The organism is Streptomyces sp. NC-S4 (assembly GCF_054353315.1).
Window position 1 is genome coordinate 4,514,282 of sequence record NZ_CM135937.1, and the last position, 408,219, is coordinate 4,922,500.

The window sequence follows — 408,219 nt, forward strand, 5'->3', positions numbered from 1 at the left end:
GGCACCTTCACCCTGAACAACTACGGGGTGTTCGGGGTCGACGGCTCCACGCCGATCATCAACCACCCCGAGGCGGCGATGCTGGGCGTGGGCCGGATCATCGACAAGCCGTGGGTCCACGAGGGACAGCTGGCGGTCCGCAAGGTCGTCCAGCTGTCGCTGACCTTCGACCACCGGGTGTGCGACGGGGGCACGGCGGGCGGCTTCCTGCGCTACGTCGCCGACTGCGTGGAATCCCCGGCGGTCCTGCTGCGCAGCCTGTAGCGGCGCGGGGCGGGTGCGGCGCCGTTGCCGGGGCTCCGCCCCGGACCCCGCGCCTCAAACGCCGGCGGGGCTGGATTTTCCAGCCCGTCCAGGGGCACCTCCCAGCGGTAGCCGGGGGAGTCTGAGGACCGGGTCCGGGCAGAGCCCGGGAAACGGTGAAAGGGCGGGGCGCGGGGGTGCGGGGGCGGAGCCCCCGCAGTGGCGCCGCGCCCGGCCTCACACCGTGAGCAGCAGCTTGCCCACGTGGCTGCTCGACTCCAGCACGCGGTGGGCCTCGGCCGCATCCCGCATGGGGAACGCCGCGTGGACCACCGGGCGGACCCGCCCCGCGGCCACCAGCGGCCACACGTGCTCGCGCACGGCGGCGACGATGGCCGCCTTCTCCTCCAGCGGGCGGGCGCGCAGCGAGGTGGCGGTGATCGCCGCCCGCTTGGCCAGCAGCGCGCCGAGGTTCAGCTCGCCCTTCACCCCGCCCTGCAGACCGATCACCGCGAGCCGCCCGTTCACGGCCAGGGCGTCCACGTTCCGGGCGAGGTACTTCGCGCCCATGATGTCCAGGATCACGTCCGCGCCGGCCCCGCCCGTCGCCTCGCGCAGCTCGGCGACGAAGTCCTGCTCGCGGTAGTCGATCAGGATGTCCGCGCCCAGCTCCTTGCAGCGCGCCAGCTTCTCGGGGCCGCCCGCCGTCACGGCGACCGTCGCGCCCACCGCCTTCGCCAGCTGGATCGCCATGGTCCCGATCCCGCTGGACCCGCCGTGCACCAGCAGGGTCTCGCCGGGGCGCAGTCCGGCCACCATGAAGACGTTCGACCACACCGTCGTGACGACCTCGGGCAGCGCGGCCGCCGTCACCAGGTCCACGCCCGCCGGGACCGGCAGCAGCTGCCCCGCCGGCACCGCCACCCGCTCGGCGTACCCGCCGCCCGCCAGCAGGGCGCACACCTCGTCGCCCACCGACCAGCCGGACACCCCCGGCCCCATGGCGGCGATCCGCCCGGAGCACTCCAGCCCCGGATGGCGCGAGGCGCCGGGCGGGGGATCGTAGAACCCCTGTCGCTGGAGTACGTCGGCGCGGTTCACGGCGCTCGCCGCGACCTCGACGAGGACTTCGCCCTCGCCCGGCACCGGATCGGGTACGTCGGCCCAGACCAGGGCCTCGGGGCCGCCGGGCTGCTCGATGGTGATCGCATGCATGGCCCGGAGGCTACGCCACGGCGGGCCGGTCGCCTCTAGTCGGCAGGTCCGAACTTCACCTGGGGCGAGGTCGGCGGAGTCGCCCGCACGATGGTGATGAGACGGTCCGTCAGCTGGATGGGGCTCGCGTGCGGGTCGTCGTACGGGAGCAGCCGGTGCCCGCGCAGCACGCTCACCACCAGGTCCTCGCTGTCCCGTACCGACTTGCCGACCTCGGCCTTGCGGGCGGGGCGTTCGATGAGGTCGAGGCCGCTGCCCTGCTGGATCAGGTCCTCCATGACGGTGCCCGCGCTCGGGCTGAGCACCGAGAGGCCCAGCAGCCGGCCGGCCGCGCTCGCACTGGTGATGACCGCGTCCGCGCCGGACTGGCGCAGCAGCGGGGCGTTCTCCTCCTCGCGCACCGCCGCGACGATCTTCGCCCCGCGGTTGAGCTGCCGGGCGGTCAGGGTGACCAGGACCGCCGTGTCGTCCCGCTGGGTGGCGATGATGATCTGACGGGCCTTCTGCAGTTCGGCCCGGAGCAGGACGTCCGAGCGGGTGGCGTCGCCGACCACGCCCGTGAAGCCCTCCGCGTTGGCCGTGTCGATCACCTTGGCGCTGGGATCGACGATGACGACCTGCTCCTTGGAGAGGCCGGTGGCCAGCAGCGTCTGCAGGGCCGAGCGGCCCTTCGTGCCGAAGCCGATGACGACCGTGTGCTCACGCAAGTTCTTCCTCCAGCTCTTCAGCCGCCACTCTTCCCGTGTCCGTTCCGTCAGGACTTCCAGGGTGGTACCGACCAGGATGATCAGGAACAGCACGCGCAGCGGTGTGATCAGCAGGATGTTGATCAGCCGTGCGCTGTCGCTGTACGGCACGATGTCGCCGTAGCCGGTCGTGGACAGCGTCACCGTGGCGTAGTAGAAGCAGTCCAGGAGATCGACCTGCTCATTGGCGTTGTCGTGGTAGCCGTCGCGGTCCAGCCACACGATGAAGACCGTCAGGAAGAGCACGAACATCGCCATCAGCAGGCGCTTGGTGACCTGCCTGAGCGGCGCCTCGACGACGCGTTTGGGCAGCTTGATGCGCCGGGAGACGAGTTTCTCGTCGGCGCCGCGGGCCATGGAGTCCTGGCCGTGCAGTTTCACGTGAAACATCCTCCGGAAGCCCAGGGCAGATCGAGAATCTCCAGTTCCTGCCCGGACCGCGCGCCCTTCGGCGGTACGACGGCCAGCGCGTCGGCGGCGGCCACACCCCGCAGCATCGCAGGCCCGTGGTAGCGCAGCGGCACCGCGTGCTCCTCGCTCAGCACGACCGGGACCAGCCGGGTGTCGTACGGGTGGCCCGGTACGTCGCCCTGTACCGGCGCCGTGTAGCGGGGGCGCCTGCGGCGTCCGGCGAGGGCGCGCAGCAGGGGTTCGGCGAGGGTCAGCAGTCCGGAGACGGCGGCGAGCGGGTTGCCGGGCAGCCCGACGACATGCCGCACCGTGCTCCCGTCCTGCTCGTCGGCGGCTCCGGACCCGGTGCGGGCCAGCAGCATGGGGTGCCCGGGGCGCACCGCCACCCCGTCGACCAGCAGTTCGGCGCCGGCCTTGCGCAGTACGGGGTGGACGTGGTCGACGGGTCCGGAGGCGGTGCCGCCCGTGGTGACGAGGACATCGGCGGTGCTCGTGGTGACGGCCTCCAGCAGGGCCTCGGCCCCCGCCGGGTCGTCGCCGAGCCGCCGCGTGCCGATGACCTCGGCGCCGAGTCGGTCGATCCAGGGCCCGAGCATGGGGCTGAGGGCGTCGCGGACCAGCCCCTCGTGCGGACGGCCCGCGGTCAGGAGCTCGTCACCGAGCACCAGGATCTCCACACGGGGGCGGGGCCGGGTGGTCAGCTCGTCGTACCCGGCGGCCGCGGCGAGCCCCAGCACGGCCGGGGTGACCAGCGAGCCGGCGGGCAGCAGCAGGTCGCCGGAGCGGCATTCCTGGCCCCGCGGGCGGATGTCCTGGCCCGTGAGGACGGGCCGGTCGGCGAAGAGCTGGCTGCCGGCCTCGCGGCAGTGCTCGCTGCGGATGACGGCGGTGGCGTCGGCGGGGATCCGGGCGCCGGTGGCGATCCGGACGGCCTCGCCGTCGGCGAGGGGTTCCGGCCGCTCGGAGCCGGCCAGGACGCCACCGCCCGCGCGCACGCTCCAGGGGCCGGGGCCCGCGACGGCCCAGCCGTCCATGGCGGAGGTGTCGAAGGACGGCAGGTCGGTCAGCGCGTCCAGGGGGGCGGCCAGGACCTCGCCCAGGGCGTCCGGGAGAGGCACGCGGTGGGTACGGGGCCGCACGCTGCTCCCGGCGTGCGCGGCGGTGTCCCGGGCACGCTGCCAGCCGGACGCGCGGTGGCCGCCGGCGCCGCCGCCCGCGCTGCCCGTGCCGCCGCCCTCGGGGGTGCGGCTGACCAGCGCCAGGGCCTCGTCGAGGGCCTGCTCCGCGGAGTTCGTGGGGGTCATCCGGAGCCGTTCCGTTCGGTGGTGTCGGCCGGGGCCTCGTCGGCCCACCGCAGCGCCAGGTCGGCCGCCCTGCGGGAGGCCTCGGCGACGGCCCGGGCGGGGTCGGCGCCGGTTGCGGCGGCCTGCGCGGCCGCGTAGCCGACCAGGAAGGTGGTCAGCGGGGCGGCGGGCCGGGCGACGCCGTGGGCGGCGTCCCGGGCGAGGTCGAGCAGGGTCTTGGTGTCGACGGGGAGGTCGATGCCCAGCTCACTCTTGACGGCGGTGATCCATTGCTCCAGCACGCTTCCATGCTCCCTGATCCGGGCGCGGGCGGCGGCGAGATCGTCCCAGGTGTCGCAGTCGAAGGAGGCGAGTGGCCGGGACGTGACGCGGGCGAGGTCCAGTTCGGCGGTGAGCGCACGGAGCGGGAGCCCGGTGAGCGTGCCGTGCTCGGCGGCGAGCAGGGCGATCTCGCGGCGCAGGGGCTCGGCCCGGTAGGCGGCGACCAGCGGCTGGTCCCGGCCGTCGGGGTCCCGCAGCATCGCCCCGTCCGCGCCGGGGGCGTCCAGCAGGGCCCGTACGGTCTCCCGGTCGAGGAACGGCAGGTCGGCGGAGAGCACGAGGACCAGCTCGGCGCGGGTCCGGCGCAACCCGGCGTCCAGCGCGGCCACGGGGCCGCCGCCGGGCGGGTCCTCACGGGTCCAGCGGACCGGGCGCGCGGTGGCGCGGCGGGCGCCGACCACGACGGTGGTCCGGGCATCCGGGCAGGCGTCCAGGACACGGTCGAGGAGTGTGCGGCCGCCGACGCTCAGCGCGGGCTTGTCGGCCCCGCCGAGTCGCCGCGCGGCGCCGCCGGCCAGCACGATCGCGTCGTAGCTCATGTCCTCGAGTATGTGGCGGGTCGGGCGGGTCCGGCGCCGTGGCCGGGGGCGCTGCCCCCGGCCCCCCGCGCCTCGATCACCGGCGGGGCCGGAACGGCCTAGAGGTAGGGGCCGGAGCGGATCGCGCCGTGGCCGCCGTCCTCGTCGTCGTCGTGCGGCCCGCCCGGCGGGAGAGCACGGCGCATCTGTTCCAACTGGGCCCGCGCCGCCATCTGCTGCGCGAACAGGGCCGTCTGGATGCCGTGGAAGAGGCCCTCCAGCCAGCCCACCAACTGGGCCTGGGCGATCCGCAGTTCCGCCTCGGAGGGAATGGCCTCCTCGGTGAACGGGAGCGACAGGCGCTCCAGTTCCTCCACGAGCTCCGGGGCCAGGCCGTCCTCCAGCTCCTTGACCGAGGCGGCATGGATGTCCTTGAGCCGGACCCGGCTCGCCTCGTCGAGAGGAGCGGCGCGTACCTCTTCCAGGAGTTGCTTGATCATGCTGCCGATCCGCATGACCTTGGCGGGCTGTTCGACCATTTCCGTCACCGGGACCTCGCGGGACTCGTCATCGGCGTCGCCGACGGCCGTCCCGTCCTGTCCCACGATCAGAACGTGCGGGGGGCTGTCCTGCGACCGTTCACTCCTCGGCATCTCCATGCCGTCATTCTCTCGCACGCCTCCGTCCTCACACGGTGTGCCCCCGTACAGTCGTGATCCACCCTGTACGGGGGCACCAAGCCCGGGATGGGCCTAACCCGCGGCCCGGCGGGCCAGCGCGCCGCTGGAGCGGGTGACCAGGGCGGCCAGCAGGGCCGCGCCCAGCGGAACCACGACGACCAGCCCGCCGAGGGTCTCCCACGGCACGGAGATCGGCACGAACGGCACCGCTTCCGTCATCGCGGAGAAGCCCTGCTCGATCGACTCCCGGTAGAGCGCGTCCGCTTCCCGCTGCTCCGTCAGGCGCAGGCCGACGGCGGGCAGGATCCCGGCCGCCGAGCCCAGGACGACGCCCATCAGGGCGACCACCCCGCACTGGAAGCCGCTCAGCGTCCGCCGCACCCGCGGTGCGGCGCCCACCGCGGCCAGCGTCTTCAGGTCGGCCTCGGCGTCGGCCTGGGCCAGCCCGGTGGCGATGCCGGCCGCGCCGATGGTGACGAGTCCCGCGAAGACGGCGAGGGCGAGCATGGCCAGGCTGTCGTCGCCCTGGTAGCCCGCTTCGATGCGCAGGCGGGCCTCGACGCCCATCCGGTCGATCTCCCCGTCCATGCGCTGGCGCTGCTCGCTGGTCGCCGTCCCGTCGAGGCCGAAGTACGAGCCCAGGGGCGCGGTGGCCAGCCCGGCGGCCTTGGCCGCCGCGGGCGGCAGGATCAGCTCGACGCCCCAGCTCCGGGCCGTGTCGGGCGCCAGGTGGACGGGCAGGACCTTGTCCTCGCCGGGCGTCTCGTCGTAGCGCCCGCGCATGACGTCGTCCTCGCCCTGCTGGGTGATGATCCGCAGGGTGAGCTTGCCGTCCTTGACCTGGCGCTTGTCGAAGGAGACGGCCCGGCCGGCCTTGAGGGCGGCCACGGAGCCCGGGTCGGTGACGGCGAGCACGCCCAGCACCTTCTCGTCGCCGACGAGGACGGAATGCTGCGTGCCGTACGGGGACTCCTGGCAGCGCCAGTCCTGGCGCAGTTCCTTGCGCTTCGCCTCGGAGAAGGCCTCGCTGCCCTTGACGTCCTCGTAGAGCGGGCAGCGCTGGTCCTTGGGCGTGATGACCTCGGCGCGGCCGCAGCCGGGGTCCGGGGAGAACGACTCGCAGCCCGGCTTGCCGACGACCAGCCGGTCGACGTCCGCCCGCTGGGCCAGCGGCAGTTCCCGCGCGAGGGCCTCGCGCAGCGCGGGCACCTCCTTGTACGCGCTGTTCTCGGTGGACTCCAGCAGCCCCGTTCCGTGCGGCAGCTCGGCCCGGTACTCGTGGCGCATCTGGGTGTCGTAGCTCTGCTGGTACGTCGCCACGGCGACGGTTCCGGCGACGGCGGCCAGCACGGCGGCCACGGCCGGGGCCGTACGCCCGCGGTTGCGCACGGCGTCGCGCAGCGCGAGCCGCGGCGACAGCGGCAGCCACCGCCCGAGCCGGCCGAACAGGCCGACCAGGACCGGGGTGAGGGCGACGATGCCGAGTTCGGCGAGGGCGCTGCCGCCCGCCACGACGGTGCTGCCCAGGTCCGAGGTGGTGCCGTAGAGGGCGATCGCGACACCCGCGGCGACGGCGATCAGGCCGATGACGGGCAGCACCCGGTTGGCGCGGCGGACGCCGCGGCGGCCGGTGAGCGAGGCCAGCACGGTCTGCCGGGAGGCGGTGACGGCCGGGACGATCGCGGCCAGCAGGCCGGTGACCACGGCGAGCAGGGCGATGCCGGCCAGCTCCAGCGGGCGGAAGTCGAAGCCGCCGAAGCGGTTGCCGAGCGCCTCCTCCAGCACCGGCCGCAGCACGACGGTGAGCAGGACGCCGACGACCGTACCGATGACGGCGGCGACGGCACCGAGGACCAGGCCGCCGGAGAGCACGATGGAGCGGATGTGGCGCCGGTCGCCGCCGTTGGCGCCGACCAGGCCCAGCTGGCGGCGCGAGCGGCGGGCGCCGACCGCGAAGGCCGGTCCGGCGAGCAGGCAGATCTCCAGCATGGCCAGGCCCACGACGGTGGCCACGATGGCCGTCCGGACCGTGTTGCTGCCGTCCCGCTCGGACTTCGCCTTCGGCTCGTCCTTGTAGAGCTGGATCTCGGAGTCGGCGGGCGGGTCGAGGACGACGGCACGGGAGACGACGATCAGGCCCTTGGTGTTGGCCGCCTTGACCGCGTCCCAGGTGACACCCGCGCCGCCGACCTTGACCAGGTAGTGGTCGTCGGCGTTCACCGTGCGCCCGCCGGACGCCGTCAGCGCCTTGTTCAGCGGGGCGATCAGCGTCCCGGGCGGGGCGATGATCTCGGGGCGTCCGAGTTCGTCCGGCAGCTCGTAGGCGCCGACGATCTTGTACGGGGAGGTCGCGCCGCGCGGGGTGACCGAGGAGCCGACGAAGAGGCCGGACTCCTTCAGGAAGGCCCGGGTGGCGATGACGTCGCCCGGACCCTCGGGCAGCCGGCCGCGGTCGAGCGTGATCATGCCCTTCATCAGCGGGCTGCGCGTGTCGAGTTCGCGCAGCTGGGTGTCGAGCAGCCCGTGCGTGGTGCGGACCTTCGCGTAGCCGCTGCTGTCCTTGAGGACCTGGGTCCCGGGCGGGAGCAGGGTCTCCACCGCCTCCGGCTTCTCCCGCGGGTACTTGGTGGGGTCGTAGTCGTTGTAGCCGCCGACGGGCGCGGACCTCGTGCCGTCGGGGCTCTGGTGGATGGGCCCGGACAGGTGCGAGTGGCTCACACGGGCGTCGGCGGTGCCGATCAGCCGGGTGAGGGTCTGCTCGGGGGAGAGCTCGGCGCTGCGCAGCGTGAGGTCGGCGGCGCTCACTCCGACGATCGGCAGGGCGAGCATCGCGAGGACGAGGGAGCTGCGGCCCTTGGCGCGCCAGGCGTCGCGGCGGGCTATGCGCAGGGCCGCGATCCAGGAGTGGTACCAGCCTCGGAGAGGAGCGGTCACTGGCCGGCCGCCTGCCCGGAGAGGAGGGAGTCGGCGTGGCTGCGCAGGGTCTCGTCGACCACGGTTCCGTCGCGCAGGAAGACCACGCGGTCGGCCCAGGCGGCGAACCGCGGCTCGTGCGTGACGAGGATCCCGGCGGCGCCCGCGTCGCAGCGGGCGCGCAGCAGGGCCAGGACGGACTCCCCGGTCTCCGAGTCCAGGGCCCCGGTCGGCTCGTCGGCGAGGACCAGCCGGCGGTCGCCCACGAGGGCGCGGGCGATGGCCACGCGCTGCTGCTGGCCGCCGGACATCTCGTCGGGGAAGCGGTTGGCGAGCTGGCCCAGGCCCATCTCCTCCAGCGCGGTGAGCGCGGAGGCGCGGGCCTTGCGGGCGGACGTCCCGTCGAGTTCCAGGGGCAGTGCCACGTTCTCGGCGGCGGTGAGGGCCGGTATCAGGTTGTAGTCCTGGAAGACGTAGCCGATGCTGCGGCGGCGCAGGGCGGCCAGCTGCTTGCGGCTCGCCGTGGTGATGTCGGTGCCCTCGACGATCACCCGCCCGCTGCTCGGGGTGTCGAGGCCGCCCGCGAGGGTGAGCAGCGTGGACTTGCCGGAGCCGGAGGGGCCCATCACGGCGACGAGTTCGCCGGGGAAGACGGAGAGGTCGATCCCGCGCAGCGCGTGCACCTCGGTGGCGCCGCTGCCGTGCGTGCGGACGAGCCGGTCCAACTGCAGTACGGGTTTCTGGGGCTGGGGCTGGTCAGGCATGGAGTGTCCCCCCTGGAACGGTGGTTCAGCCACGGCGGGTACGAGAGGTACGGGGCGGGGTGGCGGTGGTCGGTGCCGGGGTCTCGGCTGCGGCGGCCTGGGGCGGTTCGGGTTCCGCGGCTCTCCGGTCGGCCGGCAGGGAGAGCCGGACGAGCCGGGCTTCGCAGTGGTCGAGCCAGCGGGCCTCGGCCTCGGTCTGGAAGATCAGCTGGTCCAGGACGAGCAGCCAGGCCACGTCGTCCCGTTCGCGGGACCGGCCGCCCTCGACCGCGGCGAGCGCCGTGGCCTTGAGCCGGGTGTAGTCCTGCATCGCCTTGATCGTGGCGTGCCGCTGGGACTGGATGACGGCTCGGATGTCCACGCCGGGGGCGCCCACGGCCATGGCGAGCTTGATGGACAGCTCGTCGCGGGGCGGGTTGGCCCGGTCGACGGGGCGCCCGTACCACTGGAGCAGCTCGGTGCGTCCGGCGTCGGTGATGGCGTAGAGGGTGTGGCCGGCGGCGTCCTCGCCGTCGGGGACGACGAGGCCGTCCCGTTCGAGGCGGGCCAGGGTCGTGTACACCTGCCCGACGTTGAGCGGCCAGGTGGAGCCGGTGCGGGATTCGAACTCGGTGCGCAGCTGGGAGCCGTACCGAGGACCCCGTTCCAGCAGGGCGAGTAGCCCGTGACGGATCGACATACTCGGTATGTATACCGAGTATGTTCACGCTCGGCAACCATCCTGAGATGTACGTCGTACGGGGGACATCCGCCCGGAGGGGGTGGTCGAGGTCGCTCAGATCCCCCGGCGCAGGCGCACCCCGAGGTAGCCGAGACCGAGGCCCATCAGGGCGAATCCGGTACCGAGCGGCAGTATGTGCGCGGCCAGGTCCGCGGCCCGGTCGTTGGGCGCGGTGCCGAGGGTGGTGACCACCGACGACGGCGGGCTCGGGGCGGCGACGGCCGAGGTCGGCCGGGGCGCCCACGGCGCCCGCGGGGTCTGGGGCGCCCGCGGCGACGGCGCTGGTGGCGGGGTGGGCTCGGCGCGCGGGGGGCGCACCGGCAGCGGCCGGGAGGCCACCGTCAGCTCCGGGTCGGCGGGCTCGCCGGCCGGCCGTCCGGGGTGTTCGCGCCCGACTCCGGCGGCGCTGCCGGCCAGTTCCCGGTACGGGTCGTCGGGCGAGGCGGGAGCGGCGAACTGCGGGGCGGGGGCGAGGAAGGGGCCGGCGTACGCGGAAGCGGTGGGCGCGAGCGCGGCGGCGGCGAGGGCCGCGCAGGCCAGCCAGTGCGGCGGGCGGAAGCTTTGGATCACGGGGAGCCCCTCCCGTCCCGAGCCACGAGCTGCTCGCTGCGCGTCAGAGATATGCGCCCAGATTTACATAATGGGGCAAAACCGGCATCCCGGACGCCCCATGGGGGTGCCCGGGATGCCGGTGTGTCGGATTGCGAGGCCCGCCCCGCCGCCCGGCGCGCTATTCGGGGTTGCCGGTCGACACGGTCAGCGTGTACTCCGTGCCTTCCTTGTCGATCTTCTCGCCGGCGGCCGGGGTCTGGAACAGCACCGTGTCCTTGCCGTACACGGCCTCGTCCTTGTAATCGATCTTGTACTTGCCGCCCGAGGCCTGGATGCACTCCTTCACGGAGAGCAGGTTCTTGTACTTGAGGTCCGGCGCCGAGTACTTGCCGGCCTCGCTGTAGTGCTTCACCGGCTCCGTGCACTTCTTCTTGTCGATCGTGCGCGTCAGGTCGGGCCCCTTATACCCGGCCTTCGCGGAGGCCGGCGCGGACGCGGAGCTCCCCGGGTCCGCCGTGGTGCCCCCCTTGTCCTTGTCGTCCCCGTCCATCGAGATCGCCGCGATCAGACCGCCCACCGCCAGCAGGGCCACCGCGATCGCCCCGATGACCACCGGCCTGTTCCGCTTGCCGTCACCGGACGCCGCGGGCGGCGCCGACGCCGGGGAGATCGTGTACGGCGGCGGGGTCTGCGGCGCGTACTGCTGCTGCGGCGGGGGCGTGTGCGGGTACGCGTAGCCGCCCTGCGCGTGCTGCTGCGGGGCGGGCGTCGGCGCGTACGGGGCCGGCGTCGGGGTGTGCGGTGCCTGGTACGGCTGCTGCACCGACTGCGGGGGCGCCTGGTACCCGGACTCCACCGGCGGGAACACGGCCGAGGCCACGCCCGCGCCGCTGCTCAGGGGCCCGTGGCCCTGGACGATGACCGGTGCCCCGGTCTGCCCGGAGCCCAGCACCCGCGCGACCTCGTCGCCCATGGCCGCGGCCGTGGGGAAACGCTCGTTCGGGTTCTTCTTCAGGGCCCGTGCCACCAGCGCGTCCATCGCCGGGGTCAGCGACCGGTTGACGGAGGACGGGGCGACCGGCTCCTCCTGCACGTGGGCGTAGGCGATGGCCAGCGGCGAGTCCGCGTCGAACGGGATCCGCCCGGTCAGCAGCTGGAACAGCATGATGCCGACCGAGTAGAGGTCGGAACGGGCGTCGACCCCGCGCCCCAGCGCCTGTTCGGGCGAGAGGTACTGGGGGGTGCCGACGACCATGCCGGTCTGCGTCATCGAGGTGACCCCCGACTGCATGGCGCGGGCGATGCCGAAGTCCATCACCTTGACCACGCCGCGCTTGTTCACCATGACGTTGCCGGGCTTGATGTCGCGGTGGACGAGCCCCATCTCGTGGCTGGTCTCCAGGGCGGCCAGCACGTCGGCCGTCACCTTCAGCGCCTTGTCCGCGGGCATGGCCCCGTACTGCCGGATGTCCTCCTCCAGCACCGAGCCGAGCGGCTTGCCCTCCACGTACTCCATGACGATGTACGGCATCACCGCGCCGTCGCCCGCGGCGGAGCCGGCGAACGTCACTTCGCCTTCGCCGGTGTCGAACACCGAGACGATGTTCGTGTGCGACAGTTTCGCTACAGCCTGGGCCTCGCGGCGGAACCGTTCGCGGAAGGACTGCTCGCGGCCGAGGTCGCTGTGCAGCGTCTTGATGGCGACCTGCCGGTCGAGGGCAGAGTCGTACGCCAGGTACACGGAGGCCATGCCGCCCGCACCCAGCAAGTCCCTTAGCTGGTAACGGCCACCGGCCAGAGAGCCGCCCGCGTACTGGCCCTGAGTGCCGTCCTGGCTCATGACTGTTGCTTCCCCTCGGGATGTGTCCCCACGCCGCTGGCCGGGCGCATCTGGCGCCCAGTCTGCCCGAGGGCAAGCACACGTCAAGCCGGGTACCCGTTCCGTGACCACATGGGCACAGGCGGCTTTGTCCGAACGGTGACCGGTGCGGAGGCTGTAGCGTTCACCGGAGCACCGACGAAGAGGACGACCGCTGAGCGGCGGCCGAGAGATACGACGGCGAGGACTGATGGCACCCGAACCCGATGGAAACGGCGCCGGGATGACCGATGGTCCTGAGCACTGGGGCGCCGGCGGCCTGGTGGGCGACGGCCGTTACCGGATGACGCACCGGCTGGGCCGCGGCGGCATGGCCGAGGTGTTCGCGGCCGAGGACGTCCGGCTGGGCCGGACCGTCGCCGTGAAGCTGCTGCGCGCCGACCTCGCCGAGGACCCGGTGTCCAAGGCCCGCTTCACGCGCGAGGCGCAGTCCGTCGCCGGACTCAACCACCACGCCGTCGTCGCCGTGTACGACTCGGGCGAGGACAAGGTCGGCCCGAACACCGTCCCGTACATCGTCATGGAGCTCGTCGAGGGCCGCACCATCCGCGACCTCCTGCTCAGCGCCGAGGCCCCGGGCCCCGAGCAGGCGCTCATCATCACCTCGGGCGTGCTCGAAGCCCTCGCGTACTCGCACCAGCACGGCATCGTGCACCGCGACATCAAGCCCGCGAACGTCATCATCACCGAGACCGGCGCGGTCAAGGTGATGGACTTCGGCATCGCCCGCGCCCTGCACGGCGCCCAGTCGACGATGACCCAGACCGGCATGGTCATGGGCACCCCGCAGTACCTGTCGCCCGAGCAGGCGCTCGGCAAGGCCGTCGACCACCGCTCCGACCTGTACGCGACCGGCTGCCTGCTCTACGAACTGCTCGCGCTGCGTCCCCCGTTCACCGGCGAGACCCCGCTGTCGGTGGTCTACCAGCACGTCCAGGACGCGCCGGTGCCGCCTTCGCAGCTGCCGGAGGGGCGTCATCTCCCGCAGGAGCTCGACGGTCTGGTCATGCGCTCCCTCGCCAAGGACCCGGACGACCGGTTCCAGAGCGCCGAGGAGATGCGCGGGCTGGTCCAGTACGCGCTCCAGATGCTGCACGACCAGGGGCCGAACACCGGCACCTGGAGCACCGGCCCGGTCACCATGGCCCTGCCGCACGGCCGGGGCGGCGCCTCCGCCACCACGGCCATGCCCCTGCCCGGGAACGGCGGCCAGCCGCAGTACGGGGCGCACGCCTCGACCTCGCAGTTCCAGCAGCCGATGGTGCCCTCGCTGAACCCGGACGACGGCTCGGCCTTCCCCGGGGTCCACGGCCCGGCCGGCAACGGCGGATACGACGGGTACGACGGCTACGACGACCGCGGTGGCGGCGGCAGCCGCTGGAAGGGGTGGCTGTTCGCGGTCCTCGCGATCGTCGCGGTCATGGGCGGTGTGGCCTACGCCGTCAACAGCGTGGGCAAGACCGACAACAAGAAGCCGGAGACGACCCAGAGCACCCCGGGCGACCAGCCGAGCAAGTCCCCTTCCCCGAACCTCACCCAGGCGCCGCAGACCCAGGACAACACCCCGTCCAACAACGACAATTCGCCCCTGCCGACCCGCACCCGGTCGCAGACCTTCAGCCCGACGCCGACGGCCACCGCGACGCACTCGCCGACGGGTACGGCCTCGCCGACCGCCTCCTCGACGGCGAAGCCCTCGTCGACGCCGTCGACGAAGCCCTCGACGACGCCGTCGACGAAGCCCACGGAGACGAGCGGCGGTGGCGCCGGCGGTCCCGCCGGAGGCGGTGGCGGCACCAGCCCGGAGGAGTAGGACCGCATACGCGGACGGGCCCGGCGAATTGATTCCGCCGGGCCCGTTCCCGTATCCGCGTGAGCGCGGGTCAGAGAGCGTGCTGGTACTGCCGGTCCGGATTCCGGGCGAGTGAGTGCACGGTGACGAACTGGGGTTCGATCCGCATGTAGACGGGGTCGAACGCCTGGCCGTCGATGAAATGCGGAACCGGACCAAAGAGCTCCAGCTCGGCGTTGGTGGGTTCGACGGCCTGCGCCGTTCCGGTGAACTGCACCGACCAGAGCTCGGGGTCGGGCGAATTGGAATTATCGGCCCCGTAGGCCACCACACTGCCGTTGCAGGCCTGGTGGTAGGCGAAACCGGAATGCATTCTCAGGAGCACCCCGCCGTCCACCACGATGTGCCGGGCGACCGCGAGGAAGGGCAGCGCGCGCATGCTGGTGGCCACGCGGCCGTACGGCACCCGGCGCAGCAGTTCGACGGCGTGGAGCTCCTCGGGGGACATGACGTCCACTCTCGGCCACCGGCACCCGGCGGGGGAAGAGCAGCCCGCCCCGGGGACCGGGGACGTTGGTCCCGAATGGCACACCGGGTCCCGGGGAAACCCGTACCGTCACGGGGCGCCACCGTACGGCGGGCCGGGGTCAGCGCCGTTCGGCCTGCAGGCGGGCCACGTAGGCCGCGGCCTGGGAGCGGCGCTCCATGCCCAGCTTGGAGAGCAGGCTGGAGACGTAGTTCTTGATGGTCTTCTCGGCCAGGTGCAGCCGCTCGCCGATGGCGCGGTTGGTCAGCCCCTCGCCGATCAGGTCGAGGATCTTCCGCTCCTGCTCGGTGAGGTGGGCGAGGCGGTCGTCGCCCCGGCCGTTCCTGCCGCCGTCCCGCAGCCGCTCCAGCACGCGGGCGGTGGCGACCGGATCCAGCAGCGACCTGCCGGCGGCGACGTCGCGCACGGCGCTCAGCAGCTCATTGCCGCGGATCGCCTTGAGCACGTAACCGGAGGCGCCGGCCATGATCGCGTCGAACAGCGCCTCGTCGTCCGCGAAGGAGGTCAGCATCAGGCATTTGACGTCCTCGTCCTGGGAGCGCACCTCGCGGCAGACCTCCACACCGCTGCCGTCCGGGAGCCGGACGTCGAGGACGGCCACGTCGGGACGGGTGGCGGGAATGCGGACCAGTGCGTCGGAGGCCGTGCCCGCCTCGCCGACGATCTCGATGTCCTCTTCGACCGACAAGAGCTCGTGGACGCCCCGACGCACCACTTCGTGGTCGTCCAGGAGGAATACCTTGATTTTTCCGTCTTCGCGCACGAAGTCAGTTTCACACACTCACCCCTTCCCTGCCGGAGTTACCCGGGATAACGTGCCGTTGTTCCCGGCCCCTGCAAGGCTGTGACCAGTGGTTGTTCCCGTTGCTACGTTTTTACTAGGAAATCCAAGCAAAAACGCAGGTCAAACGGGGTTTCGCAGTTATGCGGCGCACTGGGTAACGTGCATTGCGCAGGGCACTCGCCGGGACACCTGTCACGCCTGAATCCCCGTACGCGAGGCGCACCCACCCCGTGCGCTCGTTACGGATACAGGTGAGCCGCACTGGACCCCGGAGAACCCGGGTGCCGGACCGACGGAGGAGCACACGTGACCGTGGAGAGCACTGCCGCGCGCAAGCCGCGACGCAGCAGCGGCACCAAGCGGGCGGCAGGCGCGGCGAACGCCGCCGCCAAGCCCGCCGCTGCCACCGCGCAGACGCAGGACGCCGTACCTCAGCTCGTACAGCTGCTGACGCCCGAAGGGGACCGCGTCGACAACGCGGAGAACGCCGAGTTCGCCCCCTTCGTCGCCGACATCACCACCGAGGACCTGCGCGGGCTGTACCGCGACATGGTCATGACCCGTCGGTTCGACGGTGAGGCGACCGCCCTGCAGCGTCAGGGCGAGCTGGGCCTGTGGGCCTCGCTGCTGGGCCAGGAGGCCGCGCAGATCGGCTCCGGCCGGGCGCTGAACGACGAGGACTACGTCTTCCCGACGTACCGCGAGCACGGCGTGGCCTGGTGCCGCGGGGTCGACCCGACCAACCTGCTCGGCATGTTCCGCGGCGTGAACCACGGCGGCTGGGACCCGAACACCAACAACTTCCACCTCTACACGATCGTCATCGGCTCGCAGACGCTGCACGCGACCGGTTACGCGATGGGTGTGGCCAAGGACGGCGCGGACTCCGCGGTCATCGCCTACTTCGGTGACGGTGCGTCCAGCCAGGGTGACGTCGCGGAGGCGTTCACCTTCTCCGCCGTCTACAACTCCCCCGTGGTGTTCTTCTGCCAGAACAACCAGTGGGCGATCTCCGAGCCCACCGAGCGCCAGATGCGCGTGCCGCTCTACCAGCGCGCGCAGGGCTTCGGCTTCCCGGGCGTGCGCGTCGACGGCAACGACGTGCTGGCCTGTCTGGCCGTGACCCGCTGGGCCCTGGACCGGGCCCGCCGGGGCGAGGGCCCGACCCTGGTCGAGGCGTTCACCTACCGCATGGGCGCGCACACCACCTCCGACGACCCGACGAAGTACCGTCGGGACGAGGAGACGGCGGCCTGGGAGGCCAAGGACCCGATCCTGCGCCTGAAGGCCCACCTGCTGGCCACCGGGGGCGCCGACGAGGCGTTCTTCACGGAGCTGGAGGCGGAGAGCGAGGCCATGGGCAAGCGCGTGCGCGAGGCCGTGCGCGCCATGCCCGACCCGGACACCATGGCGATCTTCGAGAACGTCTACGCGGACGGGCACGCGCTCGTCGACGAGGAGCGCGCCCAGTTCGCCGCCTACCTCGCGTCCTTCGAGGAGGGTCACTGATGGCTGTCGAGAAGATGTCGATCGCTAAGGCGCTCAACGAGTCGCTGCGCAAGGCCCTGGAGCAGGACCCCAAGGTCCTGATCATGGGTGAGGACGTCGGCAAGCTGGGCGGTGTCTTCCGGATCACCGACGGCCTGCAGAAGGACTTCGGCGAGGAGCGGGTCATCGACACCCCGCTCGCCGAGTCGGGCATCGTCGGCACCGCCATCGGCCTGGCCCTGCGCGGGTACCGGCCGGTCGTCGAGATCCAGTTCGACGGTTTCGTCTTCCCCGCGTACGACCAGATCGTCACGCAGCTCGCGAAGATGCACGCGCGCGCCCTGGGCAAGGTCAAGATGCCCGTCGTCGTGCGCATCCCGTACGGCGGCGCCATCGGCGCGGTCGAGCACCACTCGGAGTCCCCGGAGACGCTGTTCGCGCACGTCCCGGGCCTGAAGGTGGTCTCCCCGTCGAACGCCACCGACGCCTACTGGATGCTCCAGCAGGCGATCCTCAGCGACGACCCGGTGATCTTCTTCGAGCCGAAGCGCCGCTACTGGGACAAGGGCGAGGTCGACACCGAGGCCATCCCCGGCGAGCTGCACAAGTCGCGCGTGGTGCGCGAGGGCGCCGACCTCACCCTGGCCGCCTACGGCCCGATGGTGAAGGTCTGCCTGGAGGCCGCGGCCGCGGCCGCCGAGGAGGGCAAGTCGGTGGAGGTCCTCGACCTGCGCTCGATGTCCCCGGTCGACTTCGACGGGATCCAGGCCTCGGTCGAGAAGACCCGCCGGCTCGTGATCGTCCACGAGGCGCCGGTGTTCCTCGGCGTGGGCTCCGAGATCGCCGCCCGCATCACGGAGCGGTGCTTCTACCACCTGGAGGCGCCGGTCCTGCGCGTGGGCGGTTTCCACGCCCCGTACCCGCCGGCCCGCCTGGAGGACGAGTACCTGCCCGGCCTGGACCGGGTGCTCGACGCCGTCGACCGCTCGCTGGCGTACTAGGAGACCCGCGTCATGACCATCCGCGAATTCAAGATGCCCGACGTGGGCGAGGGCCTCACCGAGGCCGAGATCCTCAAGTGGTACGTCCAGCCCGGCGACACGGTCACCGACGGCCAGGTCGTCTGCGAGGTCGAGACGGCCAAGGCCGCCGTGGAGCTGCCGATCCCGTTCGACGGTGTCGTGCACGCGCTCCTCTTCGAGGAGGGCACCACGGTCGACGTCGGCCAGGTGATCATCTCGGTGCAGACGGGCGAGGCGGAGGCCCCCGCCCCTGCCGCCGCCGCGGTGGAAGCGGCCCCGGCCGCCGCCGAGGAGGCCGCCCCGGCCGCCCGCCAGCCCGTCCTGGTCGGCTACGGAGTCTCCGAGTCCTCCACCAAGCGCCGTCCGCGCAAGACCGCCCCGGCGCCCGCCGTGGCCGCGCAGAACGGCACGGCGGCCCCGGCGGCCGCCCCCGCGGCGCCGGCCGCCCCGGCACCGCTGCCCGCGGTCCCGGCGCAGCCGGGCGGCGAGCGGCCGCTGGCCAAGCCGCCGGTGCGCAAGCTCGCCAAGGACCTCGGCATCGACCTGGCCTCGGTGGTCCCCACCGGTGACGGCGGGGTCGTGACCCGGGAGGACGTGCACGCTGCGGCCGCCGCGGCGATCACCCCGCAGGCCGCCGTGCCCGCGGCTGCTCCGGCCGCAGCTCCGGCTCCCGTGGCCGCGCCCGTCGCGGTGGCCGCGGCCCCCGTGGCCGACGCCTCGGCGCGGGAGACCCGTATCCCGGTCAAGGGCGTCCGCAAGGTCACCGCGCAGGCCATGGTCGGCTCGGCCTTCACCGCGCCGCACGTCACCGAGTTCATCACCTTCGACGTGACGCGCACGATGAAGCTGGTGCAGGAGCTCAAGGCCGACCCGGACCTCGCGGGGCTGCGGATCAACCCGCTGCTGCTCATCGCCAAGGCCGTGCTGGTGGCCATCCGCCGCAACCCGGACGTCAACGCGTCCTGGGACGAGGCGGCCCAGGAGATCGTGCTCAAGCACTACGTCAACCTGGGCATCGCGGCGGCCACCCCGCGCGGGCTGATCGTCCCGAACATCAAGGACGCGCACGCCAAGACCCTCGGCGAGCTGTCGGAGTCGCTGTCCTCGCTGGTCGCCACGGCCCGCGACGGCAAGACCTCCCCGGCGGACATGCAGAACGGCACCATCACCATCACCAACGTCGGCGTCTTCGGCGTCGACACCGGTACGCCGATCCTGAACCCGGGCGAGTCCGCGATCCTCGCGGTCGGCGCGATCAAGCTCCAGCCGTGGGTCCACAAGGGCAAGGTGAAGCCCCGCCACGTCACCACCCTGGCGCTGTCGTTCGACCACCGTCTCATCGACGGCGAGCTCGGCTCCCGCTTCCTGGCCGACATCGCGGCGGTCCTGGAACACCCCCGCCGCCTGATCACCTGGTCGTAGCGGCACGCACGACGCCCCACCCGATGGCCGGTCTCCCCCGCGGAGACCGGCCATCGGCCGTGGCGGGCCCGGCGGGCCCCGGCCGCGGGGGAAACCCCCTGGCCGGGTGGCGGACCCCGTGTGATCATCACCGGATGATCTTCCGTGCCGCCACCGCGGCTCCCGCAGACCTCGACCGCGCCGTGGCCCACCCGGCCGACGGCCCGGTCGCCGCCCTGACCGCCGAGCGGATCCGTGAGGAGCTCGCGGAGAACCGGATCCGGCCCGAGTGGATCTGGTTCGCCGAGGACGAGGACGGCGAGATCCTGGCCCGCGCGCTGTGGTGGGGGCGCGCCGACAGCGAGCGGCCCGTCGCGCTCGACTGCCTCCAGGTCCGGGCCTGCGCGGCCGACCCGGCCGGGGTCGCCGCCGGGCTGCTGGAGGCCGGGCACGCCGCCTTCGGCAAGCGGCCGGGCTACAACCTGTCGCTGCCCCGCGACTGGCGGGCGCGGCCGGAGCTGGCCGCGGCCGTCGCCTGGCGCCAGGAGGCCGCGGCCAGGGCCGGGCTGACGCGTGAGATCGAGCGCCTGCGCTACGAGTGGACCCCGGACGCGGGGACGGCCGAGCCCACCGGCCGGCTCGTCTTCCGCGAGGGCACCGACGAGGAGATGCTGGACACGTTCGTCCGGCTCTCCCGCGGCAGCCTCGACCTGGCCACCCTGCACGAACTGGAGCTGATGGACGCCGAGCAGCTGGCCCGCGAGGACTTCGACTTCTACCTCGACTGCCCCGGCGAGCGCTCCTGGTGGCGCCTGGCCCACCTCCCGGACGGCCGCCTCGCGGGCCTGGCCGTCCCGTCGGCGACCCCGTACCACCGCAACGTCGGCTACCTGGGCGTCGTACCGGAGCAGCGCGGCCAGGGCCTGATCGACGAGATCCTGGGCGAGATCACCCGCTTCCACGCGGCCGAGGGCGCCCAGCGCATCACCGCGACCACGGACACCGTCAACACCCCGATGGCCGCCGCCTTCGACCGGGCCGGCTACGAGGTCACCGAGATCCGGCTGGTACTGGAGGAACCGTCCGGGGCCTGAAGGGCGTCGCCATCCCCCGCGAGCCCGGCCCCGACCGGCCGGGCTACACCTCCGAGCAGTCCTACGACCCCGGCCGGAGGCGGGTCTTCGCGGCCCCGGTGCCCGCGGAGCCGCGGGCGCTCGGCGACGACGTCCGGGTGGCCGACCGGCCGGTGCGGCTCGCGCTGCGCAGCTCCCGGACCTCGTTGCTCGACACGCTCTGCCGCCGGCAGACCCTGCGCGCGCTGGCGTACGTGCACCTGCTGGCCGCCCGCAGGGGTGACGAGCAGACGGCGGCCGACCCAAGGGCCGTTCCCGGCCCGGAGGCGGTCGGCGATCCGGGCCTGCCCGAGCTGCCGGCGAGGCTGGAGAAGGCTGCCGCCGGCCTCCCGCCGGACCTCCCCGTGAACGTGTCCGGCCGACCCGGGAGGTAACCTCCGCCCGGGGAAGGGGGCGCGGGTGTCCATCGCCGAATTGCAGGTGTACTCCGTCGAGGAGGCCGACGTCACGGGCGGCGTGTGCGTGGTCCGCTGCGTCGGCGGGGTGGCGCGGGCCGGGCAGGTCTACGCCGTCGGGGAGTCCAGGATCGGCCTGCGCCGCATCGAGCGCCACGGGCGGGCCGTCGCCTCCTTCGACGCCGGGCACATCGCGAAGGTCCACCTGGCCGGCGCCATGGTCGCGCTGCTCACCCGGGGGCAGGTGCTGACCTCGGTGCCGCCCGACGGGCACTCGCTGGAGGAGCTGGAGGCCTGGCTGGCCACCGAGCCGCCGCTGGGGGACGAACCGCACCCGCGGACCCTGCGCGTCCTGGCCGGGGTGCGGATGCGGGACGAGCGGCTCCCGGACGGGATCCGGCTGCGCTGGGGCCGGGTCGCGCTGGCCGCCGCCCACCGCTGCGCGCGGGCCGAGGGCGGGCCCGGTCTGCTCCGGGCGCCCGAACTGGCCTCCGTACAGGTCTACCTGATCCAGCAGTTCGGCCCGGACGAGGGCGGTGACCCGGCCGTCCTGTGCCGGGAGCTGCTGGCGCTGATGGACCTGACCCCGGAGCAGGCCGCGGCCCAGGGCCGGGTCTGGCGGGACCTCCCGTACCACCGGATCCGGCACCTGCGCCGGATCAAGAGCCTGATCCCGTGGCTGGTGCTCGTACGCCCCCACCTCGCGGACGCCGACCCCTCGGCGCGGGCGGTCGACGCCTGGGCCGCGGTCCGGCCCGGCCTTCCCTAGGCCGGACCGCACACCGTCGGTGCTACCGGGCCGCGTTGCCGAGGACCTTGGTCGGGGTGATGCGGACGACCACCCGGACGTCCTCGGCCGGGGCCTCGGCGTACTCCTTGCCGGCGCCCGGGCCCATGTACTCCTCGGCGATCCGGACGGCCACCGCCCGGCCGATGTCCTCGGTGACGGTGGCCGTGCCCCGGATCTCGGCGTAGAGGAAGGGATTGGCCAGGTCGAAGACGGTGATGCCGACCCGCCCGTCCCGGACGATGTTGCGTTCCTTGCGGCGGCCCTGCTCGGTGGAGACCAGCAGGTCGCCGCCGTCGCGGGTCACCCAGATCACCGAACTCTGCGGACTTCCGTCGGGGTTGATGGTCGACAGGACGGCGGGGTGCGGTGCGTCGAGCAGCCCTCGCACGGTCTCGTTCAGCTCAACAGTCATGGCGGCGAGGCTAGTCGGGGAGCCGGTGGCCCGCCGCCGGATTCCGGCCGCGGCCGCCGACTACCCGAGGTCGGGACACCGTGAAGACGCCACGGCCGAGACTCCCCCTAGTTCCAGGGGATGTTGAGCCAGGGACTGGCCGGGTCGGTCGTCAGCGCGAGGTGGGCGGCGAGGGCGGTCGTGTACCAGGTGCCGAATTCCTCCTCGTCGAAGTGCAGGCACCGGCCCAGGACGTACCCGGCGGAGAACTCCGCCCACGAGCGGTACGTGTCGCGCGCCGCCTCCCCGGCACGCAGGACGGCCTTCTCGGCCTCGGCGACGGTCCCGTAGCGGCAGCCGACGCCCCAGCGGGCCATCTGCGAGGCCCGGCCGATGTCCCAGCCCTCCACGGAGCGGACCCAGCCGTCCTCGGGGAGCAGTCCGTCGGCCCGGAAGCGCTGCTCGTAGCGGGTGATGCGGCCGATGAGGCGTTTGACCCCGGCTATCTCCCCCTCGACCTCGGCGGCCGGCCGCGGCCGGGCGACGGTGACCCCGTCGGGGGTGAGCTGCGGCTCGGCGGCGCGTTCGGCGCTGCGGCGCAGGTTCGCCTCGGCGGCGTGCCGCCAGTGCTCGATGTCCACCGGTCCGGCGAAGTCGGAGGCGAGGGCGCGGCGGACGCGGAGCGCGTACTCCCAGACGGGGCTGACCATCCCGCGGTCCAGCAGCGTCTCCAGGGTGGAGAGCCAGTCGGGCCGGTCGGTGATGCTCCAGCTCTTCGCGACGCGGCGGCGCTCGTACTGGTAGCCGCTGCCGTGGTAGGCGAGGGAGTTCCAGAACTCGCCGTTCGTCACGGCGAGATGGCCGCCGACGGCGAGGCCGTGGGCGACGGGCCCGTGCAGCGGGCCGCCGGTGAACAGGGCGTGGACCCTGCCCTCGGGCAGGCCGTAGTGCGGGGCGGCCTCCGCGTGGGCGCGCCAGCGGGCCAGGTCGGCGGGGGTGGTGGTGAGGTAGGCCTCGGAGGGGGAGCCCGGGTTGACGGCGAGGAAGGCGGGGTCGTCGGCGGCCCAGACCTTGGCGAACCAGCGCAGGCTGCGCGACTCGTAGACCGTCTCGGGGGTGGGGGCGGGCAGCATGCCGGCGGTGTGGACGACGAGCATCCGGTCGGGGGTGGCGTGGAAGAACACCGAGTCGGGGTGCTCGTCGGACCGCGCGCGGGACTGCGCCACGTACAGCGGCGTACGGGCCAGTACGTCGAAGTACGCGGCCCAGTCGCCGGCGGTCTTGGCCTCGTACAGCTCTCTCTCGATGGCGCTCGGCGCGATCCAGGTCCCCATACGGCCCGAGCCTATACGGGCCCCGGCCGGGGCCCGAGGCAGCGGCCTCGGCCTTCGACGAGGGGGGTCAGACCGTCCAGGAGGGCTCCCAGGCCGAGGTCGAACAGCGCGTCGAGCCGCAGGTCGTAGCCGTCCTCGAAGGATCCGACCACCTTGGTGAAGGTGGGGAAGCGGCCGGAGTCCATCAGCTCCTGGAGGACGGGGGCGCGGCTGTCCATCCACTGGTCCTCCGACTGGCCCGTTGCCGCCTCGGCGTCGGCCTCCAGCTCCAGGTGGACCGCCAGCCCGTGCACGTGGCTGTAGAGCAGGAGGTGGACGTCGAAGAGGGTGGTCGGGTCGAGCCCGTGGCCGTCCAGGGCGCTCAGCATCCACTCGCCGTGGACCAGCAGGTTGGGCAGCAGCAACGGGCGGGTGAGCGAGCCGACCCGGGCCAGCCACGGGTGCTTGCGGTACAGCCGCCACAGGGTCCGGCCGCCCACTTCGAGGCGAGCCCGCCAGTCCTCGGGGGCGCCGGCACCGGCATCGGCGGGGTGGGCCTCGCCGAACGCGGCGTCGGCCATGAGCAGGACCAGGTCCTCCTTGCTCGGCACGTACCGGTAGGTGGACATCGCCGCGACGCCGAGCCGGGCCGCGACACCGCGCATGGAGAGCGCGGCGAGCCCTTCGGCGTCGGCGATCTCGATGGCGGCGCGGACGATCCGGTCGAGGGTCAGCTCCGGTTCGGCGTCCGGGGCGGGCGAGGGGCGCCTGCGGGCCGGGGCGGCGGCGGGGGCCGGGGTGTTCCCGGCGACGACCGTGCCGATCCGGGGGCGGGCCTCGACCAGGCCCTCCAGGCGCAGGGTGGTCAGCGCCTTGGTGGCGGTGGCGAGCGCGACGCCCCAGTGCGCGGCGATCTGCCGGGTGGAGGGGACCCGGTCCCCGGGGGCCAGCTCCCCGTCCGCGATGCGCCGCCGGATCGCGGCGACGATGCGCAGGTAGGGCGGATCGCCCGCTGTGCCTGTGGTCTGCGTCACGTTCTGCCGCCTTCCTGTCCTGTACTAGTGCAGAGGGTAGCAGCGACGACGTGCTCCTGAGCCGATCTGAGCTAGTGCAGATGCATTGTTTTGCCTGTTGAGAGGCCTGTGTGTACGTCGTACATTCAGTGTGCGTACAGCGTACAAACCACTGAAGGAGCTTCTCATGCGGACCGTACTCATCTCCGGCGGCGGCATCGCGGGTCCCGTCCTCGCCCACCTCCTGCACCGCCACGGCTTCGCGCCCACCGTCGTCGAACGCGCCCCGGGCGTGCGCGGCGGCGGGCAGGCCGTGGACATCCGCGGCGCCGCGCTCGACGTCGTGGAGCGGGTGGGGCTGCTGGAGCGGGCGCGCCGCGCGCGCACCCGGATGCGCGGCATGTCGATCCTCGGCCCCGACGGCAGCGAGGTCGGCCGCTCCACCGAGGCGACCTTGAGCAGCGGCCGGCTCGACGGCGAGGACATCGAGGTGCTGCGCGAGGACCTGGTGCGGATGGTCCACGAGCACACCCGCGCGGACGTCGAGTACCTCTTCGGCGACACCGTCACCGCTCTGCAGGAGGACGAGCGCGGAGTGCGGGTGGAGTTCGCGCACGAGGCGCCGCGCACCTTCGACCTCGTCGTCGGGGCGGACGGCCTGCACTCCACCGTACGGCGCCTGGCCTTCGGCCCCGAAGAGGACTACGCCCACCACCTGGGCAGCTACCTCTCGGTGTTCGGCGCGGACAACTTCCTCGGCCTGGAGGACTGGCAGATGTGGCTGCGGGACGGGGACATGGGCTTCGGCATCATGCCCGTGCGCGACAACACCGAACTGCGCATCGCCTTCGGCTTCGAGTCCGCCCCCCTCGCCCCGGAACTGCGCACCGGCGAAGCCCTGCGGCGCACCGTCGCCGACCGGCTGGAGACCGTCCGGTGGGAAGGCGCCCGCCTGGCCGGGGCGGCCCGCAAGGCGCCCGACTTCTACTGCGACGCCATGGCCCAGATCCGCATGGACCAGTGGTCGCGGGGCCGGGTCGCCCTGCTCGGGGACGCCGGCTACTGCCCCTCCCCCCTCTCGGGACAGGGCACCAGCCTGGCCCTGGTCGGCGCCCACGTGCTGGCCGACTCCCTGGCCCAGGCACCCGGCGACCACCTCGCCGCGTACGCCCGCTACGAGGAGCGGATGCGGCCCTTCGTCGACCTCAACCAGGCGCTGGCGACCGAGAACCCGGGCGGCCCCGCGTCCGAGGAATCGATGGAGCGCGCCAAGAACGCCATCTCCCTGGACGGCTGACGCGGCCGCAGCTCGGCTTCACTCCGGCCGGACCGTGAACGGCTCCACGGGCCCCTGCCGTGTGCCGCCGCCGCTGTTGTCCGTGTCGTCGGCTTCCCGGCCGAACCGGCCCGCTAGCTGCATCGCCGCGAAGACGGTGATCACGACCGTGACCAGGACGACGACTTGGTTGCGCCGGCCCTGCAGGCGCTTGCGTTCGGCGGGCGCGATGCCGCTCTTGTCCAGCACGTTGCGCCAGGGCTTGGTGAGGCGCCAGAGGAACGTGAGGGCGATTGCGGCGACGAGGATGGTTCCGGTGGCCTGCCCTGCGGCGAAGCTCTGGGAGGTGGCGTCAACGGATAAGTCGATCATGAACCGTATCGTATGGATGATCGACTCGTCTGCTGGTCGCGATCGGGCATCCTCCCGTCGGCCGGCGAGCCCGGCGAGCCCGGCGAGGGCGCGGATCCGGCCCCGTCCGCCGGACGGTGTGGGACGGCACGCCCCCTTGTGCCACCGCGCGACCGTGCGGACCCCCTTGACGCCCCCGGGCGCCGGGGAGACGCTCCCGGGTCTTGGATCCGAACGGTTGCAGCTGGGGGGCCGCTATGCCGGAGGAGTCTGTCCAGACGGCGGGGGAGCTGCGTGCGCAGCTCGTCGCGCAGGGGGCGCGCTGGTCGGTGCTGGAGCACCTCGCCGACGAGGAGCCCGTGCCGCGGCCTTCGCTCGGCCTTGAGCCCGGGGCGAATCTGACCACCGCCGAGGAAGCGGGGGTGATCGACCTGCCGGGAATCATCGGGCACGCGAGCGGCAATCCGCATCTGACCCGGCGCCGTGCCGCCCACGGGCTGCTGCCCGGGGTCCGGGGGCCGGCCGCCCCGGCCCGGCCCGCCGCCGTGGACTGGCGCAGCCGCTGGGGCTGGCCGTGGATCACCAAGGTGAAGGACCAGAACCCGTGCGGTTCCTGCTGGGCCTTCGGCGCCGCCGGCCTGGTGGAGTCCATGGCCCGCATCGAGCACGACGTATGGGCGGAGCGTTCCGAGGGGGACGTCCACGACGGCCTGCGCTTCACCTGCGGCCAGGGCAGCAATCCGGAGACCGCCCTCGACTGGATCAAGGCGAACGGCGGGCTCGCCGACCCGGACTGCTGGCCGTACAGCACCCCGCCCGCGGGACTGCCGGCCGCCCGCCGCGACGCCTGGCGCGCCGAGTACACGCCCAGCTGGGACCGGTCCGGCCGGACCGTCCGGATCACCGACTACGTCCGGCTCGGCGACGTGGAGCAGCAGAAGGTCTGGCTGGACACGGTCGGCCCACTGACCGCCTGCTTCGACGTCTACGACGACTTCTTCGGCCTCGGCTCCGGCGTGTACCACCGTACGAGCGACCATCTCGCGGGCGGCCACTGCGTGTTGGTCGTCGGCTACGACGACGCGGCCGGCTGCTGGCTGTTCAAGAACTCCTGGGGGACGGGCTACCACGTCGGCGGCTACGGCCGGATCGCCTACGGCGAGGTCAGCATCGACCACTGGGCCAAGTGCGGCCTGCGCGGCACCAACCCCGACCCGTGGACCAAGCGCCGCCTGCACACCGGCAACGTCTACGAGAGCGGCAACGGCCGCGCCCACCGCAACTTCGAGCTGCTCGCCACCGCCCCCGGCGACCGCCTCCAGCACTGGTGGCGCGAGGGCGACTCCCCGTTCGCCTGGGCCCGCGCGGGCACCTTCGCCACCGACGCCTCCGGTCAGCCCGCCTTCACCGGCACCACCTACAACCGCAACATGGAGTCCCTGCACGTGACCACCGGCGGCCGGCTGCGCCACTGGTACTACGAGCAGTCCGTCGGGGCCTGGCGCGACGGCGGGGTCTTCGGGCCGGGCGACGCGGCCGTCGGTTCGACCCCGGCCTTCATCCAGAGCGACTACGGCAAGCCGGGCAACTTCGAGGCGGTCGTCCGGACCGCCGACGGCCGCCTCAACCACTGGTGGCGGATCAACGGCGCCCCCTGGACCTGGAACGACGGGGGCCGCTTCGCCTCCGGCATCGCCCACTACGGGCCCGCCCTCGTCCAGACCCGCGGCCGCCACCTCGACCTCGTCGCCGCCCTCACCGACGGCCGCATGCAGCTGTGGTGGCGCGACGATCCGAACGGCTTCGCCTGGCGGGCCGGGGAGATCTTCGGCAGCGGTACGGCGGCCGTCTCCGCGCCCTGCCTGATCGAGGGGCAGTTCGGGGCCGCCGACGAGGACACCGCCGGGAACTACGAGCTGTGCGTGGCCGTCGCCGGCGGCCGCGTGGAGCACTGGTGGCGCGGCAACGCGGGCGGCTCGGCCTGGCGGCGCAGCGCGGTCTTCGGGCACGACGTCGCCGCCGTCACCGGGATGCTCCAGGGCAGTTTCGGGTTCAACCTGGAAGTCGTCGTCCTGCGCACCGACCGCCGCCTCCAGCACTACTGGCGCGACGGCGCGGGCTGGCACGAGGGGTCGCTGATCGGCCCCGTCTGAGAGGACCGGACGGGCGTGGAGGTACGGAGCGTCGTGCTGGGCCCGGAGGAGTCGTACGAGCTGCGGCTCACCGGGCGGGGCGCGCGCGGGTACGTGTGGACCTGGCAGGTCACCGGGGACGCGGACGCGGTGACGGTGGCGGAGGCCCCAGGGGCCCCGGCCGCCGCCGGGGCGGCCCCGACGCCCGGGGTCCCGGTGGAGCGGACCTACGTGGTCCGGGCCCGCCCCCCGGGCGGGGGCCGGGCCCGGATCCGCTTCGCGCAGGTCCGGCCGCCCTACCCGGACGAGGCGCCCTACGAGGAGTTCGTCCTGGACGTGGAGGTGGCGGCGGTCACCGGCGGGACCTGAGGACCGTGCGCTGCACGGCCTCCAGGGGACCGTGGTCGAAGCGGCGAAGCCACAGCCACGATCCGGCGGCCAGGACCAGGCTCACGCCGGCCCACAGGCCCATCACCCACCAGGGGCCGCTGCCGCCGAACCGTTCGGCGAGGCCCAGCCCGATGCCGTAGCAGAGCAGCATGCACAGCAGGTTCTGGGCGACGTAGCAGGACAGGGCCGTGCGGCCGACGGAGCCGAGCGCGCGGGTCACCGGGGCCGGGACCCACCGCCGGTCGAGGGCGATGCCGATCAGGCCGATGTAGCCGAGGGCGAGCAGCGGCGCGGCGCCGTAGCGGCCCAGGAGGTAGAAGTCGGAGCCGCCGAGGGCGGTCGCGGCGTTCAGCGGCAGCCCGAGGCCCAGGCCCCAGGCGGCCAGCCGGCCGCGGATGCGGCGGCCTCCGTCGGTGGCGGTGAAGGCGCCCGCGCGGTGCAGCCGCACACCGAGCAGGAAGAGGAACACGAGCAGCCCGAAGGAGAAGACCGGCTCGATGCGCAGTGCGAGGAAGTGTTCCAGGCGGAAGACGACCTGGGCCGGATAGCCGCCGTCGGCGTACAGCTCGACGGTGGCCGGGTCCGGGCTCTTCGGGGCGCCGGCGGGCCGGCTCAGCGCGTCGAGGGTCGCCAGCGAGATCAGCGCCAGGTGCAGCGCCCCGGCCGTCCACATCGCCGCCTTGCGCACCCGTTCGGAGCGGGCCAGCAGCCAGGCGACGAGGAGGGCGGTGACGGCGTACCCCATGAGCACGTCCCAGGCGAAGACGAGCACGAAGTGGACGGTGCCCTCGACGAAGAGGAAGGCGGCGCGGCGCGGGTAGCGGCCGGGCCAGGGGTCGCCGCGACGGGCGGCGGAGTCGAACTGGATGGCCAGGCCCACCCCGAACAGGACCGTCAGCAGGGCCAGGAACTTGCCGTCGGCGAGGAAGCGGAAGACGCTCTCGGCGAGGTGGGCGGCGGAGGGGTCCGCGAGCGGGTCCGGCACCTTCATCGAGCCCTGGAACACCCCCCACTCCGAGCCGGGCGAGGTGAAGATCCAGACATTGGTCATGAGGGTGCCGAGGATCGCGGCGCCGCGCAGGACGTCGAGGAGCGGGAGCCGGGCGGTCTTGGGTGCCGCCGGGGCGAGCAGGGTGTCGGCCATGACTTCAGCGTCCCGGCGCGCGGGGCCCCGTACGTCCTGCGGGCGGACGAAGGCGCGGTACATCCTTCGATGCAGCGGGCGGCGAACGAGGTCGGAGAGGACCGGGGGCCGCCTCCTCCCACAGGCCGAGATCCTGCCGGGGTCCACATTCCGGACCGGGCCACGACGTGCACCCCTGTTGTATCTATCCTGTGCGCATGCCCGCCCCCACCGCTGCCGTGACCGCCGCCGACCGCGTCTACCGGCACGTCAAGCACGGGGTGCTCGACCGCCGCTACGAAGGCGGCACCCTGCTGACCGAGGGCGAACTGGCCGCCGCCGTCGGGGTGTCCCGTACGCCCGTCCGCGAGGCGCTGCTGCGGCTGGAGACCGAGGGGCTGCTGAAGCTGTACCCGAAGAAGGGCGCCCTGGTCCTCCAGGTCTCCGCGCAGGAGATCACCGATGTCCTCGAAACCCGGCTGCTGGTCGAGGAGTTCACCGTACGCAGGGCGGTACCGGCCCCACCGGGCCTGCTGGACCGGCTCGCCGCCCTGCTCGACGAACAGCGCCGGCACGCCGGTACCGGCGACCTCGCCGCGATGATGGCCGCCGACCGCGGCTTCCACGCCGAGATCGTGCGCAGCGCCGGGAACCAGATCCTGTGCCGGCTCTACGACCAACTCCGCGACCGGCAGCTGCGGATGGGCGTGGCCCTGCTGCACGCCCACCCCGAACGGCTGGACCGCACCCTCGCCGAGCACGCGGAGATCCTGGACGCGCTGCGCGCCGGGGACGCGGACACGGCGGCCGCGGCGGTCCGCGGACACATCGGCCGGGTCGAGGCCCTGGTCCGGGGACCGGGCCGGTGAGCGGACCGGCGAACTCCCCGGTGAACGGCGCGGTGAGCGGACCGGCGAACGCCCGCCCCGCCGGCGGCGGCCTGCCCGCCGACCCGCCGGGCGGCCGCAGGGCCGTCGCCGTGTGGGGCATCGGCGTCGCCGTCTACTTCGTGGCGGTGATCTTCCGTACCAGCCTGGGCGTGGCCGGCCTGGACGCCGCCGACCGCTTCCACGTGAACGCCTCGGCGCTGGCCACCTTCTCCCTCCTCCAGCTGCTGGTCTACGCGGGCATGCAGATACCGGTGGGCCTGATGGTCGACCGGCTCGGCACCAAGAAGGTGCTGACCCTGGGCGCGGTGCTGTTCACCGCCGGCCAGCTCGGCTTCGCGCTGTCGCCCTCGTACGAAATGGCGCTCGCCGCGCGGGCGCTGCTGGGCTGCGGCGACGCGATGACCTTCATCTCGGTACTGCGGCTCGGCACCCGCTGGTTCCCGGCCCGGCGCGGGCCGCTGATGGCCCAGCTGGCCGGGCTGGTCGGCATGGCGGGCAACCTCGTCTCCACCCTCGTCCTCGCCCCGGTCCTGCACGGGGTCGGCTGGACCGCCGCCTTCGCGGGCAGCGCGGTGGCGGGGCTGGTGGTCCTGGTGCCGCTGACGCTGTTCCTGCGGGACCACCCGGAGGGGTACGGACCCGCGCCGCGCGCCGCCGGGGCTCCGGGAGCTCCGGCGGCGCGCGGGGGCTTCGTACGCCGCCAGATCCGCGAGTCCTGGGCCGAACCGGGCACCCGGCTCGGCCTGTGGGTGCACTTCACCACGCAGTTCCCCGCGATGGTCTTCCTGCTGCTGTGGGGCATGCCCTTCCTGGTCGAGGCGCAGGGGCTCTCGCGGACCACCGCGGGCGGGCTGCTGACGCTGGTCGTCGCCTCGAACATGGTGCTCGGCCTCGTCTACGGCCAGATCGTCGGCCGCCGCCAGTCCGCGCGGATCCCGCTCGCCCTGGGCACGGTCGGCCTCACCGCCCTGCTGTGGGCCTCGGTCCTCGTGTACCCGGGCGACCGGGCGCCGATGTGGCTGCTGGTCGCCCTGTGCCTGGTGCTCGGCAGCTGCGGACCGGCGTCGATGATCGGCTTCGACTTCGCCCGCCCGGCCAACCCGGCGGAGCGCCAGGGCACCGCCTCCGGCATCACCAACATGGGCGGCTTCATCGCGTCCATGACCACCCTGCTGGCGGTCGGCATCCTGCTGGACGCCACCGGCGACAACTATCGCGTCGCCTTCTCGACGGTCTTCGTCCTCGAAGCGCTGGGCGTGACCAGCATCCTGCGCCTGCGCCCCCGCGCCCTGGCCCGTGAGGCCGCCCGGGGCCGCGTCACCGTCCCCGCGCAGCCACCGGGCCAGGCACCGGGCCAGGCACCGGGCCAGGCACCGGGCCAGGCACCGGGCCAGGCACCGGGCCAGGCTTCGGACCAGGAACAGCAGCAGGAACCGGAGCCGGTGTCCCGTGCGTGTCCCCTCCCGGAAACAGCGGGGCGCGAGGCGCCGTAGGTCCGCCGCCCCTCCGGGAGAGCGGTGCCGGGAGGGGGGATCCGCCCAGGATGTGGACGAAACTGTCCGCACGCGCCGTGCCGACCGTGGAGCGGTTCGACTGGTTCACGGACGTCATCTCCAGCTCTCTGATGCCCACCGCGCTCAGGAGCGAACGCTCCGCCGACTTCCAGGCGGAGGCGGCGGTCCTGGACCTGGGCGCCCTGCAGGTCTCGTCCTTCGAGTACTCCCACGTGCGCTCGCGGCGCACCCCCGCGCTGATCCGCCGCGCCGACCCGGAGCAGTACCAGCTGGCCCTGCTGACCCGCGGCCGGATGTGGATGTCCCAGCGCGGCAGCGACGCGGAGATCGCCCCCGGGGACATGATCCTCTGGGACACCTCGCACCCCTTCGAGGCCGACTGCCGACCGGGCAACGGCACCCTGCGGGCGCTGGTCGTCCAGCTGCCGAGGACCGTGCTGCCGCTGCGCGCCGGCCGGATCGATCCGCTGCTCGGCCGCCGCGTCGGCGCGGAGAGCGGTCTGGGGGCCGTCCTGGCGGGGTTCATCGCCTCGCTCGGACGGCACGGCTCCGACTGCGGGCCGCAAGAGCTGCGCCGCCTCGGCACGGCCGTGATCGAGCTGGCCGCCGCCTGCCTCGCCGAACGCCTAGACGCCTACGGGGAACTGCCCGCCGAGGTCCGCGCCCGCGTGCTGCGCGAGCGGATCGACACCTTCATCGAGGACGGCCTCGGGGACCCGGCACTCACCCCGGGCCTGATCGCCGCCGCCCACGGCATCTCCGTACGCGCCCTGCACCTGCTCTTCCGCGAGGGCCCGGAGAGCGTCGCGGCCGTCGTCCGGCGCCGCCGCCTGGAGCGCTGCCGTACCGACCTGGCCCGTCCCGAGCTGGCCGGACGGCCCGTCCACGAGATCGGCGCCCGCTGGTGCTTCACCAATGCCGCGGCCTTCAGCCGTGCCTTCCGGGACGCGTACGCGATCAGCCCCACCGAATTCCGCCGCACGGCAGCCCGGGCCGCACGACCGGGCCGCGCGGCCCCGTAGGTCCTGCGACCCCGTAGGTCCTGCGGCCCCGCAGGTCCTACGGGGTCACGGAGAACTGCGTGAGGATGGCGTCCGCCAGGTCCAGGTCGCCCTCCACCTTCACCCGGTCCGCGACGGCGTGCGCCCGTACCCGGCCCGCCGCCAGGCGGACGTAGGTCTCCCAGTCCAGCGTCAGCGTCACCGCCGGGCCCAGCGACGGCGACTTGTCCACCGTGCCGCGGCCGTCCGCGTCCACCCGTACCGTCCGCATGAACTCCAGCTGCCCGTGCACGTCGATGACCACCGCCGAGTTCGCCGGCGCGCCCGCCTTCTTGGCCACCACCTTCGGCAGGCCGGCCAGCATGAGGTCCCGCGCCACGTACGCACCCGGCGAGTCCCAGTTCCCCGGTACCCCCAGTGCCGCCCGCAGGTCCTGCTCGTGGATCCACACGTCGAACGCCCGCAGCCGCAGCGCCTGCTCCAGCGTCACCTGGTCACCGAGCGGCCCGCGGACCATCGTGGCCGGATCCCGCTTCTCGTTCCGCAGCTGCCGGGCACGCCGGATCACCGTGTACTCCAGCTCCGAGGTCATCTCCGGCGCGGTGTGGTGACGCCGCACGTCGACCTGCACCTCCATGTACCGGCTGAACTCGTCCACCACGTGCCGCAGGTCCCGCGCCACGGTGTGGATCGGCCGCGGGTCCCCGAGCTGCTCGGTCTCGATCCCGATGATGTGGGAGACCACATCGCGGACCGACCAGCCGGGACACGGAGTCGCCCGGTTCCACTCGCCCTCCGTCAGCGGGAGGACCAACTCGGATATCGCCTCGATGGAGTGTGTCCAGGCGTCGGCATAGGGCTGGAGGGCGGGATGCGGCTGGACGGTCAACGGGACCCCTCGCGGTGCTGTTCAATGGCGCGTTTCGGAAGCGGTGGACTCAGTTTCCAAAACTACGCTGCCGGTGAGCACCCCGGCAGTGCTTTCGTGTGACGATCGTAGGCCCGAGTTGACGGCTTGAACGCCAGGACGGTGGTAGTGTGCGCGCCTCGCTGATCCAAATCGCAGTGAACGAGGGCGAGTCGGTGTCTTCCCGACGTGTCCGCGTGGCCGAACTCGTACGGGAGCAGGCGGGCTCCGATCTCGTCGTCCTGCCGGAGCTGTGGCCGGTCGGCGCGTTCGCCTACGAGCAGTTCGAGACCGAGGCCGAACCGCTGGACGGCCCGACCTACGAGGCCATGGCCGAGGCGGCACGCGACGCCGGCGTCTGGCTGCACGCGGGTTCGGTCGTGGAGCGCGCCGGCGACGGCTCCCTCTACAACACCGCCCTCGTCCTCTCCCCGTCGGGCGAGCTAGCCGCCACCTACCGCAAGATCCACCGCTTCGGCTTCGACCAGGGCGAGGCGGTGCTGATGTCGGCCGGGGACTCCCTGACCACGGTGACCCTGCCCGAGCAGACCCTCGGCATCGCCACCTGCTACGACCTGCGCTTCCCCGAGCTGTTCCGCGGACTGGTCGACGCCGGGGCCACCACGATGGTCGTCTCGGCGGGCTGGCCCGCCCGCCGCCGCGCGCACTGGACCCTGCTCAGCCGGGCGCGCGCCGTGGAGGACCAGTCCTACGTCCTTGCGTGCGGGACCGCCGGCACCCACGCGGGCGTGGAGCAGGCCGGGCACAGCCTGGTGGTGGACCCGTGGGGCGAGGTCCTGGCGGAGGCGGGCCCCGGCGAGGAGGTCCTCACCGTCGACCTGGACCCGGCCAGGGTCCCCGACACCCGCTCCCAGTTCCCGGCCCTGAAGGACCGCCGCCTGGGCCGCTGACGGGACCCCGGCGTCCGCGGCGGCCCCGGAAGCCCGCGAACCCCGGCGCCCCCGATTGGCGCCGGGGTTCGCGGGCAGACGAAGGGGACGGGCGGCGCCGGCCGCCGGGTCCACGACGAGGAGGCGGGTGCACCGTGACGGAAGACGCAGAGGCCGTGCTGGAGGCCGCGCTGGACCCGCACGAGCCCTCCGCCGCGGAGGTCGAGGTCCGCCGACGGGTCCGGGAGCGGGCCACCGGGATGACCCACCACACGGCGCAGGCCGCCCTGGAGGCCGTGCTGGCGCACGCGGGCGACGACCTGGAGTCCGCCGACGCCGCCACCCGCGCCGAGGCCGCCGAGTGGCAGCGCATCACCGACCTCCTGTTCGACCACGGAGGCCCGTACGCACCGGACACCGACGCCTACGTCCAGGGCCAGCTCACGGCCCGGGAACACCATCGGGACTGACCCCGGCCTCCCGCTCCTTCTCCGCCATCCGGATCACGCACACCGCGACCGCGATCAGCAGCGCCGCGTCCGCGTCCTCCCGGACCACGTCCACCGCGTACGTCTCGCGCAGCCGGTACCACTGCCGCGAGACCAGCGCGAGCAGCTCCCCGTCGTACTCGACCTTGAACTCGCGCTCCAGGATCCGCCCGCTGACATCGAGCTCCGTGCCCTCGGCCAGCGTCACGCGGAAGTGCCCCCGCACCAGCGAGAGCCGCTTCCTGCGGATCACCGCCAGCCGCCGCTCGTCGCGCTCCAGGGTCATCGCGTCCCGCAGCGCGAACAGCTTCTCCCGCAGGGTGATCAGGATCAGCCCGTCCGGATCCTTCAGCTCCAGCGTGTCCCGGAAGCGCAGCGCCTTCCCGTCGACGAGGAAGGCGTGCCGGCCGTCCTCGTCCTCGATCCAGTAGTCGTCCCCGATGGCCAGCATTTTGTCCCGTACGAGGTATTTCATGCGCTGATCAGTGCCCGCGATAGGTTGCCCCCATGCCCCTGCTCTACGTGACCGACCTGGCGTACCCCGCACGCGGCCGCCGCTACTGCGACGAGGACATATTCCTCACGTCCCGGCTGCGCGCCGCATTCGACCTGGCCCTGTGCCATCCCGCGGACGCCGAAGCGATGCTGCCGCTCGGCTTCGACGCGGTGATCGTCCGCAACAGCGGCCCGGTCCTGCACTACCAGGAGGCCTACGACTCCTTCCGCGCGGCCGCCCTCGCCGCCGGCGCCCGCGTCTACAACCCGCTCACCGGCCGCGCCGACATGGCGGGCAAGCAGTACCTCCTCGACCTGACGGCCGCCGGCTACCCGGTCATCCCGACGGTGGACGACCCGGCGAGGCTCTCCGAGCTGCCGCAGGTCCCCACCTACGCGGTCAAACCGAAGCAGGGCGCCGACTCCATCGGCCTCACCTTCACCGCGACACCGGACGGGCCGGCCGGGGCCGTGCTCATCCAGCCGCGCATCGACTTCACGTACGAGGTGTCCTTCTACTTCGTCGACGACGCCTTCCAGTACGCGCTGTACGCCCCCGATCCGGCCCGCCGCTGGGAGCTCGCGCCCTACACCCCGACCGCGGCCGACCTGGCCTTCGCCCGGTCCTTCGTCGACTGGAACACCCTCGACCACGGCATCCAGCGCGTGGACGCCTGCCGGGCGCCGTCCGGCGAGCTGCTCCTCGTCGAACTGGAGGACCTGAACCCGTACTTGTCCCTGGACCTCGTCCCGGCACCGGTACAGGACGCCTTCGTCGGCGCGCTCACAAGATCCCTCCACACCTTCCTCGGCACCACCGCCTGATGTCAGACCCGGCTGCCAGGCTTTCCCCATGGACAAGCAGACGTTCTGGAAGCTGATCGAGACGGCCCGCGCCGACGCGGAACCCGAGGAGGTGGCCTCGCGCGCGGCACAGCTCCTCGCGGACCGGGCAGCGCCGGAGATAGCCGCGTCCCAGCAGGTGCTGTGGGACCTGCTGGCGGAGTCCTACCGGGCGCCGCTCTGGGCCGCGGCCTACGTGATCAACGGAGGCTGCTCGGACGACGGCTTCGACTACTTCCGCGGCTGGCTCCTCACCCAGGGCCGGGAGGTCTTCGAGGCGGCCCTGGCCGACCCCGACTCCCTGGCCGCGCACCCCGCGGTCCGCGAGGCCGCACAGCAGGGCCTGGAACTGTGGGACGAGTCCGCCCTCTCGATCGCCTGGACCGCCTACGAGGCCGGCACCGGCAAGGAACTCCCCGCGGACTCCTTCACCATCAGCTACCCGGCCCTGGACCCGTCCTGGGACTTCGACTTCGACGACACGGACGAGATAGCGGCCCGACTGCCCCGGCTGAGCGCCCTCTTCGACTACTCGTAGCGGTGGAGCAGGGACTCGCGTTCCTGCCGCCGGATCTCCTCGATCGTCAGACCGGGGAGATCCAGGTGGGAGAGGGTGATCTCGGCGGAGCTCGGAACGGCGTCCTCGGCGGGCCACTGCTCCGGCTGCCACGCGTTGCTGCGCAGGAACGCCTTCGGGCAGTGCTGGTAGGCCTCCTCGACCTCCACCACGATGGCGCTGCGCGGCGGCTTGCCGACGGGGGTCAGCTGCTCCAGCAACCGCGGATCGGCGGACACACAGGCCCGCCCGTTCACCCGCAGGGTGGTGTTCCGCCCGGGGATGACGAAGATCAGCCCGGCCCGGCCCGTCTCCACGATGTTGTGCGCGGTGTCGAGCCGCTTGTTGCCGGTGGCGTCGGGCAGCGCGAGCGTGAACTCGTCCAGCACGGACACGAATCCGGGCGGCCCGCCCCGCGGCGTCACATCACAGGTCCCGTCGGCCCCGGCACTGGCGACGAACACCAGCGACGACCGCCCGATGACCGCCCGCGCGGCCTCGTGGATCCGGTCCACGGCCTTGCGACGGGCCATCTCGCCGGGCTGCTCGTAGAGCTCTCGCAACCCCTCGGTGCTCCGCACCGCAGTGGCACTCACGGCATCGAATATCCGCCCGCTCGGCGGCGTGCTGACAGTCACGTCCCGCACGCTACCGGGCGGGGCTACAGCCCGCTGGTGTCCAGCTCGATCCCGAACGGCTCGGGCAGCCGCACCGGCGTCCCGAACGGGTGCGGCCCGTCCACCTTGGCGTACCCGAGCCGCCCGGGCAGCGCGAACAGCGCAACGGTCCCCTCCACCCGGTCGACCAGCAGGTACAGCGGCGCCCCGTACCGGGTGTTCCACGCGGTGGCGGCCGTACGCGTCCGGACGGCCCGTCGCAGGCCGTGCCCCGCCGTATGCGCGTGATCCGATGTTCATACCCGGATGGCAAGCTTGAAGGATGAACGATGCTGCCCCGGAGCCCACCCCCGCTCCCGCGCCCGCGCCCCGCCGTGCCCGTGTCCGTGCCCCCGAGCTGATCGGCAAGGGCGGCTGGCTGAACACCGGCGGCAAGGATCTGACCCTCGCCGACCTGCGAGGACGCATCACGATCCTCGACTTCTGGACCTTCTGCTGCATCAACTGCCTGCACGTCCTCGACGAGCTGCGCGAGCTGGAGGAGAAGCACCGCGACACCGTCGTGATCATCGGCGTGCACTCCCCGAAGTTCGTGCACGAGGCCGAGCACGCCGCCGTCGTCGATGCCGTCGAGCGCTACCAGGTGCACCACCCCGTGCTGGACGATCCCGAGCTGGCGACCTGGAAGCAGTACGCCGTACGCGCCTGGCCCACGCTCGTCGTGATCGACCCCGAGGGGTACATCGTCGCCCAGCACGCCGGCGAGGGTCACGCGCACGCCATCGCCCGCCTGGTCGAGGAGCTGGAGGCCGAGCACGAGGCCAAGGGCACGCTGCGGCGCGGCGACGGGCCGTACGTGGCCCCCGAGCCGGTGGCCGGCGCCCTGCGGTTCCCCGGGAAGGCGCTGCTGCTGCCGTCCGGGAACCTGCTGGTCTCCGACTCCACCCGGCACCAGCTCGTGGAGCTGGCCCCCGACGGCGAGAGCGTGGTGCGCCGTGTCGGCAGCGGCGAGCGCGGCTTCGCCGGGGACAGCTTCAGCGAGCCCCAGGGCCTCGCCCTGCTGCCCGACGGCAAGGTCGTCGTCGCCGACACCGTCAACCACGCGCTGCGCACCTACGACCCGGCCACCGGGCACGTGGAGACCGTCGCCGGGACCGGCCGGCAGTGGTGGCAGGGCTCGCCGACCTCCGGGCCGGCGCTGGAGGTGGACCTGTCCTCGCCGTGGGACGTGGCCTGGTGGCAGGGCCGGGTCTGGATCGCCATGGCCGGTGTGCACCAGCTGTGGACCTGGGACCCGGCGGCCGGGACGGTCGGGGTCGCGGCCGGTACGACCAACGAGGGGCTGCTCGACGGACCCGCCGCCGAGGCCTGGTTCGCCCAGCCCTCGGGGCTCGCGGCCGCCGGGGACCGGCTGTGGATCGCCGACTCCGAGACCAGCGCCCTGCGGTACGTGGAAGCCGGTGACGAGGGTTACGTGATCAAGTCGGCCGTGGGCACCGGCCTGTTCGACTTCGGCCACCGGGACGGCGACGCCGCCCAGGCCCTGCTCCAGCACCCGCTCGGCGTGACCGCCCTGCCCGACGGCTCGGTCGCCGTGTGCGACACGTACAACCACGCGCTGCGCCGCTACGACCCGGCCACCGGCCAGGTGTCGACCCTCGCGACCGACCTGCGCGAGCCCAGCGACGCCGTGCTGGTGGGCGAGGACATCGTGGTCGTCGAGTCGGCCCGGCACCGGCTGACCCGGCTGCGCCTCCCGGAGGAGGCGGTCCGGGTGGACGCGGTCGCCCACCGTACGCAGCGGGCCGCCACCGAGGTGGCGCCCGGCACGCTCCGCCTCGACGTGGTCTTCCAGGCGCCGGCCGGGCAGAAGCTCGACACCCGCTACGGGCCCTCGACCCGGCTGCTCGTGTCCGCCACCCCGCCCGAGCTGCTGGCGGACGGCGAGGGCGCCGGGACCGACCTGTTCCGGGAGCTCGCGCTGAACCCGGAGGTCACCGAGGGAGTCCTGCACGTCTCGGCGATGGCGGCGTCCTGCGACGACGACCCCGCCAACGAGTACCCGGCCTGCCACGTCCACCAGCAGGACTGGGGCGTCCCGGTCCGCGTCACCACGGACGGCGCCGCCCGCCTCCCCCTCGTCCTCGCGGGAATGGACGACGAGTAGCGGCACTCGGCAGCGGGGCCCGACCGGTGGCCGTATGCCGGTCCGGGCCCTTGCCGGTCACCCGAGCTCGTCCTCTAGGTCGGCCTCGTCGTCCGGTGCGATCCTCCGGCGAAGGTTCTCGATGTCCGTCTGCAGACCGATCAGCGAGGTCAGCAGTTCGTCGAGGACCATCTGCGGGATGACGGGCGTGTGCGACCCGACTTCGCGTTCGAGCAGGTGGAGCCGGTCGAGCGCGTCGCGGGCCGTGGCGACGCCCTGACGGAGCACATGCCGCTGGTCGGCGGCCTTCTGGCTCGGGGGACGGGAGTCCGCCGACTCGTCGGCGCCGGTGTCCGTATCCGTGCCGATACCGGCTTCGGTGTGCGGCGCCTCGGCTCCCGTCACGTCCGCGGTCGCTTCGGTCGTCACGGGCGGCAGGTCCGGGTGAAGCTTGCGGGCCCGCTCCGGATTGGACGCCCAGACCACGTCCCACTGGAGCAGGGGCTGTGGGACGCCGTCCGCGTCTCGGGCGATCCTGTCCTCCTCTCCGAGGTCGGTCTTGAAGTACACGTAGGCGTCGTCGGTGTCGTCGGACGTCTGCTTGAGGGTGAGCTGGCGCATGGTCACCGCGTTGGTGGGCAGGGCGTCGCTGCGGAACCGGTTCGCGACCAGCGCAAGGGTCCACAGGCCCAGCTCGTTGTCCTGCCGCGACAGGTCCTCGATGACCTGGTTCACATCGGCGCGGAAGGGGACGCCGCCATTCGTCTTGGTGGCCGTCAGCCCCGAACCTACGTTGCGCGTCAGCAGTTTGTCGGCGATGAGCGCCACCCCGCCGGCCACGGCGAGTGTGCAGCGGGCGTCCCTGTCACCGGCGAGGGCGGGTGCGACGAGCTCGGTGAAGTCGTCGGTCGGGACCGGGTCCCAGTCCTTCGTGACGTCGGAGGTGAGGACGCCGCCGTTGTTCCAGGCGTTGCGTGCCTGTGTCGTGACCAGCTTCTTGTGGCTGCGCCACGGTACGTCGATGAGCGGGCCCAGGAGTTCGGCGAACCCCTTCAGCCCCATCCGCTTGCCGCCCTTGATCGCTTTGGCCTGGTCCTTCAGCCGTTCCAGCAGTTCCGGGCGGGTCAGGGCGTGTACGAGGTAGACGCTCCGCCACAGCGCGGTGCCGGGGGGCGTGCCGTCGAAGAGTCCGGGAATGTCCTCCACCGGTATCCGGCCGACGGCCAGGCCGTAGACGGCTTGGAGATCGTTCTGCGGGACCAGGGAGTCTCCTTGCTGGATGACCCGCTTGAGCGCCCGTGTGGCGACTTCCGTGTTCTGGGCGGCGTTGTCCCACTGCTTGAACTCGACATGGACGCTGGCCAGCACCGACCTGATCGCGTCGTCGAAGATGTCCTCCGCCGCGAGCAGCCGTCCGGGGTGCTCTTCCACTCCGACGGCGATCTGCGCGGGCAGCACGTACGTCTGGGCGATCTGGACCGCGCGGGGTCCCGGCTCCGCCGCAGCCATCTCCCGGGCGAACTCATCCCGGAGAGAGTGGCGCCACCGCTCCCGGGCTCCCGCCAGCCGCTCTCCCAGGGAACCACCGGTTCCGCCGGGAGCCTTGGCGGGCACCTTCGCGAACAGCGCGTCCACCGCTATCGTGGCCGCCTGGGCCGCATCGGCGTCGGGACCGGCCTGCACGGCCCAGGCGCTGGCCAGCCGGGTGATTCCGTCACGTGTGACCACGGTGTGGAAGGACTCGGTGCCGTCCTCGAAGGCGATCTCGACGGGGTGTGTGATGAGGTTGCGGGTGACCTTGCGGGCGAGGATGGACGGCGCATAGCTGTTGAGCGACAGCGTGTCGTGGATGGTCTGCCACACGTGTTCGCGCAGGTGGTCGAGGTCCCGGTACTGGTAGCGCACCATCGAGCAGGGCCGGTCCCCCTCCGTGATGCCCTGCACCAGGGGATCGGGGACTTCCATGGCCGCCATGCCCGTACGGGGCTGGATGCCGGGCAGTAGTTCGTTCAGCTGGACCCGGGTGACGACCGACCGCAAGGTCGCGCCTTCGACGTTCTCCTCCATCAGGAGCCCGGAGGGCGCCTGAGCGGTCGGCTGGAGCTGAACGGCGAGGTTGTCGGGTCCGATGGTCGTCCGGGCCACCGCTTCCCATGCCGCTTCGGGCAGCCGGGTCGCCGGGTTGGCGGTTCCGGCAGCGACGGCCTTCCGGTGGGCGGCCTTCTCGGCCTGTCCCGGAAGGTCGGGCTCGATGTTGGTGACCAGGACGGTGTCCGACCCCCAGCGGATCGTGGCGGACCGGGGTGGGTTCAGCGGCATCGTGGAAGGCCTCCGTGGTGAGGGCGGGTGGGAGATGCGGCCGGGCCGGGCCCGGAGGCCCGGCCCCGCCGGTGTGGGTCAGGGGAGCGGCACAGGGGGCGCGGCCTGCGGCAGATGGGTCGGGAGCAGTTCCGACGCGGGCCCTCGGTCGGGGTTCGGCTTCATGTGCAGGAATGCGCCGACCCCGGGGAACTGCGCCGCCTCCAGGAGGAGTCCGACGAGGGAAGGGTTCGAGAGGAGGCTCTTCGCGAGAGCGGAACCCTCCTCCACGCGAGAGGAGTTGGCCGCCACCCACGAGGGCCTGACGACTCCCGCGGACACGACCGCGACGGCGGGAGTGCCGGTCCGGCTGTGCCGTTCCAGGAGCCGGTTGAGGCACAGCTCGGCCATCTCCGCGGAGGAGGTGTCGCGGCGGAACGCGGTGCGCGGGGTGGTGCTGGGCATCGTGGCCACAGCCTGCAGCCCTCGGATGAAAACGGCCCGGTACGCCCGCTTTTCGGACCGGTTGAGGGGGCGCGAGGTGCGGCGCGGCCGACCGCTCCCCGCTGCCAGCTTGCTGGCGTCGAGCCGGTCGCTGCACAGGACGCACACCGACCGGTCCTTGTGCAGGTTGTGCCGGAAGCTCATCCACCTGTTGGCTGCCGCGGGTACGTCGTCGTAGTTCACCGCAAGGCACCCGGCGGTTCCGACGGTCCTGTCTCCCGACGGGACCACGACGTGGACCGCCTCGGGCAGGAGGCCGAGAGGGCCGAGAGAGACAAGAGTGAATCGGGTGGCGCTGAACGTGCTCTCGCCGCCGGCGGCGAGAGCAAGAGATGTCGGAGAAGTGGACATTTCAACTCCAGTTAGCAAATTGCGAACACACTGGAGCCTCGCCTGTGAAAGCTCGGGCCGCGGGTCACGGCTGCGAGCCCTTCCCTGCCCAATCAACGCTAAACCCAACTCGGCCGTACTACAAGCTGATTGAGAATCTATGCTGACAGTCCGTCGGTTTATGCAGGTCAGGGGAGGTAGTCCGGCAGGGCGGGGTAATTGCGGGAGTTCAGAACCGGAAAAGGGTTCGAATCCATTCTTTCCAGCTGTGCGATGGATGAGGCCATTCGCACGGCTTGTCCGATGGAGCTGTCCTTCTCGATGACGAAGACGAACTCGTTTTCGGAGGTCGGCAGGCGTACGGGCAGCGTGATGAGCCCCAATTCATCCAGAGCCGCCGTGATCTGGTCGCAGAATTCCCGGCTCAGACGATCGCGGCCGGGGTCTGCGTACTTCTTGATGAAGCGCATCGACAGCCGCTTTATCCCGTGGTCCACCTCGACAGCGTGCGCAATAACGGTGAAGTCCATAACTAAGTAGGCTACTCAGTTAATTAGCGAGCTATCAAGGGCTGTTGTCATCCAGGCCGCTGATCTGCGCAGACATGCGCGAACCCCGCTTCGGACACGGGTCCGAAGCGGGGTTCTGGGGTGGGGCGAGCGGCGTCAGCCCTCCAGGAAGGCCACCAGGGCGTTCGCCAGGAGGTACGGGTCGTCCGCGCCGCACAGTTCGCGGGCGCTGTGCATCGAGAGGATCGCGACGCCGATGTCCACGGTCTGGATTCCGTGGCGGGCGGCGGTGATCGGGCCGATCGTCGTGCCGCACGGCATCGCGTTGTTGGAGACGAAGGTCTGCCACGGGATGCCGGCCCGCTCGCACGCGGCGGCGAACACCGCGCGGCCGCTGCCGTCGGTGGCGTACCGCTGGTTGACGTTGACCTTCAGGATCGGTCCGCCGTTGGCGCGCGGGTGGTGCGTCGGGTCGTGCCGCTCGCCGTAGTTGGGGTGCACGGCGTGTCCGGTGTCCGAGGACAGGCAGATGGTGCCCGCGAAGGCCCGCGCGCGGTCCTCGTACGAGCCCCCGCGGGCGAAGACTGAACGTTCCAGCACGTTGCCCAGCAGGGGGCCGTCCGCGCCCGTGTCGGACTGCGAGCCGTTCTCCTCGTGGTCGAAGGCCGCCAGCACCGGGATGTGGTCCAGCTTGCCGGCGGCGGAGACCGCGGCCAGGGCAGCGACGCCCGCGTGCACGGACAGCAGGTTGTCCATGCGCGGACCGGCCACCAGCTCGCGGTCACGGCCCAGGTACGACGGCGGCTCGATGGAGTGGACCATCAGGTCCCAGCCGGCCACCGACCCCTGGTCCAGGCCCTCTTCCTCCTCCAGGAAGGCGATCAGGTCGCCCTCCTGGACGTCGCCCAGCCCCCAGATCGGCTGCATGTGCCGCTGCTTGTCGAGCTTGAGGCCGTCGCTGTTGACCGACCGGTCCAGATGCACGGCGAGTTGGGGTACGCGCAGCAGTGCGCGGTCCACGTTCACCAGGCGCTCGGTGCCGTCGCGCAGGGTCAGCCGGCCGGCCAGTCCCAGGTCGCGGTCCAGCCAGGTGTTGAGCAGGGTGCCGCCGTAGATCTCGACGGCGATCTGCCGCCAGCCCTGCGAGCCGGTGTCCGGCAGCGGCTTGACCCGCAGGTTCGGGGAGTCGGTGTGCGCGCCGATGATCCTGAACGGGGTGTGCGCGGAGGCGCCTTCGGGAACGAACCAGGCGATGAGCGCACCGCCGCGGAGCACGAACTTGCCTCCGGTGCCCGCATCCCAGGCGTCCGTTTCCGACAACTGCCTGAAGCCCGCCTTCTCCAGCCGCTCCGCCGCGTTGGCCACGGCGTGGTACGGCGACGGACTGGCCGTCAGGAAGGTCATCAGATCGTCGGTGTGGCCGCGGTCGAAGCGGGCGGGAGAGCTCATCGTATTTCCCTTGTGTGGAAGCCCCCGGCTTCAGCCGGGTGAGGAAACGCAGTTCCGGCTCGGAACCTGGCTGCGGCGGAGTGCCGCAGCGTGAGGCTGTGACCTGTGCTTGTGTTCGGATCGTGACCGACCGTAGTCTCCGCGGTGTGGGGTTTCCTTCCGTGAAGCGGTCGTTCAAGTACCGTTTCTATCCGACGGACGCGCAGGCCGTGGAACTGTCGCGGACGTTCGGGTGTGTGCGGAAGGTCTACAACCTGGCTCTCGCCGCCCGTGCCGAGGCCTGGAGGGCGAGCGGCGAGCGGATGGGCTACGGGCAGACATCGGCCATGCTCACCGCGTGGAAGAAGACCGAGGAACTGGCCTTTCTGGCGGCGGTGTCCTCGGTACCGCTGCAGCAGGCGTTGCGCCACCTGCAGTCGGCGTTCGTGGGGTTCTGGGGGAAGCGGGCCGAGCACCCGCGATTCAAGTCGAAGCGGAAGTCGCGGGCCTCCGCCGAGTACACCCGCAGTGGGTTCCGCTACGCGGAGGGCCGGGTGCGGCTGGCGAAGATGGACGAGCCCTTGGACATCGTGTGGTCCCGCCCATTGCCGGAAGGGGCGGCGCCGTCCACGATCACGGTCTCGTGCGACAGAGCCGGCCGCTGGTATGTCTCGCTGCTGTGCGAGGACACCCCGGCTCCGTTGCCGCCCACCACGAGCGCGGTCGGCATCGACGCGGGACTGACGGCCCTGCTCACCCTGTCCACCGGCGAGAAGATCCCCAATCCCCGTCATGAGAGGAAGGACCGTGAGCGTCTGGCCCGCGCGCAGCGCGCGCTGTCGCGGAAGGAGCAGGGCAGCAAGAACCGGGTCAAGGCCCGCACCCGTGTGGCGCGGATCCATGCCCGGATCGCCGACCGGCGCAGGGACTTCCTGCACCGGCTGACGACCCGTCTCGTGCGTGAAAACCAAACGCTCGTGATCGAGGATCTGACGATCGCCAACATGATGCGCAACCGCCGACTGGCACGTTCGATCAGCGACGCCGCCTGGCGTGAGCTGCGGTCGATGCTGGAGTACAAGACGGCCTGGTACGGCCGCGAGCTGATCGCTGTCGACCGGTGGTTCCCCAGTTCCAAGCTGTGCTCGGCTTGCGGGGTGATCGCCGACGCGTTGCCCCTGAGCGTCCGGGAGTGGACCTGTGAGAGCTGCGGGACCGCTCACGACCGGGACGGGAACGCCGCGGTCAATCTTCTGGCCGCCGGGCTGGCGGCCGCTGCCTGTGGAGCGGATGTGAGACCTCATCGGGAGTCCTCCTCTCGGTCGGGGCGGTCCGTGGCGAATCAGGAATCCCCACTCGGGAGTGTGGGAATCCCCTCCGGCTAGGGAGGGGAGGAAGCCAAGTGGTTCACCTTAACGAGGGTCGGGTCCGTGTCCGTCATGGCCGGATCGTGCGTCGGCCGGGAGATCCGGCTCCGAGCCCGTTGCCTCCGCGGTCCCGTCGGTTTCAGCCCGGCGGACGCTCGAATCGGCGTTGCAGCTGCCTGCGCTCGCCCCGGCGGATGCGCGGGAGCATCTCCGGGGTCTGCGGGGAGCGCTGCGCGCGTCTCTTGCGTCCGGCGCAGAAGATACAGGCCTCGCCGGGCGGAGCGTCGGGGTCGATCGGCGCGCCGGGATGTTCGGCGCATCCCGAGGCGTTGCGCGGCCGGGAGAGTTCGCGGGCGACGATGAAGGCGCGGTGGAGGTCGTCGGCGATGCGGACGAAGTCGTCCGCGGGCGAGGACAGGCCCAGGTGGAACCGCTGGTCCTCGACGGTGCGCACGTAGGTGCGCAGCCGCTGGAGCGTGTACGGGGGGTCGGGCACCGGGTAGCCGAGGCGCCGCTGTTCTCCGGCGGGGGCGGCGGGCGGGCCGCCGCGGTGGCGCCGGCCGAGGCGGCGGCGGTCGTTGCAGATGAGGCAGCGGCCCCAGCCTTCGGGTGCTTCGGGGTCCAGGGCGCCGTTGGGGTGCTCGGGGCAGCCGGTGTAGCTCTTGGCGGGGGCCAGTCCGGTGGCCGTCTGGAAGGCGACGTACAGCGCGTCGGCGATGGTGTCGTACTCGGCGGGGTGGGCGCCGTCGTACAGCTCGCGCAGGTGGTCGCCGAGGCTGCCCAGGCTCGCCTGCAGCTCCTTGAGGGCGTACGGACGCCCGGTGGGGACGGAGTACCCCCTGCTGCCGTGCTGATCCTGTGGACTCATGTGTACGAGCGTCCCATGAACGACTGACATCGGGGGAAAGCCGCAGGACAGGGGCCTGGGGCCGGGTACGCGCCAGCGGCCGGGCCCCTGTGCGGGGGGCCCGGCCGCTGGCGTGAGTGCGACGGTGGTGCGACCGGCCTAGAAGGCGGCCTCGTCGAGCTCCATGAGGGAGTTGTCGACGGCCTCGGCCAGCGCGCGGGCGACCGAGACGTTCGGCAGGACCTGGGACGCGAAGAACTTCGCGGCGGCGATCTTGCCGGTGTAGAAGGGGACGTCCTTCGGGGCGGCGGTCGCCAGCTTCTCGGCGGCCACGGCGGCGCCCTTGAGCAGCAGGTAACCGACGACCACGTCACCCGAGGCCATCAGCAGGCGGGTGGTGTTCTGGCCGACCTTGTAGATGTTCTTGACGTCCTCGCCGGTGGCGGTGAGGTCGACGATCATCTGGCCGACGATGGCCTCCAGGTCGACGGCGGCCTTGGCGAGCGCGTCGCGGGCGCCGGCCAGCTCCTCGCCGCCCTCGGCCCCGGCCAGGAACTTCTTGATCGTCTCGGAGAGGACGTTCAGGGAGGCGCCCTGGTCGCGGACGATCTTCCGGAAGAAGAAATCCTGGCCCTGGATGGCCGTGGTGCCCTCGTAGAGGGTGTCGATCTTGGCGTCGCGGATGTACTGCTCGATCGGGTACTCCTGCAGGTACCCGGAGCCGCCGAAGGTCTGCAGGGACTGCGCGAGCTGCTCGTAGGACCGCTCGGAGCCGTAGCCCTTGACGATCGGCAGGAGCAGGTCGTTCAGGCCGATCTCGGCGGAGGCGTCCTCGCCCGCGGCCTGCTTCATCTGGATCTCGTCCTGCACGGAGGCCGTGTAGAGGACGAGGGCGCGCATGCCCTCGGCGTAGGCCTTCTGCGTCATGAGCGAGCGGCGCACGTCGGGGTGGTGCGTGATGGTGACCTTGGGCGCGGTCTTGTCCATGAAGTTCGCCAGGTCCGGGCCCTGCACGCGCTCCTTGGCGTACTCCAGCGCGTTCAGGTAGCCGGTGGAGAGGGTGGCGATGGCCTTCGTGCCGACCATCATGCGGGCGAACTCGATGATCATGAACATCTGGCGGATGCCGTCGTGCTTGTCGCCGATCAGCCAGCCCTTGGCGGGGTGCTGGTCGCCGAAGGTCATCTCGCACGTGTTGGAGGCCTTGAGGCCCATCTTGTGCTCGACGTTGGTGGCGTAGACGCCGTTGCGCTCGCCCAGCTCGCCGGTCTCCCAGTCGAAGTGGAACTTCGGGACGAGGAAGAGGGACAGGCCCTTGGTGCCCGGGCCGTGGCCCTCGGGGCGCGCGAGGACGTAGTGGAGGATGTTCTCCTCCATGTCGTGCTCACCGGAGGTGATGAAGCGCTTCACGCCCTCGATGTGCCAGGAGCCGTCCTCCTGCTGGATGGCCTTGGTGCGGCCGGCGCCCACGTCCGAGCCGGCGTCCGGCTCGGTGAGGACCATGGTGGAGCCCCAGCGCTTCTCGACGGCTATCTGCGCGACCTTCTTCTGCGCCTCGTTGCCCTCTTCGAAGAGGATGCCGGCGAACGCCGGGCCGGAGGAGTACATCCAGATGGCCGGGTTCGAGCCGAGCAGCAGCTCCGCGTAGGCCCAGATGAGGGAGCGGGGCGAGGTGGTGCCGCCGATCTCCTCGGGCAGGCCCAGGCGCCAGTACTCCGACTCCATGAAGGCTTCGTAGCTCTTCTTGAAGGAGGCCGGGACGGGCGCGGTGTTGGTGGCCGGGTCGAAGACCGGCGGGTTGCGGTCGGCGTCCTCGAAGGAGGCGGCCAGCTCGTTCTCGGCGAGGCGGGCGATCTCGGACAGGACGCTCTTGGCGGTCTCGGTGTCCATCTCCTCGAACGGACCGGTGCCGTACTGCTGGTCGCGGCCGAGCACCTCGAAGAGGTTGAACTCGATGTCGCGGAGATTCGACTTGTAGTGCCCCATGGCGACGGCTCCGTTAAGGCTCGGGGAGACAGGGTTCCTCGTACATACCAATCGGTAACAACATGATGCTACCCACCGGTAATAACGGCAACCCTTCCGCGCCGACTGTGACCAGGGTCAAAGCTCGCACCAGACCGTCTTGGTCCGGGTCCCCTGGGTGACTCCCCAGCGCAGCGCCAGGGCGTCGAGCAGGGCGAGCCCGCGCCCCGACTCGTCGGAGTCGGTCGCCTGCCGGGGTACGGGCCGGGCCCCCGGCGCTGGATCGGTGAGCTCGACCCGCGTACGGGTTGCCCTTCCGCTGATCCGCAGGGTGACTGGGGTGCCCTCGCCGACGTGGCGGACGACGTTGGCCAGCAGCTCGGTGACGCAGAGTTCCGCGTCGGGGTGACCCTCCGGCCCGAGGTGCTCGCGCACGGCGTGCCGCAGCAGCCGGGCCGCCTGTGGGGTGGCGCGCAGCCGGACGGTGAGGTCGTTCACGGCTTCGCCGGCGCGGTGGCGATCCGCTGAGCGGTGGCGGCGTCGCAGTTGCCGAGGCTGATGAGGGGTGGGGTGTCGGACCGCCCGGCGTAGGAGGGCAGGTGCAGGTCCAGCGAGGGCAGGGTGATCCCGTGCGCGGTGAGCGCGGCGCGCAGCGCGGTGAGGGCCGCGATTGCCTCGCGATCGGGGGCGTGGTCGCTCATGGCGAACCCTTCCGTGGCGGAGTGTGACGAAGCCCTCACAGGCTGGCGCCCGGTTGCCTACCGTGGGAAGGGTTTCCGGTCCACAGCACGGAGTGTGGAAGGCAGGCCCTGTGATGGCCCCACGCAAGGAGATCGACGGCTCGGCGAGCGTGCCGGCGTTTTACGGCAAGGAGCTGCGCTGGCGGCGGGAGGCGGCAGGCCTCACGCTTCAGCAGGCCGTGGAAGGCAGCTTCTACGGGGCCAGCTACTTGAGCGAGATCGAACGGGCACAGCGGCGGATGCCGGGGGATCTCGCGCGCCATGTCGATCAGGTGCTGAAGACTGACGGGTTCTTCTGGCGGCGCTGTGACGACGTACGGAAGGCCAGGCGGGGCGCGCACGCCGAGTACTTCGCCCCGGTCGTAGAGGCGGAGCGGCGGGCGCGGACCATCGAGGAGTGGAGCAACGCGCTCATCCCCGGGCTGCTGCAGACGGAGGCGTACGCGCGGGCGGTCATTCACTCCACCCATCCGATGGACCTGCCGGAGGAGGTGGACGCGAAGATCCGCGCCCGCATGCAGAGGGCCTCACTGTTCGAGGATCCGAAGAGCCCCGAGTACTGGACGATTCTGCATGAATGTCTTGTGACGCAGCCCCTGTTGCCGCCTGTCGAGATGGCCGAACAACTTGAGCGCATCGCCGCTCTGGCCAGGCGCCGCCGCATCGTTCCACAGGTCTTGCTGTGGAGTTCTGCGATGCAGCCCTTTCTGGGGCTGCCGCTCATGTTCATGGAGTTCGACGACGAGCCGCCGCTCGCGTACACAGAGGGTCCGTATCACGGACAGGTCGTGGACGATCCGGCACTCGTGAAGAGGTATCGAGCGTCATACCATCTGCTCAGGGCTGCCGCACTGCCGCCTGAGGCCTCTCTCGCCATGATCGAGCAAGCTGCTGAGGAGTACCGGAATGGCAAGCAACGGGAGTGAGTTCGGTGCCGTGATCTGGCGCAAGAGCAGCTACAGCAGCGGCGACGGTGGCAACTGCGTCGAGGTGGCCGACGGCCTCGCCGGGGTCGTTCCCGTGCGGGATTCCAAGCGGCCCGACGGTGGGGTGGTCGTGGTCAGTGCCGCCGCCTGGGGTCCCTTCGTGGCTTCGCTCAGGGCCTGCTGACCGCACCCCGCAGGGGAGCGGTCAGGGGATCGGTGGCCGGTACCGGCCGGTACTGCCGCAGCCGCTCGGTAGGCTTCGGCCCATGTACGGCTACGACCAGAACCCGGGTGCCCAGCAGCAGTATGCGCAGCAGCCCCCGCAGGGCTACGCGCAACAGGCGCCGCCGCTGTACCCGGAGCCGTCCCCGCCGTCACTCGCGGACGCCGTGCGGGCCTTCACCACGGGGTCCCTGTCCGCCGAGGACTTCCAGCAGATCTTCGCCACCTCGAAGGTCTACTGCCCGCGCGGCGACACCCCCGGGTTCCTGGCGCTGCACAACACGCAGCACCCGGTCATCCCCATGTTCACCACGCTCAAGGAACTGCGCCGGTACGCCGGCAAGGAGTCCAAGTACTTCGTGATCACCGGCGCGGAGGTGATCGACCTGCTGCCCACCGGCTACGGCTTCGTCCTCGACATGGAGGGCGACCACCGGATGGTCTTCGACGCCAAGGCGGTCGAGCAGATGGTCGACTTCGCGATGCGCCGGATGTACGGCTAGCCGGAGGCGTCAAGGCCGGCGCCTGACGGGGGGCGGAGCGTGCTGCGGGTGCATTTCACGGCGGAGGACCTGCTCAACGTCTCCTTCGCGAGCGAGCCGCTGCCGCTGGTGGAGCTGGGCATGGCGATCGTCGCCTGGCAGCGCACCGACGAGCAGGCGGTCTTCGGCCGCTGGCGCAGCCGCGTCGGCCGGGAGTTACCGGGCCGTGCCCGCCCGCTGCTCGACCTCCTGCGTCCCGACGGCGACAACCCTCAGTTCGTCGAGCCGTACGCGCGCACGCTGGAGGAGGGGCTGGCCGTCGTACGGGACGCCGGCCCGCTCCTGACCCCCGGCGAGCTGCACCGCGTCGCCGCCCGGGCCCCCGGCTCGGCGTCCTGGCTGCGTGCCCTGTGGGCCCAGGACCGCGAGGCGTGGGACCGGCTCGGCGGTGCGCTCCGGTCCGCCCACGAGGTGGTCGTCGCCCCGCACTGGCCGCGGATCCGGGAGTCCTTCCGGGCGGACGTGGCCTGGCGCAGCCGGCTGCTGGCCGCCCACGGCATCAAGGCGTGCCTGGCGAGCACGCATCCGCTGGCCGCCTGGTCGGGCACGGTCCTGGAGGTGGACGCGCCGCCGCACTACGAGGTCCGGCTCGGCGGGCGCGGCCTGCTGCTGATGCCGTCGCCGTTCTGGACGGGGCGGCCGCTGCTCGCGGAGGGTCCGGACGGCCCGGAGGGCAGGTGCGTGCTGCTCTATCCGGCGCTGACGCCCCTGCCACTGGTCGACGCCGCCCCCGCGCAAGGGGCGCTGGACGCCCTTCTGGGCCGGACCCGGGCGGCCGTGCTGCAGTCGCTGGTCGAGCGGCGCACGACCAGCGAGCTGGCCCGGGACCTCGACATCAGCCTTCCCTCGGCCTCCGAGCACGCCCGTACCCTGCGCGCGGCCGGGCTGATCACGACGGAGCGCGACGGCAAGGCGGTCCTGCACTCGGTGACGGGCCTGGGCGTGGACCTGCTCCGCAGCGGCGGCTGACCCACGCTTCGGCCCTGCCCGAAAGGATCGCGGCCCGGCCCGGTCCGCCCGGAGTATCGGTGCAGCGGGGGGACACCCGCTCCTAGGGACAGGGAGACTGCGATGTCACGTATGTCGTTGCGCGTGAAGTTCGGGGCCGTGGCGGCCGCGGGGGTGATGGCGTTGGGTACGGGGGTCCTGGCGGCGGGATCCGCGCAGGCGTCCGACCACACGGTGGCCGGGTGCCCGTCCGGTTTCGCGTGCATCTACCCGCAGGACGCGGTGCCGGTCACCCCGTCGCTGAAGTGGTCGCGGGCGGGCACCTACAACCTGAGCAACCAGTTCGGATGGCACTGGGTCCTGAACAACCAGACCGCCAACTGGAAGTTCAAGCTGTGCACGGGCTGGAACGGCGGTGGGACCTGCACCAACATGCCCGTCGACCAGTGGGTGCCGGTTGACCTCACGCCGATCAACTCGGTGGTCGTCTCGCCGTAACCGCAGGTCAGGACCGGAGGGGCCCCGGAGGAAATATCCTCCGGGGCCCCTCTGTTCTGTGGGTGTGGCAGAAAGTTCGAGTTTCAACTAAACTCGACGCAGAAGGAGGTCCTGACCATGCCCGCAGTGACTGTTGAGAACCCGTTGACCCTTCCGCGCGTGGCCCAGCCGCAGGCCGCCGTTCCGCGCAAGGTGCTGGCCGTCGTCTCCGCTCCCGGTGGGTTCGAGGGCGAGGGATTCCCGGTGCGCCGCGCGTTCGCCGGGATCAACTACCAGTACCTCGACCCGTTCATCATGATGGACCAGATGGGTGAGGTGGAGTACGCGCCCGGAGAGCCCAAGGGCACGCCCTGGCACCCGCACCGCGGCTTCGAGACCGTCACGTACCTGATCGACGGGACCTTCGTCCACCAGGACAGCAACGGCGGCGGCGGAGTCATCAACGGCGGCGACACCCAGTGGATGACCGCCGGTTCGGGCCTCCTGCACATCGAGGCCCCGCCGGAGTCGCTCGTCGTGTCCGGCGGGCTGTTCCACGGCCTCCAGCTGTGGGTGAACCTCCCGGCCTCCGACAAGATGATGCCCCCGCGCTACCAGGACATCGGTGGCGGCAAGGTCCAGCTGCTGACCACCCCGGACGGCGGCTCCCTGCTCCGCGTCATCGCCGGTGAGCTGGACGGTCACCAGGGCCCGGGCATCACGCACACCCCGATCACGATGATCCACGCGACCGTGTCGCCGGGCGCGCAGATCACCCTGCCGTGGCGCGAGGACTTCAACGCGCTCGCGTACGTCATGGCCGGGCGCGGGTCCGTCGGCGAGGACCGCCGGCCCGTGCAGACCGGGCAGACGGCCGTCTTCGGCGAGGGCGGCTCGCTCACGGTGCGGGCGGACGCCTCCCAGGACTCCAACGCCCCGGACCTGGAGGTCGTGCTCCTCGGCGGACGTCCGATCCGCGAGCCGATGGCGCACTACGGGCCGTTCGTGATGAACAGCAAGCACGAGCTGCAGCAGGCCTTCGACGACTTCCAGGCGGGCCGGCTGGGCCGCATCCCCACCACCGCGCGCACCGGCCTCGGCCACCGCGGCACGGGCGAGGCCGAGCAGGACTGACCGCGCGGCCCGACGGGACCGCTCCGGCACGGAGCGGTCCCGGTCCCGAACCGAGGGTCTGAGTACCCGCGCACGCGCAGATGAGTAGCCGGACGCCTGTGCCGGATCCGGGAACCGCGTTGGATCGGAGCATGGACACCGCCTCTTCCTCTGCGATCCCGACGCCTGCGGCTCCCGCTGCTGCGGGCACCGGGGACCACACCCGCTTCTGGGCCGGGCTGTCCGCGGGGCTCTTCCCCGCGGTCTTCGTGGGCGCGATCGTGCTGCTGCTGTCGTCCGTGCGGGTGTCGGGCTGCGTGACCTACGGGGTGGAGTGCACCCGGGGGCTGCCCGGGTGGCTGTTCCTGTGGAGCGCCGGCGCCGCGGCCGTGGCGTTCGTCGTCGCGCTGGCCGCGCCCCGACTGCGGGTCCGCCAGTGGGCGCTCGCCGTCCAGCTCCTTGCGGAGTGCACGGCGATCCTGGTGATCCTCAGCTACTACCCGGACCCGGCTTAGGGGCGTTCACCGGCCCGGACACCGGGTCCTCGCCGTACCGGGCCCGCAGTTCCGAGATCACCCCGAAGACGGCGGCGGTCATCGGCACCGCCAGCAGCATGCCGAGGATCCCGGCGACGCTCGCGCCCGCGGTGATGGCCAGCATCACCACGGCCGGGTGCATCTGCACGGTGCGGCTCTGCACCACGGGCTGCAGCACGTAGCCCTCGATCATCTGGACCAGCAGCACCAGGCCCAGCGCCCACAGGCCGATGATCCAGCCCCGGTCGGCGAAGGCCACGAGCACGGCCACGGCGCCCGACAGGATGGCCCCGAGGTAGGGGATGTAGGCCGTCACGAAGACCAGGGCGGCCAGCCCCAGCGCACCCGGCACGTCGAGGACCAGCAGACCCGCGCCGATCAGCACGGCGTCCACCAGGGCCACGAAGGTGGTCCCGCGCATGAACCCCTCGACGGCCTCGAAGGCGCGCCGCCCCATGGCCTCCATCAGGTCGCCCGAGCGGCTGGGGACGACGGAGCGCAGCGTTCCCACGGCCCGGTCGGAGTCGCGCAGGAAGAAGAAGATCAGCACCAGCGCCAGCAGCACCATCGCGATCATCGAGCCCACCACGCTGAGCCCGGCGACCACGCCCGAGGCGGCCGTGCCGCCGAACTTCGCGAGCAGGTCCTTGGAGTTCGCGGCGATGTCCTGCAGCGAGGTGCCCACCGCCCCGAAGTGCTCGGCGACGCTCTCGCCGGCCCGGCGCAGCGCGTCGACGATCTCGCCGCCGGTCTCGATCAGCGCGAGGACGACGATGTACGTGGCCCCGCCGACGACGGCGACCACGGCGAGGCAGGTCAGGGCCGCGGCCAGCGAGCGGTTCATCCCCATGCGGACCAGGCGCCGGTGCATCGGCCCGAGCAGGGCCGTACCGAGCACGGCCAGCAGCACGGGCGTCACGACGTCGTCGAAGACGGTGCACAGCCATACGCCGACGGCGAGGACGGCGGTGACGAGCAGGACGACGCCGCACCAGGCGGCGAGTCGTCGTACGGGTGCGGGCAGGAGGGGATCGGACACCGCTGCATCCCATCACACACCGCCGCGCCCTGCCGCCCGCCGGGTCAGAACACGGGGTCGGCGTCCGTCTTCGACTGCTCGTGCAGTTCGAACCAGATCGACTTGCCCTCGCCCCGCGGGTCCACGCCCCACGCGTCGGCCAGCATCTCCATCAGCAGCACCCCGCGGCCGCTGGAGGACAGCTCCCCCGGCTGCCGCTTGTGCGGGAGCTCGTCGCTGCCGTCGGCGACCTCGACGCGCAGCCGGCGCGCGCCCAGCTCGCCGGCCGCCTCCGCGACCAGCAGGGCGTCGCCGTCGGTGTGCGTCAGTACGTTCGTCACCATCTCGGAGACCATCAGCACCGCCGAGTCGACCTGGTCGGGGTCGGCCCAGTCGTGCAGCAGCTCGCGGATCTGCTGGCGCACGCCCGCGATCCGTTCGGGCTCCACCTGGGCCACGGTCAGGACGGTGCGGCGTACGGGCCGGGCCGGGTGCGCCGGCCCGGTGCCGGGGCCCCGGTCCGCGCTCTCGCGGCACAGCAGCACCACGGCTATGTCGTCCTCGCGGCGGTCGGCGAGCGGGCCGGTGGTGTGGTGCGAGGACGGCCCGTGTACGGCCTGGACCAGCAGGTCGGCCAGTCTTTCGAGGTGCGGGGGCGCGACGGGGACGGCCGCGCCGGTGCCCGCTCCCGCTGCCGCGACCGGTGACTCGTGCGCGCTCTCGTGCGCGTCCGACTCCAGGACCGCCCGCAGCCGCGCCCAGCCGGTGTCGAGGTCGTGTCCGCCGGTCTCGATGAGTCCGTCGGTGCAGAGCATCATCGTCTCGCCGGGCTCCAGGGTGAACCGGGTGGTGGGGTAGTCGGTGTCGGGGACGATCCCGAGGGGCAGCCCGCCCGCGGTGGGGCGCATCAGGACCGTGCCGTCGGCCATCCGGATCGCCGGATCGGGGTGGCCGGCACGGGCCACCTCCAGCAGGCCGGTCCGCGGATCGCACTCCACGTACAGGCAGGTCGCGAAGCGCGGGCTCAGGAAGTCGGAGTCCCGGCCGTCGTCGTCCGCGTACGGGTCGGACTCCGGCGAGGAGCACAGCCCGGCCAGGAAGCGGGAGGCGCGCGAGAGCACCGCGTCCGGCCGGTGGCCCTCGGACGCGTACGCCCGTACGGCGATCCGCAGCTGGCCCATCAGCCCGGCCGCCCGCACGTCGTGGCCCTGCACATCGCCGATGACCAGCGCGAACCTGCCCGACGGCAGCGGGATCATGTCGTACCAGTCGCCGCCGACCTGGAGCCCGCCGCCCGTCGGGACGTAGCGGGCCGCGATCCGCATGCCGGGGATCTCCGGGCCGAGCTGCGGCATCATCGAGCGCTGCAGGCCGGTGGTGAGCTCCCGCTCGGACTCCGCCACCACGGCGCGCTGGAGCGCCTGGGCCAGCATCCGGGCCACGGTGGTCAGGACGGACCGCTCGTCGGGGGAGAAGGACGCCGGGTGCTTGAAGGCGGCCATCCAGGCGCCCATGGTCCGCCCGGCCACGATCAGCGGCAGGAAGGCCCAGGAGACCCGGTCGAAGCGCTGGGCGAGCGGCCAGGCGGCCGGGAAGCGCCGCTTGTAGTCCTCGGGGGTGGGCAGGTAGATCGCCCGGCCGGTACGGACGACCTCGGCGGCCGGATAGTTCGTCTCCAGCGGCATGTCGGAGAACGGGCCCTCGTCCCCCGGATCGTGCCCGTGGTGCCCGATGATCGACAGCCGGTCCCCGGCCACGCCGAAGACGGCCAGCCCGTCCGGGCTGAAACCGGGCATGGACAGCGAGGCGGCGACCCGCAGCACCTCGGCCGTGGACCGCGCCTCCGCCAGCGCGCGCCCCGCGTCCAGCAGGAAGGCCTCGCGGGAGCGCCGCCAGTCACCCGTGATCGGGGTGTGGGCGGCCGTGGTGCCGGGCTGCGGCTCGGCGATCTCCTGGATGGTGCCGATCAGCTCGTAGTCCGCGCCTCCGTCGGGCGCCCGGTTCGCCACCGGTTTGGAGCGGCTGCGCACGGTCCGCAGCACCCGGCCGTCGACGTCCATGATCCGCAGACGGGCCTCGGCGAGGGTGCCCTCGGCGACGGCCAGGTTCACGATCCCGTTGATCTCGTTCCAGTCCACGGGGTGGAAGCGGGAGCGTACGGCGACCTCCGGCAGCACCACCGGTTCGGCGGGCAGCCCGAGGAGCCGGGCGGCCTCGCCGTCGAGGGTGACCGTCCCGGAGGCGTTGTCCCATCGCCACAGGCCGGTCGCGATGGCGGCCAGAACGTCCTCGGTGCGCACCCGGCCATCTTTACAGGTCATATCCGTTACGTGCCTGTTCGCCCGGACCGGCGGACGCATTTGCGCAGGCTGGAGGGAGTGCCCGACCCGTCACCTTCCCGGACGGTAACCTTGGGACGGTTGAATCCACCCTGGTATCGCGTAGAACTGGATGACTGATGCATCGGTACAGGTCCCACACCTGCGGCGAGCTCCGCGCTTCTGACGTCGCCGCCGACGTCCGGCTGAGCGGCTGGCTGCACAACCGTCGAGACCTGGGCGGCATCCTCTTCATCGATCTGCGCGACCACTACGGCATCACCCAGCTGGTCGCCCGGCCCGGCACCGCGGCGAACGAGGCGCTGAGCAGCGTCACCAAGGAGACCGTCGTCCGCATCGACGGCAAGGTCGTCTCCCGTGGCGCCGACAACGTCAACCCGGAGCTGCCCACCGGCGAGATCGAGATCGAGGTCTCCGCGGTCGAGGTGCTCGGCGCGGCCGCCCCGCTGCCGTTCACGATCAACACCGACGACGGGGTGAACGAGGAGCGGCGCCTGGAGTACCGCTTCCTCGACCTGCGCCGCGAGCGCATGCACCGCAACATCATGCTGCGCTCGGCCGTCATCGCGTCGATCCGCTCGAAGATGGTGGCCCTCGGCTTCAACGAGATGGCGACGCCGATCCTCACCGCGACCTCCCCCGAGGGCGCCCGTGACTTCGTCGTGCCGTCCCGCCTGAACCCGGGCAAGTTCTACGCCCTGCCGCAGGCGCCGCAGCAGTTCAAGCAGCTGCTGATGATCTCCGGCTTCGACCGCTACTTCCAGATCGCGCCGTGCTTCCGCGATGAGGACGCCCGCGCCGACCGCTCGCCGGGCGAGTTCTACCAGCTCGACGTGGAGATGTCCTTCGTCGAGCAGGAGGACGTCTTCCAGCCGATCGAGCGCCTGATGACCGAGCTCTTCACCGAGTTCGGCGGCGGCCGCGAGGTCACCTCGCCGTTCCCGCGGATCCCGTTCCGCGAGTCGATGCTCAAGTACGGCAACGACAAGCCCGACCTGCGCGCCAAGCTGGAGCTCGTCGACATCACCGACGTGTTCGAGGGCTCGGAGTTCAAGGCGTTCGCCGGCAAGCACGTGCGTGCCCTGGCCGTCCCGGACACCGCCGCGCAGCCGCGCAAGTTCTTCGACGGCCTCGGCGAGTACGCGATCTCGCTGGGCGCCAAGGGCCTGGCCTGGGTCCGCGTCGGCGAGGACGGTGCCCTGACCGGCCCGATCGCCAAGTTCCTCACCGAGGAGAACGTCAAGGTCCTCACCGAGCGCCTGGGCCTGGCCCCCGGCCACGCCGTGTTCTTCGGCGCGGGTGGGTTCGACGAGGTCTCCAAGATCATGTCCGGCGTTCGTGTCGAGGCGGCCAAGCGTGCGGGCCACTTCGAGGAGAACGTCTTCCGCTTCTGCTGGATCGTCGACTTCCCGATGTACGAGAAGGACGAGGAGACCGGCAAGATCGACTTCTCCCACAACCCCTTCTCCATGCCGCAGGGCGGGATGAAGGACCTGGAGGAGAAGGACCCGCTGGACATCCTGGCCTGGCAGTACGACATCGTCTGCAACGGCATCGAGCTGTCCTCCGGCGCCATCCGCAACCACGAGCCCGAGGTCATGCTGAAGGCCTTCGAGATCGCCGGTTACGAGGCCGAGACGGTCGAGCGCGAGTTCGCGGGCATGCTGCGCGCGTTCCGCCTGGGCGCCCCGCCGCACGGTGGCATCGCCCCGGGCGTGGACCGCATCGTGATGCTGCTGGCCGACGAGCCGAACATCCGCGAGACCATCGCCTTCCCGCTGAACGGCAACGCGCAGGACCTGATGATGGGCGCGCCGACGGTGCTGGAGGAGGCCCGTCTGCGCGAGCTGAACATCGCGCTGCGCAAGCCGGTCGAGACGAAGGCGGCGCAGCGGCCGGTCTCCGACGCGGTCGCCCCGGACGCCGGTTCCCCGCGGGGCTGACTCCCGGCCCGCTGATACGCCGAAGGCGGCGCCCCCCTCCTTGCCGGAGGGGGGCGCCGCCTTCGTGTTCCGCCCGTCGTACTAGAACCGCTCCAGGATGCCCTTGACCAGGGCGGCGGAGGTCAGCTCGGCGGGAGCGGGCCCGGCGTGGAAGAAGCCCGCGTTCTCGGCGTCCAGCTTGCGCAGGAAGTCGAAGGCCTTGGCGTCGTGGTCGCCGAAGGCGACGAACTGCCAGTGGACGCCCGGAGCCGTGGTGGCGGCGTCGGCCAGTGCCTGGCGGGCGGGCTGGCGGTTGTCGGGGGCGCCGTCGGTCTGGAAGACGACCAGGGCCGGGCCCTCGCCGCCGTCCTTGCGGTAGCGCTCCAGGACGGCCTCGACGGCCACGTGGTAGCTGGTGCGGCCCATCCGGCCGAGCTCGGCGTGGCGGGTCTCGACCCAGGTGGCGTCGTAGCCGTCGAGGGTCAGGTCGGCGCTGCCGTCCACGTCCGTGGAGAAGAACACGGTGTGCACGGTCGCCGCGTCGTCGAGGTGCGCGGCGAGGGCGAGGGCGTGGTCGGCGAGGTGCTGGGCGCTGCCGTCCTTGTAGAACCCGCGCATCGAACCGGACCGGTCCAGCACGAGGTACACCTTGGCCCGCGCCCCGGCCTTCCCCTTGCCCCGCAGCACCTGCCCGGCGGCCTTGTACGCCCCGGCGACCTCAGGAGCCCGCCGCCGCACGGCGGCGGCCCCGTGCGCGGCCCCGGCCGGCGTCTCCGCCTCCGGCGCGGTGGCCTCGGCGGCCGGCTCGGCCTCGGGCTCGTCCTGCGCCTCGGGCGCGGTCTCGGACTCCGCCTCGGTGGCGGCCTCGGCCTGGGGCTGCTCCGCAGGAGCGTCCTGTGCCTCCGGCACGGCGGTTTCGGCGGCGGCGGCAGGCTCGGCTTCGGGCTGCTCCGCAGCCGCGGTGTCCGCCTCCGGCGTGGTGGCTTCGGCGGCGACCGGCTCTTCCGCGGGAGCGTCCTGCGCCTGCGGCGCTTCGGCCTCGGCCTGCTCTGCGGCGGCGGTGTCCGCCTCCGGCGCGGGGGTCTCGGCGGCGGTCGGCTCGGCTTCGGGCTCCGCCTCGGCGGTGACCTCGGGCTGCTCCGCAGCGGCGGCGGCCGGCTCCTCCGCGGGAGCGTCCTGCGCCTGCGGCGCTTCGGCCTCGGCCTGCTCCGCGGCGGCGGTGTCCGCCTCCGGGGCGGGGGTCTCTGCGGCAGGCGCGGTCTCGGGGTCCGCCTCCGCGGCGGTGGTGTCCGCCTCCGGCGTGGTGGCCGGGGCCTCGGGCTCGCCCTGCGCCTGCGGCGCTTCGGCCTCGGGCTGCTCCGCAGCGGCGGGGGCCGCCTCGGTGGCGACCGGCTCCTCCGCGGGAGCGTCCTGCGCCTCGGCCTGTTCCGCGGCGGCGGTCTCTGCGGCAGGCGCGGCCTCGGGGTCCGGCTCGACGGCGGCGGTGGTGTCCGCCTCCGGCGCGGGGGTCTCGGCGGCGGGTGCGGCCTCCGCCTCGGCGGTAGCCGGCTCGGCTTCGGGCTGCTCCGTGGCAACAGCGGCCGGCTGGGACGCCGGGGGCGAGGGGCGGCGGGCTTCGGGGACCGTGGGGTCCGCCGTTTGGGCGGGGGCCGTCAGGACCGTGCCCGGTTCACGGTCGCGCGGAGCGGACTGCGGCGGAACCGTGGGGTTGTCGAAGGACGCCGCCACCAGATCGGCGGCGACGTCCAAGGGGGTCCGTTCCGCCTGGTTCGGGACAGCGGCCGAAGGGGTGTCCGTAGTCTCCGGAACGGATTCCGCGGACCGTCCGAATACCTTGCGCAACAAGCTCCGAATACCCATGGGCCAGGCCTTTCGCATGTGTGCGTGCGTCATTTGTCCGTGCTGCGCGGATGATCCCTGCCCAGAGTGGACACGTAAGGTTATCGGCCGCTGGGGTGGATCTTCGGCAGGGGCGCCCTTCGTGGCGCCCGGCCCCCACCCACCCGCACACGCTCCGTGAACTGCCGCTCCGACGTGCCGGGTTCACCGACCGTTCATCCCCGCGCCGCCGCTTCGGCGCAACCCGGCCCTACCGTCGCGGCTGGATCGTACCGACGCGTTGTCGGCGCCCACGCAGCTACTCGGAGGACACTCGTGCGCAAGCTTCTGCCGTTCATCGGCAACCCGCATGGGAGCGGCCGGTCCGCTCTCACCTGTCGTTACCGCTGTGGCGACGCCTGCTTCCACGAGGTGCCGAACACCAGCGACAACGAGTACGTCGGCGATGTCATAGCCCGCGCCTACTCCCGCCGCGCGATGCTGCGCTCCGCCGCCGTCGTGACGGTCGCCACCGCGGCCGGTTCCGCCGTGGCGTTCGGCGGCCCGGGGCAGACCGCCAACGCCGTCCCCTCCGCCGATGCAGCCGCGGCCGGTGCGGGCAAGAGCGGCGAGGCCGCCCGCGGCCTGCGCTTCAAGGCTGTCGCGCCGAACACCGACGACAAGGTCACCGTCCCCGAGGGCCACGAGCAGAACGTGGTCATCCGCTGGGGCGACCCGATCATCAAGGGCGCCCCCGGCTTCAACGCCGACAAGCAGACCGCCACCGCGCAGGCCGGTCAGTTCGGCTACAACAACGACTTCCTGAGCCTCCTCCCGCTCGGCGGCGACTACGAGCGCCAGCAGCTGCTCGTGGCCAACCACGAGTACACGGACGAGAACCTCATGTTCAAGGCGTACGACCCGGCCAACCCGACCCGCGAGCAGGTCGAGATCGCCTGGGCCGCGCACGGCCTGTCCGTGGTCGCGGTCCAGGAGGACCACCGCAGCGGCAAGCTGACCGCGATCAGCCGCCACCAGCTCAACCGCCGGCTGACCGCCACCAGTGAGTTCCGGCTGACGGGCCCGGCCGCGGGCAGCGCCCTGCTGAAGACCTCCGTCGACGCCACCGGCACCAAGGTGCTCGGCACGCTCAACAACTGCGCGGGCGGCACCACCCCGTGGGGCACCACCCTCCACGGCGAGGAGAACTTCAACCAGTACTTCGGCAACGCCGGCCAGGTCACCGACCCCACCCAGGCCGCCCGCCTGAAGCGCTACGGCGTGACCGCCGGTGCCACCGAGCGCAAGTGGGAGCGGTTCGACAAGCGCTTCGACGTCGCGCAGGAGCCCAACGAGTCGCACCGCTTCGGCTGGGTCGTCGAGCTGGACCCGTACGACCCGAACTCGGTCCCGCGCAAGCGCACCGCGCTCGGCCGCTTCAAGCACGAGGCCGCGCAGCCCCGCCTGACCGAGGACGGCCGTCCGGTCGTCTACATGGGCGACGACGAGCGCTTCGACTACTTCTACAAGTTCGTCTCGTCGAAGCAGATGAAGAAGGGCAACTCGCGCGCCGCGAAGGAACACAACCTCACGCTGCTCGACGAGGGCACCCTCTACGTCGCCAAGCTCACCGGTGACTCCCCGGCCGCCGAGTTCGACGGCACCGGCAAGCTCCCCTCCGACGGCGAGTTCGACGGCTCCGGCGTGTGGATCAAGCTGGCCACCGGCAATGTCTCGCACGTCGAGGGCATGACCGCCGAGGAGGTGTACGTCTTCACGCGCCAGGCCGCCGACAAGGTGGGCGCCACGAAGATGGACCGCCCCGAGGACGTCGAGCCCTCCCCGCGCACCGGTCGCGTCTACATCGCGCTGACCAACAACACCGACCGCGGCAAGCCGGGCAAGGAAGGCGCCACCGAGGCCAACCCGCGCAACCTGAACAAGCACGGCCAGATCCTGGAGCTCGCCGAGAACTTCGACGACCCGGCGGGCGACGGTTTCGCCTGGCGGCTCTTCCTGGTCGCCGGTGACCCGAACGACCCGGCGACCTACTTCGCGGGCTTCCCCAAGGACAAGGTCAGCCCGATCTCCTGCCCGGACAACGTGGCCTTCGACCCGCACGGCAACCTGTGGATCTCCACGGACGGCAACCAGCTCGGCTCCCACGACGGCCTGTTCGGCGTCGCGACGGCCGGTGAGCGCCGCGGTGAGCTCAAGCAGTTCCTGACCGTTCCGCGCGGCGCCGAGACCTGTGGCCCGCTCATCCAGGACAAGCGCGTCCTGGTCTCCGTCCAGCACCCGGGCGAGATCGACGGCGCGTCCGTCGAGAAGCCGCAGTCGGTGTGGCCCGACGGCCCCGGCAAGATCGTCCGCCCGGCGGTCGTGTCCGTCTGGCGCAAGGACGGCCGCAACATCGGCGTCTGACCGGACCAGTTGACCCGAGGGGCATGTTTCACGTGAAACATGCCCCTCGGGCGTCCAAGCGGCTCAAGTCGGTCAATTCCCCTACGGCACCCTGCCGACGGGGAGCCGGAGCGTCGTCACCGCGCCCCCGTCGGGCGCGTTGGCGAAGCCCACCGAGATCTCCAGCACGGCCGCCTGCCCCATCACGATGGTGAGGCCCAGGCCGTGGCCGCGCCCGCGGCCCGGATCCCCGGTACGGAACCGCTGCGGGCCCTGCTCGATCAGTTCGGGCGGGTAGCCCGGACCGTGGTCGCGGACCACCACCACCGGCCCGTCCACGGTCACCTCGACCGGTGGCCTGCCGTGCTTGCCCGCGTTGGCCAGCAGGTTGGCCAGGATCCGGTCGAGGCGCCGCCGGTCGGTGACCACCACCGTGTCCTGGAGCACCCGTACCGAAGCGGCCGGCACGGCCTCCGGCACGGCCGGGCCCCCGGCGGCGGCCGCCGTGGCCGCCGCGACCGCCCGCTGCACCGCCCGGCCGAGCTCCACCCGGGCGAGGTCGGCCCGTTCGACGCCCGAGTCCAGCCGGGAGATCTCCAGCAGGTCCTCGGTCAGCAGGTGCAGGGCCTTCAGCCGGTTGTTGATCATCTCCTTGGGGCGGCCCTCGGGCAGCAGGGCCGCCGCGGCCAGCGAACCGGTGAGCGGGGTGCGCAGCTCGTGCGCGACATCCGCCGTGAAGCGCTTCTCGGCCTCCAGCCGGCCCTGGAGCGAGCTCGCCATCGAGTCCAGCGCGTGCGCCACGTCCCGGACCTCGTCGCGGGAGCGGCCCGGCCCCGGATCGTCCCCCTCGGCCGGGAAGTTCACCCGGGCGTCCAGGTCCCCGGCGCTGATCCGGCGGGCCACGGCGGCCGTGGTCGCGAGCCGCCGGCTGATCCGGTCGGCGAGGAACAGGCCGGCCAGTGCCACCAGACCGGCTGCGAGGATCGCGGAGGCGAGGATCGCGGTGTCGATGTCCCTCAGCCGTGCGCGGGTGCTCCCGAAGGGCAGCCAGACCGCGAGTGCCTTGTCGTCGGCGGGTCCGGCCGCCCACATGACGGGCTTGCCCGCCTGCACGCCGACGATGCTGCCGGTCTGCCCGCTCGCGACGAGCTCGCGCAGGCGCCGGGGAAGGTCGGGCGGGTCGAACACGGCGTTCACGTCGCCGTGCGCGGTGCCGTACTCGTAGTGGCCCAGGGCGTGGTCCAGCTCGGTGACGGCGGCCTTGCGGACCTCCCCGACCATCTGCCGGGCGACCACGTTGTGCACCAGGATGCCCAGCGCGGCGGCGACCATGCAGCACACCATGGTCGTGGTCAGCGCGATCTTCCAGCGCAGGCTGCTCAGCGCGCGCATCGCGCCCCGTCCCCGCTCGCCGGACTCTGCACGCCGCCCGGGCAGTCGTCGAGGGTGAGCTGGGAGAGGTTCATGATCCCGGCTTTGGGGTCCCACACGTAGTCGGAGACGGCGACGTGGTCGGGGTTGGTCGTCGGCTCGCGGACCGCCAGGTGTTCGGCGGCCACCTCCACGCCCTCCAGCACCGCGCGCAGGGACAGGATCCGGGCGATGCTCCCGTCGTCCTGGACGGTGTAGACGCGCAGCTCGCTGAGCCGGCCGTCGACGTCCAGGGCGGTGATGAGCTCTTCCCGGCCGTTGCCCGTCAGGTCGTGCAGGACCGCGGGGCGCACCGGGCAGTCGGGGCCGCCGTCCACAGCCTGTGTGCAGAGGCCGAGCCGCTGGACGGCGCGCGGGTCGACGAGCCGGCCGGTCCCGCCGTCCTGCTCGGCGGCGGAGGTGATGTCGGCGCGTACGACGGACAGCGCATCCACTCCGCGCATGCTCAGGTCCGTCACCTTGGGGAGCCCGGGGACCACGGCGGCCGTGCCCGGCTTCTGGTCCGGGGCGGGCGGGGCGGGGCGGATGTCCTTCCACAGGCTCTTCGGGGCGTGCACCGTGCCGAGGTCGCCCTCGCTCTGCAGTCCCTCGACATCGGCGCACCCCGCCAGGAGTACGGCGAGGACCATCACGGCAGGGACGCGGCGCATGCTCCGATGCTGCCCCGTCCGGCCCCGCCCGGCCCGGGAGGCGACCCATTCGGGGGACACCGGCCCGGGGCGGGGCGGGCGGGGGTCAGGACTCCGGCCGGGCGATGGCCAGGGCCGCCGCGATCTCCTGGTGGACCGGGGCCAGCACGCTCGTCGCCTCGCCCTCCGGTTCCGCTTCGACCCGCACGGGGACGGTGCTGCTGCGCACCCGCACGGCCAGCTCGCGCAGCTGCCGCGCGATCGACTCCACCTCCTCGGCGGGTGGCGGGGCCGCGCCGTGGTTGACCCGGACCCGCGCGGCGGTGGTCGCGTCCACGATCCGTTCGACGGCGACCACCAGCGGCCACCAGGCGGCGGCCCGCGCCCCGGTCGGCGGCGGCTCGGTCAGCGCCCGCTGGAACTCGCTGCGTACGCCCGACAGGTCCCGGTAGATGCGCCGCCGGGCCTGGAGGCGGGTGGTCCGCGCCACGGCGAACGCGGCCTCGTCGGCGACCGGTGCGAAGGCCCGTTCCGCGTAGCGGGCGGCGTCGTCCACGGTGTCGGCGAGCCGGTCCCCGATCCGGGTGTGCCAGCTCTCGGGCCACAGCAGGTACCCGAAGACGAGGGTGATGGCGCAGCCGATCAGGCTGTCCACCAGCCGGGGCCGGATCAGGTCGAAGCCCTGGTGGTTGAGCAGGTCCGAGAGGAGCAGGATCACCGGGGTGATCGCGGCGGTCTGGAAGGCGTACCCCTTGACGGAGAAGGCGGGGATCAGCCCGGCCAGCACCACCATCACCGGGACGTCCCACCAGCCGCGCGGCACCTCGGCGAGCACGGCGGCCGCGATGACCAGCCCGCCCGCGGTGCCGAGCGCGCGCAGGACGGCCCGGGAGAACACCGAGCCGAAGTCGGGCTTGAGGACGAAGGTGACGGTCAGCGCGATCCAGTAGGACCGCTCGACCTCGATCACCGATACGAGGGACTGCGCGATCCCGATGCACAGCGCGAGCCGCAGCCCGTACCGCCAGGAGGCGCGCGACAGCACCATGTCGCGTACCGCCCGCCGGGCCCGTACCCGCAGTGCGGCGGGCCGGCCGAGGCGGTCGTCCACGTTGTGCAGGTCCGGTTCGGCGACGTGCACGATCTTCGCGGCGTGTCGCAGGGCCGCGTCGACGGCCCGTTCGGCCGGGGTGTGCGCGGCGGGCAGGTCCAGTACGGGGGTTCCGGTGCGGCCCTCCTCGACGGCGTCGGCCAGGTCCCGTACGGCCGCCGGGATCTCGGGGGGCAGCGGCCGGCCGCGCAGGTGCGCGGCCGGCGCGGCCTCGACCAGCGGGATCAGCACGTTGAGCTGGGCCAGCAGCCGCACCAGCGAGGGGCTGCGCCCGTGCACCCGGGCCCGGCGGCCGAGCACGAGGTCGTAGGCGTGGTTGATGGCCTGGGTGACCTGCTGACGGCACTCCTCGTAGCGGGCGCCGGGTCCGCCGGCGGCCTCCAGGGCGTCGGCCAGGGCCCGGTAGGTGTCGGCCACGGCGGTGCGTTCCGGCTGCCGGCGGCGCAGCGGCCAGCCCAGCAGGCTCAGCGCGAGGACGAACAGCCCGCCTGCGCTCAGCAGCAGCGGGGCCGTCCACCAGGGCTCGGGCAGCGGCAGTCCGGCGCCGATCACGGCGTTGAGCAGGAGGAGCAGTCCGGACACGGAGGCCACCGTGCCGATGGAGGAGATCATCCCGGAGACGAGGGCGATGAGGGTGAGTGCTCCGACGGCCAGCCAGCCGTGTCCGTAGACCAGGGTGCCCAGTGCCACGCCGACGGCGCCGAAGAGCTGGGGGACGGCGATGTTCAGGACACGCATCCGGTAGGCGTCGGCGGTGTCGCCGATGACTCCGGCGAGGGCGCCCATGGAGGCGAGTGCGCCGTATTCGGGCTCGTCGAGGGCGAAGCCGACGGCGAGCGGGACGGACATCGCGACCGAGGCCCGGGCCACGGCGGCCCACGGGATCGGTGCGGCACTGGGCTTCAGCCCGTTGAGCAGCCAGGAGGGCGGAGCCAGCGGATGGTGCCGGGCTCGCCGCGACGATATGTGTTCGGTGCGTTCGGTGCTCATTCCCGCTTCCGTGCCCGCCGCTCGCGAATCGGTTCTTCTGTGATCTTCTACGTGGTTCTGTGCGTGTTGGTACCTTCCGAGCTTATGGGGTGCGGCGTAGTCGGCCCATCACCCATGCGGCAAGTGCGGCGGCGAGCCCGATCGCCAGCACCACCCAGGCGGTGGTGCGCAGGTACGCGGTGAGGGCGTCGTACACCGCTCCGGCGGCGGGCCGGTCGATGTCGGCGGGCAGATCGTCCAGGGTGAGCCGGCGGCACACGTCCACCGCGAGCCACAGCAGTCCGGCCCCGACCGCCAGCCCCACTCCGGTGGCCATGACGGCGCGCCGCCGGTGGACGGCGACGGCGATGGCCGTCGCGGCCAGGACCAGGGTCAGTACGGGGAGCCAGACGCCGGCGGCCTGGAGCATGTGGAAGCCCTTCCGGAGAGCGGCGAGGTTGTCGTACTCCATGACCTTCACGGTCAGGTGGGACACCGGGATGCGGTCGGCGAAGGGCACGTCGTCGGCGACGAGGTCGCCCCTGACCTGGGCGATGACGGGCGCGAGGTCGATGGTGAGGGCGTCGCCGTGGCCGGTGGTGAGCGCCTCGAGGAACGCGGCGTGGGCGGCGCGGTTGGCCGCGTCCCAGGCGGTCCGGTAGGCGGCGGTGCCGGCGAAGGAGTGCAGGGCCTCGCCGAGCAGGGTGTCCAAGCCGATCTGGAAGGGGCCCGCGTCGATCTGGCCGGCGAGGGCCCGGGTGACCTGGGTGACGACGACCTCCTGCACTTTGGGGTTCTCGGCGAGGGGGGACATGGCGGCGGTGTACCGGTCGGCGTTGCCCAGCTCGCGGTCGGCCCAGTACGCGACGGCGCTCGCGGGCACCAGGAGGGCCACGAGCACGATGAGTACCGTCGACAGGATGGTGCGCACGTCACCAGGGAAAGCGGACGCGGGGCCGGGCGCGAGCGGTGTTGCTGCGGGCGGGTGGCGGGCCCCCGGGCGGCGGGGCACCCTTGCGCCGCTAATCCTGGACATCTAATATCCAGAATATGAAGATGAGCGAGGGCGTCGAGTGGGCGCTGCACAGCTGCGTCAACCTGGCCTGGAGCGGGCCGGACCGCGCCGTGTCGGCGGCGCGTCTCGCCGCGTGGCACGACCTGCCCGCGGCCTACCTCAACAAGCAGCTCCAGGCACTGGCCCGGGCGGGCATCGTCACCTCGACCCCCGGTCCCCGGGGAGGCTTCCGGCTGGCCCGCCCGCTCGACGCCATCTCGCTCATGGACGTGGTCGCCGCCGTCGAGGGGCCCGAGGAGGCCTTCCGGTGCGCGGAGATCCGGCAGCAGGGGCCCGGCGCCGGCGAAGGGGCGGACACCGCCCCCGAGAAGGACGCCGCCGACTGCGCCATCGCGCACGCCATGACCCGGGCCGAACTGGTGTGGCGCCGGGCGCTGGCGGCCCAGAACCTCGACGAGATCCGGCAGCAGGCCGAACGGCAGGCCCCCGAGGCCCCCGAGCGGCTCCGCGCCTGGCTCGCCACGCGGTAGCCGCGCCACGGAGCACACGGAGCACCACGGAGCACACGGAGCACACCGCACCACACGTACGGAAACGGAAAAGGGAGCTCGGCATGACGCGCAGCATCATCAACCCGGCAGGACTCCACACCCCGACCGGTTACGGCTACAGCCACATCGTCTCCGCACCCGGGGAGCAGGTGTTCATAGCCGGCCAGTACGGCTCCGACGAGGACGGCCACGTCGTCTCCGAGGACTTCGCCGACCAGGTCGAGCGGGCCTTCGCCAACCTCCGTACCGCCCTCGCGGCCGTCGGCCTCGGCCCCTCTGACGTGGTCCGCATCGGCACCTGCATCGTCGGCCACGACCAGCGGAAGCTGGAGATCCTGCTGAAGCAGCTGCACGCCACCTGGGGGACCGAGCTGCCCGCCCAGACCCTGATCGGCGTCGCCGCACTCGCCCTGCCCGACATGCTCTTCGAGATCGACGCCGTGGCCGTGCGCACGCCCTGAGCGCTGATCCACTTGCCCGCCGGGGGCGGCGGGTGTGCCCTGGATGATGGGAGAGAGGAGCCCGTCATGGCACATGCGGCACCCAGCGCCCTCGGGCGGCGCCGGCAGACGGCGAGCAAGACCCACCTGCACAAGAGCGCGTTCGTGGGGCCCGTGCTCCTCGGACTCGTCTACGGCTTCTGGGCCGCTTTCATCGAGCGCCAGGCGGGTCCGGTGACCACGGCCAACGTCTTCTACGGGATCCTGTGCGGCTTGATCTTCGCGGCGGTCATGTTCGGCCTGGGCAGGGTCGGCCCCCGGATGATGCGCGAGGTCCACGCCGCCGCCTACGGAGCCTTCGGCGGCATCGCGGTGGGCTATCTGCACAGCCTGACCGACCAGTCGATCCTCAAGGCCGTGGTGGTGGGCCTCGCCGTGGCCGCGGGCGTCGGTCTGGCGGCGTTCTACCGCTACTACACGCACGAGGACTGAAGCGGCCGCCCGGCCGGGACGCGCCGGGAGCGCCGGGAACCCCGGCGCTCCCGGCGCGTCCGCGCGGTCCTAGGCGGCCGAATCGGCGGGGGCGGGCCGCTGCGGTTCGCTCTCGGCCGCGGCGACCGTGGCGGTGGCTGGGGCGGCTGCCGCGGCCGTGGCCTTCGGGGCGGCGGCCGGCTCGGTCCGGCGGACCGGCGGGGAGATCCGGCTGACCTCGGCGCGGAGCATGGCGTTCAGTGCGGCGTACGGGTCGATGGGCATGGCGGAACCTCACGGTGCTCAGGGGGGGGGTGGGGGGCTGCGTCCGGACCTCGGTCCGCTCAGCAGCGCAGCACCACACTCCGCACCGCCCGCCGGGACAGGGCCGGTTCGGCCGCCTCCGCGGCGGGCCCGCGCACCGGGGCGGCCGCGTGTTCCACGTGAAACACCGCGAGCGGTGCCCGCCGCACGCCGGACAGCCCGCGCGTGACCGTCCGTACGGCCGCCCGCGCCTCGGGATCGGGGGCCGGAGCCGGATCGGACTGGCCCTCGCCGGGCTCGGGGGACTCGGCGGGGGCGCCCGGCGCGGCGGGCACGGCGGGCGCGGTGGAGGCGGGGCGGAACTCGGCGGCCTCGGCTCCGGCCGGACCGGCGCCGAAGACGCACAGCAGCACGACACAGGCCACGGTCAGGGCCCTGGCCAGTGCCGAACGCGCGTGGTGCCTCCCGCTCATGCGAGGGGTCTGCCCCGCCACGCCGGACGACTCCCGGTCGGACCCCGAGAAGCCCCCGACCGGGGGACGAAGACACCCCCCTCGGCTGACGGACCGCCACCCGATCCGGTGGTCTCAGTGGGCGCGGCGCTGCCCGGTCAGCCGGGCCAGCACGGCGGTCTCGCCACCGACCAGCCGCAGTTGGGCCCGGCCCGACGCGCCCTCGTGGCCGGAGGCCCGGCCGGGTGAGATCCGTACGACGGTGAACACGGCCGTACGGCTGTCCGCACGGGGGATCTCGATGGTCCGGCCCCGCCGCAACCCGTCGAGGCGAACCCCCTCCACCGTGACCACCGCGGTCCCGGCCGCACCCGGCGCCGGACTCCCGGTGTCCCAGACGACCTCCGCGCGGCCGCCGGTCAGCGGCAGGTCCACGTCCAGGCTCGGAATGAGCAACCGCACGGGGCGCGCGGCCCGCAGGGGTCCGGTGACCGTCCGCAGCGGCCCGGGGGCGGTCCCCGGCGACCGGGCCCCCGTACCGGGGGTGTGCTCGCCGGACTGCTCCAGTTCCCGCACCAGACGGCGGTGGCCCGACAGCCCCAACGCCCGGGAGGGCAGCGCGTCGTCGGTGGTCACGGCCGCGGGCCGGGCACCCTCGGTCCGTTGCAGCACCACGATGCCGGTGGACAGCAGAACCACCGTCAGCGAAGCGACGGCCCACTTGGCGCGGGGCATGGGAATCCCTCCTGTCCGGCCCTGGCGGCCGGGTCATGTGAGCAGTGGACACCTCCTCTGCCCGTCGGTACCCCGTGCAACACGGTGGACTGACATGGCGTCACGGGCGTGTCGTCGCCCGATCGGGGAGTCTTCGCAGTTCGCGAAGGGTCCGCCCACCGGATGCCCACGGTGGTACCCGTGCGCCCGAACGGGTGAGAGACGCCGACTGGCTCCGGAAGGGAGGCCTAGCCCCACATGACCAGGGCGGCCGCGCCCGCACCCATCAGCGCCCCGGCCAGGTGCATGGCCGGGTGGCCGTAGTCGCCGTACCAGAGGTGGCGGGCCAGGCCGCCCAGTGCGGCCAGTGCGGCGATGATCCCGATCTGGCCGAAGAGCGTGACCGCGCAGCAGGGGGCCAGGAGCAGCAGGAGCGAGTTCAGCCAGAACGGGGCCGCGCCCGTCCAGCCCCGCCACTGCCTGATCGCCGTCGCCATGTACTACCGGCCCCCTCGTGCTCAACTCATCGGCTGCACAGCCTCCTTGGGTGCGGAGGCGGACACAAGGGCTCGTTCGGCTAGAAAACCGAAAGCCAGGCCGAAAGTCGTCCACAGGGCCGTCTGGATGGCCAGGGACGCGATCCGGAACTCCCAGATCAGCGCGGCGGGGAAGCCCGGTGGGACCTCGTCGACACCGGGCAGCAGGGCGAACGAGAGGCCGATGGCCAGGACGAAGGCCGCGCCGGCGACCACCGACGCGTTCCAGTTGCCGAGCCTCGGCGCGAGCCGTCGCCCGAGGATCAGTGCGCCGGCCGACAGCAGCACGCTCAGGGCGATCATCAGGAGGTAGAGGGCGGTCCGGCGAGCGGCGGTCCCGGGGTCGCCCACGGCGGGGGGATTCGCGGGGTACTTGAAGAACGGCACCAGGGTCACGGTGACGTAGAGGCCCCCGGTGACCAGTGCGGCCGTGGCCCGCGGGCCGAAGCGGCCGATGCGGCCCAGGGCGAAGCAGAAGACGAGCGCGGCGATGCCGCCGAGTGCCACCGCGTAGAGCAGGACGCCGGTGCCGAGCCCGGCCGTGGCCTGGAGGGCCCGGCCGACCGGGGCGTCCTCGCCGTGGTCGTGACCGGCCGCGGCGGCCTCCTCGATGGCGATCGCCGCGTCCACCTTGGACTCGCCGAGGAGGTAGGCGACGAGGAAGGCGGCCACGCCGGCCAGCAGGCCGGCGAGCATGCCGCGGACGAGCAGGGTGCGGGGGGAGACCCCACCCGGAGAAGTGGAAGTCATCGGTCTGTTCCCTTGCTTTCCCTTGCTGGGACGTCGGTCGGTGGCAGGGGAATCAGTGGCAGGGGAACCCGAGCAGGTGGCGGCCGTCGTGCAGCCACTCGTGGATGGTCTCCCCTTCGAAGACCGAGGTGGCGCCCTGCTCGGCGCCGACGAAGTACAGCAGGACGAGCATGAGGATGCCGACGAACACGGCCCAGGGGGCCAGCGCGGAGAGCGAGATGGGGGCGACGGCGGGTGAGTTCGTCGTGGGCACGGCGGAGTGGGCCATGGCAGAACCTCCAGAGGGAACACGCGTCCCGGTCAGTGGTGCTCGCTGCGACGGTGGCGGGTCTGACTTTCCTCCCCTCCGGGAGGTTTCACAGTGGCGCGACCGTGCCGGATTCTCACCGTGCTTCCGTCGTTCCGTCGTAAGTCAATTGAACCATTTGTGACCGTACCGCGCTTACGCTCCCCTTATGAAGACCCCGTTGGTACGAGTTCGGCTCATCACCTTTCCCCTGGACGCGGCCGCCCGCCAGGGCCGCTTCGGGCACGCCCGGCCGTGCCCGGGCCACGAGGGGCTGCGCGGTCTGTCCACGGGTGAATGGGCCGGGCGCACCCTGGACGAGGTGGCGGGCCGGGACCCGGCGGCCGTGCACGCCTGGATGTCGGATCCCGCGTACGCGCCACCGGGCGGTGAGTCCGTGGACGCGCTGATCGCGCGCGTCGGGGCGGTGCTGGCGGGCCTGGCGCAGGGCACGCACCGGATGGCGGTCGAGCAGGCCGTCGTCCGGGCGGCCGTGGTGCACGCCCTGGAACTGCCCGCGGCGGCCTTCTGGCGGCTCGACGTACGGCCGGAGACGGTGACCACCCTCACCGGGCGGGCGGGGCGCTGGAACCTCCTGGTCGGACAGGAGCAGGACGAGCACCAGCCGCAGGGGTGAAACGGTTCGGCCCGGACCCCGCGACGCGGTCCGGGCCGACGGGCGTTCACCCGTGCGTCACGCGACGATCCAGTCGGACGTGGCGATCACCGGCTGCACGCCGTCGCGGTGGATGGTGCCCTCGATCAGGCCGTACATCCGGTCCGCCGCGAAGTAGACCTCGTTGTCGTTCTTGAGGCCGAAGGGCTCCAGGTCGACGAGGAAGTGGTGCTTGTTGGGGAGGTTCAGACGCACCTCGTTGACCTTGGCGCAGTTGTCGAGCACCCGCTCGGCCATCTGGTTCAGGGTCTGCTGCAGCGAGTACGAGTACGTCTCCGCGAAGGCTTCCAGCAGGTTCTTGCGGACCTTCTTGTACGCCTGGTCCCAGTCGTACCCGGCGTCGTCGGCGGCCAGCGCCGAGTGCGCCCAGCGCGCGGTGACCTTGGTCGCCAGGATCCGGTCGTACGCCTCCTTGAGGGTCGTGTACTTGTCCTTGATGTAGCCGTGGAACTCCGAGTTGGTCGAGTTCATCACCGTCAGGTCCTTCAGACCCGAGATGACCTGCAGGCCGGTCGTCTCGCTGTAGGTGATCTGCGCGGTGCGCACCTCCTGGCCCTTGCGGACGAAGGAGTGCTGCTCCTTGCGCGTGGGGACCGGGATGCGGTCCCACACGTACTCCTCGATGCGGATCTGGGCCTCGCGGATCGGCTCCTGGGAGGAGACGAAGTGCTTGGCGAGCAGGATGCCGAAGGCCTCGGGGGAGTCGATGCCGTGCTCCTTGCCGAAGGCGTACACGGTGTTCTTGGTGGTGTCGGTCGGCAGGCAGTTGGCGTTGTCGCCGGTGAGGTGGACATCGCGGAATTCACCGCGGAGCGCGACCGAGACGTTGAGGTCGCGGATCTCGTGCCAGGAACCGTCGCCGCCCTTGCGGGTGACCTTCACGATGCGGTTCTCGGCCTTGCCGTACTGGTTCTGGGCCAGGACGTGCTTGCTCATGCTGTCTTCCTTCGGGTACTCGGGAACACGGAGTCCGGTCGTCTGGATCCCGTACGCCCGGCGTCCAGCGCCCGCCCGGATCAAGGACGTCCCGCTCCCCGCCGTTCGGCCCCTCGCCGAGGGACCGCCCCGGGCCTGACGTGCATCCCGGTTCGTAGGTGCTTGGCCTGTTGTGCGTATTGCGGCCTGCACGGATTGCAGCACGCGCACGGGGGGTTGATCCCCGTACGAATCATCCGAACACCAGCACCCACGCCTTGGGCGACCCCACAGAAGCCCAGGTCAGGCAGTGTGCGCATCCGCCACCGTGAGGGCCTCGTCGAGGATCTCCAGCCCCTTGGCCACGTCCTGCGGCGAGATGTTGCACGGCGGCGCGATGTGGATGCGGTTCCCGGCGATCAGCGGCCAGAGCCCGCCCTTCTTGCACGCCGCCCCGAACTCGGCCATCGGGGCGTTCTGCGCCCCGGAGGCGTTGTACGGCACCAGCGGCTCGCGGGTCTCCTTGCTGCGCACCAGTTCCAGGGCCCAGAAGGTGCCGAGCCCGCGGACCTCCCCGACCGAGGGGTGCCGCTCGGCGAGCGCGCGCAGGCCGGGGCCGAGCAGCTCCGCGCCCGTGCGGGCGGACTGCTCGACGATGCCCTCCTCCTCCATCACGCCGATCGTCGCGACGGCGGCCGCGCAGGCCAGCACGTGCCCGGAGTACGTCAGCCCGCCCGGGTAGGGCCGGCGGGCGAAGGTCTCGGCAATGGCGGCCGAGATGGCGACCCCGCCGAGCGGGAGGTATCCGCTGGTCACGCCCTTGGCGAAGCAGATCAGGTCGGGGGTCACGTCCCAGTGCTCGGAGGCGAACCACTTACCGGTGCGCCCGAAGCCGACCATGATCTCGTCCAGGACGAAGACGATGCCGAAGCGGTCGCACAGCGCGCGTACGCCGGCCAGGTAGCCGTCCGGGTGCACGAGCACGCCCGGGGCGCCGCCGACGGTCTCCAGGATGATCGCGGCGATGGACTGCGGCCCCTCGAAGACGATGGTGTCCTCCAGGTGGCGCAGGGCCCGCTCGCACTCCTCGGCGGGGGTGGCCGCGTAGAAGGGCGAGCGGTAGGCGAACGGCCCCCAGAAGTGCACGACACCGGCGGTCGCGGAGTCGTTGCCGAAGCGGCGGGCGTCGCCCGTGAGGTTGATCGCGGTGGAGGTGGCGCCGTGGTACGAGCGGTACGCGGACAGCACCTTGGGCCGGCCGGTGTGCAGCCGGGCCATGCGGACGGCGTTCTCCACGGCCTCGGCACCGGCATTGGTGAAGAAGATCTTGTCGAGGTCGCCGGGGGTGCGCTCGGCGATCAGCCGGGCGGCCTCGGAGCGCACGTCGACGGCGAAGCCGGGCGCGACCGTGCACAGCTTGGCGGCCTGCTCCTGGATGGCCGCGGTGACCTTCGGGTGCTGGTAGCCGATGTTGGTGTAGACGAGGGCGCTGGAGAAGTCGAGGAAGCGGTTGCCCTGGTAGTCCCAGAAGTACGAACCCTCGGCGCCGGCCACGGCGAGCGGGTCGATGAGGTCCTGCGCCGACCAGGAGTGGAAGACGTGCTTCCGGTCGGCGTCTTTCACGGCGGCGAGGGCATCGGCTTCTGTGTTCATGAAACGAGCGTAGTTGTCCAGGATGTGGACGGGCCGGGGATCGGCCCGGGGTGCTGGGGGGCCGGGTCAGGCCAGAGCCTCGCCGTACAGGCGGAACAGCCGGGGCCCGGCGGCCGGGGCGGTGGCCCCCAGCGCGGCCCAGGCGTCGGACGCCGCCGCCCGGGCCGTCGTGCCCGGCCACGGCTGCGGCAGCAGCTCGGGCGGGAGCAGCGGATCGGGGAGCATCGCCGCGGAGAAGGCGGCGGCCAGCGTCACCGCGTGCGCCAGCCCGGCGACCCGGTCGGCTCCGGCCGGCTGCTCGGCGAGCGCGCGCAGCTCCCCGTACCGTGCCGCGATCTCCGGCAGCGGCCACAGCCGCTCCGCCAGGGCGCGGGGGTCCGAGGTGCCGCCCACTGTCAGGTCCCGGGTGCTCAGGCAGGTCAGCGCCTCCGACAGGCCCAGCTCCGCCGCGTGCGCCCGCACGTACGGGCCGATCGCGTTCGGCGTGACGTACAGACCGCCCTGGACCGGGGCGGCCCCGAGCCCGGTCAGCGCGTCTCGCAGGGAGTCCCGCGCGGCCCGCGCGGATTCCGGTACGGCGAAGGCGAAGGCGTGCCAGAGCCCGTCCCACGGCTCCAGTCCCCGGTCCTGGCGGTAGGCGTGCCGGACGAACTCCACCTCCGGTACGAGCGCCGGCCCGGCCCCTGGCTGCGTCCCCGCCAGGCGCAGCACGGCCCGCCGGCCCCGCCCCTCCACCGTGAACCGGCCCTCGGTCTCCAGCCGCTTCACGCACAGCCGCACCTGCTGGTCGGTCATCCCGAGCAGGGCTGCGACCTCGTACAGCTCCTCGCCCGCGACCGTCCCGTCCTCCCGGACCAGCGCGTGCACCACCATCCGCGTGGGGATCCCGCTCATCGCGCCGCCACCTCCTTGTGCATCGTCGTCACGCCCCCGAATCCCCGCACGTCCCGCAGCCAGGGCGTGCGCCGCACCCGTACCGCCCGGCCGACTGGTGGCCCGTCACGCCGGCCACCCGGCCGGCCCCTTCGGGCAGCCCGCGCCGTACCTTCATGCTCTCCGTCGTCATGCGCGCAAGCGTAATGCGCTCATTGTCGTTACGATCGTTTTTGATACGAGCGAATATATGTGTGAATCCACGCCGCGGAATCCGGACCGAGCGAACCCGGCACCCTCACGGTCCGCCGCCGTCCGGGGCGCTTCCCGGGGAGTTCAACCACTCAGCGTGACCCGCACGAGGTCCCGTACGGCCGCCGTCCCCGGGGCTCCGCCGGCGTCCTCGTACCGCGCGTACTCCTCGTACCGCGCGTACTCCTCGTACGCATCGCCGAGCGCGGCGCGCGCCGCGCCCTCCACCCGGGCCGCGTCGGGGCGCGAGTGGTCCGGCCCGCCGCGCACCGCGAGGGCCGCGGCAAGCAGCCGGGCCGCCTCCCGCGGCCGGTCCAGCCGGACCGCGTGGTCCGCGACGCCCACCAGCACCTGGGCGAGCGTCGGGGCGTGCCCGCAGGCCAGGGCCAGCTCCAGCGCCTCGGAGCGGTGGGCGCGGGCGGCGGCCAACGCGCCGTCCGCCGCGTCCAGGTACCCGAGGGAGTCGAGCACCACGGCCTCGAACACCGGGTGCACGGCGACCTCGCGGACCGCCTCCCCGGCCCGCGCCAGTTCGGCCCGTGCCGACACCGGCTCGCCGTTCCAGCGCGCCAGGTCCGCCTTGCCGTGCGCCATCATGGCCAGCGCCTCGGGCCAGCCGGCCGCCACCGCGTCCCGCTCCGCCCGGGCCATCACCGCCGCGCTGCCCGCCGGGTCCCCGGCGAGCAGGCACAGCTGTGCCTGCCTGACCCAGGCGTACAGCCGGTCCTCGACGACACCCAGCTCGCCGATCACCGCCACGGCCTCCTCGTAGTGGCCGATCGCCGCGCGGTGGTCGCCGCCCCGGGCCACCAGATCGGCCAGCAGCGTCAGCGCGAAGGAGATCCCCCAGCGTTCCCCGAGCCCACGGAACCCGGCCAGGGCCGCCTCGATCGCGGCCTGCGCCCGCGCGGGCGGGCCGCCCGCCCCGAGCAGGGTCTTGGCGCCCTCCAGCCCGGCCTGCGCCCGCACCCAGGGGTCCTCGTCGGCCAGCAGCCCCGCCCACGCGTCCGGCGGGGCCGCCCTCTCCCCGTCCGCACCGGGCAGCAGCCGCTCCAGCGGCTCCAGAAAGCGGACCACCGGATGCCGGCTCCCGCTGCGTCCGGCGAGCAGCATCCCCTCGCGGAGCAGTTCACCGGTCCGCCGGTCGTCCCCGAGTCCGGCCGTCGCGAAGAGCACCGCCAGTGCGCAGGCCACGGCACGGGCCGCGTCGTCCCCGTTCGCCCCGTCGTCACCCTTCTCGTCCGCAACGGGCAACGCGAGGGCCCGCGCCGCCAGTTCGGCGCCTTCCGCCTTGTGTCCGCCGAGCCACCAGTACCACCCGGCCGCCGCCACCAGCCGTACGGCCGACCGCGCGTCGCCCGCCGCGATCGCGCCGCGCAGCGCCGCGGCCAGGTTGTCGTGCTCCTCGGCGAGCCGCCCGAGCCACTCCAGCTGCTCCGCCCGCCGCAGGTACGGGTCCGCGGCCCGGGCCAGAGCGGTGAAGCAGGCGGCGTGCGCGCGGCGGACCGCCTCCCGCTCACCGGCCTCCTCCAGCCGTTCCAGCCCGTACGCGCGGATCGTCTCCAGCATCCGGTAGCGCCCGTCGCCCGCCGTCACCAGCAGGGACTTGTCGGTCAGCGAGGTGATCAGGTCGAGCACGTCGTACGCCTCGACCGGCCCGCCCGCACAGACCGCCTCGGCCGTCTCCACCGTGGCGCCGCCGGGGAAGGCGGCGAGCCTGCGCAGCAGGACCCGCTCGGCCTCCGTCAGCAGCTCCCAGCTCCAGTCGACCACCGCGCGCAGGGTCCGGTGCTGGCGCGGAGCCGTCCGCGCGCCGCCCGTCAGCAGCCGGAAGCGGTCGTCGAGCCGGGCCGCGAGCTGCTCGGCGCTCATCGCGCGCAGCCGGGCCGCCGCCAGTTCGACGGCCAGCGGCATTCCGTCCAGGGCCCGGCAGATCCGGGTCACGGCGGCGGCGTTCTCGTCGGTGACGGCGAAGCCGGAACGGGCCGCCGCCGCCCGGTCGTTCAGCAGCCGTACCGCCGCGTACGACATGGCCCGCGCCGCGTCGGCGCCCTCGGGCGGGAGGTCCAGCGGCCCCACCGGCCACAGTGCCTCGCCGGTGAGGCCGAGCGGCTCCCGGCCGGTCGCCAGGATGCGCAGCCCCGGGCAGGCGCCGAGCAGCCGGTCGGCCACCCGGGCGGCGGCTTCGACCAGGTGCTCGCAGTTGTCGAGGACCAGCAGTGCGGTGCGGGTGCGCAGGGCCGCGGTGAGCCGGTCCAGCGGGTCACCCGTGGCGGGTGCCTGGTCCCGCGGGGCCAGCGCGTTCAGGACGGCGGGCGCCACGTCGGCCGCCGCGCCCAGCGGTCCGAGTTCCACCAGCCAGACGCCGTCGGGGAACCGGGCGAGCAGGGGGCGGGCGCTCTGCAGGGCCAGCCGGGTCTTTCCGGCGCCGCCGGGTCCGATGAGCGTTATGAGCCGGAACCGGCCCATGAGGGACTCGATCCGGCCGAGATCCTCGTCCCGGCCCACGAAACTGGCCAGTGGGTCCCGGAGGTTGGTCGGCGGTGACGGCGGTGACGGCGGTGACGGTGCGTCGGGGCCCGGCGGCCGACCGCCGGCCGCGGGCGGCGGCCCCGCGGGGACCTCGACCTGTCCGCGCAGTACGGCGGTGTGCAGGGCGGACAGCTCCGGTGAGGGGTCCGTCCCGAGCTCCTCGGCGAGGGCCTCGCGCGCGTTCCCGTAGACGGTGAGCGCTTCGGCGGGCCGTCCGGCCGCGACGAGGGCCCGCATCAGCGCCCCGACGAGCCGCTCCCGCAAGGGGTGTTCGGCGACGAGGGAGGTGAGCTCGCCGGTCAGCTCCCGGCCGCGTCCCACTCGTATGTCCGCCTCGATCCGGTCCTCCAGGACCGCCGTCCGCAGCTCCGAGAGCCGGGTCACCGGGGCCCGGAAGGAAGCGGAGGCCGCGACGTCCAGCAGGGCCGGGCCGCGCCAGAGTTCCAGGGCCTCGCGGAGCAGCCACGCCGCGGCGGCGGGGTCCCGGGCCAGTACCCCGCGGCCCGCCGAGGCCAGCCGTTCGAAGCGGACCACGTCCACCGCGTCGGGCTCGACGACCAGGCGGTATCCGGCCGGGTGGGCCGCCACCTCCACGCCGGGCAGGGCCCGGCGCAGCCGCGACACCAGTGCCTGAAGGGCGTTGGCGGCGCCGACCGGTGGAGCGTCCTGCCAGATCCGGTCGACCAGCAGCTCGGAGGCGACCACCCGCCCCGGTTCGAGTGCCAGCAGGATCAGCAGGGCCCGCAGGCGCGTCCCCCCGACCGCGACGCCGCTTCCGTCCTCGCCCCGTACGTCCAGGGCCCCCAGCATCGAGATCCGCATGGCGACATTGTGCGGCCCCGGTCGGCGGTATTGCCATTCCATTGTGTCCGGCACGGGTCGTCGGGGACGGCCCCCGCAGTCGAATTGCGGCGGCCGTCCTCCGTGCTGCAGGGACGGGTGATGGGTTATTTGTCGGAGTAGCTGAAGTCCCCGACGGTCCAGGCGCTGACGTCCTTGACCGCGATCCGGTACATTCCGCCGGTTTCGGGGATGCCCAGGGTGCCTTGGAGGATGCGTGCCACGTGGAAATGAAGGTGCGCGGGTGCCCCGGCCTGCTGTCTGTCGCCGTGTCCGGGAGAGCTGAAGATCTCGGCGAACGGGCCCAGCTGGTCGGAGTCCCGCAGGACCTCGGCCACCCGCTGGCGCCAGACGCTCTCGGGGGCGAGGCGGCCTGTGATGACGGCGCCGTGGACCACGACGGTCAGGGACATCTGATTGGTCTGCTCCGACTCGACCATGGCGGCGAGGGCGAGGAGCAGGTCGTCAGGGATCGACATGGGCACGGACTCTAGCAAGCGTGCTCGCCCACCGGCCGGGCTTCCGGGGAGTGGCCTGTTCGGCGCGCTCGGGGAGAAACGGACGGCCGGGGCCCGCACCCCAGGGTGCGGGCCCCGGCCGCGTCTGCGCGCCGACGCGGGGGTCGGGCGTCAGGCGTCAGGCGGGAACGATGTTCTCGGCCTGCGGGCCCTTCTGGCCCTGGGTGACGTCGAAGGTGACCTTCTGGCCTTCCTGAAGCTCACGGAAGCCGGAAGAGGCGATGTTCGAGTAGTGGGCGAAGACGTCGGCGCCGCCGCCCTCCTGCTCGATGAAGCCGAAGCCCTTTTCCGCGTTGAACCACTTCACGGTGCCAGATGCCATATTGATTCTCCTTTGGGGCAGTGCCCGGATCCGCACTGTGTGCGGAAATAAAAAGTGCGCCCACCGGAAATCCGGTGGGAGCACTCGCAAGTTTTTGGGAACCACTGCTGCAGCGAACGTCACGGTAGCACAGCGGATGTCGGCGGCCGGGGAAATTCCGGCGTGCCCCGCTCTCGATTCCGCGCCCGCCGGGCATGAATTCGAAACGGAAAATCATATGAGCGCCGGAATGTTTTTCATGGAAGTGTTCCCGCCCGGCTCCGCGACGCCGCCCGCAGGGCGATGGCCGGTACACCGCCCCCGGCGGGGCGCGCTCGGTTACCGTCGCTCGGGTACCCGCCGACCGGCGCGGTACCGGGGCCCGCCGCCCCGCATCCGCAGAGCAGGGAGTGCCCCGTGCCCCACGCAGTCGTCGACTACTCGGACTCGCTGACCGGTGCCTTCGACCGCCGGGCGTTCGCGCTCGAACTGCACGCGCTGGTGGTCGAGATCCTCGACACCGCGATCGGCAACTGCAAGACGCGCTTTCACCGCCTGGAGGAGTCCGTCGTCGGCGAAGGCACCGATGCCCGGGCGGTGGTCGTTCACGTCGAGATGGCCATCGCCCGGGGCCGCACGCCGCAGACCAAGTCCCGACTGACCCGTGCGGTGCTGGAGCTGGTGGAGCGTCACACGGCGAAGGCAGCAGGCCTGGAGGTCCACGCCTCCGTGGACGTACGGGACCTGGGCGAGGCCTACACCAAGAGCGTCGCGACCCCTTGAACCGCCCGGGGGCCGCGGACGTTCCGGTGCCGGTTACGCGCCGATGCGCAGCAGCGCGAGCGTGATGTTGTCGGGGCCGCCGGCGTCGATGGCGGCCCGCCACAGCTCGAACGCGGCCCGGCCGTCGTCGTGCACCCGCAGCAGCCCCTCGATCTCCTCGGTCGGCACCGGGTCGGTCAGCCCGTCGCTGCACACCAGGTAGCGATCGCCCTCGGCCACCGGGAAGGCCTCGATGTGGGGGGTGATCTCGTTGTACCCGCGGGCGCCGCCGAGGACCTGGGTGACCGCCGAGGTGGTGCGGTGCCCGGGGGCCGGCGGCGGGCTGTCGTCCACGCTGACCTGGCGCAGCCCGTCCTGCGCCGCGTGGAACACCTTGCTGTCGCCGACGTTGAACATCAGCAGCGAGTCCGCCAGAACGAGGGCGCCCGCGACCGTGGTCCCCATGGTGGCCAGTTCCGGGCGCCCCTCGGTCGCCGAGTACACGGCGCGATTGCAGATGCCCAGCGCGTCACCGACGGCTTCCGGGCCGTCCAGCGTGGGCCCGAGCGAGGAGAGCTGGCGCACCACCAGCTCGCTGGCGATCTCGCCGGCGGGCTGGCCGCCGAGGCCGTCGGCGACGGCGACGACGAGCGGCCTGCCGAAGGGGAAGACCAGCGTCTGCGGATTCTGGGTCACGGTCCCGCACAGGGTCCACGGGCCGATGACGAGGCTGTCCTCGTTGTGCTCGCGCACCAGCCCGACATGACTCAGGGCGGTCACAGCTATGTACGGCACCTCGGCGTCCCGCCTCTCGGCCGTCGCGCCGGCTGCGGCGACGGCAACGGATACGGCGACGGGCGCGCGACGGCGCACGCGTCCGTCCCCACCATTGTCGCGCCGCTCCGGCATGCGGGCTCCGGCGCGCCGGAGCACCCTGGTCGTGGAGCCGCCTGTTCCCCGACCGGCGGCCCTGCGAGGAAGGACTGCCGCAGATGTTCGCGAGGCTGAGCACCTACCAGGGATCACCGGTCCCCGCGGAGGGAGACGTGGCTGCGAATTCGGAGGCGATTGTCAGGCAGGTCCAGGACGTTCCCGGATTCCGGGGTGTCTACTACCTCGTCGACCGGGCCACGGGCACGGCCAAGACGCTGACCTTGTGGGACGACGAACGGACCATGATGGACAGCGAGGAACAGGCCGCCCGGATCCGTGAGCAGACCGCGCAGCGCGAGGGCCAGCGGATCGTCTCGGTCGAACGCTTCGAGGTGGGCTTCAGCCACCTGCAGCCGTAGTACGACGCAGCGTGGAACGACGCGATGCACGAGGAGCGATGGCCATGGGCAAGCTCTCGACCGACCAGTTGCGAGAACGGGTACGCGGGGCGGTGGTCACCCCGGACGACGAGTCCTACGACGAGGCGCGCAAGGTCCACAACGCCATGATCGACCGGAGGCCGGCGGTCGTCGTGCACTGCGCCAACGCGGGGGACGTCATGGCCGCGGTCGACTTCGCCCGCGAGAACGGGCTCGACCTCGCCGTGCGCGGCGGCGGGCACAGCGTGCCCGGATTCGGCACCTGCGACGACGGCGTGGTGGCCGACCTGTCCGGGATGCGGGGCGTCCGCGTCGACGCCGCGGGGCGCACGGCCCGCGCGGAGGGCGGGGCCACCTGGGGCGACTTCAACGCGGCCACGTACGCCTTCGGACTGGCCGCGACCGGCGGGATCATCTCCACCACCGGCATCGGCGGCCTCACCCTCGGCGGCGGCATCGGCTACCTGGCCCGCGGACTGGGCCTCAGCTGCGACAACCTGGTCTCGGCGGATGTGGTGACCGCGGACGGCCGGCTGGTGGTGGCGAGCGAGGAGGAGAACGCCGACCTCTTCTGGGCGCTGCGCGGCGGTGGCGGCAACTTCGGCGCGGTCACCTCGTTCGAGTTCAGGCTGAGCCCGGTCAAGGACGTCTACGGCGGACCGATGCTCTTCGAACTGGAGGACGCCCCCACCGTGCTGCGCTCCTTCGCCGACCACATCGCCGACGCGCCGGAGGAACTCGGCGGCTTCCCGGCCTTCCAGATAGCCCCGCCGCTCCCGTTCATCCCGGAGGACCGGCACGGTGACACCTTCGCGCTGATCGTGGCGTGCTGGTCCGGGCCGCTCGACGAGGGGGAGCGTGCCGTCGGGGCCTTCCGGGACTTCGCGCCGGTGGTCGCCGAGCACGTGGGCCCGATGCCCTACCCGGCGCTCAACAGCGCCTTCGACGCGCTCGTGCCGCCCGGCCTCCAGCACTACTGGAAGGCCAACTTCGTCACCGAGCTCAGCGACTCCGCCATCGAAGCGCACCTGCGGCACGCACCGGGGCTGCCGGCCGTGAACTCGACGGTCCACATCTACCCGATCAACGGCGCCTGCCACCGGGTCGCGCCGGACGCGACGGCCTTCGCCTACCGGGACGCCTCGTTCGCCACGGTGATCGCCGGCATGTGGCCCGACCCCGCCATCAACGAGTCCGCGACCGCCTGGGTGCGCGACTACTACGAGGCGACCGCCCCGCACTCGGAGGAGGGCGGCTACATCAACTTCATGGCCGACGACGACCAGGACCGGATCCGCGCCAACTACAAGGGGAACTACGACCGTCTGGTCGCGGTCAAGCGCGCCTACGACCCGGGGAACCTGTTCCACCTGAACCAGAACATCACCCCCTGAGCCGGTTCGGCGCGCGGGAGCGCGGGGCGGTGCGGATGCGGAGTCATCCCTCATCTGCATATTTTTGCCGGGTGTACCGGAAAGTCCGGTACACCCGGTTCGTCAGATTGAGGAAGGCCCCCATGAAGCGTTTCCCGGTGATCGGTGTGCTCTGCGTCGGCGCGATTCTCGGTCTCTCCGCGTGCTCCGACGACAGCAGCTCGCCCGCGGAGGAGGCCACCAAGGCCGCGGCGGACCTCTGCACCGACCTGAATGCCCTCAAGGCCGACAACGCCAAGCTGAAGGCCCTGGACCCCGCCAACGCGACCAAGGACCAGGTCAAGGACGCCTACGAGGCCGTCCAGAAGGACTGGGCGAACGTCAAGGAGAACGCGTCCCAGCTGAAGGACGCGGAGCGCGCCGCGGTCCAGTCGGCTGCCGAGAACCTCAAGAAGAGCTACCAGGACCTGCCCGGCGACACGACCGGCAAGGACGCGCGCACCCAGTTGCAGCCGCAGATCGAGAGCCTGGACCAGGCGGCCGCGGCCGCCACCACCGGCCTGCGCTGCTGACAGGCAGACCGGCCGCCCGTACGGGGAGGACCCCGCCCGGCTGCCGGGCGGGGTCCTCCCCGGTCTGCGCCCGGACTACTTCGCCGCGGGCGCCGGGGGTGCCGCGGGCGCGGCGGGCTTCGCGGGTACGGGGGGCAGGTCGGGGATCGGGGGCCCCACGGGCAGCAGTTCGGTGACCACGAAGGCGACCACGGCCGAGATGATCACGACCGGGATCATCGCGGTGCCGCCGAGCATCAGGACCACCATCACCACGCTGCTCACGGGCAGCCGCAGGGCGCTCGCGGCGGTCGCCGCCATGCCCGCGCCCATCGCGGGCACGATCCCGAGACCGGGCAGCGGGCCGAGCAGGACGCCCGCCACGGCGCCGAGGCACAGTGCCGGGAAGACCGGGCCGCCGCGCAGGCTGCCCAGGCAGATGGCGTAGCCGACGCCCTTGAAGAGGAGGATCCCGATCAGGGCGCCCACGCCCCAGGCGTGCGGGTCGGCGGCCAGCCGGCCGATCAGCGCCTGGCCGGACCCGGTGACGTCGGCGGGCGTGAGGCCGGTGATGAGCGCGTAGAGGCTGGCGCAGGCCGCGGCGGCCAGCGCGCACTGGACGGTCCGCAGGAAGGGCCGTTCGAGGACGTACGCGGCGATCACCCGGGCGCCGTTCAGCACCGGGTGCAGGGCGAGGGCCAGGGCCGCCGCGATGAGCACCGCCCACAGCACGTCCGGCACGTCCAGGTGGGGCACGGGTACGCCCAGTTCGAGCTTCAGGCTGCCGATCGGCAGTCCGGTCCAGCGTCCGAGGCCCGTGAAGACCAGGTCGCCGACCCCGGCGGACAGCAGGGACGGCAGCATCACCGTGAACAGCTGCGGCCCGCCCACGCCCGCCACCTCGATCAGCAGCACCGCGGCGATCAGCGGATTCCCGAAGATGGTGGCGATGGCCGCCGCGGCTCCCGCCGCGCCCACGAGCGCGGTGCCCTGCGGCGTCGACGGCGCCTGCGCGAGGTTGCGGAAGAGCAGGGCCAGCCCGCCGCCGAGGGCGATCAGCGGGGCCTCCGGGCCCAGTACCGCGCCGAGCGGCAGACTCGCGACCGCCGCGATGATGACGCCGGGCAGGGCGCCGGCCGAGGCCCCGCCGGTGTGCAGGCCGCCCGCGGGGAGGTGACCGCCGTTGCCGCGCATGTGCGGGACGACCAGGCCGACCACGACACCGGCGACGAGCAGCAGGGGCAGCGGCCACCACCAGGGCGGGGCGTCCCAGCCCAGGGCCTCGGGGAGGTCCGTCCACATCGCGTGTTCCATCTTGTGCAGCGCGGCGAGGAACCAGAACGACGCGAGGGACACGGGGATGCTGATGAGGGCGCAGAAGATCAGCAGCTTGAGGTATCCGGGGCTGCGGAGGGTCTGCCTCAGGACGTCGGCCTCCTGCGGCTGCGTGCCGCCGGGGGGCGGCTGCGATCGAGGGCGCGACTGCGGCATGGCTCACTTCCTTTCCGCTTCCTCGATGGTCCACCTCGGGGGCGCACTTCGCCGCTCAGGGCTCGTCGTCCTCCTCGGCGGTCTGCGAACTGCGCCTGTGCATGCCGATCTTGACCGCGCCGACGAGTGCTTTGGCGATCACGCCGATGAGGATGAGGTCGGCGACCATCTGGGCGGTGACCAGCACCCGGCTGCCCTGTTCGGTCGCGACGATGTCCCCGAATCCCACGGTGGCGAACGTGGTGATCGTGAAGTAGAGGGCGTCGGTGCGCGACAGCGGCTCCGAGAACGACGCGGGGTCCTGCGCGCCGAGCAGGTAGTAGGTCGCGGAGAACAGCAGCAGGAACAGCGGTACGCCGGTGGCCATCGCCTCCAGGGCGCGCATTCGCGGGTACTGCGCGCGGGAGACGGCGGCGATCTGCCAGGCCGTCAGCAGCCCGAAGACCACCAGGCCGAGGGCGAGCGTCAGGACGGTGGTGATCCCGAACCCGCCCTCCAGGGGGGCCACGTAGTAGAGCCCCGTGAGCAGGGCGATCGAGAGCACCGAGCGCAGGAGGTGGCCCAGCAGGACGCGTCGGCGCCGGCCGGCTGCGTTGCGTTCCATGCCTTCAGGAGAACGGCCCGGAGCCCGGCGCGCTACCGGACCGGCCTCCGCATGCGGACCGCCGGGGTCGCCTGTATGAATGAAGGACCACGTGCATGATCGGAGTCGAGTATGGACGACTACCCGCTTCTCAACTTCTTCTGGACGATGCTGTGGTTCTTCGTGTGGGTCATGTGGTTCTTCCTCCTCTTCAAGGTCATCACGGACATCTTCCGTGACCACACCCTGGGTGGCTGGGGGAAGGCGGGCTGGCTCATCCTCGTGCTGGTGCTGCCGTTCATCGGCATCTTCGTGTACCTGATCGCCCGCGGGCGCAGCATGCACGAACGGGACCGCAAGCAGGCCGAGGAGCAGCAGGCGGCCTTCCGCGCGTACGTGCAGCAGACGGCCGGGACGGGCTCGGGCTCGGCGGACGAGCTGCACAAACTCTCCGCCCTCAAGGACAAGGGCGACATCACCCAGGAGGAGTTCGACCGGGCCAAGGCGAAGATCCTGGCCTGAGCGGTGGCCCGGGCGGCAGTGGTGGTCCGGTTGCCGATAATCCGCGACGGATCGATTCTCGTTACGCTGGCGGACATGACAGCCATGGCACCCGCGCGCACCGAACCGGACCTGTCCTTCCTCCTGGACCACACCAGTCACGTGCTGCGCACGCAGATGAGCGCGCGGCTCGGCGAGATCGGACTCACCCCGCGGATGCACTGCGTGCTCGTCCACGCCCTGGAGGAGGAACGCACCCAGGCGCAGCTCGCCGAGATCGGCGACATGGACAAGACCACGATGGTGGTGACCGTCGACGCGCTGGAGAAGGCCGGTCTCGCCGAGCGCAGGCCCTCCGGCACCGACCGGCGGGCCCGGGTCATCGCGGTGACCGAGGAAGGGGCGAAGGTCGCGAAGGAGAGCCAGAAGATCGTCGACCAGGTCCACGGGGGTGCGCTCGGCGCCCTGCCCGAAGACGAGCGCGAGGTGCTGCTCCGGGCGCTGAACCGGCTGGTCACGGGGCATCTGGAGACCCCCGTCGAGGGCCCGCGGCCGGCCCGGCGGGCACGGCAGAAGGGGTAGCCGGCGCAGGTGCCCACGCAGGTGCCCACTCAGTAGATCCGTAAAAGATAGTCTGCAACAAAACTATCTGTTACGGTCCTTCCTGTTGCCTCCAACGAACAGGAGAGACCGCCGTGCCCGCCACCGCTGCCGCCCCCTCCCCTTCCGCCTCCCCCGTGCGTTCCCGACGGCTCGCCCTGGGTGTCCTGGCCACCGGAATGCTGATGACCGTCCTCGACGGAAGCATCGTCACGGTCGCGATGCCGGCCATCCAGGACGGTCTCGGCTTCACCCCGGTCGGGCTGAGCTGGGTCGTCAACTCCTATCTCATCGCCTTCGGTTCGCTGCTCCTGCTCGCCGGCCGCCTCGGCGACCTGATCGGCCGCAAGCGGATGTTCCTGGCGGGCACCGCGGTGTTCACCGCGGCCTCGCTGCCGGCCGGGCTCGCCACCTCGCCCGAGGTCCTGATCGCCGCCCGGTTCCTCCAGGGCGCCGGCAGCGCGATGGCCTCCGCCGTCAGCCTCGGCATCCTCGTCACCCTCTTCACGGAGCCGCGCGAACGGGCCGGTGCCATCGGGGTGTTCAGCTTCACCGGCGCGGCCGGCGCCTCGATCGGCCAGGTCCTCGGCGGTGTCCTCACCGACGCGCTGACCTGGAACTGGATCTTCTTCATCAACCTGCCCATCGGCATCGCCGTGCTCCTCGTCGCCCGCCGGGGCCTGCCCGGCGACCGCGGCCCGGGTCTGCGGGCGGGCGCGGACGTCCTCGGTGCGCTGCTCGTCACCGCCGGACTGATGCTCGGGATCCACACGGTCGTCGAGATCGAGACGTACGGGGCGACTTCGGCCCGCACCATCGGGTCCGGGGTCCTCGCGCTCGCCCTGCTCGCCGGCTTCCTCGTCCGCCAGGCCACGGCGCGCAACCCGCTCATGCCGCTGCGCGTCCTGCGCCCGCGCAGCGTCCTCGGCGCCAACCTGGTCCAGATGCTGATGGTCGCCGCGCTGTTCTCCTTCCAGATCCTCGTCGCGCTCTACATGCAGAACGTGCTCGGATACTCGGCGTCCGGGACCGGTCTCGCGATGCTGCCGGCCGCCGCCGTGATCGGGCTGGTCTCGCTCACCGTCTCGGCCCGGCTGAACTCCCGCTTCGGCGAGCGCAGGGTGCTGGTGGCCGGTCTGGTCCTGCTGGTCGGCGTACTCGGTCTGCTGACGCGCGTACCCGGTCGGGCCGAGCAGGCGGACTACCTCACCGACCTGCTCCCCGTGATGCTCCTGGCGGCCGGCTTCGGCCTCGCCCTCCCCGCGCTCACCTCACTGGCCATGTCCGGCGCGAAGGAGGCCGACGCGGGCCTGGCCTCCGGGCTCTTCAACACCACCCAGCAGATCGGCATGGCGCTGGGCGTCGCGGTCCTCTCGACCCTGGCCGCCTCCCGCACCGAGTCCCTCACCGCGGCGGGTGCGCCCCTCCCCGAGGCGCTGACCGGCGGCTACCACCTGGCCTTCGCGGTGGGCGCCGTGCTGGTCCTGGCCGCCCTTGCCGTCGCGGCCACCGTCCTGCGCGGCCCGAAGGGCTCCCCGCTGCCGGTCACGGCCGAGCCGCGGACCCCTCTCGCGGCCCGGTGAGGTTGCGGGTCATGCGCTCCAGGACGCTGACGGCGGTGACGTACTCCTCGCGGGTGATCCCCTGCGCCGACAGCTCGCGGAAGTCGGCCACGCGGCGGGCGACCTCGGTGAGGCGGGCGCGACCGCCGTCGGTCAGGGCGAGGCGGTCCGGCTGCGGGCGGGTCACCCAGCCCCCGGTGAGCAGCGATGCGACGGTCGACGTCAGCACCGCGGGGTCGTCTCCCGCGGCCAGGTCGGTCAGGACGGTGGTGTCGGTGGCCCGTGGGTCGTCCTTGACGGCGTTGACGACCTGCCAGCCGAGCCGGGTGAGGCCGAACTCGGCCAGCGCCGCGTCCATGGAGGCAGTGAGGGCCTGGTCCGTGCGGTTGAGCCAGTAGCCGATGGGCTTCATGTCCTGCTCCTTCGGAGGGTCGGTGGGCGAGCGGGCCGGCGGGTCAGCGGCCGGTGAAGGCGTCGGCGTTCTCGCGGGCCCACTGCCGGTAGGTACGGGCGGGTACGCCGAGCAGGGTCCGGGTGGTCTCGCCGAGGGCGGCGGGGCCGTGCTCGGCGGCCTCCCACAGGTCGAGCAGCGAGGACACCATCGGGGCGGGCATGTACCGGCCCATCTGCTCCTCCGCCTCGGCGCGGGTGATGTGCTCGACCGGGACGGCGCGGCCGAGGACCTCCGAGAGAACGGCGAGCTGCTCGCGGAAGGAGAGCGACTCGGGGCCGGTCAGGGTGGGCGCGCGGCCGGTGAGGGAGTCCCCGGTCAGGGCCAGGGCGGCGATGTCCGCGATGTCCTCGGGGTGGATGGGCGCGATCTGCGCGTCCGGGTGGGCGAGCTGGACCGGCATCGACAGGCCGATGGGCCGGGCCCAGCCCAGCGAGTTGCTGGCGAAGGCGTCGGGGCGCAGGAACGTGCAGGTCAGGCCGGAGTCGGCGAGGGCGCGCTCGACCTTCAGGCTGTGGCTCGCGAGCGGGTCGGTATCGGCGTCGGGGGCGAGCACCGAGGACGAGGACAGCAGGACGACGTGCTCGACCCCGGCGTCCTCGGCGGCCTTGATCAGGTCGTGGATGCCGGCGGGCTGCGGGTACAGGAAGACCTGGCGGACGCCGCGGAGCGCGGCGGCGAAGGTCTCCGGCCGGTCCAGGACGAGCTCGGCCGTCTCCACGCCGGCCGGGACGGTCAGTTCGGCGGGGCGGGCGCTGGCGGCCCGGACGGTGTGGCCGGCGGAGTGCAGGCGGTCGACGACGGCCCGGCCGACCTTGCCGCGCGCGCCGGTGATGAGGATGGTCACGAGAGCTCCATTCGTTCGAGGATGCATATGCATGCTTGCATGCACACGTTTTCACGTCAACACATGCCTGCATGAGTTCACATATGTACGATGAGGGGCATGACGAAGCACGAGCCGGCGACCGACGAGGAAGTGCTGGACGCCGTGGGCCCGGCGTTCGGGAAGCTGCGGCGCTCCTCGCTCCTGGAGGTCGAGAACCCGATCTCGCAGAAGGACCTCAGCCGTACCCTGGTCCTCAACATCGTCCTGGAGGCCGAACAGGGCGACGGCCGCGAGATCACCGTCGGCGCCGTGGCCGAGTACCTGGCCGTCGACCCCTCGGTGGCCAGCCGCATGGTGTCCGACAGCATCTCGGCCGGCTACCTCGTCCGCGCGGCCTCCCAGCAGGACGGCCGCCGCACGATCCTGCACCTCAGCCCCGAGGGCCGGGACATGATGGCCCGCTTCCGGCGGCACCAGCGCGCTGCCTTCGAGTACGTGACGGCCGACTGGAGCGAGCGCGACCGCCTCGACTTCGCCCGCCTCATGCTGAGGTACGTCGACGCCCAGAACGCGCTGCGCCACCGCTGACGGCCGCCGGCCGCCCGCGGGCGGGCGCACCGCAGCCCCGGGCGGACGGCGCCCGGGGCTGCGGTGTGGGGCGTGAGGCCCGGTGGGTCAGCGGAAGGAGACCCACTTGGCCGCGCTCGGCACCCCGTTCTCGTCCAGCAGGAAGAGCATGTAGTAGCCGGGCGGGACGTCGTTGGCCGAGGGCGGTGCCTGCAGGCGCAGGGTGTTCCCCTGGCGCTTCACGATGCCCAGTTCCAGGTGGCGCTGGCTGGTGTTGAGCGAGTGCGTCGCCGTGGTCGGGGCCAGCAGGACGGCCTTCTTGACCTGGTCGGGCGTGGAGGTCCCCACGTTGAATGCGCTGTTGTACCGCAGCGGTCCGTCGGGGGCGCGGTCGAGGGCCGGGCGGCTGCCCTGGTGGAGGTAGGCCGGCTCGAAGATCTCGATGCTGCCGTTCATGTCGTCGTCGATCTTCGGGTCGTTGGCGAGCTGCTGCAGCTCGTCACCGGTGACCATGACCCGGCCGTCCGGGAGGACGACGGCGTTGGAGTGGTAGCCGCGCGGCAGCCGCTGCGCCGGTCCCAGCTTCCACTCGCCCAGCGCGTTGCGGGTCTCGATCTGCCGGTACTTCAGATCGGACTTGGGGTTGTAGTCGCCGTTGCCGTAGTCCCGGATGCCGTAGGCGCCGTTGACGGTCAGCAGGCTCGCGTCCGGGAGCAGCAGCGTGTCGTCCTGGGTCCGGCCGAAGGCGCGGGGCTGCTGCTTCTCCCAGTCGCCGCCGCTCGTGAGCCGGTAGGTGTTGGGGTCGTCCCGGTCGCCGCCGAGGACCAGTACGGAGTCCGGGCCGCGCAGACCGGCGGGCAGCGGCACGGCGGATCCGTAGCCGCGGTGGACGCCGTCGGGGCGGGCGGGCAGGTCCGTACGGGTCTCCGCGACCGGGTCGAAGGCCCACTGCTTGGTGGCGTGCCGGCCCAGGCCGTACACCTTGCCGTCGCGCAGGGTGAACAGGTGTGGGTAGTCGCTGTCGGCACCGAAGGGCGCGTCCACGGCCAGGGTGTCCGTCGGGACGTCCTTCGGGATCAGGGTCTTCTCGAAGGGGACGGGGTGGCTCTTGGCGGGGAAGCGCTCGATGACGGAGGTGGAGGTGCCCCAGCCCTGGTCGGTGTGGCCGGACATGATCAGCAGGCGGCCGTCGGGGGCGGCGGCCACCGACGGGTACCAGCGGCCGACCTCCATGTCCTTGTTCACGGACCAGCTCTCGGTCCACGGGTCGAAGACCAGCGACAGCTTGGCGCCGGCGCCGCCGCCGTAACCGAGGTTGCCGCCGAAGACGCCGACCATGCCGTTGGGCAGGAAGGCGTGTCCGGCGCAGAAGAAGGGCGCCGGGCGCTTCTCGCCCGTGCCGTCCGGCACGACCAGCTCGGGCGGGGTGACCTTCGTGAAGGCGGCCGCCCCGGTGCCGCGGCGCGGGTCCCACAGGAAGGCGCGTCCGGCGTTGGCCTTGCCCAGGGTGTTGGTCGGCGCGGGTTCCTCGGTCGGGTCGGTCTCCATGCGCTCGAAGGAGAAGAGCAGCACCTTGCCGGTCGGGAGCATCGCGATGTGGGCGGCGAAGTCCGGGGACTGGAAGTACTCGGCGAACTGCCCGAACGCCTTGGGGTGGAAGCGGGCGTTCACGTCCGCCTGGGACCGGGTCAGTGAGTTCAGGCTGTCGATGCGGGCGAGCTGCGAGTACCCGCCCAGCTTGAGGAGCTGCTCGCGGACCTTCGTATGCTCCTGGGCGTGTTCGGCGCCGAGGGCCGCTTTCTCCTCGGGGCGGGCCGATCCGTCGTGCGCGGCCGCCGGGACGGCGGTGACCAGGGCGGCGGTGGCCGCGAGCACGGAGATCGCGGCCCGGCGGGCAGCTCGGCGGGCGGATCGGCGCTTGATACGTGACATGTGACTCCTCACCAGGGGTGCTGGAGCGACGAGTGCCCGTGTGGGGCACGGGGCGTCCACGACGCCCGTGCACACAGACCTATGCCGACGGGTCTGCCGCCGCACACCGGGAAGATCGTCCGAGCTTCGGGCCGCCCGGGTGACGGCACCGCCCTGAGCTGCGCCGACGGCGGCCCCGGGCCCGCCCGCCGGTCCCCCGCCCGGCCGCAGCCCGTGGTGATCACGGACCCCGGGTCGGCCCACCCCGGCGGCGGCCGGGACGGCCGACCGCGGGAGGCCGGGGCGGGCCCGGTGCGGGCCCGGTGCGGGGCCGAAGGAGGGGCCGAAGGAGGGGCCGAGGGAGGGGGGGCCGAATCGGTCAGGATTCGAGAAGCACCCCTGCTCCAGGCGCAGTTACGGTGACGGACATGGACATCAGCATTCACATGAGCACCCTCCCGCAGGACGACCCCGACGCCGCCGTGGCCTTCTACCGCGACATCCTCGGCTTCGAGGTCCGCAGCGACGTCGGCCAGGGCAAGATGCGCTGGATCACGGTCGGCCCCGCCGGCCAGCCCGGCACCTCCATCCTCCTCGCCCCGCCGGCCGTGGACCCCGGTGTCACCGAGGCCGAGCGCCGCACCATCGCCGAGATGATGGCGAAGGGCACCTACGGCTGGATCCTCCTCGCCACCAAGAACCTCGACAGCACCTTCGAGAAGATCCAGGCCGGCGACGCCGAGGTCGTCCAGGAGCCGACCGAGCAGCCGTACGGCGTGCGCGACTGCGCCTTCCGCGACCCCGCGGGCAACCTGATCCGCATCCAAGAGCTCCGCTAGGACCGGCACCCACACCGACGAAGGGGGTCCACCATGTGCCGTCCCGCGTGGAGACGGGCACTGATCGAGGCATCGCACCTGAAGGAGCTGGCACGGCTGCGCCGCGTGCGGGACCGGATCGACCGGGAGTACGCGCGTCCGCTGGACGTCGAGGAGCTCGCCCGCGCCGCGGACATGGCGGCCGGGCACCTCGGCCGCCGGTTCCGGCTCGCCTACGGCGCGTCCCCGTACGCCTACCTGACGGCGCGCCGCATCGAGCGTGCGACGGCCCTGCTGCGCCGTGGCGACCTCGGCGTCGGCGAGGTCCGCCGCGCCGTCGGCTGCCCGACGCCGGGCATCTTCGACGCCCGCTTCACCGAGCTGGTCGGCGTGGCGCCCGACGCGTATGCACGCACCGCCCGACCGCCGGCCGAACCGGCCGAACCGGTCAGGACCCGAGAAGCATCGGCCCCGGCCCCACACCTGGCGTGATGTTCATGCCGCCTTTGCTCCGGGCGGGCAGGTCCGCCTGCGGGCCTCGGAAGCACCGACGTCCGGCTTCCGCGGGTTCGCGCTCTCGCTCACCGTCCCCCGGCCGGCGGACGTGGACGCCCTCCCACGCTCGGTTCCAGCGATCCGGCCCGTCTGGACGAGGGCACGATGTGGCCGGCCTCGTACGCCCTGACGACGCCGACCCCGGCCGACGAGACGCTGATCGCCGAGCTCAAGGCCGCCGGCTGAGCCCTCCGTCGGACGGCGGCCGCGGAACGGGCTTCAGGCGGTTTCCCGGATGAAGCGGCGCAACTCCGCGCAGAGGTCGCCCGGATTGTCCAGCTGGACGAGGGTGGCCGCCCCGGGGATCTCCACGTACCGTCCCTGCGGCAGCAGTTCGGCCAGTCGGCGGCCCGTGGCGGGTGGCATCATGCGGTCCTCGGCCCCCCAGGCGACCAGCGCGGGCCGGTCGAATTCCGCGAGCCTCTCCGCTGCCTCGAGGTAGGTGTCCTTCCGGGTGCTGCGGCAGAACTTGGCGAGATCCCGACGGATCGCGCGCCGGCCGAGCAGGGGCTGGTACCAGCGCCGGACCAGCGCGTACGGGATCGGCCGGTGCGCCATCCCGCCCAACGAGCTCCTCATCCGTACGAGGAAGGGGACGCGGAAGGACTGCAGCAGCAGGAACAGGCCGCCCGGGATGCGGGCGGCCGCGTGCAGGGTCCTGCCCTGGATGCCCGGCGGGTAGTTCTCCAGCGCCTCGCACGAGGTGAGCACCAGGCGGCCGACTCGTTCGTCGCGCACGCCCACCAGGAGCTGGGCCGTGCCCGCGTCGTTCTGGACCAGGGTGACGTCGCGCAGGCCGAGGCGCTCCAGGAACTCGGCCAGGAGGGCGGCGATCCCGTGCGCCGAGAGGTCCGCGTCCGGCCGCATCGGCCTGCGGTGGCTGCCGATCGGCAGCACGGGCACCACCACCCGGAAATCGGGACGCAGTTCGCTCACCACCCGGTCCCAGACCGACTCGTCGAACCCGAGCCCGTGGACGAGCACCACGACCTCGCCGTCGCCGCCCGTGTCCGTGAAGTCGATGACGCCTGCGCTCAGTTCGATCTCGGGCAAGGGACTACCTCCGACTAGATAGACCGATCTAGTGAGAGACTAGCGAGCGTGAGAACCACGGGCGACACCAGAGCGCGCATCGTCACCGCCGCGACCGAGCTGTTCCGGCGCCAGGGCTACGCCGCCAGCGGCATGAAGCAGATCGTCGCGGCGGCCGACGCGCCGTACGGTTCCGCCTACCACTTCTTCCCCGGCGGCAAGTCGCAGCTCGGCGAGGAGGTGATCCGTACGTCGGGCGCGGCCTACCTGGCCCTGATCGCCGAGCTCTTCCCCCCGGCGGAGGCCGCGGACATGGCCGCCGTCACCCGCGACGCGTTCACGGCCGCGGCGCGGACCCTGCGTGAACTCGACTTCACCGATCCCTGCCCGCTCGCCACCGTCGCGCTGGAGGTGGCCGGCACCCATGAACCGCTGCGCCTGGCCACCGCCGAGGTCTTCGCGAGCTGGACGGAGGGCCTCGCCGCCTTCTACCGCGCCGGCGGTATCGCCGGGCCCGCCGCGCACGAAACCGCGACCTCGGTGATCGCCCTGCTGGAGGGCGCGTTCATGCTCGGCCGTGCCGCGCGGAGCACCGACCCGGTACTGGCCGCCGCCAAGGCCGCGGCGGCCATCGTCCGCGCGGCGCGGTCCGACGCGTAGGCGGCGGCGGCCCGGGCGCCCGGCCGGGTACGGGGTCAGTCGCGGACCGGCGTTCTCAGGGCGGTGAAGACCAGGAGCGCGAACGCGACGACCGCGGCGGCGGTGCGGATGTCGTTGAAGACCTCCCAGTGCCGCAGGACCTCCGTGTGATCGGCCGGGGCCGAGCCGTGCGCCCACTCCTTGATCCGGCTGTTGATCGGGACGTTGCCGAACCGGGTGACCAGGAGGGCCGTGAGGGCCAGCAGGCCGGCCCCGCCCGCGAGCAGCCGCGTACCGCCGCGGCTCACGGCGGTGAGGGCCAGCGAGCTGACGATCGACACGCCCATCGCCGCCTGCATGGTGATGCCGTTCATCTTCATCAGTTCGGTGTGGAACGACAGCCGTATGTCGAGCGGTACCGCGTTGAAGGTGGGTACGAGGTTGGCCGCCCCGTAGCCGAACGCGCCGGCGAGGAGTCCGGTGGAGAGGAGGGCCAGGCCCAGCAGAAGGCGTGTGCGCATGTTCGTCGGCTCCTGTGCGTCGGTGCTCACGGCGGGCGGGTGCGGGCGGTGCATGCCCGTGCACCAGGGTCCGCGCTGCCGCGCACCAAGTCCAAGAGGAAGTCCTTCTGACGGGCAGAAGGACCGGCTGTCGGCGTCCCGGCCCTGGCCCGTCCCCTGCTCCCGGAGCCGTGCGCGGGGACCGCGTCACTTGCCGTCGGAGAAGTTGTGCACGCCCCACCAGCCCGAGGAGTCGCGGTAGAGGCCCACGCCGACCTCGGTGAAGTCCGGGTTGACCTGCGCCTTGTAGTGCCCGGAGCTGTGGCGCCACATCGACTGGAACTTCTCGGCGGCCTCCTGGGCGGTCATCGAGGCATCGCTGAACCAGACGATGTTCTCGCCGGTCCAGGTGCGCGAGCCCGTCTTCAGGTAGGCGCGGTCCGCCGACGAGGAATGGGCGAATCCGCTCTTGCTCATGTGCTCGGCCCACTTGCGGGCGAAGTCGCTGAGGTCCTGCTTGAGCGCGAGCGGAGGCCGGCCGACGGCGGCCCGCTCGTTGTTGAGCAGCTGCAGGGACAGCGACTGGGCCGTCGCGACGTCCTGCGTCGAGGTGCGGGGGCCGGGCACCTTGGGGTCCGGCCCCGTCGGCCCGCTCCCCGAAGTACCGCGGGTCGGCGGTGCGGTGGGCTTGGCGGCGCGTTCCGCGGCGTCCGTGGCCGGCGCTCCGGAGCGCTGCTGCGCGTCCTTCGCCTGCGCGGCGGGCGCGGACGCTGAGGCCGACGCGGGTGCGGACGCGGCGGCGCTCGGGCCCGCCGTCCCGTCGGCCGCCGCCGAGGGGTCGGCGGCGGCCGCAGAGGCCGGGGCGGTCGGCGGGCCGTCCACCGCGTCCGGCCGGCCGGCGAGCGCGGAGGGGGAGCCCGCCGCCGCGGTGCGCTGCGGGGCCTCGCCGGATATGAGGGCGTAGCCGCTCCCGACCCCGGCCAGCAGGACCACGGCGGCCGCCGCCATCAAGGGGGTCCGGCGACGGCTCTTGCGGTGGCCGCCGGCCGCCCGGCCCGCGGCGCGCGCCCGCCCGCGCCGGTCCGACCGGGAACCGGCACCGGCACCGGGCGTGTCGGCGTGCGCGTCCGCGTCCGCGTCCGCCTGCGCGCCGTACGTGAACTCATCGTCGTGATACCGCATCGCATCTCCTCGAAGGTGACGGCCCACCTGGCCTGACACTGAAGGAGACCCGTGGGGCGCGCGGGGATAACACCTTTCTCACAGGAATCCGCGGCCGGGGCCGCGCCGGGTTCTCATCCGTGGCCCCGGTCCCGGCCGTCGCCCCGGCCGAACCACTGCGCCAGTGCGTCGGCGAGCTCGTCCCCGGTACCCGCCGCCCAGGCGACGACCCCGTCGGGGCGTACGAGCAGCCCGGCCGGCTGAGGTCCGTCCGGGCAGGCGGCGGTGACGACCCGCACGCGCTCGCCGTACCCCTGTGCGCGCGCCCTGAGCCCCGCGTCGTCGGCGAGGTCGAGCAGGAGGGCCCGCCCGTCGTGCAGCAGGTCCGCGAGGCGCGTCCCGTCGGCGAGCGCGAGGTCCGGGGCACTGCGGCCGACCAGCGGATGGCTGCCGGGAAGGTCGTACCGGTGCGAGACTCCGGCGAGCCCCTTGGCGAAGTACGTGGTGCCGGCGACGGACCCGGTCAGCTCGCCGACGACCCGGCGCAGGGCCCGGGCCTGTGGTTCCGGCCGCATCAACGCGATCTGGGCCCTGGTCCACTCGAGCACCCATGCCCCGATCGGGTGCCGTTCGGCCGTGTACGAGTCCAGCAGCCCTTCCGGTGCCCGGCCGCGTACGACCGCGGCGAGTTTCCAGCCGAGGTTCATCGCGTCCCCGATCCCGAGGTTCAGCCCCTGGCCGCCGAACGGTGAGTGGACGTGCGCGGCGTCGCCCGCCAGGAGGACCCGGCCCGCCCGGTAGCCGGCCGCCTGGCGCGCGTTGTCGGTGAAGCGGGTGGCCGTGCGTACCGCGGTGATCGTTACCTCGGCCCCGGAGACACGGCGCAGGCTCGCCTGCAACTGCTCCGCGGTGACCGGCGCTTCCCGGTCGGCGGGCGGCCCGTCGAACTCGACGGTGAGGATGCGGCCGGGCATCGGACCGTGCACGTACATCCCGGTGTCCGTGTGGTTCCAGCCGGGCCGGAGGGCTTCGGACCCGGTCATCTCGACGAGCGCCTGGTGTCCGGTGATCTGCGGATCCGTACCGGGGAAGGCGAACCCGGCGAGTTTGCGGACCGTGCTGCGGCCGCCGTCGCAGCCCACGAGCCAGCGCGCCCGTATCACCTCGCCCGTCCCGTCGCCGGACCTGTCGCCGGACCCGTCACCGGACCCGTCGGCCACCCGGGCCGCGCGCACCTCGACCCCGCCGTCGACCTCGTGAAACCCCGTCAACTCGGTCCCGCCGCGCACCGGGACGCCGAGCTCACGGGCGCGGTCGGCGAGCAGGCGCTCGATCTCCTGCTGCGGCACGAGGTTGATGCCCTGAGCGGGACCGGCGTTCACGAAATCCGGGTCGGTCGTGTCCAGCAGCTCCCCGCTCAGCATGATCCCGGCGAAGTGCCCGGCGAAAGCGGCCGGTTTGCGGGGAGGCCGTCCGTTCCCCGGGGTCTCCCGCTGTTCGCGCAAGAACGCCTGGAACCGCTCGACGGAGCGCTGCTGGACCTCGGCCAGCGCCGGCAGCATGCCGCGCCGGTAGAAGGCTTCGGCGGTCGAGGTGTTGATCGACCCCGCCTTGACGGTGCCGTCCACTTCGGTGCGCCGCTCGACCACCACCACGCTCGCGCCACCGAGCCGGAGCTCGCAGGCGAGCATCAGTCCGACCGGGCCGCCCCCGGCCACCACCACGTCAAAGTCCGTGCTCATGGAGTTCATGGATTTCACTTTAGTCACTAAAACTTTTGAGTGGCTATAGTGTTCTCCGTGACCGAGGGAACTGAGAGACGTGGCTCCGTGGAGCGCGCGGCCGACCGGGCGTTGAGCTTGCGGGAGCGCAAGAAGCGCGAGACCCGGCAGCGGATCTCCGACGAGGCGACGATGCTGTTCGCGGCGCGCGGCTTCGACCAGGTGACCGTGGCGGAGGTCGCCAAGGCGGCCCATGTCTCCACGATGACGGTCTTCAACCACTTCCCCCGCAAGGAAGACCTCTTCCTGGACCGGATCCCCGAGGCGGTCGAGCTCTTCACGGGTGCGGTACGCAACCGGCCGGCGGGCGAGCCCCCGTCTGCGGCTCTGCGCGCTCTGCTGCTCCGACTCCTGGACCAGCGCCATCCGCTGGCGGCCGTGAGCGACGACTTCCCGTACTTCTGGCGCATCGTGCTGGACTCGCCCGCCCTGCGGGCGCGGGCGCGCGAGGGTGTCGAGGAGGTGGAGCGGGCGCTGGGGGACGCGATGGCCGAGACCGCCCCCGGGGGCGACGACCCCGGCCTCCGCCTCGCGGCAGCGCTGACCGTCGCCGCGTACCGGGCCGTCTACGTCGCCACGGCCCGGCGCCTGCTGGCGGGCGAGCGTGCCGCCGATGTGGCCGAGGACCACCGGGCGCGCGTGAACGGTGCGTTCGACGCCCTGGAACGCGCGCTTCCCGGCGTCTGCTGACGGCGGATCGCGGATCGCGGATCGCGGATCGCCCCGGGTGCGGCGTCCGGGGTGCGGCGGCCGGGGGACGACTTCGGCCCGGCCCCGGGGAGGGGCCGGGCCGTTTCGGTGTGCCGGTCAGGCGAGGGCGAGGAAGAGCTTCTCGAGTTCTTCCTCGGTCATGGGGGCCTGGTTCTCGTCGGCGTTGGTCATGCACTGGCGCATGCCGCTGGCCACGATCTTGAAGCCCGCGCGGTCCAGGGCCTTGGAGACGGCGGCGAGCTGCGTGACGACGTCCTTGCAGTCGCGGCCGGCTTCGATCATGGCGATGACGCCCGCGAGCTGCCCCTGGGCGCGGCGCAGGCGGTTGAGGACTGCGTTGACTGCGTCGTCGTCGACTTTCACCGGGTGCCTCCTGGCCTTGTGTACTCTCCCTCGATGGTACCCCAGGGGGTATCTGGTCAGTGGGCGCGGAGCGCGGCGAGGGCGGCTTCGAGGTCACCCCGGCCGGGGCGGTTGTGGGGGAGCTTGGCGAGGAGGGCCGCCATGCCGCAGGTGTTGGTGAGGGCCGAGTAGACCAGGCCGCCGGCGATGCCCGCGGAGGCGAGGCGGAAGGCCGGGCGCAGGCGGCCGAGGGTGAGGCCGGTCAGGACGACGGCGCCGGCGGTGAAGCGGACCTGGCGTTCCATGCCCCAGGTGGTGCGCCGGTCGCTGTCGGGGCGGTGGAGGGCGTGGCCGCCGTCCGTCCAGGCTCCGGTGCCGCCGGTGAGCGTGGTGGCGGTGATGCCGTGGCCGGCAAGGGTGGTGCAGGCGTCCTCGGCGCGCTTGCCGGAGGCGCAGACGACGAGGATGTCGCGGCGGGCGGCGGCCTCGCGAAGGTCGGGCAGGGCGCGGGCGAGGTGGTCGAGGGGGATGTTGAGGGCGCCGGGGAGGTGACCGGTGGCGTACTCGCCCGGAGTGCGGACGTCCAGCACGATCAGGTCGGGCAGGCGGCTGTGGGCCTGGTCGGCGTCGAGGGCGCGGGGGTGGGGGTGGGGGTGGGTCATGGTCCTGTGTTCCGTCCTTGTCGGAAGGGGCGGCGGGGGGCGGGGGCGGGCTGCGGGGTCAGTGGAGGGCGTCGGTGAGCATGAGGGCGGCGACGGCCAGCAGGACGGTCGCGAAGGCCCGCTGGAGGGCGGGGCCGGAGACCTTGGCGGCCAGGCGCTTGCCGTCCCAGGCTCCGAGGACGGCCGCTGCGGTGAAGGGGGCGATGACCGCCCAGCGCAGCGGGGTGTGGGTACCGGTGCGGGCGGCCAGCGCGGCCAGGGAGTTGACGGTGATGACCAGGAGGCTGGTGCCGACGGCGGCGCGCATGCGCAGGCCCAGTACGGAGACCAGGGCGGGGACGGCGAGGAAGCCGCCGCCGACCCCGAGGAAACCGGTGACCGAACCGAGTCCGGCGCCCGCCCCGGCGGCCCGTACGGCCCGGACGGGCCGGGGTCGGCGCCCGGGGGCGGGGGCGGTGAACATGCGCCGGGCGGCGAGGCCGGCCACGGCGGCGAACGCCGCGGTCAGCACCGGTTCGGGGACGCGGGTGGCCAGGGTGGCGGCGGCGAGGGCGGGCGGGATGCCGGCCGCCGCGAACAGGGCGCCGGTCCGCCAGCGGACGTTGCCGGACGTGGCGTGGGTGTAGAGGGCGGTGGCGGACGTGGCGGTGACGATGATCAGGGACGCGGTGGTGGCGGCGGCCGGGGTGAAGCCCAGGAGGTAGATCAGCGCGGGCACGGCCAGGACACTGCCGCCGCCGCCCAGTGCCCCGAGGGCGAGTCCGACGACGGCTCCGGCGGCGAGGGCGAGGACGAGCGTGCTCACGCCGGTCGGCCGCGGCTTCCGGGCTCGCCGGTGACCGGCAGTCCGGCGCAGGCCCAGGCGTTCATGCCGCCCTCGACGTCGACGGCATCTCCTCCGCGGCCGGTCAGCAGCTCGGCGGCCTGCCGGGAGCGCTTTCCGGAACGGCAGATCACCACCAGCGGGCGGTTGTGGGCGGTCGCGGGCAGGGCGGCGCCGGCGAGGAGGCGGGAGAGCGGTGCGTGGACGGCGCCGGGGACGTGTCCGGCGTTCCACTCGGCCCGCTCGCGCACGTCGAGCAGTACGGCGGTGCCGTCGGTGATGCGCCGGTGGGCCTGGGCGGGGGTGACGCGGGCGGGGGTGACGCGGGCGGTGCCGCGGCGGAAGAGGAACATCCGTCTTCCTTCCGGGTCGGTGGGGCGGGAGGAGGGCGGGCTCAGCGGTCCCGGACGCGGTCTCGGCCGCCGTCGGTGAGGGGCAGGCCGGCCTCGGAGGCGGCGTCGAAGGAGTCGTCGACGGCGACGACGTCACGTCCGGCGGCGTCCAGCAGGGAGGCGGCGATCGCCGCGCGCATCCCGCCGGCGCAGTGCACCCACACGGTGCCGGGCGGGACCTCGGTCAGGCGCCGGTGCAGGTCGTGGACGGGTATGTGGACGGACCCGGCGATCCACCCCTCGGCGCGCTCGGAGTCGCGGCGCACGTCCAGGACGACCGTCGGCGATCCGGTGTCGCCGGTGTCGCCGGTGTCGCCGGTGTCGCGGATGCCCCCGGCGCTGTGGGTGGCGAGGTCGGCGAAGGTGGCGCGGGGGAAGGAGCGCGGTCCGTGGCCTTCCGGTATCCAGTCGCGGGGCGTGCCGGTGGCCGCCGCCGCGGGCCGGTCGAGGCCGACGCGGACCAGTTCGCGCTGGGCGGCGGCGAGCTGGGCGGGCGATTCCGCGAGCAGGGTGACGGGCTTTCCCCAGGGGATCATCCAGGCGAGGTAGGTGGCGATCTTCCCCTCGGCCTCGAAGTTGAACGAGCCCGCGACGTGTCCTTCGGCGAACGCGATCCGGTTGCGCAGGTCGACCACCCATTCCCCGGCGGCCAGCCGCTCGGCGATGTCGGCGGCATCGGTCAGGGGCGGGGTGCTCAGGTCCACCGGATCCGGACCCGCGGCGTTGGCCGGGCCCATGTGGGCGTAGTAGGCGGGGACGTCTTCCAGGCCGGCCAGCAGGTCGGAGACGAAGCGGTCGACGTCCTTGACCAGGGCGTCGTTGACGATCTTCTCCTTGCCGATGGTGGTGGCGTCACCGCCCCCGGACGGGGAGGCGGAACAGAAGCTGCCGAAGCCGTGGGTGGGCAGCACGGCCGTCTCGTCGGGGAGCTCGGCGGCCAGGCGATGGGCGGAGGCGTGCTGGGCGCGGGCCAGCTCCTCGGTCAGGCGTGGTTCGACGAGGTCGGGGCGGCCCACCGAGCCGATCAGCAGCGAACCGCCGGTGAAGACCGCCGCCACCCGGCCCTGCTCCTCCAGCACGTAGGAGGTGTGGTGGGGGGTGTGGCCGGGGGTGGCCAGCGCCCGCAGCGCGATGCCGTCGTCGACGCCCACCGTGTCGCCGTCCGCCACCGGTGTCCGGGCGAAGGAGACGCGGGCACCGGCCGGTACCAGGTACGCGGCGCCGGTCAGGCGAGCCAGGTCCAGGCCGCCGGTGACGTAGTCGTTGTGCAGGTGGGTCTCGACGACGTGGGAGATCCGCACCCCGCGGGCGGCGGCCGCCGCGATGACCCGGTCGATGTCGCGGGGAGGGTCGACGACGGCCGCGGTGGCGGCGCCGCCCGCCAGGTAGCTGCGGTTTCCGAGGCCCTCGGTCTCGATGGTGTCGATGAAGAACACGCGGTTGCTCCTTTCGGCCGGGCAATTACCCCCGGGGGTATATTTCGAGCGTAGCACGGGTACCCCCGGGGGTATTTTTGCGGCGATGGGAACCCACCCTCACCCGGCGGCTACCCGGCCGCCCGCCCGCCCACCCGGCGCCAGGCCGTCTCTTCCGGATCTTGCCGAGCCCGCGACGGCCCGCCGCCGTCGGAGGCCGGTACGACTCCAACTCCGGACTCGTACGCCGCGATCACCGGCCGGGTGCGGTCGCGGGCGGCCGGTTCGGACAGCAGGCGGCCGGTGTGGGCCGCGAGCGGGGCGAGCTGCCCGGGGAAGGAGAACGGGAAGGCCGCGGTGTCAGTCGACGGGCCGCAGCGCGCGCTCGGAACGCAGTGCCGCCCAGGCGGCCACGGCGGCCAGGGCCGCGGCCCCGGCGAGGGCGAGGCCGCCGGTCAGGGGTGCGGGATCGGACGGGGCCTGGTTCCAGAGGTAGAGCTGGTACTGGGCCTCGGCGGGCAGGTCCAGCAGATCGGAGATCCAGCGGTGCGGCAGGAACGGCGCCGCCGGAAGCAGCACGAGCGGCGCGGTCACCAGCAGGGGACCGATGCCGAGCGCGAGGGTCCCGATGACGCTGCGCAGCAGGGCCGCCGCGAGGGCGGCCAGGGAGACGAAGAGGAGTTGGACGAGGAGGGCCGCGGCGATCGCGCCCGCGGCCTGGCCCCAGGTCGCGGACTCGACGGGCAGGGGAGGCGACGGATGGACGGCGGCCCCGTCGGCGAATCCGGGCGGCACTGCGCGGGGCACCGCGCGGGGCCGCACCGGCCACAGCCGGGCGTATGCCGAGGTGCTCAGCCACAGCAGCACGCCGGTGACGATCTGGCCGGCGAGCGAGAGGGCGAGTGCGGCGCCGGCCTTGCGCGCCCACAGCACTCCGACCCGGTTCTCGAACAGGCGCAGGGCGCTCCAGGTGCCGCCTTCCAGGGTCTGGCCGAGCCCCGTGGCGACGACCACTCCCGTGAGGACGAGGCCCAGCAGGGTCGCGAACTGCCATGCAGCCGCTCGCAGCGCGGACGGGAGCGAGGTGAGCGCCGACACCGAGGGGTCGAGCGCCCCGTACGGGGCTCCCGCCATCCAGAGCCGGCCGACGAGCGCCAGGGCCAGCACCATCACCGCCGCGGTCGCTCCCCAGACGGGAGCGGTCCACAGGGCCCGCAGCTCGCCGAGCCAGGCGGCGCCCTCCCCGCGCGCCGGCCGCCGCCGGGTACCGGCCATCAGGCGCGGTCCCGGGTCCGGTCGAGGCGGTCCAGCCCGAGCCAGAGCAGGCCGATGAGGGCCAGGGTCGGCAGGACGCGCAGCAGGACGGGGGCCGTGGAAGGGTCGGTGGAGATCCAGAAGTGGTCCCAGACTCCGTCCACCGCACCGAAGCCGACCAGGTCGGCCAGCACACCGCCGGGGAGCCAGGCGCCCAGCCCCGGGGCGGCGGAGGTGCGGACCACCAGGACGAGCAGCAGCATCCCGGCGAGGAAGGTGCGCATCGGCCGGCGCAGCAGTGCGCCGAGGGCGACCGCGACGGCCGCGGCCCCGGCCAGCACGGCCGCCCCGGTCAGTACGCCGATTGCGGTGTCGGCGAGGACGGTGCCGAGGGGGCCGGGCGAAGGCAGCGCGTAGGCGTTGCGGCCGTGGAGAAGGCCGAACGCGGCTGTGACGGCCGCCGACACGCACAGCAGCACCACGCTCCACACCCAGATGGCCAGGGCCTTGGCGGCGAGCAGCCTGCTGAGGCGGGACTCGTGGAGGAGGAGCGGCACGATGCTGCCCCGGCTCCACTCGCCGGCGACGGAGGAGGCGGCCACCATGACGAGGAGCGCGAGCCCGGGAACGGACGTCAGCAGCCGTACGGTCCACAGCAGCGAGCCCACCGGGTGCTGGGCGTGCGCGGCACGGACTCCTTCAGCGGTGAACCTGTCCTGGATCCGCTCCAGCCCGACGGCCTCCAGGGGCACGTCGGCGAGGCACTTGGCCTTCTGCTCCGGGGTGTTCTGCGCGGAATCGCACGACCGGGGGAGGTCGTCGAGGTTGGCCCGTACCTGCGTGATGTTGTAGGAGGCCATGCTCTGGCTCACCCAGGCGCAGTAGAGGGAGCCGAAGACGAACAGCGTGGCGAGGGTGAGGGCGAGCGGATGCCGCAGCAGCCGCCGGGTCTCCGCCCGGACGAGACGGTTCACCGGTGGCCGCCGTTCCCGACGAGCCCGAAGAACCAGTCCTCGAAGGCGTCCGGTCCGCTTTCCGGGTCGTAGCCGAGCGCGTCGAGAGTGCCGGCCGCGGCGACCCGGCCCCGGGCGAGCATGATCACGCGGTGGCAGATCCGCTGGATCTCGTCGAGCTGGTGGCTGGAGACGAGGACGGCGGCCCCGCGCGCGGCCTCCTCGGCCACGATCCGCCGCACCATGCGCAGTCCCTCGGGGTCGAGCCCGTTGGTGGGCTCGTCGAGGATCAGCAGATCGGGCTCCTTGAGCAGCGCCGCGGCGATGGCCAGCCGCTGCCGCATGCCCTGCGAGTACGTTCCGAGGCGGCGGTCGGCGGCGCCGGTCAGCCCGACGCGGTCGAGCGCACGGGCGATCCGTCCGCCGTCGGGAAGCCCGGCGGTGTCGAGCAGGGTGCGCAGCATGGCGCGTCCGGTGGACCACCGGTGGAAGGCGGGCGCGTCGAGCGCGGCCCCGAGCCGGTCGAGCTGCCGCGGCCGCATGGGCAGCGGCTCCCCGAACAGCCGCACCTCACCGGAATCGGGGGTGGCCAGCCCGGTGATCACCCGCATCAGGGTGGTCTTGCCGGCACCGTTGAGCCCGAGCAGGCCGACGATCTCGCCGGCTTCCAGGCTGAGATGAACCCCTTCCAGCACGGAGTGCTTCCGGAAGCTCTTGGTCACTCCGTGACAAGAAAGGATGATCATCGTCCGAGACTACTTCCCGTGGCAGACGGCACGCCCGAACGCGCGGATGACGTACGGGACGCCGGCCATCGCAAGACCAAGGGCGGCGCCGCAAGCGGGCCAGTCCTCCGCGGTGATCCACCAACACCCTGATCACGAGCGGCCGGTCAGGACAACGACGAAGCCCCAGGCCGCCGACCTGGGCCTTCGTTCAAGGGCGGATGACGGGAATCGAACTCGCCCTACAGGCTCGGGAACCTCTCGGCGCTTGGGCGTGCGAACGGCGCCTGACCTGCGAATATCCCCCTCTGGGAGCTACTCGCGGGGGCCTCGGAAATCGCCCCCGTTCATGGTCGTGATCACGAGGGGCCGGCCGTCCGACGGGAAGGCGGAGCAGCAGCCCTCGATCCTCAGAGGGTCAGGCTCACGATCCAGTAGTCGTACGCCTCCGCGGTGATGCCGCAGATGTGGTCGCTGGAGGAGGATCGGGCGATGAATTCGATGACCCGGGAATCCGCGCGGACGGACGGCGCGAGCGGGGTGCCTTCACAGCGGATGCAGAGCTTCTGCAAACGTGATTCCCATACCGGGTTCGTAGCTTCGCCCCATGGCACGCCACAGGCACCGCTCCCCGTACCGGATACGCCGCTACCTCGTGATCGGCACGGTGGCCGCGCTCACCGGTGCGATCGGCTTCACCCACGCGAAGTCGCAGCCGTCGACGGGCGCGAGATCCGAACGGACCGTCGCGGCGGTGACCGCGCTGCCGAGCCCGCAGACGACGGCTCCCGCACCGGACGACACTTTCACAGAGGCCGGGGCCGACCTCGCGGCAGAGGTGGACAAGGTCGTACGGGAAGCCGTGGCGGGAGCGGAGGGGAACGCGGCGGTGGCGGTGCTGGACCTGACGACCGGCGCGAGTACGTCCGCCGGCACCACCGGCGCCGAGGACCACACGTTCGACACGGCCAGCATCGTCAAGGTCGACATCCTCGCCGCCCTGCTGCTCAGGGCCGACGACGCCGAGCGCTCCTTGACCGGCCAGGAGCGCCAGTGGGCGAAGGCCATGATCGAGAACAGCGACAACGAGGCGGCGAACGCCCTGTGGGACGCCATCGGCGGCGCGAAAGGCCTGGCGAAGGCCAACACCCGGCTGGGTCTCGTCGAGACGGTCCCCGGTGAAGGGGCCTACTGGGGCCTCACCCGGACCACTCCGGACGATCAGCTGCGGCTGCTCCGGGCGGTGTTCGGCGAGGAATCGCCCCTGTCCGCGGACGCCCGGACCTACCTCGGCGGCCTCATGGGCTCCATCGCGGCCGACCAGGACTGGGGCGTGTCGGCGGCCGCGGACGACCCGGGAGCCGCGCAACTGAAGAACGGCTGGCTCGCGCGCAGCGGGACGGGGCTGTGGGTGACCAACAGCATCGGCCGGGTGGAGGTGGCCGGACACACCCTGCTGCTGGCGGTGCTGTGCGACGGGCAGAGCTCGCAGGAAGCCGGCATGGCTTTGGTCGAGGACCTCGCCGTGGCGGTGAGCGGTCCGTTCACCGCCGAGTGACCGGAACAGCCGCACTAGGCCTATCGGGCGAAGGACGGGGCCGTACGGAGCTGGTCTCCGAGCTTCAAGGTGACGGTGCTGCCGTCGGACGTCTTCACGGTGACGGAATCGCCGGTGACCGCGGTGATCGTGCCCTGGACGAGTGCGCTGTTCGGCCGGGCCCCGCCCGGTACCTGCTGCCCTGGGGGCTGGGCCTGGCCTTGACCCGGGCCCTGGCCGCCGCCCCGCCCCGGGAACCGCCCCTGTCCCCCTCCGGCGGGGAACCCCTGCCCGGAGCGTCCGGTGGACGCTCCGGGACCGGCTTCGGTGCTCTCCCGCCCCCAGGTGCGGTCGGCGTGGATGCCTGCGACGAGGCCGCCGACGGCCAGGACGCCGACGGCCAGGAACGCCGTGAGCACGGGCACCTTGGCGCGCGGGGGATGGGCGGCCAGTGCCTCTTCGAGGCTGCCCGTGAACGGCGAGGTCCTGAGGATCTCGTGGGGGTCGGTCTGATCCGGCATGGGCGCGAGCATCGCCGGACTCCCTGTGGCTCACGTGGCCGGGAGCTGTGAATTCGCTGAGAGATTCAGACCTGCACCTCGACGGTCACCGCCTGGCCCGCTCGGAGCGTCTCCGGAAGGCTGTCCAGCGAGATCAGCACGGTGTACCGGACGACCTGCGTCGAGGACTGCATCCCGCCCCCGCCCCCGCCGCCTCCCCCGCCGCCGCTGGTCGAACTCGTCGACGTGACGGGGACGGGGGATACGGAGGTGACGCTCCCCTTGATGCTCGTGTTCAGGGAGTCGAGCGTGACCGTGGCCTTCTGACCGTTGTTCAGCCTGACGACGTCGGCCTCGGTGAAGTCGGCGCTGACCTGGAGCGCCGACAGGTCGGTGAGGGTGAGCACGGACGCGCCCCGGGACACCGACTGGCCTGCCTCGGCGTCGAGTGCGGTGACCGTCCCGGCGAACGGGGCGGTGATCTTCGTCCCTTCCACCGCGCGCTGGGCCTTGCGGTAGGTGTTGCGGGCCTTCACGTAGCTCGCGTACGCCTTCCGGTAGCCCTCGGTGCCGCTTTCGAGCTCGGCCAGGGCGTCGGAGGCGGCGAGGTAGGACGCGTAGGCCGCCGAGCGGCTCTCGACGGCCTCGGTCGAGTCGAGCTCGGCCAGTACGTCGCCCTTGGAGACCTTCTGGCCCGCCTTCACCTTGAGCGTCTTGATCGTGCCCTCGGTGGTGAACGACAGCGACCGGGAGTCGAGGCTCTCGATCGTTCCCGACGCGGAAGGGTCCGTGCTGACCTGCACGTCCGGCACGCTGGAGGAGGGCTCCCTGGACGTCGGGGAGGGGGTGGTGCCATCGGCGTGTGCGGGTATCGCCCCGCTGCCCATCAGGACGGCCCCGAGCACCCCGTACATGGCGGCCATGCGGCGGCCGCCGCCGGGCGCCGGCGTGCGGCGCCTCTTGCCTGTGGCCATGGATCAGCCTCCGTTCTGCGGGGCGTTGCCGCCATCGCCGCCGTTGCCCCGATTTCCGCCACCCTGCTGGGGACGGAGGGAGGCACAGGCCTGCGTGGCCTCCTGCTGCTCCGCCGACATGCTCGGCATGCCCGAGGGCCGTCCGGACGGCGCGCCTTCGGGGCGTCCGCTCGGCATATCGGACGGCATGCCGGACGGTCGGCCGCTCGGGGCTCCCTCCGGCCGTCCGCTGGGGGCGCCCTCGGGGCGCTGGCCGCCGCCGCGGCCGGGCATGGTCACGCCGTGCTGCTGGAGGCATTCCTGGAACGCCTGCATGGGGTTGTCGGAGGAGGGCTGTTGCTGCTGCCCGGACTTGTCGCTGCCGCAGGCCACCGTGGCCAGCAGCATCGCCGCCACCGCCGCCCCGCCCAGCATCCGCTTCACCACGGTCACTTCGGCGTTCCTTCCGTCGGAGCAGGGGACTGTGTCTGGGTCTGGGATCGGAGCAGGACCGTGTCGCCCGTCTTGATCTCGACGGTCTTGCCGTCCTGGGTCGTGAGCTCCACCACCCCGTCCGTGATCTTGCTGATGGTTCCGGAGGACATCCCCTGACGTCCCTGGCCTCCGGCCCCGCCGCCCGGCATTTGGCCGCCGCCCGGCATCTGTCCCCCGCCGGGCATCTGTCCTCCGCCGGGCATCTGTCCTCCGGAGGGGCGGGCTCCGGAGGTGTCGTTTCCGCCGGTGCCCTTCTCCACGTACACGCCGCCGATGAAGCCGCCCACGGCCACGATGGCCGCGGTCAGGAAGAGCGCCACGCCCGGCAGGCGCCGGCGGGCCGGTGCGGTCTTGAGCTCGGCGTCGAGGTTCCCGGCGAACGGGGAGTCGGCCAGCAGGTCGGTGCCGTCGCTGCCGTTGGGGTCTTGGTTCACTGCTCTGTCCTCACTCATGGCGCAGCGCCTCGATGGGTCGCAGGCCGGCGGCGCGGTTGGCCGGGTAGCTGCCGAAGAAGAGGCCGATGGCGACCGAGACGCCGAGGGCGAGGCCGATCGACCAGGGGGCGATCACCGGCTGCACGCCGACGATCTTGAACTGGCCGCCGACGACTCCCGCGACGACCCCGAGCACCCCGCCGATCAGAGAAAGGATCGTGGCCTCGGTGATGAACTGGCCGAGGATCGCCCCGCGCGGGGCGCCGATGGCCTTGCGGATGCCGATCTCGCGGGTTCGTTCGGTGACGGTGACCAGCATGATGTTGGTGACGCCGATCCCGCCGACCAGGAGGCTGATCGCCGCGACCGCGCCGAGCAGCACCGTGAAGGTCTCGCTCGACTCGGCGACCGCCGACTGGAGGCTGGCCTGGTTGAAGACCTGGAAGTCGGTGCTGCCGTGCCGCTGGTTCAGCAACGCGGTGACCTCGGCCTGCGCCGCGTCGACCGCACCCGCCTTCTTGGCCTGGACGACGATCTGACTGAGCGCGCCGTAGCTCGTGAGCGTCCCTTGGACCGCGGTGTAGGGAGCGACGGCGATGTCGTCGGCGTCCTGGAAACCGCTGGAGGACGAACCGGACTTGGCCAGCACCCCGGTCACCGTGAAGAAGGCGCCGTTGACGTTCATCTTCTTGCCGATCGGGTCGACGCGGCCGAAGAGCTGCTCGGCGACGGTCTGTCCGATGACCGCGACCTTGGAGCCCGTCTCGACCTGCTCGGCGGTGAAGAGCGAACCGCGCGCGATCGTCTTGTTGCTCGCCTTGAAGTAGGCCGGGTCGCTGCCGACGAACTGGGCGATGCTGTGGCTGGTCGTCAGGTACGTGGTGGTCTGGGAACTGGCGTTGACCACCGGTGAGGCACTCTCGACAGACGGCGTGTTCACCGGGTCGACCAGCGCCTTGGCGTCCTCCACGGTGAGCTTCTTGGCCTGTGTACGAGGTCCCGTACTGCCGGACTGCTGCTGCGCGCCCGGACCAGCCTGACGTGATCCGCCGCCCTGCCCGGTCGTCGACGTCGAAACGGTCAGTGCGCCCGCGCCGAGCCGGCTGATGCTGTCCTGGATCTGCTGGGAGGACCCGTTGCCGACCGCCACGAGAAGGATGACCGCGCCGACACCGATGAGGATGCCCAGGGTGGTCAGGCCGCTGCGGAGCTTGTTCGCGCCCAGGCCGCGCAAGGCGAACCTGAGGATCTCGAAGGGGTTCACTGTCTGCGGTCCTCCACGATGTCGCCGTCGACCAGGCGAATGACCCGCTTGGTCCGCTTGGCGACCTCGTCCTCGTGGGTGATCAGGACGATCGTCCGGCCGGACGCCGAGAGCTGGTCCAGGATGTCCAGGACGTCGAGCGTCGACTTGCTGTCGAGGTTGCCGGTCGGCTCGTCGGCCAGCAGCAGGGCCGGAGCGGTGGCCAGGGCCCTCGCGACGGCCACGCGCTGCTGCTGTCCGCCGGACAGCTCGTTCGGTTCGTGCCCGGTCCGGTCGGCGAGCCCGACCATCTCCAGGGCGGCGAGCGCCCGCCTGCGCCGCTCGGCCGGCTTCACACCGCCGTAGGCGAGGGGGAGTTCGACGTTGGCCAGGGCCGTCATCCGCGGGATGAGGTTGAAACTCTGGAAGATGAAGCCGATCTTCCTGTTCCGCAGGATCGACAACTGCTGCTCGCTGAGCCCGCTGACGTCCGTACCGTCCAGGAAGTAGTCACCGTCCGTGGGCACGTCGAGGCAGCCCAGGATGTTCATCAGCGTGGACTTGCCCGAGCCGGACTGGCCCATGATGGCCACGTAGTCGCCCTGCTGCACGGTCAGGCTGGTGCCGCGCAGCGCGTGGACGGTGGTCTCGCCCTGCCCGTAGACCTTGGTGAGGCCGCGGACCTCGATGACGGGGGCGCTCATCGACCGCCACCGCCGCCCGGTGCGCGACCGCCGCCGCCCATGCCACCGCCGCCCATGCCGCCGAAACCGCCGCCGGGCATCTGCGCACCGCCGCCGGTCGTGCCCGTGGCGACCGTGAGCTGGACCTGCTCGCCCTCCGTCAGACCGGACTTGATCTCGGTTCCCGTATTGCCGGCGATCCCCACGGTCACCGTCTTCACCACCGGCTGGCCGGCCTCCAGCACCGTCACCGTGCTCTGACCACCTGCGCTCTTGACCGCCGCGGTCGGCACGTACAGCGCGTCCTTGACCTCGGATACGGTCACGGTCTCGCTGGCCGTCTGCCCGATCCGCACCTGCTCGGGCTTCTCCTTCAAGGTGATCGTCACCGCGAAGGTCACCACGTTGTTCTCGGTGGTGGGCGCACTGTCGATCGCGGCCACCTCACCCTGCGCCGTGACACCCGACAGGGCGGCGAAGGTGACCGTCGACGTCTGTCCGACCTTGAGCTTCGCGGCGTCGGCCTCGGTGAACTTGCCCGTGACCTGGACCGCGTCCGGGTTGGCGAGCTCGATGAAGCCGCTCGACGCGGAAGCCGACGAGCTGGAGGAAGAGGAAGCCGACGACCCGGAGGCCGATTCCCCGACGCTGCCGTTGACGGCGGTGACCGTCCCGTCGATCGGCGCGTACAGGATGGTCCTGTCGAGGGCGCGCTGCGCCGCGCTCACCGCGTTCTTCGCCTGTACGTAGCTCGCGTTGCCCTGCGCGGTACTGGTGTCGCCGTCGGCCGCCACGGCCAGCTGCGCCTTGGCCGCGTCGAGTTCCTCCTGCGCCTCGGTCCGGTCCAGCTCGGCCAGCTTCTGGCCCTTCTTCACCGCGGAACCGACCTTGACGTCGATCTTCGTCACGGTCCCCGAGCCGTTGAAGGACAACGCCCGTTTCGTCGCGCTCTCCACCGAGCCGGACGCAGATACCGAGGCGGTGAGGTCACCGCGCATCACGGACGTGGTCCTGGTGGTGGCGGAGGCGGTGGCCCCGTCGTCGCTGAGCGACACGTACGCGAAGCCGATACCCCCGGCCAGCAGCACGGCCAGCGTGCCGTTGACCAGGAGGGCCCGGCCTCTCATCACAGATCCCATGGGCGCCAAGACTGGTCCGCACACCTGTGGCGTCCGTAGCGGGTACATGTGAATCAGCTGTGAGATATCTGCTGCGCATCCCCGGCCTGATCCTCGCCGGGCAACTTCCGCTTCGGGGATGCGAATTCGCACCCATGGCGGGGATTCAGAGGTCTAGACAACAAACAAGCCCCAGGTCGTTGACCTGGGGCTTTGTCGTGGAGCGGATGACGGGAATCGAACCCGCGCTATAAGCTTGGGAATCTACTGCGCGGAACGTACTCGCGGGGTACCTGACCTGCGGAAACAGGCCCTGGCGAGCCTCTCTCGGAGGCTCGCCGGGAACCGGTTCTGACCGCTGTTGACCGTCCTCAAGGGCACGGTTGGGGCACGCGCGTCGCGGTGGAGCCCTGCAGGGGGCGTGAGCCGCCTGAATCGCCCGCGACCAGCTCTCGCCGGTAGATCGCCGACGCCCGGGATTGCTCCCGCAAGTAGTCGGCTGGAGGGGCGGGGAGCTACGTCCGTACGTCGAGGGGCCGCGACCGGATCGGAAGATCGGTCGCGGCCCCTCGGTGCACTGCGGGTGGGCGCATCAGACGGCGTGAAGACTGAGCGTGCCGCCGTACTCGGACCGGAACTCACGGAGCTGGAGTCCGACCACGGTGGCCAGCTCCTTGTCCGAGTACCCATGATCCGACCGATGTGTTTCCAGGATGCTGGTCAGGATGCTCGGTTCCTCGCGGTCGGGCTCTGCGGGCTCGTTCCTGCGGTAGCCGTGCTGTGACAGCTGGACCTGCAGACTCTTGTACCGGCTCTCGTCGATGCGATCCAGGCGCTTCGCGGCCTGGATCACTGCGGCCATGGATGCCTTCCAGTGCTGCTTCAGCTGGATTGCCCGCTGGAGCGTTAGGCCGGAAAGGTGGGGGCCGATGAGGGGGCCTGGCATCAGCAGCTCGGAGGCGAATACGTCCGCTTCCCGCTCGCCGTTGTCGCTCGGCAGTTGGTGCATCACAAGGTGCCCCAGCTCGTGGAAGACGGTGAACCGCTCCCGCGCCGGCGGCATGCCTTCGTTCAGGATGATCAAGGGCAGGCTGTTGGGCGGCCGGACGCTGAGACCGGAGATCTTGGGGGACTCCAGGTTGCGTCGGACCACGACGATGCCAGCCCTCTCGACTGTTCGGATCACGTCGTGCACGGGGCCGTCGGGCAGGTGCCAGCTCGCTCGGATCTTCGCTGCGGCCCGTTCCGGGGTGTGCTCGTCGGCGTCGAGGACAGGGAGCCGGTAGATCGGCTCGATGTCCACGCTCGCCTCGAGTCGGCGGAGCTGCATGAGGAGCAGGTTGACCTCGGCTTCGATGCGCTGGAGCGCGGTCTTGCCGAGGCCGGACTGCTTGCGGTGGTAGAAGCCAGACGGACCAAGCCCGACCGGCTCATCCGGCCAGTCGAGCAGTTCTCTGGGATAGCCGAGGGCGTCCGCCACCGCTTGCACACGTTCGGGAGTCAGCGTTCCGACGCCGTTCTCCGCCTTGGACAGGGCTGCCTGCGAGATGCCTGCGAGTCCAGCCAGCTTGGACTGGGACAAGCCACGAGACTCCCGCGCGAGTTGCAGTAGGCGCGGGTTCATGGGGTGGCTACCTCTCTTCTGTACCGGTCTGATCTGCGATTTCGCGCCGCTTGGGCCGCACGATCGTATCCCGCGTGGGGACCACCGGCATCGGGGCGACAGGTGCCGGACTACCAGTCTCGCCGAGGCCGAGATCCAACTCCAGCACCCAGAGCCGATCATCGTCCAGACTGCACGCGATGGCTATCCGTTCCAGGCCGAGCCCCTCCTTGTCGGGGAGGTAGCCGGCGACCAGGTGGGTAAGGGCTTCCATGCCGGGCAGCACCTGGTTGGCGTACTCGCGCCGCTGCTGCGTGGGTATGCCGCTGGTCCGGTACTTGCGGTCCCTGAACTTCTTGAACCGCAGGACGATCTTCTCTTCGAACGTCAGGAGGAGGAAGCCGCGGCTGTCCCCGACCTTGACGCCCTCGCAGCCGTCGAATGCGTTGACGGCTTCGTAGCGGATGAAGTCATACACGAGATTGGCTCGTGAACGAGTGCTGATGATGATGCCGAGTTCGCTGTCCTGCTTCAGCAGTCCGAGCCAACGCCGCCATCCGAGTTCGATGCAGCCGCCGATCTTCTGGAGATGCGGCGACAGGACCAACTCGGCCTCTACTGCACTGAGAGGTTCGGTCACAGGGAGATCCTGACGGACTTAACTATCTGCTGTCAATTATTCCGCGAACTATTCACCGAAGGGGTCTGTCTGCTCGTAGAGGTAGGTGAGGCGAGGGACAGGCGGCCAGGCAGGACCAGGGCATGCAGGGCGGAGCCAGGCGGCGAGGCGAGCTGCCCGCTCGCGAAGCTTTTGGGGCCGGCAAGGGCGGTCATGGCCGGCTGGTGATGCTGTCCCTATAGGGCGGGCCGAGAGCGGATGGCGCGTTTCCGCCGGACGCGACGATGAAGTTCCGGCGGACCACATCGTTCCCTCCCAGGTGCATGGTGGTGGCAGGTACGTTGCCCACATGGCTGACTTCTTGATCGTGATCACGACCGTGGACAATCAGGACACCGCGCGGAAGTTGTCGCGCTCTGCGGTGGAGGCGGGTCTGGCTGCTTCGGGGCAGGTGACCGGGCCCATCGAGACGACGTACCGGCACCTCGGAGAGGTCTCCGAGGGGACCGAGTTCCAGGTGACCTTCCGTACGGCCGGTGATCGGCGTGAAGCGCTGGAGAAGCACCTGGTGGACAACCATCCCTACGACTCGCCCGAGGTCATCGCCTTCACCATCGACGCCGTCCGTGCCGAGTACCTGGACTGGATCACGCGGGCCACCCGCTAACCCCTGGCGCGTTCCAGCAGCGCACCGACCGGGGCGAGGGACCGGTGGGGCTCCAGTCGCTTGACCATCAGGCGGGCCCGCAGCATCGGCCGGACCGACGCGAGGCCCTCGGAGAGGTCGAATACCCGGGTCGTGATCGCGGTCGCGTGCTCGATCTCGCCGGCGTCCAGGTAGGCCGCTGCCAGCCACGACAGGTAGAGCGCCTTGTCGCGGGACCTGGAGTCGTCGTACCGGCCCAGGGCGTCCTCCAGAGCCGGGATCGCCCGCAGGGGCCGGTGCAGCTCCGACCAGCACCTGCCCGTCATGATCGCGATCTCGTCGCGGTCCACCCAGTACGCCCAGTCGGGGCCCGGCTCGTCGCCGGGCTCGTGGATCGCCTCCTCGGCGAGGCCCAGCGCGTAGTCCGCTTCCCGGGCGTTCCCCGAGGTCGCGTGCTGCCAGGCCAGTCGGTCGGCCAGCAGCGCACGCACGACGGGCGCCGTCCCCGAGCCCAGTGCCTCGTACGCGGCCGTGGCGAACCGGATCCCGGAGTCACCGCCCACGGTCCATTCCAGGTACGCGAGGAAGGCCAGCGAGTTGCCTTCGAGGGAGCTGTCCTCGGCCATGCGCGATGCGGCCAAGGCGGTCATGTAGTGCCCGCGGGCCTCCTCGTACTGGCCCGCGTCGTACGCCGCCCAGCCCGCGAGTTGGGCCTGTTCGGCGATGATTCCCCGCAGCCCCCTGCCGGTCGTCTCGCTGTAGACCCCCTCGTCGGCCAGTCGGGTCGTGGTCGCCAGCTCGCGGACGTACATCTGGTAGGTGTCGCCACCGCCCACGAAGTCGTCCAGGCGCCGGAGCCGGGCGGTGCGCTGGCTCAGCTGCCTTGGAACGTCAGCTCCGAGCCTCCGTCCTGACGAGAGCAGGGAAGAGGGCTGTATGACGGCGATCCCGGCACCGGCCGAAGCCGTCATGAATCCGCGGCGGTCGAACACTTCGTTCTCCTGGTCGGTCGGGTCCTTCTGCTCCTGTCGGCGAAGGCGCCGGGCGAGAGCGACGGCCCGTCGGAGCTCCTCCTCCGGTACGCCGAACTCCGCGGCCAGTAGCGCCCGTGAAGCCGGGTCCGGCAGCCGCTCGTGGGTCTCCCACCTGGAGACCGCGCCCTGCTCCAGCGGGTACCCCCGCCGGGCGGAGAGATCGGCCGCCAGACCCTCCTGTGTGCGTCCGCCGGCCATGCGGAGGCGCCGCAGCAGCGGCCCGATCGGCTCCACGCCGTCGCCCTCGTTCGTGGTCATCATTGCCATCCCCCGACCGTCGGCAGAGCCCTGATCCCAGCCTGGCCATAAAACCTGGCCATGTCCCCGGAATGGCCATGCCTTCTGGCCCATCCATCCAAACGCGTACGGCAGTTGACTGGTCACATCCGCCCGGGAAGGGCGGCCTCCCCCTCGCAGCGGGCCGCAAGGCCGTACCCCATGTCGCACCTGCGGCCCGCTGCGTCCCCCGGAGCGAAGAGCCAGCCCGAGCCCAAGGAGAGAGCCGTGGCCCCTCAGATCCGTCCGCGCCAGCGTCAGACCGTGCCCGGCTGGGTCAGCGAAGGTACGCCGGTCTTCGACCCGCTGGAAAACAGGCGGGGCATCGTCCAGTTCATCGGCGAGTACGAAGACCCGGCCACCCGTGTCTCGTACGCGAACGCGGTCTTCGCCCGGCCCGAGGGCGGCGGCTCGGAGTGGATCGTCAAGGACCCCTCCAGCCTGGAGCGGGGCTGAACCGCAGGGCCCTGCGGGGATGGCGCCAGCAGCTCGCAGTCCTGGTCTACATCGCGGTCACCTGCGTCCTGGTGGTCGTTCTCGCCCTCGCCGGCGATACCGGGCGCTGACCCCGCAGCACCATTCCCACCCCCAGATTCCCGCAGGAACCCCTGCGGGCTACATCAAGGATCAGGAAGGAGTACGGGATGAACGAGAACGCTCCCACCGAGCAGGCCAGCGGTCTGCTGATCGGTGTCCGCCGGATCAACGCGGCGCGGTCGCGCGCCGAAGAGGCTTCGGACAACACCGGTGGCAAGTCGGACATGAACGACACCTGATCGACCGAGGAGACCCACGGTGATTGATTCCGCATCGTGGGCGCAGCGTCTGGGCGGGGACACGTTCCTCGCCCAGACGTGTTTCCGCGCCCACGCACTGATCCGTTCAGCCGGCACCGCCGTTCCCGCTCTGCTGACCTGGGACGACATCAACGAGATCGTCGCCGCGCACCGGCTGGAGCCGCCCCGGATGCGACTCTCCCGCGCGGGGGAGGCCGTCCCCGCGACGGCGTACTCCGTCCTGCGCACGAACCGGCGCGGGGTGTCCTGGCACCAGCCGCAGCCGACGGAGTTCCACGCGCGCCTCGCCGAGGGCGCGTCCCTCGTCATCGACGCGATCGACCAGATCCACCCGCCCGTCCGGGCAGCCGCCGCCGGCCTCGAACGGTTCCTCCGGACCCCCGTCCAGGCCAACGCGTACGCCTCCTGGACGTCCGAAGAGGGCTTCGGCACCCACTGGGACGACCACGACGTCGTGGTCCTCCAACTCGAAGGCTCCAAGCGGTGGAAGATCTATGGACCCACCCGGCAGGCCCCCGCCTGGCGCGACTTCGAAGCCCCCGAGGCCCCGACGGGCGAGCCGATCGCGGACATCGTCCTGACGCCCGGTGACCTGCTCTATCTGCCGCGCGGTTGGTGGCACGCGGTGAGCGCCGACCAGGGCACCGCATCGCTCCACCTCACCTTCGGGCTGGCCACGCAGACCGGTGCCGAGTTCCTCGGATGGCTGTGCGACGACCTCCGGACCAGCGCAACCGTCCGCTCGGACGTCCCTCGCTTCAGCACCCCCGAAGAGCGGGCCGACTACCTGGGTGCCGTACGCAAGGAGGTGCTGGCCGCTCTGGAGGACACGGCGGTTCTGGACCGGTGGGAGAGGTCGCTGGACACCACGCACCCGGGGCACCCGCGTCTTTCCCTGCCGCACCTGGCGACCGTTCCGCCCGAGCCCGGGATCACCGTCCATGTCACCGTGCCCCGCGCCCGGGTGGACCAGGACGCCGAGGCGGTGACCTTCTCCGGCGCCGGGCGCGAGTGGACCTTCGCACTGCCCGCCGCACCGCTGCTGCACCGCCTGGCCGGCGGGCCGCCGGTCACGCTCGGGGACCTCGCCGCCGCGTCCGGCCTCACCGTCGCCCAGAGCGCCGAGATCGTCTCGGCCCTGGTCGGCGGACAGGCCGCCGCAGTGATCGGGGCAGCCAGGTGACCGCTGCCCTCGGCCTCGGGACGTACCGGGTGCGCGCTGTCGAGGAGCCGGCGCGCGCCGCGTGTTCCGACGGGCTGGTGTGGCTGGACACCGCACCCAACTACGCCACGGCCCATCAGGCACTCGGCCCGGTCATCGCCGACCACCCCCGCGCCATGGTCGCGACGAAGACCGGCTTCTTCACCCGGCGGGAAGGCGAGGCCGCAGTGGCGGCCGGAGTCCTCCCACCCGAGGAAGCAGCCGTCGGCCACAGCCTCCACCCCGGCTTCGCCCGCTGGCAGACCGATCGCTCCCTGGCGACCCTGGGCCGCGCCGACATCGTGTTCGTCCACAACCCCGAGCACGCCCACATGGACCGTGGGGTGCTGCACGCGCGGCTGCGCGACGTGTTCTGCGAGCTGGAGGAGTACGCCGCCGAAGGCCGCATCGCCGGGTACGGAGTGGCCACCTGGTCCGGCTTCCAGCACGAGGCATTCACCGTCCCCGAACTCCTCGGCCTGGCCAAAGAGGCCGCCGGATCGGGTGAACACCACCTCGGCGCGATCCAGCAGCCGGTCAGCCTCGTCATGGTCCGCCCGATCGCGCTCGCTCTAGGCGGGCGGGGTCCGCTCGTCCAGGCTCTCGCCGGCGGCCTGCTCACCTTCGGCTCCTCACCCCTGCACGGCGGCGAACTCCTCGACCTGGCCACACCCGAACTCGCCGAGTTCATCCGACCCGGCACCAGCACGGCCGCCGCCTGCCTCCTGGCTGCGGCGTCCTGCCCGAGCCTGGACGTGGTACTGCTGTCCGCCAGTACGCCGCAGCACTGGAAGGCCGCCAAGGAGGCCATTGCCTCGCCGCTCGAACCGGACCAGCTCAGGAGGGTCACCGATGTACTCGCCCAAGGATGAGACCACCAGGGCCCGCATGGAGGACGCCCTCGCCACCGCATCCTCACATCTGGCCACCGCTCCGACGGGCCCGCTGTCCTGGGGATGGCTCGGCCGGACCGTCGGCTCCCGCACAGAGAACGGCCACTGGCTCCGCGTCCACTGCGGTGAAGCTGCCAAGACCCCCACCACCCGGAACGAGGGCATCGCGCTCGCCGAGGAACGGGTCTCGGACAAGGTGTCCCGCCCCCACCTCCACGACCTGTACCGATGGGAGGGTGGGGAGTACGTCTTCGAGGCTGAGCTGATCGACTATGTCGCCCAGCCCGTCATCTCCCCGGAAACCCCCGACCTCACGGAGGACCCAGGTCTCCCGGACTCATGGTGGGCGACGCTGCGGGAGAGCCTGGGCGCCCTCAGCACTGCTGAGCCGCCCCGCGAGACCATCCGCCAGTCCTGGGCGGACCGCGTGTTCCCCGAGTTCCTCGGCATCCCCGCGCCAGCCATCACCGAACGCGTCACCGGCCACGCCGACCTCCAGTGGGCCAACCTCACCCACTACCCCCTCGTCATCCTCGACTGGGAACGCTGGGGCGCCGTCCCCATCGGCTACGACCCGGCCATGCTCTACGTCAACAGCCTCCGCGTCCCCGCCGTCGCCGCGCGCATCCGCACCGAGTTCGCCGACGTCCTGGACACACCCGCCGGCCGGATCGGCGAACAGGTCGCTCTCGCCGAAATGCTCCAAGCCGTCGGCCGTGGTTGGTACGTGGAACTGGCTCCACTGCTGCGCCAGCGCGCGGAGGAAGTGACGGGCGTCCGTCCTCGCTGAGAGTCAACAACCAAATCGGCGCCGGCATGCTTGCGGCCGGGGTCGTGGCGTAGCCGAGGACATGCGAACAGGCCACCGGGGCCAACGCTGAGTCGCGTTGGCCCCGGTGGCCTTGCTCAGAAGGTGTATGCGGTGAAGGGCCGAGGGGCCTCGGTCATGAGGCCAAGCAGCCGTTCGAGCTCGGCCCTCTCGTCTTCGCTCATGAGCTCGACGGCATCGCCGAGGGTCTTACTCGTCAGCTGCTCCATGAACGGAGCGAGGAACCGCTGGAGTGCGTCCGGGGCTTCCTCCAGGGTCCGCAGGTACTCCATGTACCGAGTGTGCTGGCCGGCGAACTCCTCGAACTCGTAGCGGGTGGCGCTCCAGACGGCGGCCTGCTCCTCCTTGGTGAAGGGGCGGCCGTCTATGTGGGACCAGGTCTTGGTGTCGCGCCGGTATTTGAAGTTCGAGTCGCAGAGGAGGGCGACGATGGTGGGTCGGATTTCGGTTTCAGGCATGCGAGTGCTCCTCGAAAGTGTGCGGAAGGGGGTGCTGTTTCAAGTGTCTGGAGATTCCCCGGTTTGGCTGACCGGGGATCGTCGGCTATATTCCGCCGCTCGCTCCGACCGCTGGGGGCGGGCAAGGTGCAGGCGGCCGGTCGGGCGCCCTGGGCCGAGGGGCCAGTCGGATGCGGCGGGTCAGGCCTGGAGGCTCGTGCCGCCCATGGGGCGCGATGACTCCGGTGCGGAATTCGGTCTGGGCATGGGGGATTTTTTGCCGGCTGATTGCTGGTCGTGCCTTCAACGCTCTGCAGGATCCGGGAATTCGATAATCCCGGATCGTCGGATATAAGAGGTGCTGCTGTAGTCCGGCTCAGCGGCGGCGGGCGTTGTCACTGGCGGACTTGACGGTCGTCTGCACGGTGGACGCCGGGGCCTGGATGCTGCCGGTGCGCACCGTGCCGACAGGCGTGCTGCTGGGGTCGGCGGGTATCTGCGCAAGGTGCCGGAGCCGCCAGACGAGGACGTCGCTGATGGAGGTGGCGCTGCCCAACTCCCGCCGCTGGGTAGCTTCGGCGAGCAGGTCGGCGGGGCTGTGGCCTGCGGCCTGGGCATCGGCGAGGGTGGCTGCCAGGGCGGGCCAGCCGGGTTCTGCCAGGATCTGTTCCGCCAGGTCGGGGACGGCGTGGCGCAGGGCCGTCGCTTGCTGGTGCTGCAGGGGTCGGGGCATGTGCCGGCCTCGCTGCTGGAGGAGGGCCATGGGCTGGGCCGCGGCGGCCTCGTAGGCGGCCCGAAGATGGTCGGCCGCCTGGAGGGCGGCGACGGCCTGCTGGGCGTGGTTCTTCTTGGCGTGCCAGGCGGATGCCGCTACGGCGAGGAAGAACGCCATGTCGATCAGCATCGCGCCCGTGGCACCGTCTTCACCCCGCCCCAGGGCCGGACCACTGTGTACGAGATTGCGGGCGGCCTGGCGCAGGGCCTGGTCCTGGCCGCGTTCGGCGCGCACGTGGGAGCGGGCCGCCCGTTCGAAGGCCGTGGCCGCTTGCCGCAGCTGGGTGCGGGTGTGGGCGGCGGAGGTCTTGGCGAGGGCGTCGAGCACTTCGCCGGCGGCGGCGAGCTGGGCGGCCACGGTCCCGTCGTCACCGTGATCGATGAGGAGCACGGCCTGCCAGACGGCTCCCGTGGCGCGGCGACGAGCGGATGCGGGACGGCTTGCCTGGGCGGGCGTAGGCCGGGTCGGTGCGCCGGACCAGCGTTCGCGGAGGCGGGGCAGGGAGAGGTCGGGCGCGAGCTTGGACCCCGAGTAGTTGACGGGCGCCCCGTCCTTGTTGCGGTCCTCGGGCAGGGCGACGGTGTAGCCGAGGGTGTCACCGGAGGGGGCGATCCGGCGCTTGACGAGGAGGCCGGCGGAGGCGAGGCGGTCGAAGAACTCCGTCTCCGAGCCGGTACCCGCGGCGGCGCGGCGGACGGTCTCGCGCAGCTCCTCGCGGGCGGTACGGCCCCGGCCCTGTCGTTGGGCTTTGTGGCGTTCGGCGCTGGTGGGGCGCTTGGCCGCGGTCCCGTCTCCGGGCGCCACGCGGTGCAGGCCGTAGGCGGCCTCGATGCGACGGCATTCCGCCTGGGCGCGCTTGCCGGAGCGGTGGTGGTCGGGCTTGCGGCCGTCTTCGCGTGCGAGGGTGGCGATGAGGTGGATGTGGTCGTCGGCGTGGCGGACGGCCGCCCAGCGGCAGCCCGCACCGTCGCCGGGGTCGATGCCGGTGGCGGTGATGACGCGGCGGGCGATGTCCGCCCACTCGGCGTCGGTGAGCGTGCGGTCGCCGGGGGCGGCACGGACCGAGGCGTGCCAGACGTGCTTGTCCGGTCGTGTGTCCTCGGGGAGGAGGTGGAGGGGTTCGTCGAGGAGCTGCTGGAGGTCCTGCTCGGTGGCACCGGGGTCGCGGCCGGGGTCGGGGGCGAGGCCGTCGAAGGAGGCGACCAGGTGGGGGTCGACGTGTTCTTCGCTCCGGCCGACGCCGAAGAGGTAGGCGATCAGACCGGCGGTGCTGGCGCCCTGTTTGTGGATGGAGGGGATCAAGCGGTCTGGGTTCCTTCGGGGTCGATCATGCGGGTGGTGATGTGGCGGATGTCCTCGACGGCGCGGCGGACGGCGGCGATGGTGTCGTCGAGTCCTTCGGGGGCGATGCCCAGGTGCAGGGCTTTGGCCGTCTGGTTGAGGTTGTTGTTCGCGATGCCGAGCTGGCGGCGCAGTGCGAACAGGGTGGTGAGGACGTCCTGCTCGGTGGCGATGACGGCAGCGGTGCGGTTCAGGTCGCGGGCAGCGGCGAGTGTGCTGTGCGCGAGGAAGCCGGCCAGGGTCATGCCGACGGCCGCTGCGCCGGCGGAGGCGAGCGCGAGTTCTGGCTCGCTGAGGCGGACGCTTTTTGCGATGCGCTGCTCGCTGGCTCGGAGCCGGGGCTTGCCCCGGCGCTTGGCAGGCCGCGGTCCGCCCTCGGTCGCAGCCTCCCCGTCCCGTGCCCCCTGGCGCGGGACGGAGTCCGCCACCCCCGGGGCGGGCTTCGGTTCGGACGCACCCCCGGCGGGGGAGTGTCCGAACCTCCAACTTGCTGCGCCTGAAGCTGGGGTGGTGGCCTCGGGCTGGACGGGCGACGGGCTCTGCTGGTCGTGCACGTGGTGCTCCTGCGTGGGGCTGAGCGTGGGCGGGAGGTATGAGGCGGCCGGTCAGGAGGCGCTGCGGGTTTCGTCGAGTTCGGCCTGCAGACGTCTCTGGCCTTCCTCCGCCCGGTCCTTGCTGATGGAGAGGCCCTTGGCGCGGACGGCTGCCTCGATGTTGCGGCGGGAGTAGCGGCCCTTGACGCCGAGCGTGGTGGTGCGGCCAATCTCCACGATTTGGTCCATGGAGGCGCGGGGGAGTCGCGGCTTGGCGGTCTTGGCCGGCGTTGCGGGGGAGGTTCGCTGCTTCGAGACGTCGGTGTCTTGCCCGGTGGGCGGTGTGTTGACAAGGTGGCGGTCTACAGGGTGGGCGGTGGGCGCCACCGGTGTGGGTGAGGCGGTTCCGTCCGCGTGGCGGTCCGCGGCTTCGGGGCGGGCGGGTCGGTGTCGCTCCGCCACAGGGGAGGGCGTCGCCTCGGCATCCGCCAACGCGGCGGGCACTGCGACGAGGGCGTGGATGCGGCGCATCAGAACGCCGAAGGCGAGCAGGGCCGCTGTCGGCGGGACTGCGGCGACGACGTAGTTGAGGACGGGGACGGGGGCGCCTCCGGTGCCGCTGACGCCCGCCACGTTCAGGGCGATGGAGCCGACCGATCCGATGGCGGTCAGTGCCACGGCCCACCCGTCCCGCTCCCGGCGGAGCGCGGCGTGCAGCATCAGCAGTTCGCCGATGACGACGAAGGCGTCCAGGGTGGCTGGCCACGCCCACTGTCGGATGGGGAAGGCGGCCAGGCCGTGGGCGCCGGCGACCTCGGCCAGATGCGCGTACGAGAGCCAGAACCCGGCGGCGGTCAGCAGGATGATCACTGCTCCGGCTGCGGCGAGTACGTACCGTCCGGCCGCCACTGCGGCAGTGGTGGGACGGTGGCGATGGAGGATCGGGTTGGTGCGCAGAGGGTTCTCTCCTGGGGATGGTTCTGAGGGCGATCACGGCGTTCACGGAAGGGGCGTACACGCGAGCCCCCTTCTAAAGGGGGGCTCGCGCGTGAACGCTCTGGCACGTGTACGGCGTGTACGGGTGCGTGAACGTCTGACCTGCGGGTTTGCGAGCTGCGTGTACGCCGGCGAGGCGGTGTGGGCGGGCTGTGCCCCAAGGGCGCGTGTACGCCTCCGTGTACGGTCCCCCAGCCCTGTACCGGGTTTAGGAGACGGCGCCGATGTGCCGGACGGAGGCGCGGTAGCGGGCCTGCTGGCCGCCTCCGGTGCCGCCTGCCGTGCCTTCGGCCTTGACCGCGAGCCCGGTCTTCACAAGGCGGTCCAGGGTGCGGCGGGCCTTCTCGGTGGCCGCGCGGTCGGGGTGGTTCTCGCCGCTCTGGACGATGGCGAGTTCACGGACGGTCAGTCCGTCGGGGCGCCTGCGGAGGATCTCGACGGGGTCCAAGGCGGGGTCGACCGTGGTGGTGCCGCGCTCGTGGTCGTGGATGACCTGGAGCGGGCCGATCTCGCCGGTCGGGGTCTTGAGGTGGTGGAGCGTGACGGCGAGGTCGCCGGCTTCTCCGCCCACGTACAGGACGCTGCCCGCGCCGGAGACGATGTGGGTGGAGCCGTAGACCCGGTCCAGGGTGGGCTTCTGGGCGCGTGGGGTGCCCTCGCCGGCCTTGCGCTGGTGGTGCAGTTCGAGGACCTCGACCCCGGCGCGCATGGCCCGCTGGCGGGCGTTGTTGTAAGCGACGCCGAGGGCGTCGTCGACCATGGTGCTCACGGCGTCCTTCAGGCTGTCGATCACGATGGTGTCGGCCTGGTGGGCGGCGGCGAGGTCGGCCAGGAGGTCGGGCTCCTTGTCGAGCGTCGCGGGCAGCGGGCCCTGCCAGACGGCGAGCCCGTCGCGTATGCGTGCCTCGTGCTCGGGCCGGATACGGCGGGCCAGGGCGCGGGCGATCTGCTTGTACCGGTCCAGCGCCAGGTACAGCACCCGCTTGCCCGGCGCGACCGGCATTCCCAGGACGCTGTCGGCCAGGCCCAGGCGGGCGAGGACCACCTGGTGCGCAAGGGTCGTCTTGCCGACGCCCGGTGCGCCGACGAGCATCAGGCTCTCCCCCGAAGACCAGGCCGTCTGCTCACGCGTGCCCCACAGGGGCTCGGTGTCGGCGCCGGATTCGGTGACGAAGCTCCATCCGTCGGTGATGAACCGGGACAGCCGTCCCTGCCCGGAGGCCAGAGCCCGCTCACGCTCGGCACGGACCTCCGACTCGATCTCGCCACGGATGACATCGGGGTCGGCGCCCGGCTCCATCGTCCGCTGCATCGTGCGGATGCTGGAGGCGCGCAGGCGGCGCAGCTTGGCCTTCTCGCGGATGATGCCCGCGTAGTGGATCGCGTTGTCGGCCGACGGTGTCGCGCCGTACAGCTGGTGCGCGTACACCCTGCCGCCGATCCGGTCCAGGTCGCCCTGTTCCTCCAGGCGGTTGCTGAGGACGATGGGGTCCGTGGGCAGGTCTTCGCTGCGCAGAGCGAGGATCGTGCGCCAGACCGTCTCGTGGGCGGGCCGGTAGAAGTCTGGCCCGTCGAGCAGGTTGCGGACGGCGTCGATGACGTCGGCGCCGTGCATGCAGGCGCCCAGGACGGCGGCCTCCGCCTCCACGTCGTGGGGCGGCACGGCGGTCATGTCCATTGGTGCGGGGTGTGGCAGGTGCGGCAGGGGGTCGTCCATACTGGACAAGGAGCTCCTCTACTTGCTTGGCCACATGGGACGGCAATCCCGGCTTCGCAGGTCAGTCGTTCAGGGATGGGCGGCGTGAGGTTTGTGCTTCGAGCCCCTCGGTGTTGGACCACCGGGGGGCTTTTTGCATGTCCGTCTATGGGATGGCGGGCTCCAGCGGATAGGTGCGGTCTTCTGGGGATGTTCCGACAGTACCACAGATTATGCGATTGGCAGAGAGCTATGCAGATCGCAGAGGGTGATGTACTGTTGTTTCATGCCGCAGAACCGTGGCTGTCGCAGCGAAAGGAGGGTTGATGCCGGACGACGAGAGCGACGCCCCCGAGGGGGTGCTGCTCAGCGGCGAGGGCAATGTCGCCGTACGGATCAAACTGGAACGGGAGAAGCGCGGTTGGAGCACCACCGCGCTGTCGGACCTGCTCAACGAAGCGGGCTTCGACATGAACCCGTCCGCGGTCTGGCGCATCGAGAACCGCAAGCGCAGGATCAACCTCGACGAGGCCATCGGCTTCGCCGAGATCTTCGGCGTCCCGCTCAGCAACTTCGTCGGGCCGCCCAGCCTGGCGGCCATGGACCGCGCCATGGAGCTCATCGACAACGTGGTGGCCACCTACCGGGCCTCCGCGCGCGCTGGCTTCGAAGCCAGCAAGGCGCGGGACGAACTCGCGATCTACCTGGATGACCATCCGGAGATCCGCGAAGAGGCCGACGTGATGGTCTCCAACGCCATCGCCGCCGAGATCCAGAAGATCAACACCGAGCGGTACGGGCCGCCTCCGGCCGAGTAGCCGCCCTCCCCGTCACGCTGTCCTGGGCCCGCAAACCCCCAGTGCGCAGCCGCATCGCCCATCCCATCCCTGAACGACACACGGCCCGGCTCTGGGGGTTGCCGCCCCCGCCCATGCCTGCGGCCAGAATCCGGAGCACTGCTTGCGCCACACGGCGATACCCCACGCCTCCGTCCAGCGTCCCCGCGCCGCGAAGGAGGTGACCACCCCCGACACCCTCCTTACCGTGGAGCAGGCCGCCGAACGCCTGGGCACCGGCGTTCGTTTCATCCGGCGCCTGATCCAGGAACGCCGGATCCGCTACGTCAAGCTGGGCAAGCACGTGCGTATCGCCGAGAGCGTGCTGGCCGCGTACATCGAGGCGGGCACCGTCCCGACCCTCCGCGAAGCGCGTTCCCGCTTCGGGAAGGCGGCCTGATGGCGGCCCGCAAGCCGCAGCGGCGGCGCCAATTCGGTACCACCCGCCAGCTTCCGTCCGGTCGTTGGCAGGCGCGCTACTGGGCTCCCGACGGCAGTCGGCGCACGGCCCCGGAGACCTTCGCCACGAAGACCGACGCGCAGGACTGGCTCACCCTCGCCAAGGCCGACATCCAGCGCAACCTCTGGACCGACCCGGACGTGGGCAAGGTCAACTTCGAGGAGTACGCCCTCCGGTGGGTCGACGAGCGGGGCCTCGCCGCGACGACGGACGAGCTGTACCGCCGCCTCCTGAGGATCCACGTCCTGCCCGGCTTCGGCGACCGGGACCTCGACGAGATCACCCCGCAGGCCGTGCGCACCTGGCGGGCCGAGCGCCTGGCCGCCACCGGCGCCACGACCGTCGCCAAGTCCTACCGGCTGCTGAAGGCCATCATGGAGACGGCGACCGACGACGAGCTGATCCGCCGCAACCCGTGCCGCATCAGGGGCGCGGGCAGCGAGCAGGCCAAGGAACGCTCGACCGCGACCGTCGCCCAGGTCGACGCCCTCGCCGAAGCCATGGGCCCGCGCTGGCGGCTGATGGTCTACTTCTGCGCCTACGGCCCGATGCGCCCGGAGGAGCAGGCGGCCCTGCGCCGGACCTCGGTCACCCTCGCCCCCCTCGCCGTGCGGATCACCGAGGCGGCCCCGGAACTGAACACCGGCCGCCGCGTCGAGGGCGACACCAAGTCGGCGGCGGGCGTCCGCACCATCCACCTGCCGGCCTTCCTCTCCATGGAGGTCAAGCGGCACCTGGACTGGTTCGCCGAGAAGCAGCCTGACGGGCTGCTGTTCGTGGGGGAGAAGGGGGCGCCGTTCCGGCGCACGACCTTCGGCCGGAAATGGGCCAAGGCACGCGCGAAGGTGGGGCTGCCGAAGGACTTCCGCTTCTACGACCTGCGCCACACGGGCCACACCCTGTCGACGCAGTCCGGCGCGACGCTGAAGGACACGATGGTTCGCGCTGGCCAGTCCTCGGAGAAGGCCGCGATGATCTACCAGCATTCCGACGACGAACGTCAGCAGGAGGTCGCCGACGGCATCGACTCAAGGGTCCGCGCGGCCCGCGAGAAGGCTGCTTCGAAGATGAAGCCGAGGCCGTGGCTGGCGAGGGAATCCTGACGCAGGTGTGGACGGCCGCTCCTTCTCTCGGCCGTCAACGTCGCCCGCCACAACTGACCGCAGCCCTGGCGGCACAGAGGAGTCCCGCAGCCCGCGGAGGACGGCGAAAGGTATCCGCATGTGCAGCAGTACACCTGAGCGAGGCCGCCCGCCTGCTGGGCGTCTGCCCAGCACCACCCAGAGCAGCCAGTAGCGCGAAGCAACTGATCTTGGTCGTCCAGTGCAGGCGGTCGGTCGGGTGAGCAGATCGTCGTCCCTTCACCCTGGGCACCTGGGCCTGGGGCTGGCCAGTCGTCGGCTCGCCGTGCTGACGGTGTCGGCGCGCGGATCTTCGGCCTGCCCGGGTTCCGCTCCAGGGCGGTGTGCCGAGATTCATCAGGTAACGGTTCTGCAACGGCACAGGAGGGGGGAGGGCAGGGCGCGTCGGCCCTGGTGAAGGCCGTGCGAGAAGAGGGATGAGGAAGCCCATGAACGACGTCGGACGCTGCCTGCCCCCGCGCCTGCCTGCCAGTGGGGCCGCCACGTTCGCTCTGGACGCCAGCCTGTCCGGAGCGGGCGAGGCCGGCGAAATCCCGCCGGGCTGGGTAGGTCGTCCCGCGTGTGGCGGGGCCGATGGCGTCCGGCTGAACAGCGGCGGTGGAATCGGAGCGCACCCGCCGTTACGCGCCACTGGCGTACTCGGAACACCGCGGACGCCCCACCCATGGAACGTACATCTATTCTCGTCGGACGACGCCTACCGGATCCCTGGATTCCGCTAGGGCGCAAGGGAATCGAGCTGCCACCGAGCCTTCTGCACGGGGCTGTTGCCCGATCCTCCCGGAGCACACCAACTGCGCCGTCCGGCCGGACTTCAGGAGCACCTATGACTGAGTATGCGGGGCAGTCCGTCGCCGAGACCGAGCAGTCGGACGAGGACCTGGCGGAGTCGATACGCAGCGGCGCCGAGCAGGGGGCGATGGCGGAGCTGTACGCCCGTCACCGGTCCGCCGTGCTGGCGTACGCGCGTACGTGCTGCCGCGACTCGCACACCGCCGAGGACCTTGCGGCCGAGGCGTTCGCAAAGACGTTTGAGGCGGCGCGGTCGGGTGGAGGGCCAACAGGGCCGTGGCGGCCGTATCTGCTGACCGTGGTACGGCGCACGGCCATGGCCTGGGCCGATACGGCCCGCCGGGCCGAGCTGACCGAGGACGTCGAACGCTGGGAACAGGCCGTCCCGCATGCCAGGGGCGGTGAGGAGTTCGCGTTGCGCGGCGAGGAGGACGACCTGGTCCTGCGGGGCTTCCGCACGCTGCCCGAGCGCTGGCAGGCCGTGCTGTGGCACACGCTGGTGGAGGAGGAGAACGCCCAACGGGTCGGCGCCATGATGGGCCTGAGTGCCAGTGGGGTGTGGTCACTGTCGGAGCGGGCCCGGGAGGGGTTGCGCGAGGCGTACCTGTCGGAGCACGCCCATGGCCCTCAGGCATCACACGAATGCCGCCGTCACAGCCCCTTGATTGCCGCCGCGGTGCGCCGGGGCCGTCGTACGGTCGGGCGCCGCCTGGATCGCCACCTGGGCGACTGCGGCTCCTGTCGCAAGGCGTTCCGCGACCTGACGGAGATCAACTCCCGGCTGCGCGTGGTGCTGCCCGGCGCCGTGCTGCTGTGGGGTGCCGAGAAGTACCTCTCCTCGTACGCCGTCACGGCCGCTGCCGCTGCCGCGGGGAGCGGAGGCGCGGCGGTCGCCGGCGGTTCGGGGGCGGTCACCGGGCTCCCGGCCGCGAAGCTCGTCGGGTTTTCGCTGGCGGTCGCGACGGCGATCGGTGCTCTGGTCTACGTCGTCGTCCCGGACGGGACCGATGCCCGGCGGGCCGCTCCGCCCGTCGTCCGCGACACTTCCGCGCCGCCACCGACGGCACTCGAGGCGGCGGGACCCTCGCCCACCGCCACGGCTGATGCGACCCGCAGCCCCTCTCCCGGCTCCTCCCCCTCATCCGTGCCGAGCGTCCCCGTCACCCAGGTCGCGCCGACCCCCGCCGTCGCTCCCGCGGGCCCCAGTGAACGGACTCGGCTGCGGATCGACGCGACGGGGATGTGCATGGAGATCCCGGGAGGAACCAGGGACGCGGGGGCGCAGCCGCGAGAGGCGGCGTGCACGGGTGCCGCCTACCAGGGATGGGACGTGATCGCACAGGAGAAGCGCCGTCGGGTGATGCTGCGCAACGAGGGCACCGGCATGTGCCTGGCCCACACAGGCAGCACCGCAGCCGGCGCGCCGGTGCGGCAGGCCGTCTGCGACGCTGCGAACCCCCTGCAGGTATGGAGCATCAACCGGCACGACGACAAGGGCACCGCGGGCATCTTCACCAGCGACAACATGTACCTCGGCCTCAAGCAGTGGGCTCCCGCCGCCCGTGGGGAGGCGCATGACTCCCTGATCGCGACGAGCCCCCACTTCTACCTCTCGCCGTCCCTGCACTTCCGCACCGACTGGTGACCCCGCCGGGCATCCCCGCCGGCTGATCCCTGTATTGGGAGTCCCCTCTGGGACTTCGGCCTCTCCATCCGGCGGGGCGTGAACGGTGGTACGTGCAGGGGGTGCTCATGGGTGGGTTCCTCCAGTCATCGAGCCGCTCGGATGGAAGGCATACCGCGTGGCCGGGTGGGGGCAGCCGGACAGTTGGGGCTCCGACCTGCCCCGACCATCGGCTGTCCCCCGAGTGACCCGGTTCTGATCTCCGGACCCGGTGGGCACATGAGTTGAGACGTGTCAGCCAGCCGACGCTCCTGGTGTTTTACCCACCCTTTGCGCGAGGGCGCGCCATGGGTGACAGGCTCTGCGCGGCCCCTCGCCTCCGACCGAAGATAACGAACCGGTAAAACGGCGAGAGGGTTGATCGCACGCGCCGCTCTCTGCTCGTGAAGAGCAACGGACCAAGGGAGTGCGGAGCATCATGGGACTCAGCCTGAATCGGGTTGCCGGAGTGGTGGCTGCGTCGGCGACGCTGTTCGCGGGCGCGAGCGTGGTGGCTTTGCCGATCCCTGCGGACGGTGCGCGAGAGAACGGCGCTCTACCAGGGCGGGTCGGTCCCGCGCCTGCTGCCACCGGAGCCATCACTCGGGTCGGCGCAGAGCACGGCAGTCCCGGCTCTCCTCGGGATGCGGAATCGCACACCGCGGACGCCGGGGTCACGGACACCACACGCCCCGCCTCCGGCGATGCCGGCGCCACCGCCACGGTGCTGAGTACGGCAGCCGTCGCTTCCCTGCTCCTTCTCGGCTTGTTCCTGCTACGGGCCGACCGCCACCGGCGCACAGGCTGCTGACACCGAGAGTCGGCCGTGTCGGGCCTCCCTGCGCGGGGCCGGGCACGGACCTGCGCCGGCTTCCAGGCCGGCGGCATGCAGTGCGGCCCGCCCGGAGCGACGGCCGCACACCGGCAAGGCCCATCCGAAGGGTCTCCGAGAAAAGGATGTGCGCACGTGTCCCCGTCGACCTGCCCACGATGCGGCACCACCCGACCGGCCCGGGGTACGGACTGCCCCTGCGCCGCGAGCGGGGTGAACGCGCATGGCGACAGCGAGCCGTTCGCACGGACCTGGGTGCGCCCGTACTTCGGCGCAACACCGTACGGGTCCCCGGCCGTTGCCGAGGACCCCTACGCGAATGCCCCGGATCCTCGTGAGCACCCCGACGTCCCCGGACGCGTGCTGGGCATCATGCAGCCGGCGTCATCGCGGCCGGAACCCGGTCCGGCACGGGAGCACCGTGCGGCCGACACATCCATGCCGCACCCCGGCGCACGGGCGTCCGTGCCCCACCCGGACGCAGGGCCATGGGGTTCCCCCGTTCCCGGTGGCCCGTATCCGCTCGCGGACGACACCGCCGCCCTGTCCCCGATCGGCCTGCGCCATCTGGCCGACAAGGCCGACGCACCCGGGAACATGTCCGAGCCGCGCCGGGCCCGCGGCAAGGGGGCGGCGTCGCACCGACGCGCCGGTAAGACCCGGTCGGCCAGGGCGGCGGGTCTGGTGGCCGTGATGGCGGCCGTGGTCGGCGCGGCCGTGCTCACCGGCACACAGCAGGAGACGCGCGCCACCGCGCAACGGGTGGAACCGGAGCCGACGTCCGTCCCGGTTCCCGCCACCGATCCCACGACCGCACCGACCTCCGGAGGTCCACCCACCCCGGACGCCGAACGCACCGAGACCGCTGCCGCCGACCCCCGCGCGGGGGCGAAGCCGCCCTCCGCGCGCCCCGGCACCACCGCGCCCAGCCCCGTGGCGACCCCGGAGCAGGGATCAGGCACCCGGTGCGTTACACCGCACCTCCCCGGGGCGACCTGTCCCCCCACCAGCCGGCCGGAGACCCCGCCACCCACACGGCGGCCCATCAGCCTGTGCTGCGACGCCAGCGGTCCCGAGGTCGCCGAGCTGCAGTACCGACTCCGGGAGCTCGGCCTGTACGAAGGCCGTGTGAACGGCGCCTACAACCAGCGGGTGACCGACGCGGTCGCTTCCTACCAGAGGAGCCGCCGCATCAACGGCGATCCGCGCGGTTCGTACGGGCCGGCAACCCGAGCCGCGCTCCAGCGGGAGGTACCTGACGTCGGCGTCCGGTGATCCCCTGTGGCAGTGCAGCGGAGCGAGGCCCAGTGCCCCATAGAGAGCCAGGAGCAGAGCGCCATCGTCGCAGCCACCAGCCGGTCTGCGACCTGGGGCACCATGCTGGCGCCAGTCATCCGTGGGTGTCTGTTTGAGGCCTTTTGCTGTACCCAGGAGGCCGTAGTGCTGGGACACAAGGGCTCGGGTGGAACGGCGGCGCTTTCGGCGGCAGCGATCTTCGGGCAGGTGCAGGCCGATGCGGCGCCAGTACTTGCGACACGCTCGACTGGCGAACTCCGCTCCCTCTGGGTGCTGACGCCGACGATCACATCGACTGCTTCCTGCCCAAAAAGCGCGCCAAACAGTCATTCGCCTGTTGTCCGCTCACGCCTCATGCACCTGTTTCGCAAGACCTCGGCCATCGTCGGTATCCGGTGCGGCAGCTTGCGCCGCCGTACTGGCCTTCTCCACGGCCGGTACGGCCCCGGCCGCCCACGCAGTTGAGGATGACTTCGTCGTTGTGACGAAGCAGCTCACGACGAACTCGGCAACCATGGGCACGACCGTTGTCTGCCCTGACGGCACGCGGGCGATCAACGGCTTCAACGGCGTCCTTCTGAGCACCTTCAACAGCAACAGGGGCGTGCTCAACGAGTACGGCAGCTACGCCAGCACCGACTCGAAGACTTGGCGCTTCGTCTTCGAGATGGAGAACAGCACGGACAAGTACACCGGCACGCTCGGCGTCATCTGCGCAAAGGTCTGAGTGTCCGACCGACATCCCGGCGAGGCCGATGGGCAGGCCCTGTGGGCACGGAGTCCGATGGTCTTGTCGGTGCTTCGGAATCCGGTCACTCCCTCGACCCGGGTGGGGTGGCGCGACGAACAGAACGCAGCAGCTCGACCCCGACCGTCCACCCCCGCCTACGCGACGCATCTCCCCGTAGGGACGCAGACCGGTCGCGTCTCCATAGCCGGAACCACCACGCGAGCCCGGCCGGCCGAGGCGGTCAGGCTTGGCCTCGCAGCCGCTCCTCGACAAGCCGGCCGAAGACGATCAGACGCCCCCGGGTACTGAACTCGGGAGTGCAGGTCGTGAGGGTGATGTACCGGCCGGGCTCTGTGAAAGGCGATCCGCCGGGGATCGCCCGGACCACGCTCACGTCGGCCGGTGACGTTTCCGGAATGCGGCCGGCGACCTCGTAGGTGTAGGAGCCGGTCGCTGTTTCGACGGTTATCCGGTCTCCGGGCACCAGTCTGTCGATCTCCCGGAACGGCTCGCCGTGAGTGTTCCGGTGTGCTGCCAGCACCACGTTCCCGGTGGGGTCGGCAGGCAGCCCCGTACCCGTGTAGTGCCCGACCAGTCCCTTGTCGAGTACCCGCTCCGTGCTGGTTCCCTCCGCGATCGGGGAGGTCAGTCCCAGCTTGGGGATGCGGATGATCGCGAAGCCCTCGCCCGCCCCTGCCGCGTCCTGGGCCGCGGATTCCGGGGTGCCGCCGCTCCACGCTTGTTCCAGCTGCGAGCGCGCGGCATCGGCCTCCGCGCGAGCCTCCACATTGGTCCACCACGTCTGGTGGACGACGAAGAGGACCATGGCCAGCCCGGACGTGGCCAGCAGAGCGCCTGCGCCCCAGGCCGCGACCGCTGAAGGGGCTTCCTTGCGGCGCCGGCGCGCGCCCGTCGGGCGGCGGGGTGCCCGACGCCGCCCGGAACCGGCTCCGCGGCCCGCTGCCCGCCGGGCCCCGGCCGCCCGCGCGATGGGTGCCTCCGGGACCGGTCCCGCGGACCGCGGTACCGCTGTCGACTCGAAAACCGGCTTCAGCTCGGGGAATTGGCCGGTGAAAGCCTCCTGCGGTGGCGAGGGCCAGTCGTGGGATGGGGGAGGCATCGGGGTCTGTGCCTGGGATGCCCGGGTGTACCACGCTTCCGGCTGGTCGGACGGTGCGCATGCCTGGGGTGCCTGGGTGTACCACCCTTGCGACCAGCCGGACGGATCGTGCTCCGGCCAGTCGTACGGATGAGGGTGGGCGGTCCATGGGTCGGGTGAGGGGATCGGGGGGTGTGTCTGAGGTGCGTACGTGTACCAGGCTCCCGGCCACTCGGCCGGCTCGTAGTGTTGTCGGCCTGAGGGGGCATCCGCCCCGTGAGCCGCTTCCTCCGGACGCATCGTGATCATGAGGAGCCTTCCTCCGGACGTTCGGCCGGGCCTGCTGAGGACACGGGCTGCCACGAAATGGAATGGCCCGAGGCCAGCGGTCCGGAGCTCGTCGCTCCGGTCGGATCGCCGGCCCGGCCCCCGCATCACCAGAAGAGGAAGTGCGGGAGCCGGGCCGAACGGGGTGGTTACCGGCATGGGCCGGACGAGGCGTGCGGTCGGTCAGCGCCCCTGGGAAGTCCCGCGGCGAGAGCGTGCGTAGCGGGTCGCCACGAACGCGCCGCCGAGGAGGAGCCCCGTGCCGCCGACGGCGGTCAGGGTGAGCGTCGTGCCGTCACTGCCCGTCGAGGCGAGGCCCTTGATAGCGTCGGCCTGCCCGGCCTTCGGGGCTTGCGATGCGCCGCCGTCCTGCGCGCCTTCGGTGTTCGTCTCGTCCACCTCGGTGGGACCGTCGGGGACGGAGGGGTCGGCCACATCCTGGGGGGAGGCGGCAAAGGCCGCGATCTCCGGCGCCACGGCAGCACTCGGAGCAGCGCCCTGCGCGGGCGCCTTTCCGTCGAGGCTGACGGTGACGGTCGCGGCGTCGGCCGTCCGGCCGGTCACCTTCACGGTGACCTTGGAGGCCTTGTCGTGCAGTTCAGTGGCCGCGCCGCTGCCGTCGGTGGTGGACAGGGTGATCGGGACCGCGGCCTGGTAGGCGCCGTCGGTCACCCGGTAGGCGTAGACGCCCTCCAGGTTCTTGTCCAGCGAGCCGGACGGACGGCGGTACTCCAGGAGGAGGCTCGTCTGCTTGCCCATCGGGATCTCCAGCGCCCGGATGCCCTGCTGCGTGCCGTACAGGGGCCGGAGCTTGAAGGTGCCGGAACCGGTGGCCCGCTGGTGTTCGGCAGTCTCCATCCAGCCCGTGCGGATCAGCTGGTTTGAGGACAGTCCGGCCTCGCCGTTGCCTCCCATAGGGGACCTGCCCGCGACGGCGGCGCGCTCGCCACAGCTGACGAGGTTGCCGTCCTTGCACTGGTAGCGGGGCTGGTGAGGGAAGCCGAGGTTGTGGCCGAACTCGTGGCGGATCGTCGTCCCGGGGACGGTGTTGTTGCCGGTGTTCAGCCAGGTGTAGCGGCCGCCGATGGAGCCCATGCCGGACCAGGAGCAGGTGATATGGGGGAGCACGATGGACAGGTTGTCCCAGTCCTTGTTACGCACCAGACCCTTGGCCGTCACCTGCGCCTCGATGTCCTCCCGGATCTTCGAGAGCTCATCGCAGCCGGCCTTCTGGCGGAGTGTCAGGGGGCCGATGACCTTTTCCTTGACGGCAGGCCCGAAAGTGAAGCGACCACGCGAGACCTGCCGGTAGTACGTGGTCAGCGACTCGCCCGCACCGAAGTACTTGTTGATGGCGTCCGCCCGCATCGCGGCCGGGTCCGGGTGCGTACGGTCGGAGAAGTTGGCCATGACGACGAGGACGCGTCCGGTCTTGGCGTCGTCCGCCGCGGCCGGAGCAGCTGAAGTGCCGACTGCCAGCGTGGCGAGGGATGCCGCAGCGGCCAGGAACCTGCCCGTGTTGGTGTTCATGCGCTCTGTGCTCCCGTTGCTCGAATCGAAGGCGATGTACTCGGTAGGAGCGAAAACCAGCCACACCCTCGCGCGGCGTTACCTTCTCGTTATTTCCGGGCAGAGGGATCGCCGCCCGGCACCTCCCACGGAGCAGCTCGGAAGCGGCACGATTCAAGGGCCTTGGGGCTGGTCGACTCGCATGTTGATGTGTCGCGCACCGTCCGGCGGTCTCCGGCTTGGTCACCGTGAGCTGTCGGTGGTGCCTGCTGATCACTCTGCGCCCGTCGCGGCAGGGCGCACAGGGGTGCCACAATCCAGCGCATCCTTGTATGGCTTGTGAAGCCAGGCTGAAGAGCCACGGGATGGGCCTGTTGGAAGCGGCGCTCGCCGCGATGTCTCATCGAGTGGTCGCCACTGTCCCAGTTGATCACCAAGACTGGGCGGCCACCGACGTCAATGGCGTCGATCTGAAGCGGGCGGGGTTAGCTCGCGCGGTTGAACGACCCCGGGACACATCGCTTGGCGCCAAGTCGTGATCATGGTCGTGTATTCGGGAACATCCTTGTCGGATCGTGCGCCAGTCCGCGGCCGGCCGCAACGTGCAGCTCCTCCTCGGCGCCGGTCTGCGCGGGGCCCTGACCACTTACGCCGTTTTCATGCGAGACGCTGCACCAGGTTCTACGCCGCCGCCAGCGTCACCACCTCCGTCGGCGCCGGTCTCGACGCGGTCGTCCTCACTCCCGCCCGCGGACTCTTCCCGCGACATTCGTGCCCAACGGCCCTGATGACGTGCTGATGTACGCAGCCGACCCTGCTCGAAGGGTGGCTGCTGTGCGGGCTTTCAGAAGGCGAACGTCCGCAACAGGGCTTCCAGTATGTCGCAGGTCACATCAAAGTCGTCTCGGGATTCGAGACGCCCCGCTGCGCGAAGGGCGAAGTGGGGCGCGGCGTGCCCTCCAGCCAGGCTATTCGCGCGAGTTGGGGCACGTGGAGGGCACGGAAGGGCCGGAGAGGTCTAGACAACGAAGAAGGCCCAGGTCGCTGACCTGGGCCTTCTTGCGAGAGCGGATGACGGGAATCGAACCCGCGCTATAAGCTTGGGAAGCTCATGTTCTACCATTAAACTACATCCGCATTGTGAGCCAGTTGCCTGGATCCCTAGCGTTGCTCACTCTACCTCATGATCGACCCCCGGTGAATTTGCCGCGGGGTCGTTGTCGTGTGTGGGGTACACCGGGGCGTGTGCGGGCGGGAGTTGGGGCGTACCGTGTGGGTGCGGAGCGGCGGCTGGAGTGGGTGCCGATCATCCCCTAATGTGGCGATTCGTCGCAGTACGGCTCGTTGGGGAAAGGGACTCGATGGAGCACACCGTCGTCCGTTGTGCCGAAGGGCACGTTTTCAGTACCGCCTCCTTCCCGCTGCAGCACCTCGGTGCCGGCCGGATCGGCCCCGGGCGGTTGCTGCGGTGTCCGCGGTGCGCGCGGTTGCGGCATGCCGTGCCCGTGGGCGGCGCGAAGCGGTAGTCGCCGGGCGGGCGCGCGGGTGTCGCTCTCGATTGGGGGTGGCCCGCGCGCTCTGCGTATCCTCGGGACGTGCTTCTCTCTGACAAAGACATCCGGGCCGAGATCGACAGCGGACGGGTTCGCATCGACCCGTTCGAGGAATCGATGGTGCAGCCCTCCAGCATCGATGTACGTCTCGACCGGTTCTTCCGGGTGTTCGAGAACCACCGCTACGCCCACATCGATCCGGCGATCGAGCAGCCGGACCTGACCCGGATGGTCGAGCCGGAGGGTGACGAGGCGTTCATCCTCCACCCCGGTGAGTTCGTCCTCGCCTCGACGTACGAGGTCATCTCGCTGCCCGACGACATCGCCTCCAGACTGGAGGGGAAGTCCAGCCTGGGCCGCCTCGGCCTGGTGACGCATTCGACCGCCGGGTTCATCGACCCCGGGTTCTCGGGTCACGTGACCCTGGAGCTGTCGAACCTCGCCACCCTGCCGATCAAGCTCTGGCCGGGCATGAAGATCGGGCAGCTGTGCATGTTCCGGCTCAGCTCGCCCGCCGAGTACCCGTACGGCAGCGAGCGCTACGGATCCAGGTACCAGGGGCAGCGCGGGCCGACCGCCTCGCGCTCCTTCCAGAACTTCCACCGCACCCAGGTGAGGCACGAGGCATGAGCGACGTACGCGAGAACCTGACCTACGACGGTTTCGGGCGGGCCGTGCGCGAGCTGGCGCAGACGATCGCCGACGACGGCTACGAGCCCGACATCATCCTGAGCATCGCCCGCGGCGGCGTGTTCGTCGCCGGCGGCCTGGCGTACGCGCTCGACTGCAAGAACATCCACCTCGTGAACGTGGAGTTCTACACCGGCGTCGGCACCACGCTGGAGATGCCGGTCATGCTGGCGCCCGTGCCCGAGGCGATCGACTTCACCGACAAGAAGGTCCTCATCGCCGATGACGTGGCCGACACCGGCAAGACGCTGAAGCTCGTCCACGACTTCTGCCTGGGCCACGTCGCCGAGGTGCGCTCCGCCGTCGTCTACGAGAAGTCCCACTCCCTCGTGAAGTGCGAGTACGTGTGGAAGAAGACCGACGAGTGGATCAACTTCCCCTGGTCGGTCGAGCCGCCCGTCGTCAAGCGTGAGGGCCAGGTCCTCGACGCCTAGCCGTCGGCCGCCGGACATCACGCAGAGGGCCCGCCGCGCGAACAGTGCGCGGCGGGCCCTCTCGTGTGCGGGGTCGAGCTAGATCGTGCCCAGCTTGATGATCGACAGCAGGGCGACCAGCTGGATCGCGGACGCGCCCAGGGCCTTCGGCCACGGCAGGTCGTGCGACTTGCTGATCAGTGACGTGAACAGCGCTCCGGCCGCCACCCACGTCGCCCAGCCCAGCACCTGTACGACCATGTTGTCGCCGCCGAGGAACACGGCGAACAGCAGGCGCGGCGCGTCCGTGATGGACATGACCAGCATCGACAGGCCCACCGTCGGCTGCCACGCGCCGTCGCCGCCCAGCTGGCGGGCCAGGGTGTGCGTGACCGCGCCCAGGATCAGGCCGCAGATGACGAAGGCCACGCCGGCGGACAGGACGATCGGGATGGCCTTCGGCACGGTCGCCTTGATGACGTCCTCGCGGGCGTCGTCGAGGCCGAAGACCGCGAGCAGCCCGTAGAGGAAGGTCACGATCAGCGCGGGGCCCCAGACCGCGTAGTCGCGCATCTGCAGGAAGGTCTGCCCCGGTCGCGTCACGATGCCGCGGAGCAGTTCCTTCCACGGCAGCCGCGGCCCGGACGGCACCGCCGAGGCCGCGCCCGCCTGGTAGGTCGCGCCCTGGCCGTACGGGTCCTCGCCGACGGCGAAGACCTGGGTGTGCCCCGGGTTGTCGTTGTAGCCCCCGCCCCCGCCGCCGTGGCCCCCGCCGCCGTGGCCGTACGGGGGCTGCTGCGCGTGCGGCTGCTGCTGCCCGTACGGGTCGAAGTACTCCGGCTCGCCGTGACCTCCCGCGCCCGGCTGCGGCCACTGCTGCTGCGGTGGCGGGCCGCCGACGGGAGGGTAGGGCGGCCGGCCGTACGGCGGCGGTTGCTGCTGACCGTACGACTGCTGCTGCTGCGGGGGTTGTTGCGGAGAGCGGTCGTTGTCCCTGCCGCGTCCGATCCTGAATCCAGCCACGTGATCGAACGTACCTGGTCCGGCGGGCACGCGTGGACGGGCAGCCGGAACAGCCACCCTTTGCGGCTGACCTGTGACATCCCTTAGGGGATCCCGGAGGAGCTGTCCCCACCCCGTGCCCGATCTTGCGGCATACCCGATTTACGGGTCTGTGTTGTGTTCTGGGGCTCTTTGTTACGTTCCCGATGGGATACGCACATATCGGGTCCGTAGCTTCGTACTCGTCGTCGCCACGCAGGGCGAACGACCACGAACGACCACGAAGAGCACGAGCACGAACGAGCACGAACGAGCACGAGTACACGAGACACGGAAGAGCCCCACATGCGCATCACTCGCCGAACCAGCCTCCGCAGCGCCGCCGTCGTCGTCGGCGCGGCCACCGTCCTGGCCCTCCCGGTCGGGTCCGCCTTCGCGGACTCTCCGGCCGTACCGGGGCCGGAGGTGTTGCCGGCCGTCCAACCGGCCGCGAGCGTCCGTGCGTACGTCACCACCGTGAAGCTGGCGGACGGGTCCGTCGCCAAGGTCTACAAGGTGGGCAAGAGCCACTTCGAGGCGGACGTCCTCGCCGGTTCCACGAAGCTGGACACGCTGGTCGGCAAGGACGGGGCGGCGTCGTACGGGCAGAGCAACGGCCTGCGCGTCGTGCTCCGGCCGAACGGCACCGTCACCTCCTGGATGGTCGGCGCGCCGAAGCCGCAGACCGGGAAGGAGAGCTCCGTGCGGATCGCCATGCCCGACGGGCGGACCGCCAGGCTCGTGGACGGCCCCTACGGCAAGCGCGTCGAGATCTCCACGCCGAAGGGCCGCGCCGCGCTCGCCACGATCGACCTGCGACGTCCGAGCGTCCACCACGACGGCTGGACGTACGGGCTCGTCCGGGACGGCCAGCGCGAGAAGTTCGTCGTCGACGGCAGGGGCGGCGGGAAGAGCTGGGTGTACGACTTCAGCGGCAGGCTGATCGAGAAGCACACGGCCGGCCTGGTCGGGCAGGGGCAGGGCACCGGGAAGGGCGCGAAGACGGTCGCCTCGGGCGGCGGCACGGCCGCGGCGGACGCGGCCGGGCTGGGCTTCGCCGTGCTGCGGGGTCAGGGCTGAGCCCTTCCCGCCCCCCCCTCCGCACGACGGAACGGCCGGTCCCCCGGGGTGGGGGACCGGCCGTTCCGGTTCGTGCGTGCCCAGCCGTGCCCGGCTGGCTGGGTCGGCCCTTGCGGGTGCCCTGCGCGGGGCCCGCCGGGCCCTGCTGGGGCCCTGCCGGGGTCCTACTTGGCCTCGGCCTCGGGCTTGGCCTTCTTCTCGGCCTCCGCCTTCGGCTCGGCGTCAGCGTCAGCCTTCGCCTCGGCCACCGGCTCGGCGTCGGCCTCGGGCTTTGCCTCTGCCTCGGGCTTCGGCTCTGCCTCGGCGTCGGCCTTCGGCTCGGTGTCGGCCTCGGGCTTCGCGTCGGCCGCCGACTCGGCGTCGGCTTCCGGCTTTGCCTCTGCCGCGGGCTTCGCCTCAGCCTCGGCGCCCGCCTCCGGTTCGGCAGGAGCCGCAGCCGCAGCCGCAGCCGCAGCCTCCGCTTCGGCGTCGGCCTTCGCCTTCGCCTCGGCTTCCGCCTCCGCCTTCGCCTTCGCTTCGGCTTCCGCCTTGGCCTTCGCTTCGGCCTCCGCCTTCGCCTTGGCTTCCGCCTCCGCCGCGGCCTTCGCGGCAGCGGCCTCCGCGGCCTCCGCCTCGGCCTGCGCCGCGAGCTCGGCCAGTTCGGCCTCCGTCGGGCCCGGGGCCTTCACCGAGTCGAGCAGCAGCTGCGCCACGTCGACCACCTGGACGTGTTCCTTCGCCTGGCCGTCGTTCTTCTTGCCGTTCACCGAGTCGGTGAGCATCACGAGGCAGAAGGGGCAGGCGGTGGAGACGATGTCCGGGTTCAGGGACAGGGCCTCGTCGACGCGCTCGTTGTTGATGCGCTTGCCGATCCGCTCCTCCATCCACATCCGCGCGCCACCGGCGCCACAGCAGAAGCCCCGCTCCTTGTGGCGGTGCATCTCCTGCTGACGCAGACCCGGCACGGCCGACATGATCTCGCGCGGCGGCGTGTAGACCTTGTTGTGCCGGCCCAGGTAGCACGGGTCGTGGTACGTGATCAGACCGTCGACCGGCGTGACCGGCGTGAGGCGGCCCTCGTCGATCAGGTGCTGCAGCAGCTGCGTGTGGTGGATGACCTCGTACTCGCCGCCCAGCTGCGGGTACTCGTTCGCGATGGTGTTGAAGCAGTGCGGGCAGGTCGAGACGATCCGCTTCGCCGACTTCGGCTTCTTCGTCGAGGGGTCCTCGTCGTCCTCGCCGAACGCCATGTTCAGCATGGCCACGTTCTCCTGGCCCAGCTGCTGGAACAGCGGCTCGTTGCCCAGGCGGCGCGGCGAGTCACCGGTGCACTTCTCGTCGCCGCCCATGATCGCGAACTTGACGCCCGCGATGTTCAGCAGCTCCGCGAAGGCCTTCGTGGTCTTCTTGGCCCGGTCCTCCAGGGCGCCGGCGCAGCCGACCCAGTAGAGGTAGTCGAACTCGGAGAGGTCCTCCGCGTCCTTCCCGATGATCGGGACCTCGAAGTCCACCTCCTTGGTCCACTCGACGCGCTGCTTCTTCGCCAGGCCCCAGGGGTTGCCCTTCTTCTCCAGGTTCTTGAGCATCGTGCCCGCCTCCGACGGGAACGCGCTCTCGATCATCACCTGGTAGCGGCGCATGTCGACGATGTGGTCGATGTGCTCGATGTCGACCGGGCACTGCTCCACGCACGCACCGCAGGTGGTGCAGGACCACAGCACGTCCGGGTCGATGACGCCGTTCTCCTCGGCGGTGCCGATCAGCGGGCGCTCGGCCTCCGCGAGAGCGGCGGCCGGGACACCGGCGAGCTGCTCCGCCGTGGCCTTCTCGTTGCCCTCCATGTCCTTGCCGCCGCCGGCCAGCAGGTACGGGGCCTTGGCGTGCGCGTGGTCGCGCAGCGACATGATGAGCAGCTTGGGGGACAGCGGCTTGCCCGTGTTCCATGCCGGGCACTGCGACTGGCAGCGACCGCACTCCGTACACGTGGAGAAGTCGAGGATGCCCTTCCAGGAGAACTGCTCGACCTGGGAGACACCGAAGGAGTCGTCCTCGCCCGGGTCCTCGAAGTCGATCTCCTTGCCGCCCGAGGTCATCGGCTGCAGGGCGCCGAGGGCCGTGGAGCCGTCCGCGTTCCGCTTGAACCAGATGTTCGGGAAGCCGAGGAAGCGGTGCCAGGCGACACCCATGTTGGTGTTGAGCGAGACCGTGATCATCCAGGTGAAGGACGTGACGATCTTGAGCGCGGCGAAGAAGTACGTCAGGTACTGGAGCGTGCTCAGGCTCAGCCCGTCGAAGGCGGCGATCAGCGGGTACGAGGCGAAGAAGCCCGGCTCCCAGCCGTCGACGCCGTGCTGGGCGCCCTCCAGCGCGCGCAGCGTCATGATGCAGACGCCGACGATCAGGATGACGGCCTCGACGAAGTACGCCTGGCCCGTCTTGGAGCCCGCGAAGCGGGACTTGCGGCCCGCCGCGCTCGGCCGGCTCAGCTGCCGGATCACGATGAGGGTGACGATGCCGAGCACGGTCATCAGGCCGAGGAACTCGGTGAAGATCTCGTACGGCAGCCAGTCACCGATGATCGGGATCAGCCAGTCGGCCTGGAAGAGCTGGCCGAAGGCGTTGACGATCGTCAGCAGCAGCGAGAAGAAGCCCACCGCCACGAACCAGTGCGCGAAGCCGACGATTCCCCAGCGGTTCATACGGGTGTGGCCGAGGAACTCCTTGACCAGGGTGATGGTGCGCTGCGTGGGATCGCCGGTGCGCGTGCCCGCGGGCACAGGCTGGCCGAGTCGCACGAAGCGGTAGATCTGCACGATGGCACGGCCGAACAGTGCGACGGCCACCACCGTGATGACCAGCGACACGATGATCGCGGCGAGTTGCATGGAAGGGCTCCTCGGGCGGCACTTACTAAGCGGTAACTTATGAAGTCAAGGCTTGAGGTTACCCATTCCCGACGCCGCAATGTAGCCGAGCGTGCGGTGATCTGTGTCGCTCAGGCGACCCTTTGCCGGTACGCCGCACGCGGGGTCTGCGCCAGGATCGCGAGGTCCATCCCGAGCCAGTGGTTCTCCACATAATGCCGGTCGAGCAGGGCCATCTCCTCCCAGGGGAGGTCCGAACGCGCGCTGACCTGCCACAATCCGGTCATTCCGGGGCGTACGAGGAGCCGCTCGGGGTGGTCGGTGCGGGCCTGCGGGCGCGGCCCGACGAGCGACATCTCGCCGCGGATCACGTTCAGCAGCTGCGGGAGGCCGTCGAGGGCGCACCGGTCCAGGGCCGCACCGATCAGGCCGCCGCCGGTGCCGCCGCCGGTGCCGCCGCCGGTGTCAGTGCTGTCGCCGTCGCCGTCGCCGTCGCCGTCGCCGACTCCGGTGCGCAGGCGCCACGTGCGGAACGGCCTGCCGCCCAGCCCCACCGCGGCTTCCCGTACGAAGGGGCGGCCGCCCCGGGTCACGTACAGCAGGGCGGTGACGGCCGCGAGCGGCAGGCCGAGCACCGTGAGCAGTGCCACTGCCCCGACGAGGTCGAGCACCCGCTTCGCCGGCGGGGCGGTGGGGACCCGTACGCGCGGAGCGGTGAGTGTGAGGGGCATGCCAGCACGCTGCCGCATGCCCGTGGCGGTCTTGTGGTGGCGCGCGGCCGCGGTGACCCGTTCGGCCGCAGTGCCGCGGGAGGCCGGGCCGGGCCCGAGCCCCCAGGGTTGCGCGTAAGCAGCGGCTAAAGGTTGAGTCGACCCGACTCAGTTCTGTTGACGCGAGCGCGGCGATGCGGCATGGTTGAGTCTGTTCCACTCAAGTCAGCTGGAGGAATCGAAATGGCACGTGCGGTCGGCATCGACCTGGGCACCACTAACTCCGTCGTCAGCGTTCTGGAAGGCGGCGAGCCCACCGTCATCACCAACGCCGAGGGCGCCAGGACCACGCCGTCCGTCGTCGCCTTCGCCAAGAACGGCGAGGTCCTCGTCGGCGAGGTGGCCAAGCGCCAGGCGGTCACGAACGTGGACCGGACCATCCGCTCCGTCAAGCGCCACATGGGCACTGACTGGAAGATCAACCTGGATGGCAAGGACTTCAACCCGCAGCAGATGAGCGCCTTCATCCTGCAGAAGCTGAAGCGCGACGCCGAGGCCTACCTGGGTGAGAAGGTCACGGACGCGGTCATCACCGTCCCGGCCTACTTCAACGACTCCGAGCGTCAGGCGACGAAGGAGGCCGGCGAGATCGCGGGCCTGAACGTCCTGCGCATTGTCAACGAGCCGACGGCCGCCGCCCTGGCCTACGGCCTGGACAAGGACGACCAGACCATTCTCGTCTTCGACCTCGGTGGCGGCACCTTCGACGTGTCGCTCCTGGAGATCGGCGACGGCGTCGTCGAGGTGAAGGCCACCAACGGTGACAACCACCTCGGTGGTGACGACTGGGACCAGCGCGTCGTCGACTACCTGGTGAAGCAGTTCGCCAACGGCCACGGCGTGGACCTCTCCAAGGACAAGATGGCGCTCCAGCGCCTGCGCGAGGCCGCCGAGAAGGCGAAGATCGAGCTGTCCTCCTCCACGGAGACCACGATCAACCTGCCCTACATCACGGCTTCCGCCGAGGGCCCGCTGCACCTGGACGAGAAGCTCACGCGCGCCCAGTTCCAGCAGCTGACCGCGGACCTGCTCGACCGCTGCAAGACCCCGTTCCACAACGTCATCAAGGACGCCGGCATCCAGCTGTCCGAGATCGACCACGTGGTCCTGGTCGGCGGCTCCACCCGTATGCCGGCCGTCGCCGAGCTCGTCAAGGAGCTCACCGGCGGTCAGGACGCCAACAAGGGCGTCAACCCGGACGAGGTCGTCGCCATCGGCGCCACCCTCCAGGCCGGTGTGCTCAAGGGTGAGGTCAAGGACGTCCTGCTCCTCGACGTGACCCCGCTGTCCCTCGGTATCGAGACCAAGGGCGGCATCATGACCAAGCTGATCGAGCGCAACACCACGATCCCGACGAAGCGCTCCGAGATCTTCACGACGGCCGAGGACAACCAGCCGTCCGTCCAGATCCAGGTCTACCAGGGCGAGCGCGAGATCGCGGCGTACAACAAGAAGCTCGGCATGTTCGAGCTGACCGGCCTGCCGCCGGCCCCGCGTGGCGTCCCGCAGATCGAGGTCTCCTTCGACATCGACGCGAACGGCATCATGCACGTGACCGCGAAGGACCTCGGCACGGGCAAGGAGCAGAAGATGACCGTCACCGGCGGCTCTTCGCTCGGCAAGGACGAGGTCGACCGCATGCGCCAGGAGGCGGAGCAGTACGCGGACGAGGACCTGCGCCGCAAGGAGGCGGCCGAGTCCCGCAACCAGGGCGAGCAGCTCGTCTACCAGACGGAGAAGTTCGTCAAGGACAACGAGGACAAGGTCCCGGCCGACGTCAAGACCGAGGTCGAGTCCGCCGTCGCCGAGCTGAAGGAATCGCTCAAGGGCGAGGACACGGCCGAGATCCGCACCGCGACGGAGAAGCTCGCCGCGGTCAGCCAGAAGCTCGGCCAGGCCATCTACGCCGACGCCCAGGCCGCCCAGGCCGCCGGCGGCGCGGGTGACGCGGGCCAGGCCAAGGCCGACGACGACGTCGTCGACGCCGAGATCGTCGACGACGAGAAGCCGAAGGGCGGCGCTGCCTGATGTCGGAGGAGACCCCGGGCTTCGACGAGAAGCCCGAAGTCCCCGACGCCGGTCAGAACGACGCTGAGCCGAAGGCCGCCGACTCCGCCAAGGACGAGGCGGCCCCGGCCGGGGACTCAAGCCAGGACGTGGCGCTGCTGGCGCAGCTGGACCAGGCCCGTACCGCGCTCTCCGAGCGCACCGCGGACCTCCAGCGGCTCCAGGCCGAGTACCAGAACTACCGCCGCCGGGTGGAGCGGGACCGGATCACCGTCAAGGAGATCGCGGTCGCGTCCCTCCTGACGGAGCTGCTCCCGACCCTGGACGACATCGGCCGGGCGCGGGAGCATGGCGAGCTGGTCGGCGGCTTCAAGTCGGTGGCCGAATCGCTGGAGACCGTCGCCGCCAAGATGGGCCTGCAGCAGTTCGGCAAGGAGGGCGAGCCCTTCGACCCGACGATTCACGAGGCCCTGATGCACTCGTACGCGCCGGACATCACCGAGGACACCTGCGTGGCGATCCTGCAGCCGGGGTACCGGATCGGCGAGCGTACGATCCGTCCCGCACGGGTCGCGGTGGCCGAGCCCCAGCCGGGCGCGGCCCCCAAGTCCGAGTCCGCGGAGGGCGACAAGCCGTCCGGCGAGGACACGGATGCAGCCGACAAGGGCTGACGCAGTACACGTAGAAGCACGGGAGGAGGGACACCGGGGATGAGCACGAAGGACTTCGTCGAGAAGGACTACTACAAGGTCCTCGGTGTCCCGAAGGACGCCACCGAGGCCGAGATCAAGAAGGCGTACCGGAAGCTCGCACGCGAGTTCCACCCGGACGCCAACAAGGGCGACGCCTCCGCCGAGGAGCGCTTCAAGGAGATCTCCGAGGCGAACGACATCCTCGGCGACGCCAAGAAGCGCAAGGAGTACGACGAGGCGCGCGCCCTGTTCGGCAACGGTGGCTTCCGCCCCGGGCCGGGCGGTGGCGGCTCGTTCAACTTCGACCTGGGCGACCTCTTCGGGGGCCAGCAGCAGGGCGCCGGCCAGGCCGGCGGCTTCGGCGGCGGGCTGGGTGACGTCTTCGGCGGCCTCTTCAACCGGGGCCCCGGCCCCGGCGCGGGCACCCGTACCCAGCCGCGCCGCGGCCAGGACATCGAGTCGGAGGTCACCCTCTCCTTCACGGAGGCGGTGGACGGGGCCACGGTCCCGCTCCGGATGTCCTCCCAGGCCCCCTGCAGGGCCTGCTCGGGCACCGGCGACAAGAACGGCACCCCCAGGGTGTGCCCGACCTGTGTCGGCACCGGCCAGGTCTCGCGGGGCAGCGGCGGCGGCTTCTCGCTGACCGACCCCTGCGCGGACTGCAAGGGCCGCGGCCTGATCGCGGAGACCCCCTGCGACGTCTGCAAGGGCAGCGGGCGCGCCCGCAGCTCCCGCACCATGCAGGTCCGGATCCCGGCGGGCGTCTCCGACGGCCAGCGGATCCGGCTGCGCGGCAAGGGTGCGCCGGGCGAGCGCGGTGGTCCCGGCGGTGACCTCTACGTGGTCGTGCACGTCGGTTCCCATCCGGTGTTCGGCCGCAAGGACGACAACCTGACGGTGACCGTGCCCGTGACGTTCGCGGAGGCGGCGCTGGGGGCCGAGATCAAGGTCCCGACCCTGAACGGCCCCTCGGTGACGCTGAAGCTGCCCCCGGGCACCCCGGGCGGACGCACCATGCGGGCCCGCGGCAAGGGCGCGGTCCGCAAGGACGGCACCCGCGGCGACCTGCTGGTCACGGTGGAGGTCGCGGTCCCGACCGAACTGTCCGACAAGGCCCGCGAGGCCCTGGAGATGTACCGCGAGGCGACCGGGTCCGAGGACCCGCGCTCCGCGCTGTTCGAGTCCGCGAAGGGAGCATGACATGGACGGCCGCCGACGACAGTCTTCCCGTCTGGGAAGCGGTTACCAACTCACCGACGAGACCCCGGTCTACGTGATCTCGGTGGCCGCCCAGCTCTCCGGTCTGCATCCACAGACCCTCCGCCAGTACGACCGCCTCGGCCTGGTCTCCCCGGACCGTACGGCCGGCCGCGGCCGGCGCTACTCGGCCCGTGACATCGAACTGCTCCGTACGGTGCAGGCGCTGTCGCAGGACGAGGGCATCAACCTGGCGGGCATCAAGCGCATCATCGAACTGGAGAACCAGGTCGCCGCGCTCCAGCAGCGCGTGGCCGAGCTCTCGGCCGCTGTGGACGGCGCCGCGGCGGTCCTCCAGCAGCGCGAGGCCCAGGTCCACGCCTCGTACCGCCGCGACCTGGTCCCGTACAGCCCCCCGCAGCCGGGCAGCGCCCTGGTGGTCTGGCGCCCGACCCCGAAGCGCCCGCTGGACTGACCGGCGGGAACAGCAGACACGGGGAAGGCCCCGCCCGGAGTGATCCGGGCGGGGCCTTCCCGTGCCCGCGACCGCTCTTTCGAATCGGGGCCCGCGCAGGGCCGCCGACGGGGTTTCAGAGCCCTTCCCGGTCCGGGTCGTGGTCCTCGTGGTCCGGGTGGCCCTCGCAGTCCTGTTCGGGGTCCGAGGGGCGGCCCAGGATGCCCGACCGGGCGATGAGGTAGCCGAGCTGGGCGCGGCTGCCGCTGCCGAGGGTGGTGGCGAGCTTGGCGATGTGCGCCCGGCAGGTGCGCACGTTCATGCCGAGGCGGCGCGCGATGGCCTCGTCGACGTGGCCCTCGATCAGGAGCTGGGCGATGGTCCGCTGCACGCCCGATATGCCGCCGGGGGTGCTGCGGTACGTCACCTCCTCCTGGAGGGGCACGGCGCGGTGCCACAGCTGCTCGAACACCTTGATGAGGTAGTCGACCAGGCCCGGGTGGCGCAGCTCCAGGGCGACCCGGCGGTCGTCGCTCACCGGGATGAAGGCCACGGTACGGTCGAAGATGATCAGGCGCTCGATCAGCTCCTCCAGGGTGCGGATCTCCACCTTGCCCGTCGAGATCCGCTCCACGTAGGCGAGCGTGCCCTGGCTGTGCCGTGCGGTGTGCTGGTACAGGGTCCGTATGCTGACACCGCGGTCGATCAGCGGCTGGTCGCGTTCCAGGGCCTGGGTGAGGGCCAGGGAGGGCCGGGCGCCGCCCGGCTGGACCGTCAGCACCTCGGTATGGCATTCGGCCGTCGCGAGGTTCAGGGCGGCGTTGATCTGTTCGAAGCCCTCCAGCACCGTGATGGCGTGGGTGTTGGCCGGGCTCTGTGCGCTGATGGCCAGGAAAGGCTCGAAAGTGTCGGTGAGATCTACAGCGCTGCGCCGGCGGTCCTGGATCTCGCGTTCAATCGGATGGAGCCGTTGAGCCAAAGCTACGGACGGGGGAACCGGGCGGAGCTGGTTCGCGTCATCCGGGTCGGGCTGCAGAAGAGCGAATTCAAGCAGGCAGGGGGCGTTCTGGATCTCGCCCCGGGCTATCCGGCCGGTGCTCAGCGCGGTCGCGTAGAGCCGCGTCCCCTCGGCGCACATGGACGTCACAGGGTGGGGATGTGTCGCTTTTGTCTCGATCCGCGTCAAATCTCCACCCCCCAGGGTCCTGAACATGCAAGAACATGATGCATCGTCCCTGTGGCATTGACGTGCCTGAATGAGCCATCGTCTGTCACGCGGGGGAGAGGATTCCATCAAGTGAGGACGAAGCCGACCATGTACAAGAGAATGCTTCGCTCGGTGCTTGCCATAGTTTTCTCCGCCGTTGCGGTTTTTGGGGCAGTCAGCGCCGTCGAAAGTGACGCGGGGAGCGCTAGGGACGGTCAGGGCACGAGCCTGACGAGCACGGACGACACCGGCTGGACCACCGCGCCCGCGGGTAAGTACGCGGACACCGGCTGGACCAGTGCCCAGCTGGGCGGCAGCGGCGATACGGGTTGGACCGAGGCGCCTGTGGCGGTGTCCGCGTGACCCCCGACGACCGCGGCTTCCGCCGCGAGATGGCCTCCGCCTACCGTTCGGGCTGGCAGTTCATCGACCTCGCCACGGCCATCCCCCACCCTGGCGATTCGGTGATGGTCACCCTGTTCGGTCAACCGATCGTCGTCGTGCGCGAGGAGGACGAGGACGTACGTGCCTACCGGTGCCTGCGCCGCCCGCGGGGCGCGCCGCAGCCCGTCCGCTGCGAGGTGCGCTACGGAATGGTCTTCGTCAATCTCGATCAGCGCGACCACCAGCTCTTCGAACCCGATATCACCACCGCCACCCCCCGCAGTGCCTGAAGCGATTCCCCCGTCGTTCCAGATCGCTCAGGCGCTACCCCCACACAACGGCGCCATCGTGGACCTGACCACGATGGCGCCGTTGTGATGTCCGCGTCCAGTGCCTGAACCGGACAAGATGAAGAATCAACGGCTTACGCGCGCCCCATGGCCCGGTCCAGGGTGATCTCCATGACGACCCGGTCGGGATTGGGCGACGGCGTGCGCCCGTAGCGCTCCGCGTAGCGCGCCACCGCGTCGGCGACCGACGCCTCGTCCGTGCGGATCACCGCACGGCCCTCCAGCGTGGCCCAGCGGCGCCCCGCCGTCTGGCAGACCGCCACCCGCGCGCCCTCCGGCTGCGCCTCCTGCGCCGCCAGGACGTTGCGCACCTTCTTGCTGTGCCGGTTGCTGATCACCCGCGCCAGGCCGGCCTCCGGGTCGTACGTCACCCCCACCGGCACCACGTGGGGCGTGCCGTCGGGGCGCGGGGTGGTCAGGGTGCAGACGTGCCGCTCCTGCCAGAAGGCGAGGTACTCGGGCGTCGGGTTGAGTACGTCATGGGACATGGCCCGAAGGGTACGGGGCAACGGTGTCCCCACTTGCCTTGAGTGGAATAGACTCAACTTTGCATACGCTGACTCTGTCAGTGTTGTTGTGGGACTACCCCTCGGGGAGAGGAGAAGACGCAGTGGACGCCGAACTGACCAACAAGAGCCGGGACGCGCTGAACGCGGCCACCAGCAGGGCCGTCAAGGACGGTCATGCGGATCTGACCCCCGCGCACCTGCTGCTGGCCCTGCTCGCCGGCGAGGACAACGAGAACGTCATCGACCTGCTGGTCGCCACCGACGCCGACCAGGCCGCCGTCCGGGCCGGAGCCGAGCGGCTGCTCGCCGCCCTGCCCAGCGTCACCGGTTCCACCGTCGCGCCGCCGCAGCCCACCCGCGACCTGCTCGCCGTACTCGCCGAGGCGGACGCGGAGGCCGGCAAGCTCGGCGACGACTACCTCTCCACCGAACACCTCCTCATCGCCGTCGCCGCCAAGGGCGGCGCGGCCGGCGAGGTCCTTTCCAACCAGGGCGCGACGGCGAAGAAGCTGCTGGACGCCTTCCAGAACGCACGAGGAGGACGGCGGGTGACCACCCCCGATCCCGAGGGCCAGTACAAGGCCCTGGAGAAGTTCGGCACCGACTTCACGGCGGCCGCGCGTGAGGGCAAGCTCGACCCGGTCATCGGCCGCGACCACGAGATCCGCCGCGTCGTACAGGTGCTCTCGCGCCGCACGAAGAACAACCCCGTGCTCATCGGTGAGCCCGGCGTCGGCAAGACCGCCGTCGTCGAGGGCCTGGCCCAGCGCATCGTCAAGGGCGACGTCCCCGAGTCCCTGAAGAACAAGCGCCTCGTCTCCCTGGACCTCGGCGCGATGGTCGCCGGCGCCAAGTACCGCGGCGAGTTCGAGGAGCGGCTGAAGACCGTCCTGGCCGAGATCAAGTCGAGCGAAGGCCAGATCATCACCTTCATCGACGAGCTGCACACGGTCGTCGGCGCGGGCGCCGGCGGCGACTCGGCCATGGACGCGGGCAACATGCTCAAGCCCATGCTGGCCCGCGGCGAGCTGCGGATGGTCGGTGCGACCACCCTCGACGAGTACCGCGAGCGGATCGAGAAGGACCCGGCGCTGGAGCGGCGCTTCCAGCAGGTGCTGGTCGCCGAACCGTCCGTCGAGGACACGATCGCGATCCTGCGCGGGCTCAAGGGCCGCTACGAGGCCCACCACAAGGTCGTCATCAACGACAGCGCGCTGGTGGCCGCCGCGACCCTCTCCGACCGGTACATCACCTCCCGCTTCCTCCCCGACAAGGCCATCGACCTCGTCGACGAGGCCGCGTCCCGGCTGCGCATGGAGATCGACTCCTCCCCGCTGGAGATCGACGAGCTCCAGCGCTCCGTGGACCGGCTGCGGATGGAGGAGCTGGCCCTGAAGAACGAGTCCGACCCGGCCTCGATCGAGCGCCTGGAGAAGATCCGCAAGGACCTCGCGGACCGGGAGGAGGAGCTGCGCGGGCTGACCGCCCGCTGGGAGAAGGAGAAGCAGTCCCTCAACCGGGTCGGTGAGCTCAAGGAGCGCCTCGACGACCTGCGCGGCCAGGCCGAGCGCGCCCAGCGCGACGGCGACTTCGACACCGCGTCCAAGCTGCTCTACGGGGAGATCCCGACCCTGGAGCGCGAGCTGGCGGAGGCCACCGAGGAGGAGGCGGAGGCCTCCAAGACCGGCCACTCCAAGGACTCGATGGTCAAGGACGAGGTCGGCCCCGACGACATCGCCGACGTGGTGGGCGCCTGGACCGGCATCCCGGCCGGCCGCCTGCTGGAGGGCGAGACCCAGAAGCTGCTGCGCATGGAGGACGAGCTGGGCCGCCGTCTGATCGGCCAGGGCGAGGCCGTCCGGGCCGTCTCCGACGCCGTGCGCCGCACCCGGGCCGGCATCGCCGACCCGGACCGCCCGACCGGCTCGTTCCTCTTCCTCGGCCCGACGGGCGTGGGCAAGACGGAGCTGGCCAAGGCGCTCGCGGACTTCCTCTTCGACGACGAGCGGGCCATGGTCCGCATCGACATGTCGGAGTACGGCGAGAAGCACAGCGTGGCCCGTCTCGTCGGCGCCCCGCCCGGCTACGTCGGCTACGAGGAGGGCGGCCAGCTCACCGAGGCGGTGCGCCGCCGCCCGTACAGCGTGGTGCTCCTGGACGAGGTGGAGAAGGCCCACCCCGAGGTCTTCGACGTCCTGCTGCAGGTCCTGGACGACGGCCGGCTCACGGACGGCCAGGGCCGGACCGTGGACTTCCGCAACACCATCCTGATCCTCACCTCGAACCTGGGCAGCCAGTTCCTGATGGACCCGGCCGTCCCGGCCGACCAGAAGAAGCAGCAGGTACTGGACGTGGTGCGGGCCTCCTTCAAGCCGGAGTTCCTCAACCGGCTGGACGACCTGGTGGTCTTCTCCGCGCTGAGCGGGGAGGAGCTGGCGCACATCGCCGAGCTGCAGATCGGCCGGCTCGCGAAGCGCCTGGCCGACCGCAGGCTGACCCTGGACGTCACGCCCGAGGCCCTGGCCTGGCTGGCCGAGAAGGGCAACGACCCGGCGTACGGCGCCCGGCCGCTGCGCCGCCTGATCCAGACGGCGATCGGCGACCGCCTGGCGAAGGAGATCCTCTCCGGCGAGGTCCGGGACGGCGACACCGTACGGGTCGACGTGGCGGGCGAGGACCTGCTGGTCGGCAAGGCCCTCTGAGCCGGGGCGGCCGCTCCGGGACGCCGCCGGTCCGGGGCGCCGGCACCGGCAGCGCTGCCGGCACCGGAACCGCCGGCCGCCTCAGGACGCGTCGAAGCGGACCTTCGCGGTCGTGCCCACCTCCGGGGTGATCCGCATGCGCAGCCCGGCCGCCCGGCCGGGCTGCGGCGCGTCGTGGGCGAGGGCGAAGCACCCCTCGCTCTCCGGGTCGTAGTTCTCCGGATGGGGTCCGGGGCAGCCGACCTGCTCCGGTGCCTTCGGGAAGGACGCGACCCACGCCTCGACATCGGCGTGCTCCATGCGGAACGTGCCCAGGACCGTCGTGCGGCCGTCGGCCGCCCCGGTCCGGTCGCACTTCGCGTCCCGCATGCCCGCCGGCGGGGCCATCCGGGCGAACTCCATGACCCGCGCGCAGTCGGCCGTCCCTCGGGGACCGCCCTCCTCGCCCGGATCCTCCGCAGCCTGCCACAGCACGGCGGCGCACACGGCTGCGCCCACGGCGAGGCCGACGGCCAGCGGCAGCCCGAGGGCCGACCCGAACGCACCGCGCAGGGCCATGCGCCCCCCTTACCTGGTTCTTACTCGGTTCTTACTCGTTCTGCCCGGAGCGGATCGTAGCCGCCGGGGCTGGACATGAGGTGGGCGCGATGGGGGAGGATGCAGGTATCCGCACGAAGGGAAAACACGGTGAGCATCGACCCGGCCTCGATTCCGAACTTCGGAGGGCAGCAGCCCGATCCGCAGGCCACAGGACCGGCGGGCCCCGTCGTCCCCGACCAGGATCTGGTCAAGCAGCTGCTGGAGCAGATGGAGCTCAAGTACGTCGTCGACGACGAGGGTGACCTCGCGGCGCCGTGGGAGGAGTTCCGCACGTACTTCATGTTCCGCGGCGAGGACGAGCAGCAGGTCTTCTCGGTGCGGACCTTCTACGACCGTCCGCACAAGATCGACGAGAAGCCGCAGCTTCTCGAGTCGATCGACGACTGGAACCGCCGCACCCTGTGGCCGAAGGTCTACAGCCACACCCACGACGACGGCTCGGTCCGCCTGATCGGTGAGGCGCAGATGCTGATCGGCACCGGCGTCAACCTGGAGCACTTCGTGTCCTCCACGGTCAGCTGGGTCCGCGCGTCCATCGAGTTCGACAAGTGGCTCGTCGAGCAGCTCGGCCTGGAGCAGGACATCGACTCCACCGACGGCGACGACGACAGCAACGGCGACACCGACAGCTAGCCGTTACAGCGGCACGCGGGCGATCAGCAGCAGGTACAGCCCGTAGCCGTATCCGAGCCCGGCCACCACCGCGGTCACCACGACCGCGGTGCGCGGCCGGGCTTTCGCCATGACGGCGGCCAGCGGCAGGAGCAGCGGGAAGGCCGGCAGCAGGAAGCGCGGCTTGGACTCGAAGAAGCCGGCCCCGCCGAAGCCGATGACCAGCAGGACCGCGGTGTACGCGAGCAGCGGCAGCGGGGTGCGGTCCAGTACCAGCAGCACCGCCAGCAGCCCGGCCGCGGCCAGCAGGACCACCGTCACGGTGGTGGCGAGCGGCACGTTCCCGCCGGTCAGCACCCGCTCGGCGGAGCGCAGCGCCCCGACGCCGAAATCGAAGCGGGAGCCCCAGCCGCGCTGCACGGCGAAGTAGCCGCCGAAGGGGTCGCTCACCTTCGCCCCGACGGCCAGGACGTACGCCGTCCAGCCCGCCGGGGCCACCAGCCCGGCCAGCCACACCTCGGGTGCCCGGGATCTCCGTACGACGATCGCGTACAGGGCCATGGCCGAGACGGCGGCCGCGACGGCCAGCCCGGTGGGCCGGGTCAGCCCGGCCAGTACGGCGAGGCCGGCGGCCCACAGCCAGCGGCCGCGCAGCAGGGCGTACAGCGCCCAGGCGGCGAAGGCGGCCAGCAGGGCCTCGGTGTAGGCGAGGGTGAGCACCACGGCGTGCGGCAGCGCCGCCCACAGCCCCACGAGCAGCAGCCCGGCACGCGGGCCGGCCACCCGTTCTCCGACCCGGTAGATCCCGAGGGCGGCCACGGCGGCGGAGACCCACGCGACGAGGAGCGCGGCGGGGACCATCCCGCCGGGCACTATCCCGGAGACGACCCGTATCAGGGTGGGGTAGAGCGGGAAGAAGGCGTAGTCGCTCTGGACGGGCCCGGTCCCGGTGGTGGCCTCGGGCCACATCAGGGTCCGCCCGTAGCCGTGGGCGGCGATCCGCAGGTACCAGTCCGAGTCCCATGACCTGCCGAGCACCTTCAGCGGATCCCGTCCGGCCCACCAGGCCCCGAGGCCGAGCACCAGCACCCCGGCCCCGCGCACGGCGGCGAACACCCCGAGCGCGATCACGGTGGTCGGCGCGGCCGACCGCACGGCCCGGACCGCGCGCATCTCCAGCGGCGACGCGGACACGGCCGCTCTGCCCGTTGCCATGGGTCCCGACTTTCCAGCTCGCGGTGGTTCCGCTCACCGGGCGGTGAGGGCTTCGGGCACGTGCACGACGCACAGCTTCACACCGCCCCCACAACCCCGCAAGGACGCGTGGTGACCGCTGTCGGAACGGCCGGTCCGAAAGGGAGCCCTAGAGCCGCCGCAGCCGCTCGGCGGCCTCGCGCAGAACGTCCTCGCGTTTGCAGAAGGCCCAGCGGACCTGGGTGCGGCCCGCGGCCTTGTCGTCGTAGAAGACCTGGTTGGGGATGGCGACCACGCCGCAGCGCTCCGGGAGGGCGCGGCAGAAGGCGAGGCCGTCCTTCTCGCCGAGCGGGGTGATGTCGGTGGTGATGAAGTACGTGCCCTGCGGGCGGAAGACCTCGAAGCCGGCCGCCGTGAGGCCGTCGGCGAGGATGTCGCGCTTGGCGGCCAGGTCGGCGCGGAAGGCGTCGTAGTAGCTGTCGGGCAGGGCGAGGGCCTCGGCGATCGCGTACTGGAAGGGCCCCGAGGAGACATAGGTGAGGAACTGCTTCGCCGAGCGGACCGCCGTGATCAGCTCCGGGGGCGCGGTGACCCAGCCGACCTTCCATCCCGTGAACGAGAAGGTCTTGCCGGCCGACGAAATGGTGACCGTGCGCTCGCGCATGCCCGGGAGGCCCGCCAGCGGGGTGTGGGCGCCCTCGAAGACCAGGTGTTCGTACACCTCGTCCGTGACGACCAGCAGGTCGCGTTCGACCGCCAGCTCGGCGATCGCCGTGAGTTCGGCCGGGGTCAGGACGGTGCCCGTCGGGTTGTGCGGGGTGTTCAGGAGCAGCAGGCGGGTGCGCGGGGTGACGGCGGCGCGCAGTTCGTCCAGGTCGAGGGCGAAGGCCCCGGCGTGCGGGCGCAGGGTGACGGGGACGCGCACCGCGCCGGCCATGGCGATGCAGGCCGCGTACGAGTCGTAGTACGGCTCCAGGGCGATGACCTCGTCGCCCGGCTCCAGGAGGGCGAGGAGGGCGGCGGCGATGGCCTCCGTGGCGCCCGCGGTGACGAGGACCTCGGTGTCGGGGTCGTGGTCGAGCCCGTAGAAGCGCTTCTGGTGCGCGGCGATCGCGGTGCGCAGCTCCGGGACGCCCGGGCCCGGCGGGTACTGGTTGCCGAGTCCCGTGAGGACCGCGCGGGAGGCCGCCTCGGCGATCTGCGCCGGGCCGTCGGTGTCGGGGAAACCCTGGCCGAGGTTGATCGAACCGGTGCGCGTGGCCAGCGCCGACATCTCCGCGAAGATCGTCGTGCCGAAGGCCGCCAGGCGGCGGTTCAGGAAGGGGCGGTCGCTGCTCACGGGTGTGCTCATGGTCGTCATCCTGGGGGCAACCTCTGGACTTCCTCAAGTGTGCTTTGGGCCGCGCGGCCCGGGGGCATTTCCCCTTCACGCGGGACGCGGGGATCCCGCTCCCCCGGGAAGACCGGGGTGTGAGAGAGGTGGCGGACATGGGGTTCGTCTTCGTTGTGATCCTGCTCTTCGTCGCGGCGTACTTCCTTGCCAAGCTGGTCCGGTCGTCCGCGGGCGGGGGCCCGTCCCGACGCCGGGGCGGGCGCAGCCACAGCAGCTGGTGGAGCGGTGACGGTGGTTCCTCGGGCGGCGGCTGCGGATCGTCCTCCTCGTGCGGGGGGTCGTCCTCCTCGTGCGGCGGTGGCGGCGGCTGCGGCGGCGGTTCCAGCTGACGCGGGGGCGGTGCGAGGGCCTCGGCCCGGCATGCGCGAAACACCCGCGAAACACCCGCGCGGCGCCGCGCGGACGAGGGCGTCCGACGGCCCGACTGCCGTTCGGCGCCCTCCTGTTCGCCGATGCATGGCGACGCGCGGGACGCAACTTCTTGAACACGTGAACTGCGAAGCCCCCGGGGGGATGTAAACCCCGTCAAGTTGGGTAAAAACGCTGTGAGTGCCGTGCCTTTCATGATTCCCTCGGTTGAGTAGACCAGTCCTCGGACTTCCCGGGACTTCCTGTGGACCCGTGCCGGTGTTCCCCCCACCCGTGCTTGCTACCGCTGGCGGGCCCCGGCCCATCTCCCTCGCGCGTTTGCGGAGCCGACTCATGCTCACGACCCTCCAGACCTCATACACCGACACGCGTGCCGCCGATCTCGCCTGGGCCCTGGGTCGGGACCGGTTGCCCGCCCTGGCCGTACTGAACCTCGAACTTTCGGGTGCGAAGGTGGAGTTGCGCCTGCTCGGGGCGTCCCACCAGGTGCTCCTGGAGGAGGGGGAGGTGCTCTGCTCGGAGACCGTCGCCTGTATGCCCGGCAGCAGTACGCCGCTGCCGCTCGGCGTGGCGAAGCGGGTGGGCGACTGGGAGTACGAGTTCGCCGCGCGCGTCGAAACCCTCTCCCGCGGCTCCTTCGCCGGGCGGGCCCAGGAGTTGCTCGCCCTGGTGGCGGACCACCCGAACGGACTAGCGGGGACCTTTCCCGGAAGCCCGCACGCCTTCACCGCCATGCTCGCGCAGCGCTACGAGGGCCAGGTGCGCTGGCGGACCTGGCACGCGTACCCGCAGGAGGGCCAGCTGGTGGCCACCCGGACGCGGGTGGGCGTGCGGATCGGGGCGCCCGCGACGGCGGCCCTGGAATCGCCCGCGCTCACGTAGCGGGCGCGGGGGGCGCGATTATCCCGCCATGGTTACGCCAACTGGCCGGATCGGTACGCCAGTTACACCCATGTGGGTGACCGGATGCGGGTGGGCGGTGACGTACGGTTCGCTGCATGATCGACCGTTCCGTCCCGCGCCGGGTACTCCCGGCTCCGGATCCCCGGGGCGCCGCGACCGCCCCGGCGGCCCTGCCCGTACGGCCCCGGACCGGCCGACTCCTCGTCCTGGCCACCGTGTTCGTCTGCGCCGCCTGCGGGCTCGTGTACGAGCTGGAGCTGCTCGCCCTCGGTACCTACCTCATCGGCGACTCCGTCACCCAGGCGTCGGTCGTGCTGTCCGTCATGGTCTTCGCCATGGGCGTCGGCTCCCTGCTCGCCAAGCGCTTCCGCCACCGGCCGGCCTTCGGTTTCGGCGCCATCGAGGCCGGGCTGGCCCTCCTCGGCGGGCTGTCGGCCATAGCGCTGTACGCGAGCTTCGCCTGGCTGGGGGAGTCCCGCCCCGCGCTCGTCGCCTTCTCCTTCGCCATCGGGGTGCTCATCGGCGCGGAGATCCCACTGCTGATGGTCCTCATCCAGCGCATCCGCAGGCAGGACGCGGGCGGGGCCGTCGCCGACCTGTTCGCCGCCGACTACGTGGGCGCCCTCGTCGGCGGCCTCGCCTTCCCCTTCCTGCTGCTCCCGGTGCTCGGCCAGCTCACCGGTGCCATGGTCACCGGCACCGTCAACGTGATCGTCGGCGGCGGGCTGGTCCTGTGGCTGTTCCGCCGGGACCTGAGCCGGCGCTGCCGCTGGCTGCTGATCGGCGCGAACGTGACCGTACTGGTCGTGCTCGCCTCCGCGACCGTCCTCGCCGACGACTTCGAGCGGACCGCCCGGCGCGCCGTCTACGGCGGGGAGGTGCGGGTCGCCGTCCAGACCGAGGTGCAGGAGCTGGTGCTCACCGGGCCGCGGACCGGCTCGCCGCGCTCCCTCGACCTCTACCTGGACGGGCGGCTGCGGGTCAGCGGCTACGACGAGTACCGCTACCACGAGGCGCTGGTCCACCCCGCGATGACCGGCCCGCACACCCGCGTCCTGGTCCTCGGCGGCGGCGACGGACTGGCCGCGCGCGAGGTGCTCCGCTACCGCGACGTCTCCTCCGTCACCGTCGTCGAGATCGACCCCGGCGTGGTCCGCCTCGCCCGCACCGATCCGATGCTCTCCGCGCTCAACGCCCGGGTGTACGAGGACCCGCGGCTCGCCGTCGTCACACAGGACGCCTTCCGCTGGCTGCGGGGGCCCGCCGCCGACGACCGCTTCGACGTCATCCTCTCCGACCTCCCCGACCCGGGCATCACCCCCAGCACGAAGCTGTACTCGCAGGAGTTCTACGGGCTGGCCGCGCGGGCCCTGCGCCCCGGGGGCCGCATCGCCGTGCACGCCGGACCGCTGGCCACGCGCCCGCGTGCGTACTGGACCGTCGACTCCACCCTCCGCGCGGCCGGCCTGCGCACCGCCCCCTACAGCGCCGGCGGCCGCCTCACGGGCTTCGCCGCCGGACCCGACCGCACCCCCCACGGCGCGACCGACGCGCCGCCGCAGGACTGGGGCTTCGTCCTGGCCGCCAGGGACCAGGACCCGCCCCTGCGGGTGGACCGCGACACGCCCGCGCTGCGCTCGCTGTCGACCGGCTCGCTGCAGGACGCCGCACGGGACGCGGAACGCACCCGGGTACCCGGACTGCCGCCGTCGACGCTGCCGCACCCGCGGTATTCGTGACCCGGTGCGCTCCCGTCGGTAGGCTCGACCACATGGAGCATCAGGTGTTCGTCCCGGTACCGGCAGACGATCTCCGCGCCGTGCTGCGCGACCCCGCCCGGGTGGCCCGGTGCGTGCCCGGACTCCAGCGGGATGCCGGCACCGCCGCCGGGCCGGTCTCGGGCCGGCTGAAGGTACGGGTCGGCGGGAGCACCGTGACCTACCGGGGCGCCCTGGCCGTCACCGAGCGCGACCCCGGGCACTTCGCCTTCGAGGGCGAGGGCACGGAGGCCCGGGGCAGCGGGAGCGTGAAATTCGCCCTGGACCTGCGGCTGACCCCGTTCCCGGACGGGACCCGGCTGGACTTCACCGCCGAGGTCACCGCCGACGGGCGCGCAGCCGCCTTCCCGCCGGAGGCCGCGGCCACCGCCGTGCGCCGGCTGCTGGACCGGGCCGCCGGACAGCTGGTCCTCGGCTCCGCGCCCGACGCGGCGGGCGACCCGGTGGCCGAGGCCGAGGAAGCGGAGGGCGGAGCGGGTCCCGGGTTCGCCGAGGACGACAGCAGCGAGGTCACCGCCCCCCTCTTCGAGACCGACGTACCGCCCTCGTCCCTGGACCCCTTCCTCGCCGGCCGGTTCGAGGGCTCCGACGGGGCCCCGCGGCCCCCGGCCGAGGCCGCCCACGCCCGCCGCACCATGATCGGCCGCAGTGCGGAGGAGGTGGACCACGCGCCGCCGCGCGGCCGGTACGCCCCCGTCCCCGCGCCCGCCTCCGCGGGCGCCGGCGACAGCCTGCGCTGGATCGCACCGGCCGCCGCCTTCGCGCTCGCCTCGGCGGTCGTCATCGGCCGGGTACTGCGGCGCCGTCGCTGATCAGCGGGCCCGGACCGCATTAGGGTCGACCGCATGAGTACGCAACTGAGCGCCGGCGGCGCCGAGGTGACGGTCGACCAGCAGAACGGCTGCCGGATCAGCAGCCTGCGCATCGACGGAACGGAACTGCTGCGCCAGGGGCCGAGGTTCGGGGCCTTCCCGATGGTCCCCTGGTGCGGCCGGACGGCGAACGGGCAGTTCCGCGACGGCGCGACCGTCCATCAGATGCCGCTCAACCACCCGCCGCACGCTCTCCACGGCTTCGGTCGCGACGCGCCCTGGCGTCCGGCCGGGGCCACCGCCACCGAGGCCGCCTTCGCCTACGACCTCACCGACCCGTGGCCGTACCCCGGCCGGGTGACCCAGGTCGTCACGCTCGCCGAGGACTCGCTCACCCTCACCATGGGCGTCGAGACGTACGGGGACTCCTTCCCGGCCCAGGTCGGCTGGCACCCCTGGTTCCTGCGCAACCTGGAGGCCGGTGGCCCGGACGCGGAGGTCTCCTTCGAGCCCGCCTGGCAGGAGGAGCGCGGCGCGGACCACATCCCGACCGGCAACCGGATCGACCCGAAGCCCCGCCCCTGGGACGACTGCTTCGGCATGCCGCACGGGGTCGACGTCACCCTCACCTGGCCCGGCGCCCTCGAACTGAGGGTCACCAGCCGGGCCGAATGGGTGGTCATCTACGACGAGGAGCCCGAGGCCGTCTGCGTGGAGCCGCAGTCGGGTCCGCCGAACGGGCTGAACACCCTCCCGCGCCTGGTCACCCCGGTGGATCCGCTGGAGGTCTCCACCACCTGGACGTGGCGCCGCCTCGGCTAGGCCGTCTAGGCCCGCCACCCGGCCCCCTCTAAGCTCAGAGGCATGAGTGACGTACGCGATGCGCTTCTGCAGCAGATCAAGGACAAGGCCGTCGTGCACGGCAAGGTGACCCTCTCCTCCGGTCTCGAGGCCGACTACTACATCGACCTCCGCCGGATCACCCTCGACGGCGAGGCGGCTCCGCTGGTCGGCCAGGTCATGCTCGACCTCACGGCCGATCTCGACTTCGACTGCGTCGGCGGTCTGACCCTGGGCGCCGACCCGGTCGCGACCTCGATGCTGCACGCCTCCGCGGCGCGCGGTGAGCGCCTGGACGCCTTCGTCGTCCGCAAGGCGCAGAAGGCCCACGGCATGCAGCGCCGTATCGAGGGCACCGACGTGAAGGGCAAGCGCTGCCTGGTGGTCGAGGACACCTCGACCACCGGCGGGTCCCCGCTGACCGCCGTCGAGGCGGTCCGCGAGGCCGGCGGCGAGGTCGTCGCCGTCGCCACGATCGTCGACCGCGGTGCGGCCGACGCGATCGCCGCGGCCGGTCTGCCCTACCTCACCGGCTACCTCCTCGGGGACCTCGGCCTCTCGTAGGCCCGGCCCCGGCCCCGGAGCCGGCCCCGGCCCCGGAGCCGGATCGGCGAAGGCTCCGACCCGGCTCCGGATCCGGTCCCCGGCCGCCACTCCGGCCCCGGCCCGGTTCCGTTTTGCTCCCGGTCCGGCCCGGGGACCGCTCCGAGACGGCCCCCGGTCAGCTCCGGTCCGGCCTCCGTCCGGTTCCGTCCGGCCACTGCGAGAACTGGTGGCGATGGTCCTCGGCCGCGCCTCGGACCGGCCTGACCTGCCCTTTCCCGGGCGCCCGGGATGTTTCACGTGAAACATCCCGGGCCGTTCGCCCACCACGTGAGACCGGCAGTCTGGACCCCTGCGCTGAGTCTGGAAAGATAGGCGCGACGATGACGTCGCCCCCAGGTCAGGGCCCGCAAGAAGCACACTCCCCGCACAACCAAGGAGCCGGCAGATGCCCATCGCAACCCCCGAGGTCTACAACGAGATGCTCGACCGGGCGAAGGCAGGCAAGTTCGCCTACCCGGCCATCAACGTGACCTCCTCCCAGACCCTGCACGCTGCCCTGCGCGGCTTCGCGGAGGCCGAGAGCGACGGCATCATCCAGATCTCCACCGGTGGTGCGGAGTTCCTGGGTGGCCAGCACAACAAGGACATGGTCACCGGCGCCGTCGCCCTGGCCGAGTTCGCGCACATCGTGGCCGCCAAGTACGACATCACGGTCGCCCTGCACACGGACCACTGCCCGAAGGACAAGCTGGACGGCTACGTACGTCCGCTGCTCGACATCTCCGCGGAGCGCGTGGCCCGCGGTCTGAACCCGCTCTTCCAGTCGCACATGTGGGACGGCTCCGCCGAGACCCTGGCCGACAACCTGGCCATCGGCCAGGAGCTGCTCGCCAAGGCCGTCGCCGCCAAGATCATCCTTGAGGTCGAGATCACCCCGACCGGCGGCGAGGAGGACGGCGTCAGCCACGAGATCAACGACGAGCTGTACACCACCGTCGACGACGCGATCCGCACCGCCGAGGCCCTCGGCCTGGGCGAGAAGGGCCGCTACCTGCTGGCCGCCTCCTTCGGCAACGTGCACGGCGTCTACAAGCCGGGCAACGTGGTCCTGCGCCCCGAGCTCCTCAAGGACCTCCAGGCCGGTGTCGCGGAGAAGTACGGCAAGGCCTCTCCGTTCGACTTCGTCTTCCACGGCGGCTCGGGCTCCACGGCCGAGGAGATCGCCACCGCGCTGGAGAACGGCGTCGTGAAGATGAACCTCGACACCGACACCCAGTACGCCTTCACCCGCCCGGTCGTGGACCACATGTTCAGCAACTACGCCGGTGTGCTGAAGGTCGACGGCGAGGTCGGCACGAAGTCGAAGTACGACCCCCGCACCTGGGGCAAGGCTGCCGAGGCGGGCATGGCCGCGCGCGTCGCCGAGGCGTGCGCGAACCTGCGCTCCACCGGTACCAAGCTGAAGTAGCCGACCCCGGCGAGCCACTCCGCAGGGCCCGGCCCCCGTCCCACGACGGAGGCCGGGCCCTGCGGCGTTCCCCGGTCCCGGCGGGGGTGCCGGAGTCGGTGGACGGTGACCGCACGATGGTGTGAACTGCCCACGGCGGTACGTGTCGGGGGCACGTACGGACGATCGGTCGGGGGCGGGAGAGGGACAGGTGCAGATGAGGGCCGAACGCACGCAGACGAAGCAGGACCGCGCCGTGCGAACCCGCCGGGCGATCCTGGAAGCCGCGGCCGTCGTGTTCGAGGACCGGGGTTACGGCGCGGCCAAACTGACCGACATCGTCAGGCTCGCCAACGTCACCAAGGGTGCGCTCTACTTCCACTTCGAATCGAAGGAAGACCTGGCGCAGGCCGTGATCGAGGCCCAGTTCAGCATGCGCGCGCCGGTCGTCCCGCAGGAGTTCAGGGCGCAGGAGTTCATCGACGTCGGCATGGTCCTGTCGCACCGCCTCCGTCACGACGTGCTGATGCGCGGCTGCGCCCGGCTCGCCCTGGAACAGCAGGGCCGGGAACCGGACCGGACGGCGCCGTACCAGGGGTGGATCGACCTGCACACCGAGCTGATGGTGCAGGCGAAGGAAGACGGCGAACTGCTCCCGCACGTGGACCCGTCGGGGCTCTCGCGGCTGGTTGTCGGGGCCTTCGCCGGGCTCAACGTGATGGCGCAGACCATGGGGCTCGACCTGGACCGGGAGATCTCGGCGCTCTACACGAGCGTGCTGCCGAGCGTGGTGGTCCCGGCCGTGGCGGGCCGGCTCGACACCGCGCCGGGCCGCGGCGCGAGGGTGCTGCACGGCCCGAACGAGGCCTTCCGGTGCGACTGCTCCGCAACGCAGCCGGCCCTGACGTCGTGTCCGCCCGCGCCCCGCGAGCCGGTCGGGGCGACCGCCCCCGCGAACTGACCCGGGCCCTCCCCGAATGCGCCCGACGCGGCGGGGGTGTGGGGCCGCGGACCCGTGTGTGCGGCGCGGCGGCGACAGCAGGGGGACAGCGGGTTCTGCGGACCACCGCACCCGGCAGACTGGGGGCATGTCCATTCACCAGAACCTGCTCGGGGGCCCCGCCCCCACCCACCTGCCCGACGAGCCGGGCCGCGAGGCCATCGCCGCCGGCACCCCGGCCGTCGAGGTGGCGGCCGCGCACCCCACGTCGTCCCTCGCCTGGGCGATCCTCGCCGACGAGGCCTTCGCCGCCGGCAGCACGGTCGAGTCGTACGCCTACGCCCGGACGGGCTACCACCGGGGCCTCGACGCGCTGCGCCGCGCCGGTTGGAAGGGCCACGGTCCGGTGCCGTGGGAGCACGAGCCGAACCGCGGCTTCCTGCGCGCGCTGTACGCCCTGGCCCGCGCGGCCGAGGCGATCGGCGAGAAGGAGGAGTACGAGCGCTGCTCGACCTTCCTGCGCGATTCGTCCCCGACGGCCGCGGACACGCTGAGCGCCTGAGCCCGTACGGCGGGGAGTGACACGCGCCGAAATTGTGTGGTCTGTGTCACTCTCCGCTGGAGCGCGGGCGCGACGGGGTCCTATGATGCGGGCAGGGGACCGGGGCTCCACTCACCTCACGGAAGGGGCGGACCGCTACCCGGAAGCACGTGTCGAGGAGACAGCGATGTCGAAAACCCTTGATGCCTCCGGAGTCGGCGGGTCGGAAACCCCGAACCTCGACTTCGACGGCACGACCCCGTACGAGGACTACGTCCAGGCGGACGTCCTCACCCACCTCCAGCACCTCCGCTCGGACGACCCGGGCGAGATGGTCTTCCTGGTCACGACCCAGGTCATGGAGCTGTGGTTCACGGTCATCGTCCACGAGTGGGAAACCGCCGCGAAGGCCCTGCGCGAGGACCGCATCCCGGTCGCGATGGATGCGCTGAAACGTTCCCTCCGCGAACTGGAGGCCCTCAACGCCTCCTGGCGCCCGCTGGCCCAGCTCACCCCCGGACAGTTCAACGCCTACCGCGCCGCCCTCGGCGAAGGCTCCGGCTTCCAGTCGGCGATGTACCGCCGGATGGAGTTCCTGCTCGGCGAGAAGTCCGCCTCCATGCTGGTCCCGCACCGGGGCGCCCCGCGCGTCCACGCGGAGCTTGAGAAGGCCCTGCACGAGCCCAGCCTCTACGACGAGGTGCTGCGCCTGCTCGCCCGCCGCGGCCTGCCGGTCCCGGACGCCGTCCTGAACCGCGACCTGTCGCTGCGCTACGAGCCCTCGGCCGAGGTCGAGGCCGTCTGGACGGGCCTGTACGCCGCCCCGGACGAGACCGAGACCCGGGACCTGCACCGCCTCGGGGAGGTCCTCACGGACGTCGCCGAGCTCGTCTGGCGCTGGCGCAACGACCACCTGGTGGCCACCCGCCGCGCGATGGGCGCGAAGACGGGCACGGGCGGCTCGGCCGGCGTGACCTGGCTGGAGAAGCGCGCGACGAAGAACGTCTTCCCGGAGCTCTGGACGGCCCGCAGCTATGTCTGACAACTCCACGGACATGGCCGCGGACCTGCGCGGCCGCGCGGCCGAGCTGGACGCCGCCGACGGGCTCGCGAAGCTCCGCGAGCGCTTCACCCTCCCCGACGGGGTCGTCTACCTGGACGGCAACTCCCTGGGCGCCCTCCCGGCCGGTGTCGCGGACACCACCGCCGACGTCGTCGCCAGGCAGTGGGGCGAGCTCCTCATCCGGTCCTGGGACGAGAGCGGCTGGTGGACCGCGCCCGAGCGGATCGGCGACAAGCTCGCCCCGCTCGTCGGCGCGGCCCCCGGCCAGGTGGTCGTCGGCGACTCCACCAGCGTCAACCTCTTCAAGGCCCTGGTCGGCGCCGCCCGTCTCGCGGCCCCCGGCCGGACGAAGCTGCTGGTCGACGCCGCCACCTTCCCCACCGACGGCTACATCGCGCAGTCGGCGGCCCGGATGACGGGCCTGACCGTCGTCCCGGTGGACCCCTCGGACGCGGCGGAGGCCATGGACGAGGACACCGCCGTGGTCCTCCTCAACCACGTCGACTACCGCAGCGGACGGCTCCACGACCTGCCCGCCCTCACCACGGCGGCCCGCGCCGCCGGGGCCATCACGGTCTGGGACCTGTGCCACTCCGCGGGGGCGCTCCCCGTCGGCCTCGACGAGCACGGCGTCGACCTCGCGGTGGGCTGCACGTACAAGTACCTCAACGGCGGCCCCGGCGCGCCCGCGTACCTGTACATCGCCGCCCGCCACCAGGCCGGCTTCGACTCCCCGCTCCCGGGCTGGAACGGCCACGCGGATCCGTTCGCGATGACCCCGGCCTTCGAGGCGGCCCGGGGCGCGACCCGTGGCCGCGTCGGTACGCCGGACATCCTGTCCATGCTGGCCCTGGAGTCGGCGCTCGACGCCTGGGACGGTGTGTCCGTCGAAGACGTACGGGCCAAGTCCCTCGCGCTGACCGACTTCTTCCTCGAATGCGTGGCGGCGTACGTCCCGCAGGGCCGGGTCGAGTCGGTCACCCCGGCCGAGCACGGCCGTCGCGGGAGCCAGGTCTCGCTGCGGACCGAGAACGCCCGTGCGGTCATGGGGGAGCTCATCTCCCGCGGCGTCATCGGTGACTTCCGGGCACCCGACGTCCTGCGCTTCGGCTTCACCCCGCTCTACGTCGGTTTCGCCGACGCCGAGCGCGCCGCGCGGACACTGGGTCACATTTTCGGGTGACTCGGTAGCGAAACGTCACATCACCGGGCGGGCGGGGCTACGGCCCCGTCCGCCCGGTCATATTCCGGTCCCCGCACCGAAGTCCGTGTTCCAGACTGATACGGTCCCGCTCTGCCGGGACACCGGAACATCTGTCCCCGCTGTCCCACGCGTTTACCGAGAGGTTGAGCCGATGACGGACCCCGCCGCAGTGGAACGGGATGCCGCGGAGGCCGCCTCGGCCTTCGCCCACCCGGCCGTGGCGCCGGACGCGACCGCCGCGTACGGGGAACACCCCGACCACGTCGTCGACTTCTACGCCCCGCGCGGCGACGCCCAGGAGCCGGCCCCGCTCGTGGTGCTGCTGCACGGGGGCGCGTGGCGGGCCCCGTACGACCGGCAACACGTCACACCGTTCGCCGACTTCCTGGCCCGCCGGGGTTTCGCCGTGGCCAACGTCGAGTACCGGCGCGGCAGTTCGCTCCCGCACCAGGGTGCCGGGGGGCCGGTCGCCGGGCGCTGGCCGGAGACCTTCGACGACGTCGCGGCCGCGCTGGACGCCCTGCCGGAGCTGGTGGCCGACGCGCTCCCGCAGGCCGACGTCCGCCGCACGGTCGTGACCGGCCACTCGGCCGGCGGCCACCTCGCGCTGTGGGCCGCGGCCCGGCACGTGCTCCCGGCCGGCTCCCCGTGGCGGCTGTCCGCCCCGCCGATGCTGCGGGGCGTGGTGGCGCTGGCCCCGATCGCCGACTTCGCCGTGGCGGAGGAACTGGGCGTGTGCGGTGGCGCGAGCGCGCAGCTGCTGGGCGGGGCCGGCCACTGGGACGAGCGGCTGCCGTACGCCGATCCGGCCGCGCTGCTGCCGACGGGGATCGCCACGGCGGTGGTCCAGGGCCGGGACGACATCGTGGTCCCGCAGCAGGTGGCCGAGGCGTATGTGGCGGCGGCCGCGAAGGCGGGCGAAATGGTCGGGCTGACCCTGCTGGACGCGGTCGGGCACTTCCCGCTGATCGACCCGGCGGCGGACGCGTGCGCGGTGGTCGCCGAGGAGATCTCGCAGCTGGCCTGGTAGGCGGCAGCCGGCCGGCCCAGGTCGTCTCTTTCGGATCTTGCCGGGCCCGCGACGGGCTCGGCCGGCAAGATCCGAAAGAGACGACCTAGCGGTCCGGTTTGCCCGGGGCCAGTTGTTCCACCAGTTCGGCCAGGTCCTCGCAGACCTGCTCGATCTTCAGGCGGACATTGTTCTGCTCGGTGACCAGGGCCGACAGCAGCAGTCCGGTCAGGGCCGCCGCGCCGTTGAGGCCCTGGAGGTTGATCATGATCTCGAGAAGGGTGTGGTGGGCGAACGGCCCGGCGTGGGCGGTGGCCGCGGCGATCGTCAGGACCGACACCAGCAGGGTGACCGGAGCGCTCCCGGCGAGCTGGAAGCGCACGGCCGCCCAGATGATCAGCGGGAAGACGAGGAAGAGCAGGGAGAGGGGGCTCCGGGTGGCCACGAGCGTGACGGCGACCGAGGCGACGACCAGGGCCGCCGCCTCGACCGCACGGTAGCCCTCCCGGGGCCGCCGGACCGTCACCAGCCTGCGCAGGACCAGCAGCAGCGGGGTCACCACGAGCACGCCCATCGCGTCCCCGGCCCACCAGGCCGACCAGACCGCCCAGAACTGCGACTTCGGCAGGTCCCCGGTGAGCACCAGCGTGCAGGTCCCGATCGTCGCGCTGATCAGCATGGGCAGCAGGCCGCCCAGGAAGACCAGGGCCAGGGCGTCCCGCAGCCGGTCCATCTCGGTACGGAAACCGACCCGGCGGAGCATCAGGTACGCGCATACGGGGGCGAGGACGTTGCCCGCGACGATGATCAGGCCGGGCGGGTCGAAATCGGTGATCTGCTCGATGGTGAGGTACGTACCGAGCGCGATCCCCGGCCACGCCCGCAGGCCCAGCCAGAGCAGGGAGTTCACCGCGATGCCCGTCGGCAGCCACAGCGGCGTGACCTCGGCGCCGTTGACGACCACACGCTGGTGCAGGCCGATCAGTCCGCCCAGGTAGTAGGCGACGGCGACGGCGAGGATCGGCAGCAGAGCTGCGGGCAGACGTCGCCATCCCTCGGTACGCACCACAACAGCATCAGACAACAGCCCGGCGCCCCCACGGGCCGTGACACGCCCCCTAGGAGGCGTCTTGCCGGTCGGGCCGGGCGTCGTGGGTGAGCACGAGCACGGCCGCGTCGTCGGCGTGGCCGGTGGAGTCGGCCACCTTCATCACCTCGGCGGCCAGCTCGCCCGGATCGGTGCCCGCGGCCTCCCGCACCACCCTGGCCACCCGCTCCAGTCCGACCTCGATCGGGAACTTCGGACCCTCGACCACGCCGTCGGTGAGCAGCACGATCGACCCCGCCTGCGTCAGCCGGCGCCGGGTCACCGCGTACCCCGTCCCGGGCACCAGGTTCAGCGGCGGGCCGCCGTCGTCCTCGGCTATGCCGTACGCGCCGTCGACGGTGGCCCAGACCGCCGGGACGTGGCCGGCCCGGGCGGTCTCCAGTTCCTGCGTCTCCGGATCGAAGCGGAGCAGGCTGCAGGTCGCGAAGAGGTCGCGGTCCATGGAGAGCAGTACTTCGTTGGCCCGGCTCAGCACCTCGCCGGGGTCGACGACGACGGCGGCCACGGCGCGCAGGCAGATCCGTACCTGCCCCATGAAGGCGGCCGCCTCCACGTCGTGGCCCTGGACGTCACCGATGCAGAAGGCGAGCGCGCCCTCGGGCAGCCGGAAGCCGTCGTACCAGTCGCCTCCGATGTCCAGGCCGTGCCGGGCGGGCGCGTACCGGGCCGCGGTCCGCAGGCCCGGCAGGGCGGGCAGCGAGGCGGGCAGCATCTCGCTCTGCAGCGCCTCGGCCAGGTCCACCCGGGCCTGCTGCAGCTCCACCCCGCGGCGGGCCTGGTCGGCGAGCCGCCCGAGCGTGCTGAGCAGGTCGGCGCTGGCCGCCCGCGGGGCACGGCGAGGAGTCACGGAACGCTCCGAGGTGCATCCATCCGTCCCTGCTTCCGCCGCGCGAAAAGCTCGTGCACATCATATTTCCGCCCACCCGGAACCCGCCCCCCGAGACCGGGCCCGCCCCGCAGGGGCCCGTGACGGCCCCTGCGGGGGCCCTGCGGGGGCCTTGCGGGGGCCTGCTGGGACGCCTCAGCCCCACTGCTCGTCGGCCAGCGAGCCGACCGGCTGCGGCTTGCCGATGACGGCCAGGGCGATGAAGAAGCCGATCTGCCCGATCGCGATGGTGAGGGTGGCGAGGGCCTTCTCGTCGTAGTGCGCGGCGACCTCCGCGTAGAGCTCGTCGGTGACCCGCTCCCGGCCGTGCGGGGCGGGCCGGAGGGTGGCCTCCACCAGGGCGAGGGCGGCGCGCTCGGCGGGCGTGAAGCAGGGGGCGTCCGGCCAGGAGGAGACGGCCGTGATGCGCTCCTCGGACTCCCCGGCCTTGCGGAGGAAGCCGGTGTTCAGGACGGTCAGGTAGGTGTTGCCGACGATCTGCCCGGCGCGCAGGTGGACCAGGCTCATCGTGGTCCGCGGCACCGAGCGGTTGCCCGTGGCCCGGAAGAGGGCGGCGCTGACGTCGTTCAGCTCGGGGACGAGGTCGGCCGGGTTCGGCATCCGCGAGAGGGAGGTGTTCGTGTGCGTCATGGCTGCTGCTCTCCTTCGGTCGGTGTCTGCACAGCACTGACGGAGGGGAGCGCGCGGATGTGACCGGGGGCGGGACATTTCTTTCCGGATTCCCGGCTCACCGGGTTTCCGGCCTTCCGCACCGCCCCGGAAACGCCGGAGGGGCGGCGGGCGCGGGATGCGCCTGCCGCCCCTCCGCGGGACCGGGTTGCCTAGAGGAACGAGTTGATCTCGATCGTCTCGGTACGGCCGGGGCCGACGCCGATCGCGGAGATCGGGGCGCCCGACATCTCCTCCAGGGCCTTGACGTACGCCTGGGCGTTCGCCGGGAGGTCCTCGAAGGTCTTGGCCTTGGTGATGTCCTCGGACCAGCCGGGGAGGTATTCGTAGATCGGCTTCGCGTGGTGGAAGTCCGTCTGCGAGTACGGCAGCTCCTCGACGCGCTTGCCGTCGATCTCGTACGCGACGCAGACCGGGATCTGCTCCCAGCCGGTCAGTACGTCCAGCTTGGTGAGGAAGAAGTCGGTGAGGCCGTTCACGCGGGTGGCGTAACGTGCGATCGGCGCGTCGAACCAACCGCAGCGGCGGTCACGTCCGGTGGTCACGCCGCGCTCGCCGCCGATGCGGCGCAGGTCCTCGCCGTCCTGGTCGAACAGCTCGGTCGGGAACGGGCCCGCGCCGACTCGGGTCGTGTAGGCCTTGAGGATGCCGATGACGCGGCTGATCTTCGTCGGGCCCACGCCGGTGCCGGTGCAGGCGCCGCCGGCGGTCGGGTTGGACGAGGTGACGAAGGGATAGGTGCCGTGGTCGACGTCGAGCAGGGTGCCCTGGCCGCCCTCGAACAGCACGACCTTGTCCTCGTCCAGCGCGTTGTTGAGGATCAGGGTGGTGTCGGCGACGTACGGCTTGATCTGCTCCGCGTACTGGAGCATCTCCTCGACGATCTGGGCGGCGTCGATCGCGCGGCGGTTGTACAGCTTCGCGAGGAGCTGGTTCTTGCCCTCCAGCGCCGCTTCGACCTTCTGGGCCAGGATCGACTCGTCGTAGAGGTCCTGGACGCGGATGCCGACTCGGTTGATCTTGTCCGCGTACGTCGGGCCGATGCCGCGGCCGGTGGTACCGATCTTGCGCTTGCCCAGGAAGCGCTCGCCGACCTTGTCGAGGGTGACGTTGTACGGCGTGATCAGGTGCGCGTTGCCGCTGATGAGCAGCTTGGAGGTGTCGATGCCGCGCTCGTTCAGGCCGCGCAGCTCGGAGAGCAGGACGGCCGGGTCGACGACGACACCGTTACCGATGACCGGGGTGCATCCGGGGGAGAGGATGCCGGAAGGGAGAAGGTGCAGCGCGTACTTCTGGTCGCCCACGACGACCGTGTGGCCGGCATTGTTACCGCCCTGGTAGCGCACTACATAGTCAACGGATCCACCGAGCAGGTCGGTGGCCTTTCCCTTGCCCTCGTCACCCCACTGAGCTCCGAGCAGCACAAGAGCGGGCACAGGCGTACACCTCTTCCGGATGGGGCATGTCCAAGGTCAGGGGGCGTACGACGATGTACACCGCAGGCTGAGCCGTCGGACCGGTACCCCGGAATAGACGAAGGCCCTGGCGCAATAGCGCAAGGGCCTCTTGCACAAAGATGCTACCCGAGGAAGGACCGAGGTGTCGGCTCCAGAGCCCACCATGAGCCAAGCGGGCGCGCCGGTAGGCGGCCTGCTCGTGCTCGTCGACCCGGTCGCCCGCCGTCTTGACGGCGAGTCCGTGCGGATCGCGAAGGATGTGTTGTCAGCGGGCGCGGCAGCGAAAATCTGCCTGCCGGATTCGCAGGAGGAATTTGCGCGGGCGCTTGCCCGTCGGGGTCATCGGCGGCTGGTGATCGTCGGTGACGACCGGGCCCTGGTGCGCGCCGTGGGGCTGCTGCACCGGGAGCGCGGGCTGGGGGAGGGGCCCCTGGCGCTGGTTCCGGTGGGCCCGGTGGGGTCGCTGGGGCTGGCGCGGTCCCTCGGTGTTCCACTGTCGGCCGTCGCCGCGGCCCGGGCGGTCCTCGACGGGTCCGTGCGGGCCTGTGACCTGCTGGTCGACGACAGCGACGGAGTGGTGCTCGGCGCGCTGCGGATCCCGCCGGTGCACGGGCTCCCGCGGCCAGCCGGGCCGTCGGTGTGGAGCGCGTACCGCTCGCTGGTGCGAACGCTGGTCCGTCCGGTGGCGGCGGCCGGCGGGGTGGCCACGGGCCGGCACCGGTTGCGGGTCGAGGCCGACGGGGTGCTGCTGGCGGACGTGGACCGGCCCGTGGAGGACGTATCGGTTCGCACCCGTGACGACGGCGGTGCGGCGGAGGTCGTGGTCCGGACGGGCGGCGGCGGCTCCGCCGAATCGACGGTCACGGCCCGGGCGGAGACGGTCACGGTCTCGGGCGCGGATTTCCGCTACCGCGCCGACGCGGCGCTGACCGGCCCGGTCCGCCGCCGTACGTGGACCCTGCGTCCCGGCGCGTGGACGCTCACCGTGCCCCGGTGACCACGCCGGGTGCACATGGCGCGCAGGGTGCACCGGGCGAACCGGACGCGAGCGACGCGCTGGACGACTGGCGGCGCGACGCGCTGCTGCTGTGCCTGCTGCCGGTGTTCTGCTGGCCGGTGGTGGTCGGGGCCGTGATCGGCCGGTCGCCGGCGTCGGCCTCGGCGGCCGCGCTGGGCCTGGTGCTGGGCCCGGTGCTGCTCGGGTCCCGGGAGCTGCGCTCCGTCCGGCGGGTCCGGCGCCTGGTGCGGGACCCCGCGGTGCGCTGGACCGCGTACGAGGCCGTGGTCGTCCGGGCGCGGTGGCGGCCTCCGCTGCTGGCGCTCGCCGGCGGGCGGCAGTTGCTGACCCTGGGCCTGCTGGGCCGGCGGGTGCTGCCGCCGCGCCCGTGGCCCCGTACGGCCGCCGCCCCGGCCACGGTGGTGGTGCGGCTCGCGGGCGACCCGGCCGCGGGCGGGGCCGCCCTGTGGGCCCCGTACTCCGGCGCGCTGGGCCACGCCCGGCCCGCGCGTCGCGGGCGCACGGGCCGGGCGCTCGCGGGCCGGGTGGTCGCGGTCAGGGCGAGGACACGGCGAGCGCGGCCTCTTCGATCAGATCGGTGACCGGCACGGGCTGCGAGGCGAGCGAGGCGTGGCCCGCGTCGAGCTCGATCACCTTGCGCGGCTTCATCCGCTCGGCCATCCGCCGCTCGTTGTCGGGGTGGATCATGCGGTCCGCCGTGGACACCTGGTACCAGGTGGGCTTCGCCCTCCAGGCCGGTGCGGTGACGTTGTCACCGAAGGTCGAACCGAGCGGAGCCTTCTGGGTCACGGCCATGACCAGCGCTTCCTGTGCCGAGAGGTCCTGCGCGAAGCTCTCGTGGAACTTGTCCTGCTTGATCCACAGGTAGCCGTCCGAGTCGGGCGCGATGTTCTCGAAGGCGGCGGGCGGCAGCTCCTGGCTGATCTGCCCGGGGCTCTCCCCGGCGTCCGGGGCGAACGCCGCCACGTAGACCAGCCCGGCCACGTTCGGCAGGTCCCCGGCCTCGGTGATGACCGCGCCGCCGTACGAGTGCCCCACGAGCAGCACCGGACCGTCGATCTGGCGGACCATCTTGCGGGTCCGCTCGGCGTCGTCGGCCAGCGACGTCAGCGGGTTCTCCACCGCGTGCAGGGAGGTGAACCCGCGCCGGTGGAGCTCGGGGATGACCTTGGACCAGTGGGCGGCGCCGCCCCAGAATCCGTGGACCAGGACGATGGCGGGCTTGTCTGTCATGGAGCTGCACCTTCGGTCGTGGGGGCGGTACCGATACGTCCGCCGACCACGCTAGGCAGCTCCCCGGACCGCTGCCACCGCGGCGGCCGCAGGTCCGGGGAGGTCCAGGGAGGGGTGGATCAGGCGCCGACGTACGCCGCGAGGTGCTCACCGGTGAGGGTGGAGCGGTCTTCCACGAGATCGGCGGGGGTGCCCTCGAAGACGATCCGGCCGCCGTCGTGACCGGCGCCGGGACCGAGGTCGATGATCCAGTCGGCGTGTGCCATGACCGCCTGGTGGTGCTCGATGACGATGACCGACTTCCCGGAGTCGACCAGCCGGTCGAGCAGGCCGAGCAGCTGCTCCACGTCGGCGAGGTGCAGGCCGGTGGTCGGTTCGTCGAGCACGTAGACGCCGCCCTTCTCCGCCATGTGGGTGGCCAGCTTGAGCCGCTGCCGCTCGCCGCCGGACAGCGTGGTGAGCGGCTGGCCGAGGCTGAGGTAGCCGAGACCGACGTCGGCGAGCCGGGTGAGGATGCGGTGCGCGGCGGGCGTGTGTGCCTCGCCCGCGCCGAAGAACTCCTCGGCCTCGGTCACCGACATCGCGAGCACCTCGCTGATGTCGCGGCCGCCGAGGTGGTACTCCAGCACCGACGCCTCGAACCGCTTGCCCTCGCAGTCCTCGCAGGTGGTCGAGACGCCCGCCATCATCGCCAGGTCCGTGTAGATGACGCCGGCGCCGTTGCACGTGGGGCAGGCCCCCTCGGAGTTGGCGCTGAACAGGGCCGGCTTCACCCCGTTGACCTTGGCGAACGCCTTGCGGATCGGGTCGAGGAGCCCGGTGTAGGTCGCCGGGTTGCTGCGGCGCGAGCCGCGGATCGCGCCCTGGTCGATGGAGACCACGTCCGCGTCGGGGGAGAGCGACTTGTGCAGCAGCGAGCTCTTGCCGGAACCGGCGACGCCGGTGACGACCGTGAGCACCCCGAGCGGGATGTCGACGTCGACGTCGCGCAGGTTGTTCGCCGTGGCCCCGCGGATCTCCAGCGCGCCGGTGGGCTTGCGCACCGACGGCTTGAGCACGGCCCGGTCGTCGAGGTGGCGGCCGGTGATGGTGCCGCCGGAGCGCAGGCCCTCGACGGTGCCCTCGTAGCAGACGGTGCCGCCCGCGGTGCCCGCGCCGGGGCCGATGTCGACGATGTGGTCGGCGATCGCGATGGTCTCCGGCTTGTGCTCGACGACGAGCACCGTGTTGCCCTTGTCGCGCAGCCGCAGGAGCAGGTCGTTCATGCGCTGGATGTCGTGCGGGTGCAGGCCGATCGTGGGCTCGTCGAAGACGTAGGTGACGTCGGTGAGCGAGGAGCCGAGGTGGCGGATCATCTTGACGCGCTGCGCCTCGCCGCCGGACAGGGTGCCGGAGGCCCGGTCGAGGGAGAGGTAGCCGAGGCCGATCTCCACGAACGAGTCGAGGGTGAGCTGCAGTGCGGTGAGCAGCGGGGCCACCGAGGGCTCGGCGAGGCCGCGCACCCACTCGGCCAGGTCGCTGATCTGCATGGTGCAGGCGTCGGCGATGCTGACCTTCTTGATCTTCGAGGACCGGGCGCCCTCGCTGAGCCGGGTTCCCTCGCACTCGGGGCAGACGGTGAAGGTGACCGCCCGCTCCACGAAGGCCCGGATGTGCGGCTGCATCGCTTCCTTGTCCTTGGACAGGAAGGACTTCTGGATCTTGGGGATGAGGCCCTCGTAGGTGAGGTTGACGCCCTCGACCTTGACCTTGGTGGGCTCCCGGTAGAGGAAGTCCTGCATCTCCTTCTTGGTGTATTTGCGGATCGGCTTGTCCGGGTCGAGGAAGCCCGACTCGGCGTACACGCGTACCGTCCAGAAGCTGTCGGACTTCCAGCCGGGGATGGTGAAGGCGCCCTCGGAGAGCGACTTGGAGTCGTCGTAGAGCTGGGTGAGGTCGATGTCGGAGACCGAGCCGCGGCCCTCGCAGCGCACGCACATGCCGCCGGTGCGGGAGAAGGTCGCCTTCACGGTCCGGGTCTTGGCCTCGCCGCGCTCGACCGTGATGCCGCCGCTCGCCCGGACGGAGGCGACGTTGAAGGAGTAGGCGCTGGGCGGGCCGATGTGCGGCTTGCCGAGGCGGCTGAAGAGGATGCGCAGCATCGCGTTGGCGTCGGTGGCGGTGCCGACCGTGGAGCGGGGGTCGCCGCCCATGCGCTGCTGGTCGACGGTGATCGCCGTGGTGAGTCCGTCGAGTACGTCGACCTCGGGGCGGGCCAGGGTGGGCATGAAGCCCTGGACGAAGGTGCTGTAGGTCTCGTTGATCATCCGCTGGGACTCGGCGGCGATCGTGTCGAACACCAGGGAGCTCTTGCCCGACCCGGAGACCCCGGTGAACACCGTCAGCCGGCGTTTGGGGATCTCGATGCTGACGTCCTTGAGGTTGTTCACGCGGGCGCCGTGCACGCGGATCAGACCGTGGCTGTCGGCGGCGTGCGGCGTCTGCGGTGCGGCGGATCCGGGGTCCGGCGCGGTGGCCCTGCTCATCGTGTCTCCATCTCTCGGGCGGGCCGCCTGCGCGGACTCCTGCGGCGGTCGGCGGTCAGGGCTTACGGGGCTGGTTGAAGCGGAGCATGTTGCCGGCCGGGTCCCGGAAGGCGCAGTCGCGGACGCCGTACGGCTGGTCGACGGGCTCCTGCAGCACCTCCCCGCCGGCGGCCCGGATGTGTTCGAAGGTCGCGTCGACGTCGTCGGTGGAGAAGATCACGCCGCGCAGCAGGCCCTTGGCCAGCAGCTCCGCCATGGCCTGCCGGTCGGCCGCCGAGGCGCCCGGGTCGGCGAGCGGCGGTTCGAGGACGATCTCCACGTCCGGCTGGGTGGGGGAGGCGACGGTCACCCAGCGCATCCCTTCGAACCCGACGTCGTTGCGGACTTCCAGGCCGAGGATGTCGCGGTAGAAGGCGAGCGCCTTGTCGTGGTCGTCGACTGCGATGAAGCACTGCGAGAGCTTGATGTCCATGCCGTCGACGCTACGAGGAGGGTGCGGATTTCGCTTCTCCGATCCTGACCGGTCGCGTGAGGATCTTGGCGACGCAGGCCGGGATCGCCGCGCCGTCGTCGTGGTTGCGGGCCCGGTAGGCGCTGGGGGTCTCGCCGACGAGTTCGGTGAAGCGCGAGCTGAAGGACCCCAGCGAGGTGCATCCGACGGCGAAGCAGACCTCCGTCACGCTCATGTCCCCGCGGCGCAGCAGCGCCTTCGCGCGTTCGACGCGGCGGGTCATGAGGTAGCTGTACGGGGTTTCCCCGAAGGCGGTGCGGAAGCTGCGGGAGAAGTGTCCCGACGACATGAGGGCGGCGTTCGCGAGTGCCTGGACGTCGAGCGGCTGGGCGTACTCGCGGTCCATCATGTCCCGGGCGCGGCGCAGCCGTACCAGGTCCTCCAGGTTCATGCGTTCCAGCATGGCACGCAGGAGGTGTCCCGTCTGCGGGTACCGGTGCTTCCGGATCCGATCATCGGGTGATCGGCCGCACCGGCCAGCCCGGGCCGGTCCGGGCCGGTCCAAGCCGGTCCAAGCCGGTCCGGGTCGGCCCGGGCCGGTTCAGGCGAGGCCGATCGTCGCCTTGTGGGCCCGCCAGCGGTCCATCAGGCCCAGCATCTCGCCCTGCATGAACTCGAAGAAGGCCGCCGTCTCCGCGATGCGCGCCCCGGCGGGAGAGTCCGTGCCGAGGGTGGCCGCGCCCTCGCGCAGGGTCTTCTCCCACAGGGTCAGGACCTGGTCGCGGCGTGTGAAGGTCTCGTACCAGAGCTCGTTGTGCAGGACGTACCGGTCGCGGCGCGAGCCCGGCTCGCGTTCGCGGCTGACCATGTTGACCTGCGTCAGGTAGGACACGGCGCCCGACACCGCGGCCGGGCTGATCCGCAGGGCCTCGCCCAGCTCCGCCGAGGTCATCGCGCCGCCGTCGCTGGCCAGCAGCTGGGCGAAGACGCGCGCGGCCATCCGCTGCATCCCGGCCTCGGTCAGCTGCGCGGCGAACCGCTCGACGAAGCGGGAGACGGCGTCGCCGTCCCGGGCGCCGTCGTCGGTGTCGGTGCCGGTCCCCGCGCCGGTCCCCGCGTCCGCATTCACCATGTCCGCCATGTCATCTGCCACCTTCCCGACTTTACGCGATTCCTGAGATTCTCAAGCTTCACAAATTTGTGAAAGTAGCGTACGTTCGGAAGCATGACGAAGGCAATCAGCGTTGCCGGCCTCCACAAGGCATTCGGCCGCACCCGCGCACTGGACGGACTCGACCTCTCGGTCACCACCGGCGAGGTCCACGGCTTCCTCGGCCCCAACGGCGCCGGCAAGTCCACCACCATCCGGGTCCTGCTGGGCCTGCTGCGCGCCGACTCCGGCACCGCCGAGCTCCTCGGCGGCGACCCCTGGGCCGACGCGGTCGCCCTCCACCGCCGCGTCGCCTACGTCCCCGGAGACGTCACCCTGTGGCGCAACCTCTCCGGCGGCGAGGTCATAGACCTCTACGGACGACTCCGCGGCGGTCTCGACCGGACCCGGCGCGCCGAGCTCGTCGAGCGGTTCGAGCTGGACCCCACCAAGAAGGGGCGCACGTACTCCAAGGGCAACCGGCAGAAGGTCGCCCTCGTCGCCGCCTTCGCCTCCGACGTCGAACTGCTCGTCCTCGACGAACCCACCTCCGGCCTCGACCCGCTGATGGAGGAGGTCTTCCAGGACTGCGTCGCCGAGGCGCGTGCCGCCGGGCGCACCATCCTGCTCAGCTCGCACATCCTCAGCGAGGTCGAGGCCCTCTGCGACCGGGTCAGCATCATCCGCAAGGGCCGCACCGTGGAGACCGGCACCCTCGCCGAACTCCGCCACCTCACCCGGACGTCGATCAGCGCCGAGCTGGCCGCCCCGCCGAACGGCCTCGCACACCTGCCGGGCGTGTACGACGTCCAGGTGCAGGGGCTGAAGGTCCGCCTCCAGGCCGACACCGACAAGCTGGACGCGGTGCTCCGCTCCCTCAGTGCGTCGGGGGTGCGGTCGCTGACCTCGACCCCGCCCACCCTCGAGGAGCTCTTCCTGCGCCACTACACCGAAGAGGCGTCCCGATGAAGATCCAACTGGCCGGTACCGGGGCGCTGCTGCGGCTCGCCCTGCGCCGCGACCGCGTGATGATGCCGGTGTGGACCCTGGTCGCCACGCTCATGGTGGTGAGCATGCCCGGCTCGCTGGGCAGCGTGTACGCCACCGCCGCCGAACGCGCCCGGGCCGCCGCCTCGATGGACGCCAACAGCTCGATGCGCGCCCTGTACGGACCGGTCTTCGGCGAATCGCTCGGCGCCCTGACCGCCTGGCGGGCCGGCGTCTACGCCGCCGTCCTCGCGGCGGCCATGAGCCTGGTCATCGTCGTCCGGCACACCCGCGAGGAGGAGGAGACGGGCCGTCAGGAACTGCTCTCCGCCGCGATGGTGGGGCGGCGGGCCCCGCTGACCGCCGCCCTGCTCGCCGCCCTCGTGGCCAACGCCTGTGTCGCCCTGCTCGTGACGGGCGGTCTCGCCGGGCAGGGCGCGCCCGGAGCGGTCGCCCTCGGCCTGGCCGTCGCGGCCACCGGGATGTTCTTCGCCTGCACGGCCGCCATCGCCGCCCAACTGACCGAGAGCGCCCGGGCCGCCAAGGGGATCACGGCCGCCGTGCTCGGCGCCGCCTTCGTCCTGAAGGCCGCGGGCGACGCCGGTACGGGGGGCGGGCGGTCGGTCCTGACCTGGGCCTCGCCGCTCGGCTGGGTGGAGAACGTCCGGGCCTTCGCCGCCGAACGCTGGTGGGTGCTCCTCCTGTTCGCCGCCGCCACCGCGGTGCAGGCCGCCGCCGCGTACGCCCTGGCCGGGCGCCGCGACCTGGGCATGAGCTTCCTGCCGTCGCGGCCCGGGCCGGCCGAGGGACGCCTGGGCACGGCGGGTGCGCTGGCCTGGCGGCTGCAGCGCGGCAGCGTACTGGGCTGGAGCGCGGGCTTCCTGATCGCCGGTGTCGTCTTCGGCGGGATGGCGGACGGCGCCGCGGACCTGGTCGGCGACAACGACCGGACCCGCGAGATCATCGAGCGGATGGGCGGCCAGGCCGGCCAGGCAGGGCAGGCCGGGGCGGGGGCGCAGGGTGCGCTCACCGACGCCTTCCTCGCCACGATGGCCGGCATGTTCGGCATGGTCGCCGCCCTGTACGCGGTCTCCTCCGTGCTCCGCCTGAACGGTGAGGAGTCGGGCGGGCGAGCGGAGCCGCTGCTCACGAACGCGGTCGGCCGGCTGCGCTGGGCCGGCGGCCACCTGGCCGTGGCCTTCGGCGGCTCGGCGCTGATCCTGCTGCTGGCGGGGCTCGGCCTCGGTCTCGGGCACGGCCGGGAGCCGGGTGCGGCGATCGGCGCCACGCTCGCCCAGCTCCCGGCGGTGTGGCTGATCGGGGCGCTGGCGGCGCTGCTGTACGGCGCGGTCCCGCAGTACGCGGCGGCCGCCTGGGCGGTGGCCGGGGGCGTGCTGGCCCTGGGGTGGGTCGGCCCGGCGCTGAACCTCCCGCAGGCCGTCCTGAACCTCTCGCCCTTCGCCCACCTGCCCCGGCTCCCGGGCGCGCAGGCCCTGGACCCGGCGCCGCTGCTGGTCCTGACCGCGCTGGCGGTGGCCCTGACGGCGGCGGGCCTCGGCACCCTGCGCCGCCGCGACATGATCGCCTAGGCGGTTGCCCCTGCCTAGAACTCCACCAGCAGTTCTTCCAGCCCCCGGATGACGTACCCGTCCCGCCACCGCGGCTCCTCGACGAGCCGCAGTGGCGGGACTCCGTCCGCCAGCAGCGCCCCGAACGAGGCCTCCAGCTCCCGGCGCGCCAGCGGCGCCCCGAGGCAGTAGTGGATCCCGGCCCCGAAGGTCAGGTGCGGGTTGTCGGCCCGTACGAGGTCCAGCGCGTCGGGATCGTCGAAGCGCGCGGGATCCCGGTTCGCGGACCCGAAGAGCAGCGCGACCTCGGCCCCGCGGGGGATGACCGTGTCACCGATCCGGATGTCGTCGAGCACCCAGCGCTCGAACATCTGGAGAGGGGTGTCGTACCGCATGAGTTCATCCACAGCTGTGGACAACTTTTCCGGATCGCGACTCCCGCGGAGCGCGGCGAGCTGCGCGGGATTGCGGAACAGCGCCCACCACCCGTTGACCGTCGTGTTGACGGTGGCCTCGTGCCCGGCGTTCAGCAGCAGCACACAGGTCGAGATCATCTCCTGCTCGCTGAGCCGCCCCTCCTCATCGTGGGCGGCGATCAGGCCGGAGATCAAATCCTCCCCGGGGCGGCTGCGCCGCTCGGCGATCAGCCCCCGGAGGTAGGCGCTGAACTCGACGCTCGCCCGCACCGCGCGCCGCGCCGTCTCCTCGTCCGGCCGGAGCTCGAACATCCCGCAGATGTCCGCCGACCAGGGCCGCAGCAACCCCCGGTCCGCCTCGGGCACGCCCAGCAGCTCCGCGATCACCGCGACCGGCAGCGGCTCGGCGACGACGGTGAGCAGATCCCCGCCCCCGTCCGCACGCAGCCGCCCCACCAGCTCCCCGGCCAGCCGCCGTACGGCGGGCACGAGCCGTTCCACCGTCCGCGGGGTGAAGGCCTTCGCCACCAGCCTGCGCACCCGCGCGTGCGCGGGATCCTCCAGGTCCAGCAGGCCGTTGCCGTTGAGCACGTGGAAGGGCTCGTGCTCCGGCGGCGGCGCCTCGCGGCCGAACTCCTCGTGCGAGAACCGGTGGAGGTAGGTCCGCCCCAGCCGCCGGTCCCGCAGCAGCGCGCTCACATCGGCGTAATGCGGCACCAGCCACTGCCCGGTGGCCTCGCACCACACGGCCCGCCCCTGCTCCCGCAACTCCCGGTACGCCGGATACGGATCGGCGACGAACGCGGCATCCCACGGATCAAAGCCCATCCCCGCACCCTAAGGCCGGCGGAGTCCGATCAGGCGGGTGTCACCAAACGGGTCTCGTACGCGTAGACGGCCGCCTGTGTCCGGTCCCGCAGGCCCAGCTTCACCAGGATCCGGCTCACATGGGTCTTGATGGTCGACTCGGCGACGACCAGCCGGTCGGCTATCTCCGCATTGGACAGCCCCTGCGCGATCAGCACCAGCACCTCCGTCTCCCGCTCCGTCAGCTCGCCCGCGCCCGCCGGGTCCGCCAGCTTGCGGGCCTCGGAGATCTTCGAGAACTCCACGATCAGCCGCTTGGTCACCGAGGGCGCCAGCAGGGCCTCCCCGGCCGCCACCACCCGGACCCCGTCGGCCAGCTGACGGGCCGACGCGTCCTTGAGCAGGAAGCCGGAGGCGCCGGCCCGCAGCGCCTGGTACACGTACTCGTCGAGGTCGAAGGTCGTCAGGACCAGCACCTTCGCGTCCGTGTCGGCGGCCACGATCTCCCGCGTGGCCTCCAGTCCGTTCATCCGCGGCATCCGGATGTCCATCAGCACCACGTCCGGCCGCAGCGCCGCCACCTGCTCGACGGCCTCCCGGCCGTCCACCGCCTCGCCGACCACCTCGATGCCGTCCATCGCGTTCAGCAGAACGGAGAACCCCTCGCGCACCATCGCCTGGTCGTCGACGATCAGGACCCTGATCGTCATGCCTTCCCCTCCCGCGGATCCGGCGCCGGCTCCGCACGGTGGGGCACCGGTATGAACACCGCCACCTCATATCCGCCCGCCGGTGTCCGGCCGGCCGTCATCTCGCCCTCCAGCATGGCGACCCGCTCCCGCATACCCGTGATCCCGTGCCCGGCTCCCGGTGAGGGCCGCGCGTCCCCGGTCGCCCGGTCGTTGACGATCCGTACGCCCAGGCCGCCCAGCACGTACGAGACCTCCACCTCGGCCGCGGCTCCCGGAGCGTGCCGCAGCGTGTTGCTGAGGGCCTCCTGAATGATGCGGTACGCCGACAGCTCCACGCCCTGCGGCAGCTCCCGCACCGAGCCCGTGATCGTCTTCTCCACGCTCAGCCCGGCATCCCGAACATTGGCCAGCAACCCCTCCAGCGAGGCGAGCGTCGGCTGCGGGGCGTCCGGGGCCTCGTAGTCCGCGGAGCGCACCACGCCCAGCACCCGACGCAGCTCCGTCAGGGCCGCCACCGCGTTCTCCCGGATGGTGACGAACGCCGCCTCCAGCTCCGGCGGCGGGTTCTTCACCCGGTACGGCGCGGCCTCCGCCTGGATCGCCACCACCGACATGTGGTGGGCCACCACATCGTGCAGCTCCCGCGCGATCGTGGTCCGCTCCTCCAGCAGTGTCCGCTTGTCCCGCTCGACGGCCGTGACCTCCTGCTGCGCGCTCACCTCGGCCCGGGCGTCACGGCGTATCCGGATACTGCCGGCGATCACCAGGGCGAAGGCCGAAGCCACTGCCATCTCGGGCAGGTTCGACCCCCAGCGGCCGTTGAACAGTACGGAGATCGCGGTTCCCAGTACGAGGGTGAGCGCCCACATCCAGGCCGCCACGCGGGGTCCGGTCCGCAGCGTGACCAGGAACATCACCAGGATGTACGCGAGGAAACTGCCGCCGGTCCACGGCCAGTCGTAACCCCCGCCGATGCCGGCCGTCACCACCGTCATCGCGATGGCAGCCCACCACGCGCCGACCGGCCGCACCAGTGTCATCAGGACCGGGGTCGCGGTCAGCACCGCCATGGCGATCGGCCCCAGGTCGCCCCAGGCCTCCGACTGCGTATTCAGCGCGACCATCCCGACGAAGAAGGCCAGGACCCCCACCGCCGTATGGCGCCGCCACGGCGCGTACCGGCGCAGCACCCCGGGAAGCCGGCGCACGAAGCGCCCGGAGGTGCCCGCCAGCGGCAGCGGCCGGTAGGCGAAGGCATCGGTGACGAGGTCCCGGCGAAGGGTCGCTATCACCTCGGACGCCAGTCGGAACTCGGGTGCCCGGGATGTCCCCCCGGTGGTCGTCTCGGTCATACACCCCACGGTAGGTCTGTACCGGCCTCGTCCGCGTCGCCGCTGATGGGGATTTCCCGGGGTCCCTCTCAAGTACTACCCGGGTCCGGTCAGTAGCCCGTCGGGCGGATCAGACCCGTCTCGTACGCGAACACCGCGGCCTGCGTGCGGTCCCGCAGGCCCAGCTTCACCAGGATCCGGCTCACGTGCGTCTTCACCGTCTGCTCGGCCAGCACGAGGTGCTCCGAGATCTCGGCGTTCGACAGGCCCTGGGCGATCAGCGACAGCACCTCCGTCTCCCGCTCGGTCAGTGCCTCGATCCGGGTCCGCGACGGCGCGCGCGGCGCTCCAAGCCGGGAGAACTCCGTGATCAGCCGCTTCGTGATGTTCGGCGAGAGGAGCGCCTCGCCGGCCGCCACCACCCGCACCGCCTCGGCGAGCTGGTCGGCGGACGCGTCCTTGAGCAGGAACCCCGAGGCTCCGGCGCGCAGCGCCTCGTACACGTACTCGTCGAGATCGAAGGTGGTCAGCACCAGCACCTTCACCGCGGCGTCCGGTACCGCGGTGATGACGGACGTGGCCTCGATCCCGCCCATCCCGGGCATCCGGATGTCCATCAGCACCACGTCCGGGGCCAGCTCGGCCACCTTCGCGACCGCGTCCGCCCCGTCCACCGCCTGCCCGACGACCTCTATGTCGGGCTGCGCGTTGAGAAGCACGGTGAAGCCCTGCCGGACCATCATCTGGTCGTCGGCGATCATCACCTTGATCGGGGTGCTCATGAAGCCCTCTTCGTCTCGGAGTCGGGGACCGCGGGCAGATCCTGCGGGTCCATCGGGAGTACGGCGCTCACCTCGTACCCCCCGTCGGGGCGCGGGCCGGCGGCCAGTTCGCCCCCCAGCATGCCTGCCCGCTCCCGCATCCCCAGCAGCCCGTGCCCCGCGCCGGGCGAGGGCGGGGCCGGCCGGGTCGGGGCGCTGTTCGCGACGCACAGGTGCAGATCACGCGGCCCGTACGCGATGCCCACCTCCACCCGCGAACCGGGCGCATGGCGCAGAGCGTTGCTCAGCGCCTCCTGCACGATCCGGTACGCGGTGAGTTCCACGCCCGGGGTCAGCGGCCTCCGTATCCCCGCGATCTCGGTGGTGACGACGAGCCCGGCCCCCCGCACGTTGTCCACGAGGCCGTCCAGCTCGGCGAGGGTGGGCTGCGGATGGTGGGGGTTCGCGGGATCGTCGGGCCGCTCGGACCGCAGCACGCCCAGCACCCGCCGCAGCTCCGTCAGCGCCTCCAGCGCGTTCTCCCGGATGCCGGCCAGGTTCTCCTTGAGTTCCTCGGACGGGTTCTCCACCAGGTGCGGGGCGACCTGCGCCTGGATGGAGATCACCGACATGTGGTGGGCGACGACGTCGTGCAGTTCCCGGGCGATCCGGCTGCGCTCTTCCAGCAGGGTGCGCCGGGCCCGCTCCTCCTCGGTGAGGGTCTCCTGTTCGACGAGTTTGCCGCGGGCGAGGCGGGTGGCCCGCAGGGCGTAGCCGAGGATCCCCACGAACCCGAAGAGGAGGGCCACGCCGCCGATGATCGTCTGGCTCTGCGGCGGCCTGAGGACGACGTCGGCCAGTCCGTTGAGGGTGAGGGTGATGCCGATGACCGAGGCGGTCACGCGGGGCGGCACCCGCAGGGCCACCATCAGCAGCACGGGCGCGAGCGTGAACGGCCCGGCCGGTGTCCAGGGCCAGGACTGCCCATGGCCCACGTGGTCGTGGATGGCCCAGGCGACCAGGCCGGCGGTGACGAGCCCGAGCCACCAGGCGGCGACCGGCCGGAACATGCTGAGCACGACGGACGCGGAGGTCAGCAGTGACAGCACCACCACGGCCGAACCGAACACCTTGTAGTGGTCGTTCAGCTGCATCCCCGTCAGGACACCGCAGGGAATGGCGACGTAGCAGAGGACCACATGCGGCAGCCAGGCCAGCCAGCGCGGCCGCGACAGCTTCGGCAGCGGGTCCCGCCGCAGGGTGAACAACTCCCGGGCCAGGCCCCGCGGCAGGCGTGTGCGGACTTCGGCGGCGGGCGGCTCGGTCTGCTGTTTCACGCCGTCCAGGCTAAGGCGGGCCCTAGACATGGATGATCTCCTTGGCGGGGTCGGTCCCGGGGCGGGGGACAGCGGCGGTACGGGCGACGGCGGTGCGCGACGGCTCCGGACGGCGGGAGGCCTGCTCGTGGACACGGAACGCGGCCCAGCAGAGCGACAGCGCGGCGGCGAACACGGGCAGCCACAGCAGCCGGGCCGCCATCCAGCCCGCCGAGTCGGGCACCGTGTGCAGCCCGGGCAGGTCGGCCGAGACCAGCAGCCCGAGGGCGGTGACGGCCATCATGGCGGTCTGGTGCCACAGGAAGACGGTCATGGCGGAGAGGTTCACCAGGGCCACCTTCGCCCAGGCCGTCGGCCGCCGCATCGCCCGGGCCAGCGGCTCGCGGACCAGGAGGGCCAGCCCGCACTGGGCCAGCCCGAAGGCGGCCGCGGCCAGCGTCGGCGGGTTCAGGTTCGACACGGCGGCCCCGGGGACACCCACCATCGACGCCGGGTACCCGCCCCAGAGGATCAGCGCTGCCGTGGCCGAGGCGCCCGCGCCGAGCAGGATCAGCGCCCGGTCGCGCCGGGCGAACGCCCCGCGTGACCAGGCGGCGCCCAGGGCGAAGGGGACGAGCCAGCCGGCGGCCACATTGACCCAGCCGATCCACTGGGGGCCGTCCAGCCCGAAGCGCCACACGTCGACGGCAGCCACCACGGCCAGCGGCCACAGCGGGCTGAGCCGGGCCACCAGCGGGGTCGCGGCGGTGAGCGCGGCGAACACCAGCAGGAACCACAGCGGCGACAGCACCAGCTTGACCAGCGACCGGACAGTGGCGAACTCCGCCCCGCCGAGCAGCATTCCGGCCGTGACGACCGTCCAGAGCACCAGCACGGCGGCGACCGGACGAAACAGCCGCCCGAGCCGCTGACCGGCCCACGCGCCGTACGAGAGCCCGCGCTCGCGCGCCGACGCGTAGCCGCGGGCGGCGACATGGCCGCCGACCAGGAAGAAGACGGACAGGGTCTGGAACACCCAGGACACCGGCGCCAGCCACGGCAGGTGTACCAGCGGGCTGGTGGTGCTCAGAGCGCCGTCGCGTGCGGTCAGCGCGGTGACCAGCCAGTGGCCGAGGACGACGCCGAGGATCGCGAAGGCCCGCAGCGCGTCCACGGCCCGGTCACGCTCGGCCGGGGTGGCGGCCTCCATGCCCGCGGCCAGGGTGGACCAGCGGGTGCGCAACTCAACCACGGTCGGCCTCCGATACGGGGGTGGTGCCGAGGACGATGCGGGCCAGGCTGTCGAGGGACTCGGTGCCCGGCCCCAGGTAGTCGCTGTGCCCGACGGCACCGGCGGCGAAGATCCGGGCCCCGAAGGCCGGGTCGACCGGGTCGGTGCCGAAACCGATCCCGCCGAACCGCACATGCGGGACGTGGCCTATCCAGTCGTTGCTGCCCCGGCCGGCCCAGACCCGGGCCCCGGTCGGCAGCTCACGGGCGGACCCGGCCCCGGTGCCCGGGCTGCCGAACAGCGCCATGTCGCCGACCGCGGATCCGGTGGCGGTCCGGGCGCAGACCACGGAGCCGTAGGAGTGGCACAGGAGGGAGATCCGGGCACCGGGACCCGATATGCCGCTCAACCGGTCCAGGAAGGGAGCCAGTTCGCCGGCGGCCGCGTCGGCCCGGTCGGCGCTCAGGACGGTGGTGCTCACCGTGCCGGGCGTGTCGTACCCGAGCCAGGCGACCACGGCGGAGCGCGGATGCTCGGCCTGCAGGCGCTGCTGGAGGGAGAGGGCCCCGGCACGGAACCGCTCGTAGGTGTCCAGCGTGGTGTCGGACCCGGGCACCAGGACGGCGACCCGGTCGGCGCTCTCCAGCTCGCCGAACACCTCGACGGCGCGGCCCCTTCCGCGCCCGTCGAAGGTGAGGAACCGGGCAGCTCCGGCCGATCCCATGAGGCGCAGCCTGGCCGCCCGGCCGGGGCGGTCGGCGTCCTCGGCGGTACGGACCGCCTCGGCGAGGTTGGCGCTGTTGGCGGCGTACCGGCTGCGGGGCGTGTCGCTCTCGGAGAACGTGGCGGGCGCGGGGGCCGGGACGTTCGGGGAGGCCGCGGCGGACACGGGGACCACCACGGCCGCGGCGACCAGGGCGGCCAGCAGGCCGCGGCGCAGCCGGCCACCGCCGGAGCCCGCCCTCCCCGTGGCGAGCGCCGTGCCGGACCCACAGGTCCCTCCCGCGGTCCCGGTCCGCGTCCCCGTCGCCGTCCCCGGTACCGCTCCTGTCCCCGTCCCCGTCCCCGTTGCCGTTGCCATGGTCCTCTTCCCTCGGTCGCCGGAAGAGCCGTGAACGCTCTTCTCTGCTACCGAAGTTAGAAATCCCGGCCCGTGGTCGGCGTCACGCCATGGAGCCGTGTTCGCGCGTAGCTCTCAGGTATGACGGGGGAAACCTGCGAGCCATATGTCCGGGCCGGGGGCGAGGGCGAGGGGCGCCAGGACCCCGGTCGCGCTGAGAAGAGCGGTGAACACGCGGCTCAGTCCGCCACCAGGGGTTCGACGTAGCCCGCCCGCCAGCACGGTGCCGGGTCCTGGCCGGGGCTGGTCCAGTACTCCCTCGCCCCCACGATCTCCCCGTCCCGCACGGTCCAGAGGGAGACGGCCCGGTAGACGACGTGGTCCTGAGGTATCTCCACTTCGGTGACCACGAGGTTCCCGTCGGCCAGGATCCGCAGGAGTTCCACGGATCGCACGGACCGCTCGTCCGGGTAGCCGTCGTCGCTGTTCACGGCGATGAAGTTGGCGCGCCCCACGATGCGTTCACCGCTCACGGGCCATTCGATGACAGCGTCCTCGGCGATGAGCCCGGCCACACCGTCCCAGTCGCGTGCCCCGATCCGCTCCCACAGTTGTGCCACTACCCTCAACGGCTCCATGTGCCGCAGTGTCCGGCAGCCCCGTTATACGTAACAAGCTTTGCGTGCAGGCTTATTGACTTCGACACAATCGCCTGCCGCGGGCCTTCGCGGCACCTACTCCGGCGCGGGTGCGGGGACGCCGGCCGACGGCGCGGCGGACTCCAGCGCGTCCAGTGCCGTGGCCAGCCGCTCCAGGGCGCGGACCGTCTCCGCGAAGGCCGCATCGCCCAGCTCCGCGGTGAGGCGGGCCGCCAGGGCCGCGTGGCCCGGGCCGATCCGGTCCACCGCGCTGCGCCCCTCCTCCGTGGGCCGCAGCAGCTTCGCCCGCCGGTGTGCGGGGTTCGGGGCGTATTCCGCAAGGCCCTTGGCGACCAGCAGGTCCGCGATGCGCTGGACGCTCTGCCGGGTGATGCCCATGTTCCGGGCGATGCCCGCGACGGGCAGCGGCTCCCGCAGTACCGCGCCCAGGACCTGCCACCAGGCGGCCGTCAGCCCGGCCGGTTTGGCCAGCTCTTCCGAGATGGCGAGGAACTGGCCGTTCAGCCGGAACACCCCGAGCGCGGTGCGGCTCAGCAGGTCCTGCTGGGTACGGGCGTCGGTGCGGACATCGGTGGGGACATCGGTGGGGACATCGGTACGGACATCGGTACGGGCGTCCGCGAGGCCCCCGGCGGGCAGCGGCTCGTGCGTCGCCTCACGCATCGCCGGCCGCCGACGCCGCCATCAGGACCGGGTACGCGCTGACGTCCGAGTCGTGGAAGAGCCCGTACCAGGCGTCCAGCACGTCCGGCTTGTAGACGTCCAGGCGGGCGAAGACCTCGCGGGCGAAGGCCACCGGCTCCGTCGGCCCCGCCGTGATCAGGTCGCCGTCGGTCACCGCATCGGCCTCGACGTAGCGTTCGGCGCCCCCGTAGCCGGGCTGCTCGGCCAGGTAGAAGGAGGCGGCGCTGGTGTGCGTCCGGCCGTCCAGCAGGCCCTCGCGCGCGAGGCCGGCGGTGGCTCCGCAGATCGCCGCGACCGGCACCCCGGCGGCCAGGAACTCCCGCGCCTTGGCTGCGAACGGCGTCAGGTCGTCACTCGTGTCCCACAGGGACGCGCCCGTGAGGATCAGCAGCGAGGAGTCCTCCGGTCGCAGGCCGGCCAGGGCCAGGTCAGGCTGGATGCGGACGCCGCCCATGGTGGTGACCGGCTCCGCGGCGCTCAGGCCGACCGTGCGCACGGTGTGGCCGCGCTGGGTGAGGTGCGCGGTGGTGTGGCCGGTCTCCCAGTCCGCGTAGGTGTCGTAGACCGCGAGGTGGACGGGCTTGCGCGGGGTCTCGCTCATGGTGCTTTCGCCTCCAGCGTGGTTCCTGCTCTATGACAATAGACTGTCATAACGACAGGATGCTGTCAATCTGATGGAGGGGTTCGAGCCCCCTCGCAGACAGACTGCCGAGAGCGGCCCCCCACCCCCATACAGTCCGCCGATATCCCGCCCCACCTGCGCACTTCTAGCGTGACGGCATGACCCCTCATGTCACCTCGCACACCCTTGCCGCCGTGAAGGACGCAGATCGGAAGCACGTCTTCCACTCCTGGTCCGCCCAGGCCCTGATCGACCCCCTCGCCGTCGCCGGGGCCGAGGGGTCGTACTTCTGGGACTACGAGGGCAAGCGGTTCCTCGATTTCTCCTCCCAGCTGGTGAACACCAACATCGGGCACCAGCACCCCAAGGTCGTCGCCGCGATCCAGGAGCAGGCCGCCCGGCTCTGCACCCTCGCGCCCGGCTTCGCCGTCGACGTCCGCTCCGAGGCCGCACGCCTCATCGCCGAGCGGACCCCGGGCGACCTGGACAAGATCTTCTTCACCAACGGCGGCGCCGAGGCCGTCGAGAACGCCGTGCGCATGGCCCGTCTGCACACGGGCCGCGCCAAGGTGCTCTCCACCTACCGCTCCTACCACGGGGCCACCGCCGCCGCGATCAACCTGACCGGCGACCCGCGCCGCTGGCCCTCCGACACGGCCGCCGCCGGCGTCGTGCACTTCTGGGGCCCGTACCTCTACCGCTCCGCCTTCCACGCCACCACCGAGGCCGAGGAGTGCGCCCGCGCCCTCGCCCACCTCGCCGACACCATCGCCTTCGAGGGGCCGCAGACCATCGCGGCGATCATCCTGGAGAGCGTGCCCGGCACCGCCGGCATCATGACCCCGCCCGCCGGCTACCTCGCGGGCGTGCGCGAGCTCTGCGACCGCCACGGCATCGTCTTCATCCTGGACGAGGTCATGTCGGGCTTCGGCCGCACCGGCAGGTGGTTCGCCGCCGAGCACTGGGGCGTCACCCCCGACCTGATCACCTTCGCCAAGGGTGTGAACAGCGGCTACGTCCCGCTCGGCGGCGTGGCCATCTCGGCCGCCATCGCCGAGACCTTCGCCACCCGCCCCTACCCGGGCGGACTGACGTACTCCGGCCACCCGCTGGCCTGCGCCGCCGCCGTCGCGACGATCAACACCATGGCGGAGGAGGGCATCGTCGAGCACGCCGCCCACCTCGGTGAGAACGTGATCGGCCCGGCGCTCGCCGAGATCGCCGAGCGGCACCCGTCGGTCGGCGAGGTCCGCGGGCTGGGCGCCTTCTGGGCCCTGGAACTCGTACGGGACAAGGAGACGCGCGAGCCGCTCGTGCCGTACAACGCGGCCGGTGCGGACAACGCGCCGATGGCCGAGTTCGCGGCGGCCTGCAAGGCGTCGGGCCTGTGGCCGTTCGTGAACATGAACCGCACCCACGTGGTCCCGCCCTGCAACGTCACGGAGGCGGAGGCCAAGGAGGGCCTGGCCCTGCTGGACGAGGCGCTGACGGTCGCCGACCGCCACACCACGGCCGGCCAGGCCTAGACCCGCCCGCACCCGGGATCCGCCCCGCACCGACATCCGCGCCCGCACACCGGGTGCGGATGTCGGATATCGGTTGGCTACCGATCGGTTTTCGGCCGCCTTGTCTGGCCTATGGTGTCCCAAGCTCTACGACAGGAGACGGACCCCTATGCCAGGCAGCGGAGCTGTCACCCGCAACACACTTCGCCAGCAGATCGCGGACGCGCTGCGTGACGAGGTGCTCGCGGGACGCCTGCCGCCGGGGACCGAGTTCACCGTCAAGCAGATCGCCGAGCAGTACGAGGTCTCCGCGACCCCGGTGCGCGAGGCGCTCGTGGACCTCTCGGCCCAGGGGCTGCTCGAACTGGTCCAGCACCGCGGCTTCCGCGTGCGGATCTTCTCCGTGGACGACTTCCGGGGCATGGTCGAGGCCCGCTCGCTCGTCGTGGACGGGATCTTCCGGCGCCTCGCCGAGCGCGGCACCGCCCCCGGCGCCGGCGAGCTGCTGGTCTCGGTGCGCCGCCGGGGCGAGGAGGCCCGGCGGGCCGCGCAGAGCGGTTCGCTCGAAGTTCTGATCGGCTACGACCTGCGCTTCTGGCGGGAGCTGAGCGGGCTGGTCGCCAACACCTACATCTCCGAGTTCCTGCACCGCATCCGCGTGCAGTGCTGGGTCTTCGCCGTCCCCCACCTCCAGCGCGAGCCGCAGCTGAGGGCGGCGCTGTGGGACGGCCACAGCGAGCTCGTGGACGCGGTGACGCTGGCCGACGCCGACGCGGTGCGAGGCATCGTCCGCGGCTACAACGAGCACGCCCTGGCCTGGGCCGCCCGCCTCTGAGGTCCCAGGTTCTGCGCAGCCCTTCGCGGAGGGTGTCCGGCCCACTACGCTGGCCTGATCGGCGACAACGACTGATCGGAGGCCGAGTGGCCTGTGACCTGTGGCTCGTCCCCCTTGTCGACGTGCTGTGCCACAGCCCCGACAACCCCTTCGCGGAAGAGATCGCCTCGTACGACAGGGCACTGGGCGCCGCCGGGCTGCCGTCCGTGCCCGTTTTCGCCTACATGCCGGGCCTGAGCGGGGACGTCGCCCCGGTCGCCGGCTTCGACTACGACGCCCTGCATTTCCTGAGACGGGCGTACATGCTGCAGCTCTGCGGGCTGCCCGTGACCCCGGTGGACGAGCTCGGCGGGGACTACGAGCAGCTGCTGGAGATGTTCGAGCCCACGGCCCAGCAGTCGCACCTGGTGTGGCACTACGACCACGCCGGGGCCTATGTCCCGGTGGACTTCGCGGCTCCGCTGGCGAACGAGGAACTGCTGGCCGGGGGCGGGCCGCTGGGGTCCGGACAGGGGCTGCTGCGGGAGCTGCTGTTCGTGGCCCCCGCCATCGGGATAGACCCGGGGAACCCGCCCGCGGCACCGGCGCCGCCGGGGCGGCCGACGCTGCTGGAGGAGCCGGCGGGGCCGATCCCGTACGACGACAGCCCGTTCGCCCGTGAACGGCACGTGTGGCTGGGACTCCACGCGGCCGCGACGCGGAGCCTCGGCCAGGGGTCGATGATCATCTTCAGCTGAGCGGTGCTGCCGGTGGGCGGGGCACCCCGCCCGCCCCTCAGCGCGGCTGCTCCGGCGGCCGCTGCCGGGGCATGTTGGGTCTGGTGCCCGGCGGCAGGGGGAAGCGCGCGGGCGGGATGTTCGGGTCCGGGCGCCCCCCGGAGGCCCCCAGCGACTGCATCACCAGCGGCGCGGGCCCGGCCCGGAACTCCACCATCCAGTCCGCCGTCTCCGATCGCACCAGCTCGGTGATGTCCTCCGAGAACCGGCGCAGCACGGTCAGGCACCGCTCCGCGGCCTCGCTGGCCGTGCCCTCGGTGGGGCCGAGCACCTCGCGCACGTTCTCCGAGGCCCAGTCGAACTGCAGGGTCTGGAGCCGGCGCTGCACGGCCTGGGCGGTGGCCACGTCCCGCATCCACCCGGACGTCAGCCCGAAGAACCGGTCGCAGGCCAGCGCGGCCGCGCCCAGCAGCAGTGCGAGGTAGCCGTAGGTGGAGGCGCCCGGGATCGAGCCCGTCAGTTCCAGCAGCGGCATGGAGGCGCCCGTAACGGCACCCACGGCCGCCCCGGCGCGCAGCACGCGCGCACCGCGCCGCTTCCAGGCCCGGTCGGACAGGTACCACTCGGCGGTGCGCAGCGCGTCGGCCTCGACCCGCCGGTAGAGCTCGTCGAGCCGCTCGGCGGGCTCGCCCCAGTCCCCGAGGGGGAACGGCCGGCCGGTCAGATCGCCCGCCGCCATCGGTCCGCCGCCTTCCTCCCGGGGATCCCGGGGTGGCCCCTCGGGCTGCATCTCCGGCTGGCTCACCCGGCACTCCCTCTGCCTGCGCTGACGTGTGGTGGTGCGCGTGTGCGCAATGATGCGCATGCTCTTCCTACCTTCGAATGACGGGCGATGGGCGACGATTCCCGGGATTTCCGCCCGCAAGGAGGTCTCCATCAGGTACGCGCACGCCTCGTCTCTCACTCGAAAGAGTTGGTCCTCACGGCGTAGGGCGCGGGGCCCGGGGAGCACGTAGGCTCGGATTGACCAGCGTTCCGAAGGTCTCGACGTACGACGTATGGAGTGAGTGCCCTGTGATTCCCGGTGGTGGCCAGCCCAACATGCAGCAGCTGCTCCAGCAGGCTCAGAAGATGCAGCAGGATCTCGCGGCCGCGCAGGAGGAGCTCGCACGGACCGAGGTCGAGGGCCAGGCCGGCGGCGGCCTGGTGCGGGCGACCGTCACCGGGTCCGGTGAGCTGCGCGCGCTGGTGATCGACCCGAAGGCCGTGGACCCCGAGGACACGGAGACGCTCGCCGACCTGGTGGTCGCCGCGGTGCAGGCGGCCAACGAGAATGCGCAGGCGCTCCAGCAGCAGAAGCTGGGCCCCCTGGCCCAGGGCCTGGGCGGCGGCAGCGGTATCCCCGGCCTCCCGTTCTAGCCCGGCCCACCCCCCTACCCGACGAAAGAAGGCAGTCCGTTGTACGAAGGCGTGGTTCAGGACCTGATCGACGAACTGGGCAGGCTGCCCGGCGTCGGGCCCAAGAGCGCGCAGCGGATCGCCTTCCACATCCTGCAGGCCGAGCCCACCGACGTACGCCGCCTCGCGCACGCGCTGCTCGAGGTCAAGGACAAGGTCCGGTTCTGCGCCGTGTGCGGGAACGTGGCGCAGGAGGAGCGGTGCGGCATCTGCCGTGACCCGCGCCGCGACACCACGGTCATCTGCGTCGTGGAGGAGCCGAAGGACGTCGTCGCGATCGAGCGGACGCGCGAGTTCCGCGGGAAGTACCACGTCCTCGGCGGCGCGATCAGCCCGATCGAGGGCGTCGGCCCGGACGACCTGCGCATCCGCGAGCTGCTGGCGCGCCTGGCGGACGGCGAGGTGACCGAGCTGATCCTGGCCACCGACCCGAACCTGGAGGGCGAGGCGACCGCCACCTACCTCGCCCGCATGATCAAGCCCATGGGCCTGAAGGTCACCCGCCTGGCCAGCGGGCTCCCCGTCGGGGGAGATCTGGAGTACGCGGACGAGGTCACGCTCGGGCGGGCCTTTGAAGGAAGGCGACTTCTCGATGTCTGACGCAACGCTGCACGCCCTCGGCCAGGATCCGGACGACTTCGCCGCCTCGATCGCGGACCAGATCGAGTCGTTCATCGTCGCGGTCACCGAGGTCGCCAAGGGCGAGGACCCGGACAGCGCGGTGCCCTTCCTCCTCCTGGAGGTGTCCCAGCTGCTGCTGGCGGGCGGCCGGCTGGGCGCGTACCAGGACGTGCTGCCGGACGAGCGCTACGAGCCCGACCTCGGCCCGGAACCGGATGTGGACGACCTGCGCGAGCGGTTCGCGATCATGCTGGAGCCGGTCGACGTCTACTCCGAGGTCTTCGACCCCTACGAGCCCCGCAAGGCCCCGGTGGCCCACCGGATCTCCGACGACCTGGCGGACGTGGTCGCCGACCTGAGGCACGGGCTCATCCACCACCAGTCGGGCCGCACCACGGAGGCGCTGTGGTGGTGGCAGTTCTCGTACTTCACCAACTGGGGTCCGACGGCCTCGGCCACCCTGCGCGCCCTCCAGTCGCTGATCGCCCACGTACGCCTGGACCAGCCGCTGGCGGCGCTGGACGGCCTGGACACGGACGAGGACCTGGCCGAGGACGACCTGGCGGAGCAGGCCGGACAGGTGATGGCCGAGGAGCTCGGCGGCCTCGGCCGCACGTGACGCGGGCGGACGCGGCGGCGCCCGGGAACTCATTCTCCGATCTTCTCGTCTCATGATGCGGTACGAGGCGGTCGGATCCCGGTCCCTCGTTAGACTGCACCAGCAATGAGACGGACTGAGCGAGGAGCGCACGTGGGCCTTGTCGTGCAGAAGTACGGAGGCTCCTCCGTAGCCGATGCCGAAGGCATCAAGCGCGTCGCCAAGCGGATCGTGGACGCCAAGAAGAACGGCCACCAGGTGGTCGTCGTGGTTTCCGCGATGGGCGACACGACGGACGAGCTGATCGATCTCGCCGAGCAGGTATCGCCGATGCCTGCCGGGCGCGAATTCGACATGCTGCTGACCGCCGGGGAGCGGATCTCCATGGCCCTGCTGGCCATGGCGATCAAAAACCTGGGCCACGAGGCCCAGTCGTTCACCGGTAGCCAGGCAGGCGTGATCACCGACTCGGTCCACAACAAAGCGCGCATCATCGATGTCACGCCGGGCCGGATCCGCACCGCGCTGGACGAGGGCAACATCGCCATCGTCGCGGGCTTCCAGGGGGTGTCCGCGGACTCCAAGGACATCACCACCCTCGGCCGGGGCGGCTCGGACACCACCGCCGTCGCGCTCGCCGCGGCGCTGGACGCCGAGGTGTGCGAGATCTACACCGACGTCGACGGCGTCTTCACCGCGGACCCCCGCGTCGTGAAGAAGGCCAAGAAGATCGACTGGATCTCCTCCGAGGACATGCTGGAGCTCGCGGCCTCCGGTTCCAAGGTGCTGCTGCACCGCTGCGTCGAGTACGCGCGCCGCTACAACATCCCGATCCACGTCCGCTCGTCCTTCTCCGGACTGCCGGGCACCTGGGTCAGCAACGAGAATCCGCAAGGGGACGCGCAGGTGGAGCACGCCATCATCTCCGGAGTCGCGCACGACGTCTCCGAAGCCAAGATCACGGTCGTCGGTGTCCCGGACAAGCCGGGCGAGGCCGCGGCGATCTTCCGCGCCATCGCGGACGCCGAGATCAACATCGACATGATCGTGCAGAACGTCTCCGCGGCCTCCACGGGCCTCACCGACATCTCCTTCACGCTCCCCAAGGCGGAGGGCCACAAGGCCATCGAGGCCCTGGAGAAGGCGAAGGGCGCGATCGGCTTCGACTCCCTGCGCTACGACGACCAGATCGGCAAGATCTCCCTGGTCGGCGCGGGCATGAAGACGAACCCGGGCGTCACCGCCTCCTTCTTCCAGGCGCTGTCCGACGCGGGCGTGAACATCGAGCTGATCTCGACCTCGGAGATCCGCATCTCGGTCGTCACCCGCCAGGACGACGTCAACGAGGCCGTCCGTGCCGTGCACACGGCCTTCGGTCTCGACTCCGACAGTGCCGAGGCCGTCGTCTACGGAGGCACCGGACGATGACCCGCACCCGGTCCTCCGGCCCGGCGCTCGCCGTGGTCGGGGCGACCGGAGCAGTCGGTTCGGTCCTGCTCCAGATGCTGTCCCAGCGGGCGGACGTCTGGGGCGAGATCCGCCTGATCGCCTCCGCGCGCTCGGCCGGCCGCATGCTGGCCGTCCGCGCGGAGGAGACCGAGGTGATCGCCCTCACCGAGGACGCCTTCGACGGCCTCGGACCGGGCGACGTCGCCCTCTTCCTCACCCCGGCCGACGTCTCGGCCCGGTGGGCCCCCGTGGTCACCACGCGCGGCTCGGTCGTCATCGACCTGTCCGCCGCCTTCCGGGAGGACCCCGAGGTCCCGTTGGTGGTGCCCGAGGTCAACGGGCACGCCGTACGGATCCGGCCGCGCGGGATCGTCGCCGGCCCGGACTGCGTGACCGCCACCATGATCGCGGCCCTGGGCGCGCTGCACTCCGAGTACTCCCTGTGCGACCTGGTCGTCTCCTCGTACCAGGCCGCGAGCGCCGCCGGCCGGGCCGGTTCCGAGGCGCTGCGCCGGCAGCAGTCGCTGGTCGCCGGGACCTCCCTGGGCGAGCAGCCCGGGGACGTACGCCGTGCCGTCGGCGAGGACATCGGGCCCTTCGCCGCCCCGCTCGCCCTCAACGTCGTGCCCTGGTCCGGTGAGCTGCGCGCGGACGGCTGGTCCTCGCACGAGCTGGCGGTACGCGGGGAGACGCGCCGGATCCTGGATCTGGAGCAGCTCCCGGTGTCGGTGACCTGCGTCCAGGTGCCGGTGCTGACCGGGCATTCGCTGACCGTGCGGGCCCGCTTCGAGCGCGAGGTGGAGGCCGTGCACGCCCGGGAGATCCTGGAGGCCGCGCCCGGCGTGGTGCTCGTGGACGACCCGGAGGCCGGGGAGTTCCCCACGCCCGTGGACGCCGCCGGGACGGATCCGGCCTGGGTGGGACGGCTGCGGGCCTCGCTCGACGACCGTCACGCCCTGGAGTTCTTCGTGTGCGCCGACAATCTCCGCAAGGGCGCAGCGCTGAATGCCACACAGATCGCGGAACTGATCGCGGGTGAATTTGCGTAATTCGCTTTGTAGGATCGGTGCTGATCCCTTGATCAAGGTGATGGCCCGAATGCCGTCTCGATAAAGACGGGGCAATCGGGAAGAGCGGGTGCGCATGAGGGCAATAGGGATTTTGCTGGTGAGGCTGCCTCGCGCGTACAACCCTGATGGGGGGACGCGTGTCCAACCGGCGTGGCAGACACACTGCTCGAACCGGCCGTCCGGCCGGCGCAGATCGGGATCATCCCGTCGCGCCGGGGTCTCCGCGCACCCGGCGGCGGTTTTCCCGTGATCGTTCCCGTCCCGCCGGCGGGGCCCTCGACGGGATCGTCGACGGCGCCCGTACGGACCGCCGTACCGATCCGGAGCGGTCTCGTGCCCGCGCCGCGCGACAGCGCTGAGACGGACGGGAGCAGCAAGAGCGAGGCGGTCGAGTCGGCCGAGACGGTCGAAGTGCCGGAGTCGGCCGAGACGGTCGAGGCGCCCGAGGTGGTGGCCGGTACCACCGTCGACCACCTCACCGCGACCTACCAGGCGCACTACCGCTCGCTCCTGGGCCTGGCCGCACTGCTCCTCGACGACACCGCCTCCTGCGAGGACGTGGTCCAGGAGGCCTTCATACGGGTGCACTCCGCCCGGAACCGGGTCCGCGACCGGGAGAAGACCCTGGCGTACCTGCGCCAGACCGTCGTGAACCTCTCGCGGTCCGCCCTGCGCCGCCGCATCCTCGGCCTCAAGCTGCTCTCGAAGCCGATGCCGGACATGGCGAGCGCCGAAGAGGGCGCGTACGACCAGCTGGAGCGGGACGATCTGATCAAGGCGATGCGTGGACTGCAGCGTCGCCAGCGCGAGGTGCTGGTGCTGCGCTATTTCGCGGACATGACGGAGGCCCAGGTCGCCGAGACGCTCGGAATATCGCTCGGCTCGGTGAAGGCGTACGGATCGCGGGGCATTGCCGCGCTGCGGGTGGCGATGGAGGCTGCGCAGTCATGATGGACGACCACACATCACCGGACGGTGCGAGCGGGGAAGAAGAGCTGCGCATCCTCCTGCGCGGGGCCGTCGAAGGCCTGCAGCCCTCCGAGGGCGCGCTGGAGCGACTGCGCGACGCGGTCCCCGCGCGCCGGACCCGCAACCGGCGGGCCGCCCTCGTCGGCGCCGCCGCGGCCGTGCTGCTGGCAGGGACGGCGATCCCGGCCGCACTGCACCTGTCCGCGGCCGAGGGTGCGACCGCGGACCACCCTGCGATGGCCGGGCACGGCGAGGCCGCGGGCGACAAGCACGACATGCCGGCTTCCGACCCCCACCAGAACGGCTTCGGTGCCCTGCCGAGGTCGACCCACTCCGGCGGGGTCCCGTCCGTGGGCGGGACGAGCGGGCAGCCGAACGCCACGGCGGTCCCCCCGGTCGGCGGCCTGACGGCAGGCCCGTCGGGCGCCGGGACCTCAGCCGGACCGGCCGGTTCCGGCGGCCCGGCGGCGGGCTCGGGTCCGCTGCCGCCGGTGGCGGCGCCCGGAGTGCCCGGATGCGGCGCGGACCAGCTCGGGGTGGTGGGCTCGGCCCGGGCCCCGGAGACCGACGGCAGGGTGTACGGCAGCTTCCGGGTCACCAACGTCTCTGCGCAGGGCTGCGCCGTCAACGGCCAGGACACCCTGACGGCCGCCCCGGCGCCCGGTACCGGGGCCGGATCGGGCGCCGCGGTCGCCGTGGTCGGCCACACGGCGGGGGACCCGGCGAGCGGGCTGCTGCCCGACCCGGCGGCGGCCGCTCCGGCGCTGGTGCTCCCGCCGAACACGGCGTACGAGGTCCGCTTCGCGTGGGTGCCCTCGGGGCAGAGCTGCGCACCGGCGAACCAGGACGCGGGCGCGAAGGCCCCGCAGACCGACCCCGCGGGCACCACGAGCGGCGCGGGGAGCGGACCGGCCGTCGAACCGCAGGCGGGCACGACCCCGGCCCCGGCCGGCGTGGCCGTCTCGCACACCCCGCAGTCGGGGGCCACGACCACGCGGACGACGATCCCCGAGGCCTGCGGCGGCACGGTCTACCGGACGGGCGCGATCCCGCTGTCCTAGGGGGCGTGCCGAGCGGGTCGGCGGACTACCGCGCGGCGGGCTCCAGCAGGCCCGCCTCGGCGTCGCGGATGGTCTCCACCTCGCGGCGGTAGAGCCGGAACCACATGAAGAGCACGAAGGCGACGAAGACGAACCATTCGCCGGTGTAGCCGAGGTTCTGGAAGGCCTTCAGGTCGAGCCCGGTGTTGTTCGGCGCCTGCGCAGGCACCGGAATCATCCCGTCCGAAGGCGTCTGCACGGTCAGCCAGGCGTCGTACAGGTCGTACGGGACGATGTTGACCAGCGAGGCCGCGCTGATCACCCCGAGCTGCCCGGCCGGCAGCCCGCCCTGGGAGTGGACCCCCTTCGTGCCGGCGTTCTCCGAGGCCTGCAGGGCCCCGCTGACCTCGACCCGCCCGGTCGGCGCGGCCGGTGCCTTCGCGGGGTCCGCCACCCCCGGCAGCCAGCCCCGGACCACCGGGACGGTCTTGCCGGAGTCCGTCTTCAGCAGCGTCAGCACGTAGAACCCGGACCGGCCGTCCAGCCGCCGCTCGGGCACGAGCAGCTGGTCGCCGTACTCCCCGGCCGTGGAGGCCAGCCGTCCGGAGGTCGTCTTGTCGACCGGAAGCAGCGAGTCCAGGGGCGCGGCCACCTGGTCGGCCGGCCGCTCCGTGCTCGCTTCCCGGTGGCTGTCGACGCGGTCCTCGAACCGGCCGAGCTGCCAGGACCCCATGAACAGGCAGAAGGGAACGGCGAGCGCGACGAAGACGTTGATCCCCCACCAGCGCGGGGTCAGGAGAAACCGGTGCACCCCACCACCGTACGGGGGGTGCACCGGTCGCCCTCCCGCAGGGTCAGTGCGGCAGGTGCTTCAGCGCGAACTCCAGCTCCATCCGGACCTGCTTGATCCGCTCCTCCACCACCAGCGAACCGTGCCCGGCGTCGTACCGGTACACCTCGTGCACGGCCCCGCGCGCGGCGAGCCGGTCCACGTAGTTGTCGATCTGGCGGATCGGGCAGCGCGGGTCGTTCACACCGGCCGCGATGTGGACCGGCGCCCGCACCGCGTCCACGTACGTCAGCGGCGAGGACGCCTCGAAGCGGTCCGGGACCTCCTCCGGCGTACCGCCGAAGAGGGTGCGGTCCAGCGCCTTCAGCGCCTCCATCTCGTCGTGGTAGGCCGTCACGTAGTCCGCGACCGGCACGGCGGCCAGGCCCACCGCCCAGGCTTCGGGCTGCGTGCCCAGCCCCAGCAGCGTCAGGTACCCGCCCCAGGAACCGCCCGACAGCACCATGCGGGCCGGGTCCGCGAGGCCCGAGGAGACCGCCCACTCCCGCACCGCCCCGATGTCCTCCAGCTCGATCAGCCCGACCCGGTGCTTGAGGGCGTCGGTCCACTCGCGGCCGTATCCCGTCGAGCCGCGGTAGTTGACCCGCACCACGGCGAAGCCGTGGTCCAGCCAGGCCGCCGGGGCCGACGCGAAGGAGTCGCTGTCGTGCCAGGTGGGCCCGCCGTGGATCTCGAAGACCGTCGGGAAGGGGCCCTCCCCGTGTCCCGCCGGCCGCTGCGCGAGCGCGTGGATCCGTCCGCCGGGACCCTCCACCCACACGTCCTCGACCGGCTCCGAGCCGGGCGCCCGGAAACCGGGCGGGTCCAGTACGACCCCGCCCGCGGTGGACCGTACCGCCGAGGGCTCGGCGGCCGAGGACCACAGGTACTCCACCGTCCCGTCGGGCCGGGCGGTGGCCGCCGACACCGTCCCCGGCGGCGTGTCCACGCGTACGAGCTCCCGTGCGGCCAGGTCGTAGCGCCACAGCTCGCTGCGCGCCTCGAAGCCGTGCTCGACCAGCAGCGCGGAACCGTCCGGGTACCACTCGGCGCTGACGTCGCCCGGCAGGTCGATCGCGAGGTCCTGCTCGGCGCCGGTGGCGACGTCCCACACCATCGGCTCCCAGCGGCCGCGCCGCTGGTGGCCGACGAGCAGCCGGGTGTCGCCCGCGACCGGTGCGAAACCGAGGACCTCCAGACCGAGCTCCTCGGATCCGCCCCGGGAGTCGTCCAGCTCGGCGACGGTGGTCCCGTCCAGGGTCAGGACGCGCAGGGCGGAGTGCATCGCGTCGCCGTGCTCGGTGTGCTCGACGGCCACCAGCGTTCCGTCGCGGGACAGGTCGCCGACGCCGGCCGACTCCCGGTGCCGGTAGATCACGGTCGGCGCGGAGCCGTCCGGCCGGACCACGTGCACGGTCGAGCCGTCCTCGTCGGTGGAGCGCCCCACGACGGCCGTCCCGTCCCGGCCGATGGCCAGCCCGGCGGGGTACGAGGGCTCCAGGCCCGGGGTGGCCGGTTCGTCGGGGCCGCCCGCGAAGGGCTGGCGCACCCAGGTGCCGAACTCGTCGCCGTCGGTGTCGGAGAACCACCAGATCCACTCGCCGTCGGGGGAGAGGGTCCCGTCGGTGGTGCCGTTGGGGCGGTTCGTGGCCTGCCGCTGCTCGCCGGTGGCGCGGTCCCACGCGTAGATCTCGTAGGTTCCGGTCGCGTTGGAGACGAAGAGCGAACGGTCCGGGGCGTCCTCGGCCCAGTCGGGGAGCCCGACGCGCGGTGCCCGGAACCGCTTCTCCCAGTCGGGCATGCCGGGGGTCATCTCACTGTCGCTGGTCATGCGCCCCATTGTGGCCGCAGCGCTCCGGCCGCAGCGCTCCGGGCGCAGCGCTCCCCGGGATGCCGACCGCCGGGAACGGGCGCACAGTGGAACGCGTCGGCCGTTCCGTCCGAGGAGGAACGATCATGGCCAAGAAGGACCACAAGGACCGCACCGGCCACCCCAGCCACCAGGACTCCGAGCGCGCGCAGGCCAAGAACACGGCCGCCGAGGCCCGTGCCAAGGCCGCCGTCCGGGACATCCACAGCACCGCCGCGAAGACGCGCGGAATGCAGCAGAAGGCCCAGGCCAAGCGCGGCTAGGCCCGCTCCGCCGGAGGTCTGTCTAGGCTGGCGCCCATGCGGATGATCGTCCGGGGCGCCCGGCTGCTGCACACCCACGGCCTGTCCGACGTCGAGGTCGCGGAGGACGGCCGCATCGCGCGGGTCGTCCCGTACGACGACCAGAAGGAACCACCGGCCACCGGCATCCTCATCGAGGCCCACGGCGGCCTGCTCACTCCTCCCTTCGTCGAGCCGCACATCCACCTCGACACGGCGCTGACCGTCGGCGAGCCCCGCCCCAACGCCTCCGGCACCCTCTGGGAGGGCATCGCCTGCTGGAGCGAGCGCAAGCGGACCCTGACGCGCGCGGACGTGGTCGAGCGGGCCACCGAGGTGCTGCGCTGGCAGGCCGCCCACGGGGTGCTGCACGTGCGGACCCACTGCGACGTCACCGACCCGGACCTCACCGCGCTCGAAGCGCTGCTGGAGGTGCGCGACCGGGTGCGGGACTTCATGACCCTGCAGATCGTGGCCTTCCCGCAGGAGGGCATCGTCTCCTTCCCGGGCGGCGAGGGACTGATGCGCGAGGCCGTCGCCCGCGGGGCCGACGTCGTCGGCGCGATCCCGCACTTCGAGGACACCCGCGAGGACGGTCTCGCCTCGCTGCACACGGCTTTCGCGCTGGCCGAGGAGCACGGCCTGCGGGTGGACGCGCACTGCGACGAGATCGACGACGAGCAGTCCCGCTTCGTGGAGGTGCTGGCCACCCTCGCCCTGCGCTCGGGGCTGCGCGGGCGCGCCACGGCCTCGCACACGACGGCCATGGGCTCCTACAACGGCGCGTACAGCTTCAAACTCCAGCGCCTGCTCGCCCGCTCCGGCATCAACCTGGTCTCCAACCCCTTCGCCAACCTGGGCCTGCAGGGCCGCTTCGACGCCTATCCCAAGCGGCGCGGCCTCACGCAGGTCAAGGAGATGCTGGCGGCCGGGGTCAACGTCGCCTTCGGCCACGACGACGTGATGGACCCCTGGAACGCGCTGGGCACCGCCAACCCGCTGCAGACCGCCCTCGTCGGGCTGTACGCCGCCCAGCTCACCGGCGCCGACGAGATCCCGCTGGCCTTCTCGATGGTGACGGAGCGCGCGGCGCGGGTGCTCGGCCTCGCGGAGACGGAGTACGGCATCACCGCGGGCGCCCCCGCCTCCTTCGTGGTGCTCCCGGCCCCGTCGCCGGAGGAGGCGATCCGCCGCCAGGTCCGCCCGCGGTACGTCGTCTCGCGCGGGGCCGTCCTCGCCGAGACCCCGCCCGCCCCGACCCGGCTGAACTGGCCGGGAGAGCCCCCGTCCGAGATCGACTTCAGCCGCCGCCTACGCTGACGCCCCATGAAGACGTGGACACTTGACACCGCATCGGCCCTCGCCGCGCACGAGATCGCCGCGGAGTACGCGGACACGACCCTGCTGAACCACTCGGTCCGCTCCTACGCCTTCGGCGCCCGGTACGCGGAGCAGCACGGGCTGGCGTACGACGCGGAACTCCTCTACGTCAGCGCCCTGCTGCACGATCTGGGCCTGACCGCGCCCTTCGACAGCCACACCCTGCCCTTCGAGGAGGCGGGCGGCCATGTCGCGCGCGTCCTGACGGCGGGCCTGGGCTGGCCGGCGGCGCGGCGGGCGCGCGCCGAGGAGGTCATCGTCCTGCACATGCGGGACGACGTGAGCGCGGCCGAGGACGTGGAGAGCCACCTGCTGCAGGTCGGTACGAGCGCGGACGTCTCGGGCCTGCGCGTCGCCGAATTCGATCCCGCCTTCACGGCCGACCTCCTCGCCGCGTATCCGCGGGGCGACTTCGGCGCGGCGTTCCTCGCGCTCGTCCGGGACCAGGCCGTGCGCAAGCCCGACTGCGCGGCGGCCGCTTACGTGGCCGGCGGCGCGGCCGCCCGGATCGCCGCCAACCCGCTGGAGGGGCCGCAGGGGTAGCCCGTACGCGGGGGTCGCACATATCGGTCACCGCGTCGGATAGCGTGCCCGCATGTCGTGGGACGAGGACGGAACACCGCACCCGCTCGCGCTGCGCCGCACCGGACGCAGTGAACTGGAGCCGGACCGGCTGCCCGAGATCCGGGAGCTGGAGGTGCTCGGCTGGGAGCCGGCCCCCGAGGACCTGCGCTGGGTGTTCCTCCCGTACGTCTGGCCCCCGGAGCACCGCACCTGGATCCCCGACCGGTCCACCCACTGGGCGGTGGACACCGCCCTCGACGGCCACGGCCACATCACCGGCGTGGAGTGCGCCCCGCTGCCCGAGCCCGACCTGCGGGACCTCGACCGCGAGGCCGACGAGGCCCTCGCCGGGCTCGGGCTCCCGCCCCGCCCGCGGGGGCGCCTGTGGCTGCTCCGCCCGGTCGGCCCCTTCACCACCCTCGGCGCGCTCCTCGATCACCTCGACGGCCTGGCCGCGGCGCGGGCCGTGGCGGCCGGGCCCTCCCCGGCCTTCCTCGCCCTGGCCCGGACCGAACTCGCCGCACTCGCCGCCCCCGAGGAGCGGTGAGGCGCGGGGGGTGTGGCTACGCTGGTCGTGAGGGGGTAACGCAGGGAGGCGATCTCATGGGTCGGCGCCATCACTTCCACATCGACCACGACGGGCATTCGGTCAGCGCCACGGTCCAGACCGGGCACACCGCCGTCGTGGAGGTACTGGTCGACGGCAAGGAGACCGGACACGCCACGACGCACGACGACCACCCCGTGACCGTGCACGTCGAGCTGCCGACGGATCCACCGACACAGGTCTCCGTCCGCGCGACGCCCGGGCCGGGTGTGCCCCGCTGCATCTTCGAGGCCCCGGCCATCGAGCCGCACATCATGTCCCCCCGCCCCTACTGACGGCGGCGGCCACCGGCCCCCCTTGCGCTCCTGCGTCGCCGACCGGATCTCCTCCGTCGCCTCCCGGAACGCGGGGGCCGCGCGCCTGAAGTAGTCGAAGAGCAATTCCTGCTGCTCCGGTGAGTACCCGGCGATCACCTCGCCGATCCGCTTCCGGGCGGGCCCACGGCGGCCTCGACCTGCGCCAGGGCGCCGGGCACGGCCTCGACCACGACCTTGCGCCGGTCGCCCGGGTCGGCGGTGCGCCGTACGTACCCCGCACGCTGCAGCCGGTCGATCAGCCGGGTCGTCGCCCCCGTGGTGAGACCCGTCCCGGCGGCGAGCTCGCCGGAGGTGAGCCCGCCGGCCAGGGTGATCCGGCTGAGGGCGTACCACTCGGACGCCTGGAGGCCCGCCGCCTCCGCGCCCGCCATGCCGTGCGGCCCCACGGCGTCGACGTAGTCCCGGAAGACCGTCCGCCGGTCGTCCTGCTCCGCCATCGCGACACGCAGCACCGGAACGTGATGGAGCGCTTCTCCTTCCTCTTCTCGCCGGCGACGGCCCCGAAGGCGGAGGGGTGACCCCGCACGCCGCGGGGGAGGAGACCGGTCAGTCGCGGCGACCGACGGCGCCCGGCTGCAGTCTCAGCTCCTGGACCTGGTAGCAGTCCGAGTAGACGGTGGCGATGACCGCCCCGCACGCGCACACCAGATTGGGCCCCCACTCTCCGTCCATCCCGCAGCAGTAGCCGCGGCGCATCGCGACGTCCGGGTGCTGCTCCAGGCCGATGCCGTCGCCGGGGTTGAGCACGACGGTGCCGCTCGGACCGGATTCGACGAGCAGGCCGGACGATTCGTCCAGTACGTACGGTGGGCCGGAGGGATCGGGGTCGACCGCGAACGTCCCCGGGGCCATCCGCACGATCGGCCGGTCGCAATGACCGTTCGCATCGGTGGGCCCGGCCTCCGGCCGGTACCACCCGTCATCGGTACGCGGGTCCGGCAGGGGTCGCTCGGTGACGGCCGGCGTCACCGCACGCCGGCAGCCACGGCACTGGAAGACCGTCATTGGATACCTCGTTCATCAGGAAGGTCGTACAGGTCGGGGCGAGGTCCGCGCGTGAACGGACCCGACCCGTGCGCGGAGCGGGGGCCCGCCGCTCAGGCGATCCAGCCCGCGTTGTGCCGGTGCCGGCCCAGACCCGCCGCCGAGAACTCGTCCTCCGCGCCGGTCGTCAGCACGCCCAGCCTCCGCAGGGCCTGCGAGATCGGGCTTCCGGCAGGCGGTGTCGGCCGGCCCTCCTCCACGTGAAGCGGTCCCAGCACGAGGGCGCCGCCGTCCCAGACCGCGGCGTGCTGCTCGCCCACGCCGCCGAAGTACTCGGCTTCCACGTAGGCCAGCGGCCCGGCGGCCGACCATGCGGCGAGGAGCCGGTCAAAGCCTCCCGGAAGGCGCCAGAACCCCAGATGATCCACGTCGCTTCCGTCCGCGAGCGCGTCGAACAGCGCGCCGGTCATCGGCGCGAGCGACAGCCCCTGGCCGAGGGACGCCAGCCTGGCCGCGGGCAGATCCCGCAAGGCGTCACGGAGCAGCCCGTCCCCGGCGATCACGGCTTGCAGCACGTACGTCATTGCGACACTCCCTCGACCGGTCGCGGGTGCCACGGAAGTGGACGGCAGCAGAAACAGGTCAGGCACCTACAAGAACTTGTAGGTGCCTGACCTGGTCTTACTCTGTCGGGGTGGCGGGATTTGAACCCACGACCTCTTCGTCCCGAACGAAGCGCGCTGCCAAGCTGCGCTACACCCCGATCGCCGCCCCGCAGCGCTTGCTGCCCTGGCGACATCGATTACTTTAGCGGACCTCTCGCCGGAGACGAAATCCGGTTTCGCGGAGCGGTCGCGGGGCCGGGGGAGGCGTCGGGCGGAGGTGGGCCCTACCCCTTCGGGGTCAGCGTCAGGAGCGTCGCCTCCGGCGGGCACGCGAAGCGGACCGGGGTGAACCGGTTGGTGCCGCAGCCGGCCGAGACGTGCAGGTACGCGCGATTGCCCGCCGCCTCGTGCGTGGAGAGCCCCTTCACCCGCTTCGTGTCCAGGTCGCAGTTGGTGACGAGCGCCCCGTAGAAGGGGATGCACAGCTGTCCGCCGTGGGTGTGGCCCGCGAGGATCAGCGGGTACCGGTCGGCCGTGAAGGACTCCAGGACGCGCAGGTACGGGGCGTGCACCACCGCCATCGAGAAGTCCGCGTCCGCCTCCGGGCCGCCGGCGACGCTCGCGTAGCGGTCCCGCTTGATGTGCGGGTCGTCGAGCCCGGTGAAGGCCAGCTCCAGGCCGTCCAGCTTCAGCCGCGCCCGGGTGTTGGTGAGGTTCAGCCAGCCGGCCGCGTCGAAGGCGTCCCGCATGTCCTCCCACGGGTTGTGGACGGCGCCGACGACCGGCTTGTTGCCGTTCAGCCCGTGCCGGCCCTGGGTCCGCTCGATCAAGTAGCGCCCGGGGTTGCGCAGCCGCGGCCCGTAGTAGTCGTTCGACCCGAAGACGTACACGCCCGGGAAGGACATGAGGGGGCCCAGCGCGTCGAGCAGCTCGGGGATGCCCTCGGTGTCGGAGAGGTTGTCGCCGGTGTTCACGACGAAGTCGGGGCGCAGGCCGGCCAGCGACTGCAGCCAGGCGCGTTTCTTGCGCTGTCCGCCGACCATGTGGATGTCGGACACCTGGAGCACGCGCAGCGGGCGCATCCCCTGGGGTAGGACAGGCACCGTGACCCGGCGCAGGCGGAAGGACCTCGCCTCGAAACCGGCGGCATAGGCCACACCCGCGGCCCCCACCGCAGCGATTCCGGCAGCCGCCTTCAGGGGTACTCCGTAACGCGCACGCATGGACCCATCGTCGCAGACCCGGAAAACCGGTGAGCGCCACTGCCCCCGCACCTGGCAGACTCACCTGCATGACCACGCTCAAGGCCAAGCTCCAGGAAGACCTCACGACCGCCATCAGGGCGCGCGACGAGCTGCACTCGTCCACGCTGCGCCTGACCCTCTCCGCCATCACCAAGGAGGAGGTCGCGGGCAAGGAGGCACGTGTGCTCTCCGACGAGGAAGTCCTCAAGGTGATCGCCAAGGAGGCGAAGAAGCGCCGCGAGGCCGCGGAGGCCTTCGCCCAGGGCGGCCGTCCCGAGCAGGCCGCGCGCGAGACCGCGGAGGGCGAGTTCCTCGACACGTACCTGCCCAAGCAGCTCGGCGACGACGAACTCGCCGCGATCGTTGCGGCGGCCGTCGAGGAGGCCAGGGCCGCGGGTGCCGAGGGGCCGCGTGCCATGGGTGCCGTCATGAAGATCGTGAACCCGAAGGTCGCCGGGCTGGCGGAGGGCGGGCGGGTCGCCGCCGTCGTCAAGCAGCAGCTCTCGTAGGACCGCGCAGCACGAAGGGGGAGGGCCCCGGCCGGTGTCGGCCGGGGCCCTCCCCCTTTCTCGTTCGTCGTGCTGCGCGCCGACCGCCGACCGCTACTGGTCGTCGCGGCCGCCGATCACGCCGGCGGTGTTCGGGTCGATCGTGATCCCGGGGAACGGGGGCTGCGGCTGGACGTCGCCGGTCGCGCCCGTGGCTCCACCGCCGTGGTTCCCGCCGGTCTGACCGCCGGGGCGGCCGCCGGGCTTGCCGTCGCCGCCGCCGGGCTTGCCGGGCCGGGTCGGGGGCGTGGACGGCTTGTTGCCGCGCGGGCCGCCGGAGGGGATCGTCGGCTCCGGAATGCCGACCGTGACGAAGTTCCCCGACTCGCGGCCGGAGAGAGCGCCGCTGACCGCGTCCTTCCAGATCGGGCCGGGCAGACCGCCACCGAAGACCTTGTCGAAGGGCCTGCCGCCGATCACGATGTTCTCCATCGTGATCTTCTTCGCGCCGCCCGAGCCGACCCACACCGCGCCGGAGACGTTCGGCGTGTAGCCGACGAACCAGGCGTTGTAGCGGGAGTCCGTCGTACCGGTCTTGCCGGCGCTGTCGCGGTCGCTGAGACCGGCCCGCTCACCGGTACCGGAGTCGACCACCCCGCGCAGCAGGGTGTTGATGGTGTCGGCCGTGTCGGTGGACATCGCCCGGTCGCACTTGGACTTCGGCACCGCGAGCGCCTTGCCGTGCGCGTCGGTGATCGACTCGATGGCGACGGGCGTGCAGTAGACACCGCGGTTGGCGAAGGTCGCGTACGCGTTGGCCATCGTCAGCGGGGACAGTTCGGCGGAGCCGAGCGCGATCGACGGGGCCTCGGGGAGCTTGGAGCCGTCGGCCGGGACCACGCCGAGCTTCTGCGTCATCTCCGTCACCGGGCAGAGGCCGATCTCGCCGATCATCTCGACGAAGTACGTGTTGATGGACTTCTCCATCGCCGTCCGCAGCGCGTACGGACCGATCTCGTCCTCGGTCTCGTTCTTCGCCGTCTGGATCTTGCCGTCGATCGGCAGGTTCAGCCACTGCGTGCCGTCGCACTTGGTGATCGGCGTCGGGTAGTCGATCTTGTTCGGCGCCTGGTACACCTTCGTCGGCGGCATGCCCCGCTCTATGGCGGCCGCGGCGATGAACGGCTTGAAGGTCGAGCCGACCTGGAAGCCGAAGTTCGAGCCGCCCATCCGCTTGTCCACGGAGTAGTTGATCTGCGTCTCGTTCTTCCCGAAGCCGTACGGCTTGGACTGACCCATCGCCAGCACCCGTCCGGTGCCCGGCTGGACCATGGTCACGGCCGTCGCGATCGAGTCCTCCTGGTAGACGTGGTCCTTGATCGACTCGTTGGCCGCGTCCTGCGACTGGGGGTCCAGGGTGGTGCGTACCGTCAGGCCGCCCTGGTTCCAGATCTTCGCCCGCTCCTCTCGCGTCTTGCCGAAGGCCGGGTCGGTCAGGAAGGTGTTGCGCACGTAGTCGCAGAAGAAGCCCGCGCCCTTGAGGGCGGTGATGCAGCCGTTCTTCGGCTTGGTCACCTTGAGGGTGACCGGCTTCGCCTTCGCCGCGTCCGCCTCCGCCTGCGAGACGTCCTTGGTGTCGGCCATGCGCTGCAGGACGATGTTGCGGCGCTTCGTCGCCTCCTGCGCGTCGTTCACGGGGTCGTACCGGCTCGGCGACTGCACGACGCCCGCGAGCAGCGCGGACTCCTCCAGCGTCAGGTCCTTGGCCGGCTTGCTGAAGTAGCGCTGGGCGGCGGATTCGATTCCGTACGCCTGCTGGCCGAAGTAGGTGATGTTGAGGTAGTTCTCGAGGATCTTCTTCTTCCCGAGCTCCTCCTCGACCTGGATCGAGTACTTCAGCTCGCGGATCTTGCGGCCGAGGCTCTTCTCCTGGGCCTCGCGCACCTTGGTCTCGTCGTCGCCGGCCTCTTCGACGAACACGTTCTTCACGTACTGCTGGGTGAGGGTGGAGGCGCCCTGTGCGGCGCCGCCCTCCTGCGCGTTGCGGTTGACCGCACGCAGGATGCCCTTGAGGTCGACCGCGCCGTGCTCGTAGAAACGGGAGTCCTCGATCGCGACGATGGCCTTCTGCATGTACGGGGAGATCGCCGTGAGGGGGACCACTTGCCGGTCGCGCGAATAGATGGTGGCGATCGGGCCGCCCTCGGCGTCCAGGATCGTGGTCCGCTGGCTCAGCGGCGGAGTCTTGAGGTTGGCCGGAATCTCATCGAATCCCTCTACCGTCCCCTTGGCCGCCAGGCCCAGGGCGCCTGTGGCCGGAATCGCCATGCCGGCCAGTACCACCCCGGAGAGGACGGACACTCCGAGGAACTTGGCGGCCTGCTGGCTCCCCGTGAGCCCGCCGCCCGAGCGCTTCTTTCCCATAGGGGGAAGCCTACGTTCTCATTCGCCGGACACACGCGAATGCCTTGGCCTAAGCTGTCCCCAACTGTCACAGCAGTGCGGTGCAACATCAACCCCTCGGCTTGATTTTCACCCTTCCCGAATGGGGTGGACACATGTCCGAAACCTGCCCCTCTGCTGAAGCCGAACCGACGATTACACCCGAATTGCCGCAATGGCCGGGCATGTCGCCGGATCACTCCGTCGGGTGATCTGCCGCTTACCCATAGTCCGTTCGGACCATTCAAGATTGGGCCCGTCGGGGGTGTTGCACTGTCCTCGCCTTCCGTAACGTCCTCAACTGGCAGCGGTGAATATGCCGCTACCGCCGTGGGGGAGCCTCGATTCGGGAGAGGACGGCGCCGGGATGGGCTGGGTTACCGACTGGAGTGCGCAGGCAGCCTGCCGCACTACCGATCCGGATGAACTATTCGTTCAAGGAGCGGCACAGAACAGGGCCAAGGCGGTGTGCACCGGATGTCCGGTGCGGACCGAGTGCCTGGCCGACGCGCTCGACAATCGTGTCGAGTTCGGCGTATGGGGCGGAATGACCGAGCGGGAACGACGTGCGCTGCTGCGCCGGCGTCCCACCGTCACCTCGTGGCGACGGCTGCTCGAAACCGCACGTACGGAGTACGAGCGCAGTACGGGCATCCTCACCATGGATGCAGACGCGGAGATCGACGTGTCGTACGAGACATACGCGGCAGCCGGGTAGACCACACGGCCGCCACGACGTACGAACGCCTACGCTCCGGCCGGAACCCCGGCCGCGAGTCGTTCTCCGATGGCCCGCAGCCCGGCGAGGTCGTGCACATCGCCGGGCAGGGCGGCCACTTCCGCCACCGCCACTTCGGGGTGCAATGAGGTGAAGCGATCGCGTGTGCGTTGCTCACGCGCGATCACCTGCATGCGTTCGGCATGTAGGCGCAGCAGTCCTGCCGTGATCCGGTCGACGACCGCGGTATCGCCTTCGGTGCCGGGGGAGCCTGTCTCGGGAGGGTTCGCGGTCCGGGTGGGCACGGTGGGTTCCGCGTCCGCGTCACGAAGTCCAGCTTTCCCGGACTCCTGATCGACAATGCCGCCTTCTTCAAGATTCTCTGCGGCGGCCAACGCCCGCTCGGCGGACAGCTGGTCGGCGCCACTGCCGTGGACCCGGTTCAATACCAGGCCGGCCAGCGGCATGTTCTCCGCGGCCAGCCGTTCCACGAAGTACGCCGCCTCGCGCAGGGCGTCCGCCTCGGGCGCGGCGACCACCAGGAAGGCCGTGCCGGGAGCCTGGAGCAGTCGGAAGGTCGCGTCCGCGCGCGTGCGGAAACCGCCGAACATCGTGTCCATCGCGGCCACGAAGGTCTGGACGTCCTTCAGCAGGGAGGCCCCCATCAGCTTGCTGAGGGTGCCGGTCATCATCGACATACCGACATTCAGGAACTTCATCCCGGCCCGGCCGCCCACCTTCGCCGGAGCCATCAGCACCCGGATGAACTTCCCGTCCAGGAAGGACCCGAGCCGCTTCGGCGCGTCCAGGAAATCCAGCGCGGACCGGCTCGGCGGAGTGTCGACGATGATCAGGTCCCAGTCGTCCCGGGCCCGCAGCTGCCCCAGCTTCTCCATCGCCATGTACTCCTGCGTGCCCGCGAAGCCGGCCGACAGCGACTGGTAGAAGGGGTTGGCGAGGATGGCCCGGGCCCGCTCGGCGTCCGCGTGCGCCTCGACGATCTCGTCGAAGGTCCGCTTCATGTCCAGCATCATGGCGTGCAGTTCGCCGTCGCCCGCCCCCACGGACTCCACCTTCCGCGGGGTGTTGTCCAGCGAGTCGATCCCCATCGACTGCGCGAGCCGGCGCGCCGGGTCGATGGTGAGCACGACGGCCTTGCGCCCGCGCCCGGCCGCCCGTACGCCGAGTGCCGCGGCCGTGGTGGTCTTGCCGACGCCGCCCGCCCCGCAGCACACGATGATCCGGGTCTCCCGGTCGTCCAACAGCCGGTCGACCGCCAGCCGCGGCGGAGTGTCCATGGTCACGGTGCCCACCCCCTCGCTCATTCGGCCACCGACTGCTTCCGCAGTTCCTTGGCCAGCGCGTACAGCCCGGCCAGATCCATCCCCGCGCCGAGCAGGGGCAGTTCGTACGTCGGCAGGTCCAGGCCCGTCAGCACGGCGCGCTGCGCGCGCTCCAGCTCCACCCGGCTCGCGTGCTCGGCCGCCTGGGTGAGCAGCGGATCCACCAGCCGCTCGGCCAGCCCGCCGCGCCGCGCGCCGCCGAGGCCCGCCCGGGACAGCGACTTCGCCACCTCGGCGCGGTGGTCGTCGGCCGCGGTGCGCAGGGTGTCCTCGTCCAGATGGTGCGGGCGGACCATGTTGACGACGACCCGCCCGACGGGCAGTCCGGCCCGGCGCAGTTCCTCGATGCCGTCCGCGGTCTCCTGGACGGGCATCTCCTCCAGGAGGGTGACCAGGTGCACGGCGGTCTCGGGGGACTTGAGGACCTTCATGACGGCCTGGGCCTGGTTGTGGATCGGCCCGAACCGGGCCAGGCCCGCCACCTCGTCGTTGACGTTCAGGAACCGGGTGATCCGCCCGGTCGGCGGCGCGTCCATGATCACGTGGTCGTAGACGTAGCGGCCCGTCCGGTCCTTGCGCCGCACGGCTTCGCAGGCCTTGCCCGTCAGCAGCACGTCGCGCAGCCCCGGGGCGATGGTCGTCGCGAAGTCGATGGCGCCGAGCTTCTTGAGCGCGCGGCCGGCCGAGCCGAGCTTGTAGAACATCTGGAGGTAGTCCAGCAGCGCCCGTTCGGCGTCGATGGCGAGCGCGTAGACCTCACCGCTCCCGCCGGGCGCCACGGCGATCTTCCGTTCCTCGTAGGGGAGTGCCTCCGCGCCGAAGAGCTGCGCGAGCCCCTGCCTGCCCTCGACCTCCACGAGAAGAGTCCGGCCGCCCTCGCGTGCGAGGGCAAGCGCGAGTGCTGCGGCGACCGTGGTCTTGCCGGTGCCGCCCTTGCCGCTGACCACCTGGAGCCTGCTCACAGCGTCCGAGCCTAATTCCTCGGGTTCGACTCCGGTGGTGCCGGGTGGTTCTGCCGGAGTGTTCGGGGGTGAGCTCCGTTACGTCCGTGCCGGAACAGCCCAGTCCGTTTCCGGTCCGCTTTCGGTCCGTGCCCGGTCCTGGGCCGTGCCGGGGCGGCACGGCGCCTGCCCGGGTGAGGTGTCCGGCCGTCCGTTCCGGGGGCGGCGTGCGCCCCGCACTCCAGGCACTACCCTCGCTCCCATGACCAAGAAGTTCGAATACGCGACGGTCCCGCTGCTGGTTCACGCCACCAAGCAGATCCTGGACACCTGGGGCGAGGACGGCTGGGAGCTCGTCCAGGTCGTGCCCGGCCCGAACAACCCCGAGCAGCTCGTTGCCTACCTCAAGCGGGAGAAGGCATGAGCGCCGTAGAGGCGAAGCTGGCCGAGCTCGGCCTGACGCTCCCGGGCGTCGTCCCGCCGCTGGCCGCGTACCAGCCCGCCGTGCGGTCGGGCTCGTACGTCTTCACCGCGGGCCAGCTCCCGATGGTCAAGGGCAGCATGCCGGTCACCGGCAAGGTCGGCGCCGAGGTGTCGCCGGAGCAGGCCAAGGAGCTCGCGGCGATCTGCGCGCTCAACGCCCTGGCCGCCGTCAAGTCCGTCGTCGGTGACCTCGACAAGATCGCGCGTGTCGTGAAGGTCGTCGGCTTCATCGCCTCCGCCCCCGACTTCACGGCCCAGCCGGGCGTGCTGAACGGTGCGAGCGAGCTGCTCGGCGAGGTCCTCGGCGAGAAGGGCGTCCACGCCCGCAGCGCGGTAGGCGTCGCGGTCCTGCCGCTGGACGCCCCGGTCGAGGTCGAGATCCAGGTGGAACTGGTCGCCGGAGCCTGACCCCTCGGGGTGGGTTCCACCGGGACGGACCGGGTCGCGCACCGCGCGCTTCCCGGCCGTCCCGCGCGCCGTGCCGGCCGACCGGGACGGGAGACCCTCGAACATCGGGCCGGATGGCCGTAGCATCCGGCCATGCCGAATGGTCAGCATGGTCAGCAGCAGCCCCCCGCCGGAGGCCAGTGGTACCCGCCGGAGTGGCCCGACCGCATCCGCGCGCTCGCGGACGGCTCGCTCGTCCCGGTGGAGCCGCGGCGCGCCGCCACCGTGATGCTCCTGCGCGACACCCCCGACGGTCCCGCCGTGCACATGCTGCGCAGGCGGGCCTCCATGGCCTTCGCCGGGGGCGCGTACGCCTATCCGGGCGGCGGGGTCGATCCCCGCGACGAGGAGCACCAGGTCGGCTGGGCGGGCCCCTCCCGGGAGGACTGGGCGGCCCGGCTCGGTACCGACCCCCTGACCGCCCAGGCCATCGTCTGCGGTGCCGTGAGGGAGACCTTCGAGGAGGCGGGCGTCCTGCTCGCCGGACAGACCCCGGACGAGATCGTCGGTGACACCACCGGCGACGACTGGGAGGCCGACCGGCAGGCGCTGGTGGCGCGGGAGCTGTCCTTCGCGGAGTTCCTCGACCGCCGCGGCCTGCGGCTGCGCTCCGACCTGCTCGGGGCCTGGGCGCGCTGGATCACCCCAGAGTTCGAGCCGCGCCGTTACGACACCTGGTTCTTCGTCGCCGCCCTCCCCGAGGGGCAGCGCACCCGCAACGCCTCCACCGAGGCCGACCGGACCGTGTGGATCCGCCCGGCCGACGCGGCCGACGGGTACGACAAGGGCGAGCTGCTGATGATGCCGCCGACCATCTCCACACTGCGTTCGCTGGAGCCGTACGGGAGCGCCGGGGGCGCGCTCGCCGCGGCGGCCGCGCAGGACCTCGCCCCGGTGCTGGCACAAGCCACGCTGGAGGACGGCGAGCTGGTGCTCAGCTGGCCCGGGCACGACGAGTTCACCAAGCGCGTCCGCCCCGCAGCTCCCGCAGCTCCCGCCGACCCCGCCGACCCCTCAGAACCCGCCGACCCCGCAGGTCCCGCAGCTCCCGGAGGTCCCGCATGACCGACGCCGCCGCACTGCCCGGACAGCCCCGCGGAGTCGTGACCTCCGGGCCGGCGACCGCCCGCGCGGTGAACGTCCTGGCCCCCAACCCCTCCGCGATGACCCTCGACGGCACCAACACCTGGCTCGTGTCCGAGCCCGGCTCCGACCTCGCCGTCGTGATCGATCCCGGCCCGCTGGACGACATACACCTGCGGGCGGTCATCGCCACCGCCGAGCGGGCCGGCAAGCGGATCGCCCTCACCCTGCTCACCCACGGCCACCCGGACCACGCCGAGGGCGCGGGCCGCTTCGCCGAGCTCACCGGTACGAAGGTCCGCGCCCTGGACCCGGCGCTGCGCCTCGGCGACGAGGGCCTGGCCGCCGGGGACGTGATCCGGACCGGCGGGCTGGAGCTGCGCGTGGTGCCGACCCCCGGCCACACCAGCGACTCGCTCTGCTTCCACCTGCCCGCCGACCGGGCCGTGCTGACCGGCGACACCATCCTGGGCCGCGGCACCACCGTCGTCGCCCACCCCGACGGCCGCCTCGGCGACTACCTGGACTCCCTGCGCCGTCTGCGCTCGCTCACCGTGGACGACGGGGTGCACACCGTCCTGCCGGGCCACGGGCCGGTCCTGGAGGACGCGCAGGGCGCCGTGGAGTTCTACCTCGCCCACCGCGCGCACCGGCTCGCCCAGGTCGAGACCGCCGTCGAGAACGGCTGCCTGACCCCGGAGGCGGTCGTCGCCCAGGTCTACGCGGACGTGGACCGCTCCCTGTGGCCCGCCGCCCAATGGTCCGTCCGGGCGCAGCTGGAGTACCTTCAAGATCACGGACTGATCCCGGGAGGGCCCGAATGAACACCGTGTTCTTGCTGGTCGCACTGGTCGCGACGGCCGGATGGATCACCTCGACGGTGACGCTCCGAGTGCAGAGCCTCCAGCGCAAGGCGGACCGCACCGAGCGCCGCCTGGCGCTGGTGCTGGACCACTTCGGCATCGAGGAGCCGGAGCCGGCCGGGATGGACGAGGTACGGGCCCACCTGAGGGCCGACCGGCACATCTCGGCGATCAAGGAATACCGCCGGATCACCGGCGCGGGCCTGGCGGAGGCCAAGCTGGCCGTCGACGCCCTCGCGGCGGCCGAGAAGGTCTGAGCCGGCCCGGAGCCGGCGCTCAGTCCCGGCGCGGCGCCTTCGTGCCGTGCCGGGCCGTGTACTCGTCGGCCAGCCACGGCCCGAGGTCCTCGACGTAACCGCGCAGCACCTCCGGGTCCGCGACGGGGTCCAGGGCGACGGCGGCCGCGGCCTCCAGCTGCGCCGCCCGTTCCGGGTAGTACATGCCGAAGATCTCCGCGGACTCGCCGAGGTCGCTGGTCCAGCCGCCCCACCGCGGCATGACCAGCGTGAAGGCGGTGCGCACCAGATGCCGGGAGAAGAGGCGGCTCAGCTTCCGGTACTCCTCCGGGGTCGAGGCCTCCCGCACCCGTGTCCGCCACCCGGGCAGCCGGTCGGCCAGGTCGCCGTTGGTCTCGCGGGCGAGCAGGCTGTCCGGCCGGTAGCGCGGAAGGTGCTCGGCCAGGTCCGCGCCGAGCAGCGGGGTGCACAGGCAGGCGAGGAACCAGCCCAGGTCGAATCGTTCCGCCTCGCTCAGCACCGCGGCCTTGTCCTGGAGCAGGATGCCGACCCCGTCGATCTCCGGGAAGTCCTCGTCGAGCCCGCGGGCGAGCACCTCGGCCGTGTCCCGGTCCTCCTCGGAGGGTTCGTGGTGCAGTACGAGCAGCAGGTCCAGGTCCGAGCGCCCGGGCCGGGCCGTCCCGCGCGGCACGGACCCGTAGAGGTACGCGCTGTGCAGCCGTCGGCCGTACGCCTCGCCGATCCGGGCCCGCGCGGCCGCCACGAGGCCCCTGAACCCGTCCTGCACCCGCCCGAGGGACCCCTCCCGCTCGAAGTACCCGTACGCGTCCAGCCCTCTGTGCTCCATGGGTCCACTGTGCCCGGCCGTCCGCCCGGGGCGGCGGACCGAACGCCGTGCGTCGGCCGGCGGGGCCGTGCGGGCACGGTGACGCGTCTCGGCCGGCTCGGGCCGGCTCGGGCCGGCCGAGGCCGGGAGAACGCGAAGGGGTCCTGCCCGGTCGGGCAGGACCCCTTCGAACGGCTGTGGCCGGCGTCAGCGGGAGCGCTTCGCGAGGCGCTCCACGTCCAGCAGGATGACCGCACGCGCCTCCAGGCGCAGCCAGCCGCGGCCCGCGAAGTCGGCCAGGGCCTTGTTCACGGTCTCGCGCGAGGCGCCGACGAGCTGGGCGAGCTCCTCCTGCGTGAGGTCGTGCACCACGTGGATGCCCTCCTCCGACTGCACGCCGAAGCGGCGCGACAGGTCCAGGAGCGCCCGCGCCACACGGCCGGGAACATCGGAGAAGACCAGGTCGGACATCTGGTCGTTGGTCTTGCGCAGGCGGCGTGCGACGGCGCGCAGCAGCGCGGTCGCGACCTCGGGCCGGGCGTTGAGCCAGGGCTGGAGGTCACCGTGGCCGAGGCCGAGGAGCTTGACCTCGGTCAGGGCGGTCGCGGTGGCGGTGCGCGGGCCCGGGTCGAAGAGCGACAGCTCGCCGATCAGCTCGCCGGGGCCGAGGACGGCCAGCATGTTCTCGCGGCCGTCGGGGGAGGTGCGGTGGAGCTTCACCTTGCCCTCGGTCACGACGTACAGCCGGTCGCCGGGGTCGCCCTCGTGGAACAGGGCGTCGCCGCGTGCGAGGGTCACCTCGGCCATGGAGGCGCGGAGCTCCGCGGCCTGCTCGTCATCGAGCGCCGCGAAGAGCGGGGCGCGCCGCAGAACGTCGTCCACGAGTCTCTCTCCTATGTCGACCGGCTCCAGGGGACCGTGCTCCCCATTTTGCCGGACGGCTCAAACAGTGCGATCAATCACAAGGATGCCGGACGGACGGGCGTGCTGTGCGGCGAGAGGCCAATCGGAGTGGTGTTACCTGAGGTCCGGGCGGGTGTCAGCGGTCGGCCTTAGGCTGGCCGGGTGTCCAATAAGCCGGTGAGAGCACAGGCCAAGGGGTCCGCCGGAGTGACGGAGCCCCAAAATTCTGCTGTGGGCGAACATGACCCAGTGAAGACGCCCGGGAGAGCCGCGGCCACCCCGCAGGGCAAAGTTTCGGCCAAGAAACCGAAGTCGGTCAAGCCGGAGTCGCGCCTGGCCATGGTGCGCAGGGCCCGGCGCATCAACCGCGAGCTGGCCGAGATCTATCCGTACGCCCATCCGGAGCTCGATTTCCGCAACCCCTTCGAGCTGCTGGTCGCGACGGTGCTGTCCGCGCAGACCACCGACCTGCGGGTCAACCAGACGACCCCGGCCCTCTTCGCGGCCTACCCGACCCCCGAGGACATGGCCGCGGCCGCCCCCGAGGATCTGGAGGAGCTGATCCGGCCGACCGGGTTCTTCCGGGCGAAGTCGCGGTCCCTGCTCGGCCTCTCGCAGGCCCTGCGGGACGACTTCGGCGGGGAGGTCCCGGGCCGGATCGAGGACCTGGTGACGCTGCCCGGAGTGGGCCGCAAGACCGCGAACGTGGTCCTCGGCAATGCGTTCGGTGTTCCGGGGATCACGGTGGACACCCATTTCGGCCGGCTGGTGCGCCGCTGGAAGCTGACCGAGCAGGAGGACCCGGAGAAGGTCGAGGCGGAGATCTGCGCGATCTTCCCGAAGAGCGAGTGGACGATGCTCTCGCACCGGGTCGTCTTCCACGGCCGCCGGATCTGCCACGCGCGCAAGCCCGCTTGCGGGGCCTGCCCGATCGCCCCGCTCTGCCCGGCGTACGGGGAGGGCGAGACCGACCCGGAGAAGGCGAAGAAGCTGCTCAAGTACGAGAAGGGCGGCCAGCCGGGCCAGCGGCTGACCCCGCCCCCGGACTACCCGGGCCTCCCGGCCCAGCCGCTGGGCGGGGCCGTGGCGGCGCCGTAGCGGCCGCCCCGAGGGCGGCGGGACAGGGGACGGGGAACGCAGGTCCGCGGGGCGTGAAGACCCGCGGACTTGGGGACTTAGGAACGAATCGGTACCCGGGCCGCGTTGGCGGTGTGGGAGACGTCGCTGGACAGGACAACGCGGACAGGGGTGCCTATGACGCGCGGTACACGGGACGAGACCGGAACCACGGTGGGAGCACGCGAGGGCGGCCCCGCCGTCACCACCGACGGCCTGCCCGGGTGGCTCGACCCCGTCGTCGAGGCGGCCCGGTCCGTCCAGCCGGGGCAGCTGAGCCGCTTCCTGCCGCCCGCGGACGGCCGCGGACGGCAGTCCGCCGTGCTCGTCCTCTTCGGGGAGGGCGCACGGGGCCCCGAACTGCTCCTGATGGAGCGCGCCGGCACCCTGCGCTCGCACGCGGGCCAGCCCTCCTTTCCCGGCGGCGCGCTGGATCCCGAGGACGGCGATCCGCACACCTCCGGCCCGCTGCGCGCCGCACTGCGCGAGGCCGAGGAAGAAACCGGACTGGATCCTTCCGGTGTTCAGCTCTTCGGCGTGCTGCCCCGCCTCTACATCCCGGTCAGTGAGTTCGTCGTGACCCCGGTCCTCGGCTGGTGGCGCGACCCCAGCCCGGTCGGAGCCGTGGACCTCGCCGAGACGGCGCGGGTCTTCACGGTTCCCGTGGCCGATCTCACGAACCCCGAACACCGGGTCACGACCGTTCATCCCAGCGGCCACCTGGGACCGGGATTCACCGTCGAATCGGCTCTGGTCTGGGGTTTCACCGCCGGAGTGATCGACCGGATCCTGCACTTCGCGGGCTGGGAGCGGCCGTGGGACCGCTCACGACAGGTCCCGCTCGACTGGCGCGCATGAGACGGTGGCCCACGTGAACGTGCTGGACATCCTGTTGCTGCTCGCCGCCGTATGGTTCGCGATCGTCGGCTACCGCCAGGGGTTCGTCGTCGGCATCATGTCGGTGATCGGCTTCCTCGGCGGTGGCCTCGTCGCCGTGTCCCTGCTTCCGCTGATCTGGGACCGGGTGACGGACGACGGCACCCAGGTGTCCACCACGGTCGTCGTGATCTCCGTAGTCGTGATCATCATCTGTGCCTCGATCGGCCAGGCCCTGACCACCCATCTCGGGAGCAAACTCCGCCGCCAGATCACCTGGTCGCCGGCGCGCGCGCTCGACGCGACCGGCGGCGCCCTGGTCAACGTGGTCGCGATGCTGCTGGTGGCCTGGCTGATCGGTTCCGCGCTCGCCGGGACCTCACTTCCCACCCTGGGCAAGGAGGTCCGCAACTCCAAGGTCCTCCTCGGCGTGTCGCGGGTGCTGCCCGAGCAGGCGAACACCTGGTTCTCCGACTTCAGCTCCACCCTCGCGCGCAACGGCTTCCCCCAGGTGTTCAGCCCGTTCTCCAACGAGCCCATCACCGAGGTGCAGGCGCCCGACCCGACGCTCGCCAGCAGCCCCGTGGCCGAGGTGGCGAAGCGCTCGATCGTGAAGGTCGTCGGTACCGCGCCCAGCTGCAGCAAGGTGCTGGAGGGCACGGGCTTCGTCTTCGCGCCCGGCAAGGTGATGACCAACGCGCACGTCGTCGGCGGGGTCAGCGAGCCGACCGTCCAGATCGGCGGCGAGGGCAGGCTGTACGACGCCAAGGTCGTGCTCTACGACTGGGCGCGCGACATCGCCGTCCTGGACGTGCCGAAGCTGAAGGCGCCGGTGCTGGAGTTCTCCGAGAAGGACGCGGCGAGCGGGAACGACGCCATCGTCGCGGGCTTCCCCGAGAACGGCGGGTACGACGTCCGCTCGGCCCGCGTCCGCGGGCGGATCAACGCCAACGGCCCGGACATCTACCACCGGGGTACGGTCCGACGGGACGTCTACTCGCTGTTCGCGACGGTCCGCCAGGGCAACTCGGGCGGACCGCTGCTGACGCCCGACGGCAGGGTGTACGGAGTCGTCTTCGCGAAGTCCCTCGACGACCCCAACACCGGTTACGTGCTGACGGCGGACGAGATCCGCGACGACATCCGGGTCGGCAAGGACGCCGTGCGCCGGGTCGACAGCCAGGGCTGCGCGCTCTGAGGCGCCGCTCCCGCCGGGTCCCTACGTCCGTGGATGGCGCAGGCGCGCGGAGACCCAGCGGGCCCGTCGGCGCAGGATGAGCGGAATCCCGAGGCGGGGGTCGTGGCCGTGCCGGCCGGCCCTCTCGTGGGTGCCCGGCGTAGCTGCCGAGCGGCGTTCGTGCGCGGTGTCACCGTAGTCGTGCGTCCAGCTCATACTCCGAGCTCTGCCCGTGGCCCAAGGTCCGTAACCCCGCCGAGGGCGGCCAATTGGCCTATGCGCCAGGCAATTGAATGCTCGTAGGACAAGCGTACGATCCAACTCCCGCTTCCTCAGGGGGCGATAGCCGGGTCAGCGGCCGTCAGCGGCTCGTCAGCGGTCCGGCTCGGGATCCTTGAGCCAGTTCACCAGCTCGGACGAGAAGGCGACCGGGTCCTCCTCGTGCGGGAAGTGCCCGAGCCCGTCGAACAGCCGCCACCGGTAAGGGGCTTCGACGTACTCCCCGGAACCGGCCGCACTGCGCGTACGCATCACCGGGTCGAGCGAACCGTGCAGGTGCAGCGTCGGCACCCGCACCGGACGCTTCATCCGCCGGTTGAACTGGATCCCGTCGGGCCGTGCCATCGACCGCATCATCCAGCGGTACGGCTCGATCGAGCAGTGCGCGGTGGACGGGATGCACATGGCCCGCCGGTACACCGCCAGATCCTCGTCCTCGGGCGGCCGCGGCCCCGACCAGTCCCGGATCAGCTCCCCCACGAGCGCCCCGCCGTCGGCGACGAGCTGCCGCTCGGGGACGAACGGCCGCTGGAAGCCCCAGATGTGTGAACTCGCCCGGGTCTGACCGAAGTCCGACAGCATCGCCGAGCGCCAGCGGCGCGGATGCGGCATGGAGGAGACCACGAGCCGGCGCACCAGCTTGGGCCGCATCACGGCCGCCGTCCAGGCGAGGTAACCGCCCAGGTCGTGCCCGACGAGCGCGGCGTCCGGCTCGCCGAGGGACCGTACGACTCCGGTGATGTCGAGCGCCAGGTTGGCGGGGTCGTAGCCGCGCGGGGTGCGGTCGCTGCCGCCCACCCCGCGCAGGTCCATCGCGACGGCCCGGTACCCGGCGTCGGCGAGGGCGGTCATCTGGTGCCGCCAGGTCCACCAGAACTGCGGGAAGCCGTGGAGCAGCAGCACCAGCGGCCCGTCGCCGAGCTCGGCGACGTGGAAACGGGCGCCGTTCGCGGCCACGTCCCGGTGCGTCACCGCCTGCCCGCCGGGGAGGTCGAGCCGTACCGCCGTGGCAGCTGTGGGAGGAACGCTGGAGTCCGGGGTGGGCGCTGTCATGAGGACGAGCGTGCCACACCCACAGCCTTGTCACTCACCGGCCGCGGGTGCGGCTTGACGGTCCCGACCAGCGCGGCGGTCTGCTTGACGGAGGCGATGGACTTCTCCGGCGGCTTGACCTTCTTGAACTTCCGTACGGCGATCAGCGCGAGCACGCCCGCGATCAGCAGGAACGCGACGCCGACGATGAGGAAGGACCAGGCGAGCCCGAGCCCGAGGTTGTGGATCCCGTACGCCGCGGCGAAGCTCAGCACCGGGAGGGAGAAGAGCGCGAGCACTCCTGCCACGACGATGGCGGCGGATCCGCCGCCCACGCGCTTGGCGTCCTCGCGGATCTCCGCCTTGGCGAGGGCGATCTCGTCGTGCACCAGCGCGGACATCTCGGCGGTGGCCGAGGCGACCAGCTGGCCGAGTGTGAGCTCGGCTCCCCGCGCCTCTTGGTCCACTGCGCTCATCGCTCTCTCCCTCTGTCGTCTGCTGCCGGTCGGCGCGGCTGTCCTGCGTCGTCAGTCAGATCATGCCGGACGGTCGCCGTCGGTGGTGGACCCGGCCGCGGTTTGGAGCTCGGTGGCGGACTCGTCCGCGGCCTTGCGGCGGTGTTCCGCGGCCCGGTCCTCGTAGATCTTGGCCATCCGCAGGTGGTACTCGGGGTTGTGCTCCTCGTAGATGTCCGGGATGCCGTCGTGGTCGTCGTCGCGCTCCTCGGCCTCGGTGAGCGCCCGGTAGGTGCGGTCGCGGAGCTTGAGCATGACGCACGCGATCACGGCGGCGATCAGGGAGCCGATCAGGACGGCCGCTTTGACCTCGTCGGTGAGGACCGCGTCACCGGCGAAGGCGAGTTCGCCGATCAGGAGGGAGACGGTGAAGCCGATGCCGGCGAGCGAGGCCACGGCGAGCACGTCCGGCCAGGCGAGGTCCTCGTTCAGCTCGGCCCTGGTGAAGCGGGCGGCCAGCCAGGTGCCGCCGAAGATCCCCACCGCCTTGCCGATGACCAGTCCGAGCACCACACCGAGGGTCTCGGGCCGGGTGAAGACCTGGGCGATGGCCTCGTCGGAGAGGGAGACACCGGCGGAGAAGAGGGCGAAGAGGGGGACGGCGAGACCGGCCGACACGGGCCGGACCAGGTGCTCGATGTGCTCGCCGGGGGACTGCCGTTCGCCCTCCTGGCGGGTGCAGCGGAGCATCAGGCCCATGGCGACACCGGCGATGGTGGCGTGGACACCGCTGTTGTACATCAGGCCCCAGATGACCAGGGCGAGCGGAACGTAGACGTACCAGCCGTGGACGCCGCGGCGCAGCAGGAACCAGAAGAGGGCGAGGCCCACGAACGCGCCGCCGAGCGCGAGGAAGTCGATCTCGCTGGTGAAGAACACCGCGATGATCAGGATGGCGAAGAGGTCGTCGACGACCGCCAGGGTCAGCAGGAAGGCGCGCAGGGCAGACGGCAGTGAGGTGCCGATGACGGCGAGGACGGCGAGCGCGAAGGCGATGTCGGTGGCGGTCGGAACGGCCCAGCCGTCGGTGGAGCCGCCGCCCAGGACGTTGACGAGTACGTAGACCACGGCGGGTACGGCCATGCCGCACAGGGCGGCGATCACCGGGAGCGCGGCTGCCCTGGCATCGCGCAGATCGCCCGCGACGAGCTCGCGCTTGAGCTCGATGCCGGCGACGAAGAAGAAGATGGCGAGGAGTCCGTCGGCCGCCCAGTGCTGGAGCGAGAGGTCCAGGCCGAGGGCGGCGGGGCCGATGTGGAAGGAACGGACGCTGGCGTAGCTGTCCGAGATGGCGGGGATGTTCGCCCACAGGAGGGCGGCGATCGCGGCCACGAGCAGCAGCACGCCGCCGACGGTCTCGGCGCGCAGGGCGTCGCCGACGAAGCGGAGCTCGGGCAGGGAGAGACGGCCGAGCAGCTTGGGGCTCTTGCGGTCGGTGGGGCTGGGCGCGGCCACGAGGGGACACCTCCGGGGGCGGTTGGACGGCATGGCGGAACTCATTGCCGACCAGACTTCCCGGCGCACCCTGTGGTCTTTCTTTACGCTTTGAATATTTTACAGGTGCACGCGAGGACGTATCCGGTGATCATCACTTTAGGTGCGAAAGGGGCATCCGGCGCGGCGCGCCGGATGCCCCTTTCGGTGTGTCGGTGTGGGTCAGTGCGTCCCGGGCGGTGTGCCTCAGTCCTCGCTGCCGGCGGCCGGGAGCTTGCTCTGGATCAGGTCCATGACCGAGGAGTCGGCGAGCGTGGTGACGTCACCGACCGTGCGGTTCTCCGCCACGTCGCGCAGCAGACGGCGCATGATCTTGCCCGAGCGGGTCTTCGGCAGCTCCTGGACCGGCAGGATGCGCTTCGGCTTGGCGATCGGGCCGAGCGTGCTGCCCACGTGGTTGCGCAGGTCCGCGACCAGGTTCTCGGTCTCGGAGGCGCTGCCGCGCAGGATGACGAAGGCGACGATGGCCTGGCCGGTGGTCTCGTCGTTGGCGCCGACCACGGCGGCCTCGGCGACCGAGGGGTGCGAGACGAGGGCCGACTCGACCTCGGTGGTGGAGATGTTGTGGCCGGAGACGAGCATGACGTCGTCGACCCGGCCGAGCAGCCAGATGTCGCCGTCGTCGTCCTTCTTGGCGCCGTCGCCCGCGAAGTACTTGCCCTCGAAGCGCGACCAGTAGGTGTCGATGAACCGCTGGTCGTCGCCCCAGATGGTGCGCAGCATCGACGGCCACGGCTCGGTGAGGACCAGGTAGCCGCCTCCGCCGTTGGGGACCTCGTGTGCCTCGTCGTCGACGACGGTGGCGGAGATGCCGGGCAGGGCGCGCTGGGCGGAGCCGGGCTTGGTGGCGGTGACGCCCGGCAGGGGGGAGATCATCATCGCGCCGGTCTCGGTCTGCCACCAGGTGTCCACGATCGGGCAGCGGTCGGCGCCGATGTGCTTGCGGTACCAGATCCAGGCCTCGGGGTTGATCGGCTCGCCGACCGAGCCCAGGACGCGCAGGCTCGACAGGTCGAACTTCGCGGGGATGTCGTCGCCCCACTTCATGAACGTGCGGATGGCCGTGGGCGCCGTGTAGAGGATGGTCACCCCGTACTTCTGGACGACCTCCCAGAACCGGCCCTGGTGCGGGGTGTCGGGCGTGCCCTCGTACATGACCTGGGTGGCGCCGTTCGCGAGCGGCCCGTAGACGATGTAGGAGTGCCCGGTCACCCAGCCGATGTCGGCGGTGCACCAGTAGACGTCGGTCTCCGGCTTGAGGTCGAAGACCGCGTGGTGGGTGTACGCGGCCTGCGTGAGGTAGCCGCCGGAGGTGTGCAGGATGCCCTTCGGCTTCCCCGTGGTCCCCGAGGTGTAGAGGATGAACAGCGGGTGCTCGGCGTCGAACGGCTGCGGGGTGTGCTCGGCGGACTGCCGGGCGACCACGTCGTGCCACCAGACGTCGCGGCCCTCGGTGAAGGCGGTGTCCTGGCCGGTGCGGCGCACGACGAGCACGTGCTCGACCTGCGGACACCTGGCGACGGCCTCGTCGATGGCGGGCTTGAGGGCGCTGGGCTTGCCACGGCGGTAGCCGCCGTCGGCGGTGATGACCAGCTTGGCGTCGGCGTCCTGGATGCGGGAGGCGACGGCGTCGGCGGAGAAACCGCCGAAGACCACGGAGTGCGCGGCGCCGACGCGGGCGCACGCGAGCATCGCGACGACCGCCTCGGGGATCATCGGCAGGTAGACGGCGACGCGGTCGCCGGCCCCGACACCCAGCTCGGTCAGGGCGTTGGCGGCCCGGGAGACCTCGTCCTTGAGCTCGGCGTAGGTGATCGAGCGGCTGTCGCCGGGCTCGCCCTCGAAGTGGATGGCGACGCGGTCGCCGTTGCCGGCCTCGACGTGGCGGTCCACGCAGTTGTACGCGACGTTGAGCTTGCCGTCCGCGAACCACTTCGCGAAGGGCGGGTTCGTCCAGTCGAGCGTCTCGGTCGGCTCGGTGGCCCAGGTCAGCCGCCGGGCCTGCTCGGCCCAGAAGCCCAGCCGGTCCGCGTCGGCCTGTGCGTACGCAGCCTCGGTCACATTGGCGGCGGCGGCCAGATCGGCGGGCGGTGCGAACCGCCGCTCCTCCTTGAGCAGATTGGCCAGGCTCTCATTGCTCACGACATCTCCCTTTCCCAGGGTGTCCGTTGTGTCCCCGGGCATAGCTCATCAGTCAGCGGCCCAGGTGACAAGGGGTAGCCGAGAATTGGTTTAGACCTATATCACGACCTGGCCCGCGCGAGAACGGAGTGCGAATGGCCCCTCCCCGCCGCAGGGGGCGGGAAGGGGCCAAACGATTGCACGAATACGGGAGGGTATCGGTTCAGGCGTGCTGGCCCACGCTGTCGAAGACCCGGCAGTCGAAGAAGTCCTCGCCCTCGGACAGCAGATACGCCTGGGCCTCGCCCACGTGGAAGTACATTCCGTGCAGCTCCAGGGTGCCCTCGGCGAGCCGCCTGGCCACCGATTCGTGGGCCCGCAGATGCTCCAGCTGCTGGACCACGTTGGTCAGGCACAGCTGCTCCACCGCGTCCGCCGGGAGCCGGCCCGAGATCCGCGCCCAGGCGTGGTGGCGGCTGGCCATCCGCTCCAGGCTGGGCAGCCCGTGCTTGAGCCAGCGCCGCAGCGGGGTCATCGGGGCGCCGGGCGTGGAGGAGAGCAGGGCCTGCATGGCGCCGCAGCCCGAGTGCCCGCACACCGTGATGCTGTCCACCTGCAGCACGTCCACGGCGTACTCGATGGCCGCGGCGACGGAGTCGTCGGTGGACTCCGCGCCGGGCAGCGGTACCAGATTGCCGACGTTGCGGACCGTGAACAGGTCGCCCGGCCCGCTGGCCGTGATCATGCTGGTCACCAGGCGGGAGTCGGCACAGGTGAGGAAGAGCTGGGAGGGCCGCTGTCCCTCACGGGCCAGCCGGGCCAGCTCGTCCCGTACGTGGGGCGCGGTGTCGCGCTGGAAGGCGCTGATCCCGCTGGCCAGTTGGCCCGCGCCGCGCCGCCGGAGGGCGGGCGAGCCGGCCTGCTCGGCGGCACCCTGCGGCTGCGCCCCCGTGGCTGTCGCGGCTGCCTCGGCCGCCGCGGCGGCAGTGACCGTACGGGTACCCGCGGGGCGGTGGTCGCAGTGGTTCTGCCACGGCGTCCAGGGGCGGCAGCACTGGTGCGCGCCGCGCTGCGGTGCGCGGCGGGACCGGTCCGCGGGGTGGCTCCCGTCGGAGGACTCCCCGGCGGAGGCGGTTGCGGGCACGGACTCGGCCGGCCGCGCCGACGCTCCGGCGCGGCCGGTGACCTCGAGTGAGCCCCCGTGCGCCAGGTGGGAGTCCTGCCAGTCGTGCAGGGTCTCGTAGGCCGCGTGGTCCATGAACGAGCCGTCCAGCTCGATCACCGCGTGCCCGTCGTGCGGAATCTGGTTCAGCACGCGGCTCAGCCGGGGCACCGCGAGGAAGGTCAACTGCCCGCGCGCCCGGACCCGGTGGGCCCCGCTGTCCAGGCGCTCCAGAGTGATCCGGGTCCGTGTGAGCCGGTACAGGGCCAGCGCGACGGCCACCGCGATCCCGATGGCCACGCCCTCCAGGACCCCGCCGAGCACCACGGAGACGATCGTCGTGACGTAGACCAGGATCTCCCGGTGCCGCGTGACATTGCGCAGATGCGTGATGTTGACCATCTGCACGCCGACCGCCATCACGAGGGCGGCCAGCGCGGCGAGCGGGATCAGGTCGAGGACCGGGACGAGCAGGCCGGCCGCCAGTACCACCCAGAGGCCGTGCAGCATGGTCGATTTCCGGCTGACCGCGCCGGACTTGACGTTGGCCACGCTCCGGACGGCCACACCCGAGACGGGCAGTCCGCCGAGTGCGCCGGAGACGATGTTCGCCGCACCCTGCCCCCACAGCTCGCGGTTGAGGTCGGCGCGCGGGGGGCGGTTGTCCGTGCGCCGCTCGGAGGCGATCAGCTTGTCGGTCGCGACCGCTGAGAGCAGGGACTGCACGCTGCCGACCAGGGCGATGGTCAGGACGGCGGCGAGGATGCCGAGGACGGGGCCGTCGGGCAGCTCGGGCAGGGCGTGGCTGCGCCAGGACGGCAGGTCCACCCTGGGCAGGGCGAGCCCGGACAGCGCGGCGGCGGCCGTGGCCGCGGCAACGGCCGCCAGCGCGGCGGGGGCCTTGCGCAGGACCCGGCCGGCCCGTCCGGGCAGCCACGGCCAGGCCAGCAGGACGGCCAGGGTCAGGGCGCTGACGCCGAGTGCCGCGGGATGCAGATCGGCCAACTGGGCGGGCAGTCCGAGGACGTTGGCCACGGCGGAGCTCTGGGGGTTGCCGCCGAGCACGATGTGCAGCTGGGCGAGGGCGATCGTCACACCGATCCCGGCGAGCAGGCCGTGCACGATGGCCGGGCTGACCATGAGCGCCGACCGGGCGGTGCGCAGGGCGGCGAGACCGAGCTGGCAGAGGCCGGCGAGCACGGTGATGGCGCAGGTGGTGCGCCATCCGTAGCGCTGGATCAACTCGGCGGTGACCACGGTCAGTCCGGCGGCGGGCCCGCTCACCTGGAGCGGGGCGCCACCGAGCCACCCGGCGACGATCCCGCCGACCGCCGCGGCGACCAGCCCCGCCTGGAGCGGTGCGCCGGTGGCCAGGGCGATGCCGAGCGAGAGGGGCAGGGCGATCAGGAAGACGGCGATGGAGGCGGAGAGATCCGTGGGAAAGTCCCTGCGGATCTGTCCTGTCGTGGGTGCGGGGGAGGTGGCTGTCATGGGTTCCCGTCTCCTCTGGGGAGGGATGAAGCGGCGGGAGTCTCAACGCTCGGTAAATGAATGGTAATGGAGAGTAAAGGTGAGCGGTGAATAATACGGGCAAATGGCCTATGAATTAGCACTCAAGGGTGATTAAGCATTTTGTCCGGCTTGTCATACCTTCTCTCGACCGGACCGCGTGGGACGTTGCGGCGCGGAAGTCCTGCGATGGAACTGCGAGGGAGAGGTGGGGCGGATGATCGCCGCCACGAAGAAGATCGCCGGAGGTCTGGTCGCCACGGCGCTGGTCCTGGGAGCCGCCGGGTGCAGCACCTCGGAACCCGCCAAGTCGCCGGCCCCCGGGGCCCCGAACGCACTCAAGGGGGCCGCCGCCCCGGAGGCTCCGGGCAGCGTCAACCGGCCCATCGGCGACGGTTCGACCGCGTACACCGGCATGCAGCCGAACGTGCAGAAGCCGAAGAAGCTGGGGCCCGGCGAAAAGCCGCCGCAGTTCGTGGTGTTCTCGTGGGACGGTGCCGGCGAGGACAGCCAGAAGCTCTTCTCGCACTTCCGCGAGGTCGGCAAGAAGTACAACGCCCGCATGACGTACTTCCTCAGCGGCGTCTACATGCTCCCGGAGGAGAAACGTTCCCTCTATACGGCGCCCCAGCACGAGTCCGGCCGCTCCGACATCGGCTTCGGCGACCTCCAGGGCATCAAGGACACCGCCACCCAGGTCCGCGCGGCCTGGCTGGAGGGCAATGAGATCGGCACCCACTTCAACGGGCACTTCTGCGGACCCGACGGCGGCGTCGGCACCTGGTCCGTGGAGGAGTGGAAGAGCGAGATCAACCAGGCCAAGTCCTTCGTCAAGAACTGGAAGACCAACTCCGGCCTGAAGGACCAGGAGGCGCTCCCCTTCAACTACGACAAGGAGCTCATCGGCGCCCGCACCCCGTGCCTCGAAGGCCAGAAGAACTTCATGCTGGCGGCGAAGGACATGGGTTTCCGCTACGACTCCAGCGGCATCAGCAAGCAGATCTGGCCCAAGAAGACGGACGGGCTCTGGGACATCCCGCTCCAGCTGGTGCCCATGCCGGGGCGGGCCTTCGACACCCTGAGCATGGACTACAACTACATGGTCAACCAGTCGGGGACGACCTCACAGGGCGACCCCTCCCAGCACGCGTACTGGGGTGACCAGATGCGCGACGGCCTGCGGGAAGCCTTCGACCGCGTCTACCAGGGCAACCGCGCACCGCTGATCATCGGCAACCACTTCGAGTCCTGGAACGGCGGCACCTACATGCGCGCCGTCGAGGAGTCCATCAAGACCATGTGCACCCAGAAGGAGGTCCGCTGCGTCCCGTTCCGGGAGCTGGCGGACTGGCTGGACGCGCAGGACCCGAAGACCCTGGAGTGGATGCGCACCCTCGACGTCGGCGAGGCGCCGAAGGAGGGCTGGGCGAAGTTCCTGACCGCGGGGCCGCCGGCGGCGCCGGCCGCCCCCGCGGGCGTCAAGCCGGCTGCGGAGCCGGCCGGGGGGAGTGCGGACGAGGGCTGACGAGCGCCTCGGCCCCCTCGCGCAGGACGAAATCGGGGTCGACCTGGTCAGCCAGGTCGACCCCGGTCTTGGCGTTGCCCCAGCTCTCGGCGTTCTTGAGGTGGAAGCTCACCATCTGTTCCGTGTACCGCGCCCAGTCGCGGTGCGCGTACGAGTCGTCGGCGGCGTCCTGGAGCTCCTGGAGGGCGAACCGGTTGGACGCCTCCAGCAGCTCGAAGGGGGCGGGCCGGCCCTTCTCCATCGCCCGCACCCAGTCGGAGTGCCCGATGGTGACCAGCAGGTCCTCGCCCACCTCGTCCTGGAGGAACTCGATGTCCTCGGGGCCCTGCACCTTGTTGCCGATGACCTTGAGCGCGACCCCGAAGTCCCGCGCGTACTCCTTGTACTGGCGGTAGACGGAGACGCCCTTGCGGGTCGGTTCGGCGACCAGGAAGGTCACGTCGAAGCGGGTGAACATGCCCGAGGCGAAGGAGTCCGAGCCGGCCGTCATGTCGACGACCACGTACTCGTCGGGACCGTCGACCAGGTGGTTGAGGCAGAGCTCGACCGCTCCGACCTTGGAGTGGTAGCAGGCCACGCCCAGATCGGCCTCGGTGAACGGCCCGGTGGCCATGAGCCGTACGGGCTCCCCGTCGAGCAGGACCGTGCGCGCGCAGGCCTCGTACACCGGGTTGTCCCCGGTGACGCGCAGCAGGCGCGAGCCGCGGCCGGGCGGGGTGGTCTTGATCATCGAGTCGGCGGACGCGATGCGCGGATTGGAGCCCCGCAGGTACTCCTTGATCAGGGGCAGGTGCGCGCCGAGGGCGGGCAGTTCGGCGGCCTCCTCCTCGGTGAGTCCGAGCGCGGCGCCCAGGTGCTGGTTGATGTCGGCGTCCACCGCGACGACAGGGGCTTCGTTGGCGGCGAGGTGGCGGATGAAGAGGGAGGACAGGGTCGTCTTGCCGCTGCCGCCCTTCCCCACGAAAGCGATCTTCATGTTCACCAAGCGTAGCGGCTCGACAGCATTGCGTGGTCGAGGTGAGTGAAGAAGACCACTCCAAGGAGGGGTCGGTGCTACGGGTGCGCAGTGCGTAGGCTCCCTACTTATGAGTAGCGCTTCTGACCCGCTGGCCCCCCTGGCCGGGCTGCCTGGTGTCGCCGAGTCCGTGGATTCCGTACGCAAGGCCGTGGACCGCGTCTACGGGCACCGGGTGATGCGTCGCCGCAGTGGTGAGATCACCTCGGAGGCCGCCCTGCGCGGCGCCCGCGCGAGCGCGGCGCTGTCCGGTGCGGACTGGGCGCTGGAGGAGGTGCGCCGCCGGACCGACTTCGGGTCGGAGCCGGAGGCACTGACGGTGGGCGCGGCGCTGCGGCTGACGGCGGAGGCCGGCCAGCTGCTGAGCATCTGGCGGCAGTCGCCGCTGCGGGTCCTGGCTCGGCTGCACCTGGTGGCGTGCGGGTCGACGGCGGACGGCGACGTGGTGGGCCGCCCCCGGCTGGCGGGCGAACCGGTGGACGAGCCCCTGGTCGGGCTCCTGCTGCCGAGCGCCGAGGAGGTGGCGGGTCGCCTCGACGGGCTGTCCCGCCTGATCATCGCGGGCGGGTCCGCCCCGGCCCTGGTCACCGCCGCGGTGGTGCACGGCGAACTGCTGGCGCTGCGTCCGTTCGCGTCGTACAACGGGCTGGTCGCGCGGGCGGCCGAGCGGATCGTGCTGATCAACAGCGGTCTGGACCCGAAGGCCATCTGCCCGGCGGAGGTGGGCCACGCGGAGCAGGGGAACGACGCCTACCTGGCTGCTTTCGAGGGCTACGTCTCCGGGACCGCGGAGGGGATGTCCGCCTGGATCGCGCACTGCGGCCGGGCCGTCGAGCTGGGCGTCCGTGAGTCGACGGCGGTCTGCGAAGCCCTGCAGCGCGGCGCGGCCTGAGCTGCCGCCCGTTCCGCCGTTCGGCCCCCGTGTCCGAGGCTTTCGGCCCCGGACACGGGTTGCGGCGACACCGTCTTGCTTTGGTGTCGCCGCTGGCATTTACGCCCAGTTACCAAGCGTCCTCGATAGTTGCCCATCAGGTCGGGGTCTTTGCCCGTTACCTGGTGCGGCTGGCCCGTAATCGACGGGTCGACGTCGCGTGGGTGCTCGGCGCTCATGCTTCGGTCCGTGGGCCTTACTGCGTTTTAAAGATGATCCTCTCGGATGTTCTTTGGTCTCGCGGGCCGTTGCTTTATTTGTACTCCGCTTCGGAGCTATGCGAAACCCCTCGCTCCACTTTTTACTTTCCAGGACGACCGAGGGCGAACCGGACAGTTCTTATCCGTGCAGGTCAGGACATTCAGGCAGAGCCGCCCGCGGCCAGCGCATGGGCGCGGCGCCGGCTCGCGTACCAGACCAGCCCGGCCGTGGCGGCTGCCGCGCCCACGGCCGCCGCGGCGACCAGGGCGGGCCGGGTCGGCATGGACAGCCCGGGGAGGCGCTGCTTCAGCCGCACGGGGCGGTTGAAGACCAGGACCGGCCACTCGCGCGCCACGGCTTCCCGGCGCAGCGCGCGGTCGGGGTTGACGGCGTGCGGGTGCCCGACCGCCTCGAGCATCGGGACGTCGGTGGCCGAGTCGCTGTAGGCGTAGCAGCGGGCGAGGTCGTACCCCTCGGACTCCGCGAGTTCGCGTACTGCCTCCGCCTTGGTGGGCCCGTAGGCGTAGTACTCGATCTCGCCGGTGAAGCAGCCGTCCTCACCCACGACCATGCGGGTGGCGACGACCCGGTCGGCGCCGAGCATCTCCCCGATGGGCTCGACGACTTCCGCGCCGGAGGTGGACACGATCACCACGTCGCGGCCCGCGGTGTGGTGGGCCTCGATCAGGGACGCGGCCTCGTCGTAGATGATCGGGTCGATGAGGTCGTGCAGGGTCTCGGCGACGATCTCCCGCACCTGCTGCACGTTCCACCCCTTGCAGAGGGCGGACAGGTACTCCCGCATCCGTTCCATCTGATCGTGGTCGGCGCCGCCGGCCAGGAAGATGAACTGCGTGTACGCGGTGCGCAACACGGCTCGCCGGTTGATCAGGCCGCCTTGGTAGAAGGACTTGCTGAACGTCAAGGTGCTCGACTTCGCAATGACCGTCTTGTCCAGGTCGAAGAAGGCTGCGGTGCGAGGCGAGGAGTGCGGCAAGGGCTGATTTTCCACGCCCCGAGCATATGCGCCCACCATTCGGCGTAAGGTGTGGCGCGTGGGTTTGCCTGAGAAGGCTCTCGGGTACACCATGGAAGTCACGGATCGTTCGCGACCGTGCTAACCCGGTCTGGCTCCTCCCCCCCCGAGTCGGACCGTGGGGACGACCCCCGCTCTCCCCCCCGGCGGGGGTCGTCGCATGTCCGGACGCGGTTCGCGTCCCTGCCTTCGGCCCCGAGCGACCATCCTCCGGCCTTTCCTCTTGTGCGGGGCCGACGCGGCGAAGGCCCTCACCACATCAGACTCGTGACGGTGCGTAGTGGTTCCGCCGCGCTCCGGAACTCACCTGAGAGGGTGACCGGGTTATTCACAAGCGCCGGGTTGTCCACAGTTATCCAACAAGATCCACTTCTTTTTCCTGATCGCTGCACGGTGATTCCAGCCGCGAAGTCCGTGGCGGAGGCATTTGCAGGGAGAAGGGGGCGGAGATCGTGGCCCGATCGAAGTCGTGTGAAACGCGGGAGTCCGTGGTCGGCGGAAGGGGGACCGCAGTCGGTACGGGTCCCGGACCCGGTTCCGTGGCCGGATCCGTACCCGGGGGCGGGCGGCCGCTGATCATCACCGAGGACCCGCTGCTGCTCGACGATCTGCTCAGGCTGTGTGCCGCGGCGGGTGCCGAGCCGCACGTGCACCACGCGCCCCCGGAGCGGAGCGGGGCCGTCGGGGCGGGTGGTGAGACGGGGAACGCGGGATGGGACTGCGCACCTCTCGTGCTGGTGGGGGACGACGCCGCCCGACGGGTGCGCGGGGCGCCGCGCAGGGCCGGGGTGCTCCTCGTCGGCCGGGACCTGGACGACCCCCATGTGTGGCAACGGGCCGTGGAGATCGGTGCCGAGGAGGTGCTGCGGCTCCCCGACGCCGAGAGCAGGCTCGTCGACCGCATCGCCGATGTCGTGGAGGGGGCCGGGCGGCCCGCGCTCGCCGTGGGGGTGATCGGCGGCAGCGGCGGCGCCGGAGCCTCCACCCTGGCCTGCGCGCTGGCCGTACGGGCAGCCCGCGCCGGGGAGCGGACCATCCTTATCGACGGCGATCCGCTCGGCGGTGGCATGGACGTCCTGCTCGGGGGCGAGAGCGCCGAAGGGCTGCGCTGGCCGGACTTCGCGGCCTCGCGGGGCCGGGTCGGCGCCGGAGCGCTGGAGGAGTCCCTGCCCGAGCTGCACGACCTGCGCGTGCTCAGCTGGGACCGCGGCGACCGGGTGGTGGTGCCGCCCGCCGCGATCCGGTCCGTGGTGGCCGCCGCGCGCCGCCGGGGCGGTGTGGTGGTGGTCGACCTCCCGCGGCGGGTCGACGAACCCGTGGCAGAGGTGCTGGCCCAGCTCGACCTGGTGCTGATGGTGGTGCCGGGCGAGTTGCGGTCGGTGGCCGCCGCGGGCCGGGTGGCGGCCGGGGTGCGTATGGTGGCCCGGGACGTCCGGGTCGTCGTACGGGGAGGCCGCCCGGGCGGCCTCGAACCGGAGTCCGTGGCCGGGCTGTTGGGGGCGCCGCTGGCCGGGGAGGTGCCGGTCGAGCTGGGGCTCCCGGGGCGGGTGGCCGAGGGGGAACCGCCGGGGACGCAGTCGAAGGGCGCGCTGGCCCGCTTCTGCGACGGCTTCTGGCAGCGGGCCCTCGGCTCCGCCCAGGGGGTGCCGGCATGAGCGCGGCGCTCCTGGACGCGGTGCGCCGACGGCTCGCCGAGAGCGGGGCGGAACCGACCCCCGCGCGGGTGGCGGCGGCCCTGCGGGCCCAGGGCAGGCTGCTCGGGGACGCCGAAGTGCTCGGCGTGGCAGCCCAGTTACGGTCCGAGCTGGTCGGCGCGGGCCCGCTGGAGGCACTGCTGGGCGATCCGGAGGTCACCGATGTGCTGGTGGCGGCCCCCGACCGGGTGTGGGTGGACCGCGGCGGCGGACTGGAGCTGACCGCAGTGACCTTCGCCGACGCCGAGGCCGTGCGCAGGCTCGCCCAGCGGCTGGCCGCCGTCGCGGGGCGGCGCCTGGACGATGCCCGGCCCTGGGTGGACGCCCGGATGCCCGACGGTACCCGGCTGCACGCCGTACTGCCCCCGGTCTCGGTCGGCTCGGCCTGCCTCTCGCTGCGGGTGGTGCGGCCGCGGGCGTTCACGCTGGAGGAGCTCGTCACCGCGGGGACACTGCCGCCGGGTGGGCACCGACTGCTCAAGGACATGGTCGATGCCCGGTTGTCGTTCCTCGTCTCCGGAGGCACCGGAACGGGCAAGACCACCCTGCTCAGCGCCCTGTTGGGGCTGGTCGGTCCCGGCGAGCGGATCGTGCTGGCCGAGGATTCGGCCGAGCTGCGCCCCGACCATCCGCACGTGGTCCGGCTGGAGACCCGGCCGGCCAACCAGGAGGGGGCGGGTCTGGTCACGCTGGCGGACCTGGTCCGCCAGGCGCTGCGGATGCGGCCCGACCGGCTGGTGGTGGGCGAGGTGCGGGGCGCTGAAGTGGCGGACCTGCTCGCCGCCCTGAACACCGGGCACGAAGGGGGCTGCGGGACGGTCCACGCCAACGCCGCGGCCCATGTTCCCGCGCGGCTGGAGGCGCTCGGTACGGCCGCCGGGCTCGACCGGGCTTCCCTGCACAGCCAGTTGGCCGCGGCACTGACCCTGGTGCTCCACCTGGTCCGGGACCGGGAGGGACGGCGTCGACTGGCCGAGGTGCACGTGCTGGAGCGGGACGCCGCCGGACTGGTGGTCACCGTACCGGCGCTGCGCTGGGCCGCCCGGGGCTTCGTACGGGAGCGCGGCTGGGAGCGGCTGCGCCCGCTGCTGCGAGGCGTCCGGTGAACGCGGGGGCGGGGCTGCCGGTGCCGCTGTTCGCCGGGGTGCTGTGCGCCGGGGCGGCCGCCTGGGGACTGGCGGGCGGGGACCGGGTGTCCCGGCGGGCCCGGACGGTGCTGGCCGCGGGAGGTCCGGTGGTTCCGGGCGGTCCGCTGCCCTCGGAGCGGCTGCTGATCGCCGTACGGGTTCGGGCGGCGCGGTGGCGGGAGTGGGTCTGCCTCGCGGCGGGGCTGGTGGTCGCGGTACTCGGCGGGTCGGTGATCCCGCTGCTTGCGGGGGCGGCGTCGGTGCCGCTGGTGCGCCGGTGGCTGCGGGTACGGGCGCGGGAGCGGGCCCGGGCGGCGCGGGCCGCCGAGGTGGTGGCCCTGTGCGGGGCCGTGGTCGGTGAGCTGCGGGCGGGAGCCCAGCCCGGGCAGGCGCTGACGGCCGCGATGCGCAGGACGGCCGTCGGCCCCGGCGGGCCGGGTGCGGCGGAAACGGGCGTGCTGGCCGCGGCGGCCTTCGGCGGGGACGTGCCCGGTGCGCTGCGCCAGGTGGCGCGGGAGCCCGGGGCGGAGGGGCTGGCCGGGATGGCGGCCTGCTGGCGGGTGTCCGTGGACGGCGGTGCGGGACTGGCCGCCGGGCTGGAACGGCTGGAGGGGGCCCTGCGGGCCGAGCGGGACCGGCAGGAATCGCTGCGGGCCCAGTTGGCGGGGGCCCGGTCGACGGTGCTGGTGCTCGCCCTGCTGCCGCTGGTGGGTCTGCTGATCGGCACCGGGCTGGGCGCGGATCCACTGCGGGTACTGCTGCACACCCCCATGGGGTGGGGTTGCCTGCTGGCGGGCGGGGTGCTGGAGGCGCTCGGGCTGCTGTGGTGCCGGCGGATCGTCCGGGCGGGGGAGCGGTGATGGGTGACTTCCCCGTCCACAGGCTGGGGATCGCCGTCTGCCTGGCCGTGGTCGCGCTGTGGCTGGTGTCGGAGGTGGCGGCGCGGGTCCGGACGCGGACGGCCGGACGCAGGGCCGCGGCCCTGCTGGGGGCCGGACCGGTGCCCCGCGGGCCTGTGGTCGGCTCCGCGCTGGGGCGTGTGGCGGCCGCGTGGGCCGGTCCGGCCGGGGCGCTGCTGGCGGGCTGGGTGCTCGTGGGCGGGTCGACGGGTGTGGTGGTCGGCTGCCTGGCCGCGTTCGGTGTGCGGCGCCGGTGCACCAGGGCGCGGCCGCCGGCCGGAGTGGACCCACGGGAGGCGGAGCGTCAGCTGCCGTTCGCGGCAGACCTGTTGGCGGCATGCCTGGCGGCCGGTGCGGGCCCGGTGGAGGCGGCCGAAGTGGTGGGGGAGTCGCTGGGCGGCCCGGTGGGCGACCGGCTGGCGAGGGCCGGGGCGGAGCTGCGGCTCGGCGGCGAACCGGGCGCCGGGTGGGGGAGGTTGGCGGAGATACCGGGTGCCCGGGCGCTCGCGGACTGCCTGGAACGGGCCGCGCGGACGGGGGCGCCCGCGGCGGAGCCCGTCTCCCGGCTCGCGTCCGGGCTGCGGGACGACCGGGCCCGCACGGCGGGAGCGCGGGCGCAGCGGGCGGCGGTCCTCGTCACCGCACCGGTGGGGCTGTGTTTTCTCCCCGCGTTTCTCGCGATCGGGGTCGCTCCGGTGGTGATCGGTATGGCCTCGGGGCTTCTCTCGAACAACTGAAGTCGCACGTGCCACAGAAAGCAACAGCGGTAATACAACAGGAGGTTTTCATGAGGATCATCTGGTTTCGTATGCGGACGGCGCTGAGGGTGCGCGGGGGCGACAGGGGGATGTCCACGTCCGAATACGCGATGGGCACGATCGCGGCCTGTGCATTCGCGGCCGTCCTCTACAAGGTGGTGACGAGTGAAGTCGTCGCCACGGCCCTTCAGTCGACCATCGGAAAGGCGCTCGATGTGCCGTTCTGAGGGTGCGTCACCGAGTGCCCGGGGAAAGTCGGACCGGGGATATGTGACGGCGGAGGCCGCCCTGGTGATTCCGGCGCTGGTGCTGTTCGCGGCGCTGCTGGTGTGGGCCCTCATGGCGGCGGCCGCGCAGATCCGGTGTGTGGACGCGGCCCGGGCCGGCGCCCGGGCGGCGGCCAGGTCGGAGCCGTTGGACGTGGCGGAGGCCGCGGCCCGGACGGCCGCGCCACCGGGTGCGCGGGTGGAGCTGGAGCGGACGGGCGACCTCTGGCGGGTCCGGGTGGCGGCGAAGGCGCCCGGGCCGGGCGGGCTGCCGGTACGGCTCGGAGCGCAGGCGGTGGCCCTGGCGGAGGACAGCGTGGGGCCGCCGCCGTGAGCCGGGACCGGGGTTCGGCCACGGTCTGGGCGGCGCTGGTGGCGACGGTTCTGGGTGCGGTGTTCGGCGGGGTGCTGCTGCTCGGCCAGGCCGTCGTGGCCCGCCACCGGGCGGCGGCCGCCGCCGACCTGGCGGCGCTCGCGGCGGCGGCCACCTGGGCCCACGGGCCGGAGACGGCGTGTGCGGCGGCCCTGCGGGTGGCCCGGGCGCAGGGGGCGACGCTCGGCGGGTGCCTGCTCCGGGGCGAGGTCGCCGAGGTCGCCGCCCGGGTCGCGGCGGGCCCCTTCACCGCGGCGATCCGGGCCCGGGCGGGCCCGCCCGGCGCGCCGGGTTGAGGCAGCGCCGGGGGCTGCGTACGGCCGCCGGCCTCCGGTCCGGGCCCGGGACGGGCGCCGGTGGCTCCTCGGGCGCCGCCAGGCCCGGCACGGAGCACCTCAGGCCTCGGGGGCCTCGGTGGCGTCAGGGGCCTCGGTGGGCTCGGTGGGCGGGGATTCGGAGAGGAGGCGGGTGAGGAGGCGGATGGCGCCGCGCTTGTGCAGGGGCTCGTTGCCGTTGCCGCATTTGGGGGACTGGATGCAGGAAGGGCAGCCGGACTCGCACTCGCAGGCCGCGATCGCGTCGCGGGTCGCCGTCAGCCAGGCGCGGGCGGTGCCGAAGGCGCGCTCCGCGAAGCCGGCGCCGCCGGGGTGACCGTCGTAGACGAAGACCGTGGGGAGGAGGGTGTCGGGATGCAGCGGTACGGAGACGCCGCCGATGTCCCAGCGGTCGCAGGTGGCGAACAGCGGGAGCATGCCAATGGAGGCGTGCTCGGCGGCGTGCAGGGTGCCGCCTAGGATCTCCGGGTTGATCCGGGCCTCGTCGAGCTGGTCCTCGGTCACCGTCCACCACACGGCCCGGGTGCGCAGGGTGCGGGGCGGCAGGTCGAGCTTGGCCTCGCCCAGCACCTCGCCGGTGATCAGCTTGCGGCGCAGATAGGAGACGACCTGGTTGGTGACCTCGACGGAGCCGAAGCAGAGCCGGGCCGAGCCCCACGGGATCTCGGTCTCGGTCTCCAGGACGGAGATGGAGGTGGTGTCACGGGCCGTGGTCGAGAAGGGCGGGTCCGCCTGCTCCACGAGGGCCACCGAATCCTCCAGGTCCAGGTGTTTCACGAGATACGTGCGGCCCTGGTGGAGGTGGACGGCCCCCTCGTGGACGGCGGTGTGGGCCGCCGACTCGTCGACCGTGCCCAGCAGCCGGCCGGTCGAGGCCTCGACGATCTGCACCGGGCGGCCGCCGCCTCCCCGGATGTCGGTGAGGTCCGAGGCCCGTTCCCGGCGGGTCCAGTGCCAGGCGGTCGCCCGGCGGCGCAGCAGCTTCGCCGCTTCGAGCTGAGGAAGGAGGTCCTCGGTCGCCGGGCCGAAGAGGTCCAGGTCGGCGTCGGTCAGCGGTAGCTCCGCCGCGGCCGCGCACAGGTGGGGGGCGAGGACGTACGGGTTGTCGGGGTCCAGGACGGTGGCCTCCACCGGCCGCTGGAACAGCGCCTCCGGGTGGTGCACGAGGTAGGTGTCCAGCGGGTCGTCGCGGGCGATCAGCACGGCCAGGGCGCCCTGGCCCGAGCGCCCCGCGCGGCCCGCCTGCTGCCACAGGGAGGCCCTCGTACCCGGGTAGCCGGTGATCAGGACGGCGTCCAGGCCGGAGACGTCCACACCGAGCTCCAGGGCCGTCGTGGCGGCCAGCCCGAGCAGCTCGCCGGAGTGCAGGGCCCGCTCCAGGGCCCGGCGCTCCTCGGGCAGGTAGCCGCCCCGGTAGGCGGCGACCCGGCGGGGCAGGGACCCGTCGACCGAAGCCAGCCGTTCCTGGGTGATCACGGAGATCAGTTCGGCGCCGCGCCGGGAGCGGACGAAGGCGACCGTACGGACCCCCTGGACCACCAGGTCGGTCAGCAGGTCGGCCGTCTCGGCGGTGGCCGTACGGCGTACGGGCGCGCCCTTCTCGCCGCGCAGCTCGGTCAGCAGCGGCGGCTCCCAGAGGGCGAAGACCACCTCGCCCCGCGGGGAGGCGTCGTCGGTGATCTCGATCACCCGTACGCCGGTCAGCCGGGAGGCGGCCGCCGCCGGGTCGCTCGCGGTGGCGGAGGCCAGCAGGAAGACGGGCTGGGCGCCGTAGCGGGCGCACAGCCGCCGCAGCCGGCGCAGTACCTGTGCCACGTGGGAGCCGAAGACCCCGCGGTAGGTGTGGCACTCGTCGATCACGACGTAGCGCAGGGCCCGCAGGAAGGAGGACCAGCGCGGGTGGGCCGGAAGGATCCCGCGGTGCAGCATGTCGGGGTTGGTCAGGACGTAGTTCGCGTACTGGCGCACCCATTCGCGTTCCTCGACGGGCGTGTCGCCGTCGTAGACCGCGGGGCGCACGGCGTTGCCCAGCGGGGCGGCCAGTTCCCGTACGGCACGCCGCTGGTCGGCCGCCAGGGCCTTGGTGGGGGCCAGGTACAGGGCGGTCGCGCCCCTGCCGTTCGGGGCCTCGGCGCCGTCCGCGAGGGCGGAGAGCACGGGCGCGAGGTAGGCGAGGGACTTGCCCGAGGCGGTTCCGGTGGCCACGACCACGGACGTCCCGTCGAGGGCGAGCTCGGCCGCTGCGGCCTGGTGTTCCCACGGATGGTCGATTCCGGCCGATCCGATCGCGGCTACGACGTCTGTTCGGATGCGGTCCGGCCAGACTGCATGACGACCCGCCCGAGGGGGCAAGTGCTCCGTATGAGTGATGCGCGCAGCACGGGAAGGCCCCCGTGACAGGCGGTCCAGGACCGTGTCGGGAGTGGGTCGTGGGTCCGTGTGCGCCGTGGGCCGTCCGGGACCAGATGTGTTGGCCATCGGAACCGAGTGTGTCACCGGCGTGCGGGACAATGGTCCGAAGGCGTCGTGCGCGCCTGCCGGTAAGTGATTGAATGCCATCGCGGCAGCCAATCCCTCGCCTACCTTCGGGTGAGGGGGCGTCGCTCGATAGCAAGGTGCTGGAGGATCCGTGGACCTGTCCCTGTCGACTCGCACTGTCGGCGACCGTACGGTCGTGGAGGTCGGTGGCGAGATTGATGTGTATACCGCGCCCAAGCTGCGCGAGCAGTTGGTCGAGTTGGTGAACGACGGCAGCTACCACCTGGTTGTCGACATGGAGCGGGTGGACTTCCTCGACTCCACCGGCCTCGGTGTGCTGGTGGGAGGCCTCAAGCGCGTCCGTGCGCACGAGGGCTCGCTCCGTCTGGTGTGCAACCAGGAGCGCATCCTGAAGATCTTCCGGATCACCGGTCTGACCAAGGTGTTTCCGATCCACACCACGGTGGAAGACGCCGTCAACGCCACCGACTGACGGCTCCGCGCGGCCCCCTGCAGCCTCCGGGCGGCGGGGAGCCGACAAGGAGAGCGGGGGTACCGGGTCATGGTTGGCCCGGGCCCCTGTCAAGGCACGCCCGTAGTCCGAGGGGGATGCGCATGGCCACCGTTGAACTGCGCTTCAGCGCCCAGCCCGAACACGTCCGGACGGCCCGCCTGGTCGCGGCCGCCGTGGCGCGCCGGGTCGGCGTGGAGGAAGCCGTCCTCGACGAGGTCCGCCTCGCCGTGGGTGAGGCCTGTTCCCGTGCCGTCGGACTCCACCGGAGCAACGGACTGACCGCGCCCGTCCGGGTGGTGCTGACCGAGGAGGACAAGACGTTCTCCATCGAGGTCGGCGACGAGGTCCCCGTGCTTTCCGGCAGCGCGGCCGACGCGGTGTCCGGCATGACCGCCGTCCTGGAGTCCGAGGGCGAGACCGAGGACGAGATGGGTCTCGCGGTGATCAGCGGGCTCGTCGACGACGTCGAGGTGAGCAGCGGGGAATCGGGCGGGACCATCCGGATGAGCTGGCCCGTCTCCGGGGTCTCCGAACTTCCCTGAGATCCACCGCGATCCGCTCCGCCCGCAATCCTTCGTATCTTCGGATCTTTATCAAGGCCCTGCTGAGCAGGGCCTTTTTCATTTCCCTGGATCATTGATGAGGCGTCAATGCCTTTGTCCCATTACCACTTTCGAGGGTAATGGAGTGACGCGATCTATTGCTGAGGAGCGAGAGCACGCCAATTGCGTTTCCGGCGCACTGTTTTGATCGGGGCGCGCTCCCTACAATCCGTCCACATCTTGAGCTCATCACGTCAAGGAGGACGAATGACGGGGCTCTTCACCCCTATCGCGCCGGATCGCACCACAGATCTGGCAGCCGCAGTACTCACCGATGACAATCGGCTCATCGTGATCGTCATTGCGGCCGTGGCCCTCGCCGCACTCGTCGTCGCGCAGATCCTGGTCCGCCAGGTCCTCGCCGCCGACGAGGGAACCGACAGCATGAAGAAGATCGCCGCAGCCGTCCAGGAAGGCGCCAACGCCTATCTCGGCCGGCAGCTGCGCACCCTCGGCATCTTCGCCGTCGTGGTCTTCTTCCTGCTCTTCCTGCTCCCCGCCGACGACTGGACGCAGCGGGGCGGGCGCTCCGCCTTCTTCCTCGTGGGCGCCATCTTCTCGGCCGCCACCGGCTACATCGGCATGCGCCTGGCGGTCCGCGCCAACGTCCGTGTCGCCGCGGCCGCACGCGAGGCCACCCCGGCCGAGGGGGAGCCCGCCAAGGACCTGACCGAGGTCGCCCACAAGGCGATGAAGATCGCCTTCCGGACGGGCGGCGTCGTCGGCATGTTCACCGTCGGCCTCGGCCTCCTCGGCGCCTCCTGCGTCGTCCTGGTCTATGCCGCCGACGCCCCCAAGGTCCTGGAGGGCTTCGGTCTCGGCGCCGCACTGATCGCGATGTTCATGCGCGTGGGCGGCGGAATCTTCACCAAGGCCGCCGACGTCGGCGCCGACCTGGTCGGCAAGGTCGAGCAGGGCATTCCGGAGGACGACCCGCGCAATGCCGCGACCATCGCCGACAACGTGGGCGACAACGTCGGAGACTGCGCCGGAATGGCGGCCGACCTCTTCGAGTCCTACGCCGTCACCCTGGTGGCCGCGCTCATCCTCGGCAAGGCCGCCTTCGGCGACCTGGGCCTCGCCTTCCCGCTGATCGTGCCCGCGATCGGCGTCATCACCGCGATGATCGGCATCTTCGCGGTCTCCCCGCGCCGCAGCGACCGCAGCGGAATGACCGCGATCAACCGCGGGTTCTTCATCTCCGCCGTGATCTCCCTGGCGCTGGTCGCGATCGCCGTCTACGCCTACCTGCCGGCCACCTACAAGGAGCTCGTCGGCGTCGAGAACCCGGCGATCACCAACCACACCGGTGACCCGCGGATCCTGGCCGTCGTCGCCGTCGCCATCGGCATCGTGCTCGCGGCCCTGATCCAGCAGCTGACCGGCTACTTCACCGAGACCAACCGGCGCCCCGTCCGGGACATCGGCAAGTCCTCCCTGACCGGTGCGGCCACCGTCGTCCTCGCCGGCATCTCGGTGGGCCTGGAGTCCGCCGTCTACACGGCCCTGCTCATCGGCCTCGGCGTCTACGGCGCGTTCCTGCTCGGCGGTACGTCGATCCTGCTCGCGCTCTTCGCGGTGGCCCTGGCCGGCACCGGCCTGCTCACCACCGTCGGCGTCATCGTCGCCATGGACACCTTCGGGCCCGTCTCCGACAACGCCCAGGGCATCGCCGAGATGTCCGGCGACGTCGAGGGCGCCGGTGCTCAGGTCCTGACCGACCTGGACGCCGTGGGCAACACCACCAAGGCCATCACCAAGGGCATCGCCATCGCCACCGCGGTGCTCGCTGCCGCGGCCCTGTTCGGCTCGTACAACGACGCGATCGCCGCCGCGGTCAAGGAGGTCGGGGCCAAGGCCGGGGAGCTGAACCTCAGCCTGGACATCGCCCAGCCCAACAACCTCGTCGGGCTGATCCTGGGCGCCGCCGTCGTCTTCCTGTTCTCCGGCCTCGCCATCAACGCCGTCTCCCGCTCCGCGGGCTCGGTGGTCTACGAGGTGCGCCGCCAGTTCCGCGAGCACCCCGGGATCATGGACTACAGCGAGAAGCCCGAGTACGGGCGCGTCGTCGACATCTGCACCAAGGACGCGCTGCGCGAGCTCGCCACGCCCGGCCTGCTCGCCGTGCTCACCCCCATCGCCGTGGGCTTCTCCCTCGGCGTGGGCGCGCTCGGTGCCTTCCTCGCCGGTGCCATCGGCACGGGCACCCTGATGGCGGTCTTCCTCGCCAACTCCGGCGGCGCGTGGGACAACGCGAAGAAGCTGGTCGAGGACGGCCACCACGGCGGCAAGGGCAGCGAGGCCCACGAGGCGGTCGTCATCGGCGACACGGTCGGCGACCCGTTCAAGGACACCGCAGGTCCCGCGATCAACCCGCTGCTCAAGGTCATGAACCTGGTGGCGCTGCTGATCGCCCCCGCGGTCGTGCAGTTCAGCTACGGCGGGGACAGCAGCCCGGTCGTGCGGGCGATCGTCGCGGTCCTCGCGATCGGGGTCATCATCGCCGCGGTGTACATCTCCAAGCGCCGCGGCATCGCGGTCGGCGACGAGGCCGAGGGCGGAGCCGCCGAGCGGGTGGCCCAGTCGGCCGACCCGGCGACGGTCTCCTGACCCGAGGTCCGGCCGGCGGTACGGGCCGGGCCGGGCAGGGCCGGCCGGTACGCCCGAAAGGCGGATGGGCGGCGCGGACTCACGCGCCGTCTGTCCGCCTTTGTGCGTCTGCGCAGGGCGGGCGTGTATCTTCCGGGCCGAGAGCCTTCGAAGGGACCAATCCGGTGAACAAGAAGATCGCGGCCGCGTTGTCGGGCAGTGCGGCACTGATGCTCGTCCTGTCCGGATGCGGCGGGGACGAGACCGACCAGAAGGCCGGCTCCTGGGCCAAGAAGGTCTGTGACCAGTGGCAGCCCCAGATCCAGAAGATCGAAGCCGCCAACCTCGAGATCAAGCGGGTGGCCTCGGAGAGCAGCAAGCCCGACGAGGTCCAGAAGACCGATTCGGCGGCGTTCGCGACGATGACCGAGTCGTACAAGGCCATGGCCGACGCCCTGCGGTCGGCGGGCGTCCCGCCGGTCAAGAACGGTGCCGCGACCCAGGACGCGGCGGCCAAGGGCTTCGAGACGACCTCCACGGGCTATGCCGATCTGAAGACGAAGACGGACGCCCTCGACCCTCAGGACAAGACGAAGTTCGCCGACGGCCTCAAGGAGGTCGCGGGCGGGCTCAAGGACGTGACGAAGGGCGGCCAGGAAGCGCTCGCCCAGCTCAAGGCGGGCGGCCTCGGCCCGGCGATCAACGGCCAGAAGGGCTGCCAGGTGGCCATGGCACCGGCGTCCGGCCAGTAGGACGGCCGGTCCGCGCGGCCGGTCCGCGCGGGCGGTGGCGCGCGCGGTACGCCGCTCGGGGCGGCCGCGGTCCCGGAGGGGACCGCGGCCGCCCTTTCGCGTCCGGGGGCCCGATGTGATCGGCAGGACGGGTCCCAGCGGACACAATGGACGCGTGAGTACCACCAGCCTCCCCAAGCCCGATCGCGCCCCCGAGCTCCGCGCCGCCCTGCTCGCCGCCGGATTCACCGCCGACGGGCTGCTCGACCTGCTCGGCGCCCCCGCCTACGCCGCGCTGGCCCGCAGCGAGACCGTGCCCGCCCTGCGCGCCACCCGAGGACCGGGCGACGGAGCGCTCGCGAGCCTGGTCCGGCTGTTCCTGCTCCAGCAGCCGGAGCCGTACGCGCACGCCGCGGCGGCGCTGCCCCTCGAGGCGGCGCTGGCCGACGGCTGGCTGCGGCTGGAGGAGGTCGCCGACGGCGAGGACACGGTGCACGCCACCGTCGACGTACGCCCGTACGGCGGCCCGGACGGCGAGGACTGGTTCATCGTCTCCGACCTCGGCTGCTCCGTGGGAGGGGCCGGCGGGATCGGCAGCCGGGGGCGTGAGCCGGGCACAGCCGTGGTCCTCGGCGTCGGCGGGGCGTCCACGACCCTGGCCGGGATCACCGTCCGCACCCCGGTCGGCTCCGCCCTCGACGTCGGCACCGGATCCGGAATCCAGGCGCTGCACGCGTCCCGGCACGCCACCCGGGTCACCGCCACCGACGTCAACCCCAGGGCCCTGGAATTCACCCGTCTGACGCTGGCCCTGTCCGGGGCCCCGGAGGCCGAGCTGCTCACCGGGTCGCTGTTCGAGCCGGTCGGCGAGGCCACGTACGACCTCATCGTGTCGAACCCGCCCTTCGTGATCTCCCCCGGCGCCCGGCTGACGTACCGGGACGGCGGTATGGGCGGCGACGACCTGTGCCGGACCCTGGTCCAGGAGGCCGGTGCGCGGCTGAACCCCGGCGGGTACGCGCAGTTCCTCGGCAACTGGCAGCACGTGGAGGGCGAGGACTGGCGCGACCGGCTGCGCTCCTGGGTGCCGCGCGGCTGCGACGCCTGGATCGTGCAGCGTGACGTGCAGGACGTGACGCAGTACGCGGAACTGTGGCTGCGCGACGCGGGCGACCACCGGACCGACCCGGCCGAGTACACGCGGCGGTACGAGGACTGGCTGGACGAGTTCGAGGCCCGCGGGACCAAGTCCGTCGGCTTCGGGTGGATCACCTTGCGCCGGACGGACGCGGCCGAGCCCTCGATCGTGGTCGAGGAGTGGCCCCACACGGTGGAGCAGCCGCTCGGCGAGGCCGTCCTGGCCCACTTCGCGCGCCAGGACTACCTGCGCCAGCACGACGACGCGGCGCTGCTGGAGGCCCATTTCGCGCTGGCCGAGGAAGTGGTCCAGGAGCAGGTCGGCGCGCCCGGCGCGGAGGATCCGGAACACGTCGTGCTCCGGCAGAACCGCGGGATGCGGCGCGCCACCAAGGTCGACACGGTCGGCGCCGGCTTCGCCGGGGTGTGTGACGGCTCACTGAGCGCGGGCCGGATCCTGGACGCGATCGCGCAGCTGGTCCAGGAGGACCCGATCGTGCTGCGGGACCGCACTCCGGAGGCCATCCGGCTGCTGGTCGAGCAGGGCTTCCTGGACCCGGTGGCGGGCCCCGCGCGGTAGTCGGCCCCGGAATGTAACCCGGGGTTCGCCCGCCGTATCCACAGGGCTGCCAGTCTCCTGTGCAGGGGGATCCGGGGGGATCCCGTGAGTGGCCCGGGGGTAAGGGGAAGCGGCGCGGAACACGGTCCGGCGATCTTCGCGGCAGCCGTGTTCCCGCTGTTCGGGGCCGCTCTGCAGGCCTGACGGGGGCGTGTTCTCCGCGACCGTGCGCCGGTGGCGGAGGGCGCGCGCCCCGTCTCGGCCGAACCGCCGCACGGGCTCGCCGGCGGCGCGGCGACGCACTCGGGGGCCGGGCGCCTCGCGCGGCTGCGGCACCGGGATCGAGAGCCCCGGGCGGACCGGGACGCGCCCCGGGAGCCGACCCGGAAAGCCGAGGTCGGAGCAGGCCCGGCAGCCTGCGGGAAGGCGCCGCCAGACGGCCCCCCGGCCACCCTGCCCGGTGATCGGGAACGCCCCGGCGCGGCATCCGGGCGGCAGAAACGGCACTTGTCGGGTTACCGTTCGAGTGGCCGTTGCGGGCTTCTGCCGTTTGACACGGGGGCGGGTTGTACCGTCACACTCCGCAGCGTCGCCGTACTGCGACCGAGTGCCGACCGGAGAGAAGAGCCAAGTTGTCCCCGACTAGCGAGACCGCAAAGGGCGGCCGCCGACTCGTCATCGTCGAGTCCCCTGCCAAGGCGAAGACGATCAAGGGCTACCTCGGCCCCGGATACGTCGTCGAGGCGAGCGTCGGGCACATCCGCGACCTCCCGAACGGCGCGGCCGAGGTTCCCGATAAGTACACCGGTGAGGTCCGCCGCCTCGGCGTGGACGTCGAGCACGACTTCCAGCCGATCTACGTCGTCAACGCCGACAAGAAGGCCCAGGTCAGGAAGCTCAAGGAGCTGCTGGCCGAGTCCGACGAACTCTTCCTCGCCACCGATGAGGACCGCGAGGGCGAAGCCATCGCGTGGCACCTGCAGGAAGTCCTGAAGCCCAAGGTCCCCGTCCACCGGATGGTCTTCCACGAGATCACCAAGGACGCGATCCGCGACGCCGTCGCGAACCCGCGCGAGCTGAACCAGCGCATGGTCGACGCCCAGGAGACCCGCCGCATCCTCGACCGCCTCTACGGCTACGAGGTCTCGCCGGTCCTGTGGAAGAAGGTCATGCCGCGGCTGTCGGCCGGGCGCGTCCAGTCGGTGGCCACCCGCCTCGTCGTCGAGCGGGAGCGCGAGCGCATCGCCTTCCGCTCCGCCGAGTACTGGGACCTGACCGGCACCTTCGCCACCGGCCGCGCCGGTGACGCCTCCGACCCGTCGACCCTGGTCGCCCGCCTGAACACGGTGGACGGCAAGCGCGTCGCGCAGGGTCGCGACTTCGGCCCGAACGGGCAGCTCAAGAGCGAGGTCCTGCACCTCGACGAGGCGAACGCGCGGGCCCTGGCCGCCGCGCTGGCGGACACCTCGTTCGCCGTGCGCTCGGTCGAGTCCAAGCCGTACCGCCGCTCCCCGTACGCCCCGTTCCGTACGACGACGCTGCAGCAGGAGGCCTCGCGCAAGCTGGGCTTCGGCGCGAAGGCGACGATGCAGGTGGCGCAGAAGCTGTACGAGAACGGCTTCATCACCTACATGCGTACGGACTCCACCACGCTGTCCGACACCGCGGTGTCGGCGGCGCGGGCGCAGGTCACGCAGCTCTACGGGGCCGACTACCTGCCGGAGAAGCCGCGCGTCTACGCCGGGAAGGTCAAGAACGCCCAGGAGGCGCACGAGGCGATCCGTCCCTCGGGTGATCGTTTCCGCACCCCGGCCGAGACGGGTCTGACCGGCGACCAGTTCCGCCTGTACGAGCTGATCTGGAAGCGGACCGTTGCCTCCCAGATGAAGGACGCGACCGGCAACAGCGTCACCGTGAAGATCGGCGGCCGCGCCTCGGACGGACGCGACGCCGAGTTCACCGCCTCCGGCAAGACGATCACCTTCCACGGCTTCATGAAGGCCTACGTCGAGGGTGCGGACGACCCGAACGCCGAGCTCGACGACCGCGAGCGGCGCCTGCCGCAGGTCGCGGAGGGCGACGCGCTGGCCGCCGAGGAGATCACGGCGGACGGCCACTCGACCAAGCCGCCGGCCCGCTACACCGAGGCCTCGCTGGTCAAGGAGCTCGAAGAGCGCGAGATCGGCCGCCCGTCGACGTACGCGTCGATCATCGGCACGATCCTCGACCGCGGCTACGTCTTCAAGAAGGGCACGGCGCTCGTGCCGTCCTTCCTGTCGTTCGCCGTGGTGAACCTGCTGGAGACGCACTTCGGCCGGCTCGTCGACTACGACTTCACCGCGAAGATGGAGGACGACCTCGACCGCATCGCGCGGGGCGAGGCCCAGTCCGTGCCGTGGCTGAAGCGGTTCTACTTCGGATCGGAGGACGCGACCGAGGTCGTGCCGGCCGACGGGGACCACCTCGGCGGTCTGAAGGAGCTGGTCACGGACCTGGGTGCGATCGACGCCCGCGAGATCTCCTCCTTCCCGGTCGGCGAGGGCATCGTGCTGCGCGTCGGCCGCTACGGGCCGTACGTGGAGCGGGGCGAGAAGGACGCCGAGGGCCACCAGCGGGCCGACGTGCCCGACGACATGGCTCCGGACGAGCTGACGATCGCCTACGCGGAGGAGCTGTTCGCGAAGCCGAGCGGCGAGTTCCAGCTCGGCAAGGACCCGGTCAGCGGCAACGAGATCGTCGCGAAGGACGGCCGCTACGGGCCCTACGTGACGGAGATCCTGCCCGAGGGCACGCCCAAGACCGGCAAGAACGCGGTCAAGGCGCGCACCGCCTCGCTCTTCAAGACGATGAGCCTGGACACGGTCACGCTCGACGACGCCCTGAAGCTGATGTCGCTGCCGCGCGTGGTCGGCGCCGACGCGGAGGGCGTGGAGATCACGGCCCAGAACGGCCGCTACGGCCCGTACCTGAAGAAGGGCACGGACTCGCGGTCCCTGGAGACCGAGGACCAGCTCTTCTCGATCACGCTGGACGAGGCGCTCGCGATCTACGCGCAGCCGAAGCAGCGGGGCCGGGCCGCGGCCAAGCCGCCGCTGAAGGAGCTGGGCACCGACCCGGTCAGCGAGAAGCCCGTCGTGGTCAAGGACGGCCGTTTCGGCCCGTACGTGACCGACGGCGAGACGAACGCGACGCTGCGGCGGGACGACGACGTCGAGACGATCACGCCGGAGCGGGGCTACGAGCTGCTCGCGGAGAAGCGGGCGAAGGGCCCGGCCAAGAAGGCGGCGAAGAAGGCCCCCGCCAAGAAGGCCCCGGCGAAGAAGGCGACGGCGACGAAGGCCGCCGCAGCGAAGAAGACGACGGCGGCCAAGAAGACGACCGCCAAGAAGACCGTGGCGAAGAAGACGGTGGCCAAGAAGGCCGCCGCGGCCCCGGCGGCCCCCGCGGACGAGTAGTCGCCCGCTCCGGCAGCCCCGCCGGCGCTCGAGGCGCGGGGGCTCGGGGGCAGCGCCCCCGCTGCGGCGCCGCACCCGCCGTACCCGGACCCCGGGCGTTCCCCGGGGTCCGGGTGCGGGGCGGAGCCCCGGAAGGTGGGTCCCGGGTCACACCCGGGCTCGTCCACAGGCTTCCGCACCCGCATAGTGCAGCGGATAGGCTGGGCGGATGACGCGAGCCGAGCAGCCGGCGGTCGTGACCGCCCCGGCGAACCCCACCTACGACGAAGCCCTAGCCGCGGATTCCCGCGAGCGTGCGGTGCGCGCTCTGCTGCGCACTCCCAGGCTGCGCCGGCTGTGGAGCGCCCAGCTGGTGAGCGGCATCGGCGATGCCCTGGCCCTGCTGGTGCTGGTGCTGCTGGCCCTCCAGGCAGCGGCCTCGGAAGGGGGCTTCGGCGGCGGGTACCGCGGCGCGGCCCTCGCCGTCGCCGCCGTCTTCGGGGTCCGGATCCTCGCCACCCTGCTCTTCGGCGCCGTCCTCCTCGGCCCGCTGGCCGGGCTGCTGGGCGCCGGCGGCAAGCTGGACCGCCGCTGGACCATGATCGGGGCCGACGGGATCCGCCTCGCGCTCTTCGTCGTCGCCCCGCTCTGGCTCGACTGGATCCCGGCCCACGCGCTGACCGCGCTGCTGGCCACCGTCTTCGTCTCCGGCGCCGCCGAGCGGCTGTGGACCCTGGCCAAGGAGAGCGCGGCGCCCGCCCTGCTGCCCGCGCCGCCGCCGGAGGGGGCGACCGTACGGCCGCTCCCGGACCACCTGGACGCGCTGCGCCGGCTGACCCTGCGCACGTCCTTCGCCGCGCTCCCGATCGCCGCGGCCGCGCTGCTCGCCGCGACCCTGGTCGGCAAGGCGCTCGGCCTCGGCATCGACTGGTTCGCCGCGAACCAGGCCGCCCTCGGCTCGTACGTGGCCTCCGGGCTCTTCGCCGCCTCGGTCTCGCTGCTGCTGCCGCTGGTGCTGCCCGGCGGGGCGACCCCGCGGCCGCGTTCGCCGCTGGAGGGCCTGCGCACCCCCAAGGCGGGCGACCGGCCCGACAAGGGCCGTACGGGCGCCATCCCCCTTCTCGTCCTGAGCTGCGCCGCGATCGCCGGAGCGGTGTCCAGCGCCGTGTCCGTGTCCGTACTGCACGCCTTCGACCTGGGCGGCGGGCCGGCCGCCTTCGCGCTGTTCGTCCTCGCCCTGGTGGGCGGTACCGCGGCGGGCATCCGCGCCACCCAGGCCGGCAAGGTGCTGCCCGCGCTGTCCCGCCGCCGGCTGATGGCCCTCGCCATAGCGGTCACCGGGCTCGCGCTGCTGCTGACCGGGCTCGTCCCGGACATGGCCACCGTGCTGTTCCTCTCGCTGCTCGCCGGCGTCGCCGCGGGCGTCGCGGCCAACACCGGCCACACCCTGCTGGACCAGGAGACCGAGGAGTTCCGGCGGGCCCGGATCACCGAGCACCTCCAGGCCTCCGTACGGGTGGCCCTGGCGCTCGGCGCCGTTGCCGCGCCCGTCCTGGCCGCGGCGATCGGCCCGCACCGGCTGACCGGCGCCGAGATCGTCTTCGCGCACGGCGGAGCCGCCTTCACCCTGATGCTGGTGGGCGCCCTGCTGCTGCCGGTCGCCGTGGTGGTGCTCACGAAGGCCGACGACCGCCGGGGCGTACCCCTGCGGCGCGACCTGCGCGAGGCGCTGCGCGGCGGGGAGCCGGTCCAGGCGGCGTCCGCCACCGGGTTCTTCATCGCCCTGGAGGGCGGCGACGGCGCCGGCAAGTCCACCCAGGTCCAGGCGCTGGCCGACTGGATACGGGGCAAGGGCCACGAAGTCGTGGTGACCCGCGAGCCCGGGGCGACCCCCGTCGGCAAGCGGCTCCGCTCGATCCTGCTCGACATCTCCTCGGCGGGCCTGTCGAACCGCGCCGAGGCACTGCTGTACGCCGCCGACCGGGCGGAGCACGTGGACACCGTGGTGCGGCCGGCCCTGGAGCGCGGCGCGGTCGTCATCTCGGACCGCTACATCGACTCCTCGGTGGCCTACCAGGGCGCCGGCCGTGACCTCTCCCCGACGGAGATCGCGAGGATCTCGCGCTGGGCCACCGACGGGCTCGTCCCGAACCTGACCGTGCTGCTCGACGTATCGCCGGAGGCGGCGCGCGAGCGGTTCACGGAGGCACCGGACCGGCTGGAGTCGGAGCCGACGGAGTTCCACGAGCGGGTGCGGTCCGGGTTCCTGACCCTCGCCGCGGCCGACCCCGGCCGCTACCTCGTGGTCGACGCGGGCCAGGATCCGGGGTCGGTGACCACCGTCGTCCGCCACCGCCTGGACCGGATGCTCCCGCTCTCGGAGGCCGAGGTGGCCGCCCAGGCGGAGGCCCGGCGCCTCGCCGAGGAGGAGGCCCGGCGCAAGGCCGAGGAAGAGGCCGCCCGCAAGGCGGAGGAAGCGCGCCTGCGGGCCGAGGAGGAGGCCCGGCTGGCCCGCGAGGCCGAGGAAGCGCGGATCAAGGCCGAGGCGGAGGCCGCCCGCAGGGCGGAGGAGGAGCGGCTGCGCGCCGAGGAGGAGGCCCGGGCCCGGGCCGAGGCCGAGCGGCTGCGCCTGGAGGCCGAGGAGAAGGCGCGCGCGGCGGAGGCCGAGCGGCTGCGCCGACAGGCCGAGGAGGAGGCCCGGCTGCGGGCCGAGGCCGAGGAGCGGCGGCTGGAGAAGCAGCGGCGGGCCGAGGAGGCCCTGCTGAAGGCCGAGGAGGCGCGCCGGCTGGTGGCGGCCGAGGCGGCGGCGAAGGCGGCTGCTGCCGCTGCCGTGGCGGCCGCGGAGGCTGCTGCGGTCGCGCCGGCGGCTCCTGCGCCCGCCCCTGCGCCTGCGCCCGCGCCCGCCCAGGCCCCTGGGCCGAAGGTCGCCATGACCAAGAGGCCGGAGCCCGAGCCGCACCCGGACGACGCGGTGACCGTGGAGACGCCGGTGGTCCCGGCGACTCCGGTGGCTCCGCAGGCCAGGCCGGTCAAGCGGGTCGTCCAGCCGGACGACGTCACCCAGACGGTCCCGGTGCCGAAGATCGACCCGGCCTCCGCCGCGGAGACCGCGGTGCTGCCGCCCGTCCGTCCGGTCGACGAGACGGCGGTGCTGCCGCCGGTCCGTCCGGTCGACGAGACGGCGGTGCTGCCGCCCGTACGTCCGGACGCGCCGCAGGCGCCGCAGCCCGCGCAGGACGGCGGCGCCGGGCGGGCCCGGTCCGCCACGCGGCCGACGGCCCGGCGCCCCGAGGAGGACCCGGCCGACCGGGTGCCGTCGGGCATCTTCCGGGACTCCGGCAATGACCGGACGCGGGAGCTCCCGGTCGTCGACGACGAGGGCCGGCCGCGTCGGCCGCGTCCGGACTGGGCCGAGGAGACCCCGCTGGACGACCTGCCGACGCTGGCGGACGAGCTGCTGGGCCGCCGCCGGGACGACGAGGACGGCGACGAGGGCGACGGGGGCGGACGGGCACCGCGCCGCCGCCGCTGACCGGGGACGGCCTGGGCCGGGACGGGGTTGTCAGTGGCGCCCGCCACAATGGGTGCACGGAGAGTGAAAGGTGGTGGGCGGGATGCCCGTATGGGACGACCTGGTGGGACAGGAGCGGGTGCGGACGCAGCTGGCCGCCGCCGCCCGTGACGCCGACGCACTGGTCACGGCCATCACGGCCGGGACCGAGCCGCCCGCGGCGTCCAAGATGACCCACGCCTGGCTGTTCACCGGTCCGCCCGGATCCGGGCGGACCGTCGCCGCCCGGGCCTTCGCCGCAGCCCTGCAGTGCACCAGCCCCGACCGCGCCCTCGGCGGTGAGCCCGGCTGCGGGTTCTGCGACGGCTGCCACACCACCATGGTCGGTACGCACGCGGACGTCTCCACCGTCGTCGCGGTCGGCAGCCAGATCCTCGTCGACGACATGCGGGACACCGTCCGCAAGTCCTACACCTCCCCGGCCACCGGCCGCTGGCAGATCATCCTGGTCGAGGACGCCGAGCGCCTGAACGAGAAGTCCGCCAACGCGGTCCTCAAGGCCGTGGAGGAGCCCGCTCCCCGCACGGTCTGGCTGCTGTGCTCGCCCTCCGTGGAGGACGTGCTGCCGACCATCCGCTCGCGCTGCCGCCACCTCAACCTCAGCACCCCCTCGGTCGCGGCCGTCGCCGACATGCTCGTGCGGCGCGACGGCATCGAGCCGGCCGTGGCCCTGGCCGTCGCCCGGGTCACCCAGGGGCACGTCGACCGCGCCCGTCGGCTGGCCACCGACGAGGTGGCCCGGGAGCGCAGGGCGACGGTCCTGAAGCTCCCGCTCCGGGTGGACGACGTCGGCGCCTGCCTCAAGGCCGCCCAGGACCTGGTGGACGCCGCCGCCGAGGACGCCAAGCAGGTCGCGGAGGAGGTCGACACCAAGGAGACCGAGGAGCTGAGGGCCGCGCTCGGCGCCGGAACGGGCGCCGGCAGCCGGATGCCGCGCGGCACGGCCGGCGTGATGAAGGAGCTGGAGGACCGGCAGAAGCGCCGTCGCACCCGCACCCAGCGCGACACCCTCGAACTGGCGCTGACCGACCTCACCAGCTTCTACCGGGACGTCCTGGCCCTGCAGCTCGGCTCGTCCGTGGCCATCGCCAACGAGGAGATACGGCCCGACCTGGACCGCGTCGCCCGCGCCTCGGGCCCCGAGCGGACCCTGCGCCGGATCGAGGCGATCATCGCCTGCCGGGACTCCCTCGACCGCAATGTCGCCCCGCTCCTCGCCGTCGAGGCGATGACGATGGCCCTGCGCGCGGGCTGACCGCGTCCGGGCCGCCGGGCGGAAGTCCATACGCGGTTGACCGTCTCACCCGTACGGGCGAACCGGTCGCCGGGGCCGTGCGGAGGCCGGTCGGTGCCGGGCCGGGCACGGACCGTGGGCAGGCGTGCGGCCGGCCCGGTCCCCGACCACCCGCTCACGTCCTCCGGTACGACGTACGCTCCGGGGATGGACACCAGTCGACTGCTGCGTACCACCGGAACCGTGATCGCAGCTGCCGGGCTGCTGCTCTCCGGGTGCACCCCGGGCGGGCCGGGGGAACCCCTGGCCGCCGCGTCCTCCCCGCCGGAGTCCGCCACAGCCTCGGGGCGGCCGTCCCCCGACGAGGCCGCGCTGCGCCCGTACTACGAGCAGAAGCTGACCTGGCGCGACTGCGGTGTCCCCGGATTCCAGTGCTCCACCATGAAGGCTCCGCTGGACTACGCGAACCCCGGCTCCGGCCAGGACGTCGACATCGCCGTGTCGCGCCGTACGGCCACGGGTCCCGGCAAGCGCCTCGGCTCGCTGGTGGTCAACCCGGGCGGCCCGGGCGGCTCCGGCATCGGCTACCTCCAGGCGTACGCGGGCATCGGCTATCCCGCGGCCGTGCGGGCCCAGTACGACATGGTGTCCTTCGACCCGCGCGGGGTGGAACGCAGCAGCCCCGTCGAGTGCCTGAGCGGCCCGGCCATGGACAAGTACACGCAGGTGGACCAGACACCGGACGACCCGGCCGAGCGGGCGGAGCTGGTGGCGGCCTTCAAGGAGTTCGCGGCCGCCTGCCAGAAGAACTCCGGCCGGGTCCTGCCGCACGTCTCCACCGTCGACGCCGCCCGGGACATGGACCTGCTGCGCGCGCTGCTCGGGGACAAGAAGCTGAACTACGTCGGGGCCTCGTACGGCACCTTCCTGGGCGCCACGTACGCGGACCTCTTCCCGGACCGGGTGGGCCGACTGGTCCTGGACGGGGCGATGGACCCCACCCGGCCCGCGCTCGAACTGAACCGGGACCAGACGGAGGGCTTCAACACGGCCTTCACCGCCTTCGCCAAGGACTGCGCGAAGCAGCCCGACTGCCCGCTCGGCAAGGGCGACCCGGACGCGGTGGAGGCGCGCCTGAAGGAGTTCTTCCGCAAGGTCGACGCCCAGCCGGTGGCGAGCGGCGACCCGGACCGCCCGCTGGGCGAGGCCCTGGCGACGACCGGGGTGATCGCGGCGCTGTACGACGAGAGCGCCTGGCCGCAGCTGCGCGAGGCGCTCACCTCGGCGATGAACGGCGACGGATCGAGCCTGCTGAGCCTGGCCGACAGCTATTACGAGCGCGAGGCGGACGGCAAGTACGCCAACCTGATGTTCGCGAACGCCGCCGTGAACTGCATCGACCAGCCCGCGGCCTTCAGCGGCCCCGAGGCCGTCGACACCGCCCTGCCGTCCTTCGAGAAGGCCTCCCCGGTCTTCGGCGCGGGCCTCGCCTGGGCCGCGCTGAACTGCACGTACTGGCCCGTGAAGGCCACGGGTCAGGCGAGGGCACTGACCGCGAAGGGCGCCGCGCCGATCGTGGTGGTCGGCACCACGCGCGACCCGGCGACCCCGTACAAGTGGGCCAAGGCGCTGGCCGGCCAGCTCGAATCCGGCACGCTCCTCACCTACGACGGTGACGGCCACACGGCGTACGGGCGCGGCAGCGCCTGCATCGACACCGCGATCAACCGCTACCTCCTGGAGGGCAAGGCTCCGCAGGACGGCAAGAAGTGCTGAGGGTACGGGGCGATCGCCCCGATCTGTGACCTGTGCCCCACCGCCGCGAAACCTGGTTCAAGGCACCCGTCCACACCCTGTAGACTTGGCGCCGCTGCTGATGAGCGCCCCTCTCCGAGGGAACACTTGTCTGATCAGCGGTGCCGCCTTAGCTCAGTTGGCCAGAGCAACGCACTCGTAATGCGTAGGTCTCGGGTTCGAATCCCGAAGGCGGCTCCAGCGAAGCCCCGGGAATCACTCGCCGTGACCCGGGGCTTTTGCTATGCCCGGACCGCCCCGGGTCCGTCGGCGAGCAGCCGCGCTCCTCCTCGTGGTCAGTCCGTGAGGTTCAGGATGAGGCGGGCGGTGGAGTCGATGAGGTCCTTGTCGGCCGGTTCGCCGAAGACGAGGACGCGGTAGTAGATCGGGCCCAGCAGGAGATCGGTGAGCCGGGCGAGGTTCTCCTCGTCCGGGGTCTTCCCGGTGTGGCGTTCGATGATCGTGCGCAGGCCGGCCAGGTCGCGTTCGCGCTGCTTGAGCAGGAAGCCCTCGCGCAGGGCGGCGGCTGTGCCCTGGTCCAGTTGGGCGTGGCCGAGGAGCGCCTGGAGCACCTGGCCCGCCGGCTCCTGGAAGAAGCCGGCGACGCGGTGCAGGTGTGCGGTGAGGTCCTCGGCGGCGGTTCCGGACGGCTCGGCCCAGGCGAGGCCTTCGAGGGCGTCGTCCTCCAGGGCGTCGAGCAGGATCTCGACCTTCGACTTCCACCACCGGTAGATCGTCTGCTTGGCGACGCCCGCCCGGGCGGCGATGCCCTCGATCGTGGTCGCGGCGAAGCCCTGTTCCACCAGCAGGTCGTCGGCTGCGTTCAGCACCGCGACGCGGATGCTTTCACTGCGCCGCGGACCCGTGCGGCTCACGACGGGGGAGGGGGCGCTGCGGCCTTCGGTCTTCCGTGCGGCGCTGATGGTGGTTCACCTCTTGTTCCGTGCGAATGGCGCGATTCTGGCACACCGGACCTACGCAGCGACCGGCCCCTTGCGGCTGCGGGCGAGGCTCAGCAGCACGGTGAGGGCGAGCAGGGCGACCAGGGCGCTGAATATCTCCCCGGCCGGCCGCAGGCTCGTGGCGCGGATCAGTACGCCGACGCCGATGGCGGGGACGGCGAGCATGGAGTACAGGATCGCGAAGAACGTCGACACCGAAGCCCCGCGGTGCTGCGGGTCGCTGCGGGTGGTGATGCCGCCGATGCCGTGGCCGAGGGCGATGCCGGTGGCCAGGCCGTTCACCGCGGCGCCGATGAGCAGCGGGACCAGGGACGCGAGCGCCATGGCGAGCGCGATCAGCCCCGCGGCGAGGATCAGCCCCAGGCAGGCCGCGGAGAGCGCGGCGCCCGGCTTGATCCGGCGGACCAGCAGCTGGCCCAGTGCGGTGCAGGCGAAGGCGGTGAAGACGACGAGTCCGGTGAGCGAGTGGCTCCTCTCGTGGAGGACCGTGCCGAGGAACAGGCCGGTGACGGCGGTGAGTACGCCGAGCACGGCGAAGCCCGCCCCGGCGGCCATCGCGGAACGCAGGAAGTCCGGGCGGATCTCCGCCGGGATGTGCAGCGGCTGGAACCGGAAGGTGAATCCGGAGCGGTGTGCGGCCGTCTCCGGGGACGAGGCCACGCCGACGAGCCCGATCGCCGTCAGCGCGAGCATCACGAGCCACGGGGTGCGCAGCGGTGAGGGGGCGGCATCGGCGAGGATCCCGGCGAGCAGGGTGCCGCAGGCGAGGCCGCCCATGTTGGCGAACAGCGCGACCGTCGCGGGCCGGATCCGGCGGTCCGGCGGGATGAGCTCGGTGAGCGAGGCGGTGGCGGCGCCGGTGACGAGCGCGGCGGAGAAGCCGGAGACCACGCGGGCGACGAGCAGGACGGCCACGTCGTCGGCGGCCAGGAACACCAGGGCGGCGCAGACGGAGAGGAGGGTCGCCGCGACCAGTACGGGGCGCCGCCCGATCTGGTCCGACAGGCGCCCGAAGGCGAGGAGTCCGAGGACGACCCCGAGGGCGTAGACGGCGAAGATCACGGTGACGGTGATCGGGGAGAAGCCGAACTCCGCGCCGTACAGCGGGTAGAGCGGGGTGGGTGCCGTGGTCCCCGCCATGGTGATCCAGAAAGCGAAGGCGACGACGGCGGCCGCGAGCCTGCGGCGGGGGGCGGGTGAAGTCGCCGCGTCCGGAGGGGAGTCGGCGTCCGGCGGGGAGTCGGTGCGGTCGGTTCGGTTCGGCACGGGATGACCTCCGGCAAAAGACTGGACGATGCGTTGCGTCTGGCTGTGACATTAGACTAGACGTTGCGTCTATTCAACGGGCCCCGCTCCGCCGCGATCGGCTGGGGCGATTGCGCGGTTCGGGAGCCGGTATGGGGCGGGTGTTGTGGTGGCGGGGTGGGCCGATGAGGCTGGGGCCCGCAGATGAGGTCGCCGGGCTGTCGGGCCGGCGCGTACGTGGAGGTGCGGCGTGGGGCGGTTCACCGTTGTCGTCAACGGCGAGGAGCAGTACTCGATCTGGGCCGAAGGGCGCGAAGTGCCGCTGGGCTGGCGGGACACGGGCGTGACCGGGACCAAGGAGGAGTGCCTCGAGTACATCGACGAGGTGTGGAAGGACCAGCGCCCCCTGAGCGTGCGCTAGGCGGACACGGCCCGGGGGGCGTCATCGGCTCCGGGTCACGCGTCCGGGGGGAGCCAGCCGCGCTGGACCGCTCGGACACCGGCCTCGAAGCGGCTGCGGGCGCCCAGGCGTTCCATCAGGACCGTGGCGATGCGGCGGGCCGTGCGGTGGGAGACACCGAGGCGCTTGGCGATCCCCTCGTCGGTGTGCCCCTCTGCGAGCAGGCGCAGGCTGGCCGCCTCCTGGTGGTCCAGCTCGGACTCGTCGCGGCGCGGAGCCCGGCCCAGTGGCCGGGCGTTCTCCCACACCGTCTCGAAGAGGGTGCACAGGGCGGTGAGCGTGCCCTGGCCGGTGAGGGCGACCGCGCCCTCACCGCTGTCCTCGCTGTTGACGGGCAGTACGGCGGTCGTCCGGTCCACGATGGTCATCCGCAGCGGCAGCACGGCGATCGTGCGGACCTGGCCGCCGAGCTCCGTCAGCCACTTGGCGTGCGCCTCGCTCGCCGGGTTGTTGCGCACGCTGTCGAGGTAGATGGTCCGCATGGTGACGCCCCGGCCGAGCAGCCGCTCGTTGAGCGGGCGGGAGGCCGCCATGTTCGCCTCCGTCTGCGCCCCGCCGGGGGCGAAGACCATCACCTCGGTGCGGACGTTCTCGGTGAGCACCGCGAGGCGGGTCCGGACCTCGTCGACGTCGGCGAGGTGCTCCACGCTGACCGGTGCCCCGACCGGGCGCAGGTCCTCGTACTCGGAGACCAGCTGCTGGGCCACGGCCCGGGCGCCCGCGATGCGCTGGTTCTCCAGGGCCAGCTCGGCCTGGCGCCGGGCGAGCAGGTATTCCAGGCCGACCTCCGGGCTGACCGCGCGGGGCGTCGCCGGCGCACCGGCCGGTCCGCCGGCGGGGTACTGCACGAGGGAGAGGCCGGACAGCCGCTCCCACGCTGCGTGCACGGCCTCTTCGGGGATCCCGAGCAGCCCGGCCAGGGTCTCGGCGCCGTCCCGCGGGTGGCTCAGCATCGCCCGGTAAACGGCTTCGGTCAGTCTGTCCAGTCCCAGTACGTCGAGCATCGGCCCCCCACCCGTCAGCAGAGGACATTATCTCCGGCGGGGCCTGTTCGGCCCGTGCTGGCCAGATTGGGTCAGGGCCCAATCTGGCCACCGAAAACCCCTTTCCCGGGCCTGTGACGCGTGGTGATGCTGGAGCCGCAAGAAACACGCATGTCACAGGGGGATGTTTTTCATGCTGAGCACTCGTATGGGCAAAGCCGTGGCGATCGTCGTCTTCGGCGCCGCCGTTCTGATGGCGCCCGCCACCGCGCAGGCCGCCACCACCGAAGTACCGCAGGGCGCAGCCGTGCCCACCACCCAGGCCGACGGCCAGAAGACCGACATGGGCTGGCAGTGACCGACGCCACCGGCACGGGGACGGCGCGCCGCCGGGACAGCGCATGGACCTGAAGCAGCTCACCACCTTTCACCGGGTCGCGACCCTGCTCAGCTTCACCCGTGCCGCAGCCGACCTGAAGTACGCGCAGTCCAGCGTCACCGCCCAGGTCAAAGGCCTGGAGGCGGCGCTGGGGGTGGAGCTCTTCGAGCGCCTGCGGGGGCGGATCCGGCTGACTCCGGCCGGGGAGAGGCTCGTTCCGTACGCGGAGCGGATCCTGTGCCTGGTCGACGAGGCCCGGGACCGGACCACCGGCCTGGGCGAGCCCTCGGGGGTGCTCACGATCGGCACGATGGAGAGCTTCACCTCCTACCGGATGCCCCCGGTCCTGGAGTACTTCCACCACCGCTACCCGCAGCTCCAGCTGGCGCTGCGGCCGAGCCTGTGCCGGGACACCTGCGAGGCGCTCCGGCAGGGCACCTTCGACCTCGGCTTCCTCATGGAGGCCGAGACCGACCACCCCGGGGTCACGACCGAGATCCTCGGCTCCGAGCCGCTGGTCGCGGTGGCCGCCCCGGACCATGTCCTGGCCGGCGCCCGGAACGTCACCACCAGCGATCTGCGCGCGGTGCCCATCCTGGCGCCGGAGGCGGGCTGCTCGTACGGGGCGATGTTCGAGGCGGAGCTCAACGGCGGCGCCGATCATCCCGTACCGCTGCTGCAGTTCGGCAACATCGAGTCGATCAAGCGCGGGGTCTCGGCCGGTCTCGGCGTCAGTGTGCTGCCCGCGATGGCGGTGGCCGCCGAGATCGAGGCGCGGTCGCTGACCGTGCTGGACTGGAAGGCTCCGTTCGAGGTCTACACCCAGATCGCGTGGCGGTACGGGCGTCACCTCACGCGTGAGATGCGGGTGTTCATCGACTGGATGGTCCGCTTCGCCGAGCAGGACCGGCAGTTGGTCGCCTGCTGAAGGCCGCCCTCATGCGGTTCCGCCGGCACCCGCGGCCCCGCCCGACCCGCCTTCGCGCGGGCGGTCGGGGCCGTGCTCACAGGGCGCCCCGGGCCAGCAGTTCCTCCACTATCCGTACGGCGTCCAGCGCGCCGCCCACCCGGAGGTTGTCGGTGGCCAGCCACAGCCAGAAGTCCTCGGGGGCGGTGGCCGAGACCCGGATGCGCCCCACGTGGAGCCGGTCCGGATCGCCCAGCGCCGCCGGGGCCGGGCCGCCGGGGTCGTGGACCACGACCTCGGGCAGTGCCCGCAGCAGTGCCACCAGTTCGGCACGGTCCACCGCCGAGCGGCACTGCACCCACACCGCCGCGCCGTGCCCGCTGACCATCGGGACCCGGACGCAGGTCGCCGTGACCTCGATACCGGGCAGCCCCAGGACCTTGCGGACCTCGTCGGCCACCTCCCGCTCCTGGAGGGTCGAGCCGTCCTCCAGGACCTCGCCGATGCCGGGCAGCACGTTGAAGGCCAGCGGGGGCGAGAACCGCGCGGAGGGCACCGTGGCCTGCGGGTCCTGCAGGACCGTGCGCGAGCCGTCCTGGAGCTCCTCGATACCGCCGTGCCCGGCGCCCGAGGCGCCCTGGTACGTACTGACGACGATCCGGCGGATCCCCCAGCGGTGCTCCACGTCCCGCAGCACGCGGACCACGGGCACCGCGGCGGCGCCGGGCACCGCGATCACCCCGCCCGCCGGCCGGCGGCCCAGCTCGGCCGCGTTGAGCTGCGGGACGACCAGGGGGGTGCCCGGGGCCATCCGGAAGGCGGAGGTGCTGTCGATGGCCAGGGCGCCCTGGGCCACGGCGACCGGGACCCACTCCCTGCTGACCTGCTCGCCGGCACAGAACAGGGCGGCGTCCACCGTCCCGAACGCGAACCGGGAGAGCTCGGCGACGCGTTGGTCGCGGCCGTCGACGCGGATCGTGCGGCCGGCCGAGCGGGCGGAGGCCACCAGGTGCAGGCGCCGGTACGGCAGGGCGCGGTCCTCGATGAGTTCGAGCAGGGTTCCGCCCACCGCGCCGGTGGCTCCGACGACGGCGAGGCGGGGGGCGGCGGGGTCGTCGACCTGGGGCATGGGCTTCTCGGATCCGCTGTGGGCAGGGAACACCGACGGCCGGTGGCCGTGCGGGCCGTCGGTTCCGGGACATGACCCTGTTCGAGTACGGGCCGGAAGCTCGGCATGGAGTGGTGTGCGCGATCGGCGCCGCTCCCATGGTCCGCGCGTCCGGGGTGCCCGGGAAAGAGCGGGCCGACGGGTATCTCCGATGGCTCCCATCAGCGGGGGCGATCGGCCCGGCGCGGCCCGGGTCCCCGGTGGGAGCGGGGCCGTGACGGCTGACGGCCGCCGGGCCGTCCGGGCATCGGAATGTCCGAACGGGGCCATCGGATCTCCCCGGACAGCGGGCGTTGACCTGCAAGTTGGCTTGCCGAAGGCTGTGGCCGGTCCTGATCGACCGGGGAGATCGACCATCGGGGAACGCGGAGCGCCGGGAGGACGGGCGGCCGGGGTTCCGGACCGGAAACACGCGAAACGGGGAGTTCATGCAGCAGGCCGTGAAGGTCGTCGGAATCGGGGGGTCCTCCCGGCCTGGCTCCACCGCGGAGCTCGGGCTGCGGGTGGTGCTCGCGGAGGCCGCCCGGCTGGGCGCGCAGGTCAGTCTCGTCAGCGGCGCCGACCTCGTCATGCCGCTCTACGACCCGCGCGTGGCGGCCTGCCCGCCCCGGGCGCGCCGGCTCCTCGACGAGGTGGCCTCGGCGGACGGCGTGGTGCTGGCGAGCCCCGCCTACCACGGCACGGTGTCCGGGCTCCTGAAGAACGCCCTGGACTACACCGAGGAGCTGCGCGGCGACTCCCGGCCCTACTTCTCGGAGCGGGCCGTCGGCTGCCTGTCCGTCGGGATGGGCTGGCAGGGTGCGGTGACCACGCTCGCCGCGCTCCGGGACATCGTGCACGCCCTGCGCGGCTGGACCACCCCGCTCGGCGTGGCGATCAACAGCGCGGCGGCCGGGTTCGGCGCGGACGGCGCGTGCTCCGATCCGCACATCCAGCAGCAGCTGACCGCGATGGCCGGCCAGGTCGTCGAGTTCGCGCAGGCGCGCCGGGCCCACCGGGCGCCGCGTGCGGACGAGGTGCACGCCTGATGGGCACCACCGGCGAGGGCCACTGTCCCGGCGAAGGCCACTGTCCCTGCGAAAGCCACTGTCCCGACGGCGGCACGGCCACGACGGCACCGGCGCGTGCCCTCGGCACTGCCGCCGCCGCCCCCACCACCTGGATCCGCTGCTTCCACCCCAAGCCGGCGGCCCGGTACACCCTGGTCTGCTTCCCGCACGCGGGCGGGTCGGCCAGCTACTACTTCGACCTGTCGGCGGCGCTCGACCCGGACATCGAGATGCTGGTCGTCCAGTACCCGGGGCGCGAGAACCGGCTCTTCGAGGAGCCGGCGGGATCGGTGGCGGCGCTGGCGGACGGCATCCACGAGGCGCTGCGCACCCGGCTGCCCAGGCGCCCGGCCTTCTTCGGGCACAGCATGGGCGGGCTCATCGGCTTCGAGGTCGCCCGGCGGCTGGAGTCGGCCGGGGGCACCGCTCCCCACCTCCTCGTCGCCTCGGCCAGTTCGGCACCCTCGGTGCGTACGGACCGGCTGACCTCGGGCGGGTCCGCGTCCGGCGCCGGCTCCGGGGCCGAGCCCGAGCCCGACGACGCCGTGCTGGCCCGGATCATGGGCCTCGGCGGCACGAGCGACGGAGTGCGCCAGGACCCGGAGCTGCTGCAGCTCGTACTTCCCGCCATCCGCGGTGACCTGCGCGCCCTGGCGGAGTACCGGGTCGACGCGGGCGCCGTGGTCGGCTGCCCGGTCACCGTGTTCGTCGCCGACGGCGACCCCGACGTGCCGCTCGCCGAGGCCGGCGCCTGGGGCGCCCACACGACGGCCGACGCCGACGTGCACGTCTTCGAGGGCGACCACTTCTACTTCAGCGGCAATCCGCCGAAATTCCTCGAACTGCTCCAGGACGCCGTGCGTCACTCTCACTCCGGGACACAACTCATATGACGGTCATGGGATTCGTGGAGGAGGAGCTCGCCCAGATGTGGGCGGAGCTCCTCGGGGCCACCGACGTGACGCTCGGCTCGCACTGGCGGGCACTCGGCGGGCGGCCGGAGACGGCGGGCACCCTCGCCGACCGGATCGACGAGGAGCTCGGCGCCCGCGTCGAGCCGGCGGGACTGCTCGACGCGGACACCCTGGAGGGCATGGCCCGCCTGGTGCGCGCCGCCATGGCGGCCGGCAGGGCGGGGGCGGCGCCCTCGGCACCCTCGGCGGCCGGAACGGCGGACCCGCCGGCCGGGACGCGGCCGGAGCGGCCCGCACTGTCCTTCGCCCAGCAGCGGCTCTGGTTCATGCAGCAGATCGACCCCGACACCACGCTCTACAACGTGCCGACGGTGCTGCGGCTGCGCGGCGCCCTGGACCACGGCCGGCTCGGCCGGGCGCTGACCGCGCTCGTGGCCCGGCACGAGGTGCTGCGCACCACCTACCAGGAGTCGTCCGGGGTCCCCCACCAGGCCGTCGCCGTCGCCCCCGGGGAGTTCCCGCTCCCCACCACCGACCTGTCCGCCGCGGCGGAACCCGCGGCCGAGGCGGCGCGCATCGCCGCCGAGGCCGGCGCGTACGTCTTCGACCTCGCCGCCGACCTGCCGCTGCGGGCCCATCTGCTGCGACTCGGCGCCGAGGACCACCACCTGGTGGTGACGTTCCACCACATCGCCATCGACGGCTGGTCCGTCGAGATCTTCTTCCGCGAACTGGGCGAGCTGTACGGCGACCCGGTCGCGGGCGCCGGCGACACGCCCGCGCTGCAGTACGCCGACTACGCCGTCCGGCAGCGCGAGCGGCTCCGGGGCGACACCCTGGACGCCCTGACCGCCCACTGGCGGGCGGTGCTCGGCGACGACCCGCAGGCCCTCGCCGTGCCCACCGACCACCCCCGGCCCCGTCACCGGTCCTTCCGCGGCGCGGTCGTCACCCGCGAACTCGGGCCGGAACTGACTTCCCGTCTGCGGGAGTTCGGCCGGGCGGAGCGCGGAACGCTCAACATGACGCTGCTCGCCGCCTTCCAGGCGCTGCTCGCGGGCTGGTCCGGGACCGAGGACGTCACCGTGGGCATCCCGGTCGCCGGCCGCACCCGGCCCGAGCTCCAGGAGCTCCTCGGCTGCCTCATCAACATGGTTCCGGTCCGTGTCGGCCTCGGCGGGGACCCGGCCTTCCGGGGGCTGCTCGCCCGGACCCGCACCGCGCTGCTCGACGCGTCCGCGCAGCAGGAACTGCCCTTCGACAAGCTGGTCGAGGCCCTGGTGTCGCGGCGCAGCAGGGACTTCCTGCCGGTGTTCCGGGTGATGTTCAGCTTCCTCAAGGAGCAGTCGGACCCGGTCTTCGCCGGGCTGGAGCACTGTTCCCTCGACCTCACGGGCCCGCAGGACACCGCGAAGTACGACCTCAGCCTGTACGCGCAGGAGAGCGGTGCCGGGGTCGCGCTGACCCTCGAATACGACACCGACCTGTTCGGGCCCGAGACCCCGGCCGCGCTGCTGGCCGCCTACGAGCAGACGCTCCACGACGCAATCACCTTCCCGGACGGGCCCGTGCTGGATCTCCCAGCGGTCCGCTTCCGGGTGTCCGCCGCCGAGAGGAACACGCACCGTGACCGCTGACCCACTGGCCGCCCCGGCAACGGGCACCATCGACGCCCGGTTCGCCCGGCAGGCGTCGGTCCTGGGCGACGCGATCGCCGTGACCGGCACCGACGGCCGGCTGACCTACCGCGAGCTCGACCGGTCCGCCAACCGCCTCGCCCACCACCTGCGCTCGCTCGGCGTCGGCCCCGAATTGCCCGTCGCCGTCTGCATGGAGCGCACCACCGCCCTGGTGACGGCGCTGCTCGCGGTGCTCAAGGCGGGCGGCGCGTACGTGCCGCTCGACCCGGCGAGCCCCGACGAGCGGATCGCCTTCACCCTCGCCGACGCCGGAGCCGCCGTCCTGGTCACCGACCGGGACGGGCGGGGCCTGCCCGCCGCGCACACCGTCGTGACCGGCCCCGGCGGCACCGACCTGAGCGGGCACCCGGACACCGCGCCCGAGGACGCGGGCACCGGCCCGGCGAGCCTCGCGTACGTCATCTACACCAGCGGCTCGACCGGCACCCCCAAGGGCGTCATGATCGAGCACCGCAACGTGACGGGCCTGCTCGACGGCACGCAGGGCCACTTCGGCTTCGGCCCCGACGACGTCTGGTCGATGTTCGCCTCCGCCGCCTTCGACGTGTCGGTGTGGGAGATGTGGGGCGCGCTGCTGCACGGCGGCCGGCTCGTCGTCGTACCGGAGGAGACCCGGCGCTCGCCGGAGGAGTTCCACGCGCTGCTGCACCGCGAGCGGGTGACCGTCCTCAACCAGACCCCGGCCGCGTTCCGGCAGCTGGTGCGGTACGAGGAGGAGCAGCCGCCCGGCACCGGACCGGCCGCCCTGGACGCGCTGCGCCTGGTGGTCTTCGCGGGCGAGGCGCTGCCGCCCGAGATGCTGCGGCCGTGGATCGCCCGGCACGGCGACGCGCGGCCCGAGCTCGTCAACATGTACGGGATCACCGAGACCACCGTGCACTCCACCTACCGCCGGATGACCTCGGCCGACCTCGACGCCGGGGCCGGCTCCATGATCGGCGGCGCCTTCGAGGGCTGGACGATGCGGGTCGCCGGCGCGGACGGCGCCCCGGCGGCCGACGGCGAGGCAGGCGAGCTGTTCGTCGGCGGCGCCGGAGTGGCCCGGGGCTACCTGGGCCGGCCCTCCCTGACCGCCGAGCGCTTCCTGCCCGACCCGGACGCGGCCGAGCCCGGCGCCCGGCGCTACCGCTCGGGCGACAGCGCCCGGCGCGGCTCGGACGGCGACCACGAGTACCTCGGCCGGCTCGACCACCAGGTCAAGGTGCGCGGTTACCGCATCGAGCTCGGCGAGATCGAGAACGCCCTGACCCGCCACCCCGACGTCCGGGACTGCGTGGTGACCGTCGACGAGGACTCGGTGGGCGAGCCGCGCCTGGTCGCGTACTGGGTGTCCGCGGGCGCGGAACTCAGCGACAGCACCAGCGAGTTGCGCGAGCACCTGGGGCGCACCCTGCCCGCGTACATGCTGCCGAACGTCTTCGTGCCGCTGGAGCGGCTGCCGCTGACCCTCAACGGCAAGGTCGACCGGCGGGCCCTGCCCGCGCCCGAGGCCGTACGCCCCGACCTGGGCGCCGGCTTCGAGGCCGCCGGCACCCCGGTGGAGAAGGCCCTCGCGGAGATCTGGGCCGACGTGCTCTCGGTCGACCGCGTCGGCCTCGACGACGACTTCTTCGACCTCGGCGGGCACTCGATGCTCGCGACCCAGGCCGTGGCCCGTGCGAAGGAGCAGTTCGGCGTCGCCGTGACGCTGCGGATCTTCTTCGACCTGCCCACGGTCCGGGAACTCGCGGCGGCCCTGGAAGAGCTGCTCGCCGCACAGTCCACAACCAACCCGCACGGGGAGAACGCATGACGTACGAAGCGGATCTGCCGCTGCCCGAGCAGTCCGTGGCCATCATCGGGATGAGCGGCCGCTTCCCCGGTGCCGGCGATGTCGACGCCCTGTGGCGCATGGTGGCGGCGGGCGAGGAGGGACGCACCGACTACTCCGACGAGCAGCTCGCCGAGGCGGGCGTGTCCGAGCGGCTGCTCGCCGACCCTGCCTACGTGAAGTCGGGCTTCCCCGTCGAGGGGTTCGACCGGTTCGACGCCGAGTTCTTCGGCGTGACCCGCTCCGAGGCCGAACTGATGGACCCGCAGCACCGGTTGCTGCTGGAGACCGCCTGGCAGGCCCTGGAGCGGGCCGGCTACCCGGCGGGCTCCTTCGACGGCCGCACCGGCGTCTTCGCCGGCACCTCGGGCAGCGGCTACCTGCGCGAGCGGATCGCCGACGCCGGCACCGACGGCCGGATCTCCGACGAGATCCAGGTCGCGATCGGCAACGACCCCGGCATGCTGGCGCTGCGCGTCTCCTACAAGCTCGGCCTGACCGGCCCCAGCTTCACCGTGCAGAGCGCCTGCTCCTCCTCGCTGGTCGGCGTGCACCTCGCCGTGCAGTCGCTGCTCGCCCGCGAATCCGACATGGCCCTCGCGGGCGGCGTCGCGGTGCGCGAGTTCGAGCCGCGCGGCTACCGCTACGAGGAGGGCGCGATCCTCTCGACCGACGGCCACTGCCGCCCGTTCGACGCGGACGCCTCCGGCACGGTCTCCGGCGACGGCGTCGCCCTCGTCGTCCTCAAGCGCCTGGAGGACGCCGTCGCCGACGGCGACCACATCCACGCGGTGATCCGCGGCTCGGCCGTCAACAACGACGGCGCCGCGAAGATCGGCTTCACCGCGCCGTCCCCGCACGGCCAGGCCGAGGTCATCGCCGAGGCGCTGGCCGTCGCGGGAGTCGAGCCCGGCACCGTCCAGTACGTCGAGGCGCACGGCACCGCCACCCCGCTCGGCGACCCCATCGAGGTGCAGGCGCTCACCGAGGCGTTCGGTCCCGACGCGGCCGCCGGCTCCGTCCACCTCGGCTCGGTGAAGTCCAACATCGGCCACCTCGACGCGGCCGCCGGCGTGGCCGGCCTGATCAAGGCCGCGCTCGCCCTGGAGCACCGTTTCATCCCGCCGACCGCGCACTTCCGCGCCCCCAACCCGCGGCTCGCCCTCGACAAGGGCCCCTTCGTGGTCTCCGGCGAGGGCACCCCCTGGCCGCGGACGGCGACCCCGCCGCGCGCCGGGGTGAGCGCCTTCGGCATCGGCGGCACCAACGCGCACGTCGTGCTGGAGGCGGCCCCCGCCGTCGCCGCGCAGCCCGCCGCGGACGGCGACTGGCAGGTCCTGCCCCTGTCGGCCCGTACCCCCGAGGCCCTCGACGCCGCCGCGGAGCGCCTCGCGGACGCGCTCACCGGCAGCGGTGCGGCCCTCGCCGACGCCGCCCACACCCTCCAGTCGGGCCGCGCCGAACTCCCCTACCGCCGCGCCGTGGTGGCCGACAGCCCGGAGGGCGCCGCCGCCGCGCTGCGCCAGGACCGTCCCGCCGTGGCCGCCGGGCAGGGCGACGGGTCGCCCGAGGTCGTGTTCCTCTTCCCCGGCCAGGGCGCCCAGTACCCGGGCATGGGCGCGGACCTCTACCGCACCGAGCCCGTCTTCCGCGCGGCCCTCGACCGGTGCGCCGAGCTCCTGCTGCCCCAACTCGGCTGGGACGTAAGGGACGTGGCCTTCGCCGCCGACGGCGAGGAGACCCGCGAGCGGCTGCGGCAGACCCTCTACACCCAGCCCACCGTCTTCTCCGTCGACTACGCCACCGCGCAGCTCCTGCTCTCCTGGGGCGTCCAGCCGTCCGCCATGACCGGCCACAGCCTGGGCGAGTACGTATCGGCCTGCCTGGCCGGGGTGTTCGGCCTGGAGGACATCCTGCGCGTGGTCGCCCGCCGCGCCCAGCTGATGCAGGACCTCGCGCCCGGCCGGATGTTGTCGGTGCTCCTCGACGAGGAGGCGCTCACCCGGGCCCTCGACGGCGCGTCCACCGCGACGATCGCCGCGGTCAACGCGCCCGGCTCCTGCGTGGTCGCCGGCACGCCCGAGGAGGTCGACGGGGCCCGCCGGATCCTGGAGGCCCGGGGCGTCTCCGTCCGCGAGCTGGAGACCTCGCACGCCTTCCACACCGCGCTGGTCGAATCGGCCCTGCCCGCCCTGGAGGAGGTGCTGCGCTCGGTCACGCTCCACGCGCCGAAGATCCCCTTCCTGTCCAACGTCACCGGCACCTGGATCACCGACGAGCAGGCCACCGACCCGGCGTACTGGGTCGCGCACACCCGCCGGCCCGTCCGGTTCTCCGACGGCGTCGCCGCCCTCGCCCAGCGCGGCCCCGTCGTGTTCGTCGAGGCCGGTCCCGGCAGCCAGCTCGGCGGGCTCGTCAAGGCCCACCCGGAGCCGGGCCCCGTCGTCACCCTGCTGCGCAAGCCGCGGGCCGGTGCCGGGGCGCCCGCCGAGAACCGCGCGGTCCGCGAGGGCCTGGCCGAGCTGTGGCGCCACGGCGTCGGCGTCGACTGGAGCGCCCTGCACGAGGGCGGCGGGCGCCGCCGCGTGCCGCTGCCCGCCTACCCGTTCCGGGGCCGCAGCTTCCTGCTGCCCAAGGCGGCCGGGGCCACGAGCGTGCGCACCGACAGCTCGCGCTGGACGTACGCGCCGGTCTGGCACCGCACGCCGCCGGCCGCCGCCCCGGAGCCGGCCGGACCGGACGGACCGGCCACCTGGCTGGTGCTGGCCGACGACCGCGGACTGACCGACGAACTGGCCGCCGGCCTGCGCGGGCGCGGCGAGCGCGTCACCACCGTGCGCAGGGCGACGGCGTACGCCCGCACCTCCGAGCACGGCTTCGACGCCGACCCGGCGGACGCCGGACACCTGGCCCGCGTCCTGGCGGAGCTGCGCCAGGACGGGTCGGTCCCGGACCGGATCGTGCACGCCTGGGCCGTCACCGGGCAGGACGGCCCGGCTCCGGCCACGGCCGCCGACCGCTACGCCGACGGCGTGGCCACGGGCTTCCACAGCCTGGTCGCGCTGGCCCAGGCCCTCGGCGAGAGCGGCACCGACACCCCGGTGCGCGTCGACGTCCTCACCGACCGGCTGCAGGACGCGCACGGCTCGGACGTGACCCGCCCCGAGCGGGCCGCCCTGTACGGGGCGGTCACCGTCCTGCCTCAGGAGTACACCTGGCTGACGTGCCGGAGCATCGACGTGCTGCCCCCGGCGGACGACGCCGCGCGGACGCGCCTCATCCGGCAGCTGACCGCCGAACTGGCCGGTCCCGGCACCGAGACCCTCGTCGCCTACCGGGGCGCCCAGCGGCTGTGCCGGGCCTTCGCACCGGTCGAGCCGGCGGCCGTCCCCGTCGAGCGGGCCTGGCGGGCCGACGCCGGCTACCTGGTCACCGGCGTCTCCGGCGAGGCAGGGCTGAGCTTCGCCGAGCAGCTCGCCGGGGCGGGCGCCCGCCTGGTGCTCGTCGGGGACCCGCGGTTCCCGGCCGAGAGCGAGTGGGCCGCGCTGCCCGCGGGGGCCGAACGGGACCGCGCCGAGCGGATCGCCGCGCTGCGCGCCGCCCGTCCGGGCGCCGTCACCTACCGGGCGGCCGACCTGGCCGACCCGGAGCAGGCCCGGGCGCTCGTCGAGGAGGCCCGCTCCGTACTGGGCGCCGTCGACGGCGTACTGCACTGCGCGGACGCCCGCGGCACCGGACTCGTCGCGCTCAAGTCGCGGGACGACTTCGAGGCCGTACTGGGGGCGCGGGTGCGCTCCACGCTGCTCCTCGAAGAGCTGCTCGCCGACGACGACCTGGACTTCTTCCTGTCGGGTTCGGCCACCACCGGCATCGTCGGCGGCTTCGGCCAGGCCGACAACTGCGCGGCCGCCGCCTTCCTGGACGCCTTCGCCGCCGCGGGCTCCGCCCGGGGCCGCAACACCGTCACCCTCGACTGGTCGCAGTGGGAGTGGGACGACTGGTTCGAGCTGCAGATGGCCGGACTGCCCGAGGTGCGCGAACTGTACGAGCGGCTGCGCCTGAGCCAGGGCATCCCCGTCGCCGACGGCCTCGCGCTGGCCCGTGCCGCGCTCTTCGCCGGCCTGCCCCAGCTGGTCGTGTCCCGGGCCGACTTCCAGGACGTCCTGGCCGACCAGCAGGGCATGACCGCGGCCTCCTTCACCAGTGCGCTCGGCAGCGGCCGGGGCGAGGCCGGCGACTGGGACCCCGCCACGGTGTGGCCGGACGACGAGCTGGCCCAGTCGGTGGCCCGGGTGTGGCAGGAGATGCTCGGCGCCTCCCCGATCGGCCCCGACGACGACTTCTACGACCTGGGCGGGAATTCGCTGTTCGCCATCCAGATCGTGGGCCGGCTGCGCCAGGCGCACGGTGACTTCCCGATGAGCGCCGTCTTCGAGGCGCCGACCGTACCGGGGCTCGCGGCGGCGATCCGCGCCCACCAGGCCGAGTCCATCGGTCTGGACGAGTTCGAGGCGATGCTGCGCGAGGTCGAAGCCCTCTCCGCCGCCGAGGCCGAGCAGAAGCTGAAGGGTGAGCGCTGACCATGGCTGACGAGAAGACGACCACCGACGCCGAGGCGGCGCAGGCCCGCATGCTCCAGGAGCGGCTCGCCTCGCTCAGCCCGGACCAGCGCGAGGTCCTGCTGCGCGCGATGCGCGAGCGCGGCCTGAAGGCGCCCGCCACCGTGGACGCGGGGGAGAAGGCCGGCGGCCGGCAGGCCGCCGCGCCGCGCCGCACCCGGCGCCCGGGCAGCACCATGGAGTTCAGCCTGTTCTTCTTCTCCGGCGACGGCACCGCCGCCGGCCCGGGGAAGTACGACCTCCTCATGGAGAGCGCCCGCATCGCCGACGCCAACGGCTTCGCCGGGATCTGGGTGCCCGAGCGGCACTTCGTGGACTTCGGCGGGCTCTACCCCAACCCGTCGGTCCTGGCCGCGGCCATCGCCGTGCAGACGCAGTCGATCCAGATCCGGGCGGGCAGCTGCGTCCTGCCGCTGCACCACCCGGTGCGGGTGGCCGAGGAATGGGCGGTCGTCGACAACCTGTCCGGCGGGCGGGCGGCGATCTCCGCGGCCTCCGGCTGGCACCCCGACGACTTCCTCCTGGCCCCCGGCGACGGGCAGCAGCGCTACCCGCGCCGCAAGGAGGAGATGTTCGAGGCGATCGGGACGATCCAGCGGCTGTGGGCCGGGGAGAGCGTCGAACTGCCGCGCGCCGACGGCTCGCTCCAGTCGGTGCGCACCCTGCCGCGCCCCATCCAGCCCGAGCTCCCGGTGTGGGTGTCGGCGCAGGGCAGCCCCGAGACGTTCGTCAAGGCCGGTGAGGCCGGCGCGTACCTGCTGACCGGTCTCGTCGCCCAGCGGCCCGCCGACCTCAAGGACAAGATCGCCGCCTACCGCGAGGCGCTCGTCGGGGCCGGGCACGACCCGTCCCGCGCCAAGGTCACCGCGATGGTCCACACGTACCTGGACTCCGACGACGAGAGCGCCCGGGAGACCGTGCGCGAGCCGCTGACCGGCTACCTCAAGACCTTCCTCGCGCAGCAGGACAGCTTCGGCAGCGAGTACTCCAAGCTCTCCGAGGCCGAGCGCGACGTGATGCTGAACGCCACCTTCGAGCGGTACTTCGACACGCTCGCGCTGCTCGGCACGCCCGACAAGTGCGAGTCCCTCATCGAGGACCTGGTCGACATCGGCGTGGACGAGGTGGCCTGCCTGGTCGACTTCGGCCTCGCGCCGGGCCGGGTCGTGAAGGGCCTGGAACACCTCACCGAACTCAAGAACCGGTACCGGGCCGCCGAGGCCGCCGCCGAAGGAGAGCAGTCGTGACCGAACTCGCCAGCCGGCTGGCCGGGCTCACCCCGGCCCAGCGGGCCCTCCTGGACCAGAAGATGCGCGAGCGCGCGCAGACGCCCGCGACGGCCGGCCCCATCCCCCGGCGCACGGGCGGTGACCGGGTGCCGCTCACGGTGGACCAGGAGCGCATCTGGCTCATCCACCAGTTCGACGCCGAAGACCCCCTCTACAACGTGTACTTCGCCTCGAAGCTGCACGGCGAGCTGGACCGGGACGCCCTCCAGCGCGCCACCGACGCCTTCGTGGACCGCCACGAGGCGATGCGCACCACCTTCGAGCAGGACGGCCACACCCCCGTCCAGGTCGTCCACCCGGCCATGGAGGTGCCGGTCCGCCACGTCGACCTGCGCTCCGTACCCGAGGAGCGGCGCGATGCGGAGCTGACGCGCCTGGCCACCGAGGAGATGCGCGCCCCCTTCGACCTGGTCGAGGGGCCGCTGCTGCGCATCGCGGTGCTGCGGGTCGCCGACGACCAGCACGTGCTCGTCGGCACCGTCGACCACCTGGTCTGGGACCGCGGCTCGATGGGCATCTTCAACGCCGAGTTCGCCGAGTTCTACACGGCGTTCGCGACGGGCCGGGAGCCCGAGCTGCCGCCCGTCGAGGTGCACTACGCGGACTACTCCGAGTGGCAGCCGCAGTGGCTGCGCGAGGAGGTCCGGCACAAGCACCTGCCGTACTGGAAGAAGCAGCTCGAAGGCGCCGAACTGGTTCTGGAGCTGCCCACCGACCGGCCGCGCCCGCCGGTCATGACCTCCAACGGCGCCCGCTACCAGTTCCCGCTCACCCCGGAGCTGACCCGGGCGATCCGCGACCTCGCCAAGCGCGAGGACGTCACGATCAACATCGTGCTGCTGGCCGCGTGGAAGACGCTGCTGCACCGGCTCACCGGCCAGCAGGACGTCGTCGTCGGCACCACCTCGTCGACCCGCGGCAGGCCCGAGACCGAGCCGATGATCGGCTACTTCCTCACGATGCTGCCGCTGCGCACCACGGTCTCGCCCGCGATGACGGTGCGCGAGCTGCTCCGGGCGACCCGCTCCACCATGCTGGGCGCCTTCGACCACTTCGACATCCCGTTCGGCACCCTGCTGGACGAGCTAGACATCCCCCGCGACCCCAGCCGCACCCCGATCTACCAGGCCTCCTTCATCCTGGTCGACTTCGTCCACGAGGACCCGCCGCCGATGGCCGGGCTGCGCGTCGAGGAGCTGATGCTCGACAACGCCACCGCCAAGGACGACGTGTTCCTCGGGTTCCTCGACGACCCGCAGCTCGCCGCCGACCACCTGCACGGCCTGTTCGAGTACAACACCGACCTGTTCGACGAGAGCACGATGGCGCGGATGGCCCGCCAGGTCGTGCGCCTCCTGGAGCAGATGACCGAGGACGCGGGACGCACCGTCGAGGACCTGTCCCTGGTCGACGCCGCCGAGGCGCACACCCTGCTCGTCGAGTGGAACAGCACCGAGGCCGAGCGCGAGCCGGGCCTCGGCCTGGACGACCTGGTGCGCCGCCGGGCCGCCGCCACCCCCGACGCGGTCGCCGTCTCCTGCGGCGACGAGCGGCTGACGTACGGCGAACTCCTGGAGCGCTCCGGCCGGCTGGCGTCCCACCTCCAGGCGCGGGGCGTCGTCCCCGAGACCGTCGTCGGCGTCTGCCTGGACCGCTCGGTGGACCTCGTCGTCGCCCTGCTCGGCGTGCTCATGTCGGGCGGCGCCTACCTCCCGCTCGACGCCGCCTACCCGGCGCAGCGCCTCGCCGACATGACCGGCGACGCCGGCACCGGCTTCCTGCTCACCCGGGACGGGCTGCTCGGCGCGCTCGCCGACTGCCCCGGCGAGCGCGTCCTCCTGGACGGCGACGCCGAGGCGATCGCCGCCGCGCCCGCGGTCCCGGCGAAGCCAGCCGCCGGCGAGGACCGGCTCGCGTACGTCATCTTCACCTCCGGCTCCACCGGCCGTCCCAAGGGCGTCGAGGTGACCCACCGCAACCTGGTCAACCTGCTCCTCGCGATGGCCCGCGAGACCGGGCTCGCCCCCGGCGACACGCTCGCCGCCGTCACCCCCGTCACCTTCGACATCGCGGGCCTGGAGCTGTACGCCCCGCTGATCAGCGGGGCCCGGGTGCACGTCGTCACCAAGGAGCAGGCCGTCGACGGACGGCGGCTCGCCGAGCTGCTCGCCGAGACCGGCGCGACCGTCATGCAGGCCACCCCCGCCACCTGGCACCTGCTGGTGGAAGCGGGCTGGCACAACGACGGCTCGCTGCGCGTCCTGGTCGGCGGCGAGGCCCTGCCGCCCGCCCTGGCCGAGCAGCTGGTCCGCGGGCCCGGCCGCACCTGGAACGTGTACGGCCCCACCGAGACCACCATCTGGTCCACCTTCCAGCGCCTGGACAGCGGCACCGAGCAGATCTCCATCGGCCGGCCGCTCGACAACACCCAGGTGTACGTCCTGGACGAGCGGTTCGCCCCGGTCCCCGTCGGCATGCCCGGTGACCTGTACCTGGGCGGCACCGGCGTCGCCCGCGGCTACCGCGGCCGGCCCGGCCTGACCGCCGAGCGGTTCGTGCCCGACCCGTTCAGCGGCCGCCCCGGCGCCCGCCTCTACTTCACCGGCGACAAGGCGCGGCTGCGCGAGGACGGCACGCTCGTCTTCCTCGGCCGCGACGACGGCCAGGTCAAGCTGCGCGGCTTCCGCATCGAGCTGGGCGAGATCGAGGCCCGGCTGGAGGAGCACCCGGCGGTGCGCCGCGCGGTCGCCCTGGTCCGCGAGGACCGCCCCGGCGACAAGCGGCTCACCGGGTACGTGGAGTCCGCCGACGAGGCGCTGACCGCCGAGGAGCTGCGCGAGCACCTGCGCGGCTTCCTGCCCGACTACATGGTCCCCGCGGCGATCGTCCGCCTGGAGACCTTCCCGCTGAACACCAGTGGCAAGATCGACCGCCGGGCGCTGCCCGCCCCCGCCGCCGAGCGGGACGCGGCGAGCTACGTGCCGCCGCGCGACGCCGTCGAGCTGGAGGTCGCGCACATCTGGGAGGAGGTCCTCGGGGTCTCCCCGATCGGCCTGCACGACCGGTTCTTCGACCTGGGCGGCCACTCGCTGCTCGTGCTGCGCCTGATGGCGGAGATCGAGAAGCGGTTCGGGCAGCAGCTCCCGATGGCGGCGATCTTCCGGGGCGCCACCGTCGAGCGGTTCGCCCGGATGCTGCGCGAGGGCTACCAGGACGAGACCGGGGTGCACCTGGTCGAGCTCGGCTCCGGAGACGGCACCGGCTCCCCGGTGTTCTTCGCCCACCCGGCCGGCAGCGAGGTCGTCTGCTACATGCCGTTCGCCGCGCTCGTCGAGCCCGCCGGGCGCCCGCTGTACGCGCTGGCCTCGCCGCCGCCGGTCGACGGCGAGCTGCCGTTCACCGGCTTCGGCGACCGCGCCGCCCAGTACGCCGCGCTGATCCGCGAGACCCAGCCCGAGGGTCCCTACACGGTGGCCGGCTGGTGCTACGGCGGTGCCAACGCCTTCGCCGTCGCGGGGGAGCTGGAGAAGAGCGGCGCCGAGGTGTCGGTGGTCATGATGGACGCGCACGCGCCCGCCGTGGTGCCGGCCGGCTCCGAGCCGGACCCGGCCGAGATCGTCGAGGCCATCGCCGCCAACCTGCAGTGGGACTACGGACGGCGCCTGAGGCCGCTCGCCGAACTGCAGACCATGGACGAGGACGAGCACCTCGACTACCTGCTCGGCATCGCCCGCGAGTGCGACTACCTGCCGCCGGACGCCGGCCGCGAGCAGATCCGCGACATCTACGAGCTGTGGGTCGCCAACCTGCGCCTCGTGTGGAACTTCCGGCCCGCCCCCGTCAAGGGCAAGGTCACGCTGATCCGCGCCGACGAGGAGGAGTGGGACCTCGCGACCTCCTGGAACGAGCTGACCGGGCAGCACTTCGACGTCCGCACGGTCGGCGGCAACCACTACACGATGATGCGCCACCCCCACATCGAGGGCGTCGCCGAAGTCCTCAACGAGGTACTGAACGGCGCTGCCGGGAACGGCGGGGGAGACCATGCTTGAGCTGCTGAAGGACCGGACCTACATCCGGTACTGGCTGGCCGTCGTCGCCTCCTTCCTCGGTGACGCCATCACGAAGATCACCCTGATCTACGTGGTGGCCACCGAGACCGACGACCCGGTCCTGTACGTGTCCCTGGTCGTCATCGCGCAGCTGCTGCCCTTCGGCGTGCTCGGCGCGTTCGTGGGACCGCTGGCCGACCGGCTGCCGGCCCGGCTGCTCATGGTCGGCTCGGACCTGGTCCGCGTCGTCCTGGTGCTCGCGATGATCGTCGTACGCGACTCGCCGCTGCTGCTGCTCGTGCTCATCCTGCTCAGCGGCATCGCCAAGGCCTTCTTCGAGACGGCCCGCATCACCGCGATCCCGCTGATCGTGCGCGGGCACAGCATCCCCACGGCCGTCGCCCTCTTCCAGTCCACCAACCACACCCTCAACCTGGTGGGCCCGGCGCTCGGCGGGCTGCTCATCGCCTTCGGCAGCGTGACCGCGGTCTTCGTGCTCGACGCCGCGACGTTCGTGTTCTCGGCGGTGCTGCTCGCCAGCATGGCGGTGCTGCGGGAGGTGCCCGTGCGGGGCGCCGACAGCGGCCGCGAGGGGTACTGGCAGTCGCTGCGCACCGGCATCTCCGGTGTGCTCGCCGTGCCCTCGCTGCGCTTCCTGGCGATCGTCATGGTCCCGGTGATGCTGGTCCTCGGCCTGTTCACCACCAACCTCAACTCCCAGCTCCTGAGCGTCTTCGAGCTGCCCGCCTTCGAGTACGGACTGGCCCAGGCCGCCTTCGGCGCGGGCTGCGTGATCGGCGCGCTCACCGGACCGCCGCTGGTGCGCCGGTTCTCCGACCGGGGGCTGCTCATCGGATCGATCGTGCTCTTCGGCGCCTCCCTGCTGCTGCTCGCCCCCACGGGCACCGCATGGGAGGCCACCGACCAGGGCGCACTCGGTCTGACGGTCGTCCTGCTCTGGTGCGTCCTGGCCGGCCTCGGCTCGGGGCTCTTCCAGGTGCCGGTCGCCAACACGCTGCTGAGCGACCTGCCCGAGGAGCTGCGCGGCCGCGGTGTCGGCCTGCTCAACGCCCTGATGGTCAACTTCACCGTCCTCGGCGTGGTCGTCGGCGGCCTGCTCGCCGGGCTCGTCGGCATCGCCGAGTCCATCGTGGTGGCCGGTGCCGTCCTGGTCGTCGCCGCCCTCGTCCTGCTCGTCCCCCGGCCGCGCGGCGGCCGCGGCGACGAGGCGGGCACCCCGGAACCGGAGGCCGTCGCATGAGCACGCTTCCCCTGCCCGTCCTTCCCCTGACCCCCGCCCAGCGCAGGCTGTGGGCCCTCGGCCAGCTCCGGCCCGGCGACCCGTTCTTCAGCATTCCCTTCGCCGTCACCATCGAGGGCCCGCTCGACGCCGACGCCCTGCGGCACGCCCTGGACACCCTCGTCCGGCGGCACGACGCGCTGCGCGTGCGCATCGTGCGGGACGCCGGCGGCGAGCCCGTACAGGAGATCGGCGCGCCCGGCCCGTTCGCCCTCGACCGGGTCGAGGTGACGCGCGAGGAGGCCGCCGCCCGCGCGGACGCCTTCGCCCGCACCCCCTTCGACCTCGACGGCGGGCCGCTGCTGCGGACCGAGCTGCTGCGGCTGTCCGAGGCGCACCACCAGCTCCTCGTCGGCGTCCACCACATCGTGTTCGACGGGGCCTCGCTGGAGCTGTTCACCGCCGAACTCGTCACCCTGTACGGGGCGTTCGCGGACGGCCTCGCCGACCCGCTGCCCCGTCCCGCCGTCGGGTACGGGCAGTTCCTCGCCACGCGCACCACGCTGGACGAGGAGGCCGCGCCCGAACGGCTCGCCTACTGGACGCAGCGCCTGGCCGGCGCCCCCGCACTCCTCGAACTGCCGCTCTCCGGGCCCCGCCGGGCGCGTGCCGGGCACACCGGGGCCCGGGTCACCACCGTCGTTCCCGAGCCGGTCGTGGAGCCGCTGCGGCGCCTGGCCCGCAGCAGGCGCGCCAGCCTGTTCATGGTCCTCAAGGCCGCCGTGGACGTGGTGCTCAGCCAGTACGGCGGGACCGACGTGCTGACCGGCATGGCCGTTTCCGGCCGCGACACCACCGAGAGCGCCGGCGTCATCGGCTACCTCACCCGGCCCGTCGTCCTGCGCGGCGAGCTCGCCGACGACCCGGAGTTCACCGACCTGATCGGCCGGGTGCGCGGGGACCTCCTCGACGCCCTCGACCACCCCGACCTGCTCGTCGACGAGGTCATGGACCGGCTCGGACTCGCCCGCGACCCGAGCTACCACCCGCTCTACCAGGTCATGTACACGCACGCCCCGGCCGCGCCCGTCCACGAGGCGGCCGGCGCCCGGTTCGGCGCGGCCGAGCTGCGCCTGCCCACCATGAAGACCGATCTGGCGATCGACACCGTGGAGACCGAGGACGGCCTGCTGGCCCTCGCGGACTACCGCGCCGACCTCTTCGACGAGGCCACCGCCCGGCTGCTGCTCGACCGGCTGGTCACCGTCCTGGAGCGGATCGGCGCGGACCCGGAGTCCCGGGTCTCGGCGCTGCTGCACACCGGGGCCCCGGCTCCGGTGGCGGCGCACGAGGGCGAGGACGAGAGCACCCTGCACGGGCTGGTCGCCGAGCAGATCGCCCGCACCCCCGACGCGGTCGCCGTGGCCGCTGGGGCGCGCACCTGGACGTACCGCGAACTCGACCGCGCGGCGGACCGGGTGGCGGCGCGCCTGCGGGCGCTCGGGGCCGGCCCCGAGACCCCCGTCGGGGTGTGCGTCCCGAAGTCCTTCGCGCTGGCCGCGGCCCAGCTCGGCGTGGTCCGGGCGGGCGCCACGTGCGTACCGCTCGACCCGGAACTGCCCGCCTTCCTGCTGCGGCTCGCCGTGGACGACGCGGGGCTGCGGACGGTCCTCGCCGACACCTACTCCGGTGCGCTGTTCGACCACACCCAGGTCACCGTGCTCGACCCGGAGGACGCCGCCGACGAGGACGCGACCGACGAGGACGCGGCGGCGCCCGCGGCCGCGGAGATCACCGCGCGCGGCGCCGCCTGGGTGCTGCGCACGGCCGGTGTCACCGGCGAGCCGCGCGCGGTCGTCGCCGAGCACCGCAACCTGGTGTCCCGGCTGCGCTGGGCCCACCGCGAGCTGCCCGGGGCCGCCTTCGACGCGGTCGCCCTGCTCGCGGCCCCGGACTCGCCGGCCGCGTTCCTGGAGCTGTTCGGACCGCTGACCCGGGGCGGCCGCGCGGTCGTCCCCGCCGGCGGCGACGCGGCCACCGTGCTCGCGGCCCCGGCCGAGCTCGCGGGGCTGCTCACGAGCGGCGCGCGGATCCCCGTACTCACCACGGGCGAGCCGCTGTTCCCCGCCGTCCTCGCGGCCGCGGTGGCCGCCGGCGCCGCCGACGTGCACCAGCTGTACACGTGCGCCGAGACGGCCGGTCCCGCGCTCGGGGGCCCGGCGCGGTCCCCGGAGGGAGAGGACCACGGCCCCCTGCCGCTGGGGCCGGCGGCCGGCGCGGCGGCGTACGTCCTGGACGCGCGCGGCGCGATCGCGGCCACCGGCGCGATCGGCGAGCTGCACATCGGCGGCCCTGCCGTCACCCGCGGCTACCTGGACCGGGCGCGCGCCACCGCCGAGCGCTTCGTGCCCGACCCGTACGGCGGGGAGCCCGGCGCCCGCCTGTTCGCCACCGGCGACCTGGCCCGGCTGCTCCCCGACGGGCGGATCGTCCTCGCCGGCCGGGCCGCCGACCACACCCTGGTGCGGGGCGTCCGCGTGGCCGCCCTCGACGTCGAGGCCGCGCTGCTCGCGCACCCCGATGTCCTGCGGGCGCAGGTCCTGACCGACCCGGCGGACGGCTCCCTCGCGGCGGCCGTGGCGGCCCGGCCGGGCACGGCCCCGACCGCCGAAGCCCTCCGTACCCACCTGCGGGACCTGCTGCCCGGCCACCTGCTGCCCGCCCAGCTGCACCTGACCGCCCGGCTTCCGCTGCTGCCGGGCGGCCGCCCCGACCGGGAGGCCGTCGCCAAGCTCCTCGCCGAGGCGGCCGCCGCCGAGGCCGCGCAGCCGGCCGACGGGGACGGCGCGCAGCCGGCGAGCGACACCGAACGGACCGTCGCCGCGGCCTGGGAGCAGGTGCTGGGCCGCACCGTCGCGGCGTCGGAGAACTTCTTCGACGCCGGAGGCAACTCGCTGCTCCTGATCCGGCTGCGCGACCGGCTGCGTACCGCACTGGACCGCGAGGTCGACGTGGTGGACCTGTTCCGGCACTCCACCGTCCGGGCCATGGCCGCGTTCCTGGGCGGCGCCCCCGCCACGGACGCCCCGTCGGCCGCCGGGGGGCGCGGAGCGAGCCGGGCCCAGGCCCGCGCCGAGGCCATGCGCGCCCGCGGCCGCACCCGCCAGACCAGCACACCGATACCGAGGAAGCGATGAACGACCGGCAACAGCGCACGCTCTACCAGTGGTTCGAGGAATCGGCCCTGCGTCACCCCGGCCTGCCCGCCCTGGAGATCGGCGACGAGGTACTGACCTACGGCGAGGTGCGCGCGCTCGCGCTCACCCTCGCCGACCGCATCGCCGCCAAGCACGGCTCGCTGCCCGCCCGGGTGGCGCTCGCCGCGACCCGCTCGGTCGCCGCGTACGCCGGCTACCTGGCGATCCAGCGGCTCGGCGCGGCCGTCGTCCCGCTCAACCCCGACTACCCCGCACAGCGCAACCTCGACATCGCCCAGCGGGCCGGCGTCGAGGTGGCCCTGGTGGACACCCGGTCCGCCGGCCTGTTCACCCGGCTGCCCGAGCGCCACCGGCCCACCGTCCTCGGCCTCGACGAGGACGAGCGGGTGTCCCCGGCCGCGGCCGGCGTGCTGGAGCAGTCGCTGCCGCCGGTCCCGGACGACCCGGACCGCGAGGCGTACCTGATGTTCACGTCCGGTTCCACCGGCCAGCCCAAGGGCGTGCCGATCCGGCACCGGAACACCTCGCTGTTCATCGAGCACAACATCGGGCGCTACGAGATGGCGCCGGGCGCCCGGCTCACGCAGACCTTCGGCCTGACCTTCGACGCGAGCGTCATCGACCTGTTCGCCACCTGGGGCGGCGGGGCCACGCTGGTGGTGCCGCTCGTCGCCGACCTCTACCGGCCGGTCGACTTCATCGTCGAGCGCGAGCTCACCCACTGGTTCTCGGTGCCCTCGGTGATCCGGGAGGCCCAGCGGCTCGGGAACCTGCCGCTGGGCCGTGCCGTGAACCTGCGGCACAGCATGTTCGGCGCCGAGCCGGTCACCGCGCAGCACGCCGAACTCTGGCGCGCGGTCGCCCCGAACGCCGTGATCCACAACGTGTACGGGCCGACCGAGCTGACCGTGTGCTGCACCAACCACGCGCTGTACGGACCGGCCGAGGACTGGCCGGAGTTCTCCAACGGCACCGTGCCGATCGGCGTCCCGTTCCCCGGCAACGAGATGGTGCTGCTGGACGGGGACGGCCTGGCGGCCGACGAGGGCGAGCTGTGCGTGCGCGGCGCGCAGCGCTTCGGCGGCTACCTCGACCCGCGCGAGAACGCCGGACGGTTCGTGTCCTACGAGCCCGGCGCCGGCCCCGCCGAGGGCTACGACGGCAGCACCGCGCTGACCGACCGCCACTGGTACCGCACCGGCGACCGGGTCCGGCGCGAGAACGGGCTCTACGTGCACTGGGGCCGCCTCGACCAGCAGGTCAAGGTACGCGGCTTCCGCATCGAGCTCGGCGAGGTGGAGGCGGCCGTGCACCGCCACCCGCACGTCATCGACGCCGCGGTGCTCGCCCTGCCCGGCCCGGACGGCGAGACCGAGCTGGTCGGCGCCTACGCGGGCCGCGAGGTGGACCCCGAGCGCTTCGACGCCTGGCTGCGCGAGCTGCTGCCGCTGCACATGGTGCCCGCCTCGCTCATCCACCTGCCGGGCGGGCTGCCGCTCAACGACAACGGAAAGACGGACCGCAAGGCACTGGCGCGGATCCTCGACACGACGGAGGGGTCATGACCGACGCGCTGGAGTACTGGCGAACCGAACTGGCGGACCTGGAACCGCTGGAGCCGGCCACCGACCGGCCGCGCCCCTCGGCGCGCACCGGCGCCCTGGGCCACCTCACCCGCACCGTCCCGGCGGGCACCGCGCAGGCACTGGACAAGGCGGCCGCCGAGTACGGCGCCCCGCTGTCCGCCCTGCTGCTCGCCGCCTACCAGGTGCTGCTCGGCCGGTGGACCCGCCGGCGCGACCTCGCGGTGGGCGTCGCGGGCCCCGACGGCGCCCTGGCCGTCGTCCGCGCCGACCTGGCCGCGGGCCCGGCCTTCGCCGAGTTCGTGGCGCGGACCGATGCCGCGCTGACCCGCGGCCGGGCCGCCGCGCTGCCCCCGGCCCGCCTCGCCGCCGCGTCCGGACCCGGCGCCGACGGCCACCACCCGGTGTTCCAGGCCCTGTTCACGGACGGGCCGGCCTACCGGGCCGAGGGCGTCTGCCCGCCCGACCTCACCCTGGCGCTCGACCCCGCCCCCGGCCGGGACGGCCTCGGCCTGCGCGTCGAATTCGCCGCCGAGCTGTTCGACGCGGCGAGCGCGGAGCGGCTCACCGACGGCTACCTCACCCTGCTCACCGCGATCGCCGAGACCCCCGGCATCGCACTGGACGAGCTCGACCCGCTCGGCGCCGCCGAGCGCGAGCTGCTGCTCACCGGCCGGGGCCGCGGCCGCGCCGCGTTCCCAGGGGCGGACGCCGACGTGGCCGCTCTGGTCGCCGAGCAGGCCCGGCGCGTCCCCGACGCCGTCGCGGTCGTCTTCGGCGCCGAGGAGGTCGGCTACCGGGAGCTCGACGCCCGCGCCGACCGCCTCGCCCACCACCTGCGCGGCCTCGGCGCGGGCCCCGACGTGCCCGTCGCCGTCTGTCTGGAGCGCGGCCCCGAACTGATCGTGGCGCTGCTCGCGGTGCTCCGGTCGGGCGCGGCCTACGTGCCGCTCGACCCCCAGCACCCGGTCGACCGCCTGGAGTTCGTCCTGCGGGACACGGCCGCACCGGTGGTCGTCACCCAGGAGTCGCTGCGCGGCCGGCTGTCCGGCGACGGCGCGGCGCCGCGCACCCTCGTCGCGGTCGACACCGACGCCGCGGCGATCGCCGCCGCCCCCGTCGTGGAGGCGGCGGCCGCCGCCGGGCCCGGGCACCTCGCCTACGTCCTCTACACCTCCGGCTCCACGGGCACCCCCAAGGGCGTCGCCGTCACCCGGGGCGGCTTCCACAACCTGCTGTGCGGCATGCGGGAGACCTTCCCGGCGCCGGCGAACGAGCGGGTCCTGTTCACCACCTCGGCCACCTTCGACATCGCGGGCGTCGAGGTGTTCCTGCCACTGATCACCGGCGGCCGGATCATCGGCGCGTACCAGGACCAGATCCACAACCCGCCCGCCCTCGTCGGGCTGATCGACCGGCACGCCGTCACCCTCGTACAGGCCACGCCGTCCGCGCTGCGCCCGCTCCTGGACGCCCTCGGCGACCGGCCGCGCGCCCTGGAGATCTTCGCCGCCGGGGAGGCCCTGCCCGCCGGACTGGCCGCGCGGATGCTGCGCGCCGGCACCAGGGTCCTCAACGGCTACGGCCCGACGGAGACCACCGTCTACGCCTCCGTCGCCGAGCTCACCGGCGCCGCCGGCGCCGTCCCCATCGGCCGCCCCACCGCCGGCACCGAGCTGTACGTCGTCGACGACGCGGACCGTCCGGTCCCCGTCGGCGTACCCGGCGAACTGCTCATCGGCGGGGCCGGCGTGGCCCGCGGCTACCTCGGCCGCGAGGACCTGACCGCCGAGCGCTTCACCCGCAACCCGTTCGCCGCGGGCCGGGTCTACCGCACCGGCGACCTGGTGCGCTGGCTGCCGGGCGGCGACCTGGAGTTCCTCGGCCGCCTCGACCACCAGGTCAAGGTCCGCGGGTTCCGCATCGAACTCGGCGAGATCGAGGCCGCGCTGCTGGCCCACGAGGACGTCGGCGCCTGCGTCGTCACGGTCCGCGAGGACGTGCCCGGTGAGAAGACGCTCGTCGCGTACGTCGTCCCGCCGTCCGGCCGCCCGGCGCCCGGCATCGGCGCGCTGCGCGACTGGTGCGGCCGCACCCTGCCCGGCTACATGGTGCCCGGTACGTACGTCTTCCTGGACCGGATGCCGCTGACCACCAGCGGCAAGACCGACCGCAGGGCGCTGCCCGCGCCGGACGGCGAACGCACCGGCCTGGAGGCCGAGTTCATCGCTCCCCGCACCCCGGCCGAGCGGGCCGTGGCCCGGGCGTGGGCCGAGACCCTGTACGCCGACGAGGTCGGCGCCGAGGACGACTTCTTCGACCTGGGCGGCGACTCGCTGACCGCGACCCGGGTGGCGCTGCGGCTCCAGGAGGAATTCGGCCTGGACATCCCCGTGCGCACCCTGTTCACCCACTCGACCGTCGAGTCGCTCGCGGGGGCCCTGACCGTCGCCCGCCGCACCGGCGCGTTCCCGGCCGGAGGCTGACCCATGACCGCGACCCCCGCCCGCCCCGTACTGCTCGTCGTCTACGACGCAGGCAGCCTCGCCCCCACCCGGCTCGCCGAGGCGGCCCGGCAGGCCGGCTGCGACCTGGTGTTCGTGACCGCGGACACCGCGCACGCCCAGGAGATGGTCCCCACCCTGGAGATGGTCGGCACCGTGGTGAACACCGCGGGCCGCACCGGGGCCGAGACCGAGGCGGCGCTGCGCGCGCTCGCCCCGGCGGGCATCATCACCTTCAGCGAGTTCCAGATCGCCCCCACCGTGGCGCTCGCCGAGGCGCTCGGCCTGCGCTACCACCGGCCGGCCGACGTCGATGCCATCACCCACAAGGACCTGCAGCGACTGCGGTTCGCCGAGGCGGGCGTCGACAGCGTGCGCTTCCGCACCCTGACCGGTCCCGCCCAGGCCGACGAGGCGATCGCCCACGTCGGACTGCCGGCCATCATCAAGCCGGTGATCGGCGCGTCCAGCCGCAACACGCAGGCCGTCGCCACCCCCGAGGAGTGCCGGGCCGCCCTCGCGGAGATCTTCACCGGTTCCGACGGCGGGCCCGCCGAGACGGCCGTGATGCTGGAGGAGCTCCTCGTCGGGCGGCCCACCCCGGCGCCCTGGGGCGACTACATCGCGGTCGACTGCGTCGCCGACGGCGACGACGTCCGGCCCGTCTTCGTCACCAGCAAGTTCGCCCTGGCCGAACCGTTCCGCGAGCGCGGCGGCTACGGCGGTTTCTCCGTCGTACCGGAGGCCGAGGAACGCGAGGTCCGCGACCTCGCCTGCCGCGCGGTGCGCGCCCTGAACATCCACGGCGTCGCCGACGTCGAGATCAAGCTGACCGCCGACGGCCCCCGGGTCATCGAGGTCAACGGCAGGCTCGGCGCCTGGGTCGACGACCTCGCGGTCCGCTCCGGCACCTCCGACCCGGCGTACGTCGCGGTCGCCGCCGCGCTCGGCCTCCCGTACGAGACCCCCGAGGTCAAGCGGGGCGGGCCGATCGCCTTCCACTACCTGACCGTGCCGCCCCTCGGCGCCCGCCGGGTGCGCGCCATCCGGGGCGTCTCGGCACTGCGCCGCCTCGACCGCGTCGACCGGGTCGTCGTCCTCGCCGAGCCGGGCGCCGACGTGGACTGGCGGATCGGTGCGCGCGGCAACACGGCGGCCGTCATCGGCTCCGCCGCCACCCATGAGGAACTGGCCGCGACCGTCGCCGCCATCGAGAGCGTGGACTGGATCGACTATGAGTGAGTTCCCCGCAGGAGCCGGTGAGTTCGTCGTCTTCGACCTGGACGGCGTCCTGGTCGACACGCAGGACGCCGAGAACGGCGGGATCGCCCACGTCGGCGAGATGATGGGCCTGCGGCTGGACAAGGACCAGCGGGACGAGCTGTTCTCCGGCAAGAAGATGCAGGAGTGCTTCGACCTGATGGCCGACCTGTCGGGCAACGCCCCGCCGCAGGACGCCATGGCGATCGCCCGCGCCCGGTGCGAGGAGCTGATCGGCGACCGCATCGAGCCCATCGACGGCGTCGCGTACGCCCTGGAACAGCTCTCCGCCGCCGTCGGCGACCGCATGTGCGTGGCCTCCAACAGCCCGCTCGCCATCATGCGCAGCCGGCTGGAGAAGGCCGGGATCCTGCACCACTTCGGCGGCCGGCTCTTCTCGGCGTACGACGCCGACGCCTGGAAGCCCGACCCGAAGCTGTTCCTCTGGGCCGCCGAGAGCTGCGGTGTCACGCCCGGCGAGTGCGTCGTGGTCGAGGACAGCCCGGTCGGCGTGGACGCAGCCGTGGCCGCCGGGATGCGGGTCCTGCAGTACACCGCCGACCCGGCCACCCCGCCGCACCGGGAGGGCGCGCTCACCTTCCCGTCCATGCGCGCACTGCCCCGGCTCGTCCGCGACGCCCATCTGATGGCGCCCGCCGCCGCCCCCTTCGCCGCTGCCGCCCCCTTCGGAGGTACCTCATGAACAACGCCCGCAAGATCATGGTCCTGGGTGCCGGCGACATCGGCCGCCGGGTCTTCCACGAGCTGGCGCACAGCCCGAACCCCCGCCACGTCCAGCTCGTCGGCCGCGACGAGGAGACCGTCCTGAAGGCCGCCAACCTGACGCGCTTCTGCAGCGTCCAGCGCGGCTACACCAACGAGGTCAGCCACGCGCGGACCGACGTCACGGACGTGGCGCAGACCGCCGAGCGGATATCCGCCTTCGACCCCGACATCATCTTCCTGGCCGTCAGCTACCAGTCCTGGTGGGTCATCTCCACCCTCCAGCAGGACGCCTTCCAGCGGGTCTACGCAGCCAACTACGGCCCGTGGCTGCCCATGCACCTGGTCCCGGTGATGAAGGCCATGGAGGCCGTGCGCCTGTCCGGCACCCAGGCCCTGGTCGTCAACGCCGCCTACCCCGACGCCGTGCACCCCGCGCTCACCGCGATCGGCCTCTCCCCGCACATCGGCATCGGCAACGTCGCCAACAACGTCCCCGGCATCACCGCCGTGGCCGCCGACGAGCTCGGCCGCAGCGCCGCCGACGTGGAGGTGCGCCTGGTGGCCCACCACTACGTCTCGCACCGCCTGTCCCGCACCGGCAACAGCGGCCCGGCCGGCATGGGCCTCGGCATCCGCCTCGACGGGCGCGACGTCACCGGCGAGCTGGACGTCGCGGAGCTGCTGAACCGCCTGCCCGGCGCGTACCGCCGCACCGGCGGCCTGCCCGGCCAGACGATGACCGCGTCCTCCGCGCTCAGCGTGCTGGAGCCGCTCGCCGACGGGCGCGACGCGGTGGTCCACGCGCCCGGCGCGGACGGGGCGCTCGGCGGCTACCCGGTGGCGATCGAGAACGGCAAGTTCCGTGCGCTGCTCCCCGACGGGATGACGGCGGACGAGGCGCACGCCATCAACGTCTCCGGGCAGCTGCACGACGGCATCAGCGAGATCCGCGCGGACGGCACCGTCGTCTTCGAGCCCTCCGCCATGGCGATCATGAAGGAGGAACTCGGCTACGACTGCGCCGAGATGAAGCTCTCGGAGGCCGAGGGCCGGGCCCGGGAGATCGCCGAGCGCTTCGCGGCGTACCGGGACCGCACCGCCCGCTGACCCGGCTTTCCCGACGGACGCCGCCGCCGGCCCCACCCACGGGCCCGTGGCGGCGTCCGCGCGCCGCACGACACGACGGACGAGCTCCACGGAGAGGGACCAGGATGAGACTGCTGCTGCTGGGCGGAACGGACTTCGCGGGGCGCGCCGTCGCCGAGGGCGCGGTCGCCCGCGGCTGGGAGGTGACCGTCTTCCACCGGGGCGAGCACCCGGCCCCGCCCGGCGTGCGGGTCCGCCACGGCGACCGCACGCACCCCGACGGTCTGGCCGCCCTCGCGACGGGGGAGTGGGACGCGGTCGTCGACACCTGGTCGGGCGCCCCGACCGTGGTGCGCGACGCGGCCGACCTGCTGGCCGGGCGCGCCGGACGCCACGCCTTCGTCTCCAGCCGGTCGGTGTACGCGTGGCCGGCGCCGGCGGGGCTGGACGAGTCCGGACCGCTGGCCGGGGGCGACCCGGACGCGGAGGCGACCGACTTCGCGGCCGACAAGCGGGGGTCGGAACTGGCCGTGCTGCGCGCGTTCGGCGAGGACCGCACCCTCCTGGTCCGGCCGGGCCTGATCCTGGGCCCGCGCGAGAACGCGGGCCGTCTGCCGTGGTGGCTGTCCCGCATCGCCAGGGGCGGCGAGGTCCCGGCCCCCGGCCCCCGGGACACCCCGCTCCAGTACATCGACGTACGCGACCTGGCGACCTGGCTCCTGGACGCGCTGGAGTCGTCCCTGCACGGGCCCTGCAACCTCGTCTCGCAGCCGGGCCACACCACCATCGGTGAACTCCTGGACCTCTGCGTGCGCGTCACGGGCGCGGCCGCGGAGCTGCGCTGGACCTCCCCCGAGGCGATCGCCGCCGCGGGCCTCTCCCCGTGGACCGACCTGCCCGTCTGGGCCCCGCCCGGTACGGACTTCCACGCCGCGGTCCACGCGGGGGACGTCTCGCGGGCCCATGCCACGGGCCTCGTCTGCCGCCCGGTCTCCGAGACGGTCACCGACACCTGGGCCTGGCAGCGGTCGGTCCCGGGGGCCGGGCCGGCCCTCGCGGACGGCCTCTCCGAGGAGGCGGAGGCCCGGCTGCTGAAGGGCTGACACGACCGCACAGACCGGCGGGCGGGCGAGGGCGATCACGGCCCGGTGCCGGGGTCCTTCGGATCGCCCGCCAGCCGGACCGTGCTCAGGATGCGCATGATCAGGGCGTCGTCGACGGCGCCAGGGACGCCCGTGCGGCCGTAGAAGTTCCAGGAGACGAGGTCGCCCCGGGAGTTCTTGAAGCCGAAGACGACCGCCTGGCCGTCGCCCGCGCAGCGGTCGGTCCGCCGGGCGCCCGAGGAGCGCGCCCTGACGTAACTCCCCCTGAGCCCGGACTTCGTGGTGTATTCCACCGGCTTGTCCGCCGTGACCACGCTCTTGTCGGGCTGGGTGTAGGCGGCGTAGACCCAGGTGGGCGCCTCCTTCACGGCGATGTCGGCGGGGTCCTTGGCGCCGCCGGCGCCCTTGGTGCCGGTGCCGGCGAGCCGGACGTCCGTGACCTGGCCGTCGCCGTTCGCGTCGATGCTGCACCACTGGGACTTGTAGAAGGCCGGGGCCGTGTGCCCGATGAGCAGCTTCTCCGGATCCTTGTCGTCGGCGTACCCGCTGAAGACCTGGGGCTCCAGGACCTCCCACCCCGGCGGCACGTCGAACGCGGTGCCGTGCTTGGGGTTGAGCACGGTCTTCCAGCCCGCGACGAGCGGCCTCGTCGGGTCCGCGGCCGACGCGGCCGCGGCCGCCGACGCGCGCTCGCGGTTCTCGCGGACGCCGAGTGCGACGCCGGTCGCTGCCGCCGCCACCGCCAGGGCGGTCAGGGCGCAGATCGCGGCGGCGAGCCGTCGCCTGCCGGTCCGGCGCCCTGCGCCGGGCTCCTGCGGCTGCGGGAAGGGCGGAGGCGGGTACGGGCCGCCGGGGTGACTCGGCCGGTGGTACGGGTTCTGCACGGTGCCCCTCCTGGTACCTGCCTGCCCTACTTGCCGAAGGACAGGATCGCGTGGCTCGCCTTGCGCGGCTCCGGGCTGTAGACCCGGCCGTTGAGCAGGAACAGCCGTCCGCCCGACCACGCGATACGGACCCCGTGGGGGTAGAAGACGCCCTCGGCGCCACGGGCCGCGGCCGGGCTCTGCAAGGCCGGCCCCGGGGCCCCGTCGGCCGCGGCGAGGGAGACGACCGCCCCCGCCCCGTCGTTGCCGGGGGTGACGTACGCGAGGACCCTGCCGTCCTCGACCGCCAGCGGCCACACGGTGCGCCCCTTGGGCTGCTCGGGGGTGCGCCACCGCTCCTTGCCGGTGTTCAGGTCGACGGCGACGACCTGGTCGGTGGCCTCGGTGTCGAGGGTGGCGCCCGGCTTGCCCGCGCCGATGTAGAGGCTGTCGGCGTCGGCCGCGGCGGCGTAGCACTCCTGGAAGCCGCTCGCGTTGCCGAATCCGTTGCACCGGCCGCTGACCCCGAAGGCCGGGGAGCTCTGCGAGCGGACCGCGCCGTCGGCGGCGAAGGCCGTGAGGTTCCAGGTCTTCTTGTCCTTGTGGTGCGCGGTGACCACCAGCGGGTCGACGGAGAGCACGCGGCCGACCGTCCAGTCCGGGGCGTACTTGTAGCTCCACCGGGCGGCGCCGGTGGCCGGATCCAGCTCCTCGACCATCGCCTGTCCGCGTGCGGCGGCGTCCTTCGGATCGGGGCACTGGCGGATGGCGATCAGCCGCGAGCCCCCGGCGGAGCCGTACGGGTAGCAGCCGTCCGGGCTCGACGTGCCGAAGAGCTTGTGGCCGTCGGTGACCGAGAAGGCGCTCATGACGGCCGACCGGACGACGACCGCGGTGTCGCCGCTGATCGACAGCTCGAACTGCGTCGTGGTGTCGTGGGCGTTCTCCTGCGGCAGCGCGACCTTCCAGCCCGCCCGCCCCGTGGCGAGGTCGATCTGCTGGAGGTGGGTGCAGCGCGAGGTCTCCGAGGTGCTCTCCTTCACCCCCACGACGAGCTTGCCGGTCGCGGACGGGGCCGGTGGGACCCCGCACAGCGGTGTCCGGAGCGGGATTTTCCATTTCTCCTGGCCGTCGGCGACCGCATAGCCGGTCAGACCGCTCTGGATCGCGCCGACCACGGTGTCGCCCACCCGCCAGGGGCCGTACTGCGAGGTGCCCGACCCGGCCACCTCGGCCTGGTTGTCGCGCAGCCAGACCCGGGCCTCGCCCGCCCGGATGCCGGCGTTGTGGTCGTAGGCGTCGGGTCCCCCGCCGGGGCCCCTGCCGTCGCCCCGGTCGACCGGCGGCGTACCCGTGGGCCCGGCCAGGGGCTGCGCGGGCCCGCCGCGGACCGTGAGGCGGTAGGCGCCGCCGCCGATGAGGAGCAGGGCGGCGAGCAGCGCCAGGGCGGCGCCGGCGGCGGCCACGGGCCGGGGCGGCCGGCGGCCGCGGCCGCCGGATCGCGGTGCCGGTGGTGCCGGTGGTGCCGGTGGTGCCGGTGGTGCGAACGGGGCGGGCGGCGGGCCGAAGCCGGCGGGTCGCTGCTCGTCGGGTTCCGGCCAGGGGCCGGAGGTACGACCGGTCATGGGGGAAGTCTGGCCGATCCGGAGATATTTCTAGAATAGATTTTTGGACGAGTTCGGCGTTCACCGCTCCGGTCGCCCGCCCGGGTGCACAGGTCTAGCGTGGAGTGATGGTTCCTTGGCTCACGGGGTGAGGAGGCCGGGCATGACGACACGCCGGCGCAGTGCGGCCGTGACCCTGGCGGCCGTCGCCCTCGTGCTGGGGCCCGTGGGCACGGGGGCGGGCGCGGTGCACGCAGGAGACCCGGCGGCGTCCGCGCCGGCCGCGACGGTCCCGGCACCGACCCCGACACCCGCCCCGGACGGATTCGCTCCGCTCACCCCCGCCGTCACCCGCCAGTTGGACGCCGCGATCGAGAAGGTCCTGGCGGAGGCGAAGATCCCCGGCGTGATCGTGGCCGTGTCGGCCCCGGGCAAGGGCGACTACGTACGGTCCTTCGGCATCGCCGACAAGGCCACGGGCGCGCCGATGACCCCGAACCTGAACATGCGGATCGGCAGCGTGACGAAGACCTTCACCGTGACCGCCCTGCTGGAGCTGGTGGACCGGGGGAAGGTCGGCCTGGACGACCCGATCGGCAAGTACGTCGACGGCGTCCCGAACGGCGACGAGATCACCCTGCGCGAGCTGGCCGGGATGCGGAGCGGTCTGTTCAACTACTCGGCGGACGAGGATTTCTACAAGGCGCTGACCAGCGATCCCGACCGGCGCTTCACCCCGCAGGAGCTGCTCGGCTACTCCTTCAAGCACCCGGTGCTCTTCGAGCCGAACGCCAAGTTCTACTACTGCAACACCAACCTGATCCTGCTCGGACTGGTGGTGGAGAAGGTCAGCGGCGTCCCCCTCGACCGGTTCATCGACCGGGAGGTCGTCGGGCCCGCCGGGCTCAAGCACACCGTGTTCCCCACGGGCCCGGAGTTCCCCAGCCCGCACGCCCAGGGCTACACGGACCAGACGGCCTCCGGCAAGGTCGGGAACTCCACCGACTGGGACCCCTCCTGGGCCTGGGCGGCCGGCGCGATGATCTCCGACCTCCCCGACATGCGCAGCTGGGCCAAGACCCTGGCGACCGGGACCCTGCTGACCCCGGCCGCCCAGGCCCAGCGCCTCGACGTGGTCGACGCGCTCCCGGGTACCGGCTACGGCCTCGGCATCTTCAAGGTCCAGGGCTGGATCGGGCACAACGGCTCACTGCCGGGCTACGGGTCACTGGTCCTCTACCTGCCGCAGGCGAAGGCCACGCTGGTCGTGCTGCTCAACACGGACATCGGGTACCGGGGCCAGGAGCCCAGCACCCTGTTCGGCGAGGCGATCACCAAGATCGTGACCCCCGGCCACGTCTACACGCTTCCCGCCCAGCCGGCGTCCTGAGCGGGCCGCCGCCCGTCACTCCCATGTGCCCCGCGGGCCGCGGGACTTCGGTCCCGGGGCCCGCCGCCGCGTGCGCGCCCCGTCCTTCGCCACCGCCGACTCCCGCCGTAGCGTAGGCAGTCGGGGGCGCCAGTGGTCCGGAGGGACCGGCACCCTCCGTCCACCACGGTCCGCGGAACGCGAAACACCCCTGAGGGAGACGCACATGAACGGTCAGGCAGCAGAGCGGGACGGCCGGCCCCCGGCGGAGGACTCCGCTCCCGCGGTGTCGGTCCGCGCGGCCGGCGAGGCGGACGTCGACGCGGCGGCCGTGCTGTTCCGCGGCTACCTCGACTTCTACGAGGTGGACATCGAGGACCCGGACGCCCCGCGGGCCTTCCTGGCGGAGCGGATCGCCAAGGACGAGTCGCTGGTGCTGCTCGCCGATGTCCCGGGAGCCGGAACGGTCGGTTTCGCGCAGGTCTACCGCGGCTTCTCGTCGCTCTCCCTGCGGACCGCCTGGGTCCTCAACGACCTCTACGTCACCCCGTCCGGCCGCCGCACCGGGGCCGGCCGGGCGCTGCTGCGCGAGGTGCTGCGCCGGGCCCGCGAGGCCGGGGTGTCCGGGGTGCAGCTGGAGACGGCGTACGACAACACCGTCGCGCAGGGGCTGTACGAGGCGGAGGGCTTCGTCCGGGAGGAGTTCCACGTGTACTTCCACGACCTGGGCTGACCGGTCGCGGCGGGAGCGGCGGCGGGAGCAGCGGCGGGAACGGCGGCGGAGGATGAAACATTCTCCGCCGCCGCCGCGTCACAGGGAGGGTAGGGACGCGAGGGGGGAGCACATGCGGCAGCAGCACAGGGACGGGTTCCGCGAGTTCGCGGCGGGCCGCTCGGGCCACCTGTACCGGTCGGCATGCCTGCTCGTGGGCGGGGACACCCACCTCGCGGAGGACCTGGTGCAGGAGACCCTGGGACGGATGTACCAGCGGTGGGGCCGGATCTCCCGCATCGACAATCCGGCGGCGTACGCCCAGACGGTGCTGGTACGGGTCTTCCTCACGCACCGGCGCCGCCGCTCGGCCGGGGAGCGGCCGGTCGGGGAGGTCCCCGACGTGGGCGGGCCCTCGCCGGACGGCGGGGATCCGGCGCTGCGGCTGGCGCTCCTGGAGGCGCTGGGGCGGCTGGCGCCCAAGGACCGGGCGGTGCTGGTGCTGCGCTACTGGGAGGACCGCAGCGTCGAGGAGACCGCCGACGCGATGAACGCCTCCTCGGCGGCGGTCCGTACCCGGACCTCGCGCGCGCTCGCCCGGCTGCGGGAGCAGCTGGGCGGCAGCCTCACCGCCTTCGTGGACCGCTGAACGGAAGGCTTGATTCCCCATGACCTTTGAAGACGAACTCGCCGAAGCCCTCCGGCGCACGGGGGAGGGTTTCACGGCCGACCCCGGAGCCCTCGCGGAAGCGGGCGAGGAGCGCGGGCGCCGCAGGGCGCGCCGCCGGGCCGCCGTGGTCGGCGGATCCGCGCTGGCCCTGGTCCTGACCGCCGGGGCGGGGGCCTGCGCCGGCGGCCTGTTCGGCGGCTCCGGGGCCGGGGGCGCGGTCCATGCCGCGGCGCCGCGGGCGACCCCGCGGGCCGAAGGGCGGCAGACCGGTACCGGCGCGGTCACCGCCGAGCAGATGATCGGCAACCTGAAGTCGCTGCTGCCGGGCGGTCGGCTCACCGAGCCGAAGGCGCGGGGCACGGACGACGAGCTGGGACCCCGGGTCGGGGCCGTGTACGACGACGGGAAGGGCCCGGCGGCCATCTCCCTCGGCCTCCAGCGGGTGGACCCGTTCGGCAGTTCGGCCCGCGCGCAGACCGAGTGCGAGGACGAGAACCTGCAGTCCTACGACGCCTGCCGGACCGAGCAGCTGCCGGACGGCTCCCGGCTGCTCCTCCACCAGGGGTACGAGTACCCGGACCGCCGGACGGACACCAAGGTCTGGCGGGCCGTGCTCGTGACCGTGCGGGGCTTCCTGGTCGACGCCTCCGAGTGGAACGCCGCGGCCGACAAGGACGCCGCCGTCTCCCGGACCGACCCGCCGCTGACCATCGAGCAGTTGAAGACCCTGGTCACCTCGGACACCTGGCACGCGGCCCTGAACGACCTGCCGGCGGCCGACCCCGAGCCGGCGCCCCCGCCGGAGTCGGTCGTCCTGCGGGACCGGAAGGCCGTGGACGCCCTGGAGCAGCTGATGAACCGGTGCGGGATCACCGTCCCGATCGCTTCCAAGGGCGGGCAGGGGACGTACGGCTACGTCGTGCTCGACGACGGCAGGGGCAGGTCCCTGGTCCAGATCAACGTCCAGCCGAACGCGAACCCCTCGGGCTTCACGGGGAACTCCGCCGTCGCCCCGGGGTCCGACGGTACGAAGGTGAAGGTCACGGCGGGGCCCGGCGAGAAGGACCGGAGCGTGACCCAGTGGAAGGTGGACACCCTGCGCAAGGACGGGCTGCGCGTGGTGGTCAGCGCCTTCAACACGGCGGACCAGAACGGCCCGGCCACCCGCCCCTCACCCGCGCTGACGATGGAGCAGCTGCGGCGGATCGCGCTCGCCCCGGAGTGGAACACGGGAACACCCGCCCCCTGACCCCGCCCCGTGACACCGCTCACTTGGCGTCCGCGTAGCACTCCACGACCGCCGTCGTGAACGGGAAGCGGACCGGGGTGTCGCCGAAGGCGATCCGGCCGGCCCGTTCACCGGCGGCCCGGATCGCCTCCACGACGGCCCCGGCCTCCTCGGCCGGGCAGTGCACGATCACCTCGTCGTGCTGGAAGAACACCAGCTCGGCCCGCATCCCGGCGGTCGCCTGCCGCAGGGCCGCGAGCAGCAGGAGGGCCCAGTCGGCCGCGCTGCCCTGCACGACGAAGTTACGGGTGAACCGGCCGCGGGCCCGGGAGTTGGTGGAGGCGTAGCTCGGGGTCCAGCCGTCCTCCCGGTCCTGCGGGGCCCCGGCCCCGCCCTCCCCGTACCCCTCGCCGGGGTCGACGCCGCCGTCACCGGCCTCGTCCCCCTCGCCGGAGCCGGCGGGCGGCGGGCAGGTGCGGCCCAGCCAGGTCCGTACGAGCCGGCCCTCCTCCCCGGCCTTCGCCGCGTCGTCCACGTACGCGACGGCCCGGGGGAAGCGGCGGCGCAGCGCGGCCAGGTTCTTCAGGCCGTCCCCGGAGGTCTGGCCGTAGACGGCGCCGAGCACGGCGAGCTTGGCCTTGTCCCGGTCGCCCGAGAAGCCCTGCCGGGAGACGGCGGTGTACAGGTCCGAGGCATCCCCCGCGACCTCCATGAAGGCGGGGTCGCGGGAGATCGCGGCGAGCACCCGCGGCTCCATCTGGTCGGCGTCGGCGACGACGAGCCGCCAGCCGGGGTCGGCGACCACGGCCCGGCGGATCACCTTGGGGATCTGCAGGGCCCCGCCGCCGTTGGTGACCCAGCGGCCGGTGAGGGTGCCGGCGGGGATGAACTCCGGGCGGAAGCGGCCGTCCCGGACCCAGTCGGCGAGCCAGGTCCAGCCGTGGGCGGTGTAGATCCGGTACAGCTTCTTGTACTCGATCAACGGCTCGACGGCGGGGTGGTCCAGCTCCTGGATCTCCCAGCGGCGGGTGGACCTGAGCTTGATCCCGGCCCCGGCGAAGGCCTTGACGACGTCGGCGGGCAGATCGGGCCGCACGCGCCGGCCGAAGGCCTCCGACACGCGGTCGGCCAGCTCGGCGAGGCGCCGGGGCTCCCCGCCGCCCGCGTACCGCTCGCCGAGCAGCTCGGTCAGCAGGGCGCGGTGCACGTCGGCCCGCCAGGGCAGGCCCGCGCGGTTCATCTCGGCGGCGACGAGGAAGGCCGCCGACTCGGCGGCGGTCAGCAGCCGCATCCGGTCGGGGTGGGCGGTGGCGCCCTGCCGCCTCGCCTGGTCGGCGTGGACGGCGAGCAGGGCGTCCAGGGGGACCGGCGCGGGCTGCGGGTCGAAGAGGGAGTCCTGGGCGCGGGGTCCGGCGGCGCGCGGGCGCGGATCGGGCGGTACGGGGGCGTCGTTGAGCCGGGCCCAGGCGGCGGCCGCCGAGCGGGGCTCGCCGAACCGGCCCTCGTGGCCGAGCAGCAGCAGTTCGGCGTCCTCGATGTCGTGGCACCGTTCGACGCGTACGCCCGCGGCGAGCAGCCGCGGGTAGACGGCCGCGGTGGAACGCCAGACCCAGCGCGTGCCGGGCGGGGCGGCGCGCACCGCGTCGGCCGGGTCGCGCACGCGCATCCGGACTCCGTCGGCGGGGGGCACGGGCGCGGCGTGCCACCACCCGTCGCCGTCCTCGGCGAGGGCCCACCGGGGAGTGCGGTCGCTCATGGGTGCGAGTGTCCCACCGGGGTCTGACAGGGGCGGTGCGGCGGGCCGGGCGGGTGCGGCGCCGTTGCCGGGGCTCCGCCCCGGACCCCGGGCCTCAGACCCCGGCGGGGCCGGGACGGGCGGCCATTGCCGCGTACACCTCCAGGGCCGGGCGCGGGGGACGGCCCAGGAGGCGGGGCAGGGTGCCCCCGTCCGGGGTGTCGAGGAAGCCCGCGGCGATGGCCGAGTACGTGGCCACCAGCATCGGGGGCTGGAAGGGCGCCGCGTCGGGGCCCGAGAGGGCGCTGCGGGCCTGCGCCAGGGAGCCCGGGACGTAGCGCGCGCCCACCGCCGCGGCGAGTTCCGCCCCGCCCAGCGGGCGGTCCCCGACCAGCTCGTGGACCTGCCCGGCATGCGCCCCGGGTGCCAGGGCCACCCGGACCGCCACCTCCGCCAGGTCCTCCCGGGCGACCGCGGCCAGCCGGCCCCCGCCCAGCGGGGCGGTGATCAGCCCGTCGGGGCCCGGCGCGGCGAGTGCGGCCAGCAGCTCGGCGTACAGCCCGTTGCGCAGCACCGTCCAGGCCGCGGTGGAGCCGCGCAGGCGGCGTTCGGTCCAGCGGTGCGCCAGCGCGTACGGCAGGTGGTCGCCCGCCCCGGTGAGGCTGGTGTAGACGATGTGCCGCACCCCGTCCCGCTCGGCGGCCGAGACGGCGGCCCCGTGCCGCGCGATGACCCGGTCGTCCTCGCCGTAGCCGGCCGAGATGAGCAGCAGGGTGTCCACCCCGGTGAAGTCGAGGGAGTCCGGGTCGTCGAAGTCCACCCGGACCTGGCCGGGTCCGTCCGGGGCGCGGGTGCCGAACCGTACGCCGGGCCGGTCCGTCAGCCGACGGGCGATCAGCGAGCCGAGTCCGCCCGAGGCGCCGGTGATCAAGAGCATGGTGGAGTCCTTCGTCGTCGGGCCGGTCGGCCTGATGGGATGGGGGATGGGGACATCGTGCGCGGACGGTCGCACGGCGCGTAAGGAGGCACTTCCATGTCAGTAGGGCACACCGGGATAACCACCCCCGAGCCCCTGCCCGAGCCGATGCTCAGCTGCGACGACGACTGCGGCATCCGCGACGTCCTCGACCGGCTCGGCGACAAGTGGTCCGTCCTCGTCGTGGTGGAGCTCGGCGCCGGCATGCGCCGGTTCAAGGAGCTCCAGCGCGCGGTCGACGGCATCTCGCAGCGGATGCTCACCCTCACCGTCCGCCGTCTGGAGCGCGACGGGCTGGTCACCCGGACCGTGCACGCCACCGTGCCGCCACAGGTCGAGTACGAGCTGACCGACCTCGGCCGCAGCCTGACCCTTCTGGTCAAGGGCCTCGCGGACTGGTCGCTGGCGCACCGTGCACGGATCGAGGCCGCCCGCCGGGAATGGGACGCGAAGGCGGACATGCCAAGCTGAGGGGTGTGAGAGACCTTGCCGGGACCGTCGACCGAGCCTTCGCCGCCGCCCTCTACGCCCAGGACGACGCCGGGCTGGACACCGGCGCCTCGCTGCTCGTCGCCGACCAGGGCGGCTGGCCCGCGGTCGGGCGCGAGCTGCTGGCGCGCGGGGAGGCGTACGTACGCCAGGGCTGGGAGCGGGGCTGGCAGCCGGCCGACGTGCTGCGGCTGGTCCGCCGGGACCTCGACGAGCGGCACCTTCGGATCACCGGGGACCTGATCGCCGCCGAGGCGCGCCGCTACGCCCGGCTCCCGGCGCGCTGGGGCGCCGACGAGGTGTGGTGGACGGGCGACGAGGAGTACGCCGAGCGGCTCGCGCAGCGGGAACGGGCCGACCGGTTCACGCTGGCCACCGCCTTCCTGGAGGTGCTGCGGCTGCTGATCCGGCTGCCCTCGATAGAACCGGTGGGTCCGCTGCCCGGTGACCCGGTCGACGCGCTCGCCGAGCACGCCCACATCGAGCCGCGCATGCTGGGCCGGATCCGGGCCCTGCTCGCCAAGGCGGAGGCGACCACCTTCCCGGACGAGGCGGAGGCGCTCAGCGCCAAGGCCCAGGAGCTGATGGCCCGGCACACCGTGGACGAGGCGCTGCTGGCCGCGAGCGGCAAGGGCCCGGCCCGGGTGCCCGGCGCCTGCCGGATCGGGGTGGAGCCGCCGTACGAGGAGGCGAAGGCGGTACTGCTCGACGCGGTGGCCACCGCCAACCGCTGCCGGGCGGTGTGGAACAGCGGTTTCGAGTTCTCCACGGTGGTCGGCTTCGAGAGCGACCTGGAGGCGGTGGAGCTGCTCTACACCTCGCTGCTCGTGCAGGGCACGGCGGCGATGACCCGCGCGGAGGCCGCGCAGCGCTCCGGCGGGCGCAAGCGGACGAAGACCTTCAGGCAGTCCTTCCTGCTGGCCTACGCCAGCCGGCTCGGCCACCGGCTCGCCGAGACCGCCGAGCACACGGCGACGGAAGCCCCCGACAACCTGCCGGCCCTGGTGGCCCGGGACGTGGCGGTCACCTCGAGGGCGGAGGAGATGTTCCCCCGGACCACCACGACCCGGCTGCGGGGCGCCACCGACCACGCGGGCTGGGAGGACGGTACGGCCGCCGCCGACCGCGCCCACATGGGCGGCCGCCGCAAGCCGCTGCCCGGCTAGGCGGTGTCCGTCCGGGAGTCCGTACGGGAGTCCTCCGAGCGCAGGGCGCGCGCCTCCGACTTCAGGATGCGCATCGACCGGCCCAGCGAGCGGGCCATGTCGGGGAGCCTCTTGGAACCGAACACCAGCAGGCAGACCACCAGGACCAGGACCAGGTGCCAGGGTTCGAGGGCATTGCGGAGCACGGGCGTTCCACCTTTCGGACGGGCCGGCTTCTTTTCGAACGACCGGCTCATGGAACAGCCACGGCCCGGGTCGGGACAAATCTGAAGAAGTCCTGAAAGCCGTCGGACGGGGCCCGCCCTGCGCCGGCGCCCGTTACCCGCGGGTACGAACCTGTCTGTGATCAACGGACCACCCCGCGTGCACGTGCATCTGCCCGTGCAGCAGCTCATGAACACAGCTATGATCCGGAGGAGTTGACATCTGCACTATCGGGGGCTTCCTGTGGACCACGCGTACAACGGGATGGCAGCTGCAGAACTCGCTACCTTGTTTGAGCTGACGTGGCAGAAGAGCAGACACAGCAACTCGCAGGGTTCCTGCGTGGAGTTCGCACGGCTGCCGGGAGGCGATGTCGCCATGCGCAATTCGCGCTTTCCCGACGGACCGGCGCTCGTCTACACACCGGCCGAGATCGAAGCCCTGCTCCTGGGCGTCAAGGACGGCGAGTTCGATCACCTGATCAGCTGAGGGAACGGCGCACCCATCAAGCCATGCACGTGCACTGGCCGGGACCGATCGCACTGATCGGTCCCGGCCAGTTGTCCTGTGTTCGCCCTTGACCGGCGACGGTCGGCCCCTCAGTCCTGGAGCAGGAAGAGCGCCCAGACGACCTTGCCGGTCAGCCGGCCCGCGAGCGGGTGCCAGCCCCAGCTGTCGCTGTACGAGTCCACCAGGAACAGCCCGCGCCCGGACTCCAGGTCGAAGTTCTCCTCGGTCCGCTCCGGCGAGAACGCCCCGCCGGGCCGGTCCTCACTGGGGTCCCGCACCGCGCACACCAGCCGCGTGCTCCACCGCATCAGGTGCAGCCGTACGGGCGGCTCCGGCTCGGCGTCCGCACCCCGCGCGTCCTCGGGAAGGGCATGGCGCAGCGCGTTGGTGACGAGCTCGGAGACGACCAGGGCCACGTCGTCGAAGCGGTCGTCGAGACCCCACTGGGACAGGGTCGAACGACAGAAGGAGCGGGCTCCGCGCACCGCGTCGTAGCGGGCGGGCAGAGCGCAGGAGGCGGACCCGGAGACGGCCGTGGGGTCGACCGGGGGCAGCCCCTGCCGTAACGGCTCGAGCATGGTCGATCCATTCGTCCCCATGCGAGGCACTCCCGGGATTCGCGGGCGGAGCGGTCATCTCCGTCCAGAAAGAACTGCGGGGTGGGTCCGGCGCCGGCGCGAACAGCACGCAGGTGCGCGGGGACCATCGTTCCGAATGCTCGGGCCGGATGCAAGGGCAGATGCACGTGCACGCGCCGGACCTGTCCACTCCCGTGACGGTTCTGACTCATTTCTTCCTACGCATGCTGACGGACTTCTTTTGCCGCAGACGGGATTCCGTTACAGAACGAGTACGAGCCGATGCGTTTTGGTGGCAGACTGCGGCCTCTGGGGTACGGGGGTCCCAAGACGCTCGCGCACACCACGCGCACGCCAATGCGATGGGGAGGGCAGTACTAGTGACCGCAGAGACAAGCGGTTCTGTGGTGCGCCGCATCCTCCTGGGCTCCCAGCTCAGGCGACTCCGAGAATCCCGCGGCATCACCCGTGAGGCGGCCGGCTACTCGATCCGCGCATCCGAATCGAAGATCAGCCGCTTGGAGTTGGGAAGGGTGAGCTTCAAGGCAAGGGACGTCGAGGACCTCCTCACGCTGTACGGAGTCACGGACAGCGCGGAGCGCGAGTCGCTGCTCGGACTGGTCCGGGAGGCGAACGCGACCGGCTGGTGGCACAGTTACGGCGACGTGCTGCCCGGGTGGTTCCAGACGTACATCGGCCTGGAGGGCGCTGCCTCACTCATCCGCATCTACGAAGTCCAGTTCGTCCACGGACTGTTGCAGACCGAGGCCTACGCCCACGCCGTCGTCAGCCGCGGCATGCCCGGCGCCACCGCCGCCGAGATCGACCGCCGCGTCGCCCTGCGCCTGGAGCGCCAGAAGGTCCTCGTCTCCGAGAACGCCCCCGTCTTCCACGCCGTCCTCGACGAGGCCGCGCTGCGCCGCCCGTACGGCGACCGCCAGGTCATGCGCGGTCAGCTGGAGCACCTCATCGAGGTGTCCCAGCGGCCCAACGTGCAGCTCCAGGTGATGCCCTTCTCCTTCGGCGGCCACGCGGGCGAGAGCGGAGCCTTCACCCTGCTGCGCTTCCCCGAGTCCGATCTGCAGGACATCGTCTATCTGGAACAGCTCACCAGCGCCCTCTACCTGGACAAGGGCGAGGAAGTGGGTCAGTACGAGCGGGCCATGGAACGACTCCAGGCGGACTGCCCCGATGCGGAGCGGACCCGGGATCTTCTGCGCGGCCTGCTCCAACTGTCTTGATTCGCACGTAGTATGACGTCTGATCAGTGCATGATGACCGATCGGTCTCCGGTGCAGCGCACGGGTGCGCGCTCGCAGTAAGGGATGGCATGTCCATATTCAGCGACCTGGCTCACCAGTACATCGACGGCGAATGGCTGGCCGGTACCGGTTCGTGGGACATCATCGACGTCAACCCCTTCAACGGTGAGAAGCTCGCGGCCATCACCGTGGCCACCGTCGAGCAGGTGGACCAGGCCTACCGCGGCGCCGAGCGCGCCCAGCGGGAGTGGGCCGCCACCAGCCCCTACATCAGACGTGCCGTCCTGGAGCGCGCCCTGCGGATCACCGAGGAGCGCGAGAAGGAGATCGTCGAGGCGATGATCGACGAGCTCGGCGGGACGCGTCCCAAGGCCGAGTACGAGGTCCACCTCGCGATGGAGTTCATCCGCGAGTCCCTCCAGCTCGCCGTCCGGCCCGAGGGGCGGATCCTGCCCTCGCCGGTCGAGGGCAAGGAGAACCGGGTCCAGCGGCTCCCCGTGGGCGTCGTCACGGTGATCAGCCCCTTCAACTTCCCCTTCCTGGTGACGCTGAAGTCGGTCGCCCCGGCCCTGGCGCTGGGCAACGCGGTCGTCATCAAGCCCAACCAGAACGCCCCGGTCGTGGGCGGCGGTGTGATCGCCAAGATCTTCGAGGACGCCGGGCTGCCGGCCGGCCTGCTGAACGTCCTGGTCACCGACATCGCCGAGATAGGCGACGCGCTCCTGACCCACCCCGTCCCCAAGGTCATCTCGTTCGCGGGATCGGACCGGGTCGGCCGGCACGTCGGGGCGATCGCCGCCCGCCACTTCAAGCGCACGGTCCTGGAGCTCAGCGGCAACAGCGCGCTCGTCGTGCTCGACGACGCCGACCTCGACTACGCGGTGGACGCGGCCGTCTTCAGCCGCTTCGTCTACCAGGGCCAGGTCTGCATGGCCGCGAACCGGATCCTCGTCGACGCCTCCGTCGCGGAGGAGTTCACCGAGAAGTTCACCGCGCGCGTGCGCGCCCTCAGGACGGGCGACCCGCGCGAGGCCGACACCCACATCGGCCCCCTGATCAACTCCTTCCAGGCCGACGCCCTGACCGCGCTCGTGGACCAGGCCGTGGAATCCGGCGCGCAGGCGCTCGTACGCGGGTCTACGCGCGGCAACCTGGTCGAACCCACGGTGCTCGCCGGGATCCCCGAGGACTCCCCGCTGCTGAGCCAGGAGATCTTCGGCCCGGTGGCCCTGCTGGTGGTCTTCGACGGCGAGGACGAGGCCGTACGGCTGACCAACGCGACCCCCTACGGGCTGAGCGGCGCCGTGCACACCCGGGACGTGGAGCGGGGCGTCCGCTTCGCCCAGCGGATCGAGACGGGCATGATCCACGTCAACGACTCCACGATCGGGGACGAGCCGCTGGCCGCCTTCGGCGGCGAGAAGGCCTCGGGTCTGGGCCGGCTGAACGGCGAGGCCACGATCGAGGCCTTCACCACGCAGAAGTGGATCTCCGTCCAGCACGGCCGGACGACCTTCCCGTTCTGAGTCTTCCGGGCCGCCCCCCTAGACTCGGCCGGGCGTAGGAAGCCGCCCGGGGGAGAACGAGTTGAGCAACATACCGGAGACCGGCCGGACCCCTCGGGTCCAGAACCGTCTCGTCGTCATCCAGATCGTGGTCTTCTCACTGTTGCTCACGCTGGGCGGACGCCTGTGGTACCTCCAGATACGCAATGGCTCCGAGTACACGGACGAGGCGAAGAACAACCACGTCCAGCAGGTGGTCCAGCCCGCCGTGCGCGGCTCGATCCTGGACTCGCGCGGGGTTCCGCTCGCCGACAACGCGACCCACCTCGTGGTCTCCGCCAGCCGCACCGAGCTGCTGACCATGAAGGACAAGGGCAAGTCCGTGCTGACCCGGCTCGCCGGGGTGCTCGGCATGGACGCCCAGGAGGTCATCGACAAGGTCCGGCTCTGCGACGCCAAGACCAAGCAGCCCTGCTGGAACGGCTCCCCCTACCAGCCGATCCCGGTCAGTGACGAGGCCACCACCGAGCAGGCCCTGCAGATCCGCGAGCACCCCGAGGACTTCCCGGGCATCACGGCCGAGGCGACCGCCCTGCGCCGCTACGCGGCCCCGGACGCTGCCAACACCTCCCAGGTGCTGGGCTACCTCTCGCCGGTCACCGACGAGGAGATCGCCAAGGCGAAGAAGTCGGACTCGCCGTACCTGCGTTCCGACCAGGTCGGCCGCTCCGGCCTGGAGCGCACGTACGACAAGGAGCTGCGCGGCAAGGCGGGCATCACCCGCTACGAGGTGGACAACCTCGGCCGGGTCATCGGGCAGGGCCAGACCGACCCGGCGCGGCCCGGTTCGAGCATCGTGACCTCGATCGACTCCCGCGTGCAGGCGGTGGCCGAGCGCGAGCTGAACAACGCGATGATCGAGGCCCGCAAGGTCCGGGACAAGAACACCGGCCGCGACTACGAGGCCGACTCGGGCGCCGTCGTGGTGATGGAGACCAAGACCGGCCGGGTCGTGGCGATGGCCTCGAACCCGACGTACGACCCCAACGCCTGGGTGGGCGGCATCTCCGCCAAGGACTACGCCTCCCTCACCGACAAGGAGTCGAACTACCCGCTGCTGAACCGGGCCATCCAGGGACAGGCGGCGCCGGGGTCCATCTTCAAGGTGGTCACCTCGACGGCCGCGGTCAACGCCGGGTACCCGTTCAACAACCGCTACCCCTGCCCCAGCTCGTACTCGGTCGGCAGCCAGACCTTCACGAACTTCGAGTCGCAGGGCCACGGTGACATCACCATCGGCCGGGCGCTGGAGGTCTCCTGCGACACCGTCTACTACGCCATCGCGGACCAGGAGTGGAAGAAGGACGGCGGCATCAAGCCGAAGAAGGACCCGAAGGACTGGTTCCTCAAGACCGCCCACGAGTTCGGGCTGGGCAAGCGCACCGGCATCGACCTGCCGAACGAGGTCCCCGGCCGGGTCCCCGACCGGAAGTGGAAGCAGGACTTCTTCGACGCGAACAAGGACGCCTGGTGCCGCGACGGCAAGAAGAACGGCTCCTTCGCCGAGAAGATCGCCTACGAGAACTGCCGCCAGGGCAACCAGATGCGTGAGGGCGACGCCATCAACTACTCGATCGGGCAGGGCGACACGCTCGTCACCCCGGTCCAGATGGCCTCCGTCTACGCGGCCATCGCCAACGGCGGCACGCTCCACCAGCCCAGCATCGGCAAGGCGATCGTCAGCGCCGACGGCAAGTCGGTCCAGGAGATCGCCCCGAAGGAACAGGGCAGGCTGCCGATGGACGCGAAGACCCGCGACGACATCGACGAGGCCCTCGCCGGTGTGGCCACCAACGGCAGCGCGGCCTGGCGGTTCGGCGGCTGGCCGCAGAAGCAGATCCCGATGCACGCCAAGACGGGTACGGCCGAGGTCCAGGGCAAGCAGACGACCTCGTGGTTCGCCTCGTACACCGAGGACTACGCGATCGTGATGACGATCTCCCAGGGCGGCACCGGCTCGGGCGCCTCGGGACCGGCGGTCCGCAACATCTACGAGGCGATGTACGGCCTCGACCCGACGGGCAAGCAGGACCTCTCCAAGGCCCTGCTGCCGAAGCCCGCCACTGCCCTGCCGGCGATCCGCCCCGACGGGGAGATCGAAGGCAACTGAACGGCCAATGAGGACAGGACCTGACCGCAAGGCTCCGTAGCGTGTGTCGTGTCGGGGGGAGGCCCCCCGGCACGACACCTCAGGACACCTCACGCACAAGGCGGTCTGTCATGGCTCAGATTTCCCCCGAAGTCCTCGGCGACGAGCGCGGCACCCTGCTCGCCTTCGTCGAGGCGCAGCGCGCCGCGATCCGCGAGTCGGTCCTCGGGCTCAGCGAGGAGCAGGCCGCGAGCCGCCCCAGCGCCAGCGAGCTCACCCTGTCCGGTCTGATCAAGCACGTGGCCGAGGTCGAGCTGAACTGGCTGCGCCTCGCCCAGCAGGCGCCGAACGAGAAGGCGCGCACCCAGGAGACCTGGGGCGAGGCCTTCCGCCTGGTCGACGGCGAGTCCATCCCCTCGGTCCTGGCCTTCTGGGACGAGGTCGCGCGGCAGACGGCGGAGTTCGTCGCCGGAGTCCCGAGTCTGGACGAGACCTTCCCCCTGCCCCCGGCGCCCTGGTTCCCCAAGGACGCCAAGGTCTCGATGCGCTGGATGCTCCTGCACCTCGTGGAGGAGTTCGCCCGGCACGCGGGTCACGCGGACATCGTCCGCGAATCCCTCGACGGCACCAAGGCGATGGGCTGACCGGTGGGGGCTTAGCCTGGCCCCATGTCAGCGATCCGGCTTCTTGTCCTCGGCGCGGTCCGCCAGCACGGGCGGGCCCACGGGTACCAGGTGCGCAACGACCTGGAGTACTGGGGCGCCCACGAGTGGTCGAACACCAAGCCCGGATCGATCTACCACGCGCTCAAGCAGATGGCCAAGCAGGGCGTCCTGCACGCCCACGAGGTGGGGCCGAGCGCGGCGGGCGGGCCGCCGCGGACCGAGTACGAGGTGACGGACGCCGGCCGCGAGGAGTACTTCCGGCTGCTGCGCGAGGCCCTCGCGGCGTACGACCAGAAGACGGACGTGCTGTCGGCGGCGATCGGCTTCATGGTCGATCTGCCGCGGGCGGAGGTGCTCGCGCTGCTCCGGGAGCGGCTGGCGAAGCTGGCGCTGTGGCGGTCGTCGGTGACGGACTACTACACGCCGGAGGGCGGCCCGGAGGCGCTGGGCCACATCGGCGAGATCATGCACAGGTGGGTCCACTCCGCGGACGCGGAGGCGGAGTGGACGCGGGGCCTGATCGACCGGATCGAAGCGGGCGCGTACTCCTTCGCGGGCGAGGGCGGCGAGCCGTTCGTGGGGGTCCTCGCGGACGGCCAGGAGAACCCGTACGCCTAATCAAGTTTGACTAGCCCAAGAGCGGGCAGTACCTTTGCGCGTCCTGGTAATCAAATTTGACTAATGAGTGGGTGAGGAGTGGCCTTGGCGATCTCCGTCGAAGGTGTCCACAAGCGCTACGGCGACCAGCAGGCCCTGGCCGGGCTCGACCTCGAGGTCGCGGACGGCACCGTGCACGCGGTGCTCGGCCCCAACGGCGCCGGCAAGACCACGGCCGTTCGGATCATGAGCACCCTGCTCCGCCACGACGCGGGGGTGGTCCGGGTGGCGGGCCACGACGTGCGCACGGACCCGGCGGCCGTCCGCGCCCGGATCGGGCTGCTCGGCCAGCACGCCGCGCTCGACGAGGAACTGAGCGGCCGGCAGAACCTGGAGATGTTCGGCCGCCTGCACCACCTCGGCGCGCGCCGGGCCGGGCGGCGCGCCGACGGACTGCTGGAGCGCTTCGGCCTCGCGGACACCGGCCGCAAGGCGGTCGGGCAGTACAGCGGCGGCATGCGGCGCCGGCTCGACCTCGCCGCCTCCCTGATCACGGACCCCGAGGTGCTGTTCCTGGACGAGCCGACCACCGGCCTCGACCCGCGCGGCCGCGCCGAGGTGTGGGCCGCGGTCCGCTCCCTGGTCGGCGGCGGTACCACCGTCCTGCTCACCACGCAGTACCTGGAGGAGGCCGACCAGCTGGCCGACCGGATCGCCCTCATCGATGGCGGCCGGGTCGCCGCCGAGGGCACGGCCGACGAACTGAAGGCCCTGGTCGGGGCGGACCGGATCGTCGTGGTCCTGCGGGACGCGGCCCGGCTGGCCGAGGCCGCGCGGCTGCTGCCCGACCCCGCCGTCGACCCCGACACCCTGACCCTGAGCTTTCCGGTGGCGGACCGGATGGCGGGCCTGGCCCGGACCCTGCGGACGCTGGAGGGGGCGGGCATCGAGGCGGCCGACCTCGCCGTCCGGCGCCCCACGCTGGACGAGGTCTTCCTGCACCTGACCGACCGCGAGGAGGTGGCCGCATGAGCGCCGCATGGGTGGTCTCGGACTCCTGGACGATGACCCGGCGCGAGCTGGCGCACTGGGCGCGCCAGCCGGTCCGGATGATCGTCGGCCTGGTCTTCCCCGTGATGATGCTGCTGATGTTCGGCTTCCTGGTGGGCGGCGGACGCGGGATCGACGGCGAGTACGTCGAGTTCCTGGTCCCGGGGATGCTCGCCCTCACCATGGCCTTCGGGCTGGAGGCCACCCTGACGGCCGTCACCCAGGACCTGAACAAGGGGGTGATCGACCGCTTCCGCGCCATGCCGATGTCCTCCTCGGCGGTCCTGGTGGGCCGCAGCGCCGCCGACGTGCTCCAGTCGGCCGTGGGGCTGGTGGTCCTCGCCGCGGTCGGGCTGCTGCTCGGCTGGCGCTGGCACGGCGGCGCGGCGGCCGCCCTGCTCGCCTTCGGGCTGCTCCTGCTGCTGCGGTTCGCGATGCTGTGGATCGGGATCTGGCTCGGCATGGTCGCGGGCCGGCCGGAGCTGGTGCAGGCGGTGCAGATCCTGGTGTGGCCGGTGGGCTTCCTGTCCAACGCGTTCGCCACGCCGGAGTCGATGCCCGGCTGGCTGGGAGCGGTGGTGGAATGGAACCCGCTCTCCGCGACGGCCACCGCCGTGCGCGACCTGTTCGGCAACCCGGCCGCGGCGCCGCCGTCGTGGGCCGCCGACCACGCGGCCCTGCTGGCGGTCGTCTGGCCGCTGCTGCTGCTCGCGGTCTTCTTCCCGCTGGCGGTGGGCCGCTACCGGGGCCTGAGCAGGTAGCCGCGGAAGGGACTTGCACCTCACGCGGCGTGAGGAACCACAGTGAGGGGCGTACCCGAGCAGAGGAGGGAAGAAATGGGCTTCTCCGTGGGCCAGGTCGCCGGTTTCGCCGGGGTCACGGTGCGCACCCTGCACCACTACGACGAGATCGGGCTGCTCTCCCCGAGCGGCCGCAGCGGCGCGGGACACCGTCGGTACGACGACGCCGACCTGGACCGGCTGCAGCGGATCCTGTTCTACCGGGAGCTCGGCTTCCCCCTCGACGAGGTCGCGGTCCTGCTGGACGACCCGGATTCGGATCCTCAGGAGCATCTGCGCCGGCAGCATGCCCTGCTGACCGACCGGATCGCCCGGCTCCAGCAGATGGCCAAGGCCGTTGAGCACGCCATGGAGGCGAAGAAGATGGGCATCAATCTCACGCCCGAGGAGAAGTTCGAGGTCTTCGGGGACGAGGACCCGGAGCAGTACGCGCAGGAGGTGGAGGAGCGCTGGGGCGACACCGACGCGTACGCCGAGTCGCAGCGCCGGGCCGCCTCGTACACGAAGGACGACTGGCAGCGGATCCAGGACGAGTCCGCCGAATGGGGCCGCCGGTACGTGGCGGCCATGGAGGCGGGCGAGCCCGCCGACGGCGAGCGCGCGATGGACCTGGCCGAGGAGCACCGCCTGCACATCCACAGGTGGTTCTACGACTGCCCGTACGAGATGCACACGTGCCTCGGCGAGATGTACGTGGCGGACGAGCGGTTCACCGCGTTCTACGACGCGATGAAGCCGGGGTTCGCCGCGCACCTGCGGGACGCGATCCTGGCGAACGGTGTGCGCAACCTGTAAGCGGAATGTCACGCACATGCCCCCCACCCGTACCTGGAACTGGGTGGGGGTCGTGTGCGTTGATAATTGAAAACCGCCCGTCCCGCTGCACGTCCCGATCCAGGAGAGCCCGGAACCCGTGTATACGCTTGCGCTCGGCCCTACGTGGCTGTCCCCGGACTATCTGATCTCGCACTTCGGTCTGATCGGCATCCTGGTCATCGTCTTCGCCGAGTCGGGACTCTTCGCGTTCCTCCCGGGCGACTCCCTGCTGTTCACCGCGGGCCTGCTGGTCGCGGACGGGCAGTACATCAAGCAGCCGCTGTGGCTGGTCTGCACCCTGATCGTGGCCGCCGCGATCATCGGTGACCAGGTCGGCTACATGATCGGCAAGTTCTTCGGGCCGAAGCTCTTCAACCGGCCGAAGTCCAAGCTCTTCAAGCGGGAGAACCTGGACAAGGCGCACGAGTTCATGGACAAGCACGGCCCGAAGGCCATCGTGCTCGCCCGCTTCGTGCCGATCATCCGTACCTTCGCCCCGATGGTCGCGGGCGCCGGCACGATGAAGTACCGCACCTTCCTGACCTACAACATCATCGGCGGCATCGGCTGGGGTGCGGGCGTCACGATCGCCGGCTACTGGCTCGGCCAGATCGAGTTCATCAAGACGAACGTCGAGCCGATCCTGGTCGGCATCGTCCTGATCTCGGTCATCCCGGTGATCTTCGAGGTGCTGAAGGCCCGCAAGGAGGGCAAGGCGAACGCCGGCGCCGAGGCGGTCGAGGCCGTGGCCGACGGCTCCGCCCCGCAGACCCCGGGCACGCGCGGCCGCCACGCCAAGCGCTGAGCGCCCGCCCACGGCGCCCCGCGCGCCCGTAACGCCCCGGAGGCCACCAGAGGGCCCCGGGGCGTACGTGTGCCCGTACAGGGGCCCCCGCGTCCGTCCCGGGACCCCGCCTGCGGCAGGGTGGGCCGCATGACGCGATCTCTTGCCGCAGCGGGTCTGCGGGCCGTGGACGGGTGGGTCGAGCCCGAGGGGCTCATACCGCCGTTCCTCACCGGGCAGGCGCCGAGCTGTCCGCCGCAGGAGGGCCGCGTCGAGGCGGTGCTGGACGTCATGGACCCCCTGCTGCACGAGAGGGCGAACGCCGACTGGTACCGCCTGGCGGTCGAAGGGGGCCTCTTCGCCGAGGCCGACCGCAGGTTCCTGCTCGCCCGCAGTCCCGTGGAGGGCGGCCACAGCCGGTGGCAGTGCGTCGAGTTGCAGGACGGCTGGGACATCATGGGCAGGGGCGCGGCCGGGCCGCTCGGCAGCGCGCCGCTGCGCCCCGAGTTCCGCATGCTCTCGCTCGACGGGAACGTGCTGTGCTTCGCCACGACGTGGGAACACGCGATCAGCACCTCGGTACTGACGGCGCCGCACCGTTCGCGGGTCCTGCGCCGGTTCGCCGAATGGGTGGCCCAGGGGGCGATGGACGGGGCGGAGGAGCCGCCGCTGAGCACGACGGTGCGCCGGTGGCTCGACGCTTCCGCCGACTGAGGGGCCGGGGGGAGGGGGGCTCAGAAGCCGCGGGTCCGCTTCGCCGCACGGCGCTTGGCGGCGCTCGCCGCCCCCGGGATGCGCATGAACAGCCGCGAGGCCTCCGACCCGAGGTTGACCCCGATCGCGATGGCCAGCGCGATGGCCGCGGCGTTCACCAGCGAGCCCAGGCCCTCGTTCAGCCGGTTCTCGGCGATCAGCAGCAGGCCGTAGTACACCGCCGAGCCGGGCAGCAGCGGGCCGATGGCAGCCGTCACGTACGGCAGGGCGGACGCGAAGCGGTAGCGGGAGAAGAGCTGCCCGAAGAGGCCCACCAGCCCCGCCGCGATGGCCGTGGACGGTACGGGCGGGATGCCGCCCGCATAGTGCAGCGCCCCGAAGGTGACCCAGGCGACCGCGCCGTTCAGCGTCACGATCCACACGGTGGAGCGTTCCTGCTGGAGCAGGATCGCGAAGGTGAACACCAGCACCATCGAGGCGGCGATCTGGATCAGCGGCCGCTGCTGGATCTGGAGGACCTCCTCCGGCCGCGGCGAGGCGTCGAACTGCAGCCCGACGTAGAGCACCACCAGCACGCCCATGATGATGCCGATGAAGAGGTACATGACCTCCAGCAGCCGGGCCGAGGCGGTGATGTAGTAGCCGGTCAGGCCGTCCTGCACGGCCGCGACCACGGCCCGTCCCGGCAGCAGCGCGAACAGCCCACCGGTGATCACGGCGGAGGCCTTGACGTCGATCCCCGTCATGTTGAGCGCGACCCCGATGGCGGCCGGCGGCATCGCGGCGACCACGAACTGGTAGAACTCGGGCAGCCCGCGCCCGGCGCACAGCCAGGCCAGACGGTCACCGAGCATCGCGCCGATCGCGGCGGCGAAGAAGACGAGCACCCCGCCGCCGACGAGGGTGGAGGCCGCCCCGGCGAGCAGTCCGGCGGAGGCCGTGAGCATCCAGCCGGGGTACGGGTGCCGGTTGCGGCGGATCTCGGCGAGGCGCCGGTAGGCCTCCTCCAGCGACACGTCGATCTCGTGCGCGCTGATGTCGTCCACCAGCCGGAACACGGCCGCGAGCCGGTTGTAGTCGGTGCCGCGGCGGCGCACGGTCCGGCTGGCCGAGACCGGGTCGCCCACCAGCGAGGGGTGGTGGCTGATCGACAGCATGGTGAAGGTGACGGTCGGCTCGCAGCGGTCCAGCCCGTACGAGCGGGCCACCGCGAACATCGCGGCCTCCACGTCCTCGGCGCCCTCACCGCCCGCGAGCAGCAGCTCGCCGATGCGCAGCGTCAGGTCGAGCACCCGGCCCACTGCGGGCCCGGTCTCGCTGTGGCGCTGGACGAGCTCCGGTACGGGGCGCACGTCGACCGGCATGCGCAGCATCGTGCGCATGCGGTCCTGCCAGGGCGATTCCTTCATCTGCGCGACGGGGAAGCCCTGGCCGGGGGTGTAGGCGAGCGGGGACTGCGCGGCGCGGTAGGTGGCCGGGGCGGCGAAGGCCGACCCCTCGGGCTCGGGCTCCACCGGATCGGCGCCCGCCGGACGGGCGAATTCCGAGGTGGGCTGGTCCTCCTCCGGAACACCCGGCTCGATTCCGGGCGGCGGTGTGAAGGCGCTGTGCGCCTCGTCGGACTGGGGCTTCCTGTCCTCGGCCCCGTCGGCCTCCGCCACGCGTCCTCCAGTCCGTGATCACCCGGGGTATCAGTATGCGGAACCGTTTCCTCCCGCCGCACACCCAGTGCACGCCCCGCGCCTGCCCGGGGCGCGCCCGGCCACACCCGCCGCACCGGCCCGCGAACGCGACAGCGGGCGGCATCCCAGAGGGATACCGCCCGCCATGTCACCGGGGCGCGGGGCAGTGCCCCGGCCCGTTACCGCCGAGCGCGAGCTCAGTGGTGGCCGCCCTGCGCCTCCAGGCGCTTGAACGAGGCCTCGATCTCGGCCTCGGCCTCGGTGCGGCCGACCCAGTTCGCGCCCTCGACGGACTTGCCGGGCTCCAGGTCCTTGTAGACCTCGAAGAAGTGCTGGATCTCCAGGCGGTCGAACTCGGACACGTGGTGGATGTCGCGCAGGTGCTCGACACGCGGGTCGGAGGCCGGCACGCACAGCAGCTTGGCGTCGCCGCCCGCCTCGTCCGTCATGTTGAACATGCCGATGGCGCGGCACTTGATCAGGCAGCCCGGGAAGGTCGGCTCGTCGAGGATGACCAGCGCGTCCAGCGGGTCGCCGTCCTCGCCGAGGGTGTTCTCGACGAAGCCGTAGTCGGCCGGGTAGCTGGTCGAGGTGAAGAGGCGACGGTCCAGACGGATCCGGCCGGTCTCGTGGTCCACCTCGTACTTGTTCCGCGAACCCTTGGGGATCTCGATGGTGACGTCGAACTCCACGTCCTGCTCCTCCATGATCAGCTGCATTGCTTCGGGACTGCGTCGTTTCACCTGCGTGCGCGTCCGGCCCAGCCCTGCCGGGTGGGGTGCCATGCTCGCGGCAAGACGCAGTGGTTAAGTGTCCCTCACGCATATGTGTGATCGCGAAAGGGGCTGGTCCGAGGTGCCATTGGTCAAGACCTGGCAGCTCATCGCGGGGTCGGCCGTCGCCGGCCTCGCCCTGTCGGTGGCAGCGGTGGCCGCCGCCGGTCCTTGGGACTCCGGCCAGCGTAAGGCCGAGCGGGACAGAGCCGCCTCCTGGGGCCGCACGGGTGGCGCAGATCACGGTGGAGGGCCCGCTTCCGGCGCCGTGCCCCAGGCCGCGCCCAGCGCCCCCGGGGTGCTCGGCGCGATCGGCCCCGGCGCCCCGCGCGGCCAGAGCGCCCCCGCCGCGCCCGCCGCCACCGGCGGCCTGGCCGCAGCGCTCAAGCCGCTGCTCGCCGACCCCGCGCTCGGCACCGTCCGCACCGCGTCCGTCGTCGACACCGCCACCGGGCAGGTCCTCTACGAGTCCGGGGCGCGGGACGCGATGACCCCCGCCTCCACCGTCAAGATCGCCACCGCCGCGGCCGTTCTGGCCGCCCTCGGACCCGAGCACCGGATCCGGACCACCGTCACGCCCGGCACCACCCCCGGACAGATCGTCCTGGTCGGCGGCGGCGACCCCTCGCTCACCGCGAAGAAGAAGAGCCCCGCCGGATCCGGCGGCAGCCTCGTCGCCCTCGCCGCCGACACCGCGCAGGCCCTCAAGGCCGCCGGCACCGAATCCGTGACCCTCGGGTACGACGACAGCCTCTACACCGGCCCCGTCCGCCACCCGATCGGCGCCAACCCCAACATCGCTCCGGTGACCGCCCTGACGGCCGACGAGGGCCGGCCCGACGACTCCGCCTCCGGACCCGTGGACCGCACCGACGACCCCTCCGGGGACGCCGCCCGGGCCTTCCGCACCCTGCTGGCCGATCGCGGCATCAAGGTCACCGGCGAACCGGCCAGAGCCAGACCCGCCGCCGGCGTCCAGCCGCTGGCCGTCACCCTCTCCACCCCGGTCGCCGGGCTCGTCGAGCGCATGCTGACCAGCAGCGACAACGACATCGCCGAGGCCCTCGCCCGCCAGACCGCCCTCGCCTCCGGCCGCCCCGCCGGCTTCGAGGGCGCCGAACAGGCCGTCACCGACCGGCTCACCGCACTCGGCATCGACACCACCGGCTCCCGGTTCGCCGACGGCAGCGGCCTCAACCGCGCCGACAGGATCAGCGCGGGCCTGCTGACCGGGCTCCTCACCAAGGCCGCCGACCCCCAGCACCCCGAGCTGCGGCCGGTCCTGACCGGGCTGCCCGTCGCCGGATTCACCGGCACCCTCAAGGCCCGCAACTCCGGCAGCTCCCCGGCCGCCGGCCTGCTCCGCGCCAAGACCGGCACCCTGTCCGGGGTGAACTCCCTCTCCGGGACGGTCGTCGACCCCTCCGGCCGACTCCTCGCCTTCGCCTTCCTGACGGCGAACACCCCCGGCCCCGAGGGCGCCGAGAAGGCTCTCGACAAGCTGGCCGCGGCCGTCGCGACCGCTTCGTAGGGGGTCCGCCGGAGGCCCGGTCCACGTACGGTTGACGCATGACGAGCATCGGTGGTGCGGAGATGGTCGACTGGAACCTCGCGGTGGCGACCGCGACCCGACTGGTACGACCCGGCCCGGAGGTCACCCGGGACGAGGCGCGGGCCGTCGTGGCGGAGCTGCGGCGGCACGCCAGGACCTCGGAACGGCACGTGCGCGAGTTCACCCGGATGATCCCCGAGGGGGCGGCCGTCCCCGACACCCCCGTCCTGGTCGTCGACCGGGCCGGCTGGGTCAGGGCCAACGTCGCCGGCTTCCGCGAACTGCTCCAGCCGCTCCTCGGCAAGATGCAGGACCGCCGCGCGGGCGCCCCCGGCGGAGCCGTCCTCGGCACCGTCGGCGGCAAGGTCACCGGAGTCGAGCTCGGCATGCTGCTGAGCTTCCTGGCCTCCCGGGTCCTGGGCCAGTACGAGACCTTCGCGCCCGTCTCCCGGGACCTGCCCGCCTCCGCCGCCGGCGGCCGGCTGCTGCTCGTCGCCCCCAACATCGTGCACGTCGAGCGCGAGCTGGAGGTGCACCCGCACGACTTCCGGCTGTGGGTCTGCCTGCACGAGGAGACGCACCGTACGCAGTTCACGGCCGTCCCCTGGCTGCGCGACCACCTCGAAGGCGAAATCCAGACGTTCCTCGGAGCCACCGAGGTGGACCCCTCCACCGTCCTGGAACGCATCCGGGAGGCCGCCCAGTCCTTCGCGGGCGCCCGCCCCGACGCCGAGCACGGCGACGAGGGCCGCTCCCTCGTGGAGCTCGTGCAGACCCCCGAGCAGCGCGAGATCCTGAGCCGGCTCACCGCCGTCATGTCCCTGCTGGAGGGCCACGCCGACTTCGTCATGGACGGGGTCGGTCCCCAGGTGGTGCCCTCGGTCGCCGAGATCCGGGAGAAGTTCCAGCAGCGCAGGGCCAGCGGGGCCGGCCGCCTCGACGCCGCCCTGCGCAAGCTGCTGGGCCTGGACGCCAAGCTGCGCCAGTACCGCGACGGCGAGCGCTTCGTGCGCGCCGTCGTCGGCCAGGTCGGCATGGACGGCTTCAACCGGGTGTGGACCTCCCCGAACACACTGCCGACCAAGGCCGAGATCGCCAGGCCCGCCGACTGGGTCGCCCGGGTGCACAGCAAGGGGAGCGAACAGAGCGAAGCGGAGTGACACAGGGGGCGTAAACATGTCTCACTGGGGGAAGCAGCGTCACCCGTCCGAGGGACCGTGGGCCGTGGAAGGGCGTGCGATGCTCGGGGAACGGCTCGGTTCTGTCACCATCGACGCACTCTGAGTGACATCCTCCCGTTCCGCGGGGGCGGCCGGGCAGCAGCACCCCAGCGCACCACCCCAACGCCTCCGAGGCATCCGAACTCCATCGAAGGGCACCGGACATGGGTCCCCATCCTGCGGTCGCGGCGATACGCCTGGCGGTCCGCCGCGTACTCCACGACGTCCTCACCGACCACACGGGCAGTTCCGCCGGCGGCCCCCGCCGCGCCGGGGGCTCCCTGCCGCTCGTCCTCGTCGCCTGCTCAGGCGGCGCCGACTCCATGGCGCTCGCCTCCGCCCTCGCCTTCGAGGCCCCCAAACTCGGCATCCGGCCCGGCGGCATCACCGTCGACCACGGCCTGCAGCCCGGCTCCGACCTGCGCGCCGCCGAGGTCGTCACCCGCATGACCGCACTCGGCCTCGACCCGGTGGAGTCCGTCGCCGTGCGCGTCGGCCGCGACGGCGGACCCGAGGCCGCCGCCCGCGACGCCCGCTACGGCGCCCTGGACGAAGCCGCCGACCGCCTGGGCGCCGCCGCCGTACTGCTCGGCCACACCCGGGACGATCAAGCCGAAACCGTCCTGCTGGGCCTGGCCCGCGGCTCCGGCATCCGCTCGCTCTCCGGCATGCCGGAGGTCTCCGGAGGCAGCGCGGGACGCACCAACCGCTACCGCCGCCCCTTCCTCCAGGTCGACCGGCAGACCGCCCGCAAGGCCTGCATGGTCCAGTCCCTCCCCGTCTGGGACGACCCGCACAACATCGACCCCGCCTACACCCGCTCCCGGCTGCGCCACGAGGGACTGCCCGCCCTGGAGAAAGCGCTCGGCAAGGGAGTCGTCGAGGCACTCGCCCGCACCGCGCAGCTCTCCCGGGACGACGCCGACGCCCTGGACGCCTGGGCCGCCGAGGCGGAGACCGGCGTACGCGACGCGGACGGCCGCCTGGAGTGCGCCAAGCTCTACGCCCTGCCCCCGGCCGTCCGCCGCCGCGTGCTGCGCAGGGCCGTCGTCGCGGCGGGTTCCCCCGCGGGCTCCCTCTTCGCCCGCCACATCGAAGAAGTCGACCGCCTCATCACCGGATGGCGCGGTCAGGGCGCCATCAACCTGCCCGGCCGGGTCGAGGCCCAGCGGCAGGGTGGCAGACTTGTCATCCGGCAGGGCTGATTGGTGCTGAAACACGGCTGAGTCCTCCGGGGTCGCCCCCGGAGCCCCGGCCGACAACGAAAGTGATGCGGGTGGACGAGAAGGACATGGGCAACGACCTCCAGTCGGTGCTCATCACCAAGGAAGAGATCGACGCGAAGCTGGCCGAGCTGGCCGCGAAGATCGACGCGGAGTACGCGGGCAAGGACCTGCTCATCGTCGGTGTGCTCAAGGGCGCCGTGATGGTGATGGCGGACCTGGCGCGCGCCTTGTCCACCCCGCTCACCATGGACTGGATGGCGGTGTCCTCGTACGGCGCCGGGACCCAGTCCTCCGGCGTGGTGCGGATCCTCAAGGACCTGGACACCGACATCAAGGACAAGCACGTCCTGATCGTCGAGGACATCATCGACTCCGGCCTGACGCTGTCCTGGCTGCTGTCGAACCTGGGCTCCCGCCAGCCGGCCTCCCTCGAGGTCGTCACGCTGCTGCGCAAGCCCGAGGCGGCGAAGGTCGCGATCGACGTGAAGTGGGTCGGCTTCGACATCCCCAACGAGTTCGTCGTGGGCTACGGCCTGGACTACGCGGAGAAGTACCGCAACCTGCCGTTCGTCGGCACGCTCGCCCCGCACGTCTACGGCGGCTGATCCCGCTCCCGCCCCCGGGAACCCCGGCAGTCCGCGGGGAACCTGGGGGCGTTTTTCTCCGTTGAAGCAGGGGAAAGCGGGTCTGTCAGCCGTCCCACAGGGCCGCGGGTGACAATTCAGGGGTACATTCCGAAGAACAGTCTTTACTCACAGCAGCATTTACCTACGGGCAGGAGGGACGGGACGCCCGGCGTCCCGTATGGATGGACGTGAAGCGATACTTCCGTGGGCCGGTCATGTGGATCGTGCTGGCCGTCCTCGCCGTGGTCGTGTTGATGAATGTCGTCGGCTCCGGCGGCGGCTACAAGTCGGTGGACACCAGCGAGGTCATCAAGGCGATCAACACTGGCCAGGTGGAGACAGCCAAGCTGACCACCGGCGACAGCCAGATGATCAAGATCGAGCTCAAGCAAGGCGAGAAGCTCGGCAAGCACGACGGCACCAAGTTCCAGGCCAACTACATCGGGGATCAGGGCGTCCAGCTCGCCCAGAGCCTCCAGACCAAGTACGACGCCGGTCAGATCCCGGACGGGTACTCCGTCACTCCGGACAAGACCAGCCCGTTCCTGAGCGTGCTGCTCTCGCTCCTGCCCTTCGTGCTCATCGTCCTGGTCTTCCTGTTCCTGATGAACCAGATGCAGGGCGGCGGCTCCCGGGTCATGAACTTCGGGAAGTCCAAGGCCAAGCTCATCACCAAGGACACCCCGAAGACCACGTTCGCCGATGTCGCGGGCTCGGACGAGGCCGTCGAGGAACTCCACGAGATCAAGGAGTTCCTGCAGGAGCCGGCGAAGTTCCAGGCCGTCGGCGCCAAGATCCCCAAGGGTGTGCTGCTGTACGGCCCGCCCGGCACCGGAAAGACCCTGCTCGCGCGTGCCGTCGCGGGCGAGGCCGGTGTCCCCTTCTACTCGATCTCCGGATCCGACTTCGTCGAGATGTTCGTCGGTGTCGGTGCCTCGCGTGTCCGCGACCTGTTCGAGCAGGCCAAGGCCAACGCCCCGGCGATCGTCTTCGTCGACGAGATCGACGCCGTCGGCCGGCACCGCGGTGCGGGTCTCGGCGGCGGTCACGACGAGCGCGAGCAGACCCTCAACCAGCTGCTGGTCGAGATGGACGGCTTCGACGTGAAGGGCGGCGTCATCCTGATCGCCGCCACGAACCGCCCGGACATCCTCGACCCGGCGCTGCTGCGCCCGGGCCGCTTCGACCGGCAGATCGCGGTCGACCGTCCGGACATGCAGGGCCGTCTGGAGATCCTCAAGGTCCACCAGAAGGGCAAGCCGGTCGCCCCGGACGTCGACCTGGGCGCCGTCGCCCGCCGCACGCCCGGCTTCACCGGTGCCGATCTCTCCAACGTCCTGAACGAGGCCGCGCTGCTCACGGCCCGCTCGGACAAGAAGCTGATCGACAACCACTCGCTGGACGAGGCGATCGACCGCGTCGTGGCGGGCCCGCAGAAGCGGACCCGGATCATGTCGGACCGGGAGAAGAAGATCACCGCGTACCACGAGGGCGGACACGCCCTGGTCGCGGCGGCCTCCCCGAACTCCGACCCGGTTCACAAGATCACGATCCTGTCCCGCGGCCGGGCCCTGGGCTACACCATGGTCCTGCCCGACGAGGACAAGTACTCGACCACGCGCAACGAGATGCTCGACCAGCTGGCGTACATGCTGGGCGGGCGCGCGGCGGAGGAGCTGGTCTTCCACGACCCGACCACCGGCGCGGCGAACGACATCGAGAAGGCCACCGCCACGGCGCGGGCCATGGTCACGCAGTACGGCATGACCGAGCGTCTCGGCGCGATCAAGTTCGGCGGCGACAACACCGAGCCGTTCCTGGGCCGCGAGATGTCGCACCCGCGGGACTACTCGGAAGAGGTCGCGGCGCTGGTCGACGAAGAGGTCAAGAAGCTCATCGAGACCGCGCACAACGAGGCCTGGGAGATCCTCGTCGAGAACCGTGACGTCCTCGACAACCTGGTCCTCGCGCTCCTCGAGAAGGAGACGCTGGGCAAGGAGGAGATCGCCGAGATCTTCTCGACGATCGTCAAGCGTCCGGCCCGCCCCGCGTGGACCGGCTCCGCCCGCCGCACCCCCTCCACCCGTCCGCCGGTGCTCTCTCCCAAGGAGCTCCAGCTGACGAACTCGGCGAACGGCACGTCGGCCAGTGTCGCGCCGGTCTCCACGGAGAAGGGCATCGAGGTCGCTCCCGAGGACCGCCCCGAGTAACCGGCGCCTCGAACGACCCGGAATGGAAGCCGCGCCCCCCAGGTTCTAGCCTGGGGGGCGCGGCACATTTGTACGACCGCGTGTGCGGACAGGAACGAGGATGAGATGACCGACCCAGTGACCCTGACCGGTGACGAGGGCAGGATCGGCGAGTTCGATGAGAAGCGCGCGGAGGCTGCGATCCGCGAGCTCCTGATCGCGGTCGGCGAGGACCCGGACCGCGAGGGACTGCTGGAGACCCCGGCGCGCGTGGCGCGGTCGTACCGGGAGATATTCGCCGGGCTGTACCAGAAGCCCGAAGAGGTCCTGACGACGACGTTCGACCTGGGCCACGACGAGATGGTCCTCGTGAAGGACATCGAAGTCATGAGTTCATGTGAACATCATCTGGTTCCGTTCCACGGCGTGGCGCACGTCGGCTACATCCCGTCCACCGACGGCAAGATCACCGGCCTGTCGAAGCTGGCCCGCCTCGTGGACGTGTTCGCCCGCCGCCCCCAGGTTCAGGAGCGCCTGACCACGCAGATCGCGGACTCCCTGATGGAGATCCTGGACCCGCGCGGGGTCATCGTGGTCATCGAGTGCGAGCACATGTGCATGACCATGCGCGGGGTCCGCAAGCCCGGCGCGAAGACCATCACCTCGGCCGTCCGCGGCCAGCTCCGCGACCCCGCCACCCGCAACGAGGCCATGTCCCTGATCATGGCCCGCTGAGCCGGACCCGGTCGGCCCCGGCCCGGGGCCGACCGACAGGCCCAGGCCCAGGCCTAAGCCTTGGCCGGGGCCTTGCCCGGGTCCTCGTCCTCCGGGAGTTTCAGGACGTGCTCCAGGAAGAGGGCCGCGGCGATGACCGCCGCGCCCGCCAGGACCGAGAAGCCGGCGTACCAGGCCTGGTCGCGGCGGGCGGGGACTTCCAGGGCGTCGGTCAGCAGGAAGACGCCCACACCGCCGTACATGCCCGCCACCAGCGCCGCCACCAGCGCGCTGGCCTGCCCGAACACCACCGCGCGGGCCGCCATCAGCGGCTCCACGCCCTTGGCGCCCGGGCGGCGCTCGCGCTGGGCCTTGAGGCGGGCGCGCATGGACAGGGCCGTGGCCAGCAGCACCGCCGCGATGATGCCCAGGACGATCGGCGCGGCCAGCGGAACGCCCGGCAGCGTGCCGTACGCGTTCCACAGCCGGGCACCGGCCCAGGACAGGACCCCGGCGACCACGAAGATGCCCGCCAGGACCCCCGGCCTCAGTTGCTTCACTTTGCCCGTTCCCCACTTTCAGCGAGTAGCCGTGAACAGGCTACTAACGACTACTCGGGGAGGTGGAGTTCCAGGTCGGGGCGCGGCTCCACGCCGACCAGGCCGATTTCGGCCAGCAGCGCGGTGACCGGGCCGCGGCCCGGGATCTGGGCCTCCGGGTCGATGTCGTGCCAGGGGGCCAGCACGAAGGCGCGCTGGTGGGCGCGCGGGTGCGGGAGGGTGAGGACCGGGTCGTCGGAGACCCGGTCGGCGTACGCGACGATGTCCACGTCGATCGTGCGCGGGCCCCAGCGCTCCTCGCGGACGCGGTCGAAGGCCTCCTCGACGGCGTGCGCGCGCTCCAGGAGCGAGGACGGCGGCAGGGTGGTCTTCACGGCGACGACCGCGTTGAGGTACGAGGGCTGCGAGCCGGGCTCGACGCCCCACGGCTCGGTCTCGTAGACGGGGGAGACGGCCTTGACCCGCATGCCGGGCGTGTCTCCGAGGGCGTCGATGGCGCCCTGGAGGGTCTCCAGCCGGTTGCCCAGGTTCGCGCCGAGCGCGATGACGGCCCATTTGGGGTTGGACAGGGTGACGTCCGCCGCGTCGACCGTCTCCACGACGGAGGCGGGTACCGGCTGGACGGTGGGGTCGCTCGGGGCGTTCAGTCCGTTGTTCATGCGCGGCTCCGGGTGATCGTGATGGTCACGTCGTCGAAGGGGACGGTGATGGGCGCGTCCGGCTTGTGGACGACGACCTCCACCTGCGCCACCGCTTCGTGCTTGAGGCACTGCTGGGCGATTCGCTCGGCCAGGGTTTCGATCAGGTCGACGGGCTCACCCTGGACGACGTCGACGACCTCTTCGGCTACTACCCCGTAATGCACGGTCTTTGCCAGGTCGTCCCCGGCCGCGGCGGGACGGGTGTCGAGATGCAGCACGAGGTCGACGATGAAGGTCTGGCCCTCCTCGCGTTCCCGGGGGAAGACGCCGTGGTGCCCGCGAGCCTTGAGGCCGCGCAGCGCGACACGATCCACGCGAATCACTCCTGCTTTCGTAGGTGCTTCCGGTCCCGGGGCTCCCCGGGGCCATGGCTGCGCCGAGTGCGGTCGGCGTCGTCCGTCTTCGAATTTACCTGCGAAATAGTCCGGGCCCTGCCGGAGGGGTCAGGAGGCGTCCTCCTCCTCGTCGTCGTCGGACTCCGTGAGCACGGGAGAACCGTGGTGGGACCAGAGTCGCCAGCCCTCGGATGTGCGTCGGAACACATTCGTCGCGACGACCAGCTGACCGACGAGCGGGCCGAGTTCCCCGCCGTCCTCGGCGGGGCCGCCGCTGAGGATGTTCTCCGTACACGTCACCAGGGCGGTATCGCCTATTACGGCCACTTTGGTGTCGGTGAGGAAGAACTGGATGTAGTCGGTGTGCGACATGATCAGCGCGTACGAGCGCAGGACCTCGCCGCGGCCCGAGAGCACCGGCCAGCCGGGGTGGACGCAGGAGATCTCGTCCTCCAGCCAGAGCGCCGACAGTGAGTCGAAGTCCCCCCGCTCCATTGCCTCGTAGAAGGCCGTGTTGACCTCTTCGACCGCCTCGATGTCGGTTCTGCTCACGGTGCTCCTTGTCGGTGGGTACGGATCAGAGTGCGCCTTCCACGGCACGGGCCACCCGAACCGCGTCCGCGGTCGCCCGTACCTCGTGCACCCGTACGGCCCAGGCGCCCTGGTGGGCGGCGATCGCGGAGACGGCCGCCGTGGCGGCGTCCCGTTCGCGGGCGGGGGGCGGGGCGGAGTCGGTCCCGCCGGCCAGGACCCGGCCGAGGAAACGCTTCCTCGACGCGGCGACCAGCAGCGGGAAGCCCAGCGCGCGCAGCTCGGGGAGGTGGGCGACGAGGGCCAGGTCGTGCTCGGCGTTCTTGGCGAAGCCGAGGCCGGGGTCGACGAGGAGCCGCTCGGGGGCGATCCCGCCGGCCACGACCGCGTCGATCCGGGTCCGCAGCTCGGCGGTGACCTCGGCGACCACGTCGTCGTAGACGGCGAGGCTGTTCATGTCGGCGCTGAAGCCGCGCCAGTGCATCACGACGAAGGGCACCTCGGCGGCGGCGACGGCCGGGATCATCCCGGGGTCGGCCAGGCCGCCGCTGACGTCGTTGACCAGGGCCGCGCCGGCCTCGACGGCCCGGGCGGCGACGGCCGCGCGCATGGTGTCGACGGAGACGGGGACACCTTCGGAGGCGAGGCCCCGGACCACGGGGACGACCCGGCGCAGCTCCTCCTCCTCGTCGACGCGGGAGGCGCCGGGGCGGGTGGACTCGCCGCCGACGTCCACGAGGTCGGCGCCGTGTTCGAAGAGGTCGAGGCCGCGCTTGACCGCGGCGGTGGTGTCGAACCAGCGACCGCCGTCGGAGAAGGAGTCGGGGGTGACGTTGACGACGCCCATGACCGCGCAGCGGTCCCAGTCCGGCAGACCTGCGACCCGGCCCCTGCCGGTGGCTCCGCGCTTCGTGTTCATAGGTCCAAGGGTAGGGCTGACCTGGATACGACAGGGCCCCGGCGCCCTTGCCCTGGCCGGGCGGTACGAGGGCGCCGGGGACCGGTCCGGCGTGCGGGGCTGCGGCGGGGCTCCCCGGCTCCTGCCGGGTTCTGCGTCCGTACCGGCCCGCGGCCCGGGGCCGAGCCGGGGCCGCGGGCCGGTACGCGCGTCCGGTACGGGCTACGCGGCCTGGACCTCGCGCTCCGGCTGCTTGGGCACGGTCGTCATGTGGTTGTGCGTGCAGGTGCGCACCGGCTTGGGACGGCGGCGGCTGGCGAAGAGCCGGGGCAGGGCCACGGTGACGAAGCCCTCGGCCTGCATCACGGCGAAGCCGATGCGGGGCAGGTCGCGGCTGTTGCGGTAGACCATGAAGCGCGGCTCCCAGCGGGGGCGGAACTTCTCGTTGAACTTGTAGAGCGACTCGATCTGGAACCAGCGGGAGAGGAAGACCAGCAGGCCGCGCCACATCCGCAGGACCGGGCCGGCGCCGATCTTCTCGCCGCGGGCGAGGGCCGCGCGGAACATCGCGAAGTTCAGCGAGACCTTCTCGATCTTCAGGTCGGGGGCGGCCTGGAGGGAGGCGACGATCAGCAGCTCGTTCATGCCCGGGTCGGCGGCGCGGTCGCGGCGCATCAGCTCCAGCGACATGCCGTCCTTGCCCCACGGGACGAAGTGCAGGACGGCCTTCAGGTCGCCGAACGGGCTGGTGTCGCCCTCCTCCACGCGGTGCGCGGTGGCGATGAAGCAGTCGCCGTCGCCCTCCTCGCCGACCCGGCCCAGGGCCATCGAGAAGCCGCGCTCGGTGTCGGTGCCGCGCCAGGCCTCGGCCGCGCCGCGGACGCGTTCCAGCTCCTCGTCGGTCAGCTCGCTGACCCGGCGGACCTGGGTGGTGTAGCCGTTGCGCTCGATGCGCTTCACCATCTGGCGGACATTGCGCATGGGACGGCCGGCGAGGGAGAAGTCTTTGACATCGACAATCGCCTCGTCACCCAGCTCCAGGGCGTCCAGACCGGTCTCGCGGGTCCAGACCTCGCCGCCGGTCTCGCTGCAGCCCACGACGGCCGGGGTCCAGGAGTGGGCCTTGGCCTCCTCCATGAACCGCTCGATCGCGCCGGGCCAGGCCTCGACGTCGCCGATCGGGTCGCCGGAGGCGAGCATCACGCCGGAGACGACGCGGTAGGTGACGGCGGCCTTGCCGCTGGGGGAGAAGACGACGGCCTTGTCGCGGCGCAGGGCGAAGTGGCCGAGCGAGTCGCGGCCGCCGTGCTTGGCGAGCAGCTCGCGCAGCTTGCCCTCGTCGTCGGCGGTGAGCCGGGCGGCGGGGTGCTCGGGGCGGAAGGCCAGGTAGATGGTGGTGAGGGCGGTCAGCATGCCGAGGGCGCCGAGGGAGTATCCGACGGTCCAGGACACCTGGCCCGCGTAGTCGACGGGGCCCTCGAAGCCGAAGAGGCCGTAGACGACGTGCGTGATCTGCTCGTACAGGCTCGGGTTGCCGACGACCCGGTTCGGGTGGACGTTCACGATGAGCAGGCCGAGCCCGATGGAGCCGGCGCTCATCAGGACGAAGTTGGCGAGGGCCTTCCACCGGCTGCGCGGGTCGGGCAGCGCCTTGAACTCACCCTGGTGGCGCAGCAGCAGCGCGAAGAGCAGCGCCGCGATGATCACGCCCGGGATCGAGTGCCGGTAGAGGAACTGCGCCGCGGCGCCGGCCGGCAGCAGCACGACCGCCGCCCGCCAGGCCCGGCGCTTGCGGCGCTTGAGGCCGTGCGCGAGCAGCAGGAGCAGTACGCCCGCGCTGATGGCGAGGGCGGCTGCGAAGGGGCCGAACACCGGCAGCACCTCGGCGAGCGCGTGGATCCGGCTGTGCCGGAAACGCGGGAACACCCCTGCCGCGATGTCCAGAAGGCCGACGATCATGACGGCCGTACCTACCAGGCCGGGCACCGACTCCGGCTGTGGACCTCGGAGGATTCGGCGGACCCTGCTCGGAACCTGTCCCGACTTATCGCCATCTATCCTGCTAGACATCGCTTCCCGTTGCTCCGCGAGAGATCATGTGGCCGAAGGCCGCGACAGCCTCCGGTGTGTGGTGCGTCCCTTAGGACGACATCGACGAGGAGCGGGTTCACTCTTTCGTCGGAAAAAAACAGTCCTGCCACCAGAAAGTCGACTGACTGCTCATGGGTCTCACCAGTAATACGGTTCTGGCGCTGGCCATCCTCGCCGGTGTGCTGCTCTTCGCGGCCACGGTGTGGTTCTGGCCGAAGCTCTCGGGCCGCACCTGGCGCGCGTTCGCCGGCCGCATCGGGCTGCTGCTGGCGACCCAGCTGGCGCTGTTCTCGGCCGTGGGGCTGGCGGCTAACAAGTCGTTCCTCTTCTACGGTTCCTGGGCCGACCTGTTCGGTCAGGAGACGTCCATGGGCAAGGTCGTCGACCACTCGATGAGCAGCAAGGACATCAAGGTCGTCGACAAGCAGAAGCTGGACGTCCCCGGTGGTGCCAAGCCCCAGGTGGGCGGTCAGATCCTGAAGGTTGCCATATCCGGGCAGAAGTCGAAGATAACGAGCCCCGGCTACGTGTGGCTCCCGCCGGAGTACTTCCAGCCCCAGCACAAGGACGAGAACTTTCCGGCGTCCGTCGTCCTGACGGGCTACCCGGGCACCGCCGAGAACCTGATCAAAGGGCTCGACTACCCGATGAAGGCCTTCAGCCTCTCCAAGTCGGGCAAGATGAAGCCGATGATCCTGGTCATGCTGCGCCCGACGGTGGCGCCGCCGCGGGACACCGAGTGCGTCGACATCCCCGGCGGCCCGCAGACCGAGACCTTCTTCGGGGTGGACCTCCCGCAGGCCATCCAGGACACCTTCCGGGTCGGCAAGAAGCCCGAGAACATGGGCTTCATCGGCAACTCCACGGGCGGCTACTGCGCCCTGAAGATCGCCGCGCACTACCCGCAGACCTTCGGTGCCGCCGCGGGTCTGTCCGCGTACTACGACGCCCCGGACGACCCGACGACCGGTGACCTGTTCCACGGCGACGAGAAGCTGAAGAAGCGTGCGGACATCCTGCACGTGATGGAGAAGAAGAAGCCGGCCGGTACGTCCTTCCTCGTCACCAGCAGCGAGAAGGGCGAGCCGAACCTGGCGGACACCCGGAAGTTCATCAAGAAGGTGCAGGGCCCGGACCGGGTCTCCTCCATCATCCTCGACAGCGGTGGCCACAACTTCAACACCTGGCGACGTGAGATCCCGCCGATGCTGATGTGGATGAGCAACCGCATCCAGGCCTGAACCGCCGCGTGCCGGCCCCCGGCACCCCGACCGCCCGACACCCGTGACCGGCCTGCGCAGGCCGGTCACAGCTGTTTCCGGGGCCGCCCGGCGCCCTTCGGAGTCCTTGCGGAGTCAGGCCTCCTGCAGCTGGGCCCGGCGCAGTGCCCGGTGGACGCCCTCCGGCGTCAGTACGCCGACCAGCGCGCCGGATTCGGGGTCCGTGACCCCGATCCGCCCCGAGTCCTCCTGCAGCAGGGCGGCGAGCGCCTCGCGCAGGGTCGAGCCCAATTCCACCGAGGCCGCCGGGTCCTCCCCCTGCGCCTCGGCCAGGTCGGCCGCCTCGACCGCGGTGACGGCGAGCCGCTTGAGCCCCCGGTCGGCGCCGACGAAGGAGGCCACGTACGCGGTGGCGGGCGCCCCGAGCACGGCCGCCGGGCGGGCGAACTGCTCGATGGTGCCGGTGCCGTAGACCGCGATGCGGTCGCCGAGCCGGATCGCCTCCTCCAGGTCGTGGGTGACCAGCAGGATCGTCTTGCGCACCGTCTTCTGCAGGGTCAGGAACTCGTTCTGCAGCCGCTCGCGCACCACCGGGTCCACCGCGCCGAACGGCTCGTCCATCAGCAGCACCGGCGGATCGGCGGCGAGCGCGCGGGCCACGCCGACGCGCTGGCGCTGCCCGCCGGACAGCTGCTCCGGGTACCGGCCGCCGTACACGGCCGGGTCCAGGCCCACCAGTTCCAGCAGTTCGGCCGCCCGGGCGCGGGCGCGGGCCTTCGGGGTGCCGATCAGCTGCGGCACGGTCGCCGTGTTCTCCAGCACCGTCTTGTGCGGGAAGAGCCCGACCTGCTGGATGACGTACCCGATCCGGCGGCGCAGCTCGACCGGATCGGCGGCCGCGATGTCCTCGCCGTTCAGCAGGATCCGGCCGGAGGTCGGGTCGATCAGCCGGTTGACCATCTTCATCGTGGTCGTCTTGCCGCAGCCGGACGGTCCCACGAGCGTGACCAGCTCACCCTCCGCCACCTCGAAGGACAGGTCCTCGACGGCTGTCGTCCCGTCGGGGTAGCGCTTGGTCACATGCTCGAATCGGATCACCGCCCCATCCTTCCGCACGCCCGCCGCTGATTTGTGAAGGGCGTGTTGCTCCCCTGCGAAGGATTCCGGCCATCGGGGGTGGTGGGGGTTAGGGTCGCTGTGGCGGGTGACCGTGAATACGTACGTTCGAATGACGGGCGGGGGTGAGGGGCATATGGCGGCACAGAACTGCCTGGTGGCGAACGACTGGATCTGCTGGGACTACGTCACCTCCCGCTCCCAGGAACTCACCGACGCCACCCTCGAACACATCTGGATCACGGGCGTGTCGGTCCTGATCGGCATCGCCGTGTCCGTGCCGCTCGCCCTGCTGGCGCGCCGCGGCCGCCACTGGGCGGCGCCGGTCCTGGGCCTGACCACCCTGCTCTACACGATCCCCTCGCTGGCCATGTTCTCCCTGCTGCTCCCGTTCTTCGGGCTCTCGGCGGCCCTGGTGGTGACCGGGCTGGTGCTGTATTCGCTGACGATCCTGGTCCGCAACGTCCTGGCCGGCCTGGAGGCCGTCCCCGGGGACGTACGGGAGGCCGCGCGCGGCATGGGGTACGGCCCGGGGCGTCTGCTGTGGCAGGTCGAACTGCCGCTCGCGCTGCCCGCGCTGCTCGCCGGTGTCCGGATCGCGACCGTCTCGACGGTCGCGCTGACCACGGTCGGCTCCATCGTCGGCAAGGGCGGCCTCGGCAATCTCATCGCCCCGGCCGTCAACAGCTCCTTCAGGGCCCAGGTGCTCACCGCCTCCGTGCTGTGCGTGCTGCTCGCGCTCGTGGCCGACCTGCTGCTGCTCGGCCTGCAGCGGCTGCTCACCCCGTGGACCCGGGCCGGCGCCCGGCCCGCGGCTCCGGCGAAGGGGGCCTGAGGCCGTGGGCGCGCTGACAGGGGCCTGGGACTGGCTGGCGAACGGCGCCAACTGGTCGGGGGGGAGCGGTGTCTGGCACCGGCTCGGCGAGCACGTCTACGTCAGCGCGGTCGCGCTCGCGATCGCCTGCGCGGTGGCACTGCCGATCGGCTTGTACCTGGGCCACCTCGGCAGGGGCGGCACCCTCGCGATCAACATCTCCAACATCGGCCGGGCCGTCCCCGTCTTCGCGGTGCTGGCGCTGTTCATGGTCTCCCCGCTGCGCAACGCCGGCTACCTGCCGACCATCGTCGCGCTCGTGCTCTTCGCCGTCCCGCCGCTGCTGACCAACGCGTACGTCGGCATGCGCGAGGTGGACCGCTCGGTCGTGGAGGCCGCCCGCGGCATGGGCATGTCCGGGACCCAGCTCTTCCTGCGCGTCGAACTGCCGCTCGCCCGCGCCATGGTGATGACCGGGCTGCGCTCGGGCGCCGTACAGGTCGTCGCCACCGCCACGATCGCCGCCATGGTCGGCCAGGGCGGCCTCGGCCGGATCATCACCGCCGGCTTCAACACGTACAACACCCCGCAGGTCGTCGCGGGCGCCCTGCTGGTGGCCGCACTCGCCCTGCTGGTGGAGGGCGCGCTGGTGGCGGCGGACCGGCTGCTGCTGCCGCGGGCCGCGGCGTCCCGCTGATTCCTGTCCATCGCCTCGAACGGAGTACCTCCATGACCAAGACCACGCGCGTCCTCGGCGCGTCCCTGGGCGCCCTGGCCCTGACGGTGTCGCTGGCCGCGTGCGGCGGCGACAGCCTGGAGAAGAGCAAGGACGGCGGGTCGGCCGCCGACTCCTCATCGGGTACGGGCGGCGGCAAGGGCGCCCTGGTGATCGGCGCGGCCGGGTTCACCGAGTCGAACGTGCTGGCCGAGCTGTACGCGCAGGTCCTGCGGGACGCGGGCTACAGCACGTCGGTCAAGACGGTCAACAACCGCGAGCTGTACGAGCCCTCGCTGGAGAAGGGCGAGATCGACGTCGTCCCGGAGTACGCGGCCACGCTCGCGGAGTTCCTCAACGCCAAGGTCAACGGCCCGAAGGCGCCCGAGGAGAAGCCGGTCGCCTCCAGCGACGTCGCGGCGACGGTGGCGGGCCTGGACAAGCTCGCCGCCCCGCTCGGTCTGAAGGCGCTGCCCGCCGGTGCGGCGGTCGACCAGAACGCATTCGCCGTGACCAAGGAATTCGCCGAGAAGAACAACCTGAAGACACTTTCCGATCTCGGCAGGTCCGGACTCAAGGTCAGGATCGCGGCGGGTGACGAATGCAGCGTCCGGCCCTTCTGCGCACCGGGGTTGACCAAGACGTACGGAATTCAAGTTTCCGGTATCGATCCGAAGGGCGTCGGCACTCCGCAGGCCAAGCAGGCGGTCAAGGACGGCGCCGACCAGCTCGTGCTCACCACGACCACCGACGCCACCCTCGACAGCTTCGGCCTGGTCCTGCTGGACGACGACAAGAAGCTCCAGAACGCCGACAACGTCCTGCCGGTGGTCAATGCCAAGGACGCCGGAACCCCGGAGGTCGCCGCCGCGCTCGACAAGCTGACCAAGGCACTCACGACGGCCGATCTGGTCGACCTGAACCGCAAGGTGGACGCCGAGCGCGCCAAGCCGGCCGACGTCGCGAAGGCCTATCTGGAGTCCAAGGGCCTGCTGAAGAAGTAGCGCCCACGGGGTTCATGGAGAAAAGTCGCTTAACTGCCAGGGAAGAGTTTGCCGGGCGGGTATCCCACTGGACCTCCATGCCCTGTAAATTTCGGGCCATGCCCCGTGGACGCCACCGCAATCCCGAACCCCTGCACCGGCTGCTCACGCCGACGACCGTGGCCGGTGTTTCCGTCGTCGGAGCCGGCGCGGCCTGGCTGCTGGCGGAACCGATGGCGCTCCGGCTCCTCGTGGCCGTCACGGCGGCCGCCGGGGTCGCCGGCGCCGTCGTCATGCGTGCCTGGGACCGCTCGGCCGGCCGCCGCGTCGCCGAGCTCGCGCGCGAGCGGGTCAAGGACGAGTGGAAGACCGACGAGCGGATAGCCGAGCTCGAATCCGACCTCGAAGAGGCCCGGATGCTGCGGGCCCGGCTCGACGCCAAGCTGCGCGCCAAGCGGGTCGAACTGGCCGGCCTGCGCGGCGAACACGCGGCGCTGCTGCGGCGGTACGCGACCGCCGAGACCGAGCGCGCCAGCGCCCTGGAGGGCCGCCGGCTGCTGGCCATCGAGGCCGCCGCGGCGCCGGCCGCCGCGCCGAAGGAACTTCCGGCCGTCACCGAGGAGCGCACCTCGGCGGGCGCGCCCACCGCGGTCGGCTACGCCCGGGCCCACTCGGCCCTGGAGGCACTGGCCGCCCGCAGGCGCCAGGCACGGGCGCTGCCCGCGGGGCCCGCGGCCCCGGAGCCCGATCCCGGCCCCGGCCGCGGCGACGTTCCCGCCCCCGCCGCCGCGCCTTCGGTGCCCGCGGTCCGTCCGGCGGCCACGGTGGCCCCGTACGCGGCCCAGCGGCGCACGGCCTCCCGTGTCGAGGGCGGCTTCGACTTCTTCGGGACCAAGAACGCCGCGCAGGCCCGGGCGGCGATCGAGGCGGTCCAGAACGAGGACCTGGCCGACGTGGTCGGCGCGGAGGCCCTCGCGGTGCACAAGGCCGAGTCCGCCGGGGCCGTGTCCGGACCGGAGTTCAAGCCGGCCACCGACGAGACCCGCGCGGTGGGCCAGGTCATCGACCTGACGGCCCACGACGAGACCGAGCCGATCGACGTGGTCCGGCTCCGCACCGCCATCTCCTAGAAGCGGTCAGTCCTGGTACGAGTCCCGGTACGAGGCCACGAGCCGGGCCAGGTGCCGGCCCGCCACCAGGAGCGGGGTACGGCTCATGGTGACCTGTGAGGTCGTCTCGGCGCCCTCGAGCGTGTTGATCACGGTGATCGCCAGATCGCGGGCGTCCGCCTCCGGGTAGCCCGAGGCCAGGAGCTTCGCGGCCACCAGGTGCTGCCAGTCGGCGAAGGCCCGGGCGCAGGCCGCCTGGAGCTCCGGCAGCCGGCCGACCGTCTCCAGGGCCGTGGCCGTCACCGGACAGCCGTCCCGCCAGTCGGAGGCCTCCAGCGCCTCCGCGAGCAGACCGGCCACGCCCTCGACCGCCTCGGCGGGGTCGGTGCGTGCGGCGAGCCCGGCGCGGAGCAGCTCCGCGAACTCCTCGCCGCCGAAGTGGATCGCGGCCACCGCGAGTTCCTGCTTGCCGCCCGGGAAGAAGTGGTACAGCGAGCCGAGGGTGGCCTCGGCCTCGCGGACGAGCTGCTTGACCGGGGTGTTCTCGTATCCGCCGTGCTGCATGAGGCGGGATGCGGTGCGCACCAGCCGGTCGCGCGTTCCGGGTGCTGTGGTCGTCGCCGTTGTTGCCATGGGCGTGATCCTACCGCCGAATCTAGATAGAGCGTTCGTTCTAGTCCCGTGCTACGGTCGCCTCGAGCGCTAGATAGAGCGTTCGTTCTAGACCATCTGCTGGGGGAGAGCTCCGTCATGAACCAGATCCGTACCACCCGGGCCCAGGGCGCCGAGGTCACCGTCGTGGGGCTCGGCCCGATGGGCCGCGCCATGGCCGCCGCCTATCTCGACGCCGGCTACGAGGTCACCGTGTGGAACCGCAGCGCGGGCAAGGACGAAGAGCTCGTCGCCCGCGGGGCCCGCCGCGCCGCCGGCATCGCCGAGGCCGTCGCCGCGAGCCCGCTGACCGTGCTCAGCCTCATCGACGTCGACGCCATGTACGGCACGCTCGGCGACACCGACCTCGGCGGCCGCGTGCTGGTCAACCTGTCCTCCGACGTCCCGGACAAGGCCCGCGCCGCAGCCCGCTGGGCCGAGGCGCGCGGGGCCGCGTACCTCACCGGCGGGGTCAACGTGCCGCCCACCGGCATCGGGCAGGAGGGGTCCTCGGTCTTCATCAGCGGCCCGCCGGAGGTCTACGAGGAGCACCGGGCGGCGCTCGACCTGCTCGCCGCCACCGACTACCGCGGCGCCGACCCCGGCCACGCGCAGCTCTACTACCAGCTCAACATGATCCTTTTCTGGACCGCCTACACCGGCTGGTACCAGGCCGTCGCCGTGGCCCGCGCCAACGGGCTCACGGCGGCCGACATCCTCCCGTACGCCGGCTACACGGCCGACACCATGCGCGGCTTCTACGCCGCGGGCACCCCGCTCGTCGACGCCGACGAGCACGGCGGCGAGCACCAGCGCCTCGCGATGTGCGCCGCGAGCGTCGAGCACATCCTGCACACGGCCGCGGACTCCGGGGTGGACACCGCCATCCTGGCCGCGCACGCCGAGCTCTACCGGCGCGGCGTGGAGGCGGGCTTCGGCGCGGACAGCAGCTCACGCCTGATCGGCCTGCTGGGCGGCAAGGCGTAGGCCGTCTCTTCCGGATCCTCAGAACAGCGGGAGCTGTCCGGGGTGTTCGGACAGTGCGAAGCCGTCCAGGGTCGGCGCGGAGGCGCCGAGCACCACCCGGGCCCGGGATCCGGGGCAGGACACCAGGTCGCCGCGGCCCCGCCCGGAGGGCGGGTCGTGGCGGGCGATCCGTCCGGCGGTGACGGCGCAGTCGCGGCCGCAGGAGGGGCAGGCCCGGCGGGGAGAGTGGGACATGGCGCCCAGTCTGCCCTGCCGCACCGACATCAGTTCTGCTGGGAGGCGAGCCACGCCTCGTGCGCCCGCTCGATCCGGGCCCACAGCGCCGCCCGGTCCGCCGCAGTCAGGTCGTCGAGCTCGCGCCCGAAGACCGTGGACATGGTCTCGAAGAGCTCCTCCGGACCGGCCAGTTCGCGCTTGCCGCGGCCGCCCTGCGGGTCGAGGGTCAGCAGCACCCTGCCGTGGAGCCGGTTCATGACCTCGCCGTTGCGCCGCAGCATGAAGAAGGACCCCAGGAAGGGGGAGTCCTCGGCGGTGGACAGCCGCAGGTGCTCGGCCTCGAAGTCGGCCATGGTCGCCGGGGCCGAGCGGAAGTTCATCGCGGGGAAGGGCGAGCTCTCGTTGAGGAAGGTCCAGCCCGCGTCGGGCCCGTCCGCGCTGCCCAGCGGCCGCAGGCCGTAGCGGAAGCCCAGCTCGTACGAGCCCTCGCGCAGCGGCAGCGGCTCGGGCGGGCCGTCGCCGAGGCCGACGTCCACGAAGTAGGCCTCCCCGTCGATCCGTACGGTCAGGGTGAGGTGGTCCCCGCTCACTTCTCCGGACTCGCGATCGGCCGTCATGCCCCCGACGTGGCGGGTCACGTCGTAGCCGAGGTGCTCCAGCAGCGCCGCGAAGGCGCCGTTGAGGTGGAAGCAGTAGCCACCGCGCCCGGCGGCGACGCGGTTCATGGACAGCTCGGGGTCGATGCCCGGCGGCCGGCCCAGCTGGATCTCGGTGTTCTCGAAGGGGACCCGCTCCAGATGGGCCCGCGTGAGCGCGAACAGCCCGTCGACGGAGGGGGATCCGGGCTCGGTGATGCCGATCCGCTCCAGGTACGCGGCGTATATGCCAGAGATGATCATGGGATCACCCTAGATCGGCCGTCTCCGGCCGACAGGTCATTTGTCGATGTCGCCGACGACGAAGAAGAGCGAGCCCAGGATCGCCACCATGTCGGCGACCAACTGCCCCGGCAGCAGCACGGCCAGCGCCTGGATGTTGTTGTACGAGGCGCTGCGCAGCTTCAGCCGGTACGGGGTCTTCTCCCCCTTGGAGACGAGGTAGTAGCCGTTGATGCCGAGCGGGTTCTCGGTCCAGGCGTACGTGTGCCCCTCGGGCGCCTTCAGGACCTTGGGCAGCCGCTGGTTGATCGGCCCCGGCGGGAGGCCGTCCATCCGGTCCAGGCAGGCCACGGCCAGGTCGAGCGCGTTGTGGGTCTGGTCCAGCAGGCACTCGAAGCGGGCCAGGCAGTCGCCCTCGGTGCGGGTGATCACCTTCAGGACGTCCTGGAGCTCGCCGTACGCCAGGTACGGCTCGTCGCGGCGCAGGTCGAAGTCGACGCCGGAGGCGCGGGCGATCGGGCCGGAGACCCCGTACGCGTGCACCGCCTCGGCGGACAGGACGCCGACCCCGCGGGTGCGGGCGCGGAAGATCTCGTTCCCGTGCACCAGCTTGTCGTAGACGTCCATGCGGGCCCGGACGTCGGCGATCGCGGCGCGGGCCCGGCCGAGCCAGCCGGCCGGGAGGTCCTCCTTGAGCCCGCCCACGCGGTTGAACATGTAGTGCATCCGGCCGCCGGAGATCTCCTCCATGACGGCCTGGAGCTCCTCGCGTTCCCGGAACGCGTGGAAGATCGGGGTGATGCCGCCCAGTTCGAGGGGGTACGAGCCGAGGAACATCAGGTGGTTCAGCACCCGGTTCAGCTCGGCCAGCAGCGTCCGCATCCACACGGCCCGCTCGGGGACCTCCATGCCGAGCATCCGCTCGACGGCCATGACCACGCCCAGCTCGTTCGAGAACGCGGACAGCCAGTCGTGGCGGTTCGCGAGCATCACGATCTGCCGGTAGTCGCGGGCCTCGAAGAGTTTCTCCGCACCGCGGTGCATGTAGCCGACCACCGGTTCGGCACTGACGATCCGCTCGCCGTCCAGGACGAGGCGCAGGCGCAGCACGCCGTGCGTGGAAGGGTGCTGGGGGCCGATGTTGAGCACCATGTCGGTGCTCTCCGCCGCTCCGCCGATACCGACCGTGGTCTCCGTCATGCGGGCATTGTCTCAGCCCTAGGGTGGACGCATGGATACGGGGACGATGGGTGAGACGGACGGACCCGCGTGGGTCGGGCTGCCGGGCGGGCTGCTCACCCTGCGGCGGACGCTGCTGCTGATATGGACGGTGCTGCCGGCCGTCGTGACCGCCGTCGTCCTCGGGCTGACGTTCGGGCCCGCGTGGGCGGCCCTCGGGGCGTGCTGGCTGGTGGTCCTGGCCTGGGGCTGGGTGCTCCTCGGCCGGAACTGGCGGTCCTGGCGCTACGCCGAGCGCGCGGACGACCTGCTGATCAGCCGGGGCGTGCTGTGGCGGGAGGAGACCGTGGTGCCGTACGGGCGGATGCAACTGGTCGAGGTCACCTCCGGCCCGCTGGAGCGCCGCTTCGGCCTGGCCTCCGTACAGCTGCACACGGCCGCGGCCGCCACCGACGCCAAGATCCCCGGGCTGGCGCCGGCCGAGGCGGAGCGGCTGCGCGACCGGCTCACCGCCCTCGGCGAGGCAAGGTCGGCGGGCCTGTGAGCCCCGGTCCGCAGGGCTCGGACCCCTGCCCCGAGGCACGCGACGCACAGACCGCACCCGATCCGTCGGCGGCAGACGGCCCCGTGCGTGCGAAGCCCCTCGCCGGTGAAGCATCCGCCGGTGAGCCGTCCGCCGCGCAACCCGCACGCGCGCCCGGGCCCGTACCCGGGCAACCACCCACCGAGCTCGCCGCAGGCGGCCCGGTGGAACGCCGACTGCACCCCTTCACCCCGCTGCGCCGCGCCTGGGTGCCGATCGCCGCGACCGTCGGCGTGATCGCCCAGCAGGGCGACCAGGCCGGGAGATGGGTGGCCGGCCTGTCCGCCCTCCTGCGGGTGGCGGCGCTGGCGGGCCTGGTCCTGGTCTTCGGCGCCTACGGATTCCTGAGCTGGTGGTTCACCCACTACGCCATCACCGACACCGAACTGCGCATCCGCAGCGGGCTCTTCTTCCGCCGCACCGCGCACATCCGCCTCGACCGGCTCCAGGCCGTGGACGTCACCCGCCCCCTCCTGGCCCGGCTGACCGGCGTCGCCAGCCTGCGGCTCGACGTCATCGGCACCGAGGAGAAGGACCAGCTGGCCTTCCTCGGCGAGAAGGAGGCCGTCGCCCTGCGCGCCGAGCTCCTCGCCCGCGCGGCGGGCTTCGCCCCCGAGGAGGCCGTGAGCCTGGGCGAGGCCCCCGAACACGAACTGCTGCGCGTGACCCCGCGCGAGCTCGTCGTGTCGCTGCTGCTCAACCTGGGCGTCTGGGCCCTGCTGGTCCCCGGGCTGATCGTGCCGCCCCTCGTGTGGTGGCTCAGCTCCAGCCCGTGGGCGGCGCTCGTCGCCGTGCTCCCGATGCTCGGCGCGGTCTGGGCGGGCACCGCGGGCCGCTTCCTCACCGAGTACGACTGGCGGGTCGCCGAGTCGCCGGACGGGCTGCGCCTGGACCACGGACTGCTGGACCGGGCCCATGAGACCGTGCCGCCGGGTCGCGTGCAGAACGTACGGATCGTGGAGCCGCTGCTGTGGCGGCGGCGCGGCCTGGTCCGGGTGGAGCTGAAGGTCGCCGGCTCGAACAACACCGTCCTGGTCCCGGTGGCCTCGCGGGAGGCCGCCACCGCCGTCGTCGCCCGGGTGCTGCCCGGGGTGGACCTGGCGGCCCTGTCCTTCTCCGGCTCCCCGCGGACCGGGTCCCGCTGGGTGGTCCCGGTGTGGTGGAAGGGCTACGCCCTGGCGCTCTCCCCGGAGGTGTTCGCCGCCCGGCACGGCCGCCTGTGCCGGCGTACGGACATCGTCCCGCACGCCAAGGTGCAGAGCGTCCGCTTCACGCAGGGCCCGTGGTCCCGCGCCCGCGGCGTCGCCGACGTCCACGTGGACACCGGGGCGAACTGCACGGTCACTGCCCGGCTCCGCCCGGAGCCGGAGGCCGCGGCCCTGCTGCACGCCCAGGCCGCCCGCTCCCGCACCTCCCGCGCGTCGGCCCGCCCGGACCGCTGGATGACGGGGGCGGGCCCCGACGCCTGAACCGCGGCCCCGCCCCGTTCGGGCGTCAAGGAATTCTTGACAAAGTGATCACGTCAAGGTTTCCTTGACGTATGTTGATCTTGCGATCGAAGACCCCGCGCCGGGATCCCTTCCCCGCCACCGCGTCCATGGCCGCGGCGCTGCCGCTGGGCGTGGCCCTGCCGGCCGTGACCGTGATGTCCGGGGACCGGTTCGGAGCCACCGCCACCCTCCTCCTGGTCGTCATGGGCCTCGCCCTCATCGCCTGCACGGCCGCCCTGGCCGGCCGGTCGGCGGCCCGCGCCGAGCGGGCGCGCCGCGACGAGGCGGTGCTCGACGCCCTCGAACCCCTTGCCGGACTGCGCCGATGAGCGACGGACCGCTGCTCCACCCGGTGGAGATGGACCGGATCCGGGAGGGGATCGCCGCATCGGTCCTCGGCGCCCCCGAGGGGCTTGCGGACTCCCTCGAACACGACCCCGACGGCTACCTGCGCCTGGTGGACGCCTCGCGCGTCGGAGCCGAGGAGGCGAGCCGGCTGCTGCGCGAGGCCGTCCAGGGCGCCAGGGCCGCCGGACACAGCTGGGAAGCGGTCGGCCGCGTCCTGGGGGTGAGCCGCCAGGCCGCCCAGCAGCGCTTCGCGGGCAAGGCCGCGGGCGCGCACTCCTCGTCGCCCGCCGGGAGCCCGGACGGTCCCGAGCGGCGCATTCTCGGCGGACTGTCCGCCTTCAACGAGATGGCCGCCCTGGAGGAGGCCGGCCGCGACGGCTGGCACATGATCGGCTACGGCCCCTTCTTCCACGAGGTGGAGGCCTCCGGCCACCCCTGGGAGCACTGCCGCATCACGCTCCCCTCCGCCGCGCGGCACCGTCGGATGGAGTCCGACGGATGGATTCCGGTCGGTGCGGGGTGGTTCCCGTGGCGCTACTACAAGCGGCCGGTCGGCCCCGGCCGCTGACGGGGCGCCCGAGGCGCGAGGCATGCGCCCGAACACGGCGCCGGTGGCGGCCTCATGGGCCCGGGAGTACGCTTTTCTGGCGAAAGTCGGGGATGAAGAACCGGGCCCGGGCCCCCACCGGGGTGGCACACCTCGGGCCGCCCCTGATCACGATCAGCACGCAGGGTGACGTCGTGAAGGCCGTCGACAAGGCAATCGGAGCAGAAGCCCACTGGCTGATGGGCCGCGTCATGCCCCGCAGGTTCCTGGGCGAAGTCCGCAAGCACCTCCACCACGTGGCGCCCGATCGCGAGGACGATCTGATCGGCGCGATCCGCGCGCGGGCGAAGGAGATCGCCGACGCGGACCAGGACATGGCCACCGACGGACCGTCGGAGGGCGCGCTGCTGATCGGTGCGGTGGTGCTCGCCGCCTTCGAGACGCTGCTCCCCCTGTTCGACGGGGACCGCGGCCGTACGATCCGCTATCTCCAGCACGCGATGAGCCCGGTGCTGAGGCGCCCCTACGACATGACCTTCTCGACCCTCAACAAGAGGGACCACGCGCTCGACAAGATCGAGAAGACGTGCCGCGTGATGGTGAAGCTCTACCCCGCCCACTTCGAGTTCGATTTCCGGCGGCCGGAGCCGGGGCTCTTCGAGATGAACGTCAGACGCTGCTTCTGGCGCGACTTCTTCGCCCGTCACGACGCCACGCCCGTCACGACGGTGATGTGCGCGTTCGACGTGAACTTTATGAAGGCGATCGACCCCGCGGTCAGCGGACTGCGCGCCGAGCGCACCTCCCTGCTGTCGCTCGGTGACAGCAGGTGCCGCTTCGCCGTCCTGGAGACCGACGACCCCCTGGACGGTTACAGCGACGCGCTGGAGACGCGCTTCACCGACGGCGCCGACACCGCCGACGGCGCGGAGCGGGGCGGCTGACAGCCCCGCGCCGCCCGGCACCGCACCCGGCCGCGTTGTCGGGACACCCGAGTACGTCCAGTACACGGGCGCCCCTCCGCCTTGCCATCCACGGCACCGGACGCCGCGGGCTCGGCCGACAAGATCCGAAAGAGACGACCTAGCCGGCCCCGCCGCCGCCCGCGCGGACCAGGCCCGTCTCGTACGCCAGGACCACCACCTGGACGCGGTCGCGCAGCCCCAGCTTGGTCAGGATCCGGCCCACGTGGGTCTTCACCGTGGCCTCCGACAGGACCAGCCGGGCCGCGATCTCGCCGTTCGACAGGCCCTGGGCGACCAGCAGCATGACCTCGCGCTCGCGCTCCGTCAGCCGCTCGATCTCCTTGTTCTGCGGCTCCTGCGTGGTCGTCGGCAGCATCGGAGCGAAGCGGTCCAGCAGGCGCCGCGTCGTGGACGGGGCGACCACCGCGTCGCCGCTGTGCACGGAGCGGATGGCAGCCAGCAGCTCGCCCGGCGGGACGTCCTTCAGCATGAATCCGCTCGCGCCCGCCTTCAGGCCGGAGAAGGCGTACTCGTCCAGGTCGAAGGTGGTCAGGATGATCACCTTCGGGTGCTCCTCCGGCTCGCAGATCCGCCGCGTCGCCTCCACCCCGTCCAGCCGGGGCATGCGGACGTCCATCAGCACCACGTCCACCTTCGTGGCCCGCAGCACCTCCAGAGCCTCCAGGCCGTCGCCCGCCTCGGCGACCACCTCCATGTCCGGCTGGGCGGCGAGCACCATACGGAAACCGGTGCGCAGCAGCACCTGGTCGTCGACCAGCATCACGCGGATGGACATCAGTTACCTCGTCCTCGTCATTTCTTCTTCAGGGGCAGCAGTGCGCTGATCCGGAAGCCGCCACCGGGCCGCGGCCCCGCGTCCAGGGTTCCGCCGACCATACCGATCCGCTCGCGCATGCCGATCAGCCCGTGCCCGGCGCCGTCCGCGCCGCCGTCCTCGTACAACTCGTGGGCCGCGCCCCGGCCGTCGTCCTCGACCAGCAGGCCGAGCCCGTCGTCGAAGTAGACCAGCCGGACGCTGGCCTTCGCGTCGGGGCCGCCGTGCTTGCGGGTGTTGGTCAGCGCCTCCTGCACGATCCGGTACGCCGTCAGCTCGACCCCGCTGGGCAGCCGCCGCGGCGCACCCTCGACCTCGAAGTCCACCGCGAGCCCGGCCGTGCGCACCTGCTCGACCAGGACCTCGATCTGCTCGACGTCCGGCTGGGGCACGTAGTCCTCGGACTCCTGCGGCTCGCCGGTGCGCAGCACGCCCAGCAGCCTGCGCATCTCGGCCAGGGCCTGGCGCCCGGTGCCGGAGATGGTCTGGAGGGCCTCCTTGGCCTGTTCGGGGGCCGCGTCCATGACGTACGCCGCGCCGTCCGCCTGGACCACCATCACCGAGACGTTGTGCGCGACGACGTCGTGCAGCTCGCGGGCGATCCGGGCACGCTCGGCGGCCACGGCCACCTTGGCCTGGGCCTCGCGCTGGTTCTCCAGGCGCTGGTTCCGCTCGACGAGCTGGGCGTAGTAGGCCCGGCGGGTGCGCAGGGAGTCGCCCAGCACCCAGGCGAGGGCGAAGGGGACCATGGCGAACAGCGTGAAGAGGACGTTGTCCCGGAAGTCGCCCTTGTCCACCTGGAAGCGCAGGGCGTACAGCGGGGAGGCGAGGAAGCCGATGGCGAGCGCGGTACGGGACATCCGGCGCGAGACCTCGGCCGAGGCGGCGACCGTGTACAGGATGATCAGCATCGCGAGGTCGGCGTTGTTCACCTCGGCGTGGATGATCAGCTTGTAGACGCCGGTGCCGACGGCCAGCCAGAACATCGCCTGCGTCCACTTGCGGCGCAGGGCCACCACGAGGCTCATCGCGACCACCGCCGGGATGACGAGCAGCCGTGCGGTGGTGCTGCTGAAACTGTCGTCGGCGACCTGCAGCATCCCGATCCCGAAGAGGAAGACAGCCCAGAAGCTGTCGACACCCGTCGGGTGTCTGCGGAGGAAGTCGTAGAGGCGCTGCACGTAACCCAGAGTAGGGAACGCAGATAGGTGCTGGAGTCAACCAGAGGTGCGAACCTGGCACCGGGGGCGTACTCCCCAAGGTGGACGGAAGCTTAGCCTTTGTCCGGTGAGCTCTCAGGGTGAAGGTGTGACTCCGGTCCGGTGGCGCAGTGCGATGGAGGCCGCGCTGTACGGGCCCGGAGGCTTCTACGTGCGGCCGGGCGGGCCCGGACCCGCCGGGCACTTCCGCACCTCCGTGCACGCCTCGCCGCTGTACGCCGCCGCCGTGGCCCGGCTGCTGCGGTGGGTGGACGCCGAGCTCGGGCACCCGGCGGAGCTGGACCTGGTCGACGTCGGGGCCGGGCGGGGGGAGCTGCTGGCCGGGGTGCTCGCCGCGCTGGAGCCGGGGACGGCCGCGCGGGTGCGCCCGTACGCCGTGGAACGGGCGGAGCGGCCCGCCGGGCTCGACCCGCGGATCCGCTGGGTCGCGGCACCGCCCGAAGGGACGAGCGGGCTGCTCTTCGCCAACGAATGGCTGGACAACGTGCCGCTGGAGGTCGCCGAGGACGGGCACTACATGCTGGTCGCCCCGGACGGCACGGAGAGCGCGGGCGGCCCGCTGGACGCCGCGGACCGGGCCTGGCTGGAGCGGTGGTGGCCCGGCGGCGGCCGCGCCGAGATCGGCCGGGCCCGTGACGAGGCCTGGGCGGCCGCCGCCGGGACCCTGGAGCGGGGCCTGGCGGTGGCGGTGGACTACGCGCACACCCGGGGCGCACGGCCCCCGTACGGCACCCTGACGGGCTTTCGCGACGGCCGGGAGGTCCCGCCGGTGCCGGACGGCTCCTGCGACGTCACCGCCCACGTGGCGCTGGACTCCTGCGCGGGGCCGGGGGCGGTCCTGCTGACCCAGCGCGAGGCCCTGGCCGCGCTCGGCGTCTCGGGCGCCCGGCCCCCGCTGGCCCTGGCCTCCACGGACCCCGTCGCCTACGTACGGGCCCTGTCCTCGGCCGGCGAGGCGGCGGAGCTCACGGACCGCGCCGGGCTGGGCGCCTTCGGCTGGCTGGTCCAGCCGGCCGGCCTGCCGGCCCCGGCGTGGCCGGGCGCCGCGGGCCGGGCCTGAAGACCTAGACGAGTAAGTCCGAAGCTCGTCAGTGGTCGTAGGCGATGAGTGACCTGGTCAACGGTGTTCCGTTGGCCCGGTTGTGCCAGATTGCCGCGGTCAGGGCAAGGATCCGTTGCCCGACGCGGGCCAGGACTCCGGCTGGGGTCCTGGCTCCGTGGCGTTCGAGGTCGAGCTGGCCTTTGAGGGTGTCGTTGACCGACTCGATCAGTTGCCGGATCGGCTTGAGCAGGTGCTCGCCCGACCGTGGCCGGCGGTTGCGGTAGCTGGGCCGCAGCAGCGCCAAGCCGTAGCCGGCCATGAAGGTGTCGAGGTGCTTGGAGACGTAGCCCTTGTCGCCGATGACCGTCTGCCCTGGGTGGGCGGGCAGCAGGCCGGGGTCGCCCGTGAGCATGTCGGCCAGCACGTCGCGTTCGTCCACTTTCGGGTTGGCCAGGGCCCAGGCGACCGGCAGCCCGCCCGGTGTGCAGAGCAGGTGCAGACGTAGCCCCCAGAAGAACCGGGAGTGCGAGGGGCAGTAGGAATAGGCGGCCCAGCCGGCCAGGTCTGAGCGTTTGACCGTTGGGCGTGAGCGAGCGCATTCCACGGGGGTGGAGTCCACGATCCACACGTCGTCGTGCCACAGGTCGGTGTCCCGGGCCAGCGTGCGGATGAACCGGCTAATCAGCGTGTTCGCGGCCCGTAGCCGCTTGTTGTAGCCGGACTGCCCGGGCAGGTAGGGGAACTCGGCGGCCAGGTGGCAGCGGGCGAACCGCAGCCAGCGCGCCTCGGAGACGAAACCGAGCACGGCCTGCATCACCGCAAGCGTCAACAGTTCGGCATCCGTCAGCCTCGGTGGACGGCCCGACCGCCGCGTTCCTGCCAGAGAGTCATCGATCCTCACGTACAGTGCTGTCGCGAGGGTCTCCAGGTTTGTCGTCACAAACGAACCAACGAGACCCTCGTTTCATGCACTCGAAGACTTCGGACTTACTCGTCTAGGCCGTCTCTTTCGGATCTTGCCGGGCCCGCGGCGTCCGGCACCGCACCCGGCCGCGTTGTCGGGACACCCGAGTACGTCCAGTACACGGGCGCACCTCCGCCTTGCCGTGCACGGCACCGGACGCCGCGGGCTCGGCCGACAAGATCCGAAAGAGACGGCCTAGTGGGCCGGGTGCGGCCCGAGATGGGTCGTGTCGTCGAGGGCGGTGAGCACCCAGCGCCCGTTGCCGTAGCGGTCGCGGCGGTGCTCGAAGCGGGTGAGGCCGGTGTGGCGCGTGCCGAAGCCGACCTCGCCGCTCGCCCCGAAGGGGATCCGCAGGAGCAGGTGGCAGGCCGCGTGGACGGTCTCGCCGTGCGCGGTGAGCAGGACGTTCTGCCCCGGGTGCTGCCGCAGGAGTCCGGCCAGGTGCGCCGTGGCCCGGTCGAGATACGCGTGCCAGGTCTCCGCACCGGGAGCGTAAGGCCGGTCCGGGTGCGTGTGCGGGGCGCCCCGGAAGGCGTCCTCGACCTCCCGCCACGGCCGCCCGTCCGCCTCCCCGTGCCCGGGGCCTTCGAGGCCTTGATCGACGGTGAGGGGAAGGCCGAGTGCGGGAGCGAGGATGCCGCCCGTCTCCTGGACGCGGCGGCGTGGGCCGGCGTACAGGGCGTGGAAGGCAGGGCCGCCGTCCCGGTGCTCGGCGGTGAGCCGGGCGGCCAGGAGCGCAGCCTGGCCGCGCCCGACGTCGGTGAGACCGGTGCAGGTCCGGGGGCCGCCGACGCGGCCCTCGACGTTGCACCGGGCTTCCGCGTGGCGGGCCACGACCAGTCGTGCGGTCACGGTCATCGTGGTGCGGTCACAGGGCGCGGGCGAGCTTGTCCGCGGTGCGCAGGGTCAGCGCGGCCAAGGTGAGGGCGGGGTTGGCGGTGCTGCCGGTGGGGAAGACGGAGGAGCCGACGACCCACAGGTTGGCGTGCGCGTGGGAGAGGCCGTCGGCGTCGACCACGGAACTCGACCGGTCGGTGCCCATCCGGGTGGTGCCCATGTGGTGGCCCGCGCCGTTGAACTTCAGCGTCGGCTGCAGTGGTTCGACCGCACGGGCGCCCGCCGTGTCCTCCATGTGCTGCCAGATGCGGCGTGCCACCGAATGCCCGTAGGCCAGGGCCCGCTTGGAGTAGTCGTCGACCTTGAACGCGATCTTGGGGCGCGGGACGTCGAGCGCGTCGCGCTGGTCGGAGAGGGTGACCCGGTTGGCGGGGTCGGGGAGCTGTTCGGTGGAGTAGCCGATCCGCATCATGCGGGTGACACGGTCCGCGAGCTTGTCCCGCAGATCCTGGCCGTAGCGCTTGAGGCGCTGCCCGGCGGGGTCCCACATCAGTTTGTCCAGGGCGGCCGAGGGGGATTCGAACCGGCCCCAGCCGTCATTGCCGACCGTCATGCGGAAGGCGCCGGTGGTGCGGCGCCAGTCGCCGTCGCGGAAGGTCTCGATGCTCAGGGTCGACTGCGGTCCGCGGAAGGGGAAGACGGGTTTGCCGAAGAGTCCGACGACCTCTTCGGTGAGGTGGTCCATGAGGTTGCGGCCCACCTGGTCACTGCGGTTGTCGAGGCCGGAGATCAACCACAGCTTCGGGATCTCGATCGCGTTGAGGGCCAGGACGACGTGGTGGCCGTCGACCTGTTCCTCGGCCCGGTCGCTCGTGGTCCAGTCCCGCAGGACGACGGTCGGCGCGGCGTTGCCGGGGCGCGGGACGAGACGGGTCACGGTGCAGCCGGTGCGCACCTCGACGCCGAGGACGTCGCGGGCCCGGCGGACGTGGACGGAGGCGTCGTACTTGGCGCCGGAGGGGCAGACGGGGATGCAGCTGGCATTGCCCAGGCAGGGGCTGCGGCCCTGGTAGGTCCGGGAGTTGCGTGCCTGCGGGGTGGTCACCAGGGTGACGGGGGTGCCGTCGATCGGGTCGATGGTGGCGAGGGCGGCCCGGACGAGTTCGTCACCGTAGCTGGCGACGATGCCGGGCATCGGGAAGTCGGTGCTGCGCGGGGTGAGCGGGTCCCACTCCTCGCGGTTGCCGGAGACGCCCAGCTCGTTCTCCGCCTGTGCGTAGAAGGGCTCCAGGTCGTCGTAGGTGAGCGGCCAGTCGACCGCGATGCCGAAGCGGGTCCTGAGCTCGAAGTCGCTGGGCAGGAAGCGGGGGGTGTTGCCGCGCCAGGCCCAGGTGCTGCCGCCGGTCATGCGCGTGAAGCCGCTCTTGAACAGGTCGGGCCCGGTCTCCACGTAGTAGCGGTTCATCGCGACCGGATCGCCCGTGTTGTCGGAGGACGGCGCCCAGCCCTGTTTGTTGTTGTCCAGGGCCGCGTAGGGGGAGGGGACGTTCTTGGTCTCGGAGACCTGGTAGGAGTCGACGAACGCGGCTCTCTGGTCTTCGGTGAGGCTGTTGTTGCCGGCGTCCAGGAGCAGGACCCGGGCGTGCGGCTTGGTTTCCTTGATCCGGCAGGCGGCCAGGGCGCCGGCCACACCGGCGCCGACGATGACGACGTCGTAGGGGGTGGAGTCCATCCGGCTGTCCTCGTTTCAGGGGTGCTGAGCCCAGTGGCCGTAGGTGCCGGGCGTCGGAGCGGCGGAGATCGGGTACGCCCGGATCGCCCGCCACACCAGCCCCCCTCGGTAGAGGCCGGGCGTGGCGGGCCCGGCCTGGGTGTTGTCGGGCCGGGTGAACTGGGCGGTGTACCAGATCGCGAGGGTCTCCCGGGCGATGCGGGCGAGCTCCGGAGCGGCGTTCACGGCGGCGAACAGCGCGCCGCCGGGGTCGGGTTGCCCCGACGCGGTCCGGTAGGCCTCGATCAGGCGCGGGAGCGCTGCCGGGTAGTGGGCGGCGAGGTGGGTGCGGTGCGCGTCCGCCGTTGCCTGGTCGAGGGACGGTTCACCGGTGAGGAGCTCGGAGAGGGCGCGGAAGTCCGTGGCGTCGGTCATGGCGGTCGTGTTCCGCTCAGTCCTCGTCGAAGACGAGGTCCTCGGGGTTGCGGGTCATCTTCACCGTGGTGCCGGAGACCTGGACCACCTCGTCGAGGCCCGTGGTGAACTGGCCGGTGGGCAGGATGAGGAACTTGTCGGCCTGCTGGTCCAGGTAGGCGGGGAAGCCGGAGAGGTCGTTGTCTCCGAGGTAGAGGTAGTCCACCAGGCGCCGGAAGAGCTTGGGGAGGATCACCTCGTGCTCGGTGATCGAGGACATGCCGGTGACCGTCGCTCCGCTGACGGTCGAGTCCTCGGCCCACACCCCCTTGGGCGGGGTGGCGGTCCGTGCCTTCTGGGTCGCGGTGGTGATCGCGTTGCGCAGGTCGTGGAAGAGCGTGTTGTAGTACATCGGGTACACCAGCCCCTCCTTGATCAGGTGGTGGTTGAGCGTGAGCTCCAGCATGGCCACGTCCACGAGCACCTGGGTCCCGCTGGCGGCCGGCGGCTCGCCCCGCCCCGCGAAGGCGATGCACCGGCGGCTGATGTCGACGCCCCGCGTCAGGACGAAGCCGGGCACGCTCGCCGGGGTCGAGGCGGTCACCAGACCGTCCGACCCCCGGGTGACGCTGGTGAAGCCGACCCACTCCAGTACGGCGTCCCTGGCGGCGTTGGCGAGGGCGAGCGGCTGATGGACCGTGGGACCGGTCCGTGAGTAGTGGGTCTCCAGGGCGTCGATGGCCTCCAGGCGCAGCTTCCCGCGGCCTGCCGCGTTGCGCTTGACCTTCCGCGGGCCGCCGATGAGATCCCATTCGTCGGGGTTGTCGGGCCGGAAGTGGATGGTGTCCCCGTCCGGGTCGGTCCCGAGGATCTCGTACGAACCTTTGATCAGCAGCATGGGCATGACGGTGTGGCTCCTCTCGCCCGAAGGCGCTCTGTCCGGATTTCTCACTCAAAGTAACCGTAATGGATATTTTGGGTGCTCTCCGTGACGAAACGCGTGGCGAACGGTGCACAAGTTCGAACTGTGGATCTTCGTGCGGTGCGGTGCGGTGGGTGAGTGGGAGGGACGGGGGCGGGCGCCGGGCCGACGCGCGGAGGGCCGGGATCCACTGGATCCCGGCCCTCCTGTTCGGCTGCGCGCGTGCCTACTGCGTCAGCTCGTCGTGGCCCTGGTGCAGGCCGCCGCCGCTGCCCGTGCCGCCCGTCGGCTGCGAGACGACCGGCTTCGACAGCGGGGCCAGGTCGAAGGCGTAGTGGCCGACCGCGTCCGCGATGACGTCGACGTTGATGTCGAGCGCCTTCTGGTCGATGTTGGTGATGTCGTCACCCTTGCCGTGGTAGTTCACGTCGTAGGCGACACCCGCCTGGCCGCCGAACTTCGCCGCCTGCTCCGGGGTCTTGATGCCCTCGGCGCCGGTGAAGGTGCCGCCGGACGGGATGCCCACCTCGATGAACGGGCCGTAGTCCGAGCGGCCCGAGAAGTCCGTGCCCTCGTGCGGGATCTTCTTCGAGTCGAGGAAGTCGGTGATGCCCTTCTCCAGCTGGGCGGAGCCCTCCGGGCCGGGGCCCGCGCCGGTCGCGTCCGAGTCGTCGCCGTCGTAGACGAAGTACGCGGCGTTCGGCGAGGCGATCATGTCGAAGTTCAGGTAGAGCTTGATCTGCTTCTTCTGTGCGTCCGTCAGCCCGGCGACGTACGCCTCGGAGCCGAGCAGCCCGAACTCCTCCGCCGACCACCAGGCGAACTTGACCTTGTTCTTGATCTTGGTCTGGCTGCTCGCGAGGCGCTGCGCGACCTGAAGGATGCCGGCCGAGCCGGAACCGTTGTCGTTGATGCCCGGGCCGGCCGCGACCGAGTCGAGGTGCGAGCCGAGGAAGACGGTGTTGTTCTCGTCGCCGCCCTTGGTCTCGGCGATGACGTTGTACGTCTTGCGGTTCTCGCGCAGCTGCCGGATGTCGAGGGTGACCTGGACCGGGCCGGCCGCGGCCTCGGCGGCGAGCTTCTCGCCGTCCTCCTGGGTGATGCCGCCCGTCGGGATCTTGCCGGCGTTCGGGTCGCCGAGGGTTCCGTTGAGGGCGCCCGCGGTGTTGTTGTAGATGACCGCGCCGACCGCGCCGGCCGCCGCCGCGTTGGCCTGCTTCGCCGCGAAGGTGCAGCCGCCGCGCTTGATCAGGGCGATCTTGCCGGTGAAGGTGCCGGAGGCGAAGTCGCCGGGCTCGCAGCCGTTCGTCCCGTCCGCGTCGACCGGGGCGACGGCGACGCCGGCGGTCACACCGCCCTCCGGGCTGTTCGCCGTGTACGACATCAGGTGGATCGGTACGTCGCGCTGGTTCGCGCCGCCCACCGTCAGCTTCTCCTCGATGGTCTCGACGTACACGAAGTCGAACTCGTTCTTGGTGACCTTGTAGCCGGCCGCCTTCATCACGGCCTCGATGTACTTGGCCGACTGCACGTGCCCCTTGGACCCGGCCGCGCGGTTGCCGTTGTTGTAGTCGGCGAGCGACTGCAGGACCTTGAGGTGGTTGTAGGCGCCCTTGCCGGTCGCTTCCTTGACCAGCTTCTTGGCGAGCGCGTCACCCCGGGCGGCGTCGCTCTGCGGGCTTCCGGTGGCTCCGGCCGGTCCGGCCAGCAGCAGTGGTGAGACGAGGGCTGCGGCTGCCAGGGCGGCGGTTGCTGCGGCTATACGGCGTGAGGGCATGAAGGTCCTTCCACGGCAAGGCGAGCAGGGCAGGGCGGAGCAGGGCACAGCGGGGCGGAGCGTGGCGGAGCGCGTGAGCAGAAGTGGTGCGCGTTACGTGGGGGATCGGTGGACGCACGTTAGACAGCAAGTGGCCATCCTGGCCAGAGTTTTCGCCGATTCCGGTTTATGAATTCCGTATATCGGTGACTCTGGGCCGCCCAAATCAAGCCAACCGGACTCCTGTTGGCCCTAGCGGAGGATGCCCTCGATGAAGTCCGATCCGATGCGGGCGACCGCCGGAAGGTCCAACTGGTGCTGGGCGTACCGGCCCTGACGCCGCGTGTGCATCAGGCCGGCCTTCTTCAGGACGGCCAGGTGCCGCGACACCTCCGGCGCGGTGATCCCGTACACGGTCGCCAGCTCGCTCGTCGTGAACGGGGCCCGGGCCAGGCTCCGGCACAGCATCATCCGCATCGGATGCGCCAGCGCCTCCATCCGCCGCTGGAGCAGCTCCACCGAGCCGGGCTCGGAGGCCAGCTCGGGGGAGCCGAGCGGATAGTGGACCACCGGCCGCCAGCCCGGCGCGTGCAGCACCAGCAGATGCGGCCAGCCGAAGTTGGTCGGCACGAAGACCAGACCGGCGCCTATTCGGGGATCGGTCGCGGTCGTCGACCCGTGGACCATCTTGTCCGCGGTGATGGTGGTGCCGCCCGCGTCGACGCTCAGCGCCGCCGAGACCTCCTTCAGCACGGCCGGCAGCCCCTTGCGGCGCAGCACCTCCGTCTTGTGCCGGGCGTCGGCGCTCTGCCCGGGCTCGACCCGCTTCCACGTCTCGGCGAAGAAGGCCTCGTCGCAGTCCTCCAGCAGGCGCCGCACCCACACCCGCACGGCGGCCGTGTCGTCGAGCAGCCGCATCGAGAAGTCCAGCTGGCGCGGGCCGCGGGCGGCGGCCGTCTCCAGCGCCTTGGCCCGCGCGGCCGGGTTCGCCAGCGGCGAGGAGGCCGGGCCGCCCTCGTTGTACAGCGCCAGCCAGCACTGCTCCAGCGCGGCCCGCACGAACCGCTCGTCGTCCAGCCGGTCGAGCACGTCCAGCGCCTCGGCCAGCGTCGCGGCCGGCCGGCCGGTTCCGCCGGGCACCCCGGCGAAGGGCATGAAGATGTCGGAGAACGAGCTCCGCCACATGAAGTCGGCCTCCAGCAGCCGGTCCGCGAGGCACGGATCGAGCGAGGCGGTGGTGGCGGTGGTCCAGGAGGCCAGCCCGGGGTGGTGCGCGGGCTGGGAGAGCGCGTGCAGGGCCATGCAGAGCTCGGCGAGCGGGGACGGCGCGAAAGTGATCCGCTCGGTGGGCAGGCCTGCGATGTCGATCGTGACGCTCATCAGGCCATTCTGTCGTTCCGCGCACTCCGGGCACGCCGGGGCGGGCCTCCCCGGCCCGCCGTACGGGTGGCCGCGGACGGCCCGGCGCGGCCGCCGGACGAGTGATCGTTTATGGCCGCGGGGGCGCTTTCGCGCCGTCGATTGACGGGGAACGTCAACTGTCGTGCGCGATGCCGCCGACGGGGTGAGGCTTGGGTCATGACCGCAATCGAGCAGTACATGATCGACACCTACCGGGCCTCCCAGCAGGGCGCCCCGATGCCCCCGCCGCCCGGGCGCGACGACGTCGCCGTCCTGCGCTCGCTCCGCTCGTACGAACAGGCCCGCGCCGTCCTGGACGGCAGACCGGGCCGCCACCCCTGGCGCGCGGCCCTGCGCCGGATATTCGTCCGCCCGCGCGCGTGCTGATCCGGCGAGGCCCCGAGCCCGGTCCGGCCCGGGACCCCGCCGCCCGTACTACCCGAACTTCGGCGCGTTGCGCTCGTACACCAGTCGCAGCCCGATCAGCGTCAGCCACGGCTCGTGGTCGTCGATCACCGAGGACTCGCCCAGCACCATCGGAGCCAGCCCGCCCGTGGCGATGACCCGCACGTCGTCCGGGTCGCCGTGCGGTCCGGCCAGCTCCTTCGCCATCCGGGTCACCACCCCGTCGACCTGCCCCGCGAAGCCGTAGACCACGCCCGACTGCATCGCCTCGACCGTGGACTTCCCGATCACGTTGCGCGGCCGCGCCAGCTCGATCTTCCGCAGCTGGGCCCCCCGTACGCCGAGGGCGTCCATCGAGATCTCGATGCCCGGGGAGATCACCCCGCCCACGTACTCGCCCTTCGCGGACACCGCGTCGAAGGTGGTCGCCGTACCGAGGTCGACCACGATCGCCGGGCCACCGTAGAGCTCGACCACCGCGACCGCGTTCACGATGCGGTCCGCGCCGACCTCCTTCGGGTTGTCCATGAGGATCGGCACGCCCGTCTTGGTGCCCGGCTCCACGATCACCGCGGGCACGTCGCCGTAGTAGCGGCGGGTCACCTCGCGGAGCTCGTGCAGGACCGACGGCACCGCCGAGCAGATCGCGATGCCGTGGATCCCGTCGCCCAGCTCGCTGCCGAGCATCGGGTGCATGCCCATCAGCCCCTGCATCAGCACGGCCATCTCGTCGGCCGTGCGCTGCGGGTCGGTCGAGATGCGCCAGTGCTCGACGATCTCGTCACCGTCGAACAGGCCCAGGACCGTGTGGGTATTGCCCACGTCGATGGTGAGGAGCACGGGTTACACCGCCTCGCGCAGATCGAGCCCGATGTCCAGGATCGGCGAGGAGTGGGTCAGCGCGCCGACCGCCAGGTAGTCCACGCCCGTCTCCGCGTACGCCCGGGCGGTGTCCAGGGTGAGGCGGCCCGAGGACTCCAGCACCGCGCGGCCGGCCACCAGGGCCACGGCCTCGGCGGTCTGCCCGACCGTGAAGTTGTCCAGCAGGATCAGGTCGGCGCCGGCCTCCAGGACCTCGCCGATCTGCTCCAGCGTGTCGACCTCGACCTCGATCGGGACCTCCGGGAAGGCCTCGCGCACGGCCTTGAAGGCCTGCGCGACCCCGCCCGCCGCCACCACGTGGTTGTCCTTGACCAGCGCCGCGTCCGACAGCGACATCCGGTGGTTGACGCCACCGCCGCAGCGCACCGCGTACTTCTCCAGCGAGCGCAGGCCCGGCGTGGTCTTGCGGGTGTCGCGGACCTTCGCCGAGGTGCCCTCCAGCACGTCGGCCCAGCGGCGGGTGGCCGTCGCGATGCCCGACAGCCGGCACAGGATGTTCAGCGCGCTGCGCTCCGCGGTCAGCAGGTCACGGGTGCGCGAGCGCACCGAAAGCAGCAGCTGCCCGGCCGTGACGGCGTCGCCGTCCTCCGCGTGCCGCTCCACCTCGAAGGCCTCCGTGCAGACCACGGAGAACACGGCCTCGGCGATCCGCAGACCGGCCACGACACCGTCCTCGCGCGCGACGAAGTCGGCGACGGCCTCGGCCTCCTCCGGCACGGTCGCCACCGTCGTCACGTCCACGCCGCCGTCCAGGTCCTCGGACAGCGCCATGTGCGCGATGTCCTCGACCTCGATCGGGTCCAGCCCGGCGTCGGCGAGCAGCTGCGCCAGCGCCGGGTCCAGACCGCTCTCCTCGCCGTCGCCGCAGGCGCAGTCGTCGCCGCAGCCGCCGTCGTTCTGGTCGATCAGGGGAAGTTCGGGGGTGCTCACGGTCACTGCTCCAGGCTCGGGGTGCTCAGGGGGTGCACGGACGGGAAGTCCGCGGAGTCGGTGGGTACGACGACCAGGGCGCGCTTCTCGGTCGCCGAGAGCCGGACGACGAGATGGCGGCGCCAGTGGGCATCGTCCCGCTCGGGGTGGTCCTCGCGCCAGTGGCAGCCGCGGGTCTCCACGCGCTGCTGCGCCGCGGCGACCAGGACCCGCGCCACGCACAGCAGGTTCGTGGCCTCCCAGGTGTCCACGCCCGGCTCGGCGGTCTTGCCGTGCGCTTCGAGGTCGTTCAGGGCGGTTGCGTACAGCGCTTCGAGGGCGTCGGCCGCGGCACTGAGCGAGGCGGCGGAGCGCAGCACGCCCGCGCCCTCGGTCATGATCCGCTGGACCTCGAACCGGGCCGGGCCGGGCTGCAGCGGGCCGGTCGCCGGGACCGGTATGCCCGGGCCGCTGCCGGCGGGCCGCTCGGCGACGATGTCCTCGGCGATCCGCTCGGCGAAGACCAGACCCTCCAGCAGGGAGTTGGAGGCCAGCCGGTTCGCGCCGTGCACACCGGTGCAGGCGACCTCGCCGCAGGCGTACAGGCCGGGCACGGTGGTCCGCCCGTGCAGGTCGGTGCGGACACCGCCGGACGCGTAGTGCGCGGCGGGCGCCACCGGGATCGGCTCGGTCACCGGGTCGATGCCGTGGGAACGGCAGGCGGCCAGGATGGTCGGGAAGCGCTGCTCCCACATCCGCGCGCCGAAGTGCCGGGCGTCGAGGTACATGTGCTGCGCGCCCTGCTCCTGCATGCGGCGCATGATGCCCTTGGCGACGATGTCGCGCGGCGCCAGCTCGGCCAGCTCGTGCTGCCCCTGCATGAAGCGCACGCCGTCCGCGTCGACCAGGTACGCGCCCTCGCCCCGGACCGCCTCCGACACCAGCGGCTGCTGTCCCTCGGCGTCCGGGCCGAGGAACAGCACCGTCGGGTGGAACTGCACGAATTCGAGGTCGGAGACCTCGGCGCCGGCCCGCAGCGCGAGCGCCACGCCGTCACCGGTGGACACCGACGGGTTGGTCGTCGCGGAGAAGACCTGACCCATGCCGCCGGTCGCGAGGATCACGGCGGGCGCGTGCACGGCGCCCACCCCGTCGTGCTGGCCCTCGCCCATGACGTGCAGGGTGACACCGGCCGTACGGCCCTGCGCGTCCTGCAGCAGGTCCAGTACGAGGGCGTTCTCCACGGTCTCGATGCCCGCGGCCTGGACGGCCTCGACGAGCGCCCGCGAGATCTCGGCGCCGGTGGCGTCGCCGCCCGCGTGCGCGATGCGGCGGCGGTGGTGCCCGCCCTCGCGGGTCAGTTCTATCTCCCCGGTCTCCGTGGAGGTGTCGAAGACCGCGCCGGCGGCCATCAGCCGCCGTACCGCGCCGGGGCCCTCCGTGACGAGCAGCCGGACGGCCTCCTCGTCGCACAGGCCCGCACCGGCGACCAGGGTGTCTTCGAGGTGCTGCTCGGGGGTGTCGCCCTCGCCCAGGGCCGCGGCGATACCGCCCTGGGCCCAGCGGGTGGAGCCGTCGTCGAGCCGGGCCTTGGTGACCACGACGGTACGGCGGCCCCCCGCGGCGCAGCGCAGCGCGGCCGTCAGGCCCGCCACGCCGGAGCCGACGACCACGACGTCGGCGTCGAGGGACCAGCCGGGGGCCGGCGCGTGCAGCCGTATGCCGGTGCCTGCGCCTGCCCCGCCCGACGGGATGCCTCTGCCCGGTGTACTCACGAGTGTGCTCCGAATTCCAATGGGATGTTGTCGATCAGCCGGGTCGAGCCCACCTTCGCGGCGACGGCCAGAACGGCCTGCCCGGTGAAGTCCTGACCGGTCTCGGTGAAGTCCAGCGGGTCCACCAGCGCCAGGTAGTCCAGCACGAGCGGCGGCTCGTGGCGGCCCGCCTCGTCCAGGACGTGCAGCGCGGCGGCCCGTACGGCGTCCGGCAGCCCGGCGCCGGCCGCCGAGACGGCGTGCGCGTCCGCGGAGGCGCGGATCTCGCCGAGGCGGGCCAGGGCGGTGGCCCGCTCGTCGCTGGCCGGGGCGGCCTCGGCACGGGCGCGCAGCGCCGCCTGCGCGGCGAGCCGGTCGCGGCCGGCGAACAGGGCGCGCGACAGCGCCAGGGCGGTGTGCCGTTCCGCGGCGGAGAGGTAGCGGTTGCGGGACGACAGCGCGAGCCCGTCCTCCTCGCGGACGGTCGGTACGCCGACCACCTCGACGGGGAAGTTCAGGTCGGTCACCATCCGCCGGATCAGGGCCAGTTGCTGCGCGTCCTTCTGGCCGAAGAGGGCCAGGTCGGGGCGGGTGAGGTGGAGCAGCTTGGCGACGACGGTCAGCATGCCGTCGAAGTGCCCGGGACGGGTGGCCCCTTCGAGGCGCTCGCCCATCGGACCGGCGGTGATCCGTACCTGCGGGTCGCCGCCCGGGTAGACCTCGTCGACCGCCGGCGCGAACACCGCGTCGGCACCCGCCCCTTCGGCGATCGCCAGGTCCGCGTCGAGGGTGCGGGGATAGCGGTCGAGGTCCTCGCCCGCCCCGAACTGCAGGGGGTTGACGAAGACGGTGACCACGACCTGCCCCTCGGGTCCGGCCAGCTCGCGAGCCGTGCGGATCAAGGTGGCGTGGCCCTCGTGCAGGGCGCCCATGGTCATCACCACGGCCCGGCGGCCGGTGCGCGACAGCTTGTGCAGCTCCTCCGCGGTGTGCAGCAGCAGGTCGGTCACCGGTCGCCCCCGTCGGACTCCGTGTCGGCGAGCACACCGAGCAGGTCCTCGGCGAGTTCGGGCTTGAGCAGACCGTGCGCGAGGGCCCGGTCGGCGGTCGTGCGGGCCATCGCCAGGTACCCGGCGACCGCGGCGGGAGCGTGCGTGCGCAGCTCCGACACGTGCGCGGCGACCGTACCGGCGTCCCCGCGGGCCACCGGCCCGGTCAGGGCGGCGTCCCCGGAGCGCAGGGCGTTGTCGAGGGCCGCGCCGAGCAGCGGGCCCAGCATCCGGTCCGGGTGCTCCACCCCGGCCTTCGCCAGCAGCTCCATCGACTGGGCGACCAGCGTGACCAGGTGGTTCGCGCCGAGGGCCAGGGCCGCGTGGTAGAGCGGACGGCTCTCCTCCGCGATCCACTCGGGCTCCCCGCCCATCTCGATGACCAGGGCCTCGGCGGCCAGGCGCAGCTCCTCGGGGGCGGTGACCCCGAAGGAGCAGCCGGCGAGCCGCTGCACGTCGACCTCCGTGCCGGTGAAGGTCATCGCCGGGTGCAGGGCCAGCGGCAGGGCGCCCGCGCGGCGCGCGGGGTCCAGCACGGAGGTCCCGTACCGGCCGGAGGTGTGCACCAGGAGCTGTCCGGGCCGGACCGCGCCGGTCTCGGCGAGGCCCTCCACGAGGGACGGCAGCGCGTCGTCGGGGACGGTCAGGAGCACCAGGTCGGCCAGTTCCAGCACCTGCGCCGGCGGCACGAGCGGCACGTCGGGCAGCATCCGCGCGGCCCGGCGCACGGACGAGTCGGAGACTCCGGAGACGGCGACGGGCCGGTGTCCGGCCTGCTGGAGCGCACACGCCAGCGCGGGACCGACGCGGCCGGCTCCGACGACGCCGACGGCGAGCCGGGCAGGGCGTGGCTGCTGTGATGGATTCACGCGGGGAGGGCCCTTCCGTTCCAGTCCGCGGGGGTACCGGACGATACGCCGCCATGCTAGCTCCTGGGGCAGTTGGCCGGTCGGCGGCGACAGGAGCGAGGATCTTTCCCCATGAGCGATGACAGCGAGGACACCGAACGTACGAAGCGGCTGGTCGCGGCCTGGCGCGGGGCGGAGCGGAGGCTGTCCCGCAGCCTGCTGGAGCCCACCGTGGGGGAGCTGCTCGGCTCCCTCGCCCAAGCCCCCTACGACATGGACGGGCCGGCCGACGTCTACGGCGACGGGGTGGTCACCGCGCTGGAGGGCAAGGTCGCCGAGCTGCTGGGGACCGAGGACGCGGCGTTCTTCCCCACCGGCACGATGGCCCAGCAGATCGCGCTGCGGTGCTGGGCGGGCCGGACCGGGAACCCGGTGGTGGCCCTGCACCCGATGAGCCACCCCGAGCGGTGGGAGGGGGACGCCCTGTCGGCCGTCTCCGGGCTGCGGGTGGCGCACCCGACCACCGAGGCCCGCCCGCCGTCGGCCGCGGACGTGGAGGCGCTCCGGGAGCCCTTCGGCACGCTGATGGTGGAGCTGCCCCTGCGGGAGGCGGGCTTCCTGCTGCCCACCTGGGAGGAGCTGGAGGCGCTCACCGAAGCGGCCCGGGAGCGGGACGCGGTCATCCACTTCGACGGGGCCCGGCTGTGGGAGTCCACCGTCCACTTCGGCCGCACCCTGCCCGAGATCGCGGGCCTCGCGGACTCCGTCTACGTCTCCTTCTACAAATCGCTCGGCGGCCTCAGCGGTGCGGCCCTGGCGGGGCCGCGGGAATTCGTGGAGGAGACCCGGGTCTGGCGGCACCGCTACGGCGGCCAGATCTTCCGGCAGTTCCCGCAGGCCCTCTCGGCGCTGGCCGGACTGGAACGGGAACTGCCCCGGCTGCCGTCGTACGTGGTCCAGGCGCGGATGGTGGCCGCCGCGCTGCGCTCGGCGTTCGCGGACTCGGGGGTCCCGTGGGCCCGGATCAACCCGGAGGAGCCGCACACCCACCAGTTCCAGGTGTGGCTGCCGTACGAGGCGGACCGGCTGACGCAGGCGGGCCTGCGGCAGGCCGAGGAGACGGGCACGGTCCTCTTCCGCCGCTGGTCCGCCGACGGCCCGCCGGGCCTCGCGGTGACGGAACTGGAAATCACGCAGCCGGGCCTGTCCTGGACGGAATCCGACGTCCACGAGGCGGTCTCGGCCTTCGTGGCGCGGATCTAGGCCGTCTCTTTCGGATCTTGCCGGGCCCGCGACGCCCGGCACCGCACCCGGCCGCGTTGTCGGGGCGCCCGAGTACGTCCGGTACACGGTGCGCACCTCCGCCTTGCCGGGTACGGCACCGGACGCCGCGGGCCCGGCCGACAAGATCCGAAAGAGACGGCCTAGGCCCGCCAGGGGGCACCTCCCGGCGGGGGCCGGGGGAGTTCGAGGCGCGGGGTCCGGGGCGGAGCCCCGGGAAACGGCGAAAGGGCGGGCGGGGAGGGGCGCCGCGCAGCGGTACCCCGCCCCCCCGGGAGGGAAGCGGCGAAACACCGAATTCCCGAAAGACAGCGGCGTGGACCGGCCACGGCGTTACCGTCATTGACGGCAATTACCGGCCACCGTGCCCGGAGGAGACACCATGACCACTCAACCCGTGTGGCGGAAGTCCTCGTTCTGCAGCGAGGGCGACGCCTGCGTTTACGTCGCCACCGCCCCCGGAGCCCTCGTCAGGGTCGCCGACCGGGCCGACCCCGCCCACCTCGTGCTCGCCACCACGCAGGCCGCCTGGGCCGACTTCCTGCGGGCGGTCAAAGAGACCGGCTGAGGGACCCGCCGAGCGCGCCGCGCCCGCGATCAGGGGATTTTGTCCGATTAGCGCGTACCTTCGGCCCCATGCCCACGCCCTACGGATCCCGCGGCGGCATGGCGTTCAGCGCCGCTGAGCTGCACCTGCTCAGGCGCCTCCTCGCCCACGCCCTTCAGTCCTCCTCGGCCCCCCTGGCGGCCGAGGAGGTCCAGGACTGCCTGCGCCTCGCGCGGTCGGTGGACGAAGCGGTCCAGGAGGCGGGCCGGCTCAGAGCGTTCCTCCTCGCCGACCTCGCCCGCTACCGCGACGCCCTGCCCGGCAGTCTCTCCGGCTACCTGGAGCTGCTGCAGGACGCCCTGGCCGCCGGGTACGAACCGGAGCCCGACGACCTCGCCGCCCTGCGCGCGCTGCGCGCCAATCCGGTCGCCGCCGCGCTGCTGGAACGGGTCCGGACGGTCTCCGAGCGCTCCGTACGCAGGCGGCTGTCGACCGCCCCCGCGCCCCGGACCCGGCTGCTGGCCCTGGCCGGCGGCAAGGAGAAGGACGAGCCGCCGGCCCGCCCGGCGCCGCACCCCAAGGAGCCGCCGCGCCCGGAGCGGCCGATTCCGACCCCCGGTGAGGTGTTCCCGCCGCGCCGCAAGCCCGGCCCGCCCCCCGCGGCCGGGCTGGCCGCCGGGTAGCTACGCTGTGGGGCATGGACTATGTCTCCGCGCTCGTGCCCCCCTTCGTGATGGCCGTGTTCTTCATCGCTCTCGTCATGACGATCGTGAAGAGCCAGGGCGGTTCCAACAAGGCCAAGGAGGACGCGGCGGTCGACGCCGTGCTCGCCCGGGCCGAGGCCACCCAGCAGCAGCACAAGTAACCTCCAGGGCGCGCGGCCCCACCGGCCGCGCGCCCGATTTTCTTGCGCGTTGCCGAGCGAATAGTCGGGCAATTCAGCACAAGCCGCACTATCGTGCTGGTGTGCCTCGCCCCCTGGGAGAACTCGAAGACGCCGTCATGACACGGGTGTGGCAGTGGAACCGCCCGGTCACCGTGCGCGAAGTACTGGAAGACCTCCAGCAGGAACGGTCCATCGCGTACACCACGGTCATGACCGTTATGGACAATCTCCATCAGAAGGGCTGGGTCCGCCGGGAAGCCGAAGGCCGCGCCTATCGATATACGGCGGTCTCCACCCGCGCCGCCTACTCGGCCGCACTGATGAACGAGGCCTGGTCGACGAGCGACAACCCCGCGGCCGCCCTCGTGGCCTTCTTCGGCATGATGTCCGCGGAACAGCGGGAAGCCCTCCGGGACGCCGTGCGGGTCGTCCAGTACGACGACGAGTCGGGCACCGACGCCGCCCCCGAACCCCCCGCTGCGCCCGTGGCCGAGGGGGAGTCCGCCGAGCGCACGCAGGAGCCGGGGCGATAACGTCCGCAGCCATGGGAGAGTTTTCCACTGCACATGCAGAAACAGTGACGATCCGCCGTGCCCGGACGCGTGATGTTCCCGCGCTCCGCCGCCTCCTCGACCAGTACGTGCAGCAGCGGATCCTGCTCGACAAAGCTCCGGTCGTCCTTTACGAGGACATCCAGGAGTTCTGGGTCGCGGAACGCGAGTCCGACGGCCAGGTCGTCGGCTGCGGCGCTCTCCACGTGATGTGGGAAGACCTTGCCGAAGTTCGCACTCTTGCCGTCGACCGGGGCTTGAAGGGGGCCGGAGTCGGGCATCAGGTGCTGGAGCAGTTGTTGCGTACCGCCCGCACCCTCGGGGTGAGCCGCGTTTTCTGCCTCACCTTCGAAGTCGAGTTCTTCGCGAAGCACGGCTTCGTCGAGATCGGTGAGACCCCCGTCAAGACCGATGTCTACATGGAGCTGCTGCGTTCCTATGACGAGGGTGTCGCCGAGTTCCTCGGTCTCGAACGAGTGAAGCCGAACACCTTGGGCAACAGTCGGATGCTTCTGCACCTCTGATCGATGGCCTCAGCTTTTCCGGCGCTCCGCGCGCCCGTGGCCTATGTCCGAATCGCGTACGTTTCCCGCCCTGTTGCGGTCTCGAACCTCTCACCGGGGGTTTGTGTTTTCCAGGCAAAAGCGGTTTCCTTTCCGCGTACTGCTTTTCGATGAAAGGAAATCCCGGTGGCACAGAAGGTTCAGGTCCTTCTTGTCGACGACCTCGACGGCGGCGAGGCGGACGAGACGGTGACGTTCGCTCTGGATGGCAAGACCTACGAGATCGACCTCACCACCGCCAACGCTGAAAAGCTCCGCGGTCTGCTCGACCCGTACACCAAGGGCGGCCGGCGTACCGGTGGCCGCGCGTCCACCGGCCGCGCCAAGGGCCGTGCGGCCGTGGCGTCCGGCAACCCGGACACCGCGGAGATCCGCGCCTGGGCGAAGTCCCAGGGCCTCAGCGTCAACGACCGCGGTCGCGTACCGCAGGACATCCGCGACGCCTACGAGAACCGGGGCTGACCGTCAGGGACTGACCCGGCCGGCCCGCGAGGGAGGCCCGGCCACGGCGCTCCGCGGGGGCGTACGGCGCCGGAGCCGCGCGCGGTGACATTCCGTCGCCGCCGCGGAGACCAGGCGCACGAGATCGGGCCCGGCGCCCACCCGCCCGGGACCGGCGCCCTGTCCGGGACCGGACAGGGCAGGCAGAAGTGCCTCGCACCCCTGCTCGGGGGGCCGTAGCCACACGGCGGCCCCCCGGGGACTCCCGTCCCGTACGGAATGCCCCGGCGGCACCGGGGCGGTGATCCGGCCACCCGCACCCAGGGCGGCGAGATCGAGGGCGACCCCGCCCCACTCAAGCCAGTCGAGCAGTCCGTCCAGCTCCTCTGCGCTCCCCGCGGCCACCAGGAACCGCATCCGGCGCCCCATCAGGGCCACCGGACCCGTGGCGACCGGCCTGCGCAGCAGCGCGGCCCCGGCGTCGGACGGCAGCTCCAGCACGTCGAACCGGATCCCGGTCGCGAGCTGGGCGGGCGGCCCGCCCAGGACGGTCCAGCCGGGCACTCTCCGGTACCAGGAGGCGTACGCGTCCTCCTCGGGCGCCGGGCGGGGCGGCGGGGCGAGCGGCGGGCGGGTCACGGCCATGTCCGGAGCAACTTCCGAAACGCCCCGGGGTTACGCTCGCCGTGACACACCGCACTCACCACCATGCGGAACGTAAACATCCGTGGAGTGAGGAGCCCGCATTCGAGGCGCAACTGTGTTCGCCCTTAGCGGAGGGAACCGGTGGCACCGGCATGGAGTGTCAGTCCTTACGGGTAAGACATTCCTAGTGGATCGGGGCGACACGCTGATTTGACGGGCATCCGTTCGCCGTCGGCGTACACGCATGACGGGTATCTGCCTGGCCTGCGGGAACATCGTCTCGCACCATCGAGTTGGAGCAGTTGTCGGCTCTTCGGGCCGGTTTTCCCGCTGATGCAGGGGTGAGCCGCGGACGGATGTCGGCAGTTGGAATGAGCTGTCCCGCCCCACGGGACTAGCATGCGGAAGGACAGGGCGGGGACCGACCCCGAACTGCCCGACCGCTCTGAGGAGCGATAAACGATGTTCGAGAGGTTCACCGACCGCGCGCGGCGGGTTGTCGTCCTGGCTCAGGAAGAAGCCCGGATGCTCAACCACAACTACATCGGCACCGAGCACATCCTCCTGGGCTTGATCCACGAGGGTGAGGGTGTCGCCGCTAAGGCCCTGGAGAGCCTCGGGATTTCGCTCGAGGCTGTTCGCCAGCAGGTTGAGGAGATCATCGGTCAGGGGCAGCAGGCCCCGTCCGGCCACATCCCCTTCACCCCGCGGGCGAAGAAGGTCCTGGAGCTTTCGCTCCGAGAGGCCCTCCAGCTCGGCCACAACTACATCGGCACCGAGCACATCCTGCTCGGCCTGATCCGCGAGGGCGAGGGCGTCGCCGCCCAGGTCCTCGTGAAGCTGGGCGCCGATCTCAACCGAGTCCGGCAGCAGGTCATCCAGCTGCTCTCCGGCTACACCGGTGGAGGCAAGGAGTCGGCCACGGCCGGCGGCCCGGCCGAGGGCACGCCCTCGACCTCGCTCGTCCTGGACCAGTTCGGCCGCAACCTCACCCAGGCGGCCCGCGAATCCAAGCTCGACCCGGTCATCGGGCGCGAGAAGGAGATCGAGCGGGTCATGCAGGTGCTGTCCCGCCGTACGAAGAACAACCCGGTCCTCATCGGCGAGCCCGGCGTCGGCAAGACCGCCGTCGTCGAGGGCCTGGCCCAGGCGATCGTCAAGGGCGAGGTTCCCGAGACGCTCAAGGACAAGCACCTCTACACGCTTGACCTCGGCGCCCTGGTCGCGGGTTCCCGCTACCGCGGTGACTTCGAGGAGCGCCTGAAGAAGGTGCTCAAGGAGATCCGCACCCGCGGCGACATCATCCTGTTCATCGACGAGCTCCACACCCTCGTGGGTGCGGGCGCCGCCGAGGGCGCGATCGACGCCGCCAGCATCCTCAAGCCCATGCTGGCCCGTGGTGAGCTCCAGACCATCGGTGCCACGACGCTCGACGAGTACCGCAAGCACCTCGAGAAGGACGCGGCCCTCGAGCGCCGCTTCCAGCCGATCCAGGTGGCGGAGCCTTCCCTCCCCCACACGATCGAGATCCTCAAGGGCCTGCGCGACCGCTACGAGGCCCACCACCGCGTCTCCATCACGGACGAGGCCCTCGTCCAGGCGGCGACGCTGGCGGACCGGTACATCTCGGACCGCTTCCTCCCGGACAAGGCGATCGACCTGATCGACGAGGCCGGCTCCCGGATGCGCATCCGCCGGATGACCGCGCCGCCGGACCTCCGCGAGTTCGACGAGAAGATCGCGGGCGTGCGCCGCGACAAGGAGTCGGCCATCGACTCCCAGGACTTCGAGAAGGCGGCGTCTCTCCGTGACAAGGAGAAGCAGCTGCTGGCGGCGAAGACCAAGCGCGAGAAGGAATGGAAGGCCGGCGACATGGACGTCGTCGCCGAGGTCGACGGCGAGCTGATCGCCGAAGTCCTCGCGACCGCGACCGGCATTCCCGTCTTCAAGCTCACCGAGGAGGAGTCCTCGCGACTGCTCCGCATGGAGGACGAGCTCCACCGACGGGTCATCGGCCAGAAGGACGCCATCAAGGCGCTCTCCCAGGCGATCCGCCGGACCCGTGCGGGTCTGAAGGACCCGAAGCGCCCGGGTGGCTCGTTCATCTTCGCCGGCCCGTCCGGTGTCGGTAAGACCGAGCTCTCCAAGACGCTCGCCGAATTCCTCTTCGGCGACGAGGACGCACTGATCTCCCTCGACATGTCGGAGTTCAGCGAGAAGCACACGGTTTCCCGCCTCTTCGGTTCGCCCCCCGGCTACGTGGGCTACGAAGAGGGCGGCCAGCTCACCGAGAAGGTGCGCCGCAAGCCGTTCTCCGTCGTCCTCTTCGACGAGGTCGAGAAGGCCCACCCGGATATCTTCAATTCCCTTCTCCAGATCCTGGAGGACGGTCGCCTGACCGACTCCCAGGGCCGGGTCGTGGACTTCAAGAACACGGTCATCATCATGACGACCAACCTGGGTACCCGGGACATCTCGAAGGGCTTCAACCTGGGCTTCGCGGCGCAGGGAGACACGAAGACCGGCTACGAGCGGATGAAGGCGAAGGTCAACGAAGAGCTCAAGCAGCACTTCCGGCCCGAGTTCCTCAACCGTGTCGACGACACGGTCGTCTTCCACCAGCTCACCGAGGAAGACATCATCCAGATCGTCGACCTCATGATCGCCAAGGTCGACGAGCGCCTGAAGGACCGCGACATGGGCATCGAGCTGAGCGGCGACGCGAAGCTCCTGCTCGCCAAGCGCGGCTACGACCCGATCCTGGGTGCCCGGCCGCTGCGCCGGACCATCCAGCGCGAGATCGAGGACGTCCTGTCGGAGAAGATCCTCTTCGGCGAGCTGCGTCCCGGTCACATCGTGGTCGTCGGCAAGGAGGGTGAGGGCGAGGACGCCAAGTTCACCTTCCGCGGCGAGGAGAAGTCGGCCCTGCCCGACCTCCCCCCGATCGAGGCCACGGGCTCCGGCCCGGACCTGTCGAAGGGCGCGTAAGCGCGGCTGAGTGCCAAAGGGGCGGCCCCGGGACTGAAAAGTCCCGGGGCCGCCCCTTTTCCCGTCTCCGGGTCACTGCTCGTACACCGTGTAGAAGGACTCGACCTCGGTCTCGGGAAGGCGCCGGGCCAGCCGCTCCGCCAGGCCGGGCGCCATCTGCTCGTCCCCGTACAGCCGCAGGGTCCGCAGCGACGGCAGCCGTAGGTGCTCGACCAGGCTCGGCAGGGCCTCGTCCGGCACGGCCAGCTCCTCCAGCCGGTCCAGCCGGGACAGCTCGGCCCAGTCCGCCGGGCCGGTGGGCCGCCAGTAGTGGCCGAGGTTCAGGATGCGCAGCCCCGTATGCCGGCCCAGGCCCTCCATCCGTACCGAGGCGGTGTTCAGGATCAGGGATTCGAGCTCCGCTCCGGGCGCGAGGTCGCGGGCCGACCAGGGGTACGGCGAGTACAACTCCAGTGACCGCAGACGAGACCAGCTCGCGATGGCCCCGTGCAGTCCCGGCACGGACATGCTCAGGCGGGCGACTCGTATCGGCAGGCCGTGGAGGGCCGTCACGTCGGTGAGCCCGTGGCACCGGTTGACCTCCAGCACTTCGAGCGCCTCCTGCCCCCGCAGGAAGTCCAGGTCGGCGAGATCTTCGAGCTCGAGGAGGCTCAGACTCGCCACCTGTACGCGGGAGCACAGCGCGGACAGGGCGCGGACGGACACCCCACCGCGCACGACGAGCCCCGGCGGCCGCCTGAACGCGTGCAGGGCGTCCGCCTGGCCGTCGCGCAGGATCTGCAGGGCGTGCGGATCGTGGCGGAGGTGTTCGATCACTTCCCGGGCGTACTCCCGGGCGTCGAAGCGGCCCCACAGCGAGACCAAGGCGTGGTGGACCGCGGGCGACCGCGTCTCGCGGAAGCCCGCCAGGTAGGGGACGGCCAAGTCCGAGAGGGTCTCGCCGGCCGCGGCGACGGCCATCAGGGCCTCCTCCTCGCTCGCCTCGGCAGGGTCGGCCAGCAGCTCCAGTACGAGCGGTCCGGTCCGGCCCAGCTCCTGGGCCTGGTCGATGTTCCGGGGCGGCAGCAGGTGCCGTACCGCGGCCTCGGCCTCGGCGCGCAGCGCGGGGGTGAGTTCCGCCGCGTACTGGAGGGAGGCGTAGGCCAGGAGCACGGACCGGTCGGGGCCACGGTCGAGCAGGCCCCGGATGATCTCGGTGCGCTCGCGCGGGCGGCCTTGGGCCACCGCCATGCGGATGACGTCCTCCCACTGGTCGTCCTCCGCATGACCGGTGAGCTCGCCGAGGCCGCCCTCGTCCAGGGCGGCCCGCGCCCCGAGGAAGTCCTGGAAAGTGCGGTGGACGAACTCGACGGTGTCCTCCGTCGGTGCCCGCAGCAGGCCGGTGCGCTCCAGGAAGTGCGCGAACACCTCCGGAGCGTCACCGAGGACCCGGGCGGCCGGCACGGCGGGCAGCGCGTCCGCGATCAGCGCTTCGGCCCGGGAACGGTCCATCTCCGTGCGGCCGTTGCGGATCAGCCAGTACGCGAGCCGCTGGAGCAGCTGGAGCTGGGGTTCCTCGGCCAGGTCCGGTAGCCGCAGGCCCCGCTCGCGGTCGCGGCGGTGCAGCAGCATGGACAGGGCGGCCGCGTACAGCTCCTTGCGGCCCGTGGGGAGGAAGCCGCGACGTTCCCGGTGCAGGGCGCAGATCATCCCGCACAGCAGCGGATTGGTGGCCAGCCTGGCCAGGTCCGGCTTCCTGGCGACGGCGTCCAGCAGCTGTTCCCGGTACTCCGGCGGGGCGTGGTCGGCGGCCGAGTGCCAGCGTTCGACGAAGGCCCGGACGTTCGCGCGGGTCATCGGGGCCAGGGTCACCTCGGTGAAGTCCTCGTCCCGGAGCCAGCCCGGGCGGACCGCCGAGGGCCGGGAGGTGACCAGCCAGCGGTTGTCGGGGTAGGCGGTGATCAGGGCGGTCAGCCAGTCCCGGGCCCGATCGCGTTCGGCGGCCGGGATCTCGTCGATGCCGTCGACCAGCAGCAGGGCGCGGCCGTCGCGCAGGACCCGCCCCTCCCAGCCTTCGGGAGCCTCCCCGGCCAGCGGGGAGCCGGCCAGGAACTCGCGGGGTGCGGGCAGCCGTTCGCCGTGCCGGGTCAGGGTGCGCAGCGGCAGGACGAACGGGACGGTCCCCGCGCCGGGGGCCCGGGCGACGGAGACGGCCAGCCACTGGATGAGGGTGGTCTTGCCGGATCCGGCCTCGCCGCGCAGCAGGACGCGGTGGTGCTCGTCGAGGAGCCGGTCGGTGGGCAGGGAGTAGGGGGCGGGGAGTTCGCCCACCCCGGCCCCGGCCTCGGCTCCGGGGGCGGCGGAGACCTCCAGGCTCACGTACGCCGCGTCCAGCGGCCAGCGCGAGGAGCCCGGGGCCAGGTCCAGGCCGAAGATGGTGAGGGTGCTGTGGCGCCGGGCCAGGTACTCCAGGTAGCGGGCCTCGAAGGCGGTGTCCCGGCCGTCCTGGCGGGGGACGCGGGTCAGCAGCTCGTCCACCTTGGCGATGGTCTCGGCGTGCAGCCGGCTCTGTTCGACCAGGGTCGCCGCCACGAAGGCGGAGCGCTGGGTGAAGAAGTGCAGGATGTGCAGGCAGGCCAGGTCCACCAGGCGGTGGTGGAAGAGTTCGGCGTCCCGGGAGAGACCGGGGTGCGGTGCGGCGGCCCGGAGCCTGCGGGCGAAGGCCTGCGGGCCGAGGCGGACGGCCTCCAGATCGGAGAGGGCGAGGTCGCCCAGCGCGTGCAGGGTGGCGGCGAGGGCGGCGGACACGCCCGCCTCCTCGCCGGGCGGCAGCGGGCGTTCGCCGGGGGCCCCTAATGCCTCCTTCACCAGGCGATCGGCGAGTTTGCGCAGGTCGGCGGCGTCGAGACCGCGTTTCTCGCGCCAGCCCACGTAGGAGGAGATGCGGTGCGGCCGGTCCACCAGCCCCGCGCCCGCCCCCTCCTGCCGGAAGAGCTTCCTGACGAGGGGTGCCACGACCCCCGAGGCCAGCCGGATCCCCACCACCGATGCGTCCACGACGTCGGAGCTTAGTGACCTGGGCCTCAGAGGGGGGTGGGGGCCGGTGACAAGCCGCACAAGACAAAACGGACGTACTAGGTCGTTTCGTAGATCGAAAAGGCCCCGTCACGAGACCTTCGTCCCTGGAAAGGGGCCGTCAACGGGGCGCGTCACACGGGTGCCGCTACGAGTTCCGCTAGTAATCGGGACATTTGGGGAAGTCCCGGGCCGCGGGTTACCAAGGTTGAGCCAGCCCGGCACTCGCTCGATCGTGCCGGGTCACTTCATGCCTCACACAGGTGTGAAACCCCCCTTGTCCCCGGCCCCGGAGGTCTGCACATGTTCGCGAAGCGCGTCTACACCCGTCGTACCCGTATCGCTGTCGGCACCACCGCTCTCGGTGCCGTGCTGGCCCTCGGGGCGGGCACGACCGCCGCGTTCGCAGACGCCCCGCAGACCGCCCCCGCCGCCAAGGCCGCCGGCGCCGCCGGTGCCGCGGGCGCCTCGAAGACCGGTCTCTGGGACAAGCCGCTGGAGAAGTACACGCTGTCCGCGACCTTCGGCAAGGGCGGCAACATGTGGTCCCACAAGCACTCCGGCCAGGACTTCGCCGTCCCGGTCGGCACCCCGGTCAAGGCCGCGGCCGCCGGCGTCGTCGTCAAGGCGGGCCCGAACGGCGGCGGCGACGGCCCCGCGTACGGCAACGCCATCGTGATCAAGCACGCGAACGCCACGTACTCGCAGTACGCGCACCTCTCGAAGATCCAGGTCAAGATCGGCCAGAAGGTCAACGCCTCGCAGCGGATCGCCCTGTCGGGCAACACCGGCAACTCCAGCGGCCCGCACCTGCACTTCGAGATCCGCACCACCCCGAACTACGGCTCGGCCGTCAACCCGGTCGCCTTCCTGCGCACCAACGGCGTCACCGTCTGACCCGTCCCGCCCGCGGCACCCGCCGCACCCGTCGTACCGGCCGACCCGCCCTGCTCACCGATCAGGTGAGCAGCCAGGCATGGGTCGGCTTCGGCGATGGGTCGAGCTTCCCCTCCTTGTAGCGGGCGGCCTGGTCCTCCGTGAAGGCCATGTCGTACGTCTTGATGCTGTGCATGGCGCCCTGCCACGGACCGGTCCAGATGTTGTGGTGCTTGGACCGGCCGAGCTGGAGCGGACCGGGGGCCTGCCAGATCGGCGGCACCGGGGTCTCGCCGGCCTTCTTGCCGTCCACGTAGAGCGCGATGGCCTTCTTCTCGGCGTCGTAGGTGGCCATCAGCAGCGTGGGCGTCTTCACCATGCTGAGCCCCTCCGCGGTGACCGTCCGCGTGGTGGCCGCGGCGCCCTTGTCGCCCGTCTGCACGCGGAAGATCCAGGCCTGCTTGCCGTTCACCTCGTTCACACCCAGCTCGAAGGAGAACGACTCCCCGTCGCCCTGGCTCATGACGATCCGCGAGCCCTTGGTGGCGGAGTTGTAGGCGCGCGCCGTGACGGTGAAGCTCTTGGTCACGTCCACGACCGGCTCGGCGGACTGCCCCCACGAGTTCCCGTTGCCCTTGCCTATGACCTGGAAGCGCTTGCCCAGCGGGCCGACCTTGAGGTCGGGGCCGAGCCGGATGCCCATGCTGCCGTAGCTGTCCCGCAGGAGGGTGTCGTCACCGGCGACGGTCGCGGTGTAGGCGGCGGGCCCCTTCGAGCCCTCCGGCTCGGGCGAGGCGGAGGCCGAGTTCGAGGGCTGGGCGTCCTGTCCGCCCTCGTCGCCGCCCAGCAGGAAGAACGTTCCACCGCCGGCCAGCAGCGCGAGCACGGTCACCCCGCCGCCCAGCATCCACAGCCGCTTCCTGCGCCGCTCGGCCGCGGAGCGGTCGGCCATGGCCTCCCAGTCCGGCTGCTGCGACGACCCGCCGGGCAGGTCCGGACCGGCCAGCTTCGTGAAGCCCGGCTGGGCCGGGGCGGCCGGCGGCCACTGACCGCCCGCCGCGTCCTGCGCGTATCCGCCCGCCGGGTCCTGTGCGTATCCGCCTGCCGCGTCCTGTGCGTAACCACCCGCCGGGTCCTGCGCGTAACCACCCGCCGGGTCCTGCTGGTACGGGTTCGGATGCTGCCCCGGCTGGGGGTAGCCGTAGCCGGCGGACGGGGTCGGGTAGCCGTAGCCGCCCTGCGCGGGCGGTCCCGGCGGGAACCCGTATCCGCCGCTCCCGGGGGCGGGCTCGGGCTGCGGGTGGCTCGGGGGATTCGTACCGTCGGTCATGCCACGGATGCTAAGTCACGGACTCCCGGGCGGATACGGCCCGGTACCCGTCCCGCCCGACCTGCCCGTCCCGCCCCGGTTCAGCCCTGCGGCAGTTCGAGGATCGGGAAGCTGCCCGTCGCCGTCGGTGCGTGCTCGGGCAGCCACAGGACCGCCACCGCACCCGCCGCCGCGCCCTCACGGTCCGAGCCGCCCCGGGCGGCCACGTTACGGAAGGTCAGCCGGGCGCCCAGCACCCGCGCCTGGCCCTCCGCGATGGTCAGCCCCAGCCCGTGCCCCACACCCGCGCGGTCCGAGGACCCGGTCCTGAAGCGGCTCGGCCCCTCGCGCAGCAGCGCCTCGGGGAAGCCCGGCCCGTGGTCCCGGACCCGTACGACCCGGCCCTCGACGTCGACCTGGATCGGCGGCTGCCCGTACCGCGCGGCATTGGCCAGCAGGTTCCCCAGGATCCGCTCCAGGCGGCGCGGGTCGGTGCTGACGATCTCGTCCGCGACGACGCGTACGGTCGCCTCCGGCATCAGCGACGCCACCCGCCGGCTCACGAACTCGCCCAGAGCCACGTCCTGGAGCTCCGCCCGCTCCGAAGCGCTGTCCAGCCGGGCCACCTCCAGTACGTCCTCGACCAGCGCGCGCAGGGCCTGGGCGCGGTCGCGCACCAGCTCCGTCGGCCGCCCCGGAGGCAGCAGTTCCGCTGCCGTGAGCAGGCCCGTCACCGGAGTCCTCAGTTCGTGCGCGATGTCCGCGGTCACCCGCCGTTCGGCCTCCAGCCGCTGCTGGAGCGCGTCGGCCATGGCGTCCACGGCCCGCGCGAGGTCGTCCGTCTCGTCGCGGACGACACCACCGACCGCGTCCCGTACGCGCACGTCGGGGTCGCCGTGCGCCACCCGCTGCGAGGCGGCCGCGGCCTTGCGCAGCCGGCGCGAGATCTGCCCGCCGATGAGCACGCCGAGCGCCGAGCCGCCGATCACGGCGGACAGCCCGCCGATGAACAGGGCCCGGTCCAGGTCGGGGAGCAGATTGGCGCTCTCCCGGAACGGCGTGTGCAGCGACAGCACCATCCCGTTGCCGAGCGGTACGGCGGCCCACACCTCGGGCAGCCCCCCGCCCGGCCGTTCCTGGATGTAGGTACCGCGCCGGCCCGACTGCGCCTTGTGCCGCAGTTCGGCGGGCAGTTCGGGATCGTTGAGCTTGGCCCCCATGGGCGGCTTGCGCCCGGCGTCGGCGTTGCGCGAGATGAACTGCACGCGCTCCAGCTGCACTTCGCGGGCGCTCTCCAGCATCGACACGCGGGCAGCACTGTGCACCACCAGGCTCAGCGCGATCGTGACGAGGACGCCCACGGAGGCGATGGCAACTGTGATCTTCCAGCGGATCCCCGTGCGGAAGGTGAACCGTCTCATGCCTTGAGCTTGTATCCGAAGCCCCGGACCGTCTCGATCCGGTCCTGGCCGATCTTGGTGCGCAGCCGCTGGACGTGCACGTCCACGACGCGGGTGTCGCCGCCCCAGTCGTAGTCCCAGACCCGCTCCAGCAGGCGGTCGCGCGACAGCACGGTGCCGGGTGCGGAGGAGAACTCCAGCAGCAGCCGCATCTCGGTCGGAGTCAGGGCCACGGCGGCACCCGCCCGGCGGACCTCCATGCCCTCGGTGTCCACCTCCAGGTCGCCGAAGGACAGCACCCCGCGCTCGGCGTCCGAGCCGTTGCCGGCCCCGTTCGCCGCCCCGTTCTGCGGGCCGCCGGAGTGGTCGAAGCGGCGCAGCACCGCGCGGATCCGGGCCACGAGCACGGATCCGTCGAAGGGCTTGGTGACGTAGTCGTCGGCACCCGCCTCCAGTCCCAGCACCACGTCGATGGAGTCGGCGCGCGCGGAGAGCATGATCACCGGGACGGTGGACTCGTCGCGGATGCGGCGGCACAGGCTCACGCCGTCCATGCCCGGGACCATCACGTCAAGCAGGGCGATGTCGGGCCGGTTCGCACGGAAGGACTCCAGCCCGGACAGGCCGTCGGGCATGGCCGTGACCACGAACCCGTCGCGCTCCAGCGCCAGGGTCGTGGCCTCACGGATGACGTCGTCGTCCTCCACGAACAGGACATGGGTCTCGGCCATGCGGCAGCCTCGCCTCGGTTCTTCTGTGCTCAGTTCTTCTGACTCGTGACCGGGGCGGGCTGGACACCGCCGTCGACCACGTTGCTGTACTCCGAGTGAACTCGGTCCTGCTCGGTGAACTTCTCCCCGTTCCAGCGGTAGGTGATCACGTCCTCGCCCGACGGATAGGCGAGCGCGTCGCTCTTTCCGTAGACCTGCTTCGTGACCACCAGGTCCCCCCGGTCGATCTCCGAGTAGACGGGTGGCTGTTCGTCCGAGAACACATTCTCGTACGCGGCTCCGTCCGACCGGTACACGTAGGTACCGCGGCCCAGGGCATCGGCGCAGGACAGGACGTTCACCACGATGTCCACGACCGGCCCCCCGGTGATCCTCCCGTAGCTCACGTCCACCGGGTACTCCTTGCCGGAGCAGGGCTTGAGGTCCCGTTTGACCTCGGTGCTGACCTTGGGGTCCTTCATCAGCAGCCCGACGGGATCGACCTTCTTCAGCGGCCGGCCGGACGCGGCCGACGCGGATTCCTCGGGGGTGGGCCCCGAAGGCGTGGCCTTGGCCACGACATCGGTGCGGGCCGGGCCGCCGTCGCGCAGGCCGGTGCCGCCCGTGGCGCACCCGACCGCGAACACGGCTGTGCCGACGAGGACGACCGTCCCCGCCGACATCAGCACCAGAGAACCTCCGGACAAACCTTGGCCGTTCAGGCCGCGCACCGCTCACGCCCCTCGTACCGCATGGTGTGGTCACCGCGCTCCAGCGCGCGCATGTCCAGATCCCGGCTCTCCAGCTCCTGCCGGAGGCGGGCCAGCGCGCGGTGGAGAGTGCTCTTCACGGTTCCCGCCGACATTCCGAGCGCCGCGGCCGTTTCCTCGGTGCTCATCTGCTCCCAGTGTCGCAGCACGACGACGCTGCGCTGCTTGGGCGCAAGAACCTTGAGGATGTCCATGAGGAGGGCACGGTCGGCGCGCTGGTCGGAGCCGTCCTCGACGGAGGCGTCGGGGAGCTGCTCGGTGGGCACCTCTTCGAGCTTGCGGGCCCGCCACCACTCGGTACGGGTGTTGATCATGACCCGGCGCAGGTAGGCGTCGGCCAGTGACTTGTCGGCGATGCCGTCCCAGCGGCCGTAGGTGCGCACCAGCGCGGTCTGCAGGAGGTCCTGCGCGTCCGTGGGGTCCGGGACCAGGCGCCGGGCACTGCGCAGGAGCGCGTCCTGCCGAGTGCGTACGTACTCCTCGAATCCGAGCACCTCGCCGTGCGCCATCTCAGACCGCCTCCACCCGTTCAACCGCTCATCCCCGTTGTCCTACGGATTCGAAGGTACGGAGGGGTTGTCACGGGCCTGTGCGAGCCAGCCTTCGGTGGGCGCACGGACACCCATAGGTTGTGTAACAGCCGCCGTGAGCTGGGGTTTAGCCGGGGATAAGCGGAATCTCGGAGTCAGTTTCGGTCAGGCCTGCGCGGCGGTCTGCGGAAGCCGGTAGAAACCTCCGTCCAGGGGTTCCACCAGCCCGTCGGCCACCAGCCCGTCCAGCGCCCGGGCCCGCTGCACCGGCTCGTCCCAGACCGTGTCGAGCACCGCCTGCGGAACCGCGCCCACCGCGTCCCGGAGCACGGCGAGGAGCTTGCCCCGCACCTGCCGGTCGGTACCGGCGTACGTCTGGCCGCGCCGCGGCGGACCCTCGTGCGCCGGCTTCCCGGCGAGCCGCCACGCGCACAGCCCGGCCACCGGACAGCGAGCGCAGTCGGGGCTCTTGGCGGTGCACACCAGCGCACCGAGCTCCATCGACGCCGCCGCCCAGCGGGCCGCGGTGTCCTCGTCCTCGGGCAGCAGGGCCCGGGCGAGGCGCCGCTCGGCGGCCGTCGTCGCGTTCGGCGGGTACTCGACGCCGGTCGTGGTGCGCGCGAAGACCCGGCGGACGTTCGTGTCGAGGACCGCGTGCCGCTGCCCGTACGCGAAGGAGGCCACCGCAGCCGCCGTGTACTCGCCGATCCCGGGCAGCGCCAGCAGCTGCGCGTGGTCCTGCGGGACGTCGCCGCCGTGCCGGTCCGTTATCGCGACGGCGGCGCCGTGCAGCCGCAGCGCGCGGCGCGGGTAGCCGAGCCGGCCCCAGGCCCGTACGGCTTCGCCGGGGGCCTCGGTGGCGAGGTCCGCGGGGCGGGGCCACCGGGCGAGCCACTGCTCGTAGACCGGCAGGACCCGGCTGACGGGCGTCTGCTGGAGCATGAACTCGCTGACCATGACCCCCCAGGGGCCGGCCTCGGGGCGGCGCCAGGGCAGGTCGCGGGCGTGTTCGTCGAACCACGCGATGACGGGGGAGTGCAGCGCGTGCGCGGAGTCGGGGGATACGGCCGTGGAGGAAGCGGGGGATGCAGTCATGGCAGACGGCATCCTGGCACGTTTCCCCTCCCGCGGCGCGCCGGACCGCGGCCGGTGAACCGGACGACGGCCGGGACGTCACCCGCCCGCGCGGCGGTGACGGCCGTCCGGGTCGGCCCGGCGAGCGCGCGGACGGTGAGGGCGGCCACCGAACCGCCGAGCAGCAGGCCGAACACCACGTCGTGCGGGTGGTGCACGCCGACGAAGACCCGGGAGAAGGCCATGAGCAGCGCGAGCGGCGCGGTCAGTGGTGCGAGCCGCCGCACGGCCATGGCCAGCGCCACGGCGGCGGCTCCGGCGAGGGCCGCGTGGTTGCTGGGGAACGACCCGTCGCCGGGCCCCGGGCACGGCACCAGCGAGGCCGCGGCCCCGGCGACGGACCGGCAGGGCCGCTCCTCGTCCACCGTGTACTTCACGAGCTCCGACGCGCCGTACGCGACGGCGGTCGCCACCGGCGCGAGCAGGGCCGGCGCCGCCGCGGCGGCGTCCCGGCGGCGCGAGCGCCACCAGACGGCCGCGAGGAGGACACCGAAGAGCAGGAGCCCGTACGCCGTCCAGACCTCGAAGGCCGATTGCACCCACGAGGGGGTCCGGTGGGCGAAATCGGTGATGGCGCGGTAGGGGCCGGAGCTGTCCATGCTCACCGAACATACTCAAAGGGGATTAATCTCCACGTCAACCTTTTGGCCGGATCTCGATGCCCTCGATTGCACCCGCAGGATGATCATCGGCAAATCGAGTCCTCTGCCCGGCATGTGGGGCACTGATCGGGTCGCGAACTCTCGTAAAGTTCCGTCCGTGGGATCTCTGCGCAATCCGGTCGGGCCGCTCCCCTCCTCCATCTACTGGCGACGGAGGGCTGTGCTGGCTTCCGTTGTCGCGCTCCTCGCGCTCCTCGCCGTATGGACCGTCAGTTCCGGTGGGGGGAGGACGAGTACGAACGGAAAGGGCCAGGACGGCCCCGACCCCGTCACCTCGATCACCCCGGGCCCGGCCGGCACCGGGCCCGCGATCAGCGCGGCCCCCGGCGGACGCCCCGGGTCGGGCGGCGGCGGGAACGCCGGCTCCGGGGGCGGCTCCACGGGCGGCGGGGGCAAGAACGGCGAACCGGGCGGCGGTACGGGCGCGAACGGCGGCTCGGGCTCCGGTTCCGCTTCGGGTTCCGGCGGCGCCGCGGGCGGCCCGGCGGCGGTCCCTGCGGACTCCCCGCTCCCCACGTGCGCGCCGGGCGCGCTGCAGTGGGAGGTCAAGAGCGTGAAGAACGAGTACGAGGCGAACGAGAAGCCCCGCCTCGAACTGGTCGCCCGCAACACCTCCGGCACCACCTGCAAGATCGACCTCGGCCCGAAGCAGGCCGTCCTGACCATCCTCCAGGCGAGCAGCAGCAAGGCGGTCTGGTCCTCGGCGGACTGCCCGGCGGGCGCGGGCAACGCCTTCTTCCGCCTCCCGGCGCAGGGCGAGACGAAGCAGTCGCTGGACTGGGACCGCAGGTTCAGCGCGGCCGACCAGTGCCAGACGCCTCCGGCGGGGTCCGCGGCTCCCGACACCTACGTGGTCGAGGTCAAGGCCCCGGGCATGCCGGTGGCCCGCACCTCGTTCGTCCTCAAGCAGAACTAGACACCCCCGGGCGGACTCTTCCGGATCCTGTCGGCAGGATCCAGAAGAGACGGCCCGGCCGCCGACCCGTCGACCGGTGCTAACGGGTCACACATCGAATGACGGTCCATTGTCCGTGTCGAGCGAGCGGCTCGGCCCGGGCGCACTCGCGTCGTTCGTCGCCGCGCAGCATCGCCACGTAGCTGGGAGCGGCATCCAGCGACTTCTCGTCGTTGTGGAAGTAGTAGTGCCGGTAATTGCGCACGTCGTAGACTCCGTCGACGTTCTTGAACTCGGCATGCGCGCGGAAGTCCTTCGGATCCGTTCTCAGGTGGAACAGGACTTCCATGTAGTTGAGCGGCATCCGGTCGGACACGTAGACCGGTTCGCTCGCGCGCTGTGCGTCGTTCGCCGATCGCAGTGCGCCGTCGAACCCCGCCCCGAACGACTCGGCGATCTGTCGTGGATGGCGGGTCGTGTAGTCGTGGAAGAACACCACGCCGTAGCCGACCGCGGCGGCCATGATGACCGCGACGACCGTCCGCCCGGTCTTCCGGTCGGCCATCGAGCGGTACAACCCGCCGACGCCGATCGCGGTAAGGGCGATGAGCGGAATGAACAGGGCGTTGGCCCGGTTGCCGTTGCCCGGCATCGCGAACAGCAGGACGATCGCGCCGATCAGCCAGAACGTGAACAGGTTCGCTTCCGGCGTCCGGGTGCGAGCCGCGAAGTAAACGCCGAGCGCGGCCAGCGGAAATCCGATCACGCCGAGCGTCAGGAACCCGTTGGGAACGGTCCACAGGTATCCGTCGGCGAAACCGCTGGTCACGAAATGGGTGTTCATCTCGACCAGGTCCTGGCCGTCGGTGATCTGGTCCAGCCGGGACGACACCAATTTCGGCACGCTGAACGGGAGGGCGGAAACGAAACCCGGGGTGCGGTGCAGAACGTTGTTGACCAGTACGAACAGGAGCAGCGGACCGGCGACGACCAGGAACACCAGCATGCTCAGGCCGGCCGGGATCCAGTTCTGCAGCACCGTGCGGTACCGGGTGCACAGGTAGAACCCGACGATCACCGGCACCACGAGGATCGCCACCCCGTAGGCGTACAGCGAGAGCGCCAGGAACACCAGTGAGAAGGGAATCAGATACCGGGCGCGTGATGAGGTGTACGCATATCCCAGGGCGGTTGTCCCGGCGAGCAGGAAGAACGGCAATATGCTTGATTCCAGCGCCCATCGGGACGCGGTGATGTGCCATGGAGTGATGGCGAGCAGTGCCGCCCCGATCAGCGCCGTGGGGAGATCGATGAAACGCCGCAGAGCGAAGTACAGCAGGGGGACGGCGCCGATGCCCAGCAGTACGGGAACCAGCCGTATGGAGAATTTGGTCAAGCCGAACAGCCCGACGAACGGCATGCTCAGATAGGAGAGCAGTACGTTCTGTCCGGATCCCCAGCTGGGAAAATAGGCCGGCCAGGGGTTTCCCCACCGGTCAGTGCCGTCGGTCAGCAGTGCGAATGTTTCGTATCCGGCGCTGGCTTCGTCCTGGTTGAGGCCGCCGGGCAGGTCCGGGAAACGCCACAGCCTGAGGATTGCTGCGACCACAATGATCGCGGTGAGTGCGAGGGTGCTTTTTCGGGGGGTGGTGAATCGTTTCATCACGACGGTATTCGCACCGTCGCATGTGTGGGGACGGGGAGCTCCGCGTATTCCATGCCGAGGTCGATTCCTTCGTGTTTCGGCAGGCTGCTGCGCACCGCCGATGATCTTGAACTAAGGAATCTTACCTGTTCCAAATTCCGGAATAAGCGCGTCCGGATAAGGCGGGCTGGCGCTGACGGAAGTCACCGGGAAATGCGCCGGAAGGGCGTGGGAAGGACGGGCCGGACACCAGGACCGGCGCACTCGCCAGGCGGCGCCGGATGCCGCGGGCTCGGCCGACCGGATCCGCAAGATCCGAAAGAGACGGCCCAGCCGCTTCCGGCCCTGCCGGCGTCTGAGGCGCGGGGCCCGGGGCGGAGCCCCAGCAGCGGCGCGCACGCCGAACGGGCAGCGGAACCAGGGCCGTCGGCCGAGCGAAGCCGCAGGCTAGACGTACCGCTCCAGGATGGACGACTCGGCCAGCCGGGACAGGCCCTCGCGGACGCTCCGCGCACGGGCCTCGCCCACACCGTCCACCGTCTGCAGGTCGTCGACGCTCGCGGCGAGCAGCTTCTGCAGCCCGCCGAAGTGCTCCACGAGCCGCTCGATGATCGCGCCCGGCAGTCGCGGCACCTTCGCCAGCAGCCGGTACCCGCGCGGCGACACCGCCGAGTCCAGCGTCTCCGGCGAGCCCGTGTACCCCAGCGCCCGCGCCACGATCGCCAGCTCCAGCAGCTCCGGATGCGTCAGCGCGTCCAGCTCCGCCAGCGCCTCGTCCACCGTGCGGGAACGCCTCGCCGTCGGCTCCGGCACGTAGTCCCGGATGACCAGCTCCCGCTCCTGCTCGATCCCGACCGTCAGCTCGTCCAGCTGCAGCGACAGCAGTCGCCCGTCCGTGCCCAGTTCGACCACGTACTCGGCGATCTCGGTCGCGATCCGGCGGACCATTTCCAGCCGCTGCGCGACCGCCGTGACGTCGCGGACGGTGACCAGGTCCTCGATCTCCAGCGCCGACAGCGTGCCTGCGACCTCGTCGAGGCGCAGCTTGTAACGCTCCAGCGTGGCCAGCGCCTGGTTCGCCCGCGACAGGATCGCCCCGGACTCCTCCAGGACCCGCCGCTCCCCGTCCACGTACAGCGCGATCAGCCGCATCGACTGCGACACCGACACCACCGGGAAACCGCACTGCTTGGAGACGCGGTCGGCCGTACGGTGGCGCGTACCCGTCTCCTCCGTCGGGATCGACGCGTCCGGCACCAGCTGCACACCGGCTCGCAGGATCTTGGTGAGGTCCTTGTCGAGGATGAGCGCGCCGTCGAGCTTGCACAGCTCGCGCAGCCGGGTCGCGGTGAACTCCACGTCCAGGACGAAGCCGCCGGTGCACATGGCCTCGACGCTCTTGTCCATACCGAGGACGATGAGCCCGCCGGTGTTGCCGCGGACGATCCGCTCCAAGCCGTCACGCAGCGGCTGACCAGGTGCGACCGCGCTCAGCGAGGCGCGCATCATGGCCTCCTGCTTGGAGCTCGCGCCCGACTTCCCGGATGCTGCTGCCCCGTCCTTGGCTGCCACTGCACTCCTCCGGTCGCGGGTTGCGCCGCCCCGCGCCACGGGCACGAGGGCGTGCGTACGGCCGGGCGGACCAGCACAAAGTCTACCGGCGTGCGCCACGGCCCCGCCGTGGCTTGGCCAGGTACGGCCCGGGCTGGCCTCGCAGGCACCCCCTGACCAGGGGATCGTCACCCTGCCGCGACCCCCGCCGCGACCTCCGCCGCGACCCTTGCCCCGCCCCGGGGCCGGCTACTCCGCGGACCGCTCCTTGGCCGGCGTACGGGAGCGGCCGCGCGGCAACACCCTTAGCGCGTCACCCATGTCGGCCACCTCGATGACCTTCATTCCGGCCGGCACCTTCCCCGGATCCGCCGGCACCAGCGCGTGCGTGAACCCCAGCCGGTGCGCCTCCGCGAGCCGCCGCTGCACGCCGGTCACCCGCCGTACCTCACCGGCCAGGCCGACCTCACCGATCGCCACGAGGTTCTTCGGCAGCGGCACGTCGCTGGCCGCGGAGGCCAGCGCGAGCGCGATCGCCAGGTCGGCGGCCGGTTCGGTGAGCTTCACCCCGCCCACCGTCGCGCTGTAGATGTCGCGCTTGCCGAGGGCCGTGATCCGGCCGCGCTGCTCCAGCACCGCCAGCATCATCGACACGCGCGAGGTCTCCAGGCCCGAGGTCGTGCGCCGGGGGGAGGGGATCTGGGAGTCCACGGTCAGCGCCTGCACCTCGGCGACCAGCGGACGCTTCCCCTCCAGAGTCACCGTCAGACAGGTGCCCGGAACGGCCTCGGCCCGCCGGGTCAGGAACAGCCCGCTCGGGTCGGCGAGCCCCGTGATCCCCTCGTCGTGCAGCTCGAAGCAGCCGACCTCGTCGGTCGCTCCGTACCGGTTCTTGACGCCGCGCACCAGCCGCAGCCGGGCGTGCCGGTCGCCCTCGAAGCTCAGCACCACGTCGACGAGGTGCTCCAGCAGACGGGGACCGGCGATGGCCCCCTCCTTGGTCACGTGACCGACGAGGAGGGTGGCCATCCCGCGCTCCTTGGAGGCCCGGATCAGCGCTCCGGCCACCTCGCGCACCTGGGCCATGCCACCGGGCGCGCCGTCGATCTCGGGGGAGGCGACGGTCTGTACGGAGTCCAGGATCAGCAGGGAGGGCTTCACGGCGTCGAGATGCCCGAGGACGGCCGACAGGTCGGTCTCGGCGGCGAGATAGAGGTGATCGCTGAGGGCGTTGATCCGGTCGGCCCGCAGGCGCACCTGGCTCGCCGACTCCTCGCCCGTCACGTACAGCGTGCGGTGCTCGTCACTGGCCGCCTTCGCCGCGACGTCCAGCAGCAGGGTCGACTTGCCGACGCCGGGCTCGCCGGCGAGCAGCACCACGGCACCGGGCACGAGCCCGCCGCCGAGGACGCGGTCCAGCTCGTCCACGCCGGTGCTGCGGGCGGTCGCGGTCCGGCCGTCGACCTGTCCGATCGGCAGGGCGGCGGTCGAGACCCGGCCGGCGGCGGTGGTCCGCACGGCGGGCGCGCCCATCTCCTCGACGGTGCCCCAGGCCTGGCATTCGGGACAGCGGCCGAGCCACTTGGCGGTCGTCCAGCCGCAGTCGGTGCAGCGGTAGGACGGCCGGTCCTTGGCGGATGAACGAGCAGTGCGGGCAGCCATGCCGTTCACGGTAGCCGCCCGCACCGACAGACCGGACCCGGGCACCGGCCGCGGGGCGGGGCCGCCGCGCTGCGAGGGTGTCCTCATGGAACTGTCCGACGAGGGATCCCCCTTCGACACCGACATGATCGACGCGCCTGTCGCGGATGTGGCGGGGGTCTTCCCCGGCCGCCGCTCCGCCGGGGACCTGGCCGCGTTCTTCGTCCGCGCGGGCTGGAGCTCGCGCTCCTCCTCCTGGGAGGGGTACGAGGTGGAGAGTCCGCTGGCGCGCCTGGAGATCGAGCCGGGCCACGACGGCGTCCTCCTCCACGGCGAGGCGGACGCCGGCCGGCTCGACGCGCTCACCGCCGTGCTGTCCGCGCGTGGCCTCCCCTTCTCCGTGGAGTTCTACGGGGAGGACGGGGTTCTGCTGCGCGAGGTGCGCATGGGGTTGGTGGGCTCTAGGGGTCCTGCTGGTGCCGCTGGCGCCGCGGGGGGTTCTGTCGGTCCCGCGGGGCCTGCGGGGTCACGTCAGCGGGGCCTTCCGGTCCGACCACGTCAGGGCATGCGTCAGCGCCTCACCGATCTGTTCACCCATAAGGGCTAAAAGAGGCGAAGGCTTCCAAGGCCTTACCAGTGCGCCGCCTACGGTCGCCAGGTGAACAGCAGCCACCAGGCACACTCCTCAGCGCGCACCGGCGCACACCGGGCGCACGGGCGCACGCCCCACGGGGCCGAGCAGCCGCCGCCGTTCCGGCACGAGCCCTACCTGGACGGCCTGTTCACGTACTGCCTGTCGGTCCTCTGCGACCACGACACCGCGACCGACGTGCTCGGGGACGTCCTCGCCGTGGCCGAGCGGCACCCCGGCCGCTGCCCCGACGAGGGGGACCGGCGCGCCTGGCTGTACGCCCTCGCCCGCTGGGGCTGCCTGCACCGGCTGGCCGAGCAGCGGCGTGCGCGCCAGGGAGCGCATTCCGCTCGGCGTGCGCCGGAGCACGCGGGCCGTGACCGTGCGCCGGGTGATGCGGGTGAGGGCACGCCTCCCGAACGTGGTCAGGATGCCCGCCGGCCCGTTGACGTGGACGCCCACCGCCGGACGGAACTGGCCCGCCTCGCCTGGCCCGAAGCCGCCGGCACCACACCCGAGCAGCGCGAGGCCCTCGAACTCGCGGTCCGCCACCGGCTCGGCGTCCCCGAACTCGCCGCCGTCCTCGGCACCCCCGCGGCCGCCGCCCGCGAGCTGCTCTCCGGCGCCGCATGCGAGGTGGAGCGCACCCGCGCCGCCCTCGCCGTCGTCGAGACCGGCAACTGCCCCGGCGTCTCCCGGCTCACCGGCGACGACGGCGACGGCAACGTCCTGCTCTCCAGCACCCTGCGCGCCGAACTCGTCCGCCACGTCGACGACTGCCCCCGGTGCCGCCGCGCCGCCGAACGCGTGGGCGCCGCGGGCCCCTGGCCCGGCTCCGGCGGCATCAACACCGCCGCGCTCCCCCTCGTACCCGCCCCGCGCACCGCCGTCCACGCCGCGATGCTCCGCTCCGGCCGGGGCCGCGGCCGAGGCCCCGCCCCACGCTTCGACCGCACCGGCTTCCCCATGGACCCCAAGGACCGCGCCGCCCGCCGGGACCGGCTGCGCGCCCGGGTGGTGACCACCACCGTCGTCGCCACCGTCGTCGCCGCCCCGGTCCTGGCACTGTGGGCCGCCTACCGGGGCGGACCCGACTCCGGCGAGGCCGGCGGCGACGCCACCCGTATCTCCGCCAGCGAGTCCGAGCTCCCGATCGCGCGGACCGACGGCCGGCCGCTGACCGCCTACGAGAACACCGGGAACGCCGCCACCACCACCGGCGGCCCCGGCTTCGCCCAGAGCGACACCACCTCCGACGTCTCCGTCGAGGTCATCAGCACCGGCGCGCCCGCGACCCCCGACCACCCCGGCGGCGCCGGCCGCCTCACCGTGGCCGCGTCCGCGCAGGGCGCCGTCACCCTGCTCACCCTCACCGCCTCCGGCGGCGCCCCCGTCGACTGGCGGCTCTGGTCCGACGCCCCCTGGCTGCGCGCGAGCCGCACCGCGGGCACGCTGGCCCCAGGAGAATCGGTCACCCTGAGGATCACCGTGGACCCCGAGGGCCAGCCCGTCGGCGCCTGGACGGCCCGCGTCGGGGTCGACCCGAGCGGCGCGGCGGTCTCCATCCAGGGCCGCGGCCGCCCCGCGGCGACGCCCGCGTCCACCCCGGACCCGACGCGGCCCACGCCCCCGGCCCCCTCGCCGGACCCGACGCAGCCGTCCACCCCGCCGCCGTCCCCGACGGAGCCGACGATCCCGCCGCAGTCCCCGACGCCCGAGCCGTCCCCGACGGAGGGCTCGGGCGGAACGGTTTCCCCCGCGCCGGACCCGGCCCCGTCGGCATCGCCGGGCCCCTGAGAGGGCCTGCGGGGCCTGCGAGCGCCTGCGCGGTCTACGGGCCCGCGAGGGGCTGCGCGGCCTGCCGGGGCCTGCCGGGGCCTGCGGTCAGGCGGGATCCGCGGGGTGCGGGGCCATCGGCAGCAGCGAGGCCAGCCGCGCCTCGCACAGCTTCACGAGCTCCTCGTACGCCTCCTTGCCCATCAGTTCCGTCAGCTCGGGACGGTACGACACGTACACCGGCTCGCCGGCCCCGTGCGCGGAGGTGGCCGACGTGCACCACCAGTGCAGATCGTGACCGCCCGGCCCCCAGCCGCGTCGGTCGTACTCACCGATCGACACCTGCAGCACGCGCGTGTCGTCCGGCCGGTCGATCCACTCGTACGTCCGGCGGATCGGCAGCTGCCAGCAGACGTCGGGCTTGGTCTCCAGCGGCTCCCGGCCCTCCTTCACCGCGAGGATGTGCAGCGAGCAGCCCGCCCCGGCTGGGAACCCCGGCCGGTTCAGGAAGATGCACGCGCCGTCCCAGCGACGGGTCTGCTTCTCCCCGTCGTCGTCGTTCTGCGTCCACCCGCTCTCGCTGCCGACGTCGTGGAACTGCCACAGCTCGGGCGTCAGCCGCGCCACGTGCTGCGCGACGCGCTTCTCGTCGTCCTCGTCGGAGAAGTGCGCGCCGAGCGTGCAGCAGCCGTCGTCGGCCCGGCCCGCCTGGATGCCCTGGCAGCCGCTGCCGAAGATGCAGGTCCAGCGGGAGGTCAGCCAGGTCAGGTCACAGCGGAAGACCTGCTCGTCGTCGGCGGGGTCGGGGAATTCCACCCAGGCCCGGGGGAAGTCGAGCCCCTTCTCGTCGGCCGCGAGCACGGCCTTGTCCTTGCCGCCCTTGGCGTTCGCCCTGGTCTTGGCCTTGACGGTGTCCTTGCCCGTGTCCTTCTGCGACCGGGTCTTGTTGGCCTTCTTCGTATTTGGCACAAACCCAAGCCTATGCGCCCCTTACTCAACCCCCGAGTCTTCCTCGCAGTAGCGTTTCCCCCTATGAGACTCGGTGTGCTGGATGTGGGTTCGAATACGGTCCATCTGCTGGTGGTGGACGCGCACCCTGGCGCGCGTCCGCAGCCGGCGCACTCGCACAAGGTGGAGATGAGGCTGGCGGAGCTGCTCGACGAGCGCGGCGCCGTCACCCCCGAAGGCGTCGAGCGGCTCGTCTCGGTGATCCGCGACGCGGTCCAGGCCGCGGAGGACAAGGGGTGCGAGGACGTCCTCCCCTTCGCCACCAGCGCCGTACGCGAGGCCACGAACGCGGACGAGGTCCTCGCGCGGGTCAGGGCCGAGACCGGCGTCGACCTGCCCGTGCTGAGCGGCGAGGACGAGGCCCGCCTCACCTTCCTGGCCGCCCGCCGCTGGTTCGGCTGGTCCGCCGGAAAACTGCTGGTCCTGGACATCGGCGGCGGCTCCCTGGAGATCGCGTACGGCATCGACGAGGACCCGGACGCGGCCGTCTCCCTCCCGCTGGGCGCGGGCCGCCTCACCTCGGGCTGGCTCCCGGGCGACCCGCCGGACTCGCTGGACATCCGGGCGCTACGGCGGCACGTGCGCGCGGAGATCGCCCGGACGGTCGGCGAGTTCAGCCGCTTCGGGGCGCCGGACCACGTGGTGGCGACCTCGAAGACCTTCAAGCAGCTGGCCCGCATCGCCGGAGCGGCCCGCTCGGCGGACGGCCTGTACGTGCAGCGGGACCTGAGCCGCAAGTCCCTGGAGGAATGGGTCCCGCGCCTCGCGGCGATGACCACGGCCCAGCGCTCGGCGCTCCCGGGCGTCTCGGAGGGCCGCGCGAACCAGCTCCTGGCGGGAGCCCTGGTCGCGGAGGGCGCCATGGACCTCTTCGGCGTCGAGGAACTGGAGATCTGCCCGTGGGCCCTGCGCGAGGGCGTGATCCTGCGCAGGCTGGACCACATGCCGGCACCGGAGGCGTGAGGGGCGGGCTGCGGTAGGCGGGGCGGGGCGGGCGGGAGCCGGCCGGGCGGCGTCGGATGGGCGGGGCGGGGGCTTCGGTGGGGGTGGGGCGGGATCCTCTCGGCCGGTATCAGGGATGTGCTGGGGGTTTCCCGTCAGTCCCATCGTCCCTCCGGGTCGGGCCGGTCCCTCAAGGGCGCTCCTTCGTCGCGTCGCTTCGCGATGTCGCTGCGCTCCACCCTTGACCGACCGTCCCGCCCCGGAGAAACGAAAGACTGCCGGGAAGCCCCCAGAGGAACGGGCCGGGCGTTCAAGGATCAGGACGGGGACGGTCGGAGACACCCAGCCCCGTCCAGCGTGGGGGACGATCGACAGGCGGGGCCGATAGGAGCCACCTTCCGGGTCGGAGGGGCGCACCAAATCGCTACGCGCTCCTCACCCCTCAGCGTCCGACGACCGTCTGGGGCTGGACATAGGCCGCCCACAGCCTGGAGCCCTTCTCACCGACAGCGGCCGACGGCCGTCTGGGGCTGTTCACCGCGCCCTGGATCGGTCAGAGGGTGAGCAGCCGTACGAGCACCACTGTCACCGTGCCTGCAATGAAGACCGCCCCCAGCACGGTCAGGTAGAGATCCATCTTCTTCATGTCCCAACCCGAGATCTCGAACCGGGCCGGCTTCTCCGGGTCGTACCGCACCGTGACGTACGCCCCCACGCGGAAGGCGCTTCCGACCGATCCACGGCCGAACCGCGAGGAGTGTTCCTGGGCGCGCCCGTCCCTGTCCTTCCAAGCGGCAACCGGGTGGTAGAACGTGGTGCCTTCGTCATCGCGTGAAACCCGGTGACGGACGATCCGCGCCTCGGCATTGACACCGTGGTGGCGAAGCGAGCGGGCGTAGCGCAGGCCGCGGACACCGCAGACGAGGGAGAAGACGCCGATCGTCAGGGGGATGAGAGAGAAAAGCCATTCGCGTCCCATGATCTAGGCGACGCCTGCGCGAAAGTGTTGGTTGCGGCCCGTGCCGCCTCGACCGACCGCCCAACAGCGGCTATTCCGAAGTGGACCCGGGTCAGCGCCCCCAATTGCCCCTATGCGGCGGTGAGTTTGCGGTGTGGTGCTCGCGCTGACCCGCATCCACTACGAAATAGCCGCTGTCTCACGTCTTTTCGCCCCGCGACGGCCCTCGGACGCCTTCCGAGAGAAGCCCTGCGGGCTGTGGGCGGCTTGTGGCCGACCACGGACGGTCGTCGGACGCGGGTCGAGCGCCGCACCGGGGCCGCGGGCGGCTTATGAACGGCCACATACAGCCGTCGGCCGCTGTCGGCGAGAAGTGCCTGAGGCCGTGGGCGGTCTATGTCCAGCTACGGACGGCCGTCGGCCGCTGTCGGTGAGAAACCCTTTCGGGGCGTGGGCGGCCTATGTCCAGCCACAGGCGGTCGTCGGACGCTGAGGGATGAGGAGCGCGTAGCGATTTGGGGCGCCCTTCCGACCCGGGCCCTGGTCTGGATCGGCCCCGTCTGCCGACCTTGGCTCACGCGGGACGGGGCCGGGCATGGCCGACCGTCCCCGTCCGTGTCTTGAAGTCCCGGCCCGTTCCTTTGGGGGCTTCCCGGCAGTCTTTCGTTTCTCCGGGGCGGGACGGTCGGTCAAGGGTGGCCGCAGGCCATCGCGAAGCGACGCGACCGGAGGGAGCGCCCTTGAGGGACCGGCCCGACCCGGAGGGACGATGGGACTGACGGGAAACCCCCAGCACATCCCCGACACCGCCCGAGAGGATCCCGCCCACCGCAGTCGAGTGGCCGCCGTCACGGTCGCCCCCGCTTCCGGGCCCGTACCCTGTCCTCGTGGCAGAACCAGTCCGTGTCCCGACCGCGAAAGTCGCCCTATCCACCGCCTCGGTCTATCCGGAGTCGACGGCGACCGCCTTCGAGATCGCCGCGCGCCTCGGTTACGACGGCGTCGAGGTGATGGTCTGGACGGATCCGGTCAGTCAGGACATCGAAGCCCTGCGCCGGCTGTCGGACCACCACGGAGTGCCGATCCTGGCCGTGCACGCGCCGTGTCTGCTGATCACCCAGCGGGTCTGGTCCACCGACCCGTGGACCAAGCTGCAGCGCGCCCAGGCCGCGGCCGAGCGGCTCGGGGCGAGCACCGTGGTCGTGCACCCGCCCTTCCGCTGGCAGCGCCAGTACGCGCGGGACTTCGTCAGCGGCATCTGGCGGATGGCCGACGAGACCGACGTCCGGTTCGCCGTGGAGAACATGTACCCGTGGCGCTACCGCGACCGCGAGATGCTCGCCTACGCCCCCGAGTGGGACGTAACGAAGGACGACTACCGCCACTTCACCGTCGACCTGTCGCACACCGCGACCGCCCGTACCGACGCGACCGCGATGATCGACCGGATGGGCGACCGGCTCGCGCACATCCACCTCGCCGACGGGAACGGATCGGCCAAGGACGAGCACCTGGTCCCGGGCCGCGGTACGCAGCCCTGCGCCGAGCTGCTGGAGGGCCTCGCGCGGACGTCGTTCGACGGGCACGTGGTGATCGAGGTCAACACCCGCCGGGCGATGTCCTCCGCCGAGCGCGAGGCCGATCTCGCCGAGGCGCTGGCCTTCACCCGCCTGCACCTCGCCACCGCCGCCGCATCCCCCGACCCGAGCCCCACGACATCCCCCACCGCCACCCCCACCGCCACCCCCACCCACCGCGACAAGGCCCGCCGGCCGTGACCGATACCCCGACCCCGGCCCCGGACGCGCCCAAGCCGCGCCGCCGCGGTCCCGGCCGGCCCCGGCAGGACGAGGCCGACGACGGCCCCGGCACCCAGGAGCGCATCCGGCTCGCCGCCCGCGAGGTGTTCGCGGAGCGCGGGTACGACAAGACGTCCGTGCGCGGCATCGCGAAGGTCGCCGGCGTCGACCCGGCGCTCGTGCACCACTACTTCGGCAGCAAGGACGATCTCTTCGCCGCCGCCATCGAGGTCAGCATCGAGCCCGCCCTGGTGGTCCCCGCGATCATCGGCGAGGGTCCGGACGGCATCGGTGAGCGTCTCGCCCGCTTCTTCCTCGGCGTCTGGGAGAACCCGGTCACCCGGGTCCCGCTGCTCGCCGTGATCCGCTCGGCGCTCACCCACGAGGCGGCCGCGAAGGTGCTGCGCCAGCTGGTGCTGCGGCGGCTCCTGGAGCGGGTCGCCGCCGACCTCGACGTCCCCGACCCGACCTTCCGCGCCGAGCTCGCGGCCTCCCACATGGTCGGCATCGCGATCCTGCGCTACGTGGTCCAGGTGGAGCCCCTCGCGTCCGCCGACCCGGAGAAGATCGTGGCCCTCGTCGCGCCCACGCTGCAGCGGTACCTGACCGAGGAATGAGCCCGCCGTCCCGGCATCCGGACGCGCTGTCCGGATCGCGGGCGGTGGGCGTAGCCTCGTATCTGAGCCATATCCGCAGTCGCGGCTGACCGTACAGCCGCACTCATGGGGAGTGAAACCGCATGCCCGAGCTGAGGTCCCGCACCGTCACCCACGGCCGCAACATGGCAGGCGCGCGTGCGCTGATGCGCGCGTCGGGCGTAGCGAGCGCGGACATCGGCAAGCCGATCGTCGCGGTCGCCAACTCCTTCACCGAGTTCGTCCCCGGTCACACCCACCTGGCCCCGGTCGGCCGCATCGTCTCCGACGCCATCCGGGCCGCCGGTGCGATCCCGCGCGAGTTCAACACCATCGCGGTCGACGACGGCATCGCCATGGGCCACGGCGGCATGCTGTACTCCCTCCCGTCCCGCGACCTGATCGCGGACTCGGTCGAGTACATGGTCGAGGCGCACTGCGCCGACGCGCTGATCTGCATCTCCAACTGCGACAAGATCACCCCCGGCATGCTGATGGCCGCCATGCGCCTCAACATCCCGGTCGTCTTCGTCTCGGGCGGCCCGATGGAGGCCGGCCAGGCGACGCTCGTCGACGGCACCGTCCGCAAGCTCGACCTGATCGACGCCATGGTCGACGCCTCCAACGAGAACGTGTCGGACGCGGACGTGCTGCGCATCGAGGAGAACGCCTGTCCCACCTGCGGCTCCTGCAGCGGCATGTTCACCGCCAACTCGATGAACTGTCTCGCCGAGGCCATCGGCCTGGCCCTGCCCGGCAACGGCTCCGTCCTCGCCACGCACACCGCCCGCCGCGCGCTGTACGAGGACGCCGGCCGCACGGTCGTGGAGATCACCAAGCGCTACTACGAGGACGGCGACGAGTCCGTCCTGCCGCGCAACATCGCCACCCGCGAGGCCTTCGAGAACGCCATGGCCCTCGACATCGCGATGGGCGGCTCCACGAACACGATCCTGCACCTGCTGGCCGCCGCGCAGGAAGCGGGCCTGGACTACGACCTCACCGACATCGACGCCGTCTCGCGCCGTGTCCCGTGCCTGGCCAAGGTCGCGCCGAACGTGGCGCCCGGCGGCACGTACTACATGGAGGACGTCCACCGCGCCGGCGGCATCCCCGCCATCCTCGGCGAGCTGCACCGCGGCGGCCTCCTCAACAAGGACATCACCACCGTCCACTCGGACGGCCTGGAGGACTGGCTCGCCAAGTGGGACGCCCGCTCCGGCACGGCCACCGACACGGCCATGGAGCTGTGGCACGCGGCGCCCGGCTGCGAGCGCTCCGCCACCGCCTTCTCCCAGTCCAAGCGCTGGGAGACCCTCGACCTCGACGCCGAGGGCGGCTGCATCCGCTCGGTGCAGCACGCGTACTCCAAGGACGGCGGCCTCGCCGTGCTGCGCGGCAACATCGCCGTCGACGGCTGCGTCGTGAAGACCGCCGGCGTCGACGAGTCGATCTGGACCTTCGAGGGCCCGGCGGTCGTCTGCGAGTCCCAGGACGAGGCCGTCGACAAGATCCTCAACAAGCAGATCAAGGAGGGCGACGTCGTCGTCATCCGCTACGAGGGCCCGCGCGGCGGCCCCGGTATGCAGGAGATGCTCTACCCGACCTCCTTCCTCAAGGGCCGCGGCCTCGGCAAGTCCTGCGCCCTGGTGACCGACGGCCGCTTCTCCGGCGGCACCTCGGGCCTGTCCATCGGCCACGCTTCCCCGGAGGCCGCCTCGGGCGGCACCATCGCGGTCGTCGAGGACGGCGACCGGATCCGCATCGACATCCCGAACCGGTCCATCGAGGTCCTCGTCGACGAGGCCACCCTGGCGGCCCGCCACGCGGCCCTCGGCGGCGTCTACGCCCCGAAGAACCGCGAGCGCAAGGTCTCCGCGGCCCTGCGCGCCTATGCGGCGATGGCCACCAGCGCCGACAAGGGCGCGGTCCGCGACGTCTCCCTCCTGGGCTGACGACCGCCGGTCCGGCCGACCGACCCCGCCGGCGCGCCCCCGCACCCTCCGGTGCGGGGGCGCCGCCGTCTCACCAGGCGGCGGGGTCCCCCGCCCCCACCGCGAACACCGACCCGTCGGGCGCGCCCGTGAACACCCGCCCACCGCCGACCGCGGGTGCGGGCAGGGTGGAGGTGTACTTGGTGCTGCTGTCGGCCATGCGCGGCTTGGTCTGTCCCACCGGCCGTCCGCTGCCCGCGTCGACGGCCAGGAGCCGTCCGTCCGGGGCCGTCAGGAACACCTGGCCGTCGGCGAACACCGGCCGGGAGGCCACGGCCACGCCCGTCTCCAGCCGCCACTGCTCCTTGGCCGGTCCGACGGCGACCAGCGTGCCCGACGTCCCGAACAGGTACACGGTGCCGTCCTGGCCCACCGTCGGCTCCGCGTCGTACACCGGCGCCGTGAGCCGCACGCGCTGCACCCCGTGGGCCGCCAGGTCGGCGCGCACGACCGCGCCGGTCCGGGAGGACGCGTCGAGTTCCAGCAGGTACAGCCCGCCCTGCGCAACGCCGACCGGGCGCAGCCGCCCCGCCGTCCGGAGCTGCCAGCGCACCTTCCCGTTCGCCGGGTCCACCGCGGCGAGCTGGGTGGAGCCGCTGTCGCTCCCGGGCGTCGCCACGTACAGCGCGGGCGTTCCGGACTCGTCGGTGCCGCCCCACCACTCGGCTCCGACCGCGCCGATCTGCTGGGTCCAGCGCGGTGTGCCACTGGCCGCGTCCAGCGCGGTGACGCTGCCGGTCGTTCCCACGAGCAGGACCTGCCCGCCCGCGGTCACCACCTGTGAGCCGCCCGGCAGCTTCCGCCGCCAGGTCTCCGTTCCGGTGCCCGGGTCCAGCGCCTGGAGGGTCTCGCTGCCCGGCGCCACGACGAGGACCCGCCCACCCGCATGGACCGGCGCTCCGAGGGCCGTCGTCCGGGGCGCCTGGGCGGTCGCTTCCACCGCCCACACGGTGGAGCCGTCGGCGGGGTCCAGCCGAGCTGCGACGAGGCCCGGCCCCGCGCAGTAGAGAGCGGCCGACTGCCAGGAGCAGGCCCCGATGCGGCTGCCGGTGCCGGGCCCGCCCAAGGGGACCGCCCAGGGGGCGAAACGCTTCTGCGGCGCCGTTTCGGCCTGCGCGGCGATCTGGGCGGGCTGTCCGGCGTCCGGTCCGAACTGCCAGTACCCGCCGACCGCGGCGGCGCCGGTGAGCAGCAGCGCGATCGCGATCCCGACGGCCAGGCGGGCCCGGCGTCCGGCCGTGCCGGGTCCGGGTCCGGGTCCGGTGTCGGGTTCGGGGGCGCTCCGCACCCGCTGGTGGGTGACCTGCTCGGAGTCGTCGGGCCGCCGGGGCCGGGGGACGAAGGCCTGGGTGTCCTCCGCCGTCGGGTACGCGATCGCCCGCATCTCGGCGATCAGCTCCTCGGCGGTGGGCCGCTGCTCCGGATCCTTCGCCAGGCACCGGGCGACGAGCGGTACGAGCCGGGGCGGCAGCCCGGTCAGATCGGGCTCGCTGTGCACCACCTGGTACGCCACGAGGTAGTGACTGTCCGAGTCGAACGGTCCGTGGCCCGTCGCCGCGTGCACGAGTACGGACCCCAGGGCGAAGACGTCCGCGGCGGTTCCCACGTCCCGCGGACGCTGGAACTGCTCGGGCGCCATGTACGGCGGGGTACCGATCAGCTTGCCGGTCTCGGTCCGCAGGTCGCTGTCCGCCGGACGCGAGATCCCGAAGTCGATGACCCGCACGCCGTCCGGAGCCATCAGTACGTTGCTGGGCTTCAGGTCCCGGTGCACCACTCCGGCCCGGTGGATGTCCCGCAGGGCTTCGGCCAGGCCGGCGGCGAGCCGGGCCAGTTCGACGGGGTCGAGGACCTGTTCCCGGACCCGTTCGGCGAGCGTCGGTGCGTCGATGAACAGGGTGGCCATCCAAGGCCGTTCGGCGTCGGGGTCGGCATCGACGACGGGCGCGGTGAACGCACCGCTCACCCGCCGCGCGGCGGCGACCTCCTGGCGGAACCGGGCCCGGAACTCGGGGTCCACCGCGTGCTCGGCGTGCACGATCTTGACGGCGAGTTTCAGCCCCGAGCCGGACGTGGCCAGATGGACGACGCCCATCCCTCCGGAACCGAGCACCGATTCGAGCCGGTACTGCCCGGCGTACTCCGGAAAGCCCGCGTAGTCCGCGCGCAGCGAATGCACCGCTCACCACCCCCGCCGGAGCCTAGTCGATGACCCCTGTGCATCTCCAAGGTCCTGCTACCCTGCGCGAGTTGCGCACGGCAACACCCATGGGGGGAGATTTCGTATGTCTGTGGAGAACGATTCGAGCCAAAACCAGAGCCTGGCCGCAGGCTCCGGCTACCCGATGTTCCCGGTCGCGCCCGGCACCCGGCTGAACGTCCGCAACGGTCCCGGCACCAACTATTCCGTCATCGAGGTCCTGCCTCTCGGCGCGACCGTCTCGCTCCGCTGCCAGTGCGAGGGCACGACCGTCTCGGGCCCGTACGGCACGACGGACATCTGGGACTGCATCGGCAACGGCCGCTTCGTCTCCGACGCGTACGTGCGGACGGGCAGTGACGGCTACGTCACCAACCAGTGCGGCTGACCGTCCCGGACCCGTCTGACACGTGAGACACGCCCGGCCCGACCGGCCCGGCGAGGGATAATCGCTGACGTGAGCGACGACCAGCGAGACCAGACCCCCGCCGAGCCGGCCGCGCAGGCGGCGGTGCCCGCCGGCCCGCAGCCCGAGCCGATCCGGTTCTTCGGCACCACCTGGGTCGAGCACGACGGCGGCTACGCCCTGCTCCGCGTCGGCCTCGCCATCGGCTCGCTGGCCACCGCCATCGCCTCCGCCATGATGCTCCGCTTCGCGTACGAGGGCCTGGAGCTCGGCAACGTCGGCCCCTTCCTGAGCATCTCGGTCGTCGTGCTCTTCGCGATCGCCAGCTCCATCGCCTTCACCAAGACCTGGGCCTCCTTCAGCCGTCGCCCCGCCCCGTCCTCCGACGAGGCCGCCCTCAAGGGCCTCAAGACGATCGGTTTCATCGGGTCCCTGATCGCGTACTTCCTGCGCTGCCTCGGTGAAGCGCCGGGCGAGAAGCTCCACCGCGCCGAGTACGAGCGCGCCCTGGCCGACTACGCCCGCCGCCGCAGCACCCGTACGGGCAACCCGGCCGCGCGCCGCCCCAAGCGCAAGAAGTAGCCCGCATCCCTCCCGGCGATTGACGTCATGGCACCGCCAGGAGCATTATTCATCACATGATGAATAACCAGGCCGGGGGAGACCCGGCCGCCGTCCACGCCCATGACCTCACCGTCCGGCGCGGCACCGGCCGCACTCTCCGCACCGTCCTCGACTCCCTCGCCTTCGACGTCCCCCGCGGCCGCATCACCGGCCTCCTCGGCCCCTCCGGCTGCGGAAAATCCACCCTCATGCGCGCCATCGTCGGCACCCAGGCCCACGTCAGCGGCACCCTCGACGTCCTCGGCCACCCCGCCGGCCACCCCCGGCTCCGCTCCCTCATCGGCTACGTCACCCAGGCGCCCAGCGTCTACGACGACCTCACCGTCCGGCAGAACCTCGACTACTTCGCCGCCGTCCTCGACCCCGGCCGCGCCGCCGCCGACCGCCGCGCCGCCGCCGTCACCCGCGCCATCACCGACGTCGACCTCACCAGCCGCGCCGGCGCCCTCGCCGGCAACCTCTCCGGCGGCCAGCGCAGCCGCGTCTCCCTCGCCGTCGCCCTGCTCGGCGCCCCCGAGCTCCTGGTCCTCGACGAACCCACCGTCGGCCTCGACCCCGTCCTGCGCCGCGACCTGTGGAACCTCTTCCACGACATCACCGCCACCCGCGGCGCGACGATCCTCGTCTCCTCCCACGTCATGGACGAGGCCGAGCGCTGCCACGACCTCCTCCTCATGCGCGAGGGCCGCATCCTCGCCCAGGACACCCCCGACGCCCTGCGCAACCGCACCCACGCCGCCACCGTCGAGGAGGGCTTCCTGCGCCTCGTCGACGAAGCCAACGCCAACGCCCACGCCGCCGACGCCGCGTCCAACGCCGCCGCCTCCAACGTCACCGCCATCCGGGAGCAGACCCGATGAACGCCGCCCGCACCACCGCCACCGCCGCCCGCGTCCTGCGCCAGCTCCGCCACGACCCGCGCTCCATCGCGCTGATGCTCCTGGTCCCCGTGCTGATGCTCACCCTGCTGCGCTTCGTCTTCGACGGCAGCCCCAAGACCTTCGACGGCATCGGCGCCTCGCTCCTCGGGATCTTCCCCCTCATCACCATGTTCCTGGTGACCTCCATCGCCACCCTGCGCGAACGCACCTCCGGAACCCTGGAGCGCCTCCTCGCCATGCCGCTCGGCAAGGGCGACCTCATCGCCGGCTACGCCCTCGCCTTCGGCGCGGTCGCCGTCCTGCAGTCCCTGCTCGCCACCGGCCTCGCCCTCTGGGCCCTCGGCCTCGACGTCGTCGGATCCCCCTGGCTGCTCCTCCTCGTGGCCCTCCTCGACGCCCTCCTCGGCACCGCACTCGGACTCTTCGTCTCCGCCTTCGCCGCCTCCGAGTTCCAGGCCGTCCAGTTCATGCCGGCGGTGATCTTCCCCCAGCTGCTCCTCTGCGGCCTCTTCGCCGCCCGCGACACCATGCACCCCGTACTCGAAGGGCTCTCCGACGTCCTGCCCATGTCCTACGCCGTCGACGGCATGACCCAGGTGCTCACCCACACCGACATGACCGCCGACTTCGTCCGCGACGCCGCGATCGTCGCCGCCTGCGCCCTGCTCGTCCTCGCCCTCGGCGCGGTCACCCTCCGCCGCCGCACGCCCTGACCGAACCCCCGACCGACCCCCTGACCGCACTCCGGACAGCGCCTCCCCCGGCCCCGCCCGGGTGCAAGGATGAGGACGTATAAGTAGCTCACGCGCAAGAACTGTTCGGCGAGGTGGATCGGGAATGACCCAGACAGTCGCAGTCCTCGGTACCGGCAAGATCGGCGAGGCCCTGCTCAGCGGAATGATCCGCGGCGGCTGGCCCGCCTCGAAGCTCCTCGTCACCGCCCGCCGCACCGAACGGGCCGAGGAACTCCGCACCCGCTACGGCGTCGAGGCCGTCTCCAACGCCGAGGCCGCCAAGCGCGCCGACACCCTCATCCTCACCGTCAAGCCCCAGGACATGGCCAAGCTCCTCGACGAGCTCGCCCCGCACGTCCCCGCCGACCGCTTGGTCATCAGCGGCGCCGCCGGCGTCCCCACCGCCTTCTTCGAGGAACGGCTCGCCCCCGGCACCCCCGTCGTCCGCGTCATGACGAACACCCCCGCCCTCGTCGACGAGGCCATGTCCGTCATCTCGGCCGGCAGCCACGCCACCTCCGAGCACCTCGCCCACACCGAGGAGATCTTCGGCGGCGTCGGCAAGACCCTGCGCGTCCCCGAATCCCAGCAGGACGCGGCCACCGCCCTCTCCGGCTCCGGACCCGCCTACTTCTACTTCCTCGTCGAGGCCATGACCGACGCCGGCATCCTCCTCGGACTGCCCCGCGCCCAGGCCCACGACCTGATCGTCCAGGCCGCCATCGGCGCCGCCGTCATGCTCCGCGACAGCGGCGAACACCCGGTAAAGCTCCGCGAAGCCGTCACCTCCCCGGCCGGGACGACGATCAACGCCATCGTCGAGCTGGAGAAGCACGGCGTACGCGCCGCCCTCATCGCCGCCCTCGAAGCGGCCCGCGACCGCAGTCGCGAGCTCGCCTCCGGCAGCAGCTGACCCACCCCGTACGGGTGGGGGGCCCGCGGCATGCGGGACCCTCACCCGTCACGGCTCCAGCAACCCGATCGCCCGGTACGCCCGGTCCACCACCGGCCGCGCCAGCTCCCTGGCCCGCCCCGCACCCTCCCGCAGCACCTTCTCCACCTCCGCCGGATCGCCCGCCAGCTCCGCATGCCGCTCCTGCACGGGCCGCAGCAGCTCCACCACCGCGTCGGCGACGTCCCGCTTCAGTGCCCCGTAGCCGCCGTACCCCTCGGCGAGCACGGCCGGATCACCCCCGGCGCACGCCGCCAGGATGTCCAGCAGATTGGCGACCCCCGGCCGCGCCTCGCGGTCGTAGACCACCGCACCGTCCCCGCTGTCGGTGACCGCCCGCATCACCTTCTTGCGCACGACCCCGGGCTCGTCGAGCAGATAGACGATCCCCGCCCCGCTCTCGTGCGACTTCCCCATCTTCGACGTCGGGTCCTGAAGGTCCATGACCCGCGCGGCCACCGCCGGAAGCGTCGCCCTCGGCACGGTGAAGGTGTGCCCGTACCGCTGG

The 408,219-nt window shown here is 72.2% G+C and carries 383 protein-coding genes, 3 tRNA genes and 4 pseudogenes (2 of these 390 only partly in view); 203 read left to right on the plus strand and 187 right to left on the minus strand.

The annotated features are described in order from the left end of the window. Window positions 1-264, plus strand: partial view of a dihydrolipoamide acetyltransferase family protein gene (locus tag ACXNSR_RS20155; protein ID WP_458636932.1) — the end only. It extends 1,080 nt beyond the left edge of the window; only the last 264 of its 1,344 coding nucleotides appear in the window; the start codon falls outside the window, past its left edge; it ends in the stop codon at window positions 262-264. 216 nt (window positions 265-480) lie between these two features. Here the strand turns inward: ACXNSR_RS20155 and ACXNSR_RS20160 are convergent, their stop codons facing one another. The 10 genes from ACXNSR_RS20160 to ACXNSR_RS20205 all read right to left on the minus strand — a co-directional run bounded on the left by ACXNSR_RS20160 (window position 481) and on the right by ACXNSR_RS20205 (window position 12,228). Next, entirely contained in the window at window positions 481-1,458 is a 978-nt protein-coding gene (locus tag ACXNSR_RS20160) for an NAD(P)H-quinone oxidoreductase (protein WP_458636933.1), read from the minus strand. A 35-nt stretch (window positions 1,459-1,493) separates the two neighbouring features. Continuing rightward, window positions 1,494-2,594, minus strand: a complete 1,101-nt coding sequence (locus ACXNSR_RS20165) for a potassium channel family protein (protein WP_458636934.1) — start codon at window positions 2,592-2,594, stop codon at window positions 1,494-1,496. After that, window positions 2,582-3,919, minus strand: coding sequence for a molybdopterin molybdotransferase MoeA (locus ACXNSR_RS20170; protein ID WP_458636935.1), 1,338 nt, complete (start codon window positions 3,917-3,919; stop codon window positions 2,582-2,584). The genes ACXNSR_RS20165 and ACXNSR_RS20170 overlap by 13 nt, the downstream gene beginning before the upstream one ends. Then, window positions 3,916-4,779: an NTP transferase domain-containing protein gene (locus tag ACXNSR_RS20175; RefSeq protein ID WP_458636936.1), complete on the minus strand. Its 864-nt coding sequence runs from the start codon at window positions 4,777-4,779 to the stop codon at window positions 3,916-3,918. The genes ACXNSR_RS20170 and ACXNSR_RS20175 overlap by 4 nt, the downstream gene beginning before the upstream one ends. A 98-nt stretch (window positions 4,780-4,877) precedes the next feature. Continuing rightward, window positions 4,878-5,417 carry a bacterial proteasome activator family protein gene (locus tag ACXNSR_RS20180; RefSeq protein ID WP_030014634.1) on the minus strand — a complete coding sequence of 180 codons (540 nt, stop codon included), beginning with the start codon at window positions 5,415-5,417 and terminating at the stop codon, window positions 4,878-4,880. Window positions 5,418-5,510: 93 nt separating this feature from the next. Beyond that, window positions 5,511-8,267 carry an FtsX-like permease family protein gene (locus tag ACXNSR_RS20185; protein WP_458643347.1) on the minus strand — a complete coding sequence of 919 codons (2,757 nt, stop codon included), beginning with the start codon at window positions 8,265-8,267 and terminating at the stop codon, window positions 5,511-5,513. A gap of 101 nt (window positions 8,268-8,368) precedes the next feature. Then, a complete protein-coding gene (locus ACXNSR_RS20190) occupies window positions 8,369-9,115 on the minus strand; it encodes an ABC transporter ATP-binding protein (protein WP_458636937.1) in 747 nt (248 codons plus the stop codon). 25 nt (window positions 9,116-9,140) lie between these two features. Then, window positions 9,141-9,794, minus strand: coding sequence for a PadR family transcriptional regulator (locus ACXNSR_RS20195; protein ID WP_458636938.1), 654 nt, complete (start codon window positions 9,792-9,794; stop codon window positions 9,141-9,143). A gap of 96 nt (window positions 9,795-9,890) precedes the next feature. Further along, window positions 9,891-10,406 carry a hypothetical protein gene (locus tag ACXNSR_RS20200; RefSeq protein WP_458636939.1) on the minus strand — a complete coding sequence of 172 codons (516 nt, stop codon included), beginning with the start codon at window positions 10,404-10,406 and terminating at the stop codon, window positions 9,891-9,893. Window positions 10,407-10,566: 160 nt separating this feature from the next. Further along, complete coding sequence (locus ACXNSR_RS20205; RefSeq protein ID WP_458636940.1) at window positions 10,567-12,228, minus strand: protein kinase domain-containing protein; 1,662 nt, start codon at window positions 12,226-12,228, stop codon at window positions 10,567-10,569. A 229-nt stretch (window positions 12,229-12,457) separates the two neighbouring features. Between ACXNSR_RS20205 and ACXNSR_RS20210 the strand changes: the two genes are divergently transcribed. Then, window positions 12,458-14,080, plus strand: a complete 1,623-nt coding sequence (locus ACXNSR_RS20210; RefSeq protein ID WP_458636941.1) for a protein kinase domain-containing protein — start codon at window positions 12,458-12,460, stop codon at window positions 14,078-14,080. A 70-nt stretch (window positions 14,081-14,150) separates the two neighbouring features. Here ACXNSR_RS20210 and ACXNSR_RS20215 read toward each other — a convergent pair whose 3' ends face one another. Beyond that, on the minus strand, window positions 14,151-14,567 hold the full coding sequence (locus ACXNSR_RS20215; protein WP_458636942.1) for a pyridoxamine 5'-phosphate oxidase family protein: 417 nt from the start codon (window positions 14,565-14,567) through the stop codon (window positions 14,151-14,153). A gap of 139 nt (window positions 14,568-14,706) precedes the next feature. Continuing rightward, window positions 14,707-15,369, minus strand: coding sequence for a response regulator (locus tag ACXNSR_RS20220; protein ID WP_458636943.1), 663 nt, complete (start codon window positions 15,367-15,369; stop codon window positions 14,707-14,709). A gap of 327 nt (window positions 15,370-15,696) precedes the next feature. Here ACXNSR_RS20220 and pdhA point away from each other — a divergent pair, with 327 nt between their 5' ends. From pdhA to ACXNSR_RS20250, 6 genes are all read left to right on the plus strand, one after another. Further along, on the plus strand, window positions 15,697-16,899 hold the full coding sequence (pdhA, locus tag ACXNSR_RS20225) for a pyruvate dehydrogenase (acetyl-transferring) E1 component subunit alpha (RefSeq protein ID WP_033214801.1): 1,203 nt from the start codon (window positions 15,697-15,699) through the stop codon (window positions 16,897-16,899). Then, window positions 16,899-17,879, plus strand: coding sequence for an alpha-ketoacid dehydrogenase subunit beta (locus ACXNSR_RS20230; protein ID WP_458636944.1), 981 nt, complete (start codon window positions 16,899-16,901; stop codon window positions 17,877-17,879). Before pdhA ends, ACXNSR_RS20230 begins: the two co-directional genes overlap by 1 nt. Window positions 17,880-17,891: 12 nt before the next feature. Next, on the plus strand, window positions 17,892-19,322 hold the full coding sequence (locus ACXNSR_RS20235; RefSeq protein ID WP_458636945.1) for a dihydrolipoamide acetyltransferase family protein: 1,431 nt from the start codon (window positions 17,892-17,894) through the stop codon (window positions 19,320-19,322). Window positions 19,323-19,456: 134 nt separating this feature from the next. Continuing rightward, entirely contained in the window at window positions 19,457-20,395 is a 939-nt protein-coding gene (locus tag ACXNSR_RS20240; protein ID WP_458636946.1) for a GNAT family N-acetyltransferase, read from the plus strand. Between the two features lie 98 nt (window positions 20,396-20,493). Further along, window positions 20,494-20,808: a hypothetical protein gene (locus ACXNSR_RS20245; RefSeq protein ID WP_458636947.1), complete on the plus strand. Its 315-nt coding sequence runs from the start codon at window positions 20,494-20,496 to the stop codon at window positions 20,806-20,808. A 25-nt stretch (window positions 20,809-20,833) separates the two neighbouring features. Next, a complete protein-coding gene (locus tag ACXNSR_RS20250; RefSeq protein WP_458636948.1) occupies window positions 20,834-21,598 on the plus strand; it encodes a hypothetical protein in 765 nt (254 codons plus the stop codon). A gap of 22 nt (window positions 21,599-21,620) precedes the next feature. Here the strand turns inward: ACXNSR_RS20250 and ACXNSR_RS20255 are convergent, their stop codons facing one another. From ACXNSR_RS20255 to ACXNSR_RS20265, 3 genes are all read right to left on the minus strand, one after another. Beyond that, on the minus strand, window positions 21,621-22,031 hold the full coding sequence (locus ACXNSR_RS20255) for a PPOX class F420-dependent oxidoreductase (RefSeq protein ID WP_458636949.1): 411 nt from the start codon (window positions 22,029-22,031) through the stop codon (window positions 21,621-21,623). 107 nt (window positions 22,032-22,138) lie between these two features. Beyond that, entirely contained in the window at window positions 22,139-23,344 is a 1,206-nt protein-coding gene (locus ACXNSR_RS20260) for a DUF1266 domain-containing protein (RefSeq protein ID WP_458636950.1), read from the minus strand. Between the two features lie 11 nt (window positions 23,345-23,355). Next, window positions 23,356-24,357 carry a TetR/AcrR family transcriptional regulator C-terminal domain-containing protein gene (locus ACXNSR_RS20265; protein ID WP_458636951.1) on the minus strand — a complete coding sequence of 334 codons (1,002 nt, stop codon included), beginning with the start codon at window positions 24,355-24,357 and terminating at the stop codon, window positions 23,356-23,358. A gap of 166 nt (window positions 24,358-24,523) precedes the next feature. Here ACXNSR_RS20265 and ACXNSR_RS20270 point away from each other — a divergent pair, with 166 nt between their 5' ends. After that, a complete protein-coding gene (locus ACXNSR_RS20270; RefSeq protein WP_458636952.1) occupies window positions 24,524-25,633 on the plus strand; it encodes an FAD-dependent monooxygenase in 1,110 nt (369 codons plus the stop codon). A gap of 18 nt (window positions 25,634-25,651) precedes the next feature. Here the strand turns inward: ACXNSR_RS20270 and ACXNSR_RS20275 are convergent, their stop codons facing one another. Beyond that, a complete protein-coding gene (locus ACXNSR_RS20275) occupies window positions 25,652-25,984 on the minus strand; it encodes a hypothetical protein (protein WP_458636953.1) in 333 nt (110 codons plus the stop codon). A 236-nt stretch (window positions 25,985-26,220) separates the two neighbouring features. Here ACXNSR_RS20275 and ACXNSR_RS20280 point away from each other — a divergent pair, with 236 nt between their 5' ends. Together ACXNSR_RS20280 and ACXNSR_RS20285 are read left to right on the plus strand one after the other, a co-directional pair. Beyond that, a complete protein-coding gene (locus ACXNSR_RS20280; protein ID WP_458636954.1) occupies window positions 26,221-28,116 on the plus strand; it encodes a C1 family peptidase in 1,896 nt (631 codons plus the stop codon). 15 nt (window positions 28,117-28,131) lie between these two features. Further along, on the plus strand, window positions 28,132-28,464 hold the full coding sequence (locus ACXNSR_RS20285; RefSeq protein ID WP_458636955.1) for a protease inhibitor I42 family protein: 333 nt from the start codon (window positions 28,132-28,134) through the stop codon (window positions 28,462-28,464). On the opposite strand, the gene ACXNSR_RS20290 is transcribed toward ACXNSR_RS20285, so the two are convergent. Continuing rightward, on the minus strand, window positions 28,448-29,629 hold the full coding sequence (locus tag ACXNSR_RS20290; RefSeq protein ID WP_458636956.1) for a DUF418 domain-containing protein: 1,182 nt from the start codon (window positions 29,627-29,629) through the stop codon (window positions 28,448-28,450). The genes ACXNSR_RS20285 and ACXNSR_RS20290 overlap by 17 nt on opposite strands. Window positions 29,630-29,826: 197 nt before the next feature. Here ACXNSR_RS20290 and ACXNSR_RS20295 point away from each other — a divergent pair, with 197 nt between their 5' ends. The 3 genes from ACXNSR_RS20295 to ACXNSR_RS20305 are packed head-to-tail and all read left to right on the plus strand — an operon-like array spanning window position 29,827 to window position 33,034. Beyond that, window positions 29,827-30,477, plus strand: coding sequence for a GntR family transcriptional regulator (locus tag ACXNSR_RS20295; protein WP_458636957.1), 651 nt, complete (start codon window positions 29,827-29,829; stop codon window positions 30,475-30,477). Between the two features lie 32 nt (window positions 30,478-30,509). Further along, a complete protein-coding gene (locus ACXNSR_RS20300) occupies window positions 30,510-31,991 on the plus strand; it encodes an MFS transporter (RefSeq protein WP_458643348.1) in 1,482 nt (493 codons plus the stop codon). Window positions 31,992-32,041: 50 nt separating this feature from the next. Continuing rightward, window positions 32,042-33,034: an AraC-like ligand-binding domain-containing protein gene (locus ACXNSR_RS20305; RefSeq protein WP_458636958.1), complete on the plus strand. Its 993-nt coding sequence runs from the start codon at window positions 32,042-32,044 to the stop codon at window positions 33,032-33,034. A gap of 37 nt (window positions 33,035-33,071) precedes the next feature. Here ACXNSR_RS20305 and ACXNSR_RS20310 read toward each other — a convergent pair whose 3' ends face one another. Further along, a complete protein-coding gene (locus ACXNSR_RS20310; protein WP_458636959.1) occupies window positions 33,072-33,902 on the minus strand; it encodes a maleylpyruvate isomerase family mycothiol-dependent enzyme in 831 nt (276 codons plus the stop codon). 149 nt (window positions 33,903-34,051) lie between these two features. On the opposite strand from ACXNSR_RS20310, the gene ACXNSR_RS20315 reads away from it, so the two are divergent. Beyond that, window positions 34,052-34,831, plus strand: a complete 780-nt coding sequence (locus ACXNSR_RS20315; protein ID WP_458636960.1) for a carbon-nitrogen family hydrolase — start codon at window positions 34,052-34,054, stop codon at window positions 34,829-34,831. Window positions 34,832-34,965: 134 nt separating this feature from the next. Continuing rightward, complete coding sequence (locus ACXNSR_RS20320; protein ID WP_458636961.1) at window positions 34,966-35,280, plus strand: hypothetical protein; 315 nt, start codon at window positions 34,966-34,968, stop codon at window positions 35,278-35,280. Here the strand turns inward: ACXNSR_RS20320 and ACXNSR_RS20325 are convergent. Then, complete coding sequence (locus ACXNSR_RS20325) at window positions 35,252-35,773, minus strand: LURP-one-related/scramblase family protein (protein WP_458636962.1); 522 nt, start codon at window positions 35,771-35,773, stop codon at window positions 35,252-35,254. The two genes, ACXNSR_RS20320 and ACXNSR_RS20325, sit on opposite strands and share 29 nt — an antisense overlap. 32 nt (window positions 35,774-35,805) lie before the next feature. Here ACXNSR_RS20325 and ACXNSR_RS20330 point away from each other — a divergent pair, with 32 nt between their 5' ends. Together ACXNSR_RS20330 and ACXNSR_RS20335 are read left to right on the plus strand one after the other, a co-directional pair. Next, entirely contained in the window at window positions 35,806-36,618 is an 813-nt protein-coding gene (locus ACXNSR_RS20330; RefSeq protein ID WP_458636963.1) for a hypothetical protein, read from the plus strand. A 28-nt stretch (window positions 36,619-36,646) separates the two neighbouring features. Further along, window positions 36,647-37,174: a DUF4240 domain-containing protein gene (locus ACXNSR_RS20335; RefSeq protein ID WP_458636964.1), complete on the plus strand. Its 528-nt coding sequence runs from the start codon at window positions 36,647-36,649 to the stop codon at window positions 37,172-37,174. Here ACXNSR_RS20335 and ACXNSR_RS20340 read toward each other — a convergent pair. After that, window positions 37,165-37,830, minus strand: coding sequence for an MSMEG_1061 family FMN-dependent PPOX-type flavoprotein (locus tag ACXNSR_RS20340; RefSeq protein WP_458636965.1), 666 nt, complete (start codon window positions 37,828-37,830; stop codon window positions 37,165-37,167). The two genes, ACXNSR_RS20335 and ACXNSR_RS20340, sit on opposite strands and share 10 nt — an antisense overlap. A gap of 23 nt (window positions 37,831-37,853) precedes the next feature. Continuing rightward, a pseudogene (locus ACXNSR_RS20345) lies at window positions 37,854-38,021 on the minus strand (Uma2 family endonuclease); the annotation flags it as partial. A gap of 110 nt (window positions 38,022-38,131) precedes the next feature. Between ACXNSR_RS20345 and ACXNSR_RS20350 the strand changes: the two are divergent. Next, window positions 38,132-39,976: an NHL domain-containing thioredoxin family protein gene (locus tag ACXNSR_RS20350; RefSeq protein WP_458636966.1), complete on the plus strand. Its 1,845-nt coding sequence runs from the start codon at window positions 38,132-38,134 to the stop codon at window positions 39,974-39,976. A gap of 57 nt (window positions 39,977-40,033) precedes the next feature. On the opposite strand, the gene ACXNSR_RS20355 is transcribed toward ACXNSR_RS20350, so the two are convergent. From ACXNSR_RS20355 to ACXNSR_RS20370, 4 genes are all read right to left on the minus strand, one after another. Continuing rightward, window positions 40,034-42,274 carry a hypothetical protein gene (locus ACXNSR_RS20355; RefSeq protein ID WP_458636967.1) on the minus strand — a complete coding sequence of 747 codons (2,241 nt, stop codon included), beginning with the start codon at window positions 42,272-42,274 and terminating at the stop codon, window positions 40,034-40,036. Window positions 42,275-42,352: 78 nt separating this feature from the next. Next, complete coding sequence (locus tag ACXNSR_RS20360) at window positions 42,353-42,940, minus strand: hypothetical protein (RefSeq protein ID WP_458636968.1); 588 nt, start codon at window positions 42,938-42,940, stop codon at window positions 42,353-42,355. Window positions 42,941-43,275: 335 nt separating this feature from the next. Next, on the minus strand, window positions 43,276-43,617 hold the full coding sequence (locus ACXNSR_RS20365; protein WP_458636969.1) for a hypothetical protein: 342 nt from the start codon (window positions 43,615-43,617) through the stop codon (window positions 43,276-43,278). 135 nt (window positions 43,618-43,752) lie between these two features. Then, window positions 43,753-45,045: a M18 family aminopeptidase gene (locus ACXNSR_RS20370; RefSeq protein WP_458636970.1), complete on the minus strand. Its 1,293-nt coding sequence runs from the start codon at window positions 45,043-45,045 to the stop codon at window positions 43,753-43,755. A 122-nt stretch (window positions 45,046-45,167) separates the two neighbouring features. On the opposite strand from ACXNSR_RS20370, the gene ACXNSR_RS20375 reads away from it, so the two are divergent. Next, the gene (locus tag ACXNSR_RS20375) at window positions 45,168-46,409 is read left to right on the plus strand and encodes an RNA-guided endonuclease InsQ/TnpB family protein (RefSeq protein ID WP_458636971.1); all 1,242 of its coding nucleotides are present in this window, start codon (window positions 45,168-45,170) and stop codon (window positions 46,407-46,409) included. Window positions 46,410-46,530: 121 nt separating this feature from the next. Here the strand turns inward: ACXNSR_RS20375 and ACXNSR_RS20380 are convergent, their stop codons facing one another. The 4 genes from ACXNSR_RS20380 to ACXNSR_RS20395 all read right to left on the minus strand — a co-directional run bounded on the left by ACXNSR_RS20380 (window position 46,531) and on the right by ACXNSR_RS20395 (window position 49,904). Beyond that, window positions 46,531-47,259, minus strand: coding sequence for a hypothetical protein (locus ACXNSR_RS20380; RefSeq protein ID WP_458636972.1), 729 nt, complete (start codon window positions 47,257-47,259; stop codon window positions 46,531-46,533). Window positions 47,260-47,397: 138 nt separating this feature from the next. After that, window positions 47,398-49,224 (minus strand): acyl-CoA dehydrogenase, encoded by a 1,827-nt coding sequence (locus tag ACXNSR_RS20385; RefSeq protein ID WP_458636973.1) that lies wholly within the window; start codon window positions 49,222-49,224, stop codon window positions 47,398-47,400. Window positions 49,225-49,341: 117 nt separating this feature from the next. Beyond that, a complete protein-coding gene (locus ACXNSR_RS20390) occupies window positions 49,342-49,701 on the minus strand; it encodes an ATP-binding protein (protein WP_458636974.1) in 360 nt (119 codons plus the stop codon). Beyond that, on the minus strand, window positions 49,698-49,904 hold the full coding sequence (locus tag ACXNSR_RS20395; RefSeq protein ID WP_458636975.1) for a hypothetical protein: 207 nt from the start codon (window positions 49,902-49,904) through the stop codon (window positions 49,698-49,700). Before ACXNSR_RS20395 ends, ACXNSR_RS20390 begins: the two co-directional genes overlap by 4 nt. Before the next feature lie 113 nt (window positions 49,905-50,017). Here ACXNSR_RS20395 and ACXNSR_RS20400 point away from each other — a divergent pair, with 113 nt between their 5' ends. The 7 genes from ACXNSR_RS20400 to ACXNSR_RS20430 all read left to right on the plus strand — a co-directional run bounded on the left by ACXNSR_RS20400 (window position 50,018) and on the right by ACXNSR_RS20430 (window position 54,686). Then, complete coding sequence (locus ACXNSR_RS20400; protein ID WP_458636976.1) at window positions 50,018-50,869, plus strand: helix-turn-helix domain-containing protein; 852 nt, start codon at window positions 50,018-50,020, stop codon at window positions 50,867-50,869. After that, complete coding sequence (locus ACXNSR_RS20405; RefSeq protein ID WP_458636977.1) at window positions 50,850-51,053, plus strand: DUF397 domain-containing protein; 204 nt, start codon at window positions 50,850-50,852, stop codon at window positions 51,051-51,053. The genes ACXNSR_RS20400 and ACXNSR_RS20405 overlap by 20 nt, the downstream gene beginning before the upstream one ends. 82 nt (window positions 51,054-51,135) lie before the next feature. After that, window positions 51,136-51,594, plus strand: a complete 459-nt coding sequence (locus ACXNSR_RS20410) for an SseB family protein (protein WP_371639705.1) — start codon at window positions 51,136-51,138, stop codon at window positions 51,592-51,594. A gap of 39 nt (window positions 51,595-51,633) precedes the next feature. Then, window positions 51,634-52,602 carry an ArsR/SmtB family transcription factor gene (locus tag ACXNSR_RS20415; RefSeq protein ID WP_458636978.1) on the plus strand — a complete coding sequence of 323 codons (969 nt, stop codon included), beginning with the start codon at window positions 51,634-51,636 and terminating at the stop codon, window positions 52,600-52,602. A 102-nt stretch (window positions 52,603-52,704) separates the two neighbouring features. Further along, entirely contained in the window at window positions 52,705-53,079 is a 375-nt protein-coding gene (locus ACXNSR_RS20420; protein WP_458636979.1) for a hypothetical protein, read from the plus strand. A 117-nt stretch (window positions 53,080-53,196) separates the two neighbouring features. Further along, window positions 53,197-54,192 carry a pirin family protein gene (locus ACXNSR_RS20425; RefSeq protein WP_458636980.1) on the plus strand — a complete coding sequence of 332 codons (996 nt, stop codon included), beginning with the start codon at window positions 53,197-53,199 and terminating at the stop codon, window positions 54,190-54,192. A gap of 131 nt (window positions 54,193-54,323) precedes the next feature. Further along, window positions 54,324-54,686, plus strand: coding sequence for a hypothetical protein (locus ACXNSR_RS20430; RefSeq protein ID WP_458636981.1), 363 nt, complete (start codon window positions 54,324-54,326; stop codon window positions 54,684-54,686). Here ACXNSR_RS20430 and ACXNSR_RS20435 read toward each other — a convergent pair. Beyond that, the gene (locus ACXNSR_RS20435) at window positions 54,661-55,746 is read right to left on the minus strand and encodes an AI-2E family transporter (RefSeq protein WP_458636982.1); all 1,086 of its coding nucleotides are present in this window, start codon (window positions 55,744-55,746) and stop codon (window positions 54,661-54,663) included. The genes ACXNSR_RS20430 and ACXNSR_RS20435 overlap by 26 nt on opposite strands. A gap of 44 nt (window positions 55,747-55,790) precedes the next feature. Beyond that, entirely contained in the window at window positions 55,791-58,025 is a 2,235-nt protein-coding gene (locus ACXNSR_RS20440; protein WP_458636983.1) for a SpoIIE family protein phosphatase, read from the minus strand. A 158-nt stretch (window positions 58,026-58,183) separates the two neighbouring features. On the opposite strand from ACXNSR_RS20440, the gene aspS reads away from it, so the two are divergent. Continuing rightward, entirely contained in the window at window positions 58,184-60,007 is a 1,824-nt protein-coding gene (gene aspS / locus ACXNSR_RS20445) for an aspartate--tRNA ligase (RefSeq protein WP_458636984.1), read from the plus strand. Between the two features lie 81 nt (window positions 60,008-60,088). Here aspS and ACXNSR_RS20450 read toward each other — a convergent pair whose 3' ends face one another. Further along, window positions 60,089-61,735, minus strand: coding sequence for a VWA domain-containing protein (locus tag ACXNSR_RS20450; RefSeq protein ID WP_458636985.1), 1,647 nt, complete (start codon window positions 61,733-61,735; stop codon window positions 60,089-60,091). A gap of 405 nt (window positions 61,736-62,140) precedes the next feature. Between ACXNSR_RS20450 and ACXNSR_RS20455 the strand changes: the two genes are divergently transcribed. Further along, window positions 62,141-64,228, plus strand: coding sequence for a PhoX family protein (locus ACXNSR_RS20455; RefSeq protein ID WP_458636986.1), 2,088 nt, complete (start codon window positions 62,141-62,143; stop codon window positions 64,226-64,228). Window positions 64,229-64,309: 81 nt separating this feature from the next. Here ACXNSR_RS20455 and ACXNSR_RS20460 read toward each other — a convergent pair whose 3' ends face one another. From ACXNSR_RS20460 to ACXNSR_RS20475, 4 genes are all read right to left on the minus strand, one after another. Then, the gene (locus ACXNSR_RS20460) at window positions 64,310-65,599 is read right to left on the minus strand and encodes a sensor histidine kinase (protein ID WP_458636987.1); all 1,290 of its coding nucleotides are present in this window, start codon (window positions 65,597-65,599) and stop codon (window positions 64,310-64,312) included. Continuing rightward, window positions 65,587-66,288: a hypothetical protein gene (locus ACXNSR_RS20465; protein WP_458636988.1), complete on the minus strand. Its 702-nt coding sequence runs from the start codon at window positions 66,286-66,288 to the stop codon at window positions 65,587-65,589. Before ACXNSR_RS20465 ends, ACXNSR_RS20460 begins: the two co-directional genes overlap by 13 nt. An 85-nt stretch (window positions 66,289-66,373) precedes the next feature. Further along, entirely contained in the window at window positions 66,374-68,368 is a 1,995-nt protein-coding gene (locus tag ACXNSR_RS20470; protein ID WP_458636989.1) for an FUSC family protein, read from the minus strand. Window positions 68,369-68,450: 82 nt separating this feature from the next. Next, the gene (locus ACXNSR_RS20475) at window positions 68,451-69,278 is read right to left on the minus strand and encodes a hypothetical protein (RefSeq protein WP_458636990.1); all 828 of its coding nucleotides are present in this window, start codon (window positions 69,276-69,278) and stop codon (window positions 68,451-68,453) included. 125 nt (window positions 69,279-69,403) lie between these two features. On the opposite strand from ACXNSR_RS20475, the gene ACXNSR_RS20480 reads away from it, so the two are divergent. The 3 genes from ACXNSR_RS20480 to ACXNSR_RS20490 all read left to right on the plus strand — a co-directional run bounded on the left by ACXNSR_RS20480 (window position 69,404) and on the right by ACXNSR_RS20490 (window position 70,845). After that, complete coding sequence (locus ACXNSR_RS20480) at window positions 69,404-69,892, plus strand: RrF2 family transcriptional regulator (protein WP_458643349.1); 489 nt, start codon at window positions 69,404-69,406, stop codon at window positions 69,890-69,892. A gap of 83 nt (window positions 69,893-69,975) precedes the next feature. Further along, window positions 69,976-70,374: a RidA family protein gene (locus ACXNSR_RS20485; RefSeq protein ID WP_458636991.1), complete on the plus strand. Its 399-nt coding sequence runs from the start codon at window positions 69,976-69,978 to the stop codon at window positions 70,372-70,374. 66 nt (window positions 70,375-70,440) lie between these two features. Next, the gene (locus ACXNSR_RS20490) at window positions 70,441-70,845 is read left to right on the plus strand and encodes a hypothetical protein (RefSeq protein WP_458636992.1); all 405 of its coding nucleotides are present in this window, start codon (window positions 70,441-70,443) and stop codon (window positions 70,843-70,845) included. 69 nt (window positions 70,846-70,914) lie between these two features. Here the strand turns inward: ACXNSR_RS20490 and ACXNSR_RS20495 are convergent, their stop codons facing one another. From ACXNSR_RS20495 to ACXNSR_RS20520, 6 genes are all read right to left on the minus strand, one after another. Next, on the minus strand, window positions 70,915-71,109 hold the full coding sequence (locus ACXNSR_RS20495) for a hypothetical protein (protein WP_458636993.1): 195 nt from the start codon (window positions 71,107-71,109) through the stop codon (window positions 70,915-70,917). Window positions 71,110-71,168: 59 nt separating this feature from the next. Next, the gene (locus ACXNSR_RS20500) at window positions 71,169-71,561 is read right to left on the minus strand and encodes a hypothetical protein (protein ID WP_458636994.1); all 393 of its coding nucleotides are present in this window, start codon (window positions 71,559-71,561) and stop codon (window positions 71,169-71,171) included. 114 nt (window positions 71,562-71,675) lie between these two features. Continuing rightward, the gene (locus ACXNSR_RS20505) at window positions 71,676-72,275 is read right to left on the minus strand and encodes a class F sortase (protein ID WP_458636995.1); all 600 of its coding nucleotides are present in this window, start codon (window positions 72,273-72,275) and stop codon (window positions 71,676-71,678) included. Window positions 72,276-72,502: 227 nt separating this feature from the next. After that, window positions 72,503-72,751, minus strand: a complete 249-nt coding sequence (locus ACXNSR_RS20510) for a hypothetical protein (protein ID WP_458636996.1) — start codon at window positions 72,749-72,751, stop codon at window positions 72,503-72,505. Between the two features lie 21 nt (window positions 72,752-72,772). Next, window positions 72,773-73,540 carry a CbtA family protein gene (locus ACXNSR_RS20515; RefSeq protein WP_458636997.1) on the minus strand — a complete coding sequence of 256 codons (768 nt, stop codon included), beginning with the start codon at window positions 73,538-73,540 and terminating at the stop codon, window positions 72,773-72,775. Between the two features lie 52 nt (window positions 73,541-73,592). Further along, the gene (locus ACXNSR_RS20520) at window positions 73,593-73,808 is read right to left on the minus strand and encodes a CbtB domain-containing protein (protein WP_150258425.1); all 216 of its coding nucleotides are present in this window, start codon (window positions 73,806-73,808) and stop codon (window positions 73,593-73,595) included. A 187-nt stretch (window positions 73,809-73,995) separates the two neighbouring features. Between ACXNSR_RS20520 and ACXNSR_RS20525 the strand changes: the two genes are divergently transcribed. Further along, entirely contained in the window at window positions 73,996-74,463 is a 468-nt protein-coding gene (locus ACXNSR_RS20525) for a histidine phosphatase family protein (protein ID WP_458636998.1), read from the plus strand. Between the two features lie 57 nt (window positions 74,464-74,520). Here the strand turns inward: ACXNSR_RS20525 and pucL are convergent, their stop codons facing one another. The 6 genes from pucL to ACXNSR_RS20555 all read right to left on the minus strand — a co-directional run bounded on the left by pucL (window position 74,521) and on the right by ACXNSR_RS20555 (window position 82,407). Next, the gene (pucL, locus tag ACXNSR_RS20530) at window positions 74,521-75,438 is read right to left on the minus strand and encodes a factor-independent urate hydroxylase (RefSeq protein ID WP_458636999.1); all 918 of its coding nucleotides are present in this window, start codon (window positions 75,436-75,438) and stop codon (window positions 74,521-74,523) included. A gap of 282 nt (window positions 75,439-75,720) precedes the next feature. Then, complete coding sequence (locus tag ACXNSR_RS20535) at window positions 75,721-77,070, minus strand: aspartate aminotransferase family protein (RefSeq protein ID WP_382589035.1); 1,350 nt, start codon at window positions 77,068-77,070, stop codon at window positions 75,721-75,723. Window positions 77,071-77,136: 66 nt separating this feature from the next. Then, window positions 77,137-77,964 (minus strand): PaaX family transcriptional regulator C-terminal domain-containing protein, encoded by an 828-nt coding sequence (locus ACXNSR_RS20540; protein ID WP_458637000.1) that lies wholly within the window; start codon window positions 77,962-77,964, stop codon window positions 77,137-77,139. Window positions 77,965-78,279: 315 nt separating this feature from the next. Next, on the minus strand, window positions 78,280-81,549 hold the full coding sequence (locus tag ACXNSR_RS20545; protein ID WP_458637001.1) for a BTAD domain-containing putative transcriptional regulator: 3,270 nt from the start codon (window positions 81,547-81,549) through the stop codon (window positions 78,280-78,282). Between the two features lie 125 nt (window positions 81,550-81,674). After that, the gene (locus ACXNSR_RS20550; RefSeq protein WP_458637002.1) at window positions 81,675-82,046 is read right to left on the minus strand and encodes a hypothetical protein; all 372 of its coding nucleotides are present in this window, start codon (window positions 82,044-82,046) and stop codon (window positions 81,675-81,677) included. A gap of 157 nt (window positions 82,047-82,203) precedes the next feature. Continuing rightward, window positions 82,204-82,407, minus strand: coding sequence for a cold-shock protein (locus ACXNSR_RS20555; protein WP_030011983.1), 204 nt, complete (start codon window positions 82,405-82,407; stop codon window positions 82,204-82,206). 396 nt (window positions 82,408-82,803) lie between these two features. On the opposite strand from ACXNSR_RS20555, the gene ACXNSR_RS20560 reads away from it, so the two are divergent. After that, window positions 82,804-83,169 carry a 5-carboxymethyl-2-hydroxymuconate Delta-isomerase gene (locus tag ACXNSR_RS20560; protein WP_458637003.1) on the plus strand — a complete coding sequence of 122 codons (366 nt, stop codon included), beginning with the start codon at window positions 82,804-82,806 and terminating at the stop codon, window positions 83,167-83,169. A gap of 33 nt (window positions 83,170-83,202) precedes the next feature. On the opposite strand, the gene ACXNSR_RS20565 is transcribed toward ACXNSR_RS20560, so the two are convergent. Next, the gene (locus tag ACXNSR_RS20565) at window positions 83,203-83,943 is read right to left on the minus strand and encodes a PP2C family protein-serine/threonine phosphatase (protein WP_458643350.1); all 741 of its coding nucleotides are present in this window, start codon (window positions 83,941-83,943) and stop codon (window positions 83,203-83,205) included. A gap of 251 nt (window positions 83,944-84,194) precedes the next feature. Between ACXNSR_RS20565 and ACXNSR_RS20570 the strand changes: the two genes are divergently transcribed. The 3 genes from ACXNSR_RS20570 (at window position 84,195) to ACXNSR_RS20580 (ending at window position 86,406) form a co-directional block, all read left to right on the plus strand. Beyond that, the gene (locus tag ACXNSR_RS20570; RefSeq protein ID WP_458637004.1) at window positions 84,195-84,440 is read left to right on the plus strand and encodes a hypothetical protein; all 246 of its coding nucleotides are present in this window, start codon (window positions 84,195-84,197) and stop codon (window positions 84,438-84,440) included. A 44-nt stretch (window positions 84,441-84,484) separates the two neighbouring features. Further along, on the plus strand, window positions 84,485-85,855 hold the full coding sequence (locus ACXNSR_RS20575) for an FAD-binding oxidoreductase (protein WP_458637005.1): 1,371 nt from the start codon (window positions 84,485-84,487) through the stop codon (window positions 85,853-85,855). 122 nt (window positions 85,856-85,977) lie between these two features. Further along, window positions 85,978-86,406 carry a hypothetical protein gene (locus ACXNSR_RS20580; RefSeq protein ID WP_458637006.1) on the plus strand — a complete coding sequence of 143 codons (429 nt, stop codon included), beginning with the start codon at window positions 85,978-85,980 and terminating at the stop codon, window positions 86,404-86,406. A 75-nt stretch (window positions 86,407-86,481) separates the two neighbouring features. On the opposite strand, the gene ACXNSR_RS20585 is transcribed toward ACXNSR_RS20580, so the two are convergent. Next, the gene (locus tag ACXNSR_RS20585) at window positions 86,482-87,876 is read right to left on the minus strand and encodes a chloride channel protein (RefSeq protein ID WP_458637007.1); all 1,395 of its coding nucleotides are present in this window, start codon (window positions 87,874-87,876) and stop codon (window positions 86,482-86,484) included. A gap of 55 nt (window positions 87,877-87,931) precedes the next feature. Continuing rightward, entirely contained in the window at window positions 87,932-88,480 is a 549-nt protein-coding gene (locus tag ACXNSR_RS20590; RefSeq protein ID WP_458637008.1) for a potassium channel family protein, read from the minus strand. Between the two features lie 111 nt (window positions 88,481-88,591). On the opposite strand from ACXNSR_RS20590, the gene ACXNSR_RS20595 reads away from it, so the two are divergent. The 3 genes from ACXNSR_RS20595 to ACXNSR_RS20605 all read left to right on the plus strand — a co-directional run bounded on the left by ACXNSR_RS20595 (window position 88,592) and on the right by ACXNSR_RS20605 (window position 91,143). Then, complete coding sequence (locus ACXNSR_RS20595; RefSeq protein ID WP_458637009.1) at window positions 88,592-88,981, plus strand: SHOCT domain-containing protein; 390 nt, start codon at window positions 88,592-88,594, stop codon at window positions 88,979-88,981. A 75-nt stretch (window positions 88,982-89,056) separates the two neighbouring features. Further along, window positions 89,057-89,542, plus strand: a complete 486-nt coding sequence (locus ACXNSR_RS20600) for a MarR family winged helix-turn-helix transcriptional regulator (protein ID WP_458637010.1) — start codon at window positions 89,057-89,059, stop codon at window positions 89,540-89,542. Window positions 89,543-89,739: 197 nt separating this feature from the next. Beyond that, the gene (locus ACXNSR_RS20605; RefSeq protein ID WP_458643351.1) at window positions 89,740-91,143 is read left to right on the plus strand and encodes an MFS transporter; all 1,404 of its coding nucleotides are present in this window, start codon (window positions 89,740-89,742) and stop codon (window positions 91,141-91,143) included. On the opposite strand, the gene ACXNSR_RS20610 is transcribed toward ACXNSR_RS20605, so the two are convergent. Next, entirely contained in the window at window positions 91,106-91,534 is a 429-nt protein-coding gene (locus ACXNSR_RS20610; RefSeq protein WP_458637011.1) for a MarR family winged helix-turn-helix transcriptional regulator, read from the minus strand. The genes ACXNSR_RS20605 and ACXNSR_RS20610 overlap by 38 nt on opposite strands. 43 nt (window positions 91,535-91,577) lie before the next feature. After that, window positions 91,578-92,420: an NAD(P)H-binding protein gene (locus tag ACXNSR_RS20615; RefSeq protein ID WP_458637012.1), complete on the minus strand. Its 843-nt coding sequence runs from the start codon at window positions 92,418-92,420 to the stop codon at window positions 91,578-91,580. A 99-nt stretch (window positions 92,421-92,519) separates the two neighbouring features. Between ACXNSR_RS20615 and ACXNSR_RS20620 the strand changes: the two genes are divergently transcribed. Beyond that, complete coding sequence (locus ACXNSR_RS20620) at window positions 92,520-92,990, plus strand: MarR family winged helix-turn-helix transcriptional regulator (RefSeq protein ID WP_458637013.1); 471 nt, start codon at window positions 92,520-92,522, stop codon at window positions 92,988-92,990. Window positions 92,991-93,077: 87 nt separating this feature from the next. On the opposite strand, the gene ACXNSR_RS20625 is transcribed toward ACXNSR_RS20620, so the two are convergent. Continuing rightward, window positions 93,078-94,901 carry a galactose oxidase-like domain-containing protein gene (locus ACXNSR_RS20625; RefSeq protein WP_458637014.1) on the minus strand — a complete coding sequence of 608 codons (1,824 nt, stop codon included), beginning with the start codon at window positions 94,899-94,901 and terminating at the stop codon, window positions 93,078-93,080. Between the two features lie 407 nt (window positions 94,902-95,308). Here ACXNSR_RS20625 and ACXNSR_RS20630 point away from each other — a divergent pair, with 407 nt between their 5' ends. From ACXNSR_RS20630 to ACXNSR_RS20640, 3 genes and pseudogenes are all read left to right on the plus strand, one after another. Next, window positions 95,309-95,719 carry a VOC family protein gene (locus tag ACXNSR_RS20630; RefSeq protein WP_458637015.1) on the plus strand — a complete coding sequence of 137 codons (411 nt, stop codon included), beginning with the start codon at window positions 95,309-95,311 and terminating at the stop codon, window positions 95,717-95,719. A 33-nt stretch (window positions 95,720-95,752) separates the two neighbouring features. After that, the gene (locus tag ACXNSR_RS20635) at window positions 95,753-96,190 is read left to right on the plus strand and encodes a helix-turn-helix transcriptional regulator (RefSeq protein ID WP_458637016.1); all 438 of its coding nucleotides are present in this window, start codon (window positions 95,753-95,755) and stop codon (window positions 96,188-96,190) included. 22 nt (window positions 96,191-96,212) lie between these two features. Then, a pseudogene (locus ACXNSR_RS20640) lies at window positions 96,213-96,314 on the plus strand (glyoxalase); the annotation flags it as partial. Between the two features lie 158 nt (window positions 96,315-96,472). Here the strand turns inward: ACXNSR_RS20640 and ACXNSR_RS20645 are convergent. Next, window positions 96,473-97,306: an alpha/beta fold hydrolase gene (locus ACXNSR_RS20645; RefSeq protein WP_458637017.1), complete on the minus strand. Its 834-nt coding sequence runs from the start codon at window positions 97,304-97,306 to the stop codon at window positions 96,473-96,475. Window positions 97,307-97,354: 48 nt separating this feature from the next. Here ACXNSR_RS20645 and ACXNSR_RS20650 point away from each other — a divergent pair, with 48 nt between their 5' ends. Continuing rightward, window positions 97,355-97,945, plus strand: a complete 591-nt coding sequence (locus ACXNSR_RS20650; protein ID WP_458637018.1) for a TetR/AcrR family transcriptional regulator — start codon at window positions 97,355-97,357, stop codon at window positions 97,943-97,945. A 35-nt stretch (window positions 97,946-97,980) separates the two neighbouring features. Here the strand turns inward: ACXNSR_RS20650 and ACXNSR_RS20655 are convergent, their stop codons facing one another. The 3 genes from ACXNSR_RS20655 to ACXNSR_RS20665 form a co-directional block, all read right to left on the minus strand. Next, window positions 97,981-98,445, minus strand: a complete 465-nt coding sequence (locus ACXNSR_RS20655; RefSeq protein WP_458637019.1) for an anthrone oxygenase family protein — start codon at window positions 98,443-98,445, stop codon at window positions 97,981-97,983. Window positions 98,446-98,631: 186 nt separating this feature from the next. Then, window positions 98,632-99,606 carry a CAP domain-containing protein gene (locus tag ACXNSR_RS20660; protein WP_458637020.1) on the minus strand — a complete coding sequence of 325 codons (975 nt, stop codon included), beginning with the start codon at window positions 99,604-99,606 and terminating at the stop codon, window positions 98,632-98,634. Window positions 99,607-99,719: 113 nt separating this feature from the next. Continuing rightward, window positions 99,720-101,336 carry an FAD-dependent monooxygenase gene (locus ACXNSR_RS20665; RefSeq protein ID WP_458637021.1) on the minus strand — a complete coding sequence of 539 codons (1,617 nt, stop codon included), beginning with the start codon at window positions 101,334-101,336 and terminating at the stop codon, window positions 99,720-99,722. A 48-nt stretch (window positions 101,337-101,384) separates the two neighbouring features. On the opposite strand from ACXNSR_RS20665, the gene ACXNSR_RS20670 reads away from it, so the two are divergent. Continuing rightward, the gene (locus ACXNSR_RS20670) at window positions 101,385-102,056 is read left to right on the plus strand and encodes a TetR/AcrR family transcriptional regulator (RefSeq protein ID WP_458637022.1); all 672 of its coding nucleotides are present in this window, start codon (window positions 101,385-101,387) and stop codon (window positions 102,054-102,056) included. A 117-nt stretch (window positions 102,057-102,173) separates the two neighbouring features. Here ACXNSR_RS20670 and ACXNSR_RS20675 read toward each other — a convergent pair whose 3' ends face one another. The 9 genes from ACXNSR_RS20675 to ACXNSR_RS20715 form a co-directional block, all read right to left on the minus strand. Beyond that, window positions 102,174-102,440 (minus strand): metal-sensitive transcriptional regulator, encoded by a 267-nt coding sequence (locus tag ACXNSR_RS20675; protein ID WP_030010943.1) that lies wholly within the window; start codon window positions 102,438-102,440, stop codon window positions 102,174-102,176. Window positions 102,441-102,496: 56 nt separating this feature from the next. Beyond that, the gene (locus ACXNSR_RS20680) at window positions 102,497-103,081 is read right to left on the minus strand and encodes a rhodanese-like domain-containing protein (RefSeq protein WP_458637023.1); all 585 of its coding nucleotides are present in this window, start codon (window positions 103,079-103,081) and stop codon (window positions 102,497-102,499) included. Between the two features lie 58 nt (window positions 103,082-103,139). Continuing rightward, window positions 103,140-103,886 carry a sulfite exporter TauE/SafE family protein gene (locus tag ACXNSR_RS20685; protein ID WP_458637024.1) on the minus strand — a complete coding sequence of 249 codons (747 nt, stop codon included), beginning with the start codon at window positions 103,884-103,886 and terminating at the stop codon, window positions 103,140-103,142. Then, the gene (locus tag ACXNSR_RS20690) at window positions 103,883-104,257 is read right to left on the minus strand and encodes a rhodanese-like domain-containing protein (RefSeq protein WP_458637025.1); all 375 of its coding nucleotides are present in this window, start codon (window positions 104,255-104,257) and stop codon (window positions 103,883-103,885) included. The genes ACXNSR_RS20685 and ACXNSR_RS20690 overlap by 4 nt, the downstream gene beginning before the upstream one ends. Before the next feature lie 41 nt (window positions 104,258-104,298). Further along, window positions 104,299-105,732, minus strand: a complete 1,434-nt coding sequence (locus ACXNSR_RS20695) for a rhodanese-like domain-containing protein (protein WP_458637026.1) — start codon at window positions 105,730-105,732, stop codon at window positions 104,299-104,301. A 339-nt stretch (window positions 105,733-106,071) separates the two neighbouring features. Beyond that, on the minus strand, window positions 106,072-106,986 hold the full coding sequence (locus ACXNSR_RS20700) for a hypothetical protein (RefSeq protein ID WP_458637027.1): 915 nt from the start codon (window positions 106,984-106,986) through the stop codon (window positions 106,072-106,074). After that, window positions 106,986-107,939 (minus strand): hypothetical protein, encoded by a 954-nt coding sequence (locus ACXNSR_RS20705; protein ID WP_458637028.1) that lies wholly within the window; start codon window positions 107,937-107,939, stop codon window positions 106,986-106,988. Before ACXNSR_RS20705 ends, ACXNSR_RS20700 begins: the two co-directional genes overlap by 1 nt. Further along, window positions 107,936-108,664: an ABC transporter ATP-binding protein gene (locus tag ACXNSR_RS20710; RefSeq protein ID WP_458637029.1), complete on the minus strand. Its 729-nt coding sequence runs from the start codon at window positions 108,662-108,664 to the stop codon at window positions 107,936-107,938. The genes ACXNSR_RS20705 and ACXNSR_RS20710 overlap by 4 nt, the downstream gene beginning before the upstream one ends. 389 nt (window positions 108,665-109,053) lie before the next feature. Further along, a complete protein-coding gene (locus ACXNSR_RS20715; RefSeq protein ID WP_458637030.1) occupies window positions 109,054-109,215 on the minus strand; it encodes a hypothetical protein in 162 nt (53 codons plus the stop codon). A gap of 35 nt (window positions 109,216-109,250) precedes the next feature. Between ACXNSR_RS20715 and ACXNSR_RS20720 the strand changes: the two genes are divergently transcribed. Continuing rightward, on the plus strand, window positions 109,251-110,201 hold the full coding sequence (locus ACXNSR_RS20720; RefSeq protein WP_458637031.1) for a serine hydrolase: 951 nt from the start codon (window positions 109,251-109,253) through the stop codon (window positions 110,199-110,201). A gap of 20 nt (window positions 110,202-110,221) precedes the next feature. Here ACXNSR_RS20720 and ACXNSR_RS20725 read toward each other — a convergent pair whose 3' ends face one another. From ACXNSR_RS20725 to ACXNSR_RS20765, 9 genes are all read right to left on the minus strand, one after another. Then, window positions 110,222-110,701 carry a myosin N-terminal SH3-like domain-containing protein gene (locus ACXNSR_RS20725; protein ID WP_458637032.1) on the minus strand — a complete coding sequence of 160 codons (480 nt, stop codon included), beginning with the start codon at window positions 110,699-110,701 and terminating at the stop codon, window positions 110,222-110,224. A 65-nt stretch (window positions 110,702-110,766) separates the two neighbouring features. Continuing rightward, on the minus strand, window positions 110,767-111,654 hold the full coding sequence (locus tag ACXNSR_RS20730) for an efflux RND transporter periplasmic adaptor subunit (protein WP_458637033.1): 888 nt from the start codon (window positions 111,652-111,654) through the stop codon (window positions 110,767-110,769). 3 nt (window positions 111,655-111,657) lie between these two features. Next, entirely contained in the window at window positions 111,658-112,086 is a 429-nt protein-coding gene (locus ACXNSR_RS20735) for a hypothetical protein (protein WP_458637034.1), read from the minus strand. Continuing rightward, the gene (locus ACXNSR_RS20740) at window positions 112,083-112,562 is read right to left on the minus strand and encodes a hypothetical protein (protein WP_458637035.1); all 480 of its coding nucleotides are present in this window, start codon (window positions 112,560-112,562) and stop codon (window positions 112,083-112,085) included. Before ACXNSR_RS20740 ends, ACXNSR_RS20735 begins: the two co-directional genes overlap by 4 nt. Before the next feature lie 10 nt (window positions 112,563-112,572). Further along, on the minus strand, window positions 112,573-113,826 hold the full coding sequence (locus ACXNSR_RS20745) for an ABC transporter permease (protein ID WP_458637036.1): 1,254 nt from the start codon (window positions 113,824-113,826) through the stop codon (window positions 112,573-112,575). Then, window positions 113,823-114,509 (minus strand): ABC transporter ATP-binding protein, encoded by a 687-nt coding sequence (locus ACXNSR_RS20750; RefSeq protein WP_458637037.1) that lies wholly within the window; start codon window positions 114,507-114,509, stop codon window positions 113,823-113,825. Before ACXNSR_RS20750 ends, ACXNSR_RS20745 begins: the two co-directional genes overlap by 4 nt. After that, entirely contained in the window at window positions 114,506-115,627 is a 1,122-nt protein-coding gene (locus ACXNSR_RS20755) for an efflux RND transporter periplasmic adaptor subunit (protein WP_458637038.1), read from the minus strand. Before ACXNSR_RS20755 ends, ACXNSR_RS20750 begins: the two co-directional genes overlap by 4 nt. Window positions 115,628-116,198: 571 nt before the next feature. Beyond that, window positions 116,199-117,230, minus strand: coding sequence for a helix-turn-helix domain-containing protein (locus ACXNSR_RS20760; protein WP_458637039.1), 1,032 nt, complete (start codon window positions 117,228-117,230; stop codon window positions 116,199-116,201). A gap of 7 nt (window positions 117,231-117,237) precedes the next feature. Beyond that, complete coding sequence (locus ACXNSR_RS20765) at window positions 117,238-117,849, minus strand: hypothetical protein (protein WP_458637040.1); 612 nt, start codon at window positions 117,847-117,849, stop codon at window positions 117,238-117,240. 328 nt (window positions 117,850-118,177) lie between these two features. Between ACXNSR_RS20765 and cutA the strand changes: the two genes are divergently transcribed. Continuing rightward, complete coding sequence (gene cutA, locus ACXNSR_RS20770) at window positions 118,178-118,495, plus strand: divalent-cation tolerance protein CutA (protein ID WP_458637041.1); 318 nt, start codon at window positions 118,178-118,180, stop codon at window positions 118,493-118,495. Here cutA and ACXNSR_RS20775 read toward each other — a convergent pair. Further along, complete coding sequence (locus ACXNSR_RS20775) at window positions 118,492-119,775, minus strand: helix-turn-helix domain-containing protein (protein WP_458637042.1); 1,284 nt, start codon at window positions 119,773-119,775, stop codon at window positions 118,492-118,494. The genes cutA and ACXNSR_RS20775 overlap by 4 nt on opposite strands. A 237-nt stretch (window positions 119,776-120,012) precedes the next feature. Between ACXNSR_RS20775 and ACXNSR_RS20780 the strand changes: the two genes are divergently transcribed. The 5 genes from ACXNSR_RS20780 (at window position 120,013) to ACXNSR_RS20800 (ending at window position 123,465) form a co-directional block, all read left to right on the plus strand. Further along, window positions 120,013-120,240, plus strand: coding sequence for a hypothetical protein (locus ACXNSR_RS20780; protein WP_037929703.1), 228 nt, complete (start codon window positions 120,013-120,015; stop codon window positions 120,238-120,240). Window positions 120,241-120,428: 188 nt separating this feature from the next. After that, window positions 120,429-120,560, plus strand: a complete 132-nt coding sequence (locus tag ACXNSR_RS20785; RefSeq protein WP_258054030.1) for a hypothetical protein — start codon at window positions 120,429-120,431, stop codon at window positions 120,558-120,560. Window positions 120,561-120,579: 19 nt separating this feature from the next. Continuing rightward, window positions 120,580-121,764 carry a cupin domain-containing protein gene (locus ACXNSR_RS20790; RefSeq protein ID WP_458637043.1) on the plus strand — a complete coding sequence of 395 codons (1,185 nt, stop codon included), beginning with the start codon at window positions 120,580-120,582 and terminating at the stop codon, window positions 121,762-121,764. Continuing rightward, a complete protein-coding gene (locus tag ACXNSR_RS20795) occupies window positions 121,761-122,654 on the plus strand; it encodes an aldo/keto reductase (protein WP_458637044.1) in 894 nt (297 codons plus the stop codon). Before ACXNSR_RS20790 ends, ACXNSR_RS20795 begins: the two co-directional genes overlap by 4 nt. Further along, window positions 122,635-123,465 (plus strand): hypothetical protein, encoded by an 831-nt coding sequence (locus tag ACXNSR_RS20800; protein ID WP_458637045.1) that lies wholly within the window; start codon window positions 122,635-122,637, stop codon window positions 123,463-123,465. The genes ACXNSR_RS20795 and ACXNSR_RS20800 overlap by 20 nt, the downstream gene beginning before the upstream one ends. A 116-nt stretch (window positions 123,466-123,581) precedes the next feature. On the opposite strand, the gene ACXNSR_RS20805 is transcribed toward ACXNSR_RS20800, so the two are convergent. The 5 genes from ACXNSR_RS20805 to ACXNSR_RS20825 form a co-directional block, all read right to left on the minus strand. Then, window positions 123,582-123,962 (minus strand): hypothetical protein, encoded by a 381-nt coding sequence (locus tag ACXNSR_RS20805; RefSeq protein ID WP_458637046.1) that lies wholly within the window; start codon window positions 123,960-123,962, stop codon window positions 123,582-123,584. A gap of 355 nt (window positions 123,963-124,317) precedes the next feature. Next, entirely contained in the window at window positions 124,318-126,018 is a 1,701-nt protein-coding gene (locus tag ACXNSR_RS20810) for a relaxase/mobilization nuclease domain-containing protein (RefSeq protein ID WP_458637047.1), read from the minus strand. Continuing rightward, window positions 126,015-126,485, minus strand: a complete 471-nt coding sequence (locus ACXNSR_RS20815; protein WP_458637048.1) for a plasmid mobilization protein — start codon at window positions 126,483-126,485, stop codon at window positions 126,015-126,017. The genes ACXNSR_RS20810 and ACXNSR_RS20815 overlap by 4 nt, the downstream gene beginning before the upstream one ends. Before the next feature lie 177 nt (window positions 126,486-126,662). Then, window positions 126,663-127,499 carry a DUF2637 domain-containing protein gene (locus ACXNSR_RS20820; protein WP_458637049.1) on the minus strand — a complete coding sequence of 279 codons (837 nt, stop codon included), beginning with the start codon at window positions 127,497-127,499 and terminating at the stop codon, window positions 126,663-126,665. 295 nt (window positions 127,500-127,794) lie between these two features. Further along, window positions 127,795-129,303: a DnaB-like helicase N-terminal domain-containing protein gene (locus ACXNSR_RS20825; RefSeq protein WP_458643352.1), complete on the minus strand. Its 1,509-nt coding sequence runs from the start codon at window positions 129,301-129,303 to the stop codon at window positions 127,795-127,797. A 305-nt stretch (window positions 129,304-129,608) separates the two neighbouring features. On the opposite strand from ACXNSR_RS20825, the gene ACXNSR_RS20830 reads away from it, so the two are divergent. From ACXNSR_RS20830 to ACXNSR_RS20855, 6 genes are all read left to right on the plus strand, one after another. Continuing rightward, window positions 129,609-130,100 (plus strand): helix-turn-helix domain-containing protein, encoded by a 492-nt coding sequence (locus ACXNSR_RS20830; RefSeq protein ID WP_458637050.1) that lies wholly within the window; start codon window positions 129,609-129,611, stop codon window positions 130,098-130,100. A gap of 199 nt (window positions 130,101-130,299) precedes the next feature. After that, complete coding sequence (locus ACXNSR_RS20835; protein WP_458643353.1) at window positions 130,300-130,518, plus strand: excisionase family DNA-binding protein; 219 nt, start codon at window positions 130,300-130,302, stop codon at window positions 130,516-130,518. Continuing rightward, on the plus strand, window positions 130,518-131,681 hold the full coding sequence (locus ACXNSR_RS20840) for a tyrosine-type recombinase/integrase (protein WP_458637051.1): 1,164 nt from the start codon (window positions 130,518-130,520) through the stop codon (window positions 131,679-131,681). The genes ACXNSR_RS20835 and ACXNSR_RS20840 overlap by 1 nt, the downstream gene beginning before the upstream one ends. An 865-nt stretch (window positions 131,682-132,546) precedes the next feature. Next, the gene (locus tag ACXNSR_RS20845) at window positions 132,547-134,157 is read left to right on the plus strand and encodes a sigma-70 family RNA polymerase sigma factor (RefSeq protein WP_458637052.1); all 1,611 of its coding nucleotides are present in this window, start codon (window positions 132,547-132,549) and stop codon (window positions 134,155-134,157) included. Window positions 134,158-135,472: 1,315 nt separating this feature from the next. Continuing rightward, window positions 135,473-136,282 carry a peptidoglycan-binding domain-containing protein gene (locus ACXNSR_RS20850; protein ID WP_458637053.1) on the plus strand — a complete coding sequence of 270 codons (810 nt, stop codon included), beginning with the start codon at window positions 135,473-135,475 and terminating at the stop codon, window positions 136,280-136,282. 502 nt (window positions 136,283-136,784) lie between these two features. Then, window positions 136,785-137,030, plus strand: coding sequence for a hypothetical protein (locus ACXNSR_RS20855; RefSeq protein WP_458637054.1), 246 nt, complete (start codon window positions 136,785-136,787; stop codon window positions 137,028-137,030). A gap of 244 nt (window positions 137,031-137,274) precedes the next feature. Here ACXNSR_RS20855 and ACXNSR_RS20860 read toward each other — a convergent pair whose 3' ends face one another. The 3 genes from ACXNSR_RS20860 to ACXNSR_RS20870 all read right to left on the minus strand — a co-directional run bounded on the left by ACXNSR_RS20860 (window position 137,275) and on the right by ACXNSR_RS20870 (window position 141,105). After that, window positions 137,275-138,618, minus strand: a complete 1,344-nt coding sequence (locus ACXNSR_RS20860) for a class E sortase (protein ID WP_458637055.1) — start codon at window positions 138,616-138,618, stop codon at window positions 137,275-137,277. A 24-nt stretch (window positions 138,619-138,642) separates the two neighbouring features. After that, window positions 138,643-139,989, minus strand: coding sequence for a metallopeptidase domain-containing protein (locus ACXNSR_RS20865; protein ID WP_458637056.1), 1,347 nt, complete (start codon window positions 139,987-139,989; stop codon window positions 138,643-138,645). A gap of 1,045 nt (window positions 139,990-141,034) precedes the next feature. After that, window positions 141,035-141,105 (minus strand) — tRNA-Gly (locus ACXNSR_RS20870). 458 nt (window positions 141,106-141,563) lie between these two features. On the opposite strand from ACXNSR_RS20870, the gene dcd reads away from it, so the two are divergent. Together dcd and ACXNSR_RS20880 are read left to right on the plus strand one after the other, a co-directional pair. Further along, entirely contained in the window at window positions 141,564-142,151 is a 588-nt protein-coding gene (gene dcd, locus ACXNSR_RS20875) for a dCTP deaminase (RefSeq protein WP_458637057.1), read from the plus strand. Beyond that, entirely contained in the window at window positions 142,148-142,645 is a 498-nt protein-coding gene (locus ACXNSR_RS20880; protein ID WP_030009869.1) for a phosphoribosyltransferase, read from the plus strand. Before dcd ends, ACXNSR_RS20880 begins: the two co-directional genes overlap by 4 nt. Window positions 142,646-142,723: 78 nt before the next feature. On the opposite strand, the gene ACXNSR_RS20885 is transcribed toward ACXNSR_RS20880, so the two are convergent. Continuing rightward, window positions 142,724-143,647 carry a Yip1 family protein gene (locus ACXNSR_RS20885; protein WP_458637058.1) on the minus strand — a complete coding sequence of 308 codons (924 nt, stop codon included), beginning with the start codon at window positions 143,645-143,647 and terminating at the stop codon, window positions 142,724-142,726. 324 nt (window positions 143,648-143,971) lie between these two features. Here ACXNSR_RS20885 and ACXNSR_RS20890 point away from each other — a divergent pair, with 324 nt between their 5' ends. Next, a complete protein-coding gene (locus tag ACXNSR_RS20890) occupies window positions 143,972-144,745 on the plus strand; it encodes a hypothetical protein (RefSeq protein ID WP_458637059.1) in 774 nt (257 codons plus the stop codon). 164 nt (window positions 144,746-144,909) lie between these two features. Here ACXNSR_RS20890 and ACXNSR_RS20895 read toward each other — a convergent pair whose 3' ends face one another. Both ACXNSR_RS20895 and ACXNSR_RS20900 read right to left on the minus strand, forming a co-directional pair. Then, a complete protein-coding gene (locus ACXNSR_RS20895) occupies window positions 144,910-147,609 on the minus strand; it encodes a heterodisulfide reductase-related iron-sulfur binding cluster (protein WP_458637060.1) in 2,700 nt (899 codons plus the stop codon). A 110-nt stretch (window positions 147,610-147,719) separates the two neighbouring features. After that, window positions 147,720-148,319 (minus strand): sugar transferase, encoded by a 600-nt coding sequence (locus ACXNSR_RS20900; protein ID WP_458637061.1) that lies wholly within the window; start codon window positions 148,317-148,319, stop codon window positions 147,720-147,722. 222 nt (window positions 148,320-148,541) lie between these two features. Here ACXNSR_RS20900 and dnaK point away from each other — a divergent pair, with 222 nt between their 5' ends. The 4 genes from dnaK to ACXNSR_RS20920 are packed head-to-tail and all read left to right on the plus strand — an operon-like array spanning window position 148,542 to window position 152,729. Continuing rightward, window positions 148,542-150,386: a molecular chaperone DnaK gene (gene dnaK / locus ACXNSR_RS20905; RefSeq protein WP_030009743.1), complete on the plus strand. Its 1,845-nt coding sequence runs from the start codon at window positions 148,542-148,544 to the stop codon at window positions 150,384-150,386. Beyond that, window positions 150,386-151,036: a nucleotide exchange factor GrpE gene (gene grpE / locus ACXNSR_RS20910; RefSeq protein ID WP_458637062.1), complete on the plus strand. Its 651-nt coding sequence runs from the start codon at window positions 150,386-150,388 to the stop codon at window positions 151,034-151,036. The genes dnaK and grpE overlap by 1 nt, the downstream gene beginning before the upstream one ends. A 39-nt stretch (window positions 151,037-151,075) precedes the next feature. Next, on the plus strand, window positions 151,076-152,257 hold the full coding sequence (gene dnaJ / locus ACXNSR_RS20915) for a molecular chaperone DnaJ (RefSeq protein ID WP_458637063.1): 1,182 nt from the start codon (window positions 151,076-151,078) through the stop codon (window positions 152,255-152,257). A 1-nt stretch (window position 152,258) separates the two neighbouring features. Further along, on the plus strand, window positions 152,259-152,729 hold the full coding sequence (locus tag ACXNSR_RS20920) for a heat shock protein transcriptional repressor HspR (protein ID WP_458637064.1): 471 nt from the start codon (window positions 152,259-152,261) through the stop codon (window positions 152,727-152,729). Window positions 152,730-152,844: 115 nt separating this feature from the next. Here ACXNSR_RS20920 and ACXNSR_RS20925 read toward each other — a convergent pair whose 3' ends face one another. After that, on the minus strand, window positions 152,845-153,921 hold the full coding sequence (locus tag ACXNSR_RS20925; protein ID WP_458637065.1) for a helix-turn-helix transcriptional regulator: 1,077 nt from the start codon (window positions 153,919-153,921) through the stop codon (window positions 152,845-152,847). 386 nt (window positions 153,922-154,307) lie between these two features. Here ACXNSR_RS20925 and ACXNSR_RS20930 point away from each other — a divergent pair, with 386 nt between their 5' ends. Next, complete coding sequence (locus ACXNSR_RS20930; protein WP_189744130.1) at window positions 154,308-154,589, plus strand: Rieske (2Fe-2S) protein; 282 nt, start codon at window positions 154,308-154,310, stop codon at window positions 154,587-154,589. A 134-nt stretch (window positions 154,590-154,723) separates the two neighbouring features. Here the strand turns inward: ACXNSR_RS20930 and ACXNSR_RS20935 are convergent, their stop codons facing one another. After that, window positions 154,724-155,137 (minus strand): pyridoxamine 5'-phosphate oxidase family protein, encoded by a 414-nt coding sequence (locus ACXNSR_RS20935; protein ID WP_458637066.1) that lies wholly within the window; start codon window positions 155,135-155,137, stop codon window positions 154,724-154,726. A 122-nt stretch (window positions 155,138-155,259) separates the two neighbouring features. Here ACXNSR_RS20935 and clpB point away from each other — a divergent pair, with 122 nt between their 5' ends. Beyond that, the gene (gene clpB / locus ACXNSR_RS20940; protein WP_458637067.1) at window positions 155,260-157,860 is read left to right on the plus strand and encodes an ATP-dependent chaperone ClpB; all 2,601 of its coding nucleotides are present in this window, start codon (window positions 155,260-155,262) and stop codon (window positions 157,858-157,860) included. Between the two features lie 81 nt (window positions 157,861-157,941). On the opposite strand, the gene ACXNSR_RS20945 is transcribed toward clpB, so the two are convergent. Then, the gene (locus tag ACXNSR_RS20945) at window positions 157,942-158,418 is read right to left on the minus strand and encodes a hypothetical protein (protein WP_458637068.1); all 477 of its coding nucleotides are present in this window, start codon (window positions 158,416-158,418) and stop codon (window positions 157,942-157,944) included. Between the two features lie 129 nt (window positions 158,419-158,547). Between ACXNSR_RS20945 and ACXNSR_RS20950 the strand changes: the two genes are divergently transcribed. Then, the gene (locus ACXNSR_RS20950; protein ID WP_458637069.1) at window positions 158,548-159,093 is read left to right on the plus strand and encodes a type III secretion system chaperone family protein; all 546 of its coding nucleotides are present in this window, start codon (window positions 158,548-158,550) and stop codon (window positions 159,091-159,093) included. Between the two features lie 3 nt (window positions 159,094-159,096). Here the strand turns inward: ACXNSR_RS20950 and ACXNSR_RS20955 are convergent, their stop codons facing one another. Together ACXNSR_RS20955 and ACXNSR_RS20960 are read right to left on the minus strand one after the other, a co-directional pair. After that, window positions 159,097-160,287: a hypothetical protein gene (locus ACXNSR_RS20955; RefSeq protein WP_458637070.1), complete on the minus strand. Its 1,191-nt coding sequence runs from the start codon at window positions 160,285-160,287 to the stop codon at window positions 159,097-159,099. Window positions 160,288-160,435: 148 nt separating this feature from the next. After that, on the minus strand, window positions 160,436-161,626 hold the full coding sequence (locus tag ACXNSR_RS20960; RefSeq protein ID WP_458637071.1) for a pyridoxal phosphate-dependent aminotransferase: 1,191 nt from the start codon (window positions 161,624-161,626) through the stop codon (window positions 160,436-160,438). A gap of 735 nt (window positions 161,627-162,361) precedes the next feature. Between ACXNSR_RS20960 and ACXNSR_RS20965 the strand changes: the two genes are divergently transcribed. From ACXNSR_RS20965 to ACXNSR_RS21015, 11 genes are all read left to right on the plus strand, one after another. Continuing rightward, entirely contained in the window at window positions 162,362-162,910 is a 549-nt protein-coding gene (locus ACXNSR_RS20965) for a DUF2617 family protein (protein ID WP_458637072.1), read from the plus strand. A gap of 116 nt (window positions 162,911-163,026) precedes the next feature. Then, complete coding sequence (locus ACXNSR_RS20970) at window positions 163,027-164,670, plus strand: polyamine aminopropyltransferase (protein ID WP_458637073.1); 1,644 nt, start codon at window positions 163,027-163,029, stop codon at window positions 164,668-164,670. 32 nt (window positions 164,671-164,702) lie between these two features. Next, entirely contained in the window at window positions 164,703-165,521 is an 819-nt protein-coding gene (locus tag ACXNSR_RS20975) for a CoxG family protein (RefSeq protein WP_458637074.1), read from the plus strand. Window positions 165,522-165,554: 33 nt separating this feature from the next. After that, entirely contained in the window at window positions 165,555-166,343 is a 789-nt protein-coding gene (locus ACXNSR_RS20980; protein ID WP_458637075.1) for an aldose epimerase family protein, read from the plus strand. 42 nt (window positions 166,344-166,385) lie between these two features. Beyond that, on the plus strand, window positions 166,386-166,925 hold the full coding sequence (gene pyrE, locus ACXNSR_RS20985; protein WP_458637076.1) for an orotate phosphoribosyltransferase: 540 nt from the start codon (window positions 166,386-166,388) through the stop codon (window positions 166,923-166,925). Window positions 166,926-167,352: 427 nt separating this feature from the next. Then, on the plus strand, window positions 167,353-168,375 hold the full coding sequence (fbaA, locus tag ACXNSR_RS20990) for a class II fructose-bisphosphate aldolase (RefSeq protein ID WP_030012792.1): 1,023 nt from the start codon (window positions 167,353-167,355) through the stop codon (window positions 168,373-168,375). A gap of 196 nt (window positions 168,376-168,571) precedes the next feature. Continuing rightward, window positions 168,572-169,315 carry a ScbR family autoregulator-binding transcription factor gene (locus ACXNSR_RS20995; RefSeq protein WP_458637077.1) on the plus strand — a complete coding sequence of 248 codons (744 nt, stop codon included), beginning with the start codon at window positions 168,572-168,574 and terminating at the stop codon, window positions 169,313-169,315. Window positions 169,316-169,442: 127 nt separating this feature from the next. After that, window positions 169,443-169,856 carry a DUF3151 domain-containing protein gene (locus tag ACXNSR_RS21000; RefSeq protein ID WP_458637078.1) on the plus strand — a complete coding sequence of 138 codons (414 nt, stop codon included), beginning with the start codon at window positions 169,443-169,445 and terminating at the stop codon, window positions 169,854-169,856. Window positions 169,857-170,022: 166 nt separating this feature from the next. Further along, entirely contained in the window at window positions 170,023-170,877 is an 855-nt protein-coding gene (locus tag ACXNSR_RS21005) for a tryptophan 2,3-dioxygenase family protein (RefSeq protein WP_458637079.1), read from the plus strand. Then, window positions 170,870-172,081: a kynureninase gene (gene kynU, locus ACXNSR_RS21010; protein WP_458637080.1), complete on the plus strand. Its 1,212-nt coding sequence runs from the start codon at window positions 170,870-170,872 to the stop codon at window positions 172,079-172,081. The genes ACXNSR_RS21005 and kynU overlap by 8 nt, the downstream gene beginning before the upstream one ends. A gap of 172 nt (window positions 172,082-172,253) precedes the next feature. Further along, a complete protein-coding gene (locus ACXNSR_RS21015) occupies window positions 172,254-173,132 on the plus strand; it encodes an alpha/beta hydrolase (protein ID WP_458637081.1) in 879 nt (292 codons plus the stop codon). A gap of 85 nt (window positions 173,133-173,217) precedes the next feature. On the opposite strand, the gene ACXNSR_RS21020 is transcribed toward ACXNSR_RS21015, so the two are convergent. The 4 genes from ACXNSR_RS21020 to ACXNSR_RS21035 form a co-directional block, all read right to left on the minus strand. Beyond that, on the minus strand, window positions 173,218-174,180 hold the full coding sequence (locus tag ACXNSR_RS21020; RefSeq protein WP_458637082.1) for an MASE1 domain-containing protein: 963 nt from the start codon (window positions 174,178-174,180) through the stop codon (window positions 173,218-173,220). 49 nt (window positions 174,181-174,229) lie between these two features. Beyond that, window positions 174,230-175,066 carry a PP2C family protein-serine/threonine phosphatase gene (locus ACXNSR_RS21025; RefSeq protein WP_458637083.1) on the minus strand — a complete coding sequence of 279 codons (837 nt, stop codon included), beginning with the start codon at window positions 175,064-175,066 and terminating at the stop codon, window positions 174,230-174,232. 174 nt (window positions 175,067-175,240) lie between these two features. Next, window positions 175,241-175,735, minus strand: coding sequence for a carboxymuconolactone decarboxylase family protein (locus tag ACXNSR_RS21030; RefSeq protein ID WP_458637084.1), 495 nt, complete (start codon window positions 175,733-175,735; stop codon window positions 175,241-175,243). Window positions 175,736-175,926: 191 nt separating this feature from the next. Beyond that, complete coding sequence (locus ACXNSR_RS21035; RefSeq protein ID WP_458637085.1) at window positions 175,927-177,210, minus strand: adenylosuccinate synthase; 1,284 nt, start codon at window positions 177,208-177,210, stop codon at window positions 175,927-175,929. Window positions 177,211-177,394: 184 nt separating this feature from the next. On the opposite strand from ACXNSR_RS21035, the gene ACXNSR_RS21040 reads away from it, so the two are divergent. Together ACXNSR_RS21040 and ACXNSR_RS21045 are read left to right on the plus strand one after the other, a co-directional pair. Continuing rightward, entirely contained in the window at window positions 177,395-178,228 is an 834-nt protein-coding gene (locus ACXNSR_RS21040; protein WP_458643354.1) for a diacylglycerol kinase, read from the plus strand. Next, entirely contained in the window at window positions 178,225-178,830 is a 606-nt protein-coding gene (locus tag ACXNSR_RS21045; RefSeq protein WP_458637086.1) for a hypothetical protein, read from the plus strand. The genes ACXNSR_RS21040 and ACXNSR_RS21045 overlap by 4 nt, the downstream gene beginning before the upstream one ends. Here ACXNSR_RS21045 and ACXNSR_RS21050 read toward each other — a convergent pair. From ACXNSR_RS21050 to ACXNSR_RS21070, 5 genes are all read right to left on the minus strand, one after another. Continuing rightward, window positions 178,784-179,482, minus strand: a complete 699-nt coding sequence (locus tag ACXNSR_RS21050) for an alpha/beta hydrolase (RefSeq protein WP_458637087.1) — start codon at window positions 179,480-179,482, stop codon at window positions 178,784-178,786. The genes ACXNSR_RS21045 and ACXNSR_RS21050 overlap by 47 nt on opposite strands. A gap of 119 nt (window positions 179,483-179,601) precedes the next feature. Beyond that, window positions 179,602-182,007 (minus strand): ATP-binding cassette domain-containing protein, encoded by a 2,406-nt coding sequence (locus ACXNSR_RS21055; protein ID WP_458637088.1) that lies wholly within the window; start codon window positions 182,005-182,007, stop codon window positions 179,602-179,604. A 55-nt stretch (window positions 182,008-182,062) separates the two neighbouring features. Next, window positions 182,063-182,479 carry a VOC family protein gene (locus ACXNSR_RS21060; RefSeq protein ID WP_458637089.1) on the minus strand — a complete coding sequence of 139 codons (417 nt, stop codon included), beginning with the start codon at window positions 182,477-182,479 and terminating at the stop codon, window positions 182,063-182,065. Window positions 182,480-182,489: 10 nt separating this feature from the next. Continuing rightward, entirely contained in the window at window positions 182,490-182,909 is a 420-nt protein-coding gene (locus ACXNSR_RS21065) for a helix-turn-helix domain-containing protein (RefSeq protein WP_458637090.1), read from the minus strand. Window positions 182,910-183,059: 150 nt separating this feature from the next. Next, window positions 183,060-183,590 (minus strand): GbsR/MarR family transcriptional regulator, encoded by a 531-nt coding sequence (locus ACXNSR_RS21070; protein ID WP_458643355.1) that lies wholly within the window; start codon window positions 183,588-183,590, stop codon window positions 183,060-183,062. Between the two features lie 93 nt (window positions 183,591-183,683). On the opposite strand from ACXNSR_RS21070, the gene ACXNSR_RS21075 reads away from it, so the two are divergent. Both ACXNSR_RS21075 and ACXNSR_RS21080 read left to right on the plus strand, forming a co-directional pair. After that, entirely contained in the window at window positions 183,684-184,577 is an 894-nt protein-coding gene (locus ACXNSR_RS21075) for an ABC transporter ATP-binding protein (RefSeq protein WP_458637091.1), read from the plus strand. Then, a complete protein-coding gene (locus ACXNSR_RS21080; protein ID WP_458637092.1) occupies window positions 184,574-186,184 on the plus strand; it encodes an ABC transporter permease in 1,611 nt (536 codons plus the stop codon). The genes ACXNSR_RS21075 and ACXNSR_RS21080 overlap by 4 nt, the downstream gene beginning before the upstream one ends. 14 nt (window positions 186,185-186,198) lie before the next feature. Here the strand turns inward: ACXNSR_RS21080 and ACXNSR_RS21085 are convergent, their stop codons facing one another. From ACXNSR_RS21085 to ACXNSR_RS21130, 10 genes are all read right to left on the minus strand, one after another. Continuing rightward, on the minus strand, window positions 186,199-187,407 hold the full coding sequence (locus ACXNSR_RS21085; RefSeq protein ID WP_458637093.1) for a cytochrome P450: 1,209 nt from the start codon (window positions 187,405-187,407) through the stop codon (window positions 186,199-186,201). 29 nt (window positions 187,408-187,436) lie between these two features. Continuing rightward, the gene (locus tag ACXNSR_RS21090) at window positions 187,437-188,096 is read right to left on the minus strand and encodes a response regulator transcription factor (RefSeq protein ID WP_327736582.1); all 660 of its coding nucleotides are present in this window, start codon (window positions 188,094-188,096) and stop codon (window positions 187,437-187,439) included. Beyond that, window positions 188,093-189,430 carry a sensor histidine kinase gene (locus ACXNSR_RS21095; RefSeq protein WP_458637094.1) on the minus strand — a complete coding sequence of 446 codons (1,338 nt, stop codon included), beginning with the start codon at window positions 189,428-189,430 and terminating at the stop codon, window positions 188,093-188,095. Before ACXNSR_RS21095 ends, ACXNSR_RS21090 begins: the two co-directional genes overlap by 4 nt. 89 nt (window positions 189,431-189,519) lie before the next feature. Then, complete coding sequence (locus tag ACXNSR_RS21100) at window positions 189,520-190,191, minus strand: response regulator (protein WP_458637095.1); 672 nt, start codon at window positions 190,189-190,191, stop codon at window positions 189,520-189,522. After that, window positions 190,188-191,507 (minus strand): sensor histidine kinase, encoded by a 1,320-nt coding sequence (locus ACXNSR_RS21105; protein ID WP_458637096.1) that lies wholly within the window; start codon window positions 191,505-191,507, stop codon window positions 190,188-190,190. Before ACXNSR_RS21105 ends, ACXNSR_RS21100 begins: the two co-directional genes overlap by 4 nt. 22 nt (window positions 191,508-191,529) lie before the next feature. Then, window positions 191,530-192,738, minus strand: coding sequence for an acyltransferase family protein (locus tag ACXNSR_RS21110; RefSeq protein WP_458637097.1), 1,209 nt, complete (start codon window positions 192,736-192,738; stop codon window positions 191,530-191,532). Beyond that, complete coding sequence (locus ACXNSR_RS21115) at window positions 192,731-193,798, minus strand: alpha/beta hydrolase (RefSeq protein WP_458637098.1); 1,068 nt, start codon at window positions 193,796-193,798, stop codon at window positions 192,731-192,733. The genes ACXNSR_RS21110 and ACXNSR_RS21115 overlap by 8 nt, the downstream gene beginning before the upstream one ends. 218 nt (window positions 193,799-194,016) lie before the next feature. Beyond that, entirely contained in the window at window positions 194,017-194,415 is a 399-nt protein-coding gene (locus tag ACXNSR_RS21120; protein ID WP_458637099.1) for a nuclear transport factor 2 family protein, read from the minus strand. Window positions 194,416-194,511: 96 nt separating this feature from the next. Beyond that, window positions 194,512-195,099: a MarR family winged helix-turn-helix transcriptional regulator gene (locus tag ACXNSR_RS21125; protein ID WP_458637100.1), complete on the minus strand. Its 588-nt coding sequence runs from the start codon at window positions 195,097-195,099 to the stop codon at window positions 194,512-194,514. Beyond that, the gene (locus ACXNSR_RS21130) at window positions 195,092-195,721 is read right to left on the minus strand and encodes a DJ-1/PfpI family protein (protein ID WP_458637101.1); all 630 of its coding nucleotides are present in this window, start codon (window positions 195,719-195,721) and stop codon (window positions 195,092-195,094) included. Before ACXNSR_RS21130 ends, ACXNSR_RS21125 begins: the two co-directional genes overlap by 8 nt. 179 nt (window positions 195,722-195,900) lie before the next feature. Here ACXNSR_RS21130 and ACXNSR_RS21135 point away from each other — a divergent pair, with 179 nt between their 5' ends. From ACXNSR_RS21135 to ACXNSR_RS21145, 3 genes are all read left to right on the plus strand, one after another. Next, the gene (locus tag ACXNSR_RS21135; RefSeq protein WP_458637102.1) at window positions 195,901-197,268 is read left to right on the plus strand and encodes an aminotransferase class III-fold pyridoxal phosphate-dependent enzyme; all 1,368 of its coding nucleotides are present in this window, start codon (window positions 195,901-195,903) and stop codon (window positions 197,266-197,268) included. A 148-nt stretch (window positions 197,269-197,416) separates the two neighbouring features. Beyond that, window positions 197,417-198,082 carry a GntR family transcriptional regulator gene (locus ACXNSR_RS21140; protein WP_458637103.1) on the plus strand — a complete coding sequence of 222 codons (666 nt, stop codon included), beginning with the start codon at window positions 197,417-197,419 and terminating at the stop codon, window positions 198,080-198,082. An 86-nt stretch (window positions 198,083-198,168) separates the two neighbouring features. Further along, window positions 198,169-198,819 (plus strand): hypothetical protein, encoded by a 651-nt coding sequence (locus ACXNSR_RS21145; RefSeq protein WP_030010934.1) that lies wholly within the window; start codon window positions 198,169-198,171, stop codon window positions 198,817-198,819. 37 nt (window positions 198,820-198,856) lie between these two features. Here ACXNSR_RS21145 and ACXNSR_RS21150 read toward each other — a convergent pair whose 3' ends face one another. After that, the gene (locus tag ACXNSR_RS21150) at window positions 198,857-199,603 is read right to left on the minus strand and encodes an SLATT domain-containing protein (RefSeq protein ID WP_189743835.1); all 747 of its coding nucleotides are present in this window, start codon (window positions 199,601-199,603) and stop codon (window positions 198,857-198,859) included. A gap of 269 nt (window positions 199,604-199,872) precedes the next feature. Here ACXNSR_RS21150 and ACXNSR_RS21155 point away from each other — a divergent pair, with 269 nt between their 5' ends. From ACXNSR_RS21155 to ACXNSR_RS21185, 7 genes are all read left to right on the plus strand, one after another. Then, window positions 199,873-200,217, plus strand: coding sequence for a YbaB/EbfC family nucleoid-associated protein (locus ACXNSR_RS21155; RefSeq protein WP_094744798.1), 345 nt, complete (start codon window positions 199,873-199,875; stop codon window positions 200,215-200,217). 39 nt (window positions 200,218-200,256) lie between these two features. Next, window positions 200,257-200,856, plus strand: a complete 600-nt coding sequence (gene recR, locus ACXNSR_RS21160; RefSeq protein WP_030010802.1) for a recombination mediator RecR — start codon at window positions 200,257-200,259, stop codon at window positions 200,854-200,856. Continuing rightward, window positions 200,849-201,496: a DUF5063 domain-containing protein gene (locus ACXNSR_RS21165; protein WP_458637104.1), complete on the plus strand. Its 648-nt coding sequence runs from the start codon at window positions 200,849-200,851 to the stop codon at window positions 201,494-201,496. The genes recR and ACXNSR_RS21165 overlap by 8 nt, the downstream gene beginning before the upstream one ends. A 132-nt stretch (window positions 201,497-201,628) precedes the next feature. Then, entirely contained in the window at window positions 201,629-202,903 is a 1,275-nt protein-coding gene (locus ACXNSR_RS21170) for an aspartate kinase (protein WP_030755832.1), read from the plus strand. Then, entirely contained in the window at window positions 202,900-203,973 is a 1,074-nt protein-coding gene (locus ACXNSR_RS21175) for an aspartate-semialdehyde dehydrogenase (protein WP_458637105.1), read from the plus strand. Before ACXNSR_RS21170 ends, ACXNSR_RS21175 begins: the two co-directional genes overlap by 4 nt. Before the next feature lie 171 nt (window positions 203,974-204,144). After that, window positions 204,145-204,945 (plus strand): SigE family RNA polymerase sigma factor, encoded by an 801-nt coding sequence (locus ACXNSR_RS21180; protein ID WP_458637106.1) that lies wholly within the window; start codon window positions 204,145-204,147, stop codon window positions 204,943-204,945. Further along, window positions 204,942-206,024, plus strand: a complete 1,083-nt coding sequence (locus ACXNSR_RS21185; protein ID WP_458637107.1) for a hypothetical protein — start codon at window positions 204,942-204,944, stop codon at window positions 206,022-206,024. Before ACXNSR_RS21180 ends, ACXNSR_RS21185 begins: the two co-directional genes overlap by 4 nt. A 25-nt stretch (window positions 206,025-206,049) precedes the next feature. Here ACXNSR_RS21185 and ACXNSR_RS21190 read toward each other — a convergent pair whose 3' ends face one another. Together ACXNSR_RS21190 and ACXNSR_RS21195 are read right to left on the minus strand one after the other, a co-directional pair. Continuing rightward, complete coding sequence (locus ACXNSR_RS21190; RefSeq protein WP_458637108.1) at window positions 206,050-206,814, minus strand: SURF1 family protein; 765 nt, start codon at window positions 206,812-206,814, stop codon at window positions 206,050-206,052. 43 nt (window positions 206,815-206,857) lie between these two features. Then, window positions 206,858-208,663 (minus strand): S9 family peptidase, encoded by a 1,806-nt coding sequence (locus tag ACXNSR_RS21195; RefSeq protein WP_458637109.1) that lies wholly within the window; start codon window positions 208,661-208,663, stop codon window positions 206,858-206,860. A 125-nt stretch (window positions 208,664-208,788) separates the two neighbouring features. On the opposite strand from ACXNSR_RS21195, the gene ACXNSR_RS21200 reads away from it, so the two are divergent. Genes ACXNSR_RS21200 through ACXNSR_RS21220 form a run of 5 tightly spaced genes read left to right on the plus strand, consistent with a single transcriptional unit; the run spans window position 208,789 to window position 211,809 of the window. After that, the gene (locus ACXNSR_RS21200) at window positions 208,789-208,965 is read left to right on the plus strand and encodes a hypothetical protein (protein WP_458637110.1); all 177 of its coding nucleotides are present in this window, start codon (window positions 208,789-208,791) and stop codon (window positions 208,963-208,965) included. 36 nt (window positions 208,966-209,001) lie between these two features. Then, window positions 209,002-210,303 carry a cytosine deaminase gene (codA, locus tag ACXNSR_RS21205; protein ID WP_458637111.1) on the plus strand — a complete coding sequence of 434 codons (1,302 nt, stop codon included), beginning with the start codon at window positions 209,002-209,004 and terminating at the stop codon, window positions 210,301-210,303. 6 nt (window positions 210,304-210,309) lie between these two features. Then, entirely contained in the window at window positions 210,310-210,906 is a 597-nt protein-coding gene (locus ACXNSR_RS21210) for an HD domain-containing protein (RefSeq protein ID WP_458637112.1), read from the plus strand. 52 nt (window positions 210,907-210,958) lie between these two features. Continuing rightward, window positions 210,959-211,474, plus strand: coding sequence for a DUF5956 family protein (locus ACXNSR_RS21215; RefSeq protein ID WP_458637113.1), 516 nt, complete (start codon window positions 210,959-210,961; stop codon window positions 211,472-211,474). Between the two features lie 56 nt (window positions 211,475-211,530). Beyond that, window positions 211,531-211,809: a hypothetical protein gene (locus tag ACXNSR_RS21220; protein ID WP_189743857.1), complete on the plus strand. Its 279-nt coding sequence runs from the start codon at window positions 211,531-211,533 to the stop codon at window positions 211,807-211,809. Window positions 211,810-211,943: 134 nt separating this feature from the next. On the opposite strand, the gene ACXNSR_RS21225 is transcribed toward ACXNSR_RS21220, so the two are convergent. The 5 genes from ACXNSR_RS21225 to ACXNSR_RS21245 form a co-directional block, all read right to left on the minus strand. Beyond that, window positions 211,944-212,303 carry a MarR family transcriptional regulator gene (locus ACXNSR_RS21225; protein ID WP_458637114.1) on the minus strand — a complete coding sequence of 120 codons (360 nt, stop codon included), beginning with the start codon at window positions 212,301-212,303 and terminating at the stop codon, window positions 211,944-211,946. A gap of 94 nt (window positions 212,304-212,397) precedes the next feature. Next, the gene (locus ACXNSR_RS21230; RefSeq protein WP_458637115.1) at window positions 212,398-212,703 is read right to left on the minus strand and encodes a hypothetical protein; all 306 of its coding nucleotides are present in this window, start codon (window positions 212,701-212,703) and stop codon (window positions 212,398-212,400) included. Between the two features lie 245 nt (window positions 212,704-212,948). Beyond that, entirely contained in the window at window positions 212,949-213,419 is a 471-nt protein-coding gene (locus ACXNSR_RS21235) for a hypothetical protein (RefSeq protein ID WP_458637116.1), read from the minus strand. Window positions 213,420-213,524: 105 nt separating this feature from the next. After that, window positions 213,525-213,598 (minus strand) — tRNA-Pro (locus tag ACXNSR_RS21240). Window positions 213,599-213,724: 126 nt separating this feature from the next. Continuing rightward, on the minus strand, window positions 213,725-214,663 hold the full coding sequence (locus tag ACXNSR_RS21245) for a metallophosphoesterase (protein ID WP_458637117.1): 939 nt from the start codon (window positions 214,661-214,663) through the stop codon (window positions 213,725-213,727). Window positions 214,664-214,731: 68 nt separating this feature from the next. Here ACXNSR_RS21245 and ACXNSR_RS21250 point away from each other — a divergent pair, with 68 nt between their 5' ends. Next, window positions 214,732-215,193 carry a GatB/YqeY domain-containing protein gene (locus tag ACXNSR_RS21250; RefSeq protein ID WP_458637118.1) on the plus strand — a complete coding sequence of 154 codons (462 nt, stop codon included), beginning with the start codon at window positions 214,732-214,734 and terminating at the stop codon, window positions 215,191-215,193. 93 nt (window positions 215,194-215,286) lie between these two features. On the opposite strand, the gene ACXNSR_RS21255 is transcribed toward ACXNSR_RS21250, so the two are convergent. Next, entirely contained in the window at window positions 215,287-217,596 is a 2,310-nt protein-coding gene (locus tag ACXNSR_RS21255; RefSeq protein ID WP_458637119.1) for a transglycosylase domain-containing protein, read from the minus strand. A 385-nt stretch (window positions 217,597-217,981) separates the two neighbouring features. On the opposite strand from ACXNSR_RS21255, the gene ACXNSR_RS21260 reads away from it, so the two are divergent. Further along, complete coding sequence (locus ACXNSR_RS21260) at window positions 217,982-218,332, plus strand: WhiB family transcriptional regulator (protein WP_030009547.1); 351 nt, start codon at window positions 217,982-217,984, stop codon at window positions 218,330-218,332. Between the two features lie 29 nt (window positions 218,333-218,361). Here the strand turns inward: ACXNSR_RS21260 and ACXNSR_RS21265 are convergent, their stop codons facing one another. Next, window positions 218,362-219,657, minus strand: a complete 1,296-nt coding sequence (locus tag ACXNSR_RS21265; RefSeq protein ID WP_458637120.1) for an ArsA family ATPase — start codon at window positions 219,655-219,657, stop codon at window positions 218,362-218,364. Further along, window positions 219,654-220,637: an ArsA family ATPase gene (locus tag ACXNSR_RS21270; protein WP_458637121.1), complete on the minus strand. Its 984-nt coding sequence runs from the start codon at window positions 220,635-220,637 to the stop codon at window positions 219,654-219,656. Before ACXNSR_RS21270 ends, ACXNSR_RS21265 begins: the two co-directional genes overlap by 4 nt. Before the next feature lie 241 nt (window positions 220,638-220,878). Between ACXNSR_RS21270 and ACXNSR_RS21275 the strand changes: the two genes are divergently transcribed. The 5 genes from ACXNSR_RS21275 (at window position 220,879) to ACXNSR_RS21295 (ending at window position 223,749) form a co-directional block, all read left to right on the plus strand. After that, entirely contained in the window at window positions 220,879-221,040 is a 162-nt protein-coding gene (locus ACXNSR_RS21275; protein WP_007264966.1) for a DUF4177 domain-containing protein, read from the plus strand. Further along, window positions 221,037-221,507: a RidA family protein gene (locus ACXNSR_RS21280; protein ID WP_189743872.1), complete on the plus strand. Its 471-nt coding sequence runs from the start codon at window positions 221,037-221,039 to the stop codon at window positions 221,505-221,507. Before ACXNSR_RS21275 ends, ACXNSR_RS21280 begins: the two co-directional genes overlap by 4 nt. A gap of 132 nt (window positions 221,508-221,639) precedes the next feature. Continuing rightward, a complete protein-coding gene (locus ACXNSR_RS21285) occupies window positions 221,640-222,611 on the plus strand; it encodes an NUDIX hydrolase (RefSeq protein ID WP_458637122.1) in 972 nt (323 codons plus the stop codon). Continuing rightward, window positions 222,608-223,453 (plus strand): MBL fold metallo-hydrolase, encoded by an 846-nt coding sequence (locus ACXNSR_RS21290; RefSeq protein ID WP_458637123.1) that lies wholly within the window; start codon window positions 222,608-222,610, stop codon window positions 223,451-223,453. Before ACXNSR_RS21285 ends, ACXNSR_RS21290 begins: the two co-directional genes overlap by 4 nt. Beyond that, window positions 223,450-223,749 carry a hypothetical protein gene (locus tag ACXNSR_RS21295; protein ID WP_458637124.1) on the plus strand — a complete coding sequence of 100 codons (300 nt, stop codon included), beginning with the start codon at window positions 223,450-223,452 and terminating at the stop codon, window positions 223,747-223,749. The genes ACXNSR_RS21290 and ACXNSR_RS21295 overlap by 4 nt, the downstream gene beginning before the upstream one ends. Window positions 223,750-223,768: 19 nt before the next feature. Here ACXNSR_RS21295 and ACXNSR_RS21300 read toward each other — a convergent pair whose 3' ends face one another. Together ACXNSR_RS21300 and ACXNSR_RS21305 are read right to left on the minus strand one after the other, a co-directional pair. Next, complete coding sequence (locus tag ACXNSR_RS21300; RefSeq protein WP_458637125.1) at window positions 223,769-224,575, minus strand: nucleotidyltransferase domain-containing protein; 807 nt, start codon at window positions 224,573-224,575, stop codon at window positions 223,769-223,771. 186 nt (window positions 224,576-224,761) lie between these two features. Continuing rightward, window positions 224,762-225,436, minus strand: coding sequence for a Crp/Fnr family transcriptional regulator (locus ACXNSR_RS21305; protein WP_007264960.1), 675 nt, complete (start codon window positions 225,434-225,436; stop codon window positions 224,762-224,764). 270 nt (window positions 225,437-225,706) lie between these two features. Here ACXNSR_RS21305 and nth point away from each other — a divergent pair, with 270 nt between their 5' ends. From nth to ACXNSR_RS21320, 3 genes are all read left to right on the plus strand, one after another. Next, complete coding sequence (gene nth / locus ACXNSR_RS21310; RefSeq protein ID WP_458637126.1) at window positions 225,707-226,555, plus strand: endonuclease III; 849 nt, start codon at window positions 225,707-225,709, stop codon at window positions 226,553-226,555. 156 nt (window positions 226,556-226,711) lie between these two features. Then, entirely contained in the window at window positions 226,712-227,431 is a 720-nt protein-coding gene (locus ACXNSR_RS21315; protein ID WP_458637127.1) for an NUDIX hydrolase, read from the plus strand. Window positions 227,432-227,444: 13 nt separating this feature from the next. Continuing rightward, complete coding sequence (locus tag ACXNSR_RS21320) at window positions 227,445-228,647, plus strand: MarP family serine protease (protein ID WP_458637128.1); 1,203 nt, start codon at window positions 227,445-227,447, stop codon at window positions 228,645-228,647. A gap of 21 nt (window positions 228,648-228,668) precedes the next feature. Here ACXNSR_RS21320 and ACXNSR_RS21325 read toward each other — a convergent pair whose 3' ends face one another. The 6 genes from ACXNSR_RS21325 to ACXNSR_RS21350 all read right to left on the minus strand — a co-directional run bounded on the left by ACXNSR_RS21325 (window position 228,669) and on the right by ACXNSR_RS21350 (window position 236,720). Beyond that, entirely contained in the window at window positions 228,669-228,842 is a 174-nt protein-coding gene (locus ACXNSR_RS21325; RefSeq protein ID WP_189743888.1) for a hypothetical protein, read from the minus strand. Between the two features lie 156 nt (window positions 228,843-228,998). Next, window positions 228,999-229,958, minus strand: coding sequence for an alpha/beta fold hydrolase (locus ACXNSR_RS21330; RefSeq protein ID WP_030010121.1), 960 nt, complete (start codon window positions 229,956-229,958; stop codon window positions 228,999-229,001). Then, window positions 229,955-230,413, minus strand: a complete 459-nt coding sequence (locus ACXNSR_RS21335; protein WP_458637129.1) for a phage holin family protein — start codon at window positions 230,411-230,413, stop codon at window positions 229,955-229,957. Before ACXNSR_RS21335 ends, ACXNSR_RS21330 begins: the two co-directional genes overlap by 4 nt. A 60-nt stretch (window positions 230,414-230,473) precedes the next feature. Continuing rightward, window positions 230,474-231,907 (minus strand): Na+/H+ antiporter NhaA, encoded by a 1,434-nt coding sequence (gene nhaA / locus ACXNSR_RS21340; RefSeq protein WP_458637130.1) that lies wholly within the window; start codon window positions 231,905-231,907, stop codon window positions 230,474-230,476. 225 nt (window positions 231,908-232,132) lie between these two features. Further along, the gene (gene acs / locus ACXNSR_RS21345) at window positions 232,133-234,130 is read right to left on the minus strand and encodes an acetate--CoA ligase (protein WP_458637131.1); all 1,998 of its coding nucleotides are present in this window, start codon (window positions 234,128-234,130) and stop codon (window positions 232,133-232,135) included. 160 nt (window positions 234,131-234,290) lie between these two features. Then, window positions 234,291-236,720, minus strand: coding sequence for a SulP family inorganic anion transporter (locus ACXNSR_RS21350; RefSeq protein WP_458637132.1), 2,430 nt, complete (start codon window positions 236,718-236,720; stop codon window positions 234,291-234,293). 235 nt (window positions 236,721-236,955) lie between these two features. Here ACXNSR_RS21350 and ACXNSR_RS21355 point away from each other — a divergent pair, with 235 nt between their 5' ends. Continuing rightward, complete coding sequence (locus tag ACXNSR_RS21355; RefSeq protein ID WP_458637133.1) at window positions 236,956-238,263, plus strand: polysaccharide deacetylase family protein; 1,308 nt, start codon at window positions 236,956-236,958, stop codon at window positions 238,261-238,263. Here ACXNSR_RS21355 and ACXNSR_RS21360 read toward each other — a convergent pair. Continuing rightward, window positions 238,217-239,239, minus strand: a complete 1,023-nt coding sequence (locus ACXNSR_RS21360; RefSeq protein WP_458637134.1) for an ATP-binding protein — start codon at window positions 239,237-239,239, stop codon at window positions 238,217-238,219. The two genes, ACXNSR_RS21355 and ACXNSR_RS21360, sit on opposite strands and share 47 nt — an antisense overlap. 109 nt (window positions 239,240-239,348) lie before the next feature. On the opposite strand from ACXNSR_RS21360, the gene ACXNSR_RS21365 reads away from it, so the two are divergent. Further along, window positions 239,349-240,170, plus strand: coding sequence for a Fic family protein (locus ACXNSR_RS21365; protein WP_458637135.1), 822 nt, complete (start codon window positions 239,349-239,351; stop codon window positions 240,168-240,170). Between the two features lie 400 nt (window positions 240,171-240,570). Here the strand turns inward: ACXNSR_RS21365 and ACXNSR_RS21370 are convergent, their stop codons facing one another. Continuing rightward, window positions 240,571-241,446 carry an HAD family hydrolase gene (locus ACXNSR_RS21370; protein ID WP_458637136.1) on the minus strand — a complete coding sequence of 292 codons (876 nt, stop codon included), beginning with the start codon at window positions 241,444-241,446 and terminating at the stop codon, window positions 240,571-240,573. Between the two features lie 539 nt (window positions 241,447-241,985). Here ACXNSR_RS21370 and ssd point away from each other — a divergent pair. From ssd to ACXNSR_RS21405, 7 genes are read left to right on the plus strand one after another with little or no spacing between them, the layout of a single operon-like run. After that, the gene (gene ssd, locus ACXNSR_RS21375) at window positions 241,986-243,101 is read left to right on the plus strand and encodes a septum site-determining protein Ssd (RefSeq protein WP_458637137.1); all 1,116 of its coding nucleotides are present in this window, start codon (window positions 241,986-241,988) and stop codon (window positions 243,099-243,101) included. Continuing rightward, window positions 243,098-244,246, plus strand: a complete 1,149-nt coding sequence (locus tag ACXNSR_RS21380; protein ID WP_458637138.1) for a TadA family conjugal transfer-associated ATPase — start codon at window positions 243,098-243,100, stop codon at window positions 244,244-244,246. The genes ssd and ACXNSR_RS21380 overlap by 4 nt, the downstream gene beginning before the upstream one ends. Beyond that, window positions 244,243-245,127 carry a type II secretion system F family protein gene (locus ACXNSR_RS21385; RefSeq protein ID WP_458637139.1) on the plus strand — a complete coding sequence of 295 codons (885 nt, stop codon included), beginning with the start codon at window positions 244,243-244,245 and terminating at the stop codon, window positions 245,125-245,127. The genes ACXNSR_RS21380 and ACXNSR_RS21385 overlap by 4 nt, the downstream gene beginning before the upstream one ends. After that, window positions 245,127-245,903, plus strand: coding sequence for a type II secretion system F family protein (locus tag ACXNSR_RS21390; RefSeq protein WP_458637140.1), 777 nt, complete (start codon window positions 245,127-245,129; stop codon window positions 245,901-245,903). Before ACXNSR_RS21385 ends, ACXNSR_RS21390 begins: the two co-directional genes overlap by 1 nt. 50 nt (window positions 245,904-245,953) lie before the next feature. Beyond that, the gene (locus ACXNSR_RS21395; protein WP_458637141.1) at window positions 245,954-246,151 is read left to right on the plus strand and encodes a DUF4244 domain-containing protein; all 198 of its coding nucleotides are present in this window, start codon (window positions 245,954-245,956) and stop codon (window positions 246,149-246,151) included. Further along, on the plus strand, window positions 246,138-246,524 hold the full coding sequence (locus tag ACXNSR_RS21400) for a TadE family type IV pilus minor pilin (RefSeq protein WP_458637142.1): 387 nt from the start codon (window positions 246,138-246,140) through the stop codon (window positions 246,522-246,524). The genes ACXNSR_RS21395 and ACXNSR_RS21400 overlap by 14 nt, the downstream gene beginning before the upstream one ends. Beyond that, entirely contained in the window at window positions 246,521-246,859 is a 339-nt protein-coding gene (locus ACXNSR_RS21405) for an Rv3654c family TadE-like protein (protein ID WP_458637143.1), read from the plus strand. Before ACXNSR_RS21400 ends, ACXNSR_RS21405 begins: the two co-directional genes overlap by 4 nt. A gap of 99 nt (window positions 246,860-246,958) precedes the next feature. Here ACXNSR_RS21405 and ACXNSR_RS21410 read toward each other — a convergent pair whose 3' ends face one another. Beyond that, window positions 246,959-249,457 carry a DEAD/DEAH box helicase gene (locus ACXNSR_RS21410; protein ID WP_458637144.1) on the minus strand — a complete coding sequence of 833 codons (2,499 nt, stop codon included), beginning with the start codon at window positions 249,455-249,457 and terminating at the stop codon, window positions 246,959-246,961. 70 nt (window positions 249,458-249,527) lie between these two features. Between ACXNSR_RS21410 and bldG the strand changes: the two genes are divergently transcribed. The 10 genes from bldG to ACXNSR_RS21460 all read left to right on the plus strand — a co-directional run bounded on the left by bldG (window position 249,528) and on the right by ACXNSR_RS21460 (window position 265,742). Beyond that, window positions 249,528-249,869 (plus strand): anti-sigma factor antagonist BldG, encoded by a 342-nt coding sequence (gene bldG / locus ACXNSR_RS21415; RefSeq protein WP_008743037.1) that lies wholly within the window; start codon window positions 249,528-249,530, stop codon window positions 249,867-249,869. A gap of 122 nt (window positions 249,870-249,991) precedes the next feature. Then, window positions 249,992-250,432 carry an ATP-binding protein gene (locus ACXNSR_RS21420; protein WP_458637145.1) on the plus strand — a complete coding sequence of 147 codons (441 nt, stop codon included), beginning with the start codon at window positions 249,992-249,994 and terminating at the stop codon, window positions 250,430-250,432. A gap of 267 nt (window positions 250,433-250,699) precedes the next feature. Further along, window positions 250,700-253,102: a sodium-translocating pyrophosphatase gene (locus ACXNSR_RS21425; protein WP_458637146.1), complete on the plus strand. Its 2,403-nt coding sequence runs from the start codon at window positions 250,700-250,702 to the stop codon at window positions 253,100-253,102. 164 nt (window positions 253,103-253,266) lie between these two features. After that, on the plus strand, window positions 253,267-253,833 hold the full coding sequence (locus ACXNSR_RS21430; RefSeq protein WP_458637147.1) for a small secreted protein: 567 nt from the start codon (window positions 253,267-253,269) through the stop codon (window positions 253,831-253,833). A 154-nt stretch (window positions 253,834-253,987) separates the two neighbouring features. Further along, window positions 253,988-255,529: a DUF7059 domain-containing protein gene (locus ACXNSR_RS21435; protein WP_458637148.1), complete on the plus strand. Its 1,542-nt coding sequence runs from the start codon at window positions 253,988-253,990 to the stop codon at window positions 255,527-255,529. 611 nt (window positions 255,530-256,140) lie between these two features. Beyond that, on the plus strand, window positions 256,141-258,963 hold the full coding sequence (gene topA / locus ACXNSR_RS21440; protein ID WP_458637149.1) for a type I DNA topoisomerase: 2,823 nt from the start codon (window positions 256,141-256,143) through the stop codon (window positions 258,961-258,963). A gap of 208 nt (window positions 258,964-259,171) precedes the next feature. Further along, entirely contained in the window at window positions 259,172-262,474 is a 3,303-nt protein-coding gene (tmk, locus tag ACXNSR_RS21445) for a dTMP kinase (protein WP_458637150.1), read from the plus strand. Between the two features lie 82 nt (window positions 262,475-262,556). Continuing rightward, complete coding sequence (locus tag ACXNSR_RS21450; RefSeq protein WP_458637151.1) at window positions 262,557-263,768, plus strand: DNA polymerase III subunit delta'; 1,212 nt, start codon at window positions 262,557-262,559, stop codon at window positions 263,766-263,768. A gap of 186 nt (window positions 263,769-263,954) precedes the next feature. Next, on the plus strand, window positions 263,955-265,523 hold the full coding sequence (locus ACXNSR_RS21455) for an alpha/beta hydrolase (RefSeq protein ID WP_458637152.1): 1,569 nt from the start codon (window positions 263,955-263,957) through the stop codon (window positions 265,521-265,523). A 142-nt stretch (window positions 265,524-265,665) separates the two neighbouring features. Next, window positions 265,666-265,742 (plus strand) — tRNA-Thr (locus tag ACXNSR_RS21460). A 95-nt stretch (window positions 265,743-265,837) separates the two neighbouring features. Here ACXNSR_RS21460 and ACXNSR_RS21465 read toward each other — a convergent pair. Together ACXNSR_RS21465 and ACXNSR_RS21470 are read right to left on the minus strand one after the other, a co-directional pair. Continuing rightward, window positions 265,838-266,371: a TetR/AcrR family transcriptional regulator gene (locus ACXNSR_RS21465; RefSeq protein WP_458637153.1), complete on the minus strand. Its 534-nt coding sequence runs from the start codon at window positions 266,369-266,371 to the stop codon at window positions 265,838-265,840. Between the two features lie 144 nt (window positions 266,372-266,515). Continuing rightward, window positions 266,516-267,769, minus strand: a complete 1,254-nt coding sequence (locus ACXNSR_RS21470) for an MFS transporter (protein WP_458637154.1) — start codon at window positions 267,767-267,769, stop codon at window positions 266,516-266,518. Window positions 267,770-267,998: 229 nt separating this feature from the next. Here ACXNSR_RS21470 and ACXNSR_RS21475 point away from each other — a divergent pair, with 229 nt between their 5' ends. After that, window positions 267,999-268,169: an MbtH family protein gene (locus ACXNSR_RS21475; protein ID WP_458637155.1), complete on the plus strand. Its 171-nt coding sequence runs from the start codon at window positions 267,999-268,001 to the stop codon at window positions 268,167-268,169. Window positions 268,170-268,204: 35 nt separating this feature from the next. Here the strand turns inward: ACXNSR_RS21475 and ACXNSR_RS21480 are convergent, their stop codons facing one another. Then, a complete protein-coding gene (locus ACXNSR_RS21480) occupies window positions 268,205-269,212 on the minus strand; it encodes a helix-turn-helix domain-containing protein (RefSeq protein WP_458637156.1) in 1,008 nt (335 codons plus the stop codon). Between the two features lie 172 nt (window positions 269,213-269,384). Between ACXNSR_RS21480 and ACXNSR_RS21485 the strand changes: the two genes are divergently transcribed. Both ACXNSR_RS21485 and ACXNSR_RS21490 read left to right on the plus strand, forming a co-directional pair. Continuing rightward, window positions 269,385-269,549, plus strand: a complete 165-nt coding sequence (locus tag ACXNSR_RS21485) for a hypothetical protein (protein WP_458637157.1) — start codon at window positions 269,385-269,387, stop codon at window positions 269,547-269,549. A 43-nt stretch (window positions 269,550-269,592) separates the two neighbouring features. Then, window positions 269,593-270,498 (plus strand): LysR family transcriptional regulator, encoded by a 906-nt coding sequence (locus ACXNSR_RS21490; protein ID WP_458637158.1) that lies wholly within the window; start codon window positions 269,593-269,595, stop codon window positions 270,496-270,498. A gap of 76 nt (window positions 270,499-270,574) precedes the next feature. Here ACXNSR_RS21490 and ACXNSR_RS21495 read toward each other — a convergent pair whose 3' ends face one another. Next, complete coding sequence (locus tag ACXNSR_RS21495) at window positions 270,575-271,606, minus strand: aspartate-semialdehyde dehydrogenase (RefSeq protein WP_458637159.1); 1,032 nt, start codon at window positions 271,604-271,606, stop codon at window positions 270,575-270,577. Window positions 271,607-272,073: 467 nt separating this feature from the next. Here ACXNSR_RS21495 and ACXNSR_RS21500 point away from each other — a divergent pair, with 467 nt between their 5' ends. The 15 genes from ACXNSR_RS21500 to ACXNSR_RS21570 all read left to right on the plus strand — a co-directional run bounded on the left by ACXNSR_RS21500 (window position 272,074) and on the right by ACXNSR_RS21570 (window position 299,798). Then, complete coding sequence (locus tag ACXNSR_RS21500; RefSeq protein ID WP_458637160.1) at window positions 272,074-272,673, plus strand: NADPH-dependent FMN reductase; 600 nt, start codon at window positions 272,074-272,076, stop codon at window positions 272,671-272,673. After that, entirely contained in the window at window positions 272,673-273,587 is a 915-nt protein-coding gene (locus ACXNSR_RS21505) for a thioesterase II family protein (protein WP_458637161.1), read from the plus strand. The genes ACXNSR_RS21500 and ACXNSR_RS21505 overlap by 1 nt, the downstream gene beginning before the upstream one ends. Before the next feature lie 5 nt (window positions 273,588-273,592). Then, on the plus strand, window positions 273,593-275,245 hold the full coding sequence (locus tag ACXNSR_RS21510) for a condensation domain-containing protein (RefSeq protein ID WP_458637162.1): 1,653 nt from the start codon (window positions 273,593-273,595) through the stop codon (window positions 275,243-275,245). Beyond that, window positions 275,235-277,100 carry an amino acid adenylation domain-containing protein gene (locus ACXNSR_RS21515; RefSeq protein ID WP_458637163.1) on the plus strand — a complete coding sequence of 622 codons (1,866 nt, stop codon included), beginning with the start codon at window positions 275,235-275,237 and terminating at the stop codon, window positions 277,098-277,100. Before ACXNSR_RS21510 ends, ACXNSR_RS21515 begins: the two co-directional genes overlap by 11 nt. Beyond that, on the plus strand, window positions 277,097-281,698 hold the full coding sequence (locus ACXNSR_RS21520; protein WP_458637164.1) for a type I polyketide synthase: 4,602 nt from the start codon (window positions 277,097-277,099) through the stop codon (window positions 281,696-281,698). Before ACXNSR_RS21515 ends, ACXNSR_RS21520 begins: the two co-directional genes overlap by 4 nt. Before the next feature lie 2 nt (window positions 281,699-281,700). Continuing rightward, entirely contained in the window at window positions 281,701-282,984 is a 1,284-nt protein-coding gene (locus tag ACXNSR_RS21525; protein ID WP_458637165.1) for a MupA/Atu3671 family FMN-dependent luciferase-like monooxygenase, read from the plus strand. After that, complete coding sequence (locus tag ACXNSR_RS21530) at window positions 282,981-287,078, plus strand: non-ribosomal peptide synthetase (protein ID WP_458637166.1); 4,098 nt, start codon at window positions 282,981-282,983, stop codon at window positions 287,076-287,078. The genes ACXNSR_RS21525 and ACXNSR_RS21530 overlap by 4 nt, the downstream gene beginning before the upstream one ends. Continuing rightward, window positions 287,071-288,339, plus strand: coding sequence for an MFS transporter (locus ACXNSR_RS21535; protein ID WP_458637167.1), 1,269 nt, complete (start codon window positions 287,071-287,073; stop codon window positions 288,337-288,339). The genes ACXNSR_RS21530 and ACXNSR_RS21535 overlap by 8 nt, the downstream gene beginning before the upstream one ends. After that, on the plus strand, window positions 288,336-291,515 hold the full coding sequence (locus tag ACXNSR_RS21540) for a condensation domain-containing protein (RefSeq protein WP_458637168.1): 3,180 nt from the start codon (window positions 288,336-288,338) through the stop codon (window positions 291,513-291,515). The genes ACXNSR_RS21535 and ACXNSR_RS21540 overlap by 4 nt, the downstream gene beginning before the upstream one ends. Continuing rightward, window positions 291,512-293,101 (plus strand): AMP-binding protein, encoded by a 1,590-nt coding sequence (locus tag ACXNSR_RS21545; protein WP_458637169.1) that lies wholly within the window; start codon window positions 291,512-291,514, stop codon window positions 293,099-293,101. Before ACXNSR_RS21540 ends, ACXNSR_RS21545 begins: the two co-directional genes overlap by 4 nt. Further along, window positions 293,098-295,605, plus strand: coding sequence for a non-ribosomal peptide synthetase (locus ACXNSR_RS21550; protein WP_458637170.1), 2,508 nt, complete (start codon window positions 293,098-293,100; stop codon window positions 295,603-295,605). Before ACXNSR_RS21545 ends, ACXNSR_RS21550 begins: the two co-directional genes overlap by 4 nt. A gap of 3 nt (window positions 295,606-295,608) precedes the next feature. Further along, window positions 295,609-296,865 (plus strand): ATP-grasp domain-containing protein, encoded by a 1,257-nt coding sequence (locus ACXNSR_RS21555; RefSeq protein ID WP_458637171.1) that lies wholly within the window; start codon window positions 295,609-295,611, stop codon window positions 296,863-296,865. Further along, complete coding sequence (locus ACXNSR_RS21560) at window positions 296,858-297,586, plus strand: HAD family hydrolase (RefSeq protein ID WP_458637172.1); 729 nt, start codon at window positions 296,858-296,860, stop codon at window positions 297,584-297,586. The genes ACXNSR_RS21555 and ACXNSR_RS21560 overlap by 8 nt, the downstream gene beginning before the upstream one ends. Continuing rightward, the gene (locus tag ACXNSR_RS21565) at window positions 297,583-298,716 is read left to right on the plus strand and encodes a hypothetical protein (protein WP_458637173.1); all 1,134 of its coding nucleotides are present in this window, start codon (window positions 297,583-297,585) and stop codon (window positions 298,714-298,716) included. The genes ACXNSR_RS21560 and ACXNSR_RS21565 overlap by 4 nt, the downstream gene beginning before the upstream one ends. 104 nt (window positions 298,717-298,820) lie before the next feature. After that, window positions 298,821-299,798 carry an NAD-dependent epimerase/dehydratase family protein gene (locus ACXNSR_RS21570; RefSeq protein ID WP_458637174.1) on the plus strand — a complete coding sequence of 326 codons (978 nt, stop codon included), beginning with the start codon at window positions 298,821-298,823 and terminating at the stop codon, window positions 299,796-299,798. A 35-nt stretch (window positions 299,799-299,833) separates the two neighbouring features. On the opposite strand, the gene ACXNSR_RS21575 is transcribed toward ACXNSR_RS21570, so the two are convergent. Both ACXNSR_RS21575 and ACXNSR_RS21580 read right to left on the minus strand, forming a co-directional pair. Further along, window positions 299,834-300,682, minus strand: coding sequence for a hypothetical protein (locus ACXNSR_RS21575; RefSeq protein ID WP_458637175.1), 849 nt, complete (start codon window positions 300,680-300,682; stop codon window positions 299,834-299,836). A gap of 26 nt (window positions 300,683-300,708) precedes the next feature. Continuing rightward, window positions 300,709-302,286 (minus strand): outer membrane protein assembly factor BamB family protein, encoded by a 1,578-nt coding sequence (locus ACXNSR_RS21580; RefSeq protein WP_458637176.1) that lies wholly within the window; start codon window positions 302,284-302,286, stop codon window positions 300,709-300,711. A 142-nt stretch (window positions 302,287-302,428) separates the two neighbouring features. On the opposite strand from ACXNSR_RS21580, the gene ACXNSR_RS21585 reads away from it, so the two are divergent. The 4 genes from ACXNSR_RS21585 to ACXNSR_RS21600 all read left to right on the plus strand — a co-directional run bounded on the left by ACXNSR_RS21585 (window position 302,429) and on the right by ACXNSR_RS21600 (window position 306,265). Further along, window positions 302,429-303,655, plus strand: coding sequence for a serine hydrolase domain-containing protein (locus tag ACXNSR_RS21585; protein ID WP_458637177.1), 1,227 nt, complete (start codon window positions 302,429-302,431; stop codon window positions 303,653-303,655). Window positions 303,656-303,860: 205 nt separating this feature from the next. Beyond that, complete coding sequence (locus ACXNSR_RS21590) at window positions 303,861-304,367, plus strand: N-acetyltransferase family protein (RefSeq protein ID WP_458637178.1); 507 nt, start codon at window positions 303,861-303,863, stop codon at window positions 304,365-304,367. 112 nt (window positions 304,368-304,479) lie between these two features. After that, window positions 304,480-304,995, plus strand: a complete 516-nt coding sequence (locus tag ACXNSR_RS21595; protein ID WP_458637179.1) for a SigE family RNA polymerase sigma factor — start codon at window positions 304,480-304,482, stop codon at window positions 304,993-304,995. Window positions 304,996-305,014: 19 nt separating this feature from the next. Then, window positions 305,015-306,265, plus strand: coding sequence for a hypothetical protein (locus ACXNSR_RS21600; protein WP_458637180.1), 1,251 nt, complete (start codon window positions 305,015-305,017; stop codon window positions 306,263-306,265). A 19-nt stretch (window positions 306,266-306,284) separates the two neighbouring features. Here ACXNSR_RS21600 and ACXNSR_RS21605 read toward each other — a convergent pair whose 3' ends face one another. Together ACXNSR_RS21605 and ACXNSR_RS21610 are read right to left on the minus strand one after the other, a co-directional pair. Next, the gene (locus tag ACXNSR_RS21605) at window positions 306,285-308,000 is read right to left on the minus strand and encodes a bifunctional 3'-5' exonuclease/DNA polymerase (protein WP_458637181.1); all 1,716 of its coding nucleotides are present in this window, start codon (window positions 307,998-308,000) and stop codon (window positions 306,285-306,287) included. Window positions 308,001-308,094: 94 nt separating this feature from the next. Next, window positions 308,095-308,916, minus strand: coding sequence for an NAD(P)H-binding protein (locus ACXNSR_RS21610; RefSeq protein ID WP_458637182.1), 822 nt, complete (start codon window positions 308,914-308,916; stop codon window positions 308,095-308,097). A 96-nt stretch (window positions 308,917-309,012) separates the two neighbouring features. Between ACXNSR_RS21610 and ACXNSR_RS21615 the strand changes: the two genes are divergently transcribed. Together ACXNSR_RS21615 and ACXNSR_RS21620 are read left to right on the plus strand one after the other, a co-directional pair. Beyond that, complete coding sequence (locus ACXNSR_RS21615; RefSeq protein ID WP_327384002.1) at window positions 309,013-309,426, plus strand: winged helix-turn-helix transcriptional regulator; 414 nt, start codon at window positions 309,013-309,015, stop codon at window positions 309,424-309,426. Further along, a complete protein-coding gene (locus ACXNSR_RS21620; protein WP_458637183.1) occupies window positions 309,396-310,610 on the plus strand; it encodes a DUF2786 domain-containing protein in 1,215 nt (404 codons plus the stop codon). Before ACXNSR_RS21615 ends, ACXNSR_RS21620 begins: the two co-directional genes overlap by 31 nt. Here the strand turns inward: ACXNSR_RS21620 and tatA are convergent. Further along, the gene (tatA, locus tag ACXNSR_RS21625) at window positions 310,607-310,795 is read right to left on the minus strand and encodes a Sec-independent protein translocase subunit TatA (RefSeq protein WP_458637184.1); all 189 of its coding nucleotides are present in this window, start codon (window positions 310,793-310,795) and stop codon (window positions 310,607-310,609) included. The two genes, ACXNSR_RS21620 and tatA, sit on opposite strands and share 4 nt — an antisense overlap. 262 nt (window positions 310,796-311,057) lie before the next feature. On the opposite strand from tatA, the gene ACXNSR_RS21630 reads away from it, so the two are divergent. Then, window positions 311,058-311,303, plus strand: coding sequence for a DUF397 domain-containing protein (locus ACXNSR_RS21630; RefSeq protein WP_030726905.1), 246 nt, complete (start codon window positions 311,058-311,060; stop codon window positions 311,301-311,303). Window positions 311,304-311,413: 110 nt separating this feature from the next. On the opposite strand, the gene ACXNSR_RS21635 is transcribed toward ACXNSR_RS21630, so the two are convergent. Beyond that, a complete protein-coding gene (locus ACXNSR_RS21635) occupies window positions 311,414-311,923 on the minus strand; it encodes an ATP-binding protein (RefSeq protein WP_078851551.1) in 510 nt (169 codons plus the stop codon). 341 nt (window positions 311,924-312,264) lie between these two features. Between ACXNSR_RS21635 and ACXNSR_RS21640 the strand changes: the two genes are divergently transcribed. From ACXNSR_RS21640 to ACXNSR_RS21685, 10 genes and pseudogenes are all read left to right on the plus strand, one after another. Further along, window positions 312,265-313,143 (plus strand): helix-turn-helix domain-containing protein, encoded by an 879-nt coding sequence (locus ACXNSR_RS21640; protein WP_458637185.1) that lies wholly within the window; start codon window positions 312,265-312,267, stop codon window positions 313,141-313,143. An 89-nt stretch (window positions 313,144-313,232) separates the two neighbouring features. Further along, the gene (locus ACXNSR_RS21645; protein WP_458637186.1) at window positions 313,233-314,690 is read left to right on the plus strand and encodes an aldehyde dehydrogenase family protein; all 1,458 of its coding nucleotides are present in this window, start codon (window positions 313,233-313,235) and stop codon (window positions 314,688-314,690) included. A 61-nt stretch (window positions 314,691-314,751) separates the two neighbouring features. Continuing rightward, window positions 314,752-316,830: pseudogene (gene mrdA, locus ACXNSR_RS21650) on the plus strand (penicillin-binding protein 2); the annotation flags it as partial. Between the two features lie 119 nt (window positions 316,831-316,949). Beyond that, window positions 316,950-317,462, plus strand: a complete 513-nt coding sequence (locus tag ACXNSR_RS21655) for a DinB family protein (protein ID WP_458637187.1) — start codon at window positions 316,950-316,952, stop codon at window positions 317,460-317,462. Between the two features lie 24 nt (window positions 317,463-317,486). Continuing rightward, window positions 317,487-318,101: a PadR family transcriptional regulator gene (locus ACXNSR_RS21660; protein WP_458637188.1), complete on the plus strand. Its 615-nt coding sequence runs from the start codon at window positions 317,487-317,489 to the stop codon at window positions 318,099-318,101. 78 nt (window positions 318,102-318,179) lie between these two features. Continuing rightward, complete coding sequence (locus tag ACXNSR_RS21665) at window positions 318,180-319,112, plus strand: ATP-binding cassette domain-containing protein (RefSeq protein WP_458637189.1); 933 nt, start codon at window positions 318,180-318,182, stop codon at window positions 319,110-319,112. Further along, window positions 319,109-319,891 (plus strand): ABC transporter permease, encoded by a 783-nt coding sequence (locus tag ACXNSR_RS21670; RefSeq protein ID WP_458637190.1) that lies wholly within the window; start codon window positions 319,109-319,111, stop codon window positions 319,889-319,891. The genes ACXNSR_RS21665 and ACXNSR_RS21670 overlap by 4 nt, the downstream gene beginning before the upstream one ends. Window positions 319,892-319,966: 75 nt before the next feature. Then, complete coding sequence (locus ACXNSR_RS21675) at window positions 319,967-320,725, plus strand: MerR family transcriptional regulator (RefSeq protein ID WP_458637191.1); 759 nt, start codon at window positions 319,967-319,969, stop codon at window positions 320,723-320,725. A gap of 118 nt (window positions 320,726-320,843) precedes the next feature. Continuing rightward, window positions 320,844-321,521: pseudogene (locus ACXNSR_RS21680) on the plus strand (DedA family protein); the annotation flags it as partial. Between the two features lie 159 nt (window positions 321,522-321,680). Continuing rightward, a complete protein-coding gene (locus tag ACXNSR_RS21685) occupies window positions 321,681-322,244 on the plus strand; it encodes a hypothetical protein (RefSeq protein ID WP_458637192.1) in 564 nt (187 codons plus the stop codon). A gap of 20 nt (window positions 322,245-322,264) precedes the next feature. On the opposite strand, the gene ACXNSR_RS21690 is transcribed toward ACXNSR_RS21685, so the two are convergent. Next, complete coding sequence (locus ACXNSR_RS21690) at window positions 322,265-323,905, minus strand: threonine/serine exporter family protein (RefSeq protein WP_458637193.1); 1,641 nt, start codon at window positions 323,903-323,905, stop codon at window positions 322,265-322,267. Window positions 323,906-324,123: 218 nt separating this feature from the next. After that, complete coding sequence (locus ACXNSR_RS21695; RefSeq protein WP_030756147.1) at window positions 324,124-324,618, minus strand: inorganic diphosphatase; 495 nt, start codon at window positions 324,616-324,618, stop codon at window positions 324,124-324,126. 163 nt (window positions 324,619-324,781) lie between these two features. On the opposite strand from ACXNSR_RS21695, the gene dacB reads away from it, so the two are divergent. From dacB to folE, 6 genes are all read left to right on the plus strand, one after another. Next, on the plus strand, window positions 324,782-326,230 hold the full coding sequence (gene dacB / locus ACXNSR_RS21700; RefSeq protein ID WP_458637194.1) for a D-alanyl-D-alanine carboxypeptidase/D-alanyl-D-alanine endopeptidase: 1,449 nt from the start codon (window positions 324,782-324,784) through the stop codon (window positions 326,228-326,230). 38 nt (window positions 326,231-326,268) lie between these two features. Continuing rightward, window positions 326,269-327,411, plus strand: coding sequence for a zinc-dependent metalloprotease (locus ACXNSR_RS21705; RefSeq protein WP_458637195.1), 1,143 nt, complete (start codon window positions 326,269-326,271; stop codon window positions 327,409-327,411). Window positions 327,412-327,635: 224 nt separating this feature from the next. After that, complete coding sequence (tilS, locus tag ACXNSR_RS21710; protein WP_458637196.1) at window positions 327,636-328,676, plus strand: tRNA lysidine(34) synthetase TilS; 1,041 nt, start codon at window positions 327,636-327,638, stop codon at window positions 328,674-328,676. Between the two features lie 65 nt (window positions 328,677-328,741). Next, the gene (gene hpt / locus ACXNSR_RS21715) at window positions 328,742-329,302 is read left to right on the plus strand and encodes a hypoxanthine phosphoribosyltransferase (RefSeq protein WP_030010907.1); all 561 of its coding nucleotides are present in this window, start codon (window positions 328,742-328,744) and stop codon (window positions 329,300-329,302) included. Between the two features lie 203 nt (window positions 329,303-329,505). Then, window positions 329,506-331,533 (plus strand): ATP-dependent zinc metalloprotease FtsH, encoded by a 2,028-nt coding sequence (ftsH, locus tag ACXNSR_RS21720; RefSeq protein ID WP_458637197.1) that lies wholly within the window; start codon window positions 329,506-329,508, stop codon window positions 331,531-331,533. Between the two features lie 105 nt (window positions 331,534-331,638). Continuing rightward, entirely contained in the window at window positions 331,639-332,247 is a 609-nt protein-coding gene (gene folE / locus ACXNSR_RS21725) for a GTP cyclohydrolase I FolE (protein WP_030726949.1), read from the plus strand. Between the two features lie 53 nt (window positions 332,248-332,300). Here the strand turns inward: folE and ACXNSR_RS21730 are convergent, their stop codons facing one another. From ACXNSR_RS21730 to ACXNSR_RS21755, 6 genes are all read right to left on the minus strand, one after another. Beyond that, complete coding sequence (locus ACXNSR_RS21730) at window positions 332,301-332,786, minus strand: DUF3180 domain-containing protein (RefSeq protein WP_458637198.1); 486 nt, start codon at window positions 332,784-332,786, stop codon at window positions 332,301-332,303. 50 nt (window positions 332,787-332,836) lie between these two features. Continuing rightward, window positions 332,837-333,445, minus strand: coding sequence for a 2-amino-4-hydroxy-6-hydroxymethyldihydropteridine diphosphokinase (folK, locus tag ACXNSR_RS21735; protein ID WP_458637199.1), 609 nt, complete (start codon window positions 333,443-333,445; stop codon window positions 332,837-332,839). Beyond that, a complete protein-coding gene (folB, locus tag ACXNSR_RS21740) occupies window positions 333,442-333,801 on the minus strand; it encodes a dihydroneopterin aldolase (RefSeq protein WP_030010912.1) in 360 nt (119 codons plus the stop codon). Before folB ends, folK begins: the two co-directional genes overlap by 4 nt. A gap of 129 nt (window positions 333,802-333,930) precedes the next feature. Next, window positions 333,931-334,374, minus strand: coding sequence for a nuclear transport factor 2 family protein (locus ACXNSR_RS21745; RefSeq protein WP_030726966.1), 444 nt, complete (start codon window positions 334,372-334,374; stop codon window positions 333,931-333,933). Between the two features lie 25 nt (window positions 334,375-334,399). After that, window positions 334,400-335,272 (minus strand): dihydropteroate synthase, encoded by an 873-nt coding sequence (gene folP, locus ACXNSR_RS21750; RefSeq protein ID WP_458637200.1) that lies wholly within the window; start codon window positions 335,270-335,272, stop codon window positions 334,400-334,402. 201 nt (window positions 335,273-335,473) lie between these two features. Then, on the minus strand, window positions 335,474-337,321 hold the full coding sequence (locus tag ACXNSR_RS21755; RefSeq protein ID WP_458637201.1) for a phosphatidylglycerol lysyltransferase domain-containing protein: 1,848 nt from the start codon (window positions 337,319-337,321) through the stop codon (window positions 335,474-335,476). Window positions 337,322-337,473: 152 nt separating this feature from the next. Between ACXNSR_RS21755 and ACXNSR_RS21760 the strand changes: the two genes are divergently transcribed. Further along, window positions 337,474-338,583: an alpha/beta hydrolase gene (locus tag ACXNSR_RS21760; RefSeq protein ID WP_458637202.1), complete on the plus strand. Its 1,110-nt coding sequence runs from the start codon at window positions 337,474-337,476 to the stop codon at window positions 338,581-338,583. Between the two features lie 114 nt (window positions 338,584-338,697). On the opposite strand, the gene ACXNSR_RS21765 is transcribed toward ACXNSR_RS21760, so the two are convergent. Beyond that, a complete protein-coding gene (locus tag ACXNSR_RS21765) occupies window positions 338,698-339,660 on the minus strand; it encodes an ABC transporter ATP-binding protein (RefSeq protein ID WP_458637203.1) in 963 nt (320 codons plus the stop codon). 154 nt (window positions 339,661-339,814) lie between these two features. Here ACXNSR_RS21765 and ACXNSR_RS21770 point away from each other — a divergent pair, with 154 nt between their 5' ends. The 4 genes from ACXNSR_RS21770 (at window position 339,815) to ACXNSR_RS21785 (ending at window position 343,320) form a co-directional block, all read left to right on the plus strand. Then, window positions 339,815-340,513, plus strand: coding sequence for an ABC transporter permease (locus ACXNSR_RS21770; protein ID WP_458637204.1), 699 nt, complete (start codon window positions 339,815-339,817; stop codon window positions 340,511-340,513). Window positions 340,514-340,517: 4 nt separating this feature from the next. Further along, window positions 340,518-341,189 carry an ABC transporter permease gene (locus ACXNSR_RS21775; RefSeq protein ID WP_458637205.1) on the plus strand — a complete coding sequence of 224 codons (672 nt, stop codon included), beginning with the start codon at window positions 340,518-340,520 and terminating at the stop codon, window positions 341,187-341,189. Between the two features lie 32 nt (window positions 341,190-341,221). Next, on the plus strand, window positions 341,222-342,211 hold the full coding sequence (locus tag ACXNSR_RS21780) for an ABC transporter substrate-binding protein (RefSeq protein WP_458637206.1): 990 nt from the start codon (window positions 341,222-341,224) through the stop codon (window positions 342,209-342,211). Between the two features lie 98 nt (window positions 342,212-342,309). Beyond that, a complete protein-coding gene (locus ACXNSR_RS21785; protein WP_458637207.1) occupies window positions 342,310-343,320 on the plus strand; it encodes a hypothetical protein in 1,011 nt (336 codons plus the stop codon). Window positions 343,321-343,326: 6 nt separating this feature from the next. Here the strand turns inward: ACXNSR_RS21785 and ACXNSR_RS21790 are convergent, their stop codons facing one another. Next, on the minus strand, window positions 343,327-343,932 hold the full coding sequence (locus tag ACXNSR_RS21790; RefSeq protein WP_458637208.1) for a TetR/AcrR family transcriptional regulator: 606 nt from the start codon (window positions 343,930-343,932) through the stop codon (window positions 343,327-343,329). A 117-nt stretch (window positions 343,933-344,049) separates the two neighbouring features. On the opposite strand from ACXNSR_RS21790, the gene ACXNSR_RS21795 reads away from it, so the two are divergent. Beyond that, the gene (locus ACXNSR_RS21795) at window positions 344,050-344,937 is read left to right on the plus strand and encodes an NAD(P)-dependent oxidoreductase (RefSeq protein ID WP_458637209.1); all 888 of its coding nucleotides are present in this window, start codon (window positions 344,050-344,052) and stop codon (window positions 344,935-344,937) included. A gap of 18 nt (window positions 344,938-344,955) precedes the next feature. Here ACXNSR_RS21795 and ACXNSR_RS21800 read toward each other — a convergent pair whose 3' ends face one another. Genes ACXNSR_RS21800 through ACXNSR_RS21810 form a run of 3 tightly spaced genes read right to left on the minus strand, consistent with a single transcriptional unit; the run spans window position 344,956 to window position 347,231 of the window. Then, entirely contained in the window at window positions 344,956-345,171 is a 216-nt protein-coding gene (locus ACXNSR_RS21800) for a hypothetical protein (protein ID WP_376112820.1), read from the minus strand. A 29-nt stretch (window positions 345,172-345,200) separates the two neighbouring features. Continuing rightward, a complete protein-coding gene (locus ACXNSR_RS21805) occupies window positions 345,201-346,052 on the minus strand; it encodes an arylamine N-acetyltransferase family protein (RefSeq protein ID WP_458637210.1) in 852 nt (283 codons plus the stop codon). A 36-nt stretch (window positions 346,053-346,088) separates the two neighbouring features. After that, entirely contained in the window at window positions 346,089-347,231 is a 1,143-nt protein-coding gene (locus ACXNSR_RS21810; RefSeq protein ID WP_458637211.1) for an NADH-quinone oxidoreductase subunit D, read from the minus strand. 31 nt (window positions 347,232-347,262) lie between these two features. Between ACXNSR_RS21810 and ACXNSR_RS21815 the strand changes: the two genes are divergently transcribed. The 5 genes from ACXNSR_RS21815 (at window position 347,263) to ACXNSR_RS21835 (ending at window position 351,122) form a co-directional block, all read left to right on the plus strand. After that, window positions 347,263-347,754: a PH domain-containing protein gene (locus ACXNSR_RS21815; protein WP_458637212.1), complete on the plus strand. Its 492-nt coding sequence runs from the start codon at window positions 347,263-347,265 to the stop codon at window positions 347,752-347,754. 203 nt (window positions 347,755-347,957) lie between these two features. Further along, complete coding sequence (locus tag ACXNSR_RS21820; protein WP_458637213.1) at window positions 347,958-349,262, plus strand: PH domain-containing protein; 1,305 nt, start codon at window positions 347,958-347,960, stop codon at window positions 349,260-349,262. 71 nt (window positions 349,263-349,333) lie between these two features. After that, complete coding sequence (locus ACXNSR_RS21825; protein ID WP_458637214.1) at window positions 349,334-349,612, plus strand: hypothetical protein; 279 nt, start codon at window positions 349,334-349,336, stop codon at window positions 349,610-349,612. After that, window positions 349,609-350,199 (plus strand): hypothetical protein, encoded by a 591-nt coding sequence (locus tag ACXNSR_RS21830; RefSeq protein WP_458637215.1) that lies wholly within the window; start codon window positions 349,609-349,611, stop codon window positions 350,197-350,199. Before ACXNSR_RS21825 ends, ACXNSR_RS21830 begins: the two co-directional genes overlap by 4 nt. 92 nt (window positions 350,200-350,291) lie before the next feature. Next, the gene (locus ACXNSR_RS21835) at window positions 350,292-351,122 is read left to right on the plus strand and encodes an L-2-amino-thiazoline-4-carboxylic acid hydrolase (protein WP_458637216.1); all 831 of its coding nucleotides are present in this window, start codon (window positions 350,292-350,294) and stop codon (window positions 351,120-351,122) included. A 139-nt stretch (window positions 351,123-351,261) separates the two neighbouring features. Here the strand turns inward: ACXNSR_RS21835 and ACXNSR_RS21840 are convergent, their stop codons facing one another. Together ACXNSR_RS21840 and ACXNSR_RS21845 are read right to left on the minus strand one after the other, a co-directional pair. Then, entirely contained in the window at window positions 351,262-351,939 is a 678-nt protein-coding gene (locus ACXNSR_RS21840; protein ID WP_189744054.1) for a response regulator, read from the minus strand. 17 nt (window positions 351,940-351,956) lie between these two features. After that, the gene (locus tag ACXNSR_RS21845) at window positions 351,957-353,159 is read right to left on the minus strand and encodes a sensor histidine kinase (protein WP_458637217.1); all 1,203 of its coding nucleotides are present in this window, start codon (window positions 353,157-353,159) and stop codon (window positions 351,957-351,959) included. A gap of 154 nt (window positions 353,160-353,313) precedes the next feature. Here ACXNSR_RS21845 and ACXNSR_RS21850 point away from each other — a divergent pair, with 154 nt between their 5' ends. Further along, on the plus strand, window positions 353,314-354,258 hold the full coding sequence (locus ACXNSR_RS21850) for an SAM-dependent methyltransferase (RefSeq protein WP_458643356.1): 945 nt from the start codon (window positions 353,314-353,316) through the stop codon (window positions 354,256-354,258). A 28-nt stretch (window positions 354,259-354,286) separates the two neighbouring features. On the opposite strand, the gene ACXNSR_RS21855 is transcribed toward ACXNSR_RS21850, so the two are convergent. From ACXNSR_RS21855 to ACXNSR_RS21885, 7 genes are all read right to left on the minus strand, one after another. Further along, entirely contained in the window at window positions 354,287-355,180 is an 894-nt protein-coding gene (locus tag ACXNSR_RS21855) for an IS982 family transposase (protein WP_458637218.1), read from the minus strand. Between the two features lie 219 nt (window positions 355,181-355,399). Next, the gene (locus tag ACXNSR_RS21860) at window positions 355,400-356,056 is read right to left on the minus strand and encodes a histidine phosphatase family protein (protein WP_458637219.1); all 657 of its coding nucleotides are present in this window, start codon (window positions 356,054-356,056) and stop codon (window positions 355,400-355,402) included. A gap of 16 nt (window positions 356,057-356,072) precedes the next feature. Beyond that, window positions 356,073-357,773 (minus strand): GMC oxidoreductase, encoded by a 1,701-nt coding sequence (locus tag ACXNSR_RS21865; protein WP_458637220.1) that lies wholly within the window; start codon window positions 357,771-357,773, stop codon window positions 356,073-356,075. Between the two features lie 15 nt (window positions 357,774-357,788). Further along, window positions 357,789-358,187: a sugar dehydrogenase complex small subunit gene (locus ACXNSR_RS21870; RefSeq protein WP_458637221.1), complete on the minus strand. Its 399-nt coding sequence runs from the start codon at window positions 358,185-358,187 to the stop codon at window positions 357,789-357,791. A 16-nt stretch (window positions 358,188-358,203) separates the two neighbouring features. Beyond that, a complete protein-coding gene (locus ACXNSR_RS21875; RefSeq protein WP_458637222.1) occupies window positions 358,204-359,070 on the minus strand; it encodes a nuclease in 867 nt (288 codons plus the stop codon). Window positions 359,071-359,314: 244 nt separating this feature from the next. After that, the gene (locus ACXNSR_RS21880) at window positions 359,315-360,865 is read right to left on the minus strand and encodes a M28 family metallopeptidase (RefSeq protein ID WP_389803470.1); all 1,551 of its coding nucleotides are present in this window, start codon (window positions 360,863-360,865) and stop codon (window positions 359,315-359,317) included. 231 nt (window positions 360,866-361,096) lie between these two features. After that, window positions 361,097-362,224 (minus strand): DUF5937 family protein, encoded by a 1,128-nt coding sequence (locus tag ACXNSR_RS21885; RefSeq protein WP_389803467.1) that lies wholly within the window; start codon window positions 362,222-362,224, stop codon window positions 361,097-361,099. Window positions 362,225-362,422: 198 nt separating this feature from the next. Between ACXNSR_RS21885 and ACXNSR_RS21890 the strand changes: the two genes are divergently transcribed. Continuing rightward, window positions 362,423-362,632, plus strand: a complete 210-nt coding sequence (locus ACXNSR_RS21890; protein ID WP_458637223.1) for a hypothetical protein — start codon at window positions 362,423-362,425, stop codon at window positions 362,630-362,632. A gap of 48 nt (window positions 362,633-362,680) precedes the next feature. Here the strand turns inward: ACXNSR_RS21890 and ACXNSR_RS21895 are convergent, their stop codons facing one another. From ACXNSR_RS21895 to ACXNSR_RS21915, 5 genes are read right to left on the minus strand one after another with little or no spacing between them, the layout of a single operon-like run. Continuing rightward, entirely contained in the window at window positions 362,681-363,490 is an 810-nt protein-coding gene (locus ACXNSR_RS21895) for a type III pantothenate kinase (RefSeq protein ID WP_458637224.1), read from the minus strand. A gap of 3 nt (window positions 363,491-363,493) precedes the next feature. Then, window positions 363,494-364,462: a carboxylating nicotinate-nucleotide diphosphorylase gene (gene nadC, locus ACXNSR_RS21900; RefSeq protein ID WP_458637225.1), complete on the minus strand. Its 969-nt coding sequence runs from the start codon at window positions 364,460-364,462 to the stop codon at window positions 363,494-363,496. Between the two features lie 2 nt (window positions 364,463-364,464). Next, complete coding sequence (locus ACXNSR_RS21905; RefSeq protein WP_458637226.1) at window positions 364,465-366,216, minus strand: L-aspartate oxidase; 1,752 nt, start codon at window positions 366,214-366,216, stop codon at window positions 364,465-364,467. Then, window positions 366,213-367,205 carry a pantoate--beta-alanine ligase gene (gene panC, locus ACXNSR_RS21910; protein WP_458637227.1) on the minus strand — a complete coding sequence of 331 codons (993 nt, stop codon included), beginning with the start codon at window positions 367,203-367,205 and terminating at the stop codon, window positions 366,213-366,215. Before panC ends, ACXNSR_RS21905 begins: the two co-directional genes overlap by 4 nt. After that, window positions 367,202-368,113, minus strand: coding sequence for a Rossmann-like and DUF2520 domain-containing protein (locus ACXNSR_RS21915; protein ID WP_458637228.1), 912 nt, complete (start codon window positions 368,111-368,113; stop codon window positions 367,202-367,204). The genes panC and ACXNSR_RS21915 overlap by 4 nt, the downstream gene beginning before the upstream one ends. A 111-nt stretch (window positions 368,114-368,224) precedes the next feature. On the opposite strand from ACXNSR_RS21915, the gene ACXNSR_RS21920 reads away from it, so the two are divergent. From ACXNSR_RS21920 to ACXNSR_RS21950, 7 genes are all read left to right on the plus strand, one after another. Beyond that, window positions 368,225-369,355, plus strand: a complete 1,131-nt coding sequence (locus ACXNSR_RS21920) for a threonine aldolase family protein (protein WP_458637229.1) — start codon at window positions 368,225-368,227, stop codon at window positions 369,353-369,355. A 400-nt stretch (window positions 369,356-369,755) separates the two neighbouring features. Beyond that, window positions 369,756-369,941 carry a DUF397 domain-containing protein gene (locus ACXNSR_RS21925; RefSeq protein WP_458637230.1) on the plus strand — a complete coding sequence of 62 codons (186 nt, stop codon included), beginning with the start codon at window positions 369,756-369,758 and terminating at the stop codon, window positions 369,939-369,941. Window positions 369,942-370,009: 68 nt separating this feature from the next. Further along, window positions 370,010-370,603 carry a hypothetical protein gene (locus ACXNSR_RS21930; protein ID WP_458637231.1) on the plus strand — a complete coding sequence of 198 codons (594 nt, stop codon included), beginning with the start codon at window positions 370,010-370,012 and terminating at the stop codon, window positions 370,601-370,603. Window positions 370,604-370,617: 14 nt separating this feature from the next. Continuing rightward, complete coding sequence (locus ACXNSR_RS21935; RefSeq protein ID WP_458637232.1) at window positions 370,618-370,785, plus strand: hypothetical protein; 168 nt, start codon at window positions 370,618-370,620, stop codon at window positions 370,783-370,785. A gap of 101 nt (window positions 370,786-370,886) precedes the next feature. Continuing rightward, window positions 370,887-371,339: a BlaI/MecI/CopY family transcriptional regulator gene (locus tag ACXNSR_RS21940; RefSeq protein WP_458637233.1), complete on the plus strand. Its 453-nt coding sequence runs from the start codon at window positions 370,887-370,889 to the stop codon at window positions 371,337-371,339. An 11-nt stretch (window positions 371,340-371,350) separates the two neighbouring features. Next, window positions 371,351-371,881 (plus strand): amino-acid N-acetyltransferase, encoded by a 531-nt coding sequence (locus ACXNSR_RS21945; RefSeq protein WP_030727070.1) that lies wholly within the window; start codon window positions 371,351-371,353, stop codon window positions 371,879-371,881. A 165-nt stretch (window positions 371,882-372,046) separates the two neighbouring features. Continuing rightward, window positions 372,047-372,382 carry a histone-like nucleoid-structuring protein Lsr2 gene (locus tag ACXNSR_RS21950; protein WP_189744080.1) on the plus strand — a complete coding sequence of 112 codons (336 nt, stop codon included), beginning with the start codon at window positions 372,047-372,049 and terminating at the stop codon, window positions 372,380-372,382. Between the two features lie 3 nt (window positions 372,383-372,385). On the opposite strand, the gene ACXNSR_RS21955 is transcribed toward ACXNSR_RS21950, so the two are convergent. Beyond that, window positions 372,386-373,006 (minus strand): SCO3374 family protein, encoded by a 621-nt coding sequence (locus ACXNSR_RS21955; protein WP_458637234.1) that lies wholly within the window; start codon window positions 373,004-373,006, stop codon window positions 372,386-372,388. 462 nt (window positions 373,007-373,468) lie between these two features. Between ACXNSR_RS21955 and ACXNSR_RS21960 the strand changes: the two genes are divergently transcribed. Further along, entirely contained in the window at window positions 373,469-375,994 is a 2,526-nt protein-coding gene (locus tag ACXNSR_RS21960; RefSeq protein WP_376112861.1) for an ATP-dependent Clp protease ATP-binding subunit, read from the plus strand. Window positions 375,995-376,066: 72 nt separating this feature from the next. Here ACXNSR_RS21960 and ACXNSR_RS21965 read toward each other — a convergent pair whose 3' ends face one another. Continuing rightward, window positions 376,067-379,030: an NACHT domain-containing protein gene (locus ACXNSR_RS21965; RefSeq protein WP_458637235.1), complete on the minus strand. Its 2,964-nt coding sequence runs from the start codon at window positions 379,028-379,030 to the stop codon at window positions 376,067-376,069. Window positions 379,031-379,351: 321 nt separating this feature from the next. Between ACXNSR_RS21965 and ACXNSR_RS21970 the strand changes: the two genes are divergently transcribed. Then, window positions 379,352-379,945, plus strand: coding sequence for a M23 family metallopeptidase (locus ACXNSR_RS21970; protein ID WP_458637236.1), 594 nt, complete (start codon window positions 379,352-379,354; stop codon window positions 379,943-379,945). Window positions 379,946-380,006: 61 nt separating this feature from the next. Here ACXNSR_RS21970 and ACXNSR_RS21975 read toward each other — a convergent pair whose 3' ends face one another. The 7 genes from ACXNSR_RS21975 to ACXNSR_RS22005 form a co-directional block, all read right to left on the minus strand. Then, a complete protein-coding gene (locus tag ACXNSR_RS21975) occupies window positions 380,007-381,254 on the minus strand; it encodes a LamG-like jellyroll fold domain-containing protein (protein ID WP_458637237.1) in 1,248 nt (415 codons plus the stop codon). An 80-nt stretch (window positions 381,255-381,334) separates the two neighbouring features. Beyond that, window positions 381,335-382,654: a two-component system sensor histidine kinase CseC gene (gene cseC / locus ACXNSR_RS21980; protein WP_458637238.1), complete on the minus strand. Its 1,320-nt coding sequence runs from the start codon at window positions 382,652-382,654 to the stop codon at window positions 381,335-381,337. Next, the gene (gene cseB, locus ACXNSR_RS21985; protein WP_458637239.1) at window positions 382,651-383,364 is read right to left on the minus strand and encodes a two-component system response regulator CseB; all 714 of its coding nucleotides are present in this window, start codon (window positions 383,362-383,364) and stop codon (window positions 382,651-382,653) included. Before cseB ends, cseC begins: the two co-directional genes overlap by 4 nt. Window positions 383,365-383,393: 29 nt before the next feature. After that, a complete protein-coding gene (locus ACXNSR_RS21990; RefSeq protein WP_458643357.1) occupies window positions 383,394-384,026 on the minus strand; it encodes a hypothetical protein in 633 nt (210 codons plus the stop codon). A gap of 35 nt (window positions 384,027-384,061) precedes the next feature. Beyond that, window positions 384,062-384,622 (minus strand): SigE family RNA polymerase sigma factor, encoded by a 561-nt coding sequence (locus ACXNSR_RS21995; protein ID WP_030010715.1) that lies wholly within the window; start codon window positions 384,620-384,622, stop codon window positions 384,062-384,064. A gap of 186 nt (window positions 384,623-384,808) precedes the next feature. Continuing rightward, window positions 384,809-385,738 (minus strand): HhH-GPD family protein, encoded by a 930-nt coding sequence (locus ACXNSR_RS22000; RefSeq protein WP_458637240.1) that lies wholly within the window; start codon window positions 385,736-385,738, stop codon window positions 384,809-384,811. Then, window positions 385,735-386,376 carry a phosphatase PAP2 family protein gene (locus ACXNSR_RS22005; protein ID WP_458637241.1) on the minus strand — a complete coding sequence of 214 codons (642 nt, stop codon included), beginning with the start codon at window positions 386,374-386,376 and terminating at the stop codon, window positions 385,735-385,737. The genes ACXNSR_RS22000 and ACXNSR_RS22005 overlap by 4 nt, the downstream gene beginning before the upstream one ends. A gap of 223 nt (window positions 386,377-386,599) precedes the next feature. On the opposite strand from ACXNSR_RS22005, the gene ACXNSR_RS22010 reads away from it, so the two are divergent. Beyond that, entirely contained in the window at window positions 386,600-387,355 is a 756-nt protein-coding gene (locus tag ACXNSR_RS22010; RefSeq protein WP_458637242.1) for a hypothetical protein, read from the plus strand. Between the two features lie 79 nt (window positions 387,356-387,434). On the opposite strand, the gene ACXNSR_RS22015 is transcribed toward ACXNSR_RS22010, so the two are convergent. The 3 genes from ACXNSR_RS22015 to radA all read right to left on the minus strand — a co-directional run bounded on the left by ACXNSR_RS22015 (window position 387,435) and on the right by radA (window position 392,192). Next, on the minus strand, window positions 387,435-388,997 hold the full coding sequence (locus tag ACXNSR_RS22015; protein WP_458637243.1) for an ArnT family glycosyltransferase: 1,563 nt from the start codon (window positions 388,995-388,997) through the stop codon (window positions 387,435-387,437). Between the two features lie 429 nt (window positions 388,998-389,426). After that, on the minus strand, window positions 389,427-390,551 hold the full coding sequence (disA, locus tag ACXNSR_RS22020; RefSeq protein ID WP_458637244.1) for a DNA integrity scanning diadenylate cyclase DisA: 1,125 nt from the start codon (window positions 390,549-390,551) through the stop codon (window positions 389,427-389,429). A 228-nt stretch (window positions 390,552-390,779) separates the two neighbouring features. Continuing rightward, window positions 390,780-392,192, minus strand: coding sequence for a DNA repair protein RadA (gene radA, locus ACXNSR_RS22025; RefSeq protein WP_458637245.1), 1,413 nt, complete (start codon window positions 392,190-392,192; stop codon window positions 390,780-390,782). Between radA and ACXNSR_RS22030 the strand changes: the two genes are divergently transcribed. Continuing rightward, window positions 392,191-392,778, plus strand: a complete 588-nt coding sequence (locus tag ACXNSR_RS22030) for a hypothetical protein (protein ID WP_458637246.1) — start codon at window positions 392,191-392,193, stop codon at window positions 392,776-392,778. The two genes, radA and ACXNSR_RS22030, sit on opposite strands and share 2 nt — an antisense overlap. 51 nt (window positions 392,779-392,829) lie before the next feature. Beyond that, on the plus strand, window positions 392,830-394,599 hold the full coding sequence (locus ACXNSR_RS22035; protein WP_458637247.1) for a BACON domain-containing protein: 1,770 nt from the start codon (window positions 392,830-392,832) through the stop codon (window positions 394,597-394,599). Window positions 394,600-394,686: 87 nt separating this feature from the next. Here ACXNSR_RS22035 and ACXNSR_RS22040 read toward each other — a convergent pair whose 3' ends face one another. Next, window positions 394,687-395,439, minus strand: coding sequence for a hypothetical protein (locus tag ACXNSR_RS22040; RefSeq protein ID WP_458643358.1), 753 nt, complete (start codon window positions 395,437-395,439; stop codon window positions 394,687-394,689). A 171-nt stretch (window positions 395,440-395,610) separates the two neighbouring features. Between ACXNSR_RS22040 and ACXNSR_RS22045 the strand changes: the two genes are divergently transcribed. Further along, window positions 395,611-396,549, plus strand: a complete 939-nt coding sequence (locus ACXNSR_RS22045) for a Ppx/GppA family phosphatase (RefSeq protein WP_458637248.1) — start codon at window positions 395,611-395,613, stop codon at window positions 396,547-396,549. A gap of 532 nt (window positions 396,550-397,081) precedes the next feature. Here ACXNSR_RS22045 and ACXNSR_RS22050 read toward each other — a convergent pair. Then, a complete protein-coding gene (locus ACXNSR_RS22050) occupies window positions 397,082-397,507 on the minus strand; it encodes a DUF3592 domain-containing protein (protein WP_458637249.1) in 426 nt (141 codons plus the stop codon). 866 nt (window positions 397,508-398,373) lie between these two features. On the opposite strand from ACXNSR_RS22050, the gene ACXNSR_RS22055 reads away from it, so the two are divergent. The 3 genes from ACXNSR_RS22055 to ilvD all read left to right on the plus strand — a co-directional run bounded on the left by ACXNSR_RS22055 (window position 398,374) and on the right by ilvD (window position 401,875). After that, window positions 398,374-399,264 (plus strand): sugar phosphate isomerase/epimerase family protein, encoded by an 891-nt coding sequence (locus ACXNSR_RS22055; protein ID WP_458637250.1) that lies wholly within the window; start codon window positions 398,374-398,376, stop codon window positions 399,262-399,264. Beyond that, on the plus strand, window positions 399,261-399,902 hold the full coding sequence (locus tag ACXNSR_RS22060) for a TetR/AcrR family transcriptional regulator (RefSeq protein ID WP_458637251.1): 642 nt from the start codon (window positions 399,261-399,263) through the stop codon (window positions 399,900-399,902). The genes ACXNSR_RS22055 and ACXNSR_RS22060 overlap by 4 nt, the downstream gene beginning before the upstream one ends. Before the next feature lie 122 nt (window positions 399,903-400,024). Continuing rightward, window positions 400,025-401,875 (plus strand): dihydroxy-acid dehydratase, encoded by a 1,851-nt coding sequence (gene ilvD / locus ACXNSR_RS22065; RefSeq protein WP_458637252.1) that lies wholly within the window; start codon window positions 400,025-400,027, stop codon window positions 401,873-401,875. A gap of 70 nt (window positions 401,876-401,945) precedes the next feature. On the opposite strand, the gene ACXNSR_RS22070 is transcribed toward ilvD, so the two are convergent. Beyond that, complete coding sequence (locus tag ACXNSR_RS22070; RefSeq protein ID WP_458637253.1) at window positions 401,946-404,093, minus strand: serine/threonine-protein kinase; 2,148 nt, start codon at window positions 404,091-404,093, stop codon at window positions 401,946-401,948. 106 nt (window positions 404,094-404,199) lie between these two features. Between ACXNSR_RS22070 and ACXNSR_RS22075 the strand changes: the two genes are divergently transcribed. From ACXNSR_RS22075 to proC, 5 genes are all read left to right on the plus strand, one after another. Beyond that, entirely contained in the window at window positions 404,200-404,502 is a 303-nt protein-coding gene (locus ACXNSR_RS22075) for a peptidase (protein ID WP_458637254.1), read from the plus strand. A gap of 69 nt (window positions 404,503-404,571) precedes the next feature. Beyond that, window positions 404,572-405,102: a hypothetical protein gene (locus ACXNSR_RS22080; RefSeq protein ID WP_458637255.1), complete on the plus strand. Its 531-nt coding sequence runs from the start codon at window positions 404,572-404,574 to the stop codon at window positions 405,100-405,102. Window positions 405,103-405,158: 56 nt separating this feature from the next. After that, window positions 405,159-406,004: an ABC transporter ATP-binding protein gene (locus tag ACXNSR_RS22085; protein ID WP_458637256.1), complete on the plus strand. Its 846-nt coding sequence runs from the start codon at window positions 405,159-405,161 to the stop codon at window positions 406,002-406,004. Continuing rightward, window positions 406,001-406,738, plus strand: a complete 738-nt coding sequence (locus tag ACXNSR_RS22090) for an ABC transporter permease (protein ID WP_202200338.1) — start codon at window positions 406,001-406,003, stop codon at window positions 406,736-406,738. Before ACXNSR_RS22085 ends, ACXNSR_RS22090 begins: the two co-directional genes overlap by 4 nt. Before the next feature lie 124 nt (window positions 406,739-406,862). Continuing rightward, window positions 406,863-407,672: a pyrroline-5-carboxylate reductase gene (gene proC, locus ACXNSR_RS22095; RefSeq protein ID WP_458637257.1), complete on the plus strand. Its 810-nt coding sequence runs from the start codon at window positions 406,863-406,865 to the stop codon at window positions 407,670-407,672. A gap of 48 nt (window positions 407,673-407,720) precedes the next feature. On the opposite strand, the gene trpS is transcribed toward proC, so the two are convergent. Beyond that, window positions 407,721-408,219 carry the 3' portion of a tryptophan--tRNA ligase gene (gene trpS / locus ACXNSR_RS22100; RefSeq protein ID WP_458637258.1) on the minus strand. 506 nt of this gene lie beyond the right edge of the window, so 499 of the gene's 1,005 nt are visible here — the last part of the coding sequence; the start codon falls outside the window, past its right edge; it ends in the stop codon at window positions 407,721-407,723.

What these genes read in the sequence shown, in the direction of transcription:
- ACXNSR_RS20160 (WP_458636933.1), bottom strand. Translation starts at nt 1,458, where the DNA reads ATGCATGCGATCACCATCGAGCAGCCCGGCGGCCCCGAGGCCCTGGTC.
- ACXNSR_RS20165 (WP_458636934.1), bottom strand. Translation starts at nt 2,594, where the DNA reads ATGTTTCACGTGAAACTGCACGGCCAGGACTCCATGGCCCGCGGCGCC.
- ACXNSR_RS20170 (WP_458636935.1), bottom strand. Translation starts at nt 3,919, where the DNA reads ATGACCCCCACGAACTCCGCGGAGCAGGCCCTCGACGAGGCCCTGGCG.
- ACXNSR_RS20175 (WP_458636936.1), bottom strand. Translation starts at nt 4,779, where the DNA reads ATGAGCTACGACGCGATCGTGCTGGCCGGCGGCGCCGCGCGGCGACTC.
- ACXNSR_RS20180 (WP_030014634.1), bottom strand. Translation starts at nt 5,417, where the DNA reads ATGGAGATGCCGAGGAGTGAACGGTCGCAGGACAGCCCCCCGCACGTT.
- ACXNSR_RS20185 (WP_458643347.1), bottom strand. Translation starts at nt 8,267, where the DNA reads ATGCTCGCCCTGCCGATCGTCGGAGTGAGCGCCGCCGACCTCACGCTG.
- ACXNSR_RS20190 (WP_458636937.1), bottom strand. Translation starts at nt 9,115, where the DNA reads ATGCCTGACCAGCCCCAGCCCCAGAAACCCGTACTGCAGTTGGACCGG.
- ACXNSR_RS20195 (WP_458636938.1), bottom strand. Translation starts at nt 9,794, where the DNA reads ATGTCGATCCGTCACGGGCTACTCGCCCTGCTGGAACGGGGTCCTCGG.
- ACXNSR_RS20205 (WP_458636940.1), bottom strand. Translation starts at nt 12,228, where the DNA reads ATGAGCCAGGACGGCACTCAGGGCCAGTACGCGGGCGGCTCTCTGGCC.
- ACXNSR_RS20210 (WP_458636941.1), top strand. Translation starts at nt 12,458, where the DNA reads ATGGCACCCGAACCCGATGGAAACGGCGCCGGGATGACCGATGGTCCT.
- ACXNSR_RS20215 (WP_458636942.1), bottom strand. Translation starts at nt 14,567, where the DNA reads ATGTCCCCCGAGGAGCTCCACGCCGTCGAACTGCTGCGCCGGGTGCCG.
- ACXNSR_RS20230 (WP_458636944.1), top strand. Translation starts at nt 16,899, where the DNA reads ATGGCTGTCGAGAAGATGTCGATCGCTAAGGCGCTCAACGAGTCGCTG.
- ACXNSR_RS20235 (WP_458636945.1), top strand. Translation starts at nt 17,892, where the DNA reads ATGACCATCCGCGAATTCAAGATGCCCGACGTGGGCGAGGGCCTCACC.
- ACXNSR_RS20240 (WP_458636946.1), top strand. Translation starts at nt 19,457, where the DNA reads ATGATCTTCCGTGCCGCCACCGCGGCTCCCGCAGACCTCGACCGCGCC.
- ACXNSR_RS20255 (WP_458636949.1), bottom strand. Translation starts at nt 22,031, where the DNA reads ATGACTGTTGAGCTGAACGAGACCGTGCGAGGGCTGCTCGACGCACCG.
- ACXNSR_RS20260 (WP_458636950.1), bottom strand. Translation starts at nt 23,344, where the DNA reads ATGGGGACCTGGATCGCGCCGAGCGCCATCGAGAGAGAGCTGTACGAG.
- ACXNSR_RS20270 (WP_458636952.1), top strand. Translation starts at nt 24,524, where the DNA reads ATGCGGACCGTACTCATCTCCGGCGGCGGCATCGCGGGTCCCGTCCTC.
- ACXNSR_RS20275 (WP_458636953.1), bottom strand. Translation starts at nt 25,984, where the DNA reads ATGATCGACTTATCCGTTGACGCCACCTCCCAGAGCTTCGCCGCAGGG.
- ACXNSR_RS20280 (WP_458636954.1), top strand. Translation starts at nt 26,221, where the DNA reads ATGCCGGAGGAGTCTGTCCAGACGGCGGGGGAGCTGCGTGCGCAGCTC.
- ACXNSR_RS20290 (WP_458636956.1), bottom strand. Translation starts at nt 29,629, where the DNA reads ATGGCCGACACCCTGCTCGCCCCGGCGGCACCCAAGACCGCCCGGCTC.
- ACXNSR_RS20295 (WP_458636957.1), top strand. Translation starts at nt 29,827, where the DNA reads ATGCCCGCCCCCACCGCTGCCGTGACCGCCGCCGACCGCGTCTACCGG.
- ACXNSR_RS20305 (WP_458636958.1), top strand. Translation starts at nt 32,042, where the DNA reads ATGTGGACGAAACTGTCCGCACGCGCCGTGCCGACCGTGGAGCGGTTC.
- ACXNSR_RS20325 (WP_458636962.1), bottom strand. Translation starts at nt 35,773, where the DNA reads ATGAAATACCTCGTACGGGACAAAATGCTGGCCATCGGGGACGACTAC.
- ACXNSR_RS20330 (WP_458636963.1), top strand. Translation starts at nt 35,806, where the DNA reads ATGCCCCTGCTCTACGTGACCGACCTGGCGTACCCCGCACGCGGCCGC.
- ACXNSR_RS20335 (WP_458636964.1), top strand. Translation starts at nt 36,647, where the DNA reads ATGGACAAGCAGACGTTCTGGAAGCTGATCGAGACGGCCCGCGCCGAC.
- ACXNSR_RS20350 (WP_458636966.1), top strand. Translation starts at nt 38,132, where the DNA reads ATGAACGATGCTGCCCCGGAGCCCACCCCCGCTCCCGCGCCCGCGCCC.
- ACXNSR_RS20355 (WP_458636967.1), bottom strand. Translation starts at nt 42,274, where the DNA reads ATGCCGCTGAACCCACCCCGGTCCGCCACGATCCGCTGGGGGTCGGAC.
- ACXNSR_RS20365 (WP_458636969.1), bottom strand. Translation starts at nt 43,617, where the DNA reads ATGGACTTCACCGTTATTGCGCACGCTGTCGAGGTGGACCACGGGATA.
- ACXNSR_RS20370 (WP_458636970.1), bottom strand. Translation starts at nt 45,045, where the DNA reads ATGAGCTCTCCCGCCCGCTTCGACCGCGGCCACACCGACGATCTGATG.
- ACXNSR_RS20380 (WP_458636972.1), bottom strand. Translation starts at nt 47,259, where the DNA reads ATGAGTCCACAGGATCAGCACGGCAGCAGGGGGTACTCCGTCCCCACC.
- ACXNSR_RS20385 (WP_458636973.1), bottom strand. Translation starts at nt 49,224, where the DNA reads ATGGGGCACTACAAGTCGAATCTCCGCGACATCGAGTTCAACCTCTTC.
- ACXNSR_RS20395 (WP_458636975.1), bottom strand. Translation starts at nt 49,904, where the DNA reads ATGAGCGACCACGCCCCCGATCGCGAGGCAATCGCGGCCCTCACCGCG.
- ACXNSR_RS20400 (WP_458636976.1), top strand. Translation starts at nt 50,018, where the DNA reads ATGGCCCCACGCAAGGAGATCGACGGCTCGGCGAGCGTGCCGGCGTTT.
- ACXNSR_RS20405 (WP_458636977.1), top strand. Translation starts at nt 50,850, where the DNA reads ATGGCAAGCAACGGGAGTGAGTTCGGTGCCGTGATCTGGCGCAAGAGC.
- ACXNSR_RS20410 (WP_371639705.1), top strand. Translation starts at nt 51,136, where the DNA reads ATGTACGGCTACGACCAGAACCCGGGTGCCCAGCAGCAGTATGCGCAG.
- ACXNSR_RS20420 (WP_458636979.1), top strand. Translation starts at nt 52,705, where the DNA reads ATGTCACGTATGTCGTTGCGCGTGAAGTTCGGGGCCGTGGCGGCCGCG.
- ACXNSR_RS20425 (WP_458636980.1), top strand. Translation starts at nt 53,197, where the DNA reads ATGCCCGCAGTGACTGTTGAGAACCCGTTGACCCTTCCGCGCGTGGCC.
- ACXNSR_RS20430 (WP_458636981.1), top strand. Translation starts at nt 54,324, where the DNA reads ATGGACACCGCCTCTTCCTCTGCGATCCCGACGCCTGCGGCTCCCGCT.
- aspS (WP_458636984.1), top strand. Translation starts at nt 58,184, where the DNA reads ATGCATCGGTACAGGTCCCACACCTGCGGCGAGCTCCGCGCTTCTGAC.
- ACXNSR_RS20460 (WP_458636987.1), bottom strand. Translation starts at nt 65,599, where the DNA reads ATGCGCGCGCTGAGCAGCCTGCGCTGGAAGATCGCGCTGACCACGACC.
- ACXNSR_RS20465 (WP_458636988.1), bottom strand. Translation starts at nt 66,288, where the DNA reads ATGCGCCGCGTCCCTGCCGTGATGGTCCTCGCCGTACTCCTGGCGGGG.
- ACXNSR_RS20470 (WP_458636989.1), bottom strand. Translation starts at nt 68,368, where the DNA reads ATGAGCACCGAACGCACCGAACACATATCGTCGCGGCGAGCCCGGCAC.
- ACXNSR_RS20480 (WP_458643349.1), top strand. Translation starts at nt 69,404, where the DNA reads ATGAGCGAGGGCGTCGAGTGGGCGCTGCACAGCTGCGTCAACCTGGCC.
- ACXNSR_RS20485 (WP_458636991.1), top strand. Translation starts at nt 69,976, where the DNA reads ATGACGCGCAGCATCATCAACCCGGCAGGACTCCACACCCCGACCGGT.
- ACXNSR_RS20490 (WP_458636992.1), top strand. Translation starts at nt 70,441, where the DNA reads ATGGCACATGCGGCACCCAGCGCCCTCGGGCGGCGCCGGCAGACGGCG.
- ACXNSR_RS20495 (WP_458636993.1), bottom strand. Translation starts at nt 71,109, where the DNA reads ATGCCCATCGACCCGTACGCCGCACTGAACGCCATGCTCCGCGCCGAG.
- ACXNSR_RS20500 (WP_458636994.1), bottom strand. Translation starts at nt 71,561, where the DNA reads ATGAGCGGGAGGCACCACGCGCGTTCGGCACTGGCCAGGGCCCTGACC.
- ACXNSR_RS20505 (WP_458636995.1), bottom strand. Translation starts at nt 72,275, where the DNA reads ATGCCCCGCGCCAAGTGGGCCGTCGCTTCGCTGACGGTGGTTCTGCTG.
- ACXNSR_RS20510 (WP_458636996.1), bottom strand. Translation starts at nt 72,751, where the DNA reads ATGGCGACGGCGATCAGGCAGTGGCGGGGCTGGACGGGCGCGGCCCCG.
- ACXNSR_RS20515 (WP_458636997.1), bottom strand. Translation starts at nt 73,540, where the DNA reads ATGACTTCCACTTCTCCGGGTGGGGTCTCCCCCCGCACCCTGCTCGTC.
- ACXNSR_RS20520 (WP_150258425.1), bottom strand. Translation starts at nt 73,808, where the DNA reads ATGGCCCACTCCGCCGTGCCCACGACGAACTCACCCGCCGTCGCCCCC.
- ACXNSR_RS20525 (WP_458636998.1), top strand. Translation starts at nt 73,996, where the DNA reads ATGAAGACCCCGTTGGTACGAGTTCGGCTCATCACCTTTCCCCTGGAC.
- pucL (WP_458636999.1), bottom strand. Translation starts at nt 75,438, where the DNA reads ATGAGCAAGCACGTCCTGGCCCAGAACCAGTACGGCAAGGCCGAGAAC.
- ACXNSR_RS20535 (WP_382589035.1), bottom strand. Translation starts at nt 77,070, where the DNA reads ATGAACACAGAAGCCGATGCCCTCGCCGCCGTGAAAGACGCCGACCGG.
- ACXNSR_RS20540 (WP_458637000.1), bottom strand. Translation starts at nt 77,964, where the DNA reads ATGAGCGGGATCCCCACGCGGATGGTGGTGCACGCGCTGGTCCGGGAG.
- ACXNSR_RS20545 (WP_458637001.1), bottom strand. Translation starts at nt 81,549, where the DNA reads ATGCGGATCTCGATGCTGGGGGCCCTGGACGTACGGGGCGAGGACGGA.
- ACXNSR_RS20550 (WP_458637002.1), bottom strand. Translation starts at nt 82,046, where the DNA reads ATGTCGATCCCTGACGACCTGCTCCTCGCCCTCGCCGCCATGGTCGAG.
- ACXNSR_RS20555 (WP_030011983.1), bottom strand. Translation starts at nt 82,407, where the DNA reads ATGGCATCTGGCACCGTGAAGTGGTTCAACGCGGAAAAGGGCTTCGGC.
- ACXNSR_RS20575 (WP_458637005.1), top strand. Translation starts at nt 84,485, where the DNA reads ATGGGCAAGCTCTCGACCGACCAGTTGCGAGAACGGGTACGCGGGGCG.
- ACXNSR_RS20580 (WP_458637006.1), top strand. Translation starts at nt 85,978, where the DNA reads ATGAAGCGTTTCCCGGTGATCGGTGTGCTCTGCGTCGGCGCGATTCTC.
- ACXNSR_RS20585 (WP_458637007.1), bottom strand. Translation starts at nt 87,876, where the DNA reads ATGCCGCAGTCGCGCCCTCGATCGCAGCCGCCCCCCGGCGGCACGCAG.
- ACXNSR_RS20590 (WP_458637008.1), bottom strand. Translation starts at nt 88,480, where the DNA reads ATGGAACGCAACGCAGCCGGCCGGCGCCGACGCGTCCTGCTGGGCCAC.
- ACXNSR_RS20595 (WP_458637009.1), top strand. Translation starts at nt 88,592, where the DNA reads ATGGACGACTACCCGCTTCTCAACTTCTTCTGGACGATGCTGTGGTTC.
- ACXNSR_RS20600 (WP_458637010.1), top strand. Translation starts at nt 89,057, where the DNA reads ATGACAGCCATGGCACCCGCGCGCACCGAACCGGACCTGTCCTTCCTC.
- ACXNSR_RS20605 (WP_458643351.1), top strand. Translation starts at nt 89,740, where the DNA reads ATGCTGATGACCGTCCTCGACGGAAGCATCGTCACGGTCGCGATGCCG.
- ACXNSR_RS20610 (WP_458637011.1), bottom strand. Translation starts at nt 91,534, where the DNA reads ATGAAGCCCATCGGCTACTGGCTCAACCGCACGGACCAGGCCCTCACT.
- ACXNSR_RS20620 (WP_458637013.1), top strand. Translation starts at nt 92,520, where the DNA reads ATGACGAAGCACGAGCCGGCGACCGACGAGGAAGTGCTGGACGCCGTG.
- ACXNSR_RS20625 (WP_458637014.1), bottom strand. Translation starts at nt 94,901, where the DNA reads ATGTCACGTATCAAGCGCCGATCCGCCCGCCGAGCTGCCCGCCGGGCC.
- ACXNSR_RS20630 (WP_458637015.1), top strand. Translation starts at nt 95,309, where the DNA reads ATGGACATCAGCATTCACATGAGCACCCTCCCGCAGGACGACCCCGAC.
- ACXNSR_RS20635 (WP_458637016.1), top strand. Translation starts at nt 95,753, where the DNA reads ATGTGCCGTCCCGCGTGGAGACGGGCACTGATCGAGGCATCGCACCTG.
- ACXNSR_RS20655 (WP_458637019.1), bottom strand. Translation starts at nt 98,445, where the DNA reads ATGCGCACACGCCTTCTGCTGGGCCTGGCCCTCCTCTCCACCGGACTC.
- ACXNSR_RS20660 (WP_458637020.1), bottom strand. Translation starts at nt 99,606, where the DNA reads ATGCGGTATCACGACGATGAGTTCACGTACGGCGCGCAGGCGGACGCG.
- ACXNSR_RS20665 (WP_458637021.1), bottom strand. Translation starts at nt 101,336, where the DNA reads ATGAACTCCATGAGCACGGACTTTGACGTGGTGGTGGCCGGGGGCGGC.
- ACXNSR_RS20680 (WP_458637023.1), bottom strand. Translation starts at nt 103,081, where the DNA reads ATGACCCACCCCCACCCCCACCCCCGCGCCCTCGACGCCGACCAGGCC.
- ACXNSR_RS20690 (WP_458637025.1), bottom strand. Translation starts at nt 104,257, where the DNA reads ATGTTCCTCTTCCGCCGCGGCACCGCCCGCGTCACCCCCGCCCGCGTC.
- ACXNSR_RS20700 (WP_458637027.1), bottom strand. Translation starts at nt 106,986, where the DNA reads ATGGCCGGTACCCGGCGGCGGCCGGCGCGCGGGGAGGGCGCCGCCTGG.
- ACXNSR_RS20710 (WP_458637029.1), bottom strand. Translation starts at nt 108,664, where the DNA reads ATGATCATCCTTTCTTGTCACGGAGTGACCAAGAGCTTCCGGAAGCAC.
- ACXNSR_RS20720 (WP_458637031.1), top strand. Translation starts at nt 109,251, where the DNA reads ATGGCACGCCACAGGCACCGCTCCCCGTACCGGATACGCCGCTACCTC.
- ACXNSR_RS20725 (WP_458637032.1), bottom strand. Translation starts at nt 110,701, where the DNA reads ATGCCGGATCAGACCGACCCCCACGAGATCCTCAGGACCTCGCCGTTC.
- ACXNSR_RS20730 (WP_458637033.1), bottom strand. Translation starts at nt 111,654, where the DNA reads ATGGCCACAGGCAAGAGGCGCCGCACGCCGGCGCCCGGCGGCGGCCGC.
- ACXNSR_RS20750 (WP_458637037.1), bottom strand. Translation starts at nt 114,509, where the DNA reads ATGAGCGCCCCCGTCATCGAGGTCCGCGGCCTCACCAAGGTCTACGGG.
- ACXNSR_RS20755 (WP_458637038.1), bottom strand. Translation starts at nt 115,627, where the DNA reads ATGGGATCTGTGATGAGAGGCCGGGCCCTCCTGGTCAACGGCACGCTG.
- ACXNSR_RS20760 (WP_458637039.1), bottom strand. Translation starts at nt 117,230, where the DNA reads ATGAACCCGCGCCTACTGCAACTCGCGCGGGAGTCTCGTGGCTTGTCC.
- cutA (WP_458637041.1), top strand. Translation starts at nt 118,178, where the DNA reads ATGGCTGACTTCTTGATCGTGATCACGACCGTGGACAATCAGGACACC.
- ACXNSR_RS20775 (WP_458637042.1), bottom strand. Translation starts at nt 119,775, where the DNA reads ATGGCAATGATGACCACGAACGAGGGCGACGGCGTGGAGCCGATCGGG.
- ACXNSR_RS20785 (WP_258054030.1), top strand. Translation starts at nt 120,429, where the DNA reads ATGAACGAGAACGCTCCCACCGAGCAGGCCAGCGGTCTGCTGATCGGT.
- ACXNSR_RS20800 (WP_458637045.1), top strand. Translation starts at nt 122,635, where the DNA reads ATGTACTCGCCCAAGGATGAGACCACCAGGGCCCGCATGGAGGACGCC.
- ACXNSR_RS20805 (WP_458637046.1), bottom strand. Translation starts at nt 123,962, where the DNA reads ATGCCTGAAACCGAAATCCGACCCACCATCGTCGCCCTCCTCTGCGAC.
- ACXNSR_RS20825 (WP_458643352.1), bottom strand. Translation starts at nt 129,303, where the DNA reads ATGGACGACCCCCTGCCGCACCTGCCACACCCCGCACCAATGGACATG.
- ACXNSR_RS20830 (WP_458637050.1), top strand. Translation starts at nt 129,609, where the DNA reads ATGCCGGACGACGAGAGCGACGCCCCCGAGGGGGTGCTGCTCAGCGGC.
- ACXNSR_RS20840 (WP_458637051.1), top strand. Translation starts at nt 130,518, where the DNA reads ATGGCGGCCCGCAAGCCGCAGCGGCGGCGCCAATTCGGTACCACCCGC.
- ACXNSR_RS20845 (WP_458637052.1), top strand. Translation starts at nt 132,547, where the DNA reads ATGACTGAGTATGCGGGGCAGTCCGTCGCCGAGACCGAGCAGTCGGAC.
- ACXNSR_RS20860 (WP_458637055.1), bottom strand. Translation starts at nt 138,618, where the DNA reads ATGCCGGTAACCACCCCGTTCGGCCCGGCTCCCGCACTTCCTCTTCTG.
- ACXNSR_RS20865 (WP_458637056.1), bottom strand. Translation starts at nt 139,989, where the DNA reads ATGAACACCAACACGGGCAGGTTCCTGGCCGCTGCGGCATCCCTCGCC.
- ACXNSR_RS20880 (WP_030009869.1), top strand. Translation starts at nt 142,148, where the DNA reads ATGAGCGACGTACGCGAGAACCTGACCTACGACGGTTTCGGGCGGGCC.
- ACXNSR_RS20890 (WP_458637059.1), top strand. Translation starts at nt 143,972, where the DNA reads ATGCGCATCACTCGCCGAACCAGCCTCCGCAGCGCCGCCGTCGTCGTC.
- ACXNSR_RS20895 (WP_458637060.1), bottom strand. Translation starts at nt 147,609, where the DNA reads ATGCAACTCGCCGCGATCATCGTGTCGCTGGTCATCACGGTGGTGGCC.
- ACXNSR_RS20900 (WP_458637061.1), bottom strand. Translation starts at nt 148,319, where the DNA reads ATGCCCCTCACACTCACCGCTCCGCGCGTACGGGTCCCCACCGCCCCG.
- dnaK (WP_030009743.1), top strand. Translation starts at nt 148,542, where the DNA reads ATGGCACGTGCGGTCGGCATCGACCTGGGCACCACTAACTCCGTCGTC.
- grpE (WP_458637062.1), top strand. Translation starts at nt 150,386, where the DNA reads ATGTCGGAGGAGACCCCGGGCTTCGACGAGAAGCCCGAAGTCCCCGAC.
- dnaJ (WP_458637063.1), top strand. Translation starts at nt 151,076, where the DNA reads ATGAGCACGAAGGACTTCGTCGAGAAGGACTACTACAAGGTCCTCGGT.
- ACXNSR_RS20920 (WP_458637064.1), top strand. Translation starts at nt 152,259, where the DNA reads ATGGACGGCCGCCGACGACAGTCTTCCCGTCTGGGAAGCGGTTACCAA.
- ACXNSR_RS20925 (WP_458637065.1), bottom strand. Translation starts at nt 153,921, where the DNA reads ATGTTCAGGACCCTGGGGGGTGGAGATTTGACGCGGATCGAGACAAAA.
- ACXNSR_RS20930 (WP_189744130.1), top strand. Translation starts at nt 154,308, where the DNA reads ATGGCCTCCGCCTACCGTTCGGGCTGGCAGTTCATCGACCTCGCCACG.
- ACXNSR_RS20935 (WP_458637066.1), bottom strand. Translation starts at nt 155,137, where the DNA reads ATGTCCCATGACGTACTCAACCCGACGCCCGAGTACCTCGCCTTCTGG.
- ACXNSR_RS20945 (WP_458637068.1), bottom strand. Translation starts at nt 158,418, where the DNA reads ATGGCCCTGCGCGGTGCGTTCGGGTCGGCCCTCGGGCTGCCGCTGGCC.
- ACXNSR_RS20955 (WP_458637070.1), bottom strand. Translation starts at nt 160,287, where the DNA reads ATGGCAACGGGCAGAGCGGCCGTGTCCGCGTCGCCGCTGGAGATGCGC.
- ACXNSR_RS20960 (WP_458637071.1), bottom strand. Translation starts at nt 161,626, where the DNA reads ATGACGACCATGAGCACACCCGTGAGCAGCGACCGCCCCTTCCTGAAC.
- ACXNSR_RS20965 (WP_458637072.1), top strand. Translation starts at nt 162,362, where the DNA reads ATGCTCACGACCCTCCAGACCTCATACACCGACACGCGTGCCGCCGAT.
- ACXNSR_RS20970 (WP_458637073.1), top strand. Translation starts at nt 163,027, where the DNA reads ATGATCGACCGTTCCGTCCCGCGCCGGGTACTCCCGGCTCCGGATCCC.
- ACXNSR_RS20975 (WP_458637074.1), top strand. Translation starts at nt 164,703, where the DNA reads ATGGAGCATCAGGTGTTCGTCCCGGTACCGGCAGACGATCTCCGCGCC.
- ACXNSR_RS20980 (WP_458637075.1), top strand. Translation starts at nt 165,555, where the DNA reads ATGAGTACGCAACTGAGCGCCGGCGGCGCCGAGGTGACGGTCGACCAG.
- pyrE (WP_458637076.1), top strand. Translation starts at nt 166,386, where the DNA reads ATGAGTGACGTACGCGATGCGCTTCTGCAGCAGATCAAGGACAAGGCC.
- fbaA (WP_030012792.1), top strand. Translation starts at nt 167,353, where the DNA reads ATGCCCATCGCAACCCCCGAGGTCTACAACGAGATGCTCGACCGGGCG.
- ACXNSR_RS20995 (WP_458637077.1), top strand. Translation starts at nt 168,572, where the DNA reads ATGAGGGCCGAACGCACGCAGACGAAGCAGGACCGCGCCGTGCGAACC.
- ACXNSR_RS21000 (WP_458637078.1), top strand. Translation starts at nt 169,443, where the DNA reads ATGTCCATTCACCAGAACCTGCTCGGGGGCCCCGCCCCCACCCACCTG.
- ACXNSR_RS21005 (WP_458637079.1), top strand. Translation starts at nt 170,023, where the DNA reads ATGTCGAAAACCCTTGATGCCTCCGGAGTCGGCGGGTCGGAAACCCCG.
- kynU (WP_458637080.1), top strand. Translation starts at nt 170,870, where the DNA reads ATGTCTGACAACTCCACGGACATGGCCGCGGACCTGCGCGGCCGCGCG.
- ACXNSR_RS21015 (WP_458637081.1), top strand. Translation starts at nt 172,254, where the DNA reads ATGACGGACCCCGCCGCAGTGGAACGGGATGCCGCGGAGGCCGCCTCG.
- ACXNSR_RS21030 (WP_458637084.1), bottom strand. Translation starts at nt 175,735, where the DNA reads ATGACGCACACGAACACCTCCCTCTCGCGGATGCCGAACCCGGCCGAC.
- ACXNSR_RS21040 (WP_458643354.1), top strand. Translation starts at nt 177,395, where the DNA reads ATGAGCCAAGCGGGCGCGCCGGTAGGCGGCCTGCTCGTGCTCGTCGAC.
- ACXNSR_RS21050 (WP_458637087.1), bottom strand. Translation starts at nt 179,482, where the DNA reads ATGACAGACAAGCCCGCCATCGTCCTGGTCCACGGATTCTGGGGCGGC.
- ACXNSR_RS21055 (WP_458637088.1), bottom strand. Translation starts at nt 182,007, where the DNA reads ATGAGCAGGGCCACCGCGCCGGACCCCGGATCCGCCGCACCGCAGACG.
- ACXNSR_RS21060 (WP_458637089.1), bottom strand. Translation starts at nt 182,479, where the DNA reads ATGGACATCAAGCTCTCGCAGTGCTTCATCGCAGTCGACGACCACGAC.
- ACXNSR_RS21065 (WP_458637090.1), bottom strand. Translation starts at nt 182,909, where the DNA reads ATGAACCTGGAGGACCTGGTACGGCTGCGCCGCGCCCGGGACATGATG.
- ACXNSR_RS21070 (WP_458643355.1), bottom strand. Translation starts at nt 183,590, where the DNA reads ATGGTGAATGCGGACGCGGGGACCGGCGCGGGGACCGGCACCGACACC.
- ACXNSR_RS21075 (WP_458637091.1), top strand. Translation starts at nt 183,684, where the DNA reads ATGACGAAGGCAATCAGCGTTGCCGGCCTCCACAAGGCATTCGGCCGC.
- ACXNSR_RS21080 (WP_458637092.1), top strand. Translation starts at nt 184,574, where the DNA reads ATGAAGATCCAACTGGCCGGTACCGGGGCGCTGCTGCGGCTCGCCCTG.
- ACXNSR_RS21085 (WP_458637093.1), bottom strand. Translation starts at nt 187,407, where the DNA reads ATGGGCTTTGATCCGTGGGATGCCGCGTTCGTCGCCGATCCGTATCCG.
- ACXNSR_RS21090 (WP_327736582.1), bottom strand. Translation starts at nt 188,096, where the DNA reads ATGACGATCAGGGTCCTGATCGTCGACGACCAGGCGATGGTGCGCGAG.
- ACXNSR_RS21095 (WP_458637094.1), bottom strand. Translation starts at nt 189,430, where the DNA reads ATGACCGAGACGACCACCGGGGGGACATCCCGGGCACCCGAGTTCCGA.
- ACXNSR_RS21100 (WP_458637095.1), bottom strand. Translation starts at nt 190,191, where the DNA reads ATGAGCACCCCGATCAAGGTGATGATCGCCGACGACCAGATGATGGTC.
- ACXNSR_RS21115 (WP_458637098.1), bottom strand. Translation starts at nt 193,798, where the DNA reads ATGGCAACGGCAACGGGGACGGGGACGGGGACAGGAGCGGTACCGGGG.
- ACXNSR_RS21120 (WP_458637099.1), bottom strand. Translation starts at nt 194,415, where the DNA reads ATGGAGCCGTTGAGGGTAGTGGCACAACTGTGGGAGCGGATCGGGGCA.
- ACXNSR_RS21125 (WP_458637100.1), bottom strand. Translation starts at nt 195,099, where the DNA reads ATGCGTGAGGCGACGCACGAGCCGCTGCCCGCCGGGGGCCTCGCGGAC.
- ACXNSR_RS21130 (WP_458637101.1), bottom strand. Translation starts at nt 195,721, where the DNA reads ATGAGCGAGACCCCGCGCAAGCCCGTCCACCTCGCGGTCTACGACACC.
- ACXNSR_RS21135 (WP_458637102.1), top strand. Translation starts at nt 195,901, where the DNA reads ATGACCCCTCATGTCACCTCGCACACCCTTGCCGCCGTGAAGGACGCA.
- ACXNSR_RS21140 (WP_458637103.1), top strand. Translation starts at nt 197,417, where the DNA reads ATGCCAGGCAGCGGAGCTGTCACCCGCAACACACTTCGCCAGCAGATC.
- ACXNSR_RS21165 (WP_458637104.1), top strand. Translation starts at nt 200,849, where the DNA reads ATGTCTGACGCAACGCTGCACGCCCTCGGCCAGGATCCGGACGACTTC.
- ACXNSR_RS21175 (WP_458637105.1), top strand. Translation starts at nt 202,900, where the DNA reads ATGACCCGCACCCGGTCCTCCGGCCCGGCGCTCGCCGTGGTCGGGGCG.
- ACXNSR_RS21185 (WP_458637107.1), top strand. Translation starts at nt 204,942, where the DNA reads ATGATGGACGACCACACATCACCGGACGGTGCGAGCGGGGAAGAAGAG.
- ACXNSR_RS21195 (WP_458637109.1), bottom strand. Translation starts at nt 208,663, where the DNA reads ATGACCAGCGACAGTGAGATGACCCCCGGCATGCCCGACTGGGAGAAG.
- ACXNSR_RS21200 (WP_458637110.1), top strand. Translation starts at nt 208,789, where the DNA reads ATGGCCAAGAAGGACCACAAGGACCGCACCGGCCACCCCAGCCACCAG.
- codA (WP_458637111.1), top strand. Translation starts at nt 209,002, where the DNA reads ATGCGGATGATCGTCCGGGGCGCCCGGCTGCTGCACACCCACGGCCTG.
- ACXNSR_RS21210 (WP_458637112.1), top strand. Translation starts at nt 210,310, where the DNA reads ATGAAGACGTGGACACTTGACACCGCATCGGCCCTCGCCGCGCACGAG.
- ACXNSR_RS21215 (WP_458637113.1), top strand. Translation starts at nt 210,959, where the DNA reads ATGTCGTGGGACGAGGACGGAACACCGCACCCGCTCGCGCTGCGCCGC.
- ACXNSR_RS21220 (WP_189743857.1), top strand. Translation starts at nt 211,531, where the DNA reads ATGGGTCGGCGCCATCACTTCCACATCGACCACGACGGGCATTCGGTC.
- ACXNSR_RS21230 (WP_458637115.1), bottom strand. Translation starts at nt 212,703, where the DNA reads ATGGCCCCGGGGACGTTCGCGGTCGACCCCGATCCCTCCGGCCCACCG.
- ACXNSR_RS21235 (WP_458637116.1), bottom strand. Translation starts at nt 213,419, where the DNA reads ATGACGTACGTGCTGCAAGCCGTGATCGCCGGGGACGGGCTGCTCCGT.
- ACXNSR_RS21245 (WP_458637117.1), bottom strand. Translation starts at nt 214,663, where the DNA reads ATGCGTGCGCGTTACGGAGTACCCCTGAAGGCGGCTGCCGGAATCGCT.
- ACXNSR_RS21250 (WP_458637118.1), top strand. Translation starts at nt 214,732, where the DNA reads ATGACCACGCTCAAGGCCAAGCTCCAGGAAGACCTCACGACCGCCATC.
- ACXNSR_RS21255 (WP_458637119.1), bottom strand. Translation starts at nt 217,596, where the DNA reads ATGGGAAAGAAGCGCTCGGGCGGCGGGCTCACGGGGAGCCAGCAGGCC.
- ACXNSR_RS21260 (WP_030009547.1), top strand. Translation starts at nt 217,982, where the DNA reads ATGGGCTGGGTTACCGACTGGAGTGCGCAGGCAGCCTGCCGCACTACC.
- ACXNSR_RS21265 (WP_458637120.1), bottom strand. Translation starts at nt 219,657, where the DNA reads ATGAGCGAGGGGGTGGGCACCGTGACCATGGACACTCCGCCGCGGCTG.
- ACXNSR_RS21275 (WP_007264966.1), top strand. Translation starts at nt 220,879, where the DNA reads ATGACCAAGAAGTTCGAATACGCGACGGTCCCGCTGCTGGTTCACGCC.
- ACXNSR_RS21280 (WP_189743872.1), top strand. Translation starts at nt 221,037, where the DNA reads ATGAGCGCCGTAGAGGCGAAGCTGGCCGAGCTCGGCCTGACGCTCCCG.
- ACXNSR_RS21285 (WP_458637122.1), top strand. Translation starts at nt 221,640, where the DNA reads ATGCCGAATGGTCAGCATGGTCAGCAGCAGCCCCCCGCCGGAGGCCAG.
- ACXNSR_RS21290 (WP_458637123.1), top strand. Translation starts at nt 222,608, where the DNA reads ATGACCGACGCCGCCGCACTGCCCGGACAGCCCCGCGGAGTCGTGACC.
- ACXNSR_RS21295 (WP_458637124.1), top strand. Translation starts at nt 223,450, where the DNA reads ATGAACACCGTGTTCTTGCTGGTCGCACTGGTCGCGACGGCCGGATGG.
- ACXNSR_RS21300 (WP_458637125.1), bottom strand. Translation starts at nt 224,575, where the DNA reads ATGGAGCACAGAGGGCTGGACGCGTACGGGTACTTCGAGCGGGAGGGG.
- ACXNSR_RS21315 (WP_458637127.1), top strand. Translation starts at nt 226,712, where the DNA reads ATGACGCGCGGTACACGGGACGAGACCGGAACCACGGTGGGAGCACGC.
- ACXNSR_RS21325 (WP_189743888.1), bottom strand. Translation starts at nt 228,842, where the DNA reads ATGAGCTGGACGCACGACTACGGTGACACCGCGCACGAACGCCGCTCG.
- ACXNSR_RS21330 (WP_030010121.1), bottom strand. Translation starts at nt 229,958, where the DNA reads ATGACAGCGCCCACCCCGGACTCCAGCGTTCCTCCCACAGCTGCCACG.
- ACXNSR_RS21335 (WP_458637129.1), bottom strand. Translation starts at nt 230,413, where the DNA reads ATGAGCGCAGTGGACCAAGAGGCGCGGGGAGCCGAGCTCACACTCGGC.
- acs (WP_458637131.1), bottom strand. Translation starts at nt 234,130, where the DNA reads ATGCCCGGGGACACAACGGACACCCTGGGAAAGGGAGATGTCGTGAGC.
- ACXNSR_RS21350 (WP_458637132.1), bottom strand. Translation starts at nt 236,720, where the DNA reads ATGACAGCCACCTCCCCCGCACCCACGACAGGACAGATCCGCAGGGAC.
- ACXNSR_RS21355 (WP_458637133.1), top strand. Translation starts at nt 236,956, where the DNA reads ATGATCGCCGCCACGAAGAAGATCGCCGGAGGTCTGGTCGCCACGGCG.
- ACXNSR_RS21360 (WP_458637134.1), bottom strand. Translation starts at nt 239,239, where the DNA reads ATGAAGATCGCTTTCGTGGGGAAGGGCGGCAGCGGCAAGACGACCCTG.
- ACXNSR_RS21365 (WP_458637135.1), top strand. Translation starts at nt 239,349, where the DNA reads ATGAGTAGCGCTTCTGACCCGCTGGCCCCCCTGGCCGGGCTGCCTGGT.
- ACXNSR_RS21370 (WP_458637136.1), bottom strand. Translation starts at nt 241,446, where the DNA reads ATGGTGGGCGCATATGCTCGGGGCGTGGAAAATCAGCCCTTGCCGCAC.
- ACXNSR_RS21380 (WP_458637138.1), top strand. Translation starts at nt 243,098, where the DNA reads ATGAGCGCGGCGCTCCTGGACGCGGTGCGCCGACGGCTCGCCGAGAGC.
- ACXNSR_RS21390 (WP_458637140.1), top strand. Translation starts at nt 245,127, where the DNA reads ATGGGTGACTTCCCCGTCCACAGGCTGGGGATCGCCGTCTGCCTGGCC.
- ACXNSR_RS21395 (WP_458637141.1), top strand. Translation starts at nt 245,954, where the DNA reads ATGAGGATCATCTGGTTTCGTATGCGGACGGCGCTGAGGGTGCGCGGG.
- ACXNSR_RS21400 (WP_458637142.1), top strand. Translation starts at nt 246,138, where the DNA reads ATGTGCCGTTCTGAGGGTGCGTCACCGAGTGCCCGGGGAAAGTCGGAC.
- ACXNSR_RS21410 (WP_458637144.1), bottom strand. Translation starts at nt 249,457, where the DNA reads ATGGCATTCAATCACTTACCGGCAGGCGCGCACGACGCCTTCGGACCA.
- ACXNSR_RS21420 (WP_458637145.1), top strand. Translation starts at nt 249,992, where the DNA reads ATGGCCACCGTTGAACTGCGCTTCAGCGCCCAGCCCGAACACGTCCGG.
- ACXNSR_RS21425 (WP_458637146.1), top strand. Translation starts at nt 250,700, where the DNA reads ATGACGGGGCTCTTCACCCCTATCGCGCCGGATCGCACCACAGATCTG.
- tmk (WP_458637150.1), top strand. Translation starts at nt 259,172, where the DNA reads ATGACGCGAGCCGAGCAGCCGGCGGTCGTGACCGCCCCGGCGAACCCC.
- ACXNSR_RS21450 (WP_458637151.1), top strand. Translation starts at nt 262,557, where the DNA reads ATGCCCGTATGGGACGACCTGGTGGGACAGGAGCGGGTGCGGACGCAG.
- ACXNSR_RS21455 (WP_458637152.1), top strand. Translation starts at nt 263,955, where the DNA reads ATGGACACCAGTCGACTGCTGCGTACCACCGGAACCGTGATCGCAGCT.
- ACXNSR_RS21480 (WP_458637156.1), bottom strand. Translation starts at nt 269,212, where the DNA reads ATGCTCGACGTACTGGGACTGGACAGACTGACCGAAGCCGTTTACCGG.
- ACXNSR_RS21485 (WP_458637157.1), top strand. Translation starts at nt 269,385, where the DNA reads ATGCTGAGCACTCGTATGGGCAAAGCCGTGGCGATCGTCGTCTTCGGC.
- ACXNSR_RS21490 (WP_458637158.1), top strand. Translation starts at nt 269,593, where the DNA reads ATGGACCTGAAGCAGCTCACCACCTTTCACCGGGTCGCGACCCTGCTC.
- ACXNSR_RS21495 (WP_458637159.1), bottom strand. Translation starts at nt 271,606, where the DNA reads ATGCCCCAGGTCGACGACCCCGCCGCCCCCCGCCTCGCCGTCGTCGGA.
- ACXNSR_RS21500 (WP_458637160.1), top strand. Translation starts at nt 272,074, where the DNA reads ATGCAGCAGGCCGTGAAGGTCGTCGGAATCGGGGGGTCCTCCCGGCCT.
- ACXNSR_RS21505 (WP_458637161.1), top strand. Translation starts at nt 272,673, where the DNA reads ATGGGCACCACCGGCGAGGGCCACTGTCCCGGCGAAGGCCACTGTCCC.
- ACXNSR_RS21510 (WP_458637162.1), top strand. Translation starts at nt 273,593, where the DNA reads ATGGGATTCGTGGAGGAGGAGCTCGCCCAGATGTGGGCGGAGCTCCTC.
- ACXNSR_RS21520 (WP_458637164.1), top strand. Translation starts at nt 277,097, where the DNA reads ATGACGTACGAAGCGGATCTGCCGCTGCCCGAGCAGTCCGTGGCCATC.
- ACXNSR_RS21525 (WP_458637165.1), top strand. Translation starts at nt 281,701, where the DNA reads ATGGCTGACGAGAAGACGACCACCGACGCCGAGGCGGCGCAGGCCCGC.
- ACXNSR_RS21535 (WP_458637167.1), top strand. Translation starts at nt 287,071, where the DNA reads ATGCTTGAGCTGCTGAAGGACCGGACCTACATCCGGTACTGGCTGGCC.
- ACXNSR_RS21540 (WP_458637168.1), top strand. Translation starts at nt 288,336, where the DNA reads ATGAGCACGCTTCCCCTGCCCGTCCTTCCCCTGACCCCCGCCCAGCGC.
- ACXNSR_RS21545 (WP_458637169.1), top strand. Translation starts at nt 291,512, where the DNA reads ATGAACGACCGGCAACAGCGCACGCTCTACCAGTGGTTCGAGGAATCG.
- ACXNSR_RS21550 (WP_458637170.1), top strand. Translation starts at nt 293,098, where the DNA reads ATGACCGACGCGCTGGAGTACTGGCGAACCGAACTGGCGGACCTGGAA.
- ACXNSR_RS21555 (WP_458637171.1), top strand. Translation starts at nt 295,609, where the DNA reads ATGACCGCGACCCCCGCCCGCCCCGTACTGCTCGTCGTCTACGACGCA.
- ACXNSR_RS21560 (WP_458637172.1), top strand. Translation starts at nt 296,858, where the DNA reads ATGAGTGAGTTCCCCGCAGGAGCCGGTGAGTTCGTCGTCTTCGACCTG.
- ACXNSR_RS21565 (WP_458637173.1), top strand. Translation starts at nt 297,583, where the DNA reads ATGAACAACGCCCGCAAGATCATGGTCCTGGGTGCCGGCGACATCGGC.
- ACXNSR_RS21570 (WP_458637174.1), top strand. Translation starts at nt 298,821, where the DNA reads ATGAGACTGCTGCTGCTGGGCGGAACGGACTTCGCGGGGCGCGCCGTC.
- ACXNSR_RS21580 (WP_458637176.1), bottom strand. Translation starts at nt 302,286, where the DNA reads ATGACCGGTCGTACCTCCGGCCCCTGGCCGGAACCCGACGAGCAGCGA.
- ACXNSR_RS21585 (WP_458637177.1), top strand. Translation starts at nt 302,429, where the DNA reads ATGACGACACGCCGGCGCAGTGCGGCCGTGACCCTGGCGGCCGTCGCC.
- ACXNSR_RS21590 (WP_458637178.1), top strand. Translation starts at nt 303,861, where the DNA reads ATGAACGGTCAGGCAGCAGAGCGGGACGGCCGGCCCCCGGCGGAGGAC.
- ACXNSR_RS21595 (WP_458637179.1), top strand. Translation starts at nt 304,480, where the DNA reads ATGCGGCAGCAGCACAGGGACGGGTTCCGCGAGTTCGCGGCGGGCCGC.
- ACXNSR_RS21600 (WP_458637180.1), top strand. Translation starts at nt 305,015, where the DNA reads ATGACCTTTGAAGACGAACTCGCCGAAGCCCTCCGGCGCACGGGGGAG.
- ACXNSR_RS21605 (WP_458637181.1), bottom strand. Translation starts at nt 308,000, where the DNA reads ATGAGCGACCGCACTCCCCGGTGGGCCCTCGCCGAGGACGGCGACGGG.
- ACXNSR_RS21610 (WP_458637182.1), bottom strand. Translation starts at nt 308,916, where the DNA reads ATGCTCTTGATCACCGGCGCCTCGGGCGGACTCGGCTCGCTGATCGCC.
- ACXNSR_RS21615 (WP_327384002.1), top strand. Translation starts at nt 309,013, where the DNA reads ATGTCAGTAGGGCACACCGGGATAACCACCCCCGAGCCCCTGCCCGAG.
- ACXNSR_RS21620 (WP_458637183.1), top strand. Translation starts at nt 309,396, where the DNA reads ATGGGACGCGAAGGCGGACATGCCAAGCTGAGGGGTGTGAGAGACCTT.
- ACXNSR_RS21635 (WP_078851551.1), bottom strand. Translation starts at nt 311,923, where the DNA reads ATGGGGACGAATGGATCGACCATGCTCGAGCCGTTACGGCAGGGGCTG.
- ACXNSR_RS21640 (WP_458637185.1), top strand. Translation starts at nt 312,265, where the DNA reads ATGGGGAGGGCAGTACTAGTGACCGCAGAGACAAGCGGTTCTGTGGTG.
- ACXNSR_RS21645 (WP_458637186.1), top strand. Translation starts at nt 313,233, where the DNA reads ATGTCCATATTCAGCGACCTGGCTCACCAGTACATCGACGGCGAATGG.
- ACXNSR_RS21655 (WP_458637187.1), top strand. Translation starts at nt 316,950, where the DNA reads ATGGCTCAGATTTCCCCCGAAGTCCTCGGCGACGAGCGCGGCACCCTG.
- ACXNSR_RS21660 (WP_458637188.1), top strand. Translation starts at nt 317,487, where the DNA reads ATGTCAGCGATCCGGCTTCTTGTCCTCGGCGCGGTCCGCCAGCACGGG.
- ACXNSR_RS21670 (WP_458637190.1), top strand. Translation starts at nt 319,109, where the DNA reads ATGAGCGCCGCATGGGTGGTCTCGGACTCCTGGACGATGACCCGGCGC.
- ACXNSR_RS21675 (WP_458637191.1), top strand. Translation starts at nt 319,967, where the DNA reads ATGGGCTTCTCCGTGGGCCAGGTCGCCGGTTTCGCCGGGGTCACGGTG.
- ACXNSR_RS21685 (WP_458637192.1), top strand. Translation starts at nt 321,681, where the DNA reads ATGACGCGATCTCTTGCCGCAGCGGGTCTGCGGGCCGTGGACGGGTGG.
- ACXNSR_RS21705 (WP_458637195.1), top strand. Translation starts at nt 326,269, where the DNA reads ATGACGAGCATCGGTGGTGCGGAGATGGTCGACTGGAACCTCGCGGTG.
- tilS (WP_458637196.1), top strand. Translation starts at nt 327,636, where the DNA reads ATGGGTCCCCATCCTGCGGTCGCGGCGATACGCCTGGCGGTCCGCCGC.
- hpt (WP_030010907.1), top strand. Translation starts at nt 328,742, where the DNA reads ATGCGGGTGGACGAGAAGGACATGGGCAACGACCTCCAGTCGGTGCTC.
- ftsH (WP_458637197.1), top strand. Translation starts at nt 329,506, where the DNA reads ATGGACGTGAAGCGATACTTCCGTGGGCCGGTCATGTGGATCGTGCTG.
- folE (WP_030726949.1), top strand. Translation starts at nt 331,639, where the DNA reads ATGACCGACCCAGTGACCCTGACCGGTGACGAGGGCAGGATCGGCGAG.
- folK (WP_458637199.1), bottom strand. Translation starts at nt 333,445, where the DNA reads ATGAACAACGGACTGAACGCCCCGAGCGACCCCACCGTCCAGCCGGTA.
- folP (WP_458637200.1), bottom strand. Translation starts at nt 335,272, where the DNA reads ATGAACACGAAGCGCGGAGCCACCGGCAGGGGCCGGGTCGCAGGTCTG.
- ACXNSR_RS21755 (WP_458637201.1), bottom strand. Translation starts at nt 337,321, where the DNA reads ATGTCTAGCAGGATAGATGGCGATAAGTCGGGACAGGTTCCGAGCAGG.
- ACXNSR_RS21760 (WP_458637202.1), top strand. Translation starts at nt 337,474, where the DNA reads ATGGGTCTCACCAGTAATACGGTTCTGGCGCTGGCCATCCTCGCCGGT.
- ACXNSR_RS21770 (WP_458637204.1), top strand. Translation starts at nt 339,815, where the DNA reads ATGGCGGCACAGAACTGCCTGGTGGCGAACGACTGGATCTGCTGGGAC.
- ACXNSR_RS21780 (WP_458637206.1), top strand. Translation starts at nt 341,222, where the DNA reads ATGACCAAGACCACGCGCGTCCTCGGCGCGTCCCTGGGCGCCCTGGCC.
- ACXNSR_RS21785 (WP_458637207.1), top strand. Translation starts at nt 342,310, where the DNA reads ATGCCCCGTGGACGCCACCGCAATCCCGAACCCCTGCACCGGCTGCTC.
- ACXNSR_RS21790 (WP_458637208.1), bottom strand. Translation starts at nt 343,932, where the DNA reads ATGGCAACAACGGCGACGACCACAGCACCCGGAACGCGCGACCGGCTG.
- ACXNSR_RS21795 (WP_458637209.1), top strand. Translation starts at nt 344,050, where the DNA reads ATGAACCAGATCCGTACCACCCGGGCCCAGGGCGCCGAGGTCACCGTC.
- ACXNSR_RS21800 (WP_376112820.1), bottom strand. Translation starts at nt 345,171, where the DNA reads ATGTCCCACTCTCCCCGCCGGGCCTGCCCCTCCTGCGGCCGCGACTGC.
- ACXNSR_RS21805 (WP_458637210.1), bottom strand. Translation starts at nt 346,052, where the DNA reads ATGATCATCTCTGGCATATACGCCGCGTACCTGGAGCGGATCGGCATC.
- ACXNSR_RS21810 (WP_458637211.1), bottom strand. Translation starts at nt 347,231, where the DNA reads ATGACGGAGACCACGGTCGGTATCGGCGGAGCGGCGGAGAGCACCGAC.
- ACXNSR_RS21815 (WP_458637212.1), top strand. Translation starts at nt 347,263, where the DNA reads ATGGATACGGGGACGATGGGTGAGACGGACGGACCCGCGTGGGTCGGG.
- ACXNSR_RS21825 (WP_458637214.1), top strand. Translation starts at nt 349,334, where the DNA reads ATGTTGATCTTGCGATCGAAGACCCCGCGCCGGGATCCCTTCCCCGCC.
- ACXNSR_RS21830 (WP_458637215.1), top strand. Translation starts at nt 349,609, where the DNA reads ATGAGCGACGGACCGCTGCTCCACCCGGTGGAGATGGACCGGATCCGG.
- ACXNSR_RS21835 (WP_458637216.1), top strand. Translation starts at nt 350,292, where the DNA reads ATGAAGAACCGGGCCCGGGCCCCCACCGGGGTGGCACACCTCGGGCCG.
- ACXNSR_RS21840 (WP_189744054.1), bottom strand. Translation starts at nt 351,939, where the DNA reads ATGTCCATCCGCGTGATGCTGGTCGACGACCAGGTGCTGCTGCGCACC.
- ACXNSR_RS21850 (WP_458643356.1), top strand. Translation starts at nt 353,314, where the DNA reads ATGGAGGCCGCGCTGTACGGGCCCGGAGGCTTCTACGTGCGGCCGGGC.
- ACXNSR_RS21865 (WP_458637220.1), bottom strand. Translation starts at nt 357,773, where the DNA reads ATGGACTCCACCCCCTACGACGTCGTCATCGTCGGCGCCGGTGTGGCC.
- ACXNSR_RS21870 (WP_458637221.1), bottom strand. Translation starts at nt 358,187, where the DNA reads ATGACCGACGCCACGGACTTCCGCGCCCTCTCCGAGCTCCTCACCGGT.
- ACXNSR_RS21875 (WP_458637222.1), bottom strand. Translation starts at nt 359,070, where the DNA reads ATGCCCATGCTGCTGATCAAAGGTTCGTACGAGATCCTCGGGACCGAC.
- ACXNSR_RS21880 (WP_389803470.1), bottom strand. Translation starts at nt 360,865, where the DNA reads ATGCCCTCACGCCGTATAGCCGCAGCAACCGCCGCCCTGGCAGCCGCA.
- ACXNSR_RS21885 (WP_389803467.1), bottom strand. Translation starts at nt 362,224, where the DNA reads ATGAGCGTCACGATCGACATCGCAGGCCTGCCCACCGAGCGGATCACT.
- ACXNSR_RS21890 (WP_458637223.1), top strand. Translation starts at nt 362,423, where the DNA reads ATGACCGCAATCGAGCAGTACATGATCGACACCTACCGGGCCTCCCAG.
- ACXNSR_RS21920 (WP_458637229.1), top strand. Translation starts at nt 368,225, where the DNA reads ATGAGCGATGACAGCGAGGACACCGAACGTACGAAGCGGCTGGTCGCG.
- ACXNSR_RS21925 (WP_458637230.1), top strand. Translation starts at nt 369,756, where the DNA reads ATGACCACTCAACCCGTGTGGCGGAAGTCCTCGTTCTGCAGCGAGGGC.
- ACXNSR_RS21930 (WP_458637231.1), top strand. Translation starts at nt 370,010, where the DNA reads ATGCCCACGCCCTACGGATCCCGCGGCGGCATGGCGTTCAGCGCCGCT.
- ACXNSR_RS21935 (WP_458637232.1), top strand. Translation starts at nt 370,618, where the DNA reads ATGGACTATGTCTCCGCGCTCGTGCCCCCCTTCGTGATGGCCGTGTTC.
- ACXNSR_RS21945 (WP_030727070.1), top strand. Translation starts at nt 371,351, where the DNA reads ATGGGAGAGTTTTCCACTGCACATGCAGAAACAGTGACGATCCGCCGT.
- ACXNSR_RS21955 (WP_458637234.1), bottom strand. Translation starts at nt 373,006, where the DNA reads ATGGCCGTGACCCGCCCGCCGCTCGCCCCGCCGCCCCGCCCGGCGCCC.
- ACXNSR_RS21960 (WP_376112861.1), top strand. Translation starts at nt 373,469, where the DNA reads ATGTTCGAGAGGTTCACCGACCGCGCGCGGCGGGTTGTCGTCCTGGCT.
- ACXNSR_RS21970 (WP_458637236.1), top strand. Translation starts at nt 379,352, where the DNA reads ATGTTCGCGAAGCGCGTCTACACCCGTCGTACCCGTATCGCTGTCGGC.
- ACXNSR_RS21975 (WP_458637237.1), bottom strand. Translation starts at nt 381,254, where the DNA reads ATGACCGACGGTACGAATCCCCCGAGCCACCCGCAGCCCGAGCCCGCC.
- cseC (WP_458637238.1), bottom strand. Translation starts at nt 382,654, where the DNA reads ATGAGACGGTTCACCTTCCGCACGGGGATCCGCTGGAAGATCACAGTT.
- cseB (WP_458637239.1), bottom strand. Translation starts at nt 383,364, where the DNA reads ATGGCCGAGACCCATGTCCTGTTCGTGGAGGACGACGACGTCATCCGT.
- ACXNSR_RS21990 (WP_458643357.1), bottom strand. Translation starts at nt 384,026, where the DNA reads ATGTCGGCGGGGACGGTCGTCCTCGTCGGCACAGCCGTGTTCGCGGTC.
- ACXNSR_RS21995 (WP_030010715.1), bottom strand. Translation starts at nt 384,622, where the DNA reads ATGGCGCACGGCGAGGTGCTCGGATTCGAGGAGTACGTACGCACTCGG.
- ACXNSR_RS22000 (WP_458637240.1), bottom strand. Translation starts at nt 385,738, where the DNA reads ATGACTGCATCCCCCGCTTCCTCCACGGCCGTATCCCCCGACTCCGCG.
- ACXNSR_RS22005 (WP_458637241.1), bottom strand. Translation starts at nt 386,376, where the DNA reads ATGGACAGCTCCGGCCCCTACCGCGCCATCACCGATTTCGCCCACCGG.
- ACXNSR_RS22015 (WP_458637243.1), bottom strand. Translation starts at nt 388,997, where the DNA reads ATGAAACGATTCACCACCCCCCGAAAAAGCACCCTCGCACTCACCGCG.
- ACXNSR_RS22030 (WP_458637246.1), top strand. Translation starts at nt 392,191, where the DNA reads ATGCCGTTCACGGTAGCCGCCCGCACCGACAGACCGGACCCGGGCACC.
- radA (WP_458637245.1), bottom strand. Translation starts at nt 392,192, where the DNA reads ATGGCTGCCCGCACTGCTCGTTCATCCGCCAAGGACCGGCCGTCCTAC.
- ACXNSR_RS22045 (WP_458637248.1), top strand. Translation starts at nt 395,611, where the DNA reads ATGAGACTCGGTGTGCTGGATGTGGGTTCGAATACGGTCCATCTGCTG.
- ACXNSR_RS22050 (WP_458637249.1), bottom strand. Translation starts at nt 397,507, where the DNA reads ATGGGACGCGAATGGCTTTTCTCTCTCATCCCCCTGACGATCGGCGTC.
- ilvD (WP_458637252.1), top strand. Translation starts at nt 400,025, where the DNA reads ATGCCCGAGCTGAGGTCCCGCACCGTCACCCACGGCCGCAACATGGCA.
- ACXNSR_RS22075 (WP_458637254.1), top strand. Translation starts at nt 404,200, where the DNA reads ATGTCTGTGGAGAACGATTCGAGCCAAAACCAGAGCCTGGCCGCAGGC.
- ACXNSR_RS22085 (WP_458637256.1), top strand. Translation starts at nt 405,159, where the DNA reads ATGATGAATAACCAGGCCGGGGGAGACCCGGCCGCCGTCCACGCCCAT.
- ACXNSR_RS22090 (WP_202200338.1), top strand. Translation starts at nt 406,001, where the DNA reads ATGAACGCCGCCCGCACCACCGCCACCGCCGCCCGCGTCCTGCGCCAG.
- proC (WP_458637257.1), top strand. Translation starts at nt 406,863, where the DNA reads ATGACCCAGACAGTCGCAGTCCTCGGTACCGGCAAGATCGGCGAGGCC.